This is a genomic window from Comamonas sp. MYb396 (assembly GCF_037479555.1).
Classification (GTDB): domain Bacteria; phylum Pseudomonadota; class Gammaproteobacteria; order Burkholderiales; family Burkholderiaceae_C; genus Comamonas.
On sequence record NZ_JBBGYU010000002.1, the window covers coordinates 334,855 to 796,227 of the forward strand.

Consider the following 461,373-nt stretch of genomic DNA (forward strand, 5'->3'; position numbering starts at 1 on the left):
AGCTTTTGGCCGACAGGCTGGCCCAGAGGTGGGCCGCCGCCAGCGCCCGCCAGGGCGCAAATGCACCCAGCCACTGCTCGGCCTCGCGCTGGGAGACGCTGGGCACATCCAGCAAGCGGGCCAGCGCATTGCGCACCGCCACATCGCCATGCAGGCTGCCATCCAGCCAGCCAAAGCCACGCAGCAAGGCGTAGTGCACGGTCCAGGGGCCAATGCCCTTGATGGCCAGCAGCGCATCTTCAATCGCCTGGGCGTCTTGCGCCTGCAAGGGCTGGGCGGCCCAGGCATCGAGCGGCAGGCTGCCATCCAGCACGGCGGCGCAGACGCGCTCCAGGGTTGCAATCTTGCTGACCGAGAAGCCCGCTGCCCGCAATTGCTCGGGCGTCAAAGCCGCCAGTGCGCTGGCATCAGGGTGGCAGAGCATGCCGCTGCTGTGCTGCACGGCCGTGGCTGCAATCAGGCGCCGGCGCAGCGCAATGGCCGCTGCCACGCTGATCTGCTGGCCGGTGATGGCCCAGACCAGGGCCTCAAACGGGCTGCTGCTGGCGGGCACACGCAGCCCCATCTGGCTCAGCAACAAGGGGCCCAGCACCGGGTGCTGGCCATGCTGCAGTGCCAGCTGGTCCGCCCCATCGCCCAGGCCCAGCATGCGCGCCAGCATCGCATCGAGTGCAGCGGGGTCGTTGCCGGTCGGCGCTGTGCCATCGACTGCCAAACTGGCGACCGCGCGCGCTGCGCCATCCACCATCTCCAGCTGCAGCAGCGCAGGCTGGCCCTGCCAGACCAAGCCCTTGCTGACGCGCAACCCTTCGACCTTCTCTGACGCCTGCAGGGCATCGCGGGCATGCAGGGCCAGCATGTCCTGCGGGCGGTAGTTGGCAGGCAGGGCGACTTGGGTGCGCAGAACCAGGGGCATGGCGTGGTCGGTAGATGGCGGCGGCTGCCGTGGATCCCCACTATAGAGGATGGAAGCTGGGCGATGAAGTCGGGGCTGTTTCAGCGCTTACTCTGCATCGTGGAACACAATGCCCAAGGTATGGCGATCGCCCCGCAGCACGGTGGAGACCCCATGGCGGTGCTGCACCCGGTAGCTGCCGCGTGCGCCCTGCACTGGCCGCTCGCGCACCGCAATGATGGCCGCATCACCGCGCTGCAGCGGCAGCACCTGCACGCGCGACTGCATGCGGGGGCGCTGCTCGGTCAGCACCAGCTCGCCGCCGTCAAAATCCTCGCCCGGCTGCGACAGCAGCACGATCACCTGCAGCGGAAACACCAGTTCGCCATACAGGTCCTGGTGCAGGCAGTTGTAGTCGCCCGCACCATAGCGCAGCAGCAGCGGTGTGGGCCGCCGCTGGCCGGCTGCATGGCACTGCGCCAGCAAGGCCGCATGCTGCGCAGGCCAAGGCGGCGCGGAGGCTGCGAGCTGCGCGCGCCATTGCTCCGCCACGGGCTGCAAGCGGGCATAGAGTGCCGTGCGCAAGGCCTGCAGCAGCGCTGGCAGCGGGTAGGCAAAGTACTGGTACTCGCCCCGGCCAAAGGCGTGGCGCTGCATCTGGATGCGGCTGCGAAAATGCGCCGCTTCGCCATACATCGCGGCCATCTGCTGGCATTGCGCGGCATCCAGCAAACCGGGTAGCAGGCCCCAGCCCTGGCGGTTCAGCTGGCTGCCCACCGCGGCCCAGTCATAGCGCTGCAGGCTTGCCTCACTGGCTACATCTGCGCCATCTGCATCGGGTTTTGCCGGGGCAGAGGATTGCGACAGCGCTGCGCTGGCCTCAGCCTCCAGCGGCAGCGCAACTTGTGCAGCGCTGGCCAGGCGCTTAGCCATGGCGCGCCACCCGTGGCGCCTGGGGTGCCAGCTCGGCCTCGTGCTGCAGCAATGCGCGCTTGCGGTCCACGCCCCAGCGGTAGCCGGAGAGGCCGCCATCATTGCGCACCACCCGGTGGCAGGGAATGGCGACGGCAATCGCATTGGCCGCGCAGGCGCCCGCAACGGCGCGGCTGGCCTGGGGCATGCCCAGCTTGCGCGCCAGCTCGCTGTAGCTGACGGTGCTGCCCACGGGGATCAGCCGCAGCGCCTGCCAGACCTGCTGCTGAAAGGCGGTGCCGCGCACATCCAGCGGTAGCGCCAGGCCGCGCGTGGGTTCGTCGACAAAGCCGATGACCTGGGCCATCCAGCGCTCAAAGGCGGCATCACCCCCGGCCAGTTGGGCTTTGGGAAAACGCTGCTGCAGGTCCTGCACCAGCGCATCGGCATCGTCGCCCAGCAAGATCGCGCAAATGCCCTGCGCGGTGGCGGCCACCAGGATGGGGCCGAGGCTGCATTCGGCCACGCCAAAGCGGATCTGCTGCGCGGCGCCCCCTTTGCGGTACTGGCGCGGGGTCATGCCCAGCACGGCCTGGCTGTCGCGGTAGAGCTGCGCGGTGCTGGCAAAGCCGGCATCAAAGATCGCATCGATGACGCGGGGCGCCTCTTGCGCATCGCCCAGCGCCGTTTGCAGGCGCTGGCGGCGCTGGGCCTTGGCATAGGCCTTGGGCGATACACCGACGGCCGCCTTGAAGACGCGCTGCAGATGGAAGGGGCTCATGCCGGCCCGCTCGGCCAGCTCGGCCAGGCTGGGCTCGTCTTCGGCCGTGGCGATCCAGTCGCAGAGCTGGGCCATCAAAGCCGCATGGCCGGGCTTGGCGGCCGCCTCGGGCTGGCAGCGCTTGCAGGCGCGGTAGCCAGCAGCCTGGGCCTGCGCTGCCGTGTCGAAAAATTGCACGTTTTCGGGCTTGGCCAGGCGCGAGCTGCAGGAGGGCCGGCAAAAAACGCCGGTGCTGCGCACCGCATAGACAAAGCGGCCGTCGGCTGCGGCCTGGCGGCCTTGCACCTCGGCCCAGCGCGGATCGGCCAGGGTTTGCTGCGCGCGGGAGGCAGCCAAAGCGGCAGCGCCGCGCGCCGCAGGGGTGTCAGAAGTGGCGCTGGGTGTGGATGGGACAGACGGTTTCATGCGAATCACCTCAGTACAATCGATGCAGCCACTTTAGGCCTTGCGGCCCGGTTGTGCAGTGCCATTCTTGCGCTGCAATTGACGCCGCTTGCACTGCCCCACACACCATGCGAGACACCCCCAGCAAGCCCGAATCCATTGTGCATGAAGAGCGCGCCCAGCTCGATTTCAGCAAAGACATGAGCTATGGCGACTACCTGCACCTGGACGAGATCCTCAACGCCCAGCACCCGCTGTCGCCCGCGCACGACGAGATGCTGTTCATCGTGCAGCACCAGACCAGCGAGCTGTGGATGAAGCTGATGCTCCATGAGCTGCGCGCCGCCATGCAGGCCATGGCCAACCCGGCAGACAACACCAAGCCCGAGGCCTTCAAGATGCTCGCGCGCGTCTCGCGCATCATGGAGCAGCTGGTCAATGCCTGGACCGTGCTCTCGACCATGACCCCGCCCGAGTACACGGCCATGCGCCCCTACCTGGCCAACTCCAGCGGCTTTCAGAGCGCGCAGTACCGCTGCATCGAGTTCTCGCTGGGCAACAAGAATGCCGCCATGCTCAAGCCCCATGCGCACCGGCCAGACCTGCTGGCCCAGGTAGAGGCGGCCTACGCAGCGCCATCGCTGTACGACATTGCCTTGCAGCTGCTGGCCCGCGAAGGCATTGCCGTACCGGCCGAAGCGCTGCAGCGCGACTGGAGCCAGCCGTACACCGAGAGCGAAGGCGTCAAGCAGGCCTGGATCACCGTGTACAGCGATCCGCACAAGTACTGGGACCTGTACCAGCTGGGCGAGAAGCTGACCGATATCGAAGATGCCTTCCGCCTCTGGCGCTTCCGCCACCTGACCACCGTCGAGCGCGTCATTGGCTTCAAGCGCGGCACCGGTGGCACCGGCGGCGTGAGCTACTTGAAAAAAATGCTCGATGTCGTGCTCTTTCCCGAGATCTGGACTTTGCGCACCAATCTCTAAGAAACTGTTCTAAGCCTCCGCAACCCCGTCCAGGGGTTGCCCCAAGTGACACTGCGCCGTGCAGAGCCGGCCAGAGTCCTCTATAGTGGCAGGCGCATATAACAAGCCGCGCCAGCCCCCTGCTGGCCGATGGCGCATACAAAAAGGACCTGCCTTCTCTGGCCCTGGCTTGTTGCCCGCACCCTCAGCCATGCCGGTCCCACCTACACCCTCCCCCACCGGGCGCCCTGCGGCGCCCTCGTCCACCCTGCTCTGGGCCATGCTGCTGACCTTGCTGTCGGCCTTCTCGCTGAGCCAGGCCTTCCGCACCGTCACCTCCATCATTGCCGATGGGCTGCGCACCGATTTCGGGCTGTCAGCCGAGTCGCTGGGCGCCTTTGCCGGTCTGTTTGGCCTGTCATTCGGCGTCACGCAGCTGTTCATGGGCGTGGGCATGGACCTGTATGGCCTGCGCAAGACCGTGCTCACCGCCTTCCCGCTGGCCATTGCCGGCTCGCTGATCTCGGCGCTCGCGCCCAGCTACCACGGGCTGATGCTGGGCCAGCTGCTGATCGGCATTGGCTGCTCGCCGGCCTTTTTGGCCTGCACGATGTTCATTGCGCGCCATTTCCCGAGCGACCGCTTTGCGTTCATGTCCGGCGTCGGCATGGGCGTGGGCGGCCTGGGCCTGCTGTTTACCGGCACACCGCTGGCCTGGCTGGTGCAGCACTACGGCTGGCGCTGGGGCTTTGGCCTGCTGGCCGTGCTCTGCGCACTGTCCTGGATAGCGATCTTTTTGCGCGTGCACGAGCCGCATCTGCCCAGCGATGACCTGCCCAAGCCCAGCTGGCTCACGGCCGTCAAGGGTTTTGGCGGCCTGCTGCTGGTGCCCCATACCTGGGCCATTGCCATCATGGGCATGGTGGGCTATGCCTCGTTTCTGACGGTGCGCGGGCTCTGGCTCAGCCCGATGCTGATCGACCGGTATGGCTTCTCGCTGGTGGCCACCGGCAACGTGGCCCTGATCGTCTCGATGATCTCGCTGTTCACGCCGTCGGTCTTTGGCCGGCTGGACCCGGGCCCGGCGCGCCGCCGGCGCCGCATCATCGCCGGCGCGGCCGTGATGGCCTGCACCTTCTGCGCACTGGCCTTTGTGCACCATGCTGCGGCCACCGTGGCGCTGATCATGTTCATGGGCCTGGCCTCGGGCTACTCGGTGCTGCAGTACGCCGATGTGCGCTCCTCCTACCCCAAGGAGACCACCGGCCGCGCGCTGTCGGTCTACACGATGGCGATGTTCCTGGGGGTGGCGCTGATGCAGTGGCTCTCGGGCATCGTCGCATCCTACGCACAGCAGCACGGCGGCGAGATCTACCAGTATGTGATGCTGTTTGTGGCCGGCATGCTGATGCTGGGCTGCCTGGCCTTCCGCTTTTTGCCGCAATCGCCGCTGCTGCTGGCGCAACAGGCCCCGGCACGCCATTAGGCCCCATCGGGCCTGGCGCGGCTTGCGCGGCTTGTACGGCTTGGCGCGCCCGCGCTACAGCGCCGAGGCCGACGAGCCATCGCCCCGGTACAACCAGGGCACATCCATCAGCTTGGCGCCCAGCGCGCGCAGCGCCGTATCGCGCCCAAAGGCCACCAGGCCCCGGGCATGGAAAATCTCACCATTGCGGATCGCACGCGCCTGCACCCGGGCATTGCGCTGCCAGCGGTTGAGCGCATAGCGCCGCAGCCGCAGCGGCATCTCCAGGTCGTGCATGGTCAAGGCACGCTGCAGCTCGGCCGCATCTTCAATCGCCATGCCCGCACCCTGGGCCAGGTAGGGCCGCATCGGGTGGGCGGCATCGCCCAGCAGTGCAACCAGGCCCTGCGCCATCTCCTGGGGGCCAGTCATCGGTGCGCGGTCTGCCAGCGGCCAGAGCCGCCAGGCAGCGCCTGTGGCACTGACCGCTTCCACCAGGCCCAGCAGCTGGCGGTGCGCACCGGCCAGGCACCGCTGCAGATCGGCGCCGTTGCCCGCATGGTCCCAGTGCTCCAGGTCATCGGGCGCGGCGCCTTCCACAATGATGACCAGGTTCTGCATGTCGCCGCCGCGCACGGGGTACTGCACTGCATGAAAACGCGGCCCCATCCAGGCGCTGACCACGTCGGTGCGCCAGGCCGCCGGCAGATCGCTCTGGCGCACCAGCGCCCGGTAAGCCAGGTGGCCAGTCACGCGCGGGGGCGCATCATGGAGCAGGCGCAGCCGCGTGCGGCTCCAGATGCCATCGGCCCCGACCAGCACATCGCCCTCGATCTGCTTGCCCTGCTTGGTGGTGATGGTGACGACGCGGCCGTTGTCCTCGTGGTAGTCCACGGCGTTGTCCAGGTTGAGGTGCAGATCGGCGCTGGGCCGCACCGCATCGAGCAGCAGCTGGTGCAGGTCGGCGCGGTGGATGGTGGCGTAGGCTGCGCCGTAACGCGCCACCGCTTGCGCGCCCAGGTCCAGCCGGGCCAGCTCCTGCCCGCTGATGGCATTGCGCGAGACCAGCGCCTGCGGAAAGGCTGCGACCGCCTGCAGCGGCCTTTGCAGGCCCCAGGCCTGCAGGCGCCGCACGACGTTGGGGCCCAGCTGCACACCGGCGCCCACTTCGCTGAACTGCGCAGCGCGCTCAAACAGGCGCACCTCGGTGCCCGCGCGAATGGCAGCCAGCGCAGCAGCCAGGCCGCCGATACCACCGCCGGCGATCAAAATCTGTTCATGCATACCGCCATTGTGCCCAGATTGCAGGGCCCGCCTTGTGCGCTAGCGCAACAGCCCTCGTGGCTGGCTGCAACACCCGGCGATGGGGCAGCTCAAGCCGGCCGGAAGCTGGCGAAGCCGTGCAGGCGCTCGAACTCGCCAATCGGCACCGGACGGCCAAAGTGGAAGCCCTGGAAGCGCTTGCAGCCGTTGCTGACGAGGAAGTCCACCTGCTCGGAGTTCTCCACACCTTCGGCCACCACTTCGAGCTCCAGGCTTTGCGCCAGTGCCAGGATGGTGCGCACAATTACCGCGTCGCTGACATCGCTCAGCACATCGCTGACAAAGCTGCGGTCGATCTTCAGCTGGTCGAGCGGCAGGCGCTTGAGGTAGGACAGCGATGAATAACCCACGCCAAAGTCATCGAGCGAGAAGCCCACACCGCGCTCCTTGAGCTGGCGCATGCGGTTGACGGTTTCATTGACATCGCCCAGCAGCAGGTTCTCGGTCAGCTCCAGCTTCAGGCGTGCGGGGTTGGCACCCGTCTGCGCCACAATGCCCAGCACCTCATCGACAAAGCCCTGGTTGTGGAACTGCCGGGGGCTCACATTGACCGACATGGTCAGCGCCTGGGTGGAGGGGCTGGCCGCCCACAGCGCCAGCTGCTCGCAGGCGGTGCGCATCACAAAGTTGCCCAGGTCGACAATCAGCCCGGTCTGCTCGGCCAGGTCGATGAACTCGATCGGCATGACCAGGCCACGCGCCGGGTGGCGCCAGCGCACCAAGGCTTCCGCGCCCACCAGGCTGCCGCTGCCATTCATCACCGGCTGGTAGTAGACCTGCAGCTCGCCGTCGTGGATCGCCTGGCGCAGGTCGCTTTCCAGATTGGCACGCGCGTTGACGATGGCCTGCATCTGCGGATCAAAGAAGCGCTGCGTGTTGCGGCCGGCCGATTTCGCCTCGTACATCGCCAGGTCGGCGCGCTTGAGCAGCTCCTGTACCGTCAGCGATTCATGGTCGCCAAACACCGTCACGCCAATGCTGGGTGTGCTGTGGTGGGATTGGCCGTCGAGCACAAAGGGCTGCTTGAACCGGGTGATCACATGCTCGACCACCGAGCGCACATGGGCTTCGGCCTGCACGTGCTCGGCGCCCAGGTTCTCGACCAGCACGACAAACTCGTCGCCGCCAAAACGCGCGACCACATCGCCGCTGCGCACGCTGGCAATCAGGCGCTTGCCTACTTCGCACAGCAACCGGTCACCCTTTTGGTGGCCCAGCGAATCGTTGAGGTCCTTGAAATTGTCCAGATCGATGAACAGCAGCGCCGCATAGGTGCCGCGCTGCTTGCAGGCGATGATCGACCATTCAAGCCGGTCCATCAGCATGCGGCGGTTGGGCAGGCCGGTGAGCACATCGAAGAACTCCAGGCGCTCGATCTCCTTGCGCGCGCGGCTGCGCTCGGCCAGGTCGCGGCAGATGCACAGCAGGCCGGTGACCTCGCCATTGGCGGCGCGGATGGCCGATTTGGTGATCTCGAAACGGCCCTGGTAGCCATTGTCGGCAAACTGCAGGGTCTCTTCGTAGACCACCGGCGTGTTGCTGTTGCGCGCACGCAAGTCGGTTTCCCAATCAGACGGCATGCGCCCTTGCAGGCCCAGGTCCGAGGTCGTGCGGCCAATGATCTGCGCGTGCGCCAGGCCCACCAGGCGCTCAAACGCCTGGTTGCAGTGCAAGAAGCGCCCATCGGCCCCCTTGAGCACGACCAGGTCCGGGATGGCACTGACCAGCGACACCAGCTGCGACTGCTGCTCCTGCACGCGGCCGACCATCAGCTTTTGCATCGACACATCGTGCGAGAGCAGCATGAAGGCATGCGCATCGCGCCCTTGCGGGGCGACCAGGATATCGGTCTGAAAGTGGCGCAGGCCCTGCGGCGTATCAATGCTTTGCTCAAAGGCGAGCGACTGCCCAGCGCGCAAGCGTGCCAGCCAATCGGGGGCCTGGCTGCGCAGGCTGGGGGCGAGCGCCGCGGTCCAGGGCTGGTCCACCAGGCTGGATACGCCCAGCCAGTCCAGCTGGGTGCGGTTGGCATGCACGATGGCGCCCGCGCCGTCAACCCGCACCACACCGATGGGGGCCTGCTCCAGCCATTCCTCGCCCTGCAGGCGCGCCGGGTGGGCCGAGGCCCAGCCCACCAGGCTGTGGCGCAGCGAGGCCATGATCAACACCAGAGCCAGCACCGACAGCGCATAGCACCAGGCCGCCTGCTCCAGCAGCATCGCCCAGTGGCTGCCCGCGCCCAGCAGGATGGCCGCTGCGCCCACGGCCAAGGCGGCCGCGAGTCTCAACACCGTCCAACGGCCGGACTGGCCGGCAAAATGGCGGCTCTGCACCGCAGCCCAGGCGCAGCAGGCCAGCATACCCAGCGGCAAGACATAGCGGCGCACGCCGTCCAGATCGACCAGGCCTTGCGCGACCACCGCCGTCACCGCCACCAAGAGCGCCGTCGCCGTCAGCACCGCGCTATTGCTTTGCAGCTGCAGCCAGTGGCTCGCGCGGGGCACGGCACCTGGGCGGTTGCGCCGCGCAGAGGACAATAACTCTAGGGAGACTATCAATAGACTTATTGATAGCAAAAGATTGACGGACAGCTCCAGCCACAAGGCCGGCCGGCTGCCGTGTTCAGACATGCGCAGCGGCAGTGCCAGCACCACCGCAAAGCCGCCCAACGCGACGGCACTGCAGACCCACAGCGGGCGGCCCATGAACGCACTGCCACCGCTGCCCTGCAGCAGCAGGCGCCCGCCCCAGCCGAGGGTGGCCAGGGCAGCGAGCAGCAGCAAGACCTGCACCCAGGTCTGCAGCGCCCGGGCAAAGCCCACGCCCTGCGCATCGGTAGACACCAGCCCCGCCAACAGCACCCCGCCAGCGAGCAAACACCACATGATCCGCGTGTGGATCTCGTGCATGCGCCTGCCTAGCGACAAGGGGGTGTAGGGGTGGGCCATAGTTGGCTAAATGTAATTAAAAGTAAACTAACGTCCATCTATTTGACCAGTAACGGTCAACAAATGCAAACGGGCCTCGTTGCAAACAAGGCCCGTGTTAGTCGCGCGTAGGTCAACTCTTACAGTAACTGGCGTAAAACGAAGGGCAGTATACCGCCCTCCTTGTAGTATTCGACCTCGATAGGCGTGTCAATACGCAACACCAGCTCGGCTTCGGTAACGCTGCCATCCGCGCGTTGGATGACCAGTTTGGCCTTGCTGCGCGGCGCGAGCGAGGGGTCGGGCACGATGTCGATCAGCTCGTCTCCGCGCAGCTTCAGCGTCTCCCAGCTCTCGCCCTGCTTGAACTGCAGCGGCAGCACGCCCATGCCCACCAGATTGGCGCGGTGGATGCGCTCAAAACTGCGCGCCACCACCGCCTTGATGCCCAGCAACTGGGTGCCTTTGGCCGCCCAGTCGCGGCTGGAGCCGGTGCCGTATTCCTCACCGGCAAACACCACGGTGGGCGTGCCCGCTGCCATATAGCGCATGGCGGCATCGTAAATGAAGAGCTTGCTGCCCTGTTCCTCGCCCGGATTTTGGTAAAGCGTCAGGCCACCCTCTTCGCGCGAGCCGTCCGGCCCAGCCGCCAGCATCTGGTTCTTGATGCGCACATTGGCAAAGGTGCCGCGCATCATCACCTCATGGTTGCCCCGGCGCGATCCATAGCTGTTGAAGTCGCTCTTCTTGACGCCGTTGGCCAGCAGCCATTGGCCGGCCGGTGAGCTGTCCTTGATCGAGCCAGCGGGCGAGATATGGTCGGTGGTAATCGAATCACCAAATAGCGCCATCACCCGAGCCTTGCGCACCGCATTGTCGCGCTGCTCGGCACCGGGCTCGGGCGCTGCCAGCGAGAAATCCTTGAAAAAGGGTGGCTCGGCAATATAGGTGCTGTCCGGCCAGGTGTAGGTGGCGCCGGTCACGCCCTTGATCTTCTCCCAGAGCTTGCCCGGCTCGCTGCTGACCTTTTCGTAGTTGGCACGGAAAGCCTTGCCATTCATCGCGAATTTCATCAGCTTCTGCACCTCGTCGGTCGTCGGCCAGATATCGCCCAGATAGACGTCGCGGCCGTTCTTGCCTTGGCCGACCGGCTCGGTCATCAGGTCCTTGCGCACATTGCCGGCAATCGCATAGGCCACCACCAGCGGCGGGCTGGCCAGGAAGTTGGCGCGGATATTGGGGTGGATGCGCGCCTCGAAGTTGCGGTTGCCCGACAGCACGGCCGCACAGACCAGGTCATGGTGCTGGATGGCGCTGTTGAATTCGGGCAGCAGATCACCGGCATTGCCGATGCAGGTGGTGCAGCCATAACCGGCGATATTGAAGCCCAGCTGCTCCAGATAGGGCAGCAGCCCCGACTCGGTCAAATACAGGGTTACCAGGCGCGAGCCAGGGGCCAGCGATGTCTTGATGTGCGACTGCACACGCAGCCCGGCCTTGACGGCCTTCTTGGCGAGCAGGCCCGCAGCCAGCATCACGCTGGGGTTGGAGGTGTTGGTGCAGCTGGTGATGGCGGCAATCAGCACATCGCCGTTGTGCAGGTCCACATCGCGCCCTTCGATGCGCTCGGCATGGGCATCGGCCGCTTCGAGTGCCGCTTCTGCATCCACCACGGCCGGCTTGTTGGCCACCATCTCGACCGCATTGCGCGGCGAGCCGGCTGGCAAGGGCTTGGCAGACGGCTCGGCGGTCTCGCCAGCGCCATTGATATGCACCTTGACCGGGCGAGCCAGCTGGTCAGCAGGCAAGTTGAAGCCGTTTTGCGCGACAGGCGCGCTGAACAGCGCATCGAACTTGGCAGCGACCTGGCCGATCTCGATACGGTCCTGGGGCCGCTTGGGACCCGCCAGGCTCGGCGCCACCGTGGCCAGGTCCAGGCGCACGACCTGGGAGTAGTCAATATCCCCCGCCTTGGGCACGCCGTACAGCCCCTGGGCCTTGAAGTAGGCCTCGAACGCTGCGATCTCGGCCTTGCTGCGGCCCGTGCCCTTGAAGTAGTCCATGGTCTTGTCATCGACCGGGAAAAAGCCCATCGTGGCACCGTACTCGGGCGCCATATTGCCGATGGTGGCGCGGTCGGGCACCGACAGGCTGCGCGTGCCCTCACCAAAGAACTCGACAAACTTGCCCACCACCTTTTCGCGGCGCAGCATCTCGGTGACGGTCAGCACCAGGTCGGTGGCGGTCACGCCTTCACGCAAGCTGCCAGAGAGCTCAAAACCCACCACATCGGGCGTGAGGAAGTAAACCGGCTGGCCCAGCATCGCCGCCTCGGCCTCGATACCGCCCACGCCCCAGGCCACCACGCCCACACCATTGATCATCGTCGTGTGGCTGTCGGTGCCCACCAGCGAGTCGGGGTAGTAGACATGCTGCTTGTCCTGGTGTACGCCGCGCGCCAGGTATTCCAGATTGACCTGGTGCACGATGCCAAAGCCCGGCGGCACCACGCCAAAGGTGTCAAAGGCCTGCATGCCCCATTTCATGAACTGGTAGCGCTCGTTGTTGCGCTCGAACTCCAGCTTCATGTTCAGGTCCAGCGCGTTCTTGCTGCCGTAGTAGTCCACCATGATCGAATGGTCCACCACCAGATCAACGGGCACCAGCGGCTCGATGGCGCTGGCATTTTTGCCCATGCGCTCGGCCGTGCTGCGCATGGCCGCCAGGTCAGCGAGCAGCGGCACGCCGGTGAAATCCTGCAGCACCACGCGCGCGACGACAAAAGGAATCTCCTCGGTGCGCTCAGCCTGCGGCTTCCAGTTGGCCAGCTGCTCGACATGCTCGGGCAGCACGCGCTGGCCATCGCAGTTGCGCAGCACCGACTCCAGCACGATGCGCAGGGACATCGGCAGGCGCTGGATATTGGGGAATTGCTTGCTCAGTTCGGGCAGCGAGTAGAACTTGCCTTTGCTGCCTTTTTCCGACTTCTTGGACGAAGGGATCGAGAGGGATTTGAAGGTCGAGGCGAACGCATGCTGCGCTGTCTCATGAGCACCTGATTTCATCGTGACTCCTGTTTTGCGGGTATTAGACTGAACGCTGCAAACAGTCTACTCCCGGGCCAGGTCTTGCATATGTCATCCAAAGGCTAAGCCCTGCAATTGCCTGTGCGATCGCAGGTGTGATCGCCATACGATTTGCGCATTCCGATTAAGCATCCAGGCCGGTTAAGCATCCAGGCCGGTTGCCAAGGCAGCGAAATGCGAACCACTCCAGCAGCCGTCCACCCGCAACCCAATCTCCACAGAATCTACAAAATCGTAAAAAAAATGAATAAGCCTATAGATTGTTAAATGCAATTATAGCAAGGCACTATGAGCAATTGCATACATTTAGCACCGCTCAGATATGACGGATAGATGGGCAGATAGTTAGCAACAATCCACTCCTACAAAAATAGGAGAAATTAAGAAGATATGTGCTAATTTTTATAAAGCCGCCCAACCCGTCGACTCCGCAACGAAAAAAAACCTGCCGAAGCAGGTTTTTTTCTTTGAAGGATGTCCAACTTAAATCGCGAACTTTTCACGATCCTGGCCTTCAATCCACTTTGGCGCCTTGCCGCGGCCCGTCCAGGTAGCGCCCGTAGCGGGATCGCGGTACTTGGGAGCGACCTTGGAGCCTGCGGAAGCCGAGCGGCCGCGTGCAGGAGGGAATACATCCTGTTCGGTCAGGCCGTAATCTGCCACCAGCTTGCGCACTTGGTCTACGGCGGTCTTCAGTTCGTTGCGACGAACTTCTTCACGCTGTTGTTGCAGGGCTGCCAGTTGGGCATCGATTTCCTTCAAAGTAGGCATGTTTAATATCCATTCAATTCAGTTAACGCTTGCAGTATACCTAAAAATGCAATAACCGAGTAAGTCCACACATTTTTATATTTAAAGGAATGGTAAACCTGGATCTACACATCTGTAACGTTTAGTAATCAAGTGCCATCGCGTCCAGCCTTGCGATTACCTTGTCGACGCGCTTGCCCTCCAGCGCCAGCACCTCAAATACCCAGCCCGCGCAATAAATCTTTTCCCCCAAAGGTGGCAGATGGCCTGATTCCGCCATCAGCATGCCGGCCAAGGTGTTATAGCGGCCCTTGTCCTCATCGGGCAACTCCTTGATTTCCAAACGCGCCTTCAATTCGGACACCGGCATCAGGCCATCGAGGTACCAGGAGCCGTCGTCATTCTGTACCGCCCAGGCCTCGCTGGCGGCGCCAGGTTTGAGCTCACCGGTAATCGCTTCGAGCACATCGCGCGGCGTGATGATGCCCTGCACCACCCCGTATTCATCCACAACAAAAATCATGCGGCCCGCGCGCGCACGAAATTGCTCCAGCAGTTCAAAACCGCTGAGCGTTTCGGGCACATAGCTGGCTGCCACGGCCACCTTGGCAATCGCGGTGTTGTGCGTATCAACGACGTCGAGCAGCTGCGCCACGCTGACCAGGCCCACCACATTGTCCAGCGATTCGCGGCAGACCGGATACCAGGAATGCGCACCCTTGCCGCTGGAGGCACGCACCTCGTGCAAGGCCTGGGCCACCGTCAGATGGGCATCGAGCCATTCCACATCGCCCCGGGGCACCATCATCGAGATCAGCGGCCGGTCATCCAGATGGAACACGTTCTGCACCATCTGGTGTTCGTGGTGCTCGATCACGCCGGCGTCTCGCCCCTCGTCCAGGCTGGCGACGATTTCCTCTTCGGTCACCGCGCGGTCCGATTCATCCTTGATGCGCAGCAGGCGCAGCACGCCTTGCGCAGAGATGGCCAGTAGCCAGACAAAAGGCTTGGCAATGCGCGACACCCAGGTCAGCGGCAGCGCAATGATGCGCGACGACGCCTCGGGGTACATCTGGCCAATGCGCTTGGGCACCAGCTCGCCAAACACAATGGTCATGAAGGTGATGACAATGATCACCGTGGTCGTGGCCACCACCGAGGCAACCGAGGCCGGCATACCCCAGGTGATCAGCGACTGCGCCAGCCCATCGCTGAACGCCGCCTCACCGAAAATACCGTTGAGCATGCCGATCGAGGTGATGCCCACCTGAATCGAGGACAGAAATTGGGTAGGATTGCTGAGCAGATCCAGCGCCGCCTTGGCGCCCTTGTCGCCACTTTCGGCCATGGCCAGCAAACGGGACTTGCGGCTGCTGGCCAGCGCCAGCTCGGACATGGCAAAGACCCCGTTGAGCAAGGTCAAAAGCGCGATCAAGAGTACGTCTAACAAAATAGTTCACAGGTAGTTCAACAAGCATGTCACTTTACTGTATCGGCGATATCCAAGGCTGCGATAGCGCTTTGGGCCGTCTGCTGGCCAAAATCGACTTCTCCCCCAGCCGCGACACGGTCTATCTGCTCGGCGACCTGGTCAACCGGGGCCCCGAATCGGCCCAGACCCTGCGCCGCTGCATGGCCTCGGACGGCAGCATCCTGGCCTTGCTCGGCAACCATGACCTGCACCTGCTGGCGGCGGCGCATGGCCGGCGCAAGTTCTCCCGCCGCGACACCCTGCTGGAAGTGCTGCAGGCACCCGATGCCGCGCAGCTCTTGGAATGGCTGCGCCAGCAGCCGCTGGCACGCAGGCACACACTGGGCGGCGAGCAGCTGCTGATGGTGCATGCCGGCGTGCACCGCAGCTGGGATGCGGCCGATACGCTGCGCTATGCGGCCGAGGTGGAAGCGGTGCTGCGCAGCGAGGGGCTGACGAGCTTCTTGCAAGCTATGTACGGCAATACCCCTGCGCAATGGGATCCGCAGCTCACCGGCATGGAGCGCCTGCGCATGATCACCAACGTGCTCACCCGCATGCGCTTTTGCCATGCCGATGGCAGCCTGGATTTTGACAGCACCGAAAGCCTGGCCGAAGCCCCTGAAGGCCTGACTGCCTGGTTTGACCTGCCCAGGCGTGCCACTGCCAACACCACCATCGCCTTTGGCCACTGGTCCACCTTGGGCGATCTGCAGCGCCCCCACCTGCTGGCGCTCGATACCGGCTGCGTCTGGGGCGGCTGCCTGAGCGCAGTGCGCTTTGGCGACACGCTGGCCGAGCGCGAGCTGATCCATGTGGATTGCGAGCAGGCCCAGCAGCCGGGCTGAAAAAAAGGCCTCAGCGGGTGGCTGAGGCCTTGGTCCATCGTCGTTACCGAGATTATTCAGATGCTGGCGACGGCTTGAACAGCGCAGCGACCTTGCGGCGCGGCTTGATGCCGGGGCCACGTGCTGGCGCCGGCTTGGCGTTCGCATCCCAGGCAGCGGGCTCGGCCGCCTTGGGCTCGTACGGCTTGTCAAAGAAGGGATCGCGCGAGACGGGTACGGGACGGTAGCGCTCACGGCGGTCCTGCGCATCGTCCTCGCGCGGCGCGCGGCGGTCGCGGCTGCGCGAGCTGTCGCGCTCACGGCCAGCTTCACGCTCACGGCGCTCGCGGTTGCCATCGTTGAAGCGCTCGCGCTGGGGCTGCTCGTCCAGTGCAAAGTTCTCGACGTCGATCTTCTTCTTGATCAGCTTCTCGATGTCCGACACATGGCGGGCATCGGCATGGGAGACCAGCGTGACGGCCAGACCCGATGCGCCAGCACGGCCGGTACGGCCAATGCGGTGCACATAGTCTTCGGCATTGAAGGGCACATCAAAGTTGAAGACGGCGGGCACATCCTTGATGTCCAGACCACGGGCGGCCACATCGGTGCAGACGAGCAGATCGACTTCGCCTTGCTTGAAGGCTTCGAGCGCCTTGAGGCGTTCGTCCTGGCTCTTGTCGCCGTGCAGCGCTGCGGCACGCAGGCCTTCACGCTCCAGCGTACGGGCCAGGCGCGAGCAACCCAGCTTGCTGTTGACGAACACAAAGGCCTGGCGGATCTGGCGCTCGCGCAGCACCTTGGTCAGCACACGGCGCTTGTCATCGTCCGAGGCAGCGTAGAAGCGCTGCTCAACGGTGGATGCGGTTTCGTTGGGGCGTGCAACCTCGATCGTGACCGGGTCTTGCAGGTAGCTGCCAGCCAGGCGCTTGATCTCGGGCGAGAACGTGGCCGAGAACAGCAAGGTGGTGCGCTTCTTGGGCAGGAAAGACAGGATGCGCTGCAGATCGGGCAGAAAACCGATGTCAAGCATGCGGTCGGCCTCGTCCAGCACCACATACTCCACCTGGTTGAGCACCGCGTTCTTGGCTTCGATGTGGTCCAGCAGGCGCCCGGGGGTGGCCACCAGAATTTCCACACCCTTTTTGAGCTCCAGGGTTTGGGGCTTCATGTCCATGCCGCCAAACACCACGGTGCTGCGCAGCTTGGTGTGTTTGGCGAACTGGGCAATCTGCTGGGCGACCTGGTCGGCCAGCTCACGCGTAGGCAGCAGCACCAGCGCACGCACCGGATGGCGCGCGGGCGATGCCGAGCTGTTTTCGTGCACCATCATCCGCTGGAGCAGCGGCAATGAGAAAGCAGCTGTCTTGCCCGTGCCAGTTTGTGCAGCACCCATGACGTCTTTCCCGGTCAGCACCACAGGGATGGCCTGTGCCTGAATGGGAGTCATGGATGCGTAGCCCATCTCGGAGATGGCTTTGGCCAGGGGCTCGGCCAGATGAAGGTTGGAGAAAGAATTTGTCATGTAAGCCCCCTATTGTCGCACTGCAGACAAATCGGCGCTTGGCTTAACCCTGTCTTGCCTTACGGATTCGCACGCGGCCCCTGAAAAACCTGGCTGGCCAGCATAGCAACGGGCTCCGCCAGCCTGCAGCAGATTGCCGCAGCGTAGCGGCCCAGCCCGATTTTTGGCGGTCTGGACCCGCTGCATCACAGGCTGCCGGCCTGGAAGGTATCGCAGGACTGGACACTGCCGGTCTTGTAACCCTGCGTGAACCAGCGCACGCGCTGGGCGCTGGAGCCGTGGGTAAAGCTGTCGGGACGCACGGTGCCGGTGGCTTCGCGCTGCAGCTTGTCGTCACCGATCTGCTGGGCGGCATTCACGGCCGATTCGATATCGCCCTGCTCCAGCCAGCTCTTGGCCTGCTGCGAATGGTTGGCCCAGATACCGGCATAGCAGTCGGCCTGCAGCTCCAGCCGCACCGACAGCGCGTTTTGTTCGCGCTCGCTGATGCGGCCGCGCATCGCATCGACCTTGCCCGAGATGCCCAGCAGGTTCTGCACATGGTGGCCCACCTCGTGCGCCACCACATAAGCGCGCGCAAACTCACCGGGCGCGCCCAGCTGGCGGCTCATGGTGTTGAAGAAATCCATGTCCAGGTAGACCTTCTGGTCACCAGGGCAGTAGAACGGCCCCATCGCCGACTGGCCGGTGCCGCAGGCGGTGCGCGTGACGCCAGTGAACAGTACCAGGCGCGGCGCGCGGTACTGGGCGCCACCCTTGGTGAAGATGTCGCTCCAGACATCTTCGGTCGAGGCCAGCACGGTGGAGACAAACTTGGCACCCTGGTCATTGGCCGGTGGCGCCTTGGCCGGGCCTTGCTGCGTGGGCGCGGGCGAGCCGCCGCCCGAGAGCACGCCGATGGTGGTGAGCGGGTTGATGCCAAACACCCCCCAGCCAATCAGCGCCAGCACCACGGTGCCGATACCGATGCTGCGCCCGCCCAGGCCAAAGCCTCCGCCGCCCCCGCCACCACTGCCGCGGCGGTCTTCCACATTGCTCGATTCGCGGTTGCCTTCCCATTTCATGGTCGCTCTCCTTGCAGTGCCCTGGCACTGCCTCTGTTATTGATCCGTCTACAGTAGCGCATTTGCGGAGGCCCAGCGCGTAAGACCGGCTCCCGAGCGCGCAGAAAATCTGCCTGCAGCGCCCCCATTGAAGAAAATTTGCAAAGGCCCTGGCGACGCTGCCACCCTCCAGTAAAAAAGCCACTCCAAAACGGGAGTGGCTGCGGGGCTCAGCGCGGCGTTGTCAGGCCTTTGGCAAAGTGACGCCATGCTGGCCCTGGTACTTGCCATTGCGGTCCTTGTAGCTCACCTCGCAGGGCTCATCACCGCGCAGGAACAGCACCTGCGCGCAGCCCTCGCCCGCATAGATCTTGGCCGGCAGCGGCGTGGTGTTGGAGAACTCCAGGGTTACATAGCCTTCCCACTCGGGCTCGAACGGCGTCACGTTGACGATGATGCCGCAGCGCGCATAGGTGCTCTTGCCCAGGCAGACGGTCAGCACATCGCGCGGAATGCGGAAGTACTCGACGGTGCGCGCCAGCGCAAAGCTGTTGGGCGGAATGATGCAGTAATCGCCTTCAAAATCGACAAAGCTTTTTTCATCGAAATTCTTGGGGTCGACCACGGTGCTGTGGATGTTGGTGAACACCTTGAATTCGCGGGCGCAGCGGATGTCATAGCCATAGCTGGAGGTGCCGTAGCTGATGATTTTCTTGCCATCCACCTGGCGCACCTGACCGGGCTCGAAGGGCTCGATCATGCCGTGCTGTTCCGCCATGCGGCGAATCCACTTGTCGCTTTGAATGCTCATGTCTGAAATAACTCCTAGGCGGCATTGTAGCGAAAGGCGTCGTCCCGGCGGGCGGCATCTGCTGCCGCCCCGGGGCCTGCCCCTGCACTAGCGCTGCACCAGGATCAGGCCAGCTTCTGCGCAATCCGGCTGCGCTCGATCAGGCGGTCATCGCCCAGCACGATGAGGCTGAACAGCAGCTCCTCCAGGTTGCGGGCCTGCGCCGTCTTGCGGGCAATGAGTGGTGTGGCCTGCGGGTTGAGCACGACAAAGTCGGCCTCGCAGCCCGGCTGCAGGTTGCCGACCACCCCGGCCAGGCCCAGCGCCTGCGCCGCACCGGCCGTGTGCTGCCACCACAGATGGCTGGGCGCCAGCGACAGGCCCTGCTTGTCGCGCCCCTCGCGGCCGACAAAATAGGCCGCCAGCATGGTGCGAAAGGGGCTGAAGCTCGTGCCGCCGCCCACATCGCTGGCCAGGCCGTACAGCATCTGCGCGGCGTCGGCCTGGGCATAGTCAAAAAAGCCGCTGGCCAAAAACAGATTGCTGGTCGGGCTCACCGCTGCAGCGGTGCGGGTTTCGTGCATCAGCGCGCGGTCACGTGCATCGAGGTGGATGCAATGGGCATAGACGGCGCGCTCGCGCATCAGGCCCCGGTCGGCATAGACCTGCAGGTAGCTGCGGCTGTCCGGGAACAGCGCGCGCACCCAGGCAATCTCGTCGAGGTTTTCGGCCACATGCGACTGGATCCAGACATCGCCGTAGCGCGCTGCCAGCTCACCGGCACCGCGCAGTTGCGCCTCGCTGCTGGTGGGCGCAAAGCGCGGCGTGATCGCATAGCCCAGGCGGTCCACGCCATGCCAGCGGCGGATCAGCGCCTCGGTGTCGACCAGGCTTTGCTCGGTCTCATCGCGCACGCCGTCGGGCGAATGGCGGTCCTGCAGCACCTTGCCGGTGATCAGCCGCATCTGGCGCTTTTGCGCCTGGGCAAACAGCGCATCGGCCGATGCCGGGTGCGAGGTCGCAAAGGTCAGCGCCGTGGTCACGCCATTGCGCAGCAGCTCATCGACAAAGAATTGCGCCACTTCCGCCGCGTAGGCGGCATCGACAAAGCGCGACTCATGGGGAAAGGTGTAGTCATTGAGCCAGGGCAAGAGGCCGCTGGCGGGCGAGCCGATCACATCGGTCTGCGGGTAGTGGATGTGCATGTCGACAAAACCCGGCGCAATGATGCGGCCTGGCAGTTGCTCGACCACGGCATCGGCCCCCGCCTGGGCCAGCCATGGGGCCGACAGCGCCTGCCAGCTGCCGGCGGCCAGCACGCGCTCGCGGCCATCGGCGCCCGGCGCCACGGCCAGCAGGCCATCTTCTTCATACAGCGCCTGGCCGTCATCGGCAAAGCGCAACAGGGCGGATCGGTAGATATGCATGGCGCCAAGCTTAGCGTCTGCCAAGGACTGCCGTTATACAAGCGCAGCAATAGTTTCTATGCGCTGCAGCTGCGCTGTTGGCAGGGCTGGCTGCCGACCGCGTGGCAACACGGGCTGTAGGCTGACAGCAGCGCGATGGTTAACCAGGGAAAACCCCAGGCTGAGATGCATGCGCAGGTCATATCTGCGGTCTATAGTGTTTGTTTTACCTGTTGGTTAAATCCACTGGTAGCGGCGCTGCACTGGCAGCAGCCGCTGCCAAAGCCCAAGGAGGAGGCTTGGCCCATGCCGCATTTTGTTGATCCGTCCCCTGCCGGTGTCTGCATTTTCTGCCGAATCGTGCAAGGAGAAATTCCCTCCGCCAAGGTGTATGAAGATGCCTTGACGATCGCCTTCATGGATCTGGGCCAGGTCAACCCCGGCCATGTGCTGGTCGCGACCAAGCGCCATGCGGCCAATATTTTCGAGATCACCGACGAAGAATCGGCGGCCGTGATGCAGACGGCGCGCAAGGTGGCGCTGGCCGCCAAGATCGCTTTCGAGCCCGCAGGCCTCACCCTGCTGCAGGCCAATGGCGTAGAAGGCGGCCAGACCGTCGCGCACTTCCACCTGCATGTGGTGCCGCGCCATGCCGACGATGGCGTGAGCTTCAGCTGGCCGCGCAAGGAGCCTGGCGGCGCGGTGCTCGAAGGCTATGCGCTGCAGCTGCGCAATGCGATGCTGTCGCAGTCAGCACCCGCAGCCGCCGTGGCTTAACGTCGCCGCATACCTGCCAACACCAAGGGCGCCTCGCGGCGCCCTTGTTGCTTTAGCGTTTCGGTTTAACGGGCAGCTTCAGCAAAGGCCATCTGCAGCTGTCCCAGCCAGGCCTGCTTGCGCGTCGGCGGCACAAAGCTGGCCTCAAAGCTGTTGGCGGCCAGCTGGTAGGCCTCGTCCGAGCCCATGCCGGTGGCGGCAAACAGCTGCACAAAGTTCTCGTTGATATAGCCACCAAAATAGGCCGGGTCGTCCGAGTTGACGGTGGCCACCAGGCCGGCCGCCAGCAGCTGCGGCATATTGTGGTCGGCCAGGTCGGGGAAGACCTGCAGCTTCTGGTTGGACAGCGGGCAGACCGTGAGCGGAATGCGCTCGTCCTTGAGCCGCTGCATCAGCGCGGCATCGTGCACCGCTTGCACGCCATGGTCCACGCGCTCGGCATGCAGCACATCCAGCGCGCCCCAGATATAGGCCGGTGGCCCCTCTTCGCCGGCATGGGCCACGCGGCGCAGGCCCAGGTCCTTGCAGCGCGCAAAAACACGGGCAAACTTCTCCGGCGGGTTGCCGACCTCGCTGCTGTCCAGGCCCACGCCGCTGAAATAGGCGCGGTAAGGCAGGGCCTCGTCCAGGGTCTGCAGCGCTTCTTCTTCGCTCAGGTGGCGCAGAAAATTCAAAATCAGCTGCGCGCTGATGCCCCAGCGCTTTTCCGCATCCACACAGGCCTTGTGCAGGCCATGGACCACATTGGCCATCGCCACGCCACGGGCGGTGTGCGTCTGCGGGTCAAAGAAGATCTCGGTGTGCACGACATTGTCGGCCACGGCGCGCTCCAGGTAGGCCATGGCCATGTCGTAGAAGTCCTGCTCGGTCAGCAAGACACTGGCGCCCGCGTAGTAGATATCGAGAAAGCTCTGCAGGTTGGTGAAGGCATACGCCGCGCGCAGGCTCTCGACATCGGCATAGGGCAAGGCCACGCCATTGCGCTGGGCCAGCGCAAAGATCAGCTCGGGCTCGAGCGAGCCTTCGATGTGCATATGCAGCTCGGCCTTGGGCATGGCACGCAGCAGGCCCGGCAGGCGGGCCGCTTCGATCTGGGGGACGGTGTACATCTCAACACACTCCAAAAGTGACGCCACTGGCCTTGAGGTAGCGGCGGTAGGCCACCGACATGCGGTCGGCCGCTGAGTTCAGCTCTGCCTTGGCATCGAGCGGCAGCGGCTTGGGCATCTGCGACTCCAGCACGGGCTGATCCTGGGTAAAGATCGTATGCTGAAACTGCTGCAGCTGCTCGTCCGAGCTGTCGAAATCGGCAACGGCCAGGCGGAACCAGACGCGGCTGCGCTCGGGCGTGACCGGGCAGACAAACAGGCCAATCGCCTCGCGCCAGCCCTGCTTGCTCGATCCGCTCTCGGGTACCTTGGTCAGCAAGGCGGTATAGGGGGCGGTCACCTCATAGGTGTAGTCCACTTCGGCCGGCTTGGTCGAGTGCAGGTTCGACTGAGGCTGGATCGCCTTGCAGCCGGTGGCCTTGACGCCCCGCTCCGTGGCCTCGACCTCGTAGTGCGACATCTCGGTCGCATCGCGGCTGCCCAGCCAGCCTTCGTGCACAAAGCCGAAGTGCGACATATCGAGAAAATTCTCGATGATGCGGGGCGCGCTGGCGTCGACATCGTAGGGGCCGCAGTTGAGCTTGCGCAGGCGCTCATCGGCCTCGGCCTCGAACACCGGCAGCGGCGTGGCGGGCTGGCCCTCGGCATCGGGCGCCAGCTGCACCCACACCAGGCCATGGGCCTCCTGCACGCCGTAGGACGCGACACAGTGCTTGGCAGGCGGCACAAAGGCGGGCACGGCCGGCACCTTCACGCACTGGCCGCCGCTGGCAAACTGCCAGCCATGGTAGGGGCACTCCAGCTGGCCATCCTGCACACGGCCCAGCGACAGGCGGGCACCGCGGTGCGGGCAGCGGTCGACAAAGGCCTGCACCTGGCCTTGCGCATCGCGCCACAGCACCAGTTCCTGGTCCAGCAGACGCACCGGCAGCGGGGCATCCACCACCACATCAGACAAGGCAACCGGGTGCCATTGTTGGGCTTCGATCATCGGGGGAAATCTCTTGGTATAAATGACAAGGCTGCCCTGGGGCAGCCTTGGGTTGCGATGTTAGCACTGGCGTAAAGAACACCTGTGCTACTCGCGTTTAGGCGGGGCGCAAGGCCCGCGCATCACTTGCCAGGAACCTGGCCTTCCACGCCCTTGATGTAGAAGCTGATGCCCTTGAGGAAGTCGTCGTCGGCCACCTTGTCGGCCGCCAGGATTTCCTTGCCGTCCTGGCCCAGGATGGGGCCCTTCCAGATGCTGAAGGTACCGTCCTTGAGGCCCTTCTTGACTTCTTCGACCTTGGCCTTGGTTTCGGCCGGCACATCGTCAGCCATGGACACCAGGTCGATCGTGCCTTCCTTCACGCCCCACCAGGTCTGGCGGCTGGTCCACTTGCCTTCCAGCGCGCTGCGGGTGGTGTCGATGTAGTACGGCGCCCAGTTGATGATGGCCGAGCCCAGGTGGGCCTTGGGGCCGTAGGCGGTCATGTCCGAATCCCAGCCAAAGGCGCGCTTGCCCTTTTCTTCGGCGGTCTTGAGCACGGCCGGCGAGTCGGTGTTCTGGAACAGAATGTCCGCGCCGCCATTGATCAGGCTCGTAGCCGCTTCGGTTTCCTTCGGAGGGCTGAACCATTCGTTGACCCAGACCACCTTGGTGCTGATCTTGGGGTTGACGCTTTGTGCGCCCAGCGTGAAGCTGTTGATGTTGCGGATCACTTCGGGGATCGGCACCGAGCCCACCACACCCAGCGTGTTGGATTTGGTCATCGAGCCGGCGATGATACCGGCCAGATACGCGCCTTCGTAGGTGCGGCTGTCATAGGTGCTGACATTGCCGGCCACCTTGTAGCCGGTGGCGTGTTCCCATTTCACATCGGCAAATTCGGGCGCCAGCTTCTGGATCACGTCCATATAGCCAAAGGTGGTGCCAAACACCAGCTTGTTGCCCTGGGTGGCCATGTCGCGCAGCACGCGCTCGGCGTCCGCGCCTTCGGGCACGCTTTCCACAAAGCTGGTCTGGATCTTGTCGCCAAATTCCTTCTCCAGCGCCTTGCGCGCCTGGTCGTGCGCAAAGGTCCAGCCGCCGTCGCCCACCGGGCCCACGTAGGCAAAGGCGATCTTCAGCGGATCGGCTGCAGGCGCGGCAGCTGCTGGGGCAGCAGCCGGTGCGGGCGCTGGCGCCTCTTCCTTCTTGCTGCAACCCACCACGGCGGCAGCGGCCAGCGCGGAGAGCGCGGCCACCTTGATCAGCGAACGCTTATGGAAATCAGTCATCTGTGTGTCCTCGAATGTTGTTGGAATGCCGAGCTCTACAAGCCACTATGCCGGCCTGCAGCGGGTAGAACATCGCCCGGCCAATATATGCATAAATCGGGCCAGGTTCCAAGTGCAGCCGGCGCCGCCGCGCTGCACTGTTGTTTGTTTGCCAGCAGGCCCGTCAGCCCCTGCTTGGCGCTAACTCTAGCGCCACCTATGGCTACCGGGCGCTGCAGCCAGGCTTACTTGGCGCCGGGCACGGCGCCTTCGATGCCCTTGACATAGAAGTTGATGCCGCGCAGGAAGGCATCATCGCCCACCGTGCCGCTGGCCAGCACTTCCTGGCCCTTGTTGTCCACGATCGGGCCGGTCCAGACCGCGAAGCTGCCGTCCTTCATGCCTTGCTTGGCCTTTTCAACCTTGTCCTTGGCGTCCTGGGGCACCTGGTCGGCGATCTTGACCAGGTCCATCGCGCCTTCCTTCACACCCCACCAGAAGTTGCCCGACTGCCACTTGCCGGCCAAGGTGTCTTCGACCACCTTGCTGTAGTAAGGCGTCCAGTCGATCACGGCCGAGCCCAGGTGGGCCTTGGGTGCGAAAGCGCTCATGTCGCCGTCTTTGCCAAAGGCGTAGACGCCGCGCTCTTCGGCGGTCTTGAGGACGGCGGGCGAATTGGTGTTCTGGTACATCACGTCCACGCCGCCGTTGATCAGGCTGGTAGCCGCTTCCGACTCCTTGGGCGGTGCAAACCATTCGTTCACCCAGACCACCTTGGCCTGGATGCTGGGGTCCACGCTCTGCGCGCCCAGCACAAAGCTGTTGATGTTGCGCACCACTTCCGGAATCGGCACCGAGGCGACCACACCGACGGTCTTGGTCTTGGTCATCGAGCCGGCCACGATACCGGCGAGGTAAGCGCCTTCAAAGGTCTTGGTGTCGTAGACCGCGACATTCTCGGCCTGCTTGTAGCCGGTGGCGTGCTCGAACTTCACATCCTTGAGGTCGGCAGCGGCCTTTTGCACAAACTCCTGGTAGCCAAAGCTGGTCGCAAAAATGAGCTTGTTGCCCTGGCCTGCCATGTCGCGCAGCACGCGTTCGGCATCGGCCGACTCGGGCACGCTCTCGACCATCGAGGTCTCGATCTTGTCGCCAAACTTCTGTGCAATCGCCTTGCGGGCCAGCTCATGCTGGAAGGTCCAGCCGCCGTCGCCAATCGGGCTCACATACATGAAGCTGACCTTGAGCTTGTCGGCAGCAGGGGCGGCGGCAGCCGGCGCAGGAGCTGCCGGGGCGGCGGGCTCTTCCTTCTTGCCGCAGGCGGCCAGGGTCGCCAACGACAGGGCCGACAGGCCGATCAACTTGATCACGGAGCGCTTGCGCATGGTTTGCATGGATGAATCCTTGGTTTTTATAAAGAACGGACGAAAAGCGGGCCGCTGTTATCGTTATGGGCGCGTGCTGACACGCGCCTATGACCCGGGATAGAAAGGCTTGCCCAACGAAGCCGGCATATTGGCGCGAATCCAGGTTGGATTGCGCGAGATCAGCACCAGCACCACGATGGTGGCCAGGTAAGGCAGCATGGACAGCAGCTGGCTGGCCAGCTGCACGCCGCTGGCCTGCAGATGGAACTGCAGCATGGTCACACCGCCAAACAGGTAGGCGCCCAGCAGCACCCGCGCGGGGCGCCAGGTGGCAAAGGTGGTCAGCGCCAGCGCAATCCAGCCCCGGCCCGAGACCATGCCTTCGACCCACAGCGGCGTGTAGACGGTGGAGATATAGGCACCGGCCAGGCCGCACATCGCGCCGCCAAACACCACAGCCATCAGGCGGATGCGGCGCACCGGGTAGCCCAGCGCATGGGCGGATGTGGGCGATTCACCAACGGCGCGCAGCACAAGGCCTGCGCGCGTGCGGTAGAGGAACCACATCATCAGCAAGACCAGCGCCATGGCGCCATACACCAGCGGGTGCAAGGTAAAGAGCGCCGGGCCCAAGAGCGGGATATCGGCCAGGCCCGGGATCGCATACTTGGGCAGGCTGGGCAGCTTGGCCTGCACATAGGACAGGCCGACAAAGGCCGAGAAACCGGCGCCAAACAGCGAAAGTGCCAGGCCCGTGGCGTACTGGTTGGTGTTGAGCCAGATCACCAGCACGCCAAAGATGGCGGCCAGCACGGCGCCCGCCAGCATACCCGCGCCAAAGCCCAGCCAGGTGCTGCCGGTGTGGACCACGGTGGCAAAACCGGCAATCGCGGCGCACAGCATCATGCCCTCGGCTCCCAGGTTGACGATGCCGGCCTTCTCGTTGATCAGCAGGCCCAGAGCTGCCAGCGCCAACACGGTGCCAGCGCTCAGCGTAGCGCCCAAAAGCAGTGCATAGGATTCCATCACAGGCCTCCCTTCACTGCGGCGCGCGATGCCACCCAACGCAGGCGGTAGACCACCAAGGTGTCACAGGCCAGCAAGGTGAACAGCAGCAGACCCTGGAAGACGCCGGTCAGGGCCTTGGGCAGGCCCAGGCGCGACTGCGCCAGCTCGCCGCCGATATAGAACATGCTCATAAGAATCGCGGAGAAAACCATGCCCACGGGATGCAGGCGACCGACAAAGGCGACGATGATGGCCGCAAAGCCATAGCCGGCGGGCACATAGGGCGTGAGCTGGCCCAGGGGGCCGGCCACTTCCAGCGCGCCAGCCAGGCCGGCGGTGGCGCCCGAGATCATCAGCGCCGTCCACAAGGCCTTGCGCGACGAAAAGCCGGCATAGCGGGCCGCTGAGGGCGCCAGGCCCCCCACCTGCTGGGCCAGCCCGGCGCGGGTGCGGAACAGGTAGACCCAGAGCAGCGCAGCACCGGCCAGCGCAATCAGCACGCCGATGTTCATGCGCATGCCTTGCACCAGTTTGGGGATTTGCGTGATCTTCTCGAAGCTCTTGGTCTGCGGGAAGTTGTAGCCCATCGGATCCTTCCAGGGCCCATAGACCAGGTAGCCCAGCACAAGGGTGGCGACATAGACCAGCATCAGGCTGACCAGAATCTCGTTGGCATTGAAGCGGTCGCGCAGCCAGGCCACGATGCCGGCCCAGACCATGCCGCCGAGCATGCCGGCCAGCAAGATGACGGGAACAATCCAGGGGCCGGTGTTCTTGTCGGCCAGCAAGGCCATGCCGCCCGCGGCCACGGCGCCGATGACAAACTGGCCCTCGGCACCAATGTTCCAGACATTGGAGCGAAAGCAGACCGCCAGGCCCAGCGCAATCAGCAGCAGCGGCGTGGCCTTCATCGTCAGCTCGCCCAGCGCGTAGCCGGACTTGATCGGCTCCCAGAAAAAGGCCTGCAGGCCCTTGACCGGGTCCTTGCCCAGCAGCACAAACAGGCCCACACCGATCAGCACCGTGATCAGCAAGGCCAGCACCGGCGAGCCAAAAGTCCAAAAGCGCGAGGCCTGGGGGCGTTGCTCGAGTTTAAGCATGGCGGCCCTCCTCGGCGAGAGCGGCAGCCGGGGCGGCATTGCGGCCTTCCCAAAGGCCACTCATCCATTCGCCGATCAACTGCACCGAGGCATCGGCCCGCGCCACCGAGGGCGACAGGCGGCCCTTGGCAATCACATGCAGGCGGTCACTGATTTCAAACAATTCTTCCAACTCCTCACTGAGCACCAGCACGGCGCAGCCTGCATCGCGTAGCGCCAGGATCTCGCCGCGGATCTGTGCTGCCGCGCCCACATCCACCCCCCAGGTGGGCTGCGAGACGATCAGCAGGCGGGGCTTGGCATCGATTTCCCGGCCCACGATGAACTTTTGCAGGTTGCCGCCCGAGAGCGACTGCGCACTGGCCTGCGGGCCACCAGCCTTGACACCAAAGCGCGCGATGATGCCGCGCGCCATCTGGTCGAGCTGGCCCATGCGCAGCCAGCCGCCGGCGCCCAGCATCTCGTTGCGCGTCAACACCAGGTTGTGCGCCAGGCTCATGCTGGGCACGGCGCCCCGGCCCAGGCGTTCTTCGGGCACAAAATGCAGGCCCAGCGCGCGGCGTTGGCCCGGGCCCATGCGCCCCATCGGCGTCGTGTCCATCAGTACGGCCTGCGGCTCGGCGCGCATGTCTTCGCCCGAGAGCGCATACAGCAGCTCCTTTTGGCCGTTGCCCGAGACGCCGGCAATCCCCACCACCTCGCCGGCCCGCACCTGCAGCGAAATGCCATCCAGGTCCACACCAAACGGGTCCTGCTTGGCCAGGCGCAGCTGCTGCACGCTGAGCACCGTGGCCCCTGCCTGGCTGGGGCGTAGCTTGAGCATCGGCGGCTCTGCGCCAATCATCATGCGCGACAGCGAGGCATTGCTTTGCTCACGCGGGTCGCACTCACCGGTCACCTCGCCACCACGCAGCACCGTGCAGGCGGTGCACAGCGCGCGGATTTCATGGAGCTTGTGGCTGATATAGAGAATGCTGCAGCCCTCGGCGGCCAGCTTGCGCAGCACGACAAACAGCTTTTCCACCGCCTGGGGCGTGAGCACCGAGGTCGGCTCATCGAGGATCAGCACGCGGGGGCGCGTGAGCAGGCCGCGGATGATCTCCACCCGCTGCATCTCGCCCACCGACAGGCTGTGCACCGGCCGCAGGGGATCGATATCCAGGCCATACTCGCTGGCCACCTCGGTGATGCGAGCGGTCACTTCTGCCAGCGACATGCTTTTGTTCTGGCCCAGCCAGACGTTCTCAGCCACCGTCAGCGTGTCAAACAGGCTGAAATGCTGGAACACCATGCTGATGCCCAGCTGGCGTGCCTCCTGGGGGTTGCGGATCTGCACTGGCTGGCCATCGACCAGGATCTGGCCCTCATCGGGTTTGACCGAGCCGTAGATGATCTTCATCAGCGTGGACTTGCCCGCGCCGTTCTCGCCCAGCACGGCGTGGATTTCCCCGGCGCGCACTTTTAACGATACTTTGTTATTGGCTACAACCGCTGGGTAGCGCTTGGTGATGCCGATCAGCTGTAACCGGGGCGCGGCCGCGCCATCGGTTGTCGGTGTCGGGGTCTGTTCTTTCATGGGCGGCAATTGTCCCTCAAATTGTTACCCGAGCGCGGGATAAAACGCGAAGATGCGCTCACTCACGGCGAATAGCCCGCCGGGCTTCGCAGCGAGAGCGCGGTTTTTTTCAGGCAGCTGCGCAGCCAGATGGCCGCATCAGAGGCATGGGTTCGGGCGTGCCACAGCAGGTAGTAATCGAGCGGCGGCAGCGCCAGCGGGCAGTCCAGGATGGCCAGCGCATGCGTGTCGACAAAGCGCTCACAGAACTGGCGCCCCGTGGTCAGCACAAGCAAGCTCGATGCCACCATGGCCGGAATCGCACTGAAGTGGGCGCAGCGCGCCATGATGCGCCGCTCCACCCCCAACGCATCGAGCCGGGCATCGATGATGCCGCGCGCGCCCGGGTGCGTGGCAGTGGGCGCAATATGCTCGGCCTGCAGCCAGGCCTCGACATCCCAGCCCCGCCGCACCGCCGGGTGGCGGCGGCTGACCAGGCTCACCACGTCGTCGCTCATCAGGCTGGTCATGTGCAGGTCACCGGTGGGCTGCAGCCAGTTGCCCACCACCACATCGATATCGCCCTGGGCGAGCTGGGCGTGGTAATGGGTCTCGGACGACAGCGGGTAGATCTCCACCACGCACAGCGGCGCCTCGGACTTGATGCGCGCGACCAGCGCGGGCAAAAACAGCGGATCGAAGTAATCACTCGCTGCTATGCGGAAGGTGCGGGTCGCCGTCTGCGGGTCAAAATCGCGGGCATCGCTGAACAGGCCTTCGGCAGCGCGCAGGATGGCCGCTGCGGGCTCGACCATGCGCTGGCCCTTGTCGGTGGGCATCATCGCCGCGCCCGAGCGCACCAGCAAAGGGTCGCCCACCAGGTCGCGCAGGCGCTTGAGCGCGGCCGACACCGCCGGCTGGTACATACCTAGGCGCAAGGCGGCCCGCGAGACGCTGCGCTCGGTCAGCACCGTGTGCAGCACCCGGATCAGGTGCAGGTCAATCTTGTCAAACAGGGCTTGGTCGCGCATGCGGGTATTTTGAATCTGGACATTCAAGCTTATCAGCCACGACCTGTCGCCTATCCCGGTTGTTACCCCAAGCTGTGGCGGATGTCCCTCACCCCCTTGCCTTCAGGCCACCTTGGCCTCACGCCAGCAGGCCCGGTTGCCGCCCTGGCGCTTGGCGCTGTAGCTGGCCATGTCGGCGGCGCGCACCGCCTGCAGCGCATCGGAAAACGAGGCATCCATCTGCAGCAGACCGATGCTGACGGTGACCACAAAATGCTTGCTGCGTAACTGGGGCTGCCAGTTCTGCAAGGTGTCGCAGAGCTGGGCGGCCAGCTCATGGGCCTTTTCCGGGCTGCACTGGCGCAGCACCAGCGCAAACTTGTCGCCCGCCACCCGCGCCGCATAGCCCTGGAAAGGCTGCAGCAGCTGCAGCTGGCGCGCCACATGCTGCAGCACCAGATCGCCCTGCGCATGGCCGGCCAGCGCATTGATGGCCGACATATTGTCGACATTCACATAGAACAGCACCGGCGCACTGGGTGAGGACTGGTCCAGCCCCTCGCGCCGGGCCTGCAGCAAGGCGGTCAGGTGCAGCAGCAGGGCCTCGTAGTTAGGCAGCAAGGTGAGCTTGTCCATGCGGCTGGGCGACTGCGCGGCCACGCGGGCCTGGCCGGCGCGCACAAAGCACCAGCGCAGATCCGGCCCCGCCTGCGCAATGTTCACCAGGTGCAGGCTGACCATGACCGGCGCACCCGACTGGTGGCGCAGCACCACGCTGGTCTCGGCGCTGCCCAGGCGCTCCAGGTCCGGGGCCAGTTGCGCCCAGGCCTGGTCAAAATCCTGGTCGGCCATGGCCAGCATGTGCACCGGCTGGCCTTGCAAGTCCTGGCGGCTGTAGCCCAGCAAATGGGCCAGCGCCTGGGAGACCTGTTGAATCTGATCGCGCTGCAGCAGCAAAAAGGAAAAGCGCGCATGCGCGAGCACACTCTCGGCCAGTTGCTGCTGCTCACGCAACTGCTCGGCCAGCGATTCGCGTTGCTGCCCCAGCTCCTGCAAGTGCATGCCCATGCGGTCAATCTCATCGGGCGGCGGGCCGCTGGCTGGGTCGGCCGCCTGCACCGGGCCCGAGGCCAGCGCCAGCACCGGGGCGGGCGCAACGGGCAGCGGTGTCTGCGCCACCAACTGCTTGAAGCGCCGGCTGTGCCCCCACAGCCACAGCCAGGTCAGTGCCGCCAGGGCCAGCGGCATCAGCAGCAGCCACCACCAGCTGCGCCACTGGCGTCCCCAGCTTTGCAGGCTCTGGTCATGGGGCATCACACGCACCACCAGCCAGCGGGCTGCGGGCATCTGCGCGACGCTGACGAGGTTGGGCGCCAGCCACCAGGACTGCGCAGTCTGGGCGCCGCCACGGGCTGCGCGCTCCTGCCAGCGCTGCAGCACCGGGGCCAGCAAGGAGTCATCGTCGGTCGTGCCCAGAATGCGGGCCGGGTCGGGGTGGGAGATCAGCACGCCTGCGGCCGTCATCAGCACCAGCTGCCCACTGTCGGGCGGGGTGGCGGCCAGCGATACCGGCAGCAGGCTTTGCGACTGCAGGCGCAACACCCCGGCCATCGCGCCCTGCACCGTGCCCTGCTTGTCGCGCAGCGGAATGCCCAGCGCAATGCTGGGCCCGCCAGACGCGCTTTTGAAGGGTTCGGACACCAGCGGTTTGCCGTCGACCATCACCCGGCGCAGCAGATCCCGCTCCGCCGGCTCCACGGCCTCATCGCCTTCGCTGGCATCGCGCACATGGCGCCGGAAGACCTCGGCGCCGCGCGCATACACCAGGCTGTCGAAATAGCGCGTGGCCGCCAGGCCCTGCTCCAGGAGCGGGGGCTGCTGGGACGCGGGGCCCTGTACCCAGGGCGCCGCCGCCTCGGCCAGGGCGCCGAGCACCTTCTGGCTTTGCTCGAGCTTGCTGCCCATCAGTCTGGCGAGCATCTCGGTCTCGTCGGCCTGCTGGGCCGACAACTGGGTGATCACCGTCTGCTGGCTGGCATGGATTGCCAGCCACTGTACCAGCGCCGTGCCCATCAGCACCATCAAGGGCACCACCACCCACAGCCGCCACAGCCAGGGCCCGGCCGTATCACGCAGGTCGTCTACCGGAGGGGCGGGATCGGGCTGCCAATGCACCGGCCTGTCATCCATGCCGGGCTACCTGGCCCGCAGGGCCCGGAGGCACCAGCCGATCCGGCAAGGGCAAGTCATCGTCTTTGGCACAGGGCACCTCCTTTCAGGTGCCACATCTTGGCGCTTATGTACCGGCGCCGGTATCAGGACAAAACCGGACCGAGAAAACCCGCGTCACCGTTTGGCCCGGCCGATCCAGTGCGGGGGCGCCAATCGGGCCGGCTAGGACTTGGCCAGCTGGCGCAGCGATTCGGGCTGCGGCAGCCAGAGGTTCTTGCCCAGGCCGTCGAGCAGGCCCTGGTCGCGCAATTGGCGCAGCACGCGCGAGAGCGTCTCGGGCGCAATGCCCAGGTGGGCGGCAATCTGGCGCTTGGATTGCGCCAGTTGCACCCGCAGGCCCTGGTCGCCGGGCTCGGCATGCTGCAGCAGCCACTCGGCGCAGCGCGCCACAGCGTCCTGCGCCACCCGGCTGACCGCGAGCGCCGCCTGCTGGCAGTAGCCCTGGGCCATGCTGGCCACCAGGCCCTGGGCCTCCGCGGGCCATTGCAGCAGGTAGCCGCGCAGCTGCGCCACCGGCACCGCGCGCCATTGCACGGAGGTGCGCGCCACCATGTCCACCGCACAGGGCTGGTCGGCCAGCGCCGGCGCGGCATCGAGCCAGCAGGGCCCCTCCATCACCCCGAGCAGGTGGCGCATGCGCCCCTCTTCCTGCACCCCAAAGGCGACCGAGCCCCGCTCCAGGTACAGCACATCCAGCAAGGGCTGGTGGCGCTGGCGCAGCAAGGCACCGGCGCCGGCGCTGTTCGGGGCAAATTCATCCAGGCAGAGTAAGTCAGGCATGGGCCGCACTTTGCCCCGATTGCCGCCTGCGCACATTGAGCTACATCAATCCTTGCCAGCGATCGGCAGCCCCAGCAGCGGCCGCTTCAGCCCCAAACCAGCGGCCTCATCAAGCATCAGCGGCCAAGAACCTGCCTTAACTCCTTGCAAAAACCGTATACCCCCAATATGCGGCGTCCACGCCACACCTCGGGTCTTTACCAGCGGTTTTTTTAGCTTTTGGCACACATATTGCTCAGAGCGGTCGGCACTGACTTCACAATTCACCGCTATCACAAATTCACACGCTTGTAACAAAGGAATGCCATGAACAACAAACTGCTCGCCCTGGCCGTGATGGCCGCCTGCGCCTCCGCAGCGCAGGCCCAATCGTCGGTGACTGCCACCGGTCTGGTCGATATGTATATCGGTTCGATGAAAGCTCCCGGCGATGATGGCCGCACCTCCACGCTGGGCAGCGGTGGCATGACCACCTCCTGGTTCGGCTTCAAGGGCACCGAAGACCTGGGCGGCGGCCTCAAGGCCAGCTTTCTGCTGACCAGCTTCATGCGTGCCGACACCGGCACGCCCGGCCGCTTCACCGGCGACGTCTTCTGGTCGCGCGATGCGCTGGTCTCGCTGTCCGGCGATTTTGGTGCCGTGACCCTGGGCCGCACCGTGGCGCCCAACTTCGTGCCATCGATCTCGATGAACCCCTTTGGTGATTCCTTCACCTTCTCGCCGCTGGTGCTGCACCAAAACGTGTCGCTGTTCAACAAGAGCGGCTGGCAGAGCAGCAACCCCTCCGACACCGGCTGGAGCAACCAGGTGATCTACAGCACGCCCAAGGTCGGCGGCTTCAGCGGCAACCTGCACTACCAGTTTGGTGAGCAGGCCGGCCAAGGCGGCAAGAACAACATCGGCCTGAACGCCACCTACGCCAACGGTCCTTTTGCCATCACCGGCTTCTATGAAGACGTGGACATGAGCAACCCCGTGCCCGCCGTGCTGGCCGAGAACCACCGCAACTGGATGCTGGGCAGCAGCTATGACGCCGGTTTTGTGAAGGCCTATGCGACCTACGGCCAGACGACCGGCAAGGACACCGACTTCAAGATCAAGACTGCCAGCCTGGGCGCGACCGTGCCGCTGGGCGCCACCAGCCGCATCCTTGCTGGCTGGGCCCACAGCAAGCTGCAGGACAGCAATGCCAAGCGTGACACCGTCTCCGTCGGCTACAACTACGACTTCTCCAAGCGCACCGACGGCTACGCCATCGTGATGTACGACAAGGTCAAGGACTTCGGCAATGGCACCAGTTTTGGCGTCGGCATCCGCCACCGCTTCTAAACGGTTTCTGTAGCGATCTGTGCGGCGTTCGGGCCCACCACGCAAAACGCCAAGCATGTGTGCATGCTTGGCGTTTTTTCTTGCCGGTTCGGCAGACCCAGCGCCTTAGCGCCGGATCGAGAGAAGTCTTTACTTCTTCAGGCACTCGCTCATGAAGGCCTTGCGCTCGTCGCCCTTCTTGCCGGTCGCATCGACGTTGCAGGTCTTCATGCGTTCTTGCTGGCGCTTGCGGCCGTCGGACAGGCAGCTGGACATGAACGCCTTGCGCTGATCGCCCTTGAGCTCCTTGGTCTTGGCCTCGGTGTTGCAGGTACCCATCAGCTGCTGCTGGGCCGTGGGGGTCTTGTCGGCTGCCAGCGCAAACTGGGATGCCAGCGCGATGCTGGCAAGGACGATGAGTTTTTTCATGGTATGGGCTCTTATCTAAACTGCGCCGACGACCAGCGCATGCGAATTTCTGCATATCTGGCCCGCCCTGTCAATGGGCAGATGATAAAGAAGCGCAAACTGCTGACGAGAGCCTCACAAGCGCCCATGAAAAAACGGCCTGCGCGGCCGTTCTCAAGCGGGTGGGCAGGGACTGGGATCAGTCCACCAGGCCCACATAGATGTTCTGCACATCGTCGTCGTTTTCCAGACCGGCCAAGAAGGCTTGCACCTCTTCCTGCGCTTCGGCAGGCAGGCTGGCCATGCTGATGGGGGTCTTGGCCTTGTAGCCCAGCTTGGCCGACAGCACCTTGATGCCCTGCTCGGGCAAGGCCTTGCTGACGGTGTCCAGGTCCGTCGGCTCGGTGATGAACAGGGTCACGCCCTCTTCTTCCGCCGGCTCGAAATCCTGCGCGCCCGCTTCGATCGCGGCCAGCTCCACATCGGCGCCGTTTTCTGGCTCGCCTTCGACCATGCCCACATGGTCAAAATCCCAGGCCACGGCCGTCAGCTGGCCCTTGCGGAAGCACACGCGCATATTGGGTGCCGTGCGGTTGGGGTTGTCGGTCAGGCACTCGACCATCACCGGCACGCGGTGCGGCGCATAGCCTTCGAACAGCACGGTCGAGTAGTTGACGGCATCGGCGCCAGCGCCCGAGCCCTTCTTGATCGCGCGCTCCAAGGTGTCCTTGGGCATCGATGCCTTGCGGGCCGCTTCCACAGCCATGCGCAGGCGCGAATTGCTGGCTGGGTCACCCCCGCCCAAACGCGCTGCGACCGTGATTTCCTTGACCAGTTTGCCAAAGAGTTTTCCCTTGGCATCAGCGACCAGCGCCTTGCCCTTTGCTTTCCATTGCGCGCCCATGGCTGCGTTTTCCTAGTTGTTGGTTGGGCAGCAGCGGTCGCTGCTGGCAACAATGCCGGGCAAAGCCCAGATTGACAGGGCAAATTTATACACTGCCGCCCAAGGCTGTGCTGAGCATAAGGGGAAATCTGTGCCAAAAACCTGGGGCATCGCAGCAGCCAGGCGACGCGGGGGCGACGGCGCCGCGCGGGTTGCGCCCGCCGTTCAAAGGCACAATGGCGCCATGCAAGTTCTGCAGCGACTTTGGCGATGGACCCAGGCCCAGCGCACCCCCCTGCTCTGGAGTCTGGGCGGCCTCGTGCTGTCCTTTGTACTGCTGGGCCTGCCCGGCTTTGCCAGCTATGCGCCGGCCGAACAGCTCTTTGTCTGGGCGGGCGATGGCGCGCTGCTCCAGGCCATCCATGGCGACAGCCTCTGGCCCATTCTTATCTCGGCGAGCTTTTTGCAGGCCTTGCTGATCACGCCGCTGCACTGCCTGCTGCGGCGCTGCTGGCCTGGCCTGGCGCGCTGGCCCCATGTGCTGGGCGTCGTGCTCGGGGTCTGGCTCATCAGCATTGTCTGCACCTGCCTGATGCTGCTCGCTGCGGTCGATGCATAAAAGCCGCAGCCTGCCTACAATCACGGCGCACGCGCCTTTTTCTCAGCTTTGACCCTGCACGCTTCCATGCCCCACCCTCTCTCCCCCATTGGTGTTTTTGACAGCGGTATCGGCGGCCTGAGTGTGCTGCGCGCGCTGCGCGATGTGCTGCCCGATGAGCAGTTCATCTATGTGGCCGACAGCGGCAACGCCCCCTATGGCGAGCGTGGCGACGCCTTTGTGCAGCAGCGCTGCGCCCACATCACCCAGCAGATGCGCGAGCGCCACGACATCAAGGCGCTGGTGATTGCCTGCAACACGGCCACCGCAGCGGCGATTGAAGGCCTGCGTGAGCAGCACCCGGGCCTGCCCATCATCGGTGTGGAGCCCGCGCTCAAACCCGCCGCCCAGCACAGCCAGACCCATGTGGTGGGCGTGATCGCCACCCAGGGCACCGTCAGCAGCAGCCGCTTTGCCACCTTGCAGGCAGCGCATACCACGCAAACCCGCTTTGTGGTGCAGGCCTGCAATGGACTGGCGCGCGCGATTGAAGACAGCACCCGGCCCGGGCGCGATGCAGCCGCCGATGCCGCGCATATCCAGGGCCTGTGCCAGACCTACCTGGCCGCGATGGGCGACTTTGGCGCGCAGCCCGGCCAGATCGACACCCTGGTGCTGGGCTGCACGCACTATATTTTTGCCGCCGATACCCTGCGCGCGCTGGTGGGCGACCAGGTGCAGCTGATCGACACCGCCACGCCCGTGGCCCGCCGCACCTACAGCCTGCTGCATGCCACCGGCATGCTGCGCAAGCCCGCGCAGGCGCCCAGCGCTGAAGAGGCCTGCCGCCTGACGACGACCGGCGAGCTGGCGGCGCTGCAATACGCCGCTGCGCAGTGGCTGGGGCTGCCGCCCCAGCTTTGCCAGGCTGCGGACTGATCAGCCGGCGCTGTCCGCCGCATCCGCCCCCAACTGCCACAGCCGGTGGCCGCCCTGGTCGAGCCAGGTCAGGTAGAGGCGCACCTCCAGCTCCAGCTGGTGGTAGGCCGGCTCCATGTACTCGCACAGCTGGTAGAAGGCCTTGTTGTGGTCGGACTCGCGCAGGTGCGCGAGCTCATGCACGGCGATCATGCGCAAAAAGGCCTCGGGCGCATGCTTGAAGAGGCTGCCAATGCGGATCTCATGGCGCGACTGCGTCTTGCCGCCATGGTTTTTGCCGCTGCGCACATGGATGCCCAGCGCCTGGTAGACCAGCTGCAGCTTGCTGTCATACACCACCTTGGCCAGGCCCGCGCTGTTGCGCATGTGCTCGCCCTTGAGTCCCATCACATAGGCATGCAAGGCCTTGTCCGAGCGCATCTGGTGCGGCTGCGGGTGCCGCTGCAGCAGCCACTGGCCCAGCTTGCCCGATTGCAGCAGATTGCCCGCCTGCTGCTGCAAGCTGGCGGGGTAGGACTGCAGATAGGGAAGCAAGACAGGGCTGGACATGGTTCAAGCAAACAGCAAAGGCAGCACAGCGGCTGCCTTGGGATTCCAAAGATATGCCGCGCCCAGTGGACGCAGCGCTATTTTCAGTGCAGGTGGCGCGGGCGGCGTCCGCCACCCCCATGGCCGCCGGGGCCTCCTGGGCCACCAGTGCCGCGTGGCGGCTTGCCGATCTCGAGCGAATCGACCAGCGCATCAAAACGCTGGCTGAACAGCTTGTCGATCTCGCCGACCACACCAACGAGCTCGCCGGCATCGAAGTGGCGCTCCATCGTGCTCACCACATCCTGCACCAGCATGTCGCGCTGCACCTGCATGATGGCCGCCGGCGTCGGGCCCACAAACAGCATCATGAAGTCGTCGCGCGACTCGGCGCTGCGGTCCTGCTCTTCGTCGTCGAACTCGGCGTCGTAGAAGGTGACCTCGATCGCCGCGCCCTGGTCGGCCAGCTCGTTGAGGTTCATGCACATGTCGTCCAGCGACTGGCGAAAATCATCATCGCCGCGCACCGTCCAGCACATCTGCAGCACATGGTCCTTGGGCTCGAACAAGATACCCGGCTCTTCGTCGTAGGCACTTTCGGATCCATCGACCAGCGACTTGGCGCCCGCATAGGCCCACAGCGGTTTCAAGGCCTCTTGCAGCTGGTCAAAGCCGACATCGGCACGCAGCAGCACTTGTCCGTGGACATGGATCTCAAAGGGTGGGTTGTAACTGGGCATGTTCTGTACCTTCCTAAATGGGGGCCGCCCGCTTGCGCTCGCCAACCCCACGCCTGATGACACGGCACGCCGCATCGCTCTGCACAAGGCGCCAGCACAGCCACCAATGCGGGGCCAGGTTGGCGACTCTCCATGCGCCACCCACCCGAGCGGCGCAATATCCACAATATCGGACATTGTGCCCGGTTTGTCGACCACAGACGAAGAAAAAGCCAGCAGGAGGCCTGCTGGCTCACGCCCCGCACCCCAGCGGGCACAAGCCCGGGATGCGAAACGGTCTTCGTCGCTGCCAGCATGCATGAGCGATGCCCGGCCCGCGTCTGTGGCGCAGGCAATAAAAAACAACGGTTTGCAGGCTTTTTCTGCGAAACCGTTGCTCTGTAGTGCATGGCGCCGGGGCATTTTAACAGGTCCGGCCCGGGCCTGGCCCTGCGGGGTCAGCGGCCGCCGCTGAGTTACCACCGGGTCAGGTCCAGCCGGGTGAGGTCCAGCCGGGTGAGGTCCAGCCGGGTGAGGTCCGGCCGGGTGAGGTCCAGCCGGTTGAGGTCCGGCCAGACCAGCGGTTCCCCTCCTCAGTCGCCCGCCTGCACCATCTCGCCGTTTGGATCGGTCACCCGCACCACGGTGATGGCTGGCGCATCCTCGGCATCGCCCACAATGCCGGTGCTGGCGCCATAGAAGCCGGCCACAAAGCGGAAGGCCGGGGAGCCCGAGGGGCCGGTGCAGTGGAAGTTGAACTGGCGCAGCACTTGGGCAACACAGACATAGCCCGAGTCCGCATCGATCACCGAGTTGGCGTCGCGCGTCTGGAAGCGGAAGTTGCGGCTGGGCATCGCATCCGTTTGCGACAGCAGCACCCAGGATCCACGCAGCGACTGGGCCGAGGCCTTGTTGACGCCATAGTAGAAGCGCTCGATCTGCACCGGCTGCTCGCCGGGGAAGGCCAGCGTTCCCACCGATGGCGCCGTGAAGTGGATCGACCGGGTCAGACCTGCATCGGCCTTGAAGCTGGCAATCGCAGCCGGGCCACCAAAGTAGCGCCCCCCTTGGTACTGCACCGTGGACAGATCGGGCGTATTGGGCGCTGGCGTGGTGGAAGCATCATGCGCGCCCAGCAGGCTGTGGAAGCTGCCCTGGCCATCGCTCTCATAGTCATAGACCGACATGAACAGCATATGGTCCTCGCTGGTCACAGGCTTTTGCAGCTCGATCGACAGACCTCGGCCAGGCAGGCCGCGCAGCTCGCTGCTGACCACCCAGGTGCCCGATTCAGGAGCATAGCCCGGTGCATAGTAGCTGGTGCGCACATTCTGGTTGTTCTGGGCGGTGTAGGCCGCGCGAGCGACGCGGAAACCGACCAGGCGCCGGGCATCACCACCGCCCTCTTGCAGCGAGCCGCTGATCTGGTCCACGCCACGCTGCAGCGTCAGCGACACCACGGCACCACTGCCTGCGCCGCCTGTGCGGTTGCCCGCGCAGTTGAACACCAGGCCAGCGCCGCTGTAGCTGCACTGCGCCACCACATGGCCGGACAAGGTGCCGCCAAAACCATGAACGGTCGTCGCCGCGTTGGCGGGATAGGGCCAGGCCATGGCTGCTGCCGCCCATTCGCCGCTCATGGGCACCTGCTCGCCCGTGCCGATATCGGCCCACCAGCTGCGCACCGGCTGGTTGCTGCTGTTGAGCTCGACCATGGCCCAGCGGTCGACAAAGGCCGGGTCGGAGAAGACGCCAGCTGGTGTGCCCTCGTAGTCAAAGCGCTGCATCACCTTGGTGGGCTCACCTGGGAACTGGATCGTGCCGGTGCTGCGGCTGGTGAAAGTGATCACCACATTGCCAGGGCTGCCCGCCTCATGGCCGTCGCGCTGCTCGCTGCCAAAGAAGCGCCCGCCTTCGTAGTAGTAGAGCGGCGCGGTCACCGTGTTGTCGTGCAAGCTGCCCAGCGCCGTGTGGAAGGTGGGCGCACCCGTGGCACGGTAGTTGTAGACCTGCATGAACAGCACGCCGTCCTGGATGTCGATGCCCATGCCGCGACCCGGCTCCCCATTGAGTTCGTCCTTGATGATCCAGGTGCCGCTCTGGGCCGCAATCAGACCGGCAGGCAGCTCGCCATTGGGGTCCGAGGTCTTGGTCACCTCGCGGCTGCTGCTGCCGGTATTGCCAGCCTCATCGGTCTGCGACGCCGTCACCGTGACCGGCCCCTTGGGCAGAGCGCCCACCTGCATGCCAGGCGCCGTCCAGCTGCCGTTGACGCAGGCCACTGTCACCTTGATGGATCCCACGCTCACCGTGACCGCGCCGTCGCCGCTGGTGCAGGTGCCCGCTGGGCTGTAGGCATTCTGGTTCGAGGTATCGATGGTCGGCGCGGTGCTGATCGAGACTGCAGGCGCCGTCGTGTCCTTGACGGTGTTGAGCGTGCCGGAGATGACCGTGCCGGCCACCGTCTGCGAGGCCTTCACCACCACCGTGCCCTCGGGCAGGCTGCGCACATCGACAGCGCTCAAGGTCCAGTTGCCACCCGTGCAGGCCGCCGTGTTGCTGATGCTGCCAATGGCCACCGTCACCGCGCCACCAGCGGCGCTGCAGGCGCCAGAGACGCCGCCATAGCTGGCCTGGTTGCCGCTATTGATACGCGGCGCCACCACCACCGTGACGGCGGCTGCGCTGCTGTCCTTGCTGGTTGTGCGGCTGGCATTGCCGGTGTTGCCCGCGGCATCGGTCTGCATCGCCGTCACCGTGACTGCGCCGGCCGGCAGGCCGCTGACATCCATGCCCGAGGTGGACCAGATTCCGCTGCTGCAGACAGGCTGCGGCACAGCGGCCACCGTCCCCACGCGCACCGTGACCGCCACCCCGTTTTCAGAGCAGCTGCCCGCCACGCCGTATGACGACTGGTTGGCCGCATTGATCACCGGCGCCGAGGTAATCGCCACCGCAGGGGCGGTCGCATCCTTGCCGGTCACCAGGCTGCCCGATCCGGTCTGGCCAGCCACGGTTTGCGAAGCCGTCACGGTCACCGCGCCATCGGGCAGGCCGCTTACGTTGATGCCCGAGGCCGACCAGACACCACCGCCGCACAGCGCCGATACGGACACGGAGCCCACCATGACAGCCACCGCTTCACCGTTGGCCGAGCAGGTGCCCGACACAGTGTAGGAGGCCTGGTTCGCTGCCGTGATCTGGGGCGCCGCAACGACAGCCACCACCGGCAGCTGCGGCACCGAGCCCGTGTTCTTGCTGGTCGACTGGCTCGCCGAGCTGCTTTGCCCGGAGGCCGTCTGCGTGGCTGTGATCGTCACCGTGCCATCGGGCAAGCCTTGTGCGTTGACTGCACCGGCATAGCTGCCGCCTGCGGAACAAGGCAGCGACTGGCTCACCCCTGCAGGGTTGGAGCTGATGGCCACATTGCCGCTGCCGGCACTGCAGCTGCCGCTGATGGGCAGGGACGACTGGTTGCTGGCGGTGATCGCCGGCAGGGGATTGAGCGTGACGGTGGGCTTGCAGTCGGGCATCGACGCGGTGGAGTTGCCCACGACGACGGACGCACTGAGCAAGGGAAGGGTCAGTGCTTTGGCCACCAACTCGATGCGCAGCGCCGTCACGCTCATGGTAGTGCCGCTTTGGCTTTGTTCATTGGTGTAGAGCTTGACGCCGACTTCGGTGCCCAAGCCCGGCACACCAACGGTCAGGTTGACCAGGCCGTTGACCGCAGCACTGACGCCGCTGAGCGCACCCGTTCCGCCCAGAATCTGGGCATCACCCGAGCCCACAGGCACGCCGTTGACACAGGCCATGCGCGCTTGCGAGCTGATGGTATTGGCACCCAGGGACAGCATCGCCAGCGACAGGTTCAAGCCGTCCACGGAGGTGTCCGACACCACACTGTTTTGCGCCAGATTGCTTTGGGTGGAGGCGTTGATGACGCCCGTCCCCACGCTCAGAAGATTGACCCCGGCCGTCACCCCGACACTGGCAACCGACATGGGCGTATTGAAATCCGGTGGTGCAGTCTTTGATCCGGTATCCGCAAATGGGATTCCCAGCCCGGCCCCGAGCACATCGGCCGTGACCTGCAGGCCATAGGCCCGCCCGGCGCCTGAGGATGCCGCAAGGGCGGCGGAGCTGCAGACCAGGGCCATGCTCGCGAGCCCTCCGTACAGCAGACGGCGTAGGGATCTCTGTGCACCAAGCGGGTTCATAGCGTCTCCTTCTGCACCATGCCAGAACGCCAGATGTGGTGTGGTCGACGCAGACCCTACCAAACGACGGCCGAGGACCGGTGCCGCTGATTACTCATACAGACACAACTACTCACAAGGGCGAAGGTACTGCGAATCTTTGGTAAACGGTAAATTAATTTATTGAACTCACTTATAAGCACAGCTAGTTCTGGCCTATGGTCTGTTACAGCAACGCCGGTCGGCGGCTGCCCTATCGGCGGCGGCACAGCTCCCGGCCAAACCCGCGATTTCTGGCCGTATTTCCCCGTCCTCGGCCGCAGGTTTTCAGAGGAGAAATTGCGGTTAAGTGCTGTTTTCTGTAAGGCGATCCAGCGGCTGCCGTTCACACAAAAAAACCTGCCACGGAGGGGGGGGTGGGGTCGCTGGCGCTCTCCCGAGCAGGCCAAAGGCTGTGCGCGATTCGGCGCTGTCTGACAGTGCTGACAGCGCCATCCACCTTCAAATCAAGGCCTCGGCTTACAGTGGGCCTGAGAACCTGTTCAAAGTCTCCTCGCGCCGCGACAGTGTCTTTGCGAGATGGGATGCGAGGGGGGCGCCCAGCCGCGCAATACCGCAGCAATAGCCCAGCTATTGCGAGGATTTGCAACGACGCAGACCGCTCGCAAAGCCACAGTCCCTACGGGTTGGAGTGAAATCGGGCGATTTCTGCGCGCTGGCCCTTGCTTGCACCCCGGTGCAAGCTGCGTTCCATCCCTTCGAACTCATCCCGATTGCACTCCAACGCGGCTGCGTAGAGACTTTGAACAGGTTCTTAGCTGCCGGCATAGATGTCATGCCGATCAGGCAGCATCCCCGCGTCCGGTGATGCGGGGTCAGAGGCCGCTGCTGGGTCCGGCCGGGTGAGGCCCAGCCGGTTCAGGACCGGCCGGCCCAGCGGTGCCCCCCTCCTCAGTCGCCTGCCTGCACCCTCTCGCCGTTTGGATCGGTCACCCGCACCACGGTGATGGCCGGTGCATCCTCGGCGTCTCCCACAATGCCGGTGCTGGCGCCGTAGAAGCCGGCCACAAAGCGGAAGGCTGGGGAGCCCGAGGGGCCGGTGCAGTGGAAGTTGAACTGGCGCAGCACTTGGGCAACACAGACATAGCCCGATTCGGTATCGATCACCGAGTTGGCGTCGCGCGTCTGGAAGCGGAAGCTGCGGCTGGGCATCGCATCCGTTTGCGACAGCAGCACCCAGGATCCGCGCAGCGACTGGGCCGAGCCCTTGTTCACGCCGTAGTAGAAGCGCTCGATCTGCACCGGATCTTCACCCGGGAAGGCCAGCGTCCCCACCGATGGCGCGCTGAAGTGGATCGCCCTGGTCGGACCGGCATCGGCCTTGAAGCGGGCAATCGCAGCCGGGCCACCAAAGTAGCGCCCGCCCTGGTACTGGACCGTGGACAGATCGGGCGTATGGGGCTCTGGCGTGGTGGATGCGTCATGCGCGCCCAACACACTGTGGAACGTGGCTTTGCCGTCGCTTTCATAGTCGTAGACCGACATGAACAACATATGGTCCTCGTTGTTGATGGGCTTTTGCAGCTCGATCGACAGACCTCGGCCAGGCAGGCCGCGCAGCTCGCTGCTGACCACCCAGGTACCCGACTCAGGGGCATAGCCTGGCGCGTAGTAGCTGGTGCGCACACTCTGGTTGTCCTGCCAGCTGTAGGCTGCGCGTCCCACGCGGAAGCCCACCAGGCGCCGAGCCTCACCACCGCCCTCTTGCAGGGTGCCGCTCAGCTGGTCGACATCACGCTGCAGGCGCAGTGCTACCGAGAGGCCAGCATTTGCACCCCCATCACGCTGGCCGGAACAGTTGAACACCACACCGGTACCTCCGTAACTGCATTGCGCCACCATCTGGCCCGACAAGGTACCGCCAAAGCCGTGGACCGTCGTCGCCACGCCAGGGGGATAAGGCCAGCTCATCGCGGTCGCCGCCCAGTCCTCGCTCATGGCCACCTGCTCGCTCGTGCCGATATCGGCCCACCAGCTGCGCACCGGCTGGTTGCTGCTGTTGAGCTCGACCATGGCCCAGCGGTCGACAAAGGCCGGGTCAGAGAAGACGCCCGCTGGTGTGCCTTCGTAGTCAAAGCGCTGCATGGGCTTGGCTGGCTCGCCCGGGAACTGGATCGTGCCGGTGGTGCGGCTGCTGAAAGTGATCACCACATTGCCGGGGCTGCCTGCCTCATGGCCATCGCGCTGCTCGCTGCCAAAGAAGCGCCCGCCTTCGTAGTAATACAGCGGCGCCGTCACGGTGTTGTCCCGCAAGCTACCCAGTGCCGTGAAGAAGGTGGGTTCACCCGATTGGCGGTAGCCGAAGAGTTGCATGAACAGCACGCCATCCTGGATATCGATGCCCATGCCGCGACCTGGCTCCCCATTGAGCTCGTCGCTGACAATCCAGGTGCCGCTCTGCGCCGCAATCCGGCCGGCAGGCGGCTCGGGCGGTTCGCCACCCGAGTCGGAGCTCTTGGTGACTTGGCGCGTGCTGCTGCCGGTATTGCCGGCCTCATCGGTCTGCGACGCCGTCACCGTCACCTGGCCATTGGGCAGGGACCCTACCCGCATGCCAGGCGCTGTCCAGCTACCGCTGGCACAGGCCGCCGTCGCCGGGATGGATCCTACGCTCACCGTCACGATACCGTCACCGGTGCTGCAGGTACCTGCAGGGCTGTAGGCGTCCTGGTTTGCATTGTCGATGTTCGCTGCCGTGGTGATCGAGACCGCAGGCGCCGTCGTGTCCTTGACGGTATTGCGCGTGCCGGAGATGACCGTGCCAGCGACTGTCTGCGATGCCGTCACCACCACCGTGCCCTCGGGCAGGCTGCGCACATCGACAGTGCCCAAGGTCCAGTTGCCGCCGGTGCAGGCCACCGTGTTGCTGATGCTGCCGATGGCCACCGTCACCGCGCCAGCTGCTGCGCTGCAGTTGCCGGAGACGCCACCATAGCTGGCCTGGTTGGCGCTGCTGATACGCGGCGCCGCAGTGACCGTCACAGAGGCGGTCGTGCCCTGCTTGCTGGTGACCAGGCTGCCCGAGCCGGTCAGGCTGCCCACCGTCTGTGCAGCCGTCACCGTGACCGCACCATCGGGCAAGCTGCTGACATCCAGGCCCGATGCGGACCAGGCGCCAGCGTTGCACGATGCCGATGCCGGTATGGATCCGACCAGAATGGCCACGTTGGTGCCAGCCGCCGAGCAACTGCCCGAGACGGCATAAGCCGACTGGTTGGCCAAGGTGATCGCCGGTGCAGAGGTCACGGTCACCACGGGGACGCTGCCTGCCGAGTCCTTGCTGGTCACAAAACCACCGGTTCCGGTCTGGCCACCTGCCGTTTGCGACACCGTCACCGTGATGGGTCCATTGGGCAAGCCACTGACGTCCACAGGTCCGGTGGTCCAGGTGCCGTCATTGCAGGATGCGGTAACCGACAGCGAGCCGATCAGCACCACCACATTGCTGCCATTGACCGAGCAGCTGCCCAAGACGGTATAGGCCGTCTGGTTGGCTGCCGTGATCGCCGGGGCCGACGTAATGGCCACCGATGGTTTGGTGCCAGCCGAATCCTTGCTGGTCACAAAGCCGCCGCTGCCCGTCTGACCGCCCGCCGTCTGCGAAGCGGTCACTGTGATCGGTCCATCAGGCAAGCCACTGACATCGATGGGCGCGCTCGCCCAGATGCCACCATTGCACACTGCCGATGCCGCGATGGCGCCGACCAGCACGCTGACGTTGGCACCCTCTGCCGAGCAGGTGCCCGAGACGGTATAGGCCGTCTGGTTGGCTGCCGTGATCGCCGGGGCCGACGTGATAGCCACCGCAGGTGCGGCGCCGGCCGCGTCCTTGCTGGTCACAAAGCCGCCGGTGCCCGTCTTACCACCCGCAGTCTGCGACACCGTCACGGAAACCGGTCCATCAGGCAAGCCACTGACATCGATGGGCGCGCTCGCCCAGATGCCACCATTGCACACTGCCGATGCAGCGATGGCGCCGACCAGCACGCTGACGTTGGCACCCTCTGCCGAGCAGGTGCCCGAGACGGTATAGCCCGTCTGGTTGGCTGCAGTGATCGATGGAGCCGACGTGATCGCGACAACAGGGGCAGCTCCTGCCGAATCCTTGGTGGTCACCAGGCTACCCGATCCCGTTTGCCCCCCCGCAGTCTGCGACGCCATGACGGTGACTGCACCATCGGCCAGGCCACTGACATCCACACCCGCGCTAGCCCAGATGCCTGCGTTGCACGGTGCCGATGCAGCAATGGAGCCGATCAGCACGGTCACGGTGGCGCCATCGGCCGAGCAGGTGCCCGAGACGGTGTAAGCCCCCTGGTTCAATGCGGTGATCGCAGGTGCCGAGCTAATGGCCACCACAGGTACCACGCCCGCAGCGTCCTTGCTGGTCGTGAAACCGCCGCTGCCCGTCTGGCCACCCACCGTCAGCGACGCCCACACGGAGACCGGCCCGTTGGCCAAGCCACTGACATCGATCGCCGAGCTGGCCCAGATGCCGCTGTTGCAAACCGCCGATGCAGCGAGGCCGCCGATCAGCACATCCACATTGGCGCCATTGGCCGAGCAGGTGCCCGAGACGGTATAGGCCGACTGGTTGGCTGCCGTGATCGCAGGAGCCGAGGTAATAGCCACGGCGGGCGCAACCCCAGCGGCATCCTTGCTGGTCACAAAGTTGCCCAGCCCCGTCTGGCCACCCACCGTTTGCGTGGCCGTCACCTCAACCGATCCATCCGCCAGACCGCTGACGTCCATGCCCTCGGTCGCCCAGATGCCGCCATTGCACAGCGCAGTGGCAGACACCGAGCCGACCTCCACATCCACATTGCTGCCGCCCACCGAGCAGGTACCCGAGACGGAGTACGCCAACGCATTGGCTGCCGTGATGGCGGGTGCCGACGTAATGGTCACCACCGGTATGGCTCCACCCGTGGCCTTGTTGACGTCCACACTGTCCGACCCGGACTGTCCGCCAACCGTTTGCGCCGCCGTCACGGTCACCGTTCCATCGGGCACCGTGCTGACATTCAACGCGGCGGTCGTCCAGCTGTTGCTGGTGCAGGGCACCGATGCAGACACCGAGCCGACCTCGACATCCACGTTGGTGCCGTTGACCGAGCAGATGCCCGCCACGGTATAGGCCGCTTGGTTGCTTGCCGTGATGTCGGGTGCCGAGGTGATGGTCACCACGGGTTGGACTGCGCCGGTGGTCTTGTTGGTCACCAGGCTGCCCGATCCCTGCAGGGCGCCAACCGTCTGCGCAGCGGTCACGGTCACCAGGCCATCGGGCAAGCTGCTGACATCCACGCCGGGGATGGCCCAGTTGTTGCCAGCGCATGGCGCCGATGCAGCCACCGCACCGACTTGAACCGCCACGTTGCTACCGTTGGCCGAGCAGCTGCCCGAGACCACATACGAAGCCTGGTTGGCTGCGGTGATGCCGGGTGCCGAGGTCACGGTCACCACGGGAGCGACGCCTGCCGTGTCCTTGAGGGTCAGCAGGCTGCCCGCCCCGATCACGTTGCCGACGGTCTGCGCCGCTGTCACGGTGACGGATCCATCAGCCAGCGCAGTGACATTCAGGCCGGTAGCGGCCCAGTTGCCGCCCGCGCAGGAGGCCGTCGCAGCGACCGAGCCCACCTGAACCGCCACGGGGCTGCCATTGGCCGAGCAGGTACCGGAGACGGCATACGAGGCCTGGTTCGCCGCCGTGATCGTGGGAGCCAAGGTCACGCTCACCACGGGGGCCGTGCCTGCAGTGTCCTTGCCAATCACCAGGCTGCCGGACCCTGTCAGGCCGCCAACCAGCTGCGAGGCCGTCACGGTGACCGATCCATCGGCCAGGGCACTGACATCGATGGCTGGCGTAGCCCAGATGCCAAGGTTGCACTGCGCCGAAGTGGACAGCGAGCCAACCTGGACGGTCACCGCTTCCGCATAGGCCGAGCAGCTGCCCGAGACGGAGTACGCCGACACATTCAATGCCGTGATCGCAGGGGCGGACGTGATGGCCACCACAGGAGCGAGGCCTGCCGAGTCCTTGGATGTCACCAAGCTGCCGGATCCCGATTGTCCATTGGCAGTTTGCGAGGCCATCACCGTGACCGCTCCATCGGGCAAGGCCGTGACATCCACGGCCGCCGAGGACCAGATGCCCGCGTTGCACAGTGCCGATGCCGATACCGAGCCCACCAGGACTGCCACGTTGCTGCCGTCCACCGAGCAGGTGCCCGAGACGGTATAGGCTGCTTGGTTCGCCGCCGAGATCGCCGGTGCCGAAGTCACGCTCACCACGGGTGTCACCCCAGCCGCGTCCTTGTTGGTCACCAGGCTGCCCGAGCCGGTTTGGCCGTTCAGCGTCTGCGAGGCCTTCACCGTGACCGGGCCATTGGGCAAGGCAGTGACATCCACGGCCGCGCTCGACCAGATGCCCGCATTGCACTGCGCCGATGCAGGCACCGTACCGATTTCAACCGCTACCGCTTCACCATGGGCCGAGCAGGTGCCCGAGACGGTGTAAGCCGATTGGTTGGCTGCCGTGATCGCGGGTGCCGAGGTCACGCTCACGGCAGGTGCTGCGCCAGCCGTGTCCTTGCTGATCACCAGGCTGACCCCTCCCGTTTGACCACCAGCATCTTGCGAGGCCTGCACCGTGATCTGTCCATCGTCCAGGCCGCTGACATCAATGGGCGCGGTGGCCCAGATGCCATCGCTGCACGGTGCCGTTGCGGGTAGCGTGCCGACAAGCACGCTCACAGCTTGGCCGTTGGCCGAGCAAGTGCCCGAGACGGTATAGGCGGCCTCATTCGAAGCGGTAATTGCAGGGGCTGAGGTGATGACCACCACAGGAACCACCACTGCCGTGGTCTTGGTGGTCTCCACGCTGTCGGAGCCAGACAGGCCGCCTACGATTTGCTCAGCCGTCACGACGACCACGCCATCTAGCAAGGCGCTGACATCCAGGCCCGACGCAGACCAGCTTCCGCCGTCACACAGGGGAGTGGCAGAGACATTGCCGACCTGGACCGCCACATTCGTACCGTTGGCCGAGCAACTGCCAAAGACGCTATAGGACGCCTGGTTGGCCAGCGTGATGGGGGGTGCCGAGCCAATGGTCACCACCGGCGCCGCGCCGGCCGCGTTTTTGCCGATGACCAGGCTGGCCGCCCCCGTTCCGCCGCCCACGGTTTGCGAGGCGGTCAGGGTCACCAAGCCGTCCGGCAAGGCACTGACATCCTGCGCTGCAGTGGTCCAACTGCCGCTGTTGCAGGCTGCAGACGCGGAGATGGTGCCAATCTGGACTGCGACGCCCGCCCCGTTGACCGAGCAGGTGCCCGAGACCGTATAGGCCGACTGGTTGGCCGCCGTGATCTCAGGCGCCGAGGTGATGCTCACCACAGGTGCGCTGCCCCCCGACTCCTTGGTGACGACCAGGCTGGCCGAGCCCGTTTGGCCACCGACCGATTGCGAGGCCATGACCGTCACTGCCCCAGCGGGCAAGCCACTGACATCCATCGCGGCGCTGGTCCAGGCGCCGTTGTTGCAGGGCGCCGTTGCCGCGACCTGGCCCACCAGAACGGAGACATCCATGCCGTTGACCGAGCAGGTGCCCGATACGACATAGGCCGACTGGTTGGCCGCCGTAATCGCCGCTGCCGAGGTGATGGCCACCGAAGGTGCAACGCCTGCCGTGTCCTTGGCGGTCACCAAACTGCCCGATCCCGTCAGGCCACCGGCCGTTTGCGAGGCCGTCACCGTGACCGACCCATCAGGCAAGCCACTGACATCCAACGCTGCACTGGTCCAGATGCCGCCACTGCAGGGGGCCGAAGCCGCCACCGAGCCGACCAGTACCGCCACATTGCTGCCGTCCACCGTGCAGATGCCCGAGACGGTATAGGCCGATGCATTGGCTGCCGTGATGGCCGGTGCCGAGCTGATGGCCACCACCGGCGCAATGCCGGCCGTGTCCTTGGCGGTCACCACGCTGCCCGATCCGGTTTGGCCGTTCAGCGTCTGCGAGGCCGTCACCAGCACCATCTCATCGGGCAAGCCGCTGACATCCATCGCTGCGGTCGACCAGATGCCACCGCTGCACACAGGCTGCGGCACCGCTGCAACGTCACCGACATGCACCGTCAACACCACGCCGTTTTCCGAGCAGGTGCCCGAGACGGTATAGGCCGACTGGTTGGCCGCCGTGATCGCAGGCGCCGAGGTGATGGTGACCGCCGGGGCAAGTCCCTGCGAGTCCTTGGTGATCACCAAGCTCCCCGAGCCAGTCAGGCCGCCCACCGTCTGCGCGGCAACGACCGAAACAGCACCATTGGCCAGGCCACTGACATTAAGGCCCGCGGTGGACCAGATGCCGCCACTGCAGGGCGCCGAGGCAGTGACGGTGCCGACCTGAACATCCACCCCCGCGCCATTGGCCGAGCAGGTGCCCGAGACGGTATAGGACGACTCGTTCGCTGCCGTGATCGCAGGCGCCGAGGTGATGCTCACCACCGGAGCCAGGCCGGCCGAACTCTTGCTCGTCACCAGGCTGCCCGATCCGGTTTGGCCCCCGACGGTTTGCGTGGCCGTGACCGTGACCGCGCCATCGGGCAAGCCACTGACATCCAGGCCAGCAGTGGCCCAGACACCGCCGTCGCACATGGCCGATTCAGCGATGGAGCCGACCAAAACGGCCACGTTGCTGCCGTTGGCCGAGCAGGTGCCCGACACGACATAGGACGCCTGGTTGCCACCGGTGATGGCGGGTGCCGAGGTGACGGCCACGGAAGGAGCGACCCCGGCCGTGTCCTTGGCGATCACCAGCGTGCCCGATCCGGTTTGGCCATTGGCGGTTTGCGAAGCGGTCACCGTGACCGCGCCATCCGGCAAGGCCGCGACATTCAGCGCCGAGGTGGTCCAGAGGCCGGCATCGCAGGCCGCTGATGCAGAGACGGAGCCGACCAGGACGCTGACGTTGGTACCGTTGACCGAGCAGCTGCCCGAGACGGTATAGGCTGCCTCGTTCAGCGCCGTGATGGCAGGTGCAGCGCTGATGGTCACCACGGGTGCGACACCCGCCGTGTCCTTGGCTGTTACCAGCGTGCCCGACCCGGTTTGCGTGCCTACCGTTTGCGAGGCCGAGACCAGCACCGGCCCATCCGCCAAGCCGCTGACATCGAGGCCCGAGCTGGACCAGATGTTGCCCGTACAGGGCGCCGCGGCCGCCACGGAGCCGACCAGCACAGCGACGTTCGTGCCATTGGCCGAGCAGGTGCCCGAGACCGTATAGGCGCCCTCATTGAGCGCCGTGATGGCAGGTGCCGAGCTAATGGTCACCACGGGGGCATCGACCACCGTGTTCTTGCTGGTCTGCAGGCTGCCCGATCCCGTCTGGCCGCCCACCGTCTGCGACGCCGTCACCGTGACCGTGCCATCGAGCAGGCCACTGACATCCACCGCTGCGGTGGACCAGAGGCCGCCATTACAAGGCGCTGCAGCAGCGACGGAGCCGATCAGCACGGCCACGTTGCTGCCGCTGGCCGAACAGGCACCAGAGACCGTGTAGGAGCCCTGGTTCAGCGCCGTGATCGCGGGGGCCGAGGTCACCGCTACCACGGGTACGGCGCCCGTCACGTCCTTGCTGGTCACCAGGGTCGCGGATCCGGTCTGCGCGCCCACCGTTTGCGAAGCCATGACCGTGACGGCCCCATTGGGCAAGCCACTGACATCCAGGCCGGCCGTGGACCAGCTGCCATTCGTACACAGCGCAGAGGCAGCGACCGAGCCCACCAGCACGGCCACGTTGTTGCCATTAACCGAACAGCTGCCCGAAACGCTATAGGCAGCCTGGTTGGCCAGCGTGATGGCGGGAGCCAGGCTGATGGTCACGACCGGGATAGCCCCGGCCGAGTCCTTCGTGGTCCCCAGACTGCCCGTTCCTGTTTGACCATTGGCGGTTTGCGTGGCCGTGACCGTGAGGGCGCCATCGAGCAAGCCACTGACATCCAGGCCTGCGGCAGCCCAGATATTGCCGGTACAAGGTACCGAGGCAGTGACGGTGTCGATCAACACAGTCACATTGCTGCCATTGACCGAGCAAGTGCCCGAGACAGTGTAGGAGGTCTGGTTTGTCGCCGTGATCGCAGGTGCCGAGGTCACCACCACCACGGGCACACCCCCGGTCGAGTCCTTGCTGGTCAGCAGGCTGCCCGTGCCGGTCAGACCACTGACCGTTTGAGAAGCCGCAACGGTGACTGGCCCATTGGCCAGGCTGGCGACATTCAGGCCCGTAGAGGACCAGAGGCCGCCACTGCACTGCGCAGTAGACGTAACTCCTCCGACGCCGCCGATGGTGATGGCAACACCCGCGCCATTCGCCGAGCAGGTGCCCGAGACGCCATAGGACGCCTGGTTGGCCAGGGTGATATGGGGCGCAGACACCACCGTCACAACCGGCGGTTGCAATACCGGGGCCGTGTTCTTGGTCGTGGCCTGGCTCGCCGCGCTGGTGGGCCCTGCGGGGCTCTGTGATGCCGTGAGCGTCACGGGGCCGTCGGCCAGCGCTGTGGTGTTCACCGAACCGGAATAGCTGCCCGTGGCGGAGCAAGGCAGCGACTGGGTCACGCCGGCGGGCGTGGAGCTGATGGCCACATTGCCGCTGCCGGCGCTGCAGCTTCCGCTGACGGGGATAGCGGCCTGGTTGCTGGTGGTAATCAAGGGCAAGGAACCCAAGGTGACCGTGGGCGCGCAGTCGGCCATCGTGGCCGTGGAGTTGCCTACGATCACCGATGCGCCGAGCAAGCGAATACCGAGCGCAGACGCCACGAGCTCCACACGCAGCCCATTGACGCTCAGGGTCTTGCCGTCTGGGCTCAGAGTTTGCTCATTGGTGTGGAGAACGACCCCGACCATGGTCCCAAGAGTGGGCACACCAATCGTCAGATCGACCCGGGTGTTTGCCGCCACACTGACGCCGGCGAGCGATCCCGAGGCACCCAGAATTTGCGCACTGCCCTCTGGCCTCAGCGTCCCATTGACGCAGGACATCTTGGCTTGCGAGCTGATCGTATCTGCCCCCAGCGCCAGCCCGGCGAGCTTGAGGGCCAAGCCGCTGACGGAGGACGAGGACACGACACTGTTTTGCGCCAGCTTGCTTTGCGTGGCGGCGTTGAGAACACCCGTACGCACGGTCAGCAAATTGCCGACGCCTGCAGCGACAGACGCATTGACGACCGAGGTGGGGGTATTGAAATCCGGTGGTGCCGTTTTCTGCCCGGTATCGGCAATCGGGACGCCGAGCCCCACCCCCACCACATCGGCGGTGACCTGCAGGCCATAGGCCCGGCCGGATCCGGCCGATGCCGCCGAAGCGTTAAAACTGCAGACGAGAGCCAGGCTCGCGAGCCCTCCAAACAGCAGACGGCGGAGTGTCCTCTGCGCACCAATCGGGTTCATAGCGTCTCCTTGTGCACCGTGCCAAGACGCCAGGATGGGGAGAGATCAACTCAGGCCATACCAACCGACGCGCGAGGAAAGGTGCCGCTGATTACTCATGCCAACACAACTATTCACAAGGGCAACCGTACTGCGAACCTTTGGTAAATCTAAAATTAATTTATTGAAATAACATATAACCGCGACTAGTTCCGGTCTATAAGCAAAGCCAGCTCCGCGCGCCTGTCCCACTGCCTGAGAAAGGCGTACCAATCTCCGCCCCAACTTCAGAATGCAAGCCAAATTCATCGGTTGTTATTGGCATTCCTTCAGAGGAGAAATTTGGGATAAGTGCTGGTTTCTGTAAGACATTTCATGGCGTAGCGCTCAGACAAAAAAACCCGCCGATGAAGGCGGGTTGGGCTTATCTCAGTCACAAAAACCAAATACAGCAATCAATATATTCCGACAATACTGACGGTATCGTCCTGCATAAACTCCAGGCTTTTGCCTACAGAGATGGTTACATTTAGATATATGTTTACTGGCCGCCGCGCACCATCGACAGGATCTTGGCGGTGTTCAGGCCGCTGGCCGTCTCCTGCATCTGCGCCTGGTAGCGCGACTGCAGCTGGCGGCCATCCTGCATCACATGCTGGTAGGCATTTTTCAGCATCTCGGTCGACAGCTGGCGCCCGCCGGCGTAGTACTGGTTGGCGACATGGCCCAGCGCATAGGTGGAGGCAAAGCTCATGCCGCTGCTGACCGCCTGCCGGCCCAGGCCCCCGAGCAGGCCCTTGCCGGCCTTGCCCAGCAAGCCGCCCAGCAGCTTGCGCCCGGCCTGCTCCAGGTACTGCGAGGTCAAGCCGACACCCAGCGCGCCCAGCAGGTCCTTGATATGGCCCTTGTCCAGCTCGTAGCCATAGTTCTGCCCGATCTGGTAGACCAGGCGCATCTGCAGCGGAATGATCGCCAGCGTCGAGAGGTTCTCGGGCAGCAGCTCGATCGCACCATTGAGAATCGAGGCCTTGAGGATCTTCTGGTCCATGGCCTCCACCGACAAGCTCGAGGGCCGGCGCTCGGCCTGCGCCGGCACCAACGGGTCCGCCGCTGCCGGATGGGGCGCCGGCTCGGTCAGCGTCAGCGGGGCATCGGGCAAGGCGGCATTCAACGGTGCATCGACAAGGTTGCCGGCCAGCGCCTGCGCGGGCGGCGTGGCCAGCGCAGGCGCTGCAGCCATCCCCGTCGAGGCAGCCACCGCAGCTACAGCGGGCGCTGCAGCTGCAGCGGGCGCGGTGGACGCCTGCCCTGCCGTGCCAAAAGCCTCGCGCAGCTGCGCCAAAAAGGCCGCTTCCTTGGGGCTGGTGCTGCCATCGGCTTCGCAGACGCACAGCGCCATCTCATAGGCCAGCTGGCGCGCCTCGGTGGTCTGCAGCTGGGCCAGCACATCGCCCAATTGCACGCGGCGCAGCAGCACATCCTGGTAGAGATGGGGCAGGTTGATCTGCTGGTCGGCCGCCAGGCCCTCGGCGACCTGGCGGATCTGCTCGCGCTCACGCTCGTGCTTCTCGCCATCGGCAAACGAGGCGAGCAGGCACAGGGTCAAGGTGGCACGAATTTCTTCAGTCGTCATGGATCAGGGCTCCGCTATAAAAAGTGCACAAAGGAGGCACTTGGAGCCCATGGCGCCGCCGGGGTTCCGCACAAATGCAATACCACCGGCCAGCTGCGCGGTTGTCCTACGCCGCAGGCACTCAGCGGCAGCTGCTTTTCTGCAGCCACTCCCCCACCTGGGTCATCGTGCGCCGCTCCTGGTCGGCTTCCATCGCAAAACCTGGCTGCAGGCGGCCCTGGGCCAGGTAGCCGGCCAGCACCTCCAGGCTGTTGCCCAGTCCATTGCCGCCATGGGTTTGGAACGGCACCAGGGATTTGCCTTGCCAGTCCTGTGCCGCCAAAAAGGCCCGCACCACGGGAGGTACGGTTTCACCCCAAATGGGAAAGCCCAGATACACCGTGTCAAAACCGCCGATATCGATAGGCCGCGCCAGAGGCCGGCTGCGGCCCGCATCACGCTCCTGCGTGGCCTGCTCCACCGTCTCCAGGTAGTCCTCGGGGTACGGCGTGGCCGGCGCTATCTCGGCGATCTGCGCTTTGAGGCTGCGCTGGACCAAGCCGGCAATGACACGGGTGTTACCGGTGCGTGAAAAATAGGCCACCAGCACCTGGCCCGTACTGCTGCCGCAGCCCTGGTTCGGCTGCGCAGAAGCGGCCCCCACAACCGGCAAGCTGGCCAAGGTGCCCAAGAGCGCCCGCCGCGTGGAGCGGTTGGCCGCTGCCATTACAGCGTCTGGCTGTAGAACGGCGCCAGCTTGCCCATGGCGGCATCGACATACTTGGGCACCCAGTAGGTCTCGATGTGGGTGGCGCCCTCGATCTTGAACAGCTCCTTGTGCTTGGCGCCAGTGGCTTTGGCAAACGCGTCCTCGGTCATGTACAGGCTGTCGGCGGCAGTCCCTGCCACCATCAGCAAGGGCTGCTCGAGCAGCGCGATCTGGTCGGTCGCATCCCAGCGCATCAGGTCCAACAGGCTGCTGCTGGTGTACCTGAACGTCGAGTTCGGATGCGCATGGCTGCGCCAGTAGTATTCATAGCCCTGGCGGTACATCTCGAACGGGAGCGCGGCAATCTGCGCATCGCTCATGTCGGCATCACCGGCATAGACAATCTTGCCGCCCGCCGCTTGCGCAGCCCGCGCATCGCTGGCCTGCTGCAGGCGCTGCTGCACGCTGGCCAGTTGCGAATCGGCAAAGCCATTGCGGCGCACCCGCCCGGAGTTGAACATGCTCAAGGTGGCGATCGACTTGAAACGCTTGTCCGACTTGGCCGCCGAGAGCGCATAGCCGCCTCCCCCGCAAATGCCCAACAGCCCCAGGCGCTGCGGGTCGACACCGGCAAAGCGCGTGATGAAGTCGGCCATGCCGTGGATATCTTCGACGCGGAACTGCGGCTTGTCGGTGCTGCGCGGCTGCCCGCCGCTGCCGCCCTGGTAGGCGGCGTCTGCAGCAATCGTGATAAAGCCCTGCTCGGCCAGGCGCTGGGCGTAGAGGCCGGCAACCTGCTCCTTGACCCCGCCGTTGGGGTGCGCCACCACCACGGCCGGGTAGCGCTGCTGGGGATCGTAGTTAGCAGGGGTGTAGACGTTGGCAACGATATCCAGGCCATTGAGCGGGTAGGTCACCGGATGGATATTGACCTTGCCCGGTTCGTTCTTGGCAATCGCACCCGCATAGACCAGGGTGAAGGGATTTTTAGGGGCATCGGCAGCGGCCGCTGTGGTGGTGGTCATCGTGAAAATTCCTAAGGTACTGAGGAACAGGCCAAGCGCGGAATGCGTCATCAGCGTGCGTCGGGTCAGGAGGGTCATGGGAGAAGGCCTTTCGGTAGGGGTGAAGAGGATGTTGCGCGCCGATCAGTCCAGCTGCTGCGCTGAGAGAAACTGCGCCACCAGCTCCGCGATCTCGCGGTTGTTGAGGTCGGACATCAGAAAGTGCGTGTTGCCATGCACCCCGATCTCGGGCAGATGCACCAGTTGCGCCTTGCCGCCATGCCGGTTGATGGCAGCGACCCAGCGCTGGGCCATCGCCAGCCGCACCCGCCAGTTGTCCTGCCCCCGTGCAGCCGTCGGTGTTGTCGGAAAGTTGTCGCCGTAGTAGATGACGATGGGAATGCGGGTCAGCTTCAAAAAATCGTCCAGCGGCACGATCTCGGGCGCCAGGGTGCCAGCTGCGCTGGGCATGGGCTCAGGGGCATCCTGCTGCGCAAAGATAAAACCGCTGCCCGGCTCGAAGGCCACGATGGCCTTCACATTCGGGTTGCGGATGGCGGTCAGCCAGCCGGGCCCGCCCCCTTGCGAATGCGTGAACAAGATGCCGGGTCCGACCTGGGAGAACAGCGCCGACATGGCATCGGCAATCACCGCTGCGTCATAGGGGCCGGTATTGGGCGTGATGGAGCGCAGGAACTGGTTCAAGGTTTCTGGCGCCGGGTCAAACTGCACGTTGTCAAATCGCCTGGGCCATTGCCCAATGCGAAACTGGTCAAAGAACAGCTGGTCATTCGGTGTGGGCTCCAGCATCGCGGCCACCGTGCTGTTGCCGGCCCGGCCACGGCGCGGTTGGTCGACCAGGTACACCGAGAAGCCGCGCCGCAAAAACAAGGTCTGGAAGCCCTCCCGCCCATCGGGTGTGCTCTCCCAGCTGCGTGCAGATTGGAAAGCCCCGTGCAGCATGACGATCGGCAGCGGCTTGGGCTGCACCGGCACCTGGTAGAAGGCATACAGATGGTCGCCATGAAAACTCTGTCCTGCCGCCGTGGGCTGGTTGTTGTCATAGCGCCCGGGGGTCTGCTGCACCACACCGCCCACCGCAAAGCTGCCTTGGGATTGGATCTGCAGAGGTGCAGAAGCCGGACCGGACTGCGTGGCGCAGCCGCTAACCAGCGCAGTCGCGCACAAAAGTTGGGGGATGTTCATGGCTGTCCTTTCGTTGCCAGCGCCTGGGCCAGAGCGGTCTGCGCCCGCTCGGCACTTGCGGCCATGCCGCTGGCCGCCAATACCTGGCTAAGCTCACGCAGCTGCGAGGCACGCAGCCCCACGCGCAGGCTGGCGCGCATGTGCGAGCGCAGCTGGGCTTCGGCACCCGGGGTGGCAGCCAAGGCGCCCACGGTGGCCAGCTCGCGGCTTTGCCAATCGAGGTTGTCGCGCTCAAAGATGTCGCCAAACAAATGCGCCTGCAAAAACTGGTTGATGACCGGTGCAAACGCCATCACCGGCCCTTGCACCGGGCCACCGGAGATTTCTGTCTGGTTTCTGCGGCCCACGGCAATCAGGTCCTCACCGGTCACCACTGCGCGGCTGGGCGCCGCGCCGGCTGCATCCTGAATACCTTGTTGCTGGCGGGCCTGCAGCACCTGCATCAACTGCGCGAGCGCATTCAGGCTTTTGGGAAAGCCGACATAGGCATACAGCTGCACCAGCACTTCCTGGCTCTCACTGATGCTCAGCCCCGCATCCAGGCCCTGGCGCAGCGCGGCATCGAGCTGCGCCATATCGCTGCTGGCGGCCAAAGCGGCGATCAAGGGGATCGCCCGTTGCCGGGCACTGAGGCTGTCTGCGCTGGGGTAGTGGCGTGTTGGCGGTTGCGTCGCAGCGGCCTGCTGCAGGCCCGCGCCTTGCCAGGCTGCCTGGTAGTCGTCGTCGCTGACCAGCTCCTGCCAGGTGACCGATGGGCCGTCCTGCTTCTCAGCGATGGCCACATGCACCATGGCCCCGCCCGGCCCCGCACCATGCCAGTGGCGCACATGGGCCGGAATGCTGACGACGTCGCCCACGCGCATCGCCAGCGCTGGCTGCCCCTGTGGCTGCACCAGACCAGCGCCCTGCGTCACGATCAGCGTCTGGCCCAGCGGATGGGTGTGCCAGGCCGTGCGCGCAGCGGCCTCAAAGGCGACGGTGCCACCACCAGCGCGGCCAGGCGTTGGCGCGCTGAACGGCGTGGTGATGCGCACGGCACCGCTAAAGCGGTCTGCCGCCCCAGTAGATGCCGGCTGGGTCGCCGCAGCACGAACCTCCACCACGGCCGCGCGCGGCTCGCCGCCCTGTGGCTGCGCTGCGGCGCTGGTGGCGGCGCCAGCCAATGCGATGCAAAGCAAGGATTTCATGGTGCATAACTCCGGTGATGGGGGGCAGCGCTGCGAATTCCAGCGCCCATGGGGGGCCACTGTAAGCAAGGGCGTTGATACTGAATAGTGGTGAATAGGTTGATTTATTAGCACCAAATTGATGACAATAGGACTGCAAGAAAGCACAGCATGGCCCTCAACGAACTGCGATCTGTCACCACCTTCATCAGGGCTGCCGAGCTGGGCAGCCTGCGCAAGGCCGCGCTGGACCTGGGCATCAGCCCCCAGGCGGCCAGCAAGGCGCTGGCGCAGCTCGAAGCGCATCTGGATGCGCGCCTGTTCCACCGCACCACCCGGGTCATGTCGCTGACCGACGCCGGCCAGCGCTTGCTCGAAGAGGTGCAGCCGTCGGTGCAAGGCATGCAGCGGGCGCTGGACAATGCCCGCCAGCGCAAGGACGACTTCCAAGGCCCCTTGCGCATCGCAGGGCCGCGCAGCACCTTCGGGCCCATCCTGTGGCGCCTGGTCGAGGAGTTCTGTGACCTGCACCCCGGCATCCAGCCCGATGTGCTGCTCGAAGACCGGGTCGGCAACTGGGTCGAAGACCGCGTGGATGTGGGCTTTCGGCTCGGTGCATCGGCGCACGAGGGGGTGATTGCGCGCAAATTGCTGGCGCTGCAGATGGTGATCTGCGCCGCGCCCGCCTACCTGCAGCAGCACGGCGCGCCGCAGTCGCTCAGCGCGCTCGAAGCCCACCGCTGCAGTGCCTACCGCCACCCCGCAACAGGCAAGGTGCTGCCCTGGCATGTGCTGATCGACGGGCAGATCGTGGACATCCCCGTCGTGCCCGCCCTCTGCAGCAATGACGAGGGCTTTGAGCTGGAGGCGGTGCTGCGCGGCAAGGTGCTGGGACAACTGGCAGGCGCGACCGCTGCGCCCTACCTGCGCGACGGGCGCCTGGTGCCGCTGCTGGTCGAGCACACGCCCGAGTACATCCATTACTTTGTGTACTTTGGCAGCCGAAGCTCGCAGCCCGCCCGGGCACGCGCCTTTATCGATCTGGCGGTCGAGCGCCTGGTGGACAACCCCGCATTCATACTCAGCGATGAGGAGCTGCGCCGCTTGGCGCCATCCGCGCCCCAGGCCGCAGCCCGGCGCAGATCCAGAACGCCGCGCTAGGCGCTGCCCGTACTGCGCCCGCCGCAGGCCACCTGCGCAATGCCGGCCTGCGCCAGCTCCTCGCGCAGCACCTGCAGCGCCTGGGCCTGGTGCCTGGCATCCATCTGCGCATCGTGGTTGGCCACGCTGATGGCGGCGATGTGCGCGCTATGGGCGGTCTGGAACTCGATCGCCAGGCCTACGCCAGTGGCACCCGAGGTCAGCAGGTTGACGCTCAGCGAATGGCCGCGCTTGCGCGTCTTGCGCACCATGTCCATCAGCCGCTCCTGGCTGATGCCGGCAGCCTCGTAGTCCAGCCGGCGGCGCTGGTAGATCTGCTCCAGCTCGGCATCGCGCAGGCTGGCGGCCAGTGCCAGGCTGGCGGTGCCCTGGCCCAGCAGGCGGATCTGGCCGGTCATCAGGCTGTGGGCATGCAGCACCGTGCTGCCCGGCTGCACATGCAGGCAGTGGGCAAAGTCGCCCACGCGGATGATCAGAAACACCGTGTCGCCGCTGCGCCGGGCCACGTTCACCATCACTGGGTGGCAGACCTCAAAGATGGGCGGCTTGGCCATCGCCGCCAGCCCCGTCAGCATGGCTTCAACACCCAAGCGGTAGCGGCCTGTGGCCGCATCCTTGGCCGCATAGCCAGATTGGGCCAGCACCATCAGCAAGCGCCTTGCGGTCGAGCGGTCCAGCCCGGACTGCGCGGTCAATTCCGCAATCGACAGGCCTTGTACATGGTGGCGCGTCAGCAGCCGCAGCACCTTGACGAGGCGCGCAGGGCTCTGCGCCCCGGGAAAACCTGAGTTCATATCGTGAACATCCGTGCTGCCAGCTTTTGCCATCCCGGCACATCCCGTCTCATAGTTGCTCGGTACCTCTTGAGGTGCGCACAAGCTACGGCAGATCGCCGCTGCGCGCTGTCTCCCCCGTTATCTGGAAAACCCTATGAACGCCTACCGCCCTGTACATGCCCCGCACCTTGCCCCTGTTGTCGGCAGCGCCGGCTCGCCGCGCTGGACCCAGCGTCCCGCGCAATCGAACTGGGGCGACTTTGGCCCAGACGACCAGCTCGGCCGCCTGAACTACCTGACGGCGGACAAGGTCAAGGAAGCGGCGCAGGAGATACAGACGGGCGAGCGCTTCTGCCTGAGCCTGCCGCTGGACAAGCCCGGCGGCAATGCGCTCAACCCGCGCCGCCACCCGCCGATCATCAAGCCCTCGCGCCGGCCGCTGGGCCCAGGCCTGAACTTTGCGTTGTCGCGCGAGAACCCGCTCTACACCGATGTGGTCAGCGACGACTATGCCGAGATCTACCTGCAGTACTCGACGCAGTGGGATGCGCTCTCACACGTGGGCAGCCATTTCGACATCAATGGCGATGGCGTCGACGAGCTGGTCTACTACAACGGCTTCCAGGCCGGTATCGACATTCTGGCGCCCGATGACCTGCCGGACATGGGTGGCCAGTCCCGCGCCAAGGCGCTGGGCGTGGAGCGCCTGGCCGAGCAGGCCATCCAGGGCCGGGGCGTGCTGGTCAACCTGCGCCGCCACTTTGGCGACGGCCACACCCTCGTCTCGGGCAAGATGCTCAAGGAGGTGCTCAAGGCCGATGGCATCGAGGTCACCCGTGGCGACATCGTGGCGCTCTACACCGGCTTTAGCGAACTGCTGCTTGCCTGCGATGGCCCGCCGAAGTCCGATATGCCCGAGACCGTCGGCGCGGTGCTCGATGGGCGCGATCCCGAGCTGCAGCAATGGATCATCGACAGCCACATCACCACCTTGGTGGCCGACAACTACGGCATCGAATCGGTACCCGGCCGGCCGGTCGACGGCAGCTGCGCCTTTCTTCCGCTGCATGAGCTGTGCCTGTTCAAGCTCGGCATGCCATTTGGCGAACTCTGGTACCTGCACCCGCTGGCGCAGTGGCTGCAGACCCATGGCCGCTACCGCTTCATGCTGACCGCGCCGGCGCTGCGCCTGCCCGGTGCCGTAGGCTCACCCGTGACCCCGGTCGCCACCGTCTAAAGGCCGCCTATGACATCCCAACCCATGGCCAGCGCGCCAGGCGGCGCGCGGGCCAACGATGTGCGCCGCCTGCTGGCACTGGGCGCGGGCGACGCGCCCGCGCTGCAGTTTGGCACCACCACCCACAGCTATGCGCAGCTGCGCAGCCAGGTGCAGCAGTGCGCCAACGGCCTGCGCCAGCAAGGCCTGGTGGCCGGCGATGTGCTGGGCCTGTGGCTGCCCAACACCCCCCACTGGCTGCTGCTGCACCTGGCATGCGCCGAGCTGGGCATCACCACCCTGAGCCTCAACCTGAAGCTCGGCGTCAAAGAGATCAGCAGCTTTATCGACCGCTCCGGCTGCAAGGCACTGGCCTTTGACCGCGCCGCCGCGAATGCGCTGGCCGTGATGAATGGCGCTGCCGCCAGCGCAGCCAGCCTGCTGCCCGGCAATAGCCTGGAGCAGATCCTGGCGCAGCAAGGCGGCAGCCTGCAGTGCCTGATCGATGCCAGCCTGGGCCCGGCCCACAGCAACCCGGGCCAAATGCAAGTCGCTGGCACGGCGCTGCCCATCCAGCCCTGGCAAACGCTGATGGCAGCACCCGCAACACCCCAGCACCCCAGCGCCTGCCAGGGCGATCAGACCTGCATCATCCTGTCCTCGTCGGGCACCACCAGCCAGCCCAAGCTCATCGTGCACCGCCAGTCCAGCGTGGCCCAGCATGCGCAGGATGTGGCGCCGGGCTTTGGCATCGACAGCGGCTGCCGCAGCCTGCTGGCCTTGCCGCTCTGCGGCGCCTTTGGCTACACAGCGGCGATGGCCACCCTGGCAGCTGGCGCCTGCCTGGTGCTGCATGAGGTGTTTGATACCGCGCGCGCCGCAGCCTGCCTGCAGCACGAGCCCATCAGCCATATGTTTGGCACCAACGACATGGTCGACAAGCTCATCGCCGACCTGCCCGCCGGCTGGCAGCCGCAGGCGCTGCGCTTTTTTGGCCATGCCAACTTTGTGCCCGGGCTCGATGCGCTGCCCGCCCGTGCCTTGCAGTACGGCATACCCATGGTCGGCTGCTTTGGCATGAGCGAGACCTTTGCGCTGTTTGCCCACCAGGACCCGGCAGCGCCCCTGCCCCGGCGCGCCCAGTCCGGCGGCTTTCCGGTCTGCCCGCAGGCGCGGGTGCGCGTGCGCAATCTGGAGACCGGTGCCCTCGCCGAGGCGCAAGAGCCCGGTGAGCTGGAGTTCTACAGCCCCACCCTGATGCAGCAGTACCTGCACGACGCAAAGGCCACGCAGCAGGCCTTTACCGAAGACGGCTTCCTGCGCTCCGGCGATCTGGGCTATCTCAATGGCGACGGCGGCTTCACGCATATCTCGCGCCTGGGCGATGTGCTGCGCATCGGCGGCTTCCTGGTCAACCCGGCCGAGATCGAGGAGTCGGTGATGGCACTGTGTGGCGCCAGCGCCTGCCAGGTGGTAGCGGTCAATGCCTCGGGCAGCTCGCGGCCGGTGGCCTTTGTGCTGGAGCCCAGCGATACCGCAGACCAGCACTGGGACGAAGAGGCGATCAAGGCCCAGCTGCAGCAGCAGATTGCGCGCTACAAGGTACCCATCCGCATCTTCCGGGTCGAGACCTTTCCCTACACCATGGGCCCCAATGGCAAGAAGGTCAAACGCAACGAGCTGCGCGACCTGGCGCAGCACCTGCTCGCCCAGGAGGCCAGCGTATGAAGCACAGCTGGACCCTGGCCGAGACGCCATTTTTTGACGCGCGGCATGACGAGGTCATCGCCCGGCTCAACCACTGGATCAGCGACAACCGCGCGCTTCTGGCTGATGAAACCCCGCAGGACCTGCAGGCCGAATGCGCCCACTGGCTGCACAGCCTGGCCCAGCATGGCCTGCTGGAATATGCCGCGCCGGCGATGGCCGATGGCAGGGCGCCAGCAGTGGACCTGCGCGCCATCTGCCTGGTGCGCGAATGCCTGGGCTACTACGCGCCGCTGGCCGATTTTGTCTTCAGCATGCAGGGCATTGGCAGTGCCGCGCTCTGGCAAAAGGGTGATGCGCAGCTGGTGGCCCCCTATGTGCAAGCCTGCAGCCAGGGCCGCAAAGTGGCAGCCTTTGCGCTGACCGAGCCCGATGGCGGCTCGGACGTGGCCGCCACCAAGACGCGGGCGGTGCTGCAAGGCGACCACTACCTGCTCGATGGCGCCAAGTCCTATATCTCCAACGGTGGCATTGCGGACTTCTACGTCGTCATCGCCCGCACCGAAGAGGCCAGGGGCGCGAGCGGCCTGTCGGCCCTGCTGGTCGATGCCGACACCCCGGGCCTGCGCATTCACCGCAGCATCGACATCATTGCGCCCCACCCACTCGCCGAGATCCATTTTGACGCGTGCAAGGTGCCGGCGGGCCGCCTGCTGGGCCAGCCGGGCGAAGGCTTCAAGGTGGCGATGGGCGTGCTCGATATCTTCCGCAGCTCGGTGGGGGCCGCTGCGCTGGGCATGGGCCAGCGTGCGCTCGATGAGACCCTGGTGCGGGTCAGCCAGCGCCAACTCTACGGCCAGGCGATGGCCGAGATGCAGACCGTGCAGCACAAGCTGGCCGATATGGCCACGCAGCTGGAGGCCGCGCGCCTGCTGGTGCACAAGGCCGCCTGGCTGCGCGATGTGCGCCAGCGCCGCATCAGCACCGAGGCGGCGATGGCCAAGATGCAGGGCACCGAAGCCGCCTTCCAGGTGGTCGATGCAGCGGTGCAGCTGTGGGGCGGCATGGGCATCACCTGCGGCAGCGTGGTCGAGCGCCTCTACCGCGAAGTGCGCCCGATGCGCATCTACGAAGGCGCCACCGAAGTGCAAAAGACCATCATCGGTCGACAACTATTGAAAGGCCTGGCATGACAGACAGCTCCCGCCAACCGCGCGTCCTGGTCACCGGCGCCAGCCGGGGCATTGGCCGCGCCACGATGCGTTACCTCGCCGACAAGGGCTACCAGACCATTGGCCTGGCCCGCAGCATCCCCGCTGATGCGCGGGCCGATGAGCAGTTCATCGCCTGTGACCTGATGGACCTCGACGGCACGCGGGCGCTGGTCAGCGACCTGGCCGCGCAGGCGCCGTTCTATGGCCTGGTCAACAACGCCGCGCTCGCCCACACCACCGACCTGGCCCATACCAGCGTGGCCGACATGAACGAGGCGATGGCGCTGAACGTGAACGCCTGCCTGGTCTGCATGCAGGCGCTGTTGCCCGGCATGCGCCAGGCGCGCGCTGGCCGCGTCGTCAATATCTCCTCGCGCGCCGCGCTGGGCAAGCCCAACCGCACCGCCTACAGCGCCACCAAGGCCGCCGTCATCGGCATGAGCCGCACCTGGGCGCTGGAGCTGGCCACGGACCAGATCACCGTCAATGTCATTGCCCCCGGCCCCGTGGCCACCGAGCTGTTCAAGACCGCCAGCCCGCCCGGCGCGCCGCAGACCGAGGCGCTGCTCGCCGCCGTGCCGCTGCAGCGGGTGTCCGAGCCGGTGGAGATCGCCCATGCGATCGACTTCTTGCTGCACCCGCTGGCTGGCTACATCACCGGCCAGACCTTGCACATCGACGGAGGGCTCACGATCAGCGCCACCCGGCTGTAGCGCCTCTCTCATCTCGCTTAGGACACGGCACACCACAAAAAACGGAACGGAGACAATGCCATGAACGACAAGCTTTCCCTGCAACAAGCGCCGGTCAATCCCGGCAGACGACGGTGGCTGGCACACAGCACCGCTTGGGGCGCAGCCAGCCTGCTGGCCGGCCACCAGGCCTGGGCGCAGAGCCCCTACCCGTCACGCCCAGTGCGGCTGGTGGTGCCCTTTGCCGCCGGCGGCGCCACCGATGTGCTCGGCCGCCTGTTGGCCAAGGCGCTGGAGCCCGGCCTGGGCCAGCCGGTGGTGGTCGACAACAAGGTGGGCGCAGCAGGCGCCATCGGCGCCACCCAGGTGGCCCATGCCGAACCCGATGGCTACAACGTGCTGATGGGCGGCGTGGGCACCAATATCGTGCTCGAGCACACCATGCCCGACCTGGGCTACCGGCCGCAGCGCGACTTTGCGGCGGTGGCCTCGATCTGCAATGTGGACTATGTGCTGGTGGTGGCGCAAGACAGCCCCTACCAGACCCTGGGCGAGCTGCTGGCCGATGCGAAGAAGACACCGGACAAGCTTCGCTATATGTCCACCGGGCCGCTGGGCCCGCTGCATGTGGCGATGGAGTACCTGGGCAAGCTGAGCGGCGCGCAAATGATCCATGCGCCCTACAAGGGCGAGGCCCCGGCCCTGCCGGACCTGCTGCTGCAGCGCGTGGACATGGGCATGATGACGGCGCTCTTCACCCGCCCGCAGGTGCAGTCGGGCAAGCTGCGCGTGCTGGCCACGTTGAGCGCGCAGCGCATGGCATCCTGGCCCGAGATCCCCACCGTCGCCGAGCTGGGCTACCCCGGCTATGCCGCGCCGATCTGGAACGGCTTTTTTGTGCCGCGCAAGACCGGCGCCGAGGTCATCGACCGCCTGGGCCGCACCACCGTGGCCCAGCTACAGGCACCTGCGCTGAAGAACCTGCTGGAAAAGCAAGGCGTCTCGGTCACCGCCCAGGGCCCGGAGGCCTATGAAAAATTCCTGCAGGCCGAGCGCCTGCGTTGGCAGCAGATGATCCGCGAATCCCAGGTACTGACCAAAAGCTGAACAGGAGACACCACCATGCGTATTTCTCACCTCTTTGCGCTGCGCGCCCCCGTCAAACCACTGGGCCTGGCCGCAGCGCTGCTGTGCCTGTCGCTGGGCGCCAGCGCACAATCGGGCCCGCCGGTGCGCATCGGCCTGATCGTTGACCAGTCGGGCGTCTACTCGGCCATCACCGGCAAGGGCAGCATCACCGCCGCCCAGATGGCGCTGGACGAAGCCGGTGGCCAGGTGCTGGGCCGCAAGGTCGAGCTGCTGACCTTTGACCACCAGAGCAAGGCCGACTCGGCAGCGGCCAAGGCGCGCGAATGGTACGACAACGGCGTCGACGCGATCCAGGACGTGGGCGGCTCGGCGGCCGCGCTCGCGGTGCTCAACATCGCCAAGGAAAAAGGCAAGGTGCTGGTGATGAGCGGCCCGGCCAGCGACCGCATCACCGGTGACATGTGTGGCCCCACCGTCGCGCACTGGGCCTACAACTCCTATGCGCTGGCCAATACCGTGGGCAAGGCGGCGGCCGAGAAGATCGGCAAGCAGTGGTACTTTCTGACCGCCGACTACTCGGGCGGCTATGACATCGTCAAGGCCACCACCCAGGCCATCGGCACCGTGGGCGGCAAGGTGATTGGCGAGACCCGGCACCCGCTCAATGGCTCGGACTTCTCGTCCGCCGTGGTGCAGGCCCAGGCCAGCAAGGCCGATGTGATCGGCCTGGCCAACTTTGGCAATGACCTGGTCAACTCGATCAAGGCTGCGCGTGAATTCGGCATCACCCCCGAGAGCAAGCAAAAGCTCGCCTCGCTGCTGATGTACATCAACGATGTGCATTCGGTGGGCCTGCGCACTGCGCAGGGCATGCTGCTGTCCGAGGCCTTTTACTGGGACATGAATGACGAGACGCGCGCCTTCTCGAAGAAGTACTTCGCCAAGGTCAATGCCATGCCCAATATGAGCCAGATGGGCGCCTACTCTTCGGTCAAGCACTACCTGAAAGCGGTGGAGGCGGCCGGCAGCACGGACGCCAAGGCGGTGATGGCCAAGATGCGCGAGATGCCGATCAACGATGTGTTCACCAAGAACGGCCGTCTGCGCGAGGACGGCATGATGGTGCACGACATGTACCTGTTCCAGGTCAAGTCGCCGCAGGAGTCCAAGGCCCCTTGGGACTACTACAAGGTCATCAGCACGGTGCCGGCCGACAAGGCCTTCCTGCCGCTGTCCGAGTCGGTCTGCCCTCTCGTCAAGAAGTAGGCGGCAGCACCATGGCCCACAGCGAAACCCAGAACCAGCTTTTCAGCCCACTGCAGCTGCGCGATGTGGTGATCAAGAACCGCATCGTCGCCGCCCCCATGTGGCAGTACCAGGGCCGCCACGGCCAGGTGCAGGACTGGCATCTGATGCACCTGGGGCGCCTGGCCGCCGGCGGCAGCGGCCTGGTGTTCCAGGAAGGCACCGGTGTGGAGCGGCGCGGCTGCGGCACCTTGGGCGATATCGGGCTGTGGCAGGACGACATGGTCGCGCCCTTGCAGCGCATCGTGCAGCTGATGCGCGACTGCGGCACCACGCCAGGCATCCAGCTGATGCATGCCGGCCGCAAGGCCCGGCAGCTGACACCCGCGCAGGGCCGGGGGCCTCTGCCCTACCAGCCGGACATCGCCGACTGGGATGCCTGGATGCCGATGGGCCCGAGCGCGATCCCCGCAGGCAAGGGCCTCGATACGCCGACACCCATGTCGCTGCAGCAGATCCAGCAGGTGGTGGAGGCCTTTGCCGCCGCTGCCCGCCGCGCCGCGCAGGCGGGCTACCAGGTGCTGGAGCTGCATGCCGGCCATGGCTATCTGCTGCACAGCTTTCTGTCACCGCTGGCCAACCAGCGCGGCGATGCCTGGGGCGGCAGCTTGGACAACCGCTGCCGGCTGCTGCTGACCGTCGTCGATGCGGTGCGCGCCGTGTGGCCAGCAGGCCTGCCCCTCTTTGTGCGCCTGTCCTGCACCGACGGCGCGCCCGGTGGCTGGACGCTGGAGGACAGCATCGCGCTGGTCAAACGCCTGCTGCCGCTGGGTGTCGATGTGATCGACTGCTCCTCGGGCGGCATTGCCGGCTCGCCGCTGCGCGGCGGCCAATCTGCCAGCTATGGCTACCAGGTCGAACTGGCATCGGCCATCCAGGCCGCCACCGGCGCGCGCACGATGGCCGTGGGCCTGATCGTGCATGCGCAGCAGGCCGAGGCCATTTTGCGCAACGGCGACGCGGACCTGGTGGCGTTGGCACGTGAGCTGATCTACAACCCGAACTGGCCGATGGATGCGGCGCAAAAGCTGCAGGATGCGCAGGACTTCCAGATGCTGACCAGGAACGAAGCATTTTGGCTGGAGCGGCGCAAGGCCACCACACCGGATCTGCAGCCCTCCACCTTTGTGCGCTGAGGGTGTTAGCGGCGCCGGCTTGCGCAATGCCACAATGCGGCGATGCGCCTGTCCTCCACCGCCCTCCCCCTGGCATTGCTTGCGCTACTGGCCAGCGCCGGTTGCAAGCAAATCCCCTATGCGCCGCTGCCCGCCCCGCCGACCGGCATCCGCTATGAGCCCGGCGCCAACAGCGCCGGCATTGCGCGCATGTCGGAGTCTGAGCTGCTGCGCCAAAAGCGCCTGGCGCAGGCGGGCGACAAGCGCGCCGCCCTCAATGTCTACCAGCATCTGCGTTCCGTAGACAACGATGACGCGCAGGCGCGGGACTGGCTGGTGCTGGCTGCGGACCTGGGCGATGGCGCCGCCGCCTACAACCTGGCACAAATCGCCATCCACACCCAGGACGCTGCAGGCGCACGGTTCTGGGCACGGCGGTCCAAGGCGGCGGGCTATGCGAATGCGGACGGGCTGCTGCAATCGCTGGAGGAGCAAGACTAACGCTCAGCGGCTTGCCACCGGCGGCAGCCGGGCCAGCTCGGCCGTGAGGGCCCGCACATCGGCCAGCGCGCGGCTCTTGTCTGCCGGTGCCGCACTGCCGGCTGAACCACCCAGCGCCTGGGAGAAGCCCTGCAGCACCTGCTGGGCCTTTTTCAGCTCGGTCTCCAGGATCAGGCGGCGCTCGTCCTGGCCAAAATCTGCGCGTTCACGCGGGCGCGGGCCTTGCGACGGGGTAGGCGCCGGGGCGGATGCGGCCATGCGCAAGGTGCGGCGTGCTGGCGGTGCAGCGGCGGCTGCGGCCTTGCAGCCGGATCCGCTCGCAGCGGCACCGCCCAGAATGTATTCAACGCCCTCGCTCTTGCACACCGTCTGCGCCCAGGCCGGGGCGGCGCCCAGCACGGCAGTCAACAGCAGCGCGGCCGCAGCAGCCAATCGCCCATTAAGGCGCCGCATCGAATGGATTGGGCACATTCTCCACCCCCATCGGATTGGCCCAGATCGCCGGGCAGAAGGCATTGCGCAGGCCCACCACGTCCTTGAGGCCATCCATGGCCGCATTGCCGACATGGGCGGTCACCCACTGCGCTCCGTTGCGGATATTACCGACCAGATCCGGCACCAGGGTGGCGTAGTCACCCAGGCCGCTGTTGCCGTCGGCCACGTCCCATTTGAAGCTGGCATTGAGGTCCGAGGTATCGCGCGCCGGCCCAAAGGCATAGAACGGATGCCAGTACAGCGAGGACTGCATGCCCACCGAGGCCTCCTGCGTCAGCGGAAAGCGGTCGCTTGCCAGAAAGAAGGCATCGATGGCCGAGAGGTCAGTGGCTTCGGCACTGAGTACGTCGTCGCCGGTGGTCAGCACCGAGCCGATGTGCTTGGAGACATAGCGGTAGCCCTGCATGGCCTTGATGATGATGGGCCCGGCAATCGGCACGCTGAGCTTGTAGCCATAGTGCACGCGCAGGTGCAGGATATTGGTCTCGCCCAAGGTCTTGTTGGAGACGGCACCGCGCAGCCGCGTGTCTTCCAGGTTCGGGGTGTCTCCGTTGTAGGTGTCGGTCGCGCCGGTACGGGCATCGCGCTCATAGGGCAGCGGCTTGCGGTAGCGCAGGCTGTCGTTGGGGATGCGCACGATGCCGCGCGACTCGCCATAGTTCTCCACCATGGCCCAGTCCAAAAAGGTGTTCTGCGTGGGGTTGACGTACTCGATGCAGCTGCCCTGGATCAGGTCGGTGTTGGTGTTGACCCAGCCCTTGAGCAGGCCAGAGACGCTGGACTCGGACACATACAGCGGCATCATGCCGCGCACAAAGCCTTGCCAGACGCTGCCCTTGGTGAGCGCCGATTTGACATTGCCCAGGCTCACATCGGCCAGCATGCCCTTCTTGGCCAGCGGAATGCGCAGGTCATAGGGCAGCGGCAGCGCATTGTTGAGCGAGCCCACGCGCGCGGCCTCATTGGCGGCGTACTGCAAGGTGAGCCTTGCGCGGTAGATCAGCGCAAACTGGATCAGCGACAGCGTGAACACCAGCACCACCGGCAGCGCGATCAAGGTCTCGGTCATCGACACCCCGCTTTGCCGCGCTGGCTTGGTTTTCTTCAAGAACATGGCAAAGCTCCTTCAACACAGTTGCAGCCGCTGGCCCGGCGCCAGGCCCAGGCGCGCGGCCTCGCCGCTGCGCAGCTCCAGCACGCGCTTGGCGCCCCGGCACCAGGCCATGCGCCAAGGCGCCAGGCCCGCACTGATGCGCAGCACCTGCTGCTGCGCATCGACAAACACCACATCGATCGCATAGCGCATGAAGCAGGTGTGCACGGCCGCGCAGCGATCGAACGCCAGCGCCTCGCCGCTGGCCGGAGGCGGGCGAAAAATGAGGCCAAAGGCGCGCTCGGAAAAGCGCCGGGCCAGCTGTACTTTGAGCGCGGGCATGCCTGGCCCCTTCATTTCAAGGTCTGGTACATCTGCACCGCGAGTGGAAAAAAGATCACCATGAAGGTGACCGGAAAGATAAAGATCACCAGCGGGCCGAGCATTTTCACGGGCGCTTCCATCGCCAGCTTCTCGGCGTGCTGGAAGCGCTCGGTACGGCGCTGCTCGGAGATGGCGACCAGGGTATCGGTGACGCTGGCACCCAGCGACTCGGCCTGGGTCAGGTTGGAGACCAGGCCGCGCACATGCTTGTTGTCCATGCGCTCGGCCATGGCGTTGAAGGCGTCCATCCGGCTCATGCCGGTGCGCATCTCGCGCAGCAGGCGTTCGAGCTCTTCGTGCATTGCGCCACGCGGGCCCTTTTGCACCGCCTGCGAGATCGCCGCCGTCAAGCCCAGACCCGCCTGGCAGCACAGGGTGATCAGGTCGAGGTAGCCGGGCAAGGTGCGCAGCACTTCCTTGTCGCGGCGCTTCTTGCGGTCATTGACCCAGATCGCCGGCAGCATCCAGCCCAGCAGCAGGCCTGCCAGGCAGGCCAGGCGCACCCACTGGCCATCGATCTTCAGCGCCATCGCAGCGCCCGTGAAGGCCAGCGCCACCACGGCCATCGCGATCACGCGCACGGCGATGATCTCCTCGGCCTTGAGCACATACTCCAGGCCGGCCAGCTGCAGCTTGCGCTTCCAGCGCAGCAGGCTGGAGGTGGGCGCAATCTCCGAGACATGGAACTGCAGCACGTTGACGGCCGGCCAGATGAGGCGAATGCCCCAGGGCAGCGGATCCATGTGCTCGCGCACCGATGGCCGGGCCTTGCGCACAATGGCGACGAAGTACAGCAAGATGATGCCGGCCATCACAGCGGACAGAAAAATGGCGGCAAGCAGAATGGCGTTTTTCATGGCTCAGATGTCGATGGCGACAATTTTCTTGATGGACATGTAGCCCAAGGTGAGCATCACGACCATCACGGCCAGCACCCCCCAGCCGATGGGCGTGACAAACAGCAGGTGCATGGTCGGCTGCATCAGGTACAAAATGCCGCCCAGCACGACCGGGAACATGGTCATCACCAGGCCCTGGATACGGCCCTGGGCCGTGAGCGCCTTGATGCGCCCTTCCAGCATGGCTTTCTTGCGCAGGGTCTCGGCCAGCAGCTGCAGCGGCTCGGACAGGTTGCCGCCCACTTCCTTGGCCACGCGCAAGGCCACCACCACCAGCATGAAGTCCGGAATCTGGATGCGCCGCGCCATGTTCTGCACCGCGTCGTCAAACGACAGGCCAATGCGCTGCTCCTTGAGCACGATCGCGAACTCATCGCCCAGCGGGCCTTTTTGGTCACGCACCAGAATCTGCAACGCCACCGACAGCGCACTGCCCGCGCGCAATGCGCTGGCAATGAAGAGCAAGGCATCGGGCAGCTCGGCCTCGATGCGCTCGCGCCGCTTCTTGCGCTGCCAGGCAAACCAGCGTGCCGGCAAAAAGTAAACGGCGCCGCAGACCACCACCACCAGCAACCAGTTGCGCGCAATCAGGTAGGTGATGATGCCGGCCACGACCACCATGGCCACATGGCCGGTCGCCAGGGTCAGCGCCTTTTGCGCATGGAACTCCGAGATGCCCAGAATCCGGAGGCCACGGCCGCGCAGGTAGACGTTGGACTTGTCGCGCCACTCGCCCATGCGGCTGTAGACCAGCCAGCCCGAGAGCACCACAAAGCCGGCGGCGGCCAGCAAAAAGCCGAGGAACTGCCAGTTCTTCATGCCGGCTCTCCCTGGAAGAACAATTCCTCCATGTTCACCGGCACGCCGTGCTCGACCAGCTTGGCAACAAAGTCCGGGATCACCCCGGTTGCCTCAAAGCGGCCCTGGGTGCGGAACTCGGCGTCCAGCCCGGTCTTGCGGAAGACAAAAATATCCTGCATCTGGATCACGCCATCGGTGCAGTTGAGCACCTCGGTGATCTGGGTGATCTTGCGGCTGCCGCAGGGAAAGCGGGTGAGCTGCACCATCAGGTGGATGGCCGAGGCAATCTGCTCGCGGATCGCGGTGACGGGGATGTTCATGCCCGCCATGGTCACCAGCACCTCCATACGGGCAGCCGCATCGCGCGGCGAGTTCGCGTGCAAGGTGGTGAGCGAGCCATCGTGGCCGGTGTTCATCGCCTGCAGCATGTCCAGTGCTTCGCCGCTTCGGCACTCACCGACGACGATGCGGTCCGGGCGCATCCGCAGCGAGTTCTTGACCAGGTCGCGGATCGATACGGCCCCCTTGCCTTCGACGTTGGCCGGGCGCGCTTCGAGCGACACCAGGTTGGGCTGGTTCAGCGAGAGTTCGGCGGCATCCTCCACCGTCAGGATGCGCTCGTCGTTGGGGATGAAGTTGGACATCATGTTCAGCAAGGTGGTCTTGCCGGTGCCGGTACCGCCCGAGACCACGATGTTGAGCTTGTTCTCGACGGCCAGCTGCAGAAAATCGACCATGGCCTGCGAGATCGACTGGTACTGCACCATGCCCTCGGCGCCCATGCGCTTCTTCGGAAACTTACGGATGGTGATACTGGGGCCGCGAATCGCCAGCGGCGGGATGATGGCGTTCACCCGCGAGCCGTCTTTGAGGCGCGCATCAACCATTGGCGAGCTCTCGTCGATACGCCGGCCCAGCGGCGTCACGATGCGCTCGATCGCGCCATTGACCGCCAGATCGCTGGTAAAGGACACATCGGTGCGCTCCAGGCGCCCGCGCCGCTCGATCCAGATCTCGTCAAAACGGTTGACCATCACTTCAGTGACCGAGTCATCCTGCAGCAGCACTTCCAGCGGGCCCAGGCCAATGGCCTCGTCCAGCAGCTGCTGGCTCAGCTCGGCGCGGTCAATGGTCTCGGGCAGGTTGGGCGTGTCGCGGATGATTTCGGCAATCAGCGCGCGCACGTTGGAGCGCAGCTCATCGTCCTTCATTTTGATGGTGTCGATGCGGCGCGCTTCCAATTGCTCGAGCAACTGGCGGTGCAGCAGGCGGCGCCACTGCAGCATGGGGTCTTCGGGACGGGGCTCGTTGCGCGTGGGGCGCTGGTGCTCCAGCGCGGGCTGCGCTGTCTGGCCCGGGCTCTGCGCTTCTTCGCGCTGCCCGCCCAGTTTGTCATCGAGCACAACGATGATCGAATGCCCGCCGACCACCACCTCCTCGCCCCCTCGGCAGGGGCCATAGCGGGTCACGCGCTCGTTGTTGACCCAGGTGCCAAACAGGCTCCCCCGGTCTTCGATGAAGACGTCGCCGTCATGCAGCATCACCACCGCATGGTCGCGCGCCACGTTCCAGCCGGTCAGGTGCAAGGAGCGGTCGCTGGATTTGCCGATGGTGAAGGTCTCGGCGCCGAGCTCGAACTCCTGCGCCTTCTGGCGGGGCGAATTGACTAGTAACTTATGCACGGTCTTCTCCAGGATCAGCGGCCGCAGCCATCAGTTGTGCGAATAGCTCTCGGGGTCCAGACCCCGCTCGGGCATCGGCGGCTCGGCCTTTTTGGAGTTGCGGTAGAGGTCTTCGGTCAGGTCGGTAAAGCCGTTGGAGATCTGCTCTTCCATCTGCTGCGTGCGCTCCAGGCGGGGGCGCGAATCGCGGGCGGTCACCACACGCGGGGTGATGAACACCACGGTCTCGATCTGGGTGTCGCTGTCGTTGTTGTTCTTGAAGGCCCAGCCCAGTACCGGCACATTGCGCAGGCCCGGCAGGCCATCGGTGGCGCGCGAGGACTGGCGGCTGAGCAGGCCCGAGAGGATGATGGTGTCGCCGTCATCGACATTGAACTCGCTCTCGGTGCGGCGCGTCAGCAGCCCCGGGATGCCATCAACCGAAACCGACTGGTCGATGTTGCTGACCTCGGCCAGGATCGAGCCGGAGATGTTGCCCGCGCCATCGGCCATCGGCTTGACATGCAGGCGCAGGCCATAGGGCTTGTAGTTGACCGAGCCGGTGCCCAGCGCGCTCATCGCGGGCAAGGGAATTTCACCGCCCGAGAGGAAGCGCGCTTCGCCGCCGCTGCGGGTGGTGAGCTTGGGCGAGGCCAGCAGCATCGCATTGCCACGCTGCACCTGCAAGTTGATGGCCGAGGTCAGCGCCGTGCTCAGGCCAAAGTAGTAGCGCGCCTTGCGCCGGCGCTGGTCCAAAAAGCCCTGGCCGTAGCCGCTGTCCAGGTTCAGAAAGGGCGAGTTCTCCGGCAGGATGCGGTAGCCGCCGTTGGAGGCGATATCGGAGAACAGGCCAAAGTTGAAGCCACCGCCGGTCGTATCCCACTTCATGCCCAGGTCGTCCAGCGCCGAGCGCGAAAACTCGACAATGCGCACATCCATCTCGATCATGCGGTCCACGCGCAGGCGCTCGGAGGTGGCGAAGGACACCACGGCCGGGCCGTACATGCGCGCAATCTCCCGCAGCCGCGAGACCGCCGCCGGGTCAAGGTTGGCGCCATCAAGGATGATCTTCTCGCCCACGCGGGAGACGCTCACACCGGTGATGCCGGCCGTCAGCATCGATATCTCGCCTTCGATACGGTCCAAATCGACCACATTGACGCGCGCCTTGAGGCTGCTGACCTGGCCGTCCTTGCGCCAGATATGGACCGTGCTTTCGCCGGCGTCCAGCGCCGTCAGCAGCAGGCTCTTTTGGTCCACCACACGCGCCTCCATCACCTTGCCATTGCCGACGGCGACCCGCACCACGTCGCGCAGCTCGATCAAGGTCATCTGCCCCACATAGAGCGACAGCGACGTGGGCAAATGCTTGATGACCAAGGGCTGCACACCGCCGATGCCCGATATATCGGAGGCGGGCTGGGTGTTGACGCTGACAGTGGGCAAGGTGCGAAAGCCCGGCGATGTGGAAGGCGCCGAGCCCCCTTCGGTATCGCGGGCGAAATCACCGCCATCGCCGTCACGCTGCTCGGCCTCGGCCTGCAGCGACGCTCGCTGCGCGGCGCGCAGCATATCGCCCAGTGCGCCGCCCGCGGTGGGCGAGCTGGTGCCCGTAGAGGCCTGCGCGGCCAGCAACGGGGCCATGGGCAAGGCCAGGGCGAGCGCAACGCAAGCCCTTGCCCCCAAGGTCGGGAGGGCTGGGCGGGGACGAGGCATACAGTTCATCGAGGAATTCATGGTCTACCAACTCTATGGAGCGAATGGCGCAGCGTGGCCGGGGAAGAATGCAGGACGGGGCGGAAATCAGTAGGAACCGGTGACGGCAGGCGCCTGGGGCGCGGGCACCGTAGCGCCAGGCACGGCCGCAGCGCCCAGCAAGGCCGCCAGCGGGGTTTGCATCTGGGTCTTGACCCCGCCACCGCCCACGATGTACTCGACCATCGCCGGGGCGCGGGTAGGCGCTGCGCGCACCACGGGCTGCTGGGGACGGAAGCTGTCGATATAGCTGGCCAGCTGCTGGGCGTTGGTGCCGGTGTCGAGCTTCTGGCGGTCATCGGCATTGCGGAGGGCCGCAACGATCTTGCCGAGCTTCTGCGCCAGGATGAGGCGCTGGGCATCGACCGGCGGCAGGCCCACGGTCACCGTGGTGTAGCTGCGCTGGCGGTAGGGATCGACAGTGTTGGCAATGTCGGGGCGCTTGCGCAGCTCGGAGAACTGCTCGGAGGTGATCTGGCCGGTCGCACGCACCACCACGTCCTGCAGCAGCGGCACGACAATGGCGTCTTCGGCCTGGGTGCCGCCATCCTTGTCGGCGATGAACAGAAAGTCGATATGGTCGCCCGCGCGCAGCATGCCCGAGATGGTGCTGACCTCATCGACCGGAATGGTCACGGCGCGCACGCCCGCTTCGAGCTCTTCGGAGAACAGCTTGCGCGGCGTGACAAAAAAGTTGGCCAGCAGCGGCTTGCCGGCACTGATGTCCACCGACAGCTGGCGGCCCAGAAAGCCGTCGATCATGTCCGGCGTCAGCACATCGGCATGCACATAGGCCGAGGGCACGCTGCGCTTGGCCACCATCTCGGGCAAGAGCGCGGTGCCGGCGGGAATGTTCTGGATAGGCACGACCACATCGGTGCGCAGGCGCTCGGCTTCGGACTCCAGGTTGGCCTGGATCTCGGCCTCGGAGGTCTTGAGGTAGTACCAGCCCAGGCCCGCGGCCACCACACCCAGGGTAATGGCGGCGATCAGCGGGGCGGCACGGCGCGAGCCATTGGCCAGCCGTGAGAAACGATTCGGTTTGGGAGAGTTTGGGGTCACCATGGCAAAGAGATCGTGTAGGAATAGGAAGCCCAGGCTGCACGAAAGGCATCAATCAGCAGCTGAAACAAAGACTTGTCGGCACCCGGCATCGGTGCAAAAAAAACGGCGGCCAGCACACCGGCGACGATCACGTACTCGGTCATGATCTGCCCGGATTGCCGGCTGGCGCGAGGAACAGGGGTGGGGTGCTTGGGTATCGGCATGGGGGACGCGGCTAGGCCTGCGGCAAGGTGTTGCTGATGACGATGGAGCAACCCACGCCGTTGTGGGCGATGGCGATCACCGCCTCCTGCCCGCCACGCCGCAGCACCACCTGGGCGCGCGTGCCGCCCTTGATGGTCTTGCGGCTCAGCACCGTCCAGCCCGCCACCAGCGCCTGCTCGCGGATATAGAGCTCATTGGCCTCAACGCTCAAGGTATTGCCCCAGACGCTGGTGCGGTTGACCCGGTCTGCATCGAATGAAAAGGTGTCGGAGAACTCATCGCTGCCTATCGGCACGGCCAGGTGACTGCGGCGCTGCAGCTGGTCGCTGACCAGTTGCGGCACGGCGCCGTGCAGCCAGGCCGAGGAGATGCGCACCTGCTGCTTGCCGCTGGGCAGGGGCCGGAATTCAACCGTGATGCGGAAATTGCCGTCGCGCGCGCCGAGGATCGGAATGCCGTCGAGCGTCGTCTCTGAAAAATCGGCCTTGCCGCCCAGCCATTCCTGGTAGAAACGCTGGGCCTTACGCGTGTCGCCATCGACATCAAAGGCCTGGATCTGCATCGGTATCTTGTTCTGCACGATCAGCTCAGCCACCCAGTACGGCGACAGGTTCTTGTCGGGGAACAGGATGGCCGGCCAGGCAATGGCGCTGGCGGGTGCAGCGCGCGCTGCCAGCGGCATCGCGGCCGCCAGCGCGGCCAACAGCAACCAGGCCAGCGGCCCCCACAGCCCTGCTGGCCGGCGGGCAGCCAACGCTCCCCGCCTGGGCCGGTGCAACAGCATCATTGTCATGGCAAGGTGTTGACGACCGGCGGCGGCGGGAACGCGCGGTAGAAGCGGAAGCAGTCCTTGCCGTCGGGCTTCTCCAGCGGTCCGCACTCATGCTCGCCCGGGTTGTCGTTGTAGGTGTCGTCGGCCGGCACCTTCTGCAGCCACTCGTAGCGGTCCAGCGGTACCGACTTCTCCTGCGCATCGCCTGGCGCCAGGCCCATGGTGAGCAGGTTGTGGTCAAAGGTGGGCCAGAGCCACTTGAGCGTGCTGCCCAGCTGCCCCAGCGGCGCGCGAAAATCCTGGTACTCGGGCCGGTCCAGCAGCTTCATCGGCACCAGGCCCTGGATCTTGGACTCCTCGCGGTTGGTGCCGCCGGCGCTCCAGGGCTCGGACAGCATGGTCACATGGTCCTTGATCTGCAGCTTGAGCGGCAGCGGCGTGTCGTTCTTGTGCAAGGCCGATGCGACCTTGCCGAACTCGGTAGGAAAGCGCTCGGCAGAAAAGCCGGCACCCCGCTCCAGCGCCACCTCGGTGCGCATATAGCCCTGGGTGACAAAGCGGAACTTGGCAATCGACTCGCCCTTGGCCAGGTTCTGCACCTCACCGACCTTGGAGAAGATGGTGTCCATGAAGGCGGCGACCGAGGGCAGCGGTGCGGCCGTGGTCTTGGCCGTGAGCGACTCGTTGAAATCAGGCATGCGGGCCTGGCCCGAGGTGAACTCGGACACGGTCTCGCCATGCACGCCGGTGTCGGTGTCCTGCGCCGGATCACGGAACACATGGCGGCGCAAATCATTGCTCAGCTCGGCATCGGACTTGCGGATGGACCCGCTCGCACCCTTGTACTGGTCGGCCGACATGACCTCGGTCTCCGTCGCCGCAGGAAACCAGACCGAGCGCTGCCAGGCATTGAGCTTGGCCGCTGCGGTCACCTGCATGCGCGCCTGGCCGTAGTCGGCGATCAAGGGGATAGCCGCCATCAAAAGCGCTGCAAAGCCGCTGATCAAGGTCACCTCGACCAGCGCGCTGCCCTGCTGCGCGCGGCGCCGGGCACGGCGGCGCAGGGTCTTCATCGGGGGAGTCTGGGACATCATTGCGCCGCATCCTGGTTGTCGGGCTCGCCGCCCCCGAACAGGCCATCCGACCCGCCCAGGGCCGATCCGGCCACGGCCACGCCACGCGCCCAGATGGAGGGCTCGACATGGTGGACCTGCCAGTACGGGGAGAAAAGGTTCTTGTGCTCGATATAGCCGCCGGTAAAGCCGACCTTGATCGTGCGGCCGGCGATCTGCAGCGACTTGTACTGGTCCTTGGTCATGTCGCGGCGCTGCCAGCGGTCCTGCGGCCGCTTGAAATACAGCTGGGCCGACGACAGCGCGCTCATGTCACCGCCAAACATGCGGTCGCGCAGGCCAATGCTGTAGTCGTCCTTGGCATAGCCAAAGCCCGCCTGCTCGCCGGTGCGAACATCGCTGCCCTTGCGCGCAACCATCACCGAGATCGTGGGCCCCTTGTCGGTCAGGCTGCCCCACTTGCGCGGGTTGATGCTGGTCATCGACAGGTCGCCGTACCACTTGTCCTGGTCCCGGCCCTTGAGCGTGCGCAGCTGGCGCACATCCCAGTAGCGGGGCAAGGAGAAATTCTTGGTGACCAGGCCAATGTCGGTGCGCGGCTTGTACTTGTAGGCCGAGTTGAACTGCAGCACGGCGAAAGGCACGAGCAGTGTGTTGCCATCGCGGTCGCGGCCCGCTGCATAGATGGCGCTGTCGGACAGGCCGTCCTTGGTCAGCTTGCCGTAGTCGCGCTTTTCATCGCTCTGGTATTCGGGGTCCACATTGCGCGGCTTGAAGTTCTTGTCGTAAGAGCGCAAGGCCAGGCGGTTGCCGGACCAGCCCTTGTCCGCATAGCCCGAGCCGCCCGTGGCGGTGGCCGCGCCCAGCCCGAAGTCGCCGACAAAGCGCTCGGCCAGCAGCACGCCAGCGCCGGCCACGTTCACCGAATCGGCCGATTGCCAACGGATGCGGCCGCGCTCAGCGGCCAGGTCCGAGCCCCGGGTGGCGACCAGTTCGGTGCCGCCCTTCCAGGACACCGTGCCTTTGAGCAGCTCCTGCATGGCCGTGGCAATCGGGCCGCTGGAGAGGTCAAAACTGTCGCCCTCGTTTTGCATGCCGGTGATGCCCTGCTTGATAAAGCCCGGGAAAATGCGCCGGTCCTTGGTGAAATCATCGCGCGTGGCCTGGGCCGCATGGGCAAAGCGCATCGCGTCAAAAAAATCATCCTCGTCATTGCGGCGGTCCGACGTGGTGCTGTAGAGCTTGATGAAGTTGAGAAACTCCAGCGACGAGCTGGCAATCAGCGGTGCATTGGCCGCCACCGGCAAATAGGCCTTGTCGTCGTTGTCGTTGAGCACATCCTTGGCGACCACAATGGCCTCGGGGATGCTGACGCCAGTCGTTGCCGCCTGGGCCAGCGAGATCGCGGTGTTGAGCACCCGCAGTGCATCGACCATGATCTGGAACGGCCGGGCCGAGGGCTCGATCGCCTTGGCGATGTTGTTGGCCTGGCGCTGGTACTTGGCAGCGGCCTGCACATTGCGGCCCCACTTGACCAGGTAATTGATGGCGCTGATGAAGTCATAACGCGCAGCTGCTGCCGATGCCTGGGCCAGGTTCCAGACGCCCTTCTGCCCTTCGATCTCCACCCGCGCCACTTGAATATTGGCCGCCGTGCTGACCACCATGCCAATCGATGTCTGAAAGCTGGCCAGCATCGCCACGCCCGCTTCATTCGCGGCCATGGCCCGGTTGGTATAGGCCAGAAAATTCAATTGCCGCGCAAATACCGTGGACGCGCTATAGGTCATCGCATCGGCATTGTTTTGCAGCTTCATTTTGTCTCGCGCAACAATGGCCGTGTTATAGACCAAGAATATGCTGAGACAAACCACCGGAATCATGGCCAACAAATAGACAATCACCTGCCCTTTTTGTACGCGATCTCCAGACCGATACGAAGATGGTTTATACATGATTGCCACTATTATGTAATTCGTTGAATTCCGGAGGCCCTCCCTCCCATGGGTAACTTCAAACCATTATCTCAACCTGGCATACCCCAAGGGTTTGCACTGAGTACCCAGCCTAAGCCGCAGGCATTACCACCATACGACAGAGGCCAAGGCCTGCGACTTTGCAGCAAGGTACCCAGGGTTGCGACAATGGCTCTTACTTGGCGCCGTCGTTACCGCCTTCGGTATAGGTCGACATATTCATATTCTTCTGGGCATTGGTCAGCGCCTTACCCGAAGCAGCCTGCGCGGCAGTAATACCTTCCTTGCCCGATTCACCGCCCACTTCCTTGGCCATACCTGCGACCTGGCTGCGAACGGTTTGGCCAAAAAAGCTGAAAGCGGCAATCGCGGCAATCGCAATCAGGCCCAAGATAATGATGTATTCCGTCATACCCTGGCCGCGCGATTTGCGCTGGGCGACAGGCTTGGCAATAGTTGCACTATGGGAATTGGTGTGATTTGTCATATTCAAGGCGAGCTCCTCATTCATGGATCATTCAGATGAAAATTCAGTGATTTCAGAAACCATGCCATGCGACCGCGCAGCGCAATTACTGAACGGCGCAATGGTATCTATCTGTTTTGTCAATGTACATGCCATTTTCATTAAAATGTTAACAAAGTGTTTCTTGCTCTAAATAGACCGAATAAGCTTATTTGTCAAAATTAATTTGTTGCGAGATGAAATTTTTCAACTGTCATATTGATGACATCCATGGGTTATTGAACAATCCTAGGCAGAGATGCACAGATTCCACAATAATTCCATAGAAATCATGACCCAAGCTATCCACATGAAGCCCCGTCCCATAACTACACAACATATATATGCAATCGATATTCGATACTGTCCCAAAATAAATTACCATAATTAGCTGGTAATCATTTCATCTGTCCATTAAATAAGCAGCATTAAAGGCTGCCTCAACACATAGCAAGGAATCTTCTGGAAAACCCTGAGGTCGGCTGGATGCAGGCTCGGGCGACTCGCTGCTCGTTCTTCCTTGTCAATAGCTGTCTGTTGACTTGCGAAAACGCCTTACGCTGCGTCCCGACTCCTAGCCGCTCCCCTCAGCAAAGGCTTCGCAGAAGATTCCGAGAGACGGAGAAATCACGATGGAAAAAGGCAGACCCAAGTCAGGGATCACACTGACTGCGCGTGAACGAGAACAGCTCGAACACTTAGCCAATAAGCCCGGCCAGCCCGCCCATATCGCCACCCGCGCCAGGATCATCCTGCGCAGCGTGGAAGGCGACAGCAATGTCAGCATTGCCAACAGCATGGCGCTGACCCAGGCGACAGTGGGCAAATGGCGCCGCCGGTTTGCGAGCCATCGCATCCTGGGTCTGTACGACAGCATGCGACCCGGCAAACCCCGCACCATCGATGACCGCCAGCTGCAAGCTATCACCACCACCGCCAAAGCAGCACTGGCGTCTGAGGACACCGCATCCGACAGCGTACGTGCCCTGGCTGCACGCACGGGCATGTCCAAAAGCAGCGTGGCCCGCTATCTGCAGCTGCTGGGCAAGACCAAGTCCCGCCCCCACTTTGCACTCTTCAGCGACCCGCTGCTGCTGGAGCAATTGCAGGCGCCCGCCGCGATCTACCTGAGCGGCAGCGACAAGGCGCTGGTCATCTGCCTGGATACCAAGAGCCCACTCAGCCTGCCGGCAGCCCCCGCAACACCTAGCAAAGTCTCAACCCTGCCGGGCAGCGAAAGCTGCCAGCATCCGTTATCAGCCGCACTTTGCAAGGCACTGAACAGCGTCTGCAAAAGCCCCGCCGCGCAGTGCAAGCCACGCTTACGGCACCAGGAGTTTCTGGTGTTTCTGCGCGAGGTTGAAGCAATGTTCCCCCCACATGTCGATGTGCATTGCATCCTCGACACCAGCGCGCTGAGCCAGCACCCCAGCATCAAGGCCTGGCTGGGCATGCGCCCGCACTGGTGCACCCATGGCTGCGGCGACTATGCCTCTTGGCACGAGGAACTGGGCCGCTTTCTGAGCCGTTTGGGTGCACAGCGCAGCGCCACAATGCGGACCGAAGAACTCACCCAGTGGCTGCAATCGGTCGATGCGCTGGCGCGCCAACAAAGCCCCAACCGCAGGCCGTTCCGGTGGATGGGGCCGCTGCATCCGTTGGAAGAGGACGAATCGGCTGATCGCGAAGAGATCCAGGCCAGCGGGGAAAAACAACATTTGCAGGACCGCTAAGCACAAAGCGCAGATGCAGTGAGGGCGGCCTCTGAATGCGCTGGCATTTGCTGTCTGCCAAGGCCTACAGCCGATGCCCTCTGCCGACCGTCATTCCTCCGTACTAGCAGGTTCTACGATCTTGCTGGATGTCGAATGAATACAACAAATCTCCCCCTCCCCACACCCTACTAGACGGTCATTTGTCAGAGCGCATCATCCGAATCCTGGCCAAAAATGGCGTGCATTCGGTGGAAGCCGTCAAACAAGCCTATCCACTGCGATTGCTGCGCATGCATGGCATCGGCATGCTGCGCTTTCGCAAGATCGAGATGGCCTTCTTCCCGGACCAGTGCTTTGAGCCGGACTTTGCCCCGCCATCCATCCGGTTTGCCCAGGATTCGGCCTTGAACGGCAGGCTGCCGCTGGTGACCGTGCGCACACTTGCCCGCGCCGGCATCAAGACGCCTGAGCAACTGCGTGAGGCCTATCCGCATAAGCTATTGAAGATCCACACGATTGGTACACGCACGCTGCGAGAGATTGAGCGCGTGTTCTTTCCGGGTCAGCGGTTTCCGCTGAAGGATGAACGTTAGGCTCCCAGCAGCGGCACAGTTGAGTGCTGCATTGCTGATGGGTTTGCTTGAGTTCTGCGATGTGTCCGCAGGAGATGCCCGTGAATTCTTGGAGCTTCACGGGGCTCTGTGTGGCGAGTGAATTCCTATTGGAATTCATCATGTTGATGGTGCCTCGAGCCGGGATCGAACCGGCACGCCACTTTCGCGGCACGGGATTTTAAGTCCCGGGTGTCTACCAATTTCACCATCGAGGCACGCAGCCTGCCATTCTAGCTGCTCCAGCTACGCTGTTGGAGGAAGACAGCGGCAGATCGTGGCTGAGCGCAACGCTGCAGCGATGATTGCAAGCGCTGGTGTAGCGCATGAAGACAGAGAAGAAGGAAGCTGCGAATCCTGCGCGACTCGCAGGCTCGCGGTGGCAGCGAGCTCCGGTAAGCAAAAGGCTGGAGCTGAAAAGCAAAAAAGAGCCCTGAGGCTCTTTTTCGCAATGTGTTGGAGCGGGAAAACGGGTTCGAACCGTCGACCTATACCTTGGCAAGGTATCGCTCTACCAACTGAGCTATTCCCGCAAAAACCAGCATGAACGGATCCACACCAGCTTTGAAACACTGGAGCGGGAAAACGGGTTCGAACCGTCGACCTATACCTTGGCAAGGTATCGCTCTACCAACTGAGCTATTCCCGCAAAAACTAGCATGAACGGATCCACACCAGCTTTGAAAACTGGAGCGGGAAAACGGGTTCGAACCGTCGACCTATACCTTGGCAAGGTATCGCTCTACCAACTGAGCTATTCCCGCATACATTGTTCGTTTCACCACGAACCCAAAACGTACTGACAAGCATGTCCTGGAGGCGCGAACCAGAGTCGAACTGGTCTAACCGGATTTGCAATCCGGGGCATAACCGCTTTGCTATCGCGCCATGGATTGTTGCCATGCTGAAACCATCAACACAGCCAATTTGGAGCGGGAAAACGGGTTCGAACCGTCGACCTATACCTTGGCAAGGTATCGCTCTACCAACTGAGCTATTCCCGCGTATCCGCTTTACCGGAAGTCCGCTATTATATACCGGGCTCCGCGATGGTATGCATTGTAACGCATATTTTTTGGTCTTTTTGGCAAACCGGCCCGTTTTTGATGACGGGCCGGTTTTCCGTGCAGACCAGCAGCCGATCAGTGCTTGACGGCACGCGAGCGGCGCGCAGGTGCCGCCTTGGCGGCAGTGGCTGCCACAGCCACGGCAGGCACCACGGGCACCGGCTCGGCGGCAGGCGTATCGCTGTCGCTCAAGGGCGTGGGTTTGACTTCCAGCGCCACTTCCAGCACCTTGTCGATCCAACGCACCGGCACGATCTCCAGACCGCTCTTGACGTTGTCCGGGATCTCGGCCAAGTCCTTGACGTTCTCTTCCGGGATCATCACAGTCTTGATGCCACCGCGCAGCGCAGCCAGCAGCTTTTCCTTCAAGCCACCGATGGCGGTGACTTCACCGCGCAAGGTGATCTCGCCGGTCATCGCCACATCGGCGCGCACGGGGATGCCGGTCAGCACCGACACCAGCGCCGTCGTCATCGCGGCACCAGCGCTGGGGCCATCCTTGGGGGTGGCGCCATCGGGCACGTGGATGTGGATGTCGCGCTTCTCGAACACGTCGTCGCGGATGCCCAGCGAACGGGCCCGGCTGCGCACCACGGTGCGGGCCGCTTCGACCGATTCCTTCATCACATCGCCCAGCGAGCCGGTGCGGTTGATGACGCCCTTGCCAGGCATGGCAGCCGCTTCAATGGTCAGCAGATCGCCGCCCACCTCGGTCCAGGCCAGGCCCACGACCTGGCCGACCTGGTTCTTCTGCTCGGCATGGCCGTAGCTGAACTTGCGCACACCCAGGTAGTCGGGCAGGTTGTCTGCCGTCACCTGCACCGGTGCCTGCGCCTTGCCCAGCTGGATGTTCTTGACCACCTTGCGGCAGATCTTGGACAGCTCACGCTCGAGCGAACGCACACCGGCCTCGCGGGTGTAGTAGCGCACGATGTCGCGCACGGCGTCCTCGCGCAGCTCGAGCTCACCGGCCTTGACGCCGTTGTTCTCGATCTGCTTGGGCAGCAGGTAACGCATCGCGATATTGGTCTTCTCGTCCTCGGTGTAACCGGCCAGGCGGATCACTTCCATCCGGTCCAGCAAGGCGGGCGGGATGTTCATCGAGTTCGAGGTGGCGACAAACATCACATCGCTGAGGTCGAAGTCGACTTCCACATAGTGGTCGCCAAACTTGCTGTTCTGCTCGGGGTCGAGCACTTCCAGCAGCGCGCTGGATGGGTCACCGCGGAAGTCCATGCCCAGCTTGTCGATTTCATCGAGCAGGAACAGCGGATTGCGCGTGCCGACCTTGGACAGGTTCTGCAGCACCTTGCCCGGCATCGCGCCGATGTAGGTACGGCGGTGACCCCGGATCTCGGCCTCATCACGCATGCCGCCCAGCGCCATGCGCACATACTTGCGCCCGGTGGCCTTGGCGATCGACTGGCCCAGCGAGGTCTTGCCTACGCCAGGAGGGCCGACCAGGCACAGGATGGGTGCCTTGACCTTGTCCACGCGCTGCTGCACCGCGAGGTACTCAAGAATGCGGTCCTTGACCTTGTCGAGGCCGTAGTGGTCTTCGTTGAGCACGTCCTCGGCGACGACCAGGTCTTTCTTGACCTTGGTCTTCTTGCCCCAGGGCAGGTTCACCAGCGTTTCGATGTAGTTGCGCACCACCGAGGCCTCGGCCGACATCGGCGACATCAGCTTGAGCTTCTTGAGCTCGCCCTCGGCCTTCTTGCGCGCATCCTGCGTCATCTTGGCCAGCTTGATCTTCTTTTCCAGGTCTTCCAGGTCGGCGCCGTCTTCGCCCTCGCCCAGCTCCTTCTGGATGGCCTTGACCTGCTCGTTCAGGTAGAAGTCGCGCTGGCTCTTTTCCATCTGCTTTTTGACGCGGCCACGGATCTTCTTGTCGACATTGAGGATGTCGACTTCGCGCTCGAGCTGGTCGTAGAGGTTTTCCAGGCGGTCCTGCACCTTTTGCAGCTCCAGCACGGCCTGCTTGTTCTCCAGCTTGAGCGGCAGGTGGGCAGCGATGGTGTCGGCCAGGCGGCCTGCGTCATCGATGCCGGAGATGGAGGTCAGGATCTCGGATGGGATCTTCTTGTTGAGCTTGACGTACTGGTCAAACTGCTGCATCACAGCGCGGCGCAGCGCCTCGATCTCGCTGGCCTTGTCGGCGCTGTCGCCGGGCTCCACGGGCACGATCTGCGCGGTGAAGTAGTCCTCGCCTTCGGCGATTTCCTGCACCTGGGCACGCTGCACGCCTTCGACCAGCACCTTGACGGTGCCATCGGGCAGCTTGAGCATCTGCAGGATGGTCGAGACGCAGCCCACGCTGAACATGTCGTTGACCGTCGGATCGTCCTTGGCGGCCGTCTTCTGGGCCACCAGCATGATCTTGCGGTCGCCTTCCATCGCCGTCTCCAGCGCCTTGATGCTCTTGGGGCGGCCGACGAACAGCGGGATCACCATATGCGGAAAAACGACCACGTCCCGCAGCGGGAGCATGGGCAATTCCAGGGGGTGGGAGGATTGGGTTTGGTTGTCGGACATGAAAATCCTTTTGAAACTTGTACGAAGATGATTCGTAAAAGTGATATTTCAACCCTTGGCCATGAAAAACCAGGGGCCAGGGCGGGTGCAGGCCAGCAAATGCACCCTCAAGCCCATGGGACACAGCCCGGCGGCGCCAAGCGGTCCTTGTAAAACACCGATGGCAGAGCCCCAGCGGTCTCTGCCATCGCAGCCTGTCAGGCCTTTTTCGCCGCTTCCCGGTACACCAGGAGGGGCGGCTTGCCTTCGTTGATCGTCGCCTCTTCGACCACGACCTTGGCCACGTTGTCGGTGGTGGGCAGGTCAAACATGGTTGTCATCAGCGACTGCTCCAGTATCGAGCGCAGCCCCCGGGCGCCGGTCTTGCGGGCCAGCGCCTTCTTGGCAATGGCGGTCAAGGCATCCGGGCGTACCTCCAGCTCCACGCCTTCCATGCCCAGCAGCTTGTTGTACTGCTTGACCAGCGCATTCTTGGGCTGGGTCAGGATCTGCACCAGCGCGTCCTCCGACAGCTCGGCCAGCGCGGTGACCACCGGCAGACGCCCCACCAGCTCGGGGATGATACCGAACTTGATCAGGTCTTCGGGCTCGATGTCGCGGAAAGCCTCGGAGATGGAGCGCTGCTGCTTGCTCTTGACGGTGGCACCAAAACCGATGCCCGAGGCCTCGGAGCGGTTCTCGATGACCTTCTCGAGCCCGGCAAAGGCGCCGCCGCAGATGAACAGGATATTGGTCGTGTCGACCTGCAGGAAATCCTGGTTCGGGTGCTTGCGGCCGCCCTGGGGCGGGATCGAGGCCATCGTGCCTTCGATCAGCTTGAGCAGCGCCTGCTGCACGCCTTCGCCCGACACGTCGCGGGTGATCGAGGGGTTGTCCGCCTTGCGGGTGATCTTGTCGATTTCATCGATGTAGACGATACCGCGCTGGGCCCGCTCTACATCGTAGTTGCAGCTTTGCAGCAGCTTTTGCACGATGTTCTCGACGTCCTCGCCGACATAGCCCGCTTCCGTCAACGTGGTGGCGTCAGCCATCACGAAGGGCACGTTCAGCTGGCGGGCCAGGGTCTGGGCGAGCAAGGTCTTGCCCGAGCCGGTGGGGCCGATCAGCAAGATATTGCTCTTGGCCAGCTCCACATCGTCCTTGCCGGCCTTGTCCTTGTGCGCCAGGCGCTTGTAGTGGTTGTACACCGCCACGGCCAGGGTGCGTTTGGCGGGATCCTGACCGATGACATAGTTGTCCAGGGTGGCCTTGATCTCGGCCGGTGTCGGCAGATCATTGCCCTTGGCCTTCTCGCCCTCCTTGCCTTCTGCCGCCACTTCGTCGCGCACGATGTCATTGCAGAGGTTGATGCACTCATCGCAGATGAACACGGACGGTCCGGCAATGAGTTTCTTCACCTCGTGCTGGCTCTTGCCGCAGAAGGAGCAGTACAGGGTTTTTTCGCTGGATGAGCCTTTTTTCTCGGCCATGGGGGCAATGCCTTCAATCGAATCTATGTGGAAACAATGATAACCAACTACAAAGCGGCCTCAACCGGTAGGGTTGCGGCCGCTTATCCGGAAAAGCCTACTTATGGGCGCTTTTCTACCACAGTATCGACCAAACCGTACTCCTGGGCTTCTGGGGCCGTCATGAAGTAGTCGCGCTCGGTATCGGCCTTGACCTTGTCATAAGGCTGGCCGGTGCGGTCTGCCAGGATGCGGTTCATCTGCTCCTTGGTGCGGATGATGTCGCGGGCATGGATTTCGATGTCCGTGGCCTGGCCACGGGCGCCGCCCAGCACCTGGTGGATCATGATCTTGGAGTTGGGCAGCGAGTAGCGCTTGCCCTTCTCGCCAGCGGCCAGCAGGAAAGCGCCCATGCTGGCAGCAAAGCCCAGGCACATGGTCGAGACCTGCGGCTTGATGAACTGCATCGTGTCATAGATGGCCATGCCAGCCGTCACGCTGCCGCCAGGCGAGTTGATGTAGAGCGAAATCTCCTTGTCGGGGTTTTCGCTTTCCAGGAACAGCAGCTGGGCCACCACCAGGTTGGCGGTCTGGTCATTGACTTCACCGACCAGAAAAATCACGCGGTCCTTGAGCAGACGCGAGTAAATGTCAAACGAGCGCTCACCACGGCCCGATTGCTCGATCACCATCGGGATCAAACCCAAGTTCTGAATATCTTGTGCGCTCATTACATCTCCGTTCAGGATTGGTGGAAGCTAGCGTCAATGCACTGTGACTGCGCTAACTGTACCCCAATAAAATGGGGCCTGCGCCCAAAAGCACAAGCCCCTGATTTTGGCTGGCAAGCGCTGGCGGCCATGGCCGCCCAGCGCACCTGGCTATCAGCCTTGTTGACCCATCAGTTCGTCGAAGGACACGGTCTTGTCGCTGACCTTGGCCTTGCCCAGCACGAATTCGGTCACGTTGTTTTCGATCACAACGGCTTCGACTTCGGCCAGACGCTGGCGGTCACCAAAGTACCAACGCACGACGTCTTCTGGCTTCTCGTAGCTCGATGCCAGCTCGTCGATGTGGGCCTTGATTTGCTCAGGCGTGGCTTCCAGCTTGTTGGCCTTGACCAGCTCGGCCACCACCAGGCCCAGGCGCACGCGGCGCTCGGCTTGGGGCAGGAACACGTCAGCAGGGATTTCCGCCTTTTCAGCGTCCTTGATGCCGCGTTGCTTGAGCTCTTCACGGGCGCCTTCGAGCAGACGGCCGACTTCGGCGTCGATGCTGGCCTTGGGCAGGTCCAGCTCAGCCTTGGACACCAGGGCTTCCATCACGGCTTGCTTGTTGCGCGACTGAACGCGGAACTTGACTTCACGCTCCAGGTTCTTCTTGATGTCAGCGCGCAGGCCTTCGACGGAGCCGTCAGCAATGCCCAGGGACTTGGCCAGTGCTTCGTTCACTTCGGGCAGGTTGGCCGCTTCCACCTTCTTGACGGTCACCAGGAAGTCGGCGGTCTTGCCAGCCACTTCCTTGCCGTGGTAGTCCTCAGGGAATGCCAGGGGGAAGGTCTTGGATTCGCCGGTCTTCATGCCGCGCACGGCGTCTTCGAATTCCTTGAGCATCTGGCCTTCGCCGATCAGGAACTGGAAGGCTTCAGCCTTGCCGCCAGCGAAGGGTTCGCCGTCGATCTTGCCTTCGAAGTCCACGGTCACGCGGTCGCCGTCCACGGCAGCCGTGTCGGCTGGGCGCTGGGCGAAGGTGCGACGCTGCTTGCGCAGGATGTCGATGGTCTTTTCGATGGCAGCGTCGTCCACGTCGGCAGCCAGCTTCTCGACTTCAGCGGAAGCCAGGTCACCGATCTTGACTTCGGGGAACACTTCGAACACGGCGTCAAATGCCAGCTCACCCTCAGGTGCGCCTTCTTTTTCAGTGATCTTGGGCTGACCGGCCACGCGCAGCTCGGCTTCGTTGGCGGCCTTGGCAAATGCCTCGCCGACCTTCTCGTTGAGCACTTCGTACTGCACGGAATAGCCATAGCGCTGTGCCACCACGTTCATCGGCACCTTGCCTGGACGGAAGCCGTCCATCTTCACGGTGCGGGCCAGGCGCTTGAGGCGGCTGTCCACTTCGGTTTGCACGGATGCGAGAGGCAAGCTCAGCGAAATTTTGCGCTCGAGCTTTTCAAGGGTTTCAACATTCACTGCCATGGTTAATCCTAGTTAGGCACGAACCCTTCCGGCCACGGTGTGCAAACGCCATTCAAGCCAGCCTGCAAGCGGCAAAGCTTGCGTCCGATGCGAGGACTGTCCGTGTCACATCGGGGATGGCATCAACGGGGATTGGCACCGTTTTACAACCTGGGGTCCCAGTAGATAGGCGACTGGCCCTAAGCCCAGCACACCCAAAAATCAAACGATGACAGCGCATTCAGTAGCAAGCAACACCTGGCGTGACGCGGCAAAAACCAGCGTTGTCACGAAAGCGGTGCAGCGCAAGGCGCCATCGACCGAAACCGAACATTATATATAAAGCCAGCTCTTTTCTTGGCTGCCAATACCGTCTTGCTGCAGGGTCAGAACCCGGACGCGGGCAGCCGCCGATGCAAAACACCAAGAAAAAAGCCGAATCTCCAGCAGGAAATTCGGCTTATATTCAGCAAAAAAGCAGACGGCGCTTATACCTTCTGCTATTAAATTTTGGTGCGCGGGGGGGGACTCGAACCCCCACACCATTGCTGGCGTCAGGACCTAAACCTGGTGCGTCTACCAATTTCGCCACCCGCGCGGTTGCGGCTGCAGCCAGCTTGTGAGCCAACCCGCCTGTTTTAGGTCAATCCAAGATTCTAATGCAAGCCATTGGCGCCTTGGGCAAACCGGGGCAAAAACTGCCCGCGCCATGGCCTGGCATCGCAGGCCGCTCAAACCGCCGCCGACAGTGGCACCTCGCTGTGCTCCTTTTTCACGCGGAACCAGGCCGCATACATGGCCGGCAGCGCCAGCAAGGTCAGCACCGTGGCAACGACCAGGCCGCCCATGATGGCAACGGCCATCGGCCCCCAGAAGATGCTGCGCGACAGCGGAATCATGGCGAGCACGGCAGCCGCGGCGGTCAGCGCAATCGGGCGCAGCCGGTGGGTGGCGGCCTCGACAATCGCATCCCAGGTCGAGAGGCCCGCCGCATGGTTGGCCTCGATCTGGTCGATCAGGATCACCGAGTTGCGCTGGATCATGCCCATCAGTGCGATCACGCCCAGCAAGGCGACAAAGCCAAAGGGCCGGTTCAGCAGCAGCAAGGCCGCCGTCACGCCCGCGATGCCCAGGAAGCCGGTGATATAGACCAGCACCGAGCGGCTGAAGCTGTGCAGCTGCAGCATCAACAGGGTAAAGACAATGAACACCATGATCGGCATGCCTGCCATGATCGAGTCCGAGCCCTTGGCGCTCTCCTCCACCGCACCGGCAATCTCGATGCGGTACTGGTTCAGGCCCTTGTCGGCCCAGCCCTGCTGCAGCTTTTGCAGATCGGGCCAGAGCTTTTGCGTCACCGTCGGGCCTTGCAGGCCGGCAGCCACATCGCCTTGTACGGTGATCGCATACTCCCGGCCCTGGCGCCAGAGAATGCCCGGCTCCCAGACAAAGCTGGGCTTGGCAATCTGCGACAGCAGGATGGCCTGGCCGCTGCTCGAGGCCACATAGGCATTGCCCACGTCGGTCACGGCCTGGCGCTCGTCCACCGGCTGGCGCAGCACCATGTCGATCAGCTTGTCGCCTTCGCGGAACTGGCCGATGGTGTTGCCCGACAGCTGGGTGCGCGTGGCCTGGGCAATGCTCTGGTTGCTCACACCCAGCGCACGCGCCTTGCTCTGGTCCACCTCCAGGCGCAGCACCTTGATGGACTCGTTCCAGTTGTCGTTCACACCGCGCATATCGGGCGATGCCTCCAGCTTGGCACGCACGTCGCTCGCCAGCGTGCGCAGCAGTTGGGGGTCCTGGCCCATCACGCGGAACTGCACCGGGTAGGGCACCGGCGGGCCGCTGGGCAGCAGCTTGACGCGGGCGCGCACCTCCGGGAACTCCTGGGCCAGCAAGGTCGGCAGCCGCTTCATCAGGCTGTCGCGATCGGCCAGGTTGTGGGGCAGCAGGATCAGCTGCGACACATTGGACTGCGGGAAGATCTGGTCCAGCGGCAGGTAAAAGCGCGGCACGCCCGAGCCGATCCAGGAGGTGACGGACTCGATGCCGTCCTGCGCCTGCATGCGCTGCTCGATGCGCCGCGTCACCTCTTCGTTGGCGGCCATGCTCGAGCCCTCGGGCAGCCAGACATCCATCAGGATCTCGGTGCGGTTGGAATCGGGGAAGAACTGCTGCTGGACCCGGCTCATGCCAAACAGGCCCAGCGCAAACACCAGCACCGTGGCGCCAATCGTCAGCCAGCGGTGCTCCACGCACCAGGAGACGGTGCGGCGGAAGCGGTTGTAGAAGGGAGTGTCGAACATCGCATGCTCCCCGCCCTCCTCTTGGGGCGCATGCTTGGGCTTCTTCAGGAACACCGTGCCCAGGTAGGGTACAAAGTAGACCGAAGCCACCCAGCTGATGACCAGCGCAATCACCGTCACCGCAAAGATCGCAAAGGTGTACTCACCAGTGGTGGACTTGGCGATACCAATCGGCATGAAGCCCGCCGCCGTGATCAAGGTGCCCGTCAGCATCGGCTTGGCAGTGATGTCATAGGCGGCGGTGGCCGCGCTCAGCTTGTCATAGCCCTCTTCCATCTTGCGCACCATCATCTCGACCGCAATGATGGCGTCGTCCACCAACAGACCCAGCGCAATGATCAGCGAGCCCAGCGAGACCTTGTGCAGGCCAATGCCCCAGTACCACATCGCCAGGAAGGTGGCGCAAAGCACCAGCGGAATGGTGATGCCCACCACCAGCCCGGGGCGCGGATCCAGCGTGATGCGGCGCCACAGCGGGTCCTTGCCCTTGCGGATATGCATGCCCAGGCTCACAAAGCTCACGGCCAGCACAATCACCACCGCCTCGATCAGCACGCGCACAAACTCGTTGACCGAGGTGGACACGGCCTTGGGCTGGTCCTGCACGTTCTCCAGGCTCAGGCCGGCCGGCAAGGTGGGCACGATCTTGTCCACCGCCTCATGCAGGTGCTTGCCCAGCGCAATCACATCGCCACCCTTGCGCATCGAGATGCCCAGGGCCACCGTGGGCTGGCCCTGGAAATGCACCTTGGTCTTGGCCGGGTCCAGGTAGCTGCGGTAGATATCGGCGATATCGCCCAGCTTGAGCTGGTTGCCGTTGGGCCCCCGGATCGGCATGGCCTTGACGTCCTCCAACTGGCGGAACTCGCCCGTCACCTCGACCTGCACCCGGTCGGCACCGGCTTGCACCTCGCCACCGCTTTGCACCGCGTTTTGCTGGCCGAGCTGGGCGATGACCTGGTTCATGTCCAGCCCCAGCTGGGCCAGCTTGCTGCGCGAGATCTCGATATAGAGCTTCTCGTCCTGCACGCCAAAGAGTTCCACCTTGGCCACGTCCTTGACCCGCAGCAGGCTCTGGCGCACGCTGTCGGCATACTCCTTGAGCTCGGCGTAGCTATAGCCCTCGCCCTGCAGCGCATAAATCACGCCGTAGACATCGCCAAAGTCATCGTTGTAGAAGGGGCCAAGCACGCCCTGGGGCAAGCTGGCGCGCATATCGCCCACCTTTTTGCGCACCGCCAGCCAGGTCTGCGGCACATCCTGCGGGCGCGTGTCTTCGCGCAGGTTCAGGATGACCAGCATCTCGCCGGGCTTGGAGTAGCTGACGATCTTGTCGGCATTGGGCACGTCCTGCAAGGTGCGCTCGACCTTGTCAGTCACCTGCTCGGCCATCTGCTGGGCCGTGGCGCCTGGCCATGCGGCCGAGACCACCATCGCGCGGAAGGTGAACGGCGGGTCTTCATCCTGGCCCAGCTGAAAATAGGCGCCGATGCCCAGCACCAGCAGCATGATGAGCAGGTAGCGCGTCAGCGGCACATGCTGCAGTGCCCAGCGCGAGAGGTTGAAGCCCTTGCTGCTGCCGTGCTTCTCGCCATCGGGCTCCGGGGCCGAGGATGGCGGCGTGCCAGCGCCTTGCGGCTTGTTCTGAGGTGTTTGCATGGCCACCTCTTATTGCTTGGATGCAGGTGCAGGCGCCGCAGCATCTGCCGCGGCGGGCGCATTCACCACCGGTGCATCGGCCTGGGTTTGCGAAGGCGCTGCAGCGGCGTACTTGGACTGGAACACCGTCACCTTCTGGCCGGCATTGAGCACATGCACGCCGGCAATCACCACCTGCTGCCCCGCCTGCAGACCGCTTTGGATCACGGCGTCATTGCCGTCCATGCGCGCCACAGCCACTGCCTGGGGCTGCACGGTGGAGCTGACCGGGTCAAACACCCAGACCTGGCTGCTGCCGGCCTTGTCCCACAGCGCCGACAAAGGCAGCTTGATCACCTCGCTCGCCTTGTCGGCACCGGCAGGGCGCTCGGGCGGCAGCACGGTCACGGTGGCGCCCAGCTTGGGCAGCACATCATTGGGCGCCGCATCCAGCGAGGCCTTGACTTGGTAGGTGCGCGTGGCAGCATCGGCGCTGGCCGCTACCTCGCGGATATGGGCGCCCAGCAACTGCTCCTCGGGCCAGACCTTGACCTGCACCGGCTGGCCGGGCTTGAGCTGGGCAATGCGGTCCTCGGGCACGGCAAACACGGCATCGCGCGCGCCATCCTTGGCCACACGCAGCACCGGGGTGCCGGCCGATACGACCTGGCCGGGCTCCACATTCACGGCGGTCACGACGCCCGCCACATCGGACACCAGGCGGGTGTAGGCCGTCTGGTTGCTTTGGCTGGCCGCATTGGCCTTGGCCTGGTCGAGCTGGGCCTGGGCCGATTTCAGCGCTGCCGCATGGCGCTCCATCTCCGCGGCGCTGATGAAATTCTTGTCGCGCAGCTCCTTGAAGCGGCGGTAGTTCGCCGCCTCCAAGTCGCGCTGCGTGGTAGCGGCCTGCACCTGGGCCTGCGCGCCTTGCGCGGCCAGCGCGTAATCGGCACCATCCAACTGCGCCAGCAACTGCCCGGGCTTGATGGCCTGGCCCAGCTCCACGTTGCGGATGAGCACCTTGCCGGCCACCCGAAAGCCCAGCTGCGCCTCGGTGCGGGCGCGGATATCACCGGCAAACGCCGTCTGCGCCTGCAGCGGCGCCGCGCCCACCGTTTGCAGCTTGACCGCCCGGATCGGCTCGGGCGGGGATTCCTGGCGTGAACAGGCCGCCAAGGTGGCGATGGACAGCAGCAGCACTGCGGCACGCGCACTGGGCGCTCGAAGAGGTAGGAACATGGTGTGCATGCGGGCGGTAAGGCCAAGATGGCCCTGGCCCGGCAGATGAAAAAGAGGGGAACGCACCAAGGACCCTCAGCACAACACCCGGACGCGCGCTGTGCCGAAGGCCCTTAATGACCAAACGGTCACTAATCTAGACAGTTCGCTCCCGGCTGTCAATGCTTGGCAGCCACACCCAGTGGGATGCGCTAGCATCGGCGCTGTGAAAGATTCCACGCCCTCCCCTTCTGCGCCTATCGGCTCGTCAACGCCGGCCGTGGCCACGCCCGTCACCCACTACGAGAATTTTCCGGTGGCCTCCTGGCTGTGCCCACCGGCGCTGCGCCCGCCCATTGCCGCCATCTACCACTTTGCGCGCACGGCCGATGACATTGCCGACGAGGGCGACGCCGATGCCCCCGCCCGCCTGGCCGAGCTGCAGGCCTACCGCGATGCGCTCGCCCATATCGCCCAGGGCAAACCGCCGCAGGAGCGCTGGCAGGCCGTGTTTGCGCCGCTGCAGGCAGCCATCGTGCAGTGGCAGCTGCCGGTGGCGCTGCTCGATGATTTGATCAGTGCCTTTATGCAGGACATCGACAAGACCGCCCAAGGCGCGCGCTATGCCGACCGCAGCGAGCTGCTCGACTACTGCCGCCGCTCGGCCAACCCAGTGGGCCGCTTGCTGCTGCATCTGTATGGCGTGAACGATGCCCCGTCCCTCGCCCAGAGCGATGCCATCTGCAGCGCGCTGCAGCTGATTAACTTCTGGCAGGACTTGAGCGTGGATATTCCGCGCGGCCGCTACTACCTCAATGATGCCGACTGCCAGGCCGCCGGTATCACCACGGCCGCGATGCAACAGCGCCAGGACAGCCCGGCGCTGCGCCAGCTGGTGATGCAGCAAGCCGCCTGGGCGCGCCGCCTGATGGAAGAAGGCGCGCCGCTGGTGCACCGCGTGCCCGGCCGCGCCGGCTGGGAGCTGCGCCTGGTGGTGCAAGGGGGTTTGCGTATTCTCGATAAGGTGGAAGCCCTGCAAGGCCAGAGCCTGTGGCAGCGCCGCACCATTGGCAAGGGCGATGTACCGCTGATGCTGTGGCGCGCCTGGCGCATGTGAGCCGCTTTCCGCCCGCAAAAAAAAGGCCGAATCCTGCGATCCGGCCTAAAGGGGTTATGGGAACCCCCGAGGAGAGTGTTTACGGGCCTTGCGGCCAGGCGGCTCAGTGCTCAGCCATCCTTTGCCCAAGTGGGGAATGTGTTTGACATGGTCTAGACTTTCTTAACCCAGCTGCACCGGCACAAAAATCTTCTGGCCATTGCGCTCGATCAGCAGCGCCACCGACTTGTCGGATTGGGCGACCTGCTTGCGCAGATCCTCAATCCCTTTCACCGCCGTGCCATTGACGGAGAGCACCACGTCACCGGGCTGCACACCGGCGAGCGCCGCAGGCCCGGCCGCTTGCTCGACGATCAAGCCCTGCTGGCTGCCGCTGGCCTGCTTTTCCTGGGGCGTCAGCTCGCGCAGCGCCAGGCCCAGCTTGCCCTTGCCGACCTTGTCGTTGCCCGCCACCTGCTCGCCCTTGCTGACATTGCCGCCCAGAGTGGCTTGCAAGGTGGTGGCCTTGCCGCCGCGCCAGACCTGCAGCTCGGCCTGGGTGCCGGGGCGCGCTGTGGCAATGGCCGCAGGCAGGTCGTTGGACGAGACAATCGCCTGGCCGTTGTAGCCGGTGATCACATCGCCGGGCTGCAGGCCGGCCTTGTCGGCAGGGCCGCCCTTTTCCACGCTGGCCACCAAGGCGCCTTCGGGCTTGGGCAGCTTGAAGGAATCGGCAAAAGCCTGGTTGACCTCCTGGATCACGACACCCAGGCGCGCATGGTCGACCTTGCCGTGCGAGACGATCTGGTCCTTGATGTTGACCGCCAGGTCAATCGGGATCGCAAAGGACAGGCCCTGGTAGCCGCCGCTCTTGCTGTAGATCTGCGAGTTGATGCCGACCACCTCGCCCCGCGCATTGATCAGGGGCCCGCCGGAATTGCCAGGGTTGATCGCCACATCGGTCTGGATGAAGGGCACCGAGCTGTCATCGGGCAGCGCGCGGCCCTTGGCACTGACGACACCGGCAGTCACCGAGTTCTCGAAGCCAAAGGGCGAGCCAATGGCCAGCACCCATTCGCCCTGCTGGATGGCCTTGGAGTCACCGATCTTGGCGACCGGCAAATCCTTGGCGTCGATCTTGATGACGGCGATATCGGTCTTGGGGTCCGAGCCCAGCACCTTGGCCTTGAACTCGCGCCGGTCGGTGAGCTTGACCGTCACCGTCTTGGCGCCCTTGACCACGTGGGCATTGGTCAGGATGGTGCCATCGGGGCTGATGATAAAGCCCGAGCCTTCGCCGGCCATCGGCACCTCTTGCGGCACCTGGCGGCCAAAGCCGCGCGGCATGCCTTGCTGCGGCACACCAAAGCCGAACTGGCGGAAGAACTGCAGCATCGGGTCATTGGGGTCGATCTGCTGGCCCCGGTTGGCCGAGGGTGCGGCATCGGCATCGTCGCCGTCGTCCTCATCGTCCGAGACCTTGCGCGTGCCGCGCACACTGATATTGACCACCGCAGGCCCGGCCTGCTGGGTGATGGCGCTGAAATTGGGCAGGCTCACCATGGGCACGGCCGCCGGGGCGGACTGGGCCATGACCGCAGGCGCGCCCTGGGCATGGGCGCTCCACTGCACATGCTGCAGCGCAGAGGCACCCACGCCGCCCAACACCCCTGCCGTCAGCAAGGCAGCTACCAGTTTGCGCGAACCGAGTTGAAAAGAAGGAACAGACATTTTGTACTCCTGAATACCACTTGCATGAGGTCGATGGAGCTAATGTGCCTGCCCAGACTTAGAGGAAACTTAGACGCGCATCACTTTCGGCCTCAGGACTTTTGGTAGGGGAAATACGGCGGTGCCTCGCCAATGGCCAGCATATCGACCTCCAGCAATGCCAGCCCGGGTTGGCTCGCCAGCTGCGCCACCGCCTCTGCCAAGCCATGGGCCTGGCTGAGCTTGCGGTAGGCGATGCCGGCCGACTGGGCCAGCAGCGCGAAGTCCGGCGGTGCCAGATCGCCATAGACGCGCCGGCCGCCAAAGTTCGCATCCTGCATGTGCTTGATGACGCCGTAGCCGGCGTCATTCATGACGATGAACAGCATGTCCAGCCGCTCCTGCATGGCGGTCCAGAGCTCGCAGACATTCATCATGAAGCCGGCATCGCCGCTCAGCACCACGGTCTTGGCACCTTCAGCGGCAAAGGCCGCGCCGATCCCCAGCGGCAGGCCCTGGCCAATGCCGGCGCCCACCGGGTGCATGGCATCGCGCGGGCCATAGACCTCGAACAAACGGTTGCCCCAGGTGGAGTTGGCCACAGTGATATCGCGCGCCCAGACGGCATTGCGCGGCAGCTGGCGTCGGAGCTGCTCGGCAAAGCCGGCATAGGGGCCCAGGGTGCGGGCAAAGGCCTGGCGGGCACGCTGCTTCATACTGGCAAATTGCGCGCGGTAACCAGGCTCGGCCTGGTAGCTGCCCAGCGCCACCACCAGGCGGTCGAGCACATCGCGGGCATCGCCACAGACAAACTGCGCGCAGTCGTAGCTGCGGCCCTCAGCAGCGGGGTCCAGGTCAATCTGCACCCGCAGGCCAGGCAAGGCCAGGCTTTGGTCCACAGTCTCCTGGCCACGCAGTCGCGAGCCCACCACGAGCATCAGATCCACGGTCTTGTAGAAGTCAATCACCTCCGGCGCGCCGGTGCCGTTGAGGCCGCCCAGATTGCAAGGGTGGTCCTCGGGCACAATGCCGCGCCCGGCCCAGCTCGATGCCATGCCAAAGCCCCTGTCCAGCAGCTGCTGCAGCGCTGCGCCGCCATCGATGGCGCCGCGCCCCACCCAGAGCATGGGCCGCCGCGCAGCGCGCACGCGCTCGGCCAGCTGCGCGATGTCGGCATCGCTGGCCCGGGCGCGCGCGGGCAGGGGCGGTAGCGCCAGGCTGGTGCCCGCATTGGCCTGCGGGATGGAGTGCTTTTGCACATCGATCGGAATCTCGATGCTGACCGGCCCCATCGGCGCCGTCAGCGCCTCGCTGGCTGCCTGCTGCAAGATGCGCAGCGCGTCTTCGGCCCGTTCAATGCGGTAGCTGGCCTTGCAGACCGATTGCAGCATGCCCAGCTGGTCGCGCACATTGTGGGTGGCGCCGGTATCGCGCCCCAAAAACTTGCGCGGCACCTGGCCGGTGATATGCAAAAGCGGGCTGGAGGCAAACGAGGCCTCCAGCAAGCCCGACACGGTATTGGCCGCGCCCGGCCCGGTGCTGGAGACCAGCACGCCCAGCTTGCCGCTGCGCCGGGCATAGCCATCGGCCATATGCGCCGCGCCCATCTCGCCGCGCGTCATCACCACACGGATGCCGCCCTGGCGGGCGATACCGTCCATGATGGGGATGTTGTGCACGGAGATGATGCCAAAGACCAGCTCGGTATCGATGGCGTGCAGGAACTGGGCGACCAGATCGCCGATATTGAAAGTGTGTGACATGGTGGTGTTACTGGCTGGCCTGAACGTCCGGGGCCAATGGCTTGAAGAAGGCGTAGTCGCTGGCAATGCGTTTTTTCAGGTCAGCGGTGCTGACCGGGTCGATCGCATAGCCCGAGCGCTCCATGTCGGCGACAAAGCGGGCATCGGCCAGGATTTTCTGGTTGGCCTGGGCCAGCGCCTCAACCACCTCGGGCGCGGTCTTGGCCGGTGCCAAGAGGCCGATCCAGCCTTCGAAATTGAAGTCGGGGTAGCCGGACTCGGCCATCGTCGGCGTCTGGGGCAGCTGCGGGTTGCGCTGCGGCGATGTCAGTGCCAGCGCGCGCACGCTGCCGCCTTGCACCTGCGTAACCGCCGTCGTGTTCAGGTCAAACAGGATGGAGACGCGGTTGGCCATCAGCTCGGCCATCGCCGGCGCATTGCCCTTGAAGGGCACATGCGTCATCGTGATGCCCGCGTACTTGGCCAGCAGCACACCCGAGAGGTGGTTGGACGAGCCATTGCCCGCCGAGGCATACGTCAGCTGGCCGGGATGGTCCTTGCCAAAGGCCAGCAGCTCCTGCAGCGACTTGAACGGCGACTGCGCGCCCACCAGCAGCACATTGGTGTACTTGACCACCGAGCCGACCGGCGAAAAATCGGCCACCGGGTCAAAGCTGGTGCTGGTCACCGCCGGCGTGATGCTGATCGTGGGGCTGGCGACAAAGTACAGGGTGTAGCCATTGGGCGCCGCGTTTTTGACCGCATTGGCGGCCAGGGTGCCGCTCGCGCCCGCCTTGTTCTCGACAATCACGCTCTGGCCCAGCAGCTCGGAGAGCTTTTGCCCGTACTGCCGCGCCACGATATCGACCGAGCCGCCCGGTGAATAACCCACCACCAGCTTGATGGGCTGCTGCGGATAGGCCTTGGGCTGGGCCTGCGCTGCAGCGCCCCACACCCCCAACAGCGCTGCGCTGAGCGCGATGCTCCACGGGTTCATGCCAGTCTCCTAAAGGTTCTTGTGCGCTCCTTTATCCCTTAGGTACCGATAGCCCCCTCCCCCTGCTAACCCTAGAAGTTCGCAGATTGAATAAGCTGATATTTACAACGAATCAGTTTGTGCCGTGTGGGCTTAGAAAATCACCCGCACCCGCAGGCCACCCAAGCTGGGAGACGCATCCAGAACCAGCTGCGCACCGTGCTGACGTGCCACCGCGCTGACAATGGCCAGCCCCAGCCCGCTGCCATGCGCAGCGGTGCCGGGCACGCGGTAGAAGCGGTCCAGCACCCGCTCGCGCTCTTCGAGGGCGATACCGGGACCGCTGTCTTCAACGCTGAGCACACGCTGGCCTTCGGCATCGGCGTACCAGCGGCACAGCACCTGGCCACCGGCAGGGGTGTAGCGCAGCGCGTTTTCCAGCAGATTGCGCAGCAGCAGGCCGAGCGCATCGGCCTGGCCCTGCACGGGCTCCAGGGTCTCGTCCAGCTGGTGCTGCAAGGTCAAGCCGGCCTGCTGGGCCAGCGGCTGCAGCTCATCGACCGCCATCCCGCACAGCGCAGCCACCGCAACCGGCTGCGCAGGCGCTGCCTGCATCTGCCCGGCCTCCTGGCGGGCCAGGTGCAGCAGCTGCTCGACCATGCGCGTGGCCCGGTCAATGCCTGCCATCACCCGCTCGCTGGCCACACGGCGCGCGGCATCATCGGGCGCGCGGGCCAGGCCTTGCACCTGCAGCCGCAGCGCCGCCAGCGGTGTACGCAGCTCATGGGCGGCGTCGCCGACAAAGCGCTGCAGCGCATCAAAGGCCGCCTGCAAGCGCGCCAGCAGCAGGTTCATCTCCTGCACCAGGGGCTGCACTTCCAGCGGCAGATCGGCATCGGCCAGCGGCGACAAATCATCGGCCTGGCGCGCCGCCAGCTGCTCGCGGGTGCGCGCCAACGGCGCCAAGGTATGGGCCACCACCCACCACACCACCAACATGATCAGCGGGGCCAGCAGCAGCACCGGCACGATGGAGCGCAAGGCCACATTGCCGGCCATCTGGCCGCGCGATGCGGCCTCTTGCGCCACCTGGATCACCTGGGTCGGCGTCTGCAGCGCATAGATGCGAAAGGCCACGCCATGCGCCCGCGCATCGCTGAAACCCAGCACGGCGACCTGGGGCAGCAGGCGCGAGTTGCTGGAGCGGTAGAGCATGATGCCGTCGGCGCGCCAGATCTGCACGATCATGTCCTGCGCCTTGGCCTGCGGATCGGCCAACGCATCCGACGCGACTTCGGACGCCAAGCCCGCCGACAGCGCCAGCGCAATGCGCTGCATCTGCACATCGAACAGCGCCTCGGTCTCCGCCCGCGCCGTGCGGTAGATGCTGACGGCCTGCAGGCCCGCGGCCACCACCACCACAGCCAGCAGCGCCCAGATGAGCCGCGCGCGCAGCGAAAAAGGCCTCCCGGCCCACAGCGCATGGCTCAAGATGCCACCCCGCTTGGCAGCGACTCGACCGGCACCAGGTAGCCCAGGCCGCGCACATTCTGGATCAGATCGGCGCCCAGCTTTTTGCGCACGCCGTGGATATAGACCTCGACGGCATTGCTGCTGATGTCATCGCGCCAGGAGTAGAGCTTTTCTTCCAGCTGCGCGCGGGAGAGCACGCGGCCGGGCCGGGCGATCAAGGGCTCGAGCACCGCCCATTCGCGGGCCGACAGCTGCACCGGCTGGCCGGCCACAAAGGCCTCGCGCGACGCGGGCACCAGGCGCACCTGGCCCCAGCAGTACTCGGGTTCGGCCCGGCCGCTGGCACGGCGCAGCAGCGCCCGGATACGCGCCAGCAGCTCATCGAGGTCATAGGGTTTGATGATGTAGTCGTCGGCACCGGCGTCGAGCCCCGCCACCCGCTCGGCAATGGCATCGCGCGCCGTGGCCACCAGCACCGGAATGCGCACCTGGCGCGCGCGCATCTCGCGCAGCACCTGCAGCCCGTCCACCTTGGGCAGGCCCAGGTCCAGCAGCACCAGGTCGTAGCCGGCAGTCGCCAGCGCCGTCTGCGCCATCGCCCCATCCTTGACCCAATCGACCGCCCAGGATTCGGCACGCAGTGCATCGAGCACCACTTCGCCAATCATCTGATCATCTTCTACCAGGAGTATGCGCATGGCAGCATTATGCAAGCGGCCCGTCACGCGATGGCTCACAGACCCAGAAGGAAAACGGGCTGAACCCCTCAATGGTGTTCAGCCCGTACCCGCTAGATCCACGACAGTAAGATCCGCCACAGGCACCCCGTCAATCGTGGTGCCTGCAGCGTCCCTCCGCACATGCCGCCGTCAGTGTGGAAACCCGGACTTGTTGTTGGCTTTGGTCCTGGTGCCCGGGCGGCATGTATCTCCCCTTGTGCTCAATGGCGACCGCGATTATATGGAGGGCGACATGTCAATACCCAACAACTATTGCAACAAAAGACTTCGATACGCCCTCCCGTCGACCGACGCCTGCATGCCATAACACCAAAGATCTTTGAATTTATTTATATTTTTTCCTTTGATCAGCAGCCCCAGTCACCCCAGCAGGCATTGTCAACAAAGCTGTGCAAGCGCTCACCCCCGCCATCGTGGCAGTGCAGCCCGGTTTGCGCGGTCATGCAGAGGAGCCTGGCAAGGCGCCGTGATGACTTGCATCTCTGTCGCTGGGGTAATCCTCCCGGGCCTCCGGCCCATGGGACAATACGGCGCTTATGACCACGCCCCAGCAGTATGTTCAAAACAAGGCCGCAGCCTCAGGCAGCAGCTTTTACTATGCCTTTCTCTTCCTGCCTAAAGACCGGCGTGCAGCGATCACCGCCTTCTACGCCTTTTGCAGAGAGGTCGACGATGTGGTTGACGAGGTGAGCGACCCGGGCGTGGCGGCCACCAAGCTGGCCTGGTGGCAGAGCGAAGTGCGCAAGAGCTTTGCCGGCCAGCCCAGCCACCCGGTGATGCAGGCGCTGATGCCCCATGCCAGCGCCTTCTCCATCCAGGCCGAGCACCTGCTGGCGGTGATCGAGGGCTGCCAGATGGACCTGGAGCAAACCCGTTATCTGGATTTTCCGGGCCTGCAGCGCTACTGCCACCTGGTGGCAGGCGTGGTGGGCGAGGTGGCGGCCCGCATCTTTGGCCAGACCAGCCCGCAAACCACGCAGTACGCCCACAAGCTGGGCCTGGCGTTCCAGCTCACCAACATCATCCGCGATGTGGGCGAGGACGCGATGCGCGGCCGCATCTACCTGCCCGTCAATGAGCTCCAGCAGTTCGATGTCAAGGCGCATGAGATTCTCAACCGCAAGTACTCGGAGCGCTTCGAGGCGCTGATGCGCTTTCAGGCCCAGCGCGCCCACCAGCTCTATGACGAGGCGCTGGCCCTGCTGCCGCAGGCCGATTACCGCGCACAAAAGCCCGGCCTGATGATGGCCAGCATCTACCGCACCTTGCTGCGCGAGATCGAGCAGGACAAGTTCCAGGTGCTGCACCAGCGCGTGAGCCTGACCCCCCTGCGCAAGCTCTGGCTGGCCTGGCGCATGCAAGCACTGGGCCGCATGTAACGTGGCCCGCAGCCAACGTATCGCCGTGATCGGCGGCGGCTGGGCCGGCATGGCCGCCGCCGTTGAGCTCGCCGCAGTCAGTGCCCACCAGGTCACGGTCTGGGAATCCTCCGCCCACTGGGGCGGCCGCGCGCGCGGCCTGGCCTTGGCCCTGCCCGGCGGCGACGAGATCACGGTTGACAACGGCCAGCACATTCTGATTGGCGCCTACACCGCCTGCCGCGCGCTGATGGAGCGCGTGGGCGTCAGCACCGATGCGTCCTTTATCAAGCGGCCACTGGCCATGCGCTACCCCGATGGCCGGGGCATTCAGTTTCCCGATACTGCGCCGCCCTGGGATGCGCTGATCGGCATTGCCACGGCCAGGGGCTGGTCACTGGTCGAACGCCTGCAACTGCTGCGCCGCGCTGCCGCCTGGCAACGCCAGGGTTTTCGCTGCGCACCACAGGCCAGCGTGGCCGATCTCTGCGCCGGTCTGCCCCAGCGCCTGCTGGCGGAGTTTTTTGACCCGCTGTGCATCTCGGCGCTGAACACGCCCCTGCACCAGGCCAGCGGCCAGGTCTTTCTGCGCGTGCTGCAAGACAGCCTGTTTGCCACCCACAAAGGCTCGCATTTCTGGCTGCCGCTGGTGGATCTGGGCCGGCTCTTCCCCGATGCCGCCGCCAGCTGGCTGCAAGCCCGGGGCCACGACTGCCACCTGAGCGGGCGGGTGCAGCAGCTGGCCAGGTCCGAGTCAGGCTGGCGGGTGAACGGACAGCGCTATGACCAGGTGCTGCTGGCCTGCCCGGCATGGGAGGCCGCGCGTCTGGTGCAAGCGGCCTTTGCAGATTCATCAGCGCCCGAGCAGGCAGAGGCCCAGGCCTGGGCGGACGACGCCCAGCGCCTGGCACACACCGCCATTGCCACCGTCTACGCCTGGAACCCGGCCCCCAACGCCCAAGGCCACAGCCTGGCCGCGCCCTGGCTGGCGCTGGAGAGCAGCCCCCAGCAGCCCGCGCAGTTTGTGTTTGACCGCGCCCAGCTGGGCGATCCGGCGGGCCTCTTGGCCTTTGTCATCAGCACCAGCCATGGCGACCGCGCTGAGATCGAGCAGCAGGTCATCGCCCAGGCGCAGGCCCAGTTGGGCCTGGCCTTGCAGCCCCTCAAAACCATTGTGGAAAAGCGCGCCACCTTTGCCTGCACGCCTGGCCTGCAGCGCCCCGGCATGCTGATTGCACCCGGTCTGCTGGCCTGCGGCGACTATATCGACGGGCCCTACCCCGCGACCTTGGAAGGCGCCGTGCGCAGCGGCATCGCCGCCGCCCACGCGCTGGCCTGACCCACCCTCAAACAGCGCCTTCTGGCTGGCGCCAGGGCGCGCCCTGCGCAAAATGCGCAATCACCCAGTCGCGCCAGGCGCTGGATGCGGCACTGCGCCACTGGCTGGAAGGCCGCACCAGGTAGATGCCGGCATCGGCCTGCAGCTGCCACTGCGGCAGCACCTCCTGCAGATGGCCCGCTGCCACCTCGGGGCCCAGCAACCAGTCGCCGCCCGCAATGATGCCCAGCCCTTGGCGCGCGGCGACCAGCAAGGCCTCGTTGTCATTGCTCACCATGCTGGCGCGGATGCTGACCGTGCAGGATTCCCCCACGCGCGAGAACTGCCACTGCGGGTAGCTGCGCAGCCCGGTAAAGCCCAGGCAGCGGTGGCCGGTCAGGTCCTGCGGCGCTTGCGGCCAGCCTTGCGCGGCCAAATAGCTGGGCGCGGCACAGACCAGGCGCCGGTGGTCACACAGCCGGGTCGCCACCAGGCTGCTGTCGGCCAGCGAGCCGATGCGGATCGCCGCATCAAAACGCTCGCCGATGATGTCGACAAAGCGCTCGGCATACTCCACATCCAGCACCACCTGCGGATGGGCCTTGGCAAACCCCGCCACCATGGGGCTGAGCCAGCGCCGCCCCATGCTGGCCGGCAGCGACAGCCGCAGCGACCCACGCACAACAGCCGCAGCCTCGCTGGCCTGGCGCTGGGCCTGGTCCAGCAAGGCCATGGCCTCGCGCACCTGGGCCACAAAATGCTGGCCCTCGCTGGTAAACCGCAGTTGGCGCGTGGACCGCTCCAGCAGCCGAATCCCCAGCCGCGCCTCCAGCGCACTCAGCCGGCGCGACAGCACCGTCGGGTGGCGCTGCAACTGCGCGGCCGCAGCGACAAACGAGCCGGCATCGAACACCGCCAGCAAGGCGCTGAGTTCATCGGCGTGTTGGCTGTCGAGCAGGGGCATGGTCGCTGGCGGAGTGGCTGGTGTCCGCACTATAGGCGAAGACGCGGTGGACGAGGCGGACTGGGCAGCCAGGCCGCCATCCAAGCTGCCTGGCATCAAGGCAGCAGCACCACCGCCCCCTGCGTCTGCCCCGCCTCCAGATCAGCATGGGCGGCAGCCACGTCGGCGAGCGCATAGCGGCGCCCAATGGCCGGTTGGAGGATGCCCTGCGCTACCGCCTGCAGCACGGCAGCGGCGCGCTGCTGGTATTCGGCCGCCGTGGCAGTGTGCGCAGCCAGTGAGGGGCGGGTGATATAGAGCGAGCCTTTGGCGTTGAGCGTGGCCATCTCCACGGCGGGCGGCGCGCCGGTCGTGGCGCCAAAGGACACCATCAGGCCCCGGGGGCGCAGGCAGTCCAGCGATGCGGCAAAGGACAGCTTGCCCAGGCCGTCATAGACCACATCGGCCATGCGGCCGCCAGTGGCCTCGCGCAGCTGCGCGGCCAGGGTCTGGGGATCGAACACCAGCGCCTGGTCGCAACCGGCAGCCAACGCCCGTGCCTGGCTTTGTGCTTTGGAGACCACGCCGATGACGGTGGCGCCCAGGTGCTTGGCCCAGGAGGCCATTAGCTGGCCCACACCGCCCGATGCGCCATAGAGCAGCACAACGGTGCCCGGGCCGACCGCATAAGTGCTCGTCAGCAGGTACTGCGCGGTAATGCCTTTGAACAGCACGGCGGCGGCCTGCTCGGCGCTGATGCTATCGGGCAGCTTGACCAGGCGCTCGGCCGGGTAGAGGCGCTCGCTGGCATAGGCACCCAAGGGCCCCGTGGCATAGGCCACCCGGTCGCCCACCGCCAGCTGGCTCACCCCAGCGCCCAGCGCCAGCACGCTGCCCGCGCCTTCCAGCCCCAGGCCCGATGGCAGCGGGATGGGCGCCAGGCCCTTGCGCTGCAGCACATCAAGCGGGTTCACGCCCACCGCCTGCTGCGCGAGCAGGACCTCACCCGGGCCGGGTGCGGCCAGCTCCAGCTGCTGCAGCTGCATGCATTCCGGGCCACCGGCTGCTGCCAAACGAATCACTTGCGCCATGCATCACTCCTTGCGGTTTTGTCGATGGCGCCAGCTTAGAGCCTGCATGGCTACGGATAAATAGTGCGCCATACAGTTGATAGCTGCAGTGGATGCAGCAATCACCGCTCTGGCGTTACCCAGCGATCAGGCAGCGGGCCGTCCCAGCAGATCACACAACTCGGTCAGATTGCGCACCAGCGCCTGGGGCGGGGGGCTGCTCAAGGGCCAGCGCAAGGCCAGGCCTGCTTCGCTGCGCTGGTGGTGGCCCAGCTCCTGGCGCTGCACCCAGGCGGCCTGCATGCCGCAGGCCAGCGCGCCTTGCACATCCAGTTCGGCGTCGTCGCCCACATGCAAGAAGGCGGGCAGATCGATACCTGCACGCTCGGCAGCAGCGGCAAAAATGCGCGGATCCGGCTTGGCCACCCCGACCTCGCGCGCACTGGTGCTGGCTACAAACCAGGGCGACAGGCCCACCAGGTCGAGCTGGGCATTGCCGTTGGAGACGGCGACCAGCGGGTAGCGCGAGGACAGCCAGGCCAGCGCATCCTCGACTTCGGCAAACCAGGTCACGCGGTTGCGGGCGGCAAAGAACTGGGCAAATACCGCCTCGACCAGCGCTTCATCGCCACCGCTTTGCTGCAGCGCACGGCGGATGAACTGCTGGCGGAAATGCGTCATGTCATGCGCCAGGTGCACAAAGTCATCGCGCACCGACTGGCGGATGCGCTGGGCCTCGGCCGGGTCCTGCAGCAAGGCAGCGGTCGCCGGCGCATGGTCCAGCAAAAAAGCGTGCTGTGCGGCCTCGGCCGCCTTCAAGGTGGGCAGCACGGGCCAGAGGGTGTCATCCAGGTCAAGGCTGATGGCACGGATTCGGGAGAGATCGAGCATGGCGCCCAGCATAGCGGATCGCGGCCGCCCGGCGCGCCGCAGCCGTCCGCTGCCCGACAAGTGCGCGCGGGCCCGCTGCGCCCAGGGGTATGCACGGTGGCCCGCTGCCAAGCTGCGACAATCCCAGCCATGGTTTCACGCTTTCGACCCGAGCCTCTTGGCCAACCCCTCCCTGACCGAACCGGCATCCTGCTGTGCAACCTGGGCACACCCGATGCGCCCACCACCGCGGCCACGCGCCGCTACCTGGCCGAGTTTCTGAGCGACCAGCGCGTCGTCGAGATCCCGCCGCTGGCCTGGAAGCCGATACTGCATGGCGTCATTTTGCGCACCCGGCCAGCCAAATCGGCCGCCAAGTACCGCAGCATCTGGATGCCCGAGGGCTCGCCGCTGGCCGTCTGGACCGAGAAGCAGGCCAAGCTGCTGCGCGGCACTTTGGGCGAAGCAGGCCACCAGGTGCTGGTGCGGCCGGCCATGCGCTATGGCAATCCCTCGATTGCCAGCCAGCTCGATGCCTTCAAGGCCGAGGGCGTGCGCCGTGTGCTGGTGCTGCCGCTCTATCCGCAGTACTCGGCCACCACCACGGCCAGCGTGGTCGATGCCGTCAATGCTTGGTGCGCCAGCGCGCGCGACATCCCCGAGATCCGCTTTGTGCGCAGCTACCAGCGCGACCCGGGTTATATCCAGGCACTGGCCCAGAGCGTGCGCAAGCAGTGGCAGATCGACGGCCGCGCGCCCAAGCTGGTGATGAGCTTCCATGGCATCCCCGAGCGCAATGTGCGCCTGGGTGACCCCTACCAGCAGCAGTCGCAGGAGACAGCCCGCCTGCTGGCCGCCGAGCTAGGCCTGGCCGAGAGCGAGTACCTGCTCACCTTCCAGTCGCGCTTTGGCAAGGCCAAATGGCTGGAGCCCTATACCGAGCCCAGCCTGATCGCGCTGGCCCAGCAAGGCCTGCGCCATGTGCAGGTGATGTGCCCGGGCTTCCCTGCCGATTGCCTGGAGACGCTCGAAGAGATCAACCAGGAAGTGCGCGAAGCCTTTGTCCATGCAGGCGGCCAGCAGTTCGACTACATTGCCTGTTTGAACGACCAGCCCCGCTGGATCCAGGCGCTGCGCGAGCTGGCCCTGCAGCACCTGCAAGGCTGGGACACCAGCGCGCCGCCGCTCCAGCCGCGCTGAGCCCAGCCGCACAACGCCCGCCCCACGCTGCCCGAGACCGTAGCCTATGACCCTCCTGTCCCCTTACCGGCCCGAGCAGCGCGAGCGCGTGCTGGCCCTGTCCCTGCACGAGGCGCAGCAGCCCTATGTTGCGCCAATGGCCCAGACGCTGGCCGAGCTCCACCCGGGGCTCAGCGCCCACCTGATCGGCCATGGCGAGCAGATCGCCGGCTTTTTCCTGATCGACCAGGACTACGCACAGCACTACCCCTTTGCCTCGGCGGACAGCGTGGGCCTGCGCAGCTTCTTTGTCGACCAGCGCTTTCAGGGCATGGGCCTGGCCAAGCGCAGCCTGCAGGCGCTGCCCGCCTACCTGCAGGCGCAAGGCATGGCCGCCACGGCCGTGTTCCTCACCGTCAACTGCAAGAACGCCGCCGCCATCCCGCTGTACCGCCAGTGCGGTTTTGCAGACACCGGCGAGCTGTACCTGGGCGGCGGCTATGGGCCGCAGCACATCATGCGGCTGGCGCTGTAACCCTGCACTGCGCCTTGCCCAGACACCCCCATTGACCCACCACAAGGCCCCTGCCGCCCCGCGCGCCTGTGGCCTTCTAAAAAAAGATTCCCTTGTCCGACACGCCATTGACCCCTTCCCGATCTGCCGCCTCCTTGCTCTGCGCCGAGCTGCTGCAGGCCCACGAGCTGCGCCTGCGCATTGACCCGGCCCAGCTGGGCTTTGCCAGCACGGCCGAACTGGTGCAGGAGCCCTTCTCCTGGATCGGCCAGCAGCGCGCCCAGGCGGCAGCCGAGTTTGGCCTGGCGATGGACCCGCCCGACTACCACCTGTTTGTGCTGGGCGAAGAAGGCAGTGGCCGCACCTCGCTGCTGCGCCAGGCCATGCAGGCCGAGGCACAGCGCCGCCCTGCTGCGCAAGATATCGCCTTTGTGCACAACTTCGCCGTGCCCGAGCGCCCCCAGGCGCTGCGCCTGCCCGCTGGCCAGGGCCGCAGCCTGCGCCGCCGCATCGAGGCCATGGTGGACAAGCTGCCCGAGCAGCTCGACAAGGCCGTCCAGCAAGCGCAGCACCGCAGCCAGATCGAGCAGCTCTACAACCAGGCCCGCCAGGCCGAAGAGGCCGCCTTTGGCACGCTGCACGACTGGGCCCAGAGCGCCGGCCTGCGCATTCGCCGTGAAGAGGGCCAGCTGGTGGTCGAGAGCCAGGACAGCGGCCCCGCCGGCCAAGGCGATGCCGGGGGCCCGGATGCCGGAGGCCCGGATGCCGGAGGCCCGGATGCCGGAAGCCCGGACGCCGGACAGTCCGCTGCCGATGCGCCTGCCGCGTTGACTGCCGCAGAGCGGCTGCAGCAGCCGTCGGCCGCTGACACCGATCAGCTGCCGCCAGCGCTGCATAGCGACTCTCAGCCCCCAGCCGACACCGACACCGACACCGACACCGACGCCGACCCGGCCCTGCTGCTGTCGCCTGGCGAAGGCGCAGAGCAAGAAGGCGAGGATGGCGCAGAGGCCCCCAATGCCACGGCACCTGCCGAAGACCTGGAATACCAGCTGCGCGTGCAGCTGGCGCAGTTCCGTGGCCTGGTGCGGCAAGCGCAGATGGCGCGCGATGCGGCGCTCAATCTGTTCTACCAATCGTTGGCCACGCCGCTGTGGCAGGCCGCATCGGCGCAGGTGCTCGAGGGCCTGACGCCCAGTGCCGAGCATGGGGCCACCTTGCAGCGCTGGCTGTCGCAGATGCAGGCCGAGTGGCTCAAGAACATGGCGCTGTGGGTGCCGGGCAGCATTGCGCAGGATGCCGATGCGCTGCTTGACCAGACCGACAGCATCGAGGGCGAAGGCGAAAGCCAGGACGCACGCGACGATGCCCGCGCCCTGCTGGAGGCCAAGCGCAAGGCGCTGCGCGCGCTCAGCCAGCTCAACCTGATCGTGGACCACCATGGCGAGGCCCATGCCCCCGTGGTGCTGGAAGACCAGCCCAGCCTGCGCAACCTGTTTGGCACCATCGACCCGCCGGAAGACGACGAGCGCCGCAGCGATTTCTCCTGCATCCGCGCGGGCAGTGTGCTGCGCGCCGATGGCGGCTTTTTGATGCTGCACCTGCGCGACCTGCTGGGCGATGAAGACAGCTGGCAGGCGCTGCGCCGGGTGCTGCGCACGCGCCAGCTGCGCATTGAGGATGCCCATGCCGCCCAAGGCCCCAGCAGCAGCGGCGCGATGCTGCCCGAGCTCTTGGCGCTGAACTTCAAGCTGGTGCTGGTCGGCTCCGAAGATGCCTACTACCAGCTGCAGGAGAGCGACCCGGACATGGCCCGGCGCTTTCGCGTCAAGGTCGATTTTGCCGACCAGTTCCAGGCCTCGCTCGCTACTTACCGCGCCACCGCCGCACTGATGGCGCAGCGCTGCAAGCTCTACCAGATGCCGCACTGCGACGCCGGCGCGGTGGCCCGGCTGCTGGAGCAATCCCACCGCGAAGCCGATGACCAGCAGCGCCAAAGCGGCCGCTTGAACCAGTTGGAGGCCCTGCTGCTGGAAAGCGCCCAGCGCGCCCGCCAATCCGGCCAGCCATCGGGCCAGCACCGCCTGGTACAGGCCGCCGATGTGGAGGCCGCGTTGGCTGCCCAGCGCCTGCGCCACAACGCGATGGAGCAGGACCTGCATGCCGCGATCACCGACGGCGAGCACCTGATCTCCTTTGCCGGCAGCCAGGTCGGCCAGATCAATGGCATGTCGCAGATCGACACCGGCGACCACCGCTTCGGGCTGCCGGTGCGCATCAGCGCGCGTACCCATGCCGGCCAGGAAGGGGTGATGAACATCGAGCGCGAGGTCGCCATGTCCGGCCCCATCCATGACAAGGGCGTGCTGATTTTGCAGGGCTATCTGACCGCCTTGTTTGGCCACCTGGCGCCGCTGGCGCTCAATGCCTCGGTGGTGTTCGAGCAGGAATACAGCGGTGTCGAAGGCGACTCGGCCAGCTGCGCCGAGCTCTATGCGCTGCTGTCATCGCTGTCGGGCCTGCCGCTGCGCCAGAGCATTGCCGTCACCGGCGCGCTCAACCAGCACGGCGAGGTGCTGCCGGTGGGCGGCCTCAATGAAAAGATCGAAGGCTGGTTTGACCTCTGCGCCGCGCAAGGCCTGGATGGCAGCCATGGCGTGCTGATCCCGGCGCGCAACCAGCGCCATCTGATGCTGGCCGAGCGCGTGGTGCAGGCGGTGGAAGCCGGGCGGTTCCATGTCTACACGGCCGAGCATGTGGGCCAGGGCCTGGCGCTGCTGATGGACCAGTGCAACCTGCCCGCTACGGGCGCCCTGCACCCCATGCCTGAGGCGCAGCGCCTGCCTATTGCGGTGGTGCAGGCGGCCGAGGCCAGCCTGCTGCAGTACCGCCTGGCCTGCCAGCGTGCCGATGCGGCGCGGCCCCGCGCCCAGCGCACGCGCCAGCGGCTGCTGCCCAAAGCCGCCAAGCGCCCGCCGCTGGATTAAAGGCAGCGCTCGAAAGACGGCAGGCCTGGGTCAGGCTTCGTCCGGGACCGGCAGATCCTGCGACGAGGCTGCCGCCAGCTGCAGGCGCAGCTGGGCGTTTTCCAGCTCCAGCGCGTGCACGCGGGCGCGCAGGTCGCTGATCTGCTGCTGGGCCTTGTCCAGCGCAGCATCCACCGCCTCGGCGCCATGCGCGGCCGAGGGGGCGCTGGCGGGTTCTTCGGCTTCGGGGGCCTCTTCCTTGGGTTTGCGCTTGGCCTCGCGCACCTGCTTGACCACCTGCTTCAAGCCATCCTTGCCGCCTTGCGCAGCGGCCTGCTGCGCTTCATGCGGCAAGGTGGCCACCACAGCGGCTGCATTGATGGAGATATCGCCGGCCTTCAAGGCCTCGACCAGCGCAGGTGCGGCGCTTTTCTGGATTTTCTCGATCTGCGCGACCTGGCTGCTCGACAAGCGGGCCGCCTTGGCAATCGCCTCGCGCGTGGCTACCTTTTCCAGCTCGGCCGCATCGACCGGCGAGAAAGCCTCATCGGCATTGCTGAGCGCTGGCGCCTCGCCTTCGGCGGGCTGCGCGGGCACCGGGTGGGCCTTCTCCAGCTTGCGGTGCTCCAGAATCTCGCGCTTGCGCAGCGCCAGCACGCCGCGCTGAAAATCCGAGACGCTGCGGCGCCCCAGGTGCTGGTCGATCATCCACAGGTAGACATCCTGCATCGACTGGAACTGGGTGTTCTGCACCGTGTTGAAAGGCAGGCCATGCTTTTGGCAGATGCCGTAGCGGTTGTGGCCATCGACCAGCACATTGCCCCAGAGCACCAGCGCATCGCGGCAGCCTTCGGCCAGGATGCTGCGCTCCAACGAGGCATGCTCGTCCGGGGTCAGTGGGTCGATGTAGGCCTTGAGTTCTTCGTTGACAACAATATCCATAATGCAGAGCGGCGGCAGGGTGCCGCCGCTGGTAATCCTTAAAAAAGCTTGCGCCGATTGTAGAAGTGCGCAAAAGTGGCAGCCGCTTGACAAGGATTTGACAGCCATGAACAAGACCGAACTGCAGGCATTGATCGCCGTGCTGCAAGTGCGCTTTGAAGCCCATATGCCGCGCCACCCCGAGCTGGACTGGGCGCTGGTGCTAAAGCGCCTGGACAAGAACACGGCCGCCCACCAAGCGCTGGCCCAGATGGAGGCCACCGGCGGCGAGCCCGATGTGATCTTGCAGGATGGCGCAAGCGGCCAGCTGCTGTTTGCCGATTGCGCTGCCGAAAGCCCCACGGGGCGTCGCAGCCTCTGCTTTGACGAAGAGGCGCTGGCCGCGCGCAAGGAAAACAAGCCCGCAGGCAGTGCGCAGGGCATGGCCGACGCGATGGGTGTGCAGCTGCTGGACGAGGCGCAGTACCGCCATCTGCAGACCCTGGGCGCTTTTGACGGCAAGACCTCCAGCTGGCTGGCCACTCCCGACGAGATGCGTCGCCTGGGTGGCGCGCTGTTTGGCGACCGGCGCTATGGGCGCGTGTTCACGTCCCACAATGGCGTGCAGTCCTATTACGCAGCGCGCGGCTTTCGCGCGGGGCTGTGGGTATAGGCAGGCCATGCATGCAGTGCGGCCCTTATTCCCTCAGGGCATATAACCTTACCGCCATATATTCAATCTGCGCATAGCCTGCTCGCAGACCGCAATCGCGGGACAATAGAGCCCATTGATTTGCCTCTACACGCTATTGCCATGACAACCTTTCGCCAGCTGGCTGTGGCCAGCGCCCTGTTCGCCAGCAGTTGGCTCACGGCAGCCCATGCCGCCCAGCCCCTTTTGAGCCCGGCCGAGCTGGCCAGCGCCCAGCAAAGCGCGGCCGCGCCTGTCGTCATCGATATCCGCGAGCCCAAGCTTTATGCCGAAGGCCATATCCCCGGTGCGCTCAATGCGCCCTATGGCAAGTGGCGCGGCCCGGCCACCAACCCCGGTGAGCTGCCCGATCTGCCCAAACTCACGGCCTTGGTGCAGTCGCTGGGCCTGACCCCGGCCACGCATGCCGTCGTGGTATCGACCGGTGCCGATGCCACCGATTTTGGCGCGATGGCGCGTGTCTACTGGAGCCTGAAGGTGCTGGGTCTGAAGGATCTGTCCATCGTCAACGGCGGCATGAAGACCTGGGTGGCCGAGGGCCAACCCGTCAGCACCCAGGCGCAGCAGGTGCAGGCCAGCAGCTACCAGCCCGTGCTGGACGAGAGCCTGATCGCCACGCGCGACCAGGTGCGCTCCCATGTCGACCTGAGCAATGCCGCGCTGGTCGATTCCCGCCCCGATGCGTTCTACCAGGGCAAGACCCGCGCGCCAGCGGCCAAGCTCTCGGGCACCCTGCCCGGCGCGCAGCAGCTCGATTTCAACCAGTGGTTTGTCAAGGGCACGGCCCAGTTTGTGGACCCGGCCACCGCACGGCAGATTGCGCAGAAGGTCAGCCGCAAGGACGGCCAGGACACCGTCGCCTTTTGCAATACCGGCCACTGGGCTGCTACCGACTGGTTTGGCCTGAGCGAGATGGCCGGCCTGCCCAATGTCAAGCTGTATGCCGGCTCGATGGTGGACTGGACCCAGCAGCCCGATGCACCGGCGATGGAAAACCAGCCCGGCCGCGCCGAATCGCTGGCCTATGACGCCAAGCAATGGTGGCAGCGCAAGTTCAAGTAAGCCGGACCCGGTTCTTTGGCTGCCAGCACTTCTGCAGAAGCGCTGGCAGCTTTTTGTTGTATTGACTCTCAACGGTGATCGTGATGAAACGACTTCCCCTGTCGATCCTGATGGCGGCCTTTTTCGGCTGGCTGCTGTGGTCGGTATCGCTGCGCCAGGCGGCGCTGTTCCTGGTCGGTATCGGCCTGGGTGCCATCCTGGCCGGCCAGCGCTTTGGCTTTACCACCGGCTGGCGCATGCTGGTCGAGGACAAGGACCCGCGCGGCGTGTTTGGCCAGCTGCTGCTGCTGGCACTGGCCGCCGCGATGGCCATGCCGCTGCTGGGCCACTACCCGGAGCTGACGGCCGCCCTGGGCCCACCCAGCATCAGCCTGCTGGTGGGGGCCTTTGTCTTTGGCCTGTGCATGCAGATTGCTGATGGCTGCGGCAGCGGCACCTTGTACAAGGCCGGTATGGGCATCCCGATGAACACGGCCATCCTGCCGATGTTTGCGATTGGCAGCTTCTTAGGGTCGCTGCACCTGGGCTGGTGGCTGGACCTGGGCCGCATGCCGGCAGTCGGCCTGGTCAGCACCTGGGGCTGGCTGCCGGCCCTGCTCGCCACCTTGGCGGCGCTGGCCGTGATCGGCTTTGTGGTCCAGGCCTATTGCGCCAAGGCCCATGCCGCGCAGCAGCGCAGCATGCCCGGTCTGTGGCAGCGCAAGTGGGTGATGGGCGCGATTGGCCTGGCCATCTTCGCGACCCTGAACCTGGTGATTGCCGGCCAGCCCTGGGGCGTGGTCTATGGCTTTGGCCTCTGGGCCGCCAAGGTAGCGAACGGCACCGGCATCGTGGACCTGGCAGGCAACTGGTTCTGGAGCCAGCCGGGCAATGCCCAGCGCCTGCACGAGACCGTGCTGCTGGACATCACCAGCATCACCAACATCGGCATTCTGGCCGGTGCGCTGTGGATTGCGGCGGGCAAGCCGGCTGCCGCCAAGGCGCTGACCGGCACGCAGTGGCTGGTGGCCCTGGTCGCTGGCCTAGTGCTGGGCTATAGCTCGCGCCTGGCCTTTGGCTGCAATGTGGGCGCGATGCTGTCTGGCATCAGCACCGGCAGCATCCATGGCTGGATCTGGGTGCCGCTGGCCTTTGTCGGCACGATCTTCGGGCTGCGCATTCGCCGCCATTTTGGTTTTTAAGCGCGAGGAGCCGCATATGAACACCACCCTTTTGCGCAGCAGCTTCTGGCTGCTGCTGGTCGCCTTCATCGCCTGGGATTACGTCCACAGCCAGCCGGTGGACCTGCGCTACGAGGCACCGCTGATCGCCGCAGGCTCGGGCCAGCATGCCAGCGGCGGCCACTGCTCGATGCCCGACTGAGCACGCCAGCGCGCGTCATGGCTTTGTCATGAAACAGTCACGGTAGCTGCCAAAAATACGGGGTTTGGCGCGGGGCATCCGCCCGTCCCCGGAGTGCTATCTTGACTGAACCCCTGCCGCGCGCGCATGATACGGCCCCGCTGGTCTCCCCCCATGACAACAGCGGCCTGATCTGGGGCTATGCCTTTGACGGCAACGGCCCCGCCACGGCGCTGAACGCCGAGCAAGCGCAGGCCTGGCTGGCCGCACCGCCCAGCAGCACCGGCTTTGTCTGGCTGCATTTCAACCTCTCCCATGCCCACTGCCTGCGCTGGCTGCAGCAGTATGCGGCCCTCGATGAGCAGTACTTCGAGGCGCTGCGCGATGGTCTGGCCTCGACCCGCATCGAGCGCATGGACGATGCGCTGCTCGCCGTCATCAACGACATCGATTTCGACTTTCAGTTCGAGTCCAGCGACATCCACACGATGTGGATCCAGGCCTCGCCCCAATGGGTGATATCGGCCCGCGCCCATCCGCTGCGCTCGGTCGATGCGCTGCGCCAGCAGATTCGCCAGGGCGACACGCCCGGCTCCAGCCCGCAGTTGCTGGAGCGCCTGCTGCGCGCCCAAGCCGATGTGCTGGTGCGCATCGTGCGCGATGTGACCCACCGCGTCGACCAGATCGAGGACACCATGCTGGGCGGGCGCACGCGCATGCAGCCGCGCCAGCTGGGCGCGCTGCGCCGCCTGCTGGTGCGCTTAAAGCGCCTGCTCGCGCCCGAGCCCTCGGCGATGTTCCGCCTGCTGCAGATGCCCCCGCAGTGGATGCTGGACGAGGACCTGCATGCGCTGCGCGCGGCCAGCGAAGAGTTCTCCGTTTTTCTGCGCGACATGCAGTCGCTCGAAGAGCGCATCAAGCTCTTGCAGGAAGAGATTGCCGCCGGCATCAACGAAGACACCAACCGCTCGCTCTACACCTTGACGATGATCACCGTGCTGGCCCTGCCGGTGAACATGATGGCCGGTCTGTTCGGCATGAATGTGGGCGGCATCCCGCTCAGCCAGGATCCGCTGGGCTTTTGGCTGCTGGTGGGGGTCATCGTGCTGTTCTCGCTGATCGCGGCCTGGTGGCTGCGCAGCAAGCGCCGCAACCCGCCGGCCTGAGAACCTGCTGAGCGCCTGCAAAAAGACATTAACAACCGATCACTGATTATTTTTTTGTAAAATGGAAGGCTTGGGTGTCGTCACATAGGGTGTAGCGGCAGGTTGTGAGCGAAGGTCGGGCCGCCTCGCTGGAACCCTGTTGCCTGCACCGTTTGGCCTGCGGGGCGCTGACACCCCCGTGCGCGCCCAACGGCCTGCAAACGGCTGCATGCTTCGCACCGGAGCACACCATGTTTGCCATCGAGCACCTGGCGGCTGGCATTTTTGCCATCGCGCTGGCCCATACCTTTCTTGCCAAGCAGTTCGAGCGCCTGTCGCACCGCTACCCGCGCCATGCTGGCGTTTTCCATCTGCTGGGCGAGGTCGAGATTGTCTTTGGCTTCTGGGCCATGGTGCTGATCGGCGTCATGGCCTTGGCCAGCGGGCCGGCCCAGGCGGTGGACTACGCCGAGTCGCGCAACTACACCGAGCCCCTGTTTGTCTTTGTCGTCATGGTCATGGCCGCGTCCCGCCCCATCGTGATGACGGTGCAGCGCACGCTGGCGGCTGTGGCCAGCGCCACGCCGCTGCCGACGGCCCTGAGCCTGGCCTGGCTGGGCCTGGCTGCCGTGCCGCTGATGGGCTCGCTGATCACCGAGCCGGCTGCGATGACGATTGCCGCGCTGACCCTGGCGCCGCTGGTCTTCACCCCGCGCATGCCCACCCGCCTCAAGTACCTGGCGCTGGGTGTGCTCTTCGTCAACATCTCGATTGGCGGCACGCTCACCTCTTATGCGGCGCCGCCGGTGCTGATGGTGGCCGCTACCTGGGGCTGGGACAGCGCCTTTATGCTCAGCCAGTTTGGCTGGAAAGCGGTAATTGCCGTCTTGATCAACGCCAGCATCGCCACCTGGTGCATGCGCGGCCATCTGGCGACAGCACCGCAAAGCGAGGATGCGCAAGCGACCATGCCGCTGGGTGTGGTGGCCGTGCATGCGGCCTTGCTGGCAGCGGTGGTCGTGCTGGCCCACCACCCGGTGCTGTTCCTCGGCGTATTTCTGCTGTTTCTCGGCTACACCCATGCCTATGCCCGGTACCAGAGCCCGCTGATCCTCAAGGAAGCGCTGCTGGTGGGCTTTTTCCTGGCGGGCCTGGTGGTGCTGGGCGGCCTGCAAAGCTGGTGGCTGCAGCCGCTGGTGGCCAGCATGGCGCCGCTCGCGCTGTTCTTTGGTGCACTGGGGCTGACCGCCATCACCGACAACGCCGCCCTCACCTACCTGGGCTCGCAGATCGAAGGCATGAGCGATGCGGCCAAGTACATGCTGATGGCCGGTGCCGTCGCCGGTGGCGGCCTGACGGTGATTGCCAATGCGCCCAACCCTGCCGGTGTGGCGCTGCTCAAGCACGGTTTCAGCAACGCGACCATCAGCATTGGCGGCCTGCTGCTGGGCGCCTTGCTGCCCACCGCCATTGCGGCGCTGGCCTTCCTCTGCCTATAAATCGCTGCTGATCAAGCGGGCGCAGCGCTGCTGCCATGCACCTGGTAGCCCGCATCGATCCAGGCATCGATGCCGCCCAGCAGCGGCCGCACCCGCTGGATGCCGGCGCGGCGCAGCAGCTGGGCAATGCGGGCCGCCGATACCTCATTGGGGCAGGCGCAGTAGACGATCACCGAGGCCTCGGGATCGATGGCTGGCAGCCGCGCGCCCTTGGCATGCGGATCATAGGAATGCGCGCCGGGGATATGCGATGCCTCAAAGGCCGTGCCGGCACGCACATCGAGGATGACGGGCAGATCGCTGCCGCCCAGCAGGTCATTGAGTTCGTCGACGGTGAGCCGCTCCATGCGCAGCGAGCGGATCACCTGGCGCCGGCTCCACCAGCGGCGCGCGATGAAAATGGCAAACGCCAGCCCCAGCAGCAGCAAGCCCCACTGGCCCAGTTGCGCGAGCACCGCCAGCAGGTCCTCGACCGTGGAGCTGAACAGCCCCCCCAGCAGCACCGCCGAGCCCACCCACAGCAGCGCGCCCAGGCCATCGAACAGCACAAAACGGGCGGGCGTCGTGCCCACGGCCCCTGCCAGCGCACTGGCAATCGACGCAAAGCCGGGCACAAACTTGGCAATCAGCAGCGACTTGGCGCCCCAGCGGCCATAGAGCGACTCGGTGTTCTGCACGCAGGAATCGGGCGAGAGCGAGACCTTGCACACCCTGGCGAGCACGCGCCGGCCATAGCGCCGCCCCATGGCATACCAGACGCCATCGGCGATCAGCGCCGCCAGCACGGCCACCGCAATCAGCAGCAGCTGCTGCGTCAGCGAATGGCCATGGATGGCGCCGGTCACCATCAGCACCGGATAGGCAGGGATGGGCGCGCCCAATTGCTCGATCAGCACATTGAGAAAGACGATACCAATACCGTATTCGCGCACCAGGGCGACAATCAGATCCATGGAAACAAGCCATTCATCGCTGCCGGGGCAGCGCCAGTTTTTGATCTGTCGATACTAGGCCATGGGCAGGCGGCTGCCTAGCCCGCAAATGGGCAATACAGTGTTGCAGCTTTAGAACGCTAGCGCCGCGAACACCATAAAAAAGGCACCCCGCAGGGTGCCAAGAGAAGGATGCTTTGCCAGGTCTGGGCATCAAGCCGCTGCGGCCTGCAGCGCCTTTTTGTTGCCCATCCACTTCAGAACCCGGGGGACAATCAGCACCGCCAGCACGATGATGATCAGGGTCAGCGACATGGGGCGCTGCAGGAAGATGGTCCAACTGCCCTCGCCAATGGCGACGGCGTTGCGCATCTGCGCCTCGGCCAACGGGCCCAGGATCATGCCGACGACCACCGGTGCGGTGGGGAAGTCAAAGCGCCGCATCACCACACCCAGCACGCCAATGCCCAAGAGCAGGAACAGGTCAAAGGTGCTCTGGCGCATGCCATAGGCGCCGACGGTGGCGAAAATCAGGATACCGGCATAGAGTTGCGGCTTGGGGATCTTCAGCAGCTTGACCCACATGCCCACCATCGGCAGGTTCAGCACCAGCAGCATCACATTGCCGATGTAGAGCGAGGCAATCAGCGCCCACACCAGCGCCGCCGAGCTGGTGAACAGCTGGGGGCCGGGGTTGATGCCATAGTTCTGGAATGCGCCCAGCAGCACAGCCGTGGTGTTGCTGGTGGGAATGCCCAGGGTCAGCAGCGGAATCAGCGCCGCCGTCACCGTGGCGTTGTTGGCGGCTTCTGGGCCGGCCACGCCTTCGATGGCGCCACTCGTGCCGAACTCGGCCTTGTCATCGCCCTTGGCCAGCTTTTTCTCGGCCGCATAGCTCAGAAAGGTCGGGATCTCGGTGCCGCCCGCAGGGATGCAGCCAAAGGGCGTACCGATGACCGTGCCACGGATCCAGGCGGGCACCGAGCGCTTCCAGTCGCGGCGCGTCATGTGCACACGGCCCATGGTGTTTTGCGTATCGCGGGTCTTGGCTTCGTAGAGCGCAAAGTACAGCACCTCGGCCACGGCGAACAGGCCGACGGCCACCAGCACGATGTCGATGCCGTCGAGCAGCTCGGGCTTGCCCATGGTGTAGCGCGCTGCGCCGGTGATCTGGTCCATGCCGATGCAGCCGATGGCCAGGCCCAGGAACAAGGCGGTCAAGCCGCGCAGGCTGCTCTTGCCCAGCACCGCGCTCACGGTGGTGAAGGCCAGCACCATCAGCATGAAGTACTCGGGCGGGCCCAGGCGCACGGCAAACTCGGCCACGGTGGGCGCAAACAGGGTCACGACCACGGTCGCAATCGTGCCGGCCACAAAGGAGCCGATGGCCGAGGTCGCCAGCGCCGCACCAGCGCGCCCGCTCTTGGCCATCTTGTTGCCCTCCATCGCCGTCACCATGCTCGCCGTCTCACCCGGGGTGTTGAGCAGGATCGAGGTGGTCGAGCCGCCATACATGGCGCCGTAGTAGATACCGGCAAAGAAGATCATCGAGGCGGTCACCTCGACCTTGGCGGTGATCGGCAGCAGCATGGCCACCGCCACGGCAGGGCCAATGCCCGGCAGCACACCCACGGCCGTGCCCAGGGCGCAGCCCACCAGCGCCCAGAGCAGGTTCACCGGCGTGGCCGCCGTCATGAAGCCTTGAATCAGTGCATTGAAAATTTCCATCACAGCCACCCTGTCTCGGTCAGTCCAGGCAGGTTGATTGCCAGGAATTGGGTAAAGGCCCAGAACACGGGCGCAGAAATCAGCAGACCCGTCACCAGGTCCTTGCCCATGGTCTTGAACGAGCCCGCCTGCGTTTGGCCGGTGGCGCGGCGCAGGCCTTGCGTGGCCAGCACATAGCACAGGCTGCAGCTGAGGATGAAGCCCAAGGTGGTGATCAGCGCCGCGCTGCTCAGCAGCCCTGCGCACACCCAGGTGAGCGCACCCCAGTCACCATGCTGGGCGCCATCGGGCGCGTCGAGGTGGTGATAGCCGCCGGTCAGCGCCTCCCAGCACAGCCAGATGCCGCACAGGCCCAGCACGCTGGCTGACAGCCAGGGCAGAAAATCCGGCCCCACGCCGCTGTAGCCCGCCTGCGAGGGGATGTGCAATGCCCCCCAGGACAGCAGGCCGGCGATCACCAAGACCGCTATGCCGACCAGCAGCTGCGAGGTGGTGCGCGGTGTGTGCGCATGCTCGAAAGCCTCCGGCGCAGGCGCGGCGGCGCCGTTGGCGGCCGGCCCCGAAGAATCTGCGGTGTTGCTCATGTCGAAACTCCTGAAAAGATGACGGCGCCTCCCCCTCGCCACCCATCAGGCGGCAACAGCCCAGCCGGGCACCGGGCCAGGCCGGTGCCTCCATCAGCTGAACGGGGGGGGAGTGCAATGCGCGGGGCATGGCCGCCCAGGGCCATGCCGACTGCGCTTAGACCATGCCTGCGCGGGTCATGGTGTCCTTGAGATTGGCGAACTCGGCCGTGACGAACTGGCTGAAGGCGTCGCCTGCCAGCCATGCCGAGGTCCAGTCATTCTTCTTCATCGACTCGGCCCAGCTGGCGCTCTTGGTGGCCTTTTCCAGCATCGCGATCAGCTGCGCGCGCTGGTCGGCCGAGATGCCGGGCGCGCCATAGACACCGCGCCAGTTGCCGATTTCCACATCGATGCCCTGCTCCTTGAGCGTGGGCACGGTCGAGCCTTCGAGGCGCTGGGCCGAGGTCACGGCGATCGGGCGCATCTTGCCGGTGGCGATGTACTCGGCAAACTCGCTAAAGCCGCTGCCGCCGACGGTGACATTGCCGCCCAGCACGGCAGCAATCGCCTCGCCGCCGCCCCGGAAGGCGACATAGTTGATCTTGGCCGGGTCCACGCCGACAGCGCGGGCAATCATCGCTGCCGCAATGTGCTCGGTGGAGCCTCGCGAGCCGCCGCCCCACTTGATCGAACCGGGGTCCTTCTTGAGCTGGGCGACCACTTCGGCCATGCTCTTGTAAGGCGAGTTGGCGGGCAGCACAAAGACGTTGTATTCGCTGGTCAGGCGCGCCAGCGGCGTGGCCTGGTTCAGGTCCACCGGCGGCTTGCCGGTGATGATGCCGCCCAGCATGACCGCGCCCATGACCATCATCGCGTTGGGATCGCCCTTGCTGCCGTTGACGAACTGCGCCAGGCCGATGGCACCTGCCGCGCCGCCCTTGTTGTCATAGGTGACGGAGCCAGCCACGCCGGCATCCTGCAGCGCCTTGCCCAGCGCGCGGCCGGTCGTGTCCCAGCCGCCGCCAGGGTTGGCGGGCAGCAGCATCTTCACATTGGTGGCGGCCAGGGCCTGCAGGGGCAAGCTGCCGGCAGCAGCCAGAGCGAGCATGGATTTGAGGAACGCATCACGGCGCATGGTTGTCTCCTGATCGTGTTGTTAGTGCCTGAATCATCGCTGCGCTAGCTGTCAAATGGCTGTCAGCCAGGCTGTTCAGAGCTAGGGAAAACACCGAGCCCGGAGGCGCTGGCGAATTGGTGCACACTCCCGCCATGCACCTCTTGCTGATCGAAGACGACCCCACCATGCAGACCACCTTGCAGCGCACCTTGCGCCGGCGGGGCATGGAGGTCACGCCCATCACCGATGGCGGTGCGGCGCTGCCGGCCTGGCGCAAGCTCGAGCCCGATGTGGTGGTGCTGGACCTGAGCCTGCCGACGATGGACGGGCTGGAGATCATCGCCCAGGCGCGCAGCGAAGGCCTGGCCGCCCCGACCTTGATCCTGACCGCACGCGGCACCGTCGGCGACCGCATTCTGGGCCTGAACTCGGGCGCCGATGACTACCTGGCCAAGCCCTTTGACCTGGACGAGCTCGAAGCGCGCATCCGCGCGCTGGTGCGGCGCGCGCAGCCGCTGGTGGCCGAGCCCGCCGCGCCGGCCGCGCAGCCCCCCGGCATGGCGCTGCGCTATGACAAGGCCTCCGAATCGTTTTACTGGCGTGGCACGCTGTTTGAGCTGACACCGCGCGAGGTGGCTTTTTTGCGCGTGCTGAGCCAGCCCATGGGCCAGGCCGTGACCAAGGAGCGCTTGTTCAGCGCCGTCTTTGCCGGCGAGAGCGATGTGCAGCTCGAAGCGGTGGAAGTGGTGGCCTACCGCTTGCGCAAAAAGCTCGCGCCCACGCATATGCAGCTGATGACATTGCGCGGCCTGGGCTACCTGCTCAAGCCCGGTGCCGCCGATGGCGCCTGACAGCAGCAAGGCCAGCGGCCGATCCCAGGCGCCGCGCATACGCTCGCTGCGCCGCAACCTGCTACTGGGCATCTTGCTTCCCGTGGTGGTCTTCATCATCTACAACACCAGCAGCCTCTACCGCCAGTCGCTGCAGGCCATCAACACCGCTTACGACCGCAGCCTGCTCGCCTCGGCCAAGGTGATTGGTGAGCAGCTGACGGTGTCCGGTTATGACGACCTGGCGATTGTCGATTCGGCCGTGCCCTATTCGGCGCTGGAGGCCTTTGAGGCGGACAACCAGTCGCGGCTGTTCTACCGCGTCTCCAACATGAGCGGCGAGCTCATCGGCGGCTTTGCCGAGCTGCCCATCTGGCGCGGCCGCATTGCCCAGCAGCCGCCCTATGCCGCGCTGGTCGATTTCTACAATGCCGAGTTCCGGGGCATGCCCGTGCGCATGGCCGCCTTGCTGCAGCCGGTGGCCAGCGCCACCGGCCGGGGCATGGCCCTGATCCAGGTGGCAGAAACGCTGGAGATCCGCGAATCGCTGGCGCGCGACATTCTCTGGGGCACGCTGGTGCAGCAGGCCTTGCTGTTTGGCTGCATTGCCGCCGTGGTGGTCGCCGTGGTGCGGCGCGCCACCTTGCCGATTCTGCAGCTGAGCGACCAGCTCAATGCGCGCAGCGACCATGCCTTGCAGCCCCTCAAGACCCCGGCGGCGACGCCATCAGAAGTGCTGCCGCTGGTCGATGCCACCAACCGCGTGATGGCGCGGCTGTCGCACCTGGTGCAGCACCAAAAGCGCTTTGTGCGCGATGCCTCGCACCAGCTGCGCACACCGCTGGCGGTGCTCAAGGTGCAGGTGCAGTCTGCCCAACGCGGCGATGTGGAGCCCGAGCAGGCGCTGCGGGAGATTGCCGCCACGGTGGACCGCGCCACCTTGCTGGCCAACCAGATGCTGTCGCTCGCCAAGGTCGAGCAGCTGCACCAGTCCGAGCACCCCCAGACCGCCCACCTGACGGCCATCGTGCGCGACATGGTGATCGAGCTCTCGCCTTTGCTGGCCGACAAGAACCTGCAGTTCGAGCTGCAAAGCGACGAGGTGCTGCTGGCCGCCCACCCCTGGATGCTGCGCGAGCTGGTGCGCAACCTTTTGCACAATGCGATCCAGCATTCGCCGCCCGACGCACCGCTGCTGCTGCAGCTGACGCAACAAGGCCCGGCGGCTAGCTTGCGCATCAGCGACTGGGGCCCGGGCGTCAGCGCCGAGATGCAGGCGCGCCTGACCGAGCCCTTTGTCACTGGCAACCTGCGCGACGGCTCGGGCCTGGGCCTGGCGATCTGCCACTCCATCGTGACGGCACTGGGCGCGCGACTGTCACTGCACAACCGCCTGCACCAGGGGCTTGTCCAAGGTTTCGATGCTGTAGTAGAGTTCAAACCGAATGTCCAACCACCCGCCGAAGATGGCCCATACTGAGACCGACCAGACTCCCACCATGCGCATCGACAAATGGCTGTGGTGCGCCCGCTTCTACAAGACCCGCGCCATTGCCGTCGAGGCCATCCACAAGGGCCATGTGAAGGTCAATGGCACAGTCGCCAAACCCTCCAAGGAAGTGCGCGCGCAGGACACCGTCGAGCTGCTGCAGGCGCAGACACCGCGCACCGTTGCCGTGCTCGGCATGGCGGCCACCCGCGGCCCGGCCCCAGTGGCCCAGCAGATGTACGAGGAGACGGCCGACAGCATCCGCCAGCGCGAAGTGCTCAGCGAGCAGCGCCGCCTGGCGCCCGAGCCTGCCAACAGCCTGCAGGCCGGCCGCCCCACCAAGAAAGACCGCCGCGACATGCAGGAGCTGCGCAGCTGGAACGACCGCTGGAGCGCGCAATAGGCGCGCTTCGTCGGGCGCATGCGGTGACCTGAGCCGCCAGCAGATCAGCGCCAGCAATCGGCGGTACTGCTGCCCTGCGCCAGCTGCAAATTGCCCTGCCGGCCATCCTGGGTCAGCGTGTAGTTGCCGCAGCGGTCCCGCTGCTGTGGCCCCTGCCGGCGCATTGCCACCAGGGTGTAGCGCGCAGCACTGTTGCCTTCGGCAAAGCCGATGGTGTAGCGCTTGTCGGGCAGGTCCTGCCAGCTAAGCTGGGTGGGCAGCTCCAGCGGATAGACACCATTGGCCGTCGCGGCACGCTCCAGCCACTGCGCGGCCTGAAAAAGCCCCGTGCGGGCCTCCGTGCGGTGGCCCCGGCGCAGGTATTCGCTGTAGCTGGGCCAGGCCACCGCGCTCAGGATGCCGATGATGGCCAGCACCACCATCAGCTCCACCAAGGTCCAACCTGCGCGCGCCGTAAAAAGATGTTTTCGCATGCTGCCCCCTTTCATCGCGCCTGGCGCCAGGTGGGCCGGATCGGAACTTCGGGCAGGTCGCGCAGCGATTCACCATCGATGCGGATGCGCTGCTGGCCCTCGTCATCGCGCACGCGCAGCAGCGCATGCGGGCCCGCGCCCAGCAACATGCGCGAGGCCTGGCCATCGGCCTGCGGATCAAAGAGCCCATCGCCATCGGTATCGAGCAGCTGCAAGCGCGGCCGCAGGCCATCGATGCTATTGAGCAGGCTGAAAAACTGGCGTTGCGCTGTGCCTGGCGCGGGCTCGCAACGCTCATCGCCGGGCTCGCCCTGGGCGCCATGGCTGGCATGCGCCGGCACCTCGCTGATCACCGCCAGCAGGTTGCTGCCGCTGTAAAAGCGCAGGGGCTGCAGCAGGCGCTCGCCTGCCTCGGGCAAATCCAGGAACCAGCCCCGGTGGCGGCTCCAATCGAGCGCATCGGCGCCTTCGCTTTCGTCAGTGCGCCAGAACATGCGGCGGTCGCTGCTGCGCGCCTGCACGGGGCGGGGGCTGATGCGGCGCTGCAGCAGCTGGCTGTGCGCCACCGGCCCGGGCAGATCGGCATCGCCGCCCAGCGCCGACTGGCAATCCGCATCAGCCGCCGAGGCGCAGACCGCCACCCGCTCACCGCGTTCGCCCACGCGCTTGTAGCGGCTGGTATCGAGCACCGCATACAGGCTCTGCACGCTGTCGTCTTGCGGATCCTGGCGGCTGGCATTGCGGCCGGTGCCAAAGGCGACCACCAAGCCACCGACGGGCACCTGGCGCTGACCACCCGCCTGCTGCAGGCTGCGCAGACGGTCATTGCTGCGCACCAGCGGTGCGGTGCTGATAGGCTGGGGCTTTGTGCGCTGGCCTGGCGTGCTGCGCTGGCCCCCGCGCGCTTGGTACAGCGGCACGCCCATGGTCGACTGGTTGCTGGTGGTGGCCGCCATTGCGCCCCACTGCGCCACACCCCATTCGCGGTCATCGTCTGCGTTGATCAGAAACTTCCAGAGATTGCCTTGGTTGTCGCCGGCATAGACCACATCGGGACGGCCATCGCCATTGATATCCACCAGCCTGGGCGCAGACAGGCCGTTGTCCTCCAGCTGGCTGCAATGGGGCTGGGGCGGCGTTTGCTGCCTGCAGGCCTGCGCCGATGCATTGCCGGTCGCCACCAAGCGCAGCAGCTCACGCCCGCCATCGAGGTACTGGATCAGCAGCACCGGTCTGCCGTTGGCGCTGTTGTAGCCATTGCCCAGCACCAGCGCCCAGCGGCCGTTGTTCAGTTGTGCGATCTGCGTTGTACGCTGCGGGTCGATGTCGTCGCGGGACGGGCTGGCGGTGATATGGCCGATATCGGCAAAGGCCTCGGCCAGCTGTGTGCAAGCCTGCAGCGCGGCGCCCGTCTCCGCATCGCAGCGCGGCGCAGATTCCGTCGCATGCCAGCTGCGGTCCATCAGCACCAGATCGGCCGCCTGCGCCTCGGCAAAGGCCGTCTCCGGTTCAGTGACATCAAGCACAAAATAGCCCTTGCCCCCGGCGCCCAGGGTGCCTGCCAGCAAGCTGCGCCAGCGCGGGCTGTTGGCGCTGCCCAGGTTGGCATCGCCCGCCAGTGGCGAGCCATCGACAAAATAGCGGTGCTGGCCATCGTAGGCCGGGCTGGTCAAGCCCTGCAGGCTGGGGATCACGCCCCGGGGCACATAGGCTATTTTTTCCTCGCCCGTATGGGCCGAGAAGCCGTGCAGCATGCCGTCATTGCCGCCGACATAGAGCATCGGCAGGCGGTTTTGGTGGCGCAGCACAAAGTCCAGATAGCTCGCCTCGTGGTAGCGGGCCGAAGGCTTGCCCAGGTACCAGATTTTCGAGTTCACAATATCGCCTTGGCGCGAATGCCGGTTGCGCAGGCTGCCGCCATGCTGCGCTTCATGGCGGCGCTCGCCTCGCAGGTAGTTCAGGCGCTGCTCACCACTGGCCTGGCCTTGCGCGCCATCGGCAGGGCCTTGCAGGGCCCGCTTGTGCGCAGCGCTCCAATGGCTCTCATCGGCCGCCCAGCGAAAAGGCACGCCGCGCTGCTGCACATCGCCCCAAGTCAGCACCAGGCGCTGCTGCCAGGCGATGGCATCGAGCTTGTCCGCCGTTGTCTGCCCACCCCAGCCGGGCGCTGGCTGCAGGCGGCCATCGCTGCCCATTGCCTGTGCCTGGATGGCGCCGGACCAGGCCCGGCCCGGGTCGTAGCTGGCGCTGAACAGCAAGGCATCCAGCGCAATGGCCTGGCTGGCGCTGGCGGCGCCGGTGCTGGCTGTGGCGGCGCCCAGCGCGCCACCTGCATGCTGGGACTGTATATCGGCCAGGATACTGCGCAGCGCAGCCGCTACATCTTGGCCATTGGCCGCCGCATAAAAACGGCCCCGGCCATTGAGCGCCGCATGCCACAGATCCAGCGCGCGCACGCCCTCGCCCTGCGCCTGCATATCAGGCCAAACGGCATCCCCTTTGGCCAGCGCTGCAAAGCTGCCGTCATAGCCCAAGGGCTGTTGCTGCGTAGGCGCCAGGATCTGCGGCGCGCCGGGCCAGGTGCTGGCATCCAGGCCGATGCCGACCGTATAGGTCTGCAGATGCGGCCAGCTGGCAGGGTTGTAGCGCGGGTTCCAGTAGCGCTCCAGCACGGCAGGCTGGCCGCTGCCATCGGCAAAACGCTCGCGGGGCGGCGCCTGGCGGTAGGCAGCCTCGGGTGCCAGGCTGCCGCTCAGGCCTGCCCGCTGCAAAGGGTCGGCCCAGCTGCGAAACGCCCAGTCGGCCAGGGTGCTCGGCACCGCATCACTGTAGAGCTGGGTGGCAGCCCTTTGCGCGGAACTGCCGCCGCCGTAGACCTGGCCGTCGGGCAAGGTTTTGGCACGGGTGTGGTCGTCTTGCGCACCGCCGGTAGCGGGGCCAGACCAGCGGCTGCCCGCCAGCACAATGTGGTAGTTGCGGCGGCAGCCCAGGTAGGTATTGCTGGCGCCGCTGGCAGCGCCCGGCTGGCTGGCCCAGGGCCCTTGCGGGCCGAGCGGCCGGCGCAGGTAGGCATCGGCCTGGCCGAGCAGATGGTGCAGATCGCTGCTGTGGCCGGTACGGAGCGAATCGGCAAAGGCCAGAAATTGCTGGCGATGGCGGCCCTGCAGCGCCTGCATGCCGTTGGTGGCCAAACGCGGGCTGTTGACTGTGCTGGCCCCGGGCCTGCGCCGCTGGCCTTGTACCATGCCACCGGGCCCGCCGCCAGACGCAGCGCCATGGTTCCACATCGCCTGCCAGGCCAGGCGAATGGCGCCATCGGGCAGTTGCTGCCCATCGCCCAGCACATCCTTGAGCGCATGGCGCAGCACGGCGATGCGCTGTGCCCGCGCATCCCAACGGCCGTCGCCATCCGGCGCGGTGATGCTGGCCACACCGGGCTCGGCGCTACCCATGCGGCGCTGCATGGCGGCCGAGTCATCGATGGAGACGATGACATTGGGAGCCACCCAGGCGCTGGCACCGCCGGCAGGCGCGGTGGCCAGCTCCAAGGGCCAGGCGGCGGCGGGCAGCAGCGCCAGGCTGAGCAGCGCAGCCTGCCGCTGGCTTGCGGACTTGGGCAGTACAACCCAGCTTGGTCTTGTTCCATCCATAGCTGCCTCTCAGTCTTTGCGCCGGGGGCGGGCGTAGCTTTGCTCCAGCACCACCAGGGAATCGGGCTTTCTGCCAAAGGCCACCGCAGTGATGCGGTAGACCACATGCGGGCTGAGCCCTGCGAGCTCGAGCTGGTGGGCGGGCGCATTGCTGATCAGCCCGGGCTTGCTGTCGATATAGGGAATGACTTCGATCCAGTACCAGCCGCCGGCGTCAGGCGCCGACCGGTCCGCCAGGATGGGATGGGCAGGGCGGTCTGCATCGCCCAGCTGCGCGCCGGTGTACTGGCCATAGCGCGCGCCGGTGCCGGCCCGCAGCAGCGCAAACAGGTCCTGCTCACCCGCGCGCCGGCCGGCCGTGCCTGGCGCCGGCGCATTCCAAATATCCTGGCGGCCCACCCGCTTGGCACAGAGCGCCTCGATGCAGCGCTGCGGCTGGGCGCTGAGCTGGGCCAAAAACACCGGCAAGTCGGCGTTCTCCAACGGCAGCCGGGTGGTGCCGGCGCGGCGGCACACCTGGGCCGAGGCGCCTCGGGGCAGGCCACCATAGGCACAGGGCCGGCCATCGGCCCGCTCGCCACGGATATCCAGTTCTGCATCGAGCAGCAAGGCCTCTGCGGCCTCAAACGCCCGCTGGTAGTCGGCATCGTTGCCAACCACCAGCTCGCCATACCAGGCCGTGCGCGCCGACCACAGGACCAGCAGCATCGACAACATGCCAAAGACCAGCACCGTCAGCAAGGCTGCGCCCCGGGTGCGGTGCCGGCCATGGCCATAGCGAGTGTGGCGGGGGCTTGTCATAGGCTGCCCTGGCTGCGCAGCTGGAACAGGTTGCGAAAGCTGCGGTGCATGCGCCCTTGGCGCGCGCCGGGCAGGCCGGCCAGCTCCACCCATTCACCGTCGCAGCCGGTGTAGCCGCTGCCCGCCGGCAGCGCGCCGGACTGGCGGCCAAACAGCACCAGACAGACCTCGACCGCTACCACCTGCGACCAATCGCGGCCCGCCTGCTGCGCATTGACGTACTGCAGCTGCGGCTGCGCCGCGCCCGCCGTCTGCATGCGCAAATAGCGCAGGCGAAAGGCCGCCACGTTGTCGACCAGGGGCTGGGGCGATGCAGCGGTATCGTTGCCGCCACAGCGCAGCACCTGACCACGCAGGCTGAAGTGCGATTCCAGCCGCAGATCGGCGCTGGCATCCACCGGTCCACCCAGGCAGTTGCGCGCTTGGGCAGCCAGGCCGGACTGCGCAAAGACGGGCTGCTTGTAGCGCCGCAAGCCGGCCGCCAGGCTGCTATCGCTGCCCCGCAAGGCATCGGCGCGCGGCGCATAGCCACGGGCGCTGCCCGCCGCCGGGGCTGCGGTCTCAAAAGCCGCTGGCGTCAACGCAGCGCTGAGCGAAGGGTCCACTCCTGCGGGCAGCTGCAGGTTCAGGTACAGGCTGCCCGATGGGCGCAGCTGCTGGCCGATGACGCGCAAGGCATAGCTGGCTTGCTGCTGCAGATGGCTGGCGTCGCTCACGGTGCCCGCCAGGCTGCGCGAGGTCAGCAAGGCCACACCGGCCGCGGCCACCACCAGCAGGCCCAGCGCCAGGCCCACCATCAGCTCGACCAAGCTAAAGCCAAGCTGCCCGCGCCCCCTTGCACGGCAGCGCCCGCCGACCCGATCCAACGCCCACAGGGGATGGAGTGGTTGCGGCATCTCAAGTACCCCCGCAGTGGTAGTGCAGCGCGCTGCCCATGCGCTCTGCCGTGCAGCGTGCGTTCAAGGCCAGGTACTGCAGATGGCAGCTGTAGCGCAGATCGCCATCGCCATCCTGGCAGACCACCTCGCCGCCGCGTTCATCCACCGCATCCGCGCCCCGGCCCTCGCCGACACTGCGGGTGGCATCGACCAGGTCCCAGTACAGCGCCGGATCGGTGCCACCTTGCGGGGCATGCGTGCTGTCGCGCCAGCGGACCATCACGCCCAGCTGGCGCCGGTTGGCGTCCACCTCTTCGCCGGGTGCGAGAAAAATCCGGGATTGCCCCAGCGGCAAGCTGCGCGCCACCTGCAGGCGCCACTGCGCCAACTCATGCTGGGCCAGCTCAGCGGCGCTGCAAGCCTGCGCCGCGCAAGACCTGGCCTGAGGGGCTGGTGCTGCATGCTGCCAATCGCTCAGATAGTGCTCCAGCTGGTCCCAGGCATGGGGGTTGGCGCGTATGCGCTCGCCTAGGTCTTCGATCAGGCGAATGGCCTGCACACGCCGGGTGCTGGTCTGCACATCGGCCAGCGTGCGCAGCTGCATGGCCAGCATCGCCAACACACCCAGGACCAGCACCACCATGGCCACCAGTGACTCCAGCAAGCTGATGCCGCCTGAGAGGGAGGCCTGCGGGTGGGTGGGCACGGCGATGCGCATGGCTTAGCTCCTGGGGCTGCAGCCGGGGCCGTCGACGACCCGCACGCGGCCACCCCGGCTGGTGCACAGGCCCTTGGTGGCCGGGTGCTCTACCGTTTTCCCCTCCGGGAGCAGCGCAAAGGCAAAACCGGCTACCGGCATGCCCCAGCGGTCAAAGCGGATTCCTTCACCCAGGCTGTTGCGCTGCACCTGCAGGCCCGGCGGCGTTTCAAAGCGCTGCAGCACCGGCGCATCGTCGGCGCACTGCTGCTGGCCCAGCGCATGCACACAGACCTGCCAGCCGCAGCTCCAGTCACTGCTGCTGACCAGGGCCTGGCAATGGCCGCTGTCGGCAATCCTCTGCAAGGCGACCAGGCCACTGCGTTTGATCGCTTCGGAGCGCGCCAGAAATACCGCCGAATGCATGGCCTCCAGCGACTGCCATACACGCCAGCGCTGCAGCAGCCCGCTCGCACTGGGCACGGCCAGGCTCGCGATGATGGCCAGCACGCTGATCACCACCATCAGCTCGACCGCGGTCAGCCCGCTGTGCCGGTGCCCGCGTTGATGCTTCAATAAATTATTTAAAACTATTGAATTCATGCGATTGATTATTTAATCTTCACACGGCGGCGTAAAGCCTTTTTCGATTTAAAAATTAAATGCACTGGGGCGGACAGCAGTGCCAATGCAGAGCCGGCGCGGTGTTGCGCCGATAATCAGCCAGCGGGCCTGAGCCTCCATGCCCTGCCCCTCCGTACCAGCCCTATTGCGACCAAGCTCCATGACTGATCAACACCTGCAAACCGCACTGGAACTGGCTGCCAGCGCCCTGTTCATTACCTCCCCCAATCCCCGCGTCGGTTGCGTGCTGGTCGCTGCCGATGGCCAGGTGATCGGCCAGGGCCATACACAACGTGCCGGTGGTCCCCACGCGGAAATCATGGCTTTGCGCGATGCGGCCGCCCGCGGCCACAGCACTGCAGGCGCAACCGCCTATGTCACCTTGGAGCCCTGCGCGCACCAGGGCCGCACGGGGCCTTGCTGCGATGCGCTGGCAGCAGCCGGTGTAGCCAAGGTGGTGGGCGCCATCACCGATCCGAACCCGCTGGTCGCGGGCATGGGCTTTGGCCGGCTGCGCGCCGCTGGCGTGGAGGTCGTGGTCTGTGCGCCGGAAGACGGTGGCGATGTCGCACGCGAATTGAACATTGGCTTTTTCAGCCGCATGGTGCGCAAGCAGCCCTGGGTGCGGCTCAAGGCCGCCATGTCACTCGATGGCGCAACCGCCTTGGCCGATGGCAGCAGCCAGTGGATCACCGGCGAAGCGGCCCGGGCCGATGGCCACCACTGGCGCGCCCGGGCCTGCGCCATCCTGACGGGTGTGGGCACCGTGCTGGCCGATGACCCGGCGCTGGATGTGCGCTATGTGGAAACACCACGCCAGCCGCGCCTGGTGGTGCTGGACAGCCAGCTGCGCACCCCCCCGCAGGCCCGCATCTTTGCCGCAGAGCGCGAAGTGCTGGTCTACACCCACAGCGAAGACAACGCGCGCCAGGCAGCGCTGCAAGCGGCGGGTGCCACCATCGTGCGCCTGCCCGGTCATGCCTCCGCAGATCCCCACGCCCGCATCGACCTGGCGGCCTTGATGCAAGACCTGGGCAGACGGGAAGTCAACGAGTTGCATGTCGAAGCGGGCGGCATCTTGAATGGCGCGCTGCTGCAGGCAGGCCTCGTCGACGAGTGCCTGCTCTACCTGGCGCCCAAGCTGCTCGGCCAGGGCCTGCCCGCGTTTGCCGGCATGGCGCTGCAAAAGCTGGACCAGGCGCCCGCCTTGGACATCTGCTCGATCGAGCCCTTGGGCGCCGACCTGCGCGTGCTCGCCCGGGTCCAGGGCCATGGGGTTTTTTGATCTGCGCAGCTAGTTGGCGTAGCCAAGACAGGCGCCCGAATTGGGCAGCCCCTTACATTCACGCAGCAGGCGGCGGTCGCGCTCGGCCAGGGTTTCGGCACTGCTGCTACGCTGGCGTTTGACTTTGACTCTGGCTTTGGCCGGTTTTTTGGACGCCTGCGTGGCCTCGGTCTTTTTCTTGCGGGCGGCCCAGGCGCTCTCGGGCGGCATGGCCATGGCCGCCAGCAGCAGCACCAGTGTGGAAAAGCGCAGTGATCGCAGCATAAGCAGGCCTCCTATTGGCTATCGATGTCCATCTCCCCAATGCTTTCAACAATCCTAGCGACAGGTCTGCAGCAACGGTCCGGGCACAAACCCTGCTGAGCGGCCACCCCGCTTGCCGCGGCGTTGCTGCGCCACGACGCAGTAGCGCCATCTGGCTGTACGACAGCACCGCCAAAGCAGCCACGCAGCCACCGCAATGGCCTGCGCTCACGCACAATAGCGCCAGCCCACTGATTGAACCTGCCGCCATGCTGCCTGCTTTGCTGACCTCTGCCCTGTCTCCGTTGCGCCCCTCCGAGACAACCTCCTGGCCCAAGCTGCAGCGCGGGCTGGTGATGGTGTGCGCGGCCGTGCTGCTGGCCGGCTGCGCCAGCAAGCTGCCGACCCAGGTGGACAGGCCGGTCTCGTCGGCCCAGCCGCCTGCGGCCAGCAGCCCGCTGGTGCAGATCAGCCAGCAGCGCCAAAAGGCCGAGAGCAAGGCGGGGCCCGGGGTGTCGGGCTTCGAGATACTGGCCGGCGCGCAAGCTGCCTACGGCGCGCGCCTGGCGCTGGTGCAAGGTGCCAAGCACACGCTGGATGTGCAGTACTACGCGATCCATGCCGATGCCAGCACCGCGCGCCTGCTCGAAAGCGTGGTGAATGCCGCGCGCCGGGGCGTGCGCGTGCGCGTGCTGCTCGATGACTTCCATGGCACCGGGCGCAATGCGCAGGTGATGCGCCTGGCTTTTGAGCCCAACATCGAGATGCGCATGTTCAACCCGCTGCCCGGTGACCGCGACTCGCCGATCAGCCGCATGTGGAACGCAGCCACCGACTTCCAGCGCGCGCAGCAGCGCATGCACAACAAGCTGTTTTTGGCCGACAACGTGATGGGCATCATGGGCGGGCGCAACCTGGGTGATGCCTATTTCGACAACGATGAGAGCTCCAACTTCCTGGACACCGATGTGCTCGTCATGGGCCCGGCCGTGCGGGATCTGTCGAGCAGCTTTGACAGCTACTGGAACAACGAGCGCGCCTACCCGGTGCAGTCGCTGATCAGCAAGCAGGCGCTGGAAGAGATGCAGCAGGCCTACCAGGCCCGCCCCAGCAAAGGGGGCGATGACGATGCGACGAATGCGGCATCCGAGCCCGCTGCCCGCAACAGCAGCGGCGGCGCCCTGCCCTCGCCGCCCGATGGCGAGCCGCGCCCGGGCGGCGCAATCTCCGACGAGCAGCGCGAGCGCGCCTGGGACATGCAGCCAGTGGACCTCCAGACCGTGCCGCTGGTCTGGGCCCATTCGGTGGTGATGGCCGATGCGCCCAGCAAGATACCGGCGGTCGACTCCGACGGCCAGACCAACCCGCTGAGCGCAGCACCCGGCGTGCTGGACAACAAGCGTCTGGCGCAGCTGCGGGCGCTGGCAGAAACGCGCAACCCCGGCCACAGCCCCAGCGCCGATTCGGTGGTCGATGGCCTGGTGCAGCTGCTGGGTTATGCCAAAAAGGATTTGCTGATCGTCTCGCCCTACTTTGTGCCCGGCGAATCGATGCGCCAGGCCTTCAAGGATGCCGTACAGCGCGGCGTGCGCGTGCGCATTCTGACCAACTCACTGTCGTCCAACGATGCGCCCATTGCCCATATCGGCTATGCCCGCCACCGCGAGACGCTGCTGCGCGACGGGGTCGAGCTGTACGAGCTGGTCAGCGACGAGAGCGACTTGCGCGCCGCCTTTGGCCTGGGCAGCGGGCAGAACAGTTTTCGTGAAGGGCGGCGTGTGATGCTGCACAGCAAGGTGCTGGTGCTCGATGGCCAGTTGCTGGTGGTAGGGTCGATGAACCTGGACCAGCGCTCCAAGCTGCAAAACACCGAGATCGCCGTGCTGGTGCGCAGCCGCAAGCTCTCGGGGCAGGCGGCTGGCATGATCGAGAAGGGCCTGGAGAGTGCCGCCTGGCATGTGGTGCTCAAAGACGGCAAGCTGCTGTGGCAGGCACCGCAGAACACGCGGCTCAAGGACCAGACCACCGAGCCCGATGCCAGCCTGCCGCTGCGGCTAATGCTCAAAATCATCAGCCCCTTTACGCCCGACTCTTTGCTTTAAGCGCTGAATTAAACAGCTGCTTCCACCTGCGTCTGCTGCTGCAAGTCATCCAGCCACACGGTGATCGCTGCCTGGTCCGTCATCACCCGCACATGCTGGTAGGCGTCCTCGGCCTCGGGAAAGGCCCGGCGCATCAGGTTGAGCCACTGCTTCAAGCGGCCAGCGCGCTGGCGCGGCTCCAGGTCCTCGCAGACCAGCTGCCAAAAGCGCAGCAAGGCAGGCACCAGGTCCGGCCATGTCACATCGCGCATGCCGGCGGGCAGCGGCAGGCCATCGCGCTCGGCGACGGCTTTGCGGATGCGCCAGGCCAGGCCCGGGTCAGCCACAATGCCGCGGCCCAGCATCAGGTCCTGGCAGCCGGATTCGGCCTGGCAGCGCAAGGCATCTTCCACGGTCCAGATCTCGCCATTGGCCACCACGGGGATCTGTACCGCCTCGCGGATGCGCGCAATCTGGTCCCAGTAGGCAGGCGGGCGGTAGCCATCGAGCTTGGTGCGGCCATGCACAACCAGCTCACAGGCGCCAGCCTCCTGCATCGCCAACGCGCAGTCCAGCATCAGCGCCCGGTCGTTAAAGCCCAGGCGCATCTTGGCCGACACCGGCATGGCGGCGGGCACCGCGCCGCGCACCGCGCTGACCACCGCATGGATGGCGGCCGGGTCCTGCAGCAAGGCAGCACCGCCGCCATGGCGGTTGACCACCTTGGCCGGGCAGCCAAAGTTCAGATCGATCCCCTCGGGCGACAGCGCCGCCAGCTGCACCGCATTGGCCGCCATGCTGGCGGCATCGCTGCCCAGCAGCTGCGCGCGCACCGGGGTGCCGGCTGCCGTGCAGCTACCGTTGCGCAACTCAGGCATGGTGCGCAGGTAGACCTTGTCGGGCAGCAAGCTGCCGGTGATGCGGATGAACTCCGACACGCAGCGGTCAGCGCCACCAATGCTGGTGAGCACATCGCGCAGCACAAAATCGAGCAGGCCCTCCATGGGCGCAAGCAACAAGCGCATGTGGGCCCCGTTCAGACCATCAGGCAGATCACCAGGCCACCTGCAGGCGCCACAGCGTGGTCATCTCGGCCGCGCGGGCCTGGTGCAGCGGGTTGCTGCCATCCTGGGCCTTGGGGTGGCGCGGGCGGATGTGGTTCTTGCCCACCACCTGCAAGCCGGCCTCGGCGATCCAGCTGAGCAGCTCCTCGCGGCTGCGCAGGCCCAGGTGCTCGGCAAAATCGGACAGGATCAGCCAGGCCTCGCCACCGGGCACCAGGTGGGCGGGCACCCCGGCCAGAAAGCCGCGCAGCATGCGGCTGCCTTCGTCATAGACGGCGCGCTCCACCGGCGCGCTGGGCTTGGCAGGCACCCAGGGCGGGTTGCAGACCACCAGCGCGGCCTTGCCTTCGGGGAACAGATCGGTCTGCGCCAGCTCCACGCGCTGCTCCACACCCAGGCGCTCCAGGTTTTCCTTGGCGCAGGCCAGGGCACGCGGGTCGGTATCGGTGGCCAGCACCTTCTGGATGCCACGGCGCGCCAGCACGGCAGCGATCACGCCGGTACCGGTGCCGATGTCATAGGCCAGCGACTGCTTGGCCAGCGCGGTGGGCAGCGGCGCCTGGGCAATCAGGTCAACATACTCGCCGCGCACCGGCGAGAACACGCCGTAGTGCGGGTGGATGCGGTCATAGCCCTTGGGCGCCAGCTTGGCCAGCGCGGGGATTTCCACGCCTTTTTTGCGCCATTCATGGGCGCCCACCAGGGCCTGCAGCTCGCGCAGCGACACCACCTGGGGCTGGTCGCCTGCGGGCGCGCCCCAGGCGTCGATACAAGCGGCCTGCACCTCAGGCGCGCGGCGCAGGTGGATGGCATATTGCGGGTCCAACTCGATCAGCACCATCGACAGCACGCGGGCGCGCTGCGCCTGCAGCTGGCGCTGCTGGTGGAAGGGCAAGGCCAGCTGCGGCGTGGGCATGCCGGCCACCGCAGGGGCAGCGGGCTTTTTCTTGGCCTTGCGCTCGCCGGTCTTGTCCAGACGGCGCGTGAGCGACTGCAGCAGCATGCGGGCATTTTGAAAGTCACCGCGCCACAAGAGCGCCGTGCCCTCGCAGGCCAGCCGGTAGGCCACATCGGCGGGCAAGGTGTCATCGGCCAGCACCACGCGGGCGGCGGCGGCCGCACCGCGCTCGCTGCGCCAGCGCGCGCTGCGTGCATCGCCGCCTTCCTCCCAGTGGATGGTGGGCAAACTCTCTGGCTGGGCAGTGGTCATACAAAAGGCTTTCTGGGGCAGTGCGGCAAGGCGCCAGCTGCCAAGGGGGAAAAACAAAGAGGCCGTCCAAGACGGCCTCTTGAGAGCAAGGCTGCCCCGCCCTGCCTGCGCAGGGCCGGCGCATGCCCGGCCAGCAAGGATCAGCGGTTCATCAAGGAGCGCTGCATGCGCACTTCTTCGATCTTGATGGCACCGACGGTGGCCGTCTTGGCGGTCGACATCTCGCGCTTGAAACCAGCAGACTCATGGAAACGCAGTGCGCGCTCATTGCGCAGCGGCACCCAGGCGGTCACCGAGGTGCAGCCTTCTTCGGACAGGCCGTCACGCGCAGCATCCCACAGCGCCACGCCCACGCCCTGGTCCCAGTGGGTAGGGGCAGCATAGATCGCCCAGATCTCACCGGTGGTGGGGCGGGTCTTGGCATCGCGCGAGCGGTCAAAACCGATGAAACCGACGATCTTGTCGTTCTCAACGGCCACTTGCACCTGCGGCTCGCAGTATTCGATGGCTTCACGCCAGTAAGCCTGGCGCTTTTCGACGGAAGAGATGGACTTCAGTTGGTCATCGGGCAAAACACCGCGATAGCTCTCCACCGAAGCGGCGGCATGGATTTGGGCAATGGCTTTGGCATCACGGAGAGTTGCGGGACGAACCTGGATAGTTTCAGACATGGATAACCGAAAACAAAAATCAATGAATTAACCAAAAAGCACGTATATCTCGTCGTACACTGCGACCATCACGCCCGGCCGGGTGTCAAGTGGGGATGGAGCACCCTGAGGCTCAACATCCACCCACCTGCAACACACCATGGCTCACGCAGCATCAGCAGGCAACAAGGCACTGCTGAAGGCTTTTTTAAGGGCATATGGAAGAGTCAGCGCGTGAACAGCGCGCTAGAGAGTATGGTGCGCGAAAGCCCGCCATTGTCTCACTCCTGACATCATTTGGGTAGCCCCACAATAGGCTTGTAGGTCAATTTGTGCAGGGGTTTGCAAATGACTGCATTTGCGCTAGGCGTTTACCCGAAGGGTGCCCCTGCCTACAAATCAAGGTCTTAGCGCATAAAGCTGCGACCGAGCCACCGCATCAGCCCATCAAAGCGCCGGCCATAGGGCGGATACAGCCAGGCAGCGGCCGACCAGCTGCCTTGACGCAGCACAGGCTTGCCATGAGAAAAGCCCATGAATCCATGGTAGCCATGCAGCGCGCCCCAGCCGCTCTTGCCCCAGCCGCCAAACGGCAGGGCCCCATGGGCAAACTGCAGCAGGCAGTCATTCATGCACATGCCTGCCGCCCGCACCCGCTGCGCCACATCGCGGCCCTGGCGGCGGTCCTGGCCAAACCAGTACAGCGCCAGCGGTATCTCGCCATGGTTGATCGCTGCAATCGCCTCCTCGCGGTCGTCGTACTGCAGCACCGGCAGCACCGGGCCAAAGATTTCCTCCTGCATCAGCTGCATCTGCGCGCCCACCCCCAGCACCAGCGCCGGCACCAGCTGGCGGCTGATGCCATCGCCGATACGGCTTTGGGACACCTCCTCCCCGCCGCCTGCCAGGCGGATCACCTGGGCACCGGCCTGCTCGGCCTGGGCCAGCATGCCCAGCAGCCGGCTGGCATGGGCCGCATGGATGACCGAGGTGTAATCGGGGTTGCCCTGCAGCTGCGGGTACATGCGCTGCACGGCCTGGGTATAGGCCTCGACAAAGGCGGCAGCGCTGCTGCGTGGCAGCAGCACATAGTCGGGCGCAATACAGGTCTGGCCGGCATTGAGCAGCTTGGCATGGGCAATCTTGCGCGCCGCGTCCTGGATATCGCAGCTTTGCTCCAGCAGGCAGGGCGATTTGCCGCCCAGCTCCAAGGTGGTGGGCACCAGCTGGTTGGCAGCGGCCAGCGCCACCTTGCGGCCGGTGGCCGCCGAGCCGGTGAACAGCAGGTGGTCCAGCGGCAGGGCCGCCAACTCGGCTGAAGCCCCCGCGTCACCCGCCAGCAAGGCCACCTCGTCATCGGCGAAATAGCTGGGCAGCAGCTCGGCGAGCAGCGCCATGGTCTGCGGGGTGTATTCGCTGGGTTTGATGATCACGCGGTTGCCGGCAGCCAGCGCGCTGACCAGCGGCCCCAAGGACAGCAGCAGGGGATAGTTCCAGGGAGCGATCACCCCGATGACGCCCAGCGGCATGGGCTGCACCCAGGCGCGCGCAGGCCAGAAATACCAGGGCGTGGCCTCGGGCCGGGGCGCTGCCCAGCGCCGCAGGGCGCCCAGCGCCTGGCGCAGCTGGCTGTGCAGCGGCAGCAACTCCGTCAAGGTCGTCACCCGGGCCGAGCGCTGACCAAAATCGGCCTGCACGCTGGCGCACAGCCGCGCCTCGTTGTCCTGCAGCAGCTTCTGCAGCCGCAGCAAGCGCTCGCGCCGCAGCAGCAGCGGCGTATCGGCCTGGGCGCGGCTGGCCGCGCGCATGGCCTCAAAACGGCTGTGCAACTCGCTCACATCCATAGCATGGCCCCATAAAAAAACCCGGTCTGCATCAGGCACAACCGGGCTTTGTACACAAGGCAGGCCGCAGCCTGCGTCAGGTCAGTCAGTGTTGTGAACGGATTTCACGAGGCTCCACGTCCGTCACATCGATCACGGAAGCGCGCATGCCTGAGGGGCTGGCGGCCGATTCAGCAGCGCGTGCACCCTTGTTGGCCGACCAGCGCGCCGTGCTGCGGTAAACCGTGGTCCAGCCCGAAGCGGGGTTCATCTTGAACGCGAAAGGCACCACAGGTTTGCCGGTGACTTTGGCCCATAGCAGGCGCACAGCCCAGAGCATGGCAGCGATTGCGGCCACCACCATCAGACTGACAAAAAACACCAGACCAGCCAGCACCATCGCAATACGCAAAGTCCAGCTCACCACAGTTGCCAACAACTCGTTCAACGCACTTCCTTTCATCGCTGTATGACAGCGCTTGCTACCCATGTTATGCCGATGCCAGGCTTTTTCAAGCCCCCTGCACTGTCAACAAGCATATCGCAGCGTAAAGATGGTGGGCCATGCATGGTTATGCATGGCCCACCGCCAAGGGCACTACTGCACATCGGCCTTGCCAAAATGGAACTCGCCCGGTGCCTGCACCGGATCCACGGTCACGGGGATACGGCTCTTGGGCGGGTAGACGCCTTCGAGCAGCAAGCGCGACAGCGGGTTCTCGATGCGCTGCTGGATCGCCCGCTTGAGCGGCCGTGCACCAAACACCGGATCAAAGCCCACCTTGGCCAGCTCGGCCATCGCCGCATCGGACACCTCCAGATGCAGGTCCATCTTCGCCAAGCGATTTTCGAGCTGGTGCAGCTGAATGCGTGCAATCGACTCGATGTGCTGGGCGTCGAGGCCATGGAACACCACGGTTTCATCGATGCGGTTGAGGAATTCGGGCCGGAAATGGTTTTTCAGTTCCCCCCAGACCGCGTCTTTTACATCCTCATACGATTCGCCGACCATCGCCTGGATCAGCTGCGAGCCGATATTGCTGGTCATCACGATCACGGTGTTCTTGAAGTCTACCGTGCGGCCCTGGCCATCGGTGAGGCGGCCGTCGTCGAGCACCTGCAGCAGGATGTTGAACACATCGGGATGGGCCTTTTCCACCTCGTCGAGCAAGATCACGCTGTAGGGCTTGCGGCGCACGGCCTCGGTCAGGTAGCCGCCCTCGTCATAGCCCACATAGCCCGGAGGCGCACCAATGAGGCGCGAGACCGAGTGCTTCTCCATGAACTCGCTCATGTCGATGCGGATTAGGTGGTCTTCGCTGTCAAACAAAAAGCCCGCCAGCGCCTTGCACAGCTCGGTCTTGCCCACGCCGGTGGGGCCCAGGAACAGGAAGGAGCCGGTGGGCCGGTTCGGATCGGACAGGCCCGAGCGCGAGCGGCGGATGGCGTTGGACACCGCAGAGATCGCCTCATCCTGGCCGACCACGCGCTCGTGGAGCTTGTCTTCCATGCGCAAGAGCTTGTCACGCTCGCCCTGCATCATCTTGGAGACCGGGATGCCCGTGGCGCGGCTGACCACCTCAGCAATCTCTTCGGCGCCCACTTGCGTGCGCAGCAGTTTGTGGCCCTTGTCCTTGGCCCCTTCGCTTTTCTCGTCGGCCTGCACTTCGGCCAGCTGTTTCTCCAGCGCTGGCAGCTTGCCGTACTGCAACTCGGCGACCTTGTTGAAGTCGCCGCTGCGCGTGGCTTCCTGGATCTGGAAGCGCACCTGGTCGAGCTCCTTGCGCAGTTGCTCCGAGCCCATCGCATCGGCCTTCTCGGCCTTCCAGATCTCTTCCATATCGGCGTATTCACGCTCGATCTTGGACAGGTCCTCTTCGATCAGCGACAGGCGCTTTTGCGAGGCCTCGTCCTTTTCCTTCTTCATCGCCTCGCGCTCGATCTTGAGCTGGATCATGCGGCGCTCGAGCTTATCCATCACCTCGGGCTTGGAGTCGATCTCGATCTTGATCTTGGCCGCTGCCTCATCGATCAGGTCGATGGCCTTGTCGGGCAGGAAGCGGTCGGTGATATAGCGTGCCGACAGCTCGGCCGCAGCGACAATCGCCGGGTCGGTGATGTCCACGCCATGGTGGGCTTCGTACTTTTCCTGCAGGCCGCGCAGGATCGCAATGGTGTCTTCCACCGAGGGCTCATTGACCAGCACCTTCTGGAAGCGCCGCTCCAGCGCCGCATCCTTTTCGATGTACTTGCGGTATTCGTCCAGGGTGGTGGCGCCAATGCAGTGCAGCTCGCCCCGCGACAGCGCAGGCTTGAGCATATTGCCCGCGTCCATCGCACCATCGGCCTTGCCGGCGCCGACCATGGTGTGGATCTCGTCGATGAAGAGAATCACCCGGCCCTCTTCCTGCGCGACTTCCTTGAGCACGGATTTGAGCCGCTCTTCAAAGTCCCCCCGGTACTTGGCGCCCGCCAGTAGGCCGGCCATGTCCAGCACCAGCACCTTCTTGTCGCGCAAGGTGTCCGGCACTTCGCCCGCCACAATGCGTTGGGCCAGGCCTTCGACGATGGCCGTCTTGCCCACGCCGGGCTCACCGATCAGCACGGGGTTGTTCTTGCTGCGGCGCTGCAGCACCTGGATGGTGCGGCGGATCTCGTCATCGCGGCCAATGACCGGGTCGAGCTTGCCCAGCTTGGCGCGCTCGGTCAGGTCCAGCGTGTATTTCTTCAAGGCTTCGCGCTGGCTTTCGCCGTCGGCGCTGTCCATCGCTTGGCCGCCGCGCACGGCGTCAATCGCCGCTTCCAGTGCCTTGCGGCTCAAGCCCCCCTCTTTGACGATGCGGCCGGCCTCCCCCTTGTCATCGGTAAGCGCGAGCAAGAACAGCTCGCTGGCATAGAACTGGTCGCCGCGCTTGATGGCTTCCTTCTCGGTGGCCTGCAGCATGCGCTGCAGATCGGGGCCTACCGTGACTTGGTCCTGGCCTTGCACCTGCGGCAGGCGCTTGATCGCGTTTTCTGCGGCCGTGCTCATCGCCGTGGCATTGGCGCCTGCGCGCGCCAGCAGCGATTTGGGGCCATCGGGCTGGCGCAGCATGGCTGCCAGCACATGGACCGGGTCGATATAGGCGTTGTCATTGCCCAGGGCCAACGATTGGGCGTCGGCCAGCGCTTCTTGAAATTTGGTTGTCAGTTTGTCGATTCGCATGAATGTTCCCCACTCAACAATTGTTACTGGGGAATATTTTGCGCTGGACGCCGTATTTTCAAGAACCTCGCCGCACATATAGCTTCTGTCGGCCCACGTCGCCAAGTGCTGTGCGCCGTCTCCTACGCCCTGCGGACATTGCAGCAAGGCGGTCGCGCTCCCCGCACCCATTGCAGCAGCTATAGGGCTGAGAAAGCTTGCGCCCGGTCAAGGCCGCTGCAATGGGGCCCGTTTTTTAGCTTTGGCGCTGGGGCAGGCCCCAGCGCGCCATCGCCGCTTCGTCGCTGACGCGGGCATCGACCCAGCGCGCACCCTCGGGCGTGTCTTCCTTCTTCCAGAATGGCGCTTCGGTCTTGAGGTAGTCCATCAAGAACTCGCAAGCCTGGAAGCTCTCGCCCCGGTGCGCCGAGGAGACGGCGACCAGCACAATCTGGTCGCCAGGCGCCAGCAGCCCCACGCGGTGGATGATGCGGGCGCCAAAGATGTCAAAACGCTGGCTGGCGGCCTCGACCATCTGGGCGATCGATTTCTCCGTCATGCCGGGGTAGTGCTCCAGCTCCATCGTCGCCACCTCGCTGCCCGCATTGCGGTCGCGCACGGTGCCGACAAAGCTGCAGACCGCGCCAATGCGGCCATCGGCGGCGCGCAGCAGGCGCAGCTCCTCGCTCACATCAAAGTCAGCGGTCTGGACGGCGATATGGGTGTGCAGCATGGCGGTATCTCGGCGGAAAAGCATCAAAAAACCAAGCCTAGCATGCCCGGCCGGGCCCTGCCGCAAACCATGGCAGGCCACCCCAGCTTCGCGATTGCGGCACACTGGTGGCCCTCTGCAAGCTTTGCGCTGCTGGAATGCCCGCATTCCGCCGCCTGCCCGCTCGCTTGCAAGACCTGTTTTCTCTTTGGATGCTTTCCATGCCCAGTCAGACCCTGAATGCCCACGGCTTCCTGCTCTACCCCAATCCGCGCAACCAGCACCGGATTGTGTTCGAGCACCACGTGTTCGTGCCCTACCCTTACGCGATCATCGACATCCCGGCGATGGACCTGGTCGGCAAGACCAGCGTCTATGCCGCCTGCCGCGAGAGCGACAAGAAAATGGGCCAGGTCGTGACCTTTGAGCTGGAAGAAGATGTGGCCCGCTTTGAAAAGCGCTTTACGCCCTGAACACGCACACCACCTGAGCCACTCCCATGCAAGACGGCAGCCAGATCTTTGTCCCTGATTCCTTCATCGCCCTGTTCCAGGGCCGCAACCAGCGCCTGCGCCAGCCGCTCGATGAGATCGCCCAGCGCTATGAGCTTTGCGAAGACCTGGCGCAGATGCTGGTCGAGCAGGCGCAGATCCTCTACCACCAAAGCGCGCCCTCCGAGAGCGCCATCCTGCAGACCATCTACAGCGGCCTGCAGACGCCGGACGCCGGCGTCAGCGCCGAGGAAGCCCGCTGGTTAGTGCTGCGCCTGGCCGAACTGCTGGAATGGAAAGCGCCCGAGCTGCTGCTGCCCAGCCCCGCAGAAGATGGCGCTGCTTAAGCAGTCTTAACCTCCCGTCACCGGTGGAAAAAACGCCACCTCGGCACCCGCCTCCAGCACCGTGCTGTCATCGCTGAGTACCTGGTTGACGGCGGTGCGCACCGCGCGCCCCCGAGCCAGGCAGCTGGCATAGGGCTCGCCGCGTGCCAGCAGGGCCTCGCGCAGCTCGGCGACGGTGCCGGCCTCGGTGGCAAAGGCCTCGCTGCCGCTGCCAATGGCCTCGCGGATACTTGCAAAATAGCGCAGTTGCAAAGTCTTCATCGTCATCTCCTCACCCTCCTCAGCCCAGCAACTGGGCAAAGGGCACAAAGCGCACGCTGTCACCCTGCGCAATCGTCTGGCCGGGCGGGTTGTCGACCAGGCCGTCGGCCCAGACGGCCGAGGTCAGCACACCTGAGCCCTGGTTGGCAAAACGCTCCAGCCCGCCTTGCGCATTGACGCGCACCCGCAAGAATTCGCGGCGCTTGTCGGCTCGCGGCCAGTCAAAATCGGCACGCATATCGATCGCCTGCGGCGCCAGCGCCTGCACGCCTTGCAGGCGTAGCAGAAAAGGCCGCACCAGGAGCGCAAAGGTCACAAAACTGGAGACCGGGTTGCCCGGCAGACCGATGAAATGGGCCTGGCCCACGCGCCCATAGGCAAAGGGCTTGCCCGGCTTGAGGGCAATGGCCCACAGGTCAAGGCTGCCCAAGGCTTGCACGGCCGGCTTGACGTGGTCTTCCTCACCCACCGACACGCCGCCACTGGTCAGCACCAGGTCGCTGTGCTGCGCCGCCGTCTGCAGCGCGGCCACGGTGGCCTCATAGCTGTCGGGCACGATGCCCAGGTCGCGCACCTCGCAGCCCAGGCGCTGGAGCATGGCGCGCAAAAAGAAGCGGTTGCTGTTGTAGATGCTGCCCAAGGGCAGGTCCTGGGGCGCCACGTCGCCGGGCATGACCAGCTCGTCACCGGTAGAGAACAAGGCCACGCGCGGGCGGCGGGCCAGCGGCAGGCGGGCGCAGCCCATGCTGGCAGCCAGGCCCAGCTCGGCCGGGCCCAGGCGGGTGCCGGCGGTCAGCACCGTGCTGCCCAGCTGCATGTCTTCGCCACTTTTGCGGATGTTCTGCCCTGCCTTGACCGCCGCATTGATCTTCACCCGGCCATCGTCCAGCAGGCTGCATTCTTCCTGCATCACCACGGCATCGGCGCCCGCTGGCACCGCTGCCCCGGTAAAGATGCGGGCGGCGGTGCCCGCTGCCAGCGGCTCGCCAATGCTGCCCGCTGCAATGCGCTGGCTGACCGGCAGGGCCAGTGCGGGCCCGCTCAGGTCGGCCGCGCGCAGCGCATAGCCATCCATCGCGCTGTTGTCGAAAGGCGGCACTTGCAAGCCAGCGACCAGGTCCTGCGCCAGCACACGGCCGTCGGCATCAAAGGTGTCCAGCAGCTCATGGCCCGCCAGCGGCTGGGCATGGGCCAGCAGCTCGGCCAGCGCGGCATCGAGGGATTTCAGGGGGGGACGGGGCTGGCTGTTCATTCAATCATTCCTTGGGTTGTCGGCCGCCTCCAGGCAGGCCGAGCATCGACACGGGCCGCTTAGCCGGCGGTATCGCTCGCAAATACACAGGGCGGGGTATAGGCAAAGCGGGCGCTGTGCGCCAGCAGCCACTGGGCCACATCGGCGGGCGCATCGCGGGGCAGCTGCGGCAGGGCGGTGGCGGGTAACAGCTCACGGGCGGGCGACAGCACCACCGCCTGCACAGCCGCATCCTGCGGGTAGAGCGGCGCCTTGCCGTTGGCCTCTGGCGCATTGGCCAGCACCTCTAGCTTGGGCAGGTCGCAGTCCTTGAAGCCCTCCACCAGCACCCAGTCCACCTGGCTGTCGAGCTGGGCGATCAGCGCATGCACATCGGGCTCCTGCGTCTTTGGCAGCTCGCGCATCAGCACCACGCGCTGGTCGGAGGCAGCCAGCACCTCGTAGGCGCCGGCCTGGCGGTGGCGCCAGGTGTCCTTGCCAGGGGTGTCGATGTCAAAGCGGTGGTGGGCATGCTTGATGACCGACACCTGCTGGCCGCGCGCGATCAGCACGGGGATGACCTGCTCGATCAAGGTCGTCTTGCCACTGCCCGAATAGCCTGCAAAACACACGACCTGCATACCCGCCTCCTTGATGATTCCACGGCCGGCCTCGGCACCCAGGCGCGAGGCGGTAGCGGCAGCTTAGCCGGTTCAGCGGCAGTGGTCCTTGATATAGGTCTTGACCTGGTCCACATCGGCGGGCATCACCACCACGCGCTTGGGAAGGTCTTCGATGCCGTCAAACTTGGCTGGGCGCTCGGGTGTGCGGCCCAGCGCCTCTTCAATGGTGGCGGCAAACTTGATTGGCAAGGCCGTCTCCAGCACGATCATCGGCTCGGCACCCAGGTGCTCACGCGCCACCTTCACGCCATCGGCGGTGTGGGTGTCGATCATCTGGCCCAGGCGCTGGTAGGTGTCCTGGATCGTGGCCAGGCGGTCGGCATGCGTGCTCTTTCCGCTGACAAAGCCATAGCGGCCGGCAGCATCCTGGAAGGCCGGATCGGCCTGCAGGTCAAAGCGGCCCTCTTGGGCCACGCCTTGCGCAAACAGCTGCTGCAGGCGGGCGCCATCGCGGCCGACCAGATCGAACACAAAGCGCTCAAAATTGCTGGCCTTGGAGATGTCCATCGACGGGCTCGAGGTCTCGAAGGTGTGGGCAGCGCCGCGCACCTGGTAGACACCCGTGCGGAAGAATTCGTCCAGCACATCGTTCTCGTTGGTGGCCACCACCAGCTTGGCAATCGGCAGGCCCATCTGGCGCGCCACATGGCCGGCGCAGACATTGCCGAAGTTGCCGCTGGGCACCGTAAAGCTCACCTTCTCGCTGTTCTGGCTGGTGGCCTGCAGGTAGCCGGCAAAGTAGTAGACCACCTGGGCCAGCAGGCGGGCCCAGTTGATGGAGTTGACGGTGCCGATCTTGTACTGCGCCTTGAAGGCGTGGTCGTTGCTGACCGCCTTGACGATGTCCTGGCAGTCGTCAAACACGCCTTCGATGGCGATGTTGTGGATGTTCTCGTCCTGCAGGCTGAACATCTGTGCCTGCTGGAAGGGACTCATGCGGCCGTGCGGGCTGGTCATGAAGACGCGCACGCCCTTTTTGCCGCGCATCGCGTATTCGGCTGCGCTGCCGGTGTCGCCGCTGGTGGCCCCCAGAATATTGAGCTCTTCGCCGCGGCGCGCCAGTTCGTACTCGAACAGGTTGCCCAGCAGCTGCATGGCCATGTCCTTGAAGGCCAAGGTCGGGCCATTGGAGAGCGCCTCGATCATCAACTGGCCTTCGAGCTGGCGCACTGGAACAATCGCCGCCGTGCCGAACACCGCCTCGGTGTAGGTCTTGTTGCAGAGCGCGCGCAGGTCATCGGCGGGGATGTCGTCGATGTACAGCGACAGAATCTCGAACGCCAGCGCGGCATAGCCCTTGCTCTTGAGCGTCTCGCGCAGCGCCGTCAGCTTGGCGTCGTCGATCTGCGGGTACTGCACCGGCATGTACAGACCGCCATCGGGCGCCAGGCCCTCGAGCAAAATGTCGCAAAAACGTTTTTGTTCGGCATGGCCGCGCGTGGAGAGATACAGCATGGAGGGTGCGAAATAAGTGGACACAGCCCGCTCACGGGCAAGGAGCAACTGCTTATTATCCTGCAGTCGCCAGTACTGGCACAGCTTGCGCAGGAATGTGGGGCACAGCAGCCGGCAGCAGCGCCCTGGCTGCGACCCGCAAGGCAGCCGCAGGCATAAAAAAGCCCCGGACTGGGTCCGAGGCCTGGCTGGGTTGTGGAGCAGCCGTTAGACCTGCTCACCCATGCGCGCCAGCTCCTGGCGGGCATAGTAGGCGCGCCACTGGTTCAGCACCAGCTCGGCAAAGGCCTGGTTCTTCATCTTCTTGACGCCCTTGAGCATCACCACCACGCGCTGCTTTTTCTTCTGAAACTGGGCGCGGCGCTTGCCCACACCCATCGCAGGCGGCTGCACACCGGGCTCCAGGGCCATGATGACGGTGAGCATGTGGTTGGCCTGGTTGAACTCGAAATCATCAATCGCCGACCAGGGCAGCAGCTCCTGCGCGTTGAAGAGGCGCACACCCGCGGGCTGCAGCACCATGGCCGGGCTTTGGCTGTCGCGCCAGAAGAGCCGCGCCACCCATACGCAGACAAGACCACCGGCGAGCACGCCGGCAGCCATGGCCATGTGCAGGCCCGCCATGAACAAGGCCACCGCGCCGCCAAAGCAGGCCAGGGCCAGAAAGCCGAACAAGCCCACCATGAAGGCCGAGCGCTCATGGATCACCGTCTCGGGCGCAGCCAGCGCCGCGATCTCGCGCAGCTCGGCCAGCTTGGCGCTGCGGTTGGCCGCGGCTGCGCTGCTGAGCTCGTTTTGCAAGGCGGCATTCAGATCGGCGACCGGGGCCGGTGCGACCGCCCCGGCCAGGGTGCGGCTGCTGGCAGCGGGCGCGCCCTGCTCCAGGCCAAACTCCTGCAGCAGCTGGCTGCCCTGGGCATCCATCGCGCGGGCGAGCAACTCGGGGCTGACGGGCACACCCAGCGCAGCGAGGCGCTCGGCCAGCTCAGGGTGGGTGTCGGTCGGGTGGGCCTGGCGCTGGTCCAGGTGCTCGCTCGGGTCGGTCATGCCCTTGGCAGCGACCAGCTGGCGCACATGGCCCAGCACACCGCCTGCGACCGTCTCGCCCCGGTCCCAGTTGGCCTGCAGCGCCTCATCCACCAGCGGGGCCAGCGCGCTGATGCGCAGCAAGGACGAGGCAACGGCCTGCGGGCTCACCACCTGCGCGCCCACCGCATCGGCGGCCAGCTCGCGCTTACGGCTCCAGTAGCGCACCGCTTCGTGGAAGCTGTCCAAGAACATCTCGCCAAACAAGGTGGCTGGCCGGCGCAGAATGTCCATCCAGGAGCCCTCATGGCGCTCACCGCCGCTGATGGCCACCAGGTGGTGGAGGGTGGCGCTGTAGATCGGTGAGAAGCGCTGGCTGTAGAGCGTGTCCTCGCCGATGAAGTGGCCCAGCTCATGGCCGATCACGGCGGCAACCTCGCCGGCATTGAGAAAGGCCATATAGGGCAAGGGCAGGTACAGCACCCGCCCCTGGGGCAGCAAGGCGCCACTGGCCAGCTGCACCGGGTGCTCGGTCACAAAAAAGCCTTCGTTCAGGCCCACGACCAGCGCATCGGGCATGCCGGCGCCGGTCTTGGCGGCCACGCGGTCCACAAAGGCCCAGAGTTCGGGCGCCTGCTGGCGGCTGACGGTCTGGCCCATCACCTCGATGGGCGCGTTCTCCAGCGGCTTGCGCGATGCCTTCCAGACATCGATCAGCACCTTGCAGCCCGAGTAGAGCAGGAACAGCGCCAGGCCGCCAAGGATGAACATCAGCTTCATGTCGCCCTTGCTGTAGTTGCGGTGGCGCAGGATGGGCATCATCTCGTAGACCAGCAGCGGGATGGCTGCACCAAACAGCAGCAGCACCATGACCACCATATAGGTCGGCAAGAGCTTGCGGCCCTTCTGGAAGGTCGCGAGCAGCTGCTCGCGCGACTGCAGGGCCTTGGCGCCCATGCCGCGCTGGTACACCACCCCCAGCGCCGACCACAGCAGCGCCAGCACGCTGAAGGCGATGGTGCAGCCCGCCAGCACCGGCTGCAAGTTACGGGTAGTGACATTCAGACCCTGGTTTTGCAGGTCCTGGATGGCCATCAGGTACTCGTTTTTGACCTTCCAGACCGGGTATTCCTTGCCCTCGCTGTCCCGCACCGTCGCACGGCGGCCGGGCTTTTCGGCCTCGATCGCCTCGAGCTGGCGCACCACCTGCTGGTACTGGGCGATCTGCGCGCCCACATCCGAGACCGGCGTATCGGCCCGCGACCATTGCCAGAGGCCAATGGCCAGCATCAGCAGCGGAATCCCGAACAACACCCCCCAACGCTTGGCCAGCGCCAGCCATTTCTTGTCGGTGTCCGACATAGTGCAACTCCCCGTCTTTGTTATCGATCTGCAGCCCCCGGGGGCGCCGCATTTGTGAGCGGCCATTATTTAGAAAAATAATGACGTGAACAAATACCCACAAGTAACAGAATGATGCGGATGTTTTCGCAGCTGTTGGACCCAAAAAGCAAAACCGCCTGGGCCGGATCGGCTACAGGCGGTTGGGTAGGCGGCAGGCGCCGGGCTGTGCGACCGGCGGCCGCAGCGGCTCTAGCGCTCGCTTAGTTCAGCTCTTCCTTGCGGATGCGGGTGATCGGCGCCAGCACGGTGGGCAGGCCCTGGATTTCGGCGAGCGCCTTGTCCATATCGCCTTCGCGCGTGTCGTGCGTCAGGATGATCAGGTCGGTCTGGGTCGAGCCTTCACCACCGACTTCGTCGGCTTCGCGCTGCAGCACCGCATCGATGCTGATGCCGGCGCCCGCCAGCAGACCGGTGACCTTGGCCAGCACGCCGGCCTCGTCGGCCACGCGCATGCGCAGGTAGTAGCTGGTGGTGATATCGGCCATCGGCAGCACCGGCAGCTCCTGCCCCGCTTCACGCAAGGTGCTGCTCTGGAAGGCCAGGGGCGGCACGCGGTGGGCCACAGCGGCGCCTTCGAGGCGGGCGATGTCGACCAGATCGGCAATCACGGCCGAGGCGGTGGGCTCGGAGCCTGCGCCCTTGCCGTAGTACAGGGTCGTGCCCACGGCATCGCCATGCACCACCACGGCATTCATCGCGCCTTCCACATTGGCGATCAGGCGCTTGGATGGCACCAGCGACGGATGCACCCGCAGCTCGATGCCCTTGTCGGTGCGCTTGGTGATGCCCAGGAGCTTGATGCGGTAGCCCAGCTGCTCGGCATAGCGGATATCGACCGACGACAGCTTGGTGATGCCCTCGACATAGGCCTTGTCGAACTGCACCGGCACGCCAAAGGCGATGGCGCTCATCAAGGTGGCCTTGTGCGCGGCGTCCACGCCTTCGATGTCGAAGGTCGGGTCGGCTTCGGCGTAGCCCAGGCGTTGCGCTTCTTTGAGCACCACGTCAAAGTCCAGGCCCTTGTCGCGCATCTCGGAGAGGATGAAATTGGTGGTGCCGTTGATGATGCCGGCAATCCACTGGATCTGGTTGGCGGTCAGGCCTTCGCGCAGCGCCTTGATGATCGGGATGCCACCGGCCACGGCCGCTTCGTAGGCCACCATCACGCCCTTGTCGGCCGCTGCCTTGAAAATCTCCGAGCCATGCACGGCCAGCAAGGCCTTGTTGGCCGTCACCACATGCTTGCCAGCGGCAATCGCCTCCAGCACCAGGGTCTTGGCCACGCCATAACCGCCGATCAGCTCGATGACCACATCGATATCGGGATTGGCGATCACCTCGCGCGCGTCCTTGACGACCACGGCCTGGTCACCCACCACCGCACGGGCACGGGCTTCATCCAGATCGGCCACCATGGTTACGGCAATATCGCGGCCAGCGCGGCGGCGAATCTCGTCATGGTTACGTTGCAACACGTTGAAGACACCACTACCGACGGTGCCGATGCCCAACAAGCCTACTTGGATCGGTTTCATAAATTCTCTTGGATACGTTGAATAACCAACAAGGCGCCCAGCCGGACGCCTGTCGTTGTCAGATAGGAAAGGCGGCGACTCAGGCAGCGGATTTTTCTGCCTTGGTCTTGACCAGCTTGATATCGGCCTTATGGGCTTGCGCAAGCTGCTCGGTTCCGTGGCGAAGTCGGTACTTGGCCAGGAAGGCGGCCAGGCGGTTGATCGCTTCGCGCAGGTCCGCCTCATGGGGCAGGAACACGATGCGGAAGTGGTCAGGCCGTGGCCAGTTGAAGCCGGTGCCCTGGACCAGCATCACGCGGGTCTCCTTGAGCACCTGCAGGAAGAATTCCTGGTCGTCCTCGATCGGGTAGACCGCAGGGTCGAGCTTGGGGAACATGTAGAGCGCGCCCTGGGGCTTGACGCAGCTGACACCGGGGATGGCATTGATCAGCTCCCAGGCCAGGTCACGCTGCTTGCGGAGGCGCCCGCCTTCTTGCACCAGCTCATCAATGCTCTGGTGGCCGCCCAGCGCGGTCTGCACGGCCCACTGGCCGGGCACATTGGCGCACAGGCGCATGTTTGAGAGCATGTTCAGGCCCTCGATATAGTCGGCAGCACCGGTCTTGTCGCCGGAGATCACCATCCAGCCGGCGCGGTAGCCGCAGCTGCGGTAGGCCTTGGAGAGCGAATTGAAGGTGATGGTCAGCACATCCTGCGACAGCGAGGCCATCGGCGTGTGCTTGGCATCGTCATACAGCACTTTGTCATAGACCTCATCGGCAAAGATGACCAGGCCATGCTCACGCGCGATCTGCACGATGTCGCGCAGCAGGGCGTCGGAATACAGCGCGCCGGTGGGGTTGTTGGGGTTGATGACCACGATGCCCTTGGTGCGGGGCGTGATCTTGGCGCGGATGTCCGCCAGGTTGGGCATCCAGCCGTTTTCTTCGTCGCACATATAGTGCACCGGGGTGCCGCCCGACAGACTGGTCGCCGCCGTCCACAGCGGGTAGTCGGGGGCTGGCAGCAGCATTTCGTCGCCAGTATCGAGCAGCGCATTGGTGGCCAGGCTGATCAGCTCGGAGGCGCCATTGCCCAGGTAGATGTCGTCCAGACCCACGCCCTTGATGCCCAGGCGCTGGGTTTCGTGCATCACCGCCTTGCGCGCGGCAAAAATGCCCTTGCTGTCGGAGTAGCCCGCCGAGTTGGGCAGGTTGCGGATCATGTCCTGCTGCACCTCTTCAGGGGCATCGAAGCCAAACACCGCCAGGTTGCCGATGTTGAGCTTGGTGATCTTCTGTCCTTCGTCCTCCATCCGCTTCGCCGCGTCCATGATCGGCCCTCGAATGTCGTAACACACATTGGCCAGCTTGGCGGATTTTTGAATCGTCTTCATGACAGAAACCACTACCTCTGAAAACACGGGATTGCAGCCGGCTGGCAACCATGCCAATACCTCGAACCCACAACCCAACTAGGTGAAAACTATAATTTGACCACAGATCCTTGCGTTGATCGCCCTGTAGTGGCTCCCTGTGCCTGCGGCACCGGGCACCGCCCCGTCCCAGCCCCGTTTGCAGAAAGCCCGCGCCATGAAGTTCCAGCCCGATAAATCCGACACCTTGACCATCACAGGCTATGGCCCGGGCTGGCTGGCCGTGGACAAGCAGTCCTATGCATACAGCCTGGTGGTCGGCTCCAACGGCACCCTCCAGCGCTGGGATTGCGAGCGCTTCGAAGACCTGGGCCCCGCCCATTTCGCCCAGCTCGCCGAGGCCGATGTCGAAACGGTCATTTTCGGCAGTGGCAATCGGTTACGTTTTCCTTCGCCTGCCTGGCTGGCTCCACTGATTGCAAAACGTATCGGCTTCGAGACCATGGATACGCCCGCTGCATGCCGTACCTACAACGTATTGGCTGGTGAGGGACGCAAGGTCTTGCTGGCCGTGCTGCTGGAGGCTCCTGCTCTATAACCACAATCGATAGCCTGTGTTTATCAGTGGGGCTCGATAAATATTTCGATTCGGGTTAAAATACTCGCTTGCGGCCGCGGGCCTGAATAACAACTAGATGAATACTTTGATTCCTGCGGCCTTTTTGCGATTACTCCGGAGAAAATAGAGAGCTATGGCTGTTGTTGTCAACAAACCCTTGCCAGAATTTGAAGCACAAGCGACGGGAGGCCTGAAGGTCTCCAATGCGTCGCATCAGGGGCAAATTCTGGTGCTGTACTTCTACCCCAAGGATAACACCCCCGGTTGTACCACCGAAGCCATGCAGTTCCGCGACAAGTACGCGGATTTTGTCAAGGCTGGTGCAGCCGTCTTCGGCGTGTCGCGCGACAACATGAAGTCGCACGACGACTTCAAGGAAAAGCTTGAGCTGCCCTTCGAGCTGATCGCCGATACCGAAGAGAAGCTGTGCCACATGTTCGGCGTCGTCAAGAACAAGATCATGTACGGCAAGAAGGTCAAGGGCATCGAGCGCTCGACCTTCCTGGTCGGCCCTGATGGCATCTTGGTGCAAGAATGGCGCGGCCTGAAGGTGCTGGGCCATGTCGAAGAAGTGCTCAAGGCCGTCAAGTCGATGAAGGCTGCGCAAAAGAAGGCTGCCTAAGCCGCTGCGCCAGGCGGCAACCGTGCGGCGGCGCGCGATCTGCGGATGCGCGCCGTTGCTGTTTCCGTCTTTCTGGGCCGACACCGCGATCCATGACTGCGATTGCTGGTTTCGGGACGCCCAGAATGTGCATAATGGGCTCCATATGTATGTGAGTCCGGATTGTTCTGTCATTCCCCATGAAAAAGGCTGTCTTGCTTGCGAGATGGCCTTTTTTGCATCCGGGGTGGCAGGCGTTCGGAGTGAGTTCGCCCATTTGGCGAGTGTTTAGATAAAGGCCCCGAGCTCCATGCCCTTGCCTCCCGCACCTACCCGCCGTGGCAGCCAGCTTTCCGCTGGTGACTTTTCCGCCAAGACCAACACCCCATCCCGTGCATCCGCGGCCGCTGCGCGCGATGAACAAGACGACGATCTTCTAGACCTGGACACGGCGCCCGCCGCCGTGGCCGCAAGCCCTGCGCCGCGCCGTGGCACGCAAGCCGCTGCCGCCCCCAAGGCCAGCAGCCGCAGCAAGAAAGCGGCGGCCACCCCTGCTCCCGTGCAAGCCCCTGCGCCGGTGGCCGCAAGCGCCAAGGCGCCAGCAACAGCCAAGCCTGCGCAACCGGCCCGCAGCCCTGCCGTGGCCGAAGCCAGCCCCGTCGTGGCCAGCAAGCCGGCCAAGGCCGCCAAGCCGCGCAGCGACAAAGCCAAGCTCTTTGTGCTCGACACCAATGTGCTGCTGCACGACCCCAGCAGCCTGTTCCGCTTTGAAGAGCACGATATCTACCTGCCGATGATCGTGCTCGAAGAGCTCGATGGCCACAAGAAGGGCATGACCGAAGTGGCCCGCAATGGCCGCCAGGCCAGCCGCACGCTCGATGCGCTGGTCGCCAGCCAGGAAGCGCATCTGGCCCAGGGCATTCGCCTCGATGCCACCGGCCAGAAGGGCGCCAGCGGCTGCCTGTTCTTCCAGACCGAGCCGCTGAACTACCAGCTGCCCGAGAGCCTGCCCCAGGGCAAGGCCGACAACCAGATCCTGGGCGTGGTCGAGGCCCTGCGCCAGCGCCACCCTGACCGCCCTGTGGTGCTGGTGTCCAAGGACATCAACATGCGCGTCAAGGCGCGCGCACTGGGCCTGGAGGCCGAGGACTACCAGAACGACAAGACGCTGGAAGACGGCGACCTGCTCTACACCGGCATGCTGCAGCTGCCGCTGGATTTCTGGGCCAAGGTCGGCAAGAAGGTCGAGAGCTGGCAGTCGGGTGCCTCCACCTGCTACCGCATCAGCGGCGCCATCACCCAGCAGCTGCACATCAACCAGTTTGTCTTCTACGAAGCCCCCGGCGAGAACAGCCTGTTTGCCCGCGTGATCGAGATCCGCGACAAGACCGCCGTGCTCGAGACGCTGAAAGACTACGGCCACCAGAAGAACAATGTGTGGGGCGTGACCACACGCAACCGTGAGCAGAACTTCGCGATGAACCTGCTGATGGACCCGGACGTGGACTTTGTCACCCTGGCCGGCACGGCAGGCACCGGCAAGACCTTGATGGCCCTGGCCGCCGGCCTGAACCAGGTGCTTGACGAGCGCCGCTACACCGAGATCATCATGACCCGCGCCACCGTCAGCGTAGGCGAGGACATCGGTTTTCTGCCCGGAACCGAAGAAGAGAAGATGGGCCCCTGGATGGGCGCATTGGACGACAACCTGGAGTTCCTGGCCAAGGGCGACGGCGGCAATCCTGGCGAATGGGGGCGCTCTGCCACCAATGACCTGATCCGCAGCCGCATCAAGATCAAGAGCATGAACTTCATGCGCGGCCGTACCTTCCTGAACAAGTACGTGATCATCGACGAGGCGCAGAACCTGACGCCCAAGCAGATGAAGACCTTGATCACCCGTGCCGGCCCCGGTACCAAGATCATCTGCATGGGCAACCTGGCCCAGATCGACACGCCCTACCTGACCGAAGGCTCTTCGGGCCTGACCTATGTGGTGGACCGTTTCAAGGGCTGGCCACACAGCGGCCACATCACCCTGGCACGCGGCGAGCGCTCGCGCCTGGCCGACTTTGCCAGCGATGTGCTGTAAACCGCGCTAGGCCGCAGCAGGGGCTGCACAGCCTCCGCCAAGGCCCAGGCCAAAAGCCCCAAAAAGCCAAATACAAAGGCACCGAGTTTTTGCTCGGTGCCTTTTTTTGCGCCTTCAGCCGGGGCTTAAACGCCAGTGCCTCGGATCTGGTCCAGGCTGCGCGCCGGCGTAATCGCCTGCGGATCGAGCTTGCAGTGCAGGATCACCGGCAGCTGGTGCTGTTCCGCCCAGCTGCGCATGGCAGCCAGCGCTGGCGCAAAGTCTTCGGTCTTCTCGACCAACGCTGCATTGCCGCCAAAGGCCTTGGCGTAAGCCACAAAGTCGGGGTTGCGCAGCTCGGTGGCACTGACCCGGTTCGGGTAGTCGCGCTCCTGGTGCATGCGGATGGTGCCGTACATGCCGTTGTCGATCAGCAGCACGATGACGGGCAGCTGGTACTGCACGGCGGTCGCAAACTCCTGGCCATGCATCAGAAAGTCGCCATCGCCGGCAATGCAGACGACGCTGCGCTGCTTGTCCAGGCGCTTGGCGCCCACGGCGGCGGGCAGGCCATAGCCCATGCTGCCACTGGTGGGGGCGAGCTGGCTGCCGTAGTGCGTAAACGGCCAGAAGCGGTGCACCCAGGTGGCAAAGTTGCCCGCGCCATTGCACCAGACCGTATCGGCCGGCAGCACCTCACGCAGATGCGCCATCAGCTGGCCCATCTGCAGCGCGCCAGGCACCTGGATGGGCGCAGGATTGCTCCAGGCCAGGTAGTCGGCATGGGCCTGCTGCACCAGCGCCTGGCGCTCGGCGCGTGGCGCAGCGGCGGGCTGGCGGGCCAGGGCCGCGCAAAAGGAATCGGGCGCGGCCACAATCGCCTGGTCAGCCTGGTAGACCCGGCCCAGCTCATCGGGATCGGGGTGCACATGGATGAGCCGCTGGCCGCTGCTGGCCGGAATGCCCAAGAGGCTGTAGCCCTGCGAGGGCACCTCGGACATGCGCCCGCCCAGCAGCACCACCAGATCGGCCTGCTTGACGCGCTCGATCAGCTTGGGGTTGACGCCCAGGCCCACATCGCCGGCATAATTGCCGTGGTGGGCGGGGAACACCATCTGGCGGCGGAAGGAGCAGGCCACCGGCACCGCATGGGCGGCGGCAAAGGCGGCGATATCCGCATGGGCCTGCGCAGTCCAGCGCGAGCCGCCGGCAATGATGATGGGGTTCTGCGCGGCGGCCAATTGGGCGACGACGGCGGCCACATCGGCATCGGCGGCGTGCGCGGGCGCGGGCTGGTAGCGGCGTGCATCGGGCGCGCTGACGGCATCGCGCAGCATGTCTTCGGGCAGCGCAATCACCACTGGGCCGGGGCGGCCGCTGGTGGCCACCGCAAAGGCGCGGGCGATGGTCTCGGGGATACGCGCCGCATCATCGATCTCGGTGGCCCACTTGACCATGCTGCCAAACACCGCGCGGTAGTCCAGCTCCTGGAAGGCCTCGCGGCCGCGCGCCGAGCGCTCGATCTGGCCGACGAAGAGGATCATCGGGGTCGAGTCCTGCATCGCAATGTGCAAGCCAGCCGAGGCATTGGTAGCACCTGGCCCGCGCGTGACCATGCAGATGCCTGGCTGGCCGGTGAGCTTGCCCTGGGCTTCGGCCATCATCGCGGCGCCGCCCTCCTGGCGGCAGATCGTCGTCTCGATGGGCGCGTCATAGAGCGCATCGAGCACCGCCAAAAAGCTCTCGCCCGGCACCGTGAAAATCTGCTGCACGCCGTGGATCAGCAGCTGGTCCACCACCAGCTGGCCACCGGTGCGTGTTGCTTGCTTGTCTGCCATGTCTTGTCTCCTTTGTCTTGTCATCGATGCGCCAGAAGCAGGGGATTGAACCCGATCTGGCCTGGCTACACATTGCGCCAGCGCAGCAAATGGCTGCGCAGCGCCGCAAAAAACGGCAGCATCGGATGCAACAAGGGCTGGCCTGCAACGGTGGTAGGCCAGCCCTTGGCGGATGCTGGAGTAGTGGGAGACAGGAGCGTAAAGCCCCTGCCTGGATGGGAGGCCGCACAGGGCACAGGCATATCAGTGGCCTGCGCCGGCAGCACACACCCGGCGGCGCAGCGGCCGCCCCGGTTGGGAGCCCTGCAAGCCCGGGCAGCGGGCAGCATGCCCACGGCGCCGGCCTGCAGCTGCCCGCCCATCACACGTCAAAGCGCACGCCTTGCGCCAGTGGCAGCGCGCCACTGTAGTTGATGGTGTTGGTGGCACGGCGCATATAGCCCTTCCAGGCGTCCGAGCCCGATTCGCGGCCACCGCCGGTTTCCTTCTCGCCACCAAAGGCACCACCGATCTCCGCACCCGAGGTGCCGATATTGACGTTGGCAATGCCGCAGTCACTGCCAGCGGGCGACATGAAGCGCTCGGCATCGCGCAGGTCGCTGGTGAAGATGGCCGACGACAGGCCCTGGGGCACGGCGTTCTGCACCGCGATCGCATCGTCGGCGCTGCCGTCGTAGGTGACGATGTAGAGGATGGGCGCAAAGGTTTCGTGCTCCATCACCTTGGTCTGGGAAGGCATCTTGACCAGAGCCGGGCGCACGTAGTAGGCGTCTTTACCCAGGTCTTCGCGCTCGCGCTGGCCGCCGATGACGGTGCCGCCCTCTTCCTTGGCCTGGGCCAGTGCGGCCTGCATGCCGTCGAACGAGGCCTTGTCGATCAGCGGGCCCACCAGGGTGCCATCGGTCAGCGGGTCACCCACGGTGACGCTGCCGTAGATCTTCTCCAGGCGCGCCACCAGCTGGTCGGCCACCGATTTGTGCACGATCAGGCGGCGCAAGGTGGTGCAGCGCTGGCCGGCAGTACCGACGGCTGCAAAGGTGATGGCGCGGGCGGCCAGCTCCAGGTCGGCCGATGGCGTGACGATCATCGCGTTGTTGCCACCCAGCTCCAGGATGGAGCGGCCAAAGCGCTCGGCCACCTTGACGCCGACCTGGCGGCCCATGCGGGTCGAACCGGTGGCGCTGACCACGGGCACCAGCGGGCTGTCCACCAGCACTTCGCCCACCTCGCGGGCACCAATCAGCAGCTGGGCGAGGCCCGCTGGCACGGCACCAGGTTGCTCCTGGTTGAAGGCAGCAATCGTCTGCTCGAGCAGGTGCTGGCAGGCCACGGCCGTCAGCGGGGTCTTCTCGGACGGCTTCCACACCACCGCGTCGCCGCAGACCAGCGCCAAAGCGCTGTTCCAGCACCAGACGGCGACGGGGAAGTTGAAGGCCGAGATGATGCCCACGACACCCATCGGGTGCCAGGTTTCCATCATGCGGTGGCCGGGGCGCTCGCTGGCAATCGTCAGGCCATGGAGCTGGCGCGACAGGCCAACGGCAAAGTCGCAGATATCGATCATTTCCTGGACTTCGCCCAGGCCTTCGGAGGTGATCTTGCCCGCTTCAATCGACACCAGGGCGCCGAGTGCCGCCTTGTGCTGGCGCAGGGTCTGGCCAAAGCGGCGCACCAACTCGCCACGCACGGGGGCGGGCACGGTGCGCCACTGCAGGTAGGCCTGGTGGGCAGCGGCAATGGCGTCCTGCGCCTGCTGCGCGCTGTGGGCCTTCAACACGGCCAGGGTGGCGCCGTCGGCGGGCGAGCGGCTGGTGATGTCCTGGCCTGCCAGGGGCTGGAGGTCGAGCGCAAGCGCCTTGAGAATTTCGTTCAAACGTTGGGTGGATTGCGTCATCGCTCGTCTTTCCTATTCACTATCACAACAGAAACTGTCCGGCCCTCCGTGCGGGCCCGGACCATGATGGGGGGTGCTGCCATCGCAGCTTAAAGCGCTGCGCGCCCGGACACGGGCACAGCACTTTGTACACCCTGCCCGTGACAGGGCTGCACAGGGCCCGCCTGCGGCAGTGCGCAGCGGGGGCAGAAGCACCAAACTTAAAAATACTATGTGAACTATCAGGAACAACAAAATGAGAAAATGGTGAGACATAGTGCGTTTTTTGAACAAAGTCCCCACCCATGCGCAACGCGATTCCCAATATCGGCCTGTTGATGGCTTTTGAAGCCTCGGCCCGGCACGGCAATTTCTCCCGCGCTGCCAATGAGTTAGCGTTGACCGCCAGTGCCGTCAGCCGCCATGTGGCGGCGCTGGAGGACCGGCTGGGGGTGCCGCTTTTTGTACGCCACAAACGCCGCGTCATGCTGACCGATGCGGGTAAACGATATGCGCAGCGTGTGCGTGTGCACCTCAACGGCCTGGAGCGCGATACGCAGGAGATCGCCAACAGCCGCGCCCAGGGCTATGCCATCCACCTGGCCGTCGTCTCCAGCTTTGCCACGCAGTGGCTGGTGCCCCGGCTGCCCGCCTTTGCGCAGCTGCACCCGGACATCCATGTGCACCTGTCGGTGCGCTCCGAGCCTTTTGCGTTCGAGGAAAGCGGTTTTGACGGGGCCATCTATTCGGGCGACGGCCTCTGGTCCAAGACCCAGGGGCAGCGCATTGCCCGCGATGGCGCCTGCATCCCCGTCTGCAGCCCGGCCTTCGCAGCGCAGCATGCGCTGGCCACGCAGGAGGACTGGCAACCACTGGTACACATCGGGCTGGAGAGCCGGCCCGCTGCCTGGCGCGACTGGTACAACGGCCTGGGCTGGGACTACTCGGTGCAGGCCTCGCGCGGGCCGCGCTATGAGCTGTTCTCGATGGTCATCATGGCGGCCGCCGCCGGCCTGGGCGTGGGCCTGGTGCCCGAGGTGCTGGTGCAACCGGCGCTCGATGCGGGCCAGCTGATCCCCGCCCATACCCAGACCTTGCCGGGCACGCAGAGCTACTGGTTCAGCTACCCCACCTACCGCGAGCCCTCGGCCGCGCTGCAGGCTTTTGAGCAATGGGTGCTCCAGCAAAGCCAGGGGCAGCAGGACTGAGCCCCACCCCAGCCTGCCCGGCGCTGGCGTGCATCAGTAGTCGTCGCCGCCCACGGCCAGGTTTTCAAAGCGGGTCTGGTTCTTCTGGAAGAACAGCTTCACGGTGCCGGTCGGGCCGTTACGCTGCTTGCCGATGATGACCTCGGCCACATTGGGCTCATTGCTCTCTTTGTTGTAGTAGTCATCGCGGTAGATGAACATGATGATGTCCGCATCCTGCTCGATGGCGCCCGATTCGCGCAGGTCGGACATCATCGGGCGCTTGTCGGTGCGCTGCTCGACCGAGCGGTTGAGCTGCGACAGCGCAATCACCGGGCATTGCAGCTCCTTGGCCAGCATCTTCAAACCGCGCGAGATTTCACCCAGCTCCGTCGCCCGGTTGTCCGAGCTGGCGGCCGAGCCCGAGCCGCTCATCAGCTGCAGGTAGTCGACGACGATCAGGCCGAGCTTGCCGCACTGGCGGGCGAGGCGCCGCGAGTTGGCGCGCAGCTCCGACGGCGTCAGGCCCGGGGTCTCATCGATGTGCAGAGAGACCGTGCGCAGCCGCTCGATCGCCTCGGACAGGCGCGGCCACTCCTCATCGGTCAGCTTGCCGGTGCGCAGATTGCCCTGGTTGACCCGGCCAATCGAGCCGACGATACGCACCGCCAATTGGGCGGCGCCCATTTCCATCGAGAAGATGGCTACCGGCAGGCCTTCGTTGAGCGCCACATGCTCGGCAATGTTCACCGCAAACGAGGTCTTGCCCATCGAGGGGCGCGCGGCCAGCACCACCAGGTCACCGGCCTGCAGGCCGCTGGTCATGCGGTCCAGGTCGGCAAAGCCGGTAGGCACACCGGTCACATCGACCGGGTTGTCCGCCATCTCCTGCACCCGGTCGAGCAGGTCGACGACCAGGTTGTCCAGCGACTGGAAGCCCTGCTTCATGCGCGAGCCCTCTTCGCCAATCGCAAAGATCTTCTGCTCGGCCTCGTCCAGAATGCGGTCCACCGTCTTGCCCTGCTGGTTGAAGGCGTTGGTGGCGATCTCGTCACTGGCGGTGACCAGCTTGCGCAGGATCGAGCGCTCCCGCACGATTTCGCCATAGCGGCGGATATTGGTGGCGCTGGGCACATACTGGGCCAGCTGGTTCAGGTAGGCCAGGCCGCCCACCTCTTCGGCCTTGCCGATGCTTTGCAGGTGCTCATAGACCGTGATCACATCGGCGGGCTTGCCGGCATTGATCATGCTGGCCATGGCCGCGAAGATCAGCTTGTGCTCATGGCGGTAGAAGTTGTCCTCGGCCAGCACATCGCCCACCCGGTCCCAGGCATTGTTGTCCAGCAGCAGGCCCCCCAGCACGCTGGACTCCGATTCGATCGAATGCGGCGGTATGCGCAGCTGCGCCACCTGCTTGTCGGGGGTGATGAAGGCAGTGTCATCCAGGGGGGGAAAGGTCTCTGACATGGGAAATCCAAATGAGCAAACGCTGGCCTGGCAGCCAGCAATCCACAAGAATAGCGCAGATGCCGCGCAAGGCTGACAGCGACGAACAAAACCCGCATCCCGGGGACTGTGCTGCGGCCGGGAACGAAAAAGCCGCCCGAGGGCGGCTTCTCAACGCAGAGCGTGGGGTATTAAACGTGTTCGCCGTAGACGGACACGTTCACTTCCACCACCACGTCGGTGTGCAGAGCCACTTCCACAGCGGTCTCGCTCACGGTCTTGATAGGACCGTTGGGCAGACGCACTTGCGACTTGGCCACTTGGAAGCCCATCTTGCCCAGTTCATCAGCGATGTCGTGGTTGGTGACGGAGCCGAACAGACGGCCATCCACACCTGCCTTTTGGGTCAGCTTCACGGTCTGGCCGGACAGCTTCTCGCCTTGTGCTTGGGCAGCAGCCAGCTTTTCAGCAGCAGCCTTTTCCAGCTCAGCGCGCTTGGCTTCGAATTCAGCCTTGGCAGCTTCGGTAGCGCGGCGTGCGCGGCCCGAAGGGATCAGGAAGTTACGTGCGTAACCGTCCTTGACCTTCACGATTTCACCCAGGTTGCCCAGGTTCACGACCTTGTCGAGCAGAATGATTTGCATGTTCGTGCTCCTTAGATCTTGTGTTGGTCAGAGTAAGGAACCATGGCCAGGAAGCGAGCGCGCTTGATGGCAGTGTTCAGCTGACGTTGGTAGATGGCGCGGGTGCCGGTCAGACGTGCGGGAATGATCTTGCCGTTTTCAGCAACGAAATCACGCAGGGTGTCGACATCCTTGTAGTCGATTTCTTCGACGCCAGCCACGGTGAAGCGGCAGAAACGCTTGCGCTTGAACAGCAGCGACTGGGTGTTGCGCTTTGGGCGCTTGTCTTTGTTGAATTTCTTGAACGTGGCCATTTTCGGACCTCTCAATAAGTATCTTGTTGAATATCCTGGATGTGCAGAACCAGCGATTTGCTGTTGCGCGGTGTGGCCAAAAAGCCCTGGAATGTCCAGGTGCTCCCTACAGCCTGCCGAGCGATTCGCTCTGCCAGTGCACCAAAGGCAATCGCCTTGAGCACGGCATTGACTTGTCGGGGTTGCGCTGCTTCGGTCTGGGTGGAGCGGTGCTCCAGCACAACATCTACAGCAGGTAGCCCAGCCGGCGTGTATCGCAAAATCTTGATTTCAGCGATGACGGCGGTGACAAGTACGCGGTTCTCCACCTCCTGTGTGATTAACGCTCTGCAGCGGCGTGCTCAGCCTGGTTGGCCTTGCGCGCTTCTTCGCGTTCCACGGTCTTCATCATGGCCGAAGGAGCGGTGTCAGCCTTCTTCTTCTGCACAGTCAGTTGGCGCAGCACAGCGTCGTTGAACTTGAACGCGTGTTCCAGTTCAGCCATCACAGCCTGGTCGGCTTCGATATTCAGGCACAGATAGTGGGCCTTGGCCAGCTTGTTGATCATGTAGGCCAGTTGACGGCGGCCCCAGTCTTCAACGCGGTGGATCTTACCGCCGCCGGCGGTAATCATGCCTTTGTAACGCTCCAGCATGGCTGGAACTTGTTCGCTCTGATCGGGGTGGATCAGCAGCACGATCTCATAGTGACGCATGCAAACTCCTTGTGGATTGCGCCACCCGCTAGTGCACTTGATTGCAAATACAGAGCGGTGTGGCAAGGGAAACCAACGATTATACAAACCAATTCAAAAACCGTCAAACATGGTTTATAAACACGGGCCGCTGCGGACGCCTCGGGGGCAGCTTGCCCAGACGGAAAAGCCAAATAAGCCCCTTGAAAAGCAAGGAAATGCCCCCAGGTGCGGCCACAAGAGTCCTTTTTGTTAACGAAATACGAACAGCACCATGTCAGACAACCTCCACCCCGAAGGCCAAAACCCCATGTCCGCCGAAGAGCTGGAAGCCGCTGCCGCTGCCAACCAGTCGCAACTGGAAGCAGAGCTGGCGGAGTTGAAGGCCAAGAACGCCGAGCTGGCCGACCAGTACCTGCGCGCCAAGGCAGAAGTTGAAAACGCGCGCCGCCGCGCCGATGATGAAGTGGCCAAGGCCCGCAAGTTCGGCGTCGAGAGCTTTGCCGAGAGCCTGCTGCCGGTGATCGACAGCCTGGACGCCGCGCTGGCGATCCAGAACGCCAGCCCCGAGCAACTGCGCGAAGGCTCGGACGCCACCCTGCGCCAGCTCGTCTCCGCACTGGAGCGCAACAAGGTGATCGCGATCAACCCGGCTGCCGGCGACAAGTTCGACCCCCACCACCACCAGGCGATCTCCGCCGTGCCCGCCGCGCAAGACCCCAACACCGTGGTGGCTGTGCTGCAAAAGGGTTATGCCATTGCCGAGCGCGTACTGCGCCCTGCACTGGTGACCGTTGCTGCACCCAAGTAAACGTACCTCCCGGCTTTTTTGCATTGCGCACTTGAACAACCGCCAAAAAGCCACAGATAACAGTCAATCAGGGCGCTGAGCCGCCCCAACAAATACAGGAGTAGAGAAATGGGAAAGATTATCGGTATTGATTTGGGCACGACCAACAGCTGCGTGGCCGTGATGGAAGGCAACACCACCCGCGTGATCGAAAACAGCGAAGGTGCACGCACCACGCCATCGATCGTTGCATACCAGGAAGACGGCGAAATCCTGGTGGGCGCTTCTGCCAAGCGCCAGGCTGTCACCAACCCCCGCAACACGATCTACGCTGCCAAGCGCCTGATCGGCCGCAAGTTCGACGAGAAGGAAGTGCAAAAGGACATCGACCTGATGCCTTTCCAGATCGTCAAGGCCGACAATGGCGACGCCTGGGTGCAAGTGCGTGACCAGAAGCTGGCCCCACCACAGATCTCCGCAGAAGTGCTGCGCAAGATGAAGAAGACCGCCGAGGACTTCCTGGGCGAGCCCGTGACCGAAGCCGTGATCACCGTGCCTGCGTACTTCAACGACGCACAGCGCCAGGCCACCAAGGACGCTGGCCGTATCGCCGGTCTGGAAGTCAAGCGCATCATCAACGAACCTACCGCTGCAGCCCTGGCTTTTGGCCTGGACAAGGGCGGCAAGGGTGACCGCAAGATCGCCGTGTATGACCTGGGCGGCGGTACCTTTGACGTGTCCATCATCGAAATTGCCGATGTGGACGGCGAAAAGCAGTTCGAAGTGCTGTCGACCAATGGCGACACCTTCCTGGGCGGCGAAGACTTCGACCAACGCGTGATCGAATACATCATCACCGAGTTCAAGAAAGAGCAAGGCGTGGACCTGTCCAAGGACGTGCTGGCGCTGCAACGTCTGAAGGAAGCGGCTGAAAAGGCCAAGATCGAGCTGTCCAGCTCGGCTGCGACCGACATCAACCTACCCTACATCACCGCTGACGCTTCGGGTCCCAAGCACCTGAACATCAAGCTCACCCGCGCCAAGCTCGAAAGCCTGGTGGACGAGCTGATCGAGCGCACCATCGCCCCTTGCCGCACCGCGATCAAGGACGCCGGCATCGCTGTGTCCGACATCGACGACGTGATCCTGGTCGGCGGCATGAGCCGTATGCCCAAGGTGCAGGAGAAGGTCAAGGAATTCTTCGGCAAGGACCCACGCAAGGATGTGAACCCTGACGAAGCCGTGGCCGTGGGCGCTGCCGTGCAAGGCCAGGTGCTGGGCGGTGACCGCTCCGACGTGCTGCTGCTGGACGTGACGCCTCTGTCCCTGGGTATCGAAACCCTGGGCGGCGTGATGACCAAGATGATCACGAAGAACACCACGATCCCGACCAAGTTCGCGCAGACCTACTCGACCGCCGAGGACAACCAGCCTGCCGTGACCATCAAGGTGTTCCAGGGTGAGCGTGAAATCGCCAGCGCCAACAAGCTGCTGGGCGAGTTCAACCTGGAAGGCATTCCAGCCGCACCCCGTGGCACGCCACAGATCGAGGTGGCCTTCGACATCGATGCCAACGGTATCTTGAACGTCTCTGCCAAGGACAAGGGCACCGGCAAGGAAAACAAGATCACCATCAAGGCCAGCTCCGGTCTGTCCGAGGACGAGATCCAGAAGATGGTCAAGGACGCCGAGCTGAACGCCGCCGACGACAAGAAGAAGCTCGAGCTGGTGCAGGCCCGCAACCAAGGCGAAGCCGCAGTCCACAGCGTCAAGAAGAGCCTGGGCGAGCATGGCGACAAGCTCGATGCCGCTGAGAAGTCGGCCATCGACAGCGCGGTTCAAGAGCTGGAAGAAGCACTGAAGACCGAGGACAAGGACGCGATCGAAGCCAAGACCACGGCCTTGATGACCGCCAGCCAGAAGCTGGGCGAGAAGGTGTATGCCGACGCCCAGGCTGCACAGGCCGGAGCCGCCGGTGCAGCAGCTGGCGCGGCCGGCGCTGCGGCAGCCGATGACAATGTCGTCGATGCCGAAGTCAAGGAAGTCAAGAAGGACTAATCGCCTTCCGACAGGCTTGGAGCCGACGCTACCCAGCACCCATGCCGGAGTTCGCATTGCCGCACTCCGGCATGGCTTTTCTACAGAATCGCTCTTTCTTCTGTAGCACGTAGCTCCGGTCAGTGGGCTGCAGGCCCTGTCTCCCTTTCACGCAAGCATCCAAAGGCACACGATGACATCTACTACAGCACCTGCGAGCGACGCACTGCATGTTGCAGAGCTCAGCCGTGTCAACCAGAAGATCACCGATGGCGCGGCAGAGCTGCCCGCCGTCACGCTCAAAGACGGCAGCCGGGTGCAGACCGGCACCGTGGCCACCATGCTCTACAACATCGCGCTCTACAATGCCGGCGAGCGCGGCGCTGTTGAACAAGAGCTGAAGATGGCGATTCCCACCTTGTTCAAGGTGGGCTTGTTTGAGCTATTTCCACCGCAGCAATGGATTGACGGCGACAATCCCGGCCGCAGCTTTGTGGGCACCCATGCCCGGGCGTACCAGAACGCCGCTGGTTAATTACCCACAGAATTCAAGAACACCATGTCCAAACGCGATTACTACGAAGTCCTCGGCGTGAGCAAATCCGCCACGGAAGTCGAAATCAAGACGGCCTACCGCAAGATGGCCATGAAGTACCACCCCGACCGCAACCAGGGCGACAAGGCCAAGGAGGCGGAAGAGAAGTTCAAGGAGTGCAAAGAAGCCTACGAAATGCTCTCCGACAGCCAAAAGCGGGGCGCCTACGACCAGTACGGCCACGCCGGGGTCGATCCCAACATGCGCTCGGGCATGGGCGGCGAGGGCTTTGGTGGTTTTGCCGAATCGTTTGGCGACATCTTTGGCGAGATGTTTGGCGGTGGCCGTCGCGGCGGCGGTGGCCCCCAGGTCTACCGGGGCAACGACCTGTCCTACGCGATGGACATCAGCCTCGAAGAGGCGGCAGCGGGCAAGAACGCCCAGATCAAGATTCCGTCCTGGGACGAGTGCGACACCTGCCACGGCAGCGGCGCCAAGCCCGGCACCCAGGTCAAGACCTGCAGCACCTGCCACGGTAGCGGTCAGGTGCAGATGCGCCAGGGCTTTTTCGCAGTGCAGCAAACCTGCCCGCACTGCCGGGGCACCGGCAAGATCATCCCCGAGCCCTGCACCAGCTGCCACGGCCAGGGCCGCACCAAGTCGCAAAAGACCTTGGAAGTGAGCATCCCTGCCGGCATCGACGACGGCATGCGCATCCGCTCCACCGGTGATGGCGAACCCGGCCAGAATGGTGGCCCACCCGGCGACCTCTATATCGAGATCCGCGTGCGCAAGCACGAGGTGTTCGAGCGCGATGGCGATGACCTGCACTGCGAAGTGCCCGTCAGCATGGTCACCGCAGCACTGGGCGGCGAAATCGAAGTGCCAACCCTGAGTGGCAAGGCTGCGATCGACATCCCCGAAGGCACCCAGACCGGCAAGCAGTTCCGCCTGCGCGGCAAGGGCATCAAGGGCGTGCGCGCCAGCTACCCGGGCGACTTGTATGTGCACATCGTCGTCGAGACGCCTGTCAAGCTCACCGAGCACCAGCGCAAGCTACTCAAGGAACTCGATGAATCGCTGAAAAAGGGTGGCGCCAAGCACACACCCAACAACCAGTCCTGGGCCGACCGTCTGAAGAACCTGTTCACCTGATAGAAAGAAACGCCGCATCTATCCGATGCGGCGCCTCCTTAGCCAAGCCTAGCCAAGCACCAGCCTCGCTGGTGCTTTTTTCATGGCCGCTGCGCTTGTCAGTCCTGGGTTTCTGCCTGGTTTGCAGGCTGCGCCCGCGCGGCGCTGCGGCGCATCCAGCGCTGGATGGCGAAGCGCAGCGGCAGCAGCACCACCAGCGCGAGCGCCAGCAACCAGGGCAGCGATTGTGCGGCGGTCAGAATCAGCGACTGCACACTGCGGGTCAGGCCATCCCAGCTGCGCTGCCAGGTTTGCTGCCAGGGGCTGTAGGTGCCGCTGACGATGGCGCGCGTGGGCTGGAACCGCATCTGCACAAACTGCTTGGCGGTATCGCGCTGCAGCAGCGCGCGGTGGGTGTTGGCCGCATCGATCTCGGCCTGCACCTGGGAGAGCGTGTCGCGGATGGCCATCAGGTCCTGCAGGCTGCGTTTGACATTCTTCTCCAGCATCAGCGCGCGCAGGCTGTCCCGGTATTCGGTGCGGTTCTTGATTTGCGCCTCCACATCGACCACCTCATAGGTCTTGTCCTCGGTCGTGGTCTGGTGGTTGAGGACCCGGGCGCCAGCGCCCAGCGACGCGGTCAGCGCAGCAAAGTCAGCGGGGCTGACCCGCATCGCCAGCATGGCCTCGGCGGCCGACTGCGGGGTTTCGCGCCGCAGCTGCGAACCCTCGACATAGCAGTCCAGCCGCTCGCAGCGCGCCTTGACCTCTTCCCACAGCGCGGCCAGATCGGCCGCCGGCGTCTCCACCTGGATGCGGTGGCTGATGGCCAAAAAGCGCTCGCTGGGGGCGGCCGCACCGCCCTGGCCCACGGCCATATCGGCAGCGGGCGCTGATTCCATCGTCGCCATCTTGGCCATGGAGCGGGCGGCCATCGGCGCTACCGGCGCGGGCGCAGCCGGGGTGGCCATGTAGGCCTCGGCCGTCGATGCGCCCTGCCCTGCATCTGGCGAGCAGCCGGCCAGCAGGGCCGCCACCGCGATGGCAATGACCGCCAGGCCAGCAGGACGCGCATTGAACAGGCCAACAGAAGGGGAGCGAGAAAACATTTGTGATTCCGTTTCTAGAGCATCGCTGCTTGCGATGTCTGCTCAATCGCGGTGAGACTGCCCCATGGGGTGAAGGCCTTACAAAAACGAACACATTCGGCAGCCTCTGGCGCAGGCCGCTGGCGGGCGCGCCCCGCTACGTTTTCATGCAAATGACACATCAGCCATCGTCATCCGCGATACCAAACGCGATATTTGGCGATAAAATGGCTGCTGATTTCTAAAAACACGATACCTCCCCGCCATGAAAAGCTCAGAGCGCAGTTTTGCGCGCCGCATTGACCTGACCTCGCTCCAGCTGTTTGTGGCGGTGTGCGAGCTGGGCAGCATTGGCCGCGCGGCAGAGCGGGAGTTCATCGCGGCCTCGGCCGTCAGCAAGCGCCTGTCCGACCTGGAAACGGCCGTCGACACCCAGCTGCTCTACCGCCACAGCCGTGGCGTCACTCTGACGCCGGCGGGCGAGAGCCTGCTGCACCATGCCCGCAATGTGCTGTTCGGGCTGGAGCGCATGCAGGGCGAGCTCAGCGAATACGCCGATGGCGTGCGCGGACATGTGCGCATCCATGCCAATATTTCGGCGATCGTGCAGTTTCTGCCCGAGGACCTGGGCAGCTTTGCCCGCGCGCACAGCCAGATCAAGATCGACCTGCAGGAGCACCTGAGTGCGCAGGTGATCCAGGCCGTGCACGAAGGCACGGCCGACCTGGGCATCTGCAACCCCGATGCCGTTGCCAACACCGCCGAGCTCGATCTGCAGTCGCGCCCCTACCGCAGCGACCACCTGATGCTCGTAGTGCCGCTGGACCATGCACTGGCCCAGCGCAATACGATCAGCTTTGAAGAAGCACTGGAATGGGACATCGTCGGCCTGCAATCGGGCAGCAGCATCAGCCAGGCCATGCGCACCGCATCGGCCCAGCTGCGCCGGCCGCTGCGCCAGCGCATCCAGGTCACCAGCCTGGACGCCATGTGCCGCATGATCGACAACGGCCTGGGCATTGGCCTGCTGCCCGACCGCGCCTTTGCGCTGATGCACGGCGTGGGCAACCTGCGCGGCATCCGCCTGGCCGACGCCTGGGCGCAGCGCGAGTTGCGCCTGATGGCGCGCGACTTTGAGGCGCTGCCGGTCACCGCCCGCCTGCTGGTCGAGCACCTGAGCCCCCGGCCCGCCGACGAGGCCCAGGCCGCAGACCAGCAAGACGCCGACCTGGCCGCGCACCTGCAGACCTTTGCCCATCTTTGATATTTCGTATTTAGCCCCTTGATGAGACCCTTGACCCAAAGAGAACCACGATGACCGGACGCACCCTCTACGACAAGATTTTTGACGAGCACACCATCCACACCGAAGAGGATGGCACCGCCGTGCTGTATATCGACCGCCATCTGGTGCACGAAGTCACCAGCCCCCAGGCGTTCGAAGGTCTGCGCATGGCGGGCCGCAAGCTCTGGCGCGTCAGCTCCGTGGTCGCCACCGCCGACCACAACACCCCCACCACCGGCTGGGAGCGCGGCTATGACGGCATCGAGGACCCGATCAGCAAGGAACAGATCGTCACCCTGAACGACAACATTGGCGAGTTCGGCGCTGCTGCCTTCTTCCCCTTCATGGACAAGGGCCAGGGCATCGTCCACGTGATGGGCCCCGAGCAAGGCGCCACCCTGCCCGGCATGACCGTGGTCTGTGGCGACAGCCACACCAGCACCCATGGCGCCTTTGGCGCGCTGGCCCACGGCATCGGCACCTCCGAGGTCGAGCACGTGATGGCCACGCAGACCCTGCTGGCCAAGAAGGCCAAGAACATGCTGATCAAGGTGGATGGCAAGGTCGCCCCGGGCGTGACCGCCAAGGACATCGTGCTGGCCATCATCGGCCGCATCGGCACCGCAGGCGGCACCGGCTACACCATCGAGTTTGCCGGCTCGGCCATCCGTGACCTGTCCATCGAAGGCCGCATGACGGTCTGCAATATGGCGATTGAAGCCGGCGCCCGCGCAGGCCTCGTCGCTGTGGACAGCAAGACCATCGACTACGTCAAGGGCCGCCCGCTGGCGCCTACCGGCGTCGAATGGGACCAGGCTGTCAGCTACTGGAAGACCCTGCACTCCGATGTCGATGCCAAGTTCGACACCGTGGTCACCCTGCGCGCCGAAGACATCGTGCCCCAGGTCACCTGGGGTACCAGCCCCGAGATGGTGCTGGGCGTTGATGCGACCGTGCCCGATCCGGACAAGGAAAAGGACCCGAACAAGCGCGGCGCCATCGAACGTGCGCTGACCTATATGAACCTGGAGCCAGGCAAGCCGATCAACGACATCTTCGTCGACAAGGTGTTCATCGGCAGCTGCACCAACAGCCGCATCGAAGACATGCGCGAAGCCGCTGCCGTGGTCAAGAAGCTGGGCCAGAAAGTGGCCAAGAATGTGAAGCTGGCCATGGTGGTGCCCGGCTCGGGCCTGGTCAAGGCCCAGGCCGAGGCCGAAGGCCTGGACCAGATCTTCACCGCCGCCGGTTTTGAGTGGCGCGAGCCCGGTTGCTCGATGTGCCTGGCGATGAACGCCGACCGCCTGGAGCCCGGCGAGCGCTGCGCATCGACCAGCAACCGCAACTTCGAAGGCCGCCAGGGCGCCGGTGGCCGCACCCACCTGGTGAGCCCCGCGATGGCCGCCGCCGCCGCCGTGCACGGCCACTTTGTGGATATCCGCCGTTTTGCATGACCCCAGGAGCTATGCGATGAAAACCCGTTTTGCCTTCTTCACCATCGTGCTCGCCGCGCTGCTGTCGGGCTGCAACACCGTCCACGGCATTGGCCAGGACGTGCAGGGGGCGGGCAACGCCATCTCGCGCGCAGCACGCTAACCCTATCCCATACACCGCTGCCCGCGCGCATCCAATGACCGCGTGCAGCCCAAAGGCTTGAACATGCAAAAATTCACCATCCACACCGGCCTCGTGGCACCCATGGACCGCGAGAACGTCGACACCGACGCCATCATCCCCAAGCAGTTCCTCAAGTCGATCAAGAAGACCGGCTTTGGCGTCAACGCCTTTGACGAATGGCGCTACCTGGACCAGCCCGGCCAGCCAGGCGTGCCCGAGTCCGCCCGCAAGCCCAACCCGGACTTTGTGCTCAACCAGCAGCGCTTCCAGGGCGCCAGCATCCTGATTGCCCGCAAGAACTTTGGCTGCGGCTCCAGCCGCGAGCACGCACCCTGGGCGCTGGACCAGTTCGGCTTCCGCGCCATCCTGGCGCCCAGCTTTGCCGACATCTTCTTCAACAACTGCTTCAAGAACGGCCTGCTGCCCATCGTGCTGCCCGAGGCCACGATCGACATGCTGTTCAACGAAGTCGCGGTGCATCCCGGCTACAGCCTGACCATCGACCTGGACCAGCAGGTCATCCTGCGCCCCGGCGGCGAAAGCATCCCCTTCGATGTGATCGCCTTTCGCAAGTACTGCCTGCTCAACGGCTTTGATGACATTGGCCTCACGCTGCGCCACAAGGACAAGATCCAGGCCTATGAAGCCAACCGCCTGGCCACCAAGCCCTGGCTGGCACACAGCCTGGTGCAAGCCAAGGCCTGAGCGCCGCGCGCATCCCTTTCACGCCATCCCCGCTGCGCCCCACCGGGCGCAGCCCTGCCATCCTGACTGAGAAAAAACCATGAAAATCGCTGTATTGCCCGGAGACGGCATTGGTCCAGAAATCGTTGCAGAAGCCGTGAAGGTGCTCGACGCCCTGAAGCTCGACCTGCACCTGCAAAGCGCACCCGTCGGTGGCGCTGCCTATGAGGCCTCCGGCCACCCGCTGCCACCCGCCACCCTGGAGCTGGCCAAGGCATCGGACGCCATCCTGTTTGGCGCCGTGGGCGACTGGAAATACGACACTTTGGAGCGCGCACTGCGCCCCGAGCAGGCGATCCTGGGCCTGCGCAAGGCGCTGGGCCTGTTTGCCAACTTCCGCCCCGCGATCTGCTACAAGGAACTGACCCACGCCTCCAGCCTGAAGCCCGAGCTGGTGTCCGGCCTCGACATCCTGATCATCCGCGAGCTGACCGGCGACATCTATTTTGGCCAGCCACGCGGCCGCCGCAGCGCACCGGACGGTCACTTCCCCGGCGCCGAAGAAGCCTTCGACACGATGCGCTACACCCGCCCCGAGATCGAGCGCATCGGCCATGTGGCCTTCCAGGCCGCGCAAAAGCGCAGCAAGCGCGTGACCAGCGTGGACAAGGCCAATGTGCTGGAGACCTTCCAGCTGTGGAAGGACGTGATGACCGAAGTGGGCAAGCAGTACCCCGATGTGCAGCTGGACCACATGTATGTGGACAACGCCGCGATGCAGCTGGTCAAGGAACCCAAGCGTTTTGACGTGGTCGTCACCGGCAATATGTTTGGCGACATCCTGAGCGACGAGGCCTCGATGCTGACCGGCTCGATCGGCATGCTGCCCTCGGCCAGCCTCAACGACAAGAAGCAAGGCCTGTACGAACCCAGCCACGGCTCGGCACCGGACATCGCCGGCAAGGGCGTTGCCAACCCGCTGGCCACCATCCTGTCGGCGGCGATGATGCTGCGCTTCAGCCTGGGCCAGGAAGCCGCTGCCCAGAAGATCGAAGCGGCTGTGCAAAAGGTGCTGGCCCAGGGCCTGCGCACGCCCGATATCTACAGCGAAGGCACGACCAAGGTCGGCACCCAGCAAATGGGTGACGCCGTGGTGGCGGCTCTGTAAGCAGCCGACCACACAAGCCTCCAAGAGCGACCTGCGGGTCGCTTTTTTGCGCCTGCAGATGGATGGAATTGTTGATGCTGCGCAAGCAAGCACCCCGTTTCAACAACAAAACGACGACAGAAGCGCGGCGCGCTTTCCACTTTAGTCATTTCGACGAATTAAAAAACCATAAATGGTCGAAAAATAGTTTTTAACGTCATATATGCATGCGCTTCGATGCGCCAGCACTCGAAATTTATAAAAATTTCTGCACAGGTTTAAAAATTTGGCGCTAGAATAGCTTCCTATGTCTGCGCACTGCCCTATTTCTTGGCTGAACCCCATCACCCCCATTGAGGCGGGTATGGCTGCGCGCGCATACACATTCACAACCACCACGAAGATTACCGGCTGATCCAGCCTGGTTCGTCGTGCGCCTCCCCCTGGCCGACGAGCCAGGCCCTCAGCCCCACGTGGTATTTCCTTTAGGTACACAAGGGCGTTTTATGAGCAAGCAATTGGTAGGTTTGGTGGGCTGGCGCGGCATGGTCGGCTCGGTGTTGATGGACCGCATGAAGGCCGAAGGTGACTTCGCGCTGATCGAGCCGGTGTTTTTCTCGACCTCCAACGCAGGCGGCAAGGCCCCGGCGATGGCGACCGTGCACACCCAGCTCAAGGATGCCAATGACATTGCCGAGCTGTCCAAGTGCGACATCATCATCACCTGCCAAGGCGGCGACTACACCAAGGAAGTCTTCCCCCAGATCCGCGCTGCCGGCTGGAATGGCCACTGGATCGATGCCGCCTCTTCGCTGCGCATGCAAGACGATGCCGTCATCGTGCTCGACCCCGTCAATGACGCACTGATCCAGCGCAAGCTGGCCGCTGGCGGCAAGAACTGGATTGGCGGCAACTGCACCAACTCCATCTTGCTGATGGGCCTGTCGGGCCTGTTCAACGCCGGTCTGGTCGAATGGGTCTCGTCGATGACCTACCAGGCCGCGTCCGGCGGCGGTGCCAACCACATGCGCGAACTGCTCAAGGGCATGGGCGTGGTGCACGCTGCCGTGGCCGATGAGCTGGCCACGCCCGCCTCCGCCATTTTGGAGATCGACCGCAAGGTCGCCCAGACCATCCGCAGCGATGTGCCCACCGAGTTCTTTGGCGCGCCGCTCGCCGGTGGCCTGATCCCCTGGATCGATGCCCAGCTGGACAATGGCCAGTCCAAGGAAGAGTGGAAGGGCCAGGCCGAGGTCAACAAGATCCTGGGCACCGATGCCACCATCCCCGTCGACGGCCTGTGCGTGCGCATTGGCGCGATGCGCTGCCACAGCCTGGCGCTGACCTTGAAGCTGAACAAGGACCTGCCGCTCGCCGAGATCGAAGCGCTGATCAAGGGTGGCAATGACTGGGTCAAGTGGGTGCCCAACGAGCGCGCCGTGACCGTCAAGGAACTGACCCCCGCTGCGGTGACCGGTGGTCTGGAAGTGGCCGTGGGCCGTGTGCGCAAGCTGAACATGGGCCCCGAGTACGTCTCGGCCTTCGTGATCGGCGACCAGCTGCTCTGGGGCGCTGCCGAGCCGCTGCGCCGCATGCTGCGCATCCTGCTGGCGGCCTGATGCCGGCCGTTGCATAAGCGGCCCAACCACCACACCTTCCGGGCCTGCCCCCAGCAGCCGGAAGGTGTTTTTCTTGCTGCTTTTGCTAACGATTCAAGCCTGGGTCTGCCCGGCAGCCTCCCTCTGAAAAGTTGCTCTGGAACAACAATCAGACCGACCGGAGTGAGCCCAAGCACCCTATCAAATGAGATGCCCATTCCTTAACTTGTCACTCCAACACATTACTGTTAAGGTTCTTTTTACTGATAATTACCGATTTCGCGTCTTAGGGGGAGGGCTTTCTCATGGGTACAAAAACAACCCCGCACGCTTCTACTATTCAATCAAATAGCACTATGCATCGCTGGAAAATCACTGCGCTTGCCGCCGCCATGGCAGCCTTTGGCCTGTACACAGGGGAAGCATCAGCGCTCGCGCTGGGCAAGATCAATGTGAAATCCGCGCTGGGCGAGCCCCTGCGCGCGGAAATCGAAGTTCCGCAGATCACCGACGCCGAGGCCGACACCTTGCAGGTCAAGACGGCCTCGTCGGCGGTCTTCCGCACCCAGGGCATGGACTACTCGGGCACGGTCAGTGGCGTGCGCGCCCAGCTGCAGCGCCGCGCCAATGGCACGGCGGTGATCGTGCTGACCACGCAGCGTCCGGTCAATGATCCCTTTGTCGACTATGTGATCGACGCCAACTGGAATTCCGGCCAGGTCGTGCGCAGCTACACCATGCTGTTCGACCCGCCCAACCTGCGCAAGCCCGAACCCGCCGTCACGGTGGCGCCGCAGCTGAGCGCAGCCGCCCCTGCCGCGCGCCCACCGGCACCGCCTGTGCGCGTGATCGAGGAGCCCCTGGCTTCGGCCACACCAGCGCCTGCCCCCGCCGCCCGCAGCGCTGCTGCACCGCGCCCAGCACCCGCAGCACGCGCCAATATTCCCGCCACCGCCAGCAACAACAGCGGTGGCGACAGCGTGCGCACCCAACGCGGCGACACGCTGGGCCGCATCGCCGCGCAAAACAAGCCCGCGGATATCTCGCTCGACCAGATGCTCATCGCCGTGGTCCAGAGCAACCCGCACGCCTTTGTTGGTGGCAACGTCAACCGCATGAAGGCAGGTGTCACGCTGACCATGCCGACGGCCGAGCAGGCCCGCGCGGTATCGCCCCGCCAGGCGCGCCAGATGGTGGCCGCACAAAGCCGCGACTTCAACAGCTACCGCAGCCAGCTCGCAGCCAAGGCAGCGCCGGCCCAGGTCGCCACCGACACGCGCGCTGCCAGCGGCAAGGTCGAGGCCTCGGTGGACGACAAGAAGCCCCAGAGCGTGGCACCGGACCAGCTCAAGCTGAGCAAGGAAGCAGCCAAAGGCACGAAGTCGGCCGAAGCCAGCGTCGCCAGCGCCCAGCAGGCCAATGCGGCCCAGGAGCGCAGCTCCGAGCTGAACAAGAACATCGAAGAGCTCAACAAGCTCAAGCAAGCCGCTGCCGGCACGGCAGCCACCGCAGCATCGGCCGCAGCCCCCGCAGACGGAAAACCCGCAGCGACCGCCACCGTAGCGGCCGCGGGCAGTGCGCCTGCCGCCGCACCGGCTGCTGCGGCACCTGCAGCAGCCACGCCTGCACCTGCAGCACCCGCTACGCCTGCGGTAACGGCCCCGGCACCGGCCGCAGCGCCCGCCACGGCACCGGCTCCAGCGCCTGCTGCTGGCGCCAGCGACGCCGCAGCACCTGCAGCAGCACCAGCCCCGGCACCTGCGGCCGCACCCAAGCCCAAGCCCGCTCCGGCACCTGCGCCGGTCGAAGAGCCCAGCTTCGTCGATGAGTTGCTGGACAACCCCCTGCTGCCCGCAGCGGGCGGCCTGGCCATCCTCGCGCTGCTCGGCGGCCTGTGGTACCGCAACAAAAAGCGCAACGAAGGCGTCAACGCCGCGACCGACTCGGTGCTCGAGAGCAGCCTGGCCCAGGACTCGTTCTTTGGCGCCAGCGGTGGCCAGCACATCGACACCTCGGTGAGCGCAATGACCACCGGCAACTCCTCGCTGGCCTACACCCCCAGCCAGCTCGATGCCGGCGATGTCGACCCGGTGGCCGAAGCCGATGTCTACCTGGCCTATGGCCGTGACCTGCAGGCCGAGGAAATCCTCAAGGAAGCGCTGCGCACCAGCCCGACCCGCAGCGCACTGCATGCCAAGCTGGCCGAGATCTACGCCAAGCGCAAGGACCGCCTGGCGCTGGAGAGCATCGCCAAGGATGCCCGCCAGCTGACCGGTGGCACCGGCCCCGACTGGCTGCGCATCGCCGCGCTGGGCCAGGAGCTGGACGCGGCCAACCCGATCTACCAGAACAACACCGCTGCGGTGCCTTCTGCGGCTGAGATCGCCACGCCTGCCGCGCTGGCCGCTGCCGCCGCTGCTGCGCGCGCCGAGCCGATTCCTTTCGAGAACACGCTGCCGCCCACGACGATGGCGGCCTCCAGCCCTGCCAGCGCATTCAGCCCCTCCACCGGTCTGGATTTCGCGATGAGCAGCCAGCTGACCGAAACCCCGGATGCCGCCTCGCAGTTCCAGGCACCGGCAGCGCCTGCTGCCCCGGTAGCCACGCCAGCTGCGCCGGCCGCTGATGCGGGCCTGGCTTTTGAAGCACTGGCGCCTGCCGCAGGCAAGCCTGCGCTTTCGATGGAAGACTTTGACCGCCAACTGGCCGAAGCGCTGAGCATTCCGTCCGAGCTCTCGCCCAGTGCCAGCCACAGCGCCGCGCAGAGCCTGGAGACCCAACCCGGCTCGCTCGACTTCCAGCTGAGCGACTTCGACAGCCAAAGCACAGCGCAGATGCCCATCGGCGACAAGAGCATGCCGACGATGGACTTCGACATGACCTCGCTGTCGCTGGACCTGCCCAGCACCGGCGAGCCAGACCACACCCATCCGGTCACCCTGGCCGATGACATGGCCGGTCTGGAGATCGATGACAGCGATCCGCTGGCCACCAAGCTGACCCTGGCCCAGGAATTCCTGGCCATCGGCGACAAGGAAGGCGCGCGCTCGCTGGCCGAAGAAGTCATGGCCGAGTCGTCCAGTGCCACGGTCAAGGCCCAGGCCCAGCGCCTGCTGGACCAAAGCCGCTGACCCGCACCCACTCCTTGGCACCAGCCCCGCTCTGCGGGGCTTTTTCATGGCCGGGTGGGCCGGCAGCCTTATGATGGCGCCATGCGAATCGCCCTGGGCATCACCTATAACGGACAGGCCTACCAGGGCTGGCAAAGCCAGCCCAGCGGCAATACTGTCCAAGACCATCTTGAAGCGGCGCTGAGCCGCTTTGCCGCCTCCCCCCTCTCCACCATTTGCGCTGGCCGCACCGATGCCGGTGTGCACGGCCTCATGCAGGTGGTGCATTTCGACGCCCCTGTCGAGCGCACCGAGGCCTCCTGGGTGCGTGGCACCAACACCTTCTTGCCCAAGGACATTGCCGTGCAATGGGCGCGCAGCGTGCCCGATGCCTTCCACAGCCGCGCCTGCGCCACCTCGCGCCGCTATGGCTATGCCTTGCTACAGTCGCCGGTGCGCCCCAGCGTGGAGCATGGCCGGGTCGGCTGGGTGTTCCAGCCGCTGGATCTGCAGGCCATGGAGCGCGCGGTGCAGTACCTGCTGGGCGAGCATGATTTCTCCTCGTTTCGCGCCGCCGGCTGCCAGGCCAAGTCGCCCGTCAAGACCTTGTATGCGATCAATATTGGCCGCAGCGCGCAGCGCCCCAGTGCCTCGCGCGATGGCGTGCCGTCCTGCTACTGGCGCTTTGATTTCCAGGGCAGCGCCTTCTTGCACCACATGATCCGCAACATCATGGGCTGCCTGGTCGTGATTGGCCAGGGCAGCAAGCCGCCAGAATGGATGCAAGAGGTGCTCGACGCGCGCAGCCGCGAGACCGCCGCCCCCACCTTCTCCCCCGATGGCCTGTACTTTCTGGGCCCCCAGTACGATGCGCACTGGGGCCTGCCCAGCGAGGCCATCTCGTTTGACTGGTTTGCCTGAACAAGGAGCTCCATTGACCGCCATGCAAGCAAGCGCGGGCCGCACCCGCATCAAGATCTGTGGCCTGACCCGCGAACAGGATGTGGACGCGGCCGTGGCCGCCGGCGCCGATGCCATCGGCTTTGTGCTCTACCCCGCCAGCCCCCGGGCCGTGACCGCTGAGCGCGCCGCCGAGCTGGCCCGCCGCCTGCCCGCCTTCGTGACGCCGGTGCTGCTGTTTGTCAACGAGACCCCGGCCCAGGTGATGGCCGCCTGCGCCCGCGTGCCCGGCGCCATCGCCCAGTTCCATGGTGACGAGAGCCCGGAGCAATGCCTGGCGTCAACGGGCGGCGGTGAGCGCAGCTTTTTGCGCGCCGCACGCATACCCCTTGGCGACGCTGCGGTGCAGTTCGACCTCGTAGAATACGCCCATCGATATTCACACGCCAAGGCCATCCTGCTCGACGCCCATGTCGAGGGGTTCGGCGGCGGCGGCAAAGCATTCAATTGGTCACTGCTTCCAACAAACGTAGCCTCTCATCTCGTTTTGTCTGGTGGACTCACGCCTGCAAACGTGACCGATGGCATTGTGCAAGTCAGACCGCGCTGCATCTCGCTCGCGGTGGATGTGAGCTCGGGCGTTGAGATGACCGGTGCCGATGGCAAGACCATCAAGGGCACCAAGGACGCCGAAAAAATCCAACAGTTTGTCGCAGCCGTGCGTGCCGCTGACACACTACTTGCCAAGAATCCCTTCCATGTTTGAATACCAGCAACCCGATACCGCGGGCCATTTCGGCCCCTATGGCGGCAGCTTTGCCAGCGAAACCCTGACCCACGCCCTGGTCGAGCTGCGCGAGGCCTATGACAAGTACCAGAACGATCCGGAGTTCCTGCGCGAATTCCAGTACGAGCTGGCCCACTATGTCGGCCGCCCCTCGCCCGTCTACCACGCTGCGCGCATGTCGCGCGAGATGGGTGGCGCGCAGATCTACCTCAAGCGCGAGGACCTCAACCACACCGGCGCCCACAAGATCAACAATGTGATCGGCCAGGCCATGCTCGCCAAGCGCATGGGCAAGCCGCGCATCATTGCCGAGACTGGCGCCGGCCAGCATGGCGTGGCGACGGCCACGATCTGCGCCCGCTATGGCCTCGAATGCGTGGTCTACATGGGCAGCGAAGATGTGCGCCGCCAAAGCCCGAACGTCTACCGCATGAAGCTCCTGGGCGCCACCGTGGTGCCGGTCGAGTCAGGCAGCAAGACCTTGAAGGACGCGCTCAACGAAGCGATGCGCGACTGGGTGGCCAATGTGGACAACACCTTCTACATCATCGGCACCGTCGCCGGCCCCCACCCCTACCCGATGATGGTGCGCGATTTCCAGAGCGTGATCGGCAATGAGTGCCTGACCCAGATGCCGGCGCTGTTCAAGGAACAGAACATGGCCGCCGAGCAGCCCGATGCGGTGATCGCCTGCGTGGGTGGCGGCAGCAATGCCATGGGCATCTTCTATCCCTATATCCCCCATGAGAACACGCGCCTGATCGGCGTGGAAGCGGCCGGCGAAGGCCTGGACAGCGGCAAGCACTCGGCGTCGCTGCAGCGCGGCTCCTCGGGCGTGCTGCATGGCAACCGTACGTTCATCCTGCAGGACGACAACGGCCAGATCACCGAAACCCATTCGATCAGCGCAGGTCTCGACTACCCCGGCGTGGGCCCCGAGCACGCCTGGCTGCAGGAAATCGGCCGCGCCCAGTATGTCGGCATCACCGACCAGGAGGCGCTCGACGCTTTCCACTACCTCTGCCATACCGAGGGCATCATCCCGGCGCTGGAATCGAGCCACGCCGTGGCCTATGCGATGAAGCTGGCCAAGACCATGCGCGCCGACCAGTCCATCCTCGTGAGCCTGTCGGGCCGGGGCGACAAGGACATTGGCACCGTGGCCGATCTCTCGGGCGTCGACTTTTATGCCCAACCCTCCAGCCGCGGCGTGGCCGTCAAGGGAAGCTACACCAAATGAGCCGTATCGCCGCAACTTTTGACCAGCTGAAGCTGGCCGGCCGCAAGGCCTTGATCCCCTATGTCACCGCCGGCTTTCCGTTTGCCGACATCACGCCTGCGCTGATGCACGGCATGGTCGATGCGGGCGCCAATGTGATCGAGCTGGGCGTGCCCTTCTCGGACCCGATGGCCGACGGCATCGTCATCCAGAAGGCCGGAGAAAAAGCCCTGTCGCTGGGCATTGGCATGAAGCAGGTGCTGGCCATGGTGGCCGAGTTCCGCGTCAAGGACAACACCACCCCCGTGGTGCTGATGGGCTACGCCAACCCGGTCGAACGCTATGACCAGGTGCACGGCAAGGGCGCCTTTGTGCGCGATGCCGCTGCCGCCGGAGTCGATGGCCTGCTGGTGGTAGACTACCCGCCCGAAGAATGCGAAGCCTTTGCGGCCGATCTGCGTGCGCATGGCATGGACCTGATCTTCCTGCTGGCGCCCACCTCCACGCAAGAGCGCATGCAGCAAGTCGCACGCGTGGCCAGTGGCTATGTGTACTACGTCTCGCTCAAGGGCGTCACCGGTGCGGGCACGCTCGATACCGGTGCCGTCGAAGCGATGCTGCCGCTGATCCGCCAGCATGTGCACATCCCTGTGGGCGTAGGCTTTGGCATTCGCGATGCGCAGACGGCCCAGGCCATCGGCAAGGTGGCCGATGCCGTGGTGATCGGCACCCGCATCATCCAGCTGATCGAAAACCAGCCGCACGAGAAAGTCGTGGCGCTGGTCTCCGATTTTTTGCGTGGCATCCGCAAGGCGCTTGACGCATAATGCGCCTCCTGGGCTGTGCCGTGCGCAGCCCCTTGAGTGCGAGAGCAAAGGAAAACAACCATGTCCTGGCTAGAGAAACTGTTACCCGCCAAGATCCAGCACACCGACCCGGCCGAGCGTCGCCAGATGCCCGAAGGTCTGTGGATCAAGTGCCCTGCATGCGAAGCCGTGCTGTACAAGGCCGACCTGGAGCACAACTTCAATGTCTGCCCCAAGTGCAGCCACCACCACCGCATGTCGGCGCGCGCGCGCCTGAACCAGTTCCTCGACGCCGAAGGCCGCTACGAGATTGGCCAGGAAGTGCTGCCCGTCGATGCGCTGAAGTTCAAGGACAGCCGCAAGTACCCTGAGCGCCTCAAGGAAGCGCTGGAAAACACCGGCGAGACCGATGCACTGGTCGTCATGGGTGGCTCGGTCAAGAGCATCAACCTGGTGGTCGCCTGCTTCGAGTTTGAATTCATGGGCGGCTCGATGGGCTCGGTCGTTGGCGAGCGCTTTGTGCGCGGCGTCGAAACCGCCATCGAGCAAAAGGTGCCGTTTGTGTGCTTTACCGCCACCGGCGGCGCGCGCATGCAAGAGGGCCTGCTTAGCCTGATGCAGATGGCCAAGACCAATGCCGCGCTGACCCGCTTTGCCAAGAAGGGCCTGCCCTACATCAGCGTGCTGACTGATCCGACCATGGGCGGCGTGTCTGCCGGTTTCGCTTTCATGGGCGATATCGTCATGGCCGAGCCCAAGGCGCTGATCGGCTTTGCCGGCCCGCGCGTGATCGAGAACACCGTGCGCGTCAAGTTGCCCGAAGGCTTCCAGCGCGCCGAGTTCCTGCAGCAAAAGGGTGGCGTGGACATGATTGTCGACCGCCGCGAGCTGCGCGACCGCATCGCCAGCAGCCTGGCCATGCTGCAGCGCCTGCCGGCTGACGCAGTGGCCTGATTGGCCTCGCTACCCCAGCGGTTCGCTGGGGGCCGCTAATCCCCATAAAAAAACCGCCCTAGGCGGTTTTTTTGCGTCCGGGCGTGTGCCCAAGGGTTGCTTCACACGGCCATCAGCAGCCGGGATTGCAGGTGGGCCAGCATGATGGAGATGATCTGCAAACCCACCAGCAGCACGATGGGCGACAGATCGACCCCGCCAATCAGTGGAATGACCTTGCGCAAGGGGCGCAGCAGCGGCGCGGTGAGCTGGTAGAACACGGCATTCATCACCGCATTGCCCGAGGACAGCCAGGACAGCACGGCATGCACCAGGGTCACCACCACCATTGTGGAGATGGCGATATTGGCCACGCCGATGGTGGCCACCACCAGCACCGACAGCAGCGATGTCAGGCCGCCCGCGACCAGCCACAGCAGCACAAACTGGACCACCTGCACCAGCCAGGCACCCAGGATGCTGGCCCAGTCGCCGCCGGGCAGGCCCTTGGTGATCCTACGCAAGGGCAGCACCATCCAGCTGGTCAGCGCCAGCACCAGCTGCCCCAGCGGGTTGTTGAAGGAGACGCGCTGGTACTGCATGTACCAGCGCAGCAGGCAGGCGCCGGTCAGCAGACCACCTGCGATATTGAGCAGCAGGGACAGGATTTGAAAAAGCATCGGTGTTTCCAGTCGGGAGCCATCCCGAGAATGCGAATTTGCTATTAAAAATGAAGCTGGCAGGCCAATAACAAAGGGCTTGAGGCTATTATTCTAGGGCCGCAGCCCAGGCTGGCGCCAGCAAATCCCCCTGCGCGCCAGGGACGAAAAGCGGCGCAGCAGTCGGACACTACGGCTTTTGCCGGCACGGGGCAGGCTAAAAATCTTAAAATGACAGGTTTTGGCCGTTTACCAGCGCAATGCTGGCCTCTTCATGTCTGAAAACCACACCACTCCCGAGACCGCGCCGGTTGCGCACGACGAAAACCAACTGATTGCCGAGCGCCGCGAAAAACTCAAAGCCCTGCGCGAAGCACAGCGCCAAGGCAAAGGTGTGGCTTTCCCCAATGACTTCAAGCCCGCCGACCGCGCAGCCGACCTGATTGCGGCCCACGCCGAGAAGGACGCCGCCGATCTGGACGCTGCCGCGCTGACCGTCAGCGTCGGCGGCCGCATGATGCTCAAGCGCGTGATGGGCAAGGCCAGCTTTGCCACTGTGCAAGATGCCACCGGCCGCATCCAGCTCTACGTCACCCGCGATGCGGTGGGCGAAGAGCTGTACGCCGATTTCAAGAAGTGGGATCTGGGCGACATCATCGGTGCCGAAGGCCAGTTGATGAAGACCAAGACCGGCGAGCTGTCGATCAAGGTGACCAAGATCCGCATGCTCACCAAGAGCCTGCGCCCCATGCCCGACAAGTTCCACGGCATGGCCGATCTGGAGCAGAAGGTGCGCCAGCGCTATGTCGATCTGATGACCGACGAAGACGCCCGCAAGCGCTTTGTGGCCCGCTCCAAGGCGGTCTCCGGCATCCGCGAGTTCATGGTCGAGCACGGCTTCCTCGAAGTCGAAACCCCCATGCTGCACCCCATCCCCGGTGGTGCCAATGCCAAGCCCTTCATCACCCACCACAATGCGCTGGACCAGGAGATGTACCTGCGCATCGCCCCTGAGCTCTACCTCAAGCGCCTGATCGTGGGCGGCTTCGAGCGGGTGTTCGAGATCAACCGCAACTTCCGCAACGAAGGGGTGTCGGTGCGCCACAACCCCGAGTTCACGATGATGGAGTTCTACGCGGCCTACTGGAACTACCGCGATCTGATGGACTACACCGAAGCGCTGATCCGCGACGCGGCGATGAAGGCCGTGGGCACGCTGGAGCTGACCTATGGCGGCAAGCCGGTGGACCTCGCCAAGCCTTTCGAGCGCCTGACGATCACCGAAGCCATCGTCAAGTACACCGATGCCGGCGAGAACGTAGGCAACCGCGAATGGCTCACCAATGCCTTGAAGAAGCTGGGCATGAAGGAAGAGAAGGACAAGCTGGCGGGCCGCACCCTGGCCAGCCTGCAGGTGCTGTACTTCGAGGAAGTGGTCGAGGACAAGCTCTGGAATCCCACCTTCATCATGGAGCACCCGACCGAGATCAGCCCGCTGGCCCGCGCCAACGATGACCGCCCCGAAGTGACCGAGCGTTTTGAGCTCTACATCACCGGCCGCGAATTCGGCAACGGCTTCTCGGAGCTGAACGATGCCGAAGACCAGGCCGCGCGCTTCAACGCCCAGGTTGCAGCCAAGGATGGCGGCGATGACGAAGCCATGTACTACGACCACGACTTTGTGCGCGCGCTCGAGTACGGCATGCCGCCCACCGGCGGTTGCGGCATCGGTATCGACCGCTTCATGATGCTGCTGACCGACAGCGCCAGCATCCGCGACATCATCCTGTTCCCCGCGCTGCGCCGGGAGCAATAAGGCGCCCCGCAGGCCCCCGGCCTGCCAGCAGCGCCCAGCGGCACAGGTTCTGCCCAGAGCCTGTGCCGCTTTTTCATGGCCAGCCGCCGCCGATATACTGGCCTGCATGCAGATACCCCGTTACTGGGCGCAAGCGCGCCTGCGCCATGAGACCAGCCCGCGCCATGGCGCTACCGTTCAACGCTGGGGCTGGTCCGACCAAAGCCCTGATGCCGCACAAGCCCATGCCCAGCAGCGCGCCCAGGCCGCGCTCGACCAGGTGCTCAGCGCCCCGCAGCTGCGCAACCTCGATGCCCGCTTTCAGCGCATGGAGCGGCTGGGGGAATATGGGCTGAACGGCCAGACCCCCATCCGCGAAGAGATTCTGGGCCAGCGCGGCCGGGCGGTGATGACGCGCAACAGCTATGGCGCGCACTGCCTCAACACCCCCGATGTCGCCATTGCCGACATGGACTTCCCGCCGCAGCCAAAGCCCCCCAGCGGAGCACCACTGCTGATCGCGGCGTTCTTTGCGCTGGCGGCCTGCTTTGTCATCTTTGCGCTGGGTGGCGCGCTGCCCGCGATGGTAGTGCTGGCAGGCACGGTGGTCGTGCTCGCGCTGTGGCTCAGGCGTTTGCTGAACCTGCGCCAAAAGCAGGCCGGCAGCGCCGATCCCCGGCAGCTGGCGCTGGAGCGGGTCACCGCCTTCAGCCAGCAGCACCCCGACTGGGGCCTGCGCGTCTACAGCACACCCAAGGGCCTGCGCATCATCGTCACCCATGAGGCCATGGCGCCCACGGACGGCGCGGTGCAGGCGCTGTTCTCTGCGTTGCAGGTTGATCCGATCTACCAGCGCCTGTGCCTGCAGCAGCAGTGCTTTCGCGCCCGCGTGACCGGCAAGCCCTGGCGCATGGGCCTGTCCGGCCCCAGCCCGCAGGTGCGGCGCTGGCCGGTCGCGGCCAACCAACTGGCAGCGCGCGCAGACTGGACGCATGTCTACGACAAGCAAGCGGCGCAGTACAGCGCCTGCCGCTTCATCGCGCAGCTGGGCCAGGCCCGCATCGCGATGGATATCCAGGCGCTGGTCGATTGGCATGACGAGGCCTGCCGTGCCGAGGAAAGCCAGCTGCCGCTGGCATGAACGCGGCCCCTCGTCGCCGATAATCGGCGCATCCAACTCCACGGGCTGCCTTGGCGCCCGCTGCGCTCCCCCCGCCTGCCATGAACCGACTCAAACTCCTGATCCCTGACTGGGCCACCGAATGGGTGGACATCATCGTGCCGGCCATGCAGATCAGCCTGATCCTGCTGCTGTCCATCACGCTCAACTATGTCACCCGCAAGCTCATCACCCGCATGGCCCAGCACTACCACTGGCCGCTGGAGCTGGCCGTGCCGATCAAGGGCCTCGTGCGCTGGCTCATCATTGGCGGCACCTGCCTGTTGATTCTGGAGCGCCTAGGGGTCAGCGCCACCGTGCTGTGGACGGCGTTCTCCGGCTTTGCGGCCGTCGGCGCCGTGGCCTTCTTCGCTGCTTGGAGCGTGCTGTCCAACTTCTTCTGCGCGGTGCTGATCTTCACCGTGCGGCCCTACCGGCTGGGCGACTATATCGAGGTGCTCGACGGCCTGGACAAGCCCGGTGCCAAGGGCCGGGTGGTCGATATCAACATGCTCTACACCACCATCGAGGACTTTGCAGCCGACCGCAGCCAGAGCGTGGTGCTGCAGATCCCCAACACCCATATCTTCCAAAAGGTGGTGCGCCGCTGGACCGACGATCCACCACCGCAGCAGCCGCCTGAGGCCAGCCCGGCAGAGCCAGCGCAGACCCCATCGGTGCCTTAAAGAGCGCTTGCAGCCGCAAATCAGCCACTGTCAGCGCCAGCCTACCGCTACTTACATCTTCGGCCCACGACTGTGCCCTGGCCCCGTGCTTAACATCAAATCATCACATGACAACAGGAGGTTTTCGATGCTGAAGTGGGCCATTATTTTTGCGGTGATCTCGTTGCTGGCCGGCGTGTTCGGCTTTACCGGTGTTGCCTCGGGCGCAGCGGGTATTGCAAAGATCCTGTTCTTTATCTTTATCGCCATCACGGTGATCTTCCTGGTCATCGCCCTGCTGGGTGTCGGCGCCGTCGCCTGACCTCTGCCTTCACAGCCAGCGCTGAAAAATGCCTGCATGCCTGCCTTGTGCAGGCATTTTTTTGGCCCATCGCAGCGGCTCTACCGCCAAGGCGGTGCAGCCTAGCGCGCTGCAGAGGCCGGCAGCACCGCCCGCTGCGCCGCATCGAGCTGCCAGCGCCCGCCATGGAAGGCCTGTACGCTGTCGCGGTGGGCGACGGACACCAGAGACCCACCGCGCTCACGCACCATTTGCAACAGCTGCGCATAGACCTCGGCCTCGGTCGCCTGGTCCAGCGCGCTGGTGGCCTCATCGGCAAACACCCAGGCGGGGCGTTTGAGCAGGACCCGGGCAATCGCCAGGCGCTGCTGCTCCCCACCCGAGAGCACGGCGTTCCAGGCGGCCACCTCATCGAGCCGCTCCACCAGCGGCGCCAGCTGCGCTGCACGCAAGGCCGCCTGCAGCTGGGCATCGCCATAGTCACTCGCAGGCTGCGGGTAGGCCAAGGCCTGGCGCAGGCTGCCATCGGGAAAATAAGGGCGCTGCGCGATGAACATGCTGTCCTGCGGCCGCAGCACCCGGCCGCGCGCAAAGGGCCAGATGCCGGCCAGGCTGCGCAGCAGGGTCGACTTGCCACTGCCCGAGCGCCCGCTGATCAGCACATCCTGGCCAGCGGCCAGCTGCAAGGCCGCATCCTCGATCACCACCCGGCCCCCCGGCAGCGCCACCTGCAGGCCCTGGGTTTGCAGATGGTCTGCCGCTTGCAGCAACGGGCCCTGGGCTTGGGCCTGGGCCTGCAGACCGGCCTCAAAGCTGGCCAGACGCCGTGTGGTGGCGCGCCAGGCCGCTATATCGCTGTAGTTGTTGACGATCCAGCTGAGCGAATCCTGCACCTGGTTGAAGGCCGAGGCAATCTGCATCAGCTGGCCCAGCTGGATGGCGCCGCTGAAAAAGCGCGGCGCGGCAATGATGAAGGGAAACACCACAGCGGCCTGGCCAAAGAAATTGGTGAACCAGGCGAGCTTTTTTTGCTGGCGGATCAGCTGCAGGTAGTTGCCCAGCACATCGCCAAAGCGCAGGCGCAGCTGCGCGCCTTCCACCCGCTCGCCGCCGTCCATCGCAATCGCCTCGGCATGCTCGCGCACCCGGACCATGTGGTGGCGGTAGTCGGCCTCCAGGCGCTGCTGCGTGATATTGAGGCCCACCTGGGGCTTGCCCAGCCACAACGAAATGGCGCTGCCCACGAGGCAATACACGACAGCCATCCAGACCATAAAGCCGGGGATATGCAGGCTGCCGCCGCCCAGCATGGCAGGCAGGCTGAGATCCATCGCCGCGCTCAGCCCCCAGAGGATGCCGACAAAGCTGACAAAGGTGACCAGGGCGTTCAAGAGCCCCATGCTGAGCGCCACGGTGTAGCTGCTAAACAGGTTGATGTCTTCCTGGATGCGCTGGTCGGGGTTGTCCGGCATCTGCTCGCTGCCGCTGTAGCGGCCCAGCTCCATGCGGTAGAAGGCCTTGTGGGCCAGCCAGCGGCCTTGCAGGTGCTCGGTGAGCCAGCGCCGCCAGTGCCACTGCAGCAGCTGGGTGAGGTAGAACTTGTAGACCGCAATGACGATGTAGACCAGCGCCAGCCACAAAAAGCGCCAGAGCTGGTGCCAGAACACATCGGCCTGCTTGTTTTGCAGCGCGTCGTAGAACACCCGGTTCCAGCTGTTGATCTGCACCAGCATGAACACCGCTGCCAGGTTGAGCGCGACGATGGCGGCCAGCAGGCCCCAGGCGCGGAGCTTGTCCTCGGAGACAAAATAGGGCCGCGTCAGCGCCAGGGCCTCGCGGCCAGCCAGCGCCACGCGGCGCAAGGGGTTGTGAAGGGGCATATGCTCTCAGCCATCTAGGGGATAAGAGCAATCTAGACGACGGGGCTGAGGCGAGGCTTAAACCGCCGCCGCAGCCAGCCACGCGGGAGCTCAGCCGAGCAGGTCCAGCGCGTCCTGGTAGGCGGGCTGGCGCATCAGCTCATCCCAGGGCTGGGGCACGGTCTCGGGCAGCAGCGCCAGGCGGCGCGATTCCGAATCCTCGTCGGGCTGCCAGCGGCCGCTGCGCAGCGCGTCGTCCATGCCGTCCAGCAGCTCATCCACATGGGCGCCCAGGCCCAGGCTCTGGTTGCACAGCAGCACCATGTCGCAGCCGGCAGACAAGGCCGCCAGCGCCGCCTCGGTGTAGCTGATCAAGCTGCCATTGATGCGGCGCGCGCCCTCCATGCTCAGGTCGTCGCTGAAGATCGCACCGTCATAGCGCAGGCGCGTACGCAGCACATCCTTGAGCCATTTCTCGCTAAAGCCAGCCGGGCGCTTGTCCACCTTGGGATAAATCACGTGCGCGGGCATCACGGCCGTCAGCACGCTGCTGAGCCAGGGGTAAGGCGCGGCATCCTCGGCCAGGATGGCGCTCAGGCTGCGCCCATCGACGGGAATATCCACATGCGAGTCGGCTTTGACAAAACCGTGACCAGGAAAATGCTTGCCGCAGTTGCCCATGCCCGCCTGCAGCAGGCCATGCATGAGGCTCTTGGCCAGCATCGCCACCACGCGCGGGTCGCGGTGAAAGCTGCGGTCACCGATGACCGAGCTTTCGCCATAGTCCAGATCGAGCACCGGGGTAAAGCTGAAATCCACCGCGCAGGCGCGCAGCTCGGCACCCAGCACATAGCCCGCTGCGGTAGCGGCATTCATCGCCCGCATCGCGCCGCTGCCCGGGCGGTGTTGGCGGCCCTGGCCGTCGTCCATCCACATCTGGCCAAAATGCCGCATCGATGGCAGGTGCGTGAAGCCATCGGTACGAAAGCGCTGCACGCGCCCGCCCTCGTGGTCCACACAAATGAGCAAATCCGGCTTGATGGCCTTGATCTGCGCGCACAGCTGCACCAGCGCCGAGCGGCTCTCCCAGTTGCGGGCAAACAGGATGATGCCGCCCACCAGCGGGTGGGCCAGGCGGGCGCGGTCGGCATCGGTCAGGGCCTTGCCGGCGATATCAATGATCAGAGGAGCGTGCATGGGAGGGATGCGGACAATTCAAAAACGGGCCCTGGCAGGGCCCGGGGGAGCGGGAATCAGAGCTTTTCGACGACGCAAAAGCTCGCGGCATAGTCGACCTCGTCGGTCACGGTGATATGGGCCGTCAGCCCTTGCGCCTCAAACCAGGTGGCCAGCTCGCCATGCAGCCGGATGCCCGGCTTGCCGCTGGGCAGATTGATGACCTCGCAATTGCGCCAGGTCATCGGCATGCGCATGCCCAGGCCCACGGCCTTGCTGAAGGCCTCCTTGGCCGAAAAGCGCGTGGCCATGTAGCGCACGCCCCGATCGGGCCAGCGCTCGCTGCGGCGGCGCCAGACGGCCAGCTCGCCCTCGGCCAGCACCTTGTGGGCAAAGCGCTCGCCCTGGCGCTCCAACGTAGCGCGGATGCGGCGGATATCGCAGATGTCGGTGCCAATACCGTAGATCATGCTGTCACAGACCTGGAGGCTTAGAGCAGCACGCCATCGGCGCGGGCATCGAGCGAGCGGCGGTAGGCACGCACGGCTTCGGCGTAACCCATCTCCAGCGCATCGGTGACAAAGGCGTGGCCGATCGACACTTCCAGCACCTGGGGCACATGGGTCACAAAGGGAGTGAGGTTGCGCAGGCTCAGGTCATGGCCGGCATTGACGCCCAGGCCCACGGCCTGCGCCGCCTTGGCAGCGGCCACATAGCGCGCCAGCTGCACACTTTGCTCGGGCGTGCCAAAGGCGGCTGCATAGGGCTCGGTGTAGAGCTCAACCCGGTCGGCGCCCACCGCCTTGGCAGCGGCCATCTGCTCGGGGATCGGGTCCATGAACAGGCTCACGCGCACGCCCAGCGCCTTGCACTCGTCCACCAGCGGCTTGAGGCGCTCGGCGTCTTGCGGAAAGTTCCAGCCATGGTCGCTGGTGAACTGGTCTTCGCCATCGGGCACAAAGGTGGCCTGGTGCGGACGGTACTGGCGCACATAGGTCATCAGATTCTGGAAAGGATTGCCTTCGATGTTGTACTCACGCTTGACCGGCCAGGTGGCGATCACATCGGCCAGCCGCTCCACATCGCCCGGGCGGATATGGCGCTCGTCCGGCCGGGGGTGCACGGTGATCCCCTGCGCGCCCGCTTCCAGGCACAGACGTGCCGCGCGCGTCACGCTGGGGATATCCAGGTGGCGGGTGTTACGCACCAGTGCCACCTTGTTGAGGTTGATAGACAGGGCAGTTTTCACGGGGGTAGTCATAGTGATTGGATATCCATCATCAACTGGCGCGTACGCAATACCGGCTGACCACAATGGTGTTGCAGCAGCGTACGCAACTGAACTTTTAACTCTGCGGCGCACAACACGCAAGCCCTGAGCACCGCAGGATAGGGATTTGCAGCGGACAGCGCTTGCTCCAAGTCCTCCCATTGTGCACCGCTGAGCCCTGCCCTGTCCTGCCCATGGGCCTCGCGCAGGCCGGCATCGGGCACCAGCACATAGCGCGTGGCGGGCTGGAGCGGCTGCAGCGACAGGGTTTGCGCCGCCAGCGATGGCAGCAGCCCCAACTCGCGCAGCAGCAGCAGCTCAAAGGCGCGCAGCACGGGCTCGAGCACCTCCCCATGGTCGGTGGCCAGCACCCGCACCACACCGGCATAGATGTCGAACAGGTTGGCAAACGGGTCTTCGCGCGCCAGCAGCCGCATCAGCAGCTCATTGAGGTACAGGCCCGAGAGCAGGCCCGCGCCCACCGGCATCGTGTGGCCGCCGACCCACTCGGCGCTTTTGAGCGTGTGGATGTCCGAGGCCCCCTCGCCCGCAATGCCCCAGGACAGGCGCAGCGGCTGCAAGGCCAGCAGCACCGGCCTAAAGTTGGAGGTGGGTTTTTTAACGCCCTTGGCGACCAGGGCCACGCGTCCCCGGTGCCGGGTAAAGCATTCCAGCACCAGGCTGGATTCGCTCCAGTCGTACCGGTGCAGGATATAGGCCGGTTCCTCATTGACGCGCTTGACAGCCATGGCTCAGGGGGTGCAGTACGTGACCCCGTTGGGGCCACAGAAGAGGTCAGGTACCAGGCGCTGGGCGCCAACCGGGCACAGCAGGCGGTGCGCCGGTGTTGCGCCCCTTGGCGCTTATTCGTAGCCGAAGGACTTGACCCGGGCCTCGTCATCGGCCCAGCCGGACTTGACCTTGACCCAGACTTCCAGGAACACCTTGGCGTTAAGCAGCTTTTCCAGCTCCTGGCGTGCCTCGGTGCTGATGCGCTTGAGCTTTTCGCCCTTTTCGCCAATCACCATGGCCTTGTGGCCATCGCGCTCGACAACGATGGTCGCTGCAATGCGCATGAAGCGGCCATGCGTCTTGCTGGGCTCCTCGTCGAACTTGTCGATAACGACCGTCGAGGTGTAGGGCAGCTCATCGCCGGTAAAACGGAAAAGCTTTTCGCGCACGGTCTCGGACGCGAGAAACTTCTCGCTGCGGTCGGTCAGTTCTTCCGGTCCGTAGAACCAGGCCTGCTCGGGCAGGTACTTTTCGCAGATGCCGAACAGGCGCTCGATATCGCCCTTGTTCTTGGCCGACATCGGCACGAACTCGGCAAAGGGATGGCGCTCCTGCATGTCGCGCAGCCAGGGCGCAATCTCATGGCGGCGGTGCACGGTGTCGAGCTTGTTGGCAATCAGCAAGGTGGGAATGCCGGGCTTGAACAGCGACAGCACCTTGGCATCGGCCAAGGTGAAACTGCCCGCTTCCACCACAAACAGGATCAGGTCGACATCGCCGATGGCGCCCATCACCGTCTTGTTGAGCGACTTGTTCAAGGCGCGCGAGTGGCGGGTCTGAAAGCCCGGCGTATCGACAAACACAAACTGGGTGTTGTCCTTCGTGCGGATGCCGGTGATGCGGTGGCGCGTAGTCTGCGCCTTGCGCGAGGTGATCGAGATCTTCTGGCCGACCAGCGCATTCATCAACGTGGACTTGCCCACATTGGGCTTGCCGACGATGGCAATCAGGCCGCAGCGCTGCGGGCCGGTAGGTGCTGCGGGTGCGGCGGGCGCCTCGGCCTGGCCGGCATCCGGGGCGCTGACGCGGGCTACAGTCGCGCCGGGCTTGGCGGCTGCCAGCATCGCGTCTAGGTCAGAGAGGGTCTGGCCCGAAGGCAACAGCTCTGCAGGGTCTTGGCCAGCAGCGCTTGGAGATGGGGTTTTTTTCGAGGTCATAAAAAGCTTAGCGATGCTGGGTCTGCAGTTGTTGCAACATGATGGCGGCTGCCGCCTGCTCGGCCGCACGGCGCGATGCGCCAGCGCCTTCGCTGCGGGCCTGGAAGGCCGGCACCACACAGTCGACATGGAAGGTCTGCGCATGCGCAGCCCCGGTTGTGCTGGTCACCACGTACTCCGGCACCGATTTCTTGCGTGCCTGCAGCCACTCCTGCAGCGCCGTCTTGGCATCCTTGGATGCGGCGGGCATGTGCTGCGAGATTTCGACACGCTCATAGAGATGATGCACGATCGCCTCGGCCTGCGTGTAGCCGGCATCCAAGTAAACCGCTCCAATAATCGCCTCGACCGCATCGGCGAGGATCGAGGGGCGCTCACGCCCGCCCGATTTGGACTCGCCTTCGCCCAGGCGCAGCACCTTGGCCAGCTGCAGGCGCAGCGCAATCTGGTGCAAGGTGTCTTGCTTGACCAGGTTGGCGCGCATGCGCGAGAGCTCGCCCTCCGGGGTGCCCTTGAGCTTCTGGAACAGCATCGTCGATACCGCCAGGCCCAGCACCGAGTCGCCCAGAAACTCCAGGCGCTCATTGTGATCCGCACAAAAACTACGGTGCGTTACCGCTCGCTGCAGCAACGCACCGTTCGCAAAAGAATACTGCAGGCGTTCCTGCAATCGACTGAGTTCTGATTCCACCTACTTCACACTATCGTTAAAACGGAAGACCAGAAAGGCTGGCCCGTACAAGGGGATGTCCCGCTCGTAGCTGTAGGACACCACAATCTTGCCGTCCGTGTCTTTGGTCACTTCCAAATCCTTGGCATTGACCGAGGTCATGTCATCAATCGCCTGCGAGCGCTCATAGATGGCGCGCACTTCCTGCACCGTCGTGCCCTGGCGGGCCGCCTTGACGGTGGCCTTCTTGATGTTCATGTTCTCGATCACGATCGGGACTGCCTTGCTGCCCACAATGGCCAGGGCCACGATGATGAAACCCCAGAGCACCACACCGATGAACGACATGCCGCGCTGGCGCTGCCGGGGTGCTTGTTTCATAGCCTGCATAGTCAATCCCTCTTAGAAAACTTTTTTAGTTAAACGGTCCGATACGCTTGATGTTACCGAAATTCATCCAGACAAAGAAGGCCCGGCCGACAATATTGGCATCCGGCACAAAGCCCCAGTAACGGGAATCCAACGAGTTGTCGCGGTTGTCGCCCATCATGAAGTAATGGCCTTCGGGCACCTTGCAGGTCACGCCCTCGACGCTGTAGCGGCAGTTGTCCTTGTACTTGAAGTCCGTCACGCCCTGCACGAAGTTGGGCACGTCCGGGTTGATGATGGAGCGGTGTGGCTTGTCGCCCAGCTGCTCTTCAATCTGCTTGAAGTAGCGCATCGCATCCTGCTCGAAGTAATCGGGCTGGTTGGTCGTCGGCACCGCCTTGCCATTGATGGTCAAGCGCTTGTTGATGTAGGCCACCTCATCCCCGGGCACACCGACCACACGCTTGATGTAGTCCATGCTCGGCTGCGGCGGGTAGCGGAACACCATCACATCGCCGCGCTTGGGCGCCGTGCCTTCGGTGATCTTCTTGTTGATCACCGGCAGGCGCACCCCATAGGTGAACTTGTTGACCAGGATCAGGTCGCCCACCTGCAAGGTGGGAATCATCGAGCCCGACGGAATCTTGAAGGGCTCGAACAGGAAGGAGCGCAGGATGAAGACCACGGCGATCACCGGGAAGAGGCCTGCGGTCCAGTCCAGCCACCAGGGCTGCATCAGAAGGCGCGTCTTGCCCTCTTGCACATCGTCGCCGTCGACCTTGGTGATGCCCTGGGCATCGAGCTGCCGGCGCCGCTCGGCCGCCGAGGCCTCGAGCTGGGCAGCGGCCGCCTGGCGCCGGGGGAAGAAGTAAAAGCGCTCTGCCAGCCAGTAGGCGCCGGTGATCACCGTGGCCAAAAACAGCAGCAGTGCAAAATTGCCTTCGATGGCGCCGCTGTACCAGGCGCCCATATAGGCCACAAAAGCGGCCAGAATCAGTGTTGTCAGGAGTTGCATAGCGTTGTTCTTGGCTTCTTCTCTTCTTAATCGTCCACTTGCAAGATCGCCAGGAACGCCTCTTGGGGCACTTCCACCGAGCCGATCTGCTTCATGCGCTTCTTGCCGGCCTTCTGCTTTTCGAGCAGCTTGCGCTTACGCGTGATGTCGCCACCATAGCACTTGGCCAGCACGTTCTTGCGCATGGCCTTGACCGTTTCGCGGGCGATGATGTTGGCACCAATCGCCGCCTGGATCGCCACATCGAACATCTGGCGGCTGATGATTTCGCGCATCTTGGCCACCACCGCACGGCCACGGTAGACCGACTGCGAGCGGTGCACGATGATGGACAGCGCGTCCACCTTCTCGCCGTTGAGCAGGATGTCGACCTTGACCACGTCGGAGGCCCGGTATTCCTTGAACTCGTAGTCCATCGAGGCATAGCCACGCGAGACCGATTTGAGCTTGTCAAAGAAGTCCAGCACGATCTCGCCCAGTGGCATCTCATAGGTGAGCATCACTTGGCGGCCGTGGTAGGCCATGTCCATCTGCACACCGCGCTTCTGGTTGGCCAGGGTCATCACCGGGCCGACATAGTCCTGGGGCATATAGAGGTGCACGGTCACGATCGGTTCGCGCACCTCTTCGAGACGGCCGGCATCGGGCATCTTCGAGGGATTTTCCACATCGACGAGTTCGCCATCGGCCTTGAGCACCTGGTAGACCACGCTGGGCGCGGTGGTGATCAGGTCCTGGTCGAACTCGCGCTCCAGGCGCTCCTGCACGATTTCCATGTGCAGCAGGCCCAGGAAGCCGCAGCGAAAGCCAAAGCCCAGCGCCTGCGAGACTTCGGGCTCGTAGTGCAGCGCCGCGTCATTGAGCTGGAGTTTTTCCAGCGCATCGCGCAGCTGGTCGTATTCGGAGGCTTCGGTCGGGTACAGGCCGGCAAACACCTGGGATTTGACCTCCTTGAAGCCCGGCAGCGGCGCGCTGGCCGGGCCGAGGTTGTTGGGCAGCTTCTTTTCCAGGGTGATGGTGTCGCCCACCTTGGCGGCCTTGAGCTCCTTGATGCCGGCAATGATGTAGCCCACCTCGCCGGCCCTGAGCACATCGCGCGACTCGTTGGCGGGCGTGAACACGCCCAGGCTGTTGGCTTCGTAGGCCGCGCCGGTAGCCATCATCTTGAAGCGCTCGTTCTTCTTGAGCTGGCCATCAACCACGCGCACCAGCATCACGACGCCCACATAGGGGTCAAACCAGCTGTCCACGATCATCGCGCGCAGGGGCGCCTCGGGCTCGCCCTTGGGTGGCGGCACCTTGGCCACCACGGCTTCCAGAATTTCTTCAATGCCCATGCCGGTCTTGGCCGAGCAGGGAATCGCATCGCTCGCATCAATGCCGATCACATCCTCGATCTCGGCCTTGGCATTGTCCGGGTCGGCATTGGGCAGATCCATCTTGTTGAGCACGGCAAACACTTCCACGCCCAGGTCCAGCGCGGTGTAGCAGTTGGCCACCGTCTGGGCTTCGACGCCTTGGGAGGCATCGACCACCAGCAGCGCGCCTTCGCAGGCCGACAGCGAGCGCGAGACTTCATAGGAGAAGTCCACGTGGCCGGGGGTGTCGATCAGGTTGAGGTTGTAGACCTTGCCGTCCTTGGCCTTGTACTGCAAGGCCGCCGTCTGCGCCTTGATCGTGATGCCACGCTCTTTCTCGATGTCCATCGAGTCCAGCACCTGTGCCTCCATGTCGCGCTCGGCCAGGCCTCCGCAATACTGGATCAGGCGGTCCGCCAAGGTCGACTTGCCATGGTCAATATGGGCAATGATGGAAAAATTACGAATGTGCTGCATTAACAAACAACGGAAAAAGGCCTGGAATCTGGCGCGCACGCCAAAGGGGCTGGAGATTCCAGCCAAAACACGCATTGTAGGCAAAAAGCAATGCACCCCGGCGGGGATGGCTCGATCCCGCCGGGGTGCCGCTCGATAAGGCCTGTCAAGCCTTCATCAGTGCCACTGCATCTCGCCCTTGGCGACCTTGGCGCTCAGCGCCAGGCCTTCGAGGCCGCCCAGGTTGGGGAAGCGCTGCTTCATCGCCGCTTCCAGCGCCGCGCCGTCCTTGGCCTTGGCTGTTTCCTCGTCAAAGGCGCGGATGTAGTCGGCGGTAAAGTCCACAGCCGCCGTGCCAGCGGGCATCGCGCCGGCAAAGTGGCCGGGGATCACGACCTCCGGGTTCAATGCCTTGATGCGCGCCAGCATCGCCAGCCAGTCGCTGTGCGACTGCGGCGTCTGGGTATCGGCCATCCAGACATGCTCACCGGCCAGCACCGGGATGCCACCGGCCACCGTCTTGATCGACGGAATCCAGACCACGGTGCGGTCGGGTGTCGGGCCATCGAGGCCGATCAGCTGCAAGGCCTGGCCATCGACCTGCAGGCTGTCGCCTTGCAGCGGCTGGGGCACCACCAGCTGCTTGGGTGCGTTCTCGCCCAGCTGCGGCCCCCAGACCTTGAGCTTGGCATCCTTGGTGGCCTCGATATGGGCAATGGTCTGCGGTGTGGCCACCATCTTGGCCTCGGGGAACGCGGCCTGCAGGGTGTCCAGACCAAAGTAGAAGTCCGGGTCACCATGGCTGATATAGATGGTTGTCAGGCGCTTGCCGGTGGCCTTGATCTTGTCGGCCAGCTTGCGCGCCTGCTCGGCCGAGAACTGCGCATCGATCAGCAGCACCTCGCTCTTGCCCTGCACCAGCACCGAGGACACGGCAAAGATCGCCTGCTCGCCCGGGTTGAAGACCTCGGTGCGCAGGGCAGCTTGCTGGGTGTCGGCCGGCGCGGGGGCTGCCGGCGCACTGGCAGCTGGCGCAGCAGGCGCCGATGCCGTGCTGCTGCGCTCACAGCCGGCCAACAGGGCAGCAGCCAGTGCGCAGGCCGACAGCGTGTAGTAGCGTTGTTTCATGGTCGTGTTTGCTTTCAAAACAGGTTCAAGGAAAGGGGGCACAGGCGAGGCTGCACCCCAGGGATTCAGACATCGGCAGCGATGCGCTCTGCAATAGCTTGCGCAATCGCCGCCTGCAGCTTTTCCAACTCCAGGGCCAGACTCTCGCGCTGGCGAAAGCGTTTGCCGGCCCGCTCATACCAGTTCTCGGCGTCTTCCAGATCGCCTTCCTGCAAGTGCACGATGCCGTGCAACCAGGCGGCCATGAGGCCGGGGATGCGCTGCACGCCATCGTGGGCGGCATGCCAGTGGCCCGCTTGCAGCTGGGCCGCCAGCACTTGCAGCTGACGCAGTTCGTCGGCGCTGTGCATGGCCGTCATGGCTGCATCGCTTGCAGCATGGCGGCGCTGTCCACCACCTGCTCCATGCGGATGATCTGGCCATCGCGCAGCTGGTAGAGGTGCGAAAAGCTCGCCTCCATCGCTTTGCCACTGGCGCGGTGGGTGCCGCTGTAGCGGCCAAAGGCGGCCACCCGGTCACCATCGGCCAGGTAGGTATGCACCTGAACGCCGAACACCGCCCAGTCGCTGCCAATCCTTGCAAAGACACCCTCCACGATCTGCGCGGCGCCCACATACTGGCCCGCATAGGGCGAGCCTGCTGCCTCGATCCACAGCACCTCGGGGGCGAGCGCGGCCATCAGATGGCGGGCGTTGTCCTCGGGGCTGCCTTCATAGGTGGCGGCAATGGTGTCCAGGTTGCTGGTGGTCATACAGAGTCTCCGTACAGATTCAGGCGGCCAGCCACTGCGCCACAAAGGCTTCGGGCTTGGAAAAAGCGGTGCTTGCGTTGAGCAGCTGGCGCTGGCCATCGCGCTCCAGCACAAAGCTGGGCACGCCTTGGGCGCCCAGCTCGCGCACCAGCTGCCGCGCCTGGGCCATGCGGGCATTGTTGGCCTCCAGCAAAGCGGCATCGGGCTGCGCCAACCGGGCAGCCGCACCATGCAGGCCCAGGCCGCGCAGCAACTCCAGCAACACCGGGATGGCCGTGTTGTCCAGCCCATCGACATAGCGCGCATGCTGTATCGCCTTGAGCGCTTCGGCCTCGCGCTGTGGCGCGGTCAGGTGCACGGCGGTCAGCGCCACGGTGGCCGGGCCGCTGTCAAACATCTGCTGGGGCTTGTCCAGCACCTCGCTGCGGTAGCGCTGGCTAAAGGGCTGGCCGGTCAGGCGCTCGATACGCTGGTCATTGCTCCAGGCATAAGCCGCAAAAGCCTCATCCATGGGGCGGGCCCCCTCGCCCGAGAAAAGGCCGCTGGGCAGCAGCTGCAGCTGCTCGCCACTGCGCTGCACCAGGCTTTCCAGCAGCGGGCCCGCGCCATAGCACCAGCCGCACAGGGGGTCAAAAATGTAGTACAGGCGTTTCATATCTATTCCATATCAAAGGCAATGCCGCCATAGTAGGCGCTTTGAATTGACAAATAAATAGATATCAAATAGATAATCCGTATGCAAAAAGCAAACAATGTCGACGAGGCCAGCCTTGGCCACTTCTCCAACCTCAAGCGCCTGGCCTATTTCAGTGCGGTGGTCGAGGCCGGCAGCTTTACCGCCGCCGCCGAGCGCCTGGGCATCACCAAGGCCGTGGTCAGCCAGCAGGTGGCGCGGCTGGAGGCCGACTTCCGCACCAGTCTGCTCACCCGCAGCACGCGCAAGGTGGCCCCCACCGATGCGGGCCAGGCCTTCTACCAGCGCTGCGCACTGATCCTCAAGGAAGCGGCAGACGCGTTTGACGAGCTGGCCCAGAGCGCCGAGGCACCCTCGGGCACCTTGCGGCTGACCGCCCCGCTCGACTACGGCATCGCCGCCATCGTGCCGGCAATTACCGCGTTCTGCCGCCGCTACCCGCAGTGCAAGGTCGATGCCTCGCTCAGCGACCAGTCGCTGGATTTGATGGACGGCCAGGTAGAGCTGGCCATCCGCGTGGGCTGGCTCACTGAACTGCATCTGCAGGCGCGCCAGATCGGCAGCTTTCGCCAGCTGCTGGTGGCCGCACCCGCCTGGCGCAGCCAGCTGTCCGGCATCCTGGAGCCCCAGCAGTTGAGCGCCCTGCCCTTTGTCGCCAACACCGCGCTGCGCGAACCGCTGCACTGGAGCTTTTCGCGCAATCCGCTGGAGCGCCAGAATGTCAATATGCCCTCGGTGCTGTCGCTCAACGCCACGATGGCCGTGCGCGAGGCCGTGCGCCACGGCGCAGGCCTGTCGGTGCTGCCCGACTATGCCGTCGCCGACGACCTGCACAGCGGCCGGCTGCTGCAGGTGCTGCCCGACTGGAAGCTGCCCTCGGGTGGCATCCATGCGGTGTTTCCGGCCGCGCGCTTTCGCCCGGTCAAGGTGCGCGCCTTTGTCGAGCTGCTGCAGGAGCAGCTGGCGCAGCAAGAGGCCCATGACGAAGGCCCCCACACTCCGAAAAATGGGCCGTCCGCTGCACCCCATTGAGGAGCTGGGTACGATCGAGCGATCACGCCTGCGGCACCGGGCCGCAGTGCAACCCCGCTTGACAGGAGACCCCAACATGGCAGCAGCAGTAGAACGTGCCGAGATCGGCCAGTACCGTGGCGTAAAGATAGAACTTGTCACCGTGGACGCCACCGGCGCGCAGGTCGATCTCTCCTGCGCCTGCATGTTCACGCATGAAGTGGACCACCAGCCCTTGGCCGGTGGCCTGGCCAACCTCGATGCCGCCCTGGGCGGCCAGCTGGCCCAGGCCCGGCGTGATGGCGCCTTCCGCGCCCAGCCGCTCGAGACGCTGCTCATCACCCCGCCTGCGGGCGCCGCGCAAGCCGCTGCCATCCTGGTCATCGGCATGGGCCACCCCGAGGACTGGAGCCCGGCGACCAGCGCGGCCGCCGTGGCCTGCGCACTGCGCGTTGGCCAGTTGCGCGGCGCGCGCAGCGTCGCGATCGCGCCCAGCATTCTGGACACCGGCATCCACTCCGATGAAGACGTCAACGGCCCCATGCTGCATGGCTTCAAGACCCAGCTCGATGCCCTGCACCAGCTGCACAGCCTGGGGCTGGCGCCCGCGCCTGCGATCGGGCACTGGGTGTTTGACACCGGTGCAGCCCACTACCCGCACAAGCTGCAGCAGTACCAGCAAGCGTTTGCATCCATGATGGGCTGAGGGTCTGCCGGCCGCAGCCTTGACCGCTGCGGCATGCGGCCTACAATGGGCCGCTTCTTTACCTGTGCGAGGTCTTCTACCCATGCGCCATTGATGCTGCCGTCTTGCTGACGGCCCCACGTCCCGCCCCTTGATCGCAGCGGCTGCCCCGTCTAAGGGGTGCCCAGGCTGCAGGCTCACCAGCCATGGCGCGGGGATGTTCGGCATCAATGACATCGCACAGGTATGACAGACACACATTTGGCGCTGCATGGCGTCTCCTATTCGCTGCCGCAAGGCCGGCCACTTTTCTCCGATCTCCACGCCCGCTTTGACCGCCAGCACACCGCGCTGGTCGGCCGCAATGGCGTGGGCAAAACGGTGCTCGCAAGGCTGCTGGCAGGCGAGCTCGAGCCGACGCGCGGCCGCATCAGCCGCGCTGGCCGCATCCACTACCTGGCGCAGAACCTGCTGGTGCAGCACCCTGCCCAAAGCATTGCCGCGCTGGCCGGCCTGGCACCTGCGCTGGCGGCCTTGCAGCGCATCGAGCAGGGCAGCAGCGACCCGCAAGACTTTGCCTTGCTGGCCGAGCGCTGGGATCTGCGCCAGCAGTTCCAGACGCTGCTGCAAGACAGCGGCTTGCCCGCGCTGCCCGCAGAGACCCCGGCCAGCGCATTGAGCGGCGGCCAGGCGATGCGCGTGGCGCTCTTGGGCGCGCAACGGGCCCAGGCCGATTTTCTGATTCTGGACGAGCCCAGCAACCACCTCGATGCCGCTGGCCGCGCCGCACTGGCGCAGCGCCTGCAGCACTGGCCCGGCGGCCTGCTGCTGATCAGCCATGACCGGCGCCTGCTTGCGCAGATGGAGACGATCGCCGAGCTGAGCAGCCAGGGGCTGCAGCTGTACAGCCGCTCCTTTGGCGGCTACCAGCAGGCCCAGCAGCAGCGCACGCAACTGGCGGCGGATGCACTGGCCCGCAGCAAGCAGGAGCGCAAACGCAGCGAGCAAGCGCTGCGCGCGCAGCAAGAGCGGCAGGAGCGCAGGCAGGCCAGAGGCGCAAAAGAGGGCAAGCAAGCCAACCAGGCCAAGATCTTGCTGGGCGGCGCCAAGCAGCGCGCAGAGGCCACGTCGGGCAAGCTGCTGGTCCAGCATGCCGCTGCCCGTGAGGCGCTGAACACCCGCGTCAGCGAAGCGGCCCAGGCCATAGCCTGGCAGGCCGGCCCCCTCCACTGGCAGCTGCCGGCCGAGGCCTTTGACCGGGGCCGCAGCAGCGATGCCGTCGTTGCCGAGCTGCAGGCGCTGCAGTCACCACGCCTGCCTGGTGCGCAGCCCCTGAACCTGCAGCTGCGCGCGGGCCAGCGCCTGGCCATCACAGGGCCCAATGGCAGCGGCAAAAGCAGCCTGCTGCAGATCCTGGCCGGCCAGCTGGCCCCCAGCGCTGGACAGCGGCAAGTGCATGTGCCCTGGGCCATGCTGGACCAGCAGCAAAGCGGGCTCGACCCGGCGCGCAGCCTGCTGGCCCAGCTGCAGCAAAGCAACTGCCAGACACCGGAGGGCGTGCTGCGCATGCGCCTGGCGCAGCTGGGGCTCGATGCGCGCTGCATTCTGCAGCCCAGCGGCCAGCTGTGTGGTGGCGAACGGCTCAAGGCCGCCATGGCCTGCGCGCTGTACCGCGATGCGCCCGCGCAGCTCTTGCTGCTGGACGAGCCCGACAACCACCTGGACCTGGCCGCGCTGCAAGCGCTGGAGGACATGCTGCGCAGCTACCCGGGCTGCCTGGTTGTTGTCTCGCACGATGAGGCGCTGCTTGATGCGCTGGCCTTGACGCACCGGCTGGCGCTCGATGGCGGCCGCTGGCAGATGGCGCCATGGAGAAGCGATGCGCCCATTTAGCCACCACCTGGTGGCACCCGGAAGTTCTCGCTGATGTGGCGCTCGGCGCGCTGGCACAGGTCCAGCCAGCCATGCCAGCGCTGGGCCAGCCAGCCGAGCGGCAGCTTGGCCACCGGTGGTGGCGGATGGGGCAAGGAGTCAGGGAGTGGTCGAGGGTTTTGCATGGACACCGATGCTCGGCGCCGGCCAGACTTCTGTAAAGTTGAATTTCCTATGCATTCACTTCAGAAAAACTGATGCGAAACCTCAACCTCGACCAGGTGCAAACCCTGGTCGCCATTGCCGATCTGGGCACCTTTGCCGCGGCGGCGCAAGCGCTGCACCTGTCGCCACCGGCGATCAGCCTGCATATCAAGGAGCTGGAGGCGCGCATGGACACGGCCCTGCTGCTGCGCGGCCGGCGCCAGGCGGTGCTCACGGCAGCGGGCGAAGTGCTGGTGGCCCAAGGCCGCAAGCTGCTCGATGCCAGCGATGAGCTGATCGACCTGGTGCAGCGCCGCGCCAGTGGCCGCGAAGGTCTGGTCAAGGTGGGGGTGTCCGCAGGGGTCAGCACACGCCTCTTGCCGATGATGCTGGAGCAACTCAGCCAGCGCAGCCCGGGCGTGGAGGTCAAGCTCGAAGCGGTGGGCTCGGCCGATGCGATGCAGCGCCTGCGCGCGGGCTCGCTGGATGTGGCGATTGTGGCCAGCCCCCAGCCCAGCAGCGCCGAGATTGTGCTCACGCCCTGGCGCAATGACCCGATGGTGGTGCTGCTGCCCGCCGCCTGGAAGGCGCCCAAGCGGGTGACGCCGGACTGGTTGGCGGACAAGCGCTGGGCCTCGTTCGCGCCGGCCACGCAAATGCATGGGCTGATTGCCGGCTGGTTCGGGCAGGCAGGCCACCATCCCCGCCCATTTCTCACGCTCAGCTACCCCGGCGCGCTCAAAAGCCTGGCAGCGGCCAGCCAAAGCGCCGTGATCCTGCCGCTCGAAGAGGTCGAAGACCAGCTGCAGCTGCCTGGCGTGCAGGTGCGCCAGCTCTGGCCCCGGCTGATGCGCCCCATGGCCGTGGCCCACCGCCGCGATGGCAGCCACAACCCGGCAGCCGCTGCGGTGCTGGAGGTGCTGGCCGCCTTTGCGCTGCCCCGCTGATGTCCTGTGGTTGACAGGGCCCTGGGCCCCGCGCCTGCCATCATGGATGCATACCAACAAGGAGACATGCATGGCAGACAAGATCGGTTTTATCGGCCTGGGCCGCATGGGCAAGCCCATGGCCGCCAACCTCGTCAAAAAGGGTTTTGCACTGGTCGTGCATGACCTGAACCCGACAGCGGTCAAGGACCTGGTCGCGATGGGCGCGCACAGCGCCGGGGTGGCGGAGCTGGCCCGCGACTGCAGCATCATCGTCACCATGCTGCCCTCGTCGGTCGAGGTGGAGCAGACGGCGCTGGGCGAGGGCGGCATCTTTGCGCATGCGCAGCCCGGCAGCATTCTGATGGACATGAGCACCATCGACCCGCTGGCCACCGACCGGCTGGCCCAGCAGGCCGCTGCCAAGGGCCTGACGATGGTGGATGCGCCCGTGGGCCGCCTGGCCGAGCATGCCGACCGGGGCGAATCGCTCTTCATGGTGGGCGCGAGCGACACCGATCTGGCCCGCGTGCAGCCCTTGCTCGACGCGATGGGCACCACCACGCACCACTGCGGCCCGGTGGGCACTGGCGGGCGCACCAAGCTGGTCAACAACTACCTGGCCGTCACCCTGACCCAGGTGAATGCCGAGGCGCTGGCGCTGTCGCAGCGCTTTGGCCTCGATATCACCAAGACCTTGCAGGTGCTGCTGGGCACCTCGGCCACCAATGGCCAGCTGCGCATGAACTTTGCCAACAAGGTGCTGCAGGGCGACACCACGCCGGGCTTCACGATCGACCTGGCCCATAAGGACATGTCGCTGGTCGTCGCTGCCGCCCATGCCAGCAAGGTGCCCATGCCGGTGGCTGCGGCCGTGCACGAGTCCTACAGCCTGGCCCGCGCCAGCCAGCACGGCGGTCTGGATTTTTCAGGCATGGCCGATGTGCTCTGCGGCCTGGCCGGCATTGACAAGCCGCGCGTACCCAAGGGATGGACACCCGGTTGAGGCGCCCATCCAGGAGGCGCTAATGTCAGCCTCCGTCCTATAAGCACAGCCGCGCAAACGGGGTACAAAGGCTGCTGCTCCACCATCCGCAGCCTTGCCCATGTCCGCTCCCATCCCCGCCCATATCGCGTCGCTTTGGCGCAATAACGACAAGATTGCCGCCATCAAGCGCCTGCGCGAAGAAACCGGCATGGGCCTGGCAGAAGCCAAGCATGCGCTGGAATCACAGCTGGATGGCGGCGACGGCCATGAGCCGCCACGCGAAGGTGCCGCGCTGCGCGCGGCCATCGAAGCAGCCTTGGCCCGGGGCGACAAGATCATCGCCATCAAGCTGCTCCGGGATGCAACCGGCATCGGCTTGAAGGATGCCAAGGACCGCATTGAATCGGGCAACCCGCAGCAATGGCTGGATGAGAACCGCCAGTCCAACACCCCCAGCCACCCAGCGTCCGAGCCTGCGGGTACCGCCGCCTGGATGGCCCCCGGCCATGAACCGGGCCGGGTGCAAAGCTCGGGTGCCTGGACGGCCGTATTCGTGGTGGTGCTGGTCCTGGTGCTGGCGGGCTGGTACTTCTGGCGCGCCTGATCGGCCCAGCACGCCAGCTTCTGAATCAGCGCAGAAAGTCCGCTGCGCTGTGCCGCTCAGGCATCGGCGAGCTGCCCCGCACCTTGTTGACCCGCTGACCGCGCTGCACCGCAGGGCGCTGCGCGATCTCATCGGTCCAGCGGCGCACATGCTGGTAGGAATCGACATCGAGGAACTCGGCCGCGTTGTAGACCTCGTTGTTCAGCAGCGCGCCATACCAGGGCCAGGCAGCCATGTCGGCAATGCTGTAATCCTGCCCAGCAATAAAGCGCTGCTCGGCCAGTTGGCGGTTGAGCACATCGAGCTGGCGCTTGACTTCCATCGCATAGCGGTTGATAGGGTAGGCCATCTTCTCTGGCGCATAGGCATAGAAGTGGCCAAAGCCGCCACCCAGAAAGGCCGCACTGCCCACCTGCCAGAACAGCCAGTTCAGCACCTCGGTGCGGGCTGCGCCCTCCTTGGGCAGGAACTGGCCAAACTTCTCGGCCAGGTGCAGCAGGATGGAGCCCGACTCGAACACGCGCACAGGCGTGCTGCCACTGCGGTCGAGCAGCGCGGGAATCTTGGAGTTGGGGTTGACCTCGACAAAGCCGCTGCCAAATTGGTCGCCTTCGCCGATATTGATCAGCCAGGCGTCGTACTCGGCCTCGGCAATGCCCAGCTCCAGCAGCTCTTCGAGCATGATCGTCACCTTGACGCCATTGGGCGTGCCCAGCGAATACAGCTGCAAGGGGTGCTCGCCCACCGGCAGCAGCTTGTCATGCGTGGCGCCCGCTTCGGGGCGGTTGATATGGGCAAAAGCGCCCCCATTGCCTTTGTCCCAGGTCCAGACCTTGGGCGGTTGGTAGGCTTGATCCGACATGCTTTACCTCAGCTTTCTGTGTAGGGCTGGGGCCCACCGCTGCGGCCCGGCGGGGTGCGGGCGCAACTGCGGTAAGGCCACCTGCTGCCGATCATAGAGAGGAGCCCGGCGCGCTGCAGCGGTGCCTAAAAAGACCACAACGCAGGTTGCCGCCCCTTGACGCCATCTTGATGCCAGCCCGCGCAGTCTAGATATGCGCTCAATGCCGGGCTTTCTACAGTGGAGGCCTCTCCACCCAGGGCTTGACCTGCAAGCCAGCCTCCATGAAACCTGTCGCCATCCTCCAGCATGAAACCTCGCAGGGCCCGGGCGTGCTGCTTGCGCACTTGCAGCAGCAGGGCATCCCCTGTGCATTGATCAGGCCCTGCAACGAGGGCATCGCAGCCATGCGGGCGCGTGACTACCGGGGCATCGTTGTGCTCGGCAGCAACCATTGCGCCAATGAGCAGCTGCGCTGGATCGAGCAGGAGCGCTGTCTGCTGCAAAACGCGCTGGCGGCGGACGTGCCCGTGCTCGGCCATTGCTTTGGCGCGCAGATGCTGGCCCGTGCGATGGGCGCGCGCGTCTGGCGCAACCCCTGCGCCAACATCGGCTGGAGCCGCGTCTGGGTCACGCCCCAAGCCCAAGAGCAGATGGACTTGCCCGCCGAGGCCACCATATTCAACTGGCACTACGACAGCTTTGAGATTCCACCAGGCGCCACCCGCAGCATGTACGGCCGCCACTGCCTGAACAAGGGCTTTGTGCATGGGCGGAACTGGGCCTTCCAAGGCCATCTGGAGGTCACCGCCCAGAGCGTGCGTGACTGGTGCGATGAAGGCGCGCCCGAGCTGCGCAGCGCTGTGGGCCCTGCTGTGCAAAGCCAGGCGAAGATCCTGGCGCAGTTGCCCCAGCACATCCGCCAGTTGCACCAGATTGCCGCGCGCAGCTACAGCGCCTGGATGGCACAGTTGCCGCGCCCACGCCTGTTTTACATGCCGGTGTGGGGAGAGGCACGCCTGGCGCTGGCATAAGGCGGCAGCAAAAAAAGCCGGTGCATCGCTGCACCGGCTTGGTAGAACGAAAGACTTGAAAGCTTAGACCTTCAGCACGGCCACGCCGCCCAGGTAAGGTTGCAGCGCTTCGGGCACGGTCACCGAGCCGTCGGCATTCTGGTAGTTCTCCAGCACGGCCACCAGGGTGCGGCCCACGGCCAGGCCCGAGCCGTTCAAGGTGTGGACCAGCTCGTTCTTGCCTTGCGCGTTCTTGAAGCGGGCCTGCATGCGGCGGGCCTGGAAGGCTTCGCAGTTGCTGACCGAGCTGATTTCGCGGTAGGTGTTCTGCGCGGGCAGCCAGACTTCCAGGTCATAGGTCTTGGCAGCGCCAAAGCCCATGTCACCGGTGGACAGCGCCAGCACGCGGTACGGCAGGCCCAGGCGCTGCAGCACGTCTTCGGCATGGCGCGTCATCTCTTCGAGCGCCTCGTAGCTCTTGTCCGGGTGCACCACCTGCACCATCTCGACCTTGTCGAACTGGTGCTGGCGGATCAGACCACGCGTGTCGCGGCCGGCCGAGCCCGCTTCCGAGCGGAAACAGGGGCTGTGCGCCGTCAGCTTGATCGGCAGCTGGTCTTCGCTCAGCACTTCGTCGCGCACCAGGTTGGTGAGCGGCACTTCCGAGGTCGGGATCAGGTAGAGCGCTGCGGTATCGGGCACCGGCTCGGCGTCCTGGCCACCCTTGTTGGCGGCAAACAGGTCCTGCTCGAACTTGGGCAGCTGGCCCGTGCCCTTGAGCGAGTCGCTGTTGACGATGTAGGGCACATAGCACTCGGTGTAGCCATGCTGCTCGGTCTGCAGGTCAATCATGAACTGCGCCAGCGCGCGGTGCAGGCGGGCGATCGGGCCCTTCATCACCGTAAAGCGCGAGCCGGTCAGCTTGACGCCGGCCTCAAAGTCCAGGCCCAGCGGCGTGCCCACATCGACATGGTCCTTGATCTCGAAATCAAAGCTGCGCGGCGTGCCCCAGCGGCGCACTTCGACATTGGCCGACTCGTCCTCGCCCACCGGCACGCTTTCGTGCGGCAGGTTGGGCACGGCCACCAGCATGGCCTGCAGCTCGGCCTGCAGTTCATCGAGGCGCGTGGCCGACTGCTCCAGCTCGGTCTTCATCGCGGCCACATCGGCCTTGGCCGCTTCGGCCGCGTCCTTTTCGCCCTTGCCCATCAGCATGCCAATTTGCTTGGACAGCTGGTTGCGCTTGGCCTGCAGCTCTTCGGTGCGGGTCTGGATGGTCTTGCGCTCTGCCTCCAGCGCCTTGAAGGCCTCGACATTCAAAAACGCCTGGGGGCTCTTGCGGGTCTGCAAACGGGCGATGACCGAGTCCAGGTCTTTGCGAAGCAACAAAATATCAAGCATGAATTACCTCTTGGGGTGGGGCAGCGCCTAGGCCTGCCCAATGAAAGGGGGTGGAGGTGGGCGCTGCCCACCGCGATCAAGGGGGAGTGGACGAGCCGCCAGGCCACAAGGCCTCGTTCAGCGACCCGTCTCCGGAGATCGTGCAGAAATCTCCAACCCGCCGACATCGATTTTCAGGCCCTTGGGCAGCGGGAATTTCACCGTTTCCTCGATGCCATCCATCTTGCGCACCGAGGTCGCGCCCAGCACCTTGATGCGCTCGATCACCTGCTTGACCAGCACCTCGGGGGCCGAGGCGCCTGCCGTCAGGCCCACGCGGGCGATGCCGTCAAACCATTCGGGCTGGAGCTCGTCAGCGTTGTCCACCATATAGCCCGGCGTGCCCAGCTTGACGGCCAGCTCGCGCAGGCGGTTGCTGTTGGAGCTGGTGGGGCTGCCCACAACGATCACCAGGTCCACCTGGCTGCTCATCACCTTGACGGCATCCTGGCGGTTCTGCGTCGCGTAGCAAATATCTTGCTGCTTGGGCTCGCGGATCTGCGGAAAGCGCAGCTTGACGGCAGCGGTGATCTCGGCGGCATCGTCCACGCTCAACGTGGTCTGGGTCACCACCGCCAGTTTGTCGGTCTGGCTGGGGTGGACATGGGCCACATCGCCCACCTCTTCGACCAGGTGGATGCCTTCGGACAGCTGGCCCATCGTACCCTCGACCTCGGGGTGGCCCTTGTGGCCGATCATGATGAACTCATAGCCCTCTTTGGCCAGCTTGGCTACTTCGACATGGACCTTGGTCACCAGCGGGCAGGTGGCATCGAAAATGCTAAAGCCTCGGCGCTCGGCCTCCAGCTGCACAGCCTTGCTCACGCCATGGGCCGAGAAGATCAAGGTGGCGCCTGGCGGCACGTCATCGAGCTCTTCTATGAAGATCGCGCCCTTGGCCTTGAGGTCGTTGACCACATAGGTGTTATGCACGATCTCGTGGCGCACATAGATGGGCGCGCCAAACTTCTCGATCGCACGCTCGACGATCTCGATCGCCCGGTCCACACCGGCGCAAAAGCCACGCGGCTCGGCCAATACGATTTCCTGGGGCCGCAGCATGCTCAGAGCACCCCGATCAGCTGGACTTCAAAGGTCACCGGCTGGCTGGCCAGCGGGTGGTTGAAGTCGAATTGCACCGCGCCATCATCGCGCACCTGCATCGCCACACCGGCGTAGGTGCTGGCACCATCAGGGGTGGGGAACTGCACCACATCGCCCAGCGTGTACTGCTCCATCGGGTCGCCCAGCTCGTTGAGCAGGCGGCGCGCCACCCACTGCACCATCTCGGGGTTGCGCTCACCAAAGGCTTCGCCAGCGGGCACGTGGAAGGTGGCATGCGTACCCTCGGGCAGACCCAGCAGCAGGTTCTCGACCGCAGGCGAGAGCTCACCCATGCCCAGCGACAGGGTCGCGGGCTTGCCTTCAAAGGTGTTGATCACATCGCCCGCCGGGCCAGCCAGGCGGTAGTGCAAGGTCAGAAACGATCCGGGTTGTACCACTGGCGCATCAACAGGCAGCGGCGTCACGGGGGCCATCGGAGTAGTCATGCAAATCCCTATAAACTGGGGTGTATTGTAGGTTGTAGGGTGAAACCCCTGCATGCAACCTATATCAAAAGATGCCCGGCAGAACCCGACCCCACGGGGAGTTTTGCCCGGACACAAGGCCACCGGCCGACAGCGAACCTCCAGGAGTGCCGATGAACACCCATCTTTGCTGCCTTGCCCCTGCCTGCGCATGGCATGCACCGCCCCTGCCCCGCCCGACTGGCGCCCACCCTGTGACCGGCCAGCCGGACTGAAAGGACTGCATGCCCCTCAAAGACCTCCCCAGCGACTGCCAGCCGCGCGAGAAACTGCTCGCCAAGGGCGCCGGCGCGCTGACTGATGCCGAGCTGCTGGCCATCCTGCTGCGCACCGGCATGGCCGGCAAAAGCGTGCTGCAATGGGCGGCCGAGCTGCTGGCGCCGCCCGATGCCCTTGGCAATGTTGGCAGCTTTGGCGGCATCAACGGCCTGCTGCAGGCCAGCAGCGCCGAACTCTCCCAGGTCAAGGGCCTGGGCCCGGCCAAGCGCGCCGAACTGATCGCGGTGCTGGAACTGGCCCGGCGCGCGATGGCCCAGCAACTGCAGCAGCGCAGCCTGCTCAGTAGTGCCTCCACCGTCAAAGCCTATGTGCAGTTGCACCTGGCGCACAAGCAGCATGAGGTGTTTGCCGTGCTGTTTCTCGACAGCCAGCACCAGTTGATCGCGCTGGAGGAATTGTTCCGGGGCACCCTGGGCCAGGCCAGCGTCTATCCGCGCGAAGTGGTGGTGCGGGCACTGCACCACCACAGCGCAGCGGTGATCTTGGCGCACAATCACCCCAGCGGCCAGGTCACGCCCAGCCAGGCGGACAAGCAACTCACGCAGAGCTTGCAGGCCGCCTTGTCCCTGGTCGATGTGCGTGTGCTGGACCATATTATCGTTGGGCCCGGAGCAGCACTGTCGATGGCCGAGGAAGGTGAGATGTGAGTAAGCAGGACAAAACCGGCCGCGTGGCATCCCTGCGGGAGCTCAAGCAGCTGCGCAAGGCGCTGACGGCCTTGCAGGCCGAGCAGGCAGCCCAGCGCCAGCTGCAAGAAGCCGCCCGCCAGCAAGCGCTGCGCCAGAGCGAGCGCGACCGCCAGCTGTTTCGCCAGACCGTGGGCGCCGTGCGCCCGCTGCCCAGCAGCGGCCAGATCAGCACCGAAACGCCTCCGCCCGATCCGCTGCCGCTGCAGCACTGGGCCGACGAGCAGCGCGTGCTGCTCGAAGCGATGAGCGACGAGTTCGACGCCAGCACCCTGCTCGACACCGACGACCAGCTGAGCTTTCGGCGCAAGGGCATTGGCCGCGATGTGGTCCACAAGCTGCGCGCGGGGCACTGGACCATCCAGCGCCAGATCGACCTGCATGGCCTGCGCACCGACGAGGCGCGCCAGGCGCTGGGCAGCTTTATCCGCCAATCGCAGCGCCAGGGGCTGCGCTGCGTGCGCGTGGTGCATGGCAAGGGCCTGGGCTCACCCGGGCGCATGCCGGTACTCAAAGGCCGGGTGCACAGCTGGCTGGTGCAGAAGAACGAGGTGCTGGCCTTTGTGCAGGCGCGCCCGGCCGATGGCGGCGCCGGCGCCCTGGTGGTGCTGCTGCGTGCCGCATCGATGACGGCCAGCGCCGTCAATGTGGCCGATGCGCTGCTGCAGATGCAGGCACTGGCCCAGCAGGCTGCAGCCGTGCCTGCACCCGACCCGGTGGCCCAGCAGGTCGCATCCTGGGCGGCGCAGTACCGCAGCGCCAAGCCCAAGCGTTGACAGCTAGCTTTTAAGAAGCCCCGGGCTTGCCCTGCGGCAAGGGGGCGCTGAAAGGGTTTACCCAGCGCTGGTCCGGGTCCTGCAGCGGCAGCGCCTCGCGCGCTTCGTCGTCGCCATAGATGCGGGCGATCCGCTCTTCCAGGCTGGGGTGGCTGGCCAGCCAGCGCGCGCCGCCCAGGTGCCAGAAGTCATGCATCTCTTCGATGCTGTGCACCTCCAGCAGCAGCATATGCTCCATCAGCGGTGAATAGGCCCCGGCTGCGCCGCCACGGGGCTGCAGGGCATCGGCCTGCAAGGGGTAGTCCTGCTGCCACAGCGCCTTGCGCAGCACGCGGCCCAGGCCATCGGGGTTGCGGGTCCACTGCACGGCGCGGGCATCGGCCAGGTATTCGCGCTGGCGCGATACGGCCGCCTTGAGCGCCTGCGCCGCCAACCAGCCCAGCCAGCCCACGGCCATCAGCGGCCGGCCAAACAGCGACACGCCGCGCTCGACCCAGTCGCGCCCGTAGTTGAACAGCATCTCCAGCCCGAACACATAGCCGGCCAGCTCCATGTTGAGACGCGTATCGCCCTCGTGCAGATGGGACAGTTCATGCGCGACCACGCCCTTGAGTTCGTCGCGGCTGAGGTATTCCAGCGCGCCCATGGACACCACGATCACCGCATCCTCAGCTTCCCAGGCGGCGGCAAAGGCATTGAGCGAGCGGTCACGCGGCAGCACCATGGCCTGGGGCCGCTGGGCGCCGGCGGCAATGCACAGCTCCTCGACAATGTTCTGGTACTGCTGCTCGGCATGCGATACCGATGGGCGCAGCTCGCGCGCGCCCAGCTGCCTGGCCAGGTACAGGCCGCCCTGGCGCAGATTGCTGCGCTTGATCCAGGCGCCGCCCAGCACCATCAGGCTGACGATGCCGATATTGGTGGCCAGAAAACCGGCCGGGTAATGCACGGCGACCTGCTCCAGCCGCAGTTGGCTGAAGGCTACTGCCACCAGCGCGGGCGTCCAGAACACCAGCGCCAGCACCAGGTGCACGCCCACTGCAATGCCCAGCACCAGCAGCGCAAAAGCGGCCACCAGTCCCCAGGTGCGGCGCCTTGCGCTGGCTTGAAAATCCCAGAAGTTCATGTCTGCGCCGCTGCGGCCTCACAGCGCAGCGCGCCGCCGTGGTCTTGGGCCGCGGCCTTCATCGGCTTAGAACTGCACGCGAATGGCTTCGCGCTCCTGGGCATTTTGCGTCGATTGCAGCATCGGCATCGCATGAAAGCCCAGCATCGAGGCCACCACAATCGCCGGGAAGGCGCGCGAAGCGTTGTTGAACGCCAGCACCTGGTCGTTATAGGCCTGGCGCGCATAGCCAATGCGGTTTTCGGTGCTGCCCAGCTCTTCGCTGAGCGAGCGCATCGTGTCGTCGGCCTTGAGGTCCGGGTAGCTTTCGGTCAGCACCATCAGGCGGCCCAGGGCGCCGCCCAGCGCGCTCTCGGCGGCCACCATGGCATCGGCCACCTCTGGTTTGCTGGGGGCTGCGCGCAGCGCACTGGCCGCTGCCTGCGCCTGGCCACGCGCGCGGATCACCGCTTCCAGGGTCTGGGACTCGTGCTCCAGGTATTTCTTGGCCACCGCCACCAGGTTGGGCACCAGGTCGTAGCGGCGCTTGAGCTGCACATCGATTTGCGCCAAGGCATTGCTGGTGCGGTTGCGCAAGGCCATCAAGCGGTTGTAGACCAGCACGCCCCAGACCAGCAAGGCGGCCACCAGCGCCGAAACCACCATCAAATTGGTATTCATAACCCTCATCCACCCTCTTCGTTTTTAGTGGCTTGATTATGGGCCAAAGCGCTGCGGCGCCCCAATAGGGAATGCAAACCAGCGTGGACGTTGCATTTTGCGAACCCGGTGCATGACAGAAGTCAAGAAATCAGGTAATGGGCGGCGGGCCGCCCGCGGCAGACGGGGCGCTGCACAGAATGCCTGCGCAACCCAGCAGCGGCTCGGGTCTGGGTCAGCGGTTGCGCATCCAGTCCGCAGTCTGGAAAAAGCTCTGGCCCAGGCGGCTGCGCAGTTTCTCATCGACGCCGACATCGCCCATCGCCTGGTCCATGCAGGCCAGCCACTGGTCGCGCTCCAGAATGCCGATCGAAAACGGCATATGGCGCATGCGCAGGCGCGGGTGGCCAAAGCGCTGCTGGTAATGGTCGGGGCCGCCCAGCCAGCCGCAGAGAAACCAGAACAGCTTGTCGCGCGCATCCTGCAAGCTGCTGCCATGGGCGTCCCGCAATTCCTTGTAGCCGGGCTCCAGGTCCATCAGGTCATAGAAGCGGTCCACCAGCGCCCGCACTTGGTCCTCGCCGCCGATCCATTCAAAAGGGGTGTCAAACGGGGGCTTTTCTTCGATGTGCATAGAGGGCTCTCAGGGTACGCAGGGGCAGAGGATCAGGCAGCGGGCGCTGCGCCTGCACAGCGCCCACAGTCCTGTCACCCGCGATATTACCGCTCTATGGCGCAGCATTCACACCGCTTCGCGCAAAGTCACGACGACCGGGCGGCGCAGCACCTCGCGCAGGCCCCACCAGCCTGCCACCAGCGCCAGCAAGGCGCCACAGGCGCCGCCGGCCAGCGGCACCCACCAGCGCGGCACCCAGACAAAGTCGAACACAAACTGGGCCAGTGCCCAGCCAATGGCCATGGCTACCACGCTGGCCAGCACGCCGGCGAGCAGGCCCACACCGGCCAGCTCGGCGCGCTGCACCTGCTGGAGCAGCTGGCTGCGCGCGCCCACGGCCCGCATGATCGCATACTCGCGGGCGCGCTCTTCGCGCGTCGCGGTGATCGCGGCAAACAGCACCACCAGGCCGGCGGCCAAGGTAAAGCCAAACAGGAACTCCACCGCGCGGATCACCTGGTTGAGCACCTGCTGGAGCTGGGCCACGGTGGCGCGCAGGTCCACATTGGTGATGTTGGGAAACTCGCGCACCAGGCCATTGTCAAAGCCCGCCGTATCGGGCGCGCGGTAGGCGGCCAGGTAGGTGACGGCCACCTCGTTCATCTGCGCGACCGGGTACATGACAAAGAAATTCGCGCGCATCGAGCCCCAGTCCACCTTGCGCAGGCTGGTGATCGTGCTCTCGTGCTGCACGCCGCCCATGTCAAACAGCAGGCGGTCGCCCATCTTCAGGCCCAGGGTTTCGGCAATGCCCTCTTCGACGCTGACGCCACCGGCCTCGCCCGGCGTCCACCGGCCCTGCACGATCTGGTTGTGCTCCTGCAGCACATCGCTGTGGGAGATATTGAACTCGCGGTCGACCAGGCGCTTGGCGCGGTCTTCGCTGTAGTCGCCCGGGCCCACATCCTTGCCATTGATCTGGATGAGGCGGCCGCGAATCATCGGGTACCAGTCCCATTTGTCGATGCCGGCCTGGCGCAGGCGCTGCTGGAAGGCATCGGCCTGGTCCGGCATGATGTTGATGACAAAGCGATTCATCGCATCGGGCGGCGTAGTCTGGCGCCAGGTCTGGATCAGGTCGGTGCGCAGCAGCACCAGCAGCACCAGCGCCATCAGGCCAACGGCCAGGCTGCTGACCTGCACCACGGCAAACCAGGGCCGGGCGGCGACCTGGCGCGTGGCCAGCAGCAGCCAGCGCGGCGCCGTGCGCTCATTCACCATGCGGCGCAGCAAGCTGATGGCCACGGCGCTCAGCAGGCCAAACACCACAATCGCCATCGCAAAACCGCCCACCGCAATGCCGCCCAGCTTGGCATCACCGCTGACCAGCAGCAGCATGGCCGCAAAGCCCAGCACCCCCAGCAGCAGCACCGAGGCCGAGGCCGGGCGCAGCGCCCCCAGGTCACGGCGCAGCACGCGCAGTGGTGGCACCTGGGCCAGCTGCAGCACGGGAGGCAGGCCAAAGGCCAGCAGCAAGGTCATGCCCATGCCCACCCCCATCACCAGCGGCCAGCCACTGGCAGCGGGCAAGGTGACGGCCAGCAGGCCCGCCATCAGCCAGACAAACAGGTAGTGCATCGCGTAGCCCAGCGCCACGCCCAGCAGGCTGGCGGCCAGGCCGACGATGACAAACTCGACCACATAGGCGCCGGCAATGGCGCGCTGGGCCAGGCCCAGCACGCGCAGCAATGCCGCGCCATTGAGGTGGGCGCTGGCAAAGGTGCGCGCGGCCAAGGCCACGGCCACGGCCGACAGCAGCGCGGCCAGCAAGGCCACCAGGTTCAGGAACTTCTGCGCGCGCTCCAAGGTTTGCTCCATCTCGGGCCGGCCGCTTTGCAGCGACTCGATGCGCACGCCATGGCTGTGGGGCTGGGCCACTTCGGTCTCGGACCATTGCAGAAACTGCGCTGCTGCTGCGGGCTCACCGGCGACGGCAAAGCGGTACAGCAAGCGGCTGGCCGGCTGCACCAGGCCGGTGGCGGCCAGGTCGCTCCAGTCCAGCATCACGCGCGGAGAAAAGCCCAGAAAACCGGCGCCCCGGTCCGGCTCGATCGTCAGCACCCGGCCAATCGTGAAGCGCTTGTCGCCCAGCCACAGCACCGAGCCGGTCTTGAGGCCCAGGGCCTCGATCAGGCTCGGGTCCACCCAGACTTCGCCGGGCGCAGGAATATCGCGCGTCGGCGCATCGGGCTGGCCGGCAGCCGGAGCCGTGCGCAGGCTGCCGCGCAGCGGGTAGCCGGCCTGCACGGCCTTGAGACCCACCAGGCGCGTTTCACCGCCATCGGCATCGTCCGAGCGCGCCATCGTCGGGAAGGTGACCGTCGTCACACCCTGCAAACCCAGCGCCTGGGCCTTGTCGGCAAAGGCCGCTGGCGTGCTGTTGTCGCTCACCACCACGACGTCGCCGCCCAGCAGCTGGCTGGCATCGCGCTGCAGCCCCGCTTGCAGGCGGTCCGAGAAAAAGCTCACCGAGGTCAGCGCGGCCACCGCCAGCGCCACCGCAACCAACAAAAGCCGCAGCTCACCGGCACGCCAGTCGCGCAGCAATTGGCGCCAGCCCAACGCAAAAAAGTTGTGTTTCATGCAGCAAACATAACTGATGCGCGTTTACCCCCAGCCCTTGCCGGATTTCCCTGCGGACCAGCGGCCGCCCACGCCCAGCAAAAGGCCTGCTGCAAGCAAGGTCATGACAGCACGAACCAGGCGCCGCCACAGCCTGTTGAGGGGAGAAACACCACGGCACGCCCTCAGGCACAACGCGGCCATCCACGCTTGCCCCCTGGCCGGCAGATTTTGTAGACGCGCTCTGGTGCCGCCATTGAAAGAGATCATCCCCAAGCGGCCGATTGCGAGTTACGATATGAAACAGTAATCTCTCAACGAGCCATTCCTATGCAAGCCTTGATTTCACAATTGGGCCAGACGTTTGCCAAAGCTCGCAGTCTGGAGGAGCTGACGCGCCCCCTGCTGGAGATGCTGCAAAAAGTCACCAGTCTGGAATCCACCTACCTCACGCGCATTGACCTGGGCCAGCGTGTCCAGCAGGTGCTGTTCGCGCGCAACACCCAAAGCCTGCAGATTCCCGAGAACTTGAGCGTGCCTTGGGAAGACACCTTGTGCAAACGCGCGATCGACGAGAACTGCCTCTACACCGACGATGTCGGCCAGATCTGGGGCGACTCGCAGGCCGCGCAGGCGCTGGGCATCCAGACCTATGCCAGCACACCGGTCCACCTGTCGGACGGTGCGCTCTACGGCACGCTGTGCGGCGCCAGTGCATCACGCAAACCGCTGCAACGCGATACCCAGGATGTCATGCGCCTGTTTGCCCAGTTCCTGGGCCAGCAGGTCGAGCGCGAGCAGTTGCTCATCCAGATCCAGGTGCAAAACGAAGAGCTGCAGCGCCTGGCGCGCACCGATGCGCTGACCGGCCTGCCCAACCGCCGCGCACTGATCGAGCAGCTCGACCAGCTGCAGGCCATTGCCCGCCGCCAGGAGCGCTATGTGCTCGTAGGCATGATCGACATGGATGGCTTCAAGGCCATCAACGACGGCTATGGCCATGAAGCGGGCGACCGTTTCTTGCAGCTGCTGTCCGACCAGATGCGCGAGGCCATGCGCGGCTCGGACCTGATCGCCCGCCAGGGCGGCGATGAGTTCGTTTTTGCCGGCCTGGGCCCCCACCTGCACGAGCCGATTGCGCCGGCGCTGAACGAAACACAGGCACGCCTGTTTGCCAGCACCCGGGCCGAGTCGCTGTGCCTGGGCCAGGGCGTGAGCCTGAACTACACCGGCGCCAGCGTGGGCCTGGTGGCCGTCACGCCGGGCACCCATGCCGATACTGCATTGCAGCAGGCCGATCTGGCCATGTACCAGACCAAGCAGGCGCGCAAAGCCCGCCACCCGGTTGCGGCCTGACCTGGGCAACCACCAGAGGGCCTGAGGCGGCCCTCAAGCCTCGCTGGTCTGCGCCGCAGCCGCTGCGCCGGCCGCCGTCAGCGCCAGCATCCAGCGCCCCTCCACCGCATGGGACTGCACCCACGTAGGCTGCTGGGCCTGCTCCAGCAGCAGGTTGAGCATGGTCAGCTCACGCAGCAGGCTGCTGGCAGCGGCATCCAGGTGCTTGGCGATGCGCACCAGCGGTACCGCCTGCCCGGTGCGGGCCTGCTCCTGTGCCAAAGCTTTGAGCATGCGCTGCGCCAGCGGCGATAGGGCGGGTGCGGCGTTCTGCCCGCCCATCACTGCGGCGCCTGGCCGGGCTCCAGCACCACGGGGATCGATTTGGAAGTGGGCGTGCCGGCATGCGCGGCCACGGCCGACAGCGGCACCAGCGGATTGGTCTCCGGGTAGTAGGCGGCGAGGTTGCCACGCGGAATGTCATAGGCCACCAGCTTGAAGCCCTCGACACAGCGCTGCTGGCCATCGTCCCAGACGGTGCGGATATTGACCCAGTCGCCATCGGCCAGGCCCAGCGCGCGGATGTCATCGGCATGGATGAAGACCACCCGGCGCTGGCCAAACACGCCCCGGTAGCGGTCGTCCATGCCATAGATGGTGGTGTTGTACTGGTCGTGCGAGCGGGTGGTCAGCAAGGTGAACACCTGCTGGTCACGCAGCCGCGCACGCGCCCGGTGCGTGGGGGTATCGACCGGCACCGCATGGGCGTGGAAGCTGGCCTTGCCGCTGGCCGTGGTCCAGATGCGCTCGCTGGCCGTGTTGCGCAGCCGAAAGCCTCCGGGCACGGCTACGCGCTGGTTGAAGTCGGCAAAATCGGGGAAGACCTTGGCGATCTCATCGCGGATCAGCGCGTAGTCGGCGGCCAGCGCCAGCCAGTCCACCCGGCTGCGCGTGCCCAGGGTGGCATGGGCCAGGCGCGCCACAATCGCCGGCTCGGACAGCAGATGCGCCGAAGCCGGCGGGTTCATGCCCATCGACAGGTGCACCATGCTCATCGAATCCTCCACCGTCACGCCCTGGGGCTGGCCGTTTTGCAGGTCGATCTCGGTGCGGCCCAGGCAGGGCAGCAGCAGGGCCTCGCGGCCATGGACCACATGGCTGCGGTTGAGTTTGGTGGTGACCTGCACGGTCAGCGCGCAGCGCTGCAGGCCTTTCCAGGTTTCATAGGTATCAGGGGTGGCCGCAGCAAAATTGCCCCCCAGTGCAAAAAACACCTGGGCCTGGCCATCGCGCATGCTGGCAATGGCGTCCACCGTGTCCATGCCGTGGGCGCGGGGTGGCGCAAAGCCATAGACCTCCTGCAGCCGGTCGAGCAAGGCGGCTGGCGGCTTTTCCCAAATGCCCATGCTGCGGTCGCCCTGCACATTGCTGTGGCCGCGCACCGGGCACGGCCCCGCTCCTGGCCGGCCGATATGGCCGCGCAGCAGCAGCAGGTTCAAAATCATCTGGATGGTGGCCACCGAATGCGCATGCTGGGTAATGCCCATGCCCCAGCAGGCAATCACCTTGTCCGCGCCCAGGTAGACCTCGGCGGCCGCCCGCATCTGCGCTTCGCTCAGGCCCGATTCCTGCGCCAGCAGCGCCCAGTCTTCAGCCTGCAGGCTTTGCGCCAGCGCCTCAAAGCCGGTGGTGTGCGCAGCGATAAAGGCGTGGTCGAGCACACCGCCCCGCGCCGCCTCCTGCTCCAGCACATGCTTGAGCATGCCCCGCAGCGCTGCCAGGTCGCCGCCCACACGCAGCTGAAAGTAGTGCGTGCTGATCGGGCTGGAGCCCAGGGTCGCCATCTCCAGCTTGTCCTGCGGATCGGCAAAGCGCTCCAGCCCGCGCTCGCGCAAGGGGTTGAAGCTGACAATGCGCGCGCCGCGTTTGTGCGCCTCGCGCAATTCGCCCAGCATGCGCGGGTGGTTGGTGCCCGGGTTCTGGCCAAAGATGAAGATCGCATCGGCCTCTTCAAAATCCGCCAGCGTCACCGTGCCCTTGCCCACGCCGATCTGCTCACGCATCGCCGAGCCGCTGGGCTCGTGGCACATGTTGGAGCAATCGGGGAAGTTGTTGGTGCCGTACTCGCGCACAAACAGCTGGTAGAGAAAGGCCGCCTCGTTGCTCGCCCTGCCTGAGGTGTAGAACACCGCCTGGTCCGGGCTGGGCAGCGCGTTCAGGTGCTGGGCGATCAGCGCAAAGGCATCGTCCCAGGCAATCGGCAGGTAGTGGTCGCTGGCCGGGTCATAGACCATGGGCTGCGTCAGCCGGCCCTGGTCCTCCAGCCAGAAATCGCTGTGCTGGGCCAGCTCGCGCACGCTGTAGCGGGCAAACAGCTCGGGGCCCGCGCGCCGGGCCGTGGCCTCGGCGGCGACGGCCTTGACGCCGTTCTCGCAGAATTCGAAGGTCGAGGCATGGTTGCGGTCGGGCCAGGCGCAGCCCGGGCAGTCAAAGCCATCGGGCTGGTTGGCCGACAGCAGCGTCTTGGCACCCTTGAGCGCGATGTCGTGGTGCAGCAGTGTGTTCTTGACACTGTTCAAAGCGCCCCAGCCACCGGCTGGGCCTTTGTAGAAGGCGATTTTTTGTTCTTGCATGGCAGGGGCTCGGTGTAGCCCTGCATTTCAACCCGCTGCCCGCTGGCCGTCAAATTCAATGCGGCAATGCCAGCATTCGACAAACTATGGCTGGGGTGGCGGCGCAACTGCGGCCAAAGCCCCGGCATGCTGCAGGCACTGCTGCTGCCATTCGTCCTGCGCCATCAGCGCGCGCGCCGCCTCCATCGCGGGCATGGCCTGCTGGGATTGCTGGTAGAGAAAGGCGACTTCGCTCTCGACCACCGGCTCCACCAAGGGCCAGGCGCGTAGGCCCGGCGTGTGCCGCACGGTGGCCAGCACGGCGCCGGGCACAATGCTGGCCATCTGGCCCTCGCCTACCGCCTGCAGCAAGGCCTGGACGGAATTGGTCTCCATAGCAGGCTGCACCAGCACGCCGACGGCCAAAAAGCTGCGCTCCACGATCTGGCGGTTGTGCATATCGGGCGTCAGCAGGCACAGCGGCTGCTGCGCGGCCTGGGCCCAGCCCAGCGGCTCGGCCGCATGCAGGGTATCGGCCACGCAGGCCGGTGCTGGCGCGGACTGCAGCAGGTAGTAGTGCTCCTGGTACTGGGGCGCGCAATGGGTGCGCGGGCGGCGGATGCGGTCGCTGTAGCCCAGCGCCAGGTCCAGGCTCAGCTCTTCGAGGCCGCGTTCAATATCGGGCGAACTCATCGCATGCAGCGCCGGCACCAGGCCCGGGTGCTGGCGGCGCAGCAGGCTGGCAAAGCGCAGCAGCATCGGCATGGCCGTGGGCACGGCCGCCATGCGCAGCTGCCCTTGCAGCTGGCCCGCCTGGGCGGAGAGGCGTTGGCGCAGGCGCGCCTCGCTTTGCAGCATCTCCAGGCCGGTTTGCAGCACCTGCTCGCCCTCGGGCGTGAAGCCGGCAAACACCCGGCCCCGGCGCACGATGGCCACGCCAAACTCGGCCTCCAGCGCGCGCAGCGCATTGGACAGGGCCGGCTGGGTGATGTGGCAGGCCTGGGCTGCCCGCGCGAAATGGCCATGCGCATGGAGCGCGGCCAGGTAGCGCATGGCAGCGAGCAGGTTCATCAGGTGTTGCTGCTCACGGAGATGGTCGGGAACTTCGACGAGAAGTCCTTGGCCTGCTGCGCGATCTTGACGGCGATGCTGCGGGCCACCTGCTTGTAGATGGCGGCCACCTCGCTGTCGGGCGCCGCCACCACGGTGGGGGTGCCGCTGTCGGCCTGCTCGCGGATCTGCATCGACAGCGGCAGCGCACCCAGGTAGTCCAGCTTGTAGTCGGCTGCCATGTGCTTGCCGCCATCGGCGCCAAAGATATGTTCCACATGGCCGCAGTGGGTGCAGACATGCATGGCCATGTTCTCGATCACGCCCAGGAGCGGCACGCCCACCTTCTCGAACATCTTGATGCCCTTGCGCGCGTCGAGCAAGGCAATGTCCTGCGGCGTGGTGACGATCACCGCACCGGTCAGCGGCACGCGCTGGCTCAGGGTCAGCTGGATGTCGCCGGTGCCCGGTGGCATGTCGATCAGCAGGTAGTCGAGGCCGGCCCAGTTGGTCTGGCGCAGCATTTGCTCGAGCGCCTGCACGGCCATAGGCCCGCGCCAGATCATCGCCTGGTCCTGGTCGACCAAGAGGCCGATCGACATCACCTGCACGCCATGGTTGAGCTTGGGCTCCATGGTCTTGCCATCGCTGCTCTCGGGCTTGCCGTCCACGCCCATCATCATGGTCTGGCTGGGGCCGTAGATATCGGCATCCAGCACGCCGACGCTGGCGCCCTCGGCCGCCAGGGCCAGCGCCAAGTTGGCGGTGGTGGTGCTCTTGCCCACGCCGCCCTTGCCCGATGCCACCGCAATGATGTTCTTCACGCCGGGAATCAGCGGCACACCGCGCTGCACCGCATGCGTGATCACCTTGTTGCTGATGCTCACCGAGACGTTGTCCACGCCCGGCACCGTCTTGGCCGCGGCCACGAACTGGCTGCGCAGCTGCGGCACCAGGCTTTTGGCGGGGTAACCCATCTCCACCTCAAAGGCGACATCGCCGCCATGGATCTGGAGGTTGCGCACGGCACGCGTGCTGACAAAATCTTTGCCCGTATGCGGGTCTTGGACGCTGGCCAGCGCGGCCAGTATCGTTGGTTCGGTCACTGTCATCGTGTTTTCTATTCCTGAGACAGCAATAAGTCTAGCGAACCGCGCTTGCCCTTGCGAACCAGCGACAATCTGGGCTTTTCCCCTGCACCTCTTGAAAGACCTGCACCCGTGAAACTGAAAATGGCCGAGAACTCCGTGTTTGCGATCTTGCTGCGCTCGTCGTGGTGGATCAGTGTGGTGGTCGGAGCCATCATCGTGGTGCTGTGCCTGGCGCTGCTGCCCAAGGACATCCGCTTTGTCGGCGCCGCCGGCAGCCTGCCTTTCCTCGTGATCGGCGCCATGGCCGCCAAGCGCCAGTGGAGCCAGCCCAGCGCTGCGGCCACCGAGGCGCTGCTGGCGCAGGCTGGCGCCATGTCCGGCCGCGATCTGCAGGCCTGGCTGAGCCGCGCCTGGCAGGCCGAGGGCTACACCGTCACCCCCGTGCAGCAAGGCGCAGCCGATCTGCAGCTGGCGCGCAACGGCCAGACCACGCTGGTACAAACCAAGCGCAGCAAGGCCGGCGTGCATGGCATCGAGCCGCTGCGCGCGCTGCATGACGCGGCCAGCCAAGCGGGCGCCGCCAGCGTCTATGTGCTGCTGCAAGGCGAGCTGAGCGACAACGCCCGCCTGTTTGCCCGTGACCAAAAAATCGTGCTGCTGCAGAACCTGGAGCTCGCGACCTTGCTGAAAAAGGGCGCGGCGCGCTGATGCAGCGGTGCCTGTGCCCGCAGTAGCGGCTGGGCGACAGAGCCGCTTGGCGAAGGCCTGCAGTTTCGGCTATGGTGCAGGCCATGTCGCCCGCTCTGCACTACAGCCCCCATTCCGCGTCCACCGCCATCGTGCTCTCAGGCGGCGGCGCGCGTGCCGCCTACCAGGTGGGGGTGCTGCAGGCGCTCTCGCGCCTGCGCCAGAACGCCGGGGCCGACCATGAACCCACGCCCTTCCCCATTGCCGTGGGCACCTCGGCCGGCGCGATCAATGCCGCAGGTCTTGCCTGCGGCGCCGACCATTTCGACCTGGCCGTGCAGCGCCTCTCGCGGGTGTGGCGCAATTTCTCCACCAGCCAGGTCTACCGCGCCGATGCCTTTGGCGTGATGCGCAGCGGCGCGCGCTGGCTGAGCCTGTTGACGCTGGGCTGGGCGCTGACGCGCTGGCACCACAGCAAACCGCGCTCGCTGCTGGACAATGCGCCGCTGCTGGAGCTGCTCCAGGCCGAGCTGCCGCTGGAGAAAATCCCGCACCTGCTGCACAGCGGCAAGCTGTCGGCGCTGGCGATCACCGCATCGAGCTACACCACTGGCGAGCACATCACCTTCTATGAAGCCGGCCCGCATGTGCCTGCCTGGTCGCGCACGCAGCGCCGCGCCATCCAGGACCGCATCAGCCACCAGCACCTGATGGCCTCCTCGTCGATCCCCTTCATCTTTGCGCCCGCCGAGCTGATGCTGCGCGGCCAGTACAACTACCTGGGCGATGGTGCGATGCGCCAGACCGCGCCGCTCGCCCCAGCCGTGCACCTGGGCGCCCAGCGCATCGTCGTCGTCGGCGTGGGCCGCTCGCACGAGGTGCTGAACCTGCCCCAGGGCGAGCACCCGCCGTTCCCCTCGCTCGCCCAGGTGGCCGGCCATGCGCTGTCCACCATCTTTCTCGATGCGCTGTCGGTCGATGTGGAGCGGGCCCAGCGCATCAACCACACCTTGAGCCTGGTCCCCGAGGCCGAGCGCGCCCGCAGCGCGCTGCGCCCGCTCGATCTGCTGGTGATCACGCCATCGCAGTCGCTCGATGCGTTGGCGCTGGAGCACCTGCAAGAACTCCCCACGCCGGTGCGGGCACTGCTGGGCGCGATGGGCGTGTCCGTGCACAGCCAGAACGTGGGCAGCGCGGCGCTGGCGAGCTACCTGCTGTTCGAGCCGGGCTACACCCGGGCGCTGATGGCGCTGGGCCGGGCCGACACCATGGCCCGGCGCGACGAGGTCTGCGCCTTTTTTGGCTGGGGCAGCCACGCAGCCGGCCCCGCCAATCCCCTGGTCGCGCGATCCGGCCCCGTAAGCGCCTAGAATTGCTCGGTTCTGGAGCGCCTTCGCGCGCGAGGGCTGGCAGCACGCCGCCCTCCCTGTGACCAGAATCCGCAACGGCCACCGGCCTGCGTCCTCTCTGTGATTAGAAAGTTCCGCAACCCTATGTCTCAACGAAAGATTTTCGTCACCACCGCCCTGCCGTATGCCAACGGCAACTTCCACATCGGCCACATCATGGAATACATCCAGGCCGATACCTGGGTGCGTGCGCAGCGAATGCAGGGCAATGCGGTCAACTTTGTCGGTGCTGATGACGCCCATGGCGCGCCCATCATGATTGCCGCCGAAAAAGCCGGCAAGACGCCCCAGCAGTTTGTTGCCGACATCGCCGCCGGCCGCAAGCAGTACCTCGACGGCTTCCACATCGGTTTTGACAACTGGAGCAATACCGACAGCCCCGAGAACCACGCGCTGTCCAAGCAGATCTACCTGGACCTGAAGGCCGCCGGCTTCATCGAGACGCGCACCATCGAGCAGTTCTTCGACCCCGAGAAGAACATGTTCCTGCCTGACCGCTTCATCAAGGGCGAATGCCCACGCTGCCACGCCAAGGACCAGTACGGCGACAACTGCGAAGTCTGCAGCTCCGTCTATGCGCCCACCGACCTGATCAATCCCTACTCGGCGCTGTCCGGCGCCAAGCCGGTGATGAAGAGCTCGGAGCATTTCTTCTTCAAGCTGTCCGACCCGCGCGCAGTCGAGTTCCTGACCACCTGGACCCAGGACGGCCAGCATGTGCAGCCCGAGGTGGCCGCCAAGATCAAGGAATGGTTTGGCGTGCGCACCAACCCCGATGGCTCGACCAGCGAAGGCCTGGACGACTGGGACATCTCGCGCGATGCACCCTACTTCGGCATCGAGATCCCCGATGCACCGGGCAAGTACTTCTACGTCTGGCTCGATGCGCCCGTGGGCTACCTCGCCTCGCTCAAGGAGTTGCTGGGCAAGCGCGGCGAAGACTACGAGGCCTACATGGCTGACCCGGCGCTCGAGCAGTACCACTTCATCGGCAAGGACATCATCACCTTCCACACCTTGTTCTGGCCTGCGATGCTGAAGTTCAGCGGCCGCAAGACCCCGACCAAGATCTGCGTGCATGGCTTCCTGACCGTGAACAACGGCGAGAAGATGAGCAAGAGCCGGGGCACCGGCCTGGACCCACTCAAGTACCTGGCGCTCAAGATGAACCCCGAGTGGCTGCGCTACTACCTGGGCGCCAAGCTCAATGGCAAGAACGAGGACATCGACTTCACGGCCGAAGACTTCATGCTGCGCGTCAACTCCGACCTGATCGGCAAGTACGTGAACATCGCCTCGCGCGCTGCCGGCTTTATCAGCAAGCGCTTTGAAGGCCGCCTGGGCGCGGTGAGCGTCGATGGCCAGGAGCTGCTGGCGGTGCTGCGCGCGCAAAAGGAGGCGATTGTGGCCGCCTACGAGGTGCGCGACACCGCCCGTGCGGCCCGCGAGATCATGCTGCTGTGCGACAAGGTCAACAGCTATGTCGATGCCAACAAGCCCTGGGAGCTGGCCAAGAAGGAAGGCATGGAGCAGCGCCTGCACGATGTCTGCACGGTCTGCATCGAGGCCTTCCGCATCCTGACGATCTACCTCAAGCCGATCCTGCCTGGCATCGCCGCCGAAGTGGCGAACTTCCTGATCGTGCCGCCCGAGCAATTTGGCGACGTGGCCAAGCCGCTGGGCGCTGGCCACCAGATTGGCGTCTACCAGCACCTGATGCAACGCGTGGACCCGCTGCAGCTCGAAGCGCTGTTCGAGACCCCTGCCAGCCAGGAAAAGGCCGCCGCTGCTGCAGCGCCTGCCAAGGCCAAGAAGGCCGAGAAGAAAGCCGAAGCCGTGGTGGACCCGAATGCCCCCGGCGGCGAGCCGCTGGCCGAGACCATCGGCATCGACGACTTTGCCCGCATCGACCTGCGCATTGCCAAGATTGTCGAGTGCAAGGCCGTCGAAGGCTCGACCAAGCTGCTGCAGCTGACCCTGGATGTCGGTGAAAAGGGCGAGGACGGCCAGCCGAAGATGCGCAATGTGTTCAGCGGCATCAGCAGCATGTACACGCCCGAGCAGCTGCAAGGCAAGCTCACCGTGCTGGTCGCCAACCTGGCGCCGCGCAAGATGAAGTTCGGCATCTCCGAAGGCATGGTGCTGGCCGCCAGCCACGCCGACGAGAAGGCCCACCCTGGCATCTATGTGCTCGAGCCCTTCCCCGGCGCGCTGCCAGGCATGCGCATCCACTGATCTGCATGGCCGCTGACCGCCGCCTCTTGAAGCCCCTGCGCTCCGTAGCCGCAGGGGCTTTTTACTGTACCTGCGCATCGCTGCTGGGCGGCTGCAGTGTGGTGACCGTGGGCGCCGCCGCCGTCAGCGTGACCGCGACTGCCGTGGGGCTGGTGGCCGATGCAGCGGTGGGCACGGCCAAGGTGGTGGGCAAAGGCGTGGGCAAGGCCTATGACATGGCCACCGGCGAGGAGCAGGACAACAGCGGTATTACCGTGCGCTACCGCGAGCCCCGGCCGGGCGAGACCTTCCCGCCGCAGCAGCCCAGCGAGCCAATGCAAGCGGCAACGCCAAGCCAGCCAGTGCCGCCAGCCAAGCCTGCAGAGGCGCCGGAAACCGCCATCCCCAGCGGCCCCTGAAGCACACGGACTCAGCCCCGGTCAGTTACCAGCGTAGCGGCCAGGACGGTGGCTGATCCACAAAAACACGCTCATGACGACGGCAGCCAGTACCGAGTAGGCCACGCGCTCGAATGGCACGACCCACAGCGCCAGCAGCACCACCGTGCAGTCGATGACCATCTGCACCTTGCCGGCGCGGATGCCATAGCGGTCCTGCAGGTAGAGCGACACAATGGTGGCGCCGCCCAGGCTGGAGCGGTGGCGCGCCAGAAAGAGGCAACCGGTGCCCATCAACAGGCCTCCGGCAATCGCGGCATACAGCGGGTTCAGGTAATCGATATGGATAAAGCGCGGCCCGATATCGACCAGCAGCGCCAGCATGGCCACCGAGACAAAGGTCTTGATCGTGAACTCCGGCCCCATGCGCGTCCAGGCGAACCAGTAAAACGGCAGATTGATCGCAAAGAAAATCGCGCCAAACGGCAGGCCAGTGGCGTAGTGCAGCAAGAACGCCAAACCTGCGGTGCTGCCCGTCAGCAGCCCGGCCTGCGCAAACAGCCCCAGGGTGATCGAGACAAACAGCGAGCCGGTGAACAGCGCCTGCGCATCTTCAAAGCGGCCATGGCGCAGCGCAGGGCCGAGCGACGCGGGCGCAGCAGCGACGGGGCCAGGCAGAGCCGTAGGGCCGTCAGGGCGGGATAGCGGTGAGGACATGTCGGGTTGACAGCAAGTTTCATGCCCGCGCAAGGGTGGTGCGCGGGGCTGCCTGGCATGGGTGATGCTAGGTATAAACCCGAATTTTAAAGAGTTTCAGCCGGTTACTGTTAGGCATATCCGCAACAGTTCAGGGCCCTTCAGTGCGAATGAAGGCAGCGCTCAGCGGCTATTCACCACCTGGGTGCTGTTGCTGCGCAGCACCTTGCCCTGGGCGTCGAACACCACGGTGAACAGCATCTTGGTGCTGGGCGGATCGATCCAGCCCCAGTCCCATTCGGCCTCGTTCTTCAGCGGATAGCTGGTGCGCTTGGCCGGCTGGCCCAGCAGGCGGCGGATCTGCTGCTGGTCCATGCCCGGCTGCACCTTGGCAAAGTAGGCGGGCGCCAGCACCTGGCGCAGCGCGCTCATCTTGCCGTCGGTGCCAATGGTGATCATGTAGTTCTGGGCACCGGCGGGCTGGCGGGTGTACTCCAGTGTGTGCGAGCCATCGGCCTCGTCCCAGATCTGGTTGGGCTCGCCAAAGCGGTCGCGCACGTCCTGCTCGGTGGAGACATGTTCTTCCAGTTCCTTGATGCGCTGCTGGTCGCAGCCCGCCAAAAACACGGAAACGGCCAGCGCAGAGGCGGCGATTGCAAGCTTGGTGACGAAGGACATGGTCAGGTTCGGTAGAATCCAGGCACAAGAGGTAAATATACGCTATGTCTTTCTTCCGCCGCCCCGACTACCAATCCGACACCACCCAGTTCCTGCTCAAGCTCAAGGCTGACAAGCCCGAGCTCGAACAAGGCCAGCGCGAAGGCCGCGCCCTGCTCTGGGACAAGGATCTGGACCGCCAGCAGCAAGCCGAGTACAAAACCGCACGTGTGGCGCAAAAGCCCTACGTGTACCAAACCAACCACGATTGATCGCCCTGCCCGCTGCCGGCCGCCTGGCCCCGCAGCGGCTTTCGATCCCGCATAGCCCCCGCGCATGGCAACACCCGGCAACCTGACCCAGGCTGAGGACGAGGCGCGCCCCGCCGCTGGGGCTGCCGCCATGCCCGAGGTGGTGGACCAGGTCGCGCTCGCCCGTCTCTACGGCGAGCCGCTGTTCGCCATGCCGACGGACCTGTACATCCCGCCCGATGCGCTCGAGGTGTTTCTGGAGGCTTTTGAAGGCCCGCTGGACTTGCTGCTCTACCTGATCCGCAAGCAGAACTTCAATATCCTCGACATCCCGATGCTGAGCGTCACGCGCCAGTACCTGAGCTATGTCGACGAGATCCGCAGCCGCAACCTGGAGCTGGCCGCCGAGTACCTGCTGATGGCCGCGATGCTGATCGAGATCAAGTCGCGCATGCTGCTGCCGCCCAAAAAGCAGGCCGAGGGCGAAGAGGCCGAAGACCCACGTGCCGAGCTGGTGCGCCGCCTGCTGGAGTACGAGCAGATGAAGCTGGCCGCCCAGGGCCTGGGCGCCGTGCCGCAGTATGGGCGCGACTTCATCAAGGCCCAGGTCTTTATCGAGCAGGCACTGCAGCCGCGCTTTCCCGATGTGGAGATGTCCGAGCTGCAGGAGGCCTGGCGCGACATCCTCAAACGCGCCAAGCTGGTGCAGACCCACAAGATCACCCGCGAAGAGCTCTCGGTGCGCGAGTACATGAGCGCCATCCTCAAGCGCCTGCAAGGCCGGCGCTTTGTCGAGTTCGAGGACATCTTCGAGCCGGAAAAAGGCAGCACCGTGCTGGTGGTCACCTTTATCGCGCTGCTGGAGCTGGCCAAGGAAACGCTGATCGAGATCACCCAGGCCGAAGCCTTTGCACCCATCTATGTGCGGCTGTCCTATACGCCCGTCTAGCTTCGCAGGATCGGACCGAGCCGCAGCCCAAGCCCCCTTTTCCCTGCCCTTTATTCCATCGGAGACACACCATGCCGCATCTCGTCATCGAATACACCAGCAACCTGGAGAACTTCCCCGAGGCCCATCTGCTCGATGCCCTCAACGCCGCCGTCATCGCCAGCGGCCAGGTGCAAAACGAGCAGGACCTCAAGAGCCGCACCGTGCGCACCGAGCAGTTCGTCATTGGCGCCGACCCCACCGCCCTGCGCGGCTTTGTGCATGCCGAGCTGCGCCTGCTGGCCGGCCGTACGCCCGAGGCCAAGCGTGACCTGTCCGACCGCATCGGCGCGGTGCTGCGCGAGTTCACGCCCCACCCCGAAGGCATGCTGGTGCAGCTGAGCGTGGACATTGTCGACATGGACCGGGGCGCGTACTACAAGGGTTCGCTGTAAAGCGCAACGCTTGACCGCGATACGTTCGCGGCACCATCAGGACAAAGGCCTGCCGTCTCTTGCGAGAGGGCAGGCCTTTTTCATGCAGCGGGCGGCACCAGAGGCCGCCGCCCACCCAGGGGTCAGTGCTCCAAAGTCGCCTGGCCCTTGCCGTCCTTCTCGATGCGGATCTTGCGCATCACGCCATCGGTGGCCTCGGTGACGGCGAACTGCCAGCCATCGATCACCACCACATCGCCTTGCTGGGGCAGCGCACCATTGAACTCGGTGAGCAGGCCGCCCAAGGTCGTGAAGGCATCGGCCGATGACACCAGTTCATTGGAGCCCAGCAGCTGCTGCACCATGTGCACATCGGCCGCGCCGCTGGCGATCCAGGTGTCGGGCTCGCCGTCCACCGCCTGGATCGTGAAGCTCTCGTCCTCGTCGGGGAACTCGCCGGCAATCGCCTCGAGCACATCGACGGGCGTCACCACGCCGCTCATCACATGGAACTCATTGATCACGATGACCATATGGCCCTTGGACTGGCGCAGGTCGTTGATCAGCGCGATCACGCCAGCGCCTTCGGGCACCATCAGCGGCTTGCGGATGGTGGCCGGCTGAATGGCGCCATGCTGCATCAGATCCATCAGCATGTCCTTGGCGCGCGCCACACCCTGGAGCTGGTCCACATGGCCCATGCATACCGGCAAGTGGCTGTGCGGGTTGTCGTTGAGCGAGCGTTGGATGGCCTCGGCATCGTCGCTCAGGTCCACCCAGTCCACATCCGAGACGGGCGTCATGATCGAGCGCACCTTGCGGTCGCCCAGCGACAGCACGCCGCTCACCATGATGCGCTCTTCCGGCGCAAAGGTCAGCTCGGCCTCGGCGGCAGCCGGGTCGTCCTGCGCATGCTCGGTCTGGGCCTGGCCGCTGCGGCCGGCCATCAGCGACAGCACCTTCATCGCCGTGCGCTCGCGCATCGGCACGCGCTGCTCATGGCGGATCGCATTGCGCGAGGACACCTGGTTGAAGGTCTCGATCAGGATCGAGAAACCAATGGCGGCGTACAGATAGCCCTTGGGCACATGGAAGCCCAGGCCTTCGGCCACCAGGCTGAAGCCGATCATCAGCAGGAAGCTCAGGCAGAGGATGACGATGGTCGGGTGCGCATTGACAAAGCGGGTCAGCGGCTTGGAGGCAAACAGCATCACACCGATCGAGATGATGACGGCTGCCATCATCACGCCCAGGTTGTTGACCATGCCGACGGCCGTGATCACGGCATCGAGCGAGAAGACCGCATCGAGCACCACGATCTGCGCGACCACGGCCGAGAAGCTGGCGTAGACCGTGCTGCTCGACTTGCTCATGCTCACGCCTTCCATGCGCTCATGCAGCTCGGTCGTGGCCTTGAACAGCAGGAACAGTCCGCCCAGCAGCAAAATGAGGTCGCGCCCCGAAAAACTGAGCGGCCCGACGGAAAACAGCGGTTGTGTGAGCGTCACCAGCCAGGAGATGGCGGTCAGCAGACCCAGGCGCATCACCAGGGCCAAGGACAGGCCGATGACACGTGCCCGGTCCCGCTGGTGGGGCGGCAGCTTGTCGGCCAGGATCGCGATAAAGATGAGATTGTCTATGCCCAGAACGATTTCGAGCACCACCAAGGTGACGAGACCAATCCATATCTGCGGGTCGGAGAGCAGCTCGATCATGCGGCGCTCCCTTCAAGGGGCAGAGACACCGTCAGCGGTGTACTGGGGCTAGAACGAAAGGACAGCGACAGCGTGGTCGCGCAAGGGAGAGGCTCAGGGTCCGGGTTGTCGGGCATAAAATCCGAAGGGTTGCTAAACAGCCTCCATCCTAACGTGCAGCACAAAAACCCTTGGAGTCTGGCCCATTCGTCGCGGTAGCGGCATGCTGCACCAGCCCCCTATCTCGAACGCTCAGCCCTTATGCCCTCTTCTTTGACCGATGAAGATTTGCTCGCGATGGAACAGCGCTTGGCAGCCACGCAAACAGGGCCATGGACATCCAATGTTGAAGGTCGCGACCATACATGCGGTTCCGACTTTATCCAAACCGGTGAAGGTGCCGCCCGAGGCGAAGACATCGAACTGAGCGGCGCGACCGTTGCGGACCAGGATTTCATCGCCGCGGCGCGGCAAGATATGCCGCGCCTCTTGGCCGAGGTTCGAGCACTGAGAAAACGGCTGGCGTCTTCCAGCCAGCAATAAGCCTATGGGCCTGGGTCAGCCTGCGGCCAGACCGGCACCTCACCCAGCACCTGTGCCGGAATCCAGCCGCGCAGGCTGTTGAGAAAAGCCCAGGCCTGCACACGCGGCACATCGCTCAGGGTCACCACGCCTTCCACCACCTGACCTGCCTCCAGCGCCAGGCGGCGCCCCACACCGGGCAGCAGGCCGCAATGCAGCGCGGGGGTGACCCAGCGGCCATCAAGTTGCATGACAATATTGCCCCGGGTGGTCTCGGTGATCTCGCCGGCCTCGTTCCACAGCAGGGTGTCGAACACGCTGCTGTCTTGCGGCGCCCAGCGCTCGTAGTGCGCGCGGCGGCTGGTTTTGAAGCGCACAAACTCGCCATGCGCCTCGGCCAGCGGCGCGGGCGCCCATTGCAGCGCCACCTGCGCGGGCGATGGCGGGCAGGCAAAGGCCTCGGCCTGGAACCTGCCCTCCGCATCCAGCAGCAAGCGCAGCCGCCACAGGCCTTGCGGGTGGGATGCAGCTAGGCCGTCCAAAGCCGCTTGCGCGGCCGCCGTATCCCAGCGGTAGCCAAAATGCGCGGCGGCACCGGCCATGCGCGCCAGGTGCAGCGCGGCATGGCGCAGCTGGCCACCGTCCAGCGCCAAGGTCTCGATCAGGCCAAAGGGCATGCTGGCCCGCTCCAGAAAGGCACGTTTGTGCATCCATTCGCGCCACTCACCGTCAGCAGTGGCATCGGCGGTGATGCCGCTGCCAATGCCGCATTGCAGCTGCCGGCCACGTAGGGTCACCGTGCGGATGGGGACATTGAAGGTCGCGCGTATGCCCCCTGCGCCATCGGAGCGCACCACGCCCAAGGCGCCACAGTACCAGCCGCGCGGCCCAAGTTCCAACTCGGCAATCGCCTGCATGGCCGCCCGCTTGGGCGCGCCGGTGACCGAGCCACAGGGAAACAAGGCCTGCAGCACATCGGCCAGGCCCGTGCCCTGGGGCAGGCGGGCCCGCACATCCGAGGTCATCTGCCAGACGGTGGGGAGGGCCTGCAGCGCAAACAGCTGGGGCACCTGCACACTGCCCAGCTCGGCGATGCGCGCCAGGTCATTGCGCAGCAGGTCGACCACCATCACGTTTTCAGCCCGCTCCTTGGCCGATGCGCGCAAGGCTTGGGCCTGGGCTTCGTCCTGCGCGGGGCTGGCGCCCCTTGCGGCCGTGCCCTTCATCGGACGGGTGAGGATGTCGCCCGCTCCCTCGGCCGGCTGCTGCCAGTCAAAAAACAGCTCGGGCGATACCGACAGCAGCTGCTCCTCGCCCCTGTCGATATGCAGCGCATAGCCGCCGGGCTGGGCCTGCTGCAGCGCGGCAAACAGCGCGGCGCCATCTACGTTGCCGCCGCCAGGCAAGGCGCTGTGGCCTTGCAGCTGCTGGGTGTAGTTGATCTGGTAATAGGCGCCGCTGCGGATATCGGTATGGATGCGCGCCATCTGCGTATCGAACTGCGGGCGGGCGAGCGTGCTGCGCCACTGCACTTGCACGGCAGGCGTCTCTGCCTCAGGCAGCTGCGCGATGTCAACAGCTGGCGCATCCCACACCGCAAACCAGGCCAGCGGCTCGCCGCTGGGCACGGCCTGTGTCGGCAAATAGGGGTTCAGCGCCGTGGCGGCCTCATAGCGCAGGCCGCCCACGCAGCAGGCCCCGGCGCGCGCGGCCTGCTCCACGGCATCCAGCAACGCCCGCAACGATGGCGCATCCTGCGCCTCCAGCACCCGGTCGGGACCCGTCAGGTTCAGGCGCAGGCGCTCCCGTTCGCCAGACAAAGGCTGGCCCATGTCGATGCGGGCAGAAAAGGGCTTGTGCGCTGTCATAGGGGCGCCAGCATAGCGGCCTGGCCTTGTCCTTGCAGCACAATAGCCATCTTGTCCGCTTCTCACGCCACACCTGTGCCCTCCGCCCCGCGCCGCGCCCAATGCCCCAACTGCCTGCGTCCGCAAAGCGCCTGCATCTGCGCGCTGGCGCAGCCGGTGCAGGCTGCCACCCAGGTGCTGATCCTGCAGCACCCGCTGGAGCTGCAGGAGGCCAAGGGCACCGCGCGCCTGCTGCACTTGTGCCTGCCGGGCAGCCGGCTGGAAGTGAACGAGGCCTTTGCGCCCCAGCAGTTGCAGCAATGGCTGTACGGCGCCTGGCCCGGCGCCGAGGCACCGCAGCAAACCATGCTGCTCTACCCCCAGACACCCGACCAGCCCGCCGCCTTGGCGGCGCTGACGGACGATGACGCGCCAGCACCCGTCCGACGCCTGGTGCTGATCGATGGCACCTGGCGCAAGAGCCGCAAGATGCTTTACGCCAACCCGCTGCTGGCCCAGTTGCCCCGCCTGGCGCTGGCGGACACCGGGCCGGCCGGCTACCGCATCCGCAAGGCGCCGCGCGCAGGCCAGCTCTCGACCCTGGAGGCCGCTGCGCTGGCGCTGCAGCAGCTGGAGGCTTGGCCCGATGGCGCCCCGCCGCTGCAGGCGCTGCAGCAGTCGTTTGACGGGCTGATCGCACAGTACGAACGCCTGCGTGCAGCACATTAATAATTGGCGCCCTGGCGACAATGCGCCCGCCTGCGCGCCCGTGGGTGAGCGCGCACTCGGACATACTCCAGGCCATTGCTTATCCTCGTATTTCCATTTCTCTGACGGAGCCCTTGCATGAAGTTCTCGACCCTCACCCTGCTCAGCGCCGCGCTGTGCGCCGCCGGCCTGGCCCAGGCCGCTGCCCCCTCGGATGCCGCCGTGCAAAAAGCCAGCAGCGCCAGCCTGCGCGAATGGATCGAGGTGCTGGCGCTGCCCAATGACTCGAATGTGGCGGCCGATATCGAGAAGAATGCGCAGTGGTTCAAGGCGGCGCTGGACAAGCGCGGCTTCCAGACCCAGCTGCTGCCCAACCAGGGCAAGCCCATGGTGCTGGCCACCCTGCCGCCCGTGCCCGGCGCCACCAAGACCGTGCTGTTCTACGCCCATATGGATGGCCAGGCGGTGACGCCTGCCGAATGGCAGCAGGAGAGCCCCTGGAAGCCGGTGCTCAAGGAACGCCAGGCCGATGGCACCTGGAAAGAGATTGCGCTCGACCAGCTCTACGGCGCCCAGCCCAACCCCGAGTGGCGCGTGTTTGGCCGCTCCTCGTCCGATGACAAGGCCCCCATCATCATGCTGATGGCCGCCCTTGATGCGCTGCAGCAGCAGGGTCTGGCGCCCAGCACGAATATCAAGATCCTGCTCGACTCGGAAGAGGAAAAAGGCTCGCCATCGCTGGGCGGCGTCATCAACGCCAACCTGGACGCCTTGAAGGCCGATGCACTGCTGGTGCTCGATGGCCCCATGCATGCCAGCAACCGCCCCACCCTGGTGTTTGGCAACCGGGGCGTGGCCCAGGCCACCTTGACCCTCTATGGCCCGAGCCAGGATCTGCACAGCGGCCACTACGGCAACTATGCCGCCAATCCCGCCTTCACGATGGCGCAGCTGCTCGCCTCGATGAAGGCGCCCGATGGCCGTGTGCTAGTCAAGGGCTACTACGACGGCATCAGTTTTGATGCCCCAACGCAGGCGGTGATGAAGGCCGTGCCCGATGACGAAGTCGCGCTGCGCAAGCGCCTGGGCATTGCCCAGGCCGAGAAGGTGGGCAACAACTACCAGGAAGCGATGCAGTACCCCTCGCTCAATGTGCGCGGCCTGCAAAGCGCCGATGTAGGCGCCAAGGCCCGCACCGTGGTGCCCGCCCAGGCGATTGCCGAGCTGGACCTGCGCACGGTGCCCGAAACCCCACCCGAGCGCCTGCTGCAGCTGCTCAAGACCCATATCGAAGGCCAGGGCTTCACCCTGATTGACGGCGAGCCCAGCGCCGAGCAGCGCGCCCAGTACCCCAAGCTGGCGAGCCTGAAGATGGGCGGCGTATCGGCCTCATCCAGCGCCGTGCGCACCGACCTGAACGCCCCCATTGGAGACTGGCTGCGCCAGGGCATGCAGCAGGCCTGGGGCCAGGCCCCTGTGCAGATCCGCATGATGGGCGGCACGGTGCCCACCGGCGCTGCGGTGCAGGCGCTCAAAGTCCCCTTTGTGATCGTGCCCATGGTGAACGCCGACAACAACCAGCACAGCAAGAACGAGAACATGCGCCTGGGCAACTACTTCGATGGCGTCAAGAGCCTGGCATCCATCCTGAGCCAGCCCTGGAAATAAGCCCCAAAAAAAGGCCCCCCAAGCGGGGGCCTGCTGTGCGTAGCGGTTTTGCTCAGCGCTGTGCCGGCACGCCATCCTTCCACTGCGGCCAGTCCTTGACGACGGTGTCGACAAAGACGCCGCCCACGGCCGCCACATTCGCCACCGTCTCGGCAAAGCCGCCTGCGGTTTCGCCGGGCTTGGGGTCCAGGTGGGCCTGGGTGGTTTCCTGCGGGTTGCCCTGGTCAAAATTGACCGAGCCGCGCAGGCTCAGAATGCGGTCCGTGCCATGGCTGCGCTTGAGCACCAGTGCAATGGCCGCGGCCTCCATCTCGGTGGCGACATAGTCGTCCGCACCGTAGAGCTTGGCGATGTACTGCGCCTCTTGGGACAGGCCCGGGCCGTGGAAGAAGGTGTCGCCCGTCATATGCGTGCCCACATGCACGCTGGGCGCCTGGCGCGCGGCCGCATCGGGGTAGCGCATGCGGTAGCGCTGGGCTGCGTCGCTGTCTTGCAGCGGCACGGCGCGGCTCATTGCATAGGCGGCTTGGGTCAGGGCCGGGTTCAGCGCAAAGCGGCGGTAGTCCTCATAGCCCTTGCGTGGCATAAAGACGGGCGCACCGGCCTGGCCCTCTTCCGGCGCCCAGCGGTGACCCAGGTCGTAGTCGACCAGCCAGCTGCCCCAGGTCACATCGCCAATGGTGCCGCGCGAAGGCGGGGTGCCGGCCACGCCGCTGATCACATAGTAGGCCTGGTCAAAATTGAACTGCGGGTTCAGCACGATGGCCTGTATCGAGGCCGAGGCATTGACTTTGCCCATGCCCAGCACGCTGCCGCAAACGCCATCGGCATTGCAGAACACCGGCCCCAGCGCGCCGGACACCTGGATCGGCTGGGCATCGCGGAAGTAGCGCTCATACCAGTGCTGGAACTCACCAGCCCGGTCGCCGGTGTTGGCACCGATCTCGAACATGGCCGCGACAAACACCTTGACCTGGACCGGTGGCGAAGCCTGCGCGGTCAGCGCCGCGTTGCGGCTGGTGCTGGCACAACCTGACAGCAGCGCCAGCAGCAAGGCGCTGGCGCACAGCGGCCGGGCGAGAGAGCGAAGCGGGGCACGGGACATGGGGCATTTCTCCTGGGTCAGATCACCGGCCTATCACTGCGGCCCGGCATGCTGCGCATTGTAGGTCGGCAGGCTGGCTGCAGCCTGGCCCAGCGCGCTCAGCAAGGCATCGACTTCGGGCACCGCTGCCCGGTGCAGCGGCAGCAGCACCTGGGTGCGGAACGGAATCGAAAAGGCCAGCGGCCGCTGCACCAGGCCCTGGCCCAGGCAGGCCTGTGCGGTGAAGGGGTTCACGATCGCCAGGCCCAGGCCGTTTTGCACCATCGCGCAGACCGCCACGGCGCTGTGCGTCTCCAGCAGCATCTGCCGGCCCACGCCGGCATCGGCAAACACCTGGTCGATCTGGATGCGGTAGGGGTCGCCCTCGGCCAGGCTGATAAAGGCCTGGTCGGCAAAGTCAGCAGGCTCCAGCCTGGGCTTGCGCGCCAGCGGGTGGCCTGCGGGCAGCACCGCGACCTCATCCACCGCCGGCAGCGCCACCGCGCGCGTGCCTGCTGGCGCCTCGCCCTGCTCGGTCAGCCCCAGGTCATAGCGCTGGGCTGCCATCCACTGCTGCAACAGCGGCGCCTCCTGGGTGGCGACGCTGACCGCCACCGGCCCCTGCGCCTGCTGCATGCGCGCCAGCGCTGCCGGCAGCAGCGCATGGCTGAGCGCGGGCATGCTCAGCACACTGATGCGCGCCGCCTGCGGGCGTGACAATGCGACGGCCCGGTCAATCACCCGGTCCAAGCCCTGCCAGCTGCGCTGCACCTCTTCCCACAGCGCCAAGGCGCGCGCATTGGGCCGCAACCTGCCCTGCACCCGCTCAAACAGCGGGTAGCCCAGCAGCTGCTCCATGCGCGCCAGATCGCGGCTCACCGTAGGCTGGGAGCTGAACAGCAGGCCCGCCGCGCCGGTCACGCCCCCGGCCAGCATGACGGCGCGGAACACCTCGATATGGCGGTGCTGCAGCCGGGGCGCTGAGGGGCTGGGCTCCCGGGAGGGATCGGAAGCGGATGAGACGGGGGCTGGCGAACGGGGCATGGCTGGTAAGCGATACGAGTTAGACATATCCATTATGAATGACATGCCGATAAATAAGCATTAGACCAAATACCCCAGCCCGGGCACACTGGCAGCCTGTTTCCTTTGATTCCCTGCCCCTGGCACACCGACTATGAGCAACCCCTTTACCCCCGATCTGCTGTGGCAGCTGGCCGATGACTTCAACACCCCGCTGTGGGTCTATGACGCCGCCACCATCGGCCGGCGCATTGCCGAGCTGCAGGCATTTGATACGGTGCGCTTTGCCCAGAAGGCCTGCTCCAATATCCATGTGCTGCAACTGATGCGGGCGCAAGGCGTCAAGGTCGATGCAGTCTCGCGCGGCGAAGTGCTGCGCGCGCTCGCGGCTGGCTACCAAGGCGGCTTTGGCGAACCCTCCGACATCGTGTTCACCGCCGATGTGATGGACGAGGCCACCTTGGCCACCGTGGTCGAGCACCAGATCCCCGTCAATGCCGGCTCCATCGACATGCTGCACCAGCTGGGCCAGGCCTCGCCCGGCCATGCGGTCTGGCTGCGCATCAACCCCGGCTTTGGCCATGGCCACAGCAACAAGACCAATACCGGCGGCGAGCACAGCAAGCACGGCATCTGGCACAGCGACCTGACGATGGCGCTGGCGGTGATCGCCGAGCGCGGCCTGCAGCTGGTGGGCCTGCACATGCACATCGGCTCGGGCGTGGACTACGGTCACCTGCAAGAGGTCTGCGGCGCGATGGTGCAGCTGGTCGAGCGCACCCATGCGGCCGGCCACCGCCTGCAGGCCATCTCGGCCGGCGGCGGCCTGTCCATCCCCTACAAGGACGGTGACGCGACCATCGACACCCAGCACTACTTTGGCCTCTGGGATGCCGCGCGCAAGCAGGCCGAGGCGCTGGTGGGCCACCACCTGGGGCTGGAGCTGGAACCCGGCCGCTACCTGGTGGCCGAATCGGGCGTGCTGCTGGGGACGGTGCGCGCCACCAAGGATGCCGGCAGCAACCACTTTGTGCTGGTCGATACCGGCTTCAACGAGCTGATGCGCCCGGCGATGTACGGCAGCTACCACGGCATGCATGTGCAGCGCCGTGGCGCCGGCGTGCTGCCAGTGCAGCGCAAGGCCGTTGTCGCCGGTCCGCTGTGCGAATCGGGGGATGTCTTCACCCAGGGCGAATCCGGCGTGGTGCTGCCCCGTCCACTGGGCGATGCACAAGTGGGCGACCTGCTGGTGATCCACGACACCGGTGCCTACGGCGCTTCGATGTCCAGCAACTACAACAGCCGCCCGCTGGCCGCTGAGGTGCTGGTCGACAACGGCCAGGCCCGCCTTATCCGCCGCCGCCAGACGGTCGAAGAGCTGCTGGCGCTGGAGCTGGGCCTCTGATCAGCGCGGGGCCGCGCGCCACGGCGCCATTGCCGCGTCCAGGCGCGGGGACTGCATGGCCCCGACATTGCAGCGTGACCAGCGCGAGGTCGCGCTGCTGTCCAGGCTGAACACCCGGCCCGGCGCCATCGTCACCTGCCGGGCCCGCAGTTGCTCGGCCAGTTGCGCGGAATCCTCGCAGCCGGGAAAGGCCGCCCACAGGTACAGCGACTGCTCGCTGCGCGCAAACACCTCGCAGCCCTGGCGGTCCATCCATGCCAGCGCCTGCGCCGTGGCCTGGCCCAGGCGCCCGCGCAGGCGCACCAGGTGCCGCTCGTACTGGCCTTCGCGCAGCATCACATCGACCATGCGCTCGCAGTACTCCGAGCCGCTCACATGGATGAGGCTGCGCAGATCGGCGAGGTCACTGGCCAGATCGGGGTGACAGGCGATAAAGCCCACCCGCAGCGCCGCCGAGAACGACTTGGAAAAGCTGCCGATGTAGATCGTGCGCGCCAGCTGGTCCAGCACCGACAGGCGTGTGGCCGAGGTCGGTTTGAAATCGGCCAACGGGTCGTTTTCGACGATCAGCATCTGCTGCTGGCCGGCCAGCTGCAAGATGCGCCAGGCCTTGGCAGCACTCAGGTCCGAGCCTGTGGGGTTGTGCGCCAGGGATTGGGTAAAAAAGAGGCGCGGGCGCTCGGTCTGCAGCAGCCGCTCCAGCGCCAGCACATCCGGGCCATCGGCCTGGCGCGGCACGCCCAGCACGCGGGCACCGGCGAGCTTGAGCTTGCCAAACAGCAGGTAGTAGCCCGGGTCGTCCACCAGCACCGTCGTGCCCGGCGTCACCCAGTGGCGGATGACCAGGTCGAGTGCGTCGTTGGCGCCTTGGGTCAGCAGCAGCTGCTGGGAGGTCACCTCCAGGCCGAACACGCCGAGCTTGCGCACCAGGCTCTCCCGCAACGGCGCATAGCCCATGCGGCTGCCGTAGCGGAACAGCGCGCCCAGCCCCGTGCGCACCACTTGGTGGTGGTAGCGGTCCAGCCGCATATCGGCCAGCCAATCCACCGGCGGAAAACCATCGCCCAGCGCCAGCGCATCGGGCTGGGTCTTGAGCTGCTCGCGCATCAGCCAGACCACATCCATCGCGCGCTGCAGCGGCGCGCTGTCCTCGGCCGCAGGCAGCGCTGCCACCGGGCGCTGGGCCAGCACATAAAAGCCCGAGCCGCGCCGCGCCTCGACCAGGCCGCGCGAGACCAGCAGCTCAAAGGCCGCCACCACGGTGTTCTTGGCATAGCCATGCAGCTGCGCCAGCGCGCGCAGCGACGGCAGCTTGTCACCCGCGCGCAGCACGCCATCGGCCATCTGCCGGCCCAGCATCGCGGCCAGGTTTTCTGCAATCGAGGCCTTGCGGCCAGAGGCGGGTGGCATGGATGTTCCTTTGGGAAAGCCAGGCCCCGATGCTGCAATGCAGCAGCACTGTCCCGGCAAACTGTACCTGTCTAGAAGGGTACAGTTTAGGTAGATTGGTGGCCTTCGTTTCGCATTCCTCAAAAAATCACCAGGAGACACCAATGGCCACCGATTCCCGTCTGCCACAGTTCCGCGCCCTCAGCCCCGCCCAGCGCTGGGATGTCATCGCCAAGGCCTGCCAGCTGAGCGACGAAGACCGCGCGCTGCTGACCCAGCCAGGGGCCCTGCCCACGCATGTGGCTGACGGCATGATCGAAAACGTGATCGGCACCTTTGAGCTGCCGATGGGCGTGGCCGGCAACTTCCAGGTCAATGGCCGCGATGTGCTGGTGCCGTTGGCGGTCGAGGAGCCCTCGATCATCGCGGCGGCCTCGTACATGGCCAAGCTGGCACGCGAGGACGGGGGTTTTCAGACCTCCAGCACCCAGCCGCTGATGCGTGCCCAGGTGCAGATTGTCGGCATTCAGGACCCCTATGGCGTGCGGTTGGCGCTGTACCAGGCGCGCGAACAGATCCTGGCGCTGGCCAACAGCCGCGACAAGGTGCTGATTGGCCTGGGCGGCGGCTGCAAGGACATCGAAGTGCATGTCTTCCCCGACTCGCCCCGAGGCCCCATGGTGGTCATGCACCTGATCGTCGATGTGCGCGATGCGATGGGCGCCAACACCGTCAACACCATGGCCGAATCGGTCTCGCCGCTGGTCGAGCAGATCACTGGCGGCGCGGTGCGGCTGCGCATTCTGTCCAACCTGGCCGATCTGCGCCTGGCCCGCGCCCGCGTGCGCCTGACGCCCCAGACGCTGAAGACCGCAGAGCGCAGTGGCGAGGAAATCATCGAGGGCGTGCTCGATGCCTACACCTTTGCCGCCATCGACCCCTACCGCGCAGCCACCCACAACAAGGGCATCATGAACGGCATCGACCCGGTCATCGTCGCCACCGGCAACGACTGGCGTGCGGTGGAGGCCGGCGCCCATGCCTATGCCAGCCGCAACGGGCGCTACACCTCGCTCACCACCTGGGAGAAAGATGGCAGCGGCGCGCTGGTCGGCACCATCGAGCTGCCGATGCCCGTGGGCCTGGTGGGCGGCGCGACCAAGACGCATCCGCTGGCGCGCCTGGCGCTGAAGATCATGGACGTGAAATCGGCCCAGGAGCTGGGCGAGATTGCCGCGGCCGTCGGCCTGGCGCAAAACCTGGGCGCGCTGCGGGCGCTGGCCACCGAAGGCATCCAGCGCGGCCACATGGCCTTGCATGCCCGCAATATCGCGCTGGTGGCCGGGGCCGTGGGTGCGGAGGTCGACCAGGTCGCCAAGCGCCTGGCCGCCGAGCACGATGTGCGCACCGACCGCGCGCTGGAAGTACTGGCCGAGCTGCGCGCGCGCTGAACCTGATCCAGCGGGGGCCCGCCGGTCACCAAGTTGACTGTGGCCGCCCCGCTGGCATGCCTGGCGCAAAGGGCTTGCGGTACGCTGGGAACCCTTGCTTATTTGTGCATATCGCCAGGAGATTTCCATGTCATCGCAAACAGCCCAGCCCGTCGTCGGCCTGATCGGGGTCGGCCTGATGGGCCACGGCATCGCCCGCAATGTCGCCGCCAAAGGCTTTCAACTCTATGTGCTGGAGCACCCCGGCAACCAGCCATTGACCGAACTGCTGAGCCTGGGCACGCGCACCTGCCAAAGCCCGGCCGAGCTGGCCAGCCACTGCGATGTGGTCATCCTCTGCGTGACGGGCTCGCCCCAGGTCGAAGCGGTGCTGACCGGCGAGCAAGGCCTGCTGTCGGCGCTGCGCTCCGGCACCGTGGTGATCGATTGCTCGACCGCCGTGCCCGCATCGACCGTGCGCATGGCCCAGGCCGTGCAGGCTGCGGGCGGCAAGTTCATCGATGCGCCGATGACCAAGACCTCCAAGCAGGCGCATAACGGCCAGCTCAATTTGCTCGTCGGTGGTGATGCGGCCGTGCTGGCCCAGGTGCAACCGGTGCTGGCCACCTTCACCAGCCAGGTCACCCATGTGGGCGCACTGGGCGACGGCCACCGCATGAAGCTGCTGCACAACTTTGTCTCCGTGGGCCAGATGAGCCTGCTGGCCGAGGCCACCGCCTGCGCGCGCAAACAGGGCATGGACATGCAGGCCTTCCACAGCGTGCTGGCGGCTGGCGGCGGCGCAGGTGTGGCGCTGGACCGTCTGCAGTCCTATATCCTGGCCGATGACCCCTCGGGCATCGCGTTCTCGATCTCCAACGCCGCCAAGGATTTGAGCTACTACGCCACGATGGCCCATGATGCGCAGGCGCCCAGCCTGATTGCCGATGCGGCTGCGACCACCTTGCAGGACCAGGTCCAGGCCCGGCATGGCGATGCCATGCTGCCGGCCTTGATCGGCTTGCTGGCCAAGTCCTGATTATTCAGCGCGGGGCTCGCGTCCCATCAGCGCCTGCACCACATCGGGGGCGGACAGGCTGCCGTCGAGCAAGGCCACGACGGCGGCCGTGATCGGCATCTCCACGCCCAGCTTCTGGGCGCGCTGCAGCACCGTGCGGGCGCTGTAGACGCCTTCGGCCACATGGCCGAGTGACTGCACCGCCTGCTCCAGGCTCTGGCCCTGCGCCAGCAAGAGGCCGATCTTGCGGTTGCGCGACAGGTCGCCGGTCGCCGTCAGCACCAGATCGCCCAGGCCCGACAGCCCCATGAAGGTATCGGTCTGCGCGCCCAGCGCCACGCCCAGGCGCGTCATCTCGGCCAGGCCGCGTGTTACCAGCGCCGCGCGGGCATTCAGCCCCAGGTGCAGGCCATCGCAGAGGCCCGTGGCAATGGCCAGCACGTTCTTGACGGCGCCACCCACCTCCACCCCGCTGATGTCCTCATTGGCATAGACGCGCAGGTTGTCGCCATGGAAGGCCGCCACCAGCGCATCGCGCACATCGCCATGGCGGCTGGCGGCCACCAAGGCGGTGGGCTGGTGCTGGGCCACTTCCTGCGCAAAGCTCGGGCCGCTCAGCACGCCGGCATGCAGCGCCGGCGCCACCTGGGCGCAGACCTCGTTGCCCAGCAGCCCATGGCTGCCGGCAGCGGCATCGGCCGGCACGGCTTCAAAACCCTTGCTGAGCCAGGCCACCGGCACCTGGCAGTCGCGCAGCATGGTGAGGCCACTGCGCAGCGCTGCCATTGGCGTGCCCAGCACGATCAACTCAGACTGGGCCACCAGGGGCTGCAGATCGCCGCTCGTCACCTCCAAGGCATCGGGTAAGCGGATGCCTGGCAAATAGCGCTGGTTCTCACGGCTGGTTTGCAGCTGGCCCGCCTGCTGGGCATCGCGCGCCCACAGCTGCACGCGGTGGCGTGCGGCCGCATGCATGGCCAAAGCCGTTCCCCAGGCACCGGCGCCAATCACCAAGATCTTCATAGCCACAATCCCTTCTCACATCAACTCAAACGGCGGCGCTGCCTGCAGCTGCTTGCCCAGCAGATACAACAAAGGCCTTGCAACCGAGACTGCAAGGCCCTTGCGTTGGCAGCAAGCGATTACTGGGCCAGTGCGGCACCTGCGCCAGCGCCATTGGCCTGGGCTTGTTGCTGTTCGTACATGGCCTGGAAGTTGATTTCCGCCAGGTGCACGGGCGGGAAGCCGGCGCGGGTCACGATGTCTGCCACGTTGCCGCGCAGGTAAGGGTAGACGATCTGTGGGCAAGCCACGCCGATCACGGCACCCATCTGGTCGTCAGGGATGCCACGGATCTCGAAAATACCGGCTTGCTTGGCTTCCACCAGGAACACGGTCTTGTCTTCGATCTTGGTCTGCACGGTGGCGGTCACCGCCACTTCGAAAATGCCATCGGCCACCGGGGTGGCTTCCACGCCCAGCTGGATGTCCACGCTAGGCTGGGTTTGCTCCAGCAAGATGGCTGGCGAGTTGGGCTGCTCCAGCGATGCGTCCTTCAGGTACACGCGTTGAATTTGGAACACGGGATTTTCTTGATCCGCCATGGTTGTCTGTCTTTCGCTAGAAAAAGGAATGGAGTGCAGCTGCGATGCCGCCCGGTGTGCGCGCCCCTCGCATGCAGCCTGCCATTATGCAATGGCAAAGTGTCAGCAAGGAAAAGCCCGGGCGCCCGCTGGCCTTCAGGGGAAAGCGCGCGGCTCAGGCTTGGAGCAAGGGGGTCAGCTCACCGCGCTGGTCCAGCGCAATCAGGTCATCGCAGCCGCCGACATGGGTCGCACCAATGAAGATCTGCGGCACGGTGCGGCGGCCGGTGGTCTCCATCATCACCGCGCGCTGGGCCGGATCGGTGTCGATGCGGATTTCTTCAATCTGCTCCACGCCTTTGGCTTTGAGCACTTGCTTGGCGCGAATGCAGTAGGGGCAGACGGCGGTGGTATACATCTTTACAGCTTGCATCGGAGTGTCCTGCGGCGGCGGCCTGCACGAGGCCGCCGCTCTGTAGTGGGTGTCTAAAGCCAGTATCTGGGGCCGTAAACCCCAAAAATCAAGCCTTCTTGAGCGGCATGCTGGCAGCGCGCCAGCCCTTCATGCCACCGGCCAGGGCCTGCACATTGGTGTAGCCCAGCTTCTTGGCCACGGCCACGGCACGCTGCGAGCGCTGGCCCTGTGCGCACACAAGGATCAGCGGCAAGGCCTTGTTCTTGACGACGGAGGGCAGCTGCGCTTCGAGCTGGTCCAGCGGCACATTCTTGGCATTGGCGATATGGCCGGCGCTGAATTCCTGCGCGTCCGACACATCCACCACCACGGCTTTTTCGCGGTTGATCAGTGCCACGGCGTTGGCGGGGCTGAGCGTGCCGCCGCCCATGTTCTTCATGGCGGGCATCATCAGCATCGCGCCCGAGCCCAGTACCAGCACGATCAGATACCAGTTGTCGATCAGAAAGTTCACACAAGTCCCTTGTCAAAAAATGCTCAAACAGCCGCATATTCTAAAAGGGCCACCATGCCGCTGCGCGGCAAAAGCCTTTAGCAGCACCCCCAACGCGCACCAGGCGCCGCCTGGCAAGCTCTGCAAGCGCCCTGGGATTTAAGCCTGCCTCTACAATCGGCGCCATTGTGAATGCGGCGGGCTGCCCCGGGCCCCAAGCGCCTCCCGCCAGCGACACGCACCGATTTTTGACTATCGCACGAGGATTGCATGTACAAGCTTGTCCTGATTCGCCATGGTGAATCGACCTGGAACCTGGAAAATCGCTTCACCGGCTGGACCGATGTGGACCTGACCGACACCGGCGTGGCGCAAGCCAAGCAGGCGGGCCAATTGCTCAAAGCCGAGGGCTATGACTTCGATGTGGCCTATACCAGCGTGCTCAAGCGCGCCATCCGCACCCTGTGGCACACCTTGGACGAGATGGACCGCACCTGGTTGCCGGTGCAAAAGTGCTGGCAGCTCAACGAGCGCCACTATGGCGCGCTGCAAGGCCTGAACAAGGCCGAAACCGCCAAGAAGTTTGGCGATGAGCAGGTGCTGGTCTGGCGCCGCAGCTATGACACGCCGCCACCGGCGCTGGAATCCGGCGACCCACGCTGCGAGAAGACCGACCGCCGCTACGCCGGCGCTGCCGACCAGGTGCCGCTGACCGAATGTCTCAAGGATACCGTCGAGCGCGTCGTGCCCTTCTGGAACGAAGCGATTGCCCCAGCCATCCAGCGCGGCGAGCGTGTGGTGATTGCCGCCCACGGCAACTCGATCCGCGCGCTGATCAAGTACCTCGATGGCGTCTCCGACAGCGACATCGTGAACCTGAACATCCCCAACGGCATCCCGCTGGTCTATGAGCTGGACGCCAACCTGAAGCCGCTGCGCCACTACTACCTGGGTGACGCCGAAGCCGCTGCTAAGGCTGCTGCGGCCGTTGCCTCGCAAGGCAAGGCCTAAAACCACGGGCTGCCCGCCACCCACGGGCGGCCCTGCAAGCCCTAACGGGAACTACTGCCTGCGCCAGGAGTCCGAGCCAGGCAGCCCCGGGCTATAGACAAGGCAGGGGGCGCCTCGCCAGCCCGGCAAAAGCCAGCGCCATTCGGTCAGAGCTGGTGCCTGCCCGGACCGGAAGGCGGAGCGAAACGATCGCTGTCAGCCGCCGCCGCATGCCAGCGCCAGTGGGCAGCTACCGAAAGTAAATACTTGTCTTAGCACTCGAAAACGGCTGCTGCGCTGCACCAGTGCAGGCGCTTGGGTGTATATTGGCACGCTATAGAAAGTTGTGAGCATATGGGCCAAAAATTGAAGATTGCCGGTTGGGTTTCACTGGGCGTGGTCGCCGGCGCGCTCACCACTGTGTCTTTGCAGACGGTCGCAAGGGGCGTGATGTCCCCCATGCCGCTGGAAGAAATCCAACAGCTGTCGGCCGTGTTCGGCCTGATCAAGACCGACTATGTCGAGCCGGCCGATGACAAAAAGCTGATCACCGATGCCATCTCCGGCATGGTCTCCGGGCTCGATCCCCACTCGCAGTACTTCGACAAGAAGTCCTTCCGCGAGTTTCAGGAAGGCACCAGCGGCAAGTTCGTCGGTGTCGGCATCGAGATCACCCAGGAAGACGGCCTGATCCGCATCGTCTCGCCCATCGAAGGCTCACCCGCTGACCTGGCCGGCCTCAAGACCAATGACCTGATCACCAAGATCGATGACACGGCGGTCAAGGGCCTGTCGCTCAACGATGCCGTCAAGCGCATGCGCGGCGAGCCCAACACCAAGGTGGTGCTGACGATTCTGCGCAAGGACGAGAGCCGCAGCTTCCCCGTCACGATCACCCGTACCGAGATCAAGACCCAGTCCGTCAAGGCCAAGATGGTCGAGCCGGGCTACGGCTGGGTGCGCGTCTCGCAGTTCCAAGAACGCACCGTCGACGACTTTGTGCGCAAGGTTGACGACCTGTACAAGCAGGACCCGAACCTGAAGGGCCTGGTGCTGGATCTGCGCAATGACCCCGGTGGCCTCCTGGATGCGGCCGTCGCCATCTCGGCCGCGTTCCTGCAGCCGAATGTGACCGTGGTGACCACCGACGGCCAGCTGGCCGAGAGCAAGGCGATCTTCCGCGCCTCGCCCGAGTTCTACGCGCGCCGCGGCAGCGATCCGATCAAGTCGCTGCCCGCTGCCATCAAGAACATTCCGCTGGTGGTGCTGGTCAACGAAGGCTCTGCCTCCGCATCCGAGATCGTCTCGGGCGCACTGCAGGACCACAAGCGCGCCACCATCATGGGCGCCCAGACCTTTGGCAAGGGCTCGGTGCAGACCGTGCGCCCCCTGGGTCCGGACACCGGCATCAAGCTGACCACGGCGCGCTACTACACGCCAAGCGGCAAGTCGATCCAGGCCAAGGGCATCGTGCCCGACATCATGGTCGACGAGTCGGCCGAAGGCGATCTGTTCGCTGCGCTGCGCACCCGCGAAGCGGATCTGGAAAAGCACCTCTCCAGCGGCCAAGGCCCCGAAGTCAAGGACGAAGCCCGCGAGAAAGCCCGTGAAGCGGCGCTCAAGCGCCTGGACGAAGAGAGCAAGAAGCCCGCCTCCGAGCGCCGTCCGCCCGAGTTCGGCTCGGACAAGGACTTCCAGCTGCAGCAGGCCTTGCACCAGCTCAAGGGCGAGCCCGTGCAGGTCAGCCAGACCAAGACCGAGCGCCCGGCCGAGAAAAAGGACGAGGAAAAGACCAGCACGAGCGACAAGCCCGCAGAGTCGACCACGGACGACACCAAGCTGCCGCCCGCAACCGAGCCCAAGAAGTAAAGCCCCAGCATCCAGCCCTTTCGAGGCTGCGTCACAAGGCCGCAAGCAGAGTTCCTGCTGCGGCCTTTGTTTTTTTCCGACAATAGGCCCATGAACGACGAGCAACTATTGCGCTACTCCCGCCATATCTTTCTGGACGAGATCGGCATCGAAGGCCAGGAGGCCATCCTCGCCGCCCATGCGGTGGTGATTGGCGCAGGCGGCCTGGGCAGCCCGGCTGCGATGTACCTGGCCTCGGCCGGCGTGGGCCACATCACCCTAGTCGATGACGATACGGTGGACCTGACCAATCTGCAGCGCCAGATTGCCCATACGACCGAGCGCGTGGGCCAGGCCAAGGTCAGCTCCTGCGCGGCCAGCCTGCAGGCGATCAATCCGCATATACAGGTTCATACCGTGCAGGAACGCGTCGATGCCAAGCGGCTGCAGGCGCTGGTGGCCGATGCCACGGTGGTGCTGGACTGCACCGACAACTACCGCACGCGCCAGGCCATCAATGCCGCCTGCGTGGCGCTGGCCAAGCCCTTGGTGAGCGGCGCGGCCATCCGCTTTGATGGCCAGATCAGCGTGTTTGACCGGCGCCGTGAAGGCGCTGCCTGCTATGCCTGCCTGTTCTCACCCGAGGAACAGTTCGAGGAAGCGAGCTGCTCGACCATGGGGGTATTTGCCCCCTTGGTGGGCATCATCGGTACCATGCAGGCTGCAGAGGCGCTCAAGCTCATTGCCGGCATTGGCCGCAGCCTCGACGGCCGGCTGATGATGCTCGAGCTCAAGGACATGGAATGGAGCACGATGCGGATCAGCCGCAACCCCCAGTGCCCCGTCTGCGGCCAGCAACACGCTTGATGCAGAGGCGCTCAAGCTCATTGCCGGCATTGGCCGCAGCCTCGACGGCTGGCTGATGATGCTCAAGCTCACGGACATGGAATGGAGCACGATGCGGATCAGCCGCAACCCCCAGTGCCCCGTCTGCGGCCAGCAACACGCTTGATGCAGAGGCGCTCAAGCTCATTGCCGGCATTGGCCGCAGCCTCGACGGCTGGCTGATGATGCTCAAGCTCACGGACATGGAATGGAGCACGACCGGCCAGCAACACTCTTGATTTAGCGCATTGTTATTTGTTTTTTATATAGAATAATAGATAAAAAATACGCCTACGAGGTCTTGTCCTACTTACGCCATCCTTTCAGACCGATGGCGTGCGCATGGCTTGTTGCTATCATTGTTACGGTAAGACACACCCGTGTAGCCGTATATGCATCGCCGTTTGAAAACTTATCTGGTTGAAGACAACAAGACCATCCGCGACAACCTGATAGCCACGTTGGAAGACCTGGCCCAGGTGGAAACCGTGGGGCATGCCAGCACCGAATCTGACGCTACCAGCTGGCTCAGCAATCCTTCGACGGACTGGGATCTGGCGGTGGTCGACATCTTCCTGCTCGAAGGCAGCGGCCTGGGCGTGCTGGAAAAGCTCCAGGAACGCGCGCCGCACCAGCATCTGGTCATTCTCAGCAACTACGCCACGCCCAGCATGCGCGAGCGCTGCGCCCAGCTGGGCGCCAACCGGGTGTTCGACAAGTCCGAAGACATCGACGCGCTGATCGACTACTGCGTGGAGCGCACATCACAGCTGCAGTGAGCGCCCCCATGTTGCCCCGCAGGCAACCACAAAAAAGCGGCCCGGGTAGGCCGCTGGTTTTGCAGAGGTTCGCTCGCTCAGTCAATCAAGCCATTTTTCAGCGCGTAGTAGGTCAGGTCGCTGTTCGATGCCAGGCCCATCTTCTCCATCAAACGCGTGCGGTAGGTGCTCACGGTCTTGACGCTGAGCGACAGCTGGTCAGCGATATTGCCGGCTGTCTCGCCCTTGGCAAGCTTCAGGAACACCTGAAATTCGCGCTCCGAGAGCTGCTCGTGCGGCGGTGCGTCTTCCTTGCGGTGCAGCTGCTGGGCCAGCAGATCGGCCACGGCCGGCGTCAGGTAGCGCTTGCCCAGCGAGATGGTGCGCAGCGCCTCGACAATCTCGGACGGGTCGCATTCCTTGTTCAGGTAGCCGCTGGCACCCTGGCGGATCAGGTTGATCGCGTAGTGGGCCTCGGGGTAGCCGCTCAGGATCAGAATGCCCATATCGGGCGCCTTGGCGCGCAGCATGGCCAACGCATCGATGCCGCTCTGGCCGGGCATGGACAGGTCCATGATCAGCACGTCGATCTCTTCCTTGCGCACCAGGTCGATGGCTTCACGGCCGTTGGCCGCCTCCCCCACGACGCGCAGGTCGACATGCTCGGCCAGAAATTGCTTGAGGCCCGAGCGCACAATCGCGTGGTCATCGACGATACCAACTTTAATCATATATCCCCTCATGCAGCGCAAACTGCAGCACCGGCCCAATGCAGGCGCTGCCCGAAGTTTGCTCTATTATCACTCGCATAAACCAAATACCATCAAAAAAGGAAGCTCCATGCGTTGGTCTCGCTTGCGCAAATGGGCCATCAGTTTGCCAGCCGCCTTTTTGGCCGCTGCCGTGCTGATCGGCATCAACGAAGCTGGTTACTACCGCTCGCACGATTCGCTGCAGAACCTCACGGTCACCTACCAGACCCGCACCACCCTGGACAAGCTGATGCAGCAGGTCGTGGATGCGGAAACCCATGCGCGCGGCTATCTGCTGAGCGGCGAGGACAGCAATCTGTCGGCCTACCAGCAGGCCTGCACCAACGTCAACAACGCCGTCGATGAGCTGCGTGCCATCTACAGCGTCTTCCCCGAAGACCTGCAGACCTCGTCGATGCTCGGCCGTGAAGTGGCCAAGCGCCTGAGCCAGATGGACACCAGCATTGCACTGCGCCGCCAGGGCCTCGATGAGGCCTGGCGTTTCCTCGTCAAAAGCCCGGAAGCCAAGGCCACGATGGAGAACATGCGTAGGCTCAGCAACGAGCTGGTGATCCACAGCAACGAGCGGCGCATGCACAACGAGGCCGAGATTCTCAAGTCCCTGACCCTCGCGCGCCTGGGCATTGCCATCGTCAGCATCGTGGGCCTGCTCGCGTTCTATCTCTACCTGCGCCAGTCCAACCGCCTCACTGGCCTGATGCTGCGCGAGCAGCGCATGCTGGAGGACGAGCGCGACCAACTCGAAAAGCAGGTGCGCCAGCGCACCGCCACCTTGGGCGAGCTGGCCACCCACTTGCAGCAGGTGCGCGAAGACGAACGCGCCCACCTGGCGCGCGAATTGCACGACGAGCTGGGCGCCTTGCTGACGACGGCCAAGCTCGATGTGGCGCGCCTCAAATCCAAGATCGACATGGCAGCGCCCGATGTGCAAGAGCGCATCAAGCACCTGATCGAGACGCTCAACAGCGGCATCGCGCTCAAGCGCCGCATCATCGAAAACCTGCGCCCCTCGTCGCTGTCCAACCTGGGCCTGACGGCCTCGCTGGAGATCCTGGCCAAGGAGTTTTCCGAAAGCAGCAATGTGGCCGTCGAGCTGAGTCTGGAGCAGATCAATGTGCCCGAGGCGATGCAGCTGAGCATCTACCGCCTGATCCAGGAGTCGCTCACCAATATCGGCAAGTACGCGCAGGCGCGCAATGTGCTCATCAGCCTGCAAAGCCACCCCAAGCATGTGTTCGTGCAGGTGCGCGATGACGGCGTCGGCTTCAACCCCAGCCAGGCCCATCCGAACTCGCACGGCCTGGCCGGCATGCGCCACCGCATTGAGGCGAGCGGCGGGCGGCTGCACATCGCCTCTGCCCCGCAGCAAGGCACCACCATCTCGGCCAATCTGCCGCAGAACTAAGAGGGCGCAGGCTGCGCTCCGCAGCCTCTCTGCCCACCCCTCCCTTCCCGCACAGCAAGCACCCCAGGCAGCGCGCAAAACTTCGCGCGCTGCGCTTGCTGCGCGCCTGTCAAACAGCGCCTCAGCCCCTGCGCATCAGCGCATCGCGGGAGCTGTCCTACACCTGTTCTTCGCACCTACTGGCAAGGCTGCATGCGGGCAGCGGCCAGAATGCAGTCATTGCTCGCACCTTCTTGCACAGCAAACAACATGAGGAGAAAAATATGCTGCATTACGCTGTTGTCTTCCTGGTCATTGCACTGATTGCGGCCGTCTTCGGCTTCGGTGGTATCGCGGCCAGTGCGGTTGGCATTGCCAAGATCCTGTTTGTGATTTTTATCGTGCTGGCTGTCGCATCGTTCCTGATGGGATTGTTGAAGAAGTAGCACTTTGACAACCCTTGAACCTGTGCTCACCACACGATACATTTATCTGGTACGCGCAGGTCAACGTACACTGCAAGATCTTCATTGAACATCATAGAAAGAGGCTATTTCATGGATACCGAAAAAATTGCCAAGGACGCTGTGGACAAAGTGGAAGACACCGCCAACGACGTGCTCGATGGCGCTGAAAAGGCGGTGGGCCACACGCGCCGTGCCGTGAAGTCCGCGGCCAACAAGGCCGAGCGTGCCATCGATGAATACGGCCATGAAAAGAACCATTCCATCGATCACATTGCCTCCCGTGCACAGGACTGGGCTGAGCGTGGCATTGGCCTGGCGGCTGACTCTTCGCACCGTGCCCGTGAGCAGTTCTACCGTGCCCAGGAGCGTGCCAACGAGTACGTCTCCGACCAACCGGGCAAGTCGATGGCGATTGCGATGGCAGCAGGTGCCGCCTTGGCAACCCTGGTCATCATGGCAACCCGCCGTCGCGACTGATTTTCAAGTATCTATCGGCATACAACGGATAAGTGCGGTGCAGATGCCGATCGATTTTCAAGCACCCTAACAACACTTTGCGAGGAAACAAAAATGAAACTCTCCCGTACTATCGCTATCGCTGCTTTTGCTGGTGCAACCCTGGTGATGGCCACTGGCTGCTCCGTGGCTCGCAAGCAAGAAACCGTGGGTGAATACATCGATGGCTCCGCTGTGACCACCGCTGTCAAGGCCAAGCTGGCTGAAGACAAGGACACCTCGGCCAGCTCCATCAATGTCAAGACCATGGACGGCGGCATTGTTCAGCTGTCCGGTTTTGCCAAGTCGCAAATGGAAAAGGACCGTGCCGGTCAGATCGCTCGCGGCGTCAAGGGCGTGACCGAAGTGCGCAACAGCCTGATCGTCAAGCAATAAGCTGCGCGAGCCTGGCTCACCAAAAACCAGCTGGTGCATGCCAGCTGGTTTTTTTTCGTCCCTGAAAGCAGGCCTCGTCCGACCTGGGAGCCATGGTCAATTGCGCAGCGATGCGTTAAGCTTGATTGATGCGTCTTTTCCACTGCGACCAATGCGGTCACCTGGTTTTTTTTGAGAGCGTGCACTGCGTCAATTGCGGCGCCACGCTCGCCTACCTGCCCGACTGCGACGACGTCGGGGCCATGGCAGCAGTGAAGGCGGACGGTACAGCACCTGCGGCCGGCGAGCCAGCCCCCTTGTGGCAACGCATTCCCTCCAAGGCGACCTACAGCAGCCAGCGCTACCGCATGTGCGCCAACCGCGACCAGTACCAGGCCTGCAATTTTGCGATTCCGGCCGGCGAGTCCAACCACCTTTGCAGCTCTTGCCGCCAGACACTGGTGCTGCCCGATCTCTCGGTCGCGGGCAACACCTTGCGCTGGCAAAAGCTGGAGAGCGCCAAGCGGCGCCTCTACGTTACGTTGGCGCGCCTGGGGCTGCACCCCGATCAGCCGAGCTGGACGCCCCACTACCAGTTCCTCGCCGATGTGCCCGACCAGCCGGTGATCACCGGCCATGCCGATGGGCTCATCACCATCAACATCGCAGAGGCCGACGATGACGAGCGCGTGCGCCGCCGCGTGGCCCTGCACGAGCCCTACCGCACCTTGCTGGGCCATCTGCGCCATGAGTCGGGCCATTTCTTCTGGGACAAGCTGGTGCGCGACGGCGGCGAGCTCGACAGCTTTCGCCAGCTCTTTGGCGATGAGCGCCAAAGCTATGCGCAGGCGCTGCAGGACTACTATGCCAACCCGCCGGGTTACTCGCAGTGGAGTGCGCAATTCGTCAGCGCCTATGCGAGCGCGCACCCCTGGGAAGACTGGGCCGAATCCTGGGCCCACTACCTGCACATGGTCGACATGCTGGAAACCGCAGCCAGCTACCAAACCGATCTGACGATGGCCGAAGGCCGCCCCTCGGTCACCATCAGCGACCCCTTTGTCCGGCCGCCTCCGCGCTTTGAAGACATGGTCGCGCAGTGGGTGCCGGTGACCTTGCTGCTCAACAGCCTCAACCGCAGTTTGGGCCAGCAGGATGCCTACCCATTTGCGCTATCGGCCGGAGCGCTGCAAAAGCTGCGCTATGTACACGACATTGTGCGGCGGCCCCACCCGCTCGAGAGTGGCCGCCCACCGGTGATGCACCAGCACTGAGCGGCTGCGCGCCGACATCAGGCCTCTTCGGCCCGGCGCTGCGCCACCTTGCGCTGCAGCTCCTGCGTGACATAGGGCGAGACAAACTTGTCGACCTCGCCGCTGAGCATCGCGATCTCGCGCACAAAGGTGCTGCTGATGAACTGGTAGCGGGTGCTGGGCGTCAGGAACACCGCTTCCACATCGGGCATCAGCGAGCGGTTCATGCCAGCGAGCTGGAACTCGTAGTCAAAGTCGGTGACCGCACGCAGGCCACGCACAATCGCATTGCCGCCTTGCGCGACAACAAAATCACGCAGCAGGCCCGAATAGCTCTCGACCCGCACGCTGGGGTAGTGCTTGACCGCTTCGCGCGCCATGTCCATGCGCTCCTTGAGCGAGAACATGGTCTTTTTGTGGTGGCCTTCGGCCACGGCCACAATCACATTGCCAAACAGCTGGTAAGCCCTGCGCACCACGTCTTCGTGGCCCAGGGTCATGGGATCAAAGGTGCCTGGGTAGATGGCCAGTGTCATGTCTGTCTCCTGCAAAGCATCATCGTTGGGCCAGTCTCCTGGCGCATTGCAGCGCAGCATAAACCATTTCTGCCACCACCCCTCCAGCGGGCAGGCATTCCCGTTCAGTCGGCTGCGGCCTCAGCCTTCTTCAGCAAATGCGCATGCACGGCGCCCGCCTTCAGGTAGCGGTGGCGCACCAGGCCCAGCTCGGCCAGGGCCTCGTCGCTCCAGGCTTCGGGGGCTTCGAGGTAGATGAAGCCCTGCGCCGTCACCGCCGCCTGCGCCGCCTTGAGCGCTGGCACAAACAGCTGGCCGGAGAACGGCGGGTCCAGAAAGACCAGGTCCCAGTGCGCGGTGTAGGCCTGCAGCGCAGCCAGCGCATCGCCCCGGCTCACCTCCACCTGCGTAGCGCCCAGCTTCTGCGCCAGCTGCTTGATCTGCGCGGCCAGTTGCACATCGGACTCGACCATGCGCACCTGGGTTGCGTTGCGCGATGCGGCCTCCAGCCCCAGCGCGCCGGTGCCGGCAAAGGCATCCAGGCAGCGCCAGCCGGCCAGGTCCTGGCCCAGCCAGTTGAACAAGGTCTCGCGCACGCGGTCGGGCGTGGGCCGCAGATCGGGGCGGGTCAGCACCGCCAGCTTGGTGCGGCGCCACTGGCCGCCAATGATGCGGATCTCGCCGGCAGCGGACGCTGCCACGCGGGCGGCATTGCCGGTGTTGCCGGTCGTGCCGCGCTTGCGGGCGGGCGCCGCGTCAGGCACGGCCTCGGCCGCAGCGGCTGCTTTTTGCACCAGGGCGCGCAACGCGCCCTCGCTTTTGATGGCACTGCGTCCCATTATGGTTTTGCTCCCAAGACCACGGTCACTTGCTTGTCGGGCTGCACCATGCGCGCCATGGCCTTGCGCACATCGTCAGCGCTGAGGGCTTCGACCCGGTCCGTCCAGTGGTCCAGGTAATCGAGCGGCAGGCCATTCCAGGCGATATTGGTCACATTGCCCAAGAGTTTGGCGTTGCTGTCCACGCGCAGCGCAAAGCCGCCAATCAGGTTGTCCTTGGCATCGCGCAGCTCCTCGGCGGTGGGGCCCTTGGCGATGAAATCGCTCAGCACCTCGCGCGTCACCTTGAGTGCCTCGGCTGCCTGGTCAGGCCGGGTCTGCAAACCGATCTGGAACGCGCCCGCATCCAGCCCCGGGTTGAACGACGAGTACACGCCATACACCAGGCCGCGCTTTTCACGCACCTCTTCCATCAGGCGCGACGCGAATCCGCCGCCGCCCAGAATATGGTTGCCCACCAGCACCGCCAGAAAATCCGGGTCGGCGCGGGGGATGCCGGGCTGGCCCAGCAGCACCTGGGCCTGGGCCGAGTCAAATGCGATCTGGATGTCATCGGCCTTGGCCAGCGGCTGCACGGCCGGCACCTGGGCTGGCGCCGCGCACTGCGCCTTGGGCGTGGCCGGTACCTGGGCCAGCAGGCGCTTGACCAGCGCATCGGCCTGGGCCTTGTCCAGCGCGCCCACCAGCGTCACCTTGGCGCGGCAGGCATCGACCGAGCGCGACAGGTACTGCTGCATCACCGCCGGGCTGATCCGGGCCAGGGTTTCTTCCGTGGCACGCTGTCCGTAAGGGTGGCTGCCAAACACGGCCTGGTTGAAGGCGCGGCCCGCTACCACCGCTGGGCGCGTATTGCCCTCCTTGATCGCGGCATTCCAGCGCTCGCGCTCGCGCTGCCAGACAGCGTCGTCATAGCTGGGCTGGGCCATCTGGCGTGCCGCCAGGTCAGCGGCGCGGCCCAGCAGGCTGCTATCGGTCAGCGAGCGCAACGAAAAGGTCAGCGCATCGCTGCTGGCGCCGGCGCCAAAGCTGGCACCCAGATCGGCCCAGGCTTCGCCAACGGCGTTCTCGTCGAGCGCAGGCGCGCCGGCCCGGGCCTTGACGCCCTTGGAGGCCATCATGGCCGCGGCGCTCGCCAGGCCTGCCTGGTCTGCCGGATCGCGCCGGCTGCCGGCATCAAAGTTCAGCTGCACATCCACCATCGGGATCGTGGGGCTGTTGACCAGCCAGACCTGGGCGCCGCTGTCCTGGGTCCAATGCTCGATGGGCAGCAAGGCCCAGGCCGAATGGGAGGCCAGCAAGGCGGCTGCGCCGCCGACCAGTGTTTTGCAAAAAGAGGTTCGCATGGGTATCTCTGCTAGCCAGGGCCCGCTGCCATCTGCGGCAGGCCCTGGTAAAAACAATCGTTGGCGGGTGCGCCAAGCCGCGCATCCGCCGCGAGGTGGTGGTCAGTGCACCGCCCCGTCCTTGGTCGCGGCACCGCTGCGCTTTTGCGCGGCGCGGTCGGCATCGGTCAGCGGCTGGGGTACCAGGGTCGCCACCGTCATCTGGTCATCGCCAAAATAGCGCGCAGCCACCGACTGCACCTGCGCGGCCGTCACCGTTTTCATCAGCGCCAGCAGCTTGTCGTTGGCATCGAGCGGCAAGCCCAGCACCCAGTTGGAGCCCAGGTCATTGGCCTGGCCAAAGACCGAGTCACGCTCATAGACGGTAGAGGCCTGCCACTGGGTGCGCACCCGCTCCAGTTCGGCCTCGCCCACGCCTTCCTTGGCCACGCGCGCCACCTCGGCACGCAAGGCCGCCTCGACCTCCTTGGCGGTCTTGCCTTGCGAGGGCACGCCGCCCAACAAGAAGGTCGATGGCCCCCGGTTGACCACGCTGGCACCGCTGAAGGTGGCATCGGCCACGCGGCCGGGGCCCTGGGTCAGCTGGCGGTCCAGGCGCGCGCCGTCATAGCCACTGAGGACAGACCCCAGCATCAACAGCGCCATCGCATCCTTGTCGCTGTCCTTGGGCTCTACCAGGTTGCGCAGGTCGGGCACCTTGAAGCTCATCACCACATAGGCCTGCTCGGCAGGCGCTTTGTAGTCGAGCCGGCGCTCGCCCTTTTGCAGCGGCTCGGGCCGGGGCTTGCGCTCCGGCAAGGCACGCGCTGGAATGCTGCCGTAGTATTTCTCGGCCAGCGCGCGCACCTTGTCCACATCCACATCGCCAGCGACCACCACCACGGCGTTCTCCGGCACATACCAGGCCTTGTGGAAGGTGCGGGCATCATCGGGGTGCATGGAGTCGAGGTCGCCCATCCAGCCAATCACCGGGCGGTGGTAGGGCGAGGCCTGCCAGGTTGCGGCATTGAGCTGCTCCATCAGGCTGGCGCGCGGGTTGTCATCGGTGCGCATGCGCCGCTCTTCCTTGATGACCTCGATCTCTTTCTTGAACTCGCTGTCGGGCCACTGGTTGTTGGCAAAGCGGTCCGACTCCAGGCGCATCACCTCTTCGAGCTTGCCCGACGGAATCTGCTGGTAGTAGCCGGTGTAGTCGCGGTTGGTAAAGGCATTGTCCTGACCGCCGAGCGCTGCGACCTTGCGCGAGAAATCGCCGGGCGCCACAGTGGCCGTACCCTTGAACATCATGTGCTCGAGCGCATGGGCCAGGCCCGAGCGGCCGTCGACCTCGTCCATCGAGCCCACGCGCACCCAGACCATGTGCACCGCCGTGGGCGCGCGCTTGTCAGGCTGTACGATCAGACCCATGCCATTGGACAGTTGGAACTGCTGGGCACCAGCAGAATTGGAGGCGATGGCAGTGGTGGGCACAGGCGATGCAGCCCAGGCTGGAGAAGCCCCAGCGCCCAGGGAGGCCATCAAGGCCAGCAAAATGGTGGAACGTTTCATAAAATAGGCTGATTCTACGTAGCGCACAATGTTCAGTTTTTTCAAGAAAAAATCTCCCGCTGCCGACGCAGCCCCCAGCCCTTCCGCCGCCGAGCCAGCGCCTGCGCCCGCTCCAGCGGCTGATGTCCCGCCGCCCGCACCCCAGGTGCCCAGCGCGCCGGTGACCCCGATCCCCCCTGTGGCCGCAGAGCCCGCCAAGACGGGCTGGCTGCGTGGCCTGGGCATGGGTGGCAAGGCCGCAGCCCCGGCGCCCACGGCTGCAGAAACGGTCACGAAAAACCCAGTTACACAAGCCCCGCAGGCGCCGGTAGCTCCTATCACTATAGCACCCGAGCCCGCAGGCAGCCGCGACAGCTGGATGAACCGCTTGAAGAGCGGTTTGCGCAAAACCGGCTCCAGCATTGCGACGGTCTTCACCGGCACCAAGATCGACGAGCAGCTCTACGAAGAGCTCGAAGAGGCGCTCTTGATGGCCGATACCGGCGTCAAGGCCACGCAGCATCTGCTCGATGACCTCAAGCAGCGCGTCAAGGACAGCAAGACCACCGACCCCGCTGCCGTGAAAGAGCTGCTCGCCAGCGCGCTGGCCGATCTGCTCGCGCCACTGGAGAAACCGCTGGTCATTGGCGAGCACAGCCCCACCGTCATCATGGTGGCCGGTGTCAATGGCGCTGGCAAGACCACCTCGATCGGCAAGCTGACCAAGCACCTGGCCGATGCCGGCCAGAGCGTGCTGCTGGCGGCGGCCGACACCTTCCGCGCTGCGGCGCGTGAGCAGCTGGGCGTCTGGGCCACCCGCAACACCGTCGAGATCATCAGCCAGGAAGGCGGCGACCCCGCGGCCGTCAGCTTTGATGCCGTGACCGCCGGCAAGGCCCGGGGCAAGGATGTCGTGCTGGTGGATACTGCCGGGCGCCTGCCGACCCAGCTGCACCTGATGGAAGAGCTCAAGAAAATCAAGCGCGTCGTCACCAAGGCCGATGGCAGCGCGCCGCACGAGGTGCTGCTGGTGATCGATGGCAACACCGGCCAGAACGCGCTCAACCAGGTGCGTGCCTTTGACGATGCGCTGCAGCTGACGGGTCTCATCGTCACCAAGCTCGACGGCACGGCCAAGGGCGGCGTGCTGGCGGCCATCGCGCAGGAGCGCCCGATCCCCGTGTACTTCATCGGGGTCGGTGAAAAGGTCGAAGACCTGGAAACCTTCAGCGCCAAGGAGTTTGCCCAGGCGCTGCTCGCCTGATCGCCCAGCAGCCCCGTCGCAGGTCCAAGCCCTGCCCTCTGGCGCAGGGCTTTTTTTGCGCTCGCGTCATTGTAGTTTCATGCAATCTTGTTATTTTTTGCACTTCCTGGTGAAAACATGCATTCACCACATCGGCCTTGACGGCAGGAGGTTTCATGAAAATAGCAAGCTTGCGGCAGCTGTGTGCCGCCGGGCTCTGGGCAGTCAGCGGACTGGCCCTGGCCCAAACGGTGGTCTTTAGCGAGAACTTTGACGCGGCTGGCGCAGACGCACCTGCCGGCCTGGGCACGACAGGCCCGGCCGGCTGGACGCTGCGCCTGGAGAACGCCGAGACGGTGGCCACCAGTGGCCGCTCCAGCGCCGCCAAACTGCCCTGGCTGGGCTGGAAGTTTGTCACGCCCACTTACTGGACCGCCCAGGTCTCGGGCGGGGAGCGCGCCAAGCTGACCAAGGCCAGCGGCAAGATCGCGGTGGCCGAATCCGACGGCCTGCGGCCCACCAGCGGTCTGTTCTTCAACACCGTGATGGAAAGCCCCAGCATTGCGGTGCTGGGCGGCGGCAGCTACGCGCTGGGCTTTCTCAACCATTTCCAGATGGGTGGTACCAAGAAGGAAAGCATCAAGGTCGAGGCCGTCTTTGATGACAGCAGCGTCCAGACCCTGCTGCATGAGACCAGTGCCTCGCGCCTGAACCAGACTGAGAGCCTGGCCTTCAGTGCCCCGGCCGGCGCCAAAAAAGTCAGCCTGCGCTTTAGCTACCTGAACACCGACAACAACTGGTACTGGGGCCTCGATGACGTGGTGCTGACGCAAACCAGCAGCGAACCAGTCAAGCCCTTTGACCCCGCCAAGCTGCCCAGCACCGCCAATGCACCGGCGCTGACCGTGGGCCCGACCTTGCAAAACCCCGGCCCCGACCACATGGCCGTGATGCTGGAGACCAGCGAGTCGGCCCCCACCATCTGGTGGCGCCTGGCCGGCAGCACGGGGCCTTACACCTTGGCGCCCGCCATCAACCCGGTGGGTGACTTTGCCGACAGCAGCATCTTCTTTGCCGATATCGCCGGCCTGCAATCGAACACGCTCTATGAGTACGCGGTGGTCACCGGCACCAGCGCAGCGCCCAAGCTGGCTGGCCCCTTTCAGTTCAAGACCTGGCCACGCGAGGGCGATGGCGTCACTGCCGCCAAGTTCGCCGTGGTCTCGGACACCCAGGATGGCCTGGCCAACCGCCTCAAGAACATCACCCAGGGCGTGATCAACAACGACTGCGCGGGCTCTGCTGCCCAGTGCGCACAGAATCTGGCCGGCTTCATGGTGCCCGGCGACCTGGTTGGTTCGGGCGGTACACGCAGCAACTGGAAAGACCAGTTCTTCGGCCCGCTCGCCGCCATCACGGCCTATGTGCCGCTGATCCCCTCGCCCGGCAACCACGAGTACTTTGGCGGCGAGCAGGCCAGCGCCGGCAGCGAGAAAAGCTGGGCCAAGACCTACCGCAAGTACTTCAACCGCATGCCCGCCAATGGCTCGGAAAAACACCCGCTGCACTGGTACCAGCTGGACTACCTGGGCATGCGCATCGTCGGCAGCGATTTCAACCCCGCCTCGGCCATGCACAACACCGGCGGCTGGACCGGCTATGACAACGGCCGGGGCCTCTTCCGCGCCGACTACATGCAAGAGCACCTGAACTGGTTTACCGGCCTGATGGCCCAGACCCGTGTGGACAAGAAGCCCTATATGGTGCTGCTCAACCACCACCCTTGCCTGAGCGAGAAATGGCGCCAGGGCGAGGTCATGGCCACCTGCGACTTCATCTCCCAGATGGAAGACTATGGCCGCACGACCGGCGCCATCACCGCCAACTTGAACGGCCATGTGCACTTCTATGAGCGCGGCAATTCGATGAACAGCCGCCACCTCTGGCTGAATGTGGCCTCGGGCAGCGGCACACTGGAAGGCGCCAAGCAAGACGACGACAGCGACCTGGACGTCATCGCCAACACCAAGCTCAGCTTTGGCTACGGCACCTTGGAAGCCAGCTTTGGCAGCGCCACCCCCGCCCTGACCTGGAAGCGCTACGACCTGAGCGGCTCCAACACCAGCAGCACGCCAGACGACAGCATCGCGATCACCAGCCAGGCCTGGTCCCTCAAGCCCGAGCTGGTCCAGGCCAAGCTTGGCCAGGTCGATCCAACCAGTCTGCAGCTGGCCTACCGCACAGGCGCAGGCCCGGCGCTCTATGAGGCGCAATGGCAGGTCTCCAAGGACCCGCAGTTTGCCGCCGGCCAACCGGTCTACGACGTCTGGGGCAACGACACCCGCAGCGAGAACTGGACCTACCTGAACGGTGTGCGCGTCAACACACAAAAGGATGCCGATATTGCGACCTTGCCGCTGGGCCAGCTGCTGGCCAACCCCAAGCGCGTCTACCCGAATGTGGATGCGGGCACGGCACGCGGCAAGCTGACCAGCGCCATCATTGCCGGCGGCAACAGCCTGCGTGACCGCTGGAGCTGCGGCTACAAGTGGGATGAAGACGGTGACAGCGGCGCTGAGCGCCAGGGCGGCCGCCAGTGCTATGCGCAGCTGGCCAAGGCCGATGGCAGCAAGGGCTCGGCCTGGGACCCTTTCCAGGGCCAGGCTCCGCAGGTGCTGCAGCTGGGCCAGGATGAGCGCTGGTACTGGCGGGTGAGGGTGCGCGATACGCACCTGAACTGGTCCGACTGGAGCGCCACCGGCTCCTTCGAGCTGGGCAACCCTGCGCCTGAACCCGAGCCACCGGTGCAAGACCTGATCGACACCCAGCTGCCCACGCCCGGCGGCAACCTGCCCGCGATGGCCCTGAACATCCAGGCCGCCACCCGCTGCGACCAGTCCAACGCCAGCGTCAGCGCCGTGCCTGCGGGCCTGCTGCCCGCCGGCCTGAAAGCCGCCACCGGTCTGCTGTCCTTCACACTCTCGGGCTGCGCCCATGAAGGCTTCAGCGCCCAGGTCCGGCTGGAGGTGCCCGCCGGCCTGCCCGCCAACAGCCGCGTCATGAAGGTGCACACCGCAGCTGACGGCAAGCGCCAGGTCAGCGAGATCGCCGGCGCCAGCATGGCCGGCGGCGTGGTGCGCTACACCGTGACCGACGGCGGCCCGCTCGACGAAGACGGCCTGGTCAACGGCGCCATCGTCGATCCGGTGCTGGTCGCCGTGCCTGCCGATGTAGTGGTGCCGCCATCGCAAGCGGCAACGCCCGTGCCCACCAACCAGCCGCTGGCCCTGCTGCTGGTGTCGATGCTGCTGATGGCAGGCGCTGCGCTCGCGCGTCGTCAACGCTGATTGGCAGCCTCCGGGCCCTCTGCACCACCTTCTGCCCTTGGGCATGGGTCTTGCAGAGGGCCTTTTTGATTACACACGGCCGTCAAGGCCGTTACTGCAAAATAGCGCAGGCCGCGCTGCCGGCCTGCCCTTGAAGGAAACGCATCCATGCTGCAAGAAGACCGCTTTGTCCGCATCCAGTCGCTGCTCGCCTCGATCGACCGGCTCAGCACCGACCGACTCATCCAGGACATGCAGGTCTCCCGCGAAACGGTACGCCAGGATTTGCTGGCGCTCGAATCCATGGGCCTGGTGCGGCGCGTGCACGGCGGCGTCGCCCGCGTCACGCAGGATGAGCCCCCTTTTGTGCAACGCCAGGCGCTGCGCGTGGCCGAGAAGCGCGCCATCGCCAAGGCAGCGGTCAAACGCCTGCAACCGGGCCAGATGGTGTTTATCGATGCCGGCACCACCACCGCCATCCTGGCCGAAGAGCTCAGCCTGATCAGCCGCCTGGTCGTGGTCACCAACTCCATCACCGTCGCCCTCAAGCTCGCTGGCACCCAGGCGCCCGCTGGCACGGCCAACCGCATGCGCGTGGTGCTGCTGGGCGGCGATACCAACCCCGAGATCCCCTGCACCTATGGCGAGGTCACCCTCAACGAGATCCGCCGCTACCGCGCCGATGTCACCCTGCTCTCGCCGGTGGGCATTAGCGCCGAGGATGGCGTGACCTTTGGCAACGAGCATGAGGCCAGCCTGGCCAGCGCCATGGCCGAGCAGTCTTCGTCCATGCTGGTGCTGGCCGACTACAGCAAGATAGGGCTGCGCAGCCGCTACGCCGTCGCCTGCCCACCCGCCCAGCAGACCCTGATCACCAATGCCCACCCCGCCAACACCGAGGCCTTGGCAGCGCTCGGCGCCCAGGGCGTGGCTGTGCTGCCCGTGTGATCGGGCTGACCAGACGCCGTAGCCCTTCACACCTGCAGCGCAGCGCCCACTTCCGCCGCGACCCAGGCCGCATAGGCGGGGCTGGCCGCGCTCTCTCCCCATAGCCACTGCGGCAGCGCATAGGGGTGCAGCGGCAGCAGCAAACGCTGCAAGGCCAGCAGACTGGGGGGCGTGGTCTTCCAGGTAATGCGCCATTCATCGGCCTGCTGCAACTGACCGTCCCACCAGTAGTGCGAATGGATTTTCTCGACCTGGGCGCAGGCCGCCAAGCGGGCCTGCACGCCCGCCTGGGCCAGCGCATGGGCCGCCGCCTCACTGTCTACCGTCGTGCTCGCCCATGCCACCAGGTAGTGGCCGGCGGGGCCGGGGTTCATGGCCAAGGGATGCATCATTCAACTCCATGATTTTTATCAAACACGCTGCAGTTCAAAGGCTGCTCTACAGCGTAAAAACACTGAGAATATATCCAGATTTTTTAGTTCCCTGCACGGAACTTATCCACAGACTTCCCACTCCAACTGCCCTGAAAGCGGAAAGAGGTGTCAGACAGCGCCCTGCCAGCCGCTATGGCCACGATAAAGAAATGTGAATAGCATCAAAATCAGGAGCAAGCTATTCTTTATCGGCGCCAATCCCCGCCATTCTTAGTTGAAACTTAAACCCGAGATTACTGCACCGCAGCATGGGAACTCCCACAGCATCAAGGGACTCCTACCGGTGTTACTATGTATCGCATAGACGAAAGGACTTCTAGCGTGACAACTCATTCTGGAGCCGCCACCATTTCTACCGCATTGGCTCCTGCAAACCCATGGTCGTTGGTACCACCCCTGGGCAATCTGGACGCGTACATCACTGCGGTCAACCGCATCCCGATGCTCACCCCCGAGGAAGAGCTGGGCTATGCGAAAAAACTCAAGGAAAACGGTGATGTCGAGGCCGCCGGCCGTCTGGTGCTCTCGCACCTGCGCCTGGTGGTATCCATCGCCCGCCAGTACATGGGCTACGGCCTGCCGCATGGCGATCTGATCCAGGAAGGCAATGTCGGTCTGATGAAGGCCGTCAAGCGCTTTGACCCGGACCAGGGCGTGCGCCTGGTCAGCTACGCCATGCACTGGATCAAGGCCGAGATCCACGAATACATCCTGAAGAACTGGCGCATGGTCAAGGTGGCCACCACCAAGAGCCAGCGCAAGCTGTTCTTCAACCTGCGCTCGATGAAGCAGGGCTTCAAGGCCGAAGCGGGCATGGAAGACGGCGCGATGCAGCGCGAGACGCTCTCCGAGAGCGAAATCGACGCAATGGCCGCGCACCTGAATGTCAAGCGCGAAGATGTGATCGAGATGGAAACCCGCTTGTCGGGCGGCGATGTGCTGCTCGATCCGAGCCCCTCCGATGACGGCGAGCAGGCCTATGGCCCGATCGCTTATCTGGCCGATGCATCGCATGAGCCAACGGCCATGATCGAGTCGCGCCAGCGCGACTACCTGGCCACCGATGGCATTCAGGAAGCGCTGGCTACCCTGGACGAGCGCAGCCGCCACATTGTGGAAGAGCGCTGGCTCAAGGTGAACGACGATGGCTCGGGCGGCATGACCTTGCATGATCTGGCTGCGGTGTATGGCGTCAGCGCCGAGCGGATTCGCCAGATCGAATCTGCGGCCATGAAGAAAATGCGCAAGGCCTTGGCCGAGTACGCTTAAGCCGTATTGCAACGATCTGCTATCGCAGCACACACCCGCATCGCAATTGGCGATAATCAAAGCGCACATGCCTTCTGGCCTGTGCGCTTTTTTATGGCCCGTATGAGCCCGGCGGACGTACAGACGGATAAACCTCCACCCATGCGGGCAGCCATGCGAATCTGGAGCTTTTATGCATTTTTCCCTGTCCCGCCGCTGCCTGGTGGCAGCCACCTTGGCCACCCTCGCCAGCACCGGCGCCCTGGCTGCGGACAACTGGCCGAGCAAACCCCTGCACCTGATCGTGGGCTTTCCGGCGGGATCCTCACCTGACCTGACCGCCCGCGCGCTGGCCGAGCCGCTGGAAAAGGCCCTGGGCCAACCCATCATCGTCGAGAACAAGGTTGGGGCTGGCGGCAACATCGCCGCCGAATACGTGGCGCGCGCCACCGACGGCTACACCTTCAGCGTGATGATCAACGGCAATATGACGATTGCCAAGCTGCTCAACCCCGCGATCCGCTACGACCCGCTGACCGATCTGCAGCCGGTCGGCCTGATTGGCGTGGCCCCGCTGGTGCTGGTGGCGCCGGCCAAGGCGCCCGAAGGCAAGGCCTTTTTTGAGGCAGCCAGCCAGGCGGGCAGCAGCTGGAGCTATGGCTCGCCCGGCGTGGGCACCATCGGCCACCTGGGCATGGAGCTGCTCAAGAGCCGCGCCAAGATCAAGCCCGAGCACATCCCCTACCCCGGCTACCCGCAGGTATTCAACGGCATCCAGGGCGGCGATCTACAGCTCTCGATGCTGCCACCGGCGCTGGCGATGAACCAGATCCAGGCCGGCAAGCTGCGCGGCATTGGCGTGAGCTCGGCCGCCCGCAGCCCGCTGGCCCCCGGCCTGCCCAGCCTCAAGGAGCTGGGCATTGCCAACTACGATATGGAAATCTGGAACGCCGTGGCCGCCCCCAAGGCCATGCCCAAGGCCCATGTCGACAAGCTCGCCGCCGCCGTCGGCGAGATCGTGCGCAGCCCCGAGATGCGCCAAAAGCTCGCCCTGCAGGGCTGGCAGGCCGTGGGCAGCTCGCCCGAAGGTCTGAAGAACCGCATTGATGCCGATGTGAAGGCGCTGGGCGCCATCATCAAAGAGCAGAACATCCGCGCGCAATGACGGCCGCCCAAGTCTTCACCGATCTCAGCGCCTGGCAGGTCATGGCCTGGGGCCTCGTGTTCTTCAGCGCGCTGTACCTGATCGGGGGACTGGGCATGACGGCGCTCACCGGCTTTTTGCAAAAGCGCGGCATCGGCCGGGTGCTCGATACCCGGCCGCTCAAGCCCGACCAGCTGCGGCGCGAGTGGCGCCAGTCTTTTTATTCCATCCTCGTGTTTGGCCTGGGCATGGTCGTGCCCTGGGGCTTTGTGCAGCTGGGCTGGGCGCATTTCGCCGTGGCGCCCAGCGGCTGGCAGATCGCCATCGAGATCTGGGTGCTGCTGATCTGGAATGACGTGCATTTCTGGATCAACCACCGCCTGCTGCATACGCGCTGGTTCAAGCGCTTCCATGGCGACCACCACCGCTCGGTCGTCGTCACGCCCTGGTCGACCTACAGCTTCCACCCCATCGAGGCGATGATGCTGGGCAATGTGATCCTGCTGCCGATGGTGCTGCATGACTTTGCCTTCTGGTCGCTGGCCTCGGTGCCGGTGTTCAGCATCTTCCTGAACGCCGTGGGCCATGCCAATTACGATTTTTTCCCGCGCGTAGGGCCCCGCCACCCGCTGGCCGCCAGCCGCCGCCACCACCTGCACCATGCCCGGCCGGCCGGCAACTACGGCTTTGCACTGGCCTTTATGGACCGCCTGATGCGCAGCGAAGCAGACCCGCTGCCCCCGCGCCCCCCACGCCCGGCCCCAGGCCGCCCCGCTGCTTGACCCGGTTGGCATGACCCGCGACGACAGCCCACCCCTGCCCGCCACCGCCTCCCGCACACTGCCCCGGCTGCGCCACTGGCGTGACTGGCAATCACTGCTCTACATGCTGGCGCTGCCGCTGATCGCCGCCTGGCAGTGGCAGCATGGCCTGGTCTGGTGGCTCTACCTGGTCGAGCTGTTTCTGACCTTGGGTATCGGCGTCATCCACCACAACCACACCCATCTGCGCATGTGGACGGGGCCCCGCAGCCGCTGGGCCAACCGCGCCACCGACTATGCGCTGACCCTGCTGCAGGGCCACCCCACCTTTGTGTTCTGGCCCGCCCATGTGGCCAACCACCACCGCTACAAGCATGGCGAGCAGGATATCGCCCGCACCTACCGTTTTGGCGGTGACAGCAACCACCTCTGGGGCTACCTGCTCCACCCGCTGCAGGCGGCCTGGGTGCTGTACCCGCTGTTCATCCGCTGGCTGGCGGGGCTGCGCCTGCGCCAGCCCGGCGCCTTTCGCTACTGCATGGGCCAGTACGCGCTGTGGCTGGGCAGCTGGGCGGCGCTGCTGGCGCTGGACTGGAAGAAAGCGCTGGTCTTTGTCATCCTGCCCCAGCTCCACGGCCTGCATTGGCTGCTGGCCACCAACTACCTGCAACACGCCCATGCCGATGGCCGCAAGCCCCCAAAGTCCAAAAACGATACCGACGGTGGCATGCTGAACTACGCACGCAATTTTGAAGGCTGGGTCAACCCGCTGCTCTTTAATATTGGCCTGCACACCGCCCACCATGAATGTCCGCATGCCCACTGGTCCGCGTTGACCCGCTTGCATGCCGATGAATACCGACACCGGGTCCACCCGGTGCTCAATGAGGCAGGCCTGCTGCCGTATATGGCACGGGTCTTTGTTGGAGGGATGGTTTGCCGATCGGCCCGCAGCCGGTCGCTGATGCCGCCCATGGAGAAAAAGTAGTCATCTATGCCAGTCGCTTATTCGCAGGTCTATATCGAATCCGCCGGTCACTTCATGCCCGGCGCCCCCATCGCCAACGACGGCATGGATGCCTATGTCGCGCCGCTCAACCGGCTGTCCGAACGCATCAAGCGCCGCATCCTCGCGGAAAACGGTATCCAGCAGCGCCACTACGCGATTGCGCCTGATGGCAGCACCAGCTACAGCAATGCGCAAATGGCCAAGGGCGCCATCGAGGCGGCCCTGGCGCAGGCCGCACGGCCGCTGGCCGATATCGGCTTTCTGGCCAGCGGTTCATCAGGCGGCGACGCGCTGATGCCCGGCTTTGCCAGCATGATCCAGGGCGAGATGGCCGCACCGCCGATGGAGCTGCTCAGCGTGCATGGCGTCTGCGCGGCCAGTGTGGGCGCGCTGCAAAGCGCGGCGCTGGCGGTGGAGCACGGCACGCACGGCCATGCGCTGGCGGTGGCCAGCGAGATGCCCTCGCGCCTGTTCAAGCGCTCGCGCTACGCGGGCCAGGACTACAACACCGATTTCGATGCGCATTTTTTGCGCTGGATGCTGAGCGATGGCGCCGGCGCCGTGCTGCTGGGCCAGGGCGCCGCCCTGCCCCAGCGCCCCGATCTGCGCCTCAAACTGCGCTGGACCCACCAGCGCAGCTTTGCCGGCGACTACCCCGTGTGCATGCAGCTGGGCCTGACGCATGACCGCCAGCGCAGCCACCTCGATTTCCCCTCCTGGGCCGAGGCCGAGGCGGCTGGCGCGCTGTCCCTGCGCCAGGACATCCGCCTGCTGCCGCACCTCTTTGATGTCTGCATCCACGAGTACGCCCGCATCGCCCACCAGGGCTGGCTGCCCGAGCGCGGCATTGACCACTTTCTCTGCCACTACTCGTCCGAGAAATTCATCCCCGTGGTCGATGAGCTGCTGAACAAGGCGCAACTGTCGATCCCGCGCGAGCGCTGGTGGAGCAACCTGGCCTGGCGCGGCAATACCGGCGCGGCCTCCATTTTTGTGATGATCGCCGAGTATTTGCAGACCCAGCATGCGCGCCTCCAGCCCGGCGACACGATGCTGTGCTTTGTGCCCGAGTCCGGCCGCTTTACCGCCGGCTATATGCTGCTGGAGGTGGAGCGCAGCGCGCCTGCCGGCACGTCTGCCACCAGCGCCAGTACCCCGGCCCAGCGCGCACCCCAGGCCGCAGCCGCTGCCGAGAGCGCGCTGATCGCCCCACCCCATGACCCTGCCGCCGCCCCGGCAGGCCTGGCGCCGTTGCTGACCGAGCTGGCCAGCATCTGGCATGACTACCGCTCCCAGGTCTGGCGCACGCCGCTGGTCCACCGCATCCACAGCGGCCAGATCCAGCAGGCCGACTATGTGCGCTGGATGAGCCAGTGGGTGCCCCAGGTGCGCGAAGGCAGCCTGTGGATGCGCGAAGGTGCCGCCTCGCTCACAGGGGCCTATGCCGAGCTGGCCGCGCTGATGGGCGTGCACGCCAGCGAAGAGCAGAACGACTTCAAGATCCTGCACCAGGACTACTTGAATGCCGGGGGCACACAAACCGATATCCAGCAGCTGCGCCGCAACCCGGGTGGCGAGGCGCTCAACAGCTACCTGCACAGCCTGGCAGCCACCCCCAACCCGATTGGCCTCCTGGGCGCCATCTACATCATCGAAGGCACGGGCCAGCGCATCGTTCCCAGCCTGCTGCCGCTGCTGCGCCAGCATCTGGCGCTGGGCCCGGACTGCTTCCGCTTCTTGGAATACCACGGCGCCAATGACGAAGACCATCTGGAGCGCTGGCTGCTGGCCGTGCAGATGGTGATGGCGCTGGACGAGACCGGCACCGCCGCAGCAGCGATTGCCGCGACCGCACGCCATACCTCTGCGCTCTACCTGATGCAGTTCCGGCATATTCTGGATGCCACGGCCACGGAGCGCGCACGATGACCGATTTCCGCGACATTCCCCACGACGAGCGCGACCCCAACCCCTGGCTGGCGCTCTACCTGGACGACAGCACGCCGCTGCCCGACCATGTCAAGGCAGCCTGGCTCAAGGATTCGAGCAGCCGCTCGCGCCAGTTTCTGCTGCCCTTCATCCGGCCACTCGCGCGGCTGAGCATCATCCTGATCCAGATCCTCAAGGTGCTGCTGCCCAAGCGCTGGGCGCATTCCAAGCTGCTGCACCGCACGCTGGCCTTCAGCATGAACCGCTTTGTCTCCCCCGAGGCGAACTGGCTCATCATGCGCCACTTTCACCTGGGCTCGCAGATCCTGAGCTTTATCGGCGCCAATGCGCCCACCCCCGTGCCCACCAAGCCGCTGGCACCGATGGAGATCGATGACATCAAGGACGAGCTGTTCCTCAAGCACGACCTGAACCTGTTCAACTTTGTCATCCGGCTCAACACCACGCTGCGCAGCCACGGCCAGCACATGGGCCCGGTGGCCGAGCCCGACTTTGGCATGCTCTGCGACCCGCCGCTGCAGCTGGCCGCGATGCCCCATGGCCGGCTGAACATTCTCGATCTACAAAGCGCCATCGAGGTCTACACGCCGGTCTACCAGCTGCTGCTGACCGACAACGATTTCTGGCGCGCCAGCAATTCGCTGCAGCTGGACGAAACCGTTGCCATCTACGCGGCCAAGATCCTGTCCTCGCCCGAGCACCTGGTGATGCTCAACAACAAGCACCCGCTCGTACCCCTGTCCACCCTGCGCGCCGGCCACCGCCTGGTGCTGCATGGCCTGTCCACCGAGATGCTGCACTGCCTGCTGATGCGCATGGCGACCGGCGAGACCCCACTGCCCAGCCGCGAAATCGCCAAGACCCGGCAGGCAGCCGGCCGGCCTGCGCAGGCCAGCTGATCCATTTCCCTTAAAGCCTTCGATGCAGACGCCACGCCCAGAACACCCCATCCGCAACCCGCCCTGGCACCCCTGCGGCGCGCGCCATGTCGCCGTCTATGGCACCTTGCGTGCCGGCGGCGTCAACGACATTGCCCGGCTGCAGCCTGGCATCGGCTGCCTGGGCCGCAGCTTGCTGACCGGCACCTTGTTTGACCTGGGCTGGTACCCGGGCCTGCAGTTGCAGGGCAGCGGCCTGGTGCTCGCCGAGGTCTACCCCTTGAGCGATGCGCTGGAGCAGGCGATGGACCGCATCGAAGGCATCTGGCCCCAGGATGTGGGCGAGTACACCAAGCGCGTGCTGACGCTGGATGTGGAGCTGGTCGGCGGCGGCCAGCAGCCGCTGGAGGCACTCGTGTATGAGGCCCTTCCCCCGGCCTTGCAAGGCCGCACGCAGATCAGCGCGCAGGACTGGTTGGCCTGGATTGCAGAGTAGGGACGCGATCACCCCGATACGGCTTTTAGCCTCAATACGCCCCAGAACTGATGCCCTCGGTACGGCAACTCAGCCCAGCAGCAGCCCCTGCTTTTCGATAAAGGTCACCACCTCGTCCAGGCCATCGAGCGTCTTCAGGTTGGTCATCACAAAGGGCTTGGTGCCCTTGGGGCCGCTGCGCATGCGCTCGGTGTCGCTGCGCATCACCTCCAGGTTGGCACCCACATAGGGCGCGAGATCGGTCTTGTTGATCACAAACAGATCGCTCTTGGTGATACCGGGGCCGCCCTTGCGCGGAATCTTCTCGCCAGCCGCCACATCGATCACATAGATGGTCAGGTCCGACAGCTCGGGGCTGAAGGTGGCAGCCAGGTTGTCGCCGCCCGATTCGATAAACACGATATCGGCATCGGGAAACTGGCCCAGCATGCGGTCAATCGCTTCGAGGTTGATCGAGGCATCCTCGCGGATCGCCGTGTGCGGGCAGCCGCCCGTCTCCACGCCCATGATGCGCTCGGCCGGCAGCGCGCCGCTGACGGTCAGCAGGCGCTGGTCTTCCTTGGTGTAGATGTCGTTGGTGATGGCGATCAGGTCCCATTTGTCGCGCATGGCCTTGCACAGCATCTCCAAGATGGTGGTCTTGCCCGAGCCCACGGGCCCGCCGATACCAACGCGCAACGGAGGCAGCTTTTTGCTGCGGTGGGGAATGTGGTGCAGTGCAGTGCTCATGATCGAAAAAGCCGTGAATATTGGTGTTCATGCCGGGCCGAGAGAATGGCCAGCATCGGAGAAAAAGCCTGGCGTTCGTCATCGCCCAGCGCCAGCGCATGCTCGGCCGCCGCCGGTATCGCCTCTGCCAGCCGCGCCAAAATGCGCTGGCCGGCGCTCTGGCCCAGCGGTACCGATTTGATCGCTGCCTGCACCATGTTCTCAGCCCAGCCAAAGGCATAGGCGAGCAGCGCATCACGCGCGCCTGCGCCCGCCAGGTGCGCGGCCAGCGCAAAGGCCAGCGGATAACTCGCATCCTCGGCCGCCAGCCAGTTCACCAGGACCAAGGCCTCGCCATCATCGGCATAGCGGTTCTGCAACCAGGCCACCAGCGAGCGGCCCATCTGCTCGGTCTGCAGGCGCAGCTCGCTGCTCTCGCGCGTCTGCAGCACCCAGGCGTTGAGGGCCACCAGGCGCGCGCGCTCATCGCTGTGCCAGGCCTGCATGGCCTGGGCCAGTACCGCCATATCACCCCGGGCCTGGCTCAGCTGCAGCTGCTCGGCAATCCAGTCTGCTGCCTGCGCCTCGTTGCCGACCAGCGCGGCATTCACGCCCGCCTCCAGCCCCTCCGAATAGGAGAAGCCGCCGATCGGCAAAGCCGGCGAGGCCAGCCACATCAGCTGCAAAAAGCTGGCGGGCGACAGGCTGAGGGGTTGCATGCTCATCCGTGGTGGTGCGGATGGGCATGGTCATGCCCGTGGTCATGGCTGTGCGCATGCCCATGTCCATGGTGGCTGTGGCCATCGTTGGTGACATGGCCGCCATAGGCGCCGCCTTCCGGCTCAAAGGGCAGCTCCGCCTCAACCACGGTCATGTGCATGCTGCGCAGCATGTCGGCCAGCACATGGTCGGGCTCGATCTTGAGGTGGTCGGGCTGCAGCTCGATGGGCACATGGCGGTTGCCCAGGTGGTAAGCGGCGCGCATCAGGTCAAAGGCCGAGCCATGCTGCGCGCAGGCACTGATATGCAGCACTTTCTGCGGCGCGGCCCGCACGAGAATCACCGAGCCATCTTCGGCGACCAGCACATCGCCACCGCGCACGGCCTGGCCGCGTGGCAGAAAAATCGCCAGCGCCCGGCCGCTGCTGTCGGTGGCCGAGAAGCGCGACTTCTGGCGCACATCCCAGTCCAGCTCGACAAAGCTCGCGCGCTTGCGCAAGGCAGGTGCCAGGCCCTGGCCAGCGGGCAGGCATTTGGAGACTTGCAGCATCGCCCCGTCCGTCATGGCAGCTCCAGGCGCATAAAGCAGCTGTTCGGATCGGGCTGGTAGCTGCCAAACGGTGCGCAGTCCACAAAGCCATTGCGCGCGTAAAAACGGCGCGCCGGTGCAAAAAAGGCCTCGGTGCCCGTCTCCAGGCTGATGCGCCTGGCCCCCATCGCGCGGGCCTGGGCCAGCACATGGTCCAGCACCTGCTGGGCAGCACCTGAGCCGCGTTGCGCCGCCTCCACCCGCATCGATTTGAGCTCCAGGTGGCCCGCATCCAGGATCTTGAGCGCGCAGGTGGCGACCAAGGCCTTGGGCTCTTGCGCGGCGGTCCAGCCGGTCCACAGCTGCAGCCCAGGCGCGCGCAGCTGCTCGGGGTCGAGCGCATGCACGCTCTCGGGCGGCGAGATGCGGCGCATATCGCTCAGGTGCGCTTCCAAAAAGGCCAGCACGCGCGCGTCGGTCACGGGGTCCAGCTTGAAAATCAATGGTCTTGCCATGGGTGCTTACCAGTTCAAAACAGAAAATAACGCTGGGCCATCGGCAGGCTGCTGGCTGGCTCGCAGCTCAGCAGCTGGCCATCGGCGCGCACCGCATAGGTCTGGGCATCCACCTCCATGTGCGGCGCCAGGTCGTTGTGCACCATGTGCTGCTTTTGCAGACCGCGTATGCCTTTGACGGCAGACAAGGTCTTGGCCAGGCCAAAGCGCTGGCCGATGCCAGCAGCCAGGCCCGCTTGCGAGACAAAGGTCAGCGAGGTCCTGGCAATCGCCCCGCCAAAGGCACCAAACATCGGGCGGTAGTGCACCGGCTGCGGCGTCGGGATCGAGGCATTGGGGTCACCCATGGCCGCCATCGCGATAAAGCCGCCCTTGAGGATGCAGCTGGGCTTGACGCCAAAAAAGGCCGGCTTCCAGATGACGATATCGGCCCACTTGCCCACTTCCAGGCTGCCCACCTCATGGCTGATGCCATGGGCGATGGCCGGGTTGATGGTGTACTTGGCGATATAGCGCTTGATGCGGAAGTTGTCATGCCGCTCGCTGTCGCCCGGGAGGGCGCCGCGCTGCTGTTTCATCTTGTGCGCCGTCTGCCAGGTGCGCAGGATCACCTCACCCACCCGGCCCATGGCCTGGCTGTCGGAGCTGAACATGCTGATGGCGCCGATGTCGTGCAGGATGTCTTCGGCCGCAATGGTTTCCTTGCGGATGCGGCTTTCGGCAAAGGCCAGGTCCTCGGCAATGCCGGCATCGAGGTGGTGGCAGACCATCAGCATGTCCACATGCTCGTCGAGCGTGTTGATCGTGTAGGGCCGCGTCGGGTTGGTGGAGCTGGGCAGCACATTGCTCTCGCCTACCACCTTCAAAATGTCCGGCGCATGGCCGCCGCCCGCGCCTTCGGTGTGGAAGGTATGGATGGTGCGGCCTTTGAACGCGGCCACCGTGTCTTCGACAAAGCCGCTTTCGTTCAACGTATCGGTATGGATCGCCACCTGGGTGTCGGTGAGCTCGGCCACGTCCAGGCAGTTGTCGATGGCCGCTGGCGTGCTGCCCCAGTCCTCGTGCAGCTTGAGGCCAATCGCGCCGGCATCGATCTGCTCATGCAGGGCCAGCGGCAAGCTCGCATTGCCCTTGCCCAGAAAACCCAGGTTCATCGGGAAGGCATCGGCCGCCTGCAGCATGCGCTCCATGTTCCAGGCGCCGGGCGTGCAGGTCGTCGCAAAGGTGCCGGTGGCCGGGCCGGTGCCGCCGCCAATCATCGTCGTCACGCCACTGGTCAGCGCCTCCTCGATCTGCTGGGGCGCGATGAAGTGGATATGCGTATCGATGCCGCCAGCGGTCACGACCATGCCTTCGCAGCTGATGATCTCGGTGCCCGGGCCGATGATGATGTCCACCCCCGGCTGCGTGTCCGGGTTGCCCGCCTTGCCAATCGCGGCAATGCGGCCCGCTTTGAGGCCGATGTCCGCCTTGACGATGCCCCAGTGGTCGATGATCAGCGCATTGGTCAGCACCGTGTCCATCGCGCCCTGCGCACTGCTGCGCTGGCTTTGCGCCATGCCATCACGGATGGTCTTGCCACCGCCAAACTTCACCTCTTCGCCATAGCCGCCCGCGCGCAGGGTGAAGTCCTGCTCCACCTGCACGACCAGTTCGGTATCGGCCAGGCGCAGGCGGTCACCCACCGTGGGCCCATAGGTCTCTGCGTATGCGCGTCTGTCCATTGTTGCCATCAGAACCATCCTGTCTTAGAACGCTGGCACAGCATGCCGGGCCTCATTCCAGCGCCCCTTGCACCAGGCCGCGAAAGCCGTAGATCTGCCGGTCACCGCCAAGGTCCACCAGCTCCACCGTACGCTGCTGGCCCGGCTCAAAGCGCACCGCCATGCCGCTGGCAATATGCAGGCGCATGCCATGGGCCGCCTGGCGGTCAAAGACCAGGCCGGCATTGGTCTCGGCAAAGTGGTAGTGCGAGCCGACCTGGATGGGCCGGTCGCTGGCGTTGTTCACCACCAGCGTGGCGGTGCGGCGCCCCGGGTTCAGCACATGTTCGCCGTCATCCAGCAGCAGTTCACCTGGGATCATCGTGCTGCTCCTCGTCAGGCCAGGCGCGTCAGCATGGCTGCGCCCAAGACCGCGGTGGCGCCGCCCGCCAGCTTGGCCAGCCAGCGGTGGCGCTGCATCAGGGCCTTGCCCAGCACCATGCCGCCGACATGCAGCAGGGCCGAGCCCAGCGCCATGCCCGCCAAGGCACCCACAGAGGCCCAGCCTGTATCCGCTGCCAGTTCGAACCCATGGGCTGCGCCATGGAAAAACGCAAACACACCCGCCAGCGCAGCGGCCAGCACCCAGGGCATCTGCTTTTGCACTGCTACCAACAGGCCCAGCACCAAGACGGACGCAGCAATCATCGGCTCCACACCCGGCACCCACAGGCCCGCAAAACCCGCCAACGCCCCCGCTACCAGCAGGGCCACAAAGGCGGCCGGTGCGCGCCAGGCGGGCGTCACCGTCAGCGCACTCCAGGCGCCCACGGCCAGCATGGCCGCCATATGGTCCGCGCCGGTAAACGGGTGGGCAAAGGCATGGCCAAAGCTGCTCAAAAAGCCATGGTGGCCGCCGCCGTCGCTGCCCACATGGGCAAGTGCGGACAGAGGCAAGGCGGCAGCGGCAGCCGCCACGGTGGCAGAGAGTTTCTTGAAGTTCATGGTGCTAGGCTTGCGCAAGGGAAAAGAGGGGATTCAGACAATGGGCTCATGCACGGTGACGAGCTTGGTGCCATCGGGAAAGGTCGCCTCGATCTGGATATCGGCAATCATCTCGGGGATGCCCTCCATCACATCGGCGCGCGTGAGCACCGTGCGGCCAGCGCTCATCAGCTGGGCAACGGTCTTGCCATCGCGCGCGCCCTCCATCACAAAGGCGCTGATCAGCGCCACCGCCTCGGGGTAGTTCAGCTTGAGCCCCCGGGCCAGGCGCCGCTCGGCCAGCAAGGCGGCGGTAAAGATCAGCAGCTTGTCTTTTTCGCGAGGTGTCAGTTCCATACCTAGTGCAAAGCAAGGCACATGCCAAGGGGCTGCAGCGGCAGAGCATGCACGCTTTCCGTGCTGCATCCTCTGCTCATTGCACCACAAGCATGCAGACCTGCCGCGCATGCACCAATTCAGCACAGCCAGCACCCCAGGGCGGTGCAGTTCCTGGCACGTGGCTTGCAAAACCCCAGCCATGTCTTGTGCACCCTACTCACCTCCGATCCCGGCCCTTGGGCCCTGCTGGCCAGCGGGCATTCAGCACCAGCCGCAGCCATGAGCTGGCATTCCCAACTAGACCTGCGCTACGGCCAGCAAGCCGGCAAGACCTCGGTGCAGTTCAGCCACGATGGCCCGCTGCGCATTCTCAAAAGCCTCTACCCCGAAGGCCCGGGCATTTGCCACAACGTGCTGGTGCACCCGCCCGGCGGCCTGGTGGGGGGCGATGTGCTGGATATCTCGGTCGAGGTGGCGGCAGGCGCGCATGCGCTCATCACCACGCCGGGCGCAACGCGCTTTTACAAGAGCAATGGCCAGCCGGCCTTGCAGCGCACCCGCCTTAAGCTGCAGGCCGGCGCCCGGCTGGAATGGCTGCCGCTGGAGGCCATTGCCTATAACGCCTGCGATGCGGCGAACGAGCTGCAGATGGAACTGGCACCGGGAGCGGAGCTGCTGACCTGGGACATCACCGCGCTGGGCCTGCCGCTGGCCGGCCAGCCCTTTACCCAGGGCGTGTTTTCACAGCACATCGCCTGGCCGGGGCATTTTCTGGAACGGGGCCGCATCCGGGCCGATGATGAGTTGCTGCTCAACGGCCGGCTGGGCCTGGCGGGCCAGCGCTGCATGGGCAGCTTGCTCTATGCCAGCGGCTCACCGATCACCCGCGCGCAACGCGAAGCGCTGCTGGAGAGCACCCAACTGTTGCTGGAAGCCGCGCCTGCAGAGGTGATCGCGGGCGTGACTGCACCGAACGAGCACATGCTGGTGCTGCGTGGTCTGGCGCCCGTGGTGGAGCCCGCTATGCAGCTGTGGAAGACGGTCTGGGGCCACTGGCGCAGCAGCCTCTGGGGCTTGCCGGCGCAGCGGCCGCGTATCTGGTCGATGTAAGACCTGTTCAAAGGGGCTGCTTGCCCCGCGCGATTAAGCGCCGTCGATCAGCTGTTCGATATCCTTGGCGAGCGTATCGACCGGGGTGCCATAGCGGCTGTACAAACGCAGGCGGCCTTCCGGGTCGAAGATGTAGTCGCCCGCGGTATGGTCCATCGTGTAGCTGCCCGGGGTCTGGCCCTCGACCCGCTTGTAGTAAACCTTGAAGTCCTTGGCCATCTTGGCCGTTTCCTCGTCGCTGCCGCGCAGCGCCAGAAAGCTGGGGTCAAAGTTGGCGAGGTAGGCCTGCAGAATCTCGGGCGTGTCGCGGGAGGGATCGACCGATGCAAAGATCACCTGCAGCTTGTCACCCTTGGCGCCGAGCTTTTGCTTGACGGCCGCCAGGTCGCCCAAGGTGGTCGGGCAGACATCGGGGCACTGGGTAAAGCCAAAGAACACCAGCACGACCTTGCCCTTGAAATCCGCCATGCTGCGGCGCTGGCCATGCTGGTCGGGCATAGAGAAATCCTGCCCATACTCCTTGCTGCCGGTCAGGTCGATGGCGTTGAAATCGGCCTTGGATTTACAGGCGGAGAGGACACCGGCGGCCGAGGCCAGCATGGCCGAGCCCGCCAGCCAGCGAAGGGCATTGCGCTTGTTCATTGCAGATTTACCAGCTCACATAGTGGTCAACCAACAGCGCCACAAACAGCAGGCTGAGGTAGACCAGCGAAAAACGGAAAGTCTTGCGCGCCAGCGCATCGGAGTAATTGCGCCACAGCGCAAAGGCATAGCCAAAGAACCCGGCACCCAGCACCACGGCAGCCACCAGGTAGATCCAGGAGCTCATCTGGATGATGAAGGGCAGCAGGCCGGCGGCAAACAAGACCACGGTGTAGAGCAAGACCTGCACGCGGGTGTAATAGTTCCCATGGGTGACCGGCAGCATCGGCAGGCCGGACTTGCGGTAGTCCTCGACCCGGTACAGCGCCAGTGCCCAGAAGTGCGGCGGCGTCCACAGGAAGATGATCAAAAACAGCAACAGCGCCTGGGGCGAGACGTCGCCGGTCATCGCGGCCCAGCCCAGCACGGGGGGCATCGCACCCGATGCGCCACCGATCACGATGTTCTGCGGCGTCAGCGGCTTGAGGATCACCGTGTAGATGACGGCATAACCGACAAAGGTCGCAAAGGTCAGCCACATGGTGATGGCATTGATCCAGACGATCAGAATGGCCGAGCCGGCGATGCACAGCCCGGCAGAAAACATCAGGGTCTGCATGTTGGACAGCTCGCCGCGCGCGGTGGGGCGCCAGGCGGTGCGCTTCATGCGCGCATCGATGCTCTGCTCCACCAGGCAGTTGAAGGCCGCTGCGGCCCCCGCCACCAGCCAGATGCCCGCACAGGCGACGGCCATGCGCAGCAGCTCGGCGCCGGTGGGCACACCCGGCACGGCCAGCACCATGCCGATCAGTGCGCAAAACACAATCAGCTGCACCACCTTGGGTTTGGTCAATGCATAGAACTGCGCAAAGCGGTTCGGCATTGGCGTTGCGGCAAGTTCGGTCATCGGGGCACTCAGTCTTTGTTCCATACAGCGTCATCAACTCGCAGCACTGCGGGCAGGTTCAGGGCCCGCAGTACACCAGATCCAGGTCAGCACCACCATGATGGCGGCAGCGCCCCCGGTGTGCAAAACGGCCGCCAGCATCGGCCAGTCCAGCACCACATTCGACAGTCCCGTGGCAAATTGCAGCAGCGTCAGGCCCACGAGCCAGCGGCGCTGCTGCCGCAGCAGCGGCACCGTGCGCAGGGCCCAGCCCAGCCACAGCAAGGCGGCAATCACCAGGTAGGCAAACAGCCGGTGCATGTAGTGGATGGCCACCAGCGCTTCATAGCTGATGTGCGCACCGTCGGCCAGAAAGCCCAGCGGGCGCCAGATCTGGAACCCGTCAAAGTTCATCGCCGGCCACCAGGCGCCATTGCACATGGGAAAGCTGGTGCAGGCCAGCACCGCATAGTTGGTACTGACCCAGCCACCCAGGGTCACCTGCGCAAACACCAGCAGCGCCGTGACCGCCACCAGGCCGCGCAACAGGCGCGGCACTGGGACTAACCCTAGATTATCGGCAAATTGCGTGTGGCGCGTTGCCTGCACGGTTAATAGCATCAAGAGCACGGTGCCGCCCAGCAGGTGCAAGGTGACGATCGCCGGGAACAGCTTCATCGTCACCGTGAGCGCGCCAAAGGCCCCCTGGATCAGCACCCAGACCAGGGTGGCGGTCGGCCACCACGGGCTGATCGGCTGCGGACCCCGGCGTTTGCGCTGCAGCCAGGCACTGGCAGTGAGCACAATGATGAGGCCGCCCACGGCGGTGGCCAGGTAGCGGTGGATCATTTCCACCCAGGCCTTGCCATAGGTCACCGGGCCGGTCGGCATGGCCTCTTGCGCGGCAGAGATCTCGGCATGCGCGCCAATCGGGCTGGCACTGCCGTAGCAGCCCGGCCAGTCCGGGCAGCCCAGGCCCGAATCGGTCAGGCGCGTAAAGGCGCCAAACATCACCAGGTCAAAGGACAGGAACAGGGTCAGCACCGCCAGCACCTGCAGGCGCTTGAGCGGCGTGGCACCGCGGTGGCGCCACCAAATCCAGACGATGGGGCCCAGCGCAATGATGGCCCCGGTCAGCAACACACGCGCCAGCGGCGCGAAATCATATAAATCCTGCGATGTCATGCTAGCTATCCACTACCGCCCTTCCTTGTCCCAACTCGACGACGCGCGCAGCAGCCGCTCCAGATCCTTGCGCGCCTTGGCCGCATCGGAGCGGCTGAGCTGGGCAGGAAAACGCATCATCCAGTGGCCCAGCGGGTCCACCACGTACAAATGTTCGCCCAGCTGCTGGCCGGCTGCCGGCTGCAGCCACTGGGCCACCAGCGCCTGGGGCACCCGCAGCACGGTGGCCTGGTCCAGTGCCGTGCGCAAGGCTGGCGGCGGCTCGCCGTCGTCGGTCACCAGCCAGACCCAGTCCAGCCGGTCCTTCTCGCGGCCCAGGCTCTCGCGCAGCTGGCGCTGCAGGTAGAGGTTGTTCTGGCAGACCTCGTCGCAGGCCGCGCCCGAAGCACTCAGCAGCAGCCACTGGCCCTTGAGGCTTTGCAGCTCAAACGGCTGGCCGTCCAGGGTCTTGACCTTTGCGGCCGGAATCGTCGGCTGCTGGCCCACCAGCTCGCCAAAATTGCGCCGCCCCTCGGGCCGGATCACGTAGTAGGTGAAGTAGGACGCGATCACCGGCGCCGCACAGACCAGCAGCACCAGCAGCATCTTGAGGCGGCCACTGCGCGAGCGCTCGGCCTCCTCCAGCGCCGCTTCAGCCTGCTCGGCAGGCGGCAGGCCATGCACGGTCAGGCCCAGCAGCGCCTCATCAGCGGGCGGCGGCGCCTGGGTGGCTGCGGCGTCGAAGGACACGTCGGACAATTTGGAACCAGACATAGAGGATCGCAATCAGGCTACACAGACCAAACCATTGAAATGCATAACCATAATGCTTTTCCACGCCGCTGCCTACTACGGGCCAGTCGCGCAGCAGGCCCTCGCTGGCCGGCCCGGTCTGCACCACGGTGACTGCAGCCAAGGGCAGGCCGGTCTCCTGCGCGTAAGCATCGGTATCGAGATTCTGCCGGATTCGGGAAACCCCTGGGTGCGCGGCGGACGTCTGCAGCTCCAAAAGGCGCGCCGGCTGGCCCGCCACCCGGCCCTGCACTTGCACGCTACCGCCAGGCGTTTGCACCTGCGGCAGCGCCAGGCGGTCTTCAAAATTGCGCGGCGCCCAGCCCCGCTGCACCAGCACGGTCTGCGGCTGGCCTGGCGCTACCGGGCCGGCCAGGCGCAGTGGTGTCAGCACATAAAAACCCGGGCGCGCCTGCATCTGGCGGTTGTCCAGGTAGACCGTGTACTGTGGCAGCCATTCGCCACGCAGCACCACCTGGCGGTGCTGCAGGCTGGCACGCTCGGCCTCAGCCAGGGGCTGCAGCAAGCTCGCCCCGTCCAGCGCCGGCAGGGCTGCACGCGCATCGAGCTGCGCCTGGTAGGCCAGCTTCTCATCGGCGCGGCGCAGCTGCCAGAACCCCAGCGAGGCGGTCAGCAGCATCGAGGCTGCTGCCGCAACGGTGATCAGCACAAAACGCAGCTGGGCTCGGCGCTCCGTAGGGGTCTTGGCGATGGAGGAGGAAGCAGAAGGCGCAGGCATAGACTGTTTATACCCGGTGCAGAGCGCGGCAGCCAGCAGCGCGCTGGCCAAGATACTGCGGGGAGAGGCTATTGGGGTGCAGGCCGATAGCGCCCCGTCTGGCGCTGCCGCACAATGGGTTTGCTGCGCCGGGCGCCAGAGCGCCGTTCGAAGTGACTCGCAGCGCACGCCAAGAACACCGAGACCACCCTGAGGACAGCACCATGCACCTGCTCATCGCACTCGCCTTTGTCGTGATACTGGCCTGCCTGGCAGCGGCCGGGCTTTTCATGCTGCGCGGCAACCAGTCGGGCACCGGCAGCAAGCGCATGGCCTGGGCGCTGACCTTGCGCATTGCGCTGTCGGTGCTGGTGTTTGCCGGCATTCTGCTGGCCTGGAAGCTGGGCTACCTGCAGCCCCATGGCATACCGCTGGGGGCTTGAGGCCCTCAGCAGCACCCCCACCCCAACTACATCCAGTACACGAGGATATAGAGGCCCAGCCAGACCACATCGACAAAGTGCCAGTACCAGGCGGCGCCCTCAAAGCCAAAGTGCTTCTTGGCGGTGAAATGGCCTTTTTGCAGCCGCAAGGTGATGACCAGCAGCATCAGCATGCCGATAAACACATGCAAGCCGTGGAAGCCCGTCAGCATGTAGAAGGTGGAGCCGTAGGTGCCGGAGTTGAGCTTGAGGTTCAGCTCAGTGTAGAGGTGGAAGTACTCATAGCCCTGCACGCAGAGGAAGACGATGCCCAGCACCACGGTCATCCACATGAAGCGGATGCACTTGCTGCGCTGGTCGGCCTGCAAGGCATGGTGGGCGATGGTCAAGGTAACGCCCGAGGTCAGCAGCAGCGCGGTATTGATGGTGGGCAGCCAGAAAGGGCCCACGGTCTGGAACGGCTCGACGATGCCCGCAGGCGAGGCAGTCGCGCCCATTTCCACGCTGGGCCACACGGCCTTGAAATCGGGCCAGAGAATGGCATTGTCCAGGCTGCCCAGCGCCGGCAGCGAATGGGCCCGTGCCCACCACAGCGCAGTAAAGAAGGCGCCGAAGAACATCACCTCCGAGAAGATGAACCAGCTCATGCTCCAGCGGTAGGACAGGTCGATGCGGTGGCTGTAGAGGCCCTGCTCGCTTTCGCGGATCGCATCGCCAAACCACTGGTACAGCACAAACAGCCACCAGGCAATGCCGACAAAGAGCAGGTACATGCCCCAGGTGTGGCCATTGACCCAGTTGCCGGCGCCGGCAATGACAAAGCCCAGGCCAATGGCCGCCATCACCGGGTGGCGGGACTCGGCCGGAACATAGTAGTACGGTGTGGTGCCATGGGAAGTCGCACTCATCGCTGCTCCTGGTATTTCGTTTATTGATTCATTCTTCCGCGATGCCAATACTGGCATCAAACCAACCATTGCACCAGGGCCATCAACCCCAGCACAAACAGGAAGATCGCCACCAAACCCACGGCAATCACCTGCAGTGGCGTGATCTGCACGCCATCCTCTTGCCATTCCGACCCCTTGCGCACCCCCAAAAAAGACCAAGCCACAGCCTTGACCGTGCGCCAGAGATTGCCCTTGCGCGGCGGTTGCGGGCCGGGCGCGCTGGCCATCAGGATGCCCCTGCCTGCACCCCGGCGCCCTGCACCGCAGGCGCCAGCACCGCCGTCGACGCAGGTGCCGCCGGGATGCGGCCACCGACCTCAAAGAAGGTGTAGGACAAGGTGATCGTCGTCACATCCTTGGACAGCTTGGGGTCGATCACAAAGGCCACTGGCCATTCCTTGCGCTCACCGGGCTCCAGGGTGTACTGGTTGAAGCAAAAGCATTCGAGCTTGTTGAAATAGGGCGCGGCCTGCTTGGGCGCATAGCTGGGAATCGCCTGGGCCGACATGCGGTGGTCCTGCTCGTTGCGGAACTCGTACATCACCGTGCTCAGCGCGCCGGGGTGTACCTGCATCGTGCGCACCGCCGGTTTGAAGCTCCAGGGCCCACGCGCATTCGCGTCGAACTCGACGATGATGGTGCGGCTTTCGTCGACCTGGCTGTTGAGCTTGACGTTCTTGCCGGCCGTGCCGTTGCCCGGCACATCGCGCTCGGTCAGCGCCAGGATGTTGATGCCCGTGACCTCGCAGATGCGCTTGTACAGCGGGATCAGCGCGTAGCCAAAGGCAAACATGCCAAAGGCAACAACGGCCAGCTTGCCCACCATCTTCGCGTTGTCTGCATGTCTGCTCACCTGCTGCTCCCTGTGCTGCTAGAGCACCGTCATTTTTACGAGAAATCCGATGAAGAAGGCCAGCGCGATCGACGCCAGAATCCATGCCAGTCGCCGGTTGGCCTTGCGCTGCGCGGGGGTGATCATCCAATCACCTTGGTTGCAGTAGCGTCCAGCTTGGGCGGGGTCTCAAAGGTATGGAAAGGCGCGGGCGATGGCACCTCCCACTCCAGACCTTCGGCACCTTCCCAGGGCTTTTGCGGCGCCTTCTCGCCACGGTGGCGCATGCCAGGCCAGACCACAAAGGCAAAGAAGTAGACCTGCATCAGACCAAAGCCGAAGGCACCGATCGAGGCAATCATGTTGAAGTCGGCAAACTGCATCGGGTAGTCGGCATAGCGGCGTGGCATGCCGGCCAGGCCCAGAAAGTGCATCGGGAAGAAGGTGATGTTGAAGAAGATCAGCGAGCCCCAGAAATGGATGCGGCCGCGCGACTCGGCATACATCACGCCCGTCCACTTGGGCGCCCAGTAGTAGTAGCCGGCAAACATCGAGAACAGAGAGCCTGCCACCAGCACATAGTGGAAGTGCGCCACCACGTAGTAGGTGTCCTGCAGCTGGATATCGATGGGCGCCATCGACAGGATCAGGCCCGTGAAGCCGCCCATCGTGAACACGAAAATAAAGCCCACCGAGAACAGCATCGGCGTCTCGAAGGTCATCGAGCCGCGCCACATCGTCGCCACCCAATTAAAGATCTTCACTGCCGTCGGCACCGAGATCAGCATGGTTGCGTACATGAAGAACAGCTGGCCGGTCACCGGCATGCCGGTGGTGAACATGTGGTGCGCCCAGACAATGAAGGACAGGATCGCAATCGCCGCCACCGCATAGACCATCGAGGCATAGCCAAACAGCTTCTTGCGGCTGAAGGCCGGCACGATCTGGCTGATGATGCCAAAGGCCGGCAAGATCATGATGTAGACCTCGGGGTGGCCGAAGAACCAGAAGATATGCTGGTACATCACCGGATCACCACCGCCAGCGGGGTTGAAGAAGCTGGTGCCAAAGTGGCGGTCGGTCAGGGTCATTGTGATCGCGCCCGCCAGCACCGGCATCACGGCGATCAGCAGGTAGGCGGTGATCAGCCAGGTCCAGGCAAACATCGGCATCTTCATCAAGGTCATGCCCGGCGCGCGCATGTTCAGGATGGTGACGATGATGTTGATCGAGCCCATGATGGAAGAGGCACCCATCACATGCATCGCAAAGATGCTGGTGTCCATCGACGGACCCATTTGCAGGGTCAATGGTGCGTACAAGGTCCAGCCGGCAGCCGGTGCACCGCCAGGCATGAAGAACGAGCCCACCAGCATCAGGCCGGCCGGGATCATCAGCCAGAAGCTGAAGTTGTTCATGCGCGCAAAGGCCATGTCGCTGGCGCCAATCTGCAGCGGCAGCATCCAGTTCGCAAAGCCGACAAAGGCCGGCATGATCGCGCCAAACACCATGATCAGCCCGTGCATCGTCGTCAGCTGGTTGAACAGCTCGGGGTTGACCAGCTGCAGCCCGGGCTGGAACAGCTCGGCACGGATCAGCAGCGCCAGCACGCCGCCCACCATCAGCATGGTGAACGAGAACAGCAGGTAGAGCGTGCCGATGTCCTTGTGGTTGGTGGCAAACACCCAGCGCCGCCAGCCCGTGGGCGCACCATGGTGGTGGTCGTCATGGGCATGGTCGGCCTGGCCGTGGTCGCTATGGCTGGGGTCTGTGGGGAGAACAGCGCTCATAAATCTTGACTCCGATGGCTCTTCTAGGGCTTGCACGCCTTAGGGTGCAGCAACAATATCGACACGGCGCGCCTGGCTGTCAGCGCCCTCACCTGCGGTAATGGTCTGCGGCTTGCGCATCTCGATACGCGCCTCTGCCACGCCTTGGGCTACCAGCAGCTCGGCCACGGCCTGGGCGCGCTTCTTGGCCAGCTCGGCATTCTGGTCGGCATTGCCGGTGCCATCGACAAACCCGGACAACGCCACCTTGCTGCTTTGGCCGGCCAGCGTGGCGGCGGCTTTTTTCACCGCCTCCTGGGCCTGGCCGTCCAGCTCGCTCTTGCCGCTGGCAAACAGCACCTGGGAGATCGGTGCTTCTGCAGTTGCTGCAGCAGCAGGTGCGGCGGCGGCAGGACTTGCAGGGGTGGCTGCCGCAGCGGCGCCGGCATCAGAAGCCGCAGCTGCCGCTGCTGGGGCAGCAGCCGGCGCAGCCGCTGCCGAACCTCCACCTTCCGGGAATTTGCCGGTACGTGCCGCGACAAACTGGGCCGGCTGCACCATGGTGCCGGTCTTGTTGCTCCAGTGGTTCTTGGTAAAGGTGACGACCGCTGCCAGGTCGGTATCGCTCAGCTGCTTCCAGGACGGCATGGCGCCATTGGCGCGGCCCTCGAGCACCGTGTGCATCATGTCGGCCGTGGGGCCCAGTACCACCGGGCTGCCATCGAGCGCCTTGATGGGGCCAGCCCCCTTGCCGTTGGCCTGGTGGCAGGCGGCACAGTTGGCGGCATAGACCTTCTCGCCCCGGGCCACCAGTGCGGCCAGCTCCCAGACCTTGTTGGGGTCATCGGCCTGCGCGGCGAGCAACTTCTTTTGCTCGGCCACCCATGCGGAGTAATCGCTGGCCGACAGCACCTTCACATGGATGGGCATGTAGGCATGCTCCTTGCCGCAGAGCTCGGCGCACTGGCCGTAGTAGTCGCCGGTTTTCTCGGCGCGGAACCAGGTGTCGCGCACAAAACCGGGGATCGCATCCTGCTTGATACCAAAGGCCGGCACCATGAAGGAGTGGATCACATCGGCGGCGGTGGTGATGATGCGCACCTTCTTGTCGACGGGCACAACCAAGGGCTTGTCGACGCGCAGCAGGTAGTCATTGGGCGCCTTGGAGACATCACCGCTGTTGGACATCGCGCGCTGGCCGCTATCCAGCGTAGAGATAAAGTTCAGGCCCTCGCCTTCGCCGGTCAGATAGTCGTAGCCCCATTTCCACTGGTAGCCGGTCACCTTCACGGTCAGGTCGGCATTGGTGGTGTCCTTTTGCGCGACCAGCACCTTGGTCGCCGGCAAGGCCATCAGGATCACGATGATGAAGGGCAGCACCGTCCAGGTGACCTCGACCGTGACCGATTCATGGAAGGTGGCGGGCACCGCCCCCTTGGATTTGCGGTGCTTCCAGATGGAATAGAACATCACCGCGAACACACCGACAAAGATGATGGTGCAGATCCAGAGCATCATCCAGTGCAGCGTGTGCTGCTCCTGGGCAATTCGGGTGACGGGAGGCGCCAGGTTCATCTGCCCAACGGCCGGGCCGCCGGGAAGACTTTGCACCGCATGTGCTGCAGAGGTGAGGCCAGATGCCACCAGCAGCAGCCAAGAAGCCAGCTTATGAGAATCACTTTTCATAGTTGTCACTTACTTCTCATCTTCTCATCGTTATGTAGGGCAGGCTGGCGTGTCGGTGGGGAAGACATCCAGCCGCGTGGTGCAGACACCGCCGGGTGCATCTCCGCTTGCACCCATGCCACTTGGTCATTACAGCGAGCATGGCCGCAACCGCGCAAGATTGCAACCCATGCAATCCCGGGATCATAGGAGATTGACAACAGCGACTGTCCAACACTGGACAGTCGCTGAATATGTTAGGTCGTTTGCCGAGCCACCCAACCGCCTGCGCATAAGGCGTAAGGGGCGGCCCCAGCCATCAGGCGCCGCCAGGGCGCCCCTGGCGCAGCATCTGCTGCATATCCTGCACGCTGATGCTGCTCTCGCCCTGCACCTTCATGCGTGGCGTGGGCTTGAAGGCATGGCCGTAGATGATCTCGAACGAGACCACCAGGCGCCCCTGCTCCTGGGCATCGGCCAGCTTGGCGGTCAGCAAGGCATCGAGCTCGTTGCGCCACTGGCGGCCACGCAGGCCGCCAAAGCGGGCCGGGTGCAGGTTGCGGCCCAGCTCGCGCAGCTCGGCACGCAATTGCGCGGCGCCTGAGTACGACAAGCTGATGCGCTCCATGTCCATCACCGGCTCGGCAAAGCCGGCCTGCACCAGCATGTCACCCCAGTCGTGCATGTCGGTGAACTCATGACTGGCAGCGGGCCAGCCCTGGCCGGCATAGGCCGCACGCAGCTCTTTGAGCGTATCGGGCCCGAAACAGGAAAACATCACAAAACCGTTGACCGCCAGGCTCTGGTGCCAGGTCTGCAGCAGCTGCTGGGGGTTGGGATGCTGGTGCAGCGCCATATTGGCCCAGAGCATCTGCACACTTGCGGGCGCAGGCAGGCCCCAGTGCAGCTTGGCCTGGCGCCAGCGGCTCAGCGCCCACCAGGGCTTGTCCAGCTGGCTGCGCAGCAGCGCGGCATGGGCCGGGCGGCTTTCCACGATATGGATATCGGCCGCCGGGTAGCGCTCGGCCACCTGCCGGTGCGCCTCCAGGCCGCCGTATACGGGCTCCCAGCTGCACCAGGCCTCTGGTTTTTGCACGATCCACTGCAGCCGGTCTTGCATGCGACGGCCCACCTCTTCGTGCAGCCAGGGGCTGTGCGCAGGCGCGCGCCGCTGCCAGGCATGGGCGGCGTTGGGGTCGATCGACGGAGGTGCGGTAAATTCAGCCATGGGGGAACACCTGCGCTTTGGCGCGCAGATTATTGATTGGTATTAAAGCGATGACAGCAGCCACACCCGAGAAACACCGGCCCAGCCTGTGGCAGCGTGCGGCCCAGGTGCTGGGCCACTGGCCCAGCCAGTGCCTGGTCTGCCGCAGCTGGCCCAGTGACTGGATCTGCACGGCCTGCGCCAGCGTCTGCTGGCAGCCGGGCCTGCGCCGCTGCAGCCGCTGCGCGCTGCCCTTGCCGGCCAGCACCGAGGTCTGCGCCGGCTGCCTGCGCGAAGCGCCGCTGTTGCAGCGCTGCCATGCCGCCGTGGACTATAGCCCGCCTTGGGATGGCATGGTGCTGCGGCTCAAATTTCACCAGCAGCTGGCATGGGCAAACCGCATGGCCCAGCTGCTGCTGCACACGCCAGGGGTGCTGGCCAGCCTGCAGCAAGCCAGCGTCATCCTGCCGGTGCCACTGTCTGCCGCCCGCATGCGCGAGCGCGGCTACAACCAGGCACTGCTGCTGGCCAAGGCGTTGCGCCGCCAGGCGCCCAGCGGTCTGGCGCTGGCCACGGTGCAGCCGCGCTACCTGCAGCGGCTGGTGGACACGCCCGCCCAGGCCGGCCTGGGGCGCGCTGCCCGGCTGCGCAACCTGCGCCATGCCTTTGCGCTGCGCCCGGGCCTGCAGGCGCAGGATCTGGGTGAGTACCCACTGCTGATCGATGATGTGATGACCACCGGCGCCACCTTGGGCGCGGTGGCGCAGCTGCTGCAGGCGCAAGGCACGCCAGCGGTGCAGGCACTGGTGTTTGCCAGAACGCCGGCGCCCGGCCAATAGCGCAGCGGTCCACCCTTGTTTGGCGGGGCCGCTACACTGGCGCCCTTGTTTTTGCGCATTTGCCATGTTCAACGTCGTCCTGGTCGAACCCGAAATCCCTCCCAACACCGGTAATGTGATCCGCCTGTGTGCCAACACCGGCAGCCGCTTGCACCTGATCGAGCCGCTGGGCTTTTCGATGGAAGACCGCTTGATGCGCCGCGCCGGCCTGGACTACCACGAGTACGCCGCCGCCCAGCGCCATGCCCATTGGGACGCCTTTATCGAGCGCATGCAGCCTGCCGCCGACCGCATGTTTGCAATGACCACCCATGGCAGCAGCCCGGCGTTTGATGTGCGCTTTCAGCCCGGCGACTGGCTGGTTTTTGGCTGTGAGACCCGAGGTTTACCGATCGCCGTACGCGAGAGCTTTCCCACGAGCCAGCGCGTGCGCCTGCCGATGGTGGCGGGCCAGCGCAGCCTGAACCTGTCCAATGCAGTGGCGGTGACGGTGTTCGAGGCCTGGCGCCAGAATGGCTTTGCGATGCCGGACGGCACGCCGGCTCAGTAAGCAAGCAAGTAAGTACCGACCAGCCCCGCTATCCCAGCGGGGGTTCTCTCAGTTTCAAGCCGCGCTTTGCGAGCGCTTGACGAAAAACAGGCCCATGCCCACCAGCATCAGCAGGCCGCCAAACACCTTGTTCTGGATGCGCATGGCGCGGCTGTCGCGCAGCAGGCGGCGCAGCACGCTGGCGCTGCCGGCATAGCCATGCATCACCACGGTGTCGACGGCTAAGGTCGTGGCAGCCAGAATCAGCAGCTGCAGCCACAGCGGGCGCTCGGAGGTCATGAACTGGGGCAGCACCGCCACCATGAAGATGATGCCCTTGGGGTTGGTGGCATTGGTCAGAAAGCCGCTCAGCGCCCGCTTTTGCCAGCTGCCGCTGGCGGGCTGCTCGGCCTGGGTGTCCATGATGCCGCCCTTGGCGCGCCACTGCGCAAAGCCGATATAGATCAGGTAGCAGGCCCCGACGATCTTGACGACATTAAAGGCGGTCTCCGAGGCGATCAGCAGCGAGCCAACGCCGGCGCCGGCAATCAGCAGGATTAGCAGCAGGCCCAATTGCAGGCCCAGGATGGTGGCGCTGGTCTTGCGCACCCCGTAGGAGAGCCCGTGGCTCATTGACAACACGGCGCCCGATCCGGGAGATACGGCAATGATGCAAGCCGCAACGAGATACGCCATCCAAGTATGCAAATCCATGGTTCATCCTGGGGCAGCGGAGCCGTCCGCCACCAACGCAGCCCCTGTGGGGCAAAGCGGCGATTATCGCGCGGCCCGGCCAGGCACGTAGGCGCTCGGCCATTGTTGTAAATTTATTTTTTTGATAGCTAAGGCGGCAATACCCACAAGCGCCAACCGCAAAACATTGCAATAAATTACCGTGACCCGGCAAATAAAAGTAATCTGTGCAGCGCAACGACAAAACACCGATAACAAAACGCAAGCATGGAACACGCTCCCGCCTGGCTTACCTATACCTTTCTCTACCTGGCCGCGGCCGTCATCGCGGTGCCGATCTCGCGCGCGCTGGGCCTGGGCACCATCATCGGCTACCTGGTCGCGGGCATCATCATCGGCCCCAGCGGCCTGCAGCTGGTCAGCAATGTGCAGGACATCCTGCATTTCTCCGAATTCGGCGTCGTGCTGATGCTGTTCCTGATCGGACTGGAGCTGCAGCCCAGCCGCTTGTGGAGCATGCGCCGGCCCATTTTTGGCGTGGGCACCGCCCAGGTGCTGCTGTGCACAGCCGGGCTGTTTGCCGCCGGCCTGGCTTTTGGCTATGACTGGCATCTGGCGCTGATTGCCGCGCTGGGCCTGGCGCTGTCATCGACCGCGATCGCGCTGCAAAGCATTGCCGAGCGCAACCTGATGTCCACCACCAGCGGCAAGACCAGCTTTGCGATATTGCTGTTCCAGGACGTCGCCGCCATCCCGATCCTGGCGCTGATCCCGCTGCTGGCCGTGGGCCACCAGGCCGCGCAGAACGATGGCAATGTGCTGATGGAAATCGGCAAGACGCTGGCCATCATCGTGGCCGTCATTCTGGTGGGCCGCTACCTGCTGCGCCCAGTGCTGCGCTGGATTGCGCAGAGTGAATCGCGCGAGATATCGACCGCCACCGCCTTGCTGCTGGTCGTGGGCATTGCGTTCCTGATGCTGCAGATTGGCCTGTCGATGGCGCTGGGCGCCTTTCTCGCCGGCGTGCTGCTGGCCGACAGCGAGTTCCGCGCCGAGCTCGAGACCGATATCGAACCCTTCAAGGGACTGCTGCTGGGCCTGTTCTTCATCGCGGTGGGCATGAGCATCGATTTCGCGGTCATCGTGCAGGCGCCGCTGGCCATGCTGGTGCTGGTGCTGCTGTTCCTGCTGATCAAGTGCGTGGTCATCTATGGCCTGGCCCAGCTGCTGCGCATGCCGGTGCAAGAGCGCCCGCTGTTCACCCTGCTGCTGGCCCAGGGCGGCGAGTTCGCCTTTGTGGTGTTCAGCGCCGCCCAGGCGCAGCGCATCTTGACGCCCCAGCAGTCGTCCCTGCTGATCGGTTCGGTCGCCATCTCGATGGTGGCCACGCCGCTGATCGTGGCGGCGATGGACCGCTGGCTGATGCCGCGCTTTGCCAACCTTGCCAAGGGGGGCGATACACCACCCGAGCTGAGCGAGCAGCAGGAGGCCACCGTGCTGATCGCCGGTTTTGGCCGCTACGGCCAGATCGTCACCCGCGTGCTGCTGAGCCAGGGCATCAAGGCCGTCATCCTGGACCACAGCGTGGAGATGCTGGAAGTGGCGCAGAACTTTGGCTACCGGGTGTTCTATGGCGATGCCACGCGCCAGGACCTGCTGCGCATTGCCGGCGCCGAGAAGGCCGAGGTCATGGTGATTGCGGTGGATGACGAGCTGCAGACCAACCAGATCGTGCGCCTGGTGCAGCAGCATTTTCCGCACCTCAAGATCGTCGCCCGGGCCAAGGATGTGGCGCACTGGTATGCGCTGCGTGACATGGGCGTGCACCATGTCGACCGCGAGGTGTTTGACTCCAGCCTGCAGACGGCCGAGAAAGCGCTGGAGCTGATGGGCTACAGCGCCGAAGACGCCCAGTATGTGGTAACCGTGTTCCGCGCGCACAACATTGAGCTGTCGGACAAGATGTACGAACACCACCATGACCGCGAAACCATGCTCGCCGTTGCCAAGCAGGGCCGCGAGCAGCTGGTCGAGCAAATGGCGCGCGAGCGCCAGGAGCGCCAAGAGCAGGTGCAGGAAGCTAAGGACGCGCCAAGCAGCCCCTACCCACCGCCGCCCGAAGACCCGCACAGCCAGATCTGAGCCCTCGCGCCGCACAAAACCGGCTTAACCACAACCCAGCGCAGCTGCCAGGTGCATGCTACGCTGTGCGCCCTATGTTCAACCCCTCCCAAGCCGATGTCCGGCGATTTTTCTGCGCCGCCTATGCCAAGCACCAAGCGGGCCAGCCCATGGAAGCCATCGAGACCCTGGCCAGCCTGTGGATCGATGAGCACCCGGAATACCGTGAAGACCTGAGCGATGTGGATGCGGCCATTGCCCGCAACTACGACCTGACGCCGGAAAAGACCAACCCCTTCCTGCACCTGTCGATGCACCTGTCGATCAGCGAGCAATGCAGCATTGACCAGCCACGCGGCATTCGCCAGGCGGTGGAGCTGCTGGCCAAGCGCCTGGGCTCCTTGCACGACGCCCACCATGTGGCGATGGAATGCCTGGGCACGATGCTGTGGGAGAGCCAGCGCTCGGGCCGCCCGCCGGACGGCAATGCCTATGTGGCCGCCGTGCAGCGCCAGGCCACCAAGGACTGATCCGTCAGAGACCGGCCAGCAGCCTCAATTGGACGCCTGCTTGCTGCGAAAGCGCGACTCGGGCACGATCTGCAGCGGGCCATCCAGGCTGCCAATGTAGTTGGCCAGCGCCTTCATCTCGGCATGGGTCAGCTGCTTGGCCATGCCCACCATGATCGGGTGGTTGCGGCCGATGCGGGCGTTTTTCTCGATGGTGTAGGACTTGAGCGCCGCGTAGAGGTAGTCGGGATGCTGGCCGCCGAGCTTGGCGTACGAGGGATCGAGCGGCTTGGAGAAGTTGTCGCCATGGCAGCTGACGCAGGTGCCTTTTTTCAGCAGTTCGGCCACTTCGGCGCTGGGCACCTTGGACGGTTTGTCTGCCAGCTGGGTCTCGCCCACCGTGTGCTGCGCGTAGTAGGCGGCCAGATCGGCAATATCTTGCTCACTCAGCGAATCGGCAATGGCGCGCATCGTCGGGTGTTTGCGGTCGCCCTTCTTGTAGGCATGCAGGGCCGCGTCGATGTATTTTTCGCTCTGGCCCGAAATCTTAGGCACCTGGTAGACCTCGGGGAAGCTGGCCTTGTAGCCCACAATGCCGTGGCAACCGATGCACATCGCCACCTTGCCCTCAGCCGCCTTGGCATTGCCCTTGATCTCCTGCGCGCAGACTGCGCCGGTCGCTGACGCGACAAGCAAGGCAAATATCGTGGTCCATCTTTTATTCATTGTGCGCACAATCGTGTGGTTCAGGCCGCCGCAGTGATGCGGAGATCTGGGTTTATAGTCAACGCTGTACTGGCCCCGTCATCACGATTCTGCATCCACTTCCATGAAATTCCAAGGCACACAGAACTACGTCGCGACCAATGACCTCATGCTGGCGGTCAATGCGGCAATTACCCTTCAAAGACCGCTTCTCGTCAAGGGGGAACCAGGGACAGGGAAAACCATGCTGGCGGAGGAGGTTGCACAGGCGCTAGGCATGCCGCTGCTGCAGTGGCATATCAAGTCCACCACCAAGGCCCAGCAGGGTTTGTATGAGTACGATGCGGTCAGTCGTCTGCGTGACAGCCAGCTCGCCGACCCCGAGAGCGCAGCCCGCGTCAAGGACATCAACAACTACATCCTCAAGGGCGTGCTCTGGCAGGCCTTCACGGCCGACGCGCCAGTTGCGCTGCTGATCGACGAGATCGACAAGGCGGATATCGAATTCCCCAATGACCTCTTGCGCGAAATCGATCGCATGGAGTTCTACTGCTACGAGACGCGCCAGATGATCCGCGCCAAGCACCGCCCGCTGGTGGTCATCACGTCGAACAACGAAAAGGAGCTGCCCGATGCTTTCCTGCGCCGCTGCTTTTTCCACTACATCAAGTTCCCTGATGCCGAGACCATGCAGCAGATCGTGGCTGTGCACTTTCCTGCACTCAAGCAGGAGCTGCTGTCGGCGGCGATGAAGGTGTTCTTCGACATCCGCAACCTGCCGGGCCTGAAGAAAAAGCCCTCCACCAGCGAGCTGATCGACTGGCTCAAACTGCTGGTGGCCGAAGACATTCCGCCCGAAGTGCTGCAGACAGCCGACCAGAAAATCGCCATCCCGCCGCTGGTGGGCGCGTTGCTGAAAAACGAGCAGGATGTGAGCCTGTTTGAAAAGCTGGTGTTCATGAACCAGCGCAACCGCTAAAACCGCCATGGCCACCCCACAGCAACTGCTGATCGAAGGGCTGAGCGACGCGGCCGGTTTTCTCGCCGGCGCGCTGCTGGGCTGGGGCCTTGGCACGCTGCTGGGCTGGCAGCTGTTTTCCGAAGGCTATGGCGCCAGCAGCATCGCCGCCATTGCGCTGGTGGGCCTGGGCGGCGGCGCCGGCTTGCAACTGGCCCGGCGCTGGCGCATCCGCCGCAACAACCACACTGAATAGGACGAGGCAATGGCCTTTGTAGAACCCACCGAACTGCGCGCCCGTGGCGTGCTGCTGGCCCCGCTGACCTTGGCGCATGAGGCAGGCCTGCGCGCCGCCGCGCAAGACGGTGAGCTGTGGAACATCCGCGTCACCTCGGTGCCCGAGCCCGAGAACACCCGCGCCTACATCGAGCAGGCCCTGGCGATGCGCGATGCCGGCAGCCGCATGCCCTTTGCGGTCGTAGACGAGGCCAGCGGCCAGCTGCTGGGTACCAGCAGCTACCACGACATCGTGCCAGCGCTCAAACGCGTGGAGATTGGCTATACCTGGTACGCCCGCAGCGTGCAGCGCAGCCATGTCAACACCACCTGCAAGCTGCTGCTGCTGACCCATGCCTTTGAGACGCTGGGCGCGGCCGTCGTGGGCTGGCGCACCGACAACTACAACTTTGCCAGCCAGCGCGCCATTGAGCGCTTGGGCGCCAAGAAGGACGGCGTCATCCGCCACCATGCACCGCGCCGCGATGGCACCGTGCGCGACACCGTGCTCTACAGCATGCTCGCCGGTGAATGGCCCGAGGCCAAGGCGCAGCTGCTGTACCTGCTGAACCAGCCGCGCTGACATTAAAGAGACGGCTGATTTAAGCCGTCTGCAGGTTCAGCACGCCCAGGTACTGCTCGGGCAGAATCTGGCGCAGATGGGTTTTGACATTGTCGGCATAGCCGGTGTTGGTCATCTGCTCGAGGAAGGTGACCATGTCCACCAGACCCAGGAGCAGCTCGGTCTCGTCACTGGCCTGCTGCACCCGCACGGCCAGCGCCATCGCATCGGCACTGCGCTGCATCTGCAAAATCCCCACCGCATACATCTTGCAGCCCGCCAGCGAACGTTTGCTGCCCTGGCTGGCACGCGTTTGCTCGACATAGACGGGGGCCGCAGGCGGTCTGGGAGCGGCCTGCACCGGCGCAGGCGCTGCCACCGGTGGGGGTGGCGGTGGGGCCGGAGGAGGCGGTGGTGGTGGCGGAGGAGCAGGCGGCTGTTGCATCGCCAGATAACCGGCCGTGACCAAGGCATCGAGCACGCTGCCAGCGCTGTCCCCGACCCAACGCGCGATCTCTTGACGCGAGCGGTTGCCATCGCACAAGATCAGAATCTGGCGCTCCTGCACGGACAGGCTGCCGCGGTCACGCAACGCCTGGCGTGCCTTGTCCGTTTTGATCATCACCATGACAGCTTGCCTTTTGAGTACCCGTTAGACTGGAGAGGCTAGCGCCAAACTGTTACGGATTGTTTACAAGACCATGTTGATAGACTTTTTCTACACCTTGCGCGCGGCCAAGTTGCCAGTGTCGGTCAAGGAGCTGCTCACCCTGCTCGAAGCATTGGACAAGGGCCTGGCCGGGCCCCGCTCCGAAGACGCCTGGAGCCTGGACGATTTCTATTTTCTGGCCAGGCTCTGCCTCGTCAAGGATGAAAAGCTGTTCGACAAGTTCGACCAGGCCTTTGGCGCCTACTTCAAGGGCATGGAAATGCTCACCGACTGGAAGAAGGAGCTGCCCGAGGACTGGCTCAAGCAGGTGCTACAAAAAGAGCTGAGCGCCGAGCAAAAGGCTGCCATCGAGGCGATGGGCTGGGACGAGCTGATGGAGACGCTCAAAAAACGCCTGGAAGAGCAAAAAGGCCGGCACGAAGGCGGCAACAAATGGATTGGCACCAACGGCACCAGCCCCTTTGGCCATGGCGGCTACAACCCGGCAGGTGTGCGCATTGGCGGCCCGGGCAAGAGCCGCAGCGCCGTCAAGGTCTGGGAGCAGCGCGCCTACCGCGACTACGACGACACCCAGGAGCTGGGCACCCGCAATATCAAGGTGGCGCTGCGCCGCCTGCGCCGCTTTGCCCGGGAAGGCAATGAGCTGGAGCTGGACCTGCCAGACACCATCCGCGCGACTGCGGCCAATGCCGGCTACCTTGATATCAAGATGGTGCCCGAGCGCCATAACCATGTGAAGGTACTGCTGCTGATGGATGTGGGCGGCACCATGGACGACCATATTCAACGCGTCGAGGAATTATTCAGCGCCGTCAAAAGCGAGTTCAAGCACCTCGAGTTTTATTATTTCCACAATTGCGTCTACGACTATATGTGGAAGAACAATAAACGCCGCTACGCTGAGAAATTCCCCACCTGGGACATCATCAGAAAATATAACAAAGATTACAAACTCATCTTTGTGGGCGATGCCACAATGAGTCCATACGAAGTCCTACAAGCAGGAGGCTCTGTTGAGTACAACAATGAGGAACCTGGGGCCGAGTGGCTTAAGCGATTGACCCACGCCTTTCCCAAACACGCCTGGATCAATCCGGAGCCCCAAGGCGTGTGGCAATACCGCCAAAGCATCAGCCTGATACAACAACTCGTAGGCGACCGTATGTTTCCCCTGTCACTCAAAGGGCTGGAGGACACCATGCGCTTGCTGTCAAAGTGACCATGCGACACCGTCTGACAACGCCGGTTCTGCCGGCGTTTTTTATTCTTACTGCTGCCCTGCTGGCAGGCTGCAGCAGCACCCCCAAGGCCGACGACGCGGACGACACCGCGACGCATGCCAGCAGCGAGCCCGCGTTTGATATCACTGTCAAGGCACCCAAGAAAGTGCGCGAGTACCTGGAGCAGTATGTCGAGCTCAAGCGCTACCGCAACTTTCCCGGCCTGCAGATGAGCGAGATGACGCGCCTGCTGGGCGGCGCCGATGAGAATGTGCGCGAGCTGATGGGCACCCTGGGCTACTTCAGCCCCGAGATCAAGATCGACGCCTACGACACCGGCGCTGCTCCTGCCGGCAGTGGCATATCGGCAGAGAACAGCCAGGCAAGGCCGCAGCTGGTCATCGAGGTCGAGCCCGGCCCGCAGACCAAGGTGACCGAGGTGGCGCTGGACTACAGCGGCGAGGTCACCGAGGAGAAGAACTTTGCCGCGCGCCGCGCGCGCTTTGAGCGCAACTGGGATCTGCAGCCCGGCGAGGGCTTTACCCAAAAGGAATGGAGCAGCGCCAAGTCCGAGGGCCTGCGCAGCCTGCAGCGCAACCGCTACCCCACCGCCAAGATCAGCAACAGCCAGGCCAATATCGATGGCGATAGCAACGAAGCCAAGCTCTCGGTGGGCTATGACAGCGGCCCGCTCTACAAGTTTGGCCCGCTGCGCATCGAAGGCGCCGAGCGCTATGACGCCCAAGGCATTGCCCGCATTGCACGCCTGCCCAGCGGCCAGAACTACAGCGAGGCCGACATGCTCGATGCCCAGACCCGGCTGGCAGGCAGCGGCTACTACGACTCGGTGTTCCTCACGCTGGACACCGACACCGCCAACCCCAAGGAAGCACCAGTGATCGCCCAGGTGCGCGAGGCCAAGATGCAAAAGGTGGTGTTCGGTATCGGTATGTCCACCGACACCGGGCCGCGCCTGAGCCTGGACCACACGCACAACAAGATGCCCTGGCTGGGCTGGCGCGCGGTGAGCAAGTTCTCGTTCGAGCGCGACAAAAAGCTGCTGTCCACCGAATGGACCGACCTGCCCAAGGAGAGCGGCTGGGCCTACTTTGGTGCGGGCGAGGTCAAGCGCGAGCTCAACGGCGACTTCACCGTCAACTCCATGCAGCTGCGCGGCGGCCACAAAAAGAGCAGCGACCATATCGACCGCAGCGCCTTTCTGCAGTACGACTTTTCGTCGGTGCAGGGCCAGGAGAAGATCCCATCGAGCAGCGCACTGAGCGTGAACTACGGCTGGACGGGCCGCTATTTCAACAACAACACCGACCCCACGCGCGGCTACGGCATTGCCGCCGAGCTGGGCGCGGGCTACACCATCACGCCGGACCGCGACCCCTTTGTGCGCAGCCTGCTGCGCTGGCAAGGCTTTGTGCCGGCAGGCAAGGTCACCGCGCCCAACGGCAGCTCGCGCAGCGCCCGCATTGCGCTGCGGGCCGAGGGCGGCGCCATCCTCGCCAAGGACTCGGCCGTGATCCCCGCTACCCAGCTGTTCATCACCGGTGGTGACACCACCGTGCGCGGCTACGGCTACAAAAAGATCGGCACCCGCGTGGCCGATGACCAGGTCTATGGCGGCCGCTACATGTACGTGGGCAGTGTCGAGTACCAGCGTCCCCTGGTGCGCAATGGCGAGATCAGCGCCTGGGAATCGGCCGTGTTTGCCGATGTGGGCTCGGTCGCCGACAAGGCCGGTGATCTGTCACCCTACTGGGGCATTGGCACGGGCCTGCGCTGGCGCAGCCCCGTGGGCGCGCTGCAGGCCGATGTGGCCTATGGCTTGAAAGACGAACGCTTCCGCTTGCACCTGCGTCTGGGATACAGCTTCTAAAACATGGCAGATACACACGCAACCGCACCCACCGCCAGCGCAGCGCAACCAGCGGCGTCGCCGCCCAGCGGCCCTTCTTCCCCCAAAAAGCGCAGCGGCCTGCGGCGCGTCGTGCGCGTGCTGCTGTGGCTGTTCGTCGCCCTCATCCTGCTGCTGGCCGCACTGCTGGGCGGCGCCTGGTGGTGGACCGGGCAGAACGATTCGCTCGCCCGCAGCATCGCCCTGGCCCAGCGCTTTTTGCCGGCCGACATGCAGCTGCAAGCGCAGGACGTGCAAGGCAGCCTGCGCGGCGGCGGCAGCATTGGCCAGCTGCAGTGGAGCAATCCGTCGATCAGCGTACAGGTGGACCAGGCCACCATTGGCTGGAGCCTGGACAAGATTTGGGACCGCGAGCTGCGCCTGGCGCCCATCCATATCGCCAAGGTCAGCATCACGCCGTCGGGCATCGACCAACCCAAGGAACCCAGCCAGCCTCTGGAGCAGTTGCCCCTTCCGCTGCGCGTGCTGGAGGTGCCCTTCGCGGTGGACGAAATCGTCTGGGCCGCGCCGCAGCCCATCACCGTCACGCAACTGCAGGGCCACTACCTTTATGCGGCGGACAAGCACCAGCTGCAGATCGACAAGGTCGAGGCCTTCAACAGCCGCCTACAGCTCAAAGCCGATGTGGATGCGCTCGCGCCCATGCAGATCGCTGCCGATCTGAAAGCCCAGCTGGACCAGCCCGCCACCGACTCCCTGCCCGCCATCCTGGCCGATGCCGGTGTGCAGGTGACCGGCACCTTGTCCGGCCTGGATGCCGCCCTGCGCGTGCAGGCCCAGGTCAAGCCGCAGTTTGAAGCAGTGGCCGCCAAGCCCGCCGCTGCCGATGCACCAGCGTCCACCGCCGCCCGCAAAAAGACGGCCGCCAAGGCGCCATCGGCGCAAGAGAAAGCCGCCAAGGCCCAGGCCGCCCGTTCCGCCCAGGCGCTGGCGGGCGCCGCGCCGATGCAGGCCAATGTCGATGCCACCGTCTACCCTTGGCGCCCCTGGCCGCTGGGCCCCGCGCAGGCCCAGCTGCAAAGCGTCAACTTGGCTGCCTTTTTGCCCAGCCTGCCCACCACCTTGCTCAATGGCCAGTTGGCAGTGACGGAGGCGGCCGCTGATCTGCTCAGCAGCACCCATGCCGCCCATGCAGCGCCGGCGCTGGTGGATGCGCCGGTGGACCCCATGGCCACCAGCAGCGCAGCACCAGCAGATTCCGACACCTCGACGACCAAACCCGCAGCACCCCCTGCGCTGCTGCCGGTGCCACTCGATATCCAGATCGATATCAGCAACGCCCTGCCCGGCCCCATCAACCACCAGCTTCTGCCGGTGAGCGCCGTGCAGACCCATGCGCTGTTTGATGGCCAGCGGGTGGACGTGCTCGAAGGCAGCGAAGTCCAGCTGGGCAGCGGCAGCCTGAGCGCCCAAGGCCACTACCGCCTGGCAGACCACCATGCCGGTATCCAGGCGGCGCTGCGCGCGATCAACCCGGCGCTGGTCGACACCCGCATCGACAGTGCACCGCTGTCTGGCAGCATGTCGGCCCAGTCGCAAAACGACGCCATTGTGTTTGACGCCAACATCACGTCCGAGCGCCGCACACCGGCCAAGGCCACCGCAGCGAGCACCAGCTTGCCGATCGACCGCGTGATCGCCAAGGGCCAGTGGAAAGCGCCTGAGCTGCAGCTGCAAAGCGCGCAGATCGATGCGCTGGGCGCGCATATCAGCGCCAAACAGCTGACCGCCAACATCGACCAGCGCAGTGGCGCGGGCGAGCTGTCGGTGCAGGCGCCCGGTGCCAACCTGGATGCCAAGGCCCAGGCCGCGCCCCAGCAAGGCCAGGGCATCATCGCAGTGCGCCTGAGCAGCGCCGAGCAACTGCTGCAATGGCTGCGCAAGCTGCCGGGCATGGCCCAGGCGCTGCCCGAAGGCATGCTGGCCCAGGGCAGCCTCGACGCCAAGCTGCGCTTTAGCGGCGGCTATGGCGATGCGCTGCGCCAGCTGCAGCAAGCGGGGCTGCTGGCCCAGCTGCCTGCGGGCCTTCCCACAGGCGGCCAGCCTTTTGCGCTTGATGCCAATATCAGCACCCCGCAGCTGAGCCTGCGCACCAGCGCCGATGCCGCGGACCTCTGGCAGCTGCGCGATACCGAGCTGGCCCTGGTTGGCAACCTCAAAAAAGTGCAGCTCGATCTGCGTGCCCAAGCCCAGCACGGCGAGCAGCAGATGGCTGCCCAGCTCAGCCTGGCCGCCAACAGCACGGCGGCCAAGCAGTGGAGCGGCGCCTTGAGCAAGCTGCAGGCCCGCGCCACGCTGCCGCCCAACAAGGCGCCCTGGCAGGTGCAGCTGCAGCAGCCGCTGGACTTCAAACTGCAGCTGCCCGCCGGCAACCAGCCGCTGCGCGCCAGCACCGGCGCCAGCCAGTTGCAGCTGACCGGGCCCGAGCCCGGCACGGTCACCCTGCAATGGAACCCCCTGCAGTTCAGCCAGGGCGCCGACCAGGCCGTGCAGCTGCAAAGCACCGGCAGCCTGCAAGGCCTGCCCCTGCGCTGGATCCGTGCCTTCCAAAAGCCCGATCCCAGCCAGGCGCAAAAGCACAGCCCTTTTGACTCTGACCTGGTGGTCCAGGGCCGCTGGGATGTCAACACGCAAAACGGCCTCAACGCCAAGGTCGAGATCGAGCGCGCCAGCGGCGATCTGCAGCTGCACACGCAGGGCAGCGCGCCTACCAACGTCACCTTCCACTCGAGCGGCAAGGAAGGCGCGGTCTCCAAGGCCTTCTCGGCCGAGGGTCAGACCATCATTGCGCGCATCCGCACCGCCAAGGTCGAGCTGACCGTGCAGGACCGCCAGCTGCGCAGCCGCGTGCAATGGGATTCAGTCAACGCAGGCCAGCTCACCGCCGATGTGCAAACGGCGCTGCAGTACGAAGGCAAGAACTACCTGGGCGCCACCGTGGCCCCCGATGCACCACTGTCCGGCAACGTGCAGGCCCAAATGCCCGACCTGGGCATCTGGGCCAGCTTTGCCCCCCCGGGCTGGCGCGTGGCCGGCAGCCTGGCAGCCAATGTGCAGCTGGCGGGCAACCTGCAAGACCCGCGCTGGAGCGGCAGCATCACCGCAGACAAGATGCGTATCCAGTCGCAATTGGATGGCGTGGACCTGCGCAACGGCAGCCTGCGTGCGCAGCTCAACGGCAATACGCTGGAGCTGCAAAGCCTGCACTTTGACGGCGGCGAAGGCAGCCGTGCGCGCATTGCTGGCTACAGCGGCAACTTGACGGCTGCGCCCGCCAGCGGCGGCACGCTCGATGCCACCGGCACCATCAGCTGGACCATGCCGCAAAACGGCGCCGCGCCCGATATCCGCATGGACATCCGCACCCAGGCCAAGGCCTTGCAGGTGCTGGTGCGCGCCGACCGCCAGGTCAGCATCTCCGGCCAGGTGCGCAGCCAGCTGCAGCAAGGCCAGATGAGCATCACCGGCGACCTGACCGTGGACCGTGCCAGCATCATGCTGGCCGATGAATCCTCACCCACGCTGGGCAGCGATGTGGTGGTCAGCACCAAGGCCAGCCGCGCAGCAGCTGCCGAAAAAGCCAAGCAAGAAGCGGCCAAGGCTGCGCAGGCCAAGCTCGATGCTCCGGCTGGCCGGGTCGAGCCCGCCAAGCCGCTGATCCTGAACGTCAAGCTCGACATGGGCCGTGACTTTGCGCTGCAAGGCTATGGCATCACCACGCGCCTGACAGGCACGCTCAATGTGCAAAGCAGCGGCGGCGCCGGCATTGGCATGCCGCGCATCACCGGCGTCATCAGCACCGAAGAAGGCCGCTACCGCGCCTGGGGCCAGGTGCTGAATGTAGAAACCGGCCTGATCCGCTTCAACGGCCCCTACAACAACCCCTCGCTCGATATTCTGGCGCTGCGCCCCAATATCGCCGTCAAGGCTGGCGTGCAGGTCAGCGGCTCGGCGCAGGCCCCACGCGTGAGCCTGTACTCCAACCCCGAGATGCCCGATGCGGAAAAGATCTCCTGGGTGGTGATGGGGCGCGACCCTGCCGGCGGCGGCGCCAGCAGCGCGCTGATGCAGCAAGCAGCGCTGGCCTTGCTCAGCGGTGGATCGGGCGAGAGCGTAACCGGCAATATCGCCAAGAGCCTGGGCCTGGACGAGATCGGCATTGGCGGCACCGACCGCGATTCGGCCAGCCTGTCCGTCGGCAAGCGCCTGTCGCAAGACCTGTATGTCACCTACGAAGCGGGCCTGGCCGGCACCTTGGGTGCGCTGTACATCTTCTACGACTTCACGCGCAACCTGCAGCTGCGCGGCTCGGCCGGTACGACCAGCGCGCTGGACTTGATTTATACCTTGCGCTACGACTGATGGAGCCCATGAGCGCGCGCCATGCGCCATGTGACCTATGACAGGCCCCGGTAGTTGCAAAACGGCGGGGGCCTGTTTGCCAGGGGCTCCGCAGAGGTTGGGCTCAGCGTTGCGCTGGCAGCATAGGCGTCAATCCATGCCCATGCCGAAGAATCCAGCACCCGACCACGGCGCAGCGCCCGGCGCATCGCGCTGGCCCCTCACTCTGGCGGCCATGCGCTCTGGGAGCTGAGAAAGTACTTTGGGGAAAGCTCGGCAGTAGGCCGTTTGCACACCCGCCATCTCAGCGAGCTGCCGATAGCTGATCCAGGCACCCTCCGGCACCGCGCAGGCCACCTGTTGAACCCTCTCCTGCCACTGGTCGCTGAACACAGGCCCCCTGGCACGGCACAGCGATACCTCGGCACCACGGCGAATGGTGCCGCCTCTCAACACGCGGGCGAGCATGCCTCTGTCTCGCCCAATCGAAGCCAAGGCCCCCGGGCACCTGCGCTCCAGCAGCCGGCAAGGTTCACAGAGAAAGCTGATCCCGATGACAACCTCGCTGCCCATGCGCAACAGATCACCGGAGGCCAACCCGCTGGTGGAGAAATCCACCCTTATATTCTCCCGGAGCGAGCCTTCCGCCAAGCCCCAGCGCTGGTAGGCATCAGTGCCGGCGACGAGCAGCTGCCGGGGGGATAACGAGGAAGCATGCCGGTCTCCCACCAGCCCATAGCCGCCCAGCGCCTGCACTTCGGCCACGGAACGGGGCTCTGGCTCCTGGCCCACCCGGACGTAAAGCGCCTGCAGCGTACCCATGGGCTGCCAGCTGTCTTGGAGATCGGAGGGAAGTGGGATGGGATGAACGGGGAGCATGCGCTGCCATTTTGCGCCCTCCACGCCGGGAATGGCCAGCTGCGCAAAGAGGATCTGACCGCAGGCGGCGCTGAGAACCTACATCCCAACCATGCCGCAACCGGGAGTCTCATCGTTGTGGCTTCGCAGATTGGCTTGGGAGCTTTGCAAGTCCTCTACAATACACCGCTGTCCCTCTCCGTAGTTCAATGGATAGAACGAGTGCCTCCTAAGCGCTAGATACAGGTTCGATTCCTGTCGGGGGGACCAAGATTCTGCAATGGAATCAAGCACAGAAGTGCTAACCACCAACAGCACAACACCGGGACAAAACCAGACCCATGCAAACTGTTTTTGCAGGTCGTTGACTGGTTTTTTTCCATTGGTTTAGTTTGTCCCGCCCCGCCTTTCGGCAAGCCTGAGGCGCCCCTGCGGCACCATCGCGATGTACTTGCCGCACTCCTCCGGCCCCCGCCCCAACGCTTTGCACAGATACCTCGCTAAACACTGGGAAACAGCGCGGGACTCGGCAGATAGCGCCGGCAGCGCGCCTCTGGTGGGGCCATTCCTCGGTCAGAGCACACGGGTTGTGATGCCAAGGGGCAGCGGCTACCCGCCCCAAGCGGTGGTGTACATTTCGCCGACATGTCTTTCAAGCCGTCAGAAAAAATGCATGTTCCTGCGGCAGCTCCAAGCCTGAACAGACCGGTGGCGGCTCCGGTCAGGAAATTTTATGAGGGGTGACCGCTAGCGTTGCTGAGCTTGGGAGGCAGCTGGGCTGTGGCTGACCTTGCGACAGTGTCGGCCTCCTTCCAGCGCAGATGGCACAGGCGCCACGTCAGCCGCCAGCTTGGCCTTCAAAAATTGCCTGAAGCGCTGCACTTTTTCTCGCAATTCGATTGCATACTTCTCCCTCTTGTCGCCACAACATGCGACAGCACGCCCCACCGACAAAGCGTCTCCTCCCATGAACTTTAGTATTGGCACTGCTGCGTTCTTCAGCGCTCTGGTTGAGTTTGCCCTGGGCATTGGCATTTTGGTGCTGTGGCTCAGGCAGCGGTCCAGCTATCTTATTTACTGGAGCTCAGGTTTTTTCCTGTTCAGCGCCGGTGCGGTGATGGTCACCTGGCGGGACCGAATTCCTGATCTCTTATCCATCGTCGTCGCCAACCTCGCCATCACACTCAGCTCGATCATGTTCCAGATCGGTATCTGCCTTTTTTATGGCCGACGCCGATCCTGGGTGCTATCGATGCTGGCGGTGCTGGTCATGGAAGGGGCATTGCTGGCTTACTACTGCTACTTTGACTACAACACGACGGCGCGTGTTTATAGCCATTGCGCAGCGCAAACGCTGATCGCATGGATGACGCTTCACACCCTCTTGGCAGTGGGTAAAGAGCGGGCCGAAGGCGTCAACCCCGAAGTGGTGGTGGTGACTGCACTGTTCTTGGTGGGGCATGGTGCTCGAATAGCCGGCACCGCATTCTTCCCCATGCCGCAAGATTTTCTGGCTGCAGGCAACTTCCAGACGCTGCTTGCCTTTGGGCTGATGCTGATTCACATCAATTATGCACTCGCGTTCGGGAACATGCACGCCTTCGCTCTGCAGGCAGATCTGAGCGCAGCGCTCGCAGCGACCAGGGCCAGCGACCGGCAGAAAGTCGAACTGCTGGGATACATCAGCCACGATTTACGTGCCCCTCTGGTCACCATCAGCGGGTACTCCAAACTGTTGCTCGCCGATGTGCCAGAAGCGCATAAAAAACCGCTCCAGACGATCCAGCGCAGTGTCAAATACCAGCTCGACCTGATCGATGAGTTGCTGGAATACACCAAGGGCGAGCTGCAGCCTTTGCGGGTGCAGCCGGCCACCATCGACCTTCCTCAACTGCTCGACGGTATTTCTGAATTCGCCGTTGCGCTGTGCGCGCAGCAGGACAACCGCTTCCGCTACCAGCCCTCGCATCGGCTCCCTCAGCAGATCGTGCTGGACGGCAAGCGCATGCAGCAGGTGCTGCTCAATCTGCTCTCCAATGCCGCCAAGTTCACGCACGGTGGCGTGGTCACCCTCTCCGTCACAGCCAAGCCCGTGGGTGATTTCTGCACACTGCACATCGCTGTCAGTGATACCGGAATAGGCATGGACCTCAACCAGGGCGTCGATATCTTTGGCGCCTTCCAGCAGATACAGGCCCAAAGCGGTAGCAACGGGCTGGGCCTGTTCATTGCGCAGCGTATTTTGGCGGCCATGGGTGGTACGTTGAGCGTGACCAGCAAGCCCGGCGAAGGTACGGAGTTCTCCTTCGCGTTGTCGGTGCCGGTGCTTCACACATCCGAATCGGAATGGCCCATCATCGTGCCAAGAGGCCCAGAGCGAGATCACACCTGCGTTGCGTCAGCATTGCCAGCAATCCCCATGCCCGATGATCCGGCTCTCGAGGAACTGGCCCACCTCGCCGTCCAAGGCCGTCTCACAGACATTGAAAACTGGATTGAACGCCATGGCCAAGATCCCCTCCATGTGCCGATGACGGCCCTCGTCAAAGACATGCTGGAGAATTTCGATTTTTCCGGCATACAAACGCTGGCATTGCAGCGTGGCGGGCATGCAAAGCATCCATAGACAGCGATAGAACACCTGCTTCGCCCCCGGCAAAGTCATGGCTCAAATGGCGTCAGACTTCATCGAAACAAGCCGGTTGCTGCCCGCAAAAAACCCTCAAGTGCTGCGCGGCACCTCGCCCATTTGAACTGCATTTTGGGATTGGTGAATCGGTCTGGACAGCGTTCATCCAGCGACTGCTCCTGGCCAACCGGCGGCTGTCGCAGACTGACCCATTGCCATGGCTCTAGACCCATCACCAGGGTTCGCAACGCCAGCGCACACCACGGTGCAGCCTCGCGGGCGGCCCTGCCGCGCTCATCGCATGCGGCCGCCTGCCACAAGCCGTGGCCGGCGCCACACCACAAGCCCCATCAAGGCCGCCAGCACCACCAGCGCAAAGCCTCCGAGACCAGGCACGGGCGTGGGGTTGCCGGGATTCGTTGGGTTCGTCGGGGTCGTGACCTGCGGGGCAACCGCCGCGCTCGATGCATTGTTGCCCGCCGCTGCATCGCCCCCGCCATTGCTGTCATTGTCCGCACCAGCCCCGCCCACCACCGTGATGCTGGCGTTGCCGGCCATCGTAAAGCTCAGTGTGCAGCTGAGCGTGCCATTGGGCGGCAGATCAGCGGGCGCACTGCAGACAGGTGTGGGGCTACCGGGCAAGCTGGCGGCGTTGGGGATGGTGCAAAAAGCATGCAGTGCCGTGCTGCTGCCGGTATTGGTACAGGTCGTTGTGCAGCTGACGGTGGCCCCCTCGGCTGCCGTGCCCGGGGTGCAGACGGTGGTGCTTTGCATGTCGGTCACGGCGCGCAGCGCAAACAGATTGCCGGTCGATCCATCGGACGGCACGCTGATGGCAATGCTTTGCACAGCCGTGCTACCCGCCACGCTGGTGTCGAGCGCACCGGGCGCGCCACTCGCCCCGGTCGTGCCCTGTTGTGTATAGGCCGCCTGGTAGCCCGCGGGCGGCGTTGTGGTGATGGCGCAGTCCGCCCCGGCCGGTACATTCTCAAAAATAAAGCTGCCATCCGCTGCTGCATCGACCGGGCCTGCGCTGTAGTCGGGGCCTGTGCACAGCAAAGACACCGCCAACGCCATACCGGCATCCACACTGTTGCCATCGTCTTGCGTGTTGGCGGGGTCGCTACCCTCTGCATATACCCGGCCCGAGACATTGGCCACCTGGGTCAGGTTCATCATGAAGGGGATCGCGTTGACCATGTTCTCCTGGGTGGTAAAGCCGATGCAGCCAACCTCCGCGCCTGCTGCCTCGCAAATCTCCGGATCCAGCGGAATGGCTGCAGGCTCAGGGAAAAAGCTGAAGGTGAACTCCTGGCCATCCATGACCACCGTGCGATTGACCGAGCCGTCCAGCACCCAGATATCGCTGCAAGGGTCTCCGCCTTTCACTACGCAGGCGGTCGGGTCACTGCCGTTCGGGGTTTCTGAAAACTTGATGGTGTAGACGAAGGTCTCATAGGTGTAGGGATCGCTACTGCCTTTGGCTTTGAGGCCGAGCGTGGTGCTGATCGTGGCGCTGGTCAGGGTCGCAAAGTTCAACGCCACCACGTTATTGGTATGGGTGTAGACATTGGCGTATTGCGCGGCGCCATTGGCCACCAAGGTCCCCGTCTGCGCACTGCTTGACACACTGATACCGCTGCGCCCTGGCCCTGCAGGACCAATGGGGCAAACCCCCCAGGAGATCTCGGCGGCCTTGACCTGTTCGCAGCCATTGTTGTTACCTGGGCCCGCGCCAACGAACCTGGTAGCGCCCGTGGTCGTCACAAACTCGGCCGTGACCGTGTAGTCCCATTCCAGGGGCGCGGCAGTGGCACTGCCCATGAACAAGGCGCCAAGCAAACCCAGGACGGTGACGCTTATGCTTCGATGCAACATATTGAACCCCGCTACGAACTGTAGATATTCATTTTTCAACAAAGAAAAACAAGTCAAGAAAATCTACATGCAATGTAGTGGCTTGGCCATCGGGATATGTTAATTTTTAAAAATTACAATCAGAAACACAACGCTATCGAACGAAATAATGGAGTATTGAAAGAAATCTCAAGAAATCCAAAAAATATTTAAATTAAGCAAAGATGCAGTTTGAAACCATCTGCTAGATTTCTCCCTGTTTTGCGGTTCGCATATACATGATAGACGCAAGTTATGCTAGGTGATATTCAATTGATTTAGTTTATCTTGCGGATGCATATGGGATATTTTTCAATTGGGATGGAGTTTTCAGGATGAAATTAATTCATAGACAGGCTGCTCTTTTTGCAGTGTCGCTTGCAGGGCTGACGGCTGCTGCTGGCGTACAGGCTGCAAATCTGGTCTGCGGCGTACCCCTGCGCGTAAGCACGGCATCCGTATCGAACTGGTCGACCGATGCACGCTACGTGAGTGCCCCGACCGGAGCCGCAGCAACTATTCGTGATGACTACAAGTGGAATGGATGGTTTGACCCCACTACGCAAACTCACGGTGCAGCCTCAGGATCCTTGAATGGCCAGCCTTTTGAAGGGAAGTGGCTTTCGTTTGGTGACTCCACTTTTGTAGAGGGCGCAGCCAACGGGGGAAATACAGGCACCGGTACTTACCCTGCAGTAATCACCAATGGCAATACCGACAATGGCGCCTGGGTCGCTGGGCGTGTCACATTCATTTATAACGACCCCATCAATATTGCCAATAATGTGAACTTGGCGACCATTCGAGTTCGCGGTCTTGGTGGTTTTGACGATAGCACCCAGTTCGTTGTCCGACCCAGCGCTCCGCCATCGGGTGCTAGCGACTGGCTGCAAGCACAAACTGCAGGGACACTGTACTCAACTCCGGATGCCATTGATTTAGATGGAAGCGCAGCAGGCTTGGGGTTTTATTATGGCAATAACACCATTGCGTTTGCGGTGCAGAATGTTGGTAGAGAAGATACAGACTCCCGGGGTAATCCAGTTGGTCTAACTGCGGATATTGAAATTACCGCCGATTGCGCGACTGAGCCGCCCGCCCAGCCCACCACCGTTCTGGCTTGCCCCGCCGGCAGCCAAGCAGGTGATGAAGTCCGTGTTGGCCCATTTACCACCAACGCCAGGGACTGGAAATGGACGCAGCGCATGAATGCAGCGGGCACCGCCCTGGAGAACGTCGAGCAGCCTCTGTTTGACAGCTACCGGTATCGCAGCTATTTCGATCCATCGACACTGACTACGGCGACCGACGCCCGCTGGATCAGCCCTGGAACGACCAACCCTGCGAGCAGCGACATCCCGGGTGTGCCTTACCCAGCGGCTACCGGGCAGTCTCGTGGCATCCAGGACGGCTCCACGTTCGTGATGAACCAGCCCGTCAATATCGGCAGCAATGTTGATTTGGCCAGCATCAAGCTCACTGGGCGTTTCGCATTTGATGACTACGGAAGCTCCGTCTATGTGAAGCCTGCAGCGGGTGCAGAGTCCGCTGCTGGACCTACCTATCTTCCCAATGGCTACGGTGCATTCCAGACCTATACCACGTCTGCAGCGCTTGGTTTTGCACGCGGCAACAACACCGTGGGCTTCCGGCTGGATGGCGGGCAAGAAACCAACGACTGTAGCGGCGGAACATGTGCATTGGGCGCCATTGCCGAGTTCTATGTCACCGCAGCCTGCACGGGTGAGCCTCCAAGTGCCGACCTGTCCATCACCAACGCCAGTGCCGCTACCAGCGTAGCACCCGGTGCTACGGTGACCTACACTGTCACCGCCAGCAATGCCGGCCCGGTGGAAGCCACGGGCGCCACGGTCACCAACACCCTGCCTGCCGCACTGACGGATGCCACCTGGACCTGTGTGGGCGCAGGCGGCGGTACTTGCAGCGCATCGGGCAGCGGCAATATCAATGACACGGTCAACCTGCCTGTGGGCGCCAGCGTGACCTACACCGTCACGGCCAAGGTCGCTGCAAACGCCACCGGTTCGCTGGCCAGCACGGCAAGCATCGCGGCTCCTGCGGGCATTGATGATCCCTCTCCGGCCAACAACAGTGCAACCGCCAACAGCGTTATCGCCACCCCTGGCTCTGCCACCCCAGTCCCCGCATTGGACCTGGCTGGCCTGGCGCTGCTGGGCGGATTGAGTGCCGGTATCGGTGCCTTGGCACTGCGCCGCCGCCAACGCAACCAGTGATGGCTAGAAGCCTCAGGGCTTGAAGACTTGCCGAGTTACTCACAATCGCCTCCAGCTGGAGGCGATTTTTTTATTCCAAGACCTTTCGAAAATGCAATACCCACAGCCGACTCGGCCATTGCTGACAGGCCGCCCCAACAAACCGGTATGACGAGCGGCATTTGCCAAGATATTGACCAAGTGCTTTAGCCAGACAAGACACCGCCCTCTTTGGGCTGCCTCTGCACAAGCTTCACCAAGCGCGACGGACACCGATCGGGATAAAACGCACAAGGCGCCCCTTAAAGGCGAACCGGAGGTATTGCCGAGGAAGACCTGGGATTGGATCGCCCGAGAGCACGTTCAGACCATGGCGGGGAGTTGTGCAGAAGTTCCCAAGGCCCACAGCCTATATCACATCCCTGCCGTGAACCGGTATTCGGCACGCATCACGCAGCGGACCATCCATCTGCCACAAAAAATAGCTGGATAACCCTATCCCCGCTGCACTGTGAAGCCGCACCGCCCCATCATTCGCACCCGCTTGGTTGAAAGGGGGTATTGACAATGCCAAATCCCAAGTTATCTACAAAAATCAAGAAATCAAAGGAAATTAAATAAAACAAAACAAAGAAAATGGATAAAAAGCAAAGATTTTGAATTTGCATACCATCCGATTTGAAACAGCTAACAAAAAAAATGCTACCCATGTCCACCTGCGCCTTGACCATGTTTTAGGTGTATGGCATTGTAAACGGCGTGACCGAGTGAATAGAAGGGCATAGGATTCCGCTATCATGATCCACCCCTCATTTACAGCCAAGAGAGCTTGCATTTTTGTTTTATTACTGCATCCGCTTCAATTCAGTAAAGGGTGAATATGACCGATTCTAAAAAATGCCGCCTGGCCCAGCCTTTCCAGCATTTTCGTCGCCGCTGACGAATTCTCCCGCCCATAAAAAAATATTCAAGCATCTGCTTATCTCGGCCGCTTTGCTATTGCCAGCCGTATCGATGGCACAAGTCGCCTGCGATGGCCGGCTTTTTCTGTCGCAAAACGCACCGACCTCGTTAAACAGCGTGTCTACGGATACCAATCCGATGGTGTTTACCGGCATTGGGGGGCTTCTGCGGTTTCCTACAACGCCTTGGGTTATTCCCCCACCGATGGTCAGATCTATGCCATGCGGACCGATGCCAATGGCGACAATCTGCTGAGCGTCAACCAGAGCACCGGAGCTGTCACCGTTGTGGGCGCTGTGACGGGGCTGCCAGCGAGTCCCGCTTACAACTCGGGCACAGTGGGCAGCGATGGCACCTACTATGTCAAACCCTTTGGCAACACCTCGGTGATTTATGCCATTGATACGAGCGCACTGACCGCTACCACCATCACCTTGGATACGGCATTCACGGCCTCGGACATCGCCTGGGTCGGTGGCGCTTCCGGGGGCTTGTATTCGGTGTCCGACACAGGCCAGCTCTATGCCATCGATGTAGGTACTGGAGCCGTCTCGGCCATGGGTGCGGCAGACACCACCGGTGGTGTGCTGGGCGCACAGTTCGGTGCCACCAACGGTTTGTTTGGCTCGGCCAACAATGGCAGCGGTTTTTACCAGATCAATCTGGACACCGGTGTCAAAACGCTCATTGCCGGCTCGCCCGGATCGGGCACCAACGACGGTGCGAACTGCCCCGATGCGCCCATCCGGGTCCCTGCGGATTTGAGCATCACCAAAACCAACGGCCAAACCACCTATGTGCCTGGCACCAATGTCGTCTACACCATTACCGTGCGCAACAACGGTCCGTTCACCGCCGTCGGTGCCAAGGTGACCGATGTATTGCCCAGCGGCATCAGCACCGCCAACTGGTCCTGCAGCGCTTCGGCCGGCGGAAGCTGTGCTGCCAGTGGCACAGGCGGCATTGATGACACCATCAATCTGGCGGTGAATGCGACCGCGACCTATACGCTGACCATGGCCATTCCAGCCAGCTTCACGGGTAATCTGGTGAACACCGCCACGGTCGAAGCCGATGGCTCCAGCGCCAGCGCGGTCAATACCAATCCGGACCCAGACCCCTCCAACGATACGGCAACGGACACCGACACCCCTGCCACCGTTCCTCCTGTTGCGGCACCTACCCCCGTGCCCACGATGACAGCACTGGGCCTGCTCCTGCTCTCTCCTTTGATGGGTTTGGCAGGCTTTATGGGTTTGTCTCGCCGTCGCAAGGTCTAAAAGTCCTCTAAGACTAAAAGCCTTCTCCGTGCCTTCGTAGCACTGAGGAGGCTTTTCTATATGGCTTCCGTGGTGGCGACAAGCCGCCGCTCCTTCGGCTGTGCAGCGGCCCATGCGCGCCCAAACAGGGTACTGAGCCGCACCGCAATCGCCAACGCCAATAGCTCAGGCTCCTCCTTCTCACCGCAGGACGAAATATTGTGCTGAGCCTATTCAAAAATGCTGCATCCCTCAAACATGGGCATGAATGGCATTATGGATTGAGGGTCACCAATAATAGCTCCGTACCTTTCAGCAGCAGCTACACGTTTGCTTTAAGTCTATTTTCTTTGGAAATATGACAAAGCAACGATTTTCCATCTTCAATAGTAATTAGATGTATATTTAAGTATCTACATGCATATCTCATGCAGCCAGCCCACTTCAATGCATCCACTGGAAAAATGAACATGCCGACACTTGCCAAGTTAGCAACCTTGACCTGCTTGGGGCTCGCGGGCCATGCCATGGCCGCTGATTGCGTCAATGGCGTCAATGCAGCGGGCACCTGCACCGTGCCTGCAGGGGTAACCCACATCAGCTTTGAGGCCTGGGGTGGCGGCGGTGGCGGGGGCTCGAATGACCAGGGCTGGAACGGCATCGCAGGGGGCGGCAGCGGTGGTGGCGGCGGGGCCTATTGCAAAGCCCGTCTTGCCGTGACTGCAGGCAACGAGCTCCTGGTCATCGTCGCTGCCGGCGGCGCGCCTGGCTTGGTCAACAGCGTGGATTGGACCGCCACTGGGACGCACAGCACGGGAGGCGGGTTCTCTGCAGTGACGGGGCCCGGTGTGGTCGGTGTGACTGCCAATGGCGGCGGCGGCGGGGGCGGCAGCACCGTGGATCTCAACTATTTCGATGGCGCACGCGGCTTACCAGGTCAAGGTGCGACAACGCACAGCGGCGGCACCGGTGGTGCTGGAGGTGCCAATTTCCTGGGACGCCCTGGCGGTCTGGGCGGAGGCGGAGGCGCTGGCTCCATCGGAGGCTCGGGTGGCGCAGGTGGCAATGGCGCCAATGGAGCCGACGGAAGTAGCGCACCTGATTGGGATGGAACCTGGGAAGGGCCCGGCATAGACGGAGCCAATGGGACAGACGGCGGCAATGGCGGGGATGGCGGCAACGGCGGCGACGGTGCGATAGCTGGGATCGGCGGCGCTGGCGGACAGGCGGGCTACGAAGGCCATGGTGGAAACGGTGGCTCGGGCTCTCCCGGCTATGGCTACGGAAACATAGGTACCAATGGCGTACCTGGAGTGCCCGGCATGCCGGGAGCAGACGGCCTGATCCTGACAGGCCCATTGGCCGTGGCAGCTTGCGAAGGAGAAAGCATCGCAGGCGCCAATGGATCGGGGGCAAGCGGCGGCGCTGCCGGAGGAGTCAACGTCGGGGCCGGCGCTGGCGGCGACGGTGGGCAAGCGGGGCAGGCCGGTATGGTCCGCATGACTTTTGTCGTGGAGCCGGATCCACCAACAACGCCCGTGGAGCCCGCTCCCGTGCCGACCCCTGTGCCCACGATGACAGCCTGGGGCCTGCTGGCGCTCTCGCCCATCATGGCGCTAGCCGGCTTCCTGGGATTCTCCAGGCGCCGCAAGGTCTAGGAACCCTTTGCAACACCGTCTGCTGTGGTCTGAACGCAGGCGCGGGCCATCCGCGCTGATCCGATGGGACAAGGGTCTGGCAGAAGATGCCAAGGAATAGACCGCTTTGGGGTTCTACCGCTGGTTTGCGCAACCCCATCGCTGCGCAAACCCTCTGCCGGCGCCCATTTATCCAGCGGCCGTCAATGCACCACCATGGCCAAGAGCACCGCACACAGCAAGGCGATATAGACCTTGGCATGGATACGGTCCGGGATCTTGCCAATCCAGCGCGACGCCAGCCGGATGCCCAACCAGGAGCCCGCCACCAGCACCAGGCAGGCACGCACATCGATGTAGCCCAGATGCCATGTGCCCAACGGCGCGGTGTTGGACGCCAGCAGCGCGTAGGTGGCGGTGCCCACGATGGCCATCGGCAATGACAGCGGATTGGCTGCGGCGGTAGCGGCCGTCATGCTGGCGCCGCGCCGGCGCATCAGCGGGACGGTCATGACACTGCCGCCGACTCCCAGAAAAGCGGCAATTGCGCCGATAAAGAGCCCCAGCGCAGCGGCCGCTGGCCTGGCCAGAGGGCGCATACTGCTGCTGCGCTCCTGGGTAAAACCGGGCCGCAGCAGGCTGTCGAGAATCGTCAACGCGAGATAGCCGACGAACGCCCAGCGGATCCAGCCGCCGCTCAGCATCAGCGCAGCCATCGCCCCAGGGACGGCCCCGAGCGCCACATAGCCCAGCAGCGGCCGCACCTGGCCCCAGGGCACCGTGCCGGCCCGGTGGTGCCGCCAGCTGGCCAGCCCCGCTCCAAAGACCATCACACAGGTGGAGGTGGCCACCGCGATATGCATGGCGGCAAGCCCCAGCGCACTGTCTGCGCCATACACCCCCACCAGCACCGCATACAGCACCGGAACGACGACAAAGCCGCCACCAAAACCAAACAGCACGGTGGTCACACCGGCCAGAACCCCAAAACACAGCAGCAGCAAATACATGGACAAGGACCATCAACGGATGCAAAACGCCACGATAGAGCGCCAGGCTTCGGCTGACTTTCGATAAAAAGCCAAGCATCCTTGCATTTAGGCCAAAATCGGCCGATGCACAACATCCCTCTCGCATCGGTAGATGCCGTGGCCCGGCCGCTGTTGGCCATCAGCACCGACTATGCACCCGGCACGCTGCTGGACACCCACAGCCACCGGCGCGCGCAGGTGCTGTACGGCATGAGCGGCCTGATGGAGGTGGAAACGGACGATGGCGCCTGGGTGATACCGCCCTTTAGTGGTGTCTGGATTCCCGCTGGCAAGCCCCACCGGGTGCGCATGCATGGCGTGAGCACACGCAGCCTGTATATCGAGCCCGCTGCTGCGCCCCGCCAGGGCCTGCATTGCGAAGCGCTGGTGGTCAGCGCGCTGCTGCACCAGCTGCTGCTGGCCTCGATCACGATGGAAGCGCTGTATGACGAACAAGGGCGGGACGGCGCCTTAGCCCAGTTGCTGATGCACGAAGTGCGCCAGGCACCCACCATGCCCTTGTTCGCCCCCATCCCGCAGGACCGGGCGCTGGCTGCGCGCTGCCAGGCCTTCTTGAAGGCGCCACAGATCCAGGCCGCGCCTGAGGCATGGGCCGCTGAGCTGCACAAAAGCCTGCGCAGCTTTAACCGGCATTTTCGCCAGCAGACCGGCATGAGTTTTGGCGCCTGGCGGCAGCAAGCCTGCCTGCTCGCGGCCCTGCCCCGGCTGGCGGGCGGGCAGTCGGTCACCCAGGTCGCGCTTGATCTGGGCTATGACAGCCCCAGTGCTTTTTCGACCATGTTTCGCAAGCGCTTGGGCAGGGTGCCCAGTGGCTTTATGCGGGCCGCGTCATCTGGCAACGAAAATCCGCCGGGCACCGCCCAGTGACAGCAAAACGCCTGCGGCCTGCGACACAATATCGCGGGCTACAAATTCGATAACAACCCATGAATAAAACCGTTTTCGCCTCGCTCGGCCTTCTGCTGCTGGCACACGCCACCTGCTCACAGGCAGACAACAGCAATGGCAAAAATATCTTTGTGCAGCGCTGCGCCATGTGCCATGGCGCCGACCTCCAAGGCAGCGGCCCGCTGGCAAACAAAAGCAAGCCGCCCACACCCGATCTCACCACGGCAGCGTTCAAGAAGCGCCTGCACGACTACCCCGGTGTCATCGTCTCATCGGTGGTGCTCCGGCCCAATGGCGATCTGATTCCGAAAACCCTGCGCGAGAACGGCGTCAAGCTGCCCGCCTTTGCCTGGCGGGTGAAGGATTTGCGGGACTTGAACGAGTACATGGGCGCCGAGATCGCAAAAAGGCGCTAAGCCCCTGTTCAAAGTCTCTCGCGCCGCTGTAGGGCTGAATGACAGAGCCCCAAACGCGACAGACACAGGCACCTGCGGCGGCTCCAAAGCCTGAGCGTTATGGTCACGGGCTTGGGCGCTGCAGGCCTGCTCCCCGTCGAATTGACTAGACTGGCACCCTCACTCCATGAGGGCGCAATGCAGCAAGAACCCGATTTCGTACAGAACCTGAGGCAAGAATTCGGGGATGGATGGCGCTGGGTGGAGCGTTGCATTGTGCTGGCCTATGCCGCCGCAGCGGGCCTGTGCGTGGTCGGGTTCACGATGGTGGCCGAGAAGGCCTTTGACTGGTTCATGCACATCTACCACTGGCAAGGGGGCTGGGCGGTACTGCTGTGGACGCCATGCCTGACGGCAGCCATTGTCTGGGCCACACGCCGCTGGGCACCGGGCGCTGCGGGCTCGGGCATTCCGCAGGTCATGGCCGCGCAAGAGACGGCGCTCAATGACCAGCAGCGCAGCCGCTTTGTCTCGCTGTGGCTGTCCGCCTGCAAGATTGCGCTGGCAGGCCTGGGGTTTCTGGCGGGCCTGTCGATTGGCCGCGAGGGGCCGTCCGTGCAGGTGGCCGCCGGCGTCATGCACCATGCCAAGCGCTGGTTTGGTCCGCGCTCGGGCATCACCAGCCATGCGCTGCTGGTGGCAGGCGGTGCAGCGGGCATTGCAGCCGCCTTCAATGCACCGCTGGCGGGGATCGTTTTCGCCATCGAAGAGCTGTCCCGCAAGCTGGAGTCGCGCGCCAGCGGCCTGATCATTGCCGCCATTGTGCTGGCCGGTCTGATGGGCGTCTCCGCATTTGGCAACCTGAACTACTTCGGGCGCATCCAGGTGCCCAGCCTCAACTGGCACGCACTGCTGCCCGGCATCTGTGTCGCCTTGAGCTGCGGCGTCTTGGGGGGCCTGTTTGCCAAGCTGATGGCCGCGTCCCTGACCGGCGCGCCAGAGCGCCTCAACCGCTTGCGCGCGCAGTATCCCATCCGCTTTGCAGCTGCTGGCGGCTTGCTGATTGCCGTCATCGGCCTGGCCACCAGCGGCGCCACCTTTGGCGCCGGTTCGGAAGAAGTCAAGCACATGCTGGCGGGAGAGGCCGAGTTGCCTGCGCTGTATGTGACGCTCAAATTCATCGCCACCTGGCTGTCTGCCTGGGTGGGCGTGCCTGGCGGTATCTTCGCGCCCTCGCTGTCGATCGGCGCAGGTGTGGGCCACAACGTCTCGCTGATGATGGGCAGCGACATCGCCCCCGCCTTGATTGCGATGGGCATGGCCGCGTTCCTGGCCGCTGTCACGCAAGCGCCGCTCACGGCTTTCATCATCGTGATGGAGATGGTCGATGGGCACTCGATGGTGCTGAGCTTGATGGCCGCCGCGATGCTGGCCAGCCTGGTCTCGCGCATGATCGCCAGGCCGCTGTATGAGACCCTGGCCAACTACATGCTCAGCCAGGTGCAGAGCACGCAGCCTCCACCAGCGGAACAGGCCGTGCAAAAGCCAGCCGCTTCATCCTGATCATCCAGATCGCACGCAGGTCCTGGCCAGTGGATAGCGCAGTCCCACCTACGAGGCCAAAGCGGCCAGCACCCGCGCTTTAACGCGACTCGCGCCAACGCGTGGATAGGGGCCAGCTGCGCCTTTGATAGGCGGGTACCCGTGTTGGCTCAGCCAAGCCAGGATGGCCGCACATCGCCCAGAGCCGATCAGCGGCTGACACCCTTTGCGCTTGCCAGCGGCCAACTATGCCCTTGGGTGGACAAGCTAACCCTGCTGTCACGCCCAGGGTCCTCTCTGTGATGGCTACCAGAGCACCCAGCAACCATCTCCGGCGGGCGTCAACGCTGAGAGCGAGCACGGGACCCACTGATGGTCAAACAGCACCGTACCTCGTTCACTCCAAAGGCATCGCGCAATTATTAACCAAGCATTATTAATTGTTTTGGTTTATCTCGCCACTCCATAAAAGATGCGCGCGATTGTGAACAATATAAATCTCTATCGCCATTTTCACCTTTACTATTTAAAAAAAATACAAATAACAAAGCTATTTTAATAAAACCAAAGACGTATACATGGCCTCGCGTTGTACAGTTCTAACTGTAATTTTTTGCTGCACAGCCAAGACCTTAGGAGTCAAACCGCTGATCACTCCACGCCCATCAGATTCAAATATTTTTTATATTTAGTCATTTGATTATTAACAGGAATCAGCAAATTATCTCCACAGGATTATCTGGGTGTACATATGACGCCCTGGTAAGCATGGCTGTCTTGAATCGATGGCAGGCATTTTCTCAACCAAGGCAAATCCTCGCCTCACCTAGAGAATGGAATTCAATCATGCGAAAACAAATGCTGACCCTTGCCGCTGTGCTTGCGATGGCGGTGCCCAGTTTGTCCAGCGCCGCGTTTGTATCAGGCAGCGTTATCTATAACCAAAGCGCCATCTACTCTGGAACATCAGAAAATTTGAGATATGACGCTGACGGGACGTTGTACAGCGATGCCTCGGTACTTTTGATTTGCATCGATCACAGCACACAGCCACCCTTTGACTACAAAATCGATCCTGCTCTATTCGACACGGAAGCCGGCGCCAGCGCCATCAAGGGCGCCTCCGGTGCAGCAGGCGAGGCGGCGATCTACTGGCTGCTCGACAAGTACTACCTCAGCTATTACAAAAATGGCGACAACAATCATCGCCGCGCGCTCCAGTACGCGCTGTGGGAGCTTGGCAACGACTACGACGGAACTGCCGAGAGCATCAACATCAATGCAGGCTCCTCGCGTCCCGCTTTAGAGAACGTCCTTTTATATGGCGGCACGGACCAAGCCGTGTTTGTCAACGCCTACAACACCTTGTACGACGATATGAAGGCCAATCTGCCGACACTGCGTACCTCGTACCGCTCCAACACCTACACGATGGACCTGTTTCGCAATCGCGATCCGGCGTACCAGCACATGGTGGCCTTGATCGAACGCGCACCACCGAACACCGTACCCATTGCCGAGCCGACGATCACCGGCACACCGCAGGTCGGCTCCACCGTGACCGGCAGCTACAGCTATGCGGACAACAACAACGACATTGAAAACCCCAGCGGCACCACCTACCAGTTTGTAACCAGCCCCAACCCCAGCATCAGCAGCTCCAGCGACGGCACGGTGGTGGCGAGCGGCACCACCGGGGGGGCGAGCCAGACGCCCACCTACACCTTGCAGCCAGCGGACCAAGACAAAAACGTCTTTTTCTGCGTCAAGCCGGATGCCCAAACCGGCGCAACGCCAGGGCTGGAGGTCTGCACCAGCGCGCTGGGCCCGGTGACCGAGCTGCCTCCCAATGTGGTGCCCACTGCCGTCCCGGCCATCACCGGCACACCGCAGGTCGGCTCCACCGTGACCGGCAGCTACACCTATGCGGACAACAACAGCGACGTTGAAAACCCCAGCGGCACCATCTACCAGTTTGTGACCAGCGCCAACCCCAGCATCAGCAGCTCCAGCGACGGCACGGTGGTAGCGAGCGGCACCACCGGGGGGGCAGGCCAGACGCCGACTTATACCCTGCAAGCCGCAGACCTGAACCAATATGTCTTCTTCTGCGTCAAGCCTGCCGCACAGACCGGTGCAAGCCCTGGGCTGGAGGTGTGCACCAGCCCTGTAGGGCCGGTCACCACCCGCGTGGTGCAGCAGGCGCCTACACCGGTGCCAGGCTTGGGCCCCTGGGCGCTCCTGGGCTTGACACCGCTGATCGCGCTGCTGGGGATCCGGCGCCAGCGCAAGCACATCGGCTAAATACCAACGCCGACCACGGATAGCCACCGCAAGGTGGCTTTTTCATGTCCACGCATGCTGGGCAGATGTGCCAGCGGCTGGGGCAGCCCGCATATCCGACTGGAGGCATGACCTGGTCGGGCACGGGTACCCCGGCGCAAAGACCACCAAGGCAAAAGCGCCGGCGCTGCCTTGCACAGCACACGGCGCTTTGCGCGATATGACTGAGATTAGGTCGTAGCCTTCGGGTACACAAATTGGGGCAGGCCCTGCAAGGTTTCCTTGCTGGCGTCTGGCAGCAGCAAGCCGTATTTGCCCAGCTTGAAGCGGGAGAACTCGATGGCCACGTCATAGGTGCCCAGGCCCATAAAGCCGCCGATGCCGACAATGGCAAAAATCAGATTGTCTTCCTTGCCGACGATCACATCATCTACGGTGCCAATTTCTTGGCCATTGGTGTCGTGCACCGGCTCACCGATGAACTCCTTTTTGACGCTCCATCCCGTTGCCAGCACCTCCGCCCCCCGGGGCGAGATCGCAAAAGGTGTATGGATGGTGACTGTTTCTTGGTTATCCATATATCCACCACAAAAAAATTGATGCAGGCTCAAACTGTAGCAATCTTTACCTGTGCCGATCCTCTCGCCAGCGCGGCTCTCAGCAAAAAGGCGTGGCGTCTGACAATGGCGCCTAACACAGCTTCAACGCGCATGAAATCCCCAGAATACGGGATAGTAAATACTTGCAAATGCGATACATTTGTTTGCATTCAACACATGGAGATTGCGATGAAGACATTGCTGTGCGCCAGCGCCCTGGCACTGGCCGTTGGAGGCTTTGCCTCGGCCGCGAACGCTGCCTTGGTGCAGTGGACCCTGACGGATGTGACGTTCGTCGATGGCGGCACCGCCTCTGGCTCCTATGTGTTTGATGCGACCACCCAGACCTTTAGCCAGATCAATGTGACCGCCACGGGCACGGAAGGCATACCGGCTGCCAGCTTCAGCAATACCTGCAATGGCTCCAACTGCGACGCCTACCTGTCCGATCCTGCACAGAACATGATCTTTGTGCCTGCTGACACCAGCGATCTGACGGGCAAACAAGTCATTTTGTTGGACTTGCAAAGCCCGATGACAGATGCCGGCGGCACGATTGCGATCAAGCCGCCTGAAGGAGAAGTGGAAGTCACGGTGGCACTACGGAACAAGGCCTTTTCCACCTTCTGCCCTGATGCCACCTGTTCAGGCCCGGGAGCCATGCGCTTTATCGCCTCGGGTGAGGTGGTGGGTCGTGCGGTGGTGGTGCCTGCCGTAGCTCCCACCCCGGTGCCCGCCATGGCTCCATGGGGTCTGGCCTTGCTGTCGCTGCTGCTGGCACCTCTGGGCTGGATGCAGCAACGCCGCCAACGCGTAGCGGCAAAGCCAGCGCGGGGCTGAGCCACGCAAGGTCCCCGGTTACTGAACCGGGGACAGCCTGGGGCGCTTAACCCGCGTTGCGGCTGGATTCAAACAGGAACCAGGTGCGGCGCTCGGTTTCGTCGATCCAGTTTTCCAGCAGGCTGGACGAGGCGATGTCGCGGTGCTCGTCGGTCACGTTATGGGCTTCGCGCAGGCGGGCCGCGAGCTGCTGGTTGTCCTCGCGCAGCTCGGCCAGCATGTCGAGCGGATCGACATAGTCGGCATCGTTGTCGCTGATGCGCTGCAGGCGCGCGATATGGCCGATGGAGCGCAAGGTCGTGCCGCCCACTTTGCGGATGCGCTCGGCAATCGCGTCGGTCATCGCATAGAGCTGGTCGGCCTGTTCATCGAGCAGCAGGTGGTAGTCACGGAAGTGCGGGCCGCTCATGTGCCAGTGGAAATTCTTGGTCTTCAGGTAGAGCGCAAACACATCGGCCAGGATGCCGTTGAGGGCCGCGCTGATGTCCTTGGTGGCCCCGGCATCGAGATCACTGGGGGTGAGCAACGGGGCCTTGCGGCGTGCCTTGATATCCGTTTTGCTGCTGCGTTCAGATTTGGCCATGGTGCACCTTTCACATAAGGGTTGAAGACAAGCGAAGCGAGAGCGGGTGGCGCCACCAACAAGTATCCGGCCCGATGATGGCAGCCAGATTGCGGTGCGCATGTTGTTCAGCTCTCTTATTCAGAGAGCCACTAGCTTCATACCAAAGCAGAGAAAACCCTGTCAGCCAATGCCGACGATATGGGGCTATGCACGCCCCTGCTTGACGCAGATCAGCGATCTACGCCCTGCGCGCAACCGTCAGCCCGGTGCGCTGCGGTAAGGGTTCTGAAAGATCGCCTCGACCGGCAGCTCAAACACCACGCTGATGCGGTAGGCCAGGTCGAGCGAGGGATCGTGCTTGCCCGTCTCCAGCGCGTTGACGGCCTGGCGCGATACCCCCAGGCGCTGCGCCAGATCGGCCTGGGTCCATTGGGCTTGGGCGCGCAGCGTGCGCAGATGGTTGTCCATCAGCCGCGCAGCCGCATCACGCCAGTGACGAGCCCCCAGACCAGCCAGAACAGCGGCACCACCAGCCAGGCAGGCGCATGGGGCGCTGCGGCATAGCTCTCGCCAAAACCCCAAATGCTACACAGCATCAGCACCAGGCCGCAGGCAATCACCACACTGCGAATGGCCTGCGCGCGCTGGTACTCGTCTGCCGCCTGTACCCACTGCAGGGACGCCCGTAGCTGCGCGGCAATTGGCAGCGCAACGGCCAGCGCCAGCAGCCAGGCCGCTGGCGTGCCAAGGATGGCATCAAAAACGCCCACGATGACCAGCGCATGGATGGCGCAGTACAGGCCCATCCACAGCGCCGTGCGGAGGAGGTAGGCGCGCATGCTGGGGCTGGGGTAAGGGGGAGGAAGAGCGTTATGCATGAGGATAACCAAGAGAGATGTAAAGTAAACCTGACTTTAGCAAATGTCAGGTTTACTTGTCAATCTATACCTGCATCGCAGGCCAGGCCGTCGGCGCAGCGCCAAGCCACGCCCCGCTCCACCCTCCGCCGTCGACAGCCCCTCCGCAGGTGGCCTGCCCGCAGCGGAGCAGCAGCAAAATGCCACAACTCTGTGGACAATTATCAAAAGGCATCCCTGGGCAGCATTGGTAACAGACGCGGGCAATTCGATTTGAAATAATAAAAAATCAATTGAATTCTTGGATGCCATTTACGATGTTTTTCCGGTCCACACCACAGCCCCAAGCCTGGTTTGCCAGCTCGCTGCTGGCGACAGCCCTGTCCGTCTGTGCCCTGCCGGCGCAGGCCCAGAGCCCCGTCACCATCGACTGCAGCCCCAACTCGCTGGCGCAGCTCAACACCGGCCAGCCCAGCAGCACCAACCCGGCCATAGACAGCCGCTGGCGCTTCCAGTACCTGGCGGCCTACGCGGGCAGCTCGCCAGCCAACTGGGGCAGCTTTGGTGATGCGGCCATCGTCACCAGCCGCAACGCCAGCTGGACCAGCACGCCTGCCAACAGCACCACCGCGCAATGGATTGGCCTCAATGCCTGGGGCGGCCAGCCCTATGTGGATGGCGCCAACTTTGGCAATATCGATGCGCTGTTCCAGGTGCAGTTCAACCTCGACCCCAGCGTGTCACTGGGCAGCTTTCAGCCCTCGATGACCTACAGCGCCGACAACTCCGTGGTGGACATCTTCATCAACGGCCAATCGCAGCTGGCACGCGGCGCGGGCACCTGGGGCCTGCCCCAGGCGGGCAGCGCCAACCAGTTTGGCTACAACGGCTTTGGGGGCTTTCGCTGGCTCACCATCGCGATGGCCTCGCCCGATTGGCAGGCAGGGGCCAACACCATCACGGTCTATGTCAAAAGCGGCAACCCCGCGATGGGCTTTGCCGCCGCCATCGCAGGCGCCAATGCCTGCACCGCCAATGAGGCGCCTAGCGCGATCCCTGCCGTCAATGGCCAGCCCGAGATCGGCCAGACGCTGACCGGCAGCTACAGCTATGCCGACACCGAAACCGACCCGGAAGACGGCAGCACGGCAGGTACGCGCTACCAATGGGTGCGCAGTGACAATGCCAGCCTCACCCAGGCGGCCCAGGGCACGGTGCTGCAGTCGGGCAACACGATGGGCGCATCAGGCACGGTGACCTACACCACGCAAGCGGCCGACGACAAGGCCTATCTGTACTACTGCGTCACCCCGGTGGCCCAGCGCGGAACCTTGGTGGGCGCCGAGGTCTGCAGTGCCGCCTTGGGTCCGGTCAAGACCACGACGCCGCCGCAACCTGTGACGCCCAAGGCAGTTCCGCTGCTCGATATCTGGGCCTTGCTCGGTCTGTCGGGCCTGGTCGCCGGATGGGGCCTGGCGCGGTCACGCAAACGCCCGCAGGCCTGATGCCAGCCACCTGCGGGTGGCTTTTTTGTAGCGCGGGTGCTGGGCGCCTCAGAGCTGAAAGGCGACTGCGCGCACCAGCCCCTCCCCTACATCGCGCCACCAGCCGGGCGCGCGGTAGGCGTAGGCAGAGCTTTCAGCCATCTGCTGCTCAGACCACTGCTGCAGCCAGGCAATGTCGGGGGCGCTGTAGAAGGCCGTCATCGCCTCGTAGTTCAGGAACAGGCTGCGCCCGTCGAGGTTGGCCGATCCGCACAGCCCCATGCAGTCGTCCACAATCACCACCTTGGCATGCACCATGTGGGGAGAGCAAAACACCTCGGCCCCGGCCAGCACCAAGGCGCGCAACGCGCGCTCGCGCGCCCAGTCGGCCAGGCGGTGGTTGGAGCGCTGGGGCACCACCACGCGCAGGTGCACGCCGCGCCGGCAGGCCAGGCACCAGGCTTCGAGCAGCGCGTCATCGGGCACAAAATACGGGCTCACCAAGGTGATGGAGGTCTGCGCATGGAAGGCGCTGGCCAGGTAGAGCGCATGCAAGCTGTCGTCGGCATGGTCGGGCCCGCTGGGCAGCCACTGGGCCCAGGCCTGGTCCCCGCCGCCCAGCGCCATTGCGGGCGATAGCCACACCGGGCGGCGCCGCCCTCGGGCCGCACGCCAGTCGGCCTCGAACTGCGCCGTCACCACGCCGGCCAAGGCCCCTTGCACATTGAAGCTCAGGTCCACCCAGGCCGGGTGCCCGGCGCTGCTGGGCAGAAAGTACTCATCGGCCAGATTGCGCCCCCCGCTCCAGACATGCACGCCATCGGCCACCGCCAGCTTGCGGTGGTTGCGCAGGTTGCTGCCGCCGCGAATGGGCTGCAGCATCGGCACCATGAAGCGGCGCACCAGCACGCCCGAGCGGCGCAACTGGCGCAGGCGCCCGGGCAGCAGGCGCCAGCAGCCCACGCCATCGAGCAGCAAGCGCACCTTGACGCCGCGCGCCGCTGCCTGCTGCAGCGCCGTGCCAATCTGGCGCCCGACCACATCGTCGGCAAACACATAGGTGCACAGGTCCAGATTGCGCTGGGCCTGCTCAATCAGCCGCAGCAACTGCTGCAGGGCCTGCAGACCATCCTGGTGGAATACCACCTCGGCATTGGGCTGGGCGGCATCGAGCTCCATGCTCGCCAGCAGCTGGCCGGCCCAGGCCGGCACCTGCCTGGGCACACTGCTGCGGCGCTGCCCGCTGTTGGGGATGACCGCATGCGCCGGGGGCCGGACTGCCTTGCGCGGCCCGAACACCAGAAACAGCGGCAAAAAGAGATAGGGAAAGGTGACCATGCCCAGCACCCAGCCGATGGCCGATGCCGGGTGGCGGCGTTGGTGCCCGGCGCGGGTGACCAGCGTGTAGACCAGGAGTGCCACCATCACCGCAATGGTGTGGCCCAGGCCGGACAGGACGGTCACGCGCAGCATCTGCTAGCCCCCGTCTGCTGGTACAGGGCTGCGGCTTGGCAACTGGGCGGCCGGGCCCATCAGAGCAGGTCGAGCACCCGCTCGGGCGGGCGGCACAAACGGGCCCCTTTGGCGCTCAGCACAATCGGCCGGTTGAGCAGCTGGGGGTGGGCGGCAATCTGCGCGATCAGCTCGGCATCGCTCAGGCTTTCGCGGCCCAGGTCCAGTTCCTGGTAGATGGCTTCCTTGCTGCGCATCACATCGCGCACCGGCACACCCAGCTGGGCGATCAGCGCCGTCAGATGCGCGGGGCTCAGCTGTGCGTGCAGGTAGTCGATGACCTGGGGCTGGATGCCACGCGCCTCAATCAGCGCCAGCGCGCCGCGCGAGTTGCTGCAGCGCGGGTTGTGGTAGATGGTGATCGTGTCTTCTTGGGCCATGGCCCCGATCTTATTACAGAGAGGCTTCGAGCTCGGGCATGATGATGCGCGCCTTGGTCAGCGCCATGCCCAGGTTGGCGGTGCGCCGGCAGACCAGCACAGCCACATACTCGGGGTTGGCCTTGCCGCGCATAAAGATGTGGATCAGGTTGTCGCTGTTGACGATGATCTCCTGGAAGTAGTGGTGGCCGTCGTCCTGCAGGCCACGCGACTTCTTGAACATGCGCTCGATCATCGAGACATTGGGGCCGTTGAAAAGGTCGGCCGTTGCAGCGGCCACCAGGTCGATCACCTCGCGCGGGTGCGAATCGACCGTGCGAATGGCCAGCAGCATGCCGGTGGCCACATCGACATAGCCGGCGGCCAGGCATTCGGGCACAAAGGTGGCGACTTTCTGTAAAACGGTATCCATGGACATGTGTTGTGTTCCTTCAAAGTGGGTGGGTCAAGGGCCGACACGCCGGGCAGCGATCAGCCCATTTTTTCCAGCAGCATTTCCTCGTAGGCCAGCAGCGCCAGCTCTTGCTGCCTGGACTGCACGTACTGCGGCTCGATCTCGCGCACACGGCGCAGCGCTTCCTCGGCGGTGACGCCTTCAAATACCAGCCAGGCGGCCAGCACGGTGCCGGTGCGGCCCAGGCCTGCCAGGCAGTGCACGGCCAGCACATCGCCGGCCAGCAGCAGGCGCTTCATCTTGAGCATCAGCATCTGCAGCTGCGACACCGAGGGCGGCTCGCGGTCATGCACGGGCAGATGCACATTGCGCAGGCCGTTGCGCGCCAGCGCCGCCTGGTCGATGTCGTTTTCGGTGAGCGTCACCAGCACCGTGATGCCGCAGCGCTTCAAGGCCTGCATGTCCACATCGGTGTCGTTGACCACCCCTGGCAGCGGCGTGCCCGCCAGCTTGCCCGGCACCAGCCAGGCAAAGCCGCGCGGCCCGCGCGCGCCGGGCACAAAATGCTCGGCCGCCAGCACCGGGTTGGCCAGCACCAGATCGGGCAATACCGCGCGCTGGCTTTGGCGTGCGGCCTGGGCAGCGGTCGGCGCCGGCGCGGCGGCAGTGGCGGCAACTGGCTCTGCCTGCATCGCCTCTTGCACGGTCTGCTGCGGGGCCACCACCGCGCAGCTGCCGCTGCGCACAAACTGCTGGCCGGCGGGTGAATAAGGCGCGGAGAAAAAACGCTCGGCGCGGCTCGTCTCCTGCACCGCGCCGCCGGCCAGCAGCAGCACATGGTCGGCCACGCGCTGGGCGTGGCGCTGGTTGTGGGTCACCAGCAGCACGGCGCGCTCCTGGGCGATGCGCTTGAGCAGCTCCAGCAACAGGTAGCTGTCGTAGTCCTGCAGGTCGGCGGTGGGCTCGTCGCACATCAGCAGCGCAGGCTCGGCCGCGGCCTCGCGCAAGATGGCAATCGCACGCTGGTGCATCGCCGACAGCTCGATCGTTGTGCGCGCCAGCAGCGGCTGGATATCGGCAAAGCCCATGCGCTCCAGATAGGCCTCGCACCAGGCACGCCGGTCCAGGCCGGAGAGCGGATGGCTGTGTTGCAGCAGTTCGGTCAGCGAATCGAGCACGCTCGATTGCATCAGGCGCACATGCTGGCGCACCAGCTGGGGCCGGTGCGTGCCTGCCAGCGGCTGGCCGCTGTAGCGCAGCTGCCCCCATTGCACAAAGCGCGGGTTCTCGTCATTGAGACCGGCCAGGCTGCGCAGCGCCGTGGACTTGCCCCCACCCACCGGCCCCATCAGGGCAGTCACGGCGCAGGGCGCAATCTGCAGTTGCAGGCCGGAGAGGATGACCTTGTCGCCATAGGCCACGCCCCAGTTGTCTGTTTCCAGAACAGGTGTTGGTGTTTGCACGCGATGGGAGCCGCTGGGCGGCATTGGGAGGTGGACAAGGAACCAAGCCGGGCACGAGCTCGGCACGCCAGCCATCCGACCGAGCGGATGGCGGCCATCCCCTTGATTCAAAAAACGAAACACCAATAGTCAATTAATGTTTCAAAAATGCAGTTTAGGGGGAAACCCGAAGCGCTTGTTTGATCCAGATCAAATGCGATATAGGTCAGCTATGGATCCGGCGAGAACACCACAGAATCGCCAATTATTGCGGCTAGGAGGCCGGCAAGCTGCGGCCACCGCGCGCCGATGGTGGACGGCAGATGGCAAGCGCATAGCCAGGACTGCCCGCTGCATCAGCAGGCAGGCAAAGGCATGGGCGCCGAGGATTCTCAGCGCGCGGCCGAGCTGCGCATGGTGCGGATCAGCAAGATGACCGGCACCAGCCCCACCAGCACCAGTGCCAGCGAAGGCAGCGCCGCCTCGCCCAGGCGCTCATCACGTGCCAGCTGGTAGGCGACAACGGCCAAGGTGTCGCTGTTGAAGGGCCGCAGCACCATGGTGGCAGGCAGCTCCTTCATCACATCGACAAACACCAGCAAGGCAGCGGTCAAGGCCGAGCGGCGCAGCAGCGGGCCATGCACGCGGGCCAGCAGGCCGGCGCTGCCCACGCCCAGCATGCGCGCCGATTCATCGAGGCTTTTGGGGATGCGGGTGTAGCCGCTTTGCAAGGCCTGCAGCGCAATGGCGGTAAAGCGCACCAGGTAGGCCCAGATGATGCCGGTCGAGGTGGCCGTGATCAGCGCCGGAAAGCCCCACTGCGGCAGCGCCTGCTGCACCCAGCCAACGGGCAGCAGCAAGCCCACCACAATCACCGCGCCGGGCACCGCATAGCCCAGGCTGATAAGGCCCACAGTGCTGCGCGTGACCCAGTCCTGGCTGCGGCGTGCCGCGTAGGCGGCCAGCATCGCAATGGCCACCGCCAGCACGGCGGTGATGGCGCCAAAGCGGATGCTGTTGCCGGCCCACTGCACAAAGCGGTCCAGCGGAATCACCGACCAATCGGCCGCCAGAGGCCGCAGCATGAACATGACGGGCAGCACAAAGCCCAGCAGCACCGGCAGGCCACAGACCAGCCAGGCGGCCAGACAGCGCGCGCCTTGGAGGCGGTGGGGCTGGGCCTCGGCCGATGAGGCGCGCCCCACCCCGCTGGTGACAAAGCGCATGCGCCGCTGCGCGCGCAGCTCCAGCTGCAGCACCACCAGCACCAGGACCAGCAGCATCGTGGCCAGCTGGGCCGCGGCACTGCGGTTTTCCATCGCCAACCAGGCCTTGTAGATGCCGGTGGTGAAGGTCTGGATGCCAAAGTAGCTCACCACGCCAAAATCGGCCAGGGTCTCCATCATCACCAGCGCCACCCCGGCCACCACGGCCGGCCGGGCCATCGGCAAGGCCACGGTCCAGATGCGGCGCGGCATCGAGGCGCCCAGCAGGCGCGCGGCCTCCATCAGGTGCGCGGCGCGCTCGCTCAGCGCCGTGCGCGCCAGCAGGTAGACATAGGGGTAGAGTGAGACCACAAACACCAGCACGGCGCCGCCCAGCGACCGCACCTCGGGCAGCAAGCGCCCTTCCCAGCCAAAGCTGGCACGCATCCACACCTGCAGCGGTCCGCTGAACTGCAGAAAGTCGGTATAGGCATAAGCCGTCACATAGGCGGGCATCGCCAGCGGCAGCAGCAGCAGCCACTCCAGGGTCTTGCGGCCGCGAAAATCGAACAAGGTCACCACCGCTGCGCACAAGCTGCCCAGCACCGCCGCGCCCAGCGCCACCATCAGGCCCAGCGCCACCGTAGTGCGGATATAGCCAGGCAGCACCGTGGCAAACATCTCGCGCACCACCGCAAAGGCATCGAGGTCATTGCCCGCCCCGGGCAGCCAGGCGCTAAAGACCGTGAGCACCGGCAACACCAACACCAAGGCAATGGCTACGAGCAGCAGCTGACGACGGAAGCGGGCAAGGTTTTGCAAATGCGAATCACTGACGGGCCAAAAGCTGGCGATTCTACCTGCGCCCTTGCGAAGGATCCTCTGCATAAATCCCTGCCATGGCCTGAACGCGGTCTCGGGCGATCCGCGTCCATTCCATCGGGCGAGGGTTATGCAAAGCATCCTTATGCCCTTGCCATTGGGCGGCCCTCTACAATGCCGCCATGTTTCTTGAGGTCTCCCAACTGAATGTGCGCTACGCCGGGCGCCCCCAGCCTGCTGTGGCGCAGGTGTCTTTGCAGCTGCAGGCTGGCGATATCGGGGTGCTGATAGGCCCCTCGGGCTGCGGCAAGACGACCTTGCTGCGTGCGGTGGCCGGGCTGGAGCCCATCAGCGGCGGCGAGATTCGCCTGCAAGGCCAGGTGGTCAGCAGCACCAGCACCAGCCTGCCGCCCGAAAAGCGCCGCATCGGCATGGTGTTCCAGGACTACGCCCTCTTCCCGCATTTGAGCGTCGGCAAGAATGTGGCCTTTGGCATCCACCAGCGGCCCAAGGCCGAGCAACAGGCGCGCGTGCAAGAGGTGCTGCGTCTGGTGGGACTGGAGAACAGCGCTGCGCGCTACCCGCATGAGCTCTCGGGCGGCCAGCAGCAGCGCGTGGCGCTGGCCCGGGCGCTGGCACCCGAGCCGCAGCTGATGCTGCTCGACGAGCCCTTCTCCAACCTCGATGTGGACCTGCGCGAGCGCCTGGCCCATGAGCTGCGCGACATCCTCAAGGCCGCGCGGGCGACCGCCCTCTTCGTCACCCATGACCAGCTCGAAGCCTTTGCGATTGGCGACCAGATCGGCGTGATGGAAAGCGGCCATCTGCACCAATGGGCCGATGCCACGACCTTGTTCCAAAAGCCGGCGAGCCGCTTTGTGGCCAACTTTATCGGCCATGGCAGCCTGCTGCCGGCCAGCCCGCTGCCGTCTGCGCAGGGCTGGCAGCTGGACACCCCCCTCGGTGCGATTGCCACGCCTGGGGCCCCCGAGGCCTGCGATGTGCTGCTGCGCGCCAGCGAGGTGGTGTTTGATGCGGACTCGCCCTACCGGGCCACCTTGCTGCGCAAATCTTTTCGGGGATCGCAGTTTTTGTACACCTTGCAGCTGCCCAGCCAGCAGCTGGTCTACGCCCAGGTCTCCAGCCAGCTGCAGCACAGGGTGGGCGAGAGCATTGGCCTGCGCGCCCAGCCCGAGCACCTGGTCTGCTTCGCGCCCGAGCACTGAGAACCTGTTCAAAGACTCAAGCCCCGTTACGCGCGGGTCTCAAGCCCAGCAAATCTCGTCCGTATCAGCGCTGCACCTGGCGCAATTGGTCCACCGCCGCCTGCAGCTCGGCCGACCAGTCGCGCCGGTTGCGGCCTGCGCTGCTTTGCGGCTCGCCATAGTTGAGCTGGGCCACCAGCGGCGGGGCCGTCACCGTGCGCCAGATGGAGCCCAGCAGGCTCTCATCGCCGACATAGCTGGGGGCGCTGCTCATGCGGCCGCTGTGCTTGTCGTAAAAGCACAGGCCCAGCGGCAGCACCGGGGCCTCAGCGGCAATCGCCGATTGCAGCAAGTTTGCATGGAAGGGCAGCAGCTGCTGGCCATCACCGGTCGTGCCTTCGGGAAACACGGCCACCATATCGCCGTTGCGCATGGCCTCTTCCATGCGGCTGACGGTGCGCATCGCATCGCGCCGGGAGTTGCGCTCGATGAACAAGGTGCCCGCAGCGCTGGCCAGCCCGCCAATCACCGGCCAGGCCTTGACATCGGACTTGGAAACAAAGCGGCAGTGCTTGGCCGCATGGATGGCCGGAATATCGAGCCAGGACAGGTGGTTGGCAACGATCAGCAAGGGGCCCTGCTGGGGTACGGTGCCCAGCACGCGCAGCTCGATACCGCTCAGCTGCAATAGCTTGCCGGCCCAGCGCTCCACCGCCCGGTTGCGCTCCGCATGGCCCAGGCGGCCAAACGTGCGCCAGATGGTGATGACACCGACAACGATATGCAGGCCCAGCCGCGCCAGGCGCAGCAGGCCGATGAAAGAACGGGTCAGTGCTTGCATGGATGGGTCAGAAGCGGTCTTGGTGGCCTTCAGGTCGTGGTGCCCAGATCGGGCACATCCAGACTGCGCATGAACTGTTCAAGAATGATGCAGGCCGAGGCCGCATCGGCATCGCGCGCGCCGTTGGCCAGCGCTTCGGTGGTGCTGTAGCGCTCGTCCACCTCAAACACCAGCAGGCCAAAGCGCCCTCGCAGCTGGCGCGCAAAACGCAGCGCCAGCGCCGTGTTCTCATGGGCGGCGCCATCGGGGTGAAAGGGAATGCCGACCACCAGCGCATCGGGCTGCCACTGTGCGATCAGGCTCTCCATCGGGGTGAAGCGGGCCTTTCCTTCGGCGTTGATCGTCGGCAGCGGCCGGGCCGTGCCCAGCATGCGGGTGCCAAAGGCGGCACCGGTGCGCTTCATGCCAAAGTCAAAAGCGATAAAGCTTTGCATGCGCGCCGCCTCGGCCAGCAAAGGCTTGGTGGCCGCGTCCGTCATGCGCGGCCTGCGGCGGCAGACAGCGCCCAGGGCTGCACGCCCAAAAGCGCCAGCGCGGTGTCATAGCGCTCGGCCACGGGCGTGTCAAAAATCACGCCGGCATCGGCATGCACCGTGAGCCAGGCGTTTTCGGTGATCTCCGACTCCAGCTGGCCTTCGCCCCAGGTCGAATAGCCCAGCGAGACCAGCACCCGGTGCGGGCCGGCGCCGGTGGACAGCGCTTCGAGCACATCGCGCGAGGTGGTCATCTCCAGCCCGCCAGGAATGGTCAGGGTGGCAGAGTACGCCGACTCATCGGCAGCACCCGACTCGATCACGATCCGGTCGTGCAGCACAAAGCCGCGCTCTGTGTGCACCGGGCCGCCCTGGAACACGGGCTCGAGCTCCAGGTCCTCGCGGCGCAGCGGCAGGTCGACCTTGTCAAACAGCTTGCCCATCGTGATGTCCGAGGGCTTGTTGATGATGATGCCCAGCGCGCCTTTTTCGCTGTGCTCACACACATAGACCACGCTGCGGCCAAACATCTCGTCTTGCATGCCAGGCATTGCAATCAGAAAGTGGTGAGTGAGGTTCATGGTCCCGGAAGTGTCAGTCTCAGCGCTCATGGGAACCATTGTACGGGCAGGCTGCCGCCCTTTTGTCTGCACAGCCCTCTGCATGCGCTGCCTGGCGCGCATAAAAAAGGGCTGCCCGCAGGCAGCCCTTCTGGCAGGAGCCCTCCACCCGATCAGTGCAGCGTGCCGGCGTCGGCCGCCTTGATCTCGTGGTCCAGCACGCACTGGCGTACCAGCGAGAGCAGCACCTCGTCGGCATAGGGCTTGCCCAGGTAGTGGTCCACGCCCAGGCTGGCGGCGTGCTCGCGGTGCTTGTCGGCAATGCGCGAGGTGATCATCACCACCGGCAGGTCCTTCATCGCCGCATCGGCACGGATCTCGCGCACCAGCTCGAAGCCGTCCATGCGCGGCATCTCGATGTCCGACAGCACCATGACCGGGCGCTCTTCGCGCAGACGGTCCAGCGCCTGCAGGCCATCGGCAGCCAGTGCCACGCGGTAGCCTTCGCGCTGCAGCAGGCGCTGCGTCACGCGGCGCACGGTGATGGAGTCGTCGACCACCAGCACCAACGGCGTCTGCACCACTTGCTCGGCCAGCTCGCGCACCGGTGCCTTGGCCACCTCGGGGCGCACGGCCGCCTGGGCAATGCGCTCGGCGATCTGATCGCCATACACGGTGTACAAGGCCACCGGGTTGTAGATCAGCACAATCGCGCCCGATGCCAGCACCGACATGCCTGCCAGGCCTGGCAAACGCGCCAGCTGCGGGCCCAGGTTCTTGACCACGACTTCCTGGTTGCCCAGCACTTCATCGACGTGGACCGCCACGCGCTTGGTCGCCGAGCGCAGGATCACCACCGCACTGGTCTTCTCCGGCTCCTCGTTGCTGCGCAGGTTGCCCTGCAGCAGCGCGCCGGCAAAGTAGAACGGCAGCTCCTGCTCGTTGTCGGTGTAGATATTGTTGCCATGGGCCTGCTCGATCAGGGCCTTGGGCACGCGCCGCACATACTCCACCAGGTTGGCCGGCACGCCGAACTTGATGTCGCCCGCGCGCATCATCACCACCTGGGTGACGGCGGTGGTCAGCGGCATCACCATCTGGAAGCGCGTGCCCTTGCCCGTCTCTGAGGTGGTCACGATGTGGCCACCCAGCGACTGGATCTCGGTGCGCACCACGTCCATGCCGATACCGCGGCCCGAGAGCTCGGACACCTCGGAGGCGGTGGAGAAGCCCGGCGCAAAAATCAGCTGCGCGGCCTGGTCCACATCGAGCGGCTCGTCGGCCGTGATCAGGCCCGACTGCACCGCCTTGCGGCGAATCGCATCGAGCTGCAGACCAGCGCCGTCGTCGTGGATGGACACGGCGATGTCGTTGCCTTCCTGGCGCACATCGATGGCGATGGTGCCCACCGGCGGCTTGCCCTGGGCTTTGCGCTCCTCGGGCGTCTCGATACCGTGCGCCACGCTGTTGCGCAGCAAGTGCTCGAACGCCGGGGTCACCCGGTCCAGAACGCCACGGTCGATCTCGATCGAGGCGCCGGTGATGTCGAGCTTGACCTGCTTGCCCAGCTCCTTGGAGATCTGGCGCACGATCGCATACAGGCGCTCGGAGATGGAGTCGAATTCCACCATGCGCGTGCGCAGCAGGTCGCGCTGCAGCTCACGGGCCTGGCGGCCCTGGGCAATCAGGTCGTCTTCGGCGCCTTCGGCAGTACGTTGCAGGTTGCGCTGCACCGTGCCCACGTCGTTGACCGACTCGGCCATCATGCGGGTGAGTTCCTGCACGCGGGTGAAGCGGTCGAACTCCAGCGGATCAAAGCCCGAGTCCGAATCCTTGGCCAGCGCCATGCGCGACTGCATCTGCGACTCGGCCTGCATCTCCACATCGCGCAGCAAGGTGCGCAAGCGCTCCAGGTTGCTTGACATGTCCTTGATGGACGAGCGGATGTTGCTCAGGCGCATATCGAGGCGCGAGCGTGCAATCAGCACCTCGCCCGCCTCGTTGACCAGGCGGTCGAGCAGCTGCGAGCGCACACGCACCGACTGGCCAGCAGCGGCACGCACCGGCGCCATGCGCAGCATCAGCGGCTTGTGCTGGACGCCAGCGCCTGCGTCGGCCGTATCCGCCGCTTGCGCAGCCTGCTCGGCACCAGCGCTTTCCTGCGCAGCGGGGGTGCTGGCGGCCACTTCGGCCACCACTTCGCCCATCTCGGTCGCAGCTGGCACCTGCTGGGGCAAGGCGCCTTCTGCCAGCACCTGGTTGCCGCGCTCTTGCAGGCCGACAAACTCATGCTGCAGGCCGTCGTAGCGCGCCAGCAGAATCTCGATGTCCTGGCTGGTCAGGTTTTCCGTGCCGATGTCCTCGACCTCGGACTCCATGCGGTGCGACATCTCGCCCAGGCGCATTGCGCCCGCCAGCCGTGCACTGCCCTTGAGGGTGTGCAGATGGCGCAGCACTTCGCCGCGTGGCGGCAGGTACTGCGGGTCGGCCGACCATTCCCGCAAGGCAGCGCCCAGCTTGGGCAGCAGCTCCTGCGCTTCTTCCTCGAAGATCAGGAACAGGTCCGGATCGATGACGTCGACCACTTCGATCGCATCGTCGTTGCGCAGCTCCAGCACATCGGGCAAGGCGGCCGTGGATACCGCGGCCACTGGCGCAAACGTGCGCACCGGCGCGGGCGCTGCGGCTGCGTGCTCGTGCAGCTCGGCCAGGCCCGAGGGCTCGGCGTCGAACTCGGCCAGGCCATAAGGCGGGTGCAGCTGCGAGTTGATTTCCTGGTTGGCGATATCGACCAGGTCCTGCACGACGATCTCGCTGGCGGGTTTGACAAAACCAGCCGCCAGTTGGTGCAGCAGCTTGCGAATCTCCGAGCCCGCCGCCTGGCAGGTATTGAGCCAGGAGACCTCAGGGTTGGAGAAGTTGTGGATATGGGAGAGCGCGTGCTCCAGCGCACGTGCCAGCTCGGACAGCGAGCCAAAGCCCACCGTGGACGAGCTGCCCGCCAGCGAATGGGCATAGGCGATCGCATCTTCGGGGAAGTTGCGGTTGGGCGCCTGGGCCCAGGCATACAGCACCTTCTCCAGGTTGTGCGACCAGTTCTCCGCTTCTGCCAGGTAGACATTGAAGAGCGCGGTACTCACGCCCAGCACATTGGCCACCTCGGCAGGCTCCTCGGTGTCTGCCACGGCCGGGGCTGCCGGGGCGGTCTCCTGCACCTGCGCTGCTACCAAAGCTTCGGGCTGCACAGGCACTTCGGGTGCTTCCTGCGCTGCAGGCACTTCAGCAGGAGCTTCTGGTTCGGCGGGAGCTTCCAGGTCGGCGACGGCTTCGGGCTGCAGCTCCGCCTCGGGCTCCTGCACAGCGGCAGGGGCCAGCGCTTCGCCCAGGCTTTCTGCCGGGGTGTCCACCTGCTGCGCTTGCTCGGGCTGTGCAACGGGCGGGGTTTCCACCGCGTCCGTAGCCACCGCAGGCAGCACCAGGTCAGCGGGCACTTCCAGCAGGGTCTGGGGCTCGGCCACCGGCTCCTCGGGCAGCGCCTCCAGCTCGGGCAGCATGGTGTCTGCAAACTCTATGGAGTCAAAAGCGGTGGCGGCAGGCTGCGCCGGTGGCGCAGTTGGCTCGGGGACCAGGGGCAGCTCCACCAGGTCCAGCGACGGCAGCTCCAGCGGCAAGCGGGTCGGGGCGGGATCGAGCTTGGCCACCTCGTCCTCGGCCACAAACTCCAGGCCGGCATCCATCGAGACAAAGTCCAGCGCGCTGTCATGCGGCTGCAGCGACTCGGGCGCTTGCGCCTCGCTCGTCTTGGCCTCGGCACTGGCCATGGCCTGCGCGAACTCGGAGAAGTCCACTTCCTCGGCGCTCTCTGGCGCCATGGCCAGCGGCACCAGGCCCGAAGGCGTAGCGAGCGCGGGCGCAGGCTCCAGTGCAGCGGGCGGATCGAGCTCTAGGTCGATGCCGTCGAGCGGCCAGACCAGCGCAGGCGCTGCCTCGGCTTGGGCCACCGGCGCGGGGGCATCGCCCTCCGCGGGCAGCTCCAGCTCGGCCAGGGCCTGGGCAGTCTCTACCGCGTCATGGGCGTCGGGGGCATCGGCCTCCAGCGCCATCTGCTGCGTATCGTGTGGCCATTCCTCGGCCTCGGGCGCCTGGCCGGGCTCGGCGGGCACTACCAGTGGCAGGTGCAGGCCATCGATGCGCATGGCATCGGCCGAGATGCGGAAAATCTCGGGGTTCCAGGTGGACTGACGCTGCGCGCCAATGTCCTCGGCCCAGCGGCCAAAGCCGGTCAGTGCCTCGGCGCTCAACGCCAGCAGCGGTGCATTGGCCGGCTTGTGCTCGGCCAGCCAGCTATTGAGCACCTGCTCCATCGACCAGGCGGCATCGCCATACTGGACCAGCCCGACCATGCGGGAGCTGCCCTTGAGCGTGTGGAAGGCGCGGCGCAGGGTCGTCAAGGCATCGGCATCGGCCGCATCGCGGCGCAAGGACTGCAGTGCCTGGCCGCCGGTCTGCACGACCGACTGGGCCTCTTCCAAAAAGATGTCCAGCAGCTCTTCGTCCAGCGATTCTTCCGAAACCTCTGGCTGTGCGGGCGCTGCCACCGGCGCTGCGGTTGCGGCGGCCGGTGCCGGGCTGGGCGCAAAAAACTGCAGATCGGGCGCGAGCACCGCAGGCGCCTTGGGCGCCGGAGCGGGGCTGGCATCGAACAGCGGCGCCGGAATGGTGGGCGCAAAGTAGACGGAATCGTCTTCCGGCTCGTCGGGCACCGCAGGCGCTGCGACCGGCGCTGCTGCCACAGGCACGGGGGCAGGCGCGACATCGCCGGCCTTTTGCGTGCCCATCACAATGCGCAGCTCGCCGCTGGTCGCATCAAACACAAAGAGCTTGCGCGCCAAGGTGCGCTGGTAGCCCAGCATGTCGAGCAGAAAGCCCAGTGCGCCCAGGCTGTTGCCCAGCTTTTCGAACACAACCGGCTTGTCTTCGTCGGCCACCTGGCCGGCCGCGAGCTGGTCCACCACGGTGCGCAGGTGCTGCGTGGCGGCGACGGCCTGGTCCAGGCCCAGCACCGACAGCACGCCGCGCATCTGCGACAGCGAACCGGTGACGGTGCCCAGCATCGAGACATCGTCGGGGTTGCGGAAATACTGGTCCAGGTGCTTTTCGGCCTCGGCCAAGGTGGAGTGCAGTTCATCGACCACGCTGCCCATGGTCTGGTGGTCGCTGACGCGGCGGTACAGCTCCTCGACCCAGGTCTCCAGCGGCTCGGGCGGCTGGTCGGCCAGCACATGGTCCAGGCGCTGGGCCAGGCGGTCAGCGCGCTCGCGCATCAGCGCGGGCTTGACATCGAGCGACTCCAGGTTGGCTTGCAGGTACAGCACGGCCGTGGCCACTTCCATGGCCATCGGCGTCGACGGTGGCGTGCTGGTACTCACCAGCCGCTCGGTGACGCGGCCCAGCGCTGCACCCAGCTCGTCGGCGCCGATATGCAGCTTGTGCAGCGATTCGCGGATCAGGTGGAACTGGTCGGCCACCGGCTTGATCTTGTAGCGGTCGCCATCGGCGAGCGACGACCACAGCTCGGCAGCGGACTCCAGGCGCTTGCGCGCCTGCGCCAGCACGGCTGGGTCATACTGGCCAAAGCGCTCCTGGCCGTAGTTGACGCCTTGCAGCGCGTCGGTCTGCAGGCTGACACGCACCGCTTGCAGCACCGCGGCCTTGGCCTCATCGGGGCCCTGGGCCACGGCACAGAAAAAATTCAGCTCATGCTGCAGGCCCTGGTCCACATCGCTGCCACCCTTGGCATGCGCTGCGAACTGCATGATGACCCGCGACGCCGAGCGTTTCACATAGAGGTCGGGGTCGAGCAACTTGTACGCGAGCGCGTCAAAGAAGCCTGCGGCCACCTTCCAGAACAGTTTCAGCGGCTTTTGTGTCTGGCCCTGGGCCAGGCCCAGGCAGACGGCCGTCAAATCCTGCGCGGCGCGGCTGTCGGCAGACTTGATGATCTGCAGCATGTCCGAGTCCAGGCGCTCCCGGGCGCTGCGGTCCAGCGGCAGTGCAGCGACTGCCGGGGTCAGCGGCTCCTGCTGCGCCTGGTCGCCATGCCACAGGTCGGCCGGGTGCACGCGCTCCACGCCGGCAAAGGCCTGCATCTCTTTGTATTGCGGAAACAAGGCCACAAAGGAGACATTGCGGCCCTTGAGCACATGGCTCAGGTACTCCAGCAGCGCAAACGAGGTCTTCTCCATCAGCGCCACCGATTTCTCGGTGCACAGATGGGGCTTGGCCGCAAAGCGCTGCGCTGCCACTTCCATCAAACCCACCAGCTCGGCGGCCTGATCGACACCCACCATCTGCAAGGCACCCTTGACCTGGTGCAGGTACTGCTTGGCCACGCGGATGCCGGTGTTGTCGATCGCCTCCAGATCCGATACCTTGGCCGCTTCCACATCCCGGCTGTAGCGAAGCAATGCCTTGACCGTGGATTCCAATGACCGGCGTACCTCGTCATTGATCCACGCCAATGGCCCGAGATCCCTCTCTTCTGTTGGCTGTGCGTTTTCCGCTTTATTTTCAATAGCTATAGACATGCAACAGTCCCCGATTGCGGGTCAAAATTAAACAGCAGGCATGGGGTCAGGCAATCTTGAACCGAGACACCGACTGGCGCAGTTCCTCGGCCATTTGCGACAGCTCACGCACCTGCTGCGCCGTGGTACGGGTGCCATCACTGGTCTGCTCCGTCACCGCAAAAATATGCTGGATATTCTCCGCCACATCATTGGCCTGAACGGCTTCATCGGACGCGGAACGCGAAATCTGTTGAATCAGATCTGCCAGCTCACGCGACACACGGTCAATCTCCGCCAGTGCCGTACCGGCGCTGTCTGACAGACGGGCCCCTTCCACCACACCCTGGGTCGAGCGTTCCATAGCGGCCACCGCGTCCTGGGTGTCGGTCTGAATCGCCTTCACCAGCACCGAGATCTGGCGCGTTGCATCGGCAGAGCGTTCAGCCAGGCGCTGCACTTCTTCGGCCACCACCGAGAAGCCGCGACCGGCTTCACCAGCGGACGCCGCCTGAATGGCCGCGTTCAACGCCAGCACGTTGGTCTGTTCGGTAATGTCCGAGATCAGGTCGGTAATTTCACCAATCTCCTGCGAGGACTCGCCCAGGCGCTTGATACGCTTGGAGGTGTCCTGGATCTGGTCACGGATGGAGTTCATACCACCGATCGCGTTTTCCACGGCCTGCAGACCGGACTCGGCAGCCATCAGCGATTTGCGCGCCACCGAGGCCGATTCCTGCGCCTGCGAGGACACGAGGTTAATACGGGTTGCCATGTCCAGAATGGACTTGCCGGTTTCGCGAATCTCGCGCAGCTGCTCGGTCGAGGCGGCCAGCAGTTCGGTCGAGGTGGAATCCACCGTCGACGTGGTTTGCGCCACGCGGGTCGCCGTGTTCTGCACGCTGCCCACCAGCATGCGCAGCTCTTCCACCGTGTAGTTCACCGAGTCGGCAATCGCGCCGGTGATGTCCTCGGTCACGGTCGCTTCCTGGGTCAGATCCCCTTCAGCGACGGACTGCAACTCGTTCATCAGACGCAAAATAGCGGCCTGGTTGGCGTCGTTGAGGCGCTTGGCCTCCTGCTCCTGGCGCGTGGCTTCTTGCTGCAGCGATTCGGCAGAGCGGCGGCGGTTCAAGCTGTCTGCCAGCTGCAGACGCACCAGGCCCCAGACACCCAGGCCCACCAGCAAGGCGGCCAGCACAATGCCCACCAGGTACAGCCAGACGCGGTCGGACCAGCTGTTCAGGTCAGCCTGCAGCACTTCCAGGCCCTTGCGCAGCGGATCGCTGGCCGACTGGATCGAGACTTCGGCCTCACGGGCCTCCGAGATGCCCTTGAGGTTGCTCAGCACCGAGGAGCCGTCCTTCAGGGTGATGTCGTACTGGGCCGACAGCTCCAGCAGCTTGTCGCGCACGGCGCCGTCACGGGCAGGGCTCAGGCGCAGCTCGGCGCTGCCATTGAGCAGACCGGCAACGATTTCCTTGAAGGTGTTCAAGTCCTTGCCCAGCAGGAACACCGCTTCGGCATTCGCACCCGAGGCGCTTTGGAAGTCGTTGGCCGACTTGCCGATACGCTGGGTCAGCATGGCCAGCTGGCTGGCGGCGGCAATTTCAGCGGTCGGTGCCGCTTGCTGCAGTTTCAGGCTCACCACCGCCTCGCTCAGCTCCAGCAGGGTCTGGGTGTTTTTGTGAATAGCCTGCAAGTCCTTGTTCATCGCGACCAGCGAGGCCTTTTGCTTGACCACCGCATCGCTCTTGCTGGCGGTGCGGTCCGAGGCTTCCACCAGCGGTGCCAGCACCTCGGCGTAGGAGCTGCCCAGCGCCTTGATGGCCGGGTCGTCCGAGCCCATGTTCAGGCCGTCGATGTTCTTTTTCAGAATCGACGAGGCTTCTGCCACTTCGACAAAGGCCTGCTCGTTACCGTTGACGGCCTGGCCCACCGATTTGGCCAGACGCTGCGACTGGGTCAGGGCCTGGCCGGTCGCGGCCAGCTGGCCACCGGTGGTGCGCGACTGCAAAATCGCCCACACCGCCAGGCCAAAGAACACCACCAGACCGACGACCACGATGGTCAGCAAGGTCTTCTGGTGCTTGGCAGCCGGAGCAGCGCCCAGGATGGGCAAGGTCACCAGGTCTTCGCTGGCGGTATCGCCTTCGACCAGCTGGGCCATGTAATCGTCCTGCACCGCAGCGCCCGAGGCGCTTGCCGCCGTCTTGGCGGGCGGCAGGCCGTCGCCGGTCGAACCTTCGGAGAGCATCACCTGGTCACCATCTGGGAAGATGCTGACACCTGGGTCTGCCACGTCTTCTTTACGTTTGAATAGTTTGTTGAACATACAAATACCGAAAAGGATGAAGCCGCGGAAGCCCCGCACTAAACCGTGATATCGAGAAAATCGGGCGCATTGGCCAGCAGCTGCAGGTTGAGTTCCTGCCACTGCTCGCCATTGGCGGATAGGTAGAGCGCACCAAAAAATTCCGGCGCATCGGCCGGTTTGTCTTTGGATTGCGAGAAATCATTGCTGCCGCGCAAGCCTTCGAGCTGCTCGACAAACAGTGCGGCATTGACGCCCATCATGGGGTTGAGCGCGACCACCGAGGCCCCGGCAAACACCTGCTCACTGCGCGCGACGGGCAGGCCCAACATGCGGGCCAAATCCACCACCGTCAACAAAATACCCCGGATGCTGGTCACGCCAAGCATCCAGGGTTTGGTGTAGGGTACAGGCTCCACCCCGCTCCAGCCCAGCACTTCGCCAGACTGGCTCAAAGGCAGCAGAAAGTTCTTGCCACTGATCTTGACGGCCAACCACGAGGCACCTACTGCGGTCTGGTTGCGTGCCTGGCTCAGACGATCGGCCAGCCGGGTTTGCAGCTCTCGCAAGTCTTCGCGCTGTGCCATGCCTTATCCCAGTGCCTCGATCTTGGCCTTGAGCTCGGCCGGATCCACCGGCTTGGTCACATAGCCACGCGCGCCCTGGCGCATGCCCCAGACCCGGTCGGTTTCCTGGTTCTTGCTGGTGCACATGATGATCGGGATATCCGCATACTCGGGGCTGCGGGTGATCAGACGGGTCAGCTGAAAGCCGTTCTGTCCGGGCATCACCACGTCCATCAGAATCAGGTCAGGGCGGTCTTCCGACAGGCGCAGCATCGCCTCGTCCGAGTTTTGCGCAGTGCGCACCACCATACCCTGGCGAACAAGCAGATCGCTCAAAAACATCAATTCAGTTTTTGAGTCATCAACGATAAGAACTTTTTGAATAGGCACGACCCCTCCTTAACGCTCGGCAACGAAACGTCCGACGGTTTCCAGTAATTGATCTTTGGTAAATGGCTTGGTGAGGTAGTCTTCACACCCCACCATTCGTCCCCGGGCCTTGTCAAAGACGCCGTCCTTGGACGACAACATGACCACGGGTGTCGATGCAAAAGCATCATTGCGCTTGACGATGGCGCAGGTTTGGTAGCCGTCCAGTTTTGGCATCAGGATGTCGCAAAACACCATGTCCGGCTTGAAATCGTTGATTTTGGAGAGGGCGTCGAAGCCGTCTTCGGCAAGCAGCACCTCGTAGCCGCCCTGCTTCAGAAAAATCTCAGCACTTCTGCGAATGGTATTGCTATCGTCGACCACCAATACCTTGAAGTTGTCTGCGGAAACTGTCATCGGCCACCCCCCTCATTGCATGTCATGAAATGTGAATGCACGCGGCAGCCAAGGCTGACAAAGCCCCTCCCACCCGTTTGCATTGAACACATACGCCCTATGGCAATTTTTCTTTCGACGAATCCGCATGTGCTGGAGATGCATTTTGCACCACAGCGCGTACACTGCACCCGTCGTCCCTGCTCCTAATTTTGAAAAGCTTACAGAGGCTTTACATAGAATGCAACGATTGTAGCTTTTCAACACAGATTTAACGGTGATTCCCGTACCAATGTGCCCTATCTCGTTGACCTATGACATCCTCCTTGACAAACCAGCCAGAATCCAGCCCCAGTGAGAGCACATTGGCAGCCACCATCGATACCGCCAGTATCCTGTGCATCAACGCCAATGACCCCAGTGGCGCAGGCGGCACCAATGCCGATGCGCTGGCCGTGGCCTCGATGGGCGGTCACCCTTGCACCGTGGTGACCGGTGCCCTGATCCGTGACACCCTCGACACCATCGACTTTTACCCGCTGTCTGATGATGCGGTACAACAACAGGCGCAGACGGTGTTACAGGACATTCCGATCCGCGCAATCAAATTGGGCTTTCTGGGCTCGATTGAAAATGTACGTGTGTGTGCAGAAGTAACCAACGACTACCCGGATGTGCCGGTGGTGGCCTATGTCGCCGGCATGGCCTGGTGGGACAGCGAGCTGATCGACGACTACCTGGACGCCTACCAGGAGCTGCTGCTGCCTCAGGTGACCGTGCTGGTCGGGGCTTATGGGCTGCTGTGGCGCTGGCTGCTGCCAGAGCGCACCTCCGAGCACCGCCCCAGCCCCCGCGACCTGGCCAAGGCAGCCGCCGACCACGGCGTGCCCTTTGTGCTGGTGACCGGCATCCCCACCCCTGACCAGCATGTGGAAAACGTGCTTGCCTCGGCCGATACCATCTATGGCAGCGGCGAGTTCGAGCTGTTCGAGACCGAATTCATCGGCGCGGGCGACACCCTGAGCGCCGCCCTCACGGCCTTGCTGGCCACCGAGGTGCCCCTGAGCGACGCCACGGCAGAAGCGATGACCTACCTGGACAAATGCCTCGAAGGCGGCCTGCGCCCCGGCATGGGCAAGACCGTGCCTGACCGATTGTTCTGGGTGCATGCCGATGATGAAGACGAAGACGAGAGCGAAGCGGGCGACGAGGGTGGCGATATCGATACCCGCCCGCTCTAAAACCTGTTCAAAGAATCGGTTCAAAAGCCTGCGCATTCCAGTGCAGTGAATACCGGATTGACAGCCCCAAGCGCCCGCTTGGCCGACAATCCATGGCCAGTGTAGATGTGAGCCCCTTATGACGATCGATAAAAACGCCCAGTTGTTTGAACGTGCCCGCCAGGTGATCCCCGGTGGCGTGAACTCGCCCGTGCGGGCCTTCAATGCGGTGGGCGGCACGCCGGCCTTCATTGCCCGTGCCCAGGGCGCGCACCTGTTTGATGCCAATGACAAGCAGTATGTGGACTACATCGGCTCCTGGGGCCCGATGATTCTGGGCCATGGCCACCCGCAGGTGCTGAGCGCCGTGCAGGCCGCGCTGCTCGAAGGCTTCTCCTTCGGCGCGCCGACCGAGCGCGAGATCGCGCTGTCCGAAGCCATCTTGAAGCTGATGCCGTCGATGGACATGGTGCGCCTGGTCAGCTCCGGCACCGAAGCGGGCATGAGCGCGATCCGCCTGGCGCGCGGCTTTACCGGCCGCAACAAGATCATCAAGTTCAACGGCTGCTACCACGGCCACGCCGATGCGCTGCTGGTCAAGGCCGGCTCGGGCCTGGCCACCTTTGGCGCTTCATCCTCGGCAGGCGTGCCCAGCCATGTGGTGCAGGACACCATCGTGCTGGAGTACAACGACATTGCCCAGCTCGAAGAGGCCTTTGCCAAGTACGACGGCCAGATCGCCTGCGTGATCATGGAGCCCATTGCCGGCAACATGAACTTTGTGCGCGCCAGCACCGCCTTTACCCGCCGCATCAGCGAGCTGACCAAGGAACATGGCGCGCTGCTGATCTACGACGAGGTGATGACCGGCTTCCGTGTCGCCCTGGGCAGCGCGCAGAGCCTGTATGCGCAGCAGATCCCCGGCTTCAAGCCCGACATCACCGTGCTGGGCAAGGTGATTGGCGGCGGCATGCCGATGGCCGCCTTTGGCGCGCGCCGCGAGATCATGGAAAAGCTCTCGCCGCTGGGCCCGGTCTACCAGGCCGGCACCCTGTCGGGCAACCCGATTGCCACCGCCTGCGGTCTGCAGACCCTGGCGCTGATCAGCCAGCCGGGCTTCCATGAAGCGCTGCATGCCAGGACCGGCCAGCTGATGGCCGGCCTCAAGGCCGAGGCCGATGCCGCCGGCGTGCCCTTCAGCGTGGACCACCAGGGCGGACTGTTCGGCTTCTTCCTGCTGCCCGAGCTGCCCAGCCACTACGAGGCAGTGATGAAGAGCGACAAGCCGCTGTTCAACAAGTTCTTCCATGGCATGCTCGCGCGCGGCCACTACTTTGCGCCAGCGCTGTACGAGGCCGGCTTTGTCAGCAGCGCGCATACCGATGCCGACATCCAGGCCACGATCGAAGCGGCCCGCGAAGTCTTCAAGACCTTGTAAGCCACGCCCCCCTCCTCCGCCAGCGCTTCTGGCGGGCATAAAAAAACCTCGGCATGCCGAGGTTTTTTTGTGGTCTGTCGCAGGCGATCAGTCGTCGCTGCCACCCAGTTGCATGATCAGGCGCAGCACATACCAGAACAGCAGGGCCACCGATGCGAACAGGTGCAGGGCCGCGCCAGCGGGGCGGTCTGCAGGGTAGTGGCGCATGATCTGCGAGGTGTCATACAGCACGCAAGCGCCGGCAAACAGCACCATCGCGCCGGAGAACCAGATCCCCAGCTTGAAGCCGAACACGACGCCGGCCAGGATGATGCCGATGGCCACCAGGCCACCGATCTTCAGGAAGCCGCCCAGGAAGGAGAAGTCCTTCTTGCTGGTGAAGGCCGTGAAGGTCAGGCCTGCGACCAGTGCCAGCGTGGCAACCGATGCCGCCTGGATGGAGCCGGGGGCAATGATGCTGGCCATCGCCAGCATCGGCGCGAAAATGAGCGACTCGGCAAACACAAAGCCGCCCAGCGCCAGGTACTGCACGCCGGTGCTTTCCGAATTGTCCGCCGCATTGGTGGCGAGCCAGCCCACCACCATGAAGGCGCCCATCACCGCGAGCCAGCCCCATTTGCTGACACCCAGCATCTTGAGCATCGCAAACGATGCGCCGCTGGCGTAGAGGCCAAACGACAGCACGGCAAAAGCCAAGATGGCTACGGCCAGATGGCTGTAAGCCGCCTTGATGAATTGACCACGGCTGTTGGCCTCGGTCAGGCCACCGCCGTGGCCGGCGTATTCGGGAAAGTTCATGCATCCTCCTTCAGGTCTATGTCGAAGCAGTATCGCAGATTTGCTTTACAAAGCTGGGCCTTTCCAGGCCCTGCCTACGGGCATTGCCACTGGGCACAAAAAAGCCCGCGTAGAAGCGGGCTCCAGAGCATCGCTGCAGCAGGCCATCAAGGCGGGCTGGCAGCCGGGGTCTTGGCGGGACTGAGCGCCATCAGCCAGCCGGCCATCAGCTCGGCCTGCTCCTGCGTGATCTGCGGGTGGCGCGGCATCACAATGCGGCCCCATTCGCCCACGCTGCCTTCGCGGATCTTGCCGGCCAGATAGGGCACGGCATCGTCACGGCCGGCATAGCGCTTGGCGATGTTGCGAAAGCCAGGGCCCACCACATCGAGCTCCATCGTGTGGCAGCGCATGCAGTCGCTGCTGCGGGTGACCAGGTCACGCCCCTTTTGCAGCTGCGGGCTGGCTTCGATCAGGCGGTCGGCCGCCGTCACCTCGGGCTTGGGCCGGATGATGAGCCGCCCGATATTGAACATGCCCAGGCCCACCACCAGGGCAAAGGCCACGATCAACACACCGAGCCAGCGCGAGCGGCGCGGGGTGTCGTTGTCGGGATCGGTGCTGGGTTGCGGGTCTGGGTGCTGCGAATCGCTCATGCTGGAAACGGCCCGGGGGCCAGCGCTGAAAACGGGCCGGCGAACGCGCAGGTTCACGGCCCTGGGTGAAAAGAGGCAGCGCCCTGGCAGGCGCCGCCTGTGTCATCAATGGCGGAAGTGGCGCACGCCGGTGAACACCATGGCCACGCCGCGCTCGTTGGCAGCGTCGATCACTTCCTGGTCGCGCATCGAGCCACCAGGCTGGGCCACGCAGGTGGCGCCGGCATCGACGACCACATCCAGGCCGTCACGGAAGGGGAAGAAGGCGTCCGACGCCACGACGGTGTTCTGCAGCGACAGCTTGGCCGCTTCTGCCTTGATCGACGCGATACGGGCCGAATCCAGGCGCGACATCTGGCCAGCGCCCACGCCCATGGTCATGCCGTTCTTGCAGAACACGATGGCATTGGACTTGACGAACTTGGCCACCTTCCAGGCGAACAGCAGGTCCTGCAGTTCTTGCGGGGTGGGCTGCTTGACGGTCACCACCTTCAGATCTGCCAGTTGCAGCTCATGGTTGTCGGCCGATTGCAGCAGGATGCCCGAGCCCACGCGCTTGGATTCAACGGCGTTGCGGCCCTGCTCCCAATCGCTGTTGCCGCCAGCGGGCAGCGCAATCTTCATCAGGCGCACATTGACCTTGGACTTGAAGATCTCCAGCGCTTCGGCGCTGAACTCAGGGGCCATCAGCACTTCGACGAACTGCTTGGACACGGCCTCGGCCGCTGCCTTGTCGACTGCGCGGTTGAAGGCGATGATGCCGCCAAAAGCGCTGGTCGGGTCGGTCTGGAAGGCCTTGGAATAGGCTTCAAACGCATCGGCACCCACGGCCACGCCGCAGGGGTTGGCGTGCTTGACGATCACGCAGGCCGGCACCTCGAAGCTCTTGACGCATTCCCAGGCGGCATCGGCATCGGCGATGTTGTTGTAGCTCAGCTCCTTGCCTTGCAGCTGCACGCCCGTGGCCAGCGAGCCGGGTGCGGGGTACAGATCGCGGTACCAGGCCGCTTGCTGGTGGCTGTTTTCGCCATAGCGCAGGTCCTGGATCTTGATGAACTGGCTGTTGCTCTGGCCGGGGAAGGCAGCGCGCTCGGGCACGTATTCTTCCGACAGCTTTTCGTCTTCGAAGGTAACCGACGACAGGTAGTTGCTGATCGCGCCGTCGTACTGGCTGATGCGGTTGAATGCGGCCACCGACAGTGCAAAGCGCAGTTGGTTGCTCAGCTTGCCGCCGGCCTTCAGCTCGGCGAGCACCGCGTCGTACTGGTCGGCGGCGGTGATCACGCCCACATCCTTCCAGTTCTTGGCGGCCGAGCGCACCATCGCTGGGCCACCAATGTCGATGTTCTCAATGGCATCGGCCAGGGTGCAGCCGGCCTTGGCGACGGTCGCCTCGAAGGGGTAGAGGTTCACCACCAGCAGGTCGATGGTCTCGATGCCGTGTTCCTTCAGCGCAGCCATGTGCTCGGGCAGGTCGCGGCGGGCCAGCAGGCCGCCGTGCACCATGGGGTGCAGGGTCTTGACGCGGCCATCGAGCATCTCGGGGAAGCGGGTGACCTCGGCCACCTCGGTCACGGGCAGGCCCTGGTCGGCCAGCAGCTTGGCGGTACCACCGGTGGACAGCAGTTGCACGCCCAGCGCATGCAGGGCCTGGGCAAACTCGACAATACCGGTTTTGTCGGAAACGGAAATCAGGGCTTTCATGTCAATCACTTCAAAGATAGAAACAGGCTTGTGCCGCATGCGCAGCGGGCGCAAGCAGCACTGAAATCAGGGCGCGAGTCAGAGCATCTTGTGCTCGACCAGCTTCTTGCGCAGCGTGTTGCGGTTCAGGCCCAGCCACTCGGCGGCCCGTGACTGGTTGTTGTCGGCGTGGTTCATCACCACCTCCAGCATCGGGCGCTCCACCATGCGCACCACCATCTCGTACACGCGGTCCGGCACCTCGCCTTCCAGATCCTGAAAATAGGTCTGCAGGCTGTCCCGCACGGACTGCTCAATCGTCGTCTTACTCATACAAAGTCATCACTCATTGTTGTTGCTTGGGCCATCGCACTCCCGCTGGCCTCTGGTGCTGGTGCCATGCCAGGCAGCCGGTCCATCTGTTGCCCCAGGGCTAACAGGTAATCGGCTACGGCCTGCCATTGCGCCGCACTGTTGTCAATCACATTCATCTCGCGCCGAAACGCATCGCCCCCCGGCAGATCGCGCACATACCAGGCAATGTGCTTGCGCGCCGAGCGCACGCCCGTGCTCTCGCCGTACAGCGCATAGTGGTCCTGCAGGTGCTCGAGCAGATGGCGGCGCAGCTCGGCCACCAAGGGGGGCGCGAGCAGCTCGCCGGTCTGCAGAAAATGCACGATCTCGCGAAAAATCCAGGGGCGGCCCTGGGCCGCCCGTCCCACCATCACCGCATCCGCACCAGTGAAGGCCAGCACATCGCGCGCCTTGGCCGGGCTGGTGATATCGCCATTGGCAACCACCGGCACCGACACCGCCTGCTTGACGGCACGGATCGTGTCGTACTCGGCCAGGCCCCGGTAGCCCTGCTCGCGCGTGCGGCCATGCACGGTGAGCATCTGGATGCCCGCCTGCTCGAACTGGCGCGCCAGCTGCACGGCATTCTTGTGGTCATCGCTCCAGCCGGTGCGCATCTTCAAGGTCACCGGCACGCCATGGGGGGCGGCAGCCTCCACCACGGCTGCAGCAATCTCGACGGCCAGCGGCTCGTTTTGCATCAGCGCCGAGCCGGCCCATTTGTTGCAGACCTTCTTGGCCGGGCAACCCATGTTGATGTCGATGATCTGCGCGCCGCGCTCGATGTTGTAGACCGCCGCCTCGGCCATCATCGGCGCGTCGGTTCCTGCGATCTGCACGGAGATCGGGCCAGGCTCGCCAGCATGGTTGGCGCGGCGGCTGGTCTTGAGGCTGTCCCACAGGTCCTTGCGGCTGGTCACCATCTCGCTGACCGCATACCCCGCCCCCAGCGCCTTGCACAGCTGACGAAAAGGCCGGTCCGTCACGCCCGCCATGGGCGCCACAAACACGTTGTTGGCCAGAGTATAGGGACCGATGTGGACGGACATGGAATGCAAAAAGCGAGCACTTCGCCACCGAAGTGCTGGTTGTTGTGGTGAGGGGAAGGGGCAGATTGTACTGCTTAAAAAAGTAGCAAACATCCAATCTACCCGCTTGACATTTGGGAATGCCCAAAAAATGGGCGACGGGGCGCCCACTGGCAACGCCCCAGAGACGCCCCAAAGGCGCGCTTGGCAGCCGCAGTGAGCGCTCCAACGCCTCGGCCGCAAGCGCTTGTCCAGATGGCATTTTTCGGCCTCTTGACTGACACGGCAGCGGTCCGCGGCGCCGCTGGCGGGCGGCCCCCAGCCGCTACACTGGCAGCCATGGAAGCTTGGATTCAACAGTTGCTGACATGGCTGGCCCTGCCGCAGTTCGGGCTCAGTACGGTCTTTATCGTGGCCCTGATCTCGGCCACCTTGTTGCCGCTCGGCTCCGAGCCCGCTGTGGCCGGCCTGCTACACCTGAACCCCGATCTGTTCTGGCAGGCCATCTTGGTGGCTACCGCCGGCAACACCCTGGGCGGCGCCATCAGCTGGTGGACCGGCGCGCTGGCCCGCACCGCCTGGTACAAGGCCCGCAGCCTGCGTAAGGTTGGGCTCGACCCCACCGACCCCAGCCAGCCCCCTACCCCACCCAACAAGCAAAGCCGCCACCAGCGCATGGCCCGCATCTGGTTGCGCAAGTTTGGCGCCAAGGCCTGCCTGCTCAGCTGGCTGCCCATCGTCGGTGATCCGCTCTGCGCCGTCGCCGGCTGGCTGCGCCTGCCGTTCTGGCCCTGCGTGTTCTATATGGCGGTGGGCAAGTTTTTGCGCTATCTGGTGATGACGGCCACCATTTTGCATTTCTGGCCTTCGTGAAGTCGCGCTGAGCCCGGCGCCCACCTCTGCCGCACTAAGAGTCGCTAACACGATCCAGCAAGCCGAAGGTTTGCGGTTGAGACTAGGCGCCAAGCCGCAGGCAGTACAGACGTACGACAAGGCTTGGTAACGACGTATCAAGGGTTGTGTTGGCGACTCTAATCCACCCGCAGGCCCAGCTGCTGCCCCACGGCCGCATAGCGGTCGATATCGCTGGCAATCACCCGCCCAAACTCAGCCGCACTCTGCTGCACCGGCGTGTAGCCTTGATCGCGCAGCCACTGCTGCATCGCAGGCTCGGCCAGGATCTGCGCCAGCTCCGCATGCATGTGCTGCACGACCGCATCGCTGGTGGCGGCAGGCGCCAACAGACCATGCCACTGCTCCACGCTGAAACCGGCTGCACCTTGCTCGGCCACAGTGGCAACCTGGGGCCACTGCGCCAGGCGCTGGGGCGCAGTGATGGCAATGGCGCGCACACGGCCGGCCTCGATCAGCGGCGCTGCGCTGCTGGCGGTGACCATGCCCATGGCGACCTGGCCGGCGGCCACGGCGGTGATGGCCGGCCCGCAGCCCTTGTAGGGCACATGCTGCAAATGCAGCTGCGCGGCCTGGGCCAGCATTTCACCGGCCAGGTGCTGTGGCGTGCCATTGCCGCAAGACGCAAACGGCAGCTGCAGCCGCTGCGCCGAAGCGCGCACATCGGCCAGATTGTGCAGCGCGCTGGCCTGCGGCACCACCAGCACCGAGGCGATCGTGCCCACATTGAACACGGCCTTGAAATCCTGGCGCGGGTCAAAATCGAGCTGGCGGTAGACGGCCGGGTTGATCGCGAACGAGCTGTTCACCATCAGCCAGCTGCTGCCATCGCCCGGGGCCTGCGCCACATGGCGCGCGCCAATATTGCCGCTGGCCCCGGGGCGGTTTTCCACCACCACGGTCTGGCCGATACGCTGCTGCAAGGCGGCGCCCAGTTTGCGCGCGAGCAAATCCGTGCCGCCGCCGGGCGGAAAGGTCACGACGATGGTGATGGGCTTGTCAAAGCGCGCCGCCGCCATGCTGCTGCCGCCCAGCCACAGGCCAGCTGCAATGCAGGCCACAGTGGCGCTGGCGACCCACCACCAGGAAAAGCGTCGGAAAACTCGGGGCATCACAGGCCTCCTTCCAGGTTATGCCAGGTGTTCGGGGGATTGAGGGCCAGCTCAGGCATCCAGGCCAATATCGAGCACCTTGGCGCTGTGCGTGAGCCAGCCCACTGCGATCTGGTCCACCCCGGTGGCGGCCACCTGGGGCGCCGTCTCGGGCGTGATGCGGCCCGAGGCCTCGGTGACGGCCTTGCCCCGGCACATGGCCACTGCCGTGCGCAGGGTCTCCAGGTCCATGTTGTCCAGCAGCACCACATCCACCCCCAGCTGCAATGCCGCATCGAGCTGCGCGAGCGTGTCCACCTCGAGCTCGATCTTGACCATATGACCGACGCCCGCCCGGGCGCGGCCCACGGCGGTGGCCACATCGCCAGCCAGCGCAATGTGGTTGTCCTTGATCAACACGGCGTCATCCAGCCCAAAGCGGTGGTTGCTGCCGCCGCCCACGCGCACGGCATACTTTTGCAGCGCACGCAGCCCTGGCATGGTCTTGCGCGTGCAGGTCACCCGCGTGCCATAGGGCTGGATGGCCTGGGCGATCGAATAGGTGGCGCTGGCCACACCGCTCAGATGGCAGAGGTAGTTCAGCGCCGTGCGCTCGGCCGTCAGGATCGCCCGGCTCTTGCCGTGGATGCGGGCGATCTCCATGCCAGGCGCCAGCACCGTGCCATCACCGCACAGCGGCTCAAACACGAGACCGCTGTCGAGCAGATGAAAGGCCAGCCGCGCCAGATCCAGCCCCGCCAGCACGCCCGCTTGCCGCGCGACCAGGCGCAGGCTGTCTCTGGCGTCAGCCGGCACTATCGTGTCGGTCGTCAGGTCACCGGCGCGGCCCAGGTCTTCGAGCAGCGCCATGCGCACCAGCGGCTCCAGCATCACATCGGGCAGAGGAGGAACGGGCAGCGCAGCGGTTTGATTAATGCTCATTTTGAGTATTTATAGAGTAAAAAAGGGGCGCGCCAGCTTTGTACCAGTCGCACGGGGATTTATGCTAGACCTGAGCATAAATACTGTCAAGCGCTGACCCCTGATGGCCTGTCACCTGCGATCAGGCTTTCATAGAGAAATTGGGGTGCTCAGCCGCGTGCCAGCGGCAGCTTGTTGCCCGCCACTGCCCGCTCCACCAGCACATTGCGGCGAAAGCGAAACAGCTTGGCAGGGCGGCCTGCGCCCTGGCTGCTGATCTCGCCGGTCTCTTCGACCAGCGCCTGCTGCTCGATCAGGCGGCGAAAGTTCTGCTTGTGCAGGCTGCGCCCGGCCAGTGCCTCCACGGTCTGCTGCAGCTGCAGCAACGAGAAACTGTCGGCCATCAGCTCGAACACCACCGGGCGGTACTTGATCTTGGCCCGCAGCCGCGCCATGCCGGTGGCCAGAATGCGGCGGTGGTCATTGCGCATCGCCGTGCCCAGCAAGGTCTGGCCTTGGGGGGCCGCCATGCCATCGCGCCAGGCCTCAGCCACGAGGCCCGCTTCAAACAGCAGCTCGTAGCGCTGCAGCACCAGCTCTTCGTTCCAGTCGTTGCCGTCGAGGCCAAAGCTCACACAGGCCCGCTCCCAGCGCGCGCAGGCCGCTGCCTTCTCCGCCGCCTGCTCACTCCAGGCCTGCAAGGCGGGTGCAATGCGCTGGCCCAGCATCGCCGGCGCGCCACTGCGCCAGTCCTCCCAGGGGAAATAGCGGTACCAGTCCTGCCAGCCCGGCTGGGCCTGGCCGGCATCGTCCAGCTCGCGCGTCAATGCCAGGTAGCTGATGGAGATGGCCCGCATACCCAGCTCCTGCGAGCGGTCGCGGTCGGCAAAGGTGTAGAGCTGCTCGACAAAGCCCAGCGGGTGGTGGGTCTGGGTCTCCACCCAGGCGCGCAGGCTGGCCTGCAGCGAGCGGTGGTTGGCGGTGAAAGGCCCCGCTGGCAGCGTCTCGCCCGCCTGCGTGGTCAATATGCGCGGCTGCCCGCCCGTCACCGCCACCAGCACCGCCACCAGATCGGCCTGCACCGAATGCTGCTCGCGCTCGGCGGCGCTTTGCGCAAGGGGCGCGGGCGCAGCAGTGGCTAGTGTGTTGGCGGCAGGTGGGGTCACCAAAGGGGGCTTTCAAGAATCGATGGACGGGGCTGCGCCTGCAGCGACCGCCAACGGGGCCACAGTCTGGCAAGCAGCGGCTATCTTATAACGGCTTGCCGCGCTGCTCTGCCATCCCGCTGCCACATGCGCATGAGCGCAAGGCGCCATGAAAAAACCCGCTGACAAAGCAGCGGGCTCGTGGGGTTCGCCAGCACGCAGCGAGTGCGCGCAGGCAGTGTCGTCGCCAAAACGGTCAGACGTTGAAGAGGAAGTTCAGCACATCGCCATCCTTGACGATGTATTCCTTGCCTTCGGCGCGCATCTTGCCCGCTTCCTTGGCGCCTTGCTCACCCTTGTACTGGATGTAGTCATCAAAGGCGATGGTCTGGGCGCGGATAAAGCCGCGCTCGAAGTCGCCGTGGATGACGCCAGCGGCCTGGGGTGCGGTGGCGCCCACGGGCACTGTCCAGGCGCGCACTTCCTTCACACCGGCGGTGAAGTAGGTTTGCAGACCCAGCAGGGTAAAGCCGGCGCGGATCAGGCGGTTGAGGCCAGGCTCTTCCAGGCCCATTTCCTGCAGGAACATGTCGCGGTCTTCGTCGCCCATCTCGGACATTTCTGCCTCGATCTTGGCGCAGATGGCGACCACGGGCGCGCCTTGCGCTTGGGCATAGGCCTTGAGGCTGTCGAGCAGCGGGTTGTTCTCAAAGCCGTCTTCGCTGACGTTGCCGACAAACATCGCTGGCTTGGCGGTGATCAGGCAGAACTGCTTGAGCAGCGGCGCATCTTCCTTGGACACGGGCACGATGCGGGCAGGCTTGCCCTCGTCGAGCACGGCCTGGATGGGGGTCAGCAGCGAGACCAGCTTGGCGGCTTCCTTGTCATTGCCCGACTTCGCCGCCTTGCTGTAGCGGTTCAGCGCCTTCTCCACGGTGGCCAAGTCGGCCAGGCAGAGTTCGGTCTGGATGACTTCGATATCGGCGATCGGGTCCACCTTGTTGGCCACGTGGATCACGTTGGGGTCTTCGAAGCAGCGCACGACGTTCACGATGGCGTCGGTTTCGCGGATATGGGCCAGGAACTGGTTGCCCAGGCCTTCGCCCTTGGAGGCGCCTGCCACCAGGCCGGCGATGTCGACAAACTCCACGATGGCCGGAACCACGCGCTCGGGCTCGACGATCTTGGACAGCTGGTCCAGACGCGGATCAGGCACTTCCACCACGCCGGTATTGGGTTCGATCGTGCAGAAAGGATAGTTTTCGGCGGCAATCCCTGCCTTGGTCAACGCATTAAAAAGGGTGGACTTGCCAACATTGGGCAAACCGACGATGCCGCATTTGAGGCTCATGGCAGTGCTTTCTCTATTCTTTCGGACAAACCCGGTATTTTAAGCCGACTGCATGGCAATCGCGAATCCAGGCGTATTAACGGGGGGCCTCAGTCAAACTGCAGGGCGCCGCCGACAGCATCACCCACCCGCAGCACCCCGCCCGTGCCCGCTGGCACATAGGCGTTCATGCCAAAGGTCACGGCGCCATCCAGGCGCTCATCGTGGCGGTAGGTCTGCAAAGTGTCGGTCACGCTGGTACCGCTCGCAGCGGTGGCCGGGTCGATATCGGGGATGGGGCAGCGCGCGCAGGGCTTGACGAGGGGCAGATCGGCCCATAGCTGGCTACCCGGGCCGCCCTGCTGTACCGACAGGCTCTCGATGCGGTCTTCGTCATGCGACTGGAAACCGTCGACGACGATATTGGCACGAAAGCGCTCAGCCACCACTGGCACCTCGCCCGCCTGGCGCAGGCGCTCGTTGAGCTCATTGACCGAGGCCTGGCTGACGACCAGCACCGGAAAGCCATCGGCAAACTGCGTGGGCGCATCGGCCCCGCCCGTCCACTTCTTGCTCGCCAGCCGCAGCGCCTGCGGGGCCATGCGCACCAAAGTGCATTCCGTCTGCAAGAACGCGCTGAACCAGGCATTGACCGCATCGGGCGCCTGCAGACCCGTCACCCGGTCATCCCAGACGCGCACCGCGCGCTCGGGGCCGCTAAAGGCCATGTCCACCTGGAGCGGGTCCATGCCCGGGGCGGTGACCGTCATCACGCCATCGGCAATGGCCGGCTGCACCAGCACCATGCGGGCGATTTCGCGCTGCGAGATGAATTCGCCCCGGCCATCGACGAGCATAAAGGCCCGGTCATGCTCCAGGCCCGTGGCCAACAGGCGTGCGCTTTGCACGGCGATGCCGGCACAGGATTTGATGGGAAAAACCCACAATTGGCCAATATGGCCGGTGACATCAAAAAAATCGCTATTTGCCATGCTGCTCTGCGCCTGGGTTGATTCTGGGCAAACCACACTGTAACGAGTAAATAGCCGCCTTGCATCTGGGGACACCCTGCTGAGCGCCCAACGGTGGCCAGCCCCCTGCGGCAAGTCGTACCTGCGCGCTGCACTGCCACGGTGCCCCACTACAATAGATCGCTTATGGCTTCTGAATTCGACGTTTGTATCCGTGGCGCGGGCATTGTGGGCCGCAGCTTGGCATTGTTGCTGGCGCGCGAGCGCATGCATGTGGCGCTGGTGGACACGGCGCCTGCGCCCAGCAACAGCGGCCACGGCGATGTGCGCGCCTATGCGCTCAACCAGCTCTCGCGCGAGGTGCTGCAATCGGTGCGCAGCTGGCCCGAGGCCCAGTACGCCACCCCGGTGACCCGCATGGATGTCTATGGCGACCAGGGCGGCGAGGTGCATTTTGATGCGGCGCAGCAGCATACCGAGGCGCTGAACTGGATCGTCGATGTGCCTGCGCTGGAAGCGCAACTGGCCGCTGCCGTGCGCTACCAGCCGATGGTCGAGACGGTAGGCAGCCCGGTCGATGCCGCGCTGACGGTGGTTTGCGAAGGCAAGCACAGCCGCACCCGCGAAGAATTTGGCGTGGAGTTCGCCACCATCCCCTACCACCAGACGGCTGTTGCCACCCGCCTGCGCTGCGAGCGCCCCCATGGCCAGGCCGCGCGCCAGTGGTTTTCGGCCGCTGGCGATATTCTGGCCTTTTTGCCGCTGGGCGGCCCGGACGGCCATGAGGTGGCCGTGGTCTGGTCGCTGCCGGTCAGCCAGGTCGAAGGCGTCAAGGCGCTGGACGATGCAGGCCTGGCAATGGCACTGGAATCGGCCAGCCAGGGCATGCTGGGCCAGCTCACTGTTTGCGCCGAGCGCGCCGCCTGGCCGCTGCAGCAATCGGTCGCGCGCCAGTGGTGCGGCCCGATGCCGGGAAGCGCCTTGCAAGATACCGCCCGGGCCCAAAGCTGGGTGCTGGCTGGCGACAGCGCCCATGCCGTGCACCCGCTGGCCGGCCAGGGCCTGAACCTGGGCATGGCCGATATCGCCGCGCTGGCCCGCTTGCTGACCAGCGAAGATGCGCGCTGGCGCCGCCTGTCGGACCTGCGCCTGTTGCGCCGCTATGAGCGCGAACGCAAGGCGCGCCTGGCCCCCATCGGCTTGGCGATGGACAGCATTCAACAATTGTTTACCAGGCCAGAGACACCTTTGCAGAGCCTGAGAAACTGGGGCATGCGCGGCTTTGAGAGCAGCGGCCCGCTGAAATCCTGGGTCACCCGCCAGGCCATGGGAGTGAACTTTTAGCGCCCATCTGGTACAAACCGTCGTTCGGCCAAAAGCCGCTTGCGGTACCAAAATGTTCATAGTGACGGGGGTTTAGCGTTCAGGCGCAGTTCCTGCCCAGACGGACAGCGGTGCACCGCCAAGCGGCTTTCCCTGCGTTGGGGTCTCTCCAGCGCGCAGGCTTTCACCATCAAGATTCAAAAAAGGTTTCTCATGCGAATTCTCTCTACCGTATTGGCCAGTGCTGCCATCGCGGCCAGTTTCTCTGCCAGTGCGCAAGAAGACGCGATCCGCAAGGCGCTGGCAGAGCGTATCCCCCAGCTGCAAAAGATTGACGAAGTCAGCGCCACGCCGATGCAGGGCCTCTACGAAGTGCGCGTGGGCACCGATCTTTTCTACAGCGATGCCAAGGGCAACTACCTGATTCAGGGCGAGCTGATCGACACCCAGGCGCACCGCAACCTGACCGAAGACCGCATGAACAAGCTGACGGCGGTGGACTTCAACAGCCTGAACCTGAAGGACGCGATCAAGACCGTCAAGGGCAATGGCTCGCGCAAGATTGCCGTCTTTGAAGACCCCAACTGCGGCTACTGCAAGCGCTTCGAGAAAGACCTGCAAAACGTCAAGGACGTGACGGTCTACACCTTCCTCTACCCGATCCTGAGCCCTGACTCGGTCGAGAAGTCGCGCAACATCTGGTGCGCCAAGGACCCGGCCAAGGAATGGGCCAGCCACATGCTCAAGGGCACCGATGCCCCCGCCGCCGCTTCAAGCTGCGACGTGACCGCGCTGCAGCGCAATATGGAATTTGGCCGCAAGTACAAGATCACCGGCACGCCGACGATCTTCTTTGCCGATGGCTCGCGCGTTCCCGGCGCGATCGGCTCGGACGACCTGGAAAAGCGCCTCAAGGCCGTCAAGTAAGCCTGGCAGCTTGCTGCCCGCATCCCATCAGGCCCTTCGGGGCCTTTTTTGCGCCCCTTGAATTCCTGGGTCGGCACGCGACCATGCAATTGGGGCTACGCTTGCAGGCTATGACCCAAAGCGCACCCGCCCTGGCACCGCATGCCATCCAGTACACCATCACGCCCATCGATCTGCATGCCCACCTCTACCAGGTCGTGCTCAACATCCCCCGGCCCAAGGCGATGCAGACCGTGTCGCTGCCGGTCTGGATCCCTGGCAGCTACCTGGTGCGCGAGTTCTCCAAATCGCTGCAGGGCCTCGGCGCCAGCCAGAACGGGCAGCTGGTCGATATCCAGCAGCAGAACAAGAACACCTGGGTGGTGGACTGCAGCGCAGCGGAACCCCTCACCCTGAGCTACCAGATCTGCGCCTACGACAGCTCGGTGCGCACCGCCTGGCTCGACAGCCAGCGCGGCTTCTTCAACGGCACCAGCGTATTTTTGCGTGTGCATGGCACCGAGGCGTTGCTGCAGGTGCTGCACATCGAGCCGCCGGCCCAGCAGCCCCACTGGCAGGTGGCTACCGGCCTCTTGGCCGCGCAGACCAACCCCCAGGGCTTTGGCCGCTACCATGCCAGCAGCTACGACGAGCTGGTGGACTGCCCGGTGGAGATGGGGCCGTTCTGGAGCGCCGAGTTCAGCGCCCATGGCGTGGCGCACCGCTTTGTGGTGGCCGGCGCACCGCCCAGCTTTGATGGCGCACGCCTCATTGCCGATACGCAAAAGATCTGCGAGACCGAAATCCGGCTCTGGCACCCCCGGGGCAAGCCGCCCTTCGAGCGCTATGTGTTCATGCTCAACGCCATGGACGACAACTACGGCGGCCTGGAGCACAAGAACTCCACCGCCCTGATCTGCAGCCGGCGCGACCTGCCCCGCAAGGGCGAGGCCCAGGCCAGCAGCGGCTACATCACCTTGCTGGGCCTGATCAGCCACGAGTATTTCCACACCTGGAACGTCAAGCGCCTGCGCCCGATGGAGCTGGCCAGCTACGACTACGAGCGCGAGAACTACACCGAGCTGCTGTGGTTCTTCGAGGGCTTTACCAGCTACTACGACGACCTGGTCCTGCGCCGCGCCGGCCTGCTGGACAACAGCCAGTACCTCAAGCTGCTCAACAAGACCTTGAACCAGGTGCTGCAGACGCCGGGCCGCCATCTGCAAAGCGTGGCCGAGGCGAGCTATGACGCCTGGGTCAAGTACTACCGCCAGGATGAGAACACGCCCAACGCCACCGTCAGCTACTACACCAAGGGCTCGCTGGTGGCGCTGTGCCTGGACCTGAGCCTGCGCCGCGCAGGCCACAGCGGGCTGGATGTGGTGATGCGGGCACTGTACCGGCGCTGCAAGGCCGGCCCGATGCGCGAGCAGGACCTGCTCGATGTGCTGCATGAGCTGACGGGCCGCAGCTGGGCCGCCGACATCAGCGCCTGGGTGCATGGCAAGCTCGATCTGCCCGTGGCCGCCCTGCTCCAGGCCCATGGCGTGGATTGCCAGCCCGACAAGCCCCAGATCGCCCAGCAGCTGGGCCTGCGCGTGGCCGAGGGCGCTGCGGGCATCAGCATCAAGGTGGTGTTGCGCGGCGGCGCAGCCGAGGCCGCCGGCATGATGGCGGGCGATGAATGGCTTGGCATCGAGCCGCTGCAAGCCAGCAGCGACAGCATTGGCTGGCGCCTGCACAAGCTCGACGACCTGCCGCTGTACGCTGGGGATGCCCAGCAGGTGCTGGCCCTGGTGACCCGCGACAAACGCCTGCTGCGCCTGCCGCTGGCCTTGCCCGAGCGCGCCGCCAGCGCCGCAGCCAAGGGCCGCAAGAAACCCCCAAAAACTGCCAGCCAGAGCGATACGGTCACCTTGGCTGTCACCGATGTGAATCTGGTCAACCTCTGGCTGGACGGGCGCTGATCGCCGATAGCGGCGTGCCCACCTGCACCCAAAAAGCGCCATCTTGCGCAGGCTGCTGCGCCGCAACAGCCCGCTTGGTGTAGGATGCCTGTCGACCATGCGGGCGCCAGCAGGCCGCTGCTGCCCCACAAACCCAAGGAGATAGACCGTGGCCTATGAAATGATCGAAGTGCGCGTCGAAGCCGAAAAGGTGGGCATCATCACGCTCAACCGCCCCAAGGCGCTGAACGCGCTGAACGACCAGCTGATGAATGAGCTGGGGGAGGCGCTCAAGGCCTTTGACGCCGACAAGAACATTGGCTGCATGATCATCACCGGCAGCGAAAAAGCCTTTGCCGCAGGTGCCGACATTGGCGCCATGGCCAAGTACAGCTTTGCCGATGCCTATGGCGGCGACTACATCACCCGCAACTGGGAAGCGATCCGCAGCATCCGCAAGCCCGTCATTGCCGCTGTCAGCGGCTACGCGCTGGGTGGCGGCTGCGAGCTGGCCATGATGTGCGACTTCATCATCGCCGCCGACAACGCCCGCTTTGGCCAGCCCGAGATCAAGCTGGGCGTCATCCCTGGCGCCGGCGGCACGCAGCGCCTGCCCCGCGCCGTGGGCAAGGCCAAGGCCATGGACCTGGCCCTCACCGGCCGCATGATGAACGCCGACGAGGCCGAGCGTGCCAGCCTGGTCAGCCGCGTGGTGCCTGTGGACAAGCTGATGGAAGAGGCGCTGGGCGCAGCCATCATCATCAGCGGCTTCTCGCAGCTGGCCGTGATGGCCGCCAAGGAATCGGTGAACCGCGCGTTCGAGGGCAGCCTCAACGACGGCGTGATGTTCGAGCGGCGCCTGTTCCACGCGCTGTTCGCGACCAATGACCAGAAGGAAGGCATGGACGCCTTCGTCAACAAGCGCCCAGCCCAGTTCAGCAACAGCTGATCGGCGTTGCGGTGCCGTTGGCGCCAGGCCAATGGGTACAGGCACGGCCGGTACAGGCACGGCCAGTACAGGCACGGCCGGCGCCCGCCACGCCAAATGGCCCAATTTTGACAAAACCTGGCGACATTGATCGCCGGCCCAAATTTTCGGTATATAATTTCGTTCTGCCGGTCGTATAGCTCAGTTGGTTAGAGCGCAGCATTCATAATGCTGATGTCGTAGGTTCAAGTCCCACTACGACCACCAGGTTTCAAGCCGCAGTGATTGCACAATCACTGCGGCTTTTCTCTTTGGCGCATCTATGTTGACCGCTGCAAGTCCTGCCGAAAAAGTCGCGGCCAGCGCGCGGCATCGCAGCCATCCGCCCCTACAATGGAGTCCGTCGGTCGTATAGCTCAGTTGGTTAGAGCGCAGCATTCATAATGCTGATGTCGTAGGTTCAAGTCCCACTACGACCACCACATCCCACCGCAGTGCCTGCCACAGGCCCTGCGGTTTTTTTATGCCCGCAGGGGCACAATAGCCCCATGCAAGACCTGTTCAGCCCCGCCGCCGACGACGGCCAGCCGCCTTGGGAGCGCATTGCCATTGGCCGCCAGGCCTGCGTGCTGCGCGGCTTTGCGCTGCGCTGGGAGGATGACTTGCTGCGCCAGGTGCAGGCCATCGTGCAGCAGGCGCCGTTTCGGCATTTGCGCACCCCGGGCGGGCGCGATATGCAGGTGGCGATGAGCAACTGCGGCGCATTTGGCTGGTACAGCGACCAGCATGGCTACCGCTACAGCGCCACCGATCCCTTGAGCGGCCAGCCCTGGCCCGCCATGCCACCCGCCTTCGCAGCGCTGGCCGCCCAGGCGGCAGAAGCCGCCGAGCTGCCAGCCTTTGCGCCCAATGCCTGCCTGATCAACCGCTACAGCGTTGGCACCCGCCTGACCCTGCACCAGGACGAAGGTGACGCCCGCCACCCGATCGTGTCGGTGTCACTGGGCCTGCCCGCCATCTTTCTGTGGGGTGGCGATGCCCGCGCCGATGCCACGCAAAAGCTGCCACTGCAGCATGGCGATGTGGTGGTCTGGGGTGGCGTGGACCGCATGCGCTACCACGGGGTGATGCCGGTCAAGGATGGGACCAGCCCCACGGCGCATCCGCTGCTGGACGGGCAAAGAATCAACCTCACCTTCCGCCGCGCGACCTAGGCCGCTGGCTCAGGGGCCGCACCACCCAGCTCCTGCGACAGGCAATCGATAAAGCTGCGCACCTTGGGCGCCAGGTAGCGCCGGCTGGTGTAGATCGCATACAGGGTCACCGTCAGCGCCTCCCACTGGGGCAGCACCCGCTGCAGCTGGCCGCTGCGCAGGTCGTCCTCCACCAACCAGGATGGCAACAAGCCCAGGCCCATGCCGGCGCGCACCGCATGCAGGCTGAGGTTGGAATCATCGGACAGCAGGGCCGGCTGCAAGTGCAGCGGCGCGCTGCGGCCACCGGGCTGGCTCAACTGCATGGGGCTGAGCGACACATAGCTGGGCAGCACGGCAGGGTGCTGGGCCAGGTCGGCAGGTTGCTGGGGCGGGCCGGCCTGCTCCAGGTAAGCGGGGCTGGCCACCAGGTAGAACGGCACCTGGCACAGCGGGCGGGCAATCAGGTGCGGGGCGGGGTCGGACGAGGCGCGCAAGGCCATGTCATAGCCGGCGGTGGCCAGGTCGATCTTGTGGTTGTCCAGGTGGATGTCGACCAGCACCTGCGGGTAGCGGGCGCGGTAGCGCGCCAGGATGCGCGCCATCTGCGGCGTGGCGCACCAGACCGGCGCACTGATCTTGAGCTGGCCGCTGGGGGCCTGGTTATGCTGGCCGATCTCCTGGGCGGCGGCGTCCAGCATCTCCAGCGCCAGGCTGCTTTGCGCATACCAGCGCTGGCCCGCCTCGGTCAGGCTGATATGGCGGCTGCTGCGGTTGAGCAGGCGCGCGCCCAGGCGCTGCTCCAGCTGGGCCACATGCTTGCTGACCATCGGCGCCGAGATGCCCAGGCGCTCGGCAGCCTGGACAAAGCTGCCGTTGTCCACCACCGCCTGGAACACCTGCATGCTGGTGAGCTGGTCCATAGTTTCTTAATAGGAAATCAACCGCTGCATTTTAGCTACTTGGTTTCCTTTTAGGCAGCTACTACATTGGACGCAAGGAGTTTTCCATATGACCACGACCACCACCCCCGCCAGCACCAGCGGCAGCCGCCTGCCCGTCTACTTTATCTCGCACGGCGGCGGCCCCTGGCCCTGGATGCCCGAGATGCATGACTACTACGCGCAGCTGGCCGCCTCACTGGCCGATATGCCGCGCCAGATCGGCCGCACGCCGCGCGCGATCCTGATGGTGTCGGCCCACTGGGAGGCCGACACTTTTACCGTGCAGTCCACGCCCCAGCCCGGCATGATTTATGACTACGGCGGTTTTCCGGCCCACACCTACCAGGTCCACTACCGCTCGCCAGGTTCGCCTGAACTGGCCGGGCGTGTGGCGGGCCTGTTGGCCCAGGCCGGCATTGCCGTGCAGCAGGACGCCCAGCGCGGCTATGACCACGGCATGTTCTCGCCAATGGCCGCGATCTACCCCGAGGCCCATGTGCCGGTGGTGCAGCTGTCGCTGCGCCGGGGCCTGGACCCGGCAGAGCACCTGGCGTTGGGCCGGGCGCTGGCCGCCTTGCGCGATGAGGATGTGCTGATCATTGGCAGCGGCTTGTCCTACCACAACCTGCGTGCCTTCGGGCCCCAGGCCCGCGTGCCCTCCAAAGCCTTTGACGACTGGCTGGCCGAGACCATGCTGCAGCTGGACAGCGCCAGCCGCAGCCAGCGCCTGCTGGACTGGGAAGACGCCCCCGCCGCACGCATCGCCCATCCGCGTGAAGAGCATCTGCTGCCGCTGATGGTCGCGGTCGGCGCCGCCGAAGGCGACCGCGCCGTGCGTGTGTACCATGAAGACAACTTCATGGGTGGGCTGGCCGTATCCAGCTACCGGCTGGATGCCGCCTAAGCGCTGCTGATGGGCGGGAAGCTGCCGGCCTCTCCAAAAAAGTTGCATTACACAACCAAAAAGTTGTATATTGCAACCAAACACTGGAAAGACGCATGGCAGCCGCTACCGACACCCCCTTGGTCAACGACATCCGCAGCGCCTCGCGCACCATGGTGCGGGAGCTGGGCTTTATGGCCAACACCTTGGCGGCGACGCCCTATTCGGCCTCAGCCGTCCATGCGCTGCTGGAAATCGATGCGCATGGCCAGGTCACCGCCGCCCAGTTGGCAGAGTATCTGGGGCTGGACAAATCCAGCGTCAGCCGCATGCTGGCCAAGCTGATCGCCAATGGCGAGCTGCAAGAAGAGCCCTGCGCAGACGATGCCCGCGCCAAGCAGCTGCAGCTGTCAGCGCAGGGCCAACGCACGGTCGCAGGCATCCATGCCTATGGGCAGACCCAGGTGCGCAGTGCGCTGGCACAACTCAACCCCTCGCTGCAGCAGTCCGTGGCGCAGGGCTTGATGGCCTATGCCCAGGCCCTGCAGGCGCACCGGCTGGGCAGCGCGGCGGGCCAGGGCAGCGCTGCCACCTCGGCCACGGGCAGTATCCAGATTCACAGCGGCTACCGGCCCGGCGTCATCGGCCGGGTGGCCGAGATGCATGCCGTGTTCTATGCCCGGCACTGGGGCTTTGGCGCTTTCTTTGAAAGCAAGGTCGCCTCGGGCCTTGCCGAATTCAGCGGCCGCCTGGGCGAGCCTTGCAACCAGATCTGGACGGCGGTGCACAACGAGCGCATCGTCGGCTCGGTTGCGATTGACGGGCAGGACCTGGGCAACAACCAGGCGCATCTGCGCTGGTTCATTCTGGATGACGGCTGCCGCGGCGGCGGCGTGGGCCGCCAGCTGCTGACGCAGGCCCTCGCCTTTTGCGACCAGCGCGGCTTTGCCAGCACCGAGCTCTGGACCTTCCAGGGGCTGGATGCGGCACGCAAGCTCTACGAATCGCTGGGCTTTGCGCTGGTGCATGAAGAGGCCGGCCAGCAATGGGGCTCGACCGTGGTCGAGCAGCAGTTCAGCCGCCGCCGGCACGGCGCCTAGGTGGGCGATGCAGGCGCGCCAGCCAGCGCTGTGGGCAGCGGCCACCACCGGCATGCTGGTGGGCGCGGCCATGGTCTCCACCAGCGCGCTATCGCCTGCTGCCTCGCCAGCCAGCCTGGCGTTTTTGCGCTATGCCATCGGGCTGGCGATCCTCGCCGGCCCTGCACTGCTTGCCACCTGGCCGCGCTACCGCGCCCGCGATGCGCTGGCCATCGCCTTGCTGGGCGTCGCGCAGTTTGCGCTGCTGATCCTGCTGCTCAACCATGCACTGGCGCGCCTGCCCGCCTCCACCTGCGCGCTGGTGTTTGCCACCATGCCGCTCTTTACCTGGTGCCTGGCGGCGCTGTCGGGGCGCGAGCCTTTGAGCCGCCGCAGGCTGGCGGGCCTGGCACTGGCCGTCTGCGGCGTCGCCGTGCTGCTGCTTGGCAGTGCGCGCGCTGCCAGCGGCGTGGGTGGCGCAGGCAGCCTGGGCCTGCTGGGCGGCAGCGGCATGGCGGCCTTGCTCGCCGCCACCCTGGTGGGTGCGGCCACCAGCATTCTCTACGGGCCCTATATGCGGCGCTACCCGGCGCTGCCCACCAGCGGCCTGGCGATGGCCGCATCGGTGCTGTTTTTGGCGCTGTACTGCAGCTGGCAGGGCCAGCCGCTGTGGCCGGTGTTTTCTGCCACGCAGTGGGGCCATATGGTCTTTATCGGGCTGTCGAGCGGCCTGGGTTACTTTTGCCTGCTGTGGGCGCTGGGCCGGCTGCAGGCATCGCTGGTGATTGCCTTCCAGGCGCTGGGCCCTGTCACCGCCGCATTGCTGGAGCTGGCCTTGCACCAGCGCATGCCATCACCTGCGCTGCTGGCCCCCATCGCGCTGGTGCTGGCCGGCCTGGTCATCAGCACCCGGGCGCCTGCAGGCTAAGCCCAGCTTGCCCCAGTGCCGGACTGCGGCACCGCCAGTGTTTGTAGAATGCGGCCTCCAGCCCCTGGATATACACCATGAACCGCTGCACCACACCCCACACTCCCCATCACCGCCTGCGACGCAGGGCCCGCGCCAGCCTTGCGACCCTTGCGCTGGCACTGGGCGGCATCAGTGCCCTCCCCAGCCTGGCCCAGACCGCCACCTTTGCCCCGTTCCAAGGCCCCGTCCGCGCCTTTCCTCCGCAGGCCCTGCGTGGCTATCTGGTGGTCACCAGCCCGACCGAAGCCACGATCGACAACCAGGCGCTGCTGCTGGCACCGGCCTTCAAGCTCTACAACCCGCAAAACACGACGGTGCGCCCCAACACCGTGCTGGGCCAGAAGCTGACGGTGAACTATGTGATCGAGAAAACCAGCGGCCGCGTGCATGCCGCCTGGATCTTGAACAGCGAAGAAGCGGCCCTCAAACGCGACCGCGCCGACAACGGCTTCTGGAGCGGACTCTTTAAATAAAGCGCATTGGCGCCGCCGCTTGGGCTGACCGCCCCGGTCAAACCCGGCAGGGCGACCTGCGTATCCCCCCTTAGGCAGCAGTGCGCCCGCCTGGCGCCTGGCTTTCTGCCGTATTTCGGTATTCCCTCAGGCCTGCAACCGCAGCCCCTGGGCCCCCACGAGATTTGCACCATGTCCAAAAAAGTATTTATCAAAACCTTCGGCTGCCAGATGAACGAGTACGACTCGGACAAGATGGCCGATGTGCTGGGCGCTGCCCAGGGCTATGAACCCACACAGGACATGGACGAGGCCGACCTGATCCTCTTCAACACCTGCTCGGTGCGCGAGAAGGCACAGGAGAAGGTGTTCTCTGACCTGGGCCGCATCAAGCACCTGAAGGAAAAAGGCGTGCTGATCGGCGTGGGCGGCTGCGTGGCCAGCCAGGAAGGCGCCGAGATCATCAAGCGCGCCCCCTATGTCGATGTGGTGTTTGGCCCCCAGACCCTGCACCGCCTGCCCGAGCTGCTCAATGCCCGCGCGGCCAAGGCCAAGCCGCAGGTCGATATCTCCTTCCCCGAGATCGAAAAGTTCGACCACCTGCCGCCCGCCCGCGTCGAAGGTGCATCGGCCTTTGTCTCGATCATGGAAGGCTGCTCCAAGTACTGCAGCTATTGTGTGGTGCCCTACACCCGGGGTGAAGAGGTGAGCCGCCCGTTTGAGGACGTGCTGGTCGAGGTTGCAGGCCTGGCCGCGCAAGGCGTCAAGGAAATCACCTTGCTGGGCCAGAACGTGAATGCCTACCTGGGCAAGATGGGCGACACGGCCGAGATCGCCGACTTCGCGCTGCTGCTCGAATATGTGGCCGAGATCCCCGGCATCGAGCGCATCCGCTACACCACCAGCCACCCCAATGAGTTCACGCCGCGTCTGATCGAGGCCTACGCCAAGATCCCCAAGCTGGTCTCGCACCTGCACCTGCCGGTGCAGCACGGCAGCGACAAGATCCTGATGGCTATGAAGCGCGGCTACACCGCCATGGAGTACAAGAGCACGGTGCGCAAGCTGCGCGCCATCCGCCCCGATCTGGCGATGAGCAGCGACTTCATCGTGGGCTTCCCCGGCGAGACCGAAGAAGACTTCCAGAAGATGATGAAGCTCATTGGCGATGTGCGCTTTGACAACTCGTTCAGCTTTATCTTCAGCCCGCGCCCTGGCACCCCCGCTGCCAACCTGCCCGATGACACGCCTTACGAGGTCAAACTGCGCCGCCTGCAGGAGCTGCAAGCCGTCATCAACCACAACATCAAGACCATCAGCGAAGAGCGCCTGGGCACCGTGCAGCGCCTGCTGGTGGAAGGCAAGTCCAAGCGCGACAACGGCGAGCTGATGGGCCGCACCGAGTGCAACCGCGTGGTCAACTTCCCCGGCCAGGAGCGCCTGATTGGCCAGATGGTTGATGTGCGCATCACCGAGACCATGACCTATACGCTGCGCGGCGAGGTTCTGATCACCCACTGAGATCCATTGCTGGCAGGCCGAGGCCGCGCTGGTCAGGCGCAGCAAACACGGTGAAAATAGCCCTCTGCCCTGCTTTTGTGGCCCGCAAAGGCCCCACCTGCCTTGGGGCCCGTTAGCATGCAGGGGGCGCATGAGGGATGCGCTATTACTAGAAAGGCATCATCACCATGGCATCCGTGTCCGACCCGTCCACCGCACTGCGCAGCGAGGCGCTTGACGCCTTTCTGGACCATGTTGATGCGCTGTTCAACACCGAGGACGAGACGCAGGAATGGCCTGCCCGCCAGGCCGCAGCCGCCCAGCAGCTCGCATCGCGCGCGCTGGAGCCCGAGGACCTGGACCAGTTGCGCCGCGTCTACCGCCTGTGGAGCATGGCCGGCCAGCCCGCCCAGGCCCTTGCCGCCGTGCAGCAGCACCAGCCCCGCCTGCTGCAGGAGCTGAGCGCTGGCGCCCAGCGCGATGCCGCCGTCACCATGGCCATGCTGCAGGCCGATGCCGCCGAGGATGTGCCCGACCTCCCCCCCGAACAGTACCGCGACGTGATCGCGCAGGCCATGGCGGCCGTGGACCAGGCCGGCGACCTGGGTGACCCCGACCGTGCCTGGCGCCACTTGGCCCGCCATGCCCACCAGGCCCAGGCGCTGGACCTGCAAGAGCAGATCTGCCGCAAGCAGCACCAGTACAAAAGCCAGCAGGCCGACCGCGCCCATCTGCGCGCCTGGGACGATGCGATGCTGGCCACGCGCCTGGGCCGCATCGAAGTGGCCAAGGGCAACAGCGCTGCGGCCCGCGACCTGGGCCACTACGCGCTGCAAAAGCTCCAGCGCGCCGAAGCGGGCCAGGACATCGACACCGATGACTGGCTGCTGCTGGGCGAGGACATCATTGCGCTGGCCCCGGATGCGCTGGCCCAGCACAGCGAGCTGACGCTGGCGAGCCTGCCCAGCACCGCCTCGCCCGCCGCCTGGCGCGATACCCGCGCCCAGCTCGCGCGCCTGGCCGCTGGCAGCCTGCACCAGCAAGGCGCGCTCGATGCAGCGATCAGCAAAGGCCAGGAAGGCCGCTTTGCGCTGGTGCGCGACAGTGACGACCGCAGCAGCGCCTTGCTGATCGACTGGCTGGTGCAGGCAGCGCGCCTACCCGAGGCCGCCCACATGTGCTTTGAGAGCACCTTGCACAGCCGCCCCGGATCGCGCGAAGCGGCCTGCCGCCAGGCGCTGGCCCATCTGGGCGAATCGGATGGTGCGCCGTACTGGGCGCTCACCCTGATGGCCGCCGCGCAGGACGAGGACCTCGCTGAGTTTCTGCCCGCCGACATGGATGCCGAGCAGGCCTTTGCGCACTACAGCGCCATCGTGCAGCAGCAGTCGCTCAACCACCCGATGTGGCGCCTGCTGCAGGGCAACCATCTGTTCGAGCAGCAGGACTATGCGCAGGCCTTGCCGCTCCTGGAAACCCTGGCCGAGCGCCCCCAGTACGCCAATGGCGAGCTGGCCTACCGTTTGTTTGTCTGCCGCGCCCGCGTGGCGGGCCTGGCCAGCGCGCTGCAGTCGCCCTATATCCGCTGCGACAGCGGCAGCTGGTGCTATGCGATGGGCGTGCAACTGGACGACGACGAGGCGCTGATGCAAGCCATTGGCGGCGAGGGCGAAGAGCTGCCCGGCGACTGGCCCTACGACGAGCTGCTGCGCTGGATCAAGCACTACTACGAGACCGGCCAGGCCCGCTTCGAGCACTGGTTTGCCACCGGCCAGGGCAGCTACAAGGATGGCAACCTGCACGACTACTCAATGCTGTGCAACAACCTGGCCATCAAGTACCGCTACAACGACGAAAACTACGACGGCGCGCTGGCCCTGCATGCCAAAGGCATTGCGACCAGCCCCTTTGCCGAGCACTACAACGGCATCGTCTCGACCCATATCGACAGCGACAACTACGCACAGCTCATCGGTGCCGCTGAGCAGCTGTGGCACTACAGCCAGGACCATGGCTACAGCCGCCACAGCCCCTGCGACTACTTCCCCAAGGTGGCCTACGCGCTCTACCAGCAAGACCGCAATGTGGAAAACAGCATCTGGCTGGAGCGCCTGGACGAGTGGTGGAGCCAGCTCGATGAGGACGAGCAGCGCAGCGAGCGCTATGACTATCTGCGCAGCCTGCTCAACCAGCTCGACTACTACTCGGCTACCCATGGCGCCGAGGTGCTGCCGCGCCTGCAAGCGCTGCTGCCTGAGCTGGAACAGCGCCAGAACCCCTACCTGCTGCGCCGCGCAGGCGACGCGATGCAGACCTCGGGCACGGACCAGCAGGCCTTGCAGATCTACCAGCAGGCGCTGGCCTGCGCGCCTGCCGATGACGCGGCCGAGCGCGAGAAGCTGCAGGCCACGATCGACAAGCTCCATGCCCAGCTGATCACCGCAGCGCCTGGCGCGGGCGGCGGCAAACCCTGGTGGAAGTTCTGGTAAGCCCATCCATGCGCTCAAGCACGGTGTACCTGGCGCGCAATGTGGTCAACGCGCCCGAGCTCAAGGCCCGCATCGCCGCGCGCAGCCGCGAGCGCGGCGACACGCCCGAGATTGCGGCCTGGCTGCAGAACCATTTCTACCGCTACCTGGTAGGCAATCTTCAGTCGCCGCCCGAGGCCGTACAGGCCATCACCACCACCGAAGCGCTGCAGCAGCGCTATGCCGTTGGCGCACCGGCCTGGGCGCTGGCCTTGCTGGCGCGCAAACCCGGCCCCGAGGCAGCGCAGGCCGATTCGGCGCTGTGGTGGATCAGCCCTGCCCATGACAGCGTGCTGGCGCTGGAGCGCCAGCTGCTGGAGTTTTTGCAGTCGCGCCAGGGCACCTCGCTGGAAGGCAAGCTCGCCCGCATCAACTGCCCGCAGGCCTTGGAGCGCTGGGCGCAGGAGCACCAGGCTTTCGAGGCCCAGCAACTGGCCGGTTGGCGCCAGCACCAGCCCCATGCAGTGCAGACGGTTTGGCAAGGCAGCCAGGGCGCATTTGTCGAGCTGTTGCCCGGCAGCGGCGTGCTGCGCGAAGAGATGGCCTACGAGAGCCAGATGATGCGCCACTGCCTGGGCCAGTTTGCCAACCGCCGCCAGCTCAGCGGCGGCTATGGCGAGCACTATGCCGAGGGCTGCGAGCAAGGCCGCATGCGCATCTTCAGCTACCGCACCGGCCAGGGCCAGCCGCGCATCACCATCAATGCCTGGCTGCAGCCCGATGGGCGCCTGCGCATCGACCAGATCAAGGGCAAGCAAAACCGCCCGCCGGTAGACCGCTACCGCGCTGACGTCATTGCCTTTTTGAACCAGCTGAACACCAGCGAAGACACGCCCGACGATGCACTGGGCATGCGCCTGCTGCGCACCACCGGTGCCCAGGCGGGCTGGCATGCGGTGGAGAGCTTGCACAGCGAGGCTGAGCATTTGCAGCTGTGGCAGCGCCAGCCCAGGCTGCTGGCCCATGTGCCGCAGGCCTCGCCGCTGGTGCAATGGCTGGCGGCCGCACATGACAGCAGCCTGCTGGCTGGCCAAAACCTGCCGCCTGCGCTGGCCTACAGCCTGGCGCAGGCGGGCAAGGCACCCGCCAAAATGCCGCCGGGCATGCAGCCGGAGGCACAGCGATGATCCAGATCCTGGTAGCAGCCATCGGGCTGTGGCTGGTGTGGCAATGCGTGCGGGCCTTTCGCCGCCAATGGGGCAGCCAGGCGCCTGCGCCCTCGGGCCCACTGGGGCATTACCGGCTCACACCCGAGCAGAACTGGGCGCTGGCGCTGGCCCACCCGATGGCCTTCCATGCGCTCAAGGATGGCTTTGCCGACAGCGCCATGCCCGCGCCCACCAGCAGCCTGGCGGCATCGCTGCGGCCCATGGCCTTGCATGCCTTTGGCCTGCGCACCGACCTGGACGATGCCAAGGTGCGACAGCAGCTGCCCGAGCGCATGCGCACGCGCTGGTGGTGCCTGGATGTGGAGCGGCTGCAGGCGGGGGACGACGCCCGCGCCGCGATGGCCTTTGCCTGCGTGCGCGCCAGCTTTTTTGTGCGTACCGCCGCCATGCTGGGCTGGATCAGCGCCGAGCAGCAGTGGCAGCTGCTGCAGCTCAATGCCGCGCGCGCCCGCGATTGCTTTGGCAGCTGGCAGGAGCTGGGCAGCGCCTATATCCAGGGCCGCGCCCAATGGGTGGCCAAGGGCCGCTCGGACGCGCTGGGCCGCAGCATCAGCGCCGAGGAGTTGCAGCACTGGCTGCAGGATGCTTCGCACCCCTGGGGGGCATACGCCTGGCGTTGAGCGCGCCCCAGACCTTTTTTTGCGGCAATGGCCGCTTGTTTTATTCAGGCCATGAATATTCTCAAGCGTCAAATACCGTGCGGGCCTCGGTAAAGCGGCGCGAGAAATAGGGATTGGCCAGGCTCACGGTCTTGACCACGCCGCCGCTCGACGGCGCATGCACAAACTGGCCATTGCCCGCATAGATGCCCATGTGCGAATAGCGCCCGCCCATGGTGTTGAAGAACACAAAATCGCCGCGCTGCAGGTCACGCCTGTCGATCTCGGCGCTCACCCCCGCCCACTGCGCCGTGGTGCGCGGCAAGCGGCGCGTAGTGATGCCCTGGATCGCATACTGGATCAGACCGCTGCAGTCAAAGCCGCCTTCGGGTGTGTTGCCACCATAGGTGTAGGGCGTGTTGACCACCAGCATGACCCGCGCATAGAGCGCTTCGCGCAGCTCACCGCTCAAGCCCAGGTTGACGGGCACCACGCCGCTGTCCACACGCGGTGACGTCGACGTACCGCCTGCCGTGCGCTGGCCCCCCTCTTGCCGCGCCGTGCGTGGCGGCGAGGCGCCGCAGCCTGCCAGCAGCGCCGATGCCGACAGCGCCCAGAGCAAAAAGGGACGGCGCGCAGCCGCGTCTTGGTGGTCCATGGTCTCCCCCTTGGATTCAGGCCGCAAGAAATTCATAAAGCATATTATTCACAATTTCATGCAAGTTTGTGAAATGTATTGGTATTTCTCGCGGAGATACGGCCTCTCTCGTATTTTTACCAATTTGTCAAACGTGCTGAATACCCGGAATGCCCAACTATTCTGCTTTCAGAGGGAGAAGACTACAATTTGTGTCGTAAGCATAGAAAACAAGCATCCTTCATTGAAAGGACACCCCATGGTGCAATTCTCCAGACGCCAGTTCATGAAAGTGACTGGTTCGACTCTGGCGGGTTCCAGCCTGGCAATGATGGGCTTCTCGCCCGCCACTGCGCTTGCCGGAGTCCGTCAGTACAAGCTGGTCGGCAGCACAGTGACACGGCAAACCTGCACGTATTGCTCTGTTGGCTGCGGCATTTTGATGTACTCGCTGGGCGATGGCGGCAAGAACGCCAAACTCTCGGTGATCCACGTCGAAGGCGATCCCGACCATCCCGTCAACCGCGGCACGCTGTGCCCCAAGGGCGCATCGCTGCTGGACATCGTCCACAGCCCCAACCGCCTGCTCTACCCCGAATACCGCGCGCCCGGCTCCAACGAGTGGAAGCGCCTGTCCTGGGATGAGGCGCTGACCCGCATTACCAAGCTGCTCAAGGACGATCGCGACGCGAACTTCCTGGAGAAGACGGATGATGGCCTGACGGTGAACCGTTGGACCTCGACCGGCATGCTGGCCGCATCGGCTGCCAGCAACGAGGCCGGTTACATCACCTACAAAGTGGCCCGCTCTTGGGGCATGTTGGCGTTCGATAACCAAGCCCGTGTCTGACACGGCCCGACGGTGGCAGGTCTTGCCCCGACGTTTGGCCGTGGAGCGATGACGAACCATTGGGTCGACATCAAGAACGCGGACGTTATTTTGATCATGGGCGGCAATGCCGCTGAAGCCCACCCTTGCGGCTTCAAATGGGTGACCGAGGCGAAGGAGCACAACAAGGCTCACTTCATGGTGGTCGACCCGCGCTTTAACCGATCGGCTTCGGTGGCGGATTTCTACGCCCCTATCCGCTCCGGTTCGGACATTGTTTTCCTCGGCGGTGTGATCAACTACCTGCTGACGAATGACAAGATCCACCACGAGTACGTGCGCAACTACACCGACTTCACGTTCATCGTGCGGGAAGACTTTGCGTTCGACGAAGGCATCTTCTCGGGCTACAACCCGGAAAAGCGCACCTACGACAAGGCCAGCTGGGACTACGAGCTGGGCGAGGACGGCTACGTCAAGACCGACCCAAGCCTGCAGCACCCGCGTTGCGTCTACCAATGGCTCAAGCGCCATTACGCCAGCTATACGCCTGAGAAGGTCGAGAGCGTCTGCGGCACGCCCCAGGCCAAGTTCCTGCACGTCTGCGAAAAGCTTGCATCGACGGCAGAAGCGGGCCGCGCAGCGACCATCCTGTACGCCCTCGGCTGGACCCAGCACTCGATCGGCGCGCAGATCCTGCGCACCGGCGCCATGGTGCAGCTGCTCTTGGGCAATATCGGTGTCGCCGGTGGTGGCATGAACGCCTTGCGCGGTCACTCCAACATCCAGGGCCTGACCGACCTGGGCCTGCTGTCCAACGCACTGCCCGGCTACCTGACCTTGGCCAACCAGGGTGAGCAGGACTACCAGAAGTACATCGACGCGCGCACGCAAAAGCCTTTGCGTGCCAACCAGATGAGCTACTGGCAGAACTACCCCAAGTTCCATGTGAGCCTGATGAAGGCTTTCTGGGGACCGGCTGCGACCAAGGACAACAACTGGGCCTATGACTACCTGCCCAAGCTCGACAAGCAGTACGACATGCTGCAGATTTTCGAGCTGATGAACGAAGGCAAGGTCAACGGCTACATCGCCCAGGGCTTCAACCCGCTGGCGGCGCTGTCCAACAAGAGCCGTGTGCGCGACGGGCTGGCCAAGCTCAAGTTCCTGGTGATCATGGACCCGCTGGCCACCGAGACCTCGGAGTTCTGGAAGAACTACGGCGAGTACAACGACATCGACACCGCATCGGTGCAGACCGAGGTGTTCCGCCTGCCCACCACCTGCTTCGCTGAAGAAGATGGCGCGGTCGTGAGCTCCTCGCGTGTGCTGCAGTGGCACTGGAAGGCCTCCGAGCCGCCCGGTGAAGCCAAGACCGACATCGCAATCATGTCGGCCCTGCACCTGCGCATGAAGGCGGCCTACCAGAAGGACGGCGGCAAGTTCCCCGATCCGATCCAGAACCTGTGGTGGCCTTATGCACAGCCTGCGCACCCTTCGTCCGAAGAGATTGCCAAGGAGTACAACGGCCGCGCACTGACCGACCTCACGGCGTCCGACGGCAAGGTGCTGCGCCCTGCCGGCCAGCAGCTGTCCGGTTTTGGCGAGCTGCGTGACGATGGCTCCACGATGAGTGGCTGCTGGATCTGGGCGGGCAGCTGGACCGAGGCGGGCAACCAGATGGGCCGCCGCGACAACAGCGACCCGACCGGCATCGGCAACACGCTGAACTGGGCCTGGGCCTGGCCGGCCAACCGCCGCGTGTTGTACAACCGCGCATCGGCGGATCTGGAAGGCAAGCCTTTCAACCCGAATCGCACCTTGGTCAAGTGGAATGGCTCGACCTGGGGCGGCGCGGACGTACCCGACTACGGCCCGACCATCAAGCCCGAGACCGGCACCGGCCCGTTCATCATGAACCCTGAAGGGGTGGCGCGCTTCTTTGCCCGCAAGGGCATGAACGAAGGTCCGTTCCCGACGCACTACGAGGCATTCGACAACCCGCTGGGCTACAACCCGATGTACCCGAAGAACGACAAGGCGGTCAGCAACCCGGCAGCCCGCGTCTTCCCGGCCATCTGGGAGACCTTCGGCAAGGCGGACGAATTCCCGCATGTGGGCACGACCTACCGTTTGACGGAGCACTTCCACTACTGGACCAAGCACGCGCTGCTGAACTCCATCATCCAGCCCGAGCAGTTCGTCGAGATCGGCGAGGCGCTGGCCAAGGAGATCGGCATTGCGACGGGCGCCATGGTGAAGGTCAGCTCCAAGCGTGGCTACATCAAGGCCGCTGCGGTGGTGACCAAGCGCATCAAGCCGATGCAGATCGAAGGCAAGACGGTGCACCACGTGGGTATCCCTATCCACTGGGGCTTCAAGGGCCTGACCAAGCCTGGCTTCCTCGCCAACACCCTCACCCCGTTTGTGGGTGATGGCAACAGCAATACGCCAGAGTTCAAGACCTTCCTCGTGAAGGTTGAGAAGATCTAAGGAGCAGCGATGTCATCTCTTCAATCATTGGATATCAAGCGCCGCTCCGCCACCACCACCCCATCGCCCAGCGTGCGCAGCCCGCACGGCGGCGAGGTGGCCAAGCTGATCGATGTCTCCAAGTGCATCGGCTGCAAGGCCTGCCAGACCGCCTGCATGGAGTGGAACGATCTGCGTGACGATGTGGGCACGGCAGCGGCCGGGGTCTACGACAACCCTACCGACCTGACGGCCAACTCCTGGACGGTGATGCGGTTTTCCGAATACGAAAACGAAGCCACCGGCAATCTGGAATGGCTGATCCGCAAGGACGGCTGCATGCACTGCGAAGACCCGGGCTGCCTCAAGGCCTGCCCCTCTCCCGGTGCCATCCTGCAGTACACCAACGGCATCGTCGATTTCCAGGAGGAAAACTGCGTGGGCTGCGGCTACTGCGTGACCGGCTGCCCGTTCAACATTCCGCGCATCTCCAAGAAGGACCACAAGGCCTACAAGTGCACGCTGTGCTCGGACCGCGTGGCCGTGGGCCAGGAACCCGCCTGCGTCAAGACCTGCCCGACCGGCGCGATCATGTTTGGCACCAAGACCGCCATGCAAGAGCGTGCCGAGGAGCGCATTGTCGACTTGAAGGAGCGCGGCTTTGACAAGGCAGGCCTCTACGATCCGCAAGGCGTGGGTGGCACCCACGTGATGTATGTGCTGCACCATAACGACAAGCCCTCGCTCTACCACGGTCTGCCCGATGATCCATCGATCAGCCCCATGGTGAGCCTGTGGAAGGGTGTGGCCAAGCCACTGGCGCTGGCAGCGCTGGGCGTGGCCGCTGTCGGCAGCTTCTTCCACTACATCACCAAGGGCCCGATCGAAGTGCCCGAGGAGCTGGAAGAGGAAGAAGCCGCCAAGGCGCGCGCGGACAAGGGCGCCGACCACCACGAGGAGTCTGGACGATGAAAAGCAAGACCCGTGATCTCCAACGCTACACCGCTGGCGAACGCGTCAACCACTGGGTGGTCGCGATCAGCTTTGTGCTGCTGGCCTTGTCGGGCCTGGCGTTCTTCCACCCCTCGTTCTTCTTCATGACGAACCTGTTCGGTGGCGGACCCTGGACCCGCATCCTGCATCCCTACATCGGTCTGGTGATGACCGTCGGCTTTGTGCTGATGTTCTTCCGCTTCTGGCAGCTCAACATCATCCGCAAGAACGATGTGGAGTGGCTCAAGAACGTGCCCGCGCTGGTCAATGGCGAGCACGAGAAGATGCCACCGGTGGACAAGTACAACGGCGGCCAGAAAGTGCTGTTCTGGATGCTGGTGCTGTGCATGGCGGGCCTGTTGGTGACCGGCGTTCTGATGTGGCGCGCCTGGTGGAACCTGCCGGTGAACGTGGTGCGCGCTGCGGCGCTGCTGCATGCGCTGTCGGCCTTTGGCCTGATCGGTCTGATCATCGCCCACATCTACGCGGCCATCTGGACCCAGGGCACGATCCGCGCAATGACGCGCGGCACGGTCACCCGCGCCTGGGCGCGCTTTCACCATCCGCTGTGGTACCGCCGCATGACGGGCGACACCACCGACCTGGACAAGCCCGCCAGCCACAAGCACGGCGCCTGATGCGCCTTGCAGGCCTGCCCCGTCCCGCGGCCCTGTGCCGCAGCGGGCCAGGTCCTGCCCGCATCGCCCCCTGCCCTGCTCCCCAACGCCGATAGCCCCGCCAGGACTATCGGCGTTGATTTTTGAGAAAATCCCCGTATGCAACGCATTCTTCAACCCGGTGAGATCGAGTCGCTCGACCACACCAGTTTTCCACGCGTGCTGCTGCCCAACACCAGCAGTCTGTTTCTTGACCGAGCCCAGCGCATTCGCCAGCTGGCCGACGGCAACCCGATTGCGGACTACCTGCTGTTCATCGCCAAGCTGGTGGACGCCCAGCACCAGGCAGCCCAGGGCCTGCAGGTGGCTGCGCCCGATGCAGCGGCCATCGCGCAGGCCCAGCAGTACTCGTCGCCGCTCTTGCCCGCCGCCGACCACCTCGATCCCGTCTGGCACCAGGTGCTGGACGGCATGCTCGGCCAGCTGGCCAGTGCCGATGGCCTGCCCGAGGCCTTGCAGCCGCTGATTGGCGAGCTGCAGCGCTGCGGCACCGAGGACCGCAATGCGCTGGCCAAGCGCCTCCTGACCAAGGAGCTGGCCGCGCGCGATGTGGGCCTGGCGCCCTTTGTGATGGCTGCGCTGCAAGTGGTGTTTGCCACCCGCGCCAGCCAGCTGCGCCTGGCCGACATCCCCTTTACCGACCCGGCCACGATCTGCCCGGTCTGCGCCAGCGAGCCGGTTGCCGGCGTGGTGCGCATTGGCGGCAAGATGGCCGGCCACCGCTACCTGCACTGCGGCTGCTGCGCTACCGAATGGCATATGGTGCGCGTCAAATGCAGCCACTGCGAATCGACCAAGGGCGTGCGCTACCAGGGCCTGGAAGGCGGTAAGGATGTGGTGCTGGCAGAGACCTGTACCGAATGCGGCAGCTACCGCAAGCTGGTCAACCAGGAAAAGGACCCGCTGGCCGAGCCACTGGCCGATGACCTGGCCAGCCTGATGCTGGACCTCTTGATGAGCGAGCAGACCGCGTTCTCGCGCGCCAGCGGCAACCCGCTGCTGTTTGTGGCCGTGGCCGAGCCGCAAGCGGCCGATGCCGATGGCAGCGTGCCCGATCTGCACTGAGCGCTTGCCGAGTACCTGAACGTTTTGGCACCATGCCATACTGGACGATGGCGCTGCTGCCGCAGCCCATCGTTTTTTTATTTCAGTCCCTGTTTGAGCTGGTTTGCCCATGAACGCACCCACCCACCTGCCCTCTGTAGACAAGCTGCTGCAGCACCCGCGCACCGCTGCGCTGTTGGACAGCTATGGCAAGGCCCAGTGCACACAGGCCATCCGCACCGCGCTGGGCGAGGCCCGCAGCCGCTGGCTGGCAGCGGCGGGCAGCGACGCAGAAGATGCCGATGCCTTGCTGGACGCTGCCGAGCAAAAGCTCCAGCAGCTGTTTGCGCCGCGCCTCAAGGCCGTCTACAACCTGACCGGCACGGTGCTGCACACCAACCTGGGCCGCGCGCTGCTGCCGCAAGAGGCTATTGACGCCGTGGTGCAGGCGCTGGCGACCCCCAGCAATCTGGAATACGACCTGGCCGACGGCGGCCGGGGCGACCGCGATGATCTGGTCGAAGACCTGGTCTGCCGCCTGACCGGTGCGGAGGCCGCCACCATCGTCAACAACAATGCGGCTGCCGTGCTGCTGGTGCTGTCCACCTTGGCACGCGACAAGGAAGTGGTGGTCTCGCGCGGTGAGCTGGTCGAGATTGGCGGCGCCTTCCGCATCCCCGATGTGATGACCCGCGCCGGCGCCCGCTTGGTCGAGGTGGGCACCACCAACCGCACCCATGAGAGGGACTACGAAGCCGCGCTGGGCGAGCACAGCGCTGCGCTGATGAAGGTGCACTGCAGCAACTATGCGATCAGCGGCTTTACCAAGTCGGTGGCCGAGGCCGATGTGGCCCGCATCGCCCATGCGCGCCAGCTGCCCTTGATCGTGGACCTGGGCAGCGGCACCCTGATCGATATGCGCGACTGGGGCCTGCCCTATGAGGTGACCGTGCGTGAGACCATCGAGGCTGGCGCCGATGTCGTGACCTTCAGCGGCGACAAGCTGCTGGGCGGCCCGCAGGCCGGCATCATTGTCGGCAGCAAGGCCTTGATCGCCCAGATCAAGAAGAACCCGCTCAAGCGTGCGCTGCGCGTGGGCAAGCTCACCCTGGCCGCGCTCGAGCCCACCTTGCGCCTCTACCTGCACCCCGAGAAACTGGCCGAGCGCCTGACCACCTTGCGCCTCTTCACCCGTCCGGCTGCCGCCATGGAGCAGCAGGCGATTGCGCTGCAGGCGCCGCTGCAAACCTTGCTGGGCCCCGACTATTTGGTGGAGCATGCCGCGATGACCAGCCAGATCGGCAGCGGTGCATTGCCCGTCGAGAGCCTTCCCAGCCATGGCCTGGTCGTGCGCCCCCAAGAGCGCAAGCGCGCCGGGCGCCTGTTGCAGCAGCTCGAGGCCGCGCTGCGCCAGCTGCCGCGCCCGGTGATCGGCCGGCTGCGCGACGATGCGCTCTGGCTGGATCTGCGCTGCCTCGAAGCCGCTGACCAGGCCGCCTTTGCCGCCAACCTGCAGCAGCTGGCGCTGGGCAGCAGCGGCAAGGACGGCCAGGCATGATCATCGGCACTGCAGGCCATATCGACCATGGCAAGACCACCCTGGTACGCGCGCTCACCGGCGTGGAGACCGACCGGCTGAAGGAAGAAAAGGCGCGCGGCATTTCAATCGAGCTGGGCTACGCCTACACCCCGCTGGCCAATGGCGATGTGCTGGGCATCATCGATGTGCCCGGCCATGAAAAATTTGTGCACACCATGGCCGCCGGGGCCGTGGGCATTGACCATGCCCTGCTGGTGGTGGCCGCCGATGACGGCGTGATGCCCCAGACGCTGGAGCATCTGGAAATCCTGCAGCTGCTGGGCATACGCCAGGGCACGGTAGCCCTCACCAAGGTCGACCGCGTGCCGCGCGCCCGCATCGATGAGGTGCGCGATGAGATCACCGCCATCCTGGCCCGCAGCAACCTGGCCGATGCGCCCATCTTTGAGACCGCAGCGGCGCTGCCCGATGACCCGGGCGTCTGGGCGCTGCGCCAGCACCTGCACCAGCAGGCCCAGGCCATGCCCCAGCGCGCCAACAGCGGGCTGTTCCGCCTGGCGGTGGACCGGGTCTTCAGCCTGCCCGGCCAGGGCACGGTGGTCACCGGCACCGTCTTCAATGGCCAGGTGGCCGTGGGCGACAGCCTCGTGCATTCGGCCAGCGGCGAGCCCGTACGTGTGCGCAGCATCCATGCGCAGAACCAGGCGAGCGAACACGGCCTGGCCGGCCAGCGCTGCGCACTGAACCTGGCGGGCATCGCCAAGGAGGCCATCACGCGCGGCGACTGGATCATGGACGCGCGCCTGCGCCAGACCACCCAGCGCATCGATGTGCGCCTGCACCTGCTCGCCGATGCAGCGCCGCTGGCGCAGTGGTCGGCCGTGCACCTGCACCTGGGCACCATGCGCTGCACCGGCCATATCGCCTTGCTGCAAGATGGCGACCTGGCCCCAGGCACCGAAGCACTGGCCCAGCTGGTGCTGGATGCCCCGGCGCTGGTGCTGCCCGGTGACCGCGTCATCGTGCGCAATGCCCAGGCCAACCGCACGATTGCCGGCGCCATGGTGCTCGACCCCTACGCCCCCGCCCGCAAGCGCCGCAGCGACAGCCGCATGGCCTACCTGGCTGCGCTGGCACACTGGATTGACACCGCCGACACCGGCCCGCTGCTGGCCGAGGCCCCGCTGGGCCTGGCCCGCTCACAGCTGGTACGGCTGACCGGCACGGCGACACCGGCCGTGGCCGAGACCTGCGCCCACCTGCCGCTGCCCGATGGCGATGCGCTGCTGGTGGACAGCCAGGCCTGGCATACGTTGCAAGACCAGCTGCTGCAGGCGCTGCACCGCTTTCATGAAGTCGCCCCGGATGAGCCCGGCATCAACGCAGCCCGGCTGCGCCGCATGGCCCTGCCTGCGCTGCAGCATGGCCCCCACGATGCGCTCTACCATGGCCTGCTCGATGCGTTGATCGCCGCCGGTCAGATCGCCAGCAGCGGCGCCTGGCTGCACCTGCCCGGCCACCGGGTGCAGCTGAGCGAGGCCGAGCAGGCCCTCGCCCAGCGCTTGATGCCCGCGATCACCGAAGGCCGCTTTGACCCGCCCTGGGTGCGCGACCTGGCCCGCGACCATGGCGCCGGGGAGGAGCTGGTGCGCCAGCTGCTCAAAAAGCTCTCGCGCCAGGGCCTCGTGTTCCAGGTGGTCAAAGACCTGTTCTATGCCGCCCCCTCCATGGATGCGCTGGCGGCACTCACCGCAGAGCTTGCCCAGCAGGCCGAGCGCGGCGAAGTGCAGGCCCATGCCTTCCGCGATGCCACCGCCCTGGGCCGCAAGCGCGCCATCCAGATCCTGGAGTTCTTTGACCGCGTGGGCTATACCCGCCGCGTGCGCGATACGCATGTGCTGCGCCCGGGTGTGCGCTGGCAGGCGGGCACAACCTCGTAAGCCACCCAAGGGTCTGCGGCAGCGCCAGCCGCAGGCGCCACGCAGAGCCGCTACAATCGGCCATCTTGCCCAACACGCACGTGTTGCAGGGAAGGCAATCGTGCCCGGTGGCGCGGCCGGGCTTCAAACCCGGTGAGGGGTGTCAGCCACTCCTGGGTTGGTTCGACTCCAGCTGTCTTCCGCCATCCCCATCCCCCCCAAAAAACAGCATGGCATAGCTCTGCCAGCCAAATGCCGATAATGGTGGGCCGCCATGGGCGGCACCGCTTTTCTCGCCAGTCTGTTAGCCCTGAGGATGCCCGTATGAATGCCCCCACCACCGCCCTGCCCACCTCGCCACGCCTGACCTCGCTGTCGCATGGCGGCGGCTGCGGCTGCAAGATTGCCCCTGGGGTGCTGGCCGATCTGATGAGCCGCAGTGCGGTGCCCAAGCAGTTCTATGCGCAGCTGCTGGTGGGCACCGAGACGGCGGATGACGCGGCGGTCTACCAGATCAACGACACGCAGGCGATTGTCGCGACCACCGATTTCTTCATGCCCATCGTCGATGACCCCTATGACTTTGGCCGCATTGCTGCGACCAATGCGCTGTCGGACATCTACGCGATGGGCGGCACGCCGCTGATGGCGCTGGCCATTGTCGGCATGCCGATCAATGTGCTGCCCCACGACGTCATTGCCAAGATTCTCGAGGGCGGCGAGTCCGTCTGCCGCGATGCCGGTATTCCACTGGCCGGCGGCCACTCGATCGACTCGGTCGAGCCCATCTATGGCCTGGTCGGTATCGGCATCGTCAACCCGGCGCAGCTCAAGCGCAACCGCGATGCCCAGGCGGGCGATGTGCTGATTCTGGGCAAGGCCCTGGGTGTGGGCATCCAGTCCGCGGCCTTGAAAAAAGGCCTGCTCAGCGACAGTGACTACGCCAGCATGGTGCGCACCACCACCCAGCTCAACCGGCCCGGTGCCGCACTGGCGCAGCTGGCCGATGTGCATGCGTTGACCGATGTCACCGGCTTTGGCCTGCTGGGCCACACGCTGGAGCTGGCGCGCGGCGCGCAGCTCACAGCCGTGATCGACAGCCAGGCGCTGCCACTGCTGCCCGGCGTCCTCGATCTTGCCCAGCAAGGCGTGGTGACCGGCGCTTCGGGACGCAACTGGGCGTCCTACGGCAGCGATGTGGCGATGGGCGCGCAAGTGCCCGATGCGATGCGCAGCCTGCTGACCGACCCGCAGACCTCCGGCGGCCTGCTGGTCTCCTGCACGCCGGAGGCTGTTGGCCAGGTGCTGGACATCTTCAAATCCCAGGGCTTTGCCGATGCCTGCGTAGTCGGCCAGATGCAGGCGGGCGAGGCACAGGTCGTGGTGTCGTAACAGCGCAGCGCCTGGAGGCAAAAACGCCTGCTGGATGCAGGCGTTGTTGGTGGGGGCGCGATAACGCCGGTATGTGCTTAGAACGGCAGCTTGGGCATGCCGCCGCCCATCATGCCCTTCATGCCGCCCATCTTCTTCATCATCTTCATCAGGCCGCCGCCCTTCATCTTCTTCATCATCTGCTGCATCTGGCCAAACTCGTTGAGCAGGCGGTTGACCTCTTGCACCTGCACGCCAGCGCCAGCGGCAATGCGCTTCTTGCGCGTGGCCTTGATGAATTCGGGCTTGGCGCGCTCATAGGGGGTCATCGAGCAGATGATGCCTTCCTTGCGGCGCACTTCGCGCTCGGCCTTGTCCATATCGACCTTACCAGCCTTGCCCGCCAGCTCCGAGGGCAGTTTGTCCATCAGGGTCGACAGGCCCCCCATCTGCTTCATCTGCTGGAGCTGGCCCAGGAAGTCGTTCAGATCAAAGCCGTCGCCGGACTTGATCTTCTCGGCCATCTTCTGGGCCGCCTCCATGTCCACGCCCTTGGAGACCTGCTCGACCAGGGCCACGATATCGCCCATGCCCAGCACGCGCTGCGCATGGCGCTCGGCGTCGAACACTTCCAGGCCATCGAGCTTTTCGGACACACCGGCGAACTTGATGGGCGCGCCGGTGATCTGGCGCACCGACAGCGCCGCACCGCCGCGCGAGTCACCGTCGAGCTTGGTCAGCACGATACCGGTGAGCGGCAGCGCCTCCTTGAAGGCCTTGGCGGTGTTGATCGCGTCCTGGCCCTGCATCGCATCGACGACGAACAAGGTCTCGACCGGCTTCAAGGCCGCATGCAATTGCTGGATTTCGGTCATCAGCACTTCGTCGATGGCCAGGCGGCCGGCGGTATCGACCAGGAGCACATCAAAGTAGTGCTTCTTGGCGTAATCGAGCGCCGCGTTGGCAATATCCAACGGCTTTTGGTCGGGCGTGCTGGGGAACCATTCCGCGCCCGCCTGCTGGGTCACGGTCTTGAGCTGCTCGATAGCGGCGGGGCGGTAGACGTCTCCCGAGACGGTCAGCACCTTTTTCTTGCGCCGCTCGATCAGGTGCTTGGCCAGCTTGGCCGTGGTGGTCGTCTTACCGGCACCTTGCAGGCCGGCCATCAGGATCACCGCCGGCGGCTGGGCCTGCAGATTGATGTCGGCCACGCCCTCGCCCATCGTGGCGGCCAGTTCCTTGTTGACGATCGACACCAGGGTCTGGCCCGGCTTGAGGCTGCCCAGCACTTCCTGGCCCAGCGCTTTTTCCTTGACGCGGGCAATGAAATCGCGCACCACGGGCAAGGCCACATCCGCCTCCAAGAGGGCCATGCGCACTTCACGCAGCATGTCCTGGACATTGGATTCGGTGATACGGGCCTGGCCACGCATTTCCTTGACGAGGCGCGAGAGTTTATCGGTCAGTGCGGAAGCCATAGGGTGGAGTCTTGAGTAATCGTGGCAAAGGGGGCGCCCAGCGGTAGCCGCTGGCCGGAGCCCGGGCTAAAAACGACTGGCGCCAGGGGCTGTAAGCCACAGCCCTGCAAACCTTTGATTCTACCCGCTCACCCCAAAACTGACGCGGGGCCAGGGCTGGCAGCCTGCCCGCGAGCGCAAGAAACTATGGCCCGCTCCCTACAATAGGTAAATGTTTGACCGTGAAGCGCCAAACGAATTTAGCCTTTGAGGCTGCGCACATGCAGGCCCGAAGCCGCGACAATGCAGCTGCGGCCTGCGCCTGCCCCCGCTGGCATGGCCAGCTGCAATGCCAAAGCCCTGCCCGCCACCCTGAGGTGGCGCTTTCTTTGACCAGGATCACCGATGCCAGATACGCCGTATCGCCACTTGCTAGACCATTTCTCGGACGCCTTCTTCGTGACCGATACGCAAGGCCGGATCCTGGATGTCAATACCCAGGCCTACCGGGAGATGGGCTACAGCCTGGCAGAGCTGATGGCCCTGACGGTGGCCGATTTTGCGCTGGACTACACACAGGAGGAGTTGCTGGCCCTGTGGCAGAAAATGGAGCCCGGTGAACACACCGTGGCCACCAACACCCACCAGCGCAAGGACGGCTCCTGCTTTCCCGTCGAGGTGCACATCACCTGCCAGCTGGTGGATGGCGAGAAGCGCTTTTTCACCATCTCCCACGACATCACCGAGCGCGTGCGCCGCGACCAGGAAATTCAGCTGCTCAATGCCGCGCTCGAGCAGCAGGTCGAGAAAAGCACCCAGCAGTGGCGCCATTCCACCCACCTGCTCGATGCGGTGATGCGCGGCACCTCGGACATCGTCTTTGTCAAAGACCGCCAGGGCCGCTATGTGTTTGCCAACCCCGCGGCCGAGGCCATCACGCAGATGCCGCCTGGGGGACTGATTGGCAAGACCGATGCTGAAATCCTCGGCGGCCACAACAATTTTGCCGACGACGATGCCGCCGTTTACCGGAGCAGCACGCCGGTGGTGTCGGAGTCGCATGCGCTGATCGAGGGGCGCCGGCTCAGCTTCCAGTCCATCAAGAGCCAGTACCGCAACGAGCATGGCGAGGTCATCGGTCTCTTGGGCATTTCGCGTGACACGACGCAGATGCGCGAATCGGAAAACCAGCTGCGCCAAAGCTATGACTCGCTGCGCCGCGCCGAGCGGCTCTCGCGCATCGGCAGCTGGACGCTGGACCTGGCCAGCGGTGAGATCGAGGCCTCGGAGATGATGTACGAGATGAATGGCCTGGACCCGCAGGGGCCCAAGCTGACCCAGGACAACATCGCCCACATGATGCCGCCGCAGGACTATGCCAAGGTGGCCGCGGCCATTGCCCAATGCGCCCAGACCGGCCAGCCCTACCGGCTCGATGTGACCCATTACACGCCCGATGGCGGCCAGTTCCCGGCCAGCATCCTGGGCCAGGCCGACTATGACAGCAGCGGCCGCATCGTCAGCCTCAGCGGCACGCTGCAGGATCTGTCCGAGCGCGAACAGGCACGCCAGCGGCTGGAAGCACTGGCCGACAACCTGCCCAGTGGCGCGATCTACCGCGTCGAAGGCTCGGCCACGACCTTGCGCATGAGTTACATCAGCGCCGGTATCGAAAAGCTCATCGGCGTGAGCGCGCAGGCCATCATGGCCGACAACGCGGCCTATATCAAAACCATCCACCCGGCAGATCTGGCGATGTACCGGCAGCAGCAGCGCGAGGCGTTGGAGCGCCTGAGCCTGTTTGACTGCAGCTTTCGCATCATCCGCCCCGATGGCAGCCTGCGCTGGCTGCGCTGCCGCTCGGCACCCAGCCGCCAGGAAGCGGGCACGATCTGGGACGGCATCATGCTCGATATCACGCGCGAGCGCGAGGCCGAGCTGGCACTGCAAAAAGCCAAGGAAATGGCCGAAGCGGCCGAGCGCGCCAAGTCCGAGTTCCTGGCCACGATGAGCCACGAGATCCGCACGCCGATGAACACCGTCATCGGCATGACACGCCTGATCCAGCAGACCCCGCTGCTGCCCAAGCAGCGCAACTACCTGGAGAAGGTGGAGCTGTCGGCCAACGCACTGCTGTCGGTGATCAATGACATCCTGGATTTCTCCAAGATCGAGGCGGGCATGCTCACCCTGGAGAACGTGGAGTTCGCGCTCGACGATGTGCTCGAGACCGTCTCGGCAGTCACCACCTTGCGCGCCGAGGAAAAGGGCATCGAGGTGGTCTACTCGGTCGCGCCCGATGTGCCCCGGCAGCTGAGCGGTGACCCGTTGCGCCTGAGCCAGGTGCTCAACAACCTGGTGAGCAATGCCATCAAGTTCACCCACTTGGGTGAGGTGGTCATCAGCATCCAGACCACCGAGACCGCCGGCAACCGCCCCGTGGTCCCGGGCAAGATCGGGCTGGAGATCACCGTCAAGGACACGGGCATCGGCATGAGCCCGGCCCAGATGAGCCAGCTGTTCCGCCCCTTCTCGCAGGCCGACAGCCAGACCACGCGGCGCTACGGCGGCTCGGGCCTGGGCCTGGCCATCTGCCAGCGCCTGGTGGGCCAGATGGGGGGGGAGCTCAAGGTCGAGAGCAGCCCGGGGCTGGGCAGCACCTTCTACTTCTCGGTGCAGCTGCACCCCGCCCAGCTGCAGCAGGCGCCCAAACCAGCCCGCTACCACGGCACGCCGGTGGACCGCGTGCTGATCGTCGACGACAACGCCAGCGCACGCGACATCCTGGCCGAGATGGTGCGCGGCTTTGGCATGCGCGCCGACACGGTGGATTCGGGCGAGCAGGCCTTGTCCGATCTGCAGCTCGCCTCCCGCGTGGGCACGCCCTATGGCCTGGTGCTGATGGACTGGCGCATGCCAGGCATGGACGGGCTGGAGGTGGCGCGCCGCATCCGCGAGGAAGAACACCTCTCGGCCACCCCGGCGGTGCTGATGGTGACCGCCTACGGCCGTGACGAGGTCATGCGCAAGGCTGAAGAGCTGCACCTGCAAGGCCTGCTGATCAAGCCGGTGACCCAATCGGTGCTGTTCAATGCCATCTTGGAGGCTTTGCAGTCGCAGGGCGGCGGCCTCTCGCGGCGCGCCCTGCCCGACACGCCGGGCCAGCCGCAGGCGCTGCACACCAACCCGATCCAGCTCTACCCCCACCTGCATGGCAAGAATGTTCTGGTGGTCGATGACAACGCCCTCAACCGCGAGGTGGCTGCCGACTTCCTCAGCCTGGTCGGCGTGCAGGTGAGCCTGGCCACCAATGGCGCCGAGGCGCTCAGCATGCTCGAGCACCACCACTACGACGCCGTGCTGATGGATGTGCACATGCCGCAGATGGATGGGCTGGACGCCACGCGCGCGCTGCGCCAGCTGCCCCATCTGCAGCAGCTGCCGGTGATTGCGCTGACCGCGCAGGCCCGCGTCGAGGATCGCAGCGCCATTGAAGAAGCGGGCATGAACGCCCACCTGACCAAGCCCATTGACGAGCGCAAGCTGTACGAAACGCTGAGCGAATGGATCGCAGGCCCCGGCAACGATGCCGATACGCCGGATGCGCCCGAGTCCGAATTCCTGCGCGACGAGGCCCGCGTGGCAGCCACGCCCGGCATCAACCACGCCAAGATGCTGCAGCGCTTCCATGGCAATGCCGAGCGGGTCGAACGGGTGCTGGCCGGCTTTTACCGCGACTTTGCCGACGCCCCCCAGACCCTGGTGCTGCATGTGCAGCAGTCATCCTGGGAGCCGCTGTCGATGCTCGCCCATTCGCTCAAGGGGGCGCTGGGCTACCTCGATGCCACGGCCCTGGTCCAGGCGGCCGAAACCATCGAGAGCCAGGCCCGGGAGTGGACGCAGGCCCCGCCGCCCGCTGCGCAGCCCCAGCGCCTGCTGCATGCCGAGACCTCCGAGTTTGCCGCCCAGCTGCAGACACTGCTGCAAGGCCTGGCCACGCGCCAGCATGCACCGGCCCCGCCGAGCGCAGCGCTGGACGCCGCGCCTGCGGCCAGCCCGCCCGCTGCCACCAGCCTGCGCCAGGACCTCAAGCACCTCAAGCGCCTGGTGGCCGATGGCGACTATGCCGCCGTCAGCGAGCTCGAACGCATGCTCCTGGCCAGCCCCACGGCGCGCTGGACGCCGCTGCTCCAGCAGATCCTGCAGCATGTGGAAGACCTGGACGGCGAGGCCGCGCTGGCGGCGATCGAGCGGCTCGAACAGATCCTGCCTTGACCTTCTGGCTACCAGCCCCCTTGAGACCTAGACCCCCTACCATCGCACCATGCAAGCTGAGCCCGATAACGACCAACCCACCATCCTGATTGTGGATGACGAGCGCGTCAACCGCTCCATGCTCGCCGAGCTGCTGGGCCAGCAGTACCGCGTGCTGCTGGCCAAGGACGGCCCCAGTGCGCTGACCATCGCCACGCGCGAATCGCACCGGCTGCTGCTGGTGCTGCTCGATGTCAGCATGCCCGGCATGAATGGCTATGAGGTGCTGACCCAGTTGAGAAAGCAGGAGGCGACGGCCGGCATTGCGATCATCTTCATCACCGGCCAGAGCGATGCTGCGGCCGAGGAGTATGGCCTGCGCCTGGGCGCGGCCGACTATGTCTCCAAACCCATCCGCCCGGCAGTGGTGAGTGTGCGGGTGCGCAACCAGATCGACCTGGCGCTGCAGCGCCAAGCCTTGCAGCGCCTCGCGCAGGTCGATGGCCTGACCAACCTGGCCAACCGCCGGCATTTTGATGACATGCTGCGGCGCAGCCAGCGCCTGTGCCTGCGCAGAAACGACCCGCTGGGCCTGGCGCTGATCGATATCGACCACTTCAAGCTGTACAACGACCACTATGGCCATGTGCAAGGTGATGAGGCGCTCAAGCAAGTAGCCGGTACGCTGGCGCGCCATGCGCGCCGCCCTTATGACCTGGCCGCCCGCTTTGGCGGTGAGGAGTTTGCGCTGATCCTGCCCGGCCACGCCGATGCCGTGGCCGTGGTGGAGCGCTTTCGCCAGGAAGTGCAGACGATGGCGATTGCCCATGCGGCCTCCACCACCGCGCCTGAGCTGACGGTGAGCTGCGGGGTGCTGACCATCCACTGCGGCCAGACCGACGGCCTGGAGGACTGCCTGCGCCGGGCCGACGAACTGCTGTATGAGGCCAAAACCAGCGGCCGCAACCGGGTCTGCGCGACCAGCGTCGGCATATAGCGCGCGCCGGGCAGGCTCTGCGGTTGATCGCTGGCAATAGCCGGCAGATGGCAAGGCGCTAGCGCCCGCGCAGAGCACACAGGCCTTTCGCCGCAGCTATGATAGCGGGCATGCTCTCTCCCGCCTTTGCCGCAGCCAGCACCAGCCCCATCGGCTGGGCGCTGGCCATTGCTGCAGCCATTGCCTACGCCATCCCCGCACTTGCGGCCCGACGCCTGCAGGAGCCCAGCGCGCGGCTGGGCTTGCGCGCGGCCTGGGCCTTGCACCTGGCGGCCATCGGCTGGAGCCTGGTGGGTGACATGCCCCATTTCGGCTTTGCGCCGGCGCTGTCCGTCACCGCCTGGCTGGTGCTGACGGTGTATGTGGTCGAGCAGCAGCTCTACCCGCAGCTGCGCTCGCGCTGGCCGCTGTCGGCCATGGGCTGCATCGCGGTCCTGCTGGCCGGCGTCTACCCCGGCAGCCCTTTGCATGTGAATGCCTCGCCCTGGCTGCCGCTGCACCTGGCGCTGGGCATTGCCTCCTATGGCCTGTTTGCCGCCGCCGTCGTGCATGCCGCACTGATGACCCGGGCCGAGCGCCAGATGCGCCAGGATGGCAGCCACGACAGCGGTCTGCCACTGCTGGCCCTGGAGCGCCTGACCTTCCGCTTTGTCACGGCCGGCTTCATACTGCTGTCCGCGACCTTGCTGGCCGGCTGGTGGTTTGGCGAGGCGCTGTACGGCAAGGCCTGGGTCTGGAACCACAAGTCGGTGTTCTCGATGCTGGCCTGGTTGACCTTTGCCGTGCTGCTGGTGGGCCGCAAGCGCTTTGGCTGGCGCGGGCAGCGCGCCGTCAACATGCTCTATGTGGGCGCCACCTTGCTGCTGCTGGCCTATGTGGGCTCGCGCTTTGTCCTTGAAGTCATCTTGAAACACTGAGCTGCCATGAAGTATTTGCTGGTATTGCTGGTGCTGGCCGTGGGCTGGCACATGTGGCGCAGCCAACGGGTCAAGAACGCGCCGCCGCCACCGCCCAAAAAAGGCCTGGCCAAGCCCGAGCCCATGGTGCACTGCGCGCACTGCGGCGTGCACCTGCCGCAGTCCGATGCCATCGGCTACCAGGGCGCACATTACTGCTCGCAAGCCCATCTCGCCCAGGCGCTGCCGCCTGGCCAGCGCTAGGCTTTGGGCATCGCCACGATGGCCGCGCTGGCGTTGATGGAAACCCCCTTCAAGCGCCTGTGGCGCGGCTACCTGGTGGCCCGCGTCTTTGTGGCCCTGCTGCTGGCGCTGGGCGCCATGGCCATCACGCCGGCGCAATCGGGCCCCTTGCTGTCGCAGCTGGCGCTGCTGGGCGCCTATGGCATCTCGGCGATGCTGTATGCCGCGCTCAGCCACCAGCCGCCACCGCAGCGCCGCGTCTATGCCTGGCTGCCCACGATCGGCATGGATCTGCTGTTGATCTCGCTGCTGGAGGTGACCAAAACCGGTACCTACACCTTGACGCCGATGTTCGGCCTGGCGGTGCTGTTTGCCGGCACCCTGGGCGGTTGGCTGGTGACCTTGGGCAGCTGCGCCTACATCACGATCTTCCTGATTGTCGAGTCACTGAGCTTTCGCCTGTCGGTGTTTGACCCCGATGGCACGCAGAACACGGTGCAAGCGGGGCTCGCCGGGGCGGCCTATTTTCTGGTGGGCATCCTCGTGCGGCTGCTCGCCTCGCGGGTGGAGCGCGAGACCTTGCAGGGCCTGCGCAATGCCGCTGCGGCCAACCAGCAAGAGCAGATCAATGCGCTCATCCTGCAGAACCTGCCCGATGGCGTGCTGGTGGCTGACCAGGCCTTGCAGGTGCGCATTGCCAACCCGGCTGCCATGACCTTGCTGGGCCACCCCCACCTGCCGCTGGCGCTGGCGCAGTTGCCCGCCTGGCGCGGCGTGGTCGAGCAGGTCACCCAGACCTTTGCCGAGCAAAAGCCCTTCTCGCAAGACCTGGCACTGACCGCGCCGCAGATGGCCCCCATCGGCCTGCATGTGCGCACCTGGCTGACCCACCCGCTGCCCACCTTCGGCACCATTGGCAGCCATGACAATGACCCGCTGTGCCTGGTGTTCTTGCATGACCTGCGCGAGATAGAGGCGCGGCTGCGCACCGAGAAAATGGCGGCAATGGGGCGCATGTCCGCAGCTGTCGCCCATGAAATCCGCAACCCGCTGACGGCCATCACCCAGGCCAATGCGCTGCTCGATGAGGAGCTGACCGACCCGGGCCAGAAGCGCCTGACCTATATGGTCGAGCAAAATGCCCAGCGCCTGGGCCGCATTGCCGAAGATATTCTGGACATTGCCCGCGTGCATAACCAGATCCAGCCCGGCGATGGCGACTCCATTGCCCTCAATGACAGCGTGCTGCACATCTGCCATGACTGGATGGCACTGGCCCCTGCCGCCCACACCGTGGCGCTGTCGCTCAGTGCCGAGGACAGCCTGGTGGCCTTTGACACCGGGCACCTGCGCCAGCTGCTCTACAACCTGCTCAACAACGGCCAGCGCTACCGCCGGGACTGTGCAGACTCCTTGCGCGTCAGCACCCACAGCAGCCTCACGGGCACCACCACCTTGGTGGTCTGGAGCGACGGCGCGCCCATCGAGCCGACCATCGAAAAGCACCTGTTCGAGCCCTTCTTCTCGTCCGAGAGCCGATCGAGCGGCCTGGGCCTGTACATCTGCCGCGAGCTGTGCACCCGCCATGGCGCTATGATCCGCTACGAAAGGCAGAGCACAGCGCTGCCCGAGCTGGCACAGGGCAATGCCTTTATTGTGCAGTTTCGCAGGGCCGCCAGCCCCGCGCATCCCCAGCAGACTGATTTGATCCACCAGGCATGAGTTTTGAAAACACCACTGTTCTGGTCGTGGACGATGAGCCCGACCTCAGAACCCTTTATGAGCTGACCTTGCTGCGCGAAGGCTACCGGGTCTACACGGCCGGCTCGGTGCAGGAAGCCCGCGCCCAGCTGCAGCAGCGCCGCTTCGAGATCCTGATCACCGATATGCGCCTGCCCGATGGCCTGGGCATGGAGCTGCTGCAGGACCTGCGCAGCCAGGGCCGCAGCGAGCGCGCCATCGTCATGACCGCCTATGGCTCGGCCGACAATGCCGTCGCGGCCCTGCGCGAAGGCGCGTTTGACTACCTGACCAAGCCAGTGGACCTCAAGCAGTTTCGCCAGGTGGTGGCCTCTGCCAGCCAGGGGCTGCAGGATGCCGCTGCGCTGGCCCTGGCGCAGCCCGCGTCTCAAGCGGCGCCGCAGCCGGGCACGCCCGCGCGGTCAGCCCTCCCGGCCCAGCGCGAATTGATCGGCCCGTCCCTTGTGATGCAGCAGGTGCGCGAGCGCATTGCCAAGGTGGCCGGCAGCATGGCGCCCATTCTGGTGCGCGGCGAATCGGGCACCGGCAAGGAGCTGGTGGCCCAGTCCTTGCACCGCAACAGCCAGCGGGCCAGCGGGCCGATGGTGGCCGTCAACTGCGGCGCCATCCCCGAGAACCTGCTCGAAGCGGAGTTCTTTGGTGCCCGCAAAGGCGCCTACACCGGCGCCAACCAGGACCGCGAAGGCTTTTTCCAGGCCGCCCATGGTGGCACCCTCTTCCTTGATGAAATCGGCGAGCTGCCGCTGTCGATGCAGGCCAAGCTCTTGCGTGCGATCCAGGAGCGCAAGGTGCGGCCCCTGGGCTCGCAACAGGAAGAAGCGGTCGATGTGCGCATCGTCAGCGCCACCCACCGCGATCTGGCGACCGATGTGCAGACCGGGCGCTTTCGCCAGGACTTGTACTACCGGCTCAACGTCATTGACATCTTCATCCCGCCGCTGCGCGAGCGCCGCGAAGATGTGCCCGCGCTGTGCCAGGCGCTGCTCGAGCGCATCGCCAGCGAGAGCGGCCAGCCGGTGCCCCAGCTCAGCGCCCAGGCGCTGCACACCTTGGCGGGCCACGCGCTGCCGGGCAATGTGCGCGAGCTGGAAAACCTGTTGCTGCGCTCGGTCGCCTTGAGCGATGGCGCTTTTCTCGATGTGGAGCCGGCCCGGGCTGGTGCCACGCCTCCCGTGCCCGCGCAGAGCCAGGCAGCAGAGCCGGCACCGGCCTATGTACGGCCCAGCGCGCCGCTGGCGCCGCTCCAGCCACAGGCTGCGGCCATGGCCCCCAGCAGCCTCCAGCGCTTTGCGCCGCCACAGGATCTGCCCGCCGATCTGCAGGCCTGGCTCGATGGCATCGAGCGCGACATCCTCGTGCGTGCGCTGCAGGAGTTTGGCTTTAACCGCACCGCTGCGGCCAACCGCCTGGGCATCAGCCTGCGCCAGATCCGCTACCGCATGGAGCGGCTGCAGATCCATGACCCCAGCGATGGGATGCAGCCCTAGGGCCCGCCGCCATGCCCCACGACCTGCCCGAGACACCGCCTGGCGCGCACCCCCACGCTGCGCCTCATGCCAATATGCACGCCACCAGCGCGCCGCAGGCAGCGCTCTGGCAAGACGGCTGGCTGCGCACGGCCACGCACTGCCCCTCGCCCAATTTCGGCCCCCGGCCTGAGGGGGCATGCACCGATCTGGTGGTCGTCCACTCGATCAGCCTGCCGCCGGGCATCTACGGCACGGGGGATGTGCAGCGCCTCTTTACCAACCAGCTCGACTGGGATGCCCACCCCTATTTCCAGAGCATCCGGGGCCTGCAGGTGTCCTCGCATTTCTTCATCACGCGCCAAGGCCTGGTGTGGCAGTTTGTCAGCGCCGACCAGCGCGCCTGGCATGCCGGCCAATCGTTCTGGCGCGGCAGGCCGCGCTGCAATGACGACTCCATCGGCATCGAGCTCGAAGGCCTGGAGGGCGAGACTTTCGAGCCCGCCCAGTACGAGAGCCTGGTGCAGCTGTGCCAGCAGATCCGCGCGCAGTATGCGATCGCCTATATTGCCGGCCATGAGCACATTGCGCCGGGCCGCAAGAACGACCCGGGTCCCGGCTTTCTCTGGCCCCAGCTGCAGCAGGATCTGGCCTGGCCGCGATCGATGTTTCCCGCATCGCTCGGCCTCTAAATCGGGCTATAGCCCAAGCCTCTAAGAACCTGTTCAAAGCCGCCTGCATCTGCCCGGCATCCCCTTTCATTCGCATGCAATGAAAGGCATGTACGCCACAAAAAACACGGCAATTTTCCACATTTGAAAAAAATTTTTTCAGATGCAATGCCTATGTTTTACGCAGGCTCTGCAACGCAGATGGCGCAGAAACACACACACAGCGGTGGTTTGCAGGCGCAAACCACCACGCCATGCGCAGTTGCCGCCGTTTTGCTGCGCAGCATGGTCATCAGCACTACACACAAAGCCTGCAATGCGCCATACACTACAGGTAGTGTCCAGCGCTTAATAAAACACTACATGTAGTGTGAGGTGGTTGCCGGCGGCTCAGTGGTACCGGTATGCCCAGCGCTGTTTCTCCGGCTTTTCATGCACCACAGAGAGGACATCATGAGCGCTGCTTCGCTTTCCGAGCATCGGTCCGCACCGGCCGCCAGCTCGCGCACCCTGGATGGATTTACCGTACTGCCGGACTACCAGATCATGCGGCGCAATGGAGCAGTCGTCCCTTTCGAGCCCCCCAAGATCACCACCGCCATCATGAAAGCCTTTCTGGCCGTGCATGGCAGCCAGGGCTCGGCATCGGCCAGCGTGCGCGAAGTGGTCGAGAACCTGACCCACACGGTGGTGCGTGCGCTGATGCGCTCGCGCCCGGGCGGCGGCACCTTCCATATCGAAGATGTGCAGGACCAGGTCGAGCTGGGCCTGATGCGCGGCGGCAACCATGAGGTGGCACGTGCCTATGTGCTGTACCGCGAGCGCCGCAACCAGGAGCGCGCCCAGCTCCAGGCCCAGCACACGCCCGCCCATGCCAGCTTGCATGTGCAGGACCGGGGCCAGCAGGTGCTGCTCGATGTCAAAAAGCTCCATGACCGAATTGCCGCAGCCTGCCAGGGCCTGGGCCAGGATGTCGACCCCGCGCCCATCTTGAGCGAAACCCTGCGCAACCTCTATGACGGCGTCCACATGGACGAGGTGTTCAAGGCCTCCATCCTCGCCGCCCGCACCTTGATCGAAAAAGACCCGGACTACAGCTTTGTCACCGCGCGCCTGCTGCTGCACACCATCACGCGCGAGGTGATGGGCCAGGACGTCAGCAGTGCCGACATGGGCGCGGCCTACCGCAGCAGCTTCCCCGGCTTTGTCGCGCAAGGGGTGGAGCACGAACTGCTCGCCCCCGAGATGCTGGACTTTGACCTGCCGCGCCTGGCCGCCGCCCTCCAGCCCGAGCGCGACCTGCAGTTTGACTACCTGGGTCTGCAGACGCTGTATGACCGCTATTTTCTGCATGTAGGCCAGCAGCGCATCGAGCTGCCCCAGGCCTTCTTCATGCGCGTGGCCATGGGCCTGGCGCTGAAGGAGGACGACCGCAATGCAAGGGCCATCGCGTTCTATGACCTGCTCTCGTCCTTCGACTTCATGTCGTCCACACCCACCCTGTTCAACAGCGGCACCCTGCGCTCGCAGCTGTCGTCCTGCTACCTGACCACGGTGGCCGATGACCTGGGCGGCATCTACGATGCAATCCGCGAAAATGCCTTGCTGTCCAAGTTTGCCGGTGGCCTGGGCAATGACTGGACGCCGGTGCGTGCGATGGGCGCCCGCATCAAGGGCACCAATGGCGAATCGCAAGGCGTGGTGCCTTTTCTCAAAGTGGTCAACGACACGGCCGTGGCAGTCAACCAGGGCGGCAAGCGCAAGGGCGCCGTCTGCGCCTATCTGGAAACCTGGCACCTGGACATTGAGGAGTTTCTGGAGCTGCGCAAGAACACCGGCGATGACCGCCGCCGCACCCATGACATGAACACCGCCCACTGGATCCCCGATCTGTTCATGCAACGGGTCATGGAAAAAGGCCTGTGGACCTTGTTCTCCCCCTCCGATGTGCCCGATCTGCATGACCGCTTTGGCCAGGACTTTGAGCGGGCCTATACCGCCTACGAGGCCAAGGCCGCCAGCGGCGAGCTGGCGCTGAGCAAGACCGTGCCCGCGGTCGATCTGTGGCGCAAGATGCTGTCGATGCTGTTCGAGACCGGCCACCCCTGGATCACCTTCAAGGATGCCTGCAACCTGCGCTCGCCCCAGCAGCATGCCGGCGTCGTGCACTCGTCCAACCTCTGCACCGAGATCACGCTCAACACCAGCGACACGGAAACCGCCGTCTGCAACCTGGGCTCGGTCAACCTGGCGCGCCACTTGAAGGACGACGGCCAAGGCGGCCTCGCGCTCGACCATGACAAGCTCAAGCGCACCATCACGACGGCCATGCGCATGCTCGACAACGTCATCGACATCAACTACTACGCGGTGGGCAAGGCACGCGACTCCAACCTGCGCCACCGCCCGGTGGGCCTGGGCATCATGGCCTTCCAGGACAGCCTCTACCAATTGCACATCCCCTACGCCAGCGATGCGGCCCTGCAGTTTGCCGACAGCTCGATGGAGGCGGTCTGCTACTACGCCTACTGGGCATCGACCGAGCTGGCGCGCGAGCGCGGTGTCTACAGCAGCTACCCCGGCTCGCTGTGGAGCCAAGGCATTTTGCCGCTGGACACGCTGGACCTGCTTGCCCAGTCGCGCGGCCAGGCCGGCTATGTGCAGGTCGACCGCAGCATGCAGCTAGACTGGGAGGCACTGCGCCGCAAGATCGCGCAGGACGGCATGCGCAACTCCAACTGCGTGGCCATTGCGCCCACGGCCACGATCTCCAATATCGTCGGTGTCGATGCCTCGATCGAGCCCTCGTTTGGCAACCTCTCGGTCAAGTCCAACCTCTCGGGCGAGTTCACCGTGATCAACCAGTACCTGGTGCGCGACCTCAAAGCGCTGGGCCTGTGGGACGATGTGATGGTCATGGACCTCAAGCATTTCGATGGCTCGCTGCGCCCCATCGACCGCGTGCCCCATGCACTCAAGGCGCTGTACGCCACCGCCTTTGAAGTCGATCCGGTCTGGTTGGTGGAAGCGGCCTCGCGGCGCCAGAAATGGATAGACCAGGCGCAAAGCCTCAATATCTATATGGCAGGGGCCTCGGGCAAGAAGCTCGACGACGCCTACAAGCTTGCCTGGGTGCGCGGCCTCAAGACCACCTACTACCTGCGCACCACCAGCGCCACGCAGGCCGAGAAATCCACCATCCAAAGCCGCGTGCTCAATGCCGTGCCCAGCAGCCATGCCTCGCCCGTTGCCCAGGCTGTCGCCAACGCCGCCGCTGCTGCATCGCAGTTCGCCGCGCCCGGCACCGACATTCGCTTTTGCGCCATCGATGACCCCGGCTGCGAAGCCTGCCAGTAGACCACGCGGACCGACTGAACCGGACCGCAGCAGCGGCCACCACCAGGAGCATTCATCCATGCTGAGCTTTGAAGAAGATTCGATGGACGCGCTGGCCACACCAGCCGCGCCGGCCACCACGGCGGCCTCGCCCTCTGCATCGCCTGCCGCATCCCCAGCCGCCACATTCAAGCGCGTCAATGCCGCCGACAAGCGCATCATCAACGCCAAGACCGATGTCAACCAGCTGGTGCCCTTCAAGTACAAATGGGCCTGGGAGAAATACCTGGCCACCTGCGCCAACCACTGGATGCCCCAAGAGGTCAACATGACGCGCGACATCGCGCTGTGGAAATCGCCCCATGGCCTGACCGAAGACGAGCGCCGCATCGTCAAGCGCAACCTGGGCTTTTTCGTCACCGCCGATTCGCTGGCAGCCAACAATATTGTGTTGGGCACCTACCGCCATATCACCGCGCCGGAGTGCCGCCAGTTTCTGCTGCGCCAGGCCTTTGAGGAAGCCATCCACACGCATGCCTACCAGTACATTGTGGAGTCGCTGGGCCTGGATGAGGCCGAGATCTTCAACGCCTACAACGAGGTCCCCTCGATCCGCAACAAGGATGCGTTTCTGATCCCCTTCATCGAGGCGATCATGGACCCCAGCTTCCAGACCGGCACGCCGCAGACCGACCAGACCTTGCTCAAGAGCCTGATCGTTTTTGCCTGCCTGATGGAGGGCCTGTTCTTCTATGTCGGCTTCACGCAGATCCTGGCGCTGGGCCGCCAGAACAAGATGACGGGCGCAGCCGAGCAGTACCAGTACATCCTGCGCGACGAGTCCATGCACTGCAACTTCGGCATCGACCTGATCAACCAGCTCAAGCTGGAGAACCCGCAGCTGTGGACCGCCGCGTTCAAGGACGAGATCAAGGCCTTGTTTATTCAAGCAGTCGAACTTGAATATCAATATGCCGAAGACACGATGCCCAGAGGTGTGCTGGGCATGAACGCATCGATGTTCAAAGGCTACCTGCGCTACATCGCCAACCGCCGCGCAACGCAGATCGGCCTTGAAGCTTTGTACCCCAACGAGGACAACCCTTTCCCGTGGATGAGCGAGATGATCGACCTGAAAAAGGAGCGAAATTTCTTCGAGACACGGGTCATCGAATACCAGTCCGGTGGCGCGCTTTCCTGGGATTGACGCCGACCTTGATGTGCAAACCCCGTCAGAATGTGGTTTTCCTGAGAGAAAACTGTGAAATTTGGCGTCTTTATTGAGGTTTGCACTATGCCAGTTGCTAGCAGCTGATGCACAATTCAGTTTGCTATCAAAACTTCGTGTCGAATTCAATCAGGCATGAAGTCTGCTTTCTAAATTGACCCGAAGGAGAAGAGCATGGCAACGTCCAAAGCAAGCAAGAAAACTGCTGACACCAAGGCAACTGCCAAGAAGGCAGTTGCAACCAAGGCAGCCGCCCCCAAGGCAGCTGCAAAGCCCAAGGCCGCTGCCAAGCCAGCCGCCACCAAGGCAGCTGCAAAGCCTGCTGCCAAGGCCGTCGCCAAAAAGGCCGCTGCTAAGCCAGCCGCCAAGAAGGCCGCCGCCAAGCCCGCAACCAAATCCACCGCAGCTGCCAAGACTGCCGTGAAGAAGGCTGCCGCTCCTGCCAAGAAGGCCGCTGCTCCTGCGAAGAAGGCTGCCGCTCCCGCCAAGAAGGCCGCCGCTCCAGCCAAGAAGGCCGCTGCTCCTGCGAAGAAGGCTGCAGCTCCTGCCAAGAAGGCTGCAGCTCCTGCCAAGAAGGCCGCTGCTCCTGCCAAGAAGGCTGCAGCTCCTGCGAAGAAGGCTGCTGCTCCAGCTAAGAAGGCTGCTGCTCCTGCGAAGAAGGCCGCTGCTCCAGCTAAGAAGGCTGCAGCTCCTGCGAAGAAGGCTGCCGCTCCTGCGAAGAAGGCTGCCGCTCCTGCGAAGAAGGCTGCCGCTCCTGCGAAGAAGGCTGCCGCTCCTGCCAAGAAGGCCGCTGCTCCTGCGAAGAAGGCTGCTGCTCCAGCTAAGAAGGCTGCCGCTCCTGCGAAGAAGGCCGCTGCTCCAGCCAAGAAGGCTGCCGCTCCTGCCAAGGCTCCAGCACCCGCCAAGAAGGCCGCTGCTCCTGCCAAGGCCCCTGCTGCTGCCAAGGCTCCAGCACCTGCGAAGAAGGCTGCTCCCGCCAAGAAGGCTGCCGCTCCTGCCAAGGCCCCTGCTGCTGCTGCGCCTGCTGCTGCAGAGCCTGTCAAGACCGTGCTCAGCACCAATGCTGCTTGGCCTTTCCCCACCAACAGCCGCCCACAATAAGACCACCAAGCCGGGCAACCTGCCCGGGTGCCGCAAGGCACCGCTTGGTCACCAAGGCAACGCGATGCGTTGCCTTTTTTCTTGTCTGTCGTGCGGCGCTTTTCATGTCTGGCTACAAGGCCTCCCAAATGCCAGACAATACGGGCTCATGAATGATGCCCTTCTTCCCACACCGCCAGCCAGCGCGCATGCAGCCACTGCCGCGATGGCACGCAAACCCAGTGCCGCCCGTCTGCGCAAGATTGACATGATCCTGGGCTCGGCAGAGCGGCATTTCGCATTGCTGGGTTTTGAAGGTGCACCGCTGGAGCAGATCGCGCAGGACGCAGGCTTTAGCCGCCACAACCTGCTGTACTACTACCCCAGCAAAGAGGCGCTGTACCAGGCGGTGCTGGCCTCGGTGATCGATGACTGGCTGGGCCATATGACGGGCCTGTCCAAGGACGGCGAGCCGGCCCAGCAGATCCGCCAGTACATCCGCGAGAAATTCGAGTTTGCGCGCACCCGCCCTTATGGCAGCCAGCTGTTCACCAAGGAGATGATTGCCGGCGCGCCGTTTGCGGCCTCTGCGGTGCGCGAGCGCATCGCACCGTTGCTGGCAGCCAATGTGGCAGCGTTTGCGCATTGGGCCGAACAAGGCCGGATCGCGCCCGTCAATTTCCAGCACCTGATGTTCAGCATCTGGGCCATCACCCAAGGCTATGTCGACCAGCAAACCCAGTTTGCGCTGCTGCAGAACAAGGCCGCACTGGACGCAGGTGACTTCGCCCAGGCCGAGGCCTTGCTGGTGCAGATGCTGTCGGCCACGCTCAAGATCGAACTGCCCGATTGAGCAAGGACCTGCGGCCCCTGGTGCAGCGCTTGTCCCCCGTGCTGCATGTCGCATTTGCCTGTACATATCCAAATTTGATAGCAACATTCCAAGCATCCATCGATGCTTGCGCAAATCCAGTGCTGAGGGATCGCGATCCGACAGCACAGCCCCCTGGATTTTTTAGCCCCCGCAGTCTTGAACTGTCATCAAATGACCTTATTATTAGCACTCGAAGGGGTAGAGTGCTAAAACCACCACTTCTCAGAAATTTTTGCGTATTTGGCGCGGCATCTGCCGGGCCATCTTTCATCAAAACCTGGTATTGATATTGAAGGAGTTGTTATGAACCTGCGTCCTCTGCACGATCGCGTGATCGTTAAGCGTCTGGAAAACGAAACCAAGACCGCTTCGGGCATCTACATCCCCGACAACGCTGCTGAAAAGCCAGACCAAGGCGAAGTGCTGGCCGTTGGCCCAGGCAAGAAGAACGACAAGGGCGAGTCCATCACCCTGGGCGTGAAGGTCGGCGACCGCGTGCTGTTCGGCAAGTACTCCGGCCAATCGGTCAAGGTGGACGGCAATGAACTGCTGGTGATGAAAGAAGAAGACCTCTTCGCCGTCGTCGAGAAATAAAGCTACTGCGCAGGTGCCAGGCGTCGTTGCGCGGTGCTCGCAATCCTCACGTACCCAAGTACGTTCCGGTTGCTGCGCTCCATGCGCCTAGCCTGACACCTGCTCGCTACGCTTTCTCTCCCGAGCATTCATTCTCATTTCAAGTTTTCAAGTATTTAGGAGCCAAAAATGGCAGCAAAAGACGTAGTATTCGGCGGTGAAGCACGTGCACGCATGGTTGAAGGCGTGAACATTCTGGCTAACGCCGTCAAGGTGACCCTGGGCCCTAAGGGCCGTAACGTGGTGCTCGAGCGTTCGTTCGGCGCCCCTACCGTGACCAAGGACGGTGTGTCCGTGGCCAAGGAAGTGGAACTCAAGGACAAGCTGCAGAACATGGGCGCCCAGCTCGTGAAGGAAGTGGCCTCCAAGACCAACGACATCGCTGGTGACGGCACCACGACCGCTACCGTGCTGGCCCAAGCCATCGTGCGCGAAGGCTCCAAGTACGTGGCCGCTGGCCTGAACCCAATGGATCTGAAGCGCGGTATCGACAAGGCTGTCGCTGCCCTGGTGGAAGAGCTCAAGAAGCAATCCAAGGCCACCACCACCTCCAAGGAAATCGCCCAAGTCGGTTCGATCTCCGCCAACTCCGACGAATCCGTGGGCAAGATCATTGCTGACGCGATGGACAAGGTCGGCAAGGAAGGCGTGATCACCGTGGAAGAAGGCAAGTCGCTGGACAACGAACTCGACGTCGTTGAAGGCATGCAGTTCGACCGTGGCTACCTGTCGCCCTACTTCATCAACAACCCAGAAAAGCAAGCCGCGATCCTGGACAACCCCTTCGTGCTGCTGTTCGACAAGAAGATCAGCAACATCCGTGACCTGCTGCCTACGCTGGAAGCCGTGGCCAAGGCCGGCCGTCCTCTGCTGATCATTGCAGAAGACGTCGAAGGCGAAGCACTGGCTACCCTGGTGGTCAACACCATCCGTGGCATCCTGAAGGTGGTGGCTGTGAAGGCTCCAGGCTTTGGCGACCGTCGCAAGGCCATGCTGGAAGACATCGCCATCCTGACCGGCGGCAAGGTGATCGCTGAAGAAGTGGGCCTGTCGCTGGAAAAGGTGACCCTGGAAGACCTGGGCCAAGCCCAACGCGTCGAAATCGGCAAGGAAAACACCACCATCATCGACGGTGCTGGCCAAGCTGCTGAAATCGAAGCCCGCGTGAAGCAAATCCGCGCTCAGATCGAAGAAGCCACTTCCGACTACGACCGTGAAAAGCTGCAAGAGCGCGTGGCCAAGCTGGCCGGCGGTGTTGCCGTGATCAAGGTGGGCGCTGCCACCGAAGTCGAAATGAAGGAAAAGAAGGCCCGCGTGGAAGACGCCCTGCACGCTACCCGCGCTGCTGTGGAAGAAGGCATTGTGGCCGGTGGTGGCGTGGCTCTGCTGCGCGCCAAGCAATCCGTGGGCGCCCTGGCTACCGGCAATGCCGAGCAAGACGCTGGTATCAAGCTGGTGATGAAGGCCATCGAAGCGCCTCTGCGCGAAATCGTGGCCAACGCCGGTGGCGAGCCATCGGTGGTGGTGGATGCCGTGCTCAAGGGCACGGGCAACTTCGGCTTCAACGCTGCCAACGACACCTACGGCGACATGCTGGAAATGGGTATCCTGGACCCAACGAAGGTGACCCGCACCGCGCTGCAAAACGCTGCGTCCGTGGCTTCGCTGCTGCTGACCACCGAGTGCATGATTGCTGAAGCCCCCAAGGCTGACGCAGCACCTGCGATGCCCGACATGGGCGGCATGGGTGGCATGGGCGGCATGGGCATGTAATTGCCCCGGCTGTCATAGCGCACCATCAAGCCTGCAAGCAAGCTTGCGGGCTTGGTGCCAGACACCAAAAAAACCCGGCACCGTCAAGGTGACCGGGTTTTTTATCGTCTCTGGCTCAGCGAGTCCATCCGCACCGACTCAGCGGCAGGCGCGCTCCAGCATCGCATGCAGCAGCACATTGCAACCTGCGGTGATGTGCTCGGGCTTGGCGTCTTCAATCTCGTTGTGCGAGATGCCATCCTTGCAGGGGATGAAGATCATGCCCGCCGGCGCCAGGCGCGCCATATAGACGGCATCATGGCCCGCGCCGGAGACGGCATCCATGTGGGAGTAGCCCAGCATCTGCGCACCGCGCCGCACGGCATCGATGCAATCCGCGTTGAAGGGCTGGGCGGTGTAGCTGGACACCAGGTCGATCTTGATCGGCAGGCCGGTCTCCTGGCTGATGCGCGCGGCCACCGCACGGATATCCTGGTCCATCGATTCGCAATCGGCATCGGTGGCATTGCGCAGGTCGATGCTGAATTTCACCTCGCCCGGAATCACATTGCGGCTGTTGGGGTGCACATGCACCATGCCCACCGTGCCGCGCCCGTGCGGTGGGTGGCGGTGCGCGCAGGCCACCACCTCCTGCATCACCTGGGTGGCGACCTGCAAGGCATCCTTGCGCAGCGCCATCGGCGTGGGGCCGGCATGCGCTTCCATGCCGGTGACGGTGCAGTCATACCAGCGGATGCCGAGCACGCCGGTCACCACGCCAATGGTCTTGTCATGGTCCTCCAACACCGGGCCTTGCTCGATATGGGTTTCGAAATAGTGGCCAATCGGGTGGTCGCCCGGTTCCTGCGGGCCGATATAACCAATGCGCTCCAGTTCCTCCTTCACGCTTTTGCCCTCGGTATCCTTGGCGGCATAGGCATGCTCCAGGCTGAAGGCCTTGGCAAACACGCCTGAGCCCATCATCACCGGCACAAAGCGCGAGCCCTCCTCGTTGGTCCAGAAGGCCACCTCGATGGGCGCCTCGGTCTCGATGCCATGGTCATTGAGCGTGCGCACCACCTCGATGCCGGCGAGCACGCCATAGTTGCCATCAAACTTGCCACCGGTCGGCTGCGTATCGATATGGCTGCCCGTCATGATCGGCGGCAGGCTGTTGTTGCGGCCTGGGCGGCGCATAAAGCCATTGCCGATCTTGTCGATGGTGACCGTCATGCCCGCCTCCTTGGCCCAGCGTGTCACCAGGTCGCGCCCCTGGCGGTCCAGGTCGGTCAAGGCCAGGCGGCACACGCCCCCTTTGGGGGTGGCACCAATCTGGGCCAGCTCCATCAGCGATGCCCAGAGCCGGTCGCCATTGATGCGCAGCTGGCTGGTATCGGTCTTCACTTTCGTGTCCATGCTTGGTCTCCTTGTTTCATTGCGCGCGGGCCACGGCCGTCGGCGCCGTCTCTTGCGCCCGCCTTTGCACCGCCTGGAAGTTGGGGCCGAAGGCCGGCCGCTTGAAATATTGGCCCGCACCCTTCTCGGCCCGCAGCTCGCCATTGGCATACACCAGCCGGCCTCGGCTGATGGTGTGGCTGGGCAGGCCCGTCACCTGCCGGCCTTCAAAGATGTTGAAATCGCCCTTGGAGTGCTGGGTCTTGGCCGACAAGGTCTTGGTGGCTTTGGGGTCCCAAAGCACCACATCGGCATCGGCGCCCACGCCGACAAAGCCCTTGCGCGGATAGACATTGAAGAGCTTGGCCGTGTTGGCCGAGGTGATCGCGACAAACTCGCTGGGCGTCAGACGCCCGGTGTTCACCCCGGCATCCCAGACCACGGCCATGCGCTCTTCAACGCCACCAGTGCCATTGGGCGTCTTGGCAAAATTGTCCTTGCCCACGGCCTTTTGCTCGGCGCAGAAGGTGCAGTGGTCCGTCGCCGTGGTGTGCAGGTGCCCGGCCTGCAGGCCGCGCCACAGCGCTTCCTGGTGCTCCTTGGGGCGGAACGGCGGGCTCATCACATAGGCGGCGGCCGTCGCGTAGTCGGGGTGGCGGTAGACGCTGTCGTCAATCGTCAAATGGCCGGCCAGCACTTCGCCGTAGACGCGCTGGCCACGCGCCCGAGCGCGGGCAATGGCGTCGGCCGCCTCGATGCAGCTCACATGCACCACGTAGATGGGCACGCCCAGCACATCGGCAATCGCAATGGCCCGGTTGGCGGCCTCGGCCTCCACCATCGGCGGACGGGACAGCGGATGGCCTTCCGGGCCGGTGATGCCCATGCGCGCCACCTCCTGCTGCAGCAGGTAGACCAGCTCGCCGTTTTCGGCATGCACGGTGGGCATGGCGCCCAGCTCCAGCGCGCGCCGGAAGCTGTTGACCAGGGTTTCGTCGTCGCACATGATGGCGTTCTTGTAGGCCATGAAGTGCTTGAAGCTGTTGATGCCTTCGTCGCGCACCAGCCGGCCCATGTCCTCGCGCACCTGCTCACTCCACCAGGTCACCGCCACATGGAAGGAGTAGTCGGCCGCCGACTTCTCGGCCCAGCCGCGCCACTTGCGGTAGGCCTCCATCAGCGGCTCCTGCGGCGCGGGAATCACAAAGTCGATGATGCTGGTGGTGCCACCGGCGAGGCCCGCGGCAGTGCCAGTGAAGAAGTCGTCAGCGGTGACCGTGCCCATGAAGGGCAGCTGCATATGGGTGTGCGGATCAATGCCGCCGGGCATCACATACTGGCCGCTGGCATCCAGCGTTTCGGTGCCGGCCGGCGCCTGGGCCGCAGCCCCCTCACCGACCGCCACAATCTTGCCGTCCACCAGCAGCACATCGGCGCGCTCTTCACGGTCCGCATTCACGACGGTACCACCACGGATCAGAAGGGGGTGGCTGGCTGTGCTCATCATGTCTCTCCTTGGTTCAGATCACAAAAACGGCGGCAGCTGCGCTCAAGCGCGCCGCAGCATGGCCTGCGATGCCACCACATGGCTGGCCATGCCGATGCGGTAGACCACACCGGCAATGAACAGGCCGATGAACCAGGCATAGGCATACAGGTGCTTGAAGATCGCCGCCACATCGGGGAAGCTGGCAGGAAAAGCGGCATTGAGAAAGCCCGGAATATTGGGCGCCACGCCGCAGGCAAATGCGGCAACAGCCACCCAGTTCCAGCCGCCGGAATAGCTGTATTTGCCGCCCTCGCGGTAGAGCTCGTCCACATCGAGCTGGGTGCGGCGGATCAGGAAGTAGTCGACCATCAGGATCCCCGCGATCGGGCCGAGCAGCGCCGAGTAGCCGATCAGCCAAGTGAAGATATAGCCCTGGGTGGACTCCAGAATCTTCCAGGGCATCATCAAAATCGCAATCGCCACGGTGATGTAGCCGCCGGTGCGGTAGCTGATGCGCTTGGGGTTCAGTGCAGAAAAGTCGTAGGCGGGGCCCACCAGGTTGGCCGCCAGATTGACGCTCACCGTATCGACCAGCAGCACGATAAGGGCGATGAGCACCGCAGCGCCGGTCATGCGCGCGGCCACATCCACAGGGTCCCACAGCGCCTTGCCATAGATGACGACCGTGGCCGAGGTGACGATCACCGCCAGGGCCGCCAGCAGCCCCATGGGCACCGGCAGGCCGATGGCCTGGCCCACGATCTGGTCCCGCTGCGAGCGGGCAAAGCGGGTGAAGTCGGGAATGTTCAGCGCCAGGGTCGCCCAAAAACCAATCATGGCTGTGAGCGACGGCCAGAAGGTGCCCCAGAACTGGCCGGCCTTCGCTTCTCCGGCTGCAAAGGCCGACGGCTTGCTCAGGATCGGGCCAAAGCCGCCCGCCTTGTCATACACCCACCACAGCAGCACAAAGCAGATCACGATCTTGGCCGGCGCCGTATAGGTCTCGAGCTTGCGAATGGACTCGATGCCATGCACCACAAAATAGAACTGGATGGCCCAGAAGACGAGGAAGCAGACCAGCTGCGCCACATTGATGCCCAGCCAGGAGATCTTTTCGCTCTCGAGCGGATGGCCCAGGATCACGCCGAGCAAGGTGTAGATCATCAGACCGCCAAACCAGGTCTGGATGCCGTACCAGCCGCAGGCCACCAGCGCGCGCAGCACTGCAGGCAACTTGGCGCCCCGGGTGCCGAAGGAGGCGCGGGCCAGCACTGCATAGGGGATGCCGTATTTGGCGCCCGCATGCCCGATCAGCAGCATCGGCACCAGCACAATCAGGTTGGCCAGAAACACGGTCATCACCGCCTGGAACGCCGACATGCCGCCTTCAACCAGACTGGCAGCCAAGGTGTAGGCCGGAATGCACATCACCATGCCTATCCACAACGCCGTGAAGTGGTACCAGGTCCACGTTCGCTGCGAGGCTTGCGTGGGTGCGAGGTCGTCGTTCCAAAGGCCACCGGCTTCGCTGCCGGCGGCACCCCTTGCTTGCGCGTCATGGGACATTGCTCACTCCTTGAGAGGTGTTATCGATAGGTTCTAAGCGTCCAAATCCAAAGTCTTGGTTTCCATCCTGTAGCACATCGGGTCATGCAAAAAGCGCGCCACCGCAAGGGACGGCGCGCTCGCCGCTCAAGGGGAGATCTGCGCGGCCACCCGTGACGGGTTGTTGGGGTGGGTGGTCCAGTTCGCGTACTCGCCAGTGACGGTCTTGCCGGTGCGCGCATCCACCTCGCCGGGCTGCAGACTGCGCATCGAGATCGTGTCGGGCACCGGGCAGATCGACACGCAAAGGTTGCAGCCCACGCATTCGGCCTCGTTCACCTCAAAGCGGCGCTCACCGGCCTCACCCTTTTGGTAGAAGATGGCCTGGTGCGAGGTGTCTTCGCAAACCACATGGCAGCGGCCGCACTGGATGCAGCTGTCCTGGTCGATCACGGCCTTGTCGATGTGGTTGAGGTTCAGGTCCTTCCAGTCCCTGACGGTGGGCACGGCGCGGCCCTGGAAGTCCTCGATGGTCTTGAAGCCATGCGCGTCCATGTAGTGCGACAGGCCATCGCACATGTCCTGCACGATCTTGAAGCCATAGACCATCGCAGCGGTGCAGACCTGCACCGTGCCGCAGCCCAGCGCAATGTATTCGGCCGCATCCTTCCAGGTGGTGATGCCGCCAATGCCGGAGATCGGCAGGCCAGCGGTTTGCGGATCGCGGGCGATCTCGGCCACCATGTTCTGCGCAATCGGCTTGACTGCCGGGCCGCAGTAGCCGCCGTGCGAGCCCTTGCCATCGGTGCTGGGGTGCATCACTAAGGTGTCCAGGTTCACGCCCATCACCGAGTTGATGGTGTTGATCAGCGACACCGCATCCGCCCCGCCCGCCTTGGCCGCGCGCGCCGGAAAGCGCACATCGGTGATGTTGGGCGTGAGCTTCACAATCACCGGCAGCCGGCTGTAGTGCTTGCACCATTCGGTGACCATCTGGATGTACTCGGGCACCTGGCCCACGGCAGCGCCCATGCCGCGCTCGCTCATGCCGTGCGGGCAGCCAAAGTTCAGCTCAATGCCATCGGCGCCCGTGTCCTCCACCATCGGCAGGATGCGCTTCCAGCTCTCTTCGACGCAGGGCACCATCAGCGAGGCGATCAGCGCGCGATCGGGCCAGGCCCGCTTCACCCGGGCCATCTCCTCCAGGTTGATCTGCAAGGGACGGTCGGTGATCAGCTCGATATTGTTCAGACCCATGACGCGCCGGTCCTGCGACATCAAGGTGGAGTAGCGCGGCCCGTTGACGTTGACCACATGCGGGTCCTCGCCCAGCGTCTTCCAGACCACACCGCCCCAGCCCGCCTCGTAGGCGCGGGTGACGTTAATCTCCTTGTCGGTCGGCGGCGCAGAGGCCAGCCAGAAAGGGTTGGGGCTGCGGATGCCCAGAAAATTGCTGCGAATATCGGCCATGGCGACTCCTTGGTTCGGTGGATAGAGGGCTGGGCGTGCGCTTAGGCGCTGACACCCACTTCGCGCATCAACATGCGGTGCATGGCCGCTGCGGCGCGTTTGCCGTGCTCCACGGCTTCCACCGTCAGGTCTCGGCCGCCCCAGCGGCAGTCGCCCCCCGCCCAGACCCGCTCCAGGCTGGTCTGGCCGTCCTCGTCCGTCTCGATTCGCCCGGCCTTGAGGGCGATACGCGCGCCGGCGGGCTCGGCGATATAGCTCTGGCCGATGGCCTTGAGCACCATATCGGCCGCCAGCACCTCGGTCTCGCCAGTGGTTTGCAGCTTGCCATCGACCTGCTGCGTGGCGGCCAGGCGGATGCCGCTGACGGCACCGTTGTCCACCAGCACCTCTTGCGGCGCCGCCCACAGCCGGATCGTCACACCATGGGTCTGCGCCCATTGCTGCTCCACCGCGGAGGCCGACATCGCATCCTGGCCGCGCCGGTAGACGATAGTGACTTCCTGGGCACCCAGCAGGCGGGCTTGCACGGCCGCGTCCACGGCCGTCATGCCGCCGCCAATCACCACCACACGCCGGCCTACCGGCACCGTGGATTTGTCGGGCGCCTGGCGGATATCGGCAATGAAATCGACCGCATTGCGCAGGCCCTGGGCGGCGGGCTCGGCAATACCCAGGTCATTGACCCCTGCCAGGCCCAGGCCCAGAAACACCGCATCATGGCTGGCCAGCAGGCTGTCCAGGGTGAAGTCGCGGCCCAGCCGCTGGTTGTTGCGCGGGGCAATGCCACCCACCGACAGCAGCCAGTCAATTTCACGCTGTGCAAAATCATCGGTGGTCTTGTAGCTGGCCAGGCCGTACTCGTTCAAGCCGCCAAGCTTGGGTTTGGCATCGAGCAGGCTGACATCATGGCCCTGCAAGGCCAGCAGGTGTGCGCAGGCGAGCCCGGCCGGGCCAGCGCCCACAACAGCCACTTTCTTGCCGGTGGGCTCGGCGCGTTGGAACAGCGGCGCGCCGCCCGCTGCCATGAAGCGGTCGGTGGCATAGCGCTGCAGCGCGCCAATTTCCACCGGCTTGTCCTCATTGGTGTTGCGCACGCAGGCCTGCTCGCACAGCACCTCGGTCGGGCACACCCGGGCGCACATGCCGCCCAGCGGGTTCGATTCGAGAATGGTCTTGGCCGCGCCCCGGATGTTGTCCTGCGCAATGCGGGCGATGAAGCTGGGCACATCGATGCTGGTGGGGCAGGCCGTGGCGCAGGGCGCGTCGTAGCAGTAGTAACAGCGCTCGGCCTCGATCGATGCCTGCGCCCATGTCAGCGGCGGGTGCGCATCTGAAAAGTTATCGGCATATTGTTCCGCGCCAAGCCGTCCTGCGCGCACACCGCATCCTGTGGGTCCGTTCATGACTCATCCTCCTCGACTGGGTTACCAGCGCGAGTGCGAACGGCTCCATCACCATGCCGCCTGCGACCGCGCCACTGCATCTACAACGGGTCCGGCAAATGGCATGGCCGCGCCATCCCATTCACCGCCAAAGCTGCACCAACCAGGGAGGGTTCATCAGGCCCTCATCGTGGGTGTTTTATCTGTCCTGTGCTGCTGTTGCCGCAGCACTTAGGGAACCATTAAATGCCCGATTAAAGTTTTACGCACTGGTAAAAACACTAGGCATAGACTTCTGCCGGCCCTTCAGTCTGGCCACGGGGCGAGGCGAGGCGAGGCGGGGCTGGCCTGGCGCGAACCTGGCGTTCTGGGCTTGTGCGGAAATGCGCAAGGCTGGCCAGCCATGAAGGGGCGATCCATCGGCGCATGCGCCGATCTGCCAGGCGCCATCACCCGCGCAGCAAGCAGTGCCAGCGGAAGGTCTGCATGTGGCTGGAAGCGCAAATCCAGCCTTGGGGCAAGCGCGCGCCTTCTCCCTCCAAGCCCAGCGGCATTGGTGAAACGGGGCCAGCAATCAGCGATAATGATAACAATTCCCATTTGCGTATATGGCAGGGCCGCGTCCCTGGCCACGGCGACGGCGTCCACCGGTTGCGAAGTCCCCTCTTCCCCTTTTTGCAACGGCCGCCTGGTGTTTGAGCGCTACTACCGCGAACTGCTGAACTTTCTGTCCCGATCGGTACAGGACCGCGACACGGCGGCCGATCTGGCCCAGGAGAGCTATGCCCGCGTGCTGGCGGCCCAGCAGACCGGCCAGGCCGTGCAAGACCCGCGCGCGCTGCTCTACCGCACCGCCCGCAACCTGGTCATCGACCAGCACCGGCGCAGCAGCATTCGCGCCGAGCTGGAGACCGCAGCGCCCGCAGCCGGCGATGAGTCGGCGCTGGAGCACCTGCCGGGCCCGCGCACCCTGGAGCCCGAGACCATCCTGGCCTCGCGCGAAGGTCTGGCGGCCCTGGTCGCCACCATCGACCAATTGCCTCCGCGCTGCCGCGAAGCCTTTATGCTCTACAAGTTCGACGGCCTGAGCTATGCCCAGATCGCCGAGCACATGGGCATCTCCACCCGCACCGTCGAGATGCAGCTGCAAATCGCGATGGAGGCCTGCTGGCGTTGCCAGGACCGGCTCGATGGCGTGGCGCATGCCCGCCACGGACGCGCCCGCACCAGACGCGCCAAGCCTTGAGCAGCCCATGCCCGCCTCCGACTCCAGAATTGACCACGAGATGAACGCATCGCCCCTGCCACCAGACAACACCGCCGGCCTGCGCCTGCAGGTGCTGGACTGGTTTGTCCGGCGCCAGCGCGAGAGCTGGAGCACGGCGGACGAGCAGGCCTTGCAGCAGTGGCTGGCGGCCGATGCCGCGCACCGCGCCGCCTATGTGCAGTGGGAGCAGCACTGGCGCGCGATCGATGCCGTGCCCGCCGATGCCATCGCCCAGCTGCGCCGCAACCTGGCGCATGACAAGGCGCAGCCAAGCGCCACGGCCGCTGCTGCCCCCTCGCCGCGCCCGGCCGCAGCAGCGCCTGCGCCTGCCGCAGCCCTGTCAGCATGGCGCCGCCGCTGGCTGTTGCCATCGCTGGGTATGGCCGCTGCGGTCGTGATGACCAGCGGCACGGGCCTGCTGGCCTGGCAGCACTGGCAGGCGCAACCCGTGTTCAAACAGGCCTATGCCTCGCAGCGCGGCCAGCAGCTGCAGGTACAGCTGCCCGATGGCAGCGAGCTGCGCCTCGATACCGCCACCCGGCTGGAGGTGGCCTACTACCGCGACCGCCGCGAAGTGCTGCTGCACGAGGGCCAGGCCGTGTTCAGCGTGCAGGCTGGTCCGCAGCGGCCTTTCCATGTGCTGAGCGGCCCGGTCGGCATCACCGTGGTGGGCACCCGGTTTTCGGTGCGCTACACGCCGGGCCTGGCTGGCAGCGATGGCGTGCGCGTGGCCGTCGAAGAAGGAAAGGTGCGCGTGGTACGCCGCGATGGCGCGCCCGGCCCCGCGCTGGCGCAGATCGCCGAAGCCCAGACCTTGGTAGCCGGCCAGCAGATCAGCGCCAACCCCGAAGGCAGCCTGCGCCCCATCCAGCCCGTCGCCGCCGAAGGCATTGCCGCCTGGCGCGAGCACCGCATCAGCTTTGTCAACACGCCGCTTGCGCAGGCGCTGGCCGAGTTTGAGCGCTACGGCAGCACGGGCCTCGCGATCAGCGACCCGGCCGTGGCCGCGCTGCGCCTGAGCGGCACCTTTGACCCCAGCGATACCCAGACCTTGCGCAAGGTGCTGCCCCATGCGCTGCCGGTGCGGTTGCAGCAGGTGGCGGGCGGACTGGAAATACGCGCGCTGCGTTGACGTCGCCAAGCCCCAGAAAATTTTTAATATTTTTTCGCGCTCACTACCGTATATCTCTCAACTCGTGCGTCTACCTCAGTAGGAATGATTTGCATTGACTACTTTGAGGACCTCCATGTCGTACCCCCTTCTGCGCCCCGCTCCGCTGGCTTTGGCCATGGCCCTGGCCTTGGGCTCCGTAGCAGCCCATGCGCAAAGCGCCGCGCTGCCGACCACGCCACTGGCCTTCAGCATCCAGGCCCAGCCGCTGGCAGAGGCGCTCAATGACTGGGCGCGGCAAACGCGCATCCAGCTGATTGCCCAGCAAGGCCTGGTCGCCGGTAAGCGGGCCCCCGCCATCCTCGGCACCTTGACGCCCAACCAGGCGCTGGACCGCTTGCTGGCCGGCACCGGCCTGGTGGCCACGGTCGAAGGCCAGGCCGTGGTGATCAAGACCGCCTCGGTGGGGGAAGAAGGCGCGACCCTGGCGACCGTCACCGTGACGGCCGATGCCCAGCGCGATGGCGCCACCGAAGGCACGGGCAGCTACACCCAACGCGGCCCCAGCGCCACCGCCACGGGCTTGAGCCTGAGCCTGCGCGAAACCCCGCAGTCGGTCAGCGTGATGACGCGCCAGCGCATGGATGACTTCAAACTCGACACCCTGACCGATGTGATGGAGCAGACCCCGGGCATCGGCACCTACCGCCAGGGCAATGCCACCGATTTCCAGGCGCGCGGCACCTCGGTCAACCTGCAGACCGATGGCATGGCCCAAGTGCGCAGCGGCTGGTACTACCTGACCAGCACCTTGTTCTCGCTCGACGACATGGCCGAGATCGACCACATCGATGTGCTCAAGGGCTCGTCGGGCCTGGTGGTTGGCAAGGGCGAATACGGCGCCACCGTCAACATGGTGCGCAAGCGCCCCACACGGACCTTCCAGGCCAGCGTGCAGGCCAGCGCCGGCAGCTGGGACAGCTACCGCGCGCAGGCCGATATCGGTGGCCCGCTCAACGAGGCGGGCACCCTGCGCGGCCGCCTGGTGGCCTCGGCCACCGATGCGGGCAGCTTTCGCGACCATGAAGACAGCAGAAGCAAGATGCTGTTCGGCACCCTGGAAGCAGACCTCAGCCCGGACACCTTGTTGAATGTCGGCTTTACCTACCGCCAGCGTGCGGCCAACGGCATCGGCACCACCCAACCCATCCAGGGCTACACCCGTGCCGGCGTCAAAACGCCCGACCGGCCGCGTTCGTTCAACACCGGCGCGCCCTGGGGCGGCTATGACCAGGATTCGCTCAACCTCTTCGGCAGCCTGGAGCAGCGCCTGGGCAATGGCTGGACGAGCAGCCTCAAGTTCTCGCACCAACAGATCCGCATGGACGATATGTTTGCCGCCTATCTGTACGACCAGGACCGGGTCAACTACGGCCGCTGGACCGACATGCGCAACGACAACTGGACCCTGAACCTGGACATCAAGGGCCCGTTCAGCCTGCTGGGCCGCCAGCATGAGCTGCTCGCCGGCATCGGTATCTCGCGCTTCCAGAGCAGCGTCAAGCTGCCGTTGAACGCGCTGACCCTGCTGCCGCTCGATGGCCTGGGCACCAGCTACGACCAGGGCGGCGCCTACCTGCCCGAGCCCGACACCAGCAGCTGGACCTATGGCGACAACCGCTTCAGCCAAAAGCAGCGCTATGCCTATGCGGCAGGCCGCTTTCAGCTCAGCGATCCTGTGCAGCTGATTGCCGGCTTGCGCGTGACCAAGTTCGAGGAGCGCGACACCACCCCCTACTGGTGGAACTACGACATGAACGAGAGCGCGGTCTACACGCCCTACGCCGGTCTGGTCTATGACTTCCACCCCAACATGTCGGCCTACGCCAGCTACGCCAGCATCTTCCAGCCGCAGACCTCGCAGGACGAGCAGGGCCGCACCCTCAAGCCCGAAGAAGGCAACACCTATGAGGTCGGCATCAAGGGCGAGTTCTTTGACAAGCGCCTCAATGCCAGCATCAGCCACTACTGGATCAAGACCAAGAACACCGCCGAGGAAACCGGTGGACTCACCCCTGGTGGCGACACCGCCTACCGCTCCGTCGCCTCTGCCACCCGTCACGGCTGGGAGCTGGAGCTGTCGGGCGAGCTGGCACGCGGCTGGCAGGCCCAGGGCAGCCTGGTGCGGCAAAACAGCTCGCTGAGCAACACCAGCCAGTACCCCGAGTACCAGTTCAAACTGGGCAGCACCTACCGCTTTGACGAAGGCGCGCTGCGTGGCCTGACCGTCGGTGCCTCCACCCGCTGGCAGGACAAGACCTCCGTCAGCAACAGCGCTGCTACCCTGGAACAAAGCAGCTACGCGGTGCTGGACCTGATGGCCCGCTACCAGGTCGACAAGCAGCTGTCCTTCAGCCTGAACGTCAACAACGCGCTGGACAAGCACTACAAAGCGGGTGTGAACAACTTCAGCGCCATTGGCCTGTACTACACCTGGGGAGCGCCGCGCAGCGTGAATGTGGGCATGCGTTACGACTTCTGAGCGGGATGAACAAAAGGCCGTGCTGCGGCCCTTTGCCGGTCAACACGTACACAAAAAAATGCCCGTCAGCATGCATGCTAACGGGCCTCGGTGCTTGGGCGTCAAGCGCGTTTATTGGGCCTTGCCAAAAGCGGCAGCCAGCCTGTCAACCGCCTGCTCAATCTGCGCCACATCGGGCGCGGCAAACGACAGGCGCATCGAATGCAGGTTCGCGTTGTCGGCATAGAAGGCCTTGCCCGGCACAAAGATCACGTTGGCGGCCACTGCGGCATCAAACAGCTTTTGCGGATCGATGCGTGCATCAAACGTCAACCAGACAAACATGCCGCCAGCGGGTTGCACAAACTGCACCAGGTCACCCAGCCGCGCCTTCAGGCCCTGGGTCAAGGCCAGCATGCGGCGCTGGTATTCGGCGCAGGCCTTGGCGACGGCCTGGCCATAGCGGCCCGACTGCAGGTAGCTGGCGGCCACGGCTTGCGCCAGCGGCGAGGTGCAAAGGTCATTGGTCTGCTTGGCCACGGTGCAGCGGCGCAGCACGGCCGGGTCGGCCACCATCCAGCCCACGCGCAGGCCGGGAGCCACGGTCTTGGACAGGCTCGACAGGTAGACCACCGGATTCTCTCCCTCACCCACTTGCTGCTGGGCCGCGGCATAGACGGGGGCTGGGCGGGCATCGGTGAAGGCCAGCTCGCCGTAGGGATCGTCCTCGACCACGACAAACCCATACTGCAGCGCCAGCTGCACCAGGCGCTCGCGGCGCTGTTGTGTCAGCAAGGTGCCGCAGGGGTTGGAGAAGTTGGGCACGGTGTAGAGCAGCTTGGGGCGCTCGGCCACCGGCAGCGCAGCCAGCATGGCGGCCAGCGCTTCGACATCCAGGCCATCGCCATCGACCGGCGTGCTCAGCATCCTGGCGCCCGCCTGGCGCAGCGCCGCAAGGGTGGCGGGGTAAGCCGGGGTCTCCACGCAGACGGCATCGCCGGGCTGGATCAGCACGCGCAGCAGCAGGTCAAAACCCTGTTGCGAGCCGGTGGTCACCAGCATGTCGGCCGCTGTGCAGCGGATGCCCCGGGCCTGGCACTGGGCCGCCAGCTGCTCGCGCAGCGCGGGCGAGCCTTCGGTAGCGCCGTACTGCAGCGCCGTGGCCCCGGTGGTCATCGCCTGCGCGGCCGCCGCTGCCAGGCCTTCCTGGTCAAACAGGCTGGGCGAGGGGTAGCCACCGGCCAGCGAGATCATGCCCGGGCGGCTCAGGTAGGGAAACAGCTCGCGGATGGGCGAGCCCTGGGGGTTGGCGAATGCGGGAGTGAATTGAAAAAAGGACATGGCCTTGTCTCGCTGGGTTGTCTCTGGTGGTTGTTGTTGGCCATGCCTGCCCATGCAGGCATGGCCAGGGTCTTAGTTTTTGGCGGTGCCCAAATCCACGGTGCCGCAAAGGTGCTGGGGGTCTAGCCGGTCGCGCCAGCCATCGGCCCATTGCTGCAGCAGCGGCGGCGTAAAGCGCTGGTAGTAGGCCAGGTTGTGCGGGCCCACGCCATGCTCGGCGCTGTAGCTGCCCGCAAAGTCCTGCACCACCATGCCGTAGATGGCATCGCGCAGGCGCTGCACCACGGCCGGGTCGTACTGCTCGGGCGCATCCTTGCGCCAGATGACATTGAAGTGCACACCGCCATCGGCGATATGGCCAAAGTCCACGACGGTGAGGAAGGGGTAGTCGCGTGCGACCAGCTCGCGGCCTTTGCGGCAGAACTCCATGATGCGCGAGCGTGGCACCGACACATCAAACGCAATGGGCTTGCCCAGCGCGCGTGCACCTTCGCTGATGCTATGGCGCAGGTGCCACAGCTCGGTGGCATTGCCCAAGGCCGCGTTGACGATGGTCGACTCGAACTGGTCTTCCAGAAAGCTGTTGAGCGCCTCTTGCAGATCCAGCTGGCTGTATTTGGCAGCCGCATTGGCCTCCAGCTCGACCAGGATGGCGAACTCGGGCGCATCGTCGGGCGCAAAAGGGTTGCGCAGGTTGGGCACATGGTCAATGGCCGCCTGCATGGCGTTGCCCGAGATACCTTCAAATGCGGCCAGCCAATCGCCCAGGTCGCGCTCAAAGGCCTGCAGCAGCTCCATCACTGCTTCGTCCGAAGCGGGCACTACCAGCGCCGTGGCGCGTTGCGCCGGGCGGGCATGCACCTGGAGGGTGGCCTGCGTCACGATGGCACCGGCGCCAGAGCCGCCGACAAACAGCTGCTTCCAGTCCACGCCGGTATTGTTCTTGCGCAGCGCGCGGCCCAGCTCCACCACCTCGCCGGGCGGGTCCATCAGCACCACCTGCAGCGCCATCAGGTTGGAGCGCACATCGCCGTAGCGGATCAGGCGCGTGCCACCGGTGTTGGTCGCCACCATGCCGCCGATCGAGGGGTTGGCCCCCAGGTCGATCGGAAACCAGAGGCCATGGGCTTCGAGTTGGTCGTTGAGCTCCTGCAGGGTGACGCCGGCATCGACCACCACGCTGCGGTTGGCCACATCGACCTCGCAGTGGCTGCGCAGACGCGACAAGCTCAGCACCAGCTGGCTGCCGCTCATGTCCGGCGTGCTGGCGCCCACCATGCCGGTGTTGGCGCCTTGGGGCAGCAGCGCAAGGCCGCGCTCGGCGCAGAGCCGCACGACGGCCTGCACCTGCGCCACATCGGCGGGGCGCACCACCAGGCGCGCACGGCCCTGGCCGTAGCGCGCGCCTTCTTCATAGGCGGCCATATCGGCGCCTTGCAGCACCCCGACTTCACCCACAATGGCGTGCAGCGCGCTCAGCAGCTCGCTGTTGTCGCGGTTGTTCAGATCAGAGGCGGCCATCGCTCAGGCCACGCTTTCTGCCACAGCGGCTTGCGCCAGGGCCTCGCGCACCGCTTGCAAGGATGCATCCTGCATCGCCTGGTACAGCGCGATCTCGTCATGCACCTGGGCGCCCAGGTCGGCCTCGAACGCCTGCTGCGCCTGGTTGGCTTCATAGTGCTTTTGCTCTTCACCACCCAGGTTGGACTGGAAGATACCGGCCGCGCTCACCGGCAAAAAGTCCTCGTACACGATCGGCTCGGCACGCACCACGCCGTCGGCAATCAGGGTCTCGATTTCGGCCGAGGCATCGCCCACGGGCTGCTGCAGCACATAGCGGTAGAAGGCCAGGCCCTGCTGGCGCATGGCGTCATGGCTGTCGGGGAAGGCGGCGAAGGACGACTCCAGGCGGTCCTGGTAGTTGGCGCTGGCGCTGCCGGCATTGCCCATGCTGCGCACATTGGCCAGCAGGCTGTCGTACAACGCACGGCCCTTGCGGGTCAGGGCCACGCCACGCTGCTCGATCTCGCCAAAACGGGCGGTGTGCGTGCCCTGGTCGTCGCTGCCGGGGAAGTTCACGCGCTCCTGCAGCGCCTTGAAGCTGGTCTGGCGCAGCAGGATCGGGCAGGCGCGGCGGGGTGGGCCTTCGACCACATCCTTGGCATCCATGCCATGGGCGGGCATGCCCAGCTGGGCGGCGTCGATATCGAGGGTGCGCGGCGTCAGGTGGTTGATGTGCGGGCCCTTGAAGCAGACCACATCGGCCACCAGGCGGTGCGCCTTGTGCAGCTTGTCGTAGGTGGCGGCATCCACGGTCGCCTCGCTGTGCCAGCGGAAGGTCTCCAGCGCTTCACGCACAAATTCGTCGGCCTCTGCATCGCTCAGGCCACCAGCGGCTTCGCACTGGGCGATCAGCGCCAGCGCGCGTTCGGTAAAGATCTGGCGGCGGGCCAGGATGGCGGCCGACTGCGCGCGCAGCGCCTCATCGGCCAGCAGGTCCAGGCGCAGCAGCGAGGTGAACACGCGAAAAGGGTTGCGGTTGAGCGAGCTGCCCAAGACCGGGCGGAAGGCGGTGGAGTGCACCGGCACGCCCGCCACCGACAGGTCGTAGTAGCCCACGGCCTCCATGCCCATCACGGCAAACAGGCGGCGCAGGGTGGACAGCTCTTCCTTGGTGCCAACGCGGATGGCGCCATGGCGCTCCACATCCAGGCGGTCCAGCTCGTCGGCCTGCGCCATTGCATTGGCCAGTGCGGGCTGGGCCTTCAGCACCTCGCCATTGACCTGGGCCACCAGCGCCATCAAGCTGCCGTATTGCGGCACTTCGTCGCGGTACATATCGGACATGGCGCGGGAGAAGCGCGAACGAACCTCATCGGGGTGCACAAAGTGGGTCATCGTGGGTACCAGATCAATAGCTAATAAAACGGGAAAACCGGGCCTTGGCGGCCGGCCAAAAAGCGGCTGCGCACCAAGACAACACTGCGCGTCATGCTAGGCAGAGCCTTGTGCCAGGTCAAACGACAATAGCGCGGCAAATTATTCCAATTACGCACAACATGGCGGGGGCCGGTGCCTGCGATGAAAAATGCGATGTTTGGCGCAGCCATCGCTGCCCGATAGGCGCGGCCTGCGGGCATAAAAAAACCCAGCCGGGGCTGGGTGGGTGCAGGGTGCAAGCGCGCAGCTTACTGGTCCGCGTAGGCTTCCAGTGGCTTGTCGTTGGGCTCTTGCAGCAGCTTCTTCAGGGTATCGCTCATCGGCAGGTTCAGCGCCTGGCCCTTGGGCGGGATGGGTTGCATGAACCACTTGTCATAGACCTTGGCCAGCTCGCCGGACTTCATCATCTTGGTCAGGCTGTCGTCCACGGCCTTCTTGAAGGCCGGGTCATCCTTGCGGAACAGCAGCGCAATCGGCTCCGATCCCAGCGCCTCGCCGACAATCTTGTAGCCAGCAGGGTTGGCCGAGTTCGCGATCACGCCAGCGAGCAGGTTGTCGTCGAGCACAAAGGCGTCAGCGCGGCCCGATTCGAGCAGCATGAAGCTCTCGAAATGGTCCTTGCCCAGGGTCGTGGGCAGGTTGATGCTGTTGTCCTTGGCGAACTTGCGCAGCAGCTGCACGGCGGTGGTGCCGGCCGAGGCCGCCACCGTCTTGCCATCGAGCTGCTTGACGCTGGTGATGTTGGAGTCCGCACGTACCGCTGCGCGCACCTGGCTCACATAGGTGGTCACGGCAAAAGCCACCTGCTTTTGGCGGCTCAGGTTGTTGGTGGTGGGGCCGCAGCCAATGTCCACGGTGCCGTTTTGCACCAGCGGCATCGTGTTCTGGGCCGTCAGCGCCATGTATTCGATCTTGGCCTTGGGCGCGATTTCCTTGAGCACGCGCTCGCACAGCTCGACGTGGTAGCCGCCAAAGGTCTGGTTGGAGCCGATCGCATAGGCCATCGGGGCCGAGCTCTCGCGCACGCCCACCACCACCTTGCCGGTGCTGTTGATCTTGTCGAAGGTGCTTTGCGCAAATGCCGCGCCGCCTGCGGCAAACGCCACCGCTGCAGCCACCATCTTGATGCTGAATTTCATTGTGTACTCCTTGGAATGAACGAACTGCTATCCCGGCACCGGGCCAAGATGCCTCACCAGCTTTGCGATTGCGCTGGTTTTGCTGCGCTGCACATGCGCTTTAAAACAAAAAGGATGCGCCGGTTTTGCGCCAGCGCATCCAGCCTCCGAGTATTCCAGAGAGTCGCGCCAATCCCTAGCGCGTATTTAGAAGCATGTGTTGCTGTTTTGGAAACACCGTGCTGCACTGCCGTATTCGCTGACGGCAGTGCCTGGCGAGCAGCGTCAGGGCGCCAAGCGGCTGACCAGCGCCACGGTCGAGGGATCGACGCCTTGCCAGTCGCCCTGGTCGCGGCGCGCAAACAGGTCCTTGGCCAGTTGCTTGCCCAGCTCCACGCCCCACTGGTCAAAGCTGTTGATGCCCCAAAGGGCACCGCTGACAAACACGCGGTGCTCGTACAGCGCGATCAGCGCGCCCAGCGAGGTGGGGGTGAGCTTGTCCATCAGCAAGAAGCTGCTGGGGCGGTTGCCCGGGCAGTACTTGGGGCCTTGCTCTTCGGTGCGGCCCACCAGCAGCGCCTGCGCCTGCGCAATCGCATTGATCACCAGGTTGTTCTGGTGGCTGGCCAGGTTCTTGCCGCCCTCGCGCGCGGCGATGAACTCCACCGGGATCACATCGCGGCCCTGGTGGATCATCTGGAAAAAGGCATGCTGGCCATTGGTGCCGGGCTCGCCCCAGACCACGGGCGACGTCGCATAGGGCAGCGGCTGGTTGTCTACATCCCGGCCCTTGCCGTTGCTCTCCATCTCCAGCTGCTGCAAATAGGCCGACAGCCGGCGCAGACCATGGCTGTAGGGCGCAACACAGCGCGTGGCAAAGCCGTGGAAGTTGCGGTACCAGACATCGAGCAGGCCCAGCCGCACCGGCAGGTTCTGCGCCAGCGGCGCGGTCTTGAAGTGCACATCCATGTCGTGCGCGCCCTGCAGCAGCGCACGGAAGGACTCGGCCCCCACCGCAATCGCAATCGGCAGGCCGATCACCGACCACAGCGAGTAGCGGCCGCCGACCCAGTCCCAGAAGCCCAGCGTGGTGTCGATGCCAAAGGCCGCTGCCGCCTCGGTATTGGTGGTCAGCGCCCAGAAGTGCCTGGAGATCGACAGCGCGGCGCTGCGGTCCTCGCTGCCGCCTTGCGCAAGAAACCAGTCACGCGCCGAATGCGCATTGACCATGGTCTCCAGGGTCGTGAAGGACTTGGACGCGACCAGGAATAAGGTGCTCTCGGGCCGGGTCTGCGCCAGCACATGGCCCAGCTCATGCCCGTCCACATTCGAGACAAAGTGGAAGCGCTTGCCGGCAATGCGCCAGTCCTCCAGCGCATTGACCACCATGGCCGGGCCCAGGTCCGAGCCGCCAATGCCGATGTTGACGATGTCGGTGATCTGCGGGTTGGCACGCACCTGCTCGGCCAGCGCCAGCATCTGGGCCAGGCTGCGCTGCACATCGGCCAGGGCCTCGCGCACGGTGGCCGGGCTATCCGGCAGCCAACTGTCCAGGCCCTGGGCGGGCTGGCGCAGCAGCCAGTGCATGGCGGCACGGCCTTCGGAGCCGTTGATCTGGGCGCCGGCAAACATCGCATCGCGCGCCTGCTCCAGACCGCAGTCGCGCGCCAGCTGCAGCAAAAGCTGCTGGCTCTGGCGGTCGATCAGGTTCTTGGACAGGTCGGCCAACAGATGGGGCGCCTGCTGGCTGAACTGGTCCAGGCGGGACGCATCGTCGGCAAAGGCCGCGCGCAGGTCCTGGCCCCGGCCCTCAGCGTCGTAGTATTTTTGCAGTTCTTGCCACGCGGGCGTTTCATCGCAGCGCTTGCGCTGTGTCGCACATTCTCGGTTCATAGGGCAGTGTAAATGGCTGCACGGGGCTGCCAGGCGGGCTGGCAGCCACCCGATCAGGCCGATTGCAACAACTTGTCGAGCTTGATGGCATCGGCGACAAAAGCGCGGATGCCTTCGGCCAGCTTTTCGGTGGCCATCGCGTCTTCGTTCAATGCAAAGCGAAAGCCCGCTTCGTCGTACTGCACACGCTCCAGCGACAGTGCCTTGGCCGCTTCGGCATTCAAGGCCGGCTGCAGCGGTGCATCGGCAGCGGCCAGCTGGGCCAACAGCTCGGGCGAGATGGTCAGCAGATCGCAGCCCGCCAGCGCGGTGACCTGGCCGATATTGCGAAAGCTCGCACCCATCACTTCGGTCGTGATGCCGAAATGCTTGTAGTAATCAAAAATCGCCTTGACCGATTTTACACCCGGGTCGTTGGCGCCGGCCATCGCGGCCTCGTCCCAGTTGCTGCCAGCCTGCTTCTTGTACCAGTCGTAGATACGGCCGACAAAAGGCGAGATCAGCTGCACCTTGGCCTGGCCACAGGCAATGGCCTGGCACTGGGCGAACAACAAGGTCAGGTTGGTGTGGATGCCCTGCTCTTCCAGCGCCTTGGCGGCCTGGATGCCTTCCCAGGTCGAGGCGATCTTGATCAGCACGCGGTCGATGTGCACGCCTTCGGCCTCGTAGAGCGCGATGATGCGCTGGGCCCGGGCCACCGTCGCATCGGTGTCGAACGACAGGCGGGCATCGACTTCGGTCGACACGCGGCCTGGAATGATGGACAGGATCTCGGCGCCGAAGCGCACCAGCAGGCGGTCCATCACCTCATCGAGCGGCTTGCCGCGGAACTTTTGCACGGTCTCGGTCAGCAGCGGCGCGTAATCGGCCTTCTGCACGGCCTTGAGGATCAAGGACGGGTTGGTCGTCGCGTCTTGCGGCTGGAACTGCGCGAGTTGGTGAAAGTCACCGGTATCTGCCACCACCGTGGTCAGCGCTTTGAGTGCATCGAGTTGGTTCATGGTCTGCTCTTGGTCCATATCCGGTTAGCCGTGCTTGTCTGCCCCTACGCGTTGCAGCCAACACGGGGGCGCTCAAGCTTAACCGAACTTATGTGCGGTTCAGGGGTGGATGCATTCTACGTCTTCTCCCCGACAATGAAACTGAGTTACATTAATCCCTGCCTTGATGTTCAGGAAGTTTCATGCGTTTTGATCTGGTTTTATTTGGCGGCACCGGCGATCTGGCCTGGCGCAAATTGCTGCCCGCGCTGTTTCAATCTTTCCGCCACGGCAGCCTGCCTGCGGGCGGGCGCATCATCGGCGTAGGCCGAGGGGCAATGAGCGACGACGAGTACCGCGCGCTGATCGCCCAGCGGCTGGCCGAGGTTGAGGCCGACAAGCGGCCCAGCGACGCGGAATTTGCCCGCTTTGCCCAGCACCTGCACTACCTGCGCATGGACCTGTCGCAACCGGCCGACTATGCCGCGCTGCGCGAGCTGCTGCAGGCGCGCGATGCCGACACTGTGGTGATGTACCTGGCCACGGCGCCTTCGCTGTTCACCACCGTCTGCGAGCAGCTGGGCGCCGCCGGCCTGGCCACCGAGCGCACCCGCGTGGTGCTGGAAAAACCGCTGGGCCATGACCTGCCCTCGAACCGCGCGATCAACGCAGCGGTGCGCGAGGTGTTTTCCGAAGCGCAGATCTTCCGCATCGACCATTACCTGGGCAAGCCCTCGGTCCAAAACCTGCTGGCGCTGCGTTTTGGCAATGCCATCTTCGAGCCCCTCTGGCGGCGCGAGAACATCGCCAGCATCGAGATCACGATGGCCGAGCAGCTGGGCGTGGAAAAGCGCGGCGAGTTCTACGAAAGCACCGGCGCGCTGCGCGACATGGTGCAAAACCATGCGCTGCAGCTGCTGTGCGCCATTGGCATGGAGCCGCCCATCAGCGCTGACGCCGATGCGATCCGCAACGAAAAGCTCAAGGTGCTGCAGTCGCTCAAGCGCTGGACGCCGGAGACAGTGAGCCGCGACGTGGTGCGCGGCCAGTATGCGGCCGGCCAGATTGCCGGCAAGCCGGTGCCGGGCTACCGCCAGGAAGAAGGCGTCTCGCCCACCAGCCAGACCGAAACCTTTGTCGCGCTGCGTACCGAGATCAGCAACTGGCGCTGGGCCGGCGTGCCGTTTTTCATCCGCACCGGCAAGCGCCTGGCCGGGCGCGAGGCCTCGATCGTCGTGCATTTCCGCCAGGTGCCCCATGCCATCTACCGCACGCCGCTGGGCGCGGCCAACCGCCTCACCATCCACCTGCAGCCCAAGGATGGCCTGACCCTGCAGCTGATGGCTGCCGCGCAGAGCCAGGCCGATACCGGCGGTGTGCAGACCTTGTCGCCCGCCGCGCTGGACCTGGACTTTGACCAACGCTTTGGCACCGAGCGCGTAGGTGCCTACGAACGCCTGCTGCTCGACGTGATCGCCGGGCGCCTGAACCTGTTTGTGCGTGCCGACGAGCAAGAGGCCGCCTGGCAGTGGGTGGAGCCGATTCTGGAGACCTGGCAGCAGGCCAATGCGCGCGGCGAAAGCCCGCGCCCCTATGTGGCCGGGCATTGGGGCCCGGGCGCCGCCAGCGCGCTGGTCGCACGCGACGGCCACAGCTGGATGGAAGAGTTTTGAGTACCGCTGCCACCCACAAGGGATCCCCATGCTAGACCGCATCACCGCCTCTCTCCCCTCGCTGGCACCGGCCGAGCAGCGCGTGGCCCGCCTGGTGCTGGCCGATCCGCGTGCCTTTGCCTCGCGCCCGGTGCGCGAGCTGGCCGAACTGGCCCATGTCAGCAAACCCACCGTGGTGCGCTTTTGCCGCAGCATGGGCTATGACGGCCTGGCCGATTTCAAGCTCAAGCTCGCCGGCAGCGTCAGCGAAGGCGTGCCCTTTATCCACCGCAGTGTCGATGCCGATGACAAGACCAGCGATGTGCTGGTCAAGGTGGTAGACAACTCGGTCGCTGCCTTTCTGGCCTACCGCAATGCCGCCAGCACCACAGCGCTGGAGGCCGCATCCAGCGCCATCGTGGCGACCTGGCAGGCGGGCAAGCGCATCGAGTTCTATGGCGTGGGCAACTCCGGCATCGTCGCGCAGGATGGGCAGCACAAGTTCTTTCGCCTGGGCGTCACCAGCCTGGCGACCAGCGACGGCCATATGCAGGTGATGAGTGCCACCATGCTGGGCGCGGGCGACTGCGCCATTGTCATCTCCAACTCCGGCCGCACGCGCGACCTGATGGATGCCACCGACATCGCCAAGCGCAATGGCGCCACGACGATTGCCATCACCGCCAGCGGCTCGCCGCTGGCACGCGCGGCCAATATCCACCTGGCCGCCGACCACCCCGAGGGCTACGACCGCTACAGCCCCATGGTCTCGCGCCTGCTGCACCTCTTGATTCTGGATGTGCTGGCCACCAGCGTGGCGCTGCGCATCGGCGAGCCGCTGCAGCCGGTGCTGCAGCAGATGAAGGACAACCTGCACGCCAAGCGCTATACCTGAGGGCGTTTTCGGCTGGACGCAACGAAAAACGGGGCAGCCAAGGCTGCCCCGTTGTCATGCGGCGTGTGCAGCCGCGTCAGCGTTTAACGCACATCCACAAAGCTTTTGGTGCTGTACAGGTCGGTGGACAGGCGCTTGAGCGCTGGCAGACCGGTGGTGGCATCCTTGGGCTGCGATTCGATGTAGTTGAAGAACACATCGGCATCGAGCACGCCGATGTCGAGGCGGCGCGCTGCAGGCACCGAGGCCAGGGTCTTGTAGCCGTCACCGCCGTTGGCGTTGAAGCTCAGCACAAAGAGGCGATAGGTCTTGCCCTGGTCCAGCGCAGTCCATTGGCCGCTGGTGGTGTCGCGCACTTCGATGCCCGTGACACGGCTGCCAAAGGCGGCCTTGGCATTCACATCAAAGCGCATGCCGCCGGTGTAGGGGTAAGGGCCGGTCGAGCCGCCAGCGCCGTAGACCGCTTCCAGGCCGTCTTCGAGCATGCCCTTGACTTCGGTGCCGGTCACATCCAGGCGGAACAGCATGTTGCCAAAGGGCAGCACCTGGATCGCATTGGCCGCCGTCACTTCACCGTTCAGCGGAATGCGCACGCCACCACCGCTTTGCAGCGAGATGTCGGCACCGCCGTAGTGTTCGTTGGCCACTTCCAGGTAGGACTGGGCCACCAGCTGCTGGATGTCGCCACCGCGCAGGCTGACGCTGCCTTCGGCATTGCAGGCCGCGCTGGAGCGGCTGTAGTCGGTGCTGCCTTCACCGCCCGGCACCCGGCGCGAGCACAGCTCTTGCGGGGCATAGGCCACCTTGGTCACGTTGAAGCTCGCAACCTTTTCGGTGAAAGGCTTGAGCACCGCGGCCGCCTGGGCGGACGGCGACGTGATGCGCAGGAAGCCGGCGGCATTCACGCTGCTGATGATGGAAGTGCGCTGGGCTTCGGTCGCGGCAGTGCCGGCGATCTTGAAGTCATCGCCGATCAGCACATGGGGCGTGCCTTCGCATTGGCTGACCACGCCGTCCTTGTCGAACTTGACCTTGAGCTCACCGACGACTTGCGAGTATTCCCAGGCCTGCACGATGCAGACGGGCTTGCCGTCGAGGTCGGTGGTGTTGGTGGGGTAGGCGCCGCCTGGCGTGCCCACGCCAATGGTCTTCATCGCGTCCGGGCCCAGCAGGGTGTGCGAGTCACCGCCAACGATCACGTCCACACCGCGCAGCTTTTTGGCGATGGTGCGGTCGTTGTCGTAGCCGATGTGGCTCAGCAGCACAATGCGCTTGACGCCTTGGGCCTGCAGCTTGTCGATTTCGCGCTGGGCCGCCACGGCTTCGTCTTCGAACAAGGTGTCCTTGTCCGGGCTGGACGAGGCCTTGGTCTTTTGCGCAATGGTCAGGCCGACAATACCGATCTTCTGGCCGCCACGTTCCACCACGGTGGAGGGCGAGACCATGTTCGGTGCGCGGCTGGGGTTCAGGGCCGAGTTGGCGCCGAACTGCACGTTCGCGCTCAGCACCGGCGTGGTGCAGCCGCCGGACTTGAGGCGGTCCAAGATGCCCTTGAGGCCCGAGTCGCCCTTGTCGAATTCATGGTTGCCCAGGGTGTAGGCATCAAAGCACACGGTGTTGAGCATGGCCATGTCGGCCTCGCCATCGGCACCTGCACGGTTGAAGTACAAGGTACCCGTCACCGCATCGCCGGCGTGCAGCTTCAGCACATTGGTCGACTGGGCAGCAATCGCTTCGATGGCGGCCGTCACGCGGGGGAAACCTGCGGCGTCCACGGTCACGGCCGTGGTCTTGCCGTCCACCGGCAATTGCAGGGTGGCCGTCTTGCTGGCCAAGGTGGAGTGGTGGTCGTTGATGTGCAGGATCGTCAGCACATCGTCTTTTTCGCTGTCGTTGTCGCTGGAGCCGCCTCCACCGCAAGCCACCAGCACGGCAGCCGCCACGCCGCACACGGTCCAAACCATCACCTGACGTGCACCCTCTCGCACTGACAATGCAACCATTTCTGCTCTCTCCGTTATGACAAAGAGCTCTATGGTTTGTCCGCTAGATGACGTAGGTGTGACTTTCTGTAATAGCAAAGGGGCTTGTCAAGGCACCCGCTCCATGCAAAACCGGCGTCCAGGACGCCGGTTTGGTGGGCTGCCCGCGCACAGCGCAGGCGGTCGCCAGTGCATCACAAAACGGGGATGCGCCCTTCTTGCACCGCATGGCAGGCCACCTTCACGCCGCCATCGTCGATCAGCTGTGGGCGCTCGCTGCGGCAGCGCTCATTGGCCAGCGGGCAGCGCGGGTTGAACGCGCAACCGGTGGGTGGGTTCAGTGGATTGGGCACCTCGCCCTGCACGGGGGTGCGCGCCTTGCCGGTGTCGTGCATCTTCGGAATGGCATCGAGCAGCATGCGCGTATAGGGGTGGCGCGGCTTGGCAAACAGGGTTTGCTTATCGGCCAGCTCTACCAGCCTACCCAGATACATGACACCCACCTGGTCACTGACGTGGCGCACGACAGCCAGGTTGTGCGAGATGAACAGATAGGTCAGACCGCGCTTTTTCTGCAGGTCCTTCATGATGTTGAGCACCTGGGCCTGCACCGACACATCGAGCGCCGAGGTGGGCTCGTCGCAGACCAGAAACTCCGGCTCGGTCGCCAGTGCGCGGGCGATGGAGATGCGCTGGCGCTGTCCACCCGAGAACTGGTGCGGGTACTTGAGCATGTCCATCGGCGCCAGGCCCACCTGCACCAGCAGCTCGGCCACACGGGCCTTGAGCTGCTCGGTGTTGGTGATCAGGCCATGCTCCTTGAGCGGCTCGCCAATGATCTGCTCAACCGACCAGCGCGGGTTCAGGCTGGCATAGGGGTCCTGGAAGATCATCTGCACGCGGCGGCGCATCGCGCGCGCGTTCGGGTCGCGGAATGCGGCATGCGCATCCTGGCCATCGAAGGTGAAGGTGCCGCGCGTGGGGCCGTACAGACCCACCAAGAGCCGCGCCACCGTGCTCTTGCCGCAGCCGGACTCGCCCACCAGGGCCAGGGTCTTGCCCTTTTCAATGTCAAAGCTCACGCCATCGACGGCGCGCAGCAGACTGCGCGGCTTGCGCTCCAGCACCCGGTTGAGCCAGGGTGCCGACACATCAAAGGTCTTGGCCAGGTCACGGGCCTGCACCAGGGGCTGCTTGTCGCCCGCGCCTTGCAGCGCTGCTGCGTCCTTGTTCGTCATGGTTGCCATCTCGCTCATACCGTGTCCTCGGTGGCAGCCACTTGGGGCTGGTAATCGGCTGCATGCAGCCAGCAGGCGGCCTGGGTGGCGCCCGCGGCCATCAGGTCGGGGCGCTGCTCCATGCAGCGGTCAAACACCTGGGGGCAACGCGGGTTGAAGGCGCAGCCCTTGGGGATGGCATTGAGCCGGGGCATGGCGCCGTCGATCTGGTTGAGGCGCTCACGGTCGGCCTCCATATCCGGAATGGACGCCATCAGGCCGCGTGTGTAGGGGTGCGCGGGGTGGTTGATCACCTCATGCACCGGGCCGATTTCCGCAACACGGCCGGCGTACATCACCGCGACCCGGTCACAGGTCTCGGCGATCACGCCCATGTCATGGGTGATCAGCATCACGGCCGCACCCCGGGTGCGGCAGATGTTCTTGAGCAGGCTGATGATCTGCGCCTGGATCGATACGTCGAGCGCGGTGGTGGGCTCGTCGGCCACGATCAGCTTGGGCTCGGCCGCCAGCGCCAGCGCAATCACCACCCGTTGGCGCATGCCGCCGGAGAACTGGTGCGGAAAGTGGTCGATCCGCTCTTCGGCCGCCGGAATGCCGGTGTCCTTGAGCAGTTCGATCGCGCGCTGGCGCGCCTCCGAGGCCGAGAGCTTGAGGTGGGTCTGGATGGTCTCGATCAACTGCCGCCCCACGGTGTAGAGCGGGTTCAGCGACGTGAGCGGGTCCTGGAAGATCGCGCCAATGCGGCGGCCCCGGATATGGCGCATCTTGTCGGCGGACAGGTTGTCGATGCGCTCGCCTTCGAGCACGATCTCGCCCGAGGCCACATGGCCTGGCGGCTCGAGCAGGCCGATGATGGAGGCGCCCGTCAGCGACTTGCCCGCGCCCGATTCACCGACCACACCCAGGATCTCGCCGGGGGCGATGGAAAAGGAGATATTGTCCAGCGCCCGCAGCACACCATGGCGATTGGGAAACTCGACCACCAGATTTTTTACTTCCAACAATGACATCGTGGTTGTTCCTTATTCGTCTTGTGTCCGCACCATCAACGCAGGCGCGGGTTGAGCGCATCGCGCAGCCAGTCGCCCAGCAGGTTGACCGACAGCGCGATCAGCACCAGCATCAGGCCCGGGAAGATGGTGATCCACCATTCGCCGGAGAACAGGTAGTCATTGCCCACGCGGATCAGGGTACCCAGCGAGGGCGAGGTGGGCGGCGCGCCCACGCCGAGGAAGGACAGGGTCGCCTCGGTGATGATGGCTGTGGCCACCTGGATGGTGGCCAGCACCATGACCGGGCCCAGCACATTGGGCAGCACATGCTTGACCATGATGCGCAGCGGCGCCACACCGGTGACGCGGGCGGCCTGCACATATTCCTTGTTGCGCTCGACCATGGTCGAGCCGCGCACCGTGCGTGCGTATTGCACCCAGCCGGTGAGCGAGATCGAGATGATCAGCACGCCAAAGGCCAGCGATTCATTGGCATTGGGGAACACCGCGCGGCCCACGCCAGCGATCAGCAGTGCGACCAGAATGGCCGGGAAGGACAGCATCACATCGCACAGGCGCATCAGCACCGAATCGATCCAGCCGCCCTTGAAGCCTGCCAAGAGGCCCAGGCCCACGCCGACGACCACGGACAGCGCCACCGAGGCCAGGCCCACGATCAGCGAAATGCGCGCGCCATACATCAGCGCCGACAGAATGTCGCGGCCCTGGTCATCGGTGCCCAGGATGTATTTCCAGCCGCCCTCTTCACTCCACACCGGCGGAATGCGCGCGTCGCTCAGCTCCAGGGTGGTCAGGTCAAAGGGGTTGTGCGGCGCCACCCAGCCGGCGAACAGCGCGCAAAACACGCAGACCGCCGCAATGAGGGCGGCCACGATGGCTGTGGGCGACTTGCGAAAGCTGTAGCCCACATCGCTGTCCATCCAGCGCCTGATTCGGTTTTTCATCGTCATCTTCTCTCTCTAGTCTCTGGCCGCTGCAGTGCAGCGGCCCGGGGCATTTACTTCTTCACGGTCATCCACTTGAAGGGCATGAAGCCATCGGCCATCTGCACCAGCTCGACGTTCTTGCTCACCCCCCAGTTCATGAACTGCTGGTGCAGCGGCAGGTAGCCCACATCGTCGGCCACGGTCTGCAGCGCCTCATGGATCGCCTGGTTGCGCTTGGTGGTGTCGGTCTCCGACTGCACCTGGCGGGTCAAGGCATCGACCTTGGGGTTGCAGTAGTTGCCGTAGTTGAACGCGCCGGCACCCTTGCCGTCATTGCAGTTCATCAAGGCCAGCAGCGGGTTGTGGGCGTCGTAGGTCGACGGCGTCCAGCCCAGAATGTAGAAGGCCGTTTCATGGCGCATGATGCGCGGGAAATAGGTGCCCTTGGTCTCGGCATTGAGCTGCACCTTGACGCCGATCTTGGCCAGGTTGGCCGACACCGCCTGGCAGATGCGGCTGTCGTTGATGTAGCGGTCGTTCGAGCAGTTCAAGGTCAGCGAGAAGCCATCGGGGTAGCCCGCTTCGCTCAGCAGCTTCTTGGCGGCGGCCGGGTCGTAAGGCAGGCGCTTGATGTCGTCGGTATAGCCATTGACGCCCTTGCCGATCAAGGTGGCCAGATTGCCCGAGGCGCCACGCATCACCTGCTTGTGCAAGCCCTCGATATCGATGGCCTGGTAGAAGGCCTGGCGCACGCGCTTGTCCTTGAACGGGTTCTTGCCCTTGACGCTGGCGTTCAGCAGCTCATCGCGCTTTTGGTCCATGCCCATGAAGATGGCGCGCAGCTCCGGCCCGGACACCACGCGGGTGCTGCCGGTATTGGCGACACGGTCAAGATCCTGCACCGGCACCGGGTCGATCACATCGACCTGGCCCGACAGCAGCGCGGCCACGCGGGTCGCGTCATTGGCCACCGGCGTGTAGACCACTTCCTGCACATTGCCTTCGACCTTGTCCCAGTAGTTGGCGCTGCGGTTGAAGACGGTGCGCACATTGGGCTGGCGCTCGCGCACGCGGTAGGGGCCGGTGCCATTGGCCTTGAACGACGCGGTGTTCTCGATGCCCTTGCGGCGGTCCACCGGGTTAACGGCATTGTTGGCCTCGGACCAGGCCTTGCTCATGATGTAGACCTGCGAGATCATGCTCGGCAGGATCGGGGCCGGGTCCTTGGTCTCGATGTCGACCGTGTAGTCATCGACCTTGCGTGTTTCCTTGATGGGGTTGGTGTAGGACTTCATGTCCGAGCCCTCGAGCTGCGTGCGCATCATCGAGAACACCACATCATCGGCGGTGAACGGCGTGCCATCGTGGAACTGCACGCCCTTGCGCAAGGTGAAACGCCAGACGGTGGGCGAGGTCTGCTCCCACTTGGTCGCCAACACCGGGCGCAGGCTCAGGTCCTTGTTGCGGCCGGCCAGCGGCTCGTAGACATTGCCGGTCACACTCAGCTGCACCGTCTCATTGAAGGAATGCGGATCCATGGACAGGGCATCGCCCTGGGAACCGATGCGCACCGTCTGCGCGCCGGCGCAAACATAGGCGGCGGCCAACATCGATACCAACAAGGTCTTGCTCATCGTGTGTTTCATCGTTTTCCCCTTTTCTGAAGTCCGGCCCGCAAGGGCCGGGTGCGGAGGCTTTAGCCCAAAGCAAGTGGCATGCCACGCTCGACAATGCCGGCGTGCAGCGCCGCACCCAGCGGCAGCACATCGTCATTGAAGTCGTAGCGGTTGTTGTGCAGCGGAATGATGTCGTCACCCACGGCCTGGCCCAGGCGCAGATAGGCCCCGGGCTTTTGCTGCAGCATGAAGGAGAAATCCTCGGCGCCCATGCTCGGGTCCATGTTGCGCACCACCAGGGCTTCGCCCACCAGGTCAGAGGCGACATCGCCGGCAAACACCGCTTCTTCGGCGGTGTTGATCGTCGCCGGGTAGGAGCGCTCGTACTGCAGCTGCGCATTCACGCCAAAGGCCAGGCCCAGCGCCTGGCACAGCTCGCCCAGACGGCGCTCGACCATGTTCTGCACATCGGGGTTGAAGGTGCGCACCGTGCCCACCAAGGTCGACGAGCCCGGCGTGACGCTGAACGCAGCCAGGTCCCCCGACTGCAGCGCGCAGATGCTGATGACGGCCGAGTCGATGGCACGCACATTGCGCGAGACGATGGACTGGATCGCCGTGATCAGGTGGGCCGAGGCCAGCACCACATCATTGGTCTGGTAAGGATGGGCGCCGTGGCCGCCCTTGCCCGTGATATTGATCTGGATGCGGTCGGCCGCGGCCATCATCGCGCCGGGGTTGATGCCGATCATGCCCTGGCGCATCGCGGGCCAGTTGTGCATCGCATAGACCGAATCGACCGGGAAGCGCTCGAACAGGCCATCCTGGATCATCTCGCGCGCGCCGGCATAGCCTTCCTCGCCGGGCTGGAAGATCAGCACGGCCGTGCCGTCAAAATTGCGCGTCTCGGCCAGGTAGCGCGCCGCGCCCACCAGCATGGCGGTGTGGCCGTCATGGCCGCAGGCATGCATCAGCCCCTGCTTGCCAGAGCGCCAGCTGCAGTTGCCCTGCTCGGTGATCGGAAGCGCATCCATGTCGGCGCGCAGACCGATCATGCGGCCGCTGCCGTGCTTGTGGCCACGGATCACGCCGACCACGCCGGTCTTGCCAATGCCCTGGTGGATCTCATCGACACCACACAGGCGCAAGGCCTCGCTGACGCGAGCCGCGGTGTATTTTTCTTCAAAACCCAGCTCCGGATTGGCATGCAGGTCACGGCGGAAGGCCGTCAGCTCCGGATGGATCTGGGCCAGGTGAGAAAAGGCGCGCGAGCTCGCGCTATAAGGCAGACGTGGCATCTCAGTGCCCTCCCGATTTTTCGACGCGCAGGCGCGGGTCGACAGCGAAATACAACAGATCGACCACGAGGTTGATCACCACAAAAATCAGCGCAATCAGGCACAGGTAGGCGGCCATGACCGGGATATCGGCAAAGGTCACCGCCTGGATGAACAGCAGGCCCATGCCCGGCCACTGGAACACGGTCTCGGTGATGATGGCAAAGGCAATCAGGCCGCCCAGCTGCAGACCGGTGATGGTCATCACCGGCACCAGCGTGTTCTTGAGGGCATGGCCAAAGTAGATCGTGCGGTTGCTCAGGCCCCGGGCCTTGGCAAACTTGATGTAGTCGGTGCGCAGCACCTCCAGCATCTCGGCGCGCACCAAGCGCATGATCAAGGTGAGCTGGAACACCGCCAAGGTAATGGCCGGCAGGATGATGTGGTGCCAGCCCTTGGCGCTCAGCAGGCCGGTGCTCCAAAAGCCCAGCTGCATCGTCGTGCCACGGCCAAAGCTCGGGAACCAGCCCAGGTGCACCGAGAAGATCAGGATCAGCAAGATACCGATCAGGAAGGTGGGCAGGGACACGCCCAGCAGCGACAGGGTCATGAACACCTGGCTCATGAAGCTGCCGCGCCGCAGCGCGGCATACACGCCCATCGGCACGCCAATGACCAGGGCCAGCAACGCGGCCACCATGGCCAGCTCAAAGGTCGCCGGGAAGCGCTCGGCAATCAAGGACGAGACCTTGGCGCCCTGGCGCAGGCTGATGCCGAATTCGCCCTGGGCAGCATTGAGCAAAAAGTGCCAAAACTGCACGAAAAACGGTTTGTCCAGCCCCAGCGCACTGCGCAACTCGGCAATCTGCTGCGGGGTGGCATCCTGGCCCAGCAAGAAGGTGACCGGGTCACCCACATACTGGAACAACATGAAGGAAATGAACGCCACGGCGATCATCACGATCACCGCCTGTATCAATCGGCGCAATATGAATGCAAACATGGCTGACTCTCATCGTGACAAACAGAGGGAAGGTGCCCTAGGGCCCCCCTGCAAAACCCCGTTGACGAGGGTTCTGCAAAGCGCCCCTGGCACCCGTGTTGTCTGCCTATTCTTCTTTCGCTTTTTATGAAATGGCCGGCTGCCGCACCGGGCAGCTGGCCTGCAAACCGCTCACCGTTGGCTAACGGACCGTCACCAGTTTGATGTCCACCCGGTTGTCTGCGCGGTGCACCAGGTCGATGTTCTTCTTCATCGCCCAGGGGATCACCTGGTCGTACAGCGGCAGGTGCGAGACCGTGTCGTTGGACAGCTGCAAGCCCTCGGTCAGCATGCGGGTGCGCACGGGCTGGTCGGTTTCGGTTTTGACGCGGTCGACCAGGTAGTCCATGCGCTCGTTGCTGTAGCGGCCGACATTGTAGTTTCCGTCGCCGCCCTTGCCGACGGTGCGCACCAGTGACTGCAGGCTGTAGAGCGAATCGAAGGTGGGCACGCCCCAGCCGAGCATGTAGATGCTCGCTTCATTGCGCTGGATCATCGGGAAGTAGGTAACCATCGGCAAGGTGCGCAGCTTGGCCTTGACCCCAATCTTGGCCCACATCGCGGTGACCGCCTGGCAGATGGCCTCATCGCTGATATAGCGGTTGTTGGGGCAGGCAAAGTCGACCTCGAAGCCATCGGGGTAGCCCGCTTGCGCGAGCAGCTTCTTGGCCGCCTCCTGGTCATAGGGAAGGCGCTGGCCCACGGTCTCGGTCCAGCCATTGACCTGGGGCGCCACCAGGGTGCCGGTCGGCTTGCCCAGGCCGCGCAGAATGGTCTTGGTGATCGCCTGGATGTCGATGGACTGGTAGAGCGCCTGGCGCACCTTCTGGTCCTTGAGCGGGTTCTTGCCCTTGACGCTGGAGCCGGGCAGCTCGTCGCGGAACTGGTCCATGCCAAAGAAAATCGTGCGGTTTTCCAGGCCTTCGAGGATCTTCAAGTCCGGGCTGGCGCGCAGGCGGTTCAGGTCTTGCGGCGTAGGGTCGAGCACCATGTCCACTTCACCGGACAGCAGCGCTGCCATGCGGGTCGGCGCCGATTTGATCGGGGTGTAGGTGATCGATGTCACATTGCCCGGCATCTGGCCCCACCAGTTGGGATTCTTCTTGAGCACCATGCGCACATCGGGCTGCCAGGACTCCAGAATGAATGGGCCGGTGCCCATCGCATTGCGGTGGGCAAAATTCTCGTCGGACTTCTTGATGTCCATCGGCTCGGTGGACTTGTTCTTCTCCGACCAGGCCTTGCTCATCATGCGCAGCTCGGTCATCTGGCGCAGCAGCACGGGATTGGGGTCCACCATGAAGATATCGATGGTGCCGTCATCAACCTTGACGACCTTCTCGATGCCCTGCACAAAGGGGCCGTAGTTCGAGGTCTTGGCCATCGCACGCGTGATCGAGAACACCGCATCATCGGCGGTAAAGCTCGAGCCATCCTGGAACTTCACACCCTGGCGCAATGCAAAGCGCATCTGCTTGGGAGTCACTTCCTTCCACGAGGTGGCCAGCAGCGGCTCGACCGCAAAGGTCTTGCTGTTGTAGGTGACCAGGGTCTCGTAGACATAGGGATGAATGGCATTGTGCAGGCCATTGTTTTGCGCATGGATATCCCAGCTGGCAACGTCGGCCTGGCTGGCCCACTTGAAGGGCTTGGCCTGGGCCACGCCAGCTGACAAAACGGCGGCTACCGCTATCGCAACCAGAGCAAGAGAAGGCTGTTTCATAAGTCCTCGCAGAATAGTAGTGCTTCACTATGCCGCAAGGAATCGATCTTCCGCATGGTGCTTCCCCCAGGGCGGGGATATTCCCGAGTCCTGTTTATTTCTGTTAGGTGACCGGCAATAGCAGGTGTTTTGTCGGGCAAAACACGGCTTCATCTGCTAATTATGAAAACGCCCTCCCTGCCAGACCACGCCTGCCCTTCTATTCCCACATGTCAAAAAAGCGATACAGCAGCATCTTGGCGGCTACCAGCGCCGATACAGCATGCGGTATGTATCAAGCCTGCCACAAGCCAGCGCAGTTGCTCACCTGCCGCTCAGCGATGAAAGAGCAACAGCCCTGGTGCTTCCAACGGTTAGGCGTCTCCGCATGGGGTATTGAACATGCTGACCGAGCGAGCAGACCACTGCAGCGGCCGCCGCGACAGCGGCCATCTGCCCGGAACAGGGCCGAGCAGCCCGGGCCTGTGCCGCGAGCAGGCATAAAAAAAGCCCGTCTTTCGACGGGCTTTTTGCTTTTCAGATTGAGTAGCTAGGAAACCCTAGCCATTCATTAGAAAGCGTGACGCACACCAACGGTGATAGCGTTTTGGTTCTTGCCAGCGCCAGCTGGGTCGATGCCCAGGCCGTTAGCCGACAGGCTCATGGTTTCGCTCTTCTGGTTCTTCAGGAAAGCGTAGGTGCCGTACAGAGCGGTGCGCTTCGACAGGTTGTGGACATAGCCCAGCGACAGCTGGTGAGCCTTGCCTTCGATTTCCTTGTTGTCGTAGTAGTTGTAAGCCAGACGTGCTTCGCCAGCAGCGCCGACAGCAGCCGTTGCGCCCAGACCAGCGGACTGGAACTTAGCCTTGCTGCCACCACCCACTGGGGTGCTTTGCACTTGACGGATCAGACCCGACAGCTTGAAAGCGCCGAAGTTGTAAGCAGCGCCCAGACCCAGACCTTGAGCCTTTTCGAAGCTGGCGGTAGGATCGTTTTGCTGGTCGTAAGCAATGCCGGCGCTCAGAGGGCCGTTGTTGTAACCAGCGGACACGCCGATGTAACGCTTAGCGGAGCTGTCGCCAGCGGTTTCGCCGAAGCCGTAGTTCACGCCAGCGGTGAAGCCGGACATGTTAGGCGTGTAGTACGAAACCATGTTGCCCACGCGAACTGGGTCGCCGAAGCCGTAGGTGCCGTTGCCGAAGCTGAAGTTTTGGCCGATACCGACTTGGCCGAACACGTCGTAGCCAGACACGGTGTTGTAAGCTGCGGTCAGTTCACGACCCAGACGCACTTCACCGAAGTTGCCCATCAGGGACACGGTGGAACGACGCTTGAACTCGAAGCCAGGACCTGCAGCGCCGCCGCCGGAAGCGGTACCGCTGTCGTTCTGGATTGCGCCTTCCAGCCAGAAACCAGCCTTCAGACCGCCACCCAGATCTTCCACGCCGCGGAAGCCCAGACGGCTGGTGGCGTTACCGGAGTTGGTCAGACCGTAGTTGCTTTCGCCACCGCTGGTCTTAGCGTAGGTCACGCCAGCATCAACGATACCGAACAGGGTCACGGAAGATTGAGCCATTGCGGCGCCGGAAGCGGCCAGCACTGCCAAGGCAACAAGAGATTTTTTCATTGCGAGTTACTCCAAGGTTTAACAGACGGCGCTGGTACGGGGGGGTTGATGTCAGCCTCACGGTTCTGCACAACTTCTACCTGCTCCCGCGCCAACCTCCTAGTGTGGAAGTTCTCTCTATTTCAACAGACCGCAGGCGGTTGCGCAAACAAATTCCCCCACTTGAGGACCTATTCGCTGCAAATCGTTGCTTGAGTGCAACGTTTAACGAATGTCAGCCGCCGTCCTATTTTTCGACAAAAATTTGCTGCAAAACAAGCCGCTCCAGAGGAGATTCGCCATGTTTGCAGCGGGGTGTATTCTACTGGTTAGCATGGCACCCTATGCAAGAACGACTCCTTTGCGCAGCAGATACTGCGCTGCGCACCCTGTTTGCAACGCCCCGTGCGGCCAACCCCTCGCCCGCTGCGGGCATGGACGAGGCGGACCTCAGCCCGGAGGAGAAGAAGCTCTCCGCTTCTTATATGCGGGTCAACCATGTGGGCGAAGTCTGCGCGCAGGCGCTCTACACCGCCCAGGCCATGGTCACCCGCGACGAGCATCTGCGCGAACACCTGCTCGAAGCCGCCCAGGAAGAGATGGACCACCTGGCCTGGACCCACCAGCGCCTGCAGGACCTGGGCGAACGCCCCAGCCTGCTCAATCCGCTGTGGTTTGCCGGCGCTTTTGTGATCGGCACCGTGGCCGCCAAGGTGAGCGACCGCGCCAGCCTGGGTTTTGTCGAAGAGACGGAAAACCAGGTGTCCCTGCACCTGCAGTCCCACCTGGACCTGCTGCCAGCGCATGATGCGCCCTCACGGGCCGTCGTCAGCCAGATGAAAGCCGATGAGGAGCGCCATGCCGCCGCAGCGGTGGATGCCGGCGCACTGCCGGTACCACTTCCCGCCCGGATGCTGATGAAGATCGCCTCCAAGGTGATGACCGTAACGGCGCACCATATATAGATAGAGAGACAGGGCCGGACGGGGACCCCATGCAAAGGCCGCCTCTGAGGCGGCCAGAAAGCATTCTTAAGCCAACCAGTCAGGCCGCTGCGCCTGCAGCCAGCCATGCACATGGGCCCGCAAGGCCATGGCATTGTTCCGGCAGCTGTCTACCGCCGCCTGGGAGACCAGGTCTCCAGAGTAGTCCGTCAAATTGCGCTGCTTGCGCAAGGCGTCCAGCGGCCAGATCTTCTCACTGGGCCACTGCACGGTAAGTGCCAGCGTCTGGATGGCGGTCTGGTGGTGGCCGGCTTGCTGGTCAGTGTGCGGTAGCCATGGGCCATCAGGCCCAGCATGGCCAACTGCATGATGGCCTTGTAGGTGGTATCAAACTGGTTTTCTTCACTTAAGCCGGCAATGTGTGCATCGGCAATATTGCGGTCAGCCGCAGCCAGCAAAGACCGCACTTGCTGCGCATGGGGCTCCACGGTCTCAAGACTGATGCCGACCAAGTTTTGCAAGCTCATCGTCACCCCCCACCACAAAGATCTTGGGCTTGGACAGTACATCGCGCATGAACGCGTCCTGGGCGCGCGCTGCGAACTCTTGCTGGCCCAGTACCTGCGGATTGATCTCCCGGCCCAGCTCCGCCTGCAGCGGCCAAAGCACATGCACCGCCTCGTCAAAGCCCAGTGTACCAACCAGCATCAGGTCAATATCGCTGCCCGCAGTCTCTTGCCCGCGCGCCACAGAACCATAGATAAAGGCCACATCGATCTTGTCTGCAACAGGCGCCAGGGCGGCCGCCAACACATCGGCCACGCCGGATGTCTTGCGCAAGATACTGGCCAGCTCTGTAAAAATGGGGCAGCGCTTGTCTGCGCGGTACAGTTGTTGGTTGCCCCGTTTTTCTCGTTGCAACAAGCCCGCCGATGTCAGTTTGGCAAGCTCCCTGGTGATGGTCCCTGCCGGCAGCCCCGTGCGCCTGGCAATCTCGCGCCCGTGCAGCTGTGCATCAGGGTGCAGCAGCAGCAACCCCAGGACACGCCGCCGGTACTCCGGCAGCAGCAAGGCAATCAAAGATTGATTCATATAAGGCGTCAATTGTCGCCTTTTTTGCATCGGACCACAAGACAGGCTGACATCCCGCCCCCTTGCCACCGGGGCATTGCGGGATGTCAACAGCCATGCTTAGGCCTCCACCAGGTCAAACCCCGTGGTGATCTCGGCTGTCTTGCCCAGCATGATGCTGGCCGAGCAGTATTTTTCATGGCTCATCGCGATCGCGCGCTCCACCGCCGCTGCGGGGATGCCCTTGCCGGTGACGGTGAACTGCATATGGATCTTGGTGAAGACCTTGGGCTCGGTGTCGGCGCGCTCGGCCTTCAGGGCCACGGTGCAGTTCTTCACATCGTGGCGGCCGCGCTTGAGGATCAGCACCACGTCATAGGCGGTGCAGCCGCCGGTGCCAGCCAGCAGCAACTCCATCGGGCGGGCGGCGAGGTTCTGGCCGCCGTTGGCCGGGTTGGCCGCGTCGGGCGCGCCATCCATGGCCACCACATGGCCGCTGCCCGTTTCTGCGACAAAGCCCATTCCCGAGCGGGCGCCGCTCGCGCCCGTCCACGTTACCGTGCATTCCATTGCAACTCTCCAAAAATCAGACGCCACAGTGTGGCAGATCTGCCCTGCCCCCTGCTATTTGTTGCTGTCTATCAACAGCATTGGCAAAAAAAATGGTTGCGCACATTATTTTGCTGCAACGCAGCAGAAACATCGCTATACTTGGACTCATCTGCTGCTCCACAGCCAGGCGAAAGCCCCAACTGCTGGATATAGCTTGCAAGTTGTCTCCTCCACCTCTCAAATGGTGGTTTCAAGCCCCTGATTCACATCAGGGGCTTTTTTTCTGCCCTGCGCCGGCGCAATTCCACCGCCGATCCGCTCCAGTGAATGCCAGCGGTTATAGTGCATCGGTCTCTCGATCACCTGATGCTCGCCACCCCGCCCATGCCGCCACCCGCGCATGCCCTGCTGGCTGGCGCATCAACCAGGCGCGCCATCCGCATGCGCTACCTTCTCGTTGCCTCCTTTCTCTAGCGTGCATCCCTATGCCCTCCAAGACTGCAGCCGCGCTGACGCCGGCCGATTACCTGAAGAAAATCCTCACTGCGCGTGTCTATGACGTGGCCATTGAATCCAGCCTGGACTCGGCCAAGAACCTCAGCCGCCGCCTGCACAACAAGGTGCTGCTCAAGCGCGAAGACCAGCAGCCGGTGTTCAGCTTCAAGCTGCGCGGCGCCTATAACAAGATGGCCCACCTGACGGCCGAGCAGCTCAAGGCCGGCGTGATCTGTGCATCGGCAGGCAACCATGCCCAGGGCGTCGCGCTGTCGGCCAGCCGCATGGGCACCCGCGCCGTGATCGTGATGCCCACCACCACGCCGCAGCTCAAGGTCGATGCCGTCAAGGGCCTGGGCGGCGAGGTGGTGCTGGCCGGCGAGAGCTTCAGCGATGCCTACGAGCACTCGCTCAAGCTGCAAAAGGAACAGAACCTCACCTTTGTCCACCCCTTCGATGACCCGGACGTGATCGCCGGCCAGGGCACGATTGCGATGGAGATCATGCGCCAGGTGCAGAAAATCGGCTCCTCGCCACTGAACGCGGTCTTTGTCGCGATTGGTGGCGGCGGGCTGATCGCAGGTGTCGCCAACTACATCAAGGCGGTGCGGCCCGAGATCAAGGTCATCGGCGTGCAGATGAACGACTCGGATGCGATGATCCAGTCGGCCCGCGAAGGCAAGCGCGTGGCACTGAACGATGTGGGCCTGTTTGCCGATGGCACGGCGGTCAAGCTGGTGGGCGAGGAGACCTTCCGCGTCGCCCATGGCCTGGTCGATGAATACATCACCGTCGACACCGATGCCGTCTGCGCCGCGATCAAGGACATCTTTGTCGACACCCGCTCCATCGTCGAGCCCTCGGGCGCGCTGGCCGTGGCCGGCATCAAGCAGTATGTGGCCAAGAACAAGACCAAGGGCGAGACCTATGCCGCCATCCTGAGCGGCGCCAACATGAACTTCGACCGCCTGCGCTTTGTCGCCGAGCGGGCCGATGTGGGCGAGGAAAAGGAAGCGCTGTTTGCCGTCACCATCCCCGAGGAGCGCGGCAGCTTCAAGCGGTTTTGCGAAGTTATCGGCAACCTGCCCGGCGGCGCGCGCAGCGTGACCGAGTTCAACTACCGCATCAGCGATGACCGGCGTGCCCATGTCTTTGTCGGCATCTCGACCAACAGCAAGGGCGAGTCGGAAAAAATCTGCCGCAACTTCCAGAAGAACGGCTTTGAAGCGCTGGATTTGACCTTTGACGAGCTGGCCAAGGAGCATGTACGCCACATGGTGGGCGGGCGCTCCCAGCTCGCGCAGGACGAGCGCCTGCTGCGCTTTGTCTTCCCCGAGCGGCCCGGTGCGCTGTTCAAGTTCCTGAGCCTGATGGCGCCCAACTGGAACATTTCTCTGTTCCACTACCGCAACCAGGGCGCGGACTACGGCCGCATCCTTGTGGGCATGCAGGTGCCCCAGGAAGACTCGCACAGCTTTGAGCAGTTCTTGAACAACCTAGGCTACCCCTGGATCGAAGAGACCCAGAACCCGGCCTACAAGCTGTTCCTGCAGGCCTAACGCCAAACGGGCCCAGCCGCAGCATGCAAGCCTTGCGCCATTTTCTGCTCGCGGTGCAGTTTTTCACCCGCATTCCGGTCACTGGCAAGCTGGGCGACTGGGTGGGCTACAGCCCCGAGATGCTGCGCGCCAGCGCCGGCCACTTCCCCGGCGTGGGCTGGATCGTGGGCCTGGTGGCCGCCGGGGTGCTGGCCGCTGGCAGCTTGCTGCTGCCGTCTGGCAATAGCTACAGCCCGCTGGTCGCCGCCGTGCTCAGCACCATGGCCACCGTGCTGCTCACCGGCTGCTTCCATGAGGATGGCTTGAGCGATGTGGTCGATGGCCTGGGCGGGAGCCACGAGCGCCAGCGCGCACTGGAGATCATGAAGGACTCGCGCATCGGCGCCTATGGCGCGATGGCGATGGTGCTGGCCGTACTCAGCAAGACCGCTCTTGTCGCGCTGCTGGCCAGCCACAGCCTGGCGCTGGCGATGGCAACCTTGGTCACAGCCCATGTGATCGCCCGCCTCTGGCCGATGTTTGTCGTGCGCAGCCTGCCCCATGTGGGGGACAGCGCCTCGTCCAAAAGCAAGCCTTTGGCGGCCTTTATCAGCCGCCAAGGCCTGGCCTGCTGCGTAGCCTGGTCCTTGCCCGCGGCCCTGCTGCTGGGCCTCGCCCAAGGCTGGGTGGTTCTGCTGCTGGCCCTGGTGCTTAGCGCCGCCGCCGCGCTGTGGATGCGCCAGTGGCTGCAGCGCCGCCTGCAAGGCTTTACCGGTGATGGCCTGGGCGCTGCCGAGCAGGTCAGCGAGATCGCGTTCTACCTCGGTGCCGCGCTGTCGCTGGGCCCTGCCGGCAGTTGGCTGGCCAAGGCGCTGGCATGACGGCGCTGTGGCTGCAGCGCCATGCCCAGCCCCTGGTGGCGCCGGGCATCTGCTACGGCCGCACCGACATGGCCGCCGATGACAAGGCCACTATCGCCGCCGCACAAGCGCTGCAAAACGCCTGGGCGTCCGAGGCGCTGCCGGCCAGCACGGTCTGGCATTCGCCACTGCAGCGCTGCAGCCAGCTGGCCACGGCCTTGCAGGCGCAGGCACCGGCATTCGCGCTGCGCGCCTGCGACGATCTGGCAGAAATGGACTTTGGCGCCTGGGAAGGCCAGCGCTGGGACGGCATCGCCCGCGAAGAGATGCAGGCCTGGACCGCTGACTTTATGGCCTATGCACCAGGCGGTGGCGAATCACTGGCCACGATGATGGCGCGCGTTACGCGTGCGCTGGATGCGGCGCGCCAGCAGGCGCTGGAAACCGGCCAGCCCGTGCTGTGGATCAGCCACGCAGGTGTGGCGCAATGCACGCATTGGCTGCTGACAAGGGGCCAAAGGCTGCCGCTGGCCAAGGACTGGCCGTCAGTCAAGCTCGCGTATGGGGAATGGCTCCGATTGCCGCTGTTCGGCGAGGTGTGAGAGCCGCGCCAAGCCGCTCCCAACAAACTTTTACGTAAAGTGCCGGCGCCCCATCAGTCGCGCAGGGAGCCGGTGCTGCGGTCCACATTGGGCGCGGTGGGCGGCATAGGCGCTGGTACGGAAGCAGCTCGCGGTGCCGCAGCCACGGCATTTGTGGAATTCTGGGCATTGGGCGCATTCGGCACAGAGGCCGGGATCGGTGCAGCCACCACATCCACCGGGCGCAAGGCAGGCAGGTTGATGGTGACAGCTGCCGGGCCATCGACTCCAGCGCCCAGGCTCACGGCGCGCGGCGCATCGCTGCGCAGGGCCTGCAGCACCAGACCATCGGCAACGGTAGAACCCACGCGGAACACCTTGGCTGGCTGGTCATCCACGGCGATGACGGCCGCGCCGCCACCACTGTCCTTGCCCACCATCACGCCCAGCAGGCGCCAGCGGGTGGGGGCAGCCGGGGCTGCAACGGGCGCACCATCCTGCACGCCAAAGAGTCGCGCCATCGCGGCGCCATCGACCTGCACCTGGGCGGGGCCACCGGCCTGCGGGGCCGAGAGCACCTGGCGCGGCGCCGACAGCTTGAGCCCCCAGAACACCGCCAATGCCGCAGCGCCAGCCCATAAAAGGCCGGCCGCCAGCCGAGGAGACCAGGGGTTGCGTGATAGTGTCACCATTCGCAGATTATGATGCAGCCAGATGTCAGTTTCACCACTTTGACCCCCTTTGACCTGAGAGCATGATGTTTTCCTTCCGCCCGCAGTCGGCTGCACGCCGCATCCAAGCCAATATCCAGCGCGGCTTTACCCTGATCGAGCTGATGGTGGTGCTGGTCATCATCGGCGTGCTGGCCGCGCTGATCGTGCCCAATGTGATTGGTGCTGCCGACGAAGCGCGCGTGACCGCCGCGCGCACCGATATCACCAACATCAGCGGCGCGCTCAAGCGCTACCGCCTGGACAACCAGCGCTACCCCACCGCCGAGCAAGGCCTGGCCGCGCTGATCAACCGCCCCAGCAGCGGCCCCGCGCCGATGAACTGGAAGCCCTATCTGGAAAAGCTGCCCAATGACCCCTGGGGCCACCCCTACCAGTACCTGAACCCTGGCGTCAAAGGCGAAGTCGATGTAATGAGCTTTGGTGCCGATGGCCAGGCCGGCGGTGAAGGCAACAATGCCGACATCGGCAGCTGGCAATAAGCGGCAATAGGCCC

Annotated in this window: 393 protein-coding genes, 11 tRNA genes and 1 pseudogene (2 of these 405 cut by a window edge); 177 read left to right on the top strand and 228 right to left on the bottom strand. The window is 64.7% G+C overall.

What is annotated here, in order from left to right:
• On the top strand, positions 1-2 hold a 2-nt sliver of the coding sequence (locus tag WH265_RS05695) for an MFS transporter (protein ID WP_339557638.1). 1,537 nt of this gene lie to the left of the window's left edge; just 2 of its 1,539 coding nucleotides fall inside the window; its start codon lies off the left edge, out of view; only part of the stop codon is in view: it crosses the left edge, with 2 bases visible at positions 1-2.
• On the opposite strand, the gene WH265_RS05700 is transcribed toward WH265_RS05695, so the two are convergent.
• The 3 genes from WH265_RS05700 to ada all read right to left on the bottom strand — a co-directional run.
• Positions 1-916, bottom strand: partial view of a DNA-3-methyladenine glycosylase 2 gene (locus tag WH265_RS05700; protein WP_339557639.1) — the 5' portion only. It extends 5 nt beyond the left edge of the window; only the first 916 of its 921 coding nucleotides appear in the window; it begins with the start codon at positions 914-916; its stop codon lies off the left edge, out of view. The genes WH265_RS05695 and WH265_RS05700 overlap by 7 nt on opposite strands.
• A gap of 87 nt (positions 917-1,003) precedes the next feature.
• Complete coding sequence (locus WH265_RS05705; RefSeq protein WP_339557640.1) at positions 1,004-1,828, bottom strand: 2OG-Fe(II) oxygenase; 825 nt, start codon at positions 1,826-1,828, stop codon at positions 1,004-1,006.
• Positions 1,821-2,993, bottom strand: a complete 1,173-nt coding sequence (gene ada, locus WH265_RS05710) for a bifunctional DNA-binding transcriptional regulator/O6-methylguanine-DNA methyltransferase Ada (protein WP_339557641.1) — start codon at positions 2,991-2,993, stop codon at positions 1,821-1,823. Before ada ends, WH265_RS05705 begins: the two co-directional genes overlap by 8 nt.
• A gap of 107 nt (positions 2,994-3,100) precedes the next feature.
• On the opposite strand from ada, the gene kynA reads away from it, so the two are divergent.
• Positions 3,101-3,961 carry a tryptophan 2,3-dioxygenase gene (gene kynA, locus WH265_RS05715; RefSeq protein WP_339557642.1) on the top strand — a complete coding sequence of 287 codons (861 nt, stop codon included), beginning with the start codon at positions 3,101-3,103 and terminating at the stop codon, positions 3,959-3,961.
• 190 nt (positions 3,962-4,151) lie between these two features.
• The gene (locus WH265_RS05720) at positions 4,152-5,426 is read left to right on the top strand and encodes an MFS transporter (protein WP_239645007.1); all 1,275 of its coding nucleotides are present in this window, start codon (positions 4,152-4,154) and stop codon (positions 5,424-5,426) included.
• A gap of 54 nt (positions 5,427-5,480) precedes the next feature.
• Here the strand turns inward: WH265_RS05720 and WH265_RS05725 are convergent, their stop codons facing one another.
• From WH265_RS05725 to WH265_RS05745, 5 genes are all read right to left on the bottom strand, one after another.
• Positions 5,481-6,689, bottom strand: coding sequence for an FAD-dependent monooxygenase (locus tag WH265_RS05725; protein WP_339557643.1), 1,209 nt, complete (start codon positions 6,687-6,689; stop codon positions 5,481-5,483).
• Between the two features lie 89 nt (positions 6,690-6,778).
• Positions 6,779-9,637, bottom strand: coding sequence for a putative bifunctional diguanylate cyclase/phosphodiesterase (locus tag WH265_RS05730; protein ID WP_339557644.1), 2,859 nt, complete (start codon positions 9,635-9,637; stop codon positions 6,779-6,781).
• Between the two features lie 158 nt (positions 9,638-9,795).
• Positions 9,796-12,720, bottom strand: coding sequence for an aconitate hydratase (locus WH265_RS05735; protein ID WP_339557645.1), 2,925 nt, complete (start codon positions 12,718-12,720; stop codon positions 9,796-9,798).
• A gap of 504 nt (positions 12,721-13,224) precedes the next feature.
• Complete coding sequence (locus WH265_RS05740; protein ID WP_021027731.1) at positions 13,225-13,512, bottom strand: H-NS histone family protein; 288 nt, start codon at positions 13,510-13,512, stop codon at positions 13,225-13,227.
• 121 nt (positions 13,513-13,633) lie between these two features.
• A complete protein-coding gene (locus tag WH265_RS05745; protein WP_339557646.1) occupies positions 13,634-14,941 on the bottom strand; it encodes a hemolysin family protein in 1,308 nt (435 codons plus the stop codon).
• A gap of 26 nt (positions 14,942-14,967) precedes the next feature.
• On the opposite strand from WH265_RS05745, the gene WH265_RS05750 reads away from it, so the two are divergent.
• Entirely contained in the window at positions 14,968-15,810 is an 843-nt protein-coding gene (locus tag WH265_RS05750; RefSeq protein ID WP_339557647.1) for a symmetrical bis(5'-nucleosyl)-tetraphosphatase, read from the top strand.
• A gap of 52 nt (positions 15,811-15,862) precedes the next feature.
• On the opposite strand, the gene WH265_RS05755 is transcribed toward WH265_RS05750, so the two are convergent.
• The 4 genes from WH265_RS05755 to guaD form a co-directional block, all read right to left on the bottom strand.
• Entirely contained in the window at positions 15,863-17,314 is a 1,452-nt protein-coding gene (locus WH265_RS05755; protein ID WP_339557648.1) for a DEAD/DEAH box helicase, read from the bottom strand.
• 185 nt (positions 17,315-17,499) lie between these two features.
• Positions 17,500-18,378, bottom strand: coding sequence for a KPN_02809 family neutral zinc metallopeptidase (ypfJ, locus tag WH265_RS05760; RefSeq protein WP_116924863.1), 879 nt, complete (start codon positions 18,376-18,378; stop codon positions 17,500-17,502).
• 223 nt (positions 18,379-18,601) lie between these two features.
• Positions 18,602-19,168 (bottom strand): dCTP deaminase, encoded by a 567-nt coding sequence (gene dcd, locus WH265_RS05765; protein ID WP_021027736.1) that lies wholly within the window; start codon positions 19,166-19,168, stop codon positions 18,602-18,604.
• A 104-nt stretch (positions 19,169-19,272) separates the two neighbouring features.
• Complete coding sequence (gene guaD, locus WH265_RS05770; RefSeq protein WP_339557649.1) at positions 19,273-20,574, bottom strand: guanine deaminase; 1,302 nt, start codon at positions 20,572-20,574, stop codon at positions 19,273-19,275.
• A 285-nt stretch (positions 20,575-20,859) separates the two neighbouring features.
• Between guaD and WH265_RS05775 the strand changes: the two genes are divergently transcribed.
• Positions 20,860-21,330 (top strand): HIT family protein, encoded by a 471-nt coding sequence (locus tag WH265_RS05775; protein ID WP_339557650.1) that lies wholly within the window; start codon positions 20,860-20,862, stop codon positions 21,328-21,330.
• Positions 21,331-21,395: 65 nt separating this feature from the next.
• Here WH265_RS05775 and WH265_RS05780 read toward each other — a convergent pair whose 3' ends face one another.
• The 10 genes from WH265_RS05780 to WH265_RS05825 all read right to left on the bottom strand — a co-directional run bounded on the left by WH265_RS05780 (position 21,396) and on the right by WH265_RS05825 (position 33,732).
• Positions 21,396-22,439 (bottom strand): adenosine deaminase, encoded by a 1,044-nt coding sequence (locus WH265_RS05780; protein ID WP_021027739.1) that lies wholly within the window; start codon positions 22,437-22,439, stop codon positions 21,396-21,398.
• 1 nt (position 22,440) lies between these two features.
• Positions 22,441-23,430, bottom strand: coding sequence for an aromatic ring-hydroxylating dioxygenase subunit alpha (locus WH265_RS05785; protein ID WP_021027740.1), 990 nt, complete (start codon positions 23,428-23,430; stop codon positions 22,441-22,443).
• Positions 23,431-23,552: 122 nt separating this feature from the next.
• Positions 23,553-24,701 carry a BMP family ABC transporter substrate-binding protein gene (locus WH265_RS05790; RefSeq protein WP_021027741.1) on the bottom strand — a complete coding sequence of 383 codons (1,149 nt, stop codon included), beginning with the start codon at positions 24,699-24,701 and terminating at the stop codon, positions 23,553-23,555.
• Positions 24,702-24,925: 224 nt separating this feature from the next.
• Positions 24,926-26,074, bottom strand: coding sequence for a BMP family ABC transporter substrate-binding protein (locus WH265_RS05795; RefSeq protein ID WP_339557651.1), 1,149 nt, complete (start codon positions 26,072-26,074; stop codon positions 24,926-24,928).
• A gap of 78 nt (positions 26,075-26,152) precedes the next feature.
• On the bottom strand, positions 26,153-27,073 hold the full coding sequence (locus WH265_RS05800; protein WP_312988682.1) for an ABC transporter permease: 921 nt from the start codon (positions 27,071-27,073) through the stop codon (positions 26,153-26,155).
• The gene (locus tag WH265_RS05805) at positions 27,073-28,155 is read right to left on the bottom strand and encodes an ABC transporter permease (protein ID WP_021027744.1); all 1,083 of its coding nucleotides are present in this window, start codon (positions 28,153-28,155) and stop codon (positions 27,073-27,075) included. The genes WH265_RS05800 and WH265_RS05805 overlap by 1 nt, the downstream gene beginning before the upstream one ends.
• On the bottom strand, positions 28,148-29,731 hold the full coding sequence (locus WH265_RS05810; protein ID WP_339557652.1) for an ABC transporter ATP-binding protein: 1,584 nt from the start codon (positions 29,729-29,731) through the stop codon (positions 28,148-28,150). Before WH265_RS05810 ends, WH265_RS05805 begins: the two co-directional genes overlap by 8 nt.
• 62 nt (positions 29,732-29,793) lie before the next feature.
• The gene (locus WH265_RS05815; RefSeq protein WP_339537685.1) at positions 29,794-30,741 is read right to left on the bottom strand and encodes a LysR family transcriptional regulator; all 948 of its coding nucleotides are present in this window, start codon (positions 30,739-30,741) and stop codon (positions 29,794-29,796) included.
• A gap of 102 nt (positions 30,742-30,843) precedes the next feature.
• Positions 30,844-32,910, bottom strand: a complete 2,067-nt coding sequence (locus WH265_RS05820) for a sensor domain-containing diguanylate cyclase (protein WP_339557653.1) — start codon at positions 32,908-32,910, stop codon at positions 30,844-30,846.
• A 204-nt stretch (positions 32,911-33,114) separates the two neighbouring features.
• On the bottom strand, positions 33,115-33,732 hold the full coding sequence (locus WH265_RS05825) for a Crp/Fnr family transcriptional regulator (RefSeq protein ID WP_339537683.1): 618 nt from the start codon (positions 33,730-33,732) through the stop codon (positions 33,115-33,117).
• Between the two features lie 306 nt (positions 33,733-34,038).
• On the opposite strand from WH265_RS05825, the gene WH265_RS05830 reads away from it, so the two are divergent.
• Positions 34,039-35,061 (top strand): porin, encoded by a 1,023-nt coding sequence (locus WH265_RS05830; protein WP_339518817.1) that lies wholly within the window; start codon positions 34,039-34,041, stop codon positions 35,059-35,061.
• A gap of 129 nt (positions 35,062-35,190) precedes the next feature.
• Here the strand turns inward: WH265_RS05830 and WH265_RS05835 are convergent, their stop codons facing one another.
• Both WH265_RS05835 and WH265_RS05840 read right to left on the bottom strand, forming a co-directional pair.
• Positions 35,191-35,469, bottom strand: a complete 279-nt coding sequence (locus tag WH265_RS05835) for a PsiF family protein (protein WP_021027750.1) — start codon at positions 35,467-35,469, stop codon at positions 35,191-35,193.
• Between the two features lie 178 nt (positions 35,470-35,647).
• Positions 35,648-36,352 (bottom strand): YebC/PmpR family DNA-binding transcriptional regulator, encoded by a 705-nt coding sequence (locus WH265_RS05840; protein WP_021027751.1) that lies wholly within the window; start codon positions 36,350-36,352, stop codon positions 35,648-35,650.
• Between the two features lie 223 nt (positions 36,353-36,575).
• Between WH265_RS05840 and WH265_RS05845 the strand changes: the two genes are divergently transcribed.
• Together WH265_RS05845 and murI are read left to right on the top strand one after the other, a co-directional pair.
• Positions 36,576-36,950: a hypothetical protein gene (locus tag WH265_RS05845; protein ID WP_339518819.1), complete on the top strand. Its 375-nt coding sequence runs from the start codon at positions 36,576-36,578 to the stop codon at positions 36,948-36,950.
• A gap of 66 nt (positions 36,951-37,016) precedes the next feature.
• Positions 37,017-37,868: a glutamate racemase gene (murI, locus tag WH265_RS05850; RefSeq protein ID WP_339557654.1), complete on the top strand. Its 852-nt coding sequence runs from the start codon at positions 37,017-37,019 to the stop codon at positions 37,866-37,868.
• Here murI and WH265_RS05855 read toward each other — a convergent pair whose 3' ends face one another.
• The 9 genes from WH265_RS05855 to WH265_RS05895 all read right to left on the bottom strand — a co-directional run bounded on the left by WH265_RS05855 (position 37,869) and on the right by WH265_RS05895 (position 60,519).
• A complete protein-coding gene (locus tag WH265_RS05855) occupies positions 37,869-38,417 on the bottom strand; it encodes a M48 family metallopeptidase (RefSeq protein ID WP_339557655.1) in 549 nt (182 codons plus the stop codon).
• An 83-nt stretch (positions 38,418-38,500) separates the two neighbouring features.
• Positions 38,501-39,136 (bottom strand): DUF6806 family protein, encoded by a 636-nt coding sequence (locus WH265_RS05860; protein ID WP_312987545.1) that lies wholly within the window; start codon positions 39,134-39,136, stop codon positions 38,501-38,503.
• 572 nt (positions 39,137-39,708) lie between these two features.
• Positions 39,709-43,335, bottom strand: coding sequence for a choice-of-anchor P family protein (locus WH265_RS05865; protein ID WP_339557656.1), 3,627 nt, complete (start codon positions 43,333-43,335; stop codon positions 39,709-39,711).
• 930 nt (positions 43,336-44,265) lie between these two features.
• Positions 44,266-54,822, bottom strand: coding sequence for a beta strand repeat-containing protein (locus tag WH265_RS05870; protein WP_339557657.1), 10,557 nt, complete (start codon positions 54,820-54,822; stop codon positions 44,266-44,268).
• A gap of 520 nt (positions 54,823-55,342) precedes the next feature.
• Positions 55,343-56,434, bottom strand: a complete 1,092-nt coding sequence (locus WH265_RS05875) for a TerB family tellurite resistance protein (RefSeq protein WP_339518828.1) — start codon at positions 56,432-56,434, stop codon at positions 55,343-55,345.
• Positions 56,435-56,555: 121 nt separating this feature from the next.
• The gene (locus WH265_RS05880) at positions 56,556-57,140 is read right to left on the bottom strand and encodes a flavodoxin (protein ID WP_339557658.1); all 585 of its coding nucleotides are present in this window, start codon (positions 57,138-57,140) and stop codon (positions 56,556-56,558) included.
• On the bottom strand, positions 57,140-58,147 hold the full coding sequence (locus WH265_RS05885; RefSeq protein WP_339557659.1) for an alpha/beta hydrolase: 1,008 nt from the start codon (positions 58,145-58,147) through the stop codon (positions 57,140-57,142). The genes WH265_RS05880 and WH265_RS05885 overlap by 1 nt, the downstream gene beginning before the upstream one ends.
• Before the next feature lie 123 nt (positions 58,148-58,270).
• Positions 58,271-59,332 (bottom strand): alpha/beta hydrolase, encoded by a 1,062-nt coding sequence (locus tag WH265_RS05890; RefSeq protein WP_339557660.1) that lies wholly within the window; start codon positions 59,330-59,332, stop codon positions 58,271-58,273.
• Positions 59,329-60,519, bottom strand: a complete 1,191-nt coding sequence (locus WH265_RS05895; RefSeq protein WP_339557661.1) for a (R)-mandelonitrile lyase — start codon at positions 60,517-60,519, stop codon at positions 59,329-59,331. The genes WH265_RS05890 and WH265_RS05895 overlap by 4 nt, the downstream gene beginning before the upstream one ends.
• 150 nt (positions 60,520-60,669) lie before the next feature.
• On the opposite strand from WH265_RS05895, the gene WH265_RS05900 reads away from it, so the two are divergent.
• On the top strand, positions 60,670-61,659 hold the full coding sequence (locus tag WH265_RS05900) for a LysR family transcriptional regulator (protein WP_339557662.1): 990 nt from the start codon (positions 60,670-60,672) through the stop codon (positions 61,657-61,659).
• Here WH265_RS05900 and WH265_RS05905 read toward each other — a convergent pair.
• Complete coding sequence (locus WH265_RS05905) at positions 61,656-62,453, bottom strand: IclR family transcriptional regulator (RefSeq protein WP_339557663.1); 798 nt, start codon at positions 62,451-62,453, stop codon at positions 61,656-61,658. The two genes, WH265_RS05900 and WH265_RS05905, sit on opposite strands and share 4 nt — an antisense overlap.
• 136 nt (positions 62,454-62,589) lie before the next feature.
• Here WH265_RS05905 and WH265_RS05910 point away from each other — a divergent pair, with 136 nt between their 5' ends.
• The 8 genes from WH265_RS05910 to WH265_RS05945 are packed head-to-tail and all read left to right on the top strand — an operon-like array spanning position 62,590 to position 71,274.
• Positions 62,590-63,672 carry a cyclase family protein gene (locus tag WH265_RS05910; RefSeq protein ID WP_339557664.1) on the top strand — a complete coding sequence of 361 codons (1,083 nt, stop codon included), beginning with the start codon at positions 62,590-62,592 and terminating at the stop codon, positions 63,670-63,672.
• A gap of 9 nt (positions 63,673-63,681) precedes the next feature.
• Entirely contained in the window at positions 63,682-65,379 is a 1,698-nt protein-coding gene (locus WH265_RS05915) for an AMP-binding protein (protein WP_339557665.1), read from the top strand.
• Positions 65,376-66,551 (top strand): acyl-CoA dehydrogenase family protein, encoded by a 1,176-nt coding sequence (locus WH265_RS05920; protein WP_339557666.1) that lies wholly within the window; start codon positions 65,376-65,378, stop codon positions 66,549-66,551. The genes WH265_RS05915 and WH265_RS05920 overlap by 4 nt, the downstream gene beginning before the upstream one ends.
• A complete protein-coding gene (locus WH265_RS05925) occupies positions 66,548-67,285 on the top strand; it encodes an SDR family oxidoreductase (protein WP_339518845.1) in 738 nt (245 codons plus the stop codon). Before WH265_RS05920 ends, WH265_RS05925 begins: the two co-directional genes overlap by 4 nt.
• Positions 67,286-67,345: 60 nt before the next feature.
• A complete protein-coding gene (locus WH265_RS05930; RefSeq protein ID WP_339557667.1) occupies positions 67,346-68,371 on the top strand; it encodes a Bug family tripartite tricarboxylate transporter substrate binding protein in 1,026 nt (341 codons plus the stop codon).
• 15 nt (positions 68,372-68,386) lie between these two features.
• Positions 68,387-69,619 carry an ABC transporter substrate-binding protein gene (locus WH265_RS05935; RefSeq protein WP_339557668.1) on the top strand — a complete coding sequence of 411 codons (1,233 nt, stop codon included), beginning with the start codon at positions 68,387-68,389 and terminating at the stop codon, positions 69,617-69,619.
• An 11-nt stretch (positions 69,620-69,630) separates the two neighbouring features.
• Positions 69,631-70,794 carry an NADH:flavin oxidoreductase/NADH oxidase gene (locus WH265_RS05940; RefSeq protein WP_339557669.1) on the top strand — a complete coding sequence of 388 codons (1,164 nt, stop codon included), beginning with the start codon at positions 69,631-69,633 and terminating at the stop codon, positions 70,792-70,794.
• Between the two features lie 42 nt (positions 70,795-70,836).
• The gene (locus WH265_RS05945) at positions 70,837-71,274 is read left to right on the top strand and encodes a hypothetical protein (RefSeq protein WP_339557670.1); all 438 of its coding nucleotides are present in this window, start codon (positions 70,837-70,839) and stop codon (positions 71,272-71,274) included.
• A 3-nt stretch (positions 71,275-71,277) separates the two neighbouring features.
• Here the strand turns inward: WH265_RS05945 and WH265_RS05950 are convergent, their stop codons facing one another.
• The 13 genes from WH265_RS05950 to WH265_RS06010 all read right to left on the bottom strand — a co-directional run bounded on the left by WH265_RS05950 (position 71,278) and on the right by WH265_RS06010 (position 83,939).
• A complete protein-coding gene (locus WH265_RS05950) occupies positions 71,278-71,706 on the bottom strand; it encodes a hypothetical protein (RefSeq protein WP_339557671.1) in 429 nt (142 codons plus the stop codon).
• A 7-nt stretch (positions 71,707-71,713) separates the two neighbouring features.
• A complete protein-coding gene (locus WH265_RS05955) occupies positions 71,714-72,883 on the bottom strand; it encodes a TadE family protein (protein WP_021027427.1) in 1,170 nt (389 codons plus the stop codon).
• A gap of 12 nt (positions 72,884-72,895) precedes the next feature.
• On the bottom strand, positions 72,896-73,204 hold the full coding sequence (locus tag WH265_RS05960; RefSeq protein ID WP_148293196.1) for a DUF192 domain-containing protein: 309 nt from the start codon (positions 73,202-73,204) through the stop codon (positions 72,896-72,898).
• A gap of 11 nt (positions 73,205-73,215) precedes the next feature.
• Complete coding sequence (locus WH265_RS05965) at positions 73,216-74,103, bottom strand: type II secretion system F family protein (protein WP_021027429.1); 888 nt, start codon at positions 74,101-74,103, stop codon at positions 73,216-73,218.
• 3 nt (positions 74,104-74,106) lie between these two features.
• A complete protein-coding gene (locus WH265_RS05970; RefSeq protein ID WP_021027430.1) occupies positions 74,107-74,964 on the bottom strand; it encodes a type II secretion system F family protein in 858 nt (285 codons plus the stop codon).
• Positions 74,961-76,628, bottom strand: a complete 1,668-nt coding sequence (locus WH265_RS05975; protein WP_312987521.1) for an ATPase, T2SS/T4P/T4SS family — start codon at positions 76,626-76,628, stop codon at positions 74,961-74,963. The genes WH265_RS05970 and WH265_RS05975 overlap by 4 nt, the downstream gene beginning before the upstream one ends.
• A 30-nt stretch (positions 76,629-76,658) precedes the next feature.
• Positions 76,659-78,251 (bottom strand): type II and III secretion system protein family protein, encoded by a 1,593-nt coding sequence (locus WH265_RS05980; protein WP_339557672.1) that lies wholly within the window; start codon positions 78,249-78,251, stop codon positions 76,659-76,661.
• A gap of 159 nt (positions 78,252-78,410) precedes the next feature.
• Positions 78,411-79,427, bottom strand: coding sequence for a Flp pilus assembly protein CpaB (cpaB, locus tag WH265_RS05985; protein WP_182345174.1), 1,017 nt, complete (start codon positions 79,425-79,427; stop codon positions 78,411-78,413).
• Positions 79,421-79,630, bottom strand: coding sequence for a hypothetical protein (locus tag WH265_RS05990; RefSeq protein ID WP_312987518.1), 210 nt, complete (start codon positions 79,628-79,630; stop codon positions 79,421-79,423). Before WH265_RS05990 ends, cpaB begins: the two co-directional genes overlap by 7 nt.
• Positions 79,631-79,641: 11 nt before the next feature.
• A complete protein-coding gene (locus WH265_RS05995) occupies positions 79,642-80,418 on the bottom strand; it encodes a hypothetical protein (protein WP_339557673.1) in 777 nt (258 codons plus the stop codon).
• Between the two features lie 2 nt (positions 80,419-80,420).
• Complete coding sequence (locus WH265_RS06000; RefSeq protein WP_312987516.1) at positions 80,421-81,494, bottom strand: hypothetical protein; 1,074 nt, start codon at positions 81,492-81,494, stop codon at positions 80,421-80,423.
• Complete coding sequence (locus tag WH265_RS06005) at positions 81,494-83,293, bottom strand: hypothetical protein (protein ID WP_339557674.1); 1,800 nt, start codon at positions 83,291-83,293, stop codon at positions 81,494-81,496. Before WH265_RS06005 ends, WH265_RS06000 begins: the two co-directional genes overlap by 1 nt.
• A 334-nt stretch (positions 83,294-83,627) precedes the next feature.
• Positions 83,628-83,939: a pilus assembly protein gene (locus tag WH265_RS06010; RefSeq protein WP_198424365.1), complete on the bottom strand. Its 312-nt coding sequence runs from the start codon at positions 83,937-83,939 to the stop codon at positions 83,628-83,630.
• 650 nt (positions 83,940-84,589) lie between these two features.
• Between WH265_RS06010 and WH265_RS06015 the strand changes: the two genes are divergently transcribed.
• Complete coding sequence (locus WH265_RS06015) at positions 84,590-85,690, top strand: helix-turn-helix domain-containing protein (RefSeq protein WP_339557675.1); 1,101 nt, start codon at positions 84,590-84,592, stop codon at positions 85,688-85,690.
• A gap of 128 nt (positions 85,691-85,818) precedes the next feature.
• Positions 85,819-86,265 (top strand): helix-hairpin-helix domain-containing protein, encoded by a 447-nt coding sequence (locus WH265_RS06020; RefSeq protein WP_339557676.1) that lies wholly within the window; start codon positions 85,819-85,821, stop codon positions 86,263-86,265.
• A gap of 147 nt (positions 86,266-86,412) precedes the next feature.
• On the opposite strand, the gene WH265_RS06025 is transcribed toward WH265_RS06020, so the two are convergent.
• From WH265_RS06025 to WH265_RS06085, 13 genes are all read right to left on the bottom strand, one after another.
• A tRNA-Leu gene (locus WH265_RS06025) sits at positions 86,413-86,501 on the bottom strand.
• A gap of 239 nt (positions 86,502-86,740) precedes the next feature.
• Positions 86,741-86,816: transfer RNA gene (locus WH265_RS06030), tRNA-Gly, on the bottom strand.
• Positions 86,817-86,856: 40 nt separating this feature from the next.
• Positions 86,857-86,932, bottom strand: a tRNA-Gly gene (locus WH265_RS06035).
• Between the two features lie 39 nt (positions 86,933-86,971).
• Positions 86,972-87,047, bottom strand: a tRNA-Gly gene (locus WH265_RS06040).
• A gap of 50 nt (positions 87,048-87,097) precedes the next feature.
• Positions 87,098-87,171 (bottom strand) — tRNA-Cys (locus WH265_RS06045).
• A gap of 40 nt (positions 87,172-87,211) precedes the next feature.
• A tRNA-Gly gene (locus WH265_RS06050) sits at positions 87,212-87,287 on the bottom strand.
• Positions 87,288-87,425: 138 nt separating this feature from the next.
• A complete protein-coding gene (gene lon / locus WH265_RS06055; protein ID WP_312987512.1) occupies positions 87,426-89,885 on the bottom strand; it encodes an endopeptidase La in 2,460 nt (819 codons plus the stop codon).
• A gap of 197 nt (positions 89,886-90,082) precedes the next feature.
• Positions 90,083-91,354 (bottom strand): ATP-dependent Clp protease ATP-binding subunit ClpX, encoded by a 1,272-nt coding sequence (gene clpX, locus WH265_RS06060; protein WP_021027442.1) that lies wholly within the window; start codon positions 91,352-91,354, stop codon positions 90,083-90,085.
• A gap of 101 nt (positions 91,355-91,455) precedes the next feature.
• Complete coding sequence (gene clpP / locus WH265_RS06065) at positions 91,456-92,064, bottom strand: ATP-dependent Clp endopeptidase proteolytic subunit ClpP (protein ID WP_021027443.1); 609 nt, start codon at positions 92,062-92,064, stop codon at positions 91,456-91,458.
• 153 nt (positions 92,065-92,217) lie between these two features.
• Complete coding sequence (gene tig / locus WH265_RS06070; RefSeq protein ID WP_021027444.1) at positions 92,218-93,531, bottom strand: trigger factor; 1,314 nt, start codon at positions 93,529-93,531, stop codon at positions 92,218-92,220.
• Between the two features lie 490 nt (positions 93,532-94,021).
• Positions 94,022-94,108: transfer RNA gene (locus WH265_RS06075), tRNA-Leu, on the bottom strand.
• Between the two features lie 133 nt (positions 94,109-94,241).
• Positions 94,242-97,478, bottom strand: a complete 3,237-nt coding sequence (locus tag WH265_RS06080) for an efflux RND transporter permease subunit (RefSeq protein ID WP_339557677.1) — start codon at positions 97,476-97,478, stop codon at positions 94,242-94,244.
• Between the two features lie 9 nt (positions 97,479-97,487).
• Entirely contained in the window at positions 97,488-98,696 is a 1,209-nt protein-coding gene (locus WH265_RS06085) for an efflux RND transporter periplasmic adaptor subunit (RefSeq protein WP_339557678.1), read from the bottom strand.
• Between the two features lie 205 nt (positions 98,697-98,901).
• Here WH265_RS06085 and hpnC point away from each other — a divergent pair, with 205 nt between their 5' ends.
• The gene (gene hpnC, locus WH265_RS06090) at positions 98,902-99,792 is read left to right on the top strand and encodes a squalene synthase HpnC (protein WP_445228145.1); all 891 of its coding nucleotides are present in this window, start codon (positions 98,902-98,904) and stop codon (positions 99,790-99,792) included.
• A 162-nt stretch (positions 99,793-99,954) separates the two neighbouring features.
• Here hpnC and WH265_RS06095 read toward each other — a convergent pair whose 3' ends face one another.
• From WH265_RS06095 to WH265_RS06115, 5 genes are all read right to left on the bottom strand, one after another.
• The gene (locus WH265_RS06095; RefSeq protein WP_339557679.1) at positions 99,955-101,502 is read right to left on the bottom strand and encodes a DegQ family serine endoprotease; all 1,548 of its coding nucleotides are present in this window, start codon (positions 101,500-101,502) and stop codon (positions 99,955-99,957) included.
• 92 nt (positions 101,503-101,594) lie between these two features.
• Positions 101,595-103,244: a thiamine pyrophosphate-binding protein gene (locus WH265_RS06100; RefSeq protein WP_339557680.1), complete on the bottom strand. Its 1,650-nt coding sequence runs from the start codon at positions 103,242-103,244 to the stop codon at positions 101,595-101,597.
• Positions 103,245-103,251: 7 nt separating this feature from the next.
• The gene (locus tag WH265_RS06105; RefSeq protein ID WP_339557681.1) at positions 103,252-104,220 is read right to left on the bottom strand and encodes a Bug family tripartite tricarboxylate transporter substrate binding protein; all 969 of its coding nucleotides are present in this window, start codon (positions 104,218-104,220) and stop codon (positions 103,252-103,254) included.
• A gap of 132 nt (positions 104,221-104,352) precedes the next feature.
• The gene (locus WH265_RS06110) at positions 104,353-105,690 is read right to left on the bottom strand and encodes an ATP-binding protein (RefSeq protein ID WP_339557682.1); all 1,338 of its coding nucleotides are present in this window, start codon (positions 105,688-105,690) and stop codon (positions 104,353-104,355) included.
• Positions 105,687-106,370: a response regulator transcription factor gene (locus WH265_RS06115; protein ID WP_339557683.1), complete on the bottom strand. Its 684-nt coding sequence runs from the start codon at positions 106,368-106,370 to the stop codon at positions 105,687-105,689. The genes WH265_RS06110 and WH265_RS06115 overlap by 4 nt, the downstream gene beginning before the upstream one ends.
• A 578-nt stretch (positions 106,371-106,948) precedes the next feature.
• Between WH265_RS06115 and hpnD the strand changes: the two genes are divergently transcribed.
• Together hpnD and hpnE are read left to right on the top strand one after the other, a co-directional pair.
• Positions 106,949-107,791, top strand: a complete 843-nt coding sequence (gene hpnD, locus WH265_RS06120) for a presqualene diphosphate synthase HpnD (RefSeq protein WP_021027453.1) — start codon at positions 106,949-106,951, stop codon at positions 107,789-107,791.
• A 1-nt stretch (position 107,792) separates the two neighbouring features.
• Positions 107,793-109,109, top strand: coding sequence for a hydroxysqualene dehydroxylase HpnE (gene hpnE, locus WH265_RS06125; protein ID WP_339557684.1), 1,317 nt, complete (start codon positions 107,793-107,795; stop codon positions 109,107-109,109).
• A 7-nt stretch (positions 109,110-109,116) separates the two neighbouring features.
• Here the strand turns inward: hpnE and WH265_RS06130 are convergent, their stop codons facing one another.
• The 3 genes from WH265_RS06130 to WH265_RS06140 all read right to left on the bottom strand — a co-directional run bounded on the left by WH265_RS06130 (position 109,117) and on the right by WH265_RS06140 (position 111,992).
• Positions 109,117-110,052 carry a LysR family transcriptional regulator gene (locus WH265_RS06130; protein ID WP_339557685.1) on the bottom strand — a complete coding sequence of 312 codons (936 nt, stop codon included), beginning with the start codon at positions 110,050-110,052 and terminating at the stop codon, positions 109,117-109,119.
• A gap of 95 nt (positions 110,053-110,147) precedes the next feature.
• Positions 110,148-111,122 carry a quinone oxidoreductase family protein gene (locus WH265_RS06135; protein ID WP_339557686.1) on the bottom strand — a complete coding sequence of 325 codons (975 nt, stop codon included), beginning with the start codon at positions 111,120-111,122 and terminating at the stop codon, positions 110,148-110,150.
• 126 nt (positions 111,123-111,248) lie between these two features.
• The gene (locus tag WH265_RS06140; RefSeq protein WP_339557687.1) at positions 111,249-111,992 is read right to left on the bottom strand and encodes an HAD-IA family hydrolase; all 744 of its coding nucleotides are present in this window, start codon (positions 111,990-111,992) and stop codon (positions 111,249-111,251) included.
• A gap of 129 nt (positions 111,993-112,121) precedes the next feature.
• Between WH265_RS06140 and hemH the strand changes: the two genes are divergently transcribed.
• The 3 genes from hemH (at position 112,122) to WH265_RS06155 (ending at position 116,651) form a co-directional block, all read left to right on the top strand.
• Positions 112,122-113,171 carry a ferrochelatase gene (hemH, locus tag WH265_RS06145; RefSeq protein WP_339557688.1) on the top strand — a complete coding sequence of 350 codons (1,050 nt, stop codon included), beginning with the start codon at positions 112,122-112,124 and terminating at the stop codon, positions 113,169-113,171.
• A 46-nt stretch (positions 113,172-113,217) separates the two neighbouring features.
• Positions 113,218-113,685, top strand: a complete 468-nt coding sequence (locus WH265_RS06150) for a GNAT family N-acetyltransferase (protein WP_339534577.1) — start codon at positions 113,218-113,220, stop codon at positions 113,683-113,685.
• Between the two features lie 92 nt (positions 113,686-113,777).
• Positions 113,778-116,651, top strand: coding sequence for an AAA family ATPase (locus WH265_RS06155; protein ID WP_339557689.1), 2,874 nt, complete (start codon positions 113,778-113,780; stop codon positions 116,649-116,651).
• A gap of 30 nt (positions 116,652-116,681) precedes the next feature.
• Here the strand turns inward: WH265_RS06155 and WH265_RS06160 are convergent, their stop codons facing one another.
• The gene (locus tag WH265_RS06160; RefSeq protein WP_339557690.1) at positions 116,682-117,572 is read right to left on the bottom strand and encodes a plasmid replication/partition related protein; all 891 of its coding nucleotides are present in this window, start codon (positions 117,570-117,572) and stop codon (positions 116,682-116,684) included.
• Positions 117,573-117,678: 106 nt separating this feature from the next.
• Here WH265_RS06160 and WH265_RS06165 point away from each other — a divergent pair, with 106 nt between their 5' ends.
• The 6 genes from WH265_RS06165 (at position 117,679) to WH265_RS06190 (ending at position 123,310) form a co-directional block, all read left to right on the top strand.
• Positions 117,679-118,224, top strand: a complete 546-nt coding sequence (locus WH265_RS06165) for a DUF4256 domain-containing protein (protein WP_339557691.1) — start codon at positions 117,679-117,681, stop codon at positions 118,222-118,224.
• Between the two features lie 141 nt (positions 118,225-118,365).
• Entirely contained in the window at positions 118,366-119,325 is a 960-nt protein-coding gene (locus tag WH265_RS06170; protein WP_339557692.1) for a sulfurtransferase, read from the top strand.
• 83 nt (positions 119,326-119,408) lie between these two features.
• On the top strand, positions 119,409-120,506 hold the full coding sequence (locus WH265_RS06175; protein WP_339557693.1) for a YeeE/YedE thiosulfate transporter family protein: 1,098 nt from the start codon (positions 119,409-119,411) through the stop codon (positions 120,504-120,506).
• Between the two features lie 16 nt (positions 120,507-120,522).
• Positions 120,523-120,687, top strand: a complete 165-nt coding sequence (locus WH265_RS06180; protein WP_021026986.1) for a hypothetical protein — start codon at positions 120,523-120,525, stop codon at positions 120,685-120,687.
• 101 nt (positions 120,688-120,788) lie between these two features.
• The gene (locus WH265_RS06185) at positions 120,789-121,832 is read left to right on the top strand and encodes a transporter (protein WP_339557694.1); all 1,044 of its coding nucleotides are present in this window, start codon (positions 120,789-120,791) and stop codon (positions 121,830-121,832) included.
• Positions 121,833-122,062: 230 nt separating this feature from the next.
• Positions 122,063-123,310 (top strand): putative Na+/H+ antiporter, encoded by a 1,248-nt coding sequence (locus tag WH265_RS06190; RefSeq protein WP_339557695.1) that lies wholly within the window; start codon positions 122,063-122,065, stop codon positions 123,308-123,310.
• 11 nt (positions 123,311-123,321) lie between these two features.
• Here the strand turns inward: WH265_RS06190 and WH265_RS06195 are convergent, their stop codons facing one another.
• The 4 genes from WH265_RS06195 to WH265_RS06210 all read right to left on the bottom strand — a co-directional run bounded on the left by WH265_RS06195 (position 123,322) and on the right by WH265_RS06210 (position 127,671).
• Positions 123,322-124,263 (bottom strand): DedA family protein/thiosulfate sulfurtransferase GlpE, encoded by a 942-nt coding sequence (locus WH265_RS06195; protein WP_339557696.1) that lies wholly within the window; start codon positions 124,261-124,263, stop codon positions 123,322-123,324.
• 192 nt (positions 124,264-124,455) lie between these two features.
• Complete coding sequence (locus tag WH265_RS06200; protein WP_339519053.1) at positions 124,456-125,970, bottom strand: tripartite tricarboxylate transporter permease; 1,515 nt, start codon at positions 125,968-125,970, stop codon at positions 124,456-124,458.
• Positions 125,970-126,554: a tripartite tricarboxylate transporter TctB family protein gene (locus WH265_RS06205; protein ID WP_021026981.1), complete on the bottom strand. Its 585-nt coding sequence runs from the start codon at positions 126,552-126,554 to the stop codon at positions 125,970-125,972. The genes WH265_RS06200 and WH265_RS06205 overlap by 1 nt, the downstream gene beginning before the upstream one ends.
• Before the next feature lie 157 nt (positions 126,555-126,711).
• Complete coding sequence (locus WH265_RS06210; protein WP_312987665.1) at positions 126,712-127,671, bottom strand: Bug family tripartite tricarboxylate transporter substrate binding protein; 960 nt, start codon at positions 127,669-127,671, stop codon at positions 126,712-126,714.
• A 134-nt stretch (positions 127,672-127,805) separates the two neighbouring features.
• Between WH265_RS06210 and WH265_RS06215 the strand changes: the two genes are divergently transcribed.
• From WH265_RS06215 to WH265_RS06225, 3 genes are read left to right on the top strand one after another with little or no spacing between them, the layout of a single operon-like run.
• Positions 127,806-128,504, top strand: a complete 699-nt coding sequence (locus WH265_RS06215; protein ID WP_339519056.1) for a response regulator transcription factor — start codon at positions 127,806-127,808, stop codon at positions 128,502-128,504.
• Positions 128,494-129,963: a sensor histidine kinase gene (locus tag WH265_RS06220; RefSeq protein ID WP_339557697.1), complete on the top strand. Its 1,470-nt coding sequence runs from the start codon at positions 128,494-128,496 to the stop codon at positions 129,961-129,963. Before WH265_RS06215 ends, WH265_RS06220 begins: the two co-directional genes overlap by 11 nt.
• A complete protein-coding gene (locus tag WH265_RS06225) occupies positions 129,950-130,375 on the top strand; it encodes an RNA-binding S4 domain-containing protein (RefSeq protein ID WP_239809138.1) in 426 nt (141 codons plus the stop codon). The genes WH265_RS06220 and WH265_RS06225 overlap by 14 nt, the downstream gene beginning before the upstream one ends.
• 44 nt (positions 130,376-130,419) lie before the next feature.
• Here WH265_RS06225 and WH265_RS06230 read toward each other — a convergent pair whose 3' ends face one another.
• Genes WH265_RS06230 through WH265_RS06255 form a run of 6 tightly spaced genes read right to left on the bottom strand, consistent with a single transcriptional unit; the run spans position 130,420 to position 137,450 of the window.
• Positions 130,420-130,848: a type IV pilin protein gene (locus WH265_RS06230; RefSeq protein WP_339519063.1), complete on the bottom strand. Its 429-nt coding sequence runs from the start codon at positions 130,846-130,848 to the stop codon at positions 130,420-130,422.
• An 11-nt stretch (positions 130,849-130,859) separates the two neighbouring features.
• Complete coding sequence (locus tag WH265_RS06235; RefSeq protein WP_339557698.1) at positions 130,860-134,498, bottom strand: pilus assembly protein; 3,639 nt, start codon at positions 134,496-134,498, stop codon at positions 130,860-130,862.
• A 9-nt stretch (positions 134,499-134,507) separates the two neighbouring features.
• Positions 134,508-135,299, bottom strand: a complete 792-nt coding sequence (locus WH265_RS06240; protein WP_339557699.1) for a pilus assembly PilX family protein — start codon at positions 135,297-135,299, stop codon at positions 134,508-134,510.
• Positions 135,296-136,195 (bottom strand): PilW family protein, encoded by a 900-nt coding sequence (locus tag WH265_RS06245; protein WP_445228488.1) that lies wholly within the window; start codon positions 136,193-136,195, stop codon positions 135,296-135,298. The genes WH265_RS06240 and WH265_RS06245 overlap by 4 nt, the downstream gene beginning before the upstream one ends.
• Before the next feature lies 1 nt (position 136,196).
• Positions 136,197-136,895, bottom strand: coding sequence for a type IV pilus modification protein PilV (gene pilV, locus WH265_RS06250; RefSeq protein WP_021025916.1), 699 nt, complete (start codon positions 136,893-136,895; stop codon positions 136,197-136,199).
• Positions 136,896-136,898: 3 nt separating this feature from the next.
• On the bottom strand, positions 136,899-137,450 hold the full coding sequence (locus tag WH265_RS06255; protein ID WP_339557701.1) for a GspH/FimT family pseudopilin: 552 nt from the start codon (positions 137,448-137,450) through the stop codon (positions 136,899-136,901).
• Positions 137,451-137,658: 208 nt separating this feature from the next.
• Here WH265_RS06255 and ribD point away from each other — a divergent pair, with 208 nt between their 5' ends.
• Complete coding sequence (gene ribD / locus WH265_RS06260) at positions 137,659-138,783, top strand: bifunctional diaminohydroxyphosphoribosylaminopyrimidine deaminase/5-amino-6-(5-phosphoribosylamino)uracil reductase RibD (protein WP_339557702.1); 1,125 nt, start codon at positions 137,659-137,661, stop codon at positions 138,781-138,783.
• Positions 138,784-138,792: 9 nt separating this feature from the next.
• Here the strand turns inward: ribD and WH265_RS06265 are convergent, their stop codons facing one another.
• The gene (locus WH265_RS06265) at positions 138,793-139,047 is read right to left on the bottom strand and encodes a hypothetical protein (RefSeq protein ID WP_339557703.1); all 255 of its coding nucleotides are present in this window, start codon (positions 139,045-139,047) and stop codon (positions 138,793-138,795) included.
• Between the two features lie 248 nt (positions 139,048-139,295).
• Between WH265_RS06265 and WH265_RS06270 the strand changes: the two genes are divergently transcribed.
• Entirely contained in the window at positions 139,296-141,128 is a 1,833-nt protein-coding gene (locus WH265_RS06270; RefSeq protein WP_339557704.1) for a phospholipase D-like domain-containing protein, read from the top strand.
• An 8-nt stretch (positions 141,129-141,136) separates the two neighbouring features.
• On the opposite strand, the gene WH265_RS06275 is transcribed toward WH265_RS06270, so the two are convergent.
• From WH265_RS06275 to moaE, 7 genes are all read right to left on the bottom strand, one after another.
• On the bottom strand, positions 141,137-142,132 hold the full coding sequence (locus WH265_RS06275) for a tRNA dihydrouridine synthase (RefSeq protein ID WP_339557705.1): 996 nt from the start codon (positions 142,130-142,132) through the stop codon (positions 141,137-141,139).
• Between the two features lie 28 nt (positions 142,133-142,160).
• Positions 142,161-143,381 (bottom strand): class I SAM-dependent methyltransferase, encoded by a 1,221-nt coding sequence (locus WH265_RS06280; RefSeq protein WP_339557706.1) that lies wholly within the window; start codon positions 143,379-143,381, stop codon positions 142,161-142,163.
• Positions 143,382-143,521: 140 nt separating this feature from the next.
• Positions 143,522-144,052, bottom strand: a complete 531-nt coding sequence (locus tag WH265_RS06285; protein WP_021025922.1) for a GNAT family N-acetyltransferase — start codon at positions 144,050-144,052, stop codon at positions 143,522-143,524.
• A 386-nt stretch (positions 144,053-144,438) separates the two neighbouring features.
• The gene (locus WH265_RS06290) at positions 144,439-145,914 is read right to left on the bottom strand and encodes an aldehyde dehydrogenase family protein (RefSeq protein ID WP_339557707.1); all 1,476 of its coding nucleotides are present in this window, start codon (positions 145,912-145,914) and stop codon (positions 144,439-144,441) included.
• Between the two features lie 46 nt (positions 145,915-145,960).
• Positions 145,961-146,302: a hypothetical protein gene (locus tag WH265_RS06295; RefSeq protein ID WP_021025923.1), complete on the bottom strand. Its 342-nt coding sequence runs from the start codon at positions 146,300-146,302 to the stop codon at positions 145,961-145,963.
• A gap of 150 nt (positions 146,303-146,452) precedes the next feature.
• Positions 146,453-149,059: an ATP-dependent chaperone ClpB gene (clpB, locus tag WH265_RS06300; RefSeq protein ID WP_021025924.1), complete on the bottom strand. Its 2,607-nt coding sequence runs from the start codon at positions 149,057-149,059 to the stop codon at positions 146,453-146,455.
• A gap of 235 nt (positions 149,060-149,294) precedes the next feature.
• Complete coding sequence (moaE, locus tag WH265_RS06305; protein WP_339557708.1) at positions 149,295-149,771, bottom strand: molybdopterin synthase catalytic subunit MoaE; 477 nt, start codon at positions 149,769-149,771, stop codon at positions 149,295-149,297.
• 200 nt (positions 149,772-149,971) lie between these two features.
• On the opposite strand from moaE, the gene WH265_RS06310 reads away from it, so the two are divergent.
• Both WH265_RS06310 and WH265_RS06315 read left to right on the top strand, forming a co-directional pair.
• Entirely contained in the window at positions 149,972-150,223 is a 252-nt protein-coding gene (locus WH265_RS06310; protein WP_027010667.1) for a hypothetical protein, read from the top strand.
• A gap of 26 nt (positions 150,224-150,249) precedes the next feature.
• Entirely contained in the window at positions 150,250-150,588 is a 339-nt protein-coding gene (locus WH265_RS06315) for a hypothetical protein (protein ID WP_339557709.1), read from the top strand.
• 6 nt (positions 150,589-150,594) lie between these two features.
• On the opposite strand, the gene WH265_RS06320 is transcribed toward WH265_RS06315, so the two are convergent.
• From WH265_RS06320 to WH265_RS06350, 7 genes are all read right to left on the bottom strand, one after another.
• Complete coding sequence (locus WH265_RS06320; protein WP_445228284.1) at positions 150,595-150,855, bottom strand: MoaD/ThiS family protein; 261 nt, start codon at positions 150,853-150,855, stop codon at positions 150,595-150,597.
• Between the two features lie 13 nt (positions 150,856-150,868).
• Positions 150,869-152,101 (bottom strand): molybdopterin molybdotransferase MoeA, encoded by a 1,233-nt coding sequence (locus tag WH265_RS06325; protein WP_339557710.1) that lies wholly within the window; start codon positions 152,099-152,101, stop codon positions 150,869-150,871.
• 59 nt (positions 152,102-152,160) lie between these two features.
• Positions 152,161-152,721, bottom strand: coding sequence for a molybdopterin-guanine dinucleotide biosynthesis protein B (gene mobB / locus WH265_RS06330; RefSeq protein WP_339557711.1), 561 nt, complete (start codon positions 152,719-152,721; stop codon positions 152,161-152,163).
• 72 nt (positions 152,722-152,793) lie between these two features.
• The gene (gene thrC, locus WH265_RS06335) at positions 152,794-154,218 is read right to left on the bottom strand and encodes a threonine synthase (RefSeq protein ID WP_339557712.1); all 1,425 of its coding nucleotides are present in this window, start codon (positions 154,216-154,218) and stop codon (positions 152,794-152,796) included.
• 207 nt (positions 154,219-154,425) lie between these two features.
• Positions 154,426-156,606 carry a M48 family metallopeptidase gene (locus WH265_RS06340; protein ID WP_339557713.1) on the bottom strand — a complete coding sequence of 727 codons (2,181 nt, stop codon included), beginning with the start codon at positions 156,604-156,606 and terminating at the stop codon, positions 154,426-154,428.
• A 242-nt stretch (positions 156,607-156,848) separates the two neighbouring features.
• Entirely contained in the window at positions 156,849-158,183 is a 1,335-nt protein-coding gene (locus tag WH265_RS06345; RefSeq protein WP_339557714.1) for a homoserine dehydrogenase, read from the bottom strand.
• A gap of 79 nt (positions 158,184-158,262) precedes the next feature.
• Complete coding sequence (locus tag WH265_RS06350) at positions 158,263-159,558, bottom strand: pyridoxal phosphate-dependent aminotransferase (RefSeq protein ID WP_021025567.1); 1,296 nt, start codon at positions 159,556-159,558, stop codon at positions 158,263-158,265.
• Positions 159,559-159,754: 196 nt separating this feature from the next.
• On the opposite strand from WH265_RS06350, the gene WH265_RS06355 reads away from it, so the two are divergent.
• The 3 genes from WH265_RS06355 to WH265_RS06365 all read left to right on the top strand — a co-directional run bounded on the left by WH265_RS06355 (position 159,755) and on the right by WH265_RS06365 (position 162,849).
• A complete protein-coding gene (locus WH265_RS06355; protein WP_021025568.1) occupies positions 159,755-160,135 on the top strand; it encodes an Mth938-like domain-containing protein in 381 nt (126 codons plus the stop codon).
• 154 nt (positions 160,136-160,289) lie between these two features.
• The gene (locus WH265_RS06360; RefSeq protein ID WP_021025569.1) at positions 160,290-160,778 is read left to right on the top strand and encodes a peroxiredoxin; all 489 of its coding nucleotides are present in this window, start codon (positions 160,290-160,292) and stop codon (positions 160,776-160,778) included.
• A 289-nt stretch (positions 160,779-161,067) separates the two neighbouring features.
• Positions 161,068-162,849 (top strand): PhoH family protein, encoded by a 1,782-nt coding sequence (locus WH265_RS06365; RefSeq protein WP_339557715.1) that lies wholly within the window; start codon positions 161,068-161,070, stop codon positions 162,847-162,849.
• A 125-nt stretch (positions 162,850-162,974) separates the two neighbouring features.
• Here the strand turns inward: WH265_RS06365 and WH265_RS06370 are convergent, their stop codons facing one another.
• Both WH265_RS06370 and amaB read right to left on the bottom strand, forming a co-directional pair.
• On the bottom strand, positions 162,975-164,666 hold the full coding sequence (locus WH265_RS06370; RefSeq protein WP_339557716.1) for a thiamine pyrophosphate-binding protein: 1,692 nt from the start codon (positions 164,664-164,666) through the stop codon (positions 162,975-162,977).
• Positions 164,667-165,027: 361 nt separating this feature from the next.
• Entirely contained in the window at positions 165,028-166,560 is a 1,533-nt protein-coding gene (gene amaB / locus WH265_RS06375) for an L-piperidine-6-carboxylate dehydrogenase (RefSeq protein ID WP_339557717.1), read from the bottom strand.
• A 284-nt stretch (positions 166,561-166,844) separates the two neighbouring features.
• On the opposite strand from amaB, the gene WH265_RS06380 reads away from it, so the two are divergent.
• On the top strand, positions 166,845-167,747 hold the full coding sequence (locus tag WH265_RS06380; RefSeq protein ID WP_021028349.1) for a LysR substrate-binding domain-containing protein: 903 nt from the start codon (positions 166,845-166,847) through the stop codon (positions 167,745-167,747).
• A gap of 33 nt (positions 167,748-167,780) precedes the next feature.
• Here WH265_RS06380 and dnaB read toward each other — a convergent pair whose 3' ends face one another.
• The 5 genes from dnaB to rpsF all read right to left on the bottom strand — a co-directional run bounded on the left by dnaB (position 167,781) and on the right by rpsF (position 170,803).
• Positions 167,781-169,193, bottom strand: a complete 1,413-nt coding sequence (gene dnaB / locus WH265_RS06385) for a replicative DNA helicase (protein WP_021028348.1) — start codon at positions 169,191-169,193, stop codon at positions 167,781-167,783.
• A gap of 170 nt (positions 169,194-169,363) precedes the next feature.
• Positions 169,364-169,816: a 50S ribosomal protein L9 gene (rplI, locus tag WH265_RS06390; protein WP_021028347.1), complete on the bottom strand. Its 453-nt coding sequence runs from the start codon at positions 169,814-169,816 to the stop codon at positions 169,364-169,366.
• An 11-nt stretch (positions 169,817-169,827) separates the two neighbouring features.
• Positions 169,828-170,109: a 30S ribosomal protein S18 gene (gene rpsR, locus WH265_RS06395; protein ID WP_021028346.1), complete on the bottom strand. Its 282-nt coding sequence runs from the start codon at positions 170,107-170,109 to the stop codon at positions 169,828-169,830.
• An 11-nt stretch (positions 170,110-170,120) separates the two neighbouring features.
• The gene (gene priB / locus WH265_RS06400; protein ID WP_339534515.1) at positions 170,121-170,417 is read right to left on the bottom strand and encodes a primosomal replication protein N; all 297 of its coding nucleotides are present in this window, start codon (positions 170,415-170,417) and stop codon (positions 170,121-170,123) included.
• Between the two features lie 11 nt (positions 170,418-170,428).
• Positions 170,429-170,803: a 30S ribosomal protein S6 gene (rpsF, locus tag WH265_RS06405; protein WP_021028344.1), complete on the bottom strand. Its 375-nt coding sequence runs from the start codon at positions 170,801-170,803 to the stop codon at positions 170,429-170,431.
• Between the two features lie 253 nt (positions 170,804-171,056).
• Between rpsF and grpE the strand changes: the two genes are divergently transcribed.
• The 4 genes from grpE (at position 171,057) to dnaJ (ending at position 175,299) form a co-directional block, all read left to right on the top strand.
• On the top strand, positions 171,057-171,593 hold the full coding sequence (gene grpE / locus WH265_RS06410) for a nucleotide exchange factor GrpE (protein ID WP_133855422.1): 537 nt from the start codon (positions 171,057-171,059) through the stop codon (positions 171,591-171,593).
• Positions 171,594-171,701: 108 nt separating this feature from the next.
• On the top strand, positions 171,702-173,630 hold the full coding sequence (gene dnaK / locus WH265_RS06415; protein ID WP_339519102.1) for a molecular chaperone DnaK: 1,929 nt from the start codon (positions 171,702-171,704) through the stop codon (positions 173,628-173,630).
• A gap of 172 nt (positions 173,631-173,802) precedes the next feature.
• Positions 173,803-174,144 carry a DUF7709 family protein gene (locus WH265_RS06420; RefSeq protein ID WP_339557718.1) on the top strand — a complete coding sequence of 114 codons (342 nt, stop codon included), beginning with the start codon at positions 173,803-173,805 and terminating at the stop codon, positions 174,142-174,144.
• Positions 174,145-174,168: 24 nt separating this feature from the next.
• A complete protein-coding gene (dnaJ, locus tag WH265_RS06425) occupies positions 174,169-175,299 on the top strand; it encodes a molecular chaperone DnaJ (protein WP_133855419.1) in 1,131 nt (376 codons plus the stop codon).
• A gap of 98 nt (positions 175,300-175,397) precedes the next feature.
• Here dnaJ and WH265_RS06430 read toward each other — a convergent pair whose 3' ends face one another.
• A complete protein-coding gene (locus WH265_RS06430; protein WP_339557719.1) occupies positions 175,398-176,387 on the bottom strand; it encodes a DUF4349 domain-containing protein in 990 nt (329 codons plus the stop codon).
• A 244-nt stretch (positions 176,388-176,631) separates the two neighbouring features.
• Here WH265_RS06430 and WH265_RS06435 point away from each other — a divergent pair, with 244 nt between their 5' ends.
• From WH265_RS06435 to accD, 12 genes are all read left to right on the top strand, one after another.
• Positions 176,632-177,630, top strand: a complete 999-nt coding sequence (locus tag WH265_RS06435; protein ID WP_339534507.1) for a LysR family transcriptional regulator — start codon at positions 176,632-176,634, stop codon at positions 177,628-177,630.
• A 50-nt stretch (positions 177,631-177,680) separates the two neighbouring features.
• The gene (gene leuC, locus WH265_RS06440) at positions 177,681-179,105 is read left to right on the top strand and encodes a 3-isopropylmalate dehydratase large subunit (protein WP_116924770.1); all 1,425 of its coding nucleotides are present in this window, start codon (positions 177,681-177,683) and stop codon (positions 179,103-179,105) included.
• A gap of 16 nt (positions 179,106-179,121) precedes the next feature.
• Positions 179,122-179,247 carry an entericidin A/B family lipoprotein gene (locus tag WH265_RS06445; protein ID WP_021028336.1) on the top strand — a complete coding sequence of 42 codons (126 nt, stop codon included), beginning with the start codon at positions 179,122-179,124 and terminating at the stop codon, positions 179,245-179,247.
• Positions 179,248-179,310: 63 nt separating this feature from the next.
• Positions 179,311-179,973 carry a 3-isopropylmalate dehydratase small subunit gene (gene leuD, locus WH265_RS06450; protein ID WP_027011222.1) on the top strand — a complete coding sequence of 221 codons (663 nt, stop codon included), beginning with the start codon at positions 179,311-179,313 and terminating at the stop codon, positions 179,971-179,973.
• A 79-nt stretch (positions 179,974-180,052) separates the two neighbouring features.
• Positions 180,053-181,120, top strand: a complete 1,068-nt coding sequence (gene leuB / locus WH265_RS06455) for a 3-isopropylmalate dehydrogenase (RefSeq protein ID WP_133855413.1) — start codon at positions 180,053-180,055, stop codon at positions 181,118-181,120.
• Between the two features lie 485 nt (positions 181,121-181,605).
• Positions 181,606-182,718 carry an aspartate-semialdehyde dehydrogenase gene (gene asd, locus WH265_RS06460; RefSeq protein ID WP_339557720.1) on the top strand — a complete coding sequence of 371 codons (1,113 nt, stop codon included), beginning with the start codon at positions 181,606-181,608 and terminating at the stop codon, positions 182,716-182,718.
• 335 nt (positions 182,719-183,053) lie between these two features.
• Complete coding sequence (locus WH265_RS06465) at positions 183,054-185,828, top strand: FimV/HubP family polar landmark protein (protein ID WP_339557721.1); 2,775 nt, start codon at positions 183,054-183,056, stop codon at positions 185,826-185,828.
• Between the two features lie 81 nt (positions 185,829-185,909).
• Positions 185,910-186,728 (top strand): tRNA pseudouridine(38-40) synthase TruA, encoded by an 819-nt coding sequence (truA, locus tag WH265_RS06470; protein ID WP_339557722.1) that lies wholly within the window; start codon positions 185,910-185,912, stop codon positions 186,726-186,728.
• Positions 186,729-186,750: 22 nt separating this feature from the next.
• Positions 186,751-187,473, top strand: coding sequence for a phosphoribosylanthranilate isomerase (locus WH265_RS06475; RefSeq protein WP_339517444.1), 723 nt, complete (start codon positions 186,751-186,753; stop codon positions 187,471-187,473).
• Positions 187,466-188,734, top strand: a complete 1,269-nt coding sequence (gene trpB, locus WH265_RS06480; protein ID WP_339517443.1) for a tryptophan synthase subunit beta — start codon at positions 187,466-187,468, stop codon at positions 188,732-188,734. The genes WH265_RS06475 and trpB overlap by 8 nt, the downstream gene beginning before the upstream one ends.
• Positions 188,731-189,540 (top strand): tryptophan synthase subunit alpha, encoded by an 810-nt coding sequence (gene trpA / locus WH265_RS06485; RefSeq protein ID WP_133855408.1) that lies wholly within the window; start codon positions 188,731-188,733, stop codon positions 189,538-189,540. Before trpB ends, trpA begins: the two co-directional genes overlap by 4 nt.
• A 60-nt stretch (positions 189,541-189,600) precedes the next feature.
• Complete coding sequence (gene accD, locus WH265_RS06490) at positions 189,601-190,473, top strand: acetyl-CoA carboxylase, carboxyltransferase subunit beta (RefSeq protein ID WP_021026440.1); 873 nt, start codon at positions 189,601-189,603, stop codon at positions 190,471-190,473.
• Positions 190,474-190,574: 101 nt separating this feature from the next.
• Here the strand turns inward: accD and WH265_RS06495 are convergent, their stop codons facing one another.
• The gene (locus WH265_RS06495) at positions 190,575-191,132 is read right to left on the bottom strand and encodes a YggT family protein (protein ID WP_021026439.1); all 558 of its coding nucleotides are present in this window, start codon (positions 191,130-191,132) and stop codon (positions 190,575-190,577) included.
• A gap of 253 nt (positions 191,133-191,385) precedes the next feature.
• On the opposite strand from WH265_RS06495, the gene lysS reads away from it, so the two are divergent.
• From lysS to WH265_RS06515, 4 genes are all read left to right on the top strand, one after another.
• Positions 191,386-192,927 (top strand): lysine--tRNA ligase, encoded by a 1,542-nt coding sequence (lysS, locus tag WH265_RS06500; protein WP_312990286.1) that lies wholly within the window; start codon positions 191,386-191,388, stop codon positions 192,925-192,927.
• Positions 192,928-193,033: 106 nt separating this feature from the next.
• The gene (locus WH265_RS06505) at positions 193,034-194,047 is read left to right on the top strand and encodes a hypothetical protein (RefSeq protein WP_339557723.1); all 1,014 of its coding nucleotides are present in this window, start codon (positions 193,034-193,036) and stop codon (positions 194,045-194,047) included.
• An 80-nt stretch (positions 194,048-194,127) separates the two neighbouring features.
• Positions 194,128-194,751, top strand: coding sequence for a mechanosensitive ion channel family protein (locus tag WH265_RS06510; RefSeq protein ID WP_021026436.1), 624 nt, complete (start codon positions 194,128-194,130; stop codon positions 194,749-194,751).
• Between the two features lie 127 nt (positions 194,752-194,878).
• Positions 194,879-195,052: a DUF1328 domain-containing protein gene (locus tag WH265_RS06515; protein WP_021026435.1), complete on the top strand. Its 174-nt coding sequence runs from the start codon at positions 194,879-194,881 to the stop codon at positions 195,050-195,052.
• A 101-nt stretch (positions 195,053-195,153) separates the two neighbouring features.
• On the opposite strand, the gene WH265_RS06520 is transcribed toward WH265_RS06515, so the two are convergent.
• The 14 genes from WH265_RS06520 to WH265_RS06585 form a co-directional block, all read right to left on the bottom strand.
• Positions 195,154-196,911, bottom strand: coding sequence for an ABC transporter ATP-binding protein/permease (locus WH265_RS06520; protein WP_339557724.1), 1,758 nt, complete (start codon positions 196,909-196,911; stop codon positions 195,154-195,156).
• Between the two features lie 90 nt (positions 196,912-197,001).
• Positions 197,002-198,087 carry a beta-N-acetylhexosaminidase gene (gene nagZ, locus WH265_RS06525; RefSeq protein ID WP_339517433.1) on the bottom strand — a complete coding sequence of 362 codons (1,086 nt, stop codon included), beginning with the start codon at positions 198,085-198,087 and terminating at the stop codon, positions 197,002-197,004.
• A gap of 56 nt (positions 198,088-198,143) precedes the next feature.
• A complete protein-coding gene (gene acpS / locus WH265_RS06530; RefSeq protein WP_021026432.1) occupies positions 198,144-198,536 on the bottom strand; it encodes a holo-ACP synthase in 393 nt (130 codons plus the stop codon).
• A gap of 20 nt (positions 198,537-198,556) precedes the next feature.
• Entirely contained in the window at positions 198,557-199,327 is a 771-nt protein-coding gene (locus WH265_RS06535; RefSeq protein WP_027010795.1) for a pyridoxine 5'-phosphate synthase, read from the bottom strand.
• Positions 199,324-200,085: a DNA repair protein RecO gene (gene recO, locus WH265_RS06540; protein WP_021026430.1), complete on the bottom strand. Its 762-nt coding sequence runs from the start codon at positions 200,083-200,085 to the stop codon at positions 199,324-199,326. The genes WH265_RS06535 and recO overlap by 4 nt, the downstream gene beginning before the upstream one ends.
• 114 nt (positions 200,086-200,199) lie before the next feature.
• Positions 200,200-201,192 carry a GTPase Era gene (gene era / locus WH265_RS06545; protein WP_312989079.1) on the bottom strand — a complete coding sequence of 331 codons (993 nt, stop codon included), beginning with the start codon at positions 201,190-201,192 and terminating at the stop codon, positions 200,200-200,202.
• A 100-nt stretch (positions 201,193-201,292) separates the two neighbouring features.
• On the bottom strand, positions 201,293-201,976 hold the full coding sequence (gene rnc, locus WH265_RS06550; RefSeq protein WP_339557725.1) for a ribonuclease III: 684 nt from the start codon (positions 201,974-201,976) through the stop codon (positions 201,293-201,295).
• Positions 201,977-202,345 carry a DUF4845 domain-containing protein gene (locus WH265_RS06555; protein ID WP_339557726.1) on the bottom strand — a complete coding sequence of 123 codons (369 nt, stop codon included), beginning with the start codon at positions 202,343-202,345 and terminating at the stop codon, positions 201,977-201,979. It abuts the gene before it with no gap.
• A gap of 25 nt (positions 202,346-202,370) precedes the next feature.
• On the bottom strand, positions 202,371-203,339 hold the full coding sequence (lepB, locus tag WH265_RS06560; protein WP_021026426.1) for a signal peptidase I: 969 nt from the start codon (positions 203,337-203,339) through the stop codon (positions 202,371-202,373).
• Between the two features lie 26 nt (positions 203,340-203,365).
• Positions 203,366-205,174, bottom strand: a complete 1,809-nt coding sequence (lepA, locus tag WH265_RS06565; RefSeq protein WP_021026425.1) for a translation elongation factor 4 — start codon at positions 205,172-205,174, stop codon at positions 203,366-203,368.
• A gap of 156 nt (positions 205,175-205,330) precedes the next feature.
• Complete coding sequence (locus WH265_RS06570; RefSeq protein ID WP_339557727.1) at positions 205,331-206,281, bottom strand: MBL fold metallo-hydrolase; 951 nt, start codon at positions 206,279-206,281, stop codon at positions 205,331-205,333.
• A gap of 65 nt (positions 206,282-206,346) precedes the next feature.
• Entirely contained in the window at positions 206,347-206,640 is a 294-nt protein-coding gene (locus WH265_RS06575) for a hypothetical protein (RefSeq protein ID WP_339557728.1), read from the bottom strand.
• Positions 206,637-207,032 carry a nuclear transport factor 2 family protein gene (locus tag WH265_RS06580; protein WP_312989074.1) on the bottom strand — a complete coding sequence of 132 codons (396 nt, stop codon included), beginning with the start codon at positions 207,030-207,032 and terminating at the stop codon, positions 206,637-206,639. Before WH265_RS06580 ends, WH265_RS06575 begins: the two co-directional genes overlap by 4 nt.
• A gap of 19 nt (positions 207,033-207,051) precedes the next feature.
• Positions 207,052-207,687, bottom strand: a complete 636-nt coding sequence (locus WH265_RS06585; RefSeq protein ID WP_339557729.1) for a DsbA family protein — start codon at positions 207,685-207,687, stop codon at positions 207,052-207,054.
• Between the two features lie 81 nt (positions 207,688-207,768).
• On the opposite strand from WH265_RS06585, the gene WH265_RS06590 reads away from it, so the two are divergent.
• The 3 genes from WH265_RS06590 (at position 207,769) to WH265_RS06600 (ending at position 211,315) form a co-directional block, all read left to right on the top strand.
• Complete coding sequence (locus WH265_RS06590; protein WP_339557730.1) at positions 207,769-208,758, top strand: LysR family transcriptional regulator; 990 nt, start codon at positions 207,769-207,771, stop codon at positions 208,756-208,758.
• A gap of 76 nt (positions 208,759-208,834) precedes the next feature.
• Positions 208,835-209,443: a M17 family peptidase N-terminal domain-containing protein gene (locus WH265_RS06595; RefSeq protein WP_339557731.1), complete on the top strand. Its 609-nt coding sequence runs from the start codon at positions 208,835-208,837 to the stop codon at positions 209,441-209,443.
• Between the two features lie 225 nt (positions 209,444-209,668).
• Positions 209,669-211,315: an ABC-F family ATP-binding cassette domain-containing protein gene (locus tag WH265_RS06600; protein WP_339557732.1), complete on the top strand. Its 1,647-nt coding sequence runs from the start codon at positions 209,669-209,671 to the stop codon at positions 211,313-211,315.
• Here WH265_RS06600 and WH265_RS06605 read toward each other — a convergent pair.
• Positions 211,312-211,479: a hypothetical protein gene (locus WH265_RS06605; RefSeq protein WP_339557733.1), complete on the bottom strand. Its 168-nt coding sequence runs from the start codon at positions 211,477-211,479 to the stop codon at positions 211,312-211,314. The genes WH265_RS06600 and WH265_RS06605 overlap by 4 nt on opposite strands.
• Positions 211,480-211,551: 72 nt before the next feature.
• Between WH265_RS06605 and WH265_RS06610 the strand changes: the two genes are divergently transcribed.
• The 3 genes from WH265_RS06610 to WH265_RS06620 all read left to right on the top strand — a co-directional run bounded on the left by WH265_RS06610 (position 211,552) and on the right by WH265_RS06620 (position 214,016).
• A complete protein-coding gene (locus WH265_RS06610) occupies positions 211,552-212,445 on the top strand; it encodes a LysR family transcriptional regulator (RefSeq protein WP_339557734.1) in 894 nt (297 codons plus the stop codon).
• A gap of 46 nt (positions 212,446-212,491) precedes the next feature.
• Positions 212,492-213,430, top strand: coding sequence for an NAD(P)-dependent oxidoreductase (locus WH265_RS06615; protein ID WP_339557735.1), 939 nt, complete (start codon positions 212,492-212,494; stop codon positions 213,428-213,430).
• A gap of 100 nt (positions 213,431-213,530) precedes the next feature.
• A complete protein-coding gene (locus WH265_RS06620; protein ID WP_339557736.1) occupies positions 213,531-214,016 on the top strand; it encodes a hypothetical protein in 486 nt (161 codons plus the stop codon).
• Between the two features lie 25 nt (positions 214,017-214,041).
• Here WH265_RS06620 and yghU read toward each other — a convergent pair whose 3' ends face one another.
• Positions 214,042-214,878, bottom strand: coding sequence for a glutathione-dependent disulfide-bond oxidoreductase (gene yghU / locus WH265_RS06625; RefSeq protein WP_339557737.1), 837 nt, complete (start codon positions 214,876-214,878; stop codon positions 214,042-214,044).
• A gap of 263 nt (positions 214,879-215,141) precedes the next feature.
• Here yghU and WH265_RS06630 point away from each other — a divergent pair, with 263 nt between their 5' ends.
• Entirely contained in the window at positions 215,142-215,891 is a 750-nt protein-coding gene (locus WH265_RS06630; RefSeq protein ID WP_339557738.1) for a type 1 glutamine amidotransferase, read from the top strand.
• Positions 215,892-215,954: 63 nt separating this feature from the next.
• Here WH265_RS06630 and serS read toward each other — a convergent pair whose 3' ends face one another.
• The 3 genes from serS to WH265_RS06645 all read right to left on the bottom strand — a co-directional run bounded on the left by serS (position 215,955) and on the right by WH265_RS06645 (position 218,860).
• Complete coding sequence (gene serS / locus WH265_RS06635) at positions 215,955-217,271, bottom strand: serine--tRNA ligase (RefSeq protein WP_021026410.1); 1,317 nt, start codon at positions 217,269-217,271, stop codon at positions 215,955-215,957.
• A 117-nt stretch (positions 217,272-217,388) separates the two neighbouring features.
• Positions 217,389-218,372, bottom strand: a complete 984-nt coding sequence (ispH, locus tag WH265_RS06640) for a 4-hydroxy-3-methylbut-2-enyl diphosphate reductase (RefSeq protein ID WP_021026409.1) — start codon at positions 218,370-218,372, stop codon at positions 217,389-217,391.
• Positions 218,373-218,374: 2 nt separating this feature from the next.
• Entirely contained in the window at positions 218,375-218,860 is a 486-nt protein-coding gene (locus WH265_RS06645; protein ID WP_230775199.1) for an FKBP-type peptidyl-prolyl cis-trans isomerase, read from the bottom strand.
• Between the two features lie 263 nt (positions 218,861-219,123).
• On the opposite strand from WH265_RS06645, the gene radC reads away from it, so the two are divergent.
• Positions 219,124-219,825 (top strand): RadC family protein, encoded by a 702-nt coding sequence (gene radC / locus WH265_RS06650; RefSeq protein ID WP_339557739.1) that lies wholly within the window; start codon positions 219,124-219,126, stop codon positions 219,823-219,825.
• Positions 219,822-220,640 carry a Smr/MutS family protein gene (locus WH265_RS06655; RefSeq protein WP_339557740.1) on the top strand — a complete coding sequence of 273 codons (819 nt, stop codon included), beginning with the start codon at positions 219,822-219,824 and terminating at the stop codon, positions 220,638-220,640. The genes radC and WH265_RS06655 overlap by 4 nt, the downstream gene beginning before the upstream one ends.
• A gap of 10 nt (positions 220,641-220,650) precedes the next feature.
• Here WH265_RS06655 and WH265_RS06660 read toward each other — a convergent pair whose 3' ends face one another.
• The 4 genes from WH265_RS06660 to WH265_RS06675 all read right to left on the bottom strand — a co-directional run bounded on the left by WH265_RS06660 (position 220,651) and on the right by WH265_RS06675 (position 225,664).
• On the bottom strand, positions 220,651-221,766 hold the full coding sequence (locus tag WH265_RS06660; RefSeq protein ID WP_339557741.1) for a M48 family metalloprotease: 1,116 nt from the start codon (positions 221,764-221,766) through the stop codon (positions 220,651-220,653).
• 66 nt (positions 221,767-221,832) lie between these two features.
• On the bottom strand, positions 221,833-222,426 hold the full coding sequence (locus tag WH265_RS06665; RefSeq protein ID WP_339557742.1) for a LemA family protein: 594 nt from the start codon (positions 222,424-222,426) through the stop codon (positions 221,833-221,835).
• A 214-nt stretch (positions 222,427-222,640) separates the two neighbouring features.
• The gene (locus WH265_RS06670) at positions 222,641-223,039 is read right to left on the bottom strand and encodes a group II truncated hemoglobin (protein ID WP_312989054.1); all 399 of its coding nucleotides are present in this window, start codon (positions 223,037-223,039) and stop codon (positions 222,641-222,643) included.
• Positions 223,040-223,147: 108 nt separating this feature from the next.
• Positions 223,148-225,664, bottom strand: a complete 2,517-nt coding sequence (locus WH265_RS06675) for an ABC transporter permease (RefSeq protein ID WP_339557743.1) — start codon at positions 225,662-225,664, stop codon at positions 223,148-223,150.
• A 309-nt stretch (positions 225,665-225,973) separates the two neighbouring features.
• Between WH265_RS06675 and WH265_RS06680 the strand changes: the two genes are divergently transcribed.
• Complete coding sequence (locus WH265_RS06680) at positions 225,974-226,999, top strand: sensor domain-containing diguanylate cyclase (RefSeq protein WP_027010803.1); 1,026 nt, start codon at positions 225,974-225,976, stop codon at positions 226,997-226,999.
• Positions 227,000-227,032: 33 nt separating this feature from the next.
• Here WH265_RS06680 and WH265_RS06685 read toward each other — a convergent pair whose 3' ends face one another.
• From WH265_RS06685 to apbC, 4 genes are all read right to left on the bottom strand, one after another.
• The gene (locus tag WH265_RS06685) at positions 227,033-227,272 is read right to left on the bottom strand and encodes a hypothetical protein (RefSeq protein ID WP_339557744.1); all 240 of its coding nucleotides are present in this window, start codon (positions 227,270-227,272) and stop codon (positions 227,033-227,035) included.
• Between the two features lie 47 nt (positions 227,273-227,319).
• The gene (locus WH265_RS06690; protein ID WP_339557745.1) at positions 227,320-229,611 is read right to left on the bottom strand and encodes an FdhF/YdeP family oxidoreductase; all 2,292 of its coding nucleotides are present in this window, start codon (positions 229,609-229,611) and stop codon (positions 227,320-227,322) included.
• Positions 229,612-229,695: 84 nt separating this feature from the next.
• Positions 229,696-230,661 (bottom strand): LysR family transcriptional regulator, encoded by a 966-nt coding sequence (locus tag WH265_RS06695; protein ID WP_339557746.1) that lies wholly within the window; start codon positions 230,659-230,661, stop codon positions 229,696-229,698.
• Complete coding sequence (apbC, locus tag WH265_RS06700; protein ID WP_339557747.1) at positions 230,661-231,752, bottom strand: iron-sulfur cluster carrier protein ApbC; 1,092 nt, start codon at positions 231,750-231,752, stop codon at positions 230,661-230,663. Before apbC ends, WH265_RS06695 begins: the two co-directional genes overlap by 1 nt.
• A 108-nt stretch (positions 231,753-231,860) precedes the next feature.
• Here apbC and WH265_RS06705 point away from each other — a divergent pair, with 108 nt between their 5' ends.
• The 4 genes from WH265_RS06705 (at position 231,861) to WH265_RS06720 (ending at position 236,460) form a co-directional block, all read left to right on the top strand.
• Positions 231,861-232,439 carry a restriction endonuclease gene (locus tag WH265_RS06705; RefSeq protein ID WP_339557748.1) on the top strand — a complete coding sequence of 193 codons (579 nt, stop codon included), beginning with the start codon at positions 231,861-231,863 and terminating at the stop codon, positions 232,437-232,439.
• Positions 232,440-232,522: 83 nt separating this feature from the next.
• On the top strand, positions 232,523-233,788 hold the full coding sequence (locus WH265_RS06710; RefSeq protein WP_339557749.1) for a patatin-like phospholipase family protein: 1,266 nt from the start codon (positions 232,523-232,525) through the stop codon (positions 233,786-233,788).
• A 123-nt stretch (positions 233,789-233,911) separates the two neighbouring features.
• On the top strand, positions 233,912-236,062 hold the full coding sequence (gene metG, locus WH265_RS06715) for a methionine--tRNA ligase (RefSeq protein WP_339534444.1): 2,151 nt from the start codon (positions 233,912-233,914) through the stop codon (positions 236,060-236,062).
• A 5-nt stretch (positions 236,063-236,067) separates the two neighbouring features.
• Positions 236,068-236,460 carry a hypothetical protein gene (locus WH265_RS06720; protein WP_339557750.1) on the top strand — a complete coding sequence of 131 codons (393 nt, stop codon included), beginning with the start codon at positions 236,068-236,070 and terminating at the stop codon, positions 236,458-236,460.
• A 21-nt stretch (positions 236,461-236,481) separates the two neighbouring features.
• Here WH265_RS06720 and WH265_RS06725 read toward each other — a convergent pair whose 3' ends face one another.
• Positions 236,482-237,156: a YitT family protein gene (locus tag WH265_RS06725; RefSeq protein ID WP_339534441.1), complete on the bottom strand. Its 675-nt coding sequence runs from the start codon at positions 237,154-237,156 to the stop codon at positions 236,482-236,484.
• Between the two features lie 162 nt (positions 237,157-237,318).
• A complete protein-coding gene (locus tag WH265_RS06730; protein WP_021026490.1) occupies positions 237,319-237,813 on the bottom strand; it encodes a hypothetical protein in 495 nt (164 codons plus the stop codon).
• A 44-nt stretch (positions 237,814-237,857) separates the two neighbouring features.
• Here WH265_RS06730 and WH265_RS06735 point away from each other — a divergent pair, with 44 nt between their 5' ends.
• The 3 genes from WH265_RS06735 (at position 237,858) to WH265_RS06745 (ending at position 239,426) form a co-directional block, all read left to right on the top strand.
• Entirely contained in the window at positions 237,858-238,064 is a 207-nt protein-coding gene (locus WH265_RS06735; protein WP_339557751.1) for a DUF3460 family protein, read from the top strand.
• A 130-nt stretch (positions 238,065-238,194) separates the two neighbouring features.
• Positions 238,195-238,992, top strand: coding sequence for a segregation and condensation protein A (locus WH265_RS06740; RefSeq protein ID WP_230775496.1), 798 nt, complete (start codon positions 238,195-238,197; stop codon positions 238,990-238,992).
• 71 nt (positions 238,993-239,063) lie between these two features.
• Positions 239,064-239,426, top strand: a complete 363-nt coding sequence (locus WH265_RS06745; protein WP_021026493.1) for a 5-carboxymethyl-2-hydroxymuconate Delta-isomerase — start codon at positions 239,064-239,066, stop codon at positions 239,424-239,426.
• Positions 239,427-239,548: 122 nt separating this feature from the next.
• Here the strand turns inward: WH265_RS06745 and WH265_RS06750 are convergent, their stop codons facing one another.
• Complete coding sequence (locus WH265_RS06750; RefSeq protein WP_445228496.1) at positions 239,549-241,117, bottom strand: TerC family protein; 1,569 nt, start codon at positions 241,115-241,117, stop codon at positions 239,549-239,551.
• Positions 241,118-241,360: 243 nt separating this feature from the next.
• Here WH265_RS06750 and WH265_RS06755 point away from each other — a divergent pair, with 243 nt between their 5' ends.
• On the top strand, positions 241,361-241,642 hold the full coding sequence (locus WH265_RS06755; protein ID WP_339557753.1) for a hypothetical protein: 282 nt from the start codon (positions 241,361-241,363) through the stop codon (positions 241,640-241,642).
• A gap of 2 nt (positions 241,643-241,644) precedes the next feature.
• Here WH265_RS06755 and WH265_RS06760 read toward each other — a convergent pair whose 3' ends face one another.
• Positions 241,645-243,489 (bottom strand): chorismate-binding protein, encoded by a 1,845-nt coding sequence (locus WH265_RS06760; RefSeq protein WP_339557754.1) that lies wholly within the window; start codon positions 243,487-243,489, stop codon positions 241,645-241,647.
• Positions 243,490-243,540: 51 nt separating this feature from the next.
• On the opposite strand from WH265_RS06760, the gene WH265_RS06765 reads away from it, so the two are divergent.
• Both WH265_RS06765 and WH265_RS06770 read left to right on the top strand, forming a co-directional pair.
• Positions 243,541-244,197: a tRNA-uridine aminocarboxypropyltransferase gene (locus tag WH265_RS06765; RefSeq protein ID WP_339557755.1), complete on the top strand. Its 657-nt coding sequence runs from the start codon at positions 243,541-243,543 to the stop codon at positions 244,195-244,197.
• A 117-nt stretch (positions 244,198-244,314) separates the two neighbouring features.
• On the top strand, positions 244,315-245,844 hold the full coding sequence (locus tag WH265_RS06770) for a M20/M25/M40 family metallo-hydrolase (RefSeq protein ID WP_339557756.1): 1,530 nt from the start codon (positions 244,315-244,317) through the stop codon (positions 245,842-245,844).
• A gap of 52 nt (positions 245,845-245,896) precedes the next feature.
• Here the strand turns inward: WH265_RS06770 and WH265_RS06775 are convergent, their stop codons facing one another.
• Both WH265_RS06775 and WH265_RS06780 read right to left on the bottom strand, forming a co-directional pair.
• Positions 245,897-246,949 carry a purine-nucleoside phosphorylase gene (locus WH265_RS06775; protein ID WP_339557757.1) on the bottom strand — a complete coding sequence of 351 codons (1,053 nt, stop codon included), beginning with the start codon at positions 246,947-246,949 and terminating at the stop codon, positions 245,897-245,899.
• Between the two features lie 33 nt (positions 246,950-246,982).
• Entirely contained in the window at positions 246,983-247,972 is a 990-nt protein-coding gene (locus WH265_RS06780) for a LysR family transcriptional regulator (RefSeq protein ID WP_339557758.1), read from the bottom strand.
• 133 nt (positions 247,973-248,105) lie between these two features.
• Between WH265_RS06780 and lysA the strand changes: the two genes are divergently transcribed.
• A complete protein-coding gene (gene lysA, locus WH265_RS06785) occupies positions 248,106-249,356 on the top strand; it encodes a diaminopimelate decarboxylase (protein WP_339557759.1) in 1,251 nt (416 codons plus the stop codon).
• On the opposite strand, the gene WH265_RS06790 is transcribed toward lysA, so the two are convergent.
• The gene (locus WH265_RS06790) at positions 249,357-250,766 is read right to left on the bottom strand and encodes an aminotransferase-like domain-containing protein (protein ID WP_339557760.1); all 1,410 of its coding nucleotides are present in this window, start codon (positions 250,764-250,766) and stop codon (positions 249,357-249,359) included.
• Positions 250,767-250,909: 143 nt separating this feature from the next.
• On the opposite strand from WH265_RS06790, the gene WH265_RS06795 reads away from it, so the two are divergent.
• Entirely contained in the window at positions 250,910-252,196 is a 1,287-nt protein-coding gene (locus WH265_RS06795; RefSeq protein WP_339517379.1) for a hydroxymethylglutaryl-CoA reductase, degradative, read from the top strand.
• Between the two features lie 127 nt (positions 252,197-252,323).
• A complete protein-coding gene (locus WH265_RS06800) occupies positions 252,324-253,214 on the top strand; it encodes an NAD(P)-dependent oxidoreductase (RefSeq protein ID WP_339557761.1) in 891 nt (296 codons plus the stop codon).
• Here the strand turns inward: WH265_RS06800 and WH265_RS06805 are convergent, their stop codons facing one another.
• The 4 genes from WH265_RS06805 to WH265_RS06820 all read right to left on the bottom strand — a co-directional run bounded on the left by WH265_RS06805 (position 253,215) and on the right by WH265_RS06820 (position 255,705).
• Positions 253,215-254,216 (bottom strand): NAD(P)H-dependent glycerol-3-phosphate dehydrogenase, encoded by a 1,002-nt coding sequence (locus tag WH265_RS06805; protein WP_339534426.1) that lies wholly within the window; start codon positions 254,214-254,216, stop codon positions 253,215-253,217.
• Between the two features lie 119 nt (positions 254,217-254,335).
• Positions 254,336-254,797 carry a protein-export chaperone SecB gene (gene secB, locus WH265_RS06810; protein ID WP_116924716.1) on the bottom strand — a complete coding sequence of 154 codons (462 nt, stop codon included), beginning with the start codon at positions 254,795-254,797 and terminating at the stop codon, positions 254,336-254,338.
• Between the two features lie 154 nt (positions 254,798-254,951).
• Complete coding sequence (gene grxC, locus WH265_RS06815; protein ID WP_021026236.1) at positions 254,952-255,209, bottom strand: glutaredoxin 3; 258 nt, start codon at positions 255,207-255,209, stop codon at positions 254,952-254,954.
• An 88-nt stretch (positions 255,210-255,297) separates the two neighbouring features.
• Positions 255,298-255,705, bottom strand: a complete 408-nt coding sequence (locus WH265_RS06820) for a rhodanese-like domain-containing protein (protein WP_021026237.1) — start codon at positions 255,703-255,705, stop codon at positions 255,298-255,300.
• Between the two features lie 249 nt (positions 255,706-255,954).
• Here WH265_RS06820 and gpmA point away from each other — a divergent pair, with 249 nt between their 5' ends.
• The 4 genes from gpmA (at position 255,955) to WH265_RS06845 (ending at position 260,186) form a co-directional block, all read left to right on the top strand.
• Positions 255,955-256,695: a 2,3-diphosphoglycerate-dependent phosphoglycerate mutase gene (gene gpmA, locus WH265_RS06825; protein WP_021026238.1), complete on the top strand. Its 741-nt coding sequence runs from the start codon at positions 255,955-255,957 to the stop codon at positions 256,693-256,695.
• A gap of 333 nt (positions 256,696-257,028) precedes the next feature.
• A complete protein-coding gene (locus tag WH265_RS06830) occupies positions 257,029-258,543 on the top strand; it encodes a S41 family peptidase (RefSeq protein WP_339517374.1) in 1,515 nt (504 codons plus the stop codon).
• A 90-nt stretch (positions 258,544-258,633) separates the two neighbouring features.
• Positions 258,634-259,389, top strand: coding sequence for a HesA/MoeB/ThiF family protein (locus tag WH265_RS06835; protein WP_339557762.1), 756 nt, complete (start codon positions 258,634-258,636; stop codon positions 259,387-259,389).
• 410 nt (positions 259,390-259,799) lie between these two features.
• Entirely contained in the window at positions 259,800-260,186 is a 387-nt protein-coding gene (locus tag WH265_RS06845) for a response regulator (protein ID WP_021026241.1), read from the top strand.
• Positions 260,187-260,263: 77 nt separating this feature from the next.
• Here the strand turns inward: WH265_RS06845 and WH265_RS06850 are convergent, their stop codons facing one another.
• Positions 260,264-260,896, bottom strand: coding sequence for a response regulator (locus WH265_RS06850; protein ID WP_021026242.1), 633 nt, complete (start codon positions 260,894-260,896; stop codon positions 260,264-260,266).
• A gap of 109 nt (positions 260,897-261,005) precedes the next feature.
• On the opposite strand from WH265_RS06850, the gene WH265_RS06855 reads away from it, so the two are divergent.
• The 5 genes from WH265_RS06855 (at position 261,006) to WH265_RS06875 (ending at position 264,933) form a co-directional block, all read left to right on the top strand.
• Positions 261,006-262,343, top strand: coding sequence for a sensor histidine kinase (locus WH265_RS06855; RefSeq protein ID WP_027010752.1), 1,338 nt, complete (start codon positions 261,006-261,008; stop codon positions 262,341-262,343).
• A 263-nt stretch (positions 262,344-262,606) separates the two neighbouring features.
• Entirely contained in the window at positions 262,607-262,768 is a 162-nt protein-coding gene (locus WH265_RS06860; protein WP_021026244.1) for a DUF1328 domain-containing protein, read from the top strand.
• 111 nt (positions 262,769-262,879) lie between these two features.
• The gene (locus WH265_RS06865) at positions 262,880-263,266 is read left to right on the top strand and encodes a hypothetical protein (protein ID WP_021026245.1); all 387 of its coding nucleotides are present in this window, start codon (positions 262,880-262,882) and stop codon (positions 263,264-263,266) included.
• Between the two features lie 93 nt (positions 263,267-263,359).
• On the top strand, positions 263,360-263,680 hold the full coding sequence (locus WH265_RS06870; protein WP_021026246.1) for a BON domain-containing protein: 321 nt from the start codon (positions 263,360-263,362) through the stop codon (positions 263,678-263,680).
• A gap of 128 nt (positions 263,681-263,808) precedes the next feature.
• Entirely contained in the window at positions 263,809-264,933 is a 1,125-nt protein-coding gene (locus tag WH265_RS06875) for a zinc-binding metallopeptidase family protein (protein WP_021026247.1), read from the top strand.
• 17 nt (positions 264,934-264,950) lie between these two features.
• On the opposite strand, the gene coaD is transcribed toward WH265_RS06875, so the two are convergent.
• From coaD to WH265_RS06895, 4 genes are all read right to left on the bottom strand, one after another.
• A complete protein-coding gene (gene coaD / locus WH265_RS06880) occupies positions 264,951-265,448 on the bottom strand; it encodes a pantetheine-phosphate adenylyltransferase (RefSeq protein ID WP_339557763.1) in 498 nt (165 codons plus the stop codon).
• A gap of 104 nt (positions 265,449-265,552) precedes the next feature.
• Positions 265,553-266,266 (bottom strand): 16S rRNA (guanine(966)-N(2))-methyltransferase RsmD, encoded by a 714-nt coding sequence (gene rsmD, locus WH265_RS06885; protein ID WP_339534419.1) that lies wholly within the window; start codon positions 266,264-266,266, stop codon positions 265,553-265,555.
• Positions 266,266-267,609, bottom strand: coding sequence for a M16 family metallopeptidase (locus tag WH265_RS06890; RefSeq protein ID WP_339557764.1), 1,344 nt, complete (start codon positions 267,607-267,609; stop codon positions 266,266-266,268). The genes rsmD and WH265_RS06890 overlap by 1 nt, the downstream gene beginning before the upstream one ends.
• A 102-nt stretch (positions 267,610-267,711) precedes the next feature.
• Positions 267,712-269,157: a M16 family metallopeptidase gene (locus WH265_RS06895; protein WP_339557765.1), complete on the bottom strand. Its 1,446-nt coding sequence runs from the start codon at positions 269,155-269,157 to the stop codon at positions 267,712-267,714.
• 28 nt (positions 269,158-269,185) lie between these two features.
• On the opposite strand from WH265_RS06895, the gene ftsY reads away from it, so the two are divergent.
• From ftsY to WH265_RS06910, 3 genes are all read left to right on the top strand, one after another.
• Positions 269,186-270,400, top strand: coding sequence for a signal recognition particle-docking protein FtsY (gene ftsY / locus WH265_RS06900; protein ID WP_339557766.1), 1,215 nt, complete (start codon positions 269,186-269,188; stop codon positions 270,398-270,400).
• 155 nt (positions 270,401-270,555) lie between these two features.
• Positions 270,556-273,726, top strand: a complete 3,171-nt coding sequence (locus tag WH265_RS06905; protein ID WP_339557767.1) for a metallophosphoesterase family protein — start codon at positions 270,556-270,558, stop codon at positions 273,724-273,726.
• Positions 273,727-273,873: 147 nt separating this feature from the next.
• On the top strand, positions 273,874-274,653 hold the full coding sequence (locus WH265_RS06910; RefSeq protein WP_339557768.1) for a DeoR/GlpR family DNA-binding transcription regulator: 780 nt from the start codon (positions 273,874-273,876) through the stop codon (positions 274,651-274,653).
• 26 nt (positions 274,654-274,679) lie between these two features.
• Here WH265_RS06910 and cutA read toward each other — a convergent pair whose 3' ends face one another.
• Positions 274,680-275,042: a divalent cation tolerance protein CutA gene (gene cutA, locus WH265_RS06915; RefSeq protein WP_339557769.1), complete on the bottom strand. Its 363-nt coding sequence runs from the start codon at positions 275,040-275,042 to the stop codon at positions 274,680-274,682.
• 336 nt (positions 275,043-275,378) lie between these two features.
• Between cutA and rpoH the strand changes: the two genes are divergently transcribed.
• The 7 genes from rpoH (at position 275,379) to WH265_RS06950 (ending at position 282,573) form a co-directional block, all read left to right on the top strand.
• Complete coding sequence (rpoH, locus tag WH265_RS06920; RefSeq protein ID WP_052329887.1) at positions 275,379-276,356, top strand: RNA polymerase sigma factor RpoH; 978 nt, start codon at positions 275,379-275,381, stop codon at positions 276,354-276,356.
• A 172-nt stretch (positions 276,357-276,528) separates the two neighbouring features.
• The gene (locus tag WH265_RS06925; protein ID WP_182345104.1) at positions 276,529-277,500 is read left to right on the top strand and encodes a Bug family tripartite tricarboxylate transporter substrate binding protein; all 972 of its coding nucleotides are present in this window, start codon (positions 276,529-276,531) and stop codon (positions 277,498-277,500) included.
• A complete protein-coding gene (locus tag WH265_RS06930; RefSeq protein WP_339557770.1) occupies positions 277,497-278,261 on the top strand; it encodes a sterol desaturase family protein in 765 nt (254 codons plus the stop codon). The genes WH265_RS06925 and WH265_RS06930 overlap by 4 nt, the downstream gene beginning before the upstream one ends.
• A gap of 103 nt (positions 278,262-278,364) precedes the next feature.
• Positions 278,365-279,228, top strand: a complete 864-nt coding sequence (locus WH265_RS06935; RefSeq protein WP_445228071.1) for a fatty acid desaturase — start codon at positions 278,365-278,367, stop codon at positions 279,226-279,228.
• 6 nt (positions 279,229-279,234) lie between these two features.
• Positions 279,235-281,178, top strand: a complete 1,944-nt coding sequence (locus WH265_RS06940) for an iron-containing redox enzyme family protein (RefSeq protein WP_339557771.1) — start codon at positions 279,235-279,237, stop codon at positions 281,176-281,178.
• On the top strand, positions 281,175-282,098 hold the full coding sequence (locus tag WH265_RS06945; RefSeq protein ID WP_339534407.1) for a DUF6999 family protein: 924 nt from the start codon (positions 281,175-281,177) through the stop codon (positions 282,096-282,098). The genes WH265_RS06940 and WH265_RS06945 overlap by 4 nt, the downstream gene beginning before the upstream one ends.
• 22 nt (positions 282,099-282,120) lie before the next feature.
• Positions 282,121-282,573, top strand: coding sequence for a gamma-glutamylcyclotransferase family protein (locus tag WH265_RS06950; RefSeq protein ID WP_339557772.1), 453 nt, complete (start codon positions 282,121-282,123; stop codon positions 282,571-282,573).
• Positions 282,574-282,642: 69 nt separating this feature from the next.
• Here WH265_RS06950 and ureG read toward each other — a convergent pair whose 3' ends face one another.
• The 8 genes and pseudogenes from ureG to WH265_RS06990 form a co-directional block, all read right to left on the bottom strand.
• Entirely contained in the window at positions 282,643-283,302 is a 660-nt protein-coding gene (ureG, locus tag WH265_RS06955) for an urease accessory protein UreG (protein WP_339557773.1), read from the bottom strand.
• Positions 283,299-284,006 carry an urease accessory protein UreF gene (locus tag WH265_RS06960; RefSeq protein ID WP_339557774.1) on the bottom strand — a complete coding sequence of 236 codons (708 nt, stop codon included), beginning with the start codon at positions 284,004-284,006 and terminating at the stop codon, positions 283,299-283,301. The genes ureG and WH265_RS06960 overlap by 4 nt, the downstream gene beginning before the upstream one ends.
• Positions 284,007-284,008: 2 nt before the next feature.
• Positions 284,009-284,551 (bottom strand): annotated as a pseudogene (gene ureE, locus WH265_RS06965) (urease accessory protein UreE); the annotation flags it as partial.
• 11 nt (positions 284,552-284,562) lie between these two features.
• Positions 284,563-285,045, bottom strand: coding sequence for a GNAT family N-acetyltransferase (locus WH265_RS06970; RefSeq protein ID WP_339557776.1), 483 nt, complete (start codon positions 285,043-285,045; stop codon positions 284,563-284,565).
• Positions 285,046-285,059: 14 nt separating this feature from the next.
• A complete protein-coding gene (gene ureC, locus WH265_RS06975; protein WP_339557777.1) occupies positions 285,060-286,778 on the bottom strand; it encodes an urease subunit alpha in 1,719 nt (572 codons plus the stop codon).
• A 43-nt stretch (positions 286,779-286,821) separates the two neighbouring features.
• Entirely contained in the window at positions 286,822-287,130 is a 309-nt protein-coding gene (locus WH265_RS06980; RefSeq protein ID WP_339557778.1) for an urease subunit beta, read from the bottom strand.
• A 14-nt stretch (positions 287,131-287,144) separates the two neighbouring features.
• Complete coding sequence (locus WH265_RS06985; protein WP_339517355.1) at positions 287,145-287,753, bottom strand: HupE/UreJ family protein; 609 nt, start codon at positions 287,751-287,753, stop codon at positions 287,145-287,147.
• A gap of 33 nt (positions 287,754-287,786) precedes the next feature.
• Positions 287,787-288,089, bottom strand: coding sequence for an urease subunit gamma (locus tag WH265_RS06990; protein ID WP_116924691.1), 303 nt, complete (start codon positions 288,087-288,089; stop codon positions 287,787-287,789).
• Positions 288,090-288,350: 261 nt separating this feature from the next.
• On the opposite strand from WH265_RS06990, the gene WH265_RS06995 reads away from it, so the two are divergent.
• On the top strand, positions 288,351-289,181 hold the full coding sequence (locus WH265_RS06995; RefSeq protein ID WP_339557779.1) for an urease accessory protein UreD: 831 nt from the start codon (positions 288,351-288,353) through the stop codon (positions 289,179-289,181).
• Positions 289,182-289,214: 33 nt separating this feature from the next.
• Here WH265_RS06995 and WH265_RS07000 read toward each other — a convergent pair whose 3' ends face one another.
• From WH265_RS07000 to WH265_RS07020, 5 genes are read right to left on the bottom strand one after another with little or no spacing between them, the layout of a single operon-like run.
• A complete protein-coding gene (locus WH265_RS07000; protein WP_339557780.1) occupies positions 289,215-289,823 on the bottom strand; it encodes an SCO family protein in 609 nt (202 codons plus the stop codon).
• A gap of 7 nt (positions 289,824-289,830) precedes the next feature.
• Entirely contained in the window at positions 289,831-290,730 is a 900-nt protein-coding gene (gene cyoE, locus WH265_RS07005; protein ID WP_445228489.1) for a heme o synthase, read from the bottom strand.
• Positions 290,731-290,763: 33 nt separating this feature from the next.
• Entirely contained in the window at positions 290,764-291,894 is a 1,131-nt protein-coding gene (locus WH265_RS07010) for a COX15/CtaA family protein (RefSeq protein ID WP_339557782.1), read from the bottom strand.
• Between the two features lie 12 nt (positions 291,895-291,906).
• Positions 291,907-292,647: an SCO family protein gene (locus WH265_RS07015; RefSeq protein WP_027010761.1), complete on the bottom strand. Its 741-nt coding sequence runs from the start codon at positions 292,645-292,647 to the stop codon at positions 291,907-291,909.
• Positions 292,580-293,404: an SURF1 family protein gene (locus tag WH265_RS07020; RefSeq protein WP_021026274.1), complete on the bottom strand. Its 825-nt coding sequence runs from the start codon at positions 293,402-293,404 to the stop codon at positions 292,580-292,582. The genes WH265_RS07015 and WH265_RS07020 overlap by 68 nt, the downstream gene beginning before the upstream one ends.
• A gap of 203 nt (positions 293,405-293,607) precedes the next feature.
• Here WH265_RS07020 and WH265_RS07025 point away from each other — a divergent pair, with 203 nt between their 5' ends.
• The gene (locus WH265_RS07025; RefSeq protein WP_021026275.1) at positions 293,608-293,826 is read left to right on the top strand and encodes a DUF2909 domain-containing protein; all 219 of its coding nucleotides are present in this window, start codon (positions 293,608-293,610) and stop codon (positions 293,824-293,826) included.
• A 26-nt stretch (positions 293,827-293,852) separates the two neighbouring features.
• Here WH265_RS07025 and WH265_RS07030 read toward each other — a convergent pair whose 3' ends face one another.
• The 7 genes from WH265_RS07030 to WH265_RS07060 form a co-directional block, all read right to left on the bottom strand.
• Entirely contained in the window at positions 293,853-294,734 is an 882-nt protein-coding gene (locus WH265_RS07030; protein WP_027010763.1) for a cytochrome c oxidase subunit 3, read from the bottom strand.
• 56 nt (positions 294,735-294,790) lie between these two features.
• Entirely contained in the window at positions 294,791-295,003 is a 213-nt protein-coding gene (locus WH265_RS07035) for a DUF2970 domain-containing protein (protein ID WP_021026277.1), read from the bottom strand.
• Entirely contained in the window at positions 295,003-295,629 is a 627-nt protein-coding gene (locus WH265_RS07040) for a cytochrome c oxidase assembly protein (protein ID WP_027010764.1), read from the bottom strand. Before WH265_RS07040 ends, WH265_RS07035 begins: the two co-directional genes overlap by 1 nt.
• Positions 295,630-295,647: 18 nt before the next feature.
• Positions 295,648-295,755, bottom strand: a complete 108-nt coding sequence (locus tag WH265_RS07045; RefSeq protein ID WP_021026279.1) for a cytochrome oxidase small assembly protein — start codon at positions 295,753-295,755, stop codon at positions 295,648-295,650.
• Positions 295,752-297,398: a cytochrome c oxidase subunit I gene (ctaD, locus tag WH265_RS07050; RefSeq protein WP_021026280.1), complete on the bottom strand. Its 1,647-nt coding sequence runs from the start codon at positions 297,396-297,398 to the stop codon at positions 295,752-295,754. The genes WH265_RS07045 and ctaD overlap by 4 nt, the downstream gene beginning before the upstream one ends.
• Positions 297,399-297,437: 39 nt before the next feature.
• Positions 297,438-299,063, bottom strand: a complete 1,626-nt coding sequence (gene coxB / locus WH265_RS07055; RefSeq protein WP_021026281.1) for a cytochrome c oxidase subunit II — start codon at positions 299,061-299,063, stop codon at positions 297,438-297,440.
• 298 nt (positions 299,064-299,361) lie between these two features.
• Positions 299,362-300,270: a biotin synthase gene (locus WH265_RS07060; protein WP_339557783.1), complete on the bottom strand. Its 909-nt coding sequence runs from the start codon at positions 300,268-300,270 to the stop codon at positions 299,362-299,364.
• Between the two features lie 50 nt (positions 300,271-300,320).
• On the opposite strand from WH265_RS07060, the gene WH265_RS07065 reads away from it, so the two are divergent.
• The gene (locus WH265_RS07065; RefSeq protein WP_339557784.1) at positions 300,321-301,088 is read left to right on the top strand and encodes a ComF family protein; all 768 of its coding nucleotides are present in this window, start codon (positions 300,321-300,323) and stop codon (positions 301,086-301,088) included.
• Positions 301,089-301,152: 64 nt separating this feature from the next.
• A complete protein-coding gene (gene trmL, locus WH265_RS07070; RefSeq protein ID WP_339557785.1) occupies positions 301,153-301,638 on the top strand; it encodes a tRNA (uridine(34)/cytosine(34)/5-carboxymethylaminomethyluridine(34)-2'-O)-methyltransferase TrmL in 486 nt (161 codons plus the stop codon).
• A 54-nt stretch (positions 301,639-301,692) separates the two neighbouring features.
• Here trmL and WH265_RS07075 read toward each other — a convergent pair whose 3' ends face one another.
• Positions 301,693-302,331, bottom strand: coding sequence for a LysE family transporter (locus WH265_RS07075; protein WP_312989044.1), 639 nt, complete (start codon positions 302,329-302,331; stop codon positions 301,693-301,695).
• A 246-nt stretch (positions 302,332-302,577) separates the two neighbouring features.
• On the opposite strand from WH265_RS07075, the gene kefC reads away from it, so the two are divergent.
• Both kefC and WH265_RS07085 read left to right on the top strand, forming a co-directional pair.
• Positions 302,578-304,452, top strand: a complete 1,875-nt coding sequence (gene kefC / locus WH265_RS07080; RefSeq protein WP_021025341.1) for a glutathione-regulated potassium-efflux system protein KefC — start codon at positions 302,578-302,580, stop codon at positions 304,450-304,452.
• A gap of 74 nt (positions 304,453-304,526) precedes the next feature.
• Entirely contained in the window at positions 304,527-304,961 is a 435-nt protein-coding gene (locus tag WH265_RS07085; protein WP_021025342.1) for a DUF1841 family protein, read from the top strand.
• A 24-nt stretch (positions 304,962-304,985) separates the two neighbouring features.
• Here the strand turns inward: WH265_RS07085 and WH265_RS07090 are convergent, their stop codons facing one another.
• On the bottom strand, positions 304,986-305,666 hold the full coding sequence (locus tag WH265_RS07090; RefSeq protein WP_182345088.1) for a c-type cytochrome: 681 nt from the start codon (positions 305,664-305,666) through the stop codon (positions 304,986-304,988).
• Between the two features lie 103 nt (positions 305,667-305,769).
• Here WH265_RS07090 and WH265_RS07095 point away from each other — a divergent pair, with 103 nt between their 5' ends.
• From WH265_RS07095 to WH265_RS07105, 3 genes are read left to right on the top strand one after another with little or no spacing between them, the layout of a single operon-like run.
• Positions 305,770-306,624, top strand: a complete 855-nt coding sequence (locus tag WH265_RS07095) for an AAA family ATPase (RefSeq protein ID WP_021025344.1) — start codon at positions 305,770-305,772, stop codon at positions 306,622-306,624.
• Between the two features lie 7 nt (positions 306,625-306,631).
• Entirely contained in the window at positions 306,632-306,859 is a 228-nt protein-coding gene (locus WH265_RS07100) for a hypothetical protein (RefSeq protein WP_312989041.1), read from the top strand.
• 9 nt (positions 306,860-306,868) lie between these two features.
• Positions 306,869-307,462, top strand: a complete 594-nt coding sequence (locus WH265_RS07105; protein WP_339557786.1) for a GNAT family N-acetyltransferase — start codon at positions 306,869-306,871, stop codon at positions 307,460-307,462.
• A gap of 19 nt (positions 307,463-307,481) precedes the next feature.
• Here WH265_RS07105 and WH265_RS07110 read toward each other — a convergent pair whose 3' ends face one another.
• Complete coding sequence (locus WH265_RS07110) at positions 307,482-308,069, bottom strand: hypothetical protein (protein ID WP_021025347.1); 588 nt, start codon at positions 308,067-308,069, stop codon at positions 307,482-307,484.
• Between the two features lie 73 nt (positions 308,070-308,142).
• On the opposite strand from WH265_RS07110, the gene WH265_RS07115 reads away from it, so the two are divergent.
• Genes WH265_RS07115 through WH265_RS07125 form a run of 3 tightly spaced genes read left to right on the top strand, consistent with a single transcriptional unit; the run spans position 308,143 to position 315,620 of the window.
• Positions 308,143-309,330 (top strand): vWA domain-containing protein, encoded by a 1,188-nt coding sequence (locus WH265_RS07115; protein ID WP_312989036.1) that lies wholly within the window; start codon positions 308,143-308,145, stop codon positions 309,328-309,330.
• A 2-nt stretch (positions 309,331-309,332) separates the two neighbouring features.
• Complete coding sequence (locus WH265_RS07120; protein ID WP_339557787.1) at positions 309,333-311,219, top strand: autotransporter assembly complex protein TamA; 1,887 nt, start codon at positions 309,333-309,335, stop codon at positions 311,217-311,219.
• A gap of 3 nt (positions 311,220-311,222) precedes the next feature.
• A complete protein-coding gene (locus WH265_RS07125; protein WP_339557788.1) occupies positions 311,223-315,620 on the top strand; it encodes a translocation/assembly module TamB domain-containing protein in 4,398 nt (1,465 codons plus the stop codon).
• A 129-nt stretch (positions 315,621-315,749) separates the two neighbouring features.
• Here WH265_RS07125 and WH265_RS07130 read toward each other — a convergent pair whose 3' ends face one another.
• Positions 315,750-316,421, bottom strand: coding sequence for an MOSC domain-containing protein (locus WH265_RS07130; RefSeq protein WP_339557789.1), 672 nt, complete (start codon positions 316,419-316,421; stop codon positions 315,750-315,752).
• A gap of 231 nt (positions 316,422-316,652) precedes the next feature.
• Here WH265_RS07130 and WH265_RS07135 point away from each other — a divergent pair.
• Both WH265_RS07135 and WH265_RS07140 read left to right on the top strand, forming a co-directional pair.
• A tRNA-Arg gene (locus WH265_RS07135) sits at positions 316,653-316,727 on the top strand.
• A 697-nt stretch (positions 316,728-317,424) separates the two neighbouring features.
• The gene (locus WH265_RS07140; RefSeq protein WP_339517334.1) at positions 317,425-319,083 is read left to right on the top strand and encodes a sensor histidine kinase; all 1,659 of its coding nucleotides are present in this window, start codon (positions 317,425-317,427) and stop codon (positions 319,081-319,083) included.
• A gap of 297 nt (positions 319,084-319,380) precedes the next feature.
• On the opposite strand, the gene WH265_RS07145 is transcribed toward WH265_RS07140, so the two are convergent.
• Positions 319,381-320,964, bottom strand: coding sequence for a THxN family PEP-CTERM protein (locus tag WH265_RS07145; RefSeq protein ID WP_339557790.1), 1,584 nt, complete (start codon positions 320,962-320,964; stop codon positions 319,381-319,383).
• Between the two features lie 353 nt (positions 320,965-321,317).
• Between WH265_RS07145 and WH265_RS07150 the strand changes: the two genes are divergently transcribed.
• On the top strand, positions 321,318-323,237 hold the full coding sequence (locus WH265_RS07150) for a DUF11 domain-containing protein (protein WP_339557791.1): 1,920 nt from the start codon (positions 321,318-321,320) through the stop codon (positions 323,235-323,237).
• A gap of 869 nt (positions 323,238-324,106) precedes the next feature.
• Here WH265_RS07150 and WH265_RS07155 read toward each other — a convergent pair.
• On the bottom strand, positions 324,107-324,334 hold the full coding sequence (locus tag WH265_RS07155; protein WP_339557792.1) for a hypothetical protein: 228 nt from the start codon (positions 324,332-324,334) through the stop codon (positions 324,107-324,109).
• On the opposite strand from WH265_RS07155, the gene WH265_RS07160 reads away from it, so the two are divergent.
• Positions 324,245-325,459, top strand: coding sequence for a DUF6923 family protein (locus WH265_RS07160; RefSeq protein ID WP_445228497.1), 1,215 nt, complete (start codon positions 324,245-324,247; stop codon positions 325,457-325,459). The two genes, WH265_RS07155 and WH265_RS07160, sit on opposite strands and share 90 nt — an antisense overlap.
• Positions 325,460-325,965: 506 nt before the next feature.
• A complete protein-coding gene (locus WH265_RS07165; protein WP_339557794.1) occupies positions 325,966-327,096 on the top strand; it encodes a hypothetical protein in 1,131 nt (376 codons plus the stop codon).
• Positions 327,097-327,278: 182 nt separating this feature from the next.
• Here WH265_RS07165 and WH265_RS07170 read toward each other — a convergent pair whose 3' ends face one another.
• Positions 327,279-328,085 carry a sulfite exporter TauE/SafE family protein gene (locus WH265_RS07170; protein WP_339557795.1) on the bottom strand — a complete coding sequence of 269 codons (807 nt, stop codon included), beginning with the start codon at positions 328,083-328,085 and terminating at the stop codon, positions 327,279-327,281.
• A 105-nt stretch (positions 328,086-328,190) separates the two neighbouring features.
• On the opposite strand from WH265_RS07170, the gene WH265_RS07175 reads away from it, so the two are divergent.
• From WH265_RS07175 to WH265_RS07190, 4 genes are all read left to right on the top strand, one after another.
• Positions 328,191-328,994, top strand: a complete 804-nt coding sequence (locus WH265_RS07175) for an AraC family transcriptional regulator (RefSeq protein ID WP_339557796.1) — start codon at positions 328,191-328,193, stop codon at positions 328,992-328,994.
• Between the two features lie 59 nt (positions 328,995-329,053).
• Positions 329,054-329,431, top strand: coding sequence for a c-type cytochrome (locus tag WH265_RS07180; RefSeq protein WP_312989022.1), 378 nt, complete (start codon positions 329,054-329,056; stop codon positions 329,429-329,431).
• A gap of 177 nt (positions 329,432-329,608) precedes the next feature.
• On the top strand, positions 329,609-330,973 hold the full coding sequence (locus WH265_RS07185) for a chloride channel protein (RefSeq protein ID WP_339517327.1): 1,365 nt from the start codon (positions 329,609-329,611) through the stop codon (positions 330,971-330,973).
• 1,002 nt (positions 330,974-331,975) lie between these two features.
• A complete protein-coding gene (locus WH265_RS07190; RefSeq protein WP_339557797.1) occupies positions 331,976-333,256 on the top strand; it encodes an IPTL-CTERM sorting domain-containing protein in 1,281 nt (426 codons plus the stop codon).
• Positions 333,257-333,465: 209 nt separating this feature from the next.
• Here WH265_RS07190 and WH265_RS07195 read toward each other — a convergent pair whose 3' ends face one another.
• Positions 333,466-333,813: a PRC-barrel domain-containing protein gene (locus WH265_RS07195; RefSeq protein ID WP_021025362.1), complete on the bottom strand. Its 348-nt coding sequence runs from the start codon at positions 333,811-333,813 to the stop codon at positions 333,466-333,468.
• Between the two features lie 210 nt (positions 333,814-334,023).
• Here WH265_RS07195 and WH265_RS07200 point away from each other — a divergent pair, with 210 nt between their 5' ends.
• Positions 334,024-334,674, top strand: coding sequence for an IPTL-CTERM sorting domain-containing protein (locus WH265_RS07200; RefSeq protein WP_339517325.1), 651 nt, complete (start codon positions 334,024-334,026; stop codon positions 334,672-334,674).
• Positions 334,675-334,720: 46 nt separating this feature from the next.
• Here WH265_RS07200 and WH265_RS07205 read toward each other — a convergent pair whose 3' ends face one another.
• The 3 genes from WH265_RS07205 to WH265_RS07215 all read right to left on the bottom strand — a co-directional run bounded on the left by WH265_RS07205 (position 334,721) and on the right by WH265_RS07215 (position 336,117).
• On the bottom strand, positions 334,721-335,257 hold the full coding sequence (locus WH265_RS07205; RefSeq protein WP_021025364.1) for a Dps family protein: 537 nt from the start codon (positions 335,255-335,257) through the stop codon (positions 334,721-334,723).
• Between the two features lie 240 nt (positions 335,258-335,497).
• Positions 335,498-335,707, bottom strand: coding sequence for a helix-turn-helix transcriptional regulator (locus tag WH265_RS07210; protein ID WP_021025365.1), 210 nt, complete (start codon positions 335,705-335,707; stop codon positions 335,498-335,500).
• The gene (locus WH265_RS07215; protein WP_339557798.1) at positions 335,707-336,117 is read right to left on the bottom strand and encodes a hypothetical protein; all 411 of its coding nucleotides are present in this window, start codon (positions 336,115-336,117) and stop codon (positions 335,707-335,709) included. Before WH265_RS07215 ends, WH265_RS07210 begins: the two co-directional genes overlap by 1 nt.
• A gap of 296 nt (positions 336,118-336,413) precedes the next feature.
• Between WH265_RS07215 and WH265_RS07220 the strand changes: the two genes are divergently transcribed.
• Positions 336,414-337,601 carry an IPTL-CTERM sorting domain-containing protein gene (locus WH265_RS07220; protein WP_339557799.1) on the top strand — a complete coding sequence of 396 codons (1,188 nt, stop codon included), beginning with the start codon at positions 336,414-336,416 and terminating at the stop codon, positions 337,599-337,601.
• A gap of 48 nt (positions 337,602-337,649) precedes the next feature.
• Here the strand turns inward: WH265_RS07220 and WH265_RS07225 are convergent, their stop codons facing one another.
• From WH265_RS07225 to WH265_RS07245, 5 genes are all read right to left on the bottom strand, one after another.
• Positions 337,650-339,053: a phospholipase D-like domain-containing protein gene (locus WH265_RS07225; protein WP_339557800.1), complete on the bottom strand. Its 1,404-nt coding sequence runs from the start codon at positions 339,051-339,053 to the stop codon at positions 337,650-337,652.
• A gap of 59 nt (positions 339,054-339,112) precedes the next feature.
• Positions 339,113-339,472, bottom strand: coding sequence for an arsenate reductase (glutaredoxin) (gene arsC / locus WH265_RS07230; RefSeq protein WP_021025577.1), 360 nt, complete (start codon positions 339,470-339,472; stop codon positions 339,113-339,115).
• 13 nt (positions 339,473-339,485) lie between these two features.
• Positions 339,486-339,890 carry a hypothetical protein gene (locus WH265_RS07235; protein WP_133855284.1) on the bottom strand — a complete coding sequence of 135 codons (405 nt, stop codon included), beginning with the start codon at positions 339,888-339,890 and terminating at the stop codon, positions 339,486-339,488.
• Positions 339,891-339,943: 53 nt separating this feature from the next.
• The gene (locus WH265_RS07240) at positions 339,944-341,329 is read right to left on the bottom strand and encodes a phosphatase domain-containing putative toxin (RefSeq protein ID WP_339557801.1); all 1,386 of its coding nucleotides are present in this window, start codon (positions 341,327-341,329) and stop codon (positions 339,944-339,946) included.
• Positions 341,330-341,700: 371 nt separating this feature from the next.
• Positions 341,701-343,335, bottom strand: a complete 1,635-nt coding sequence (locus tag WH265_RS07245) for an ABC transporter permease (RefSeq protein WP_312989835.1) — start codon at positions 343,333-343,335, stop codon at positions 341,701-341,703.
• 182 nt (positions 343,336-343,517) lie between these two features.
• On the opposite strand from WH265_RS07245, the gene WH265_RS07250 reads away from it, so the two are divergent.
• Positions 343,518-344,561: an ABC transporter ATP-binding protein gene (locus tag WH265_RS07250; RefSeq protein ID WP_339557802.1), complete on the top strand. Its 1,044-nt coding sequence runs from the start codon at positions 343,518-343,520 to the stop codon at positions 344,559-344,561.
• 64 nt (positions 344,562-344,625) lie between these two features.
• Here the strand turns inward: WH265_RS07250 and WH265_RS07255 are convergent, their stop codons facing one another.
• The 8 genes from WH265_RS07255 to WH265_RS07290 form a co-directional block, all read right to left on the bottom strand.
• On the bottom strand, positions 344,626-345,381 hold the full coding sequence (locus WH265_RS07255; protein WP_021027279.1) for a lysophospholipid acyltransferase family protein: 756 nt from the start codon (positions 345,379-345,381) through the stop codon (positions 344,626-344,628).
• 29 nt (positions 345,382-345,410) lie between these two features.
• On the bottom strand, positions 345,411-345,860 hold the full coding sequence (ruvX, locus tag WH265_RS07260) for a Holliday junction resolvase RuvX (protein WP_021027280.1): 450 nt from the start codon (positions 345,858-345,860) through the stop codon (positions 345,411-345,413).
• Positions 345,857-346,465, bottom strand: coding sequence for a YqgE/AlgH family protein (locus WH265_RS07265; RefSeq protein WP_021027281.1), 609 nt, complete (start codon positions 346,463-346,465; stop codon positions 345,857-345,859). The genes ruvX and WH265_RS07265 overlap by 4 nt, the downstream gene beginning before the upstream one ends.
• Before the next feature lie 122 nt (positions 346,466-346,587).
• A complete protein-coding gene (locus WH265_RS07270) occupies positions 346,588-353,001 on the bottom strand; it encodes an Hpt domain-containing protein (protein WP_445228490.1) in 6,414 nt (2,137 codons plus the stop codon).
• Between the two features lie 46 nt (positions 353,002-353,047).
• Positions 353,048-355,315 (bottom strand): methyl-accepting chemotaxis protein, encoded by a 2,268-nt coding sequence (locus tag WH265_RS07275; protein ID WP_021027283.1) that lies wholly within the window; start codon positions 355,313-355,315, stop codon positions 353,048-353,050.
• A gap of 38 nt (positions 355,316-355,353) precedes the next feature.
• Positions 355,354-355,881, bottom strand: coding sequence for a chemotaxis protein CheW (locus WH265_RS07280; protein WP_021027284.1), 528 nt, complete (start codon positions 355,879-355,881; stop codon positions 355,354-355,356).
• Between the two features lie 3 nt (positions 355,882-355,884).
• A complete protein-coding gene (locus WH265_RS07285; protein ID WP_021027285.1) occupies positions 355,885-356,250 on the bottom strand; it encodes a response regulator in 366 nt (121 codons plus the stop codon).
• Positions 356,251-356,259: 9 nt separating this feature from the next.
• Positions 356,260-356,646 (bottom strand): response regulator, encoded by a 387-nt coding sequence (locus WH265_RS07290; RefSeq protein WP_021027286.1) that lies wholly within the window; start codon positions 356,644-356,646, stop codon positions 356,260-356,262.
• A gap of 305 nt (positions 356,647-356,951) precedes the next feature.
• On the opposite strand from WH265_RS07290, the gene thiD reads away from it, so the two are divergent.
• Together thiD and hemL are read left to right on the top strand one after the other, a co-directional pair.
• Entirely contained in the window at positions 356,952-357,866 is a 915-nt protein-coding gene (thiD, locus tag WH265_RS07295) for a bifunctional hydroxymethylpyrimidine kinase/phosphomethylpyrimidine kinase (protein WP_027010983.1), read from the top strand.
• A gap of 118 nt (positions 357,867-357,984) precedes the next feature.
• Entirely contained in the window at positions 357,985-359,283 is a 1,299-nt protein-coding gene (gene hemL, locus WH265_RS07300) for a glutamate-1-semialdehyde 2,1-aminomutase (RefSeq protein ID WP_339557804.1), read from the top strand.
• An 87-nt stretch (positions 359,284-359,370) separates the two neighbouring features.
• On the opposite strand, the gene WH265_RS07305 is transcribed toward hemL, so the two are convergent.
• The 5 genes from WH265_RS07305 to dusB form a co-directional block, all read right to left on the bottom strand.
• Positions 359,371-360,081 carry a Bax inhibitor-1/YccA family protein gene (locus WH265_RS07305; protein ID WP_133855272.1) on the bottom strand — a complete coding sequence of 237 codons (711 nt, stop codon included), beginning with the start codon at positions 360,079-360,081 and terminating at the stop codon, positions 359,371-359,373.
• Between the two features lie 146 nt (positions 360,082-360,227).
• Positions 360,228-360,716, bottom strand: coding sequence for a c-type cytochrome (locus WH265_RS07310; RefSeq protein ID WP_133855271.1), 489 nt, complete (start codon positions 360,714-360,716; stop codon positions 360,228-360,230).
• Between the two features lie 105 nt (positions 360,717-360,821).
• Positions 360,822-362,420, bottom strand: coding sequence for a bifunctional phosphoribosylaminoimidazolecarboxamide formyltransferase/IMP cyclohydrolase (gene purH / locus WH265_RS07315; protein ID WP_339557805.1), 1,599 nt, complete (start codon positions 362,418-362,420; stop codon positions 360,822-360,824).
• A gap of 78 nt (positions 362,421-362,498) precedes the next feature.
• Positions 362,499-362,732, bottom strand: coding sequence for a Fis family transcriptional regulator (locus WH265_RS07320; RefSeq protein WP_021027292.1), 234 nt, complete (start codon positions 362,730-362,732; stop codon positions 362,499-362,501).
• Positions 362,729-363,802, bottom strand: a complete 1,074-nt coding sequence (gene dusB / locus WH265_RS07325; protein WP_339557806.1) for a tRNA dihydrouridine synthase DusB — start codon at positions 363,800-363,802, stop codon at positions 362,729-362,731. The genes WH265_RS07320 and dusB overlap by 4 nt, the downstream gene beginning before the upstream one ends.
• Positions 363,803-364,120: 318 nt before the next feature.
• Between dusB and WH265_RS07330 the strand changes: the two genes are divergently transcribed.
• Positions 364,121-364,654, top strand: coding sequence for a YqaA family protein (locus WH265_RS07330; protein WP_339557807.1), 534 nt, complete (start codon positions 364,121-364,123; stop codon positions 364,652-364,654).
• Between the two features lie 158 nt (positions 364,655-364,812).
• On the opposite strand, the gene WH265_RS07335 is transcribed toward WH265_RS07330, so the two are convergent.
• From WH265_RS07335 to WH265_RS07355, 5 genes are all read right to left on the bottom strand, one after another.
• A complete protein-coding gene (locus WH265_RS07335) occupies positions 364,813-365,712 on the bottom strand; it encodes a tripartite tricarboxylate transporter substrate binding protein (protein ID WP_445228498.1) in 900 nt (299 codons plus the stop codon).
• A gap of 144 nt (positions 365,713-365,856) precedes the next feature.
• Positions 365,857-366,726 (bottom strand): carboxylating nicotinate-nucleotide diphosphorylase, encoded by an 870-nt coding sequence (gene nadC / locus WH265_RS07340; RefSeq protein WP_339517310.1) that lies wholly within the window; start codon positions 366,724-366,726, stop codon positions 365,857-365,859.
• A 149-nt stretch (positions 366,727-366,875) separates the two neighbouring features.
• The gene (locus WH265_RS07345; protein ID WP_339557877.1) at positions 366,876-367,787 is read right to left on the bottom strand and encodes an NUDIX hydrolase; all 912 of its coding nucleotides are present in this window, start codon (positions 367,785-367,787) and stop codon (positions 366,876-366,878) included.
• Between the two features lie 319 nt (positions 367,788-368,106).
• Positions 368,107-369,201, bottom strand: coding sequence for a redox-regulated ATPase YchF (gene ychF, locus WH265_RS07350; protein WP_021027298.1), 1,095 nt, complete (start codon positions 369,199-369,201; stop codon positions 368,107-368,109).
• Between the two features lie 89 nt (positions 369,202-369,290).
• Positions 369,291-370,172, bottom strand: coding sequence for an MOSC domain-containing protein (locus tag WH265_RS07355; protein ID WP_339557809.1), 882 nt, complete (start codon positions 370,170-370,172; stop codon positions 369,291-369,293).
• Between the two features lie 165 nt (positions 370,173-370,337).
• On the opposite strand from WH265_RS07355, the gene WH265_RS07360 reads away from it, so the two are divergent.
• From WH265_RS07360 to alkB, 7 genes are all read left to right on the top strand, one after another.
• The gene (locus WH265_RS07360) at positions 370,338-371,495 is read left to right on the top strand and encodes an FAD-dependent monooxygenase (RefSeq protein WP_339557810.1); all 1,158 of its coding nucleotides are present in this window, start codon (positions 370,338-370,340) and stop codon (positions 371,493-371,495) included.
• A 192-nt stretch (positions 371,496-371,687) separates the two neighbouring features.
• A complete protein-coding gene (locus tag WH265_RS07365; protein ID WP_021027301.1) occupies positions 371,688-372,401 on the top strand; it encodes a DsbC family protein in 714 nt (237 codons plus the stop codon).
• Positions 372,402-372,511: 110 nt separating this feature from the next.
• Positions 372,512-374,347, top strand: coding sequence for a M61 family metallopeptidase (locus tag WH265_RS07370; RefSeq protein WP_339557811.1), 1,836 nt, complete (start codon positions 372,512-372,514; stop codon positions 374,345-374,347).
• A gap of 148 nt (positions 374,348-374,495) precedes the next feature.
• Positions 374,496-375,275, top strand: a complete 780-nt coding sequence (locus tag WH265_RS07375; protein ID WP_021025456.1) for an enoyl-CoA hydratase — start codon at positions 374,496-374,498, stop codon at positions 375,273-375,275.
• A gap of 169 nt (positions 375,276-375,444) precedes the next feature.
• Positions 375,445-375,521: transfer RNA gene (locus WH265_RS07380), tRNA-Met, on the top strand.
• A gap of 138 nt (positions 375,522-375,659) precedes the next feature.
• Positions 375,660-375,736 (top strand) — tRNA-Met (locus tag WH265_RS07385).
• Positions 375,737-375,802: 66 nt separating this feature from the next.
• Positions 375,803-376,468, top strand: coding sequence for a DNA oxidative demethylase AlkB (gene alkB / locus WH265_RS07390; protein WP_339557812.1), 666 nt, complete (start codon positions 375,803-375,805; stop codon positions 376,466-376,468).
• Here alkB and WH265_RS07395 read toward each other — a convergent pair.
• Entirely contained in the window at positions 376,465-377,370 is a 906-nt protein-coding gene (locus WH265_RS07395) for a LysR family transcriptional regulator (RefSeq protein WP_339557813.1), read from the bottom strand. The genes alkB and WH265_RS07395 overlap by 4 nt on opposite strands.
• Positions 377,371-377,458: 88 nt before the next feature.
• Here WH265_RS07395 and WH265_RS07400 point away from each other — a divergent pair, with 88 nt between their 5' ends.
• The 8 genes from WH265_RS07400 to WH265_RS07435 all read left to right on the top strand — a co-directional run bounded on the left by WH265_RS07400 (position 377,459) and on the right by WH265_RS07435 (position 386,592).
• Positions 377,459-378,295: a DODA-type extradiol aromatic ring-opening family dioxygenase gene (locus tag WH265_RS07400; RefSeq protein WP_339557814.1), complete on the top strand. Its 837-nt coding sequence runs from the start codon at positions 377,459-377,461 to the stop codon at positions 378,293-378,295.
• Between the two features lie 95 nt (positions 378,296-378,390).
• Complete coding sequence (locus WH265_RS07405; protein ID WP_339557815.1) at positions 378,391-379,374, top strand: bifunctional helix-turn-helix transcriptional regulator/GNAT family N-acetyltransferase; 984 nt, start codon at positions 378,391-378,393, stop codon at positions 379,372-379,374.
• Positions 379,375-379,381: 7 nt separating this feature from the next.
• Positions 379,382-380,281 carry a DMT family transporter gene (locus WH265_RS07410; protein ID WP_339557816.1) on the top strand — a complete coding sequence of 300 codons (900 nt, stop codon included), beginning with the start codon at positions 379,382-379,384 and terminating at the stop codon, positions 380,279-380,281.
• Between the two features lie 77 nt (positions 380,282-380,358).
• Positions 380,359-380,796 carry a hypothetical protein gene (locus tag WH265_RS07415; RefSeq protein ID WP_339557817.1) on the top strand — a complete coding sequence of 146 codons (438 nt, stop codon included), beginning with the start codon at positions 380,359-380,361 and terminating at the stop codon, positions 380,794-380,796.
• Positions 380,797-380,967: 171 nt separating this feature from the next.
• Positions 380,968-382,296, top strand: a complete 1,329-nt coding sequence (miaB, locus tag WH265_RS07420; RefSeq protein ID WP_312989610.1) for a tRNA (N6-isopentenyl adenosine(37)-C2)-methylthiotransferase MiaB — start codon at positions 380,968-380,970, stop codon at positions 382,294-382,296.
• Positions 382,297-382,463: 167 nt separating this feature from the next.
• Positions 382,464-384,764 (top strand): hypothetical protein, encoded by a 2,301-nt coding sequence (locus WH265_RS07425; protein WP_339557818.1) that lies wholly within the window; start codon positions 382,464-382,466, stop codon positions 384,762-384,764.
• Between the two features lie 8 nt (positions 384,765-384,772).
• Positions 384,773-385,930, top strand: a complete 1,158-nt coding sequence (locus tag WH265_RS07430) for a hypothetical protein (RefSeq protein ID WP_339557819.1) — start codon at positions 384,773-384,775, stop codon at positions 385,928-385,930.
• The gene (locus WH265_RS07435; RefSeq protein ID WP_021026448.1) at positions 385,927-386,592 is read left to right on the top strand and encodes a DUF1266 domain-containing protein; all 666 of its coding nucleotides are present in this window, start codon (positions 385,927-385,929) and stop codon (positions 386,590-386,592) included. Before WH265_RS07430 ends, WH265_RS07435 begins: the two co-directional genes overlap by 4 nt.
• 61 nt (positions 386,593-386,653) lie before the next feature.
• Here the strand turns inward: WH265_RS07435 and WH265_RS07440 are convergent, their stop codons facing one another.
• Positions 386,654-387,229: a C40 family peptidase gene (locus tag WH265_RS07440; protein ID WP_339517296.1), complete on the bottom strand. Its 576-nt coding sequence runs from the start codon at positions 387,227-387,229 to the stop codon at positions 386,654-386,656.
• A gap of 238 nt (positions 387,230-387,467) precedes the next feature.
• On the opposite strand from WH265_RS07440, the gene fdnG reads away from it, so the two are divergent.
• From fdnG to selD, 8 genes are all read left to right on the top strand, one after another.
• A complete protein-coding gene (gene fdnG, locus WH265_RS07445) occupies positions 387,468-390,530 on the top strand; it encodes a formate dehydrogenase-N subunit alpha (RefSeq protein WP_339557820.1) in 3,063 nt (1,020 codons plus the stop codon).
• Positions 390,531-390,539: 9 nt separating this feature from the next.
• Positions 390,540-391,481: a formate dehydrogenase subunit beta gene (fdxH, locus tag WH265_RS07450; protein WP_021026451.1), complete on the top strand. Its 942-nt coding sequence runs from the start codon at positions 390,540-390,542 to the stop codon at positions 391,479-391,481.
• Positions 391,478-392,140: a formate dehydrogenase subunit gamma gene (locus WH265_RS07455; RefSeq protein WP_021026452.1), complete on the top strand. Its 663-nt coding sequence runs from the start codon at positions 391,478-391,480 to the stop codon at positions 392,138-392,140. The genes fdxH and WH265_RS07455 overlap by 4 nt, the downstream gene beginning before the upstream one ends.
• A 138-nt stretch (positions 392,141-392,278) precedes the next feature.
• On the top strand, positions 392,279-393,244 hold the full coding sequence (fdhE, locus tag WH265_RS07460) for a formate dehydrogenase accessory protein FdhE (RefSeq protein ID WP_339557821.1): 966 nt from the start codon (positions 392,279-392,281) through the stop codon (positions 393,242-393,244).
• Positions 393,245-393,353: 109 nt separating this feature from the next.
• The gene (selA, locus tag WH265_RS07465) at positions 393,354-394,781 is read left to right on the top strand and encodes an L-seryl-tRNA(Sec) selenium transferase (RefSeq protein ID WP_339557822.1); all 1,428 of its coding nucleotides are present in this window, start codon (positions 393,354-393,356) and stop codon (positions 394,779-394,781) included.
• Positions 394,778-396,703, top strand: coding sequence for a selenocysteine-specific translation elongation factor (gene selB, locus WH265_RS07470; RefSeq protein WP_339557823.1), 1,926 nt, complete (start codon positions 394,778-394,780; stop codon positions 396,701-396,703). Before selA ends, selB begins: the two co-directional genes overlap by 4 nt.
• A gap of 89 nt (positions 396,704-396,792) precedes the next feature.
• Positions 396,793-396,888, top strand: a tRNA-Sec gene (locus WH265_RS07475).
• Positions 396,889-397,006: 118 nt separating this feature from the next.
• Positions 397,007-398,074, top strand: coding sequence for a selenide, water dikinase SelD (gene selD / locus WH265_RS07480; RefSeq protein ID WP_339557824.1), 1,068 nt, complete (start codon positions 397,007-397,009; stop codon positions 398,072-398,074).
• 77 nt (positions 398,075-398,151) lie between these two features.
• Here the strand turns inward: selD and ffh are convergent, their stop codons facing one another.
• Complete coding sequence (gene ffh / locus WH265_RS07485; protein WP_021026457.1) at positions 398,152-399,531, bottom strand: signal recognition particle protein; 1,380 nt, start codon at positions 399,529-399,531, stop codon at positions 398,152-398,154.
• Between the two features lie 384 nt (positions 399,532-399,915).
• Between ffh and WH265_RS07490 the strand changes: the two genes are divergently transcribed.
• The 13 genes from WH265_RS07490 (at position 399,916) to groL (ending at position 418,722) form a co-directional block, all read left to right on the top strand.
• A complete protein-coding gene (locus WH265_RS07490) occupies positions 399,916-403,785 on the top strand; it encodes a response regulator (protein WP_339557825.1) in 3,870 nt (1,289 codons plus the stop codon).
• Positions 403,786-403,834: 49 nt separating this feature from the next.
• Positions 403,835-404,761 carry a diguanylate cyclase gene (locus WH265_RS07495; RefSeq protein WP_021026460.1) on the top strand — a complete coding sequence of 309 codons (927 nt, stop codon included), beginning with the start codon at positions 403,835-403,837 and terminating at the stop codon, positions 404,759-404,761.
• Between the two features lie 110 nt (positions 404,762-404,871).
• Positions 404,872-405,678 (top strand): cytochrome C assembly family protein, encoded by an 807-nt coding sequence (locus tag WH265_RS07500; RefSeq protein ID WP_339557826.1) that lies wholly within the window; start codon positions 404,872-404,874, stop codon positions 405,676-405,678.
• A gap of 6 nt (positions 405,679-405,684) precedes the next feature.
• Positions 405,685-405,921 carry a PP0621 family protein gene (locus WH265_RS07505; protein ID WP_021026462.1) on the top strand — a complete coding sequence of 79 codons (237 nt, stop codon included), beginning with the start codon at positions 405,685-405,687 and terminating at the stop codon, positions 405,919-405,921.
• A 3-nt stretch (positions 405,922-405,924) separates the two neighbouring features.
• Complete coding sequence (locus WH265_RS07510) at positions 405,925-407,622, top strand: ATP-binding protein (RefSeq protein WP_052329916.1); 1,698 nt, start codon at positions 405,925-405,927, stop codon at positions 407,620-407,622.
• On the top strand, positions 407,619-409,148 hold the full coding sequence (locus WH265_RS07515) for a sigma-54-dependent transcriptional regulator (protein WP_339557827.1): 1,530 nt from the start codon (positions 407,619-407,621) through the stop codon (positions 409,146-409,148). Before WH265_RS07510 ends, WH265_RS07515 begins: the two co-directional genes overlap by 4 nt.
• A gap of 74 nt (positions 409,149-409,222) precedes the next feature.
• Complete coding sequence (gene ampD / locus WH265_RS07520; RefSeq protein ID WP_339517453.1) at positions 409,223-409,819, top strand: 1,6-anhydro-N-acetylmuramyl-L-alanine amidase AmpD; 597 nt, start codon at positions 409,223-409,225, stop codon at positions 409,817-409,819.
• Positions 409,820-410,251: 432 nt separating this feature from the next.
• The gene (locus WH265_RS07525; protein WP_339557828.1) at positions 410,252-413,155 is read left to right on the top strand and encodes a ribonucleoside-diphosphate reductase subunit alpha; all 2,904 of its coding nucleotides are present in this window, start codon (positions 410,252-410,254) and stop codon (positions 413,153-413,155) included.
• A 58-nt stretch (positions 413,156-413,213) separates the two neighbouring features.
• Positions 413,214-414,341, top strand: coding sequence for a ribonucleotide-diphosphate reductase subunit beta (locus WH265_RS07530; RefSeq protein ID WP_445228491.1), 1,128 nt, complete (start codon positions 413,214-413,216; stop codon positions 414,339-414,341).
• A 195-nt stretch (positions 414,342-414,536) separates the two neighbouring features.
• Positions 414,537-415,463 carry a hypothetical protein gene (locus WH265_RS07535; RefSeq protein ID WP_339557829.1) on the top strand — a complete coding sequence of 309 codons (927 nt, stop codon included), beginning with the start codon at positions 414,537-414,539 and terminating at the stop codon, positions 415,461-415,463.
• Between the two features lie 148 nt (positions 415,464-415,611).
• A complete protein-coding gene (locus tag WH265_RS07540) occupies positions 415,612-416,295 on the top strand; it encodes a TetR family transcriptional regulator C-terminal domain-containing protein (protein WP_339557830.1) in 684 nt (227 codons plus the stop codon).
• A gap of 324 nt (positions 416,296-416,619) precedes the next feature.
• The gene (locus WH265_RS07545; RefSeq protein WP_021025779.1) at positions 416,620-416,910 is read left to right on the top strand and encodes a co-chaperone GroES; all 291 of its coding nucleotides are present in this window, start codon (positions 416,620-416,622) and stop codon (positions 416,908-416,910) included.
• 168 nt (positions 416,911-417,078) lie between these two features.
• The gene (gene groL / locus WH265_RS07550; RefSeq protein ID WP_339517284.1) at positions 417,079-418,722 is read left to right on the top strand and encodes a chaperonin GroEL; all 1,644 of its coding nucleotides are present in this window, start codon (positions 417,079-417,081) and stop codon (positions 418,720-418,722) included.
• A 138-nt stretch (positions 418,723-418,860) separates the two neighbouring features.
• Here groL and WH265_RS07555 read toward each other — a convergent pair whose 3' ends face one another.
• The 5 genes from WH265_RS07555 to WH265_RS07575 form a co-directional block, all read right to left on the bottom strand.
• Entirely contained in the window at positions 418,861-420,117 is a 1,257-nt protein-coding gene (locus WH265_RS07555; RefSeq protein WP_339557831.1) for a Zn-dependent hydrolase, read from the bottom strand.
• A gap of 16 nt (positions 420,118-420,133) precedes the next feature.
• Positions 420,134-421,600 (bottom strand): dihydropyrimidinase, encoded by a 1,467-nt coding sequence (gene hydA / locus WH265_RS07560; protein WP_339557832.1) that lies wholly within the window; start codon positions 421,598-421,600, stop codon positions 420,134-420,136.
• 45 nt (positions 421,601-421,645) lie between these two features.
• Positions 421,646-423,151 carry an NCS1 family nucleobase:cation symporter-1 gene (locus WH265_RS07565; protein WP_339557833.1) on the bottom strand — a complete coding sequence of 502 codons (1,506 nt, stop codon included), beginning with the start codon at positions 423,149-423,151 and terminating at the stop codon, positions 421,646-421,648.
• Between the two features lie 126 nt (positions 423,152-423,277).
• On the bottom strand, positions 423,278-424,600 hold the full coding sequence (preA, locus tag WH265_RS07570; RefSeq protein WP_339557834.1) for an NAD-dependent dihydropyrimidine dehydrogenase subunit PreA: 1,323 nt from the start codon (positions 424,598-424,600) through the stop codon (positions 423,278-423,280).
• Between the two features lie 41 nt (positions 424,601-424,641).
• Entirely contained in the window at positions 424,642-426,003 is a 1,362-nt protein-coding gene (locus WH265_RS07575; RefSeq protein WP_339557835.1) for an NAD(P)-dependent oxidoreductase, read from the bottom strand.
• A gap of 670 nt (positions 426,004-426,673) precedes the next feature.
• Between WH265_RS07575 and WH265_RS07580 the strand changes: the two genes are divergently transcribed.
• From WH265_RS07580 to WH265_RS07590, 3 genes are all read left to right on the top strand, one after another.
• Entirely contained in the window at positions 426,674-427,228 is a 555-nt protein-coding gene (locus WH265_RS07580) for a sigma-70 family RNA polymerase sigma factor (RefSeq protein ID WP_339557879.1), read from the top strand.
• Positions 427,229-427,235: 7 nt separating this feature from the next.
• Positions 427,236-428,381: a FecR family protein gene (locus WH265_RS07585; protein ID WP_339557836.1), complete on the top strand. Its 1,146-nt coding sequence runs from the start codon at positions 427,236-427,238 to the stop codon at positions 428,379-428,381.
• Between the two features lie 115 nt (positions 428,382-428,496).
• A complete protein-coding gene (locus tag WH265_RS07590; RefSeq protein WP_339557837.1) occupies positions 428,497-430,902 on the top strand; it encodes a TonB-dependent siderophore receptor in 2,406 nt (801 codons plus the stop codon).
• 111 nt (positions 430,903-431,013) lie between these two features.
• Here WH265_RS07590 and WH265_RS07595 read toward each other — a convergent pair whose 3' ends face one another.
• From WH265_RS07595 to tal, 6 genes are all read right to left on the bottom strand, one after another.
• The gene (locus WH265_RS07595; protein WP_339557838.1) at positions 431,014-432,222 is read right to left on the bottom strand and encodes an aminotransferase-like domain-containing protein; all 1,209 of its coding nucleotides are present in this window, start codon (positions 432,220-432,222) and stop codon (positions 431,014-431,016) included.
• Positions 432,223-432,294: 72 nt separating this feature from the next.
• The gene (locus WH265_RS07600) at positions 432,295-433,743 is read right to left on the bottom strand and encodes an FAD-binding oxidoreductase (RefSeq protein WP_339557839.1); all 1,449 of its coding nucleotides are present in this window, start codon (positions 433,741-433,743) and stop codon (positions 432,295-432,297) included.
• A 3-nt stretch (positions 433,744-433,746) separates the two neighbouring features.
• On the bottom strand, positions 433,747-435,120 hold the full coding sequence (hglS, locus tag WH265_RS07605; protein WP_339557840.1) for a 2-oxoadipate dioxygenase/decarboxylase HglS: 1,374 nt from the start codon (positions 435,118-435,120) through the stop codon (positions 433,747-433,749).
• A 290-nt stretch (positions 435,121-435,410) separates the two neighbouring features.
• A complete protein-coding gene (locus WH265_RS07610; protein ID WP_021025754.1) occupies positions 435,411-436,301 on the bottom strand; it encodes a transporter substrate-binding domain-containing protein in 891 nt (296 codons plus the stop codon).
• Positions 436,302-436,565: 264 nt separating this feature from the next.
• A complete protein-coding gene (pgi, locus tag WH265_RS07615; RefSeq protein WP_339557841.1) occupies positions 436,566-438,173 on the bottom strand; it encodes a glucose-6-phosphate isomerase in 1,608 nt (535 codons plus the stop codon).
• A gap of 53 nt (positions 438,174-438,226) precedes the next feature.
• Positions 438,227-439,174, bottom strand: a complete 948-nt coding sequence (tal, locus tag WH265_RS07620) for a transaldolase (RefSeq protein ID WP_133857721.1) — start codon at positions 439,172-439,174, stop codon at positions 438,227-438,229.
• 182 nt (positions 439,175-439,356) lie between these two features.
• Between tal and zwf the strand changes: the two genes are divergently transcribed.
• Both zwf and WH265_RS07630 read left to right on the top strand, forming a co-directional pair.
• Positions 439,357-440,826, top strand: coding sequence for a glucose-6-phosphate dehydrogenase (gene zwf, locus WH265_RS07625; RefSeq protein WP_182345033.1), 1,470 nt, complete (start codon positions 439,357-439,359; stop codon positions 440,824-440,826).
• A 28-nt stretch (positions 440,827-440,854) separates the two neighbouring features.
• A complete protein-coding gene (locus tag WH265_RS07630) occupies positions 440,855-441,700 on the top strand; it encodes a MurR/RpiR family transcriptional regulator (protein ID WP_133857719.1) in 846 nt (281 codons plus the stop codon).
• Between the two features lie 83 nt (positions 441,701-441,783).
• Here WH265_RS07630 and WH265_RS07635 read toward each other — a convergent pair whose 3' ends face one another.
• From WH265_RS07635 to WH265_RS07675, 9 genes are all read right to left on the bottom strand, one after another.
• Positions 441,784-443,703 carry a bifunctional metallophosphatase/5'-nucleotidase gene (locus WH265_RS07635; RefSeq protein WP_445228492.1) on the bottom strand — a complete coding sequence of 640 codons (1,920 nt, stop codon included), beginning with the start codon at positions 443,701-443,703 and terminating at the stop codon, positions 441,784-441,786.
• Between the two features lie 173 nt (positions 443,704-443,876).
• The gene (locus WH265_RS07640; RefSeq protein WP_339557881.1) at positions 443,877-444,929 is read right to left on the bottom strand and encodes an ABC transporter ATP-binding protein; all 1,053 of its coding nucleotides are present in this window, start codon (positions 444,927-444,929) and stop codon (positions 443,877-443,879) included.
• Positions 444,930-444,934: 5 nt separating this feature from the next.
• Complete coding sequence (locus WH265_RS07645; protein ID WP_339557842.1) at positions 444,935-445,933, bottom strand: ABC transporter ATP-binding protein; 999 nt, start codon at positions 445,931-445,933, stop codon at positions 444,935-444,937.
• A gap of 35 nt (positions 445,934-445,968) precedes the next feature.
• Positions 445,969-446,880 carry an ABC transporter permease gene (locus tag WH265_RS07650; protein ID WP_027010623.1) on the bottom strand — a complete coding sequence of 304 codons (912 nt, stop codon included), beginning with the start codon at positions 446,878-446,880 and terminating at the stop codon, positions 445,969-445,971.
• 53 nt (positions 446,881-446,933) lie between these two features.
• Positions 446,934-448,508, bottom strand: a complete 1,575-nt coding sequence (locus WH265_RS07655; RefSeq protein WP_339534270.1) for an ABC transporter substrate-binding protein — start codon at positions 448,506-448,508, stop codon at positions 446,934-446,936.
• A gap of 50 nt (positions 448,509-448,558) precedes the next feature.
• On the bottom strand, positions 448,559-449,776 hold the full coding sequence (locus WH265_RS07660) for a M20 aminoacylase family protein (protein WP_021025744.1): 1,218 nt from the start codon (positions 449,774-449,776) through the stop codon (positions 448,559-448,561).
• 1 nt (position 449,777) lies between these two features.
• A complete protein-coding gene (locus tag WH265_RS07665) occupies positions 449,778-450,758 on the bottom strand; it encodes an ABC transporter permease (RefSeq protein WP_116924570.1) in 981 nt (326 codons plus the stop codon).
• Positions 450,759-450,939: 181 nt separating this feature from the next.
• Entirely contained in the window at positions 450,940-452,520 is a 1,581-nt protein-coding gene (locus WH265_RS07670) for an ABC transporter substrate-binding protein (protein WP_312988503.1), read from the bottom strand.
• 550 nt (positions 452,521-453,070) lie between these two features.
• On the bottom strand, positions 453,071-454,126 hold the full coding sequence (locus WH265_RS07675; protein WP_021025741.1) for a porin: 1,056 nt from the start codon (positions 454,124-454,126) through the stop codon (positions 453,071-453,073).
• A gap of 323 nt (positions 454,127-454,449) precedes the next feature.
• Between WH265_RS07675 and coq7 the strand changes: the two genes are divergently transcribed.
• Entirely contained in the window at positions 454,450-455,070 is a 621-nt protein-coding gene (gene coq7, locus WH265_RS07680) for a 2-polyprenyl-3-methyl-6-methoxy-1,4-benzoquinone monooxygenase (RefSeq protein ID WP_339557843.1), read from the top strand.
• A 188-nt stretch (positions 455,071-455,258) separates the two neighbouring features.
• Here coq7 and WH265_RS07685 read toward each other — a convergent pair whose 3' ends face one another.
• The 3 genes from WH265_RS07685 to WH265_RS07695 all read right to left on the bottom strand — a co-directional run bounded on the left by WH265_RS07685 (position 455,259) and on the right by WH265_RS07695 (position 456,690).
• Entirely contained in the window at positions 455,259-455,576 is a 318-nt protein-coding gene (locus WH265_RS07685; RefSeq protein WP_339557844.1) for a hypothetical protein, read from the bottom strand.
• Positions 455,542-456,141: a MarR family transcriptional regulator gene (locus WH265_RS07690; protein ID WP_339557845.1), complete on the bottom strand. Its 600-nt coding sequence runs from the start codon at positions 456,139-456,141 to the stop codon at positions 455,542-455,544. The genes WH265_RS07685 and WH265_RS07690 overlap by 35 nt, the downstream gene beginning before the upstream one ends.
• Positions 456,142-456,240: 99 nt before the next feature.
• The gene (locus tag WH265_RS07695; protein ID WP_021025737.1) at positions 456,241-456,690 is read right to left on the bottom strand and encodes an OsmC family protein; all 450 of its coding nucleotides are present in this window, start codon (positions 456,688-456,690) and stop codon (positions 456,241-456,243) included.
• A gap of 467 nt (positions 456,691-457,157) precedes the next feature.
• Here WH265_RS07695 and ilvA point away from each other — a divergent pair, with 467 nt between their 5' ends.
• The 3 genes from ilvA to WH265_RS07710 are packed head-to-tail and all read left to right on the top strand — an operon-like array spanning position 457,158 to position 460,167.
• Complete coding sequence (gene ilvA, locus WH265_RS07700; RefSeq protein WP_021025736.1) at positions 457,158-458,726, top strand: threonine ammonia-lyase, biosynthetic; 1,569 nt, start codon at positions 457,158-457,160, stop codon at positions 458,724-458,726.
• Positions 458,727-458,749: 23 nt separating this feature from the next.
• Complete coding sequence (gene cobS / locus WH265_RS07705; protein WP_339557846.1) at positions 458,750-459,586, top strand: adenosylcobinamide-GDP ribazoletransferase; 837 nt, start codon at positions 458,750-458,752, stop codon at positions 459,584-459,586.
• Positions 459,583-460,167 (top strand): histidine phosphatase family protein, encoded by a 585-nt coding sequence (locus WH265_RS07710; RefSeq protein ID WP_339557847.1) that lies wholly within the window; start codon positions 459,583-459,585, stop codon positions 460,165-460,167. The genes cobS and WH265_RS07710 overlap by 4 nt, the downstream gene beginning before the upstream one ends.
• A gap of 53 nt (positions 460,168-460,220) precedes the next feature.
• Here the strand turns inward: WH265_RS07710 and WH265_RS07715 are convergent, their stop codons facing one another.
• Positions 460,221-460,838 (bottom strand): type II secretion system protein N, encoded by a 618-nt coding sequence (locus WH265_RS07715; protein ID WP_339557848.1) that lies wholly within the window; start codon positions 460,836-460,838, stop codon positions 460,221-460,223.
• Between the two features lie 65 nt (positions 460,839-460,903).
• Between WH265_RS07715 and gspG the strand changes: the two genes are divergently transcribed.
• The gene (gene gspG, locus WH265_RS07720) at positions 460,904-461,359 is read left to right on the top strand and encodes a type II secretion system major pseudopilin GspG (RefSeq protein ID WP_182345023.1); all 456 of its coding nucleotides are present in this window, start codon (positions 460,904-460,906) and stop codon (positions 461,357-461,359) included.
• Positions 461,360-461,373: the final 14 nt, after the last annotated feature.

Excerpts from the sequence above, each read along its gene's own strand:
- WH265_RS05705 (WP_339557640.1), bottom strand. The coding sequence starts at position 1,828 with ATGGCTAAGCGCCTGGCCAGCGCTGCACAAGTTGCGCTGCCGCTGGAG.
- ada (WP_339557641.1), bottom strand. The coding sequence starts at position 2,993 with ATGAAACCGTCTGTCCCATCCACACCCAGCGCCACTTCTGACACCCCT.
- kynA (WP_339557642.1), top strand. The coding sequence starts at position 3,101 with ATGCGAGACACCCCCAGCAAGCCCGAATCCATTGTGCATGAAGAGCGC.
- WH265_RS05720 (WP_239645007.1), top strand. The coding sequence starts at position 4,152 with ATGCCGGTCCCACCTACACCCTCCCCCACCGGGCGCCCTGCGGCGCCC.
- WH265_RS05725 (WP_339557643.1), bottom strand. The coding sequence starts at position 6,689 with ATGCATGAACAGATTTTGATCGCCGGCGGTGGTATCGGCGGCCTGGCT.
- WH265_RS05730 (WP_339557644.1), bottom strand. The coding sequence starts at position 9,637 with ATGCACGAGATCCACACGCGGATCATGTGGTGTTTGCTCGCTGGCGGG.
- WH265_RS05735 (WP_339557645.1), bottom strand. The coding sequence starts at position 12,720 with ATGAAATCAGGTGCTCATGAGACAGCGCAGCATGCGTTCGCCTCGACC.
- WH265_RS05740 (WP_021027731.1), bottom strand. The coding sequence starts at position 13,512 with ATGCCTACTTTGAAGGAAATCGATGCCCAACTGGCAGCCCTGCAACAA.
- WH265_RS05750 (WP_339557647.1), top strand. The coding sequence starts at position 14,968 with ATGTCACTTTACTGTATCGGCGATATCCAAGGCTGCGATAGCGCTTTG.
- WH265_RS05755 (WP_339557648.1), bottom strand. The coding sequence starts at position 17,314 with ATGACAAATTCTTTCTCCAACCTTCATCTGGCCGAGCCCCTGGCCAAA.
- ypfJ (WP_116924863.1), bottom strand. The coding sequence starts at position 18,378 with ATGAAATGGGAAGGCAACCGCGAATCGAGCAATGTGGAAGACCGCCGC.
- dcd (WP_021027736.1), bottom strand. The coding sequence starts at position 19,168 with ATGAGCATTCAAAGCGACAAGTGGATTCGCCGCATGGCGGAACAGCAC.
- guaD (WP_339557649.1), bottom strand. The coding sequence starts at position 20,574 with ATGCATATCTACCGATCCGCCCTGTTGCGCTTTGCCGATGACGGCCAG.
- WH265_RS05775 (WP_339557650.1), top strand. The coding sequence starts at position 20,860 with ATGCCGCATTTTGTTGATCCGTCCCCTGCCGGTGTCTGCATTTTCTGC.
- WH265_RS05780 (WP_021027739.1), bottom strand. The coding sequence starts at position 22,439 with ATGTACACCGTCCCCCAGATCGAAGCGGCCCGCCTGCCGGGCCTGCTG.
- WH265_RS05785 (WP_021027740.1), bottom strand. The coding sequence starts at position 23,430 with ATGATCGAAGCCCAACAATGGCACCCGGTTGCCTTGTCTGATGTGGTG.
- WH265_RS05790 (WP_021027741.1), bottom strand. The coding sequence starts at position 24,701 with ATGACTGATTTCCATAAGCGTTCGCTGATCAAGGTGGCCGCGCTCTCC.
- WH265_RS05795 (WP_339557651.1), bottom strand. The coding sequence starts at position 26,074 with ATGCAAACCATGCGCAAGCGCTCCGTGATCAAGTTGATCGGCCTGTCG.
- WH265_RS05800 (WP_312988682.1), bottom strand. The coding sequence starts at position 27,073 with ATGGAATCCTATGCACTGCTTTTGGGCGCTACGCTGAGCGCTGGCACC.
- WH265_RS05805 (WP_021027744.1), bottom strand. The coding sequence starts at position 28,155 with ATGCTTAAACTCGAGCAACGCCCCCAGGCCTCGCGCTTTTGGACTTTT.
- WH265_RS05810 (WP_339557652.1), bottom strand. The coding sequence starts at position 29,731 with ATGAAAGAACAGACCCCGACACCGACAACCGATGGCGCGGCCGCGCCC.
- WH265_RS05815 (WP_339537685.1), bottom strand. The coding sequence starts at position 30,741 with ATGCGCGACCAAGCCCTGTTTGACAAGATTGACCTGCACCTGATCCGG.
- WH265_RS05820 (WP_339557653.1), bottom strand. The coding sequence starts at position 32,910 with ATGGATGACAGGCCGGTGCATTGGCAGCCCGATCCCGCCCCTCCGGTA.
- WH265_RS05825 (WP_339537683.1), bottom strand. The coding sequence starts at position 33,732 with ATGCCTGACTTACTCTGCCTGGATGAATTTGCCCCGAACAGCGCCGGC.
- WH265_RS05830 (WP_339518817.1), top strand. The coding sequence starts at position 34,039 with ATGAACAACAAACTGCTCGCCCTGGCCGTGATGGCCGCCTGCGCCTCC.
- WH265_RS05835 (WP_021027750.1), bottom strand. The coding sequence starts at position 35,469 with ATGAAAAAACTCATCGTCCTTGCCAGCATCGCGCTGGCATCCCAGTTT.
- WH265_RS05840 (WP_021027751.1), bottom strand. The coding sequence starts at position 36,352 with ATGGGCGCGCAATGGAAAGCAAAGGGCAAGGCGCTGGTCGCTGATGCC.
- WH265_RS05845 (WP_339518819.1), top strand. The coding sequence starts at position 36,576 with ATGCAAGTTCTGCAGCGACTTTGGCGATGGACCCAGGCCCAGCGCACC.
- murI (WP_339557654.1), top strand. The coding sequence starts at position 37,017 with ATGCCCCACCCTCTCTCCCCCATTGGTGTTTTTGACAGCGGTATCGGC.
- WH265_RS05855 (WP_339557655.1), bottom strand. The coding sequence starts at position 38,417 with ATGTCCAGCCCTGTCTTGCTTCCCTATCTGCAGTCCTACCCCGCCAGC.
- WH265_RS05860 (WP_312987545.1), bottom strand. The coding sequence starts at position 39,136 with ATGCCCAGTTACAACCCACCCTTTGAGATCCATGTCCACGGACAAGTG.
- WH265_RS05865 (WP_339557656.1), bottom strand. The coding sequence starts at position 43,335 with ATGAACCCGCTTGGTGCACAGAGATCCCTACGCCGTCTGCTGTACGGA.
- WH265_RS05870 (WP_339557657.1), bottom strand. The coding sequence starts at position 54,822 with ATGAACCCGATTGGTGCGCAGAGGACACTCCGCCGTCTGCTGTTTGGA.
- WH265_RS05875 (WP_339518828.1), bottom strand. The coding sequence starts at position 56,434 with ATGACGACTGAAGAAATTCGTGCCACCTTGACCCTGTGCCTGCTCGCC.
- WH265_RS05880 (WP_339557658.1), bottom strand. The coding sequence starts at position 57,140 with ATGGCAGCGGCCAACCGCTCCACGCGGCGGGCGCTCTTGGGCACCTTG.
- WH265_RS05885 (WP_339557659.1), bottom strand. The coding sequence starts at position 58,147 with ATGACCACCACCACAGCGGCCGCTGCCGATGCCCCTAAAAATCCCTTC.
- WH265_RS05890 (WP_339557660.1), bottom strand. The coding sequence starts at position 59,332 with ATGAACATCCCCCAACTTTTGTGCGCGACTGCGCTGGTTAGCGGCTGC.
- WH265_RS05895 (WP_339557661.1), bottom strand. The coding sequence starts at position 60,519 with ATGAAATCCTTGCTTTGCATCGCATTGGCTGGCGCCGCCACCAGCGCC.
- WH265_RS05900 (WP_339557662.1), top strand. The coding sequence starts at position 60,670 with ATGGCCCTCAACGAACTGCGATCTGTCACCACCTTCATCAGGGCTGCC.
- WH265_RS05905 (WP_339557663.1), bottom strand. The coding sequence starts at position 62,453 with ATGAACTCAGGTTTTCCCGGGGCGCAGAGCCCTGCGCGCCTCGTCAAG.
- WH265_RS05910 (WP_339557664.1), top strand. The coding sequence starts at position 62,590 with ATGAACGCCTACCGCCCTGTACATGCCCCGCACCTTGCCCCTGTTGTC.
- WH265_RS05915 (WP_339557665.1), top strand. The coding sequence starts at position 63,682 with ATGACATCCCAACCCATGGCCAGCGCGCCAGGCGGCGCGCGGGCCAAC.
- WH265_RS05920 (WP_339557666.1), top strand. The coding sequence starts at position 65,376 with ATGAAGCACAGCTGGACCCTGGCCGAGACGCCATTTTTTGACGCGCGG.
- WH265_RS05925 (WP_339518845.1), top strand. The coding sequence starts at position 66,548 with ATGACAGACAGCTCCCGCCAACCGCGCGTCCTGGTCACCGGCGCCAGC.
- WH265_RS05930 (WP_339557667.1), top strand. The coding sequence starts at position 67,346 with ATGAACGACAAGCTTTCCCTGCAACAAGCGCCGGTCAATCCCGGCAGA.
- WH265_RS05935 (WP_339557668.1), top strand. The coding sequence starts at position 68,387 with ATGCGTATTTCTCACCTCTTTGCGCTGCGCGCCCCCGTCAAACCACTG.
- WH265_RS05940 (WP_339557669.1), top strand. The coding sequence starts at position 69,631 with ATGGCCCACAGCGAAACCCAGAACCAGCTTTTCAGCCCACTGCAGCTG.
- WH265_RS05945 (WP_339557670.1), top strand. The coding sequence starts at position 70,837 with ATGCGCCTGTCCTCCACCGCCCTCCCCCTGGCATTGCTTGCGCTACTG.
- WH265_RS05955 (WP_021027427.1), bottom strand. The coding sequence starts at position 72,883 with ATGTTCTTGAAGAAAACCAAGCCAGCGCGGCAAAGCGGGGTGTCGATG.
- WH265_RS05960 (WP_148293196.1), bottom strand. The coding sequence starts at position 73,204 with ATGCCCGCGCTCAAAGTACAGCTGGCCCGGCGCTTTTCCGAGCGCGCC.
- WH265_RS05965 (WP_021027429.1), bottom strand. The coding sequence starts at position 74,103 with ATGAAAAACGCCATTCTGCTTGCCGCCATTTTTCTGTCCGCTGTGATG.
- WH265_RS05970 (WP_021027430.1), bottom strand. The coding sequence starts at position 74,964 with ATGAAGAACTGGCAGTTCCTCGGCTTTTTGCTGGCCGCCGCCGGCTTT.
- WH265_RS05980 (WP_339557672.1), bottom strand. The coding sequence starts at position 78,251 with ATGGCCCCGTTGCTGGCCGCGCAGGCCTCTACGGGCACCAGCTCGCCC.
- cpaB (WP_182345174.1), bottom strand. The coding sequence starts at position 79,427 with ATGGTGACCCCAAACTCTCCCAAACCGAATCGTTTCTCACGGCTGGCC.
- WH265_RS05990 (WP_312987518.1), bottom strand. The coding sequence starts at position 79,630 with ATGCCGATACCCAAGCACCCCACCCCTGTTCCTCGCGCCAGCCGGCAA.
- WH265_RS05995 (WP_339557673.1), bottom strand. The coding sequence starts at position 80,418 with ATGATGCTGTTGCACCGGCCCAGGCGGGGAGCGTTGGCTGCCCGCCGG.
- WH265_RS06000 (WP_312987516.1), bottom strand. The coding sequence starts at position 81,494 with ATGTCCCAGACTCCCCCGATGAAGACCCTGCGCCGCCGTGCCCGGCGC.
- WH265_RS06005 (WP_339557674.1), bottom strand. The coding sequence starts at position 83,293 with ATGAAGCTGCAAAACAATGCCGATGCGATGACCTATAGCGCGTCCACG.
- WH265_RS06010 (WP_198424365.1), bottom strand. The coding sequence starts at position 83,939 with ATGACAAATCACACCAATTCCCATAGTGCAACTATTGCCAAGCCTGTC.
- WH265_RS06015 (WP_339557675.1), top strand. The coding sequence starts at position 84,590 with ATGGAAAAAGGCAGACCCAAGTCAGGGATCACACTGACTGCGCGTGAA.
- WH265_RS06020 (WP_339557676.1), top strand. The coding sequence starts at position 85,819 with ATGTCGAATGAATACAACAAATCTCCCCCTCCCCACACCCTACTAGAC.
- lon (WP_312987512.1), bottom strand. The coding sequence starts at position 89,885 with ATGTCCGACAACCAAACCCAATCCTCCCACCCCCTGGAATTGCCCATG.
- clpX (WP_021027442.1), bottom strand. The coding sequence starts at position 91,354 with ATGGCCGAGAAAAAAGGCTCATCCAGCGAAAAAACCCTGTACTGCTCC.
- clpP (WP_021027443.1), bottom strand. The coding sequence starts at position 92,064 with ATGAGCGCACAAGATATTCAGAACTTGGGTTTGATCCCGATGGTGATC.
- tig (WP_021027444.1), bottom strand. The coding sequence starts at position 93,531 with ATGGCAGTGAATGTTGAAACCCTTGAAAAGCTCGAGCGCAAAATTTCG.
- WH265_RS06080 (WP_339557677.1), bottom strand. The coding sequence starts at position 97,478 with ATGCAAACACCTCAGAACAAGCCGCAAGGCGCTGGCACGCCGCCATCC.
- WH265_RS06085 (WP_339557678.1), bottom strand. The coding sequence starts at position 98,696 with ATGTTCCTACCTCTTCGAGCGCCCAGTGCGCGTGCCGCAGTGCTGCTG.
- WH265_RS06095 (WP_339557679.1), bottom strand. The coding sequence starts at position 101,502 with ATGTCTGTTCCTTCTTTTCAACTCGGTTCGCGCAAACTGGTAGCTGCC.
- WH265_RS06100 (WP_339557680.1), bottom strand. The coding sequence starts at position 103,244 with ATGTCACACACTTTCAATATCGGCGATCTGGTCGCCCAGTTCCTGCAC.
- WH265_RS06105 (WP_339557681.1), bottom strand. The coding sequence starts at position 104,220 with ATGAACCCGTGGAGCATCGCGCTCAGCGCAGCGCTGTTGGGGGTGTGG.
- WH265_RS06115 (WP_339557683.1), bottom strand. The coding sequence starts at position 106,370 with ATGCGCATACTCCTGGTAGAAGATGATCAGATGATTGGCGAAGTGGTG.
- hpnD (WP_021027453.1), top strand. The coding sequence starts at position 106,949 with ATGACCACGCCCCAGCAGTATGTTCAAAACAAGGCCGCAGCCTCAGGC.
- WH265_RS06130 (WP_339557685.1), bottom strand. The coding sequence starts at position 110,052 with ATGCCCCTGCTCGACAGCCAACACGCCGATGAACTCAGCGCCTTGCTG.
- WH265_RS06135 (WP_339557686.1), bottom strand. The coding sequence starts at position 111,122 with ATGGCGCAAGTGATTCGTTTGGCAGCAGCCGGTGGCCCGGAATGCATG.
- WH265_RS06140 (WP_339557687.1), bottom strand. The coding sequence starts at position 111,992 with ATGCTCGATCTCTCCCGAATCCGTGCCATCAGCCTTGACCTGGATGAC.
- hemH (WP_339557688.1), top strand. The coding sequence starts at position 112,122 with ATGGTTTCACGCTTTCGACCCGAGCCTCTTGGCCAACCCCTCCCTGAC.
- WH265_RS06150 (WP_339534577.1), top strand. The coding sequence starts at position 113,218 with ATGACCCTCCTGTCCCCTTACCGGCCCGAGCAGCGCGAGCGCGTGCTG.
- WH265_RS06160 (WP_339557690.1), bottom strand. The coding sequence starts at position 117,572 with ATGGATATTGTTGTCAACGAAGAACTCAAGGCCTACATCGACCCACTG.
- WH265_RS06165 (WP_339557691.1), top strand. The coding sequence starts at position 117,679 with ATGAACAAGACCGAACTGCAGGCATTGATCGCCGTGCTGCAAGTGCGC.
- WH265_RS06170 (WP_339557692.1), top strand. The coding sequence starts at position 118,366 with ATGACAACCTTTCGCCAGCTGGCTGTGGCCAGCGCCCTGTTCGCCAGC.
- WH265_RS06175 (WP_339557693.1), top strand. The coding sequence starts at position 119,409 with ATGAAACGACTTCCCCTGTCGATCCTGATGGCGGCCTTTTTCGGCTGG.
- WH265_RS06180 (WP_021026986.1), top strand. The coding sequence starts at position 120,523 with ATGAACACCACCCTTTTGCGCAGCAGCTTCTGGCTGCTGCTGGTCGCC.
- WH265_RS06190 (WP_339557695.1), top strand. The coding sequence starts at position 122,063 with ATGTTTGCCATCGAGCACCTGGCGGCTGGCATTTTTGCCATCGCGCTG.
- WH265_RS06195 (WP_339557696.1), bottom strand. The coding sequence starts at position 124,263 with ATGGATCTGATTGTCGCCCTGGTGCGCGAATACGGTATTGGTATCGTC.
- WH265_RS06200 (WP_339519053.1), bottom strand. The coding sequence starts at position 125,970 with ATGGAAATTTTCAATGCACTGATTCAAGGCTTCATGACGGCGGCCACG.
- WH265_RS06205 (WP_021026981.1), bottom strand. The coding sequence starts at position 126,554 with ATGAGCAACACCGCAGATTCTTCGGGGCCGGCCGCCAACGGCGCCGCC.
- WH265_RS06210 (WP_312987665.1), bottom strand. The coding sequence starts at position 127,671 with ATGCGCCGTGATGCGTTCCTCAAATCCATGCTCGCTCTGGCTGCTGCC.
- WH265_RS06215 (WP_339519056.1), top strand. The coding sequence starts at position 127,806 with ATGCACCTCTTGCTGATCGAAGACGACCCCACCATGCAGACCACCTTG.
- WH265_RS06220 (WP_339557697.1), top strand. The coding sequence starts at position 128,494 with ATGGCGCCTGACAGCAGCAAGGCCAGCGGCCGATCCCAGGCGCCGCGC.
- WH265_RS06225 (WP_239809138.1), top strand. The coding sequence starts at position 129,950 with ATGGCCCATACTGAGACCGACCAGACTCCCACCATGCGCATCGACAAA.
- WH265_RS06230 (WP_339519063.1), bottom strand. The coding sequence starts at position 130,848 with ATGCGAAAACATCTTTTTACGGCGCGCGCAGGTTGGACCTTGGTGGAG.
- WH265_RS06235 (WP_339557698.1), bottom strand. The coding sequence starts at position 134,498 with ATGGATGGAACAAGACCAAGCTGGGTTGTACTGCCCAAGTCCGCAAGC.
- WH265_RS06240 (WP_339557699.1), bottom strand. The coding sequence starts at position 135,299 with ATGACAAGCCCCCGCCACACTCGCTATGGCCATGGCCGGCACCGCACC.
- WH265_RS06245 (WP_445228488.1), bottom strand. The coding sequence starts at position 136,195 with ATGCCGCAACCACTCCATCCCCTGTGGGCGTTGGATCGGGTCGGCGGG.
- pilV (WP_021025916.1), bottom strand. The coding sequence starts at position 136,895 with ATGCGCATCGCCGTGCCCACCCACCCGCAGGCCTCCCTCTCAGGCGGC.
- ribD (WP_339557702.1), top strand. The coding sequence starts at position 137,659 with ATGACTGATCAACACCTGCAAACCGCACTGGAACTGGCTGCCAGCGCC.
- WH265_RS06265 (WP_339557703.1), bottom strand. The coding sequence starts at position 139,047 with ATGCTGCGATCACTGCGCTTTTCCACACTGGTGCTGCTGCTGGCGGCC.
- WH265_RS06270 (WP_339557704.1), top strand. The coding sequence starts at position 139,296 with ATGCTGCCTGCTTTGCTGACCTCTGCCCTGTCTCCGTTGCGCCCCTCC.
- WH265_RS06275 (WP_339557705.1), bottom strand. The coding sequence starts at position 142,132 with ATGCGCTTGTTGCTTGCGCCCATGGAGGGCCTGCTCGATTTTGTGCTG.
- WH265_RS06280 (WP_339557706.1), bottom strand. The coding sequence starts at position 143,381 with ATGACCACTGCCCAGCCAGAGAGTTTGCCCACCATCCACTGGGAGGAA.
- WH265_RS06285 (WP_021025922.1), bottom strand. The coding sequence starts at position 144,052 with ATGTCTGAAACTATCCAGGTTCGTCCCGCAACTCTCCGTGATGCCAAA.
- clpB (WP_021025924.1), bottom strand. The coding sequence starts at position 149,059 with ATGCGAATCGACAAACTGACAACCAAATTTCAAGAAGCGCTGGCCGAC.
- moaE (WP_339557708.1), bottom strand. The coding sequence starts at position 149,771 with ATGCTGCACACCCATATCGCCGTCCAGACCGCTGACTTTGATGTGAGC.
- WH265_RS06310 (WP_027010667.1), top strand. The coding sequence starts at position 149,972 with ATGCCCAGTCAGACCCTGAATGCCCACGGCTTCCTGCTCTACCCCAAT.
- WH265_RS06315 (WP_339557709.1), top strand. The coding sequence starts at position 150,250 with ATGCAAGACGGCAGCCAGATCTTTGTCCCTGATTCCTTCATCGCCCTG.
- WH265_RS06320 (WP_445228284.1), bottom strand. The coding sequence starts at position 150,855 with ATGACGATGAAGACTTTGCAACTGCGCTATTTTGCAAGTATCCGCGAG.
- WH265_RS06325 (WP_339557710.1), bottom strand. The coding sequence starts at position 152,101 with ATGAACAGCCAGCCCCGTCCCCCCCTGAAATCCCTCGATGCCGCGCTG.
- mobB (WP_339557711.1), bottom strand. The coding sequence starts at position 152,721 with ATGCAGGTCGTGTGTTTTGCAGGCTATTCGGGCAGTGGCAAGACGACC.
- thrC (WP_339557712.1), bottom strand. The coding sequence starts at position 154,218 with ATGCTGTATCTCTCCACGCGCGGCCATGCCGAACAAAAACGTTTTTGC.
- WH265_RS06340 (WP_339557713.1), bottom strand. The coding sequence starts at position 156,606 with ATGTCGGACACCGACAAGAAATGGCTGGCGCTGGCCAAGCGTTGGGGG.
- WH265_RS06345 (WP_339557714.1), bottom strand. The coding sequence starts at position 158,183 with ATGAAACCGATCCAAGTAGGCTTGTTGGGCATCGGCACCGTCGGTAGT.
- WH265_RS06350 (WP_021025567.1), bottom strand. The coding sequence starts at position 159,558 with ATGAAGACGATTCAAAAATCCGCCAAGCTGGCCAATGTGTGTTACGAC.
- WH265_RS06355 (WP_021025568.1), top strand. The coding sequence starts at position 159,755 with ATGAAGTTCCAGCCCGATAAATCCGACACCTTGACCATCACAGGCTAT.
- WH265_RS06360 (WP_021025569.1), top strand. The coding sequence starts at position 160,290 with ATGGCTGTTGTTGTCAACAAACCCTTGCCAGAATTTGAAGCACAAGCG.
- WH265_RS06365 (WP_339557715.1), top strand. The coding sequence starts at position 161,068 with ATGCCCTTGCCTCCCGCACCTACCCGCCGTGGCAGCCAGCTTTCCGCT.
- WH265_RS06370 (WP_339557716.1), bottom strand. The coding sequence starts at position 164,666 with ATGGCAGACAAGCAAGCAACACGCACCGGTGGCCAGCTGGTGGTGGAC.
- amaB (WP_339557717.1), bottom strand. The coding sequence starts at position 166,560 with ATGACGCAATCCACCCAACGTTTGAACGAAATTCTCAAGGCGCTTGCG.
- WH265_RS06380 (WP_021028349.1), top strand. The coding sequence starts at position 166,845 with ATGCGCAACGCGATTCCCAATATCGGCCTGTTGATGGCTTTTGAAGCC.
- dnaB (WP_021028348.1), bottom strand. The coding sequence starts at position 169,193 with ATGTCAGAGACCTTTCCCCCCCTGGATGACACTGCCTTCATCACCCCC.
- rplI (WP_021028347.1), bottom strand. The coding sequence starts at position 169,816 with ATGCAAATCATTCTGCTCGACAAGGTCGTGAACCTGGGCAACCTGGGT.
- rpsR (WP_021028346.1), bottom strand. The coding sequence starts at position 170,109 with ATGGCCACGTTCAAGAAATTCAACAAAGACAAGCGCCCAAAGCGCAAC.
- rpsF (WP_021028344.1), bottom strand. The coding sequence starts at position 170,803 with ATGCGTCACTATGAGATCGTGCTGCTGATCCACCCCGATCAGAGCGAA.
- grpE (WP_133855422.1), top strand. The coding sequence starts at position 171,057 with ATGTCAGACAACCTCCACCCCGAAGGCCAAAACCCCATGTCCGCCGAA.
- dnaK (WP_339519102.1), top strand. The coding sequence starts at position 171,702 with ATGGGAAAGATTATCGGTATTGATTTGGGCACGACCAACAGCTGCGTG.
- WH265_RS06420 (WP_339557718.1), top strand. The coding sequence starts at position 173,803 with ATGACATCTACTACAGCACCTGCGAGCGACGCACTGCATGTTGCAGAG.
- dnaJ (WP_133855419.1), top strand. The coding sequence starts at position 174,169 with ATGTCCAAACGCGATTACTACGAAGTCCTCGGCGTGAGCAAATCCGCC.
- WH265_RS06430 (WP_339557719.1), bottom strand. The coding sequence starts at position 176,387 with ATGTTTTCTCGCTCCCCTTCTGTTGGCCTGTTCAATGCGCGTCCTGCT.
- WH265_RS06435 (WP_339534507.1), top strand. The coding sequence starts at position 176,632 with ATGAAAAGCTCAGAGCGCAGTTTTGCGCGCCGCATTGACCTGACCTCG.
- leuC (WP_116924770.1), top strand. The coding sequence starts at position 177,681 with ATGACCGGACGCACCCTCTACGACAAGATTTTTGACGAGCACACCATC.
- WH265_RS06445 (WP_021028336.1), top strand. The coding sequence starts at position 179,122 with ATGAAAACCCGTTTTGCCTTCTTCACCATCGTGCTCGCCGCGCTGCTG.
- leuD (WP_027011222.1), top strand. The coding sequence starts at position 179,311 with ATGCAAAAATTCACCATCCACACCGGCCTCGTGGCACCCATGGACCGC.
- leuB (WP_133855413.1), top strand. The coding sequence starts at position 180,053 with ATGAAAATCGCTGTATTGCCCGGAGACGGCATTGGTCCAGAAATCGTT.
- asd (WP_339557720.1), top strand. The coding sequence starts at position 181,606 with ATGAGCAAGCAATTGGTAGGTTTGGTGGGCTGGCGCGGCATGGTCGGC.
- WH265_RS06465 (WP_339557721.1), top strand. The coding sequence starts at position 183,054 with ATGCATCGCTGGAAAATCACTGCGCTTGCCGCCGCCATGGCAGCCTTT.
- truA (WP_339557722.1), top strand. The coding sequence starts at position 185,910 with ATGCGAATCGCCCTGGGCATCACCTATAACGGACAGGCCTACCAGGGC.
- WH265_RS06475 (WP_339517444.1), top strand. The coding sequence starts at position 186,751 with ATGCAAGCAAGCGCGGGCCGCACCCGCATCAAGATCTGTGGCCTGACC.
- trpB (WP_339517443.1), top strand. The coding sequence starts at position 187,466 with ATGTTTGAATACCAGCAACCCGATACCGCGGGCCATTTCGGCCCCTAT.
- trpA (WP_133855408.1), top strand. The coding sequence starts at position 188,731 with ATGAGCCGTATCGCCGCAACTTTTGACCAGCTGAAGCTGGCCGGCCGC.
- accD (WP_021026440.1), top strand. The coding sequence starts at position 189,601 with ATGTCCTGGCTAGAGAAACTGTTACCCGCCAAGATCCAGCACACCGAC.
- WH265_RS06495 (WP_021026439.1), bottom strand. The coding sequence starts at position 191,132 with ATGCTTTTTCAAATCCTGTCCCTGCTGCTCAATATCGCAGGTGGTCTG.
- lysS (WP_312990286.1), top strand. The coding sequence starts at position 191,386 with ATGTCTGAAAACCACACCACTCCCGAGACCGCGCCGGTTGCGCACGAC.
- WH265_RS06505 (WP_339557723.1), top strand. The coding sequence starts at position 193,034 with ATGCAGATACCCCGTTACTGGGCGCAAGCGCGCCTGCGCCATGAGACC.
- WH265_RS06510 (WP_021026436.1), top strand. The coding sequence starts at position 194,128 with ATGAACCGACTCAAACTCCTGATCCCTGACTGGGCCACCGAATGGGTG.
- WH265_RS06515 (WP_021026435.1), top strand. The coding sequence starts at position 194,879 with ATGCTGAAGTGGGCCATTATTTTTGCGGTGATCTCGTTGCTGGCCGGC.
- WH265_RS06520 (WP_339557724.1), bottom strand. The coding sequence starts at position 196,911 with ATGCCCCTTCACAACCCCTTGCGCCGCGTGGCGCTGGCTGGCCGCGAG.
- nagZ (WP_339517433.1), bottom strand. The coding sequence starts at position 198,087 with ATGCACGCTCCTCTGATCATTGATATCGCCGGCAAGGCCCTGACCGAT.
- acpS (WP_021026432.1), bottom strand. The coding sequence starts at position 198,536 with ATGATCTACGGTATTGGCACCGACATCTGCGATATCCGCCGCATCCGC.
- WH265_RS06535 (WP_027010795.1), bottom strand. The coding sequence starts at position 199,327 with ATGACTACCCCCGTGAAAACTGCCCTGTCTATCAACCTCAACAAGGTG.
- recO (WP_021026430.1), bottom strand. The coding sequence starts at position 200,085 with ATGGCTGTCAAGCGCGTCAATGAGGAACCGGCCTATATCCTGCACCGG.
- era (WP_312989079.1), bottom strand. The coding sequence starts at position 201,192 with ATGCTGGCAGCCGCCAAGCCCGGCGCGACTGTAGCCCGCGTCAGCGCC.
- WH265_RS06555 (WP_339557726.1), bottom strand. The coding sequence starts at position 202,345 with ATGCAGGCTATGAAACAAGCACCCCGGCAGCGCCAGCGCGGCATGTCG.
- lepB (WP_021026426.1), bottom strand. The coding sequence starts at position 203,339 with ATGCAACTCCTGACAACACTGATTCTGGCCGCTTTTGTGGCCTATATG.
- lepA (WP_021026425.1), bottom strand. The coding sequence starts at position 205,174 with ATGCAGCACATTCGTAATTTTTCCATCATTGCCCATATTGACCATGGC.
- WH265_RS06570 (WP_339557727.1), bottom strand. The coding sequence starts at position 206,281 with ATGAAACAACGCTACTACACGCTGTCGGCCTGCGCACTGGCTGCTGCC.
- WH265_RS06575 (WP_339557728.1), bottom strand. The coding sequence starts at position 206,640 with ATGACGGCCATGCACAGCGCCGACGAACTGCGTCAGCTGCAAGTGCTG.
- WH265_RS06580 (WP_312989074.1), bottom strand. The coding sequence starts at position 207,032 with ATGACCACCAGCAACCTGGACACCATTGCCGCCACCTATGAAGGCAGC.
- WH265_RS06585 (WP_339557729.1), bottom strand. The coding sequence starts at position 207,687 with ATGAAACGCCTGTACTACATTTTTGACCCCCTGTGCGGCTGGTGCTAT.
- WH265_RS06590 (WP_339557730.1), top strand. The coding sequence starts at position 207,769 with ATGCAAAAAGCAAACAATGTCGACGAGGCCAGCCTTGGCCACTTCTCC.
- WH265_RS06595 (WP_339557731.1), top strand. The coding sequence starts at position 208,835 with ATGGCAGCAGCAGTAGAACGTGCCGAGATCGGCCAGTACCGTGGCGTA.
- WH265_RS06600 (WP_339557732.1), top strand. The coding sequence starts at position 209,669 with ATGACAGACACACATTTGGCGCTGCATGGCGTCTCCTATTCGCTGCCG.
- WH265_RS06605 (WP_339557733.1), bottom strand. The coding sequence starts at position 211,479 with ATGCAAAACCCTCGACCACTCCCTGACTCCTTGCCCCATCCGCCACCA.
- WH265_RS06610 (WP_339557734.1), top strand. The coding sequence starts at position 211,552 with ATGCGAAACCTCAACCTCGACCAGGTGCAAACCCTGGTCGCCATTGCC.
- WH265_RS06615 (WP_339557735.1), top strand. The coding sequence starts at position 212,492 with ATGCATACCAACAAGGAGACATGCATGGCAGACAAGATCGGTTTTATC.
- WH265_RS06620 (WP_339557736.1), top strand. The coding sequence starts at position 213,531 with ATGTCCGCTCCCATCCCCGCCCATATCGCGTCGCTTTGGCGCAATAAC.
- yghU (WP_339557737.1), bottom strand. The coding sequence starts at position 214,878 with ATGTCGGATCAAGCCTACCAACCGCCCAAGGTCTGGACCTGGGACAAA.
- WH265_RS06630 (WP_339557738.1), top strand. The coding sequence starts at position 215,142 with ATGAAACCTGTCGCCATCCTCCAGCATGAAACCTCGCAGGGCCCGGGC.
- serS (WP_021026410.1), bottom strand. The coding sequence starts at position 217,271 with ATGCTTGATATTTTGTTGCTTCGCAAAGACCTGGACTCGGTCATCGCC.
- ispH (WP_021026409.1), bottom strand. The coding sequence starts at position 218,372 with ATGCTGCGGCCCCAGGAAATCGTATTGGCCGAGCCGCGTGGCTTTTGC.
- WH265_RS06645 (WP_230775199.1), bottom strand. The coding sequence starts at position 218,860 with ATGACTACTCCGATGGCCCCCGTGACGCCGCTGCCTGTTGATGCGCCA.
- radC (WP_339557739.1), top strand. The coding sequence starts at position 219,124 with ATGCCCCTCAAAGACCTCCCCAGCGACTGCCAGCCGCGCGAGAAACTG.
- WH265_RS06660 (WP_339557741.1), bottom strand. The coding sequence starts at position 221,766 with ATGAACTTCTGGGATTTTCAAGCCAGCGCAAGGCGCCGCACCTGGGGA.
- WH265_RS06665 (WP_339557742.1), bottom strand. The coding sequence starts at position 222,426 with ATGAATACCAATTTGATGGTGGTTTCGGCGCTGGTGGCCGCCTTGCTG.
- WH265_RS06670 (WP_312989054.1), bottom strand. The coding sequence starts at position 223,039 with ATGCACATCGAAGAAAAGCCCCCGTTTGACACCCCTTTTGAATGGATC.
- WH265_RS06675 (WP_339557743.1), bottom strand. The coding sequence starts at position 225,664 with ATGAAACACAACTTTTTTGCGTTGGGCTGGCGCCAATTGCTGCGCGAC.
- WH265_RS06680 (WP_027010803.1), top strand. The coding sequence starts at position 225,974 with ATGCAAGCCTTGATTTCACAATTGGGCCAGACGTTTGCCAAAGCTCGC.
- WH265_RS06685 (WP_339557744.1), bottom strand. The coding sequence starts at position 227,272 with ATGCTCAAAGCTTTGGCACAGGAGCAGGCCCGCACCGGGCAGGCGGTA.
- WH265_RS06690 (WP_339557745.1), bottom strand. The coding sequence starts at position 229,611 with ATGCAAGAACAAAAAATCGCCTTCTACAAAGGCCCAGCCGGTGGCTGG.
- WH265_RS06695 (WP_339557746.1), bottom strand. The coding sequence starts at position 230,661 with ATGAACCTGCTCGCTGCCATGCGCTACCTGGCCGCGCTCCATGCGCAT.
- apbC (WP_339557747.1), bottom strand. The coding sequence starts at position 231,752 with ATGACAGTGACCGAACCAACGATACTGGCCGCGCTGGCCAGCGTCCAA.
- WH265_RS06710 (WP_339557749.1), top strand. The coding sequence starts at position 232,523 with ATGTCGCCCGCTCTGCACTACAGCCCCCATTCCGCGTCCACCGCCATC.
- metG (WP_339534444.1), top strand. The coding sequence starts at position 233,912 with ATGTCTCAACGAAAGATTTTCGTCACCACCGCCCTGCCGTATGCCAAC.
- WH265_RS06720 (WP_339557750.1), top strand. The coding sequence starts at position 236,068 with ATGGCCGCTGACCGCCGCCTCTTGAAGCCCCTGCGCTCCGTAGCCGCA.
- WH265_RS06725 (WP_339534441.1), bottom strand. The coding sequence starts at position 237,156 with ATGTCCTCACCGCTATCCCGCCCTGACGGCCCTACGGCTCTGCCTGGC.
- WH265_RS06730 (WP_021026490.1), bottom strand. The coding sequence starts at position 237,813 with ATGTCCTTCGTCACCAAGCTTGCAATCGCCGCCTCTGCGCTGGCCGTT.
- WH265_RS06735 (WP_339557751.1), top strand. The coding sequence starts at position 237,858 with ATGTCTTTCTTCCGCCGCCCCGACTACCAATCCGACACCACCCAGTTC.
- WH265_RS06740 (WP_230775496.1), top strand. The coding sequence starts at position 238,195 with ATGCCCGAGGTGGTGGACCAGGTCGCGCTCGCCCGTCTCTACGGCGAG.
- WH265_RS06745 (WP_021026493.1), top strand. The coding sequence starts at position 239,064 with ATGCCGCATCTCGTCATCGAATACACCAGCAACCTGGAGAACTTCCCC.
- WH265_RS06755 (WP_339557753.1), top strand. The coding sequence starts at position 241,361 with ATGCCCTCTTCTTTGACCGATGAAGATTTGCTCGCGATGGAACAGCGC.
- WH265_RS06760 (WP_339557754.1), bottom strand. The coding sequence starts at position 243,489 with ATGACAGCGCACAAGCCCTTTTCTGCCCGCATCGACATGGGCCAGCCT.
- WH265_RS06770 (WP_339557756.1), top strand. The coding sequence starts at position 244,315 with ATGAAGTTCTCGACCCTCACCCTGCTCAGCGCCGCGCTGTGCGCCGCC.
- WH265_RS06775 (WP_339557757.1), bottom strand. The coding sequence starts at position 246,949 with ATGTCCCGTGCCCCGCTTCGCTCTCTCGCCCGGCCGCTGTGCGCCAGC.
- WH265_RS06780 (WP_339557758.1), bottom strand. The coding sequence starts at position 247,972 with ATGCCCCGTTCGCCAGCCCCCGTCTCATCCGCTTCCGATCCCTCCCGG.
- lysA (WP_339557759.1), top strand. The coding sequence starts at position 248,106 with ATGAGCAACCCCTTTACCCCCGATCTGCTGTGGCAGCTGGCCGATGAC.
- WH265_RS06790 (WP_339557760.1), bottom strand. The coding sequence starts at position 250,766 with ATGCCACCCGCCTCTGGCCGCAAGGCCTCGATTGCAGAAAACCTGGCC.
- WH265_RS06795 (WP_339517379.1), top strand. The coding sequence starts at position 250,910 with ATGGCCACCGATTCCCGTCTGCCACAGTTCCGCGCCCTCAGCCCCGCC.
- WH265_RS06800 (WP_339557761.1), top strand. The coding sequence starts at position 252,324 with ATGTCATCGCAAACAGCCCAGCCCGTCGTCGGCCTGATCGGGGTCGGC.
- WH265_RS06805 (WP_339534426.1), bottom strand. The coding sequence starts at position 254,216 with ATGAAGATCTTGGTGATTGGCGCCGGTGCCTGGGGAACGGCTTTGGCC.
- secB (WP_116924716.1), bottom strand. The coding sequence starts at position 254,797 with ATGGCGGATCAAGAAAATCCCGTGTTCCAAATTCAACGCGTGTACCTG.
- grxC (WP_021026236.1), bottom strand. The coding sequence starts at position 255,209 with ATGCAAGCTGTAAAGATGTATACCACCGCCGTCTGCCCCTACTGCATT.
- gpmA (WP_021026238.1), top strand. The coding sequence starts at position 255,955 with ATGTACAAGCTTGTCCTGATTCGCCATGGTGAATCGACCTGGAACCTG.
- WH265_RS06830 (WP_339517374.1), top strand. The coding sequence starts at position 257,029 with ATGGGCCAAAAATTGAAGATTGCCGGTTGGGTTTCACTGGGCGTGGTC.
- WH265_RS06835 (WP_339557762.1), top strand. The coding sequence starts at position 258,634 with ATGAACGACGAGCAACTATTGCGCTACTCCCGCCATATCTTTCTGGAC.
- WH265_RS06845 (WP_021026241.1), top strand. The coding sequence starts at position 259,800 with ATGCATCGCCGTTTGAAAACTTATCTGGTTGAAGACAACAAGACCATC.
- WH265_RS06850 (WP_021026242.1), bottom strand. The coding sequence starts at position 260,896 with ATGATTAAAGTTGGTATCGTCGATGACCACGCGATTGTGCGCTCGGGC.
- WH265_RS06855 (WP_027010752.1), top strand. The coding sequence starts at position 261,006 with ATGCGTTGGTCTCGCTTGCGCAAATGGGCCATCAGTTTGCCAGCCGCC.
- WH265_RS06860 (WP_021026244.1), top strand. The coding sequence starts at position 262,607 with ATGCTGCATTACGCTGTTGTCTTCCTGGTCATTGCACTGATTGCGGCC.
- WH265_RS06865 (WP_021026245.1), top strand. The coding sequence starts at position 262,880 with ATGGATACCGAAAAAATTGCCAAGGACGCTGTGGACAAAGTGGAAGAC.
- WH265_RS06870 (WP_021026246.1), top strand. The coding sequence starts at position 263,360 with ATGAAACTCTCCCGTACTATCGCTATCGCTGCTTTTGCTGGTGCAACC.
- WH265_RS06875 (WP_021026247.1), top strand. The coding sequence starts at position 263,809 with ATGCGTCTTTTCCACTGCGACCAATGCGGTCACCTGGTTTTTTTTGAG.
- coaD (WP_339557763.1), bottom strand. The coding sequence starts at position 265,448 with ATGACACTGGCCATCTACCCAGGCACCTTTGATCCCATGACCCTGGGC.
- rsmD (WP_339534419.1), bottom strand. The coding sequence starts at position 266,266 with ATGGGACGCAGTGCCATCAAAAGCGAGGGCGCGTTGCGCGCCCTGGTG.
- WH265_RS06890 (WP_339557764.1), bottom strand. The coding sequence starts at position 267,609 with ATGCGAACCTCTTTTTGCAAAACACTGGTCGGCGGCGCAGCCGCCTTG.
- WH265_RS06895 (WP_339557765.1), bottom strand. The coding sequence starts at position 269,157 with ATGAAACGTTCCACCATTTTGCTGGCCTTGATGGCCTCCCTGGGCGCT.
- ftsY (WP_339557766.1), top strand. The coding sequence starts at position 269,186 with ATGTTCAGTTTTTTCAAGAAAAAATCTCCCGCTGCCGACGCAGCCCCC.
- WH265_RS06905 (WP_339557767.1), top strand. The coding sequence starts at position 270,556 with ATGAAAATAGCAAGCTTGCGGCAGCTGTGTGCCGCCGGGCTCTGGGCA.
- WH265_RS06910 (WP_339557768.1), top strand. The coding sequence starts at position 273,874 with ATGCTGCAAGAAGACCGCTTTGTCCGCATCCAGTCGCTGCTCGCCTCG.
- cutA (WP_339557769.1), bottom strand. The coding sequence starts at position 275,042 with ATGCATCCCTTGGCCATGAACCCCGGCCCCGCCGGCCACTACCTGGTG.
- rpoH (WP_052329887.1), top strand. The coding sequence starts at position 275,379 with ATGTATCGCATAGACGAAAGGACTTCTAGCGTGACAACTCATTCTGGA.
- WH265_RS06925 (WP_182345104.1), top strand. The coding sequence starts at position 276,529 with ATGCATTTTTCCCTGTCCCGCCGCTGCCTGGTGGCAGCCACCTTGGCC.
- WH265_RS06930 (WP_339557770.1), top strand. The coding sequence starts at position 277,497 with ATGACGGCCGCCCAAGTCTTCACCGATCTCAGCGCCTGGCAGGTCATG.
- WH265_RS06935 (WP_445228071.1), top strand. The coding sequence starts at position 278,365 with ATGCTGGCGCTGCCGCTGATCGCCGCCTGGCAGTGGCAGCATGGCCTG.
- WH265_RS06940 (WP_339557771.1), top strand. The coding sequence starts at position 279,235 with ATGCCAGTCGCTTATTCGCAGGTCTATATCGAATCCGCCGGTCACTTC.
- WH265_RS06945 (WP_339534407.1), top strand. The coding sequence starts at position 281,175 with ATGACCGATTTCCGCGACATTCCCCACGACGAGCGCGACCCCAACCCC.
- WH265_RS06950 (WP_339557772.1), top strand. The coding sequence starts at position 282,121 with ATGCAGACGCCACGCCCAGAACACCCCATCCGCAACCCGCCCTGGCAC.
- ureG (WP_339557773.1), bottom strand. The coding sequence starts at position 283,302 with ATGAGCACTGCACTGCACCACATTCCCCACCGCAGCAAAAAGCTGCCT.
- WH265_RS06960 (WP_339557774.1), bottom strand. The coding sequence starts at position 284,006 with ATGAGCATGCAACCCCTCAGCCTGTCGCCCGCCAGCTTTTTGCAGCTG.
- WH265_RS06970 (WP_339557776.1), bottom strand. The coding sequence starts at position 285,045 with ATGGCAAGACCATTGATTTTCAAGCTGGACCCCGTGACCGACGCGCGC.
- ureC (WP_339557777.1), bottom strand. The coding sequence starts at position 286,778 with ATGGCAACAATGGACAGACGCGCATACGCAGAGACCTATGGGCCCACG.
- WH265_RS06980 (WP_339557778.1), bottom strand. The coding sequence starts at position 287,130 with ATGATCCCAGGTGAACTGCTGCTGGATGACGGCGAACATGTGCTGAAC.
- WH265_RS06985 (WP_339517355.1), bottom strand. The coding sequence starts at position 287,753 with ATGAACTTCAAGAAACTCTCTGCCACCGTGGCGGCTGCCGCTGCCGCC.
- WH265_RS06990 (WP_116924691.1), bottom strand. The coding sequence starts at position 288,089 with ATGGAACTGACACCTCGCGAAAAAGACAAGCTGCTGATCTTTACCGCC.
- WH265_RS06995 (WP_339557779.1), top strand. The coding sequence starts at position 288,351 with ATGAGCTGGCATTCCCAACTAGACCTGCGCTACGGCCAGCAAGCCGGC.
- WH265_RS07000 (WP_339557780.1), bottom strand. The coding sequence starts at position 289,823 with ATGAACAAGCGCAATGCCCTTCGCTGGCTGGCGGGCTCGGCCATGCTG.
- cyoE (WP_445228489.1), bottom strand. The coding sequence starts at position 290,730 with ATGACCGAACTTGCCGCAACGCCAATGCCGAACCGCTTTGCGCAGTTC.
- WH265_RS07010 (WP_339557782.1), bottom strand. The coding sequence starts at position 291,894 with ATGACATCGCAGGATTTATATGATTTCGCGCCGCTGGCGCGTGTGTTG.
- WH265_RS07015 (WP_027010761.1), bottom strand. The coding sequence starts at position 292,647 with ATGTCTGGTTCCAAATTGTCCGACGTGTCCTTCGACGCCGCAGCCACC.
- WH265_RS07020 (WP_021026274.1), bottom strand. The coding sequence starts at position 293,404 with ATGCCTGCGCCTTCTGCTTCCTCCTCCATCGCCAAGACCCCTACGGAG.
- WH265_RS07025 (WP_021026275.1), top strand. The coding sequence starts at position 293,608 with ATGCACCTGCTCATCGCACTCGCCTTTGTCGTGATACTGGCCTGCCTG.
- WH265_RS07030 (WP_027010763.1), bottom strand. The coding sequence starts at position 294,734 with ATGAGTGCGACTTCCCATGGCACCACACCGTACTACTATGTTCCGGCC.
- WH265_RS07035 (WP_021026277.1), bottom strand. The coding sequence starts at position 295,003 with ATGGCCAGCGCGCCCGGCCCGCAACCGCCGCGCAAGGGCAATCTCTGG.
- WH265_RS07045 (WP_021026279.1), bottom strand. The coding sequence starts at position 295,755 with ATGATCACCCCCGCGCAGCGCAAGGCCAACCGGCGACTGGCATGGATT.
- ctaD (WP_021026280.1), bottom strand. The coding sequence starts at position 297,398 with ATGAGCGCTGTTCTCCCCACAGACCCCAGCCATAGCGACCACGGCCAG.
- coxB (WP_021026281.1), bottom strand. The coding sequence starts at position 299,063 with ATGAAAAGTGATTCTCATAAGCTGGCTTCTTGGCTGCTGCTGGTGGCA.
- WH265_RS07060 (WP_339557783.1), bottom strand. The coding sequence starts at position 300,270 with ATGGCTGAATTTACCGCACCTCCGTCGATCGACCCCAACGCCGCCCAT.
- WH265_RS07065 (WP_339557784.1), top strand. The coding sequence starts at position 300,321 with ATGACAGCAGCCACACCCGAGAAACACCGGCCCAGCCTGTGGCAGCGT.
- trmL (WP_339557785.1), top strand. The coding sequence starts at position 301,153 with ATGTTCAACGTCGTCCTGGTCGAACCCGAAATCCCTCCCAACACCGGT.
- WH265_RS07075 (WP_312989044.1), bottom strand. The coding sequence starts at position 302,331 with ATGGATTTGCATACTTGGATGGCGTATCTCGTTGCGGCTTGCATCATT.
- kefC (WP_021025341.1), top strand. The coding sequence starts at position 302,578 with ATGGAACACGCTCCCGCCTGGCTTACCTATACCTTTCTCTACCTGGCC.
- WH265_RS07085 (WP_021025342.1), top strand. The coding sequence starts at position 304,527 with ATGTTCAACCCCTCCCAAGCCGATGTCCGGCGATTTTTCTGCGCCGCC.
- WH265_RS07090 (WP_182345088.1), bottom strand. The coding sequence starts at position 305,666 with ATGAATAAAAGATGGACCACGATATTTGCCTTGCTTGTCGCGTCAGCG.
- WH265_RS07095 (WP_021025344.1), top strand. The coding sequence starts at position 305,770 with ATGAAATTCCAAGGCACACAGAACTACGTCGCGACCAATGACCTCATG.
- WH265_RS07100 (WP_312989041.1), top strand. The coding sequence starts at position 306,632 with ATGGCCACCCCACAGCAACTGCTGATCGAAGGGCTGAGCGACGCGGCC.
- WH265_RS07105 (WP_339557786.1), top strand. The coding sequence starts at position 306,869 with ATGGCCTTTGTAGAACCCACCGAACTGCGCGCCCGTGGCGTGCTGCTG.
- WH265_RS07110 (WP_021025347.1), bottom strand. The coding sequence starts at position 308,069 with ATGGTGATGATCAAAACGGACAAGGCACGCCAGGCGTTGCGTGACCGC.
- WH265_RS07115 (WP_312989036.1), top strand. The coding sequence starts at position 308,143 with ATGTTGATAGACTTTTTCTACACCTTGCGCGCGGCCAAGTTGCCAGTG.
- WH265_RS07120 (WP_339557787.1), top strand. The coding sequence starts at position 309,333 with ATGCGACACCGTCTGACAACGCCGGTTCTGCCGGCGTTTTTTATTCTT.
- WH265_RS07125 (WP_339557788.1), top strand. The coding sequence starts at position 311,223 with ATGGCAGATACACACGCAACCGCACCCACCGCCAGCGCAGCGCAACCA.
- WH265_RS07130 (WP_339557789.1), bottom strand. The coding sequence starts at position 316,421 with ATGGGTACGCTGCAGGCGCTTTACGTCCGGGTGGGCCAGGAGCCAGAG.
- WH265_RS07140 (WP_339517334.1), top strand. The coding sequence starts at position 317,425 with ATGAACTTTAGTATTGGCACTGCTGCGTTCTTCAGCGCTCTGGTTGAG.
- WH265_RS07145 (WP_339557790.1), bottom strand. The coding sequence starts at position 320,964 with ATGTTGCATCGAAGCATAAGCGTCACCGTCCTGGGTTTGCTTGGCGCC.
- WH265_RS07150 (WP_339557791.1), top strand. The coding sequence starts at position 321,318 with ATGAAATTAATTCATAGACAGGCTGCTCTTTTTGCAGTGTCGCTTGCA.
- WH265_RS07155 (WP_339557792.1), bottom strand. The coding sequence starts at position 324,334 with ATGCCGGTAAACACCATCGGATTGGTATCCGTAGACACGCTGTTTAAC.
- WH265_RS07165 (WP_339557794.1), top strand. The coding sequence starts at position 325,966 with ATGGCCGCTGATTGCGTCAATGGCGTCAATGCAGCGGGCACCTGCACC.
- WH265_RS07170 (WP_339557795.1), bottom strand. The coding sequence starts at position 328,085 with ATGTATTTGCTGCTGCTGTGTTTTGGGGTTCTGGCCGGTGTGACCACC.
- WH265_RS07175 (WP_339557796.1), top strand. The coding sequence starts at position 328,191 with ATGCACAACATCCCTCTCGCATCGGTAGATGCCGTGGCCCGGCCGCTG.
- WH265_RS07180 (WP_312989022.1), top strand. The coding sequence starts at position 329,054 with ATGAATAAAACCGTTTTCGCCTCGCTCGGCCTTCTGCTGCTGGCACAC.
- WH265_RS07185 (WP_339517327.1), top strand. The coding sequence starts at position 329,609 with ATGCAGCAAGAACCCGATTTCGTACAGAACCTGAGGCAAGAATTCGGG.
- WH265_RS07195 (WP_021025362.1), bottom strand. The coding sequence starts at position 333,813 with ATGGATAACCAAGAAACAGTCACCATCCATACACCTTTTGCGATCTCG.
- WH265_RS07200 (WP_339517325.1), top strand. The coding sequence starts at position 334,024 with ATGAAGACATTGCTGTGCGCCAGCGCCCTGGCACTGGCCGTTGGAGGC.
- WH265_RS07205 (WP_021025364.1), bottom strand. The coding sequence starts at position 335,257 with ATGGCCAAATCTGAACGCAGCAGCAAAACGGATATCAAGGCACGCCGC.
- WH265_RS07210 (WP_021025365.1), bottom strand. The coding sequence starts at position 335,707 with ATGGACAACCATCTGCGCACGCTGCGCGCCCAAGCCCAATGGACCCAG.
- WH265_RS07215 (WP_339557798.1), bottom strand. The coding sequence starts at position 336,117 with ATGCATAACGCTCTTCCTCCCCCTTACCCCAGCCCCAGCATGCGCGCC.
- WH265_RS07220 (WP_339557799.1), top strand. The coding sequence starts at position 336,414 with ATGTTTTTCCGGTCCACACCACAGCCCCAAGCCTGGTTTGCCAGCTCG.
- WH265_RS07225 (WP_339557800.1), bottom strand. The coding sequence starts at position 339,053 with ATGCTGCGCGTGACCGTCCTGTCCGGCCTGGGCCACACCATTGCGGTG.
- arsC (WP_021025577.1), bottom strand. The coding sequence starts at position 339,472 with ATGGCCCAAGAAGACACGATCACCATCTACCACAACCCGCGCTGCAGC.
- WH265_RS07235 (WP_133855284.1), bottom strand. The coding sequence starts at position 339,890 with ATGTCCATGGATACCGTTTTACAGAAAGTCGCCACCTTTGTGCCCGAA.
- WH265_RS07250 (WP_339557802.1), top strand. The coding sequence starts at position 343,518 with ATGTTTCTTGAGGTCTCCCAACTGAATGTGCGCTACGCCGGGCGCCCC.
- WH265_RS07255 (WP_021027279.1), bottom strand. The coding sequence starts at position 345,381 with ATGCAAGCACTGACCCGTTCTTTCATCGGCCTGCTGCGCCTGGCGCGG.
- ruvX (WP_021027280.1), bottom strand. The coding sequence starts at position 345,860 with ATGACGGACGCGGCCACCAAGCCTTTGCTGGCCGAGGCGGCGCGCATG.
- WH265_RS07265 (WP_021027281.1), bottom strand. The coding sequence starts at position 346,465 with ATGAGCGCTGAGACTGACACTTCCGGGACCATGAACCTCACTCACCAC.
- WH265_RS07270 (WP_445228490.1), bottom strand. The coding sequence starts at position 353,001 with ATGTCTATAGCTATTGAAAATAAAGCGGAAAACGCACAGCCAACAGAA.
- WH265_RS07275 (WP_021027283.1), bottom strand. The coding sequence starts at position 355,315 with ATGTTCAACAAACTATTCAAACGTAAAGAAGACGTGGCAGACCCAGGT.
- WH265_RS07280 (WP_021027284.1), bottom strand. The coding sequence starts at position 355,881 with ATGGCACAGCGCGAAGACTTGCGAGAGCTGCAAACCCGGCTGGCCGAT.
- WH265_RS07290 (WP_021027286.1), bottom strand. The coding sequence starts at position 356,646 with ATGACAGTTTCCGCAGACAACTTCAAGGTATTGGTGGTCGACGATAGC.
- hemL (WP_339557804.1), top strand. The coding sequence starts at position 357,985 with ATGACGATCGATAAAAACGCCCAGTTGTTTGAACGTGCCCGCCAGGTG.
- WH265_RS07305 (WP_133855272.1), bottom strand. The coding sequence starts at position 360,081 with ATGAACTTTCCCGAATACGCCGGCCACGGCGGTGGCCTGACCGAGGCC.
- WH265_RS07310 (WP_133855271.1), bottom strand. The coding sequence starts at position 360,716 with ATGAGCGATTCGCAGCACCCAGACCCGCAACCCAGCACCGATCCCGAC.
- purH (WP_339557805.1), bottom strand. The coding sequence starts at position 362,420 with ATGAAAGCCCTGATTTCCGTTTCCGACAAAACCGGTATTGTCGAGTTT.
- WH265_RS07320 (WP_021027292.1), bottom strand. The coding sequence starts at position 362,732 with ATGAGTAAGACGACGATTGAGCAGTCCGTGCGGGACAGCCTGCAGACC.
- dusB (WP_339557806.1), bottom strand. The coding sequence starts at position 363,802 with ATGTCCGTCCACATCGGTCCCTATACTCTGGCCAACAACGTGTTTGTG.
- WH265_RS07330 (WP_339557807.1), top strand. The coding sequence starts at position 364,121 with ATGGAAGCTTGGATTCAACAGTTGCTGACATGGCTGGCCCTGCCGCAG.
- WH265_RS07335 (WP_445228498.1), bottom strand. The coding sequence starts at position 365,712 with ATGGCGGCGGCGCGCTTTGACAAGCCCATCACCATCGTCGTGACCTTT.
- nadC (WP_339517310.1), bottom strand. The coding sequence starts at position 366,726 with ATGAGCATTAATCAAACCGCTGCGCTGCCCGTTCCTCCTCTGCCCGAT.
- ychF (WP_021027298.1), bottom strand. The coding sequence starts at position 369,201 with ATGAGCCTCAAATGCGGCATCGTCGGTTTGCCCAATGTTGGCAAGTCC.
- WH265_RS07355 (WP_339557809.1), bottom strand. The coding sequence starts at position 370,172 with ATGGCAAATAGCGATTTTTTTGATGTCACCGGCCATATTGGCCAATTG.
- WH265_RS07360 (WP_339557810.1), top strand. The coding sequence starts at position 370,338 with ATGGCTTCTGAATTCGACGTTTGTATCCGTGGCGCGGGCATTGTGGGC.
- WH265_RS07365 (WP_021027301.1), top strand. The coding sequence starts at position 371,688 with ATGCGAATTCTCTCTACCGTATTGGCCAGTGCTGCCATCGCGGCCAGT.
- WH265_RS07370 (WP_339557811.1), top strand. The coding sequence starts at position 372,512 with ATGACCCAAAGCGCACCCGCCCTGGCACCGCATGCCATCCAGTACACC.
- alkB (WP_339557812.1), top strand. The coding sequence starts at position 375,803 with ATGCAAGACCTGTTCAGCCCCGCCGCCGACGACGGCCAGCCGCCTTGG.
- WH265_RS07395 (WP_339557813.1), bottom strand. The coding sequence starts at position 377,370 with ATGGACCAGCTCACCAGCATGCAGGTGTTCCAGGCGGTGGTGGACAAC.
- WH265_RS07400 (WP_339557814.1), top strand. The coding sequence starts at position 377,459 with ATGACCACGACCACCACCCCCGCCAGCACCAGCGGCAGCCGCCTGCCC.
- WH265_RS07405 (WP_339557815.1), top strand. The coding sequence starts at position 378,391 with ATGGCAGCCGCTACCGACACCCCCTTGGTCAACGACATCCGCAGCGCC.
- WH265_RS07410 (WP_339557816.1), top strand. The coding sequence starts at position 379,382 with ATGCAGGCGCGCCAGCCAGCGCTGTGGGCAGCGGCCACCACCGGCATG.
- WH265_RS07415 (WP_339557817.1), top strand. The coding sequence starts at position 380,359 with ATGAACCGCTGCACCACACCCCACACTCCCCATCACCGCCTGCGACGC.
- miaB (WP_312989610.1), top strand. The coding sequence starts at position 380,968 with ATGTCCAAAAAAGTATTTATCAAAACCTTCGGCTGCCAGATGAACGAG.
- WH265_RS07425 (WP_339557818.1), top strand. The coding sequence starts at position 382,464 with ATGGCATCCGTGTCCGACCCGTCCACCGCACTGCGCAGCGAGGCGCTT.
- WH265_RS07430 (WP_339557819.1), top strand. The coding sequence starts at position 384,773 with ATGCGCTCAAGCACGGTGTACCTGGCGCGCAATGTGGTCAACGCGCCC.
- WH265_RS07435 (WP_021026448.1), top strand. The coding sequence starts at position 385,927 with ATGATCCAGATCCTGGTAGCAGCCATCGGGCTGTGGCTGGTGTGGCAA.
- WH265_RS07440 (WP_339517296.1), bottom strand. The coding sequence starts at position 387,229 with ATGGACCACCAAGACGCGGCTGCGCGCCGTCCCTTTTTGCTCTGGGCG.
- fdxH (WP_021026451.1), top strand. The coding sequence starts at position 390,540 with ATGTCATCTCTTCAATCATTGGATATCAAGCGCCGCTCCGCCACCACC.
- WH265_RS07455 (WP_021026452.1), top strand. The coding sequence starts at position 391,478 with ATGAAAAGCAAGACCCGTGATCTCCAACGCTACACCGCTGGCGAACGC.
- fdhE (WP_339557821.1), top strand. The coding sequence starts at position 392,279 with ATGCAACGCATTCTTCAACCCGGTGAGATCGAGTCGCTCGACCACACC.
- selA (WP_339557822.1), top strand. The coding sequence starts at position 393,354 with ATGAACGCACCCACCCACCTGCCCTCTGTAGACAAGCTGCTGCAGCAC.
- selB (WP_339557823.1), top strand. The coding sequence starts at position 394,778 with ATGATCATCGGCACTGCAGGCCATATCGACCATGGCAAGACCACCCTG.
- selD (WP_339557824.1), top strand. The coding sequence starts at position 397,007 with ATGAATGCCCCCACCACCGCCCTGCCCACCTCGCCACGCCTGACCTCG.
- ffh (WP_021026457.1), bottom strand. The coding sequence starts at position 399,531 with ATGGCTTCCGCACTGACCGATAAACTCTCGCGCCTCGTCAAGGAAATG.
- WH265_RS07490 (WP_339557825.1), top strand. The coding sequence starts at position 399,916 with ATGCCAGATACGCCGTATCGCCACTTGCTAGACCATTTCTCGGACGCC.
- WH265_RS07495 (WP_021026460.1), top strand. The coding sequence starts at position 403,835 with ATGCAAGCTGAGCCCGATAACGACCAACCCACCATCCTGATTGTGGAT.
- WH265_RS07500 (WP_339557826.1), top strand. The coding sequence starts at position 404,872 with ATGCTCTCTCCCGCCTTTGCCGCAGCCAGCACCAGCCCCATCGGCTGG.
- WH265_RS07505 (WP_021026462.1), top strand. The coding sequence starts at position 405,685 with ATGAAGTATTTGCTGGTATTGCTGGTGCTGGCCGTGGGCTGGCACATG.
- WH265_RS07515 (WP_339557827.1), top strand. The coding sequence starts at position 407,619 with ATGAGTTTTGAAAACACCACTGTTCTGGTCGTGGACGATGAGCCCGAC.
- ampD (WP_339517453.1), top strand. The coding sequence starts at position 409,223 with ATGCACGCCACCAGCGCGCCGCAGGCAGCGCTCTGGCAAGACGGCTGG.
- WH265_RS07525 (WP_339557828.1), top strand. The coding sequence starts at position 410,252 with ATGAGCGCTGCTTCGCTTTCCGAGCATCGGTCCGCACCGGCCGCCAGC.
- WH265_RS07530 (WP_445228491.1), top strand. The coding sequence starts at position 413,214 with ATGCTGAGCTTTGAAGAAGATTCGATGGACGCGCTGGCCACACCAGCC.
- WH265_RS07535 (WP_339557829.1), top strand. The coding sequence starts at position 414,537 with ATGGCAACGTCCAAAGCAAGCAAGAAAACTGCTGACACCAAGGCAACT.
- WH265_RS07540 (WP_339557830.1), top strand. The coding sequence starts at position 415,612 with ATGAATGATGCCCTTCTTCCCACACCGCCAGCCAGCGCGCATGCAGCC.
- WH265_RS07545 (WP_021025779.1), top strand. The coding sequence starts at position 416,620 with ATGAACCTGCGTCCTCTGCACGATCGCGTGATCGTTAAGCGTCTGGAA.
- groL (WP_339517284.1), top strand. The coding sequence starts at position 417,079 with ATGGCAGCAAAAGACGTAGTATTCGGCGGTGAAGCACGTGCACGCATG.
- WH265_RS07555 (WP_339557831.1), bottom strand. The coding sequence starts at position 420,117 with ATGGACACGAAAGTGAAGACCGATACCAGCCAGCTGCGCATCAATGGC.
- hydA (WP_339557832.1), bottom strand. The coding sequence starts at position 421,600 with ATGAGCACAGCCAGCCACCCCCTTCTGATCCGTGGTGGTACCGTCGTG.
- WH265_RS07565 (WP_339557833.1), bottom strand. The coding sequence starts at position 423,151 with ATGTCCCATGACGCGCAAGCAAGGGGTGCCGCCGGCAGCGAAGCCGGT.
- preA (WP_339557834.1), bottom strand. The coding sequence starts at position 424,600 with ATGGCCGATATTCGCAGCAATTTTCTGGGCATCCGCAGCCCCAACCCT.
- WH265_RS07575 (WP_339557835.1), bottom strand. The coding sequence starts at position 426,003 with ATGAACGGACCCACAGGATGCGGTGTGCGCGCAGGACGGCTTGGCGCG.
- WH265_RS07585 (WP_339557836.1), top strand. The coding sequence starts at position 427,236 with ATGCCCGCCTCCGACTCCAGAATTGACCACGAGATGAACGCATCGCCC.
- WH265_RS07590 (WP_339557837.1), top strand. The coding sequence starts at position 428,497 with ATGTCGTACCCCCTTCTGCGCCCCGCTCCGCTGGCTTTGGCCATGGCC.
- WH265_RS07595 (WP_339557838.1), bottom strand. The coding sequence starts at position 432,222 with ATGTCCTTTTTTCAATTCACTCCCGCATTCGCCAACCCCCAGGGCTCG.
- WH265_RS07600 (WP_339557839.1), bottom strand. The coding sequence starts at position 433,743 with ATGGCCGCCTCTGATCTGAACAACCGCGACAACAGCGAGCTGCTGAGC.
- hglS (WP_339557840.1), bottom strand. The coding sequence starts at position 435,120 with ATGACCCACTTTGTGCACCCCGATGAGGTTCGTTCGCGCTTCTCCCGC.
- WH265_RS07610 (WP_021025754.1), bottom strand. The coding sequence starts at position 436,301 with ATGAAATTCAGCATCAAGATGGTGGCTGCAGCGGTGGCGTTTGCCGCA.
- pgi (WP_339557841.1), bottom strand. The coding sequence starts at position 438,173 with ATGAACCGAGAATGTGCGACACAGCGCAAGCGCTGCGATGAAACGCCC.
- tal (WP_133857721.1), bottom strand. The coding sequence starts at position 439,174 with ATGAACCAACTCGATGCACTCAAAGCGCTGACCACGGTGGTGGCAGAT.
- zwf (WP_182345033.1), top strand. The coding sequence starts at position 439,357 with ATGCGTTTTGATCTGGTTTTATTTGGCGGCACCGGCGATCTGGCCTGG.
- WH265_RS07630 (WP_133857719.1), top strand. The coding sequence starts at position 440,855 with ATGCTAGACCGCATCACCGCCTCTCTCCCCTCGCTGGCACCGGCCGAG.
- WH265_RS07635 (WP_445228492.1), bottom strand. The coding sequence starts at position 443,703 with ATGGTTGCATTGTCAGTGCGAGAGGGTGCACGTCAGGTGATGGTTTGG.
- WH265_RS07640 (WP_339557881.1), bottom strand. The coding sequence starts at position 444,929 with ATGGCAACCATGACGAACAAGGACGCAGCAGCGCTGCAAGGCGCGGGC.
- WH265_RS07645 (WP_339557842.1), bottom strand. The coding sequence starts at position 445,933 with ATGTCATTGTTGGAAGTAAAAAATCTGGTGGTCGAGTTTCCCAATCGC.
- WH265_RS07650 (WP_027010623.1), bottom strand. The coding sequence starts at position 446,880 with ATGAAAAACCGAATCAGGCGCTGGATGGACAGCGATGTGGGCTACAGC.
- WH265_RS07655 (WP_339534270.1), bottom strand. The coding sequence starts at position 448,508 with ATGAAACACACGATGAGCAAGACCTTGTTGGTATCGATGTTGGCCGCC.
- WH265_RS07660 (WP_021025744.1), bottom strand. The coding sequence starts at position 449,776 with ATGCCACGTCTGCCTTATAGCGCGAGCTCGCGCGCCTTTTCTCACCTG.
- WH265_RS07665 (WP_116924570.1), bottom strand. The coding sequence starts at position 450,758 with ATGTTTGCATTCATATTGCGCCGATTGATACAGGCGGTGATCGTGATG.
- WH265_RS07670 (WP_312988503.1), bottom strand. The coding sequence starts at position 452,520 with ATGAAACAGCCTTCTCTTGCTCTGGTTGCGATAGCGGTAGCCGCCGTT.
- WH265_RS07675 (WP_021025741.1), bottom strand. The coding sequence starts at position 454,126 with ATGAAAAAATCTCTTGTTGCCTTGGCAGTGCTGGCCGCTTCCGGCGCC.
- coq7 (WP_339557843.1), top strand. The coding sequence starts at position 454,450 with ATGCAAGAACGACTCCTTTGCGCAGCAGATACTGCGCTGCGCACCCTG.
- WH265_RS07685 (WP_339557844.1), bottom strand. The coding sequence starts at position 455,576 with ATGAGCTTGCAAAACTTGGTCGGCATCAGTCTTGAGACCGTGGAGCCC.
- WH265_RS07690 (WP_339557845.1), bottom strand. The coding sequence starts at position 456,141 with ATGAATCAATCTTTGATTGCCTTGCTGCTGCCGGAGTACCGGCGGCGT.
- WH265_RS07695 (WP_021025737.1), bottom strand. The coding sequence starts at position 456,690 with ATGGAATGCACGGTAACGTGGACGGGCGCGAGCGGCGCCCGCTCGGGA.
- ilvA (WP_021025736.1), top strand. The coding sequence starts at position 457,158 with ATGCCCTCCAAGACTGCAGCCGCGCTGACGCCGGCCGATTACCTGAAG.
- cobS (WP_339557846.1), top strand. The coding sequence starts at position 458,750 with ATGCAAGCCTTGCGCCATTTTCTGCTCGCGGTGCAGTTTTTCACCCGC.
- WH265_RS07710 (WP_339557847.1), top strand. The coding sequence starts at position 459,583 with ATGACGGCGCTGTGGCTGCAGCGCCATGCCCAGCCCCTGGTGGCGCCG.
- WH265_RS07715 (WP_339557848.1), bottom strand. The coding sequence starts at position 460,838 with ATGGTGACACTATCACGCAACCCCTGGTCTCCTCGGCTGGCGGCCGGC.
- gspG (WP_182345023.1), top strand. The coding sequence starts at position 460,904 with ATGTTTTCCTTCCGCCCGCAGTCGGCTGCACGCCGCATCCAAGCCAAT.